We start from the raw sequence: 461373 nt of genomic DNA, 5'->3' as shown, positions 1-461373 counted from the left end.
GTTGCACCTAATAGTGCAGCCGCAGTTACTGTTGTATTTGGAAGCAATAAGCCTATACGCTCTTTAGGTTCAGTGTAGCGCTCAATCAATCGACTGATCCCTAACGTTTTTTTCAGTAATCCTTGATAAGAATCTTCTTTTAGGTTGATATCAGAAATTAGCGGGCTAAATCGACCATATTGAGACATTGCCTGTAAAAATGCTTCATACAGCGTGATATTAGGACGTGTTTGCATGATGGCTTCCATCATGATGTCACGCATGGCTTCACCCGCTAATCGGCGACGCTCAGAAGATTTTTCAGCTTTTGGCATCGGCAAATCAACAGCAGGAAGCACCTTGATGGTGATTTTAGGAAAGAATTGAGACTTTACTCGTAAGCTTTTACGTACTCGTGAAAAATAGCTGAATTCAGCCCCTTCAATTCTAACAGGAACAACTTTAGCGCCTGATTTTGCGGCAATAAAAGCAGCACCTTCATAAATTTTCATTAAACCATTTGTTACAGTGATCCTTCCTTCTGGGAAAATCACAACTGGGCGGCCTTTATCCACTTCTTTAACTAACTGACGCACGGCCATTGGGTTAGCGGGATCTAAAGGTACGATATCGGCATAACGACCTAACCATCTTGTCGTTTTTGCAGAAGCAACAGAGGTATAAACAGCAAATACAGGATTAATAGGCAGGAATAAACGTAATAATATACCGTCAATAAAAGAAGTGTGATTTGGTGTAATTATACATTTTTCATATTGTGAAAACTGATTAACAAGTCCTTCAATTCTTATTCTAAATAAGAATTTAAATAGTGTTTTAAAAAACGCTATCAACATCATATCCATATCTCATTTTGCTATAATTAGCCTTACTATAAATAGGATGTGATGAAAATAAAATAGATGTTCCCTGTTTTATCCTTTATATCAGACGACTTCTTAATTATTTCGTGAGTTTTGCGAGAATTGCCTCAATAATCTCATTTATAGGTAATCCCGCATCAACAATGATATCAGCACATTGCAAATATAAAGGTTCACGTTTAGCCAAAACGTCATTCATTTCTGAAACTAACGTTTTACCTGTCAAACTTGGTCTTTGTGCTTCATTTGGATCTTGGGACAAACGCTTAACTAAAGTTTCAAGAGATGCCCGTAAATAAATAGTAACACCTGAAGATTTCATATAAGCACGATTTTGATCTGCTAAAATCATACCACCACCCGTTGAGATAACTTGGTTAGGCTGACTAACTTGGACTAATGCTTCTGATTCAGTTTGACGAAAAAAATCCCAACCTTTCTCTTGAACCATTGAAGATATAGTTTGTTGATATTTTTGAGTTATCCAATCATCCGTATCAATAAATCTATAATCTAAAGTGAGGGAAAGTGCTTTACCTACTGTTGTTTTTCCTGCACCTCTAGGTCCGATAAGGTAAATTGTACTATCCATAAAATGCACTATCTCCATAGTGTATTCCCTTTTAGGGGTGTAATTAAAAATTTACATACTGTAAAGTATGAAATATCATACCTGATGTAACAAAAAAATAAAGCCACACTTTAGAAAAGTATGGCTTATTTAATCATCTTAACACTTAGCTACGAATTGTATTATCACCGTAACCAATCCATTTATAGGTCGTTAAGGCATCTAATCCCATTGGCCCTCTAGCATGTAATTTCTGTGTACTAACAGCAACCTCGGCACCTAAACCGAATTGTCCACCATCAGTAAAACGTGTACTTGCATTAACATACACAGCAGCAGAATCAACTTGGCGAACAAAGCGATCAGCATTAGAGATAGATTGCGTTAAAATAGCATCAGAGTGTGCAGTACCATAACGGCGAATATGGCTAATAGCCTCAGTTAACCCACTCACTACTTCTACATTTAAATCAAGTGATAACCATTCATCGCAATAATCAGCATCTTTCACATCAACAACAGTAGCTCCGCCTTTTTTTAACCCTGCTAATGCCTTCTCACTTGAATGCAAAGTCACCTTTTGAGCTGCCATAGCATCACTTAGCTGTGGTAAAAATAGATCTGCAATCTTTTCGTGTACTAAGAGCGTTTCTAAAGAGTTACACGCGCTTGGACGTTGTACTTTCGCATTTACGATAACTGTTAATGCTTTTCCTAAATCCGCACTTTCATCAACAAAAGTATGGCAAACGCCGATACCACCAGTAATAACTGGAATGGTTGATTGTTCACGGCAAAGTTTATGCAACCCTGCACCACCTCGTGGAATAAGCATATCAATATACTCATCCATTTTTAGCATTTTAGCGACTAACTCACGATCAGGCTTATCAATCGCCTGAATAGCACCAGCAGGAATACCACATTTTTCTAATGCTTGCTGAATAACAGCAACAACCGCTTGGTTAGTATGATGAGTTTCTTTTCCACCACGAAGAATAGCCGCATTACCTGTTTTCAAACATAAAGAGGCGACATCAATTGTGACATTAGGGCGAGCTTCATAAATAACACCTACAACCCCCAACGGCACACGGCGACGCTCTAAACGTAAACCGCTATCTAGCATACGGCCATCAATAACTTGACCCACAGGATCTTCTAAGCGACACACTTGTCGTACATCATCTGCAATGGCTTTTAAACGTGCAGAATTTAGTAATAAACGATCAAGCATAGCGGCATTAATATTGGCTTCACGAGCCGCTTGCATATCTTTTTCATTTGCTGCAAGAATTGAAGCTTCTTGTTGTTCTAATAAATCAGCCATAACTAGTAATGCCTGATTTTTTTGCTCTGTTGATAGTTGAGCTAAATGCCAAGATGCCTCTCTTGCCGATTTACCCATTTGTTCTAACATCAGAAGGCTCCTTAGCTAACAATCATATCATCACGATGTACGGCAACACTGCCATACTCATAACCTAAAATTTGACTAATTTCTTGTGAATGGTGTCCTGCAATTAGACGCAGTGCATCACTATTATAGTGTGCAACACCATGAGCGAGATCTTTACCTTGTAAACTTTGAATGCGGATAACACATCCACGAGAGAAATCGCCTTTAATTTCTTTGATACCTTTTGGTAAAAGGGAGCTACCTTTTTCTTTAATTGCGTTTTCAGCTCCTTCATCAACCACTATCACACCAGCTATTGGCGCACCAAAGATCCACCGCTTACGCGCTTCTAATGGACTTTGTAAGCCATGAAATAACGTTCCAACAGGTTCATTATTGATAACTTTAGCGATAACTTCAGGTTGTACGCCTGCCGCGATGACAACATCAATACCCGCACGCCCTGCAACGGTTGCTGCTTGTAGTTTTGTTGCCATACCACCCGTACCTAAACCTGATACGCTATCACCTGCCATTTGGCGTAACTCATCATTGATATCAAAAACTTCAGGGATCAATTTAGCATCTGGATTACTACGAGGATCAGCGGTATAAAGCCCTTCAATATCCGTTAGTAATAACAGTTTATCTGCACCGCCTAAAATAGCCGCTAATGCCGATAAATTATCGTTATCACCCACTTTAATTTCCGCGGTAGCAACAGCATCATTTTCATTGATAACGGGGATAATATGGTTATCTAACAGTGCATGTAAGGTATCGCGTGCATTTAAGAATCGTTCTCTATCTTCAATATCAGCACGCGTTAATAGCATTTGACCAATATGAATACCATAGATGGCAAATAACTGTTTCCATACTTGAATTAAAGCACTTTGCCCCACAGCGGCAAGCAACTGTTTTGAAGCAATAGTTGCAGGCAAATCAGGATAATTCAAATATTCACGCCCTGCTGCAATTGCACCTGAAGTGACAATTATAATCCGATGCCCTTTTTCGTGTTGTTTAGCACATTGGCGAACCAGCTCAACAATATGAGACTGATCCAGACGTCGTGAACCACCAGTAAGTACACTTGTCCCTAATTTAACAACCAGCGTTTGGCTGCTACTCATAACATTTACCATTCTTGTTGATTATTTAAAAAGATAATACACAGTTTTATCAGGAGAGAAGCGTTATGCCAACTGACATAACGCAAAATCTATGAAAAGTTGCCCTAACACAAAATTAGGGCTGAATGGGAAGCGGAAATTTGTTCATTTTTTCATCTGGAATGAGTGTCATCTCTAATTCACTCACCGCGAGTTGAAGAAATTCATGAAAACGAATAAGTGTTTCATTAATTGACTCAACAACATCATTCTTACTGATGTTCTGATGGAGCCAATCACCATTTTTATCGAATAGCCCAATTTGATAATGATAAATGAGCTGTTCATTATTGCGTTCTAATTCCATCCACCAGCCCCAAAACTCTCGTTTTTCCGGCGCGACTTTTTTATTTACACAAACAGCTAAACAGTCAAAAAAGAACTGGCTCTCTTGGCATTGTTGCTCTCGGATATATGGGCCGATTTGAGCAAAACGCTTTAATAACTTACCTCGGGTAGGGTTCAAAGATGAAGTCATAAATTCAGTCTCCTTAGAAACTCTACTGTTATATAATCTAATATAATTAGCAAGTTATTGTTCAAAATTAATTATATTAATTTATCATAGATCCAATCTGCGCTTTTTTGTAACGCGAGCTCTAAACCTTCGTAAAGCGGCTTATCATTAATAGCAAGAATGTCACCATCCATAGAAGAGCGTGCAATTAACTGCGAATCCTCTTTAGGGCTCATTTCATCACCTTTCCAATAAACCCCCATCATAGGAACAGGCATACGCCGCCCAATCAGGCCTTGGTTTTTCAGGGAGTAACTGCTCAATGATAATCGAAGATTATTCTCATCAATATTCCATAACCCTAAGCGACTTGCTAACACATCAAGATACATCACAGGAATTTTTTTCTGCAATTCAGCTTGGGTAAAGAAAGCGTGGATCAAAGGACCTAAGGCAACAACGCCTTTAATCAATTTTGGGTAGATATAAGCTAAGCGCACGGCAATATTACCGCCAAAGCGAAAGCCCATCACACCAACACGAGTATGATCAATCCAAGGTACTTCAGAAAGTTGTTTTAGAACTTCACCTTGTAATTGGCATGTATCTTCCGTTAGTTTTTGTTTTACTGAATAACCAATTGCGGGCATATCCAGTGTTAGCATTGCAATACCTTTAGGGGAAAGGTAATTACGGAAAAAGCTGACATAATCGCTTTGTAAACCGTCTAATCCGCCACAAAATAACACGGTAGGATAAGGGCCTCTACAATCTTTGGGTAAATGCAGAAAACCCGTTGTCGATCCTTTTCCCTCTAATTTAAATGTCAGTTTTTTGACTTCAAAAGAGGAGAATTTTGTCGCATTCTCAAAAGCTTTCATCGACAAAATAACTGCTTGATCCGCTAAAAAATCACCATTAATAAAGGGATATGCAGCAATACTATAAAGATATGCGGCTTGTAACCAACAATCTGCTGCGGCATCACCAGACTCTTCACATAATGCTTTTTGTTGCCAGATCATCGCTTGATGTGACCATTCAAATGACCAGCCACCTTTACGATACCCAACAACAGTATCGATAAATTTTTCATCACTACGAGGTGCATCAGGCACCGCAATTCGGCTTAATACCTCTTCTATTTCAATAGGAGAAATACCTCGCCAAATCCATTGTAAACGTTGAATTGTTCGATACCAATTTAGCTGGCTTGTTCCATTTAATACAGAGTTTGTCGCTATATTTGATTTTGGGTGTGTGTACTGTATTAATGTTGACGTTTCTGCGTGTTTTGCACGAGGCTTAAACAGTGTTTCAGAAAGGTTTTTGTTCTCTGTCATATCGCTCTTCAAATCAGTGGATATCGTGTAAAGGGGCTTAAAAGTCTGGCTTTATCATAGCATGAAATCGACGGGAACAATGTGTATCACGACAAGCAATCGCACGAAGACATCATAAAGAGGAAGAGAAAAGAGAAAAGAGAAAAGAGAAAAGAGAAAAGAGAAAAAAGCTTAAAAACAAAAATCCCCGCCTAAGCGAGGATCTCAATTAAAACAGCAAAGCGAATGCTATCAACTTATTTTTGATCGCAAACAGGTGGAATAAAGGCAACACCCATATCCCAAGGCTGTTCAATCCATGTATTTTGCGGAATATCAACCACAAAATCATCCACTAAAGGACGCCCTTCTGGTTTTGCAAAAATAGTGACAAAATGCGCTTTTGGATACATCTCACGGATAACTTTAGCAGTACCACCAGTATCGACTAAATCGTCAACAACGATAAAGCCTTCACCATCACCTTCTGCTTTTTTTAAGATTTTGAGGTCACGCTGATGATCGTGGTCATAGCTAGAAATACAGACTGTATCCACATGACGGATACCTAATTCACGAGCAAGTAATGCAGCAGGGACTAATCCCCCACGGCTGACAGCAATAATGCCTGTCCATTGTTCGACTGGTAGTAAACGTTGCGCCAATTGACGGGCATGTATTTGCAACATATCCCACGTTACAACATATTTTTCGCTCATAATATTGTGATCCTAGCTACTGAAATTTCGAGAGAAGCTTTTTTGCGGAAAAAAAGGTTGCGCGAGATTATAGTGATTTGAGCACCTAAAAACCAGAAAAAACGTGAAAACAGGTGAGATTATCCTAATTTTTTTCTGTAATGTCTTTTTTCGATTAAAAAATGAACCATATATAAAAAATGAATGCAAAATAGAGATCTAATTTCTTAGATAGAGATGTGAATAGAATGACGCATTCATCAGAAGAAAGTGATATTCTCAACTATATTGGCGTATAACGCTCAGAATAATAAAGCTAACCCTTAAAAAAGCGGTAGGCTATCAATAACACAGATGCTGTTAGAGGAGATCCATCGTGTCTGAACTATCTACTCTATCCCCACAACCACTATGGGATATTTTTGCAAAAATTTGTTCGATTCCACATCCATCACATCATGAAGAAGCCTTAGCTTCCCACATTCTTTCTTGGGCAAGTGAAAAAGGACTTTTTGCAGAGCGCGATGCCGTTGGCAATATTTTAATTCGTAAACCAGCAACCAAAGGCATGGAAGATCGTAAAACTGTTGTTTTACAAGCACACTTAGATATGGTGCCACAAAAAAACAACGACACCGTTCACGACTTCACTAAAGATCCAATTCAACCTTACATTGATGGCGAATGGATCAAAGCGAAAGGCACCACATTAGGTGCAGATAATGGTGTTGGTATGGCATCTGCATTAGCTGTTTTAGCTGATGACACTGTTAAACACGGCCCATTAGAAGTGCTGTTAACCATGACTGAAGAAACAGGTATGGACGGTGCTTTTGGTTTACAACCGGGTTGGTTACAAGCTGATATTCTTATCAACACAGACTCAGAAGAAGAAGGTGAAATCTACATGGGTTGTGCGGGTGGTATTGATGTTAAAACCACAGTAAGCCTTTCTTACGATGCAATCCCAGCAGGTCACGTTGTTAAACAACTGGTTCTAAAAGGATTAAATGGCGGCCATTCTGGTGGTGATATCCATTTAGGCTTAGGTAACGCAAATAAATTATTGGCACGTTTTTTAGCGGGTCATGCAGAAGAATTATCACTGAAATTAATTGATTTCCACGGTGGTACACTGCGTAATGCGATTCCTCGTGAAGCAAACATTGTTTTTGCAATTCCAGCGGATAAAGTCAAAGAATTAGAAGCATTAAAAGTACGCTTTGAAGAATTGCTAAAAAGCGAATTAGCGATCGCAGAGAAGAATCTAAAAGTTGAATTAATTGATACAACAACAGATAAAAAAGCGTTCACCGCAGATTGCCAATCTCGTGTCATTAACTTACTTAATGCAATGCCAAACGGCGTTATTCGTATGAGTGACGATGTTGAAGGTGTTGTTGAAACTTCACTAAACGTCGGTGTTGTTAGCATTGTTGATGATAAAGTAGAAATTCTGTGCTTAATTCGTTCTCTAATCGATAGTGGTAAAACCTATGTTGTTAGCATGCTGACAGCATTAGCAAAACTGGCTAAAGCCGATATTGAAACGAAAGGCGGTTACCCTGGTTGGAAACCAGATGCAGACTCTCCTGTTATGCATTTAGTTCGTGACACTTACCAACAACTGTTTGATAAAGTACCAAATATCATGGTTATCCACGCAGGTCTTGAGTGTGGTCTGTTCAAAAAACCTTACCCAGATATGGATATGGTTTCTATTGGGCCAACAATCCGTGGTGCTCACTCACCAGACGAACGCGTTCACATTAAGAGCGTCGGTCAATACTGGCAATTATTAACCGCGATTTTAAAAGCAATCCCTGCTAAATAATCTCGCTTTAACGTTAATAATGAAACCCGCTTATTGGCGGGTTTTTTGTTACTGAAGTCTCTGCAAAAAAATCATTTCTCTCTCATTCTCAATGAATTTCCCTTAAATATCATAATTTATAGAATGCTAATTATTATCATTAGCATTAATGTTTAATGAGTGATATTTTCACTGCTCCGCAGTTAAAGTTAAAAATAAAAAATTCAAAGGGATCGATTGTGTCTAATAAAAATTATGCTGTTAGCGTCTTACTCGCCTTACCGCTAAGTCTGTTATCTGTTCAAATTCATGCAGCAGTTAATCAAAATACGCCTGAAAAAATAGTTGTGACAGCAACTTCATCACAAGATCCACAAGCGCCTGTTTCAGGTTTTGTGGCAACAAAAACATTATCAACAAATAAAACACCGACTGAAATTGAAAAAACACCACAATCCATTAGCGTGATCACCCGTGATCAAATGGACGCTCAAGATGTCAGCTCAGTTTCTCAGGCGTTACGTTATACACCTGGAGTTTTCACAGAATATCGTGGAAGTTCTAATCGTAATGATGAGGTTTTTATTCGTGGATACAGTTATGCACCACGCTTTCTTGATGGATTAAGTTATGGAATGGGAGCTTCATCGTCAACTGGCGCAATTGATCCATGGTTATTAGAGCGTGTTGAAGTTATTAGAGGACCTGCATCTGTTCTTTATGGCCAAGTAAACCCAGGTGGCCTTGTTGCAATGACAAGTAAAAGACCAACTGCATCCCTTATTCGTCACATTCAAGTACGTGCAGGTAATGATAAATTAGCAGAAACCGCTTTTGATTTTTCGGGTACATTGAGTGATGATAATCGAGTTCTTTATCGCCTAAATGGTATTGCTAAAACACAACATACCCAAATAAAAAATTATAAAGAAGAGCGTTTTGCGCTCGCTCCTGCCATTACCTTTTTACCGAATGAACAAACACGTTTAACATTATTAAGCTTTATTCAGCAAGAGCCTGAAGCGGGATATCGTAATTTTTTACCCGCTTACGGTACAGTAAAAAGTACGCCAGAAGGTACTATTCCCTTTGATTTTGATGTCAACAATCCCGATTACCATAAGTCATGGCGCCAGCAATATGGTATAGGTTATGAATTCGAACACGAATTTAATGACACACTAAAAATTGTACAAAATGCTCGATACAGCCATATTAATCAAAAATATAAATATCTTGTTTTTGGTTCTTTAAGAAAAGATAACCCTTATATTCTTGAGCGCCGAGCTCAACAAGAGCAGCGAGAAACAGATACTTTAGGAATAGATACTCGCTTACAAGCTGACTTTGCTACTGCAAAACTTAATCATACTGTGATTGCTGGTATTGATTATCAGTGGAGTAAAGACCAAGATAATTTACTTCGTGCAATGGGCCCCGAGTACGATCTTGATTGGCGTGATCCTAATTATCACTATCCAATTGATATGAGCTTACAAAAACCCGCAACCGATCAGCGACAAAAACGTGATCAAATCGGGTTGTATCTACAAGATCAGATCCAATGGAAAAATTGGATCTTACTTGCAGGCTTACGCCAAGATTGGGCTCAAGTTCGGACTCATGATTTCTTAGCTAAAAGCTATGTTCAACAAGATGATCATAAGTTAACGGGTCGCGCAGGGCTTTTATATTCTTTTGATAATGGTATTTCTCCTTATATTAGTTATAGCACCTCGTTTGAACCTAATTTACAAACTCGCCGCGCACCAGGAAGTGCCCCTTTTGAGCCTAGCGAAGGTCGTCAATTAGAAGCTGGAATTAAATACCTCACACCAAATGAACAAACATTGGCAACACTCTCTGTTTATCAATTACAGCAACGCAATGTAACCAACTACAATGCTGAAAAAGCGTATTTTGAACCAGTGGGTGAAATTAGAAGTCGTGGTGTTGAAGCGCAAATTAATAGCCAATTAACTGAAAATATTTCATTTATCAGCAGTTATGCTTATACCGATACTGAAGTAAGAAAAACCATTATTGCGGGAACACAGGGAAAAGAACTCCCTAGAGTTCCTAAGCACATGGCATCATTTTGGGGTCAATATGATGAAACATCAGGGCTATTTAATGGCTCTAAAGCAGGCTTTGGCGTGCGATATGTTGGCGTATCTCAAGGTGATACCAAAAATACAGTCAGTGTGCCCGCAGTTACGCTTTATGATGCCATGATTGGCTATTCATTAGGTGAGCTATCACCTTCTTTAAAAGGTGCTGAAATTCAGCTTAATATGAATAATATTGCGAATAAACACTATGTTGCATCTTGTGCTGGTGATACTGCATGTTTTTATGGGATCGGCAGAACAATGACAGCAACAATGAATTATCGCTGGTAAGACTATATAGATTAACTACATAAATTAACTACGTTAGCCATAGCCTGTCTGTTGATCGGCTATGGTTTTTTTAATTCTTACAGTGCTAAAAGAAGTTGTCGTTCTATTTGCGGATCTTGTAAGGTGACATGAAATCCGATTAATCGCACACCTCTGCCATTTCGGCGCTCATGCCATGCTTGGTAGGCAATATTTATTAAATCGGCTTTTTCTAAAATAGGATGAGTATGCTCTTGTGTCGTTAATTGAAAATCATCAAATTTTAGTTTAACGCCTTGCCTTGCTATCCTTAAATCGGGTTTCACTTTTGTTAGTCGCCGTTCTAATTCGCTATATAATCCGTCAAGTAATGCCAAGCAATCATCCCAAGAATTAATATCTGAAGCAAAAGTACGTTCAACTCCGACTGATTTTCTAAGTCTATCAGGGTTAATTTCACGCTCATCGATGCCATGACTGCGTTCCCATAAATTTTGACCAAATTTCCCAAATACTTTTACTAAAGAAATGACATCAGTACGGCGAATATCAGCACACGTTTCTAAGCCCATTTCTTGCAAGCGAGCAAATGTCACCTTACCTACACCTGGTATTTTGTTAAGCGGTAATTTTAAAATAAAATCATCGACTTGCTCTGGTGTTATAACAAATTGCCCATTTGGTTTGTTGATATCAGAGGCAATTTTGGCGAGAAATTTAATCGGTGCAATGCCTGCGGATGCAGTAAGATTTAACTCATCAAAAATTTGTTGGCGAATTTCTTGAGCGATCAACGTTGCAGAACCATGACAATGCTTACTGTCAGATACATCAAGATAAGCTTCATCGAGTGAAAGAGGTTCAATAAGGTGGGTATAACGAGAAAAAATTTGGCGGATCTTTGCTGATGTCTCTTTATAGAGAGGCATTCTGCCGGGTAAAACTTTTAAGTGAGGACATAACTTCAACGCTGTCGCCGTTGACATAGCACTACGGACGCCAAAACGACGAGCAGGATAATTCGCCGTGCAGATCACACCTCGGCTAGAAGCATTGCCTCCAACCGCAATTGGGATCTCTTTTAGTGCTGGATTATCTCGCATTTCAATCGCAGCATAAAAACAATCCATATCAACATGAATAATTTTACGCATACAATCACCTCGCCTCATTTACTGTTTAAATATACAGTAAATAAATATTAACTACAATTTTTATTCCTTCTCATATCCCTCTATTGAGGTGTATTTCTCATAAAAATCTGAATTAGTCTGTTTATTTATAGAATTGTCACAAAGTGGTGATAGATTGTTTTAGCTCGCTGATTAATTACATTAATTTTAAATATTGTTTTGTAACTATATATAAAACAAGGAAATAATTTTTCATGATCAAATTATTTATCGCTATTTCTCTCTTTTTTTATTCTGTAATTCTTATGGCATCTCCTAAAATTATCGCACATCGTGGTGGCACAGCTGATGCCCCTGAAAATACTGAAATTGCTATAAAAACAGCCCTCTCTAATCAAGCTGATGCAATTTGGATCACTATTCAATTATCGAAAGATAATATTCCTGTCCTTTATCGTCCTAGTGATTTAAAAAGCTTAACAAATGGGCAAGGTAGTGTTTCTGACTTTACGGCACAGCAACTTAAACAATGGGATGCTGGCTATAAATTTGGTGAAGCACAACAATTTCCTTATCGAAATAAAGGTGTCACCATTCCGACATTGGATGAGATATTAACTCAATTCCCTACAACACAGTTTTATCTTGATTTAAAATCACCAGATGCTGATCCTGCAATCCAAGCTGAAGCATTAACCACCGTACTTCATAATCATAACGCACTGGATAGAACTCGCGTTTATTCTACAAATACTGCATTTCTTGACGCCTTATCAACTAATGTACAACGTTTTGAAAGTCGTGATATTACTCGTGATATTTTAGCCAATATCACAATGAGCCATATTTGCCTACTACCTGAAAATTTAGATATTACTCGTTGGTATGGGCTTGAGCTTCACCGCAAAGTAGAAGTTGTTGAGAAATACACATTAGGTGAAGCACGCTCAGCATCGGTTCTAAGTTGGGATAAAGACGCTATGTCTTGTTTTCGTGCTGGTGGCAATGCTCATAATTCAAGCCACAGAATTAGGTGCTGATGCAGTTATGGTCGATTCACCCGCAAAGATGAAAACATTTAGCAAAGATGGAAACATTTAGAAAAGAGTAAGTCCCTAGCTTTTAGCTTCGCTTCTTCAGAAAGAAGAAAATAAAAAAGAGTGATGTAAATATATACACCACTCTTTTTTTATTTTTATATCTTACTTAAAGAATTCTATTTTTATTAAGCAATTCTTCTCTTGCTGCATCTTTTGCCATACGTTTTTTACGTGCATCACAAGGTTCGGGGCAATCACACTCTTTTTCTATGCCCATAGCACCTAAACCGCCACAGCTACCTTGAAGGCTTTTACGTTTTACAATATAGCCTAACGCCATACCAAAGAAAGCAATCAAGAATAAGATGAAGGCAAATAGAAATATTTTTAACATAACCTTCTCTCCTTAAATTCTACTTTTTCAAGAACGGGGCGAATGCTTTACTATAACGCTCTTCAAACCCATTTTCAGTTTTCACTATCATAAAGACAGGAATATTTAGCTCGTTTGCTACTGCTAACCCTTTTTCAGGCCCTAAAACATTCAATCCTGTCGAAAGACCATCTGCGCTCATGCAAGTTGGCACAATCACAGTAATAGAAACAAGGTTATGTTTAATAGGATGACCTGTGGTTGGGTCAATAGTATGAGAAAAACGGACACCATTCTCTTCAAAATAGTTACGATAATCACCAGAAGTGGCTATTGAGTTATCACCTGGTTCAATAATTAACTGAACACTCTGTTTTGTGCCGTCATTTGCTGGTTTTTCAATCGCTATACGCCAAAGCTTGTCATTACCATTCACGCCTTGGGTTCTTACTTCACCACCAATATCAACCATATAGTTAGTAATATTCTGTGAAATTAAATATTCAGCCACAGCATCAACGCCATAGCCTTTAGCAATCGAAGAGAGATCGACATAAAGCTCAGGGATCTTCTTAATTAATGTATTACCTTCAACAGCAAGGTAATCAATTCCAATCCACTGTTTACGTTTTTCTAATTCATCTTCAGAAGGTTGATGCGTAAATCGGCCTTCTGGGCCAAATCCCCATAAATTAACTAACGGTCCAACGGTCACATCTAAAGCACCATCTGTTATTTTATTAATACGGATAGCTTCACTGACTACTTTAGCTGTCGCGGGTGAAACAGGAAATGGGGTATTAATTTCACGGCTTTGATTGAAACGACTGAGTTCAGAATGAGGACGATATGTTGACATTTGATCGTTAACTTCTTCAAGGATACGATCAATCTCTGTTTGTAAGACGTTTTGTGGAGGTGAATTACTGTCAGGAACATATTTAATCGAGTAATAAGTTCCCATGGTTTCACCTTCTAATACCTGCTGCTTTTCACCACATGCAGATAATAGAACTAATGCAGACAGCATCACTATCCAATTTATCATCTTTCTTTTTAACATAACTCTCTCTTCTGATCATGAGCGCCCACATAAGTGGGCGCTTGTCATTTCATTCATTTATGCTTTATCGGAAGTTAGGATCAACCCCCAAAGTCATCCAGCATAATGTTTTCATCTTCAACGCCTAAGTCTTTGAGCATTTTAATAACTGCTGCATTCATCACTGGCGGTCCACACATATAGAATTCACAGTCTTCTGGTGCTGGATGATTTTTAAGGTAGTTTTCAAACAACACATTGTGAATAAATCCAGTATAGCCAGTCCAATTATCTTCAGGCAATGCATCTGAAAGCGCGACATTCCATGTGAAGTTTTCGTTCTCTCTCGCGAGCATGTCGAAATCTTCTGTGTAGAACATTTCACGAACAGAACGCGCACCATACCAGAAGCTGATTTTACGTTTAGAATGTAAGCGTTTTAATTGATCAAAAATGTGTGAGCGCATTGGTGCCATACCTGCACCACCACCAATAAAGATCATTTCAGCATCAGTTTTCTTAGCAAAGAATTCGCCAAATGGCCCTGAAATCGTCACCTTATCACCTGGTTTTAATGACCAAATATATGATGACATAATTCCTGGTGGCACATCAGGATTACGTGGCGGAGGTGTTGCAATACGCACGTTTAACATGATGATGCCATGTTCTTCTGGATAGTTCGCCATTGAATAAGCACGTACAGTGGTTTCTTTAACATCAGAAACATAGCGGAACAAATTAAATTTATCCCAATCTTCACGATACTCTTCTGGTACATCAAAATCTTCATAACGTACCGTATGAGGAGGACATTCGATTTGAATAAATCCACCTGCACGGAAAGGTACAACCTCACCTTCAGGGATTTTTAACACTAATTCTTTAATAAAAGTGGCTTTATTATCATTTGAGATAACTTCACATTCCCACTTTTTAACACCAAAGATTTCTTCCGGTAATTCTAATTTCAGGTTGTTTTTTACGTTTACCTGACACGCTAAACGACAACCTTCTTTAGCTTCACGCTTATTAATATGTGAAAGTTCTGTCGGTAAAATATCACCGCCACCTTCCAGCACTTTAACGCGGCACTGACCACAAGAGCCACCGCCACCGCAAGCTGATGAAATAAAAATACCTTCGTTTGATAGTACGTTAAGTAATTTATCACCTGCTGGTGCATCAAAACTTTTGTCTGGGTCTCCATTGACCTCAACTGAAATATCCCCTGTATTGACCAGTTTTGATTTTGCGAACAAAATCAACGCTGTTAATACCAATACAATCAGGGTAAACATCACGACACCTAGAATAATTATATCCATGAGTTCTTCTCACCCTTTATAGCTGAACACCAGAGAAGGACATGAAACCTAATGCCATCAACCCTGTGGTGACAAAAGTAACGCCTAACCCTTTCATACCTGCCGGTACATCCGCGTACTTCATTTTCTCACGGATAGAAGCCAGTAATACGATGGCTAACATCCAACCAATCCCAGAGCCGAAACCATAAACAATAGATTCACTGAAGTTATAGTCACGTTGTGCCATAAATGACACGCCACCGAAAATGGCGCAGTTAACGGTAATAAGTGGCAAGAAGATCCCTAGTGCGTTATACAGCGCAGGGAAATAACGGTCTAAAATCATTTCTAGGATTTGTACCAGTGCCGCAATCACACCAATGAAAGTGATAAAGTTTAAGAAACTTAAATCAACACCTTCCATTAATGCATTATCACGTAACACATAGTTGTAAACCAAGTTATTCAACGGTACAGAAAGACCTAGAACAACGGTAACAGCGATACCTAATCCAAAAGCTGTTTTTACGTTTTTAGAAACGGCGAGGAATGTACACATCCCTAAGAAGAATGCGAGCGCCATATTCTCAATAAAAACAGCACGAACAAACAGGCTTATATAATGTTCCATGGCGATTAGTCCTCTTCAACCTGTGCAGGTTTTAATGTACGTAATCCCCAAATTAGCAAGCCAATAATAAAGAACGCACTTGGTGCTAACAGGAATAAACCGTTTGGCTGATACCAGCCACCATTTTGGACAGACTCCATCACTGTAATGCCGAATAATTTACCAGAACCAAAAAGCTCACGTAAAAAACCAACAAGGATCAAGATAACGCCGTATCCTAAGCCGTTACCAATACCATCCATAAAGCTTTCAACAGGAGGTGCTTTCATCGCATAAGCTTCAGCACGTCCCATTACAATACAGTTAGTAATGATAAGACCAACGAAAACAGAAAGTTGCTTAGAAATTTCATACGCATAAGCTTGTAGTATTTGGTCAACAACGATAACTAATGAAGCAATAATCGCCATTTGAACAATAATACGAACACTACTTGGTATGTAATTACGAATGAGTGAAATAAAGAAGCTTGAAAATGCAGTAACCAAAGTTACCGCAATTGTCATCACTAATGCGGTTTCAAGTTTTGTTGTTACAGCCAATGCAGAACACACACCTAATACCTGTAAGGCAATCGGGTTGTTATCTAACAATGGCCCAAGTAAAACTCGTTTAATTTCTTTTGTATCAGCCATTGATCTCTCCTTCACGAACTTTTTTCAGGAATGGGCCGAAACCTTTTTCACCTAACCAGAAATCGAACATATGCTGGATACCATTTGAGGTCAGTGTCGCGCCAGAAAGTCCATCAATACCATAAGGGCTATCAGTTGTACCACTACGTACTATCTTAATTGCAGGAGTACCTTGTTCGTTAATTAAGCGCTTACCCTTCCATTGTGCTTTCCATTGTGGATTGTCTACTTCACCACCTAAGCCCGGTGTTTCACCATGAGCATAATAGGTAATGCCTTTAGAAGTCACACCATCAATATCAACCGCAACGAAAGCATACATTACAGACCATAAGCCAGAACCATAAACAGGTAGAACAACTTCTGTGGTTTTGCCTTGTTCATCAAGCACAAAGTAGACTTCTGCTGTATTAGCACGACGGCGAATTTTGGCGATATCTTCTTGTGGCGATAATGCGATTGAAGTGTCATCACTGCGTAAAGCCGCACTTAAATCAAAACTGCCTTTACTATCAGTCAGTTCACCTGTCTGGAAATTAACAATTTTTGCTTTAATACGAGTGTCATACACCTTCAGTACATCTGTCGCACTCATTTTAGGTACGAGCAGACCCGCAACATCAAGAATATTACGTTGTTTATCAAGAAGTTTTTGTTCTTCTTGTTTAGACTTCAGTCCAACAGCGGCTCCTGCTACTACCACGGAACACACCAGACATAGAATAAATACAACGAGGAACGTTCTTGCGACGCTATCTTTGTTTTTCTCTTTAGCCACGAGCTTGTCTCCGCTTAATATTCGCCTGAACAACCACGTAATCAAACAGTGGTGCAAATAAGTTTGCGAATAAGATTGCCAGCATCATACCTTCTGGGTAAGCCGGATTGACGACACGAATAAGCACAGCCATTACGCCAATCAAAATACCGTAAGCCCATTTACCTTTATCGGTAAACGATGCGGATACTGGATCTGTTGCCATAAACATCATACCGAAAGCAAAACCACCTAATACTAAGTGCCAGTGCCAAGGCATTGAGAAGAGAGGATTAGTATCTGAACCGATAAAATTAAACAGGTATGACATTGCAATCATGCCCACCATTACCCCAGCAACAATACGCCATGAAGCAATGCGAGCAAAAAGAATGACAGCTCCGCCGATTAAAATCATCAGTGTTGAAACTTCACCGATCGACCCTGGAATATATCCAAGGAAAGCATGCATCCAAGAGATTGGTTGTTGAGTGACGGTATTTAATAATGCACTTTCACCCGATACAGACCATTGCGATAATGGTGTCGCACCAGAGAAGCCATCAGCCGCAGTCCAAACCAGATCACCTGAGATTTGAGCAGGATAGGCAAAGAACAGGAATGCGCGACCTGCTAATGCAGGGTTTAAGAAGTTACGCCCTGTACCACCAAAGATTTCTTTCGCGATAACAACACCAAACGTAATACCTAATGCAGCCTGCCAAAGTGGTAATGTTGGCGGTACGATCAAGGCAAATAAGATTGATGTAACAAAGAAGCCTTCGTTAATTTCATGACCACGAATAAAGGCAAAAAGAACTTCCCAAAATCCACCAACCGCAAAAACAACAAGATAAATAGGTAAAAAGTAAGTTGCACCAAGTAGCATCTTACTTGCCCATCCAGCATCTGTTGTTAATGATGCACCGAGAAATTCAGCGAGGCGATAGTGCCAATCTGAAGCAATAATTTGCTGTAATTCAGCACCGCTATATAACTGATTAAGTGCTGGGATCGCTTGATGACCGACGTTATACATTCCCCAAAACATTGCTGGGAAAACAGCCAACCAAACTAAGATCATCATGCGTTTTAGGTCAATAGTGTCACGAACATGCCCACCATTACGCGTGACAGTACCTGGCGTATAAAATACCGTGGTAACGGCTTCATAAAGTACGTACCATTTTGCTAATTTGCCACCGGGCTCAAAATGGTGCTCTACTTTTTCAAATAAATTTTTCAAACCCATGAGTTACCCTTCCTGCTCAATTTTGGTCAATACTTGGCGCAGTGCTGGGCCATACTCATATTTGCTTGGGCAAACATAAGTACATAATCCCAAATCTTCTTCATCCAATTCCAAACAACCTAATGCTTGAGAACTGTCAGTATCACCTACAACTAAATCACGTAATAAATGCGTTGCCATAATGTCTAACGGCATCACACGCTCATAGTTACCAATTGGTACCATTGAACGTTCGCCACCATTCATTGTGGTTGTAAATGCAAAGCGTTTATTTTTTAAGAAGTGACCGATAGTTGTACGAGTGATAGAAAATTTATCGCTACCCGGCATACCCCAACCAAATAACTCTTTATCACGACCTTCGCGTAATACAGAAACTTGGTTATGGAAACGACCTAAATAGTGATGAGCCTCATCAGATTTCCATCCCCATAATACAGAGCCAGAAATAATGCGGTTTTCACCATCAACTAATTGATCTTTAGTTAACTCATAGAGATCAGCCCCTAAACGAGTACGCACTAAACGAGGTGCTTTTACTTGAGGGCCGGCTAATGCAACAACACGCTCTGTATATAAAGAACCTGTTGTAAACAAATAACCAATAGCAATGACATCTTGGTAATTTAAATGCCAAACCATTTTCTTAGCACTCACAGGTTCTAAGAAATGGATATGCGTACCAACTAATCCTGCTGGATGTGGGCCTGCAAATTGGTTATAGCTAATTTGTCCATCATTTAATTTTGTAGGTGATTTTTCACCATGACAAACATAGACTTTGCCTTCGGTTAAACGAGTTAAAACAACAAGACCATCATTAAATGCCTTCTCATTTTGCTCAATAATAACCATAGGATCTGCTGCAAGCGGATTTGTATCCATTGCAGAGACAAAAATGGCAACAGGTGTTGTGCCTAAACGCGGAGTACGGCTATAAGGACGAGTCCTTAATGTAGTCCACATTCCCGAATTAACGAGGTTAGTTTCAACTTGTTCGCGGGTCAGGTCTGAAAGCGTTGAGCTATCATAACGGTTAAAGGTGATTTCTTCGTCGCCATCAATTTCGATAACGATAGATTGGAACACACGGCGTTCGCCGCGGTTAATTGCAACGACTTTACCACAAGCTGGGCTGGTGAAAATGACACCGGCATTCTTTTTATCTTCAAAAAGAATTTGCCCTTTTTTTACATGCTCACCTTCCGAAACCATCATAGAAGGACGCATACCGACATATTCTTCACCTAGCAATGCTACGCGTCGAATCGCGGGTCCGTCTTCTATCACTTGGGCAGGTGCTCCTGCAATTGGGAGGTCGAGTCCTTTTTTAATTTTAATCATAAGATTTGCACAAGTTTATCAGTTAAACCCTAAGCTACAAATTCACCCCGAAAATGTAGCGACTCTGTAATAAAAACATCTTAAGGTGTTTTTGAACCCTAAGTTATTTATCTCCGATAATTGTTAACTATTTCTCTTATTCTGCCGAACTGAATTTTATCATCTCAGCCTAAACCTGTCTGACTATTCGAGTGATTTAGCTCAAGCAAATGGGAATATTATTTTGACTGAAACGTTAATAACTCGTATAAACCGAATTAAAATATCATCTTTTTCGACGAGCGCTTAAATTTCATACAGAATATTTTGTAAAAGAAAAGAAACCATATCAGATTTTAATTTACAAATTTATTGCTTCATAGCAATCTACGATCTACTTTATCAACAAATTTTAAGCTATTTTTCTGATAAAACCATGACCAGTCACGCAAAACAACTAATCAGTTTTTTAACATTAATGTTAATTTCTTTATTTGTTAACGCTGAAAATAATTCAAGTTTTCTAATGAAACCTGTTAAAAAAAGTACAGGTCAGCCTATCTATATTCAGATTTTCAAAGAAGAAAGCTTACTTGAACTTTATACGGAAAAATTAGATGGGCAATTAGAAAAAGTACGTACTTACCCCATTTGTAGCTATTCTGGAGGCCTTGGACCTAAAAAGTTTCAAGGTGATTTAAAAAGCCCCGAGGGTTTTTATCAGGTTAATTTCTCACAATTAAATCCGAACAGTCGATTTTACCGAGCTATCAACCTAGGATTTCCTAATCAATATGATAAATCAAAAGGATACACTGGCGATTTTTTAATGATCCACGGGGCTTGTAAATCGGTTGGTTGCTATGCAATGACAGATTCTGTGATGGATGAAATTTATCAGTATGCTGAATTGGCGCTACAAGGTGGTCAATCTACGATTAATATTCATATTTTTCCATTTAAAATGACCACTGAAAATATGAAGAAACATCAGTATTCAAAAGATATGGATTTCTGGCAACAGCTTATGCCAGCCTACCAATATGTTGAAGAACACAAACAAATCCCATCTGTTACCGTTCAAAATGGACGTTATTTCGTTAATAGCACTTTGACTTCACCTAATAGTGTAAACCCTGTCCTTAACTTATCGCAAAATAGTGAAAGCAAATGGTTACAGGATACGCACACCACGATCAAATAAGACAAACTCACCAGCGGGAATACGCTGCCAAGATTCATTTCCAGTCAATGGTAATGTTGAAATAACAGAAACCACATCATCTGATTGTGTGTGTTGCTGGAAATCGATTTCTACATCTTGATCAAGTAATTTGGCTTTGCCGAAAGGTGCTTTACGCGTGATCCAATGTAAATTAGTTGAACAATATGCCATTACAAATCGACCATCTGACAACAGCATATTAAAAACCCCTTTTTGCTTTAATTGAGAGGCTAAAACAGCGATAAAACGAAATACAGCAGGCCAATTCACAGGGGTTCTTTTATAACGATTTTCGAGCTGATTTAAGATCCAGCAAAAAGCTTTTTCACTATCCGTCTGCCCTATGGCTCTAAAACGCCCCGTATCAAGAGATTGATAACCTTTTAGTTGACCATTATGTGCATAAGTCCAGTTTTTTCCCCATAATTCACGAGTAAAAGGATGGGTATTTTCTAAAGAGACATTACCTCGATTCGCTTGACGAATATGAGCGATCACAGCCTCTGATTTAATCGGGTATTCTTGAACAAAGCGAGCGACTGGTGAAATTGCACTAGCTTGAGGATCTTTAAATGTACGACATCCCAACCCTTCGTAGAAAGTAATTCCCCAACCATCTTTATGAGGTCCTGTCTTACCACCTCTTGGAATTAATCCACTTAGACTGAAATTAATATCTGTCGGTACATTTGCACTCATACCTAACAACTCACACATCGCTCACTCCTTCTTGCCGATGTTTCTTGCTAATTTATAGCAATATCAACAAATTATTTTTCCATTTCTTTTTCAATTAATTGGATCAGAATATGGATAACTTTAATATGAATTTCTTGAATACGATCAGCGTAACCGAAATGAGGCACACGAATTTCAATATCTGCTGTACCGTCCATTTTTCCGCCATCTTTACCCGTTAGCGTAATGACTTTCATGCCTTTCTCACGCGCAGCACTAATTGCTTTGATGATATTGCCTGAATTGCCTGAGGTTGAAATACCCAGCAGAACGTCACCTTCTTTACCCACAGCTTCAACATAGCGAGAAAAGATATATTCATAGCCAAAATCATTACTTACACATGAGATATGGCTTACATCTGAAATAGCAATGGCAGGATAACCAGGGCGATTTTCACGATAGCGTCCAGTTAGCTCTTCTGCAAAATGCATTGCATCACAATGAGAGCCACCATTACCGCAAGATAATACTTTACCGCCTGCTTTAAAAGAATCTGCTAATAACACCGCAGCTTTTTGGATAGCTTCAATATTTGCGTCATCTTGAAGAAAGCGAGATAGCGTATCTGCTGCTTCTGTTAATTCACCACGGATAAGATCTTGGTACATAGGATTTTTACTCCAGAAAGGGTAATCGAAATTTTCTGTTTCTCAGTGTAACGGATTAAATGTCATGAAAGAAGATGCCTATTATAGACAAATGCTAACTTCTCTCATTTACGAATAATTTGTGAGCTATATTGTAATTAGAATGTAAATATATTGATAAAAGTTAGTGACTAGATTAGATCTAAATAACAAACAACAGGTCTGACCTCTGATCTCTTGCTAAATACAGGAGTTTATTATGACACTACTCAGTATCGTACTTTTTATCGTTCTTATTGGCTTACTTAGTTATCGCAAATTCAGTATCGCGGTAAGTAGCCTCGCGCTTATTGCTTATACATTAGTCATGGGTGTCGCCAATATTTGGAGCTACTGGTTACTCCTTCCCGTTGCATTGGTTTTATTACCCTTTACTATTCCTTCTATTCGTAGAGCCTATATCTCAGTACCTGCACTTAAAGCATTTCAAAAAGTCATGCCTTCTATGTCTAAAACAGAACAAGAAGCTATTGATGCAGGTACAACATGGTGGGAAGGTGAGTTGTTCCGTGGTGCTCCCGACTGGAAACAACTTCATAATTACCCTAAACCACAGCTAACAGCTGAAGAGCAAGCTTTCCTTGATGGCCCAGTCGAAGAAGTTTGTCGCATGACAAATGACTTTGAAATCACTCATGAATTAGCTGATTTACCTCCTGAAATCTGGCAATACCTTAAAGATAATCGCTTCTTTGCGATGATCATTAAAAAAGAGTACGGCGGGTTAGAGTTTTCAGCCTACGCTCAATCACGCGTATTGCAAAAGCTGTCAGGAGTGTCTGGTATTTTAGCCATCACCGTTGGTGTACCTAACTCTTTAGGTCCTGGTGAGCTACTGCAACACTACGGTACTGATGAACAGAAAAAACGCTATTTACCAGGCTTAGCCAAAGGGGATGAGATTCCTTGTTTCGCCTTAACAAGCCCTGAAGCGGGTTCCGATGCAGGAGCTATTCCTGATAGTGGTGTTGTCTGTATGGGTGAATGGCAAGGAGAGCAAGTGCTTGGCCTTCGTTTAACATGGAATAAACGCTATATCACTCTTGCTCCTATCGCGACCGTATTAGGATTAGCATTTAAATTACGCGATCCTGACCATCTATTAAGTAATGACGAGAACCCAGGCATTACCTGCGCGTTAATTCCAACTAATGTCAAAGGTGTTGAAATCGGTCATCGTCATTTCCCATTGAACGTACCATTTATGAATGGGCCAACTCGTGGTAAAGATGTTTTTGTTCCTATCGATTACATCATTGGTGGGCCAAAAATGGCAGGTCAAGGTTGGAGAATGCTGGTGGAATGTCTCTCTGTAGGTCGAGGGATTACTCTGCCTTCAAATTCTACTGGTGGATTAAAAAGTGTGGCAATGGCAGCTGGTGCTTATTCTCGTATCCGTCGTCAGTTCAAAATTCCAATTGGCAAAATGGAAGGTATTGAAGAGCCATTAGCACGTCTGGCTGGTAACGCCTATCTTTTAGATTCTGCAGCGACCTTAATTACTACGGGTATTATGCTAGGAGAAAAACCCGCCGTATTATCAGCTATCGTCAAATATCACTGTACTCACCGAGCGCAACGTGGCGTTATCGATGCAATGGATATCGTGGGTGGTAAAGGGATCTGCCTTGGACCATCAAACTTTGTCGCACGTTCTTATCAAGGCTCTCCAATTGCCATCACAGTTGAAGGTGCCAATATTTTAACTCGTAGCATGATCATTTATGGTCAAGGTGCTATCCGTTGTCATCCTTATGTATTAGATGAAATTGCAGCAGCACGAGACAATAACCTACATGATTTTGACCGCGCTTTATTTGGTCATATTGGTCATGTGGCAAGTAATACCTTACGTAGTTTGTGGTTGGGTATCACTAATGGTCGATTAAGTAATTCTCCTACTAATGATGAAACCCGTCGTTATTATCAACAAATTAACCGCCTAAGTGCCAATATGGCGCTATTGTCTGATGTTTCAATGGGAGTTTTAGGTGGAAGCTTAAAACGTCGTGAGCGTATTTCAGCACGTTTAGGTGACATATTAAGTCATATCTTTCTCGCTTCTGCCGCGCTTAAGCGTTATGAAGATGAAGGTCGCCATACCGCGGATTTACCTCTCGTACATTGGAGCGTAAAAGAGTGCTTATACCAAGCTGAAAATGCAATTGATGAACTGCTACGCAATTTTCCAAGCCGTGTTATCGCAGGCACCATGCGTGCAATTATTTTCCCACTAGGTAAAGCTCAAAAATTACCATCAGATAAATTAGATAGCAAAGTAGCACAACTTATCCAACAACCGTCTGAGACTCGTGATCGCATTGGTAGAGGTCAGTACTTAACACCGAGCGAGCATAATCCACATGGTTTAATGGAAGAAGCACTACTGGATATCTTAGCTGCTGAGCCTATTTTCGACCGCATTTGCCGCCTCTATGAGAAGAAATTTAGCTTTACTCAATTAGATAAATTAGCGGATAAAGCACTGGCTGATAAACGAGTAACTCAAGAAGAAGCCGATATCTTACGTAAAGCAGAACAGAGTCGCTTACGGAGTATCAATGTTGATGAGTTTGACTTTGATGCATTGGCGGTACCTGCAAAAAAGCAGAAAGCTGACAATCTCAAAACAGATAAAGCCGCTTAAAAATATATAGGGGAAGATGTTTCCCTATAAAACACAAACACCTCATCACTAAAATTGTCATGAGGTGTTTTTTATTTTTCAATGAAAGCATATTTAATAAAAAAATGAATTAGAGATCTAATTCCAACGCTAATAACTCTTCTATTGTTTGACGACGACGAATTAATTGGGGAACGCCCTCTGTTATCAACACTTCAGGAATAAGTGGTCGGCTATTATAATTTGATGACATTGAAGCACCATAAGCTCCAGTATCATGAATAACTAAATAATCACCTACCTGTGCTTGAGGTAATAAACGAGGAACAACAGTGCCTCCCTCCTGCTGAGTAAAAACATCTCCAGATTCACACAAAGGACCAGCCACAATCGTCTCTTGTAATTCTGTCATTGGTTTTATTTGACCATGGCTATCTAAAACTGAAATTTGATGATAACTGCCATACATTGCAGGGCGCATTAAATCACTAAATCCAGCATCCACCAGCACATAATGACGACTTCCCATTGATTTAACGGCTCTCACTTGTGAAATCAATACCCCTGACTCAGCCACTAAAAAACGTCCTGGCTCGATTTCTAACTCAACAGAATGTCCTAAGTGTTGTGCAATACGCTGACGAGCCTTATCCCATAAAGAAAAATAATGATCCAAATCGACTGTCGCATCACCCTCTTGATAAGGCGTTGACAATCCACCTCCTGCCGAAATAGCCTGAATATCAACTTGAGAGGTAAGCACTTGCTCTACCATTGCATCACAGACACTAGAAAGGTGTTGATAATCAACACCAGAGCCAATATGCATATGAAAACCAACTAGCGTTAAATTGTATTGTTGGATCACGGCTAACGCTTCAGGCACATCTTCATACCAAATACCATGCTTACTGTTTTCTCCGCCTGTATTGGTTTTTTGACTATGTCCATGACCAAATCCAGGATTAATTCTTATCCAAACCGCATGCCCTTGATTGCGTTTACCTAATTGACGAAGCATATCAATGGAGCCAGCATTAACAGGAATATCTAATTCAACAACACGCTCAATGGTTTTTTCATCAAGTAAATCAGCCGTAAAGACAATCTCACTTTTTTCTCTACCTCCTTGATAACCCGCAACTAAAGCACGTTCAATCTCTCCTAATGAAACAGAGTCAACTTTAACACCCTGTGCTTTCATTAAACGTAAGATATGAATATTGGAGCAGGCTTTTTGAGCAAAACGAACCACATCAAAAGATTTAAGCTGAGCAATACGCTGAGAAATCGTATCGCCTTGATAAATCCATAATGGCGTTCCATAAGTTTGTGCTAATTGGTATTGAGCCATAGTTATTGATGTTGTCATGTTATCTACTCATAAAAATCACGGGGGAATAAATTCATTATTTATTAACTTACAAGGGAATAAAAATATCAAATAAGCTACACTCTATTCATCCGTGATATAGGAATAGACAATGAAAGCTCCTTTTAATTGGCGGCATATTGAAATTTTTCATGCAGTGATGACCACTCAGAATCTAACTGAAGCCGCAGAGTTACTGAAAACATCACAACCCACTGTCAGTAGAGAGTTATCTCGTCTTGAACATCTATTAGCATTTAAATTATTTGATAGAATAAAAGGCCGTTTACAACCCACAACTGAAGGGTTACGCTTTTTTGAGGAAGTACAGCGTTCTTATTATGGCTTAGATAGAATAATTAACGCAGCTGAAAATATTCGCCATTTTAACCAAGCAGAATTGAATATCACCTGCTTGCCCGCATTTGCTCAGTCATTATTACCTTCAATTTGCCGACAATTTCTAGATACATATCCTGATGTTAACTTAACCATTGTTCCGCAAGAATCCCCATTATTAGAGGAGTGGTTATCGGCTCAACATTATGATTTAGGATTGACTGAACACACTCAAACGCCAGCAGGAACGCGACAAGAAACGCTACTCACACTCAATGAAGTTGCAGTTTTGCCAAAATCACACCCATTGTGTAAAAAGCCATTGTTAAATCCTGCTGATTTTCAAAGCCAGCGTTTTATTAGCTTGTCTGCCAATGATAGCTACCGACAATTGATTGATACCGTTTTTATTAAAGATGGAATTACACGACAGCTAGTGATGGAAACACAAAGCGCCGCCTCTATTTGTGCAATGGTGAGTGAAAATATCGGCATTTCAATTGTTAACCCGATTACCGCACTTGATTACTTAGATAAGTCTATTTGTCTTCGTCCTTTAAGCTTTTCTATCCCCTTTACCATCAGCTTAATTACTCCAACACATCGCCCGTCATCACAACTTGTTTCCTATTTTATTGATGTGATGAAAGAGACATTATCAGATTACCCTAAGCAATTAACCCAAGCTTTTACCCGATAAAGCAAGCCAGTAAGGTGATGATGAGAACCACTCAACTAAGAAATCCAACAATACTCTGACAGCTGCGGGCATATTTTGCCGACTCGCTAAAACTGCATAAATCCCCATCGGCAAAGCTTGATAGTTAGCCAAAACTTGTTCTAATTCACCGCTTTCAAGATAAGGTTTGGCTGAATAATAAGGTTGTAGCGATATGCCGACTCCTTTTAACGTAGCTTGCAATAAAACAACTGATTCATTTGCACTTAAATTACCGCCAACAGGGACTGAATAACGTTCATCACCTAAATTAAATTCCCACAAGCTACGACCAAAAAATCGGTAAGTTAAACATTGATGCTGCGCAAGCTCATCTGGCGTTTGAGGTATACCTTTTTTTGCTAAGTAATCTTTATGAGCACACACCACTGAAAGACATGTCGCTAATGAGCGTGCGATTAAATTAGGCTCAAGGTGATTCGTAATACGCAATGCAATATCAATTCGTTCTTCTACCAAATTCACGGTTTGATTGGTAATTTGTAAATCAACCGCAATTAAAGGATAACGTTGCATAAACTCGCATATCGCCACTGACAAAATGCTATTTGCTAATGATTGTGAACTGGTAATACGAACAAGCCCACTGATTTGATGACGTTCTTTCGGAATATTGGCAGGAATACGTTCAGCCATTTCTAATAGCTGTAAACTCTGTTCATATACCATTTCACCTACTGATGTTAGGCTTTGTTTGCGTGTCGTTCTATGCAATAAACGCACCCCTGCCCACTCTTCCATTTCATTTAAATATCGCGTCACCATCGCTCTAGACATACCTAGATAATCAGCAGCTTTTATCATGCTTCCCTGCTTCACAATGGTTACAAACACTTCTGATGCTTTTATTTTATCCATTTCATTTACTCGATTTACGCAACAATCAATTGCCTAAAATAGGGTTTTTCTCTTGTTTTATGCAACATATTATAGTCAGCAACAACATTATGGAGAAAACAAAAGATGAAAAAATTACTTCCTTTAACACTTGCAACTACCGCATTCTTCGCAACATCAGCGCTAGCAACTGATTTAACATTAGATATTTATAACCCAGGAGAAGCGAGTGTTTTTCCTGTCTCTTCTGAAATTATTTATGGCGATAAAGATGCCGTATTAATTGATGCACAATTTCAAAAAAATGATGCACAAGCGCTGGTTGATAAAATAAAAGCCTCTGGAAAAAACCTGACTTATATCTATATCAGCCATTCTGATCCTGATTTTTATTTTGGGTTAGATGTCATTACTAATGCATTTCCAAATGCCAAAGTGATTGCAACCGCCCCCACAATTAAAGCCATTAATGAAACACAAGCAGGAAAACTTGCCTACTGGGGGCCTGTGCTTAAAGAAAATGCCCCTCAGAAAATTATCATTCCTGAAGAACTAAAAGGTGATAGTTTTTCTTTAGAAGGCGAAACCATTTCAGTCAAAGGCTTAGACGGACAATCTCCAGATAGAACATACCTTTATGTTCCAAAACTTAATGCAGTAATGGGTGGTGTTTTAGTTTCTGAAAATATTCATGTTTGGTTGGCTGATACCCAAACTGTGGCAGAACGCCAACATTGGGTTAGTGCATTGCAGCAAATAAAATCACTATCCCCAAAAACCGTTATTCCTGGTCACTATTTACCAAAAGCAACATATGACCTACAAGCTGTTGACTTCACAATGAATTACCTAATTGAAGCTGAGAAAAATCTTGAAAAGACAAAAAATTCAGATGAATTTATTGCAGCAATGGAAAAAAATCATCAGAATTTAGCAGATAAATCAAGCCTAGAGCTTAGTGCAAAAGTACTAAAAGGAGAGATGCAGTGGCCTCAGTAGCAAGCAATACAGGTAATACCCAAGGTACTAAAATATTGCACTATATTTATGATCCTCTTTGTGGTTGGTGCTACGGCATTGCCCCTTTGATTGAAGCAGTAAGCAATGCATTTCCACATTCCATTAAGCTACATGGTGGTGGATTGTTTACACCCGCAAGAGTAGTAACGGGTGGTCAATCATGGAAAGAGCATGTCACGCCAATTGATGACCGTATTAGTCAATTATCTGGCCAAGTTTTTAGTCATGCGTATCGTGATTGCCTTGGTAATACGGAGATGGTATTAAATTCACTGCTACCTATTTCAGCTATTCTTGTTGCCGAAAAAATGGGAAACCGTGATGTTTATTTACTAAAAGCATTACAAGAGGCCTATTATCTTGATGGTTTAAATATCAGTGACAAAGACACACTGCTATTTATTGTGAAAAAACTTGGCTTTGATGTTGAACAATTTGCATCCTTATTATCTGACATCAGCAATAACCAAGTTCAGCAACATTTAAACCAAACACAACAATTAATGCACCAAGTTAATGGTCGTGGTTTTCCGACTTTATTTATTGAAGATAACCAAGGTTATCGCCTGATATCGATTGAAAAATATTTAGGTGATACAAAACGTTGGCAGCAATTTATAAAAGAAAATCTATAATCTTCTTTTCAGTGTGCTGATTAATTTCCGCACACTGCCTTCTTTATTTCGATTTTTACTATTATATTTTTTGTTATAAATGCCTAACCAGAACAGATTGAAATCAACTAATTAAAGGAGTTATAAGACGAAAAATAAAAACCTAATATCATTAATGTTGAAAATGAAAGACAAGAGCCAAATGCTACTTTTTTTAAAAACTCTTTCGTTGTGAGCAATACTCCGCAATACACACTTAATCCCAACAAAGAGCCGAGTAATAAAATATAAGGTAATTTTTCAAATCCACACCATGCACCTATCGCACTAAATAGTTTCACATCACCAAAACCTAAAACACATTTTTGATAGATCAAATATCCCCATAAATAGATGCCATAAAAAAGCCCTGCACCACCTAAAAAACCATAAAAAGCATGATCAAAAGGTACTAGCCCAAAGGTTGTGTAATTGCACGATAGCCCTAAAAATATTAGCCAATAAGTCAATGTATTAGGCAAAAGAAAATAGTCAGCATCAAAGAAAGAGAGCATTAATAAATAAAAGCTTAATACAGAAAGTATTATCAATAAAGAAAGCGAATAAATTGAAAAAAACCAATATAAACAAATAATAATATAACTTATAGCAAGTTGTTTACGACGGGTTTTAGGTAACAAAAATAATAGTAAAAAAGGCAGACAAAACTTAATAAAAACAAGAAACTCATTCAAAAAAGAGAGTAAAGGTGTTTTTATAAAACAACAACGGCTTAATGGCATAAATATCTACTCCTTAGATACCTCGTTATCCCTGTTAAACGACTGTATAAGAGTCTCCATTTAATACCGAGAATTTTCTTTATAATAACAATGAAAACATGAAATTTTGCGACAAAACACGCAATAAGATCCGCGCTATACTAACGATAAAAGCAAAGTGATAACTTGCATGCCATAATGTCATGCGTATGATGCATATCACATATTTTATTTATCACGGTTAACCATCTTTTACGTAAGGGTTTCACGTTATGCGTATTCCTCGCATTTATCATCCAGAACCACTCACAGCAGGTACTCAAACAGCATTAGATGAAGAAGCATCTAATCATGTTGGGCGTGTATTAAGAATGTCTACTGGGCAAAAACTGGCACTATTTGATGGTTCAAATCAAGTATTTGATGCTGAAATTATCGAAAGCACAAAGAAGTCAGTCACTGTGCAAATTAATGGTGGCATTGTTGATGATAAAGAATCCCCTCTCGACCTCCATTTAGGGCAAGTGCTTTCACGAGGCGAGAAAATGGAGTTTACTATTCAAAAATCAGTTGAGTTAGGTGTTAATACGATCACTCCACTGATCTCAGAACGCTGTGGTGTTAAACTTGACCCTAGCCGTTTAGAGAAAAAGCATCAGCAATGGCAAAAAATTATTATCTCGGCATGTGAGCAATGTGGCAGAAATAGCATTCCACAATTAATGCCAGTGATGTCATTAGAAGAATGGTGTGCTCAAGATGATGGTAGTTTAAAACTCAATTTACATCCTAGGGCTAACCAAAGTATTAATACCTTACCCTTACCGGTTAAAAAAGTGCGCTTATTGATTGGCCCTGAGGGTGGACTTTCTCCTGAAGAAATCGCCATGACAGCAGAGCACCATTTTACTGATATTTTATTAGGTCCTCGTGTATTAAGAACTGAAACAACAGCACTCACCGCAATCACCGCTTTGCAGGTTCGGTTCGGCGATCTGGGATAAAGGAGAAGTAATGATTAAATTAGGTATTGTGATGGACCCAATTTCATCCATCAAAATCAAAAAAGACACCAGCTTTGCCATGCTATTAGAAGCGCAACGCCGTGGCTGGGAAATTCATTATATGGAGATGAACGATCTTTACCTACACCAAGGTGAAGCACGCGCTCACACTCGTTTACTCAGCGTAGAAGAGAACCCAGAAAAATGGTTTGAATTTGGCCAAGAGCAGGATATTGCTTTAGGTGAATTAGATACTATTTTAATGCGTAAAGATCCGCCTTTTGATACCGAATTTATCTACGCAACCTATATTTTAGAACGTGCTGAAGATATGGGAACACTGATAGTTAATAAGCCACAAAGCTTACGTGACTGTAATGAAAAACTCTTTACTGCATGGTTCCCGACATTAACACCCGACACATTAGTCACTCGTGAAGCTAAGCATTTACGAGCTTTCCATGAAAAACACGGTGATGTTATTTTCAAGCCACTAGATGGTATGGGTGGTGCATCAATCTTCCGCTTGAAAAAAGATGATCCAAACGTAGGTGTTATTATTGAAACATTGACAGAACATGGTCATCGTTTCTGTATGGCACAAAATTTCCTACCTGAAATCGTTAACGGCGACAAACGTATCCTTGTTGTTGATGGCGAACCAGTGCCTTATTGCTTAGCTCGAATTCCTGCAAAAGGCGAAACACGAGGTAACTTAGCTGCTGGTGGTCGTGGAGAAGCTCGTCCATTAACAGAAAGTGATTGGGCAATTGCGCGTCAAGTTGCACCTATTCTTAAACAAAAAGGTCTTATTTTTGTCGGACTAGATGTTATTGGCGATCGTTTGACTGAGATTAACGTTACAAGCCCAACTTGTGCCCGTGAGATTGAAGCCGCTTATCCTGATATTTCTATTACAGGCATGTTAATGGATGCTATTGAAGTGCGCTTAAACAAGAAAAACTAACTTTTAGACACAGAGATTAACGGGTTTAAAAGTATGAACCTAGCCCCCACATATTAATCAATAAGCGGTATACATTAAGAAATACAATGTATAAAAGGGCTAGGTTTTTTTAATAAAAATGATCAGGGAACAGTACTACTATTATGAATTTACTTAACCATTTTCTTATTGCTATGCCTTCATTAAGCGATCCGTTATTTGAACGCTCGGTCGTCTATGTTTGCGAACATAATGAAAACGGTGCGATGGGCTTAATTATTAATAAACCTATCGAAGATATCTCTGTGGAAGGTGTATTAGATCAATTGGAAATTTTTTCGACTGATAGAGACGAAGCAATTAGCTTACAAAAACCGGTGATGTCAGGAGGCCCAGTTGCAGAAGAACATGGTTTTATCTTGCATACTCCAGTTTCAGGTTTTAGTTCTAGCATCAAAATTAGTGACAGCACAATGATCACAACTTCCAAAGATGTATTAGAAACCCTAGGTACAGCAAGGCAACCAGAAAAAACATTAGTCTCTCTAGGTTATTCCAGTTGGGAACAAGGCCAATTAGAGAAAGAGATTTTAGAAAATAGCTGGCTAACAGTTGAAGCCTCACCTCAAATTATTTTTGATACCCCTATTGCTGAACGTTGGCATAAAGCCGCTGAATTAATTGGGATTAATATCCACACCATTTCACCAATAGCGGGTCACGCATAATGTCAAACAGAACGGTAATGGGCTTTGATTTCGGCACTAAAAGCATTGGTGCCGCTATTGGTCAAGAAATTACAGGAACCGCTAGACCTTTAGCCTCATTTAAAGCAAAAGATGGTATTCCTGATTGGACTCAAATCGAAAAAATCATAAAAGAGTGGCAACCTGATTTAGTGGTTGTCGGCTTACCTCTTAATATGGATGGCACCGAACAGTTAGTCACAACTCAAGCTAAAAAGTTTGCTAATCGCCTTCATGGTCGATTTGGTGTACAAATTGCGTTGCATGATGAACGCCTTAGCACCGTAGAAGCTCGCGCTCATCTTTTTGAACGTGGTGGTTACCGCTCCTTAGATAAAGGCAGTGTAGATGCAGCATCTGCCGTTATTATTCTTGAAAGCTGGTTTGAACAGCAATCCTAAAAAATAGGTTCCACTTCGTGATCCCCACCTATTTTTACTTATAAGTTATCATTCAGCTTGAATTAAACCTTCATGTTGGCGTTGCTGCCGACTTAACATGAAGGTTTGCATTCCGTATTCACTACCTGTTTGCATTAATGTTGTCACTTGGTGGTATTTTCCTTCTCTTATAAGATGTGAAATACCCTGCGTAACCTGCATTATTTCAAATAACGCCACACGCCCACCTTCAGTTGAAGGCACTAACTCTTGTGAAATTATCGCCCTTAAACTGCACGCTAATTGCGATGAAATCCATTGTCGCTCATTACCTGTAAAGACATTAGTGACGCGCTCAAGCGTTTGTACTGCTCCTTGAGTATGCAATGTTGCCAGCACCAAATGCCCTGTTTCTGCTGCCGTTAATGCCAACTGAATACTTTGTGCATCTCTTAACTCACCCAACATAATGACATCTGGATCTTGGCGTAGAGCACTCTTTATTGCATTTGCAGTATGTTGAACATCTCGCCCTATTTCCCTTTGCTGTACAATGCTTTGCTTATTGCCATGTATAAATTCAATAGGATCCTCTAATGTCAAAATATGCTGACGTTGATATTGATTTAAATGGTTGATCATTGCGGCTAATGTCGATGATTTTCCACTTCCTGTTGCACCAGTCACTAAAATAAGTCCATGAGAATAATTATCTAATAATGTTGAAACCGACTTGGGTACTCGAAGTTTATCTAAAGAAGGAATTTGTGTTTCAATTATTCTTAATACTGCTGAGACACCTTTTTGTTGGCGAAATAAATTAATACGAAGTCGTTGCCCACAAGACAGCGTAAGTGCCGTATCAACCTGCCCTTCATGCTCAAAAGTTTGCTTTTGAGCATCACTTAAAAAAGGCTTGAGCCACGTGAGTAGACTATCGGAAGTGATAGGTTTACATTGATTTTGTTGATAAAGTATTCCATTGATCCGCAATCGAGGTACATCACCACAACAAAGGTGCAGATCCGAAGCGTTATGCTTTACACTATATGCAATTAAATTTTCCATTTTCATCTTATTATCTCCTGAGTTGCCATGAATACTATTAAACAGAATCTCGTCAATGTCAGGTCTCACATTGACACAGCAGCGCAGAAATGCGGCCGTTCTTCAGAAGAAATAACACTACTTGCAGTGAGTAAAACCAAACCTGTGAGTGACATCGAAAAAGCAATAGCATGTGGACAAACTGAATTTGGTGAGAACTATGTCCAAGAAGGTGTTGATAAAATCCATTATTTTGCTAATAACCACACCTTAGTTTGGCACTTTATCGGCCCTTTACAGTCAAATAAAACACGCCTTGTTGCTGAGAATTTCGATTGGTGCCATACCATTGATAGATTAAAAATCGCTCAAAGATTAAGTGACCAACGCCCTGACTCATTGCCACCATTGAATGTACTTATTCAAATAAATATCAGTGATGAAAATAGTAAATCAGGTATTAATCTGAGTGAGCTTGATGGGTTAGCAGCACAAATTTCTATTCTTTCAGGCATTAAATTACGTGGATTAATGGCTATTCCAGCACCTGAAAGCAAGTATGACAAACAAGTTGAAGTGCTAGAAAAAATGCATCTCGCATTTAAGCAATTACAATCTCAATATCCCAATATAGATACGTTATCTATGGGAATGACGAGTGATATGGAAGCAGCTATTGCTTGCGGTTCAACACTCGTTCGTATTGGTACAGCAATTTTTGGCGCAAGAGATTACGCGGCTAAGTAGAAATAGAGGTTTATATGGAACATCGTAACATCGCTTTTATTGGCGCTGGAAATATGGCTCAGGCCATTATTGCAGGATTGGTTCAAGGTGGATATCCAGCACATAAGATAACCGTCAGCTCACCTTCTGCCGTTCGCCGTGAACCTTTAGAAAAAGAGTTCGGCATTCATAGTACTAATGACAATATTGATGCCGTTCAAAAAGCGGATGTTATTGTGCTGGCAGTAAAACCACAAATGATGGAAGAAGTTTGTAAGCCCTTACAAAATATAGATATGAGCAAAAAGTTAGTCCTTACTATCGCTGCTGGCATCCCTGCCACACGTTATAACGACTATTTTGCGACCCAATTACAGCTTGTTCGCATTATGCCAAATACTCCAGCACTGGTAGGTAAAGGCTTAAGTGGTATGTTTGCGCACAATTCACTTTCATCTCAAGATAAACAGTTTGCCGACGAATTAATGAAAAGTGTCGGAACAACTGTTTGGGTAGAGCAAGAATCTGCCATCAATGATATTATCGCCGTTGCTGGTAGTGCACCCGCTTATTTCTTCTTGTTTATGGAATCAATGCAACAAGAAGCTGAACGTTTGGGTTTTTCTCCTGAAGTAGCAAGAGCTATTGTGCAACAAGCCGCAAGTGGTTCTACCGCCTTAGCTGAGAAACAACATATGTTGCCTTTCTCAACTTTACGAGAGCAAGTAACATCAAAAGGTGGAACGACAGCGGCTGCACTTATGCAGTTTTATGAAGGAAAATTACCTGAAAACGTCGCTTCTGCCATGCAAGCTGCGATTAAACGTGCGCAAGAAATGGAAAAACAATTTTAATTTCATCAGGGCCAACTAATGAATTTTTTAAATTTCGTCATTCTGACTCTTCTTCAACTCTATACATCCGTACTTCTATTACGTGTTTGGATGCAATGTGTTAGAGCTGATTTTTATAATCCTTTTTCACAATTTATCGTCAAGATCACACAGCCAATTGTTCGTCCATTAAGAAGTGTTATTCCTTCTATTGGCCCTATTGATACCGCGTCAGTCTTATTAGCCTATATACTCATTCTGCTTGGTATTATTATTCCATCTTACTTATCAGGAACATCAATTCCTTTCGCTTTAATGTTCCCTTTTGCCTTTATTGAACTACTCACAGCAGCAGGTAAGATGATTTTCTGGTTGATTATTATCCGCGCAATCCTTAGCTGGGTAAGCCAAGGTCGTAATCCAATTGATCACCTTTTATTTCAATTAACAGAACCTTTAATGGCACCAATTCGTCGTGTAATTCCGGCAATGGGTGGCTTAGATTTCTCTGCAATGATTGTTATTCTGGTACTTTATGCCTTGAATTATCTACGTGTAGACGTTTTACAATGGCTACTTAGCGTAACGCTTTACTAAGGATAATACTCATGCAAAAAGTCGTTCTTGCAACAGGAAATCCAGGGAAGGTCAAAGAGCTAGCCTCTTTGCTTTCTGATTTTGGTTTAGATATTGTTGCCCAAACAGAGCTAGGTGTTGATTCAGTGGAGGAAACGGGCTTAACCTTTGTTGAAAACGCGCTGATCAAAGCACGTCATGCGGCAAAAGTGACAGGTCTTCCAGCCATTGCTGATGACTCAGGTATTTCGGTAGATGCTTTAGGCGGTGCTCCGGGTATTTACTCAGCACGCTATGCGGGTGTTGATGCAAACGATCAGCAAAATCTGGATAAATTGCTTGATGCAATGAAAGATGTACCTGCTGAAAAACGCCAAGCGCAATTTAACTGTGTATTGGTTTATATGCGCCATGAGAACGATCCAACTCCGCTGATTTTCCACGGTATATGGCATGGTGTATTAAGCACAGAAATGCACGGTGAAGGTGGATTTGGCTATGATCCTATTTTCTTTGTTCCTGAATTAAATTGTACGGCGGCGCAATTAACTAAAGAGCAAAAAAATCAGCATTCGCATCGTGGTAAAGCACTTAAATTAATGTTGGATGCCCTTAAGAATGCTTAAGTTGCCCCCATTAAGTTTGTATATTCATATTCCTTGGTGTGTACAAAAATGCCCTTATTGTGATTTCAACTCACACACCTTAAAGGGAGAAGTACCACATAAGGAATATGTGCAACATTTACTCAATGACTTAGATGCCGATCTTATTCACGTTGGCTCCCGTGAACTCCAGACAATATTTATTGGTGGCGGTACACCTAGCTTATTAAGTGCTGAATCAATGGCTGATTTACTCTATGGAGTGAAAGAGCGTATTGCTGTTAGCTCCAATGCAGAAATCACCATGGAAGCTAACCCAGGAACCGTAGAAGCGGAACGCTTTGCTGGATTCCAACGTGCTGGTGTAAATCGTATCTCTATTGGTGTACAAAGTTTTGGCGACGACAAGCTTATCCGCTTAGGTCGAATTCATGATGCAGATGAAGCTAAAAATGCGGCTCGTTTAGCCAAAGAATTAGGCTTACGTAGCTTTAATTTAGATTTAATGCATGGATTACCAGACCAATCATTATCTCAAGCGCTTTCGGATTTACAGCAAGCAATAGCGTTATCTCCGCCACATTTGTCTTGGTATCAATTAACCATTGAACCTAATACACAATTTGGCTCTCGCCCACCTAAATTACCTGATGACGATATGCTGTGGGATATTTTCTCAGAAGGCGATAAATTACTGACAGCAGCAGGTTATCAACAATATGAAACATCGGCATATTGCAAGCCAGGATTTCAGTGTGAGCACAACCTAAACTATTGGCGTTTTGGTGATTATTTAGGTATCGGTTGTGGTGCTCATGGGAAAATAAGCTTTGAAGATGGTCGCATAATGCGAACAGTAAAAACCAAGCACCCTAAAGGTTTTATGGAAGGTCGCTATCTCGATCAGCAAAATTTTGTTGATAATGATGACCGTCCATTTGAATTTTTTATGAACCGTTTTCGCCTATTAGAAGCATTTCCAAGACAAGATTTCAGTGATTACACTGGGCTTTCAGAAGAAGTGATTCGCCATCAAATAGATGAAGCTTTGGCGTTGGGTTATATCAGTGAAACTGACTCTCACTGGCAAATAACCCCTCACGGTAAGCTATTTTTAAATTCATTACTTGAGCTATTTCTTTAATATTGCTGATTTCAAATAGCTAATTTTAAAATACCCATACTGTTATTCACAATATGGGTATTTTTTATTTATGATAAAACGATCATAAAAGTCTTAGAATGCGCTTTCTATCGCTTCAATCTGCTTAGTTAAGCTGTCTAATCCACCGCCAGAGAGATACCAAAGGTCTGCTTGCAGATAAACAATATCGCCATTTTTATAAGCAGATGTCGTTTTAATTTCATCATTTTCAAAAGTAGCTTTTTCTAATTTATCAGCACCAATCGCTTCACTACGATCCACAATGAAAATCACATCAGGGTTTGCTTTTGCGATCATTTCAGAAGTGACAACTCGACGTTTATCTTTATCTTCTTCAGCTACAGGGGGTAATTCGGCTTTCTTCACTTTAACCACATCATAAATAACACTTTGGTTATTTGGCATTAAATTGCCTGCATTATGCAGTAACACTAAAACTTTTTTATCAGACTCTGCCGCTTTTTTCTGAGCCTGCTCAATCACTGTATTCAGTTTTGTCAGTTGCTCTTGGGTTGCTTGTTGCTTATCAAACAACTCTCCCATTAATTTAATATTCGCTTCAACTGAATCAAGATAATTAGCGCTATTGGTGCCTAAGTTAACGGTTGGTGCAATTTTCGCTAAAGCCTCATAAGAAGCGCCTTGTCGACCCGTAATAATAATTAAATCAGGTTTAATTTCGGCTAATTTTTCTAAGTCAGGCGCTTTCATACCACCGACATTAGCCACATTACTTGCAATACTTCCTTTAATATAAGCAGGCGCATTACCTAATGGTAACCCCACCACTTTATCAGCTAAACCTAACTGAACTAAAGAATCATATAAACCAAAATCAAATAGAACAACTTTTGAAGGGTTCTTAGTAACCGACGTTTCACCCAACAGATGTTTAATCACCATTTTGTCATTCTGCTGACTAATAACTTGGTTAGGTTGGTATTCGATTGGCGTTTTGCTTAACGCTGAGAAACTCGTTACAGAAAAGATAGATGCGATAACTAAAGGAAGGATCTTCTTCATTAATTTTGCCCTGTTTAAGTGGAATACTCAAACAGGGCATTCTAAACAGCTCTCCCCACAAGTCAATTGAACAAGAATGATTTTCATTATTATTTTCAATTATTGTGAATCCGCCATTTGTAAAGCTTATTAATTATCTGGTTAATAACCCAATCATTAGAGAGACGGATCAGCTACTTCTTTAATGCATTAATTAATTCAACACGTTGATTTTCCATCTGTGTGATTTTGCTACAAGCTTGCTGACCAAATTGAGTAAACGCAGCTTCTTGCTGCTTCCACTCCTGATCTATGATCTTTTGAAAACCATCTAAGCTTCCTAATAATCCGCCTAAGGCTTTTTTACTGTCGCCACCTGCAGCAGCTAATAACTGTTTTTTCCCCAATTCATTAATGCTGTCTTGCAACATACCACCAAGGCTGCTTTCTACGATTTCACGGCCTTTAGCTTCAACTTCTTTAATGGCTTGAGAATGGAACGTAATGTTATTAGGTTCTATGCTGACCACTCTATCCATTTGCTGATTAAGATCTTTCTCTAATCTACTTAATCTATTGAGGATATTGCTTTCTTTGCCAAAAGCTTCAATCACTACTTTATCAAGCACTTTGCGAGAATCTTGCAGTTTTACCCCAGTTTCAGTTCTTAGCCAAGGTACGTCTCGTCTTACTGTGGCTTGATATTTTTTTGCTAATTCTTGTTGTTGTGGTGTCAATGTGGCACTTTTTTCATTTTGAAATAATGTGCCATCAGGATAAATCACCATTAAACCATGTGAACCAGCGACTTCAACAAATTCAGAGGTTATGCGTAAATCATCTTTTGGCATTACAGCACAATCAAAACTTGGTGATGCATTTGCTGTACCCGCAACAAAAAACAGTGTGACAGCAATATTTCTTAAATTCATAACAACGCTCCTGAAAACACACCTAAAAAATTGAACGCCCGACTTTGTTTGCTAATAATTCAAGTGCTGCACAACCTGCTAATGAGTTACCTGATTTATCCAGCTCTGGTGACCAAACTGCAACCGTAAAAGCATCGGGAACGACTGCAATAATGCCACCACCCACGCCTGATTTTCCGGGAATACCAATACGAAATGCAAATTCACCTGCACCATCATACATGCCACAAGTTAACATTAACGCATTTATTTGTCGGGTTTGTCTTGGCGTAATAATCTGATTTTTATTAACCACACACATACCTTGATTAGCTAAATAGCTAAAACATCGTACTAACTCGGTGCAACTCATTTCTATGGAGCAATAGTGAAAATAAGTTTCAAGCACCGTAATAACATCATTCTCAAAATTACCAAAAGATTTCATCAGATAAGCGATTGATGCATTTCGGCTAAGATGCTCCATCTCTGATTTTGCAACCACTGAGTTATAGCAAATATCTGGAGTATCAGTAAGAAAACGGATCACTTCTAACATTCTTTGCTTAGGCGCACTAAGTCGAGACTGCAACATATCAGTGATAACAATGGCACCCGCATTAATAAAAGGATTGCGCGGTATTCCCTTTTCCATTTCTAGCTGTATCAAGGAATTAAAAGGTAGACCTGATGGCTCTTTTCCTACACGTTGCCAAATTTCATTTTCTTCATAACGTGTTAAAGCAAGCGTTAAGCTAAGTACTTTAGAAATAGATTGAATCGAAAAGCGCTTATCTGCCATGCCTGATTGATAGAGTTCACCATCAACCGTATAAACAGCCATAGCAAGCTGTTCTGGAGGTATTTGAGCCAATGCGGGAATATAATCCGCGACTTTTCCTTGCCCGATTAATGGGCGAATTTGTTGCAAAATATCTGACAGTAATGCGTTAGATAACGTTGTAGTCACAGTCCCTTCCCCAGACAGACAAGGGCATCCTTTTGGATGCCCTTGTAATTATTTGCTAAATGTATAACTTTCTATCAATCCCACCAAACATCAAATAGTTCAGAGGTCTGTACATCTTGCATTTTGCTTTCTTTGAGGAAGTTTTCGACTAATTGGCGATGTTCTTCTGTACATTTACCAATTTGTTGTAAGCAGATTAAGCCTTCCCAGCTCAGGTAACCACTTGCATCAAATGCCAGCCCGTTTGGCTCAATAACTTTGAGGATCAGTTCATCAACAAAGCGATCTACTTCCTCAATTGGGGTATTTTCTGGGAAAGTCCATTTAACTGAGAAACCTAATTCCTGAAATTCATCGATACGCATTTTTTTGCGTAAGCGGCGACTACGTTGTTTAGCCATTATTTTACCCTCTTAAACATAAGATCCCAGACTCCGTGCCCTAAACGATGACCGCGTTTTTCAAACTTAGTCACAGGTCGTGTTTCTGGTCGTGGTACATAATCCTGAGTTTCTGACAAATTCTGATAACCCTCAACACTTGTCATCACTTCAAGCATATGTTCTGCATATGGTTCCCAATCTGTCGCCATATGAAAAACACCGTCTAACGTTAATTTTTTTAAAATTAATTCTGCAAAAGGCACTTGAACAATACGGCGTTTATTATGACGCGCTTTGTGCCATGGATCAGGGAAGAATAGCTGAACCATTTTTAAACTATTATCTGGGATCATATGATTGAGCACTTCAATCGCATCATGACACATGACTCTCAGATTACTTAATTGCTCTTCTTCAGCATTTGCAAGACAAGCTCCAACACCCGGTGCATGTACTTCAATACCGAAATAATTATTTTCTGGTGTATTTTTTGCCATAGTCACGAGCGATGCGCCCATGCCGAAGCCAATTTCTAAAATTACAGGCGCTTCGCGTCCAAAAACCTGACTGAAGTCGATAGGTTCCGGTTGATATTCAATACCAAAGACAGGCCACTGTGTTTCTAATGCTTGCTCTTGACGAGGTGTCAAACGACCTTGTCTACGAACAAAACTACGAACGCGTCGTAAAGCACGTCCTTCTTCATTGAATTCCGGAGAAATTACATTCTTGATCATGTCTAATACTGTCAGTCGTTAGGCCAATTATTTACTTAAAATCGTTATAATGTCGCTATAGTACAACTTAACCGACATTATCCAAAGATCACTAAGTTTAGCAAGAGTCACTCATAGAAGCATCACTCTATAAGATAAATATTAAGAGTGTTTACAGTTTATTCTCTCTGTGGTGCAATCTTACCTTAATCAGAACATGAGTTAATAAAATAAAACATGATGGAAGCTCAGCAATTTTCGCAAGTCGTGCTCAATTGGTATCACAAATATGGGCGTAAAACGCTCCCTTGGCAGCAAGAAAAAACGCCTTATCACGTATGGTTATCTGAAGTAATGCTGCAACAAACTCAAGTTGCTACGGTTATTCCTTATTTTGAGCGTTTTATTGCACGTTTTCCTGATGTTAGCGCATTGGCTAAAGCACCTCTTGATGAAGTGCTTCATTTATGGACAGGACTTGGTTATTACGCAAGAGCCAGAAACCTACATAAAGCAGCACAACACATTGTAGATAAACATCAAGGGCAGTTTCCTGATACCTTTGAGGACGTTTGTGCCTTACCTGGTGTTGGACGTTCAACCGCCGGTGCTATTTTATCGTTATCACTGAAAAAACCTTACCCAATTCTTGATGGTAATGTAAAACGTGTTTTAGCACGCTGCTATGCTGTCGAAGGCTGGCCGGGTAAAAAAGAGGTTGAAAATAAGTTGTGGGAGATCAGCGAAAACATCACTCCAACTGAAGGTGTAGAGTATTTTAATCAGGCAATGATGGATTTAGGTGCAATGGTCTGTACAAGAAGTAAGCCTAAATGTGAATTATGCCCATTAAATACTGGCTGTATCGCTTATGCTCAAAATAATTGGGCGGATTATCCTGGGAAAAAACCGAAAAAAGTCATCCCAGAAAAAACAACTTATTTTCTTATTTTACAATATGATAATCTTGTTTGGTTAGATAAAAGGCCACCAGCAGGAATATGGGGCGGGTTATTTGCCTTTCCTCAATTTGAAACAAAAGCGCTTTTAGAACTGTGGCTAGCCGAGCATGGGCTCGATAATAATAAATCAGAGCAACTGATTTCATTTAGACATACTTTTAGCCACTTTCATTTAGATATTGTGCCAATTTGCGTAGAACTCTCAGCGTTTACCTCTATGATGGAGGCGCAAAAAGGACTTTGGTATAACTTACAGACACCTGCAACCGTAGGGTTAGCAGCACCTGTAGAGAATTTACTTAGACAATTAGCCTAAGCTAATCCCTGCGATATTGAGGATTTATTATGAGCAGAACTATTTTTTGTACTTTCCTTAACAAAGAAGCTGATGGACTTGATTTTCAGTTGTACCCAGGAGAAATTGGAAAGCGCATTTTCAATGAGATCTCAAAAGAAGCATGGGCTCAATGGATGACAAAACAGACCATGCTTATCAATGAGAAAAAACTTAACACCATGAATCCTGATGATCGCAAACTATTAGAACAAGAAATGGTGCGATTTTTATTCGAAGGCCATGATGTTCATATTGACGGTTACACACCACCTGAAAAATAATATTCACTTTTCCAGAGCCTTTAAGGCTCTGGTATTTTATTCACCATAGCGATGCAATTGACCATGAAAAAAATCCTTCTCTTGCTGATTATCGCCCCTCTACTCATTTCATGTAGTAGCCAACCACCAAAAACATTTGAACCTGATTACGCAAAGGATACCAATGCGTTCGATATTCTTATGGGGCAATTTGCCAATAATATCGAAATGATTTGGGGTATGAAGGAAGTATTAATCGCAGGCCCTAAAGATTACGTAAAATATACCAATGCTTATAAAACACGTAGCCATATTAATTTTGAAGCAGGTACAATTACGATAGAAACTTTAGGTGATGATGCGCCTCAATTCCAATTGCATAAGGCGATAGTCACAACGTTATTAATGGGTGAAGATCCAGGTTCTATTGACCTCTACTCTGACGTTAATAATATTCCTCACAGCACTGAACCGTTTTTATCTGGGCAGGTTCTTGATAATACGGGACAACCTATACGCTGGGAATGGCGAGCCAATAAGTTTGCAGATTATCTGATTGCCAATAAATTACAAAAACGCCAATCTGGTATGAATACCATTTGGTATGTCACCATTAATCTTGTTCCTAATCACCTTGATAAACGTGCTCATAAATATTTACCGCTCGTTCAACAAGCTGCGGCTAAATATGGGGTTGAACCATCACTGATCTTGGCAATTATGCAAATTGAATCAAGTTTTAACCCATATGCCGTGAGTAGTTCTGATGCGCTAGGTTTAATGCAGATTATGCCAGCAACGGCTGGACGAGATGTATTCCGAATGCAAGGAAAATCTGGGCAACCAAGTCGTAGTTACTTATTTGATCCAGCTAATAATATCGATGCTGGTGCGGCTTATATCTCAATTCTGCAAAATAGCTACCTTGGCGATATCAAAGATCCTGTTTCGCGCCGTTACGCCGTGATACAGGCTTACAACGGTGGTGCAGGTAGTGTGTTGCGGATATTCCACAACGATAAGAAACAAGCTGCTGCCATGATTAACAACTTAGAGCCAATGCAGGTGTATACCACATTACGTAATAAACACCCTGCCGACCAATCTCGTCGTTATCTTGAGAAAGTCAGTACAGCTCAACGTAACTATCGTTAGTTGATGCTTAATCCAAAAAACAAAGCTTCCTCAATGAATTTGGGGAAGCTTTTTTGTTATTGAGACTTAATAAACGATTTTATCGTCATGTATTTTTTGAGTATCGCAAAAGACTTTAGCTTTATTTTTACTCATCTCCCACGACAAATAGCGTTTTAATACCCAATGAGTTTAAAAAAACAGCAATCGAACGGTTTTGTGATAAATAACGTTGACGAGCAAGGCGATATCGGGTTTAATACGCCCCGTTGCCCGAATAGCTCAGTCGGTAGAGCAGGGGATTGAAAATCCCCGTGTCCTTGGTTCGATTCCGAGTTCGGGCACCATCTTTCATTTGTTCGTCAGTGAGTTAAATTACTGAGAGGGCAAAAAAGCTAAGATAAGACACAAATTTAACGTAAGTTATCTGTTGTTAAAATTAATCAAAAGCTTTGAATAAACAGTCTTGCTCAAACCAAGGCTGTTTTTTTATTTGTAACTTTTACTTTCTTTCCTAACTCTGTAACTCTGTTCTAGCAATCAAAAGAATCACCAATATATTGATAGGCAAATTTCATTGCTATTCTTCTTAAATAACTGGATTCTCTTCTTAATGTATCGCTATATACATCACTATAACTATAGTCTAGTTCATACTCAGTCATTTCTTTCACATCCTTATTTAAAATAAAAACTTAAGTAATATCTCATCCAAATTATCGGCTATTATAGTGTAATATTTAATAATTCTTATTAATAGTAAATATTTAGTTTTCTACTTAGCAGAGAGATAAAAGTCCATTTAACCAAAGCAATAAAATAAATAGACTATAAATCTAAATATATAAGATAGGTTATTATTTATTTTTATAATTATAAAATTAATTTTATATAAAGACCTCTATATATTTACATGGTATTTATGATATTTACAGGAAAACCCAACATTCCCCTGATAATGTTATAAATATTATTTATATATAAAAATGATATCTTTATTAATACGAAAAGTCAGGGATATTTTTAATTATCTTTTATTATTAGTATATAAATCACAATTTAAATAACTCTTAAAATAATAAATTTACCACCAATAATAATTCTTATTTTCATTTTGAAATTAAAAATATAATTTTAAATATACTTAACATAAAAAAGCGATCGCTTTTATAACATTTATAATACAATTTAAGTTCATTTAAGAAATACCCCTGCTATATATCTCTTTTTAATTGAAACCTACCTCACAGAATATGAAATTCACCTTAATTGTCATTGACGAAATATAGCTTCAGCAGTAAATATAATAAGCAATGATTATAAAAACAGTGACCATCTTTAAAGATGGCTTTTTTAATCCTTAAATTGTCTCATTTTTTAGACAAATAAATATTACAGAAACCACGGGAGAATTCTCTTATGACTCAACAAGATACAGCAACTCATTATTCAATTGATGATATGAAAGCATTAATTGAAACAATGCAGATTTATAAAAAAGACAACAGTGGCAAAGGGATAACTCGTATTGCTTATGGCGAAGAAGATGAAGCCGCCCATCTGTACCTTGCTGGTTTAATGAAAGAAGCGGGTCTTGAAGTTTATCGTGACGGTATTGGTACACTTTACGCACGTTTACCAGGTAAAGATCGTTCACTACCCGCAGTAGGTACAGGATCTCATCTTGATACAGTCCCTCAAGGCGGTGCTTATGATGGAGCTTTAGGTGTTATTGCAGGTTTTTATGCATTAATGCAATACAAACCACAACAACTTAAACGTGACCTTGAGCTTGTTGTTTTTCGTGCGGAAGAATCTAGCCGTTTTGGCTTTTCGTGTATTGGCAGTAAAGTATTAACAGGAAAAATAGATAAAGCTCGCTGGGAACAAAATAGAGATGATGACGGCAATAACTTCTTTGAAGTTTTAAAATCTTTAGGTTATCAGCATGATAATTTGGATAGTTGTTTAGTCAAAGCTGATCGTTATAGTGCCTTTGTTGAGCTTCATATTGAGCAAGGTAAACGCCTTGAGAATGACAAAAAAACTATTGGTATTGTCAATGGTATTGCGGCACCAACTCGTTTTTCAGTCACTGTTAATGGTCATGCGGATCACTCTGGTGCAACGCCTATGTATCAACGCCAAGATGCGTTAGTGGCAAGTGCAGGGATTATTACCGATATCAACCGTGCAGCATGCACTGAAGCAGTTTATGGCACTGTAGGTACAGTGGGTAAACTCAATGTTGTGCCGAACTCCATGAACGTCATTCCAGGACAAGTAAAATTCTCTGTTGATATTCGTGGTATTGATACTGAAAGTATTCAACGTGTTGTACAACGCCTAAATAATAGTGTGGAAAAAGCAGAAAAAGATTTTGGCGTCTCTATTGATGTTCAACCGATTTCTGCTGAATCGCCAGTCAAACTAGATGATTCAATTTGCCAAGTTATTGAAAGCTTGTGCCAGAAACACGATATCAGCTATATGACAATGCTAAGTGGTGCTGGCCATGACTCAATGAATATGGCGTCACTTTATCCAACTGCGATGATCTTTACACCTTCAGTTGCCGGTATTAGTCATCATCCTGATGAGTTTACCGAATTTAGTGATATTGCTGTCGCTGCAGATTTATTAGCAGAAACATTAGGCACATTAGCCAATCAATAATGACTGACTATTTGTTTTAGAAGGTTAATTGCATCATCTCCCTTGGTTGCTTTTAACCATAATTTATCAAAGAGGGATTGATATTGAAATATCGCCTCAGTTGAAGAGGTTACAGTAGCAATGCCCGTACTGACATTAGGAAATTCACCTAAACGGAACGGGCTAACGGCTAAAGAAAGAGGGACTTTGTCTTGATAAAATAATTGGAAAGTTAAAGACGGCATAGTATCTGAAATAATTGCAATATTAAGATAACTATTTTTTTGCTCTAACTTTTCAATTAAATGAAGAATTTCGTTTTTTGCTCGTTGTTTTCTTTCTTGTTGCAGTGTTTTAGTTAAATTAACCGAACCTAGCATGCCAACATAAAGAAATTTTTCAATTTGTTGCTGGCTAATAAGGTTATAAATATGGGGCGAATGTAAGGACTGATGTTTCTTACGCTCTTTTAAAATAGACAAAACTTCTTGTTGTTTTTCAGACAAAAGATTTAAAGGTGATGCCTCTGTTAGCATTTCAACCAATGTTTTGTCATAACAATCTGAAGTTAATAAGTAAGAGAAAGGTTCGAAGTGGGTATAAATATGTGAAGATTGACTTTCAAGTTGGCGCATTCGTTCAAAAAAGCCATTTGCACTTGAATAATATTCAGTATTAATACCCAACAAACTGGTTAACGAGGTATTTAATAATCTAGCAAGATTATCAAGTGTCTCAATTTTAACAATTTCGCCTTTTTCTAACCGATACACAGCAGCACGAGAAATACCCAAGCTTTCTGCTACATCTTCAGCTTTTAATGAAGAGGCTATGCGGTAAGCACGCAAGCGATAGCCAATGGCTTGATAATCTATTTTTTCTCTAGGTATGTAAGGCATATTTATAATTGGCTCCCAAATGCACAAAGTACCAGGGTAAAGTAACGGCACAATAATAAGATGTTAGTTCAGATAGTTTAAATTAAACCAAAAATAAAAAGAATCACCTTTCTCACAATGAGGTAAATAAAAAAAGTTTGCAGTAAAAAGTTAGTCTATATCAATAAACCTGTCTCCTAGCAGGTAACCTCACCAGGGTTAAAGCAGTAAAAACAAACAACAATAAAAAAACTAAAAGGCGATGTAATTGATATTACACCGCCTTTTTCATTATTTAATTAACTAAATGCTCTAATACCATAGCGCCAGCGCCTTGAGAAACGATTTCATAAGCGTGGCTTGCTGGATAAACTTCTGTTTTTATATTTGGGAAAAGAGCGAGTTTAGTTTCAATCGTTTTTTTGACGGTATCAAAAAACGTATATTTAGGTATTAATGTTCCGCCACAAACAACAATATCAGGTTGGAGCATTAAAATAGTATTTGCAATAGCAAGCCCATAGTAATAAGCCGCTTCTTCTAATGCATCAATACACAGAGGATCTCGCATTTCTATTGCTTGAAAAATCGTGTGATAGTTAATTTCATCATCGGTACTGACCAGAGAAGTTAATAAGGAGTGCTTTCCCCGCCTTATTTGATGAATAATACTATTTTTTATGGCGTCTAAAGAACACAATGTATTTAAACAACCATAAGAGCCACATTCACACAATAGCCCTTTTACATCAATCGTCATATGACCAAAACAATTCATCGTCGCTGAGGTATCAGTTAAAAACTGATTACCAATAATGGCGCATCCTCTTACTTCGGTATCACAAGAAGTAAATAAAAATCGTTGTGTTTTTTGGCGATAATATAAACGAAATTCAGCTAAAGCGGCAAAATGCACTCCACTTCCCACTGTGACGTAAGTAGGAATTTTTTTACATAATAACGCCTCTAATTCACTGAATTCTTCATCGAGGGATTTTGAAGCCAATTGATGTTCGACAACATGCTCAATAGAAATTCCTAACCCTAAAACTTTTTCATAGCTGATGTTATTTTTTAATAACAAGGCATCAATTTTAGGTAATAGCTTATCTGTCATCTCATATGCAGATAAGTAAGGTTCTGGCGATATTTTAATTTTATCCAACATATTAAGTTTCAGATCCATCAATACAATGGTTGAATAGACCTTACTTAATTCAATGCCGATTAAAAACACCCCTTCTGTATTGATATTATACAAAATAGGTTTTCGTCCCCCCGTTGATTCACCTAATTCTGCGGTTGTAATTAATTGAAGAGCATTTAACTCGTCCAGTAGTCGAGCACAAGTAGCAGGCTTCATTTGTGCCAATTCAGTGAGTGTTTCTGTTTTTATTGGGCCATTTTCTGCCACTAATTTATAAAGGCTTTTAAGTTTCAATGCTTTTGAAGTCTTAGAAGACTGAAGTTCTTTTAAATTTTTCAATAGCATAGCCATTTCCTTTATTAAATTATTTAGCCACTCAAAGAAGAATATCGCTATCTTACTGTAAAAAAAGCAATAGTTCCTTAATCAAAACAAACAACATGATCTTAATCTCAAAATGAGAAAAAGTAAGTTGTTCATTTCTGTGTATCAGGCAAAGTACTCTCAAGCACAATTAAAAATGTAATGACGATTTACATAGGAGAGAGTCATGCACCAGATTTCTGAAATTAATAAAGCAAAAGAATTTGTTCAATCTAAAACCACAGAAAAACCAACTATTGGGATCATTTTAGGATCAGGTTTAGGTCCTTTTGCCGATACATTAGAAGATGCCGTACATATTCCTTATCACACCATTCCACACTTTGCAGCATCAGGAGCTGTGGGGCATGCAAATGAATTAGTGATTGGAAAAATTGCAGGAAAAACAGTTGTTGCAATGAAAGGTCGTTTTCATTACTACGAAGGTGTATCGCTCGATGAAGTCACCTTTCCTGTTCGTGTAATGAAAGCATTGGGTGTTGAAAAGCTGATTATCACTAACGCATGTGGCGCTGTAAATACAGATTTTAATCCTGGTGATCTAATGCTAATTACGGATCATATTAATCTAACTGCAAATAACCCACTGATTGGGCCAAATAACCCTGAATTAGGTGTTCGTTTTCTAGATGTAAGTGAAGTTTATAACAAAGCTATGCGCCAAATTGTTATTGATATTGCCAAAGAGCAAGACATTACCTTACGTCAAGGTGTTTATGCATGGTGGACAGGGCCAACTTATGAAACCCCAGCAGAAATTCGCATGATAAGAACATTAGGTGCCGATGCCGTAGGCATGTCAACCGTTCCAGAAGCACTTATTGCTCACCATTCAGGTATTGATACCATTGGTATTTCATGCTTAACCAATATGGCTTGTGGCATTTTAGAACAGCCTCTTAGTCATGATGAAGTTATTGAAACCGCAGAACGTGTGAAATCTACCTTCTTAAAACTGATCAGTGAAGTGATCGCTCGCTTATAACTTTTTATCAATAAAAGAAAAAGTGGAGAATAGATAGCTGCCTATGCTCCACTAAAATCAATATCCCCAACAGTGGAGATTGTTATGGGTATAAAAATACAGCTCAAAGGCATGATGTTTATGCAATATTTTATCTGGGGAAGTTGGTTAATTACCCTAGGTGCATACATGATGCAAACATTAAACTTCACTGGGATTGAAGTTGGATTAGTTTATGGCTCTAAAGGCATTGCTGCTCTGATTATGCCTGGTTTATTAGGTATCATTGCCGATAAATTTATTCCTGCAAATCGCTTATATATCATTTGTCATCTTATTTGTGCTGTTGCTTTATTCTTTGCAGCATCAGTGACTGATCCAACAATCATGTTCTGGGTTATGTTCATTAATGCATTAGCATTTATGCCAACTATTGCGCTTTCAAATTCAATTGGTTATTTTTGCTTAAATAAACACAAGCTAGATTCTGTTGCTAATTTTCCCCCTATTCGTGTTTTCGGTACGATAGGTTTTATTATCGCCATGTGGTGTGTAAGTTTATTTAAATTAGAACTCAGCAACACTCAATTATATATTGCATCAGTAGCTTCTCTTTGTTTAGCTCTCTATTCATTTTGCTTACCTAAAATTCCAACAGCCCAGCATAAACAATCAACCTCTTGGGCATCTCGTTTGGGATTAGATGCCTTTGTTCTATTCAAAAAACCTATAATGGCAGTATTCTTTTTATTTGCCATGCTATTAGGTGCGGTACTTCAAATTACCAATACTTTTGGTAGTCCTTTTATTCATGATTTTGCTAAAAATCCTGAATTTGCTGATAGTTTAATTGTTCAATATCCATCAATTTTATTATCAGTATCACAAATGGCTGAAGTTGCCTTTATTTTAGCAATTCCTTTTTTCCTAAAACGCTTTGGTATTAAAAAAGTCATGTTAATTAGTATGATTGCATGGACTTTACGTTTCGGATTATTTGCCTATGGCGATCCATCTCCTTGGGGATTTGTATTGCTAATGCTTTCAATGATTGTTTATGGTTGTGCATTTGATTTCTTTAATATTTCAGGCTCTATCTATATTGAAAATGAAGTTAATCCTGAAATAAGAGCCAGTGCTCAAGGGTTATTTATGACCATGGTCAATGGTATTGGTGCATACGCAGGCTCTATTTTAAGTGGTATGGTCGTTGATCATTTTACAGTTAATGGAATGAAAGACTGGCAATCTATTTGGTTAATTTTTGCATCCTATACACTTATACTTGCTATTGTATTTATATTTGCATTTAAAGAAAATAAGGTGAGTAATTATAAAAAAGATTTTTCATAATTAACTTATATATTCCCTCTTTTAAATGATAATAAACCTTTATTGGTTTATTATCATTTTTACTTTTCTCAATATAAATATTATTAAATCGCCTCTCTTTTTTTAAATGAAATCCATTTTTAAAAGAAATTTAATATTAAGAAAAATAAAATAAGCATGCTTTAACATGGAAAATGTTTATAAAAAAAGGATATTTATATATTATGAATGCTATTCATCAAAATGACCCTTTAGAAAATAGTGATATTATCAATTTAATAAAGAGTTTTAAACCTCTACGCAGATGGAAAAAACAAGATCTTAATAGTGATTTTACTGAAGTAACATATAGTTTTCCTGACTGGAGCAATTTAAGGGGTGAAGAATATAAAACCATTACAACATTAAATCAATATCAACAAAATCTTGCCGAAAAAACATTACAACTATGGGCTGACATTGCCAATATTACATTCATTAAGAAAGACAATAAATATGATACTAATATTAAATTTGGTGTTTATAATAATATAAATGAACTAACGAAAGATAATTCTCATTTAGTCGCTGGTGTTGCAACATTCCCATTAAATAATATAGAGCCAGATAAAAAAATAGAAAAAATCACTGATTACAGTATAGGAGGACATGTTTGGATTAATATATCTTCAACTACACGTATAAAAAAATTCAATAAACATGAAATAACACCAGAGCAAAAAAATGAAATAGATTTATTTAAAGAAAAATCAGACAATATAAAATATTATTATATAGAAACAGATACTCATATTACTTTATATAAAAACAATAATGAAAATGGTCATATAAATAATCAACCTATAATATTACAAAAAGGAAATAAAGAAACTCAAACTTATATACATGAAACTGGACACGCTCTTGGTTTACCACATACCTTTAGAGTGAATGATCATAATAATCCTGATATTGAAGAAAATAGTTTTAAATATTCTATAATGTCATACCGCCACCCAAAAACAAAAGAAGCTGATTTTGTTGGATTATTTCCTATGTCTCCATTATTAATCGATATATATGTTATTCAAAAGTTCTATGGCGTAAATCTAACGACACGAACAGGTGATACTATTTATGGTTTTAATTCTAATACGCAAAGAGACTGTTATAGTTTAACTTCATCAGATGATGTCATTATTAGTTGTATTTGGGATGCCGGTGGCTGTGATACTCTTGATTTTTCAAAATATAATTTTGAGCAGAAAATAGACCTTAACCAAGGTGCTTTCTCTGATGTAGGTGGGCTAAAAAGTAACATTTCTATTGCGTATGGAACAATAATTGAAAATGTAATAGGAGGAAAAAACAATGACCACATCATTGGTAATGAAGTAAACAACCACTTAATTGGTAATCAGGGTAATGATATTATTTATGGATATGATGGGGATGATAAAATTTTTGGCGGTAAAGGTAGTGATGCACTTTATGGTAACGAGGGCAATGATTTCATTAATGGAGAAGATGACTGCGATATAATTTCTGGAGGTAATGGACATAATACGCTGTTCGGAGGAAAGAATGCTGATATGTTTTTTTTCGAAATTAGCAACAAGACAAATAGCCATAATAAAATTATGGATTATCATATAAATGAAGATTTCCTTATTTTTTTAGATGAAAACAAAATAAGCCTAAATATCAAGAAACTTATATCTCAAAATTCAATCTCGCTTAAGATGAGTTTTCAAGAAGAAGATAATTTAACAAGATTAGCAATAAAAACAAAAGAACAACTAGAAGTTCCAAATTTAACAATAGATATTGTTGGGAATTTCAGTTATGAAGATCTATTTTATTAATATAATTAATTACCTTAAAAAATAACGAAAAATTTATAAGGCTTGTATTTACCCAAGCCTTATAATAAGAGAATGAAATACATTATAAAATCATGACGGAATTATATAATAACATTAAAAAACATCTCTCTAGAGAAGATAACCTAAAATTTATTTACTTAGTAAAATTATTCTGACTTAAAACACACCTCACTTCACAATTATTTAAAAACTTATTTTTCCCCTCTAGATTAATATCAATAAATAGCTATCTTTATTATCGCTGGTGTTCGCCAGATAATTAAACTATTTTCAACATGAAAATAAACCTAACCTAAACTTGATATCCGGAGGATATTATGGGTTCTTCTTTATTAAAAAAAGCAGTAGGATTATCTAATGTTTCTGACTTATTAGATAAAAGTGGAATTTTTTATAATTTCTCAGCTAAGACTCTACCTTCTTTTGATTATGATACTGCTGGAAAACATATTGCACGCGAAAATTCCACATGGAATGGGAAATATGTTGTTGGACAAGCGGCAGAAGTGACATATTCATTCCCAACTTGGGCTGGTAAAAAGTTTAATGATTTTGGTGATAAAAATCCCTATGGATTTAATTCAGTACAAAAAGATCATGCAAGACAATCTTTAGATGCATGGTCTGATATTGCAAATATCAAATTTACCGAAGTAGCGCCAGGTGTAAAATCAGATATTACTTTTGGTAATATTACTGATCCAAACGGCACATTCCAAGCTTATGCGACGTTGCCAAATACCTATAGTTATGGACGTGATCTTTCAGGCCAAGCTTGGTTTAGTGACTATTATTATGCTGGTAATACAACACCTGAATTAGGTAATTATGGTCGTTTAACTATTATCCATGAAATTGGCCATGCACTTGGTCTAATGCATCCTGGCGATTATAACGCAGGGCAAAACGTACCTGGCTATTTAAAGTCTGACTACGCTGAAGATAGTCGCCAATATACTGTTATGAGTTATTGGGAAGAATATGAAACAGGTGCGCACTTCCAAGGTGCTTATGCAGGCGCTCCTTTACTTCATGATATTTCAGCAATGCAATATCTTTATGGCGCAAATACCACAACCAGAACAGGTGATGATGTTTATGGTTTTAACTCAAACACAGGTATTGATTATTACACTGCAACAAGCAGAAACGATAAATTAATATTCTCTGTTTGGGACAGTGCTGGTAACGATACTTTTGACTTCTCAGGATATTATCAAGATCAAGTTATTGATTTACGCGAGGGTCATTTCTCTGATGTTGGCGGACTACAGAAAAACGTTTCTATTGCACAAGGTGTAACAATAGAAAATGCAATCGGTGGCTCTGGTAATGATATTATCTACGGCAATGATGCTGATAATATTCTCATCGGCGGTGGCGGTAACGACATACTGTATGGTGGCGGTGGTCAAGATACATTATGGGGTGGTACAGGTAGCAATACCTTTGTTTATAAAGAGATCACTGACTCTCTGGTATCTGCCGCTGACAAGATAATGGACTTCAAATCAGGTATTGATAAGATTGATTTATCAGCATTAATCGAAAATACCTTTAGCCATAAACTCCTTAACTTTGTTGATAATTTTACAGGTCGCTCGGGTGAAGCAACCATTAAATATGATCAATCAACAAACTCAAGTGAACTTGCTATTAACGCTTATGGTTACAGCCCTGATTTCAAAATTGACATTGTAGGATTTGTTAATTACGAAACTGACTTTATTGTTTAATTTTTCATTGGGTAGGAGAGAGATATTTCTCCTACCTTTCTTTTACCTATAAGGAGTTATTTTTATATTATCTTATTAAAAAAAAGATAAATTGATCACTCCATATTGATAGAAGAAATGCAGTAAATAGCAATAAAACAGATAGGAATAAAATCAGGAATAACATTATGTCAGCAAGCAAAAAAAATAATGAAATAACAAATATTATAAAAGAAAGAAAGAAAGTATTTCTTTCCATTGGAATATTTACAGCCTTAATAAATATTTTAATGTTAGTTCCTTCTATTTATATGTTGCAAGTTTATGATCGAGTCTTACCATCAGGTAATGAAATGACTTTATTAATGCTAACACTCATTATGTTAGCATTATTTATTTTTATGGGAGGATTGGAATACTTAAGAAGCATTATTGTCATTAGAATGAGTAACAAACTTGATTTATCCTTAAGTTCAAGAATTTATACTGCTGCATATCAAGCAAAATTAAACAAAACGCCCAGTATTAATTCCTCTTTAGCATTTAATGACTTAGTGACTATTAGGCAATTTATTACAAGTCACGCCATTTTTGCTTTTTTTGATTTACCTTGGTTCCCAATCTATCTTCTCGTTATCGCATTATTTAATCCATGGTTAGGATTATTTGCATTATGTGGTGCGCTCGTTTTATTTTCTTTGGCTATTCTTAATGAATACTTGTCTCGATCATCATTAAAAAAAGCCAATGAGTTTGCTAATCAAGCTCAGGTAATACAAGGTCATCATTTTGAACATCCACAGCCTATTGAAGCAATGGGAATGCTAGGTTATTTACGTAACCAATGGCAAATTGCTCACTTTAAATATCTACAAGCACAAACTCATGCAAGTGATAATGCAGCAAGTATCAATGCAATAACAAAAGTCACCCGAATGGCACTGCAATCTTTAATGCTAGGATTAGGTGGATGGCTAGCAATAGATAATACAATTAGCCCAGGAATGATGATCGCAGGATCAATACTATTAGGTCGCGCTTTAGCGCCAATTGAACAAGTTATTGGTGTATGGAAAAACTGGGATAGTAGTAAAGAAGCTTATAAAAGGTTAACCACACTATTAAAAACGTATCCTGAAGAAAATAAAAAAATGGCGCTACCTGCTCCTAAAGGTGAATTAACAGTAAATATTAATCAAGCTCAATATCCTCAAACGGAACGCACACTATTAAATAATATTCATTTTTCGCTAAGCCCCAGCGATGTACTTGGCATTATTGGCCCGAGTGCTTCAGGAAAATCCTCTTTAGCTAAATTTATTGTTGGCATATGGGAAGTTAAAACGGGCGCCATACGCCTTGATAATGCAGATATATACCAATGGAATAAAAGTGAAGTTGGCCAATATATCGGATACCTTCCTCAAGAAATCGCCCTTTTCCCTGGCACGATTGCCGAAAATATTGCTCGCTTTTCTGAAATAGATCCTCAAAAAGTCACTCAAGCTGCAATGATGGCAAATGTTCATGAAATGATTTTACGTTTTCCTGATGGTTATGAAACCATTATTGGTGCTCATGGTGAAGGGTTGTCAGGAGGACAACGACAACGTATTGCGTTAGCTCGCGCATTATATGGTAACCCTGCTCTAGTCGTTTTAGATGAACCCAATTCTAATTTAGATGATTTGGGCATTAAAGCTCTAATGCAAGCAATTCAAACACTTAAGCAAAATAAAAAAACCGTTATATTAATCACGCATCAAAAACAATTACTCTCAGTGACCAATAAACTCTTGGTTCTTTTCGATGGTCACACAAAATTATTTGGCTCTACAACAGCTGTTGTTGCTGAGTTAAATAACTCATCAGTAATAAAGAGTACGCCAACACCAGCAACTACACCTATTACTCAAAGCAATATTTAATATTGAGAAGATTATTATGATCACAAAAAAAAATGAAATCGATATTGTTCATGGTATTTCAGATGATCCTAGAAAATTCTTAATAATAGGATGGTCAGTTATTCTTTTAGGTCTTGCTATTTTTATTTTTTGGGCTGCCTTTGCTCCTTTAGATAAAGGCGTATCTGCAAAAGGAAATGTTTCAATTTCAGGTAATAAAAAGAGTGTTCAAGCTTCAGTAGAAGGTATTATCACTGACATTTTAGTGAAGAATGGTGATAACGTAATCGAAGGCCAAACGCTTATTCAATTAAGCCCTATTCAATCGAAAGCTTTAGTCAAATCTTTATCTGATCAATATGATAATTTACTGATTACTCAACAACGCTTATATGCTCAATTAAATGAAAAAACAGAGTTTATCTTAGATCCCAATGAAAAATATTATTCTCCTTCAGAGAATTTAAATAAATTATCTCTACTGCAAAATAAACTACTTAATGAAAAGTATATTGAATTGCATAGTGAGATAAATGGCTATAAAGCTATTATTGATGGTATCTCTAATCGTTTAGTTCATTTAAAAAGATCTACGTTAAATAAACAACATCAAATTGATAGCTTAAAAATTCAAATCAAAGATTTATATACTCTTGCTAATGAGGGCTATATTCCCCGTCATCGTTATCAAGAAATTGAGCGTGAACTTGCTGAAAATAATAACCACCTTAATGATACATATGGACAAATAAGTACATTAGAAAAACAAAAATTGGAATATCAACAAAAAATATTGCAACGTAATGCTAATTTTTACCAATCGGCACGTACTGAACTTAACCAAGTTCAATTACAAATAAGTGAAACAGAAAAACAACTTATCATTGAAATAGATAAACTAAAAAAGATGCAAATTACTGCCCCAATTTCGGGAATAGTAATGGATTTATCTGTTTTTACCCAAGGTGGCGTTGTAAGAACAGGTCAAACATTAATGGAAGTTGTTCCTCAAGATCATCAATTAATTATTGAGGCACGTTTAGCACCTCACCTAATTGATAAAGTTACCCTTGGTCTTCCTGTTGATTTAATGTTTAGTGCATTCAATCAAAATACAACACCTAAAATTCCTGGAGAGGTAACATTAATTTCAGCTGATAGACTCATTGATGAAAGAACAACAGAACCTTATTACCAAGTATTTATTAATGTTAAAGATAATGCTCTTCTTACAGACAATAAAAATAAATTAAAGGCTGGAATGCCAGTTGATGTATTTATTAATACAGGCGATCGCTCATTACTAAATTATCTCTTCAAGCCTGTTTTAGATAGGATCCATACTTCATTAACGGAAGAATAATGATGCAAATAAAAAAACTCTCAACCATTTTATTTATATGGATGCTAAGTTTTCACGCTTTGGCGATCAATTTATCTGATCTTTATTTCTTAGCAGTAAAAAATGACCCTACGTTTAATGCTGCGATTAAAGAACAGGTTGCGGGTAAAGAGTATGAAAATATTGGATTATCTCAATTACTCCCAAGCGTACATGTAAACTATCAAAACAATCCACGAAATTGGCAACGAAAAGTTTATCCTATTAATACGAATCAAGGGGAAATGGAAAGAACAGAATATCAAAATTATCAAAGCCATTCTATCAGTGCAATTATTAGCCAACCACTCTTTGATTACACTGCATTTAGTGATTATAAATCATCGGTAATAAAAACATTATTATCAGACAGCCGTTATCAAGTAAAATTTTCCGAGCTAGTGATCAGATTAGTGGATAATTATATAGAATTGGCTTATGCACAGGATAAATTATTATTAAACCTTTCACAGCAAGAGATTTATAAAAAACAGCTAACATCAAGTCAGCGTTTATTCGAATTAGGTGAAGGAACAAAAACAGATATTTCAGAGATCCAAACGCGATTATATTTAACTCAATCTCAATATACAGATATTCAGCTTGAATTAGATAATGCTAAAAATAAACTAAGTTCAATGATTGGCACGCCACTACCTTATGCAGAACATATAGCAAAATTAAGCAGTAATCGCTTTATATTACAACCTATCACACCCAATAATTACGAGTCATGGGAAAATGAGGTTATGCAAAGCAACCTCAATATTCAAACAGCTCGTTATGAAATGGCAATAGCAAAACAAGAAGTAGAGAAAAATCGAGGTGAATTTTTCCCGACAGTACAACTCTATGCCTCTTACTCTAATAGTGATTCCGATAGTAATAATACTGTAAATCAAAAATATCAATCAGCGAATGTTGGTTTTTATGTCAGTTTGCCTTTATTTAATGGTGGAAAAACAACAGCTTCGATGCGTCAATCTACTGCATTGTATCAAATGAGTGCTTTTGAAAGAGATTCAATTATCCAACAAATCACGCAAGAACTACGTCATCAATACCAAATATGTACAACGAGTAATATTAAATTGAATGCTTATGAGCAGTCCGTTTCCTCTGCTAAATTACAATTAGATGCGACTCAAAAAAGTTATATTGGTGGGCAGAGGACAATGGTTGATGTTCTTAATGCTGAAGAATTATTATATCGCGCTCAACAGGATTTGATTAAAGCTAAATATGATTATATTCAGGCTTGGACATTATTACATCAATACACTAATACATTAGATATTGAAAAAATAAAATTAATTGAAGGTTATTTTCAATAGAGTTGTTAAATTGTTTAATAAGAGATATGAATATAATTATAAAAGTCCTAGATCATGGAATAGATATAGGACTTTTAGTTATAAGCAATAGTTAATCACTTATTTTAGCTAGCGGGTATCATCACTTCTTTTTAGTACCGTACAACGTTAATACACGGTGAGTAAGAGCAATTGATGCTAGACCGATAAAACATTCAGCTAGGAAAATCAGCATAAATTACCCCCATTCATAAGTACATTTTGTTTGGGCGGGGGTTCTGATAAAGTAAAGTGACTTGTCATATAGTGCTTAGCTAACTCCGATTTAATGGACACATTTTAAACCTACCATTAAAACTAAAAAGAGCAAAATATATTTCTCAACAAAATCCATTTTTGGGCTTTGATCACATAAAAACAACACAAAAAATCAAATTTATGTCATTTTAAAAGCCGAAGTTAAATTTATTTGCTTTTTTATAACCGTCTTTTGAAAAAAAATAAATAATATTTAAAATCAGTCAATTAAAGAAAACAAATGTTAAATCACCCTGTTTTTCTACAATAGGTTTTACCTTTAACTGGCTTATAACAGATAATATTTCTTTTCGCTCTGGTCGGACTAAAATAATCGCAAGCCCTTGATAGTTATTCTCTTCAATTAAGTTAACTAGCTGCTTAAGATCATAATATTTATTTTGCACATCAGGATATGCCAGACCATAAGCAAGCTCCCCTTTCGTCTCTGTTAAACGAATATCAGTGCGTTTTAACCCCCATGCTAAAGACGTTCCGATCCCAACTTCATCAGTTAAAATATAAGGCTTATCTGCTAGCTCACTATAATAGTAATTAATTGCCTTTTCAGGGGTACTTTTGCTTTCTACTTTATGAGGAATAGCATACCCAATTGCTAAACTTAATCCTATCGAGCAAAATAAAGTCAGTAAGCGTGTGGGTTTAAAGAAAGAAGCAATCCCTATCACACTCCAAAATAAGAAGCCCACAATACCCAGCAACGCTTTATATTGCTCATTTGTTTCATATAACGTAAATCGTGTAGAGAGAAGCGAATAAACAATAATAGAGACGCCTACAAGCCCAAAAACAGTATTTATGATCGCATTAATATTATGAATTTTTTCATTTTGTTTATTTTTTAGCTCTTCCATATAATGTGCAATCAAGATAGAAAGTGGCACAAAACAAGGCAGCATATAGGTTAATAACTTACCGCTGGAGGCAGAAAAGAAAGCAAAAAACAGGAATAACCAAAACGAAAAATAAAGAGTTCCTTTCTTCAAGAAAATAGCTGATTTGATAGCCCCAAATAAGAACCCTAACCAAGGCAAAATACCCAAAATTACAATAGGTAAATAAAACCACATAGGTTGTGATCTTGCTGATCCCTTTTCAACAAAACGTTGAACATGCTCAACCCAAAAGAAGTAGTGCCAATAATCAGGTGCCTGAAGTGCAACTGAAATCACCCAGGGACCAGCAATAATAACCATAGAGATAAGCGCTATTGGTGTATAACAAAGGACTTCTTTAAAACGAGATAAGCTAATTGCGGTCACAAAAAAAACTAATGCAGGTAATACAACAGCAATAAAACCTTTGGTTAGAAAACCTAATCCACAGAAAATACCAACGAGAATATAAGCTTTAATTCTACTCTTTCTATTAGTTGCATGTAATCCAGATAAAAAATAATACATTGTTGCCGTGACAAACATTGTCACGATAGGATCAAGAATATTGTAAGTACCAATAGCTAACACAAGAAACGAGGATAAAAAAACTACCAGTGCATTAAACGCCAAAGTACGGTTATGCCAAACTAGCATAGCAGCACGATAAACAAATAAGCCGGTTAATAAGGTTGAAGTTACAACGACAATACGAACAGAAAAATTACCGCCGCCAAATAACCATTGTGCAATACTGTTTAGCCAATACCCCAATACTGGCTTTTCAAAATAACGAATATCCAGCATATAAGGTACAGACCAATTACCTGATGCAAGCATTTCTCGACTAATTTCAGCATAACGGATCTCATCTGGTTGCCAGAGCAGTCGCGTTTCGAGAGGAATTAAATAAGTTAAAAATATAAAAATAAAAAGTAGAAACCATTTATATCTTTCTACAAAATCAACACGCATATATTCCTCGTTAAAATAAAACAATATCACCTTATACGAACTATTCACTTAGAATAGCTATCCTATAAAAGATTCAATTATTATTTATTAAATTATAATTAATTAACATATTGCTTTATTTTCAACCAACGACAAAGATACTAAAAAAACAGCATTATCAATACTAATCAATAAGATATTGATAAAATTTAGTTAGTAATTAAAATAACGACACATTAATTTTTTATTAATCTTTTTTGAGTAACAGCAAGTTTTTTATCAAAAATCTACCTAAATAGTATTAAATTAAAAAATGAAGGATAAAGAATTAAACATAAACAGAAAATAAACAAAGTATATAAATAAAAAAACCAGAAGGAACTTATTCTGGTTTTTGATTACTTTGTTTAATTATATAATGATAAAAATCTTATTTACTAAACTCTTTAAAAGCGCCCATGGTGTTGGATGCATACATAACTGAAGGGCCTCCCCCCATATAAATAGCAACGCCTAATGCTTCAGCGAGTTCTTGTTCTGTTGTGCCAAGCTCCACAAGTGTTTTTGTATGAAATCCAATACAACCATCACAACGATTTGCGACAGCAATTGCAATGGCGATCAGTTCTTTTGTTTTTGCGTCTAAAGCACCGTCTTTACCACCCGCTTTTGTTGTACTCATAAAAGCTTTCATCACTTCTGGAATATTTTGAGACAATGCCCCCATGTTACCTGCAATGTCTGTTACTATTTCTTTGTACTTGCTCATTTTTGATCCCTTAACAATATACTTATTTATATAATATAAAAATATATTATCAAACCATATAATATAAGCAAGGGAATTTAATTTGAGGTGATCTTTTTTATTGTGATAGTTACCGAAAAAGAGGTTTAAAGTGTCTATTTTAGACGAGTGGGCTGAACGCCATATCGAAAAAGCGTTACAAAAAGGAGAACTTTCATCACTTAAAGGTGAAGGAAAACCGCTGATCCTTGATGATAATAGCCATGTTCCAGAGTCACTTAGAGCAAGCTATCACTTATTAAAGAATGCAGGTTTTTTACCACCTGAAATGCAAGATAGAAAAGAAGCCTTATCTCTAGCTGAAATCTTAAGCACATTAAATGAAACCGAAATAGACAATGGATCACTGCAAAAACGTTTGGCATTACTTGAGTTGAAATTACAGCAGGCTGGTTTAGATACTCAATTTTTACATGCGGACTATGCCACACAGCTGACAGAAAAATTGACAAATCATAAAAAATAAACCGATCAAAAATAATGAAATATCAACATAGAAAAAGCCTATACATCCCTGTATAAGCTTCTTTCATTTATCGCAGAGAATTAGCCTGCTGTTGGAGAATAATACGTTGGTGAGCCAGGTCCTACTGGCAAATTGAATACAAATACCCATAAGTAGAATAATAATGACCAACCAATTAAGAAAATAACGGAATATGGCAACATCATAGAGATCATCGTACCAATACCTGTGTCTTTCTTATATTTTGTTGCAACTGCTAATATCAAACCAAAATAACTCATCATTGGTGTAATGATATTAGTAACAGAATCTCCTATTCGATATGCTGCTTGGATTGTCTCAGGCGCATAACCTGCAAGCATTAACATGGGTACAAAGATAGGCGCGGTTACAGCCCATTGAGCCGAAGCCGAGCCAATCATTAAGTTAATAAAAGCACAGATTAAAATAAAACCTAAGAACAGTAATCCACTTGGCATATCAATGCTATTAAGTAATGCTGCACCTTTGACAGCAATAACCTGACCGATGTTTGTCCAACCAAAAAACGCAACAAACTGAGCCGCAAAGAAAATAATGACCAGATAAAGCCCCAATGTGCTCATCGAATTCGCCATAGCATCAACGATATCTTTATCTGTACGCATTGTCTTAGCAACCCATCCGTAAACAATACCCGGAATTGCAAAGAATAAGAAAATAAAGACAACAATAGATTTTAAGAAAGGAGAATTACCAATTAGCCCTGTTTCTTGGTTTCTTAATATGCCATTTTCAGGAACAACCGTTAGCGCCAAAATCACGCCCATAACAATAAAGGTTCCTGTTGCCGCCCATAATGCTTTCTTTTCTAGTGGCGTAACTTCAGCAGCATTCCTTAAATCATTTTCTTCATCATCAAGTTCATTACCGTTATAAGGCCCTAGTTGAGGCTCAACGATTTTTTCTGTAATGAAGTAACCTAAGAAAGTAATAAGGAATGTACTGACAAACATAAAGTACCAGTTTGCTTCAGCACCAACGATATAAGTTGGATCTATAATGCGCGCGGCTTGCTGCGTAATACCCGATAATAACGGATCTATCGTCCCTAAGAGTAAGTTAGCAGAATAGCCACCAGAAACTCCTGCAAATGCAGCCGCTAAACCAGCAAGAGGATGCCGTCCTAACGAATGAAAGATAATCGCTGATAACGGTATCAATACCACATAACCCAATTCAGCTGCAGTATTTGACATAATACCAGCGAAAACAATCGCCAACGTGGTCATCTTGCGAGGTGCTTTCATTACCACTAAACGCATAACCGCAGATAATAAACCTGCTCGTTCAGCAATGCCGACACCTAATAACGCCACCAGCACCGTACCTAAAGGCGCAAATCCAGTAAAGTTTGTGACAATATTTGCCAATATACGGCGAATACCATCAGCATCTAATAAGCTGATAATGTGAATATAGCCATCTTCTGCGCGTCCTTTGGCGCCTTCTGGTCGGGGATCTTGTACCGTAACACCAAAGTATTCACCAACTGCCGAAGAGACAAGTAAAATAGCAATTAAAATAATAAATAAAATAACGGGATGGGGTAGCGCATTTCCTAGCCATTCCACTGTGCGAAGAAAGCGACTGCCTCCCTGTTTTTTTGTTTGCATCATTTATCCTTTTTATAAAAAAACAGAAAATGCACAGTACACAACCCTTTTTATTATGACTATCTGTTAATCCTATTTATAAATGCTTTATTTAAGATAAACATCATAATAAAGTTATCAAATAAAATATTTTTCACCTTAATAAACAATAAAATAAAAATAAATCACACAATTACAAATCACTTACATTAAAATTAATTTATAATATCTAAAATTAAAAAATGTGCATAAGGTAACATTTTTTAACAATATTTTGATTAATTGTTAACCTTTAGTAGTTAAAGATCTGCTGAAATAATGGGAAGAATCGAATCAATACTCTGATAAACCTGATAGTAACGGACGAAATTACTATAAAGAGGAAATTAGTGGCGAATAAAAATACAAAATAGGTTAAAAATGAGTTTATTTGTAACGCAAAAGATAATAAACCAACCATCATTTAAACAGCAATAAAATAAAAAAATCGACAATAAATAATTATTATGGATAAAAAAAGAAGGCAAGATTTCTCCTGCCTTCTTCTGTATAACTTAAACCCAGTGTTAAAAATATCTGTAATTAGAAAATAAAATCGGGTGTGGATTCCGCCATAAAATATGTAGATTTGCGGATATTTTTATCTTCCGTTTCAGCTTCAACATGAAAACAATCTTCAAAGAACCAGTATATTGGAGTTTTTAAATAAACAGCTAATGTCACAAGGTAACTTAGGTCTATTTTATTTAACCCTCTTTCATAACGTGAGAACTGTTGTTGGCTAATTCCCAATTTATCAGCAATGTGAGCGCCTGTATAACCAAGCTCTTTGCGTTTTTTCTGTATTCTTTGACCAACTAACTCATTCACATTGATGTTTATAAGATCATAATCCATCATCGCGTTTTCCAACTTCGTTTATATTAAGGCATTGCCAAAATTAATGTACCTACCCCAGAAAATGAACCAGGAGCAACTCGACCATAAGGACGTAATACAGAGCTAACAACTACAGGTGTTGCTCTCCCCGCAGGTACAAAAATTGTCTCACCATTTTCACCGGGTCTATTATTAAGATATAAATCCGCAAATAGGCTACCGTCTGGACGTAATCTGACATTTGGACCATCTAGAGATGAGGCATAAACAACAACCGATAAATCTTTATTGCACGTCACTCGAATTGTTTGTGAACGTTTATTCTGTGTTGAGTCGCCTAGTTTATCTTCATCAATGTCGCCATAGTTGAGGTTGACAGAACCATCAATTATCTCACAAGCCCCAGCAGGAGGTGGTGCAATACCGCACATTGATCCTGGAAGTAGTAATTTTGTCGTTCCGGTTTCATAAAATAAACCAACACACTCTTGAATTTCACTATTAGGCACCCCTGAGTGGTGAGCTACAGTAGGTGACGTAGGAAAACTTTGCACTCGCATAACAGCATCACGCAATTCCGCCATAGTGCGATATTTTTGCGCCCCTGTTAAAACTGTTCTTGTCGCTGCCCCACCTTGTCCTGATGCATTATGTCGATGATTAATCGTAATTTTACAAGATGCGCCACCATAACAAGGATTCAAGGTCATCGTTGTTTCAGGATCCCAACGTTGAATAATGAAAGTATAATTTGCAGAGGAAGGAGTAAGAACTTTGGATTCAGTAATATAAGAAAAAATAGAAGCCATTGATGACGCAGAAAAGAGCATCATCACACTAAATAAACATAATGCTGATAATCGTTTTGGGGTAAACATATTAACCTCAATCTTAATAATTAATCATAATTCAGGTGGAATGTGGCTATAGCACTAAAACGACCTCGTTTTATTGATTCATTAGCAATAGCATTAGGCTCGGCTTGTATAAAAGCTCGGAACCTTAAAATAGAATCTCCTGAATTTAAAGCAATATTGCTTGTTTCCTGATTAATCCGCAGTGGACTGCCATCAGAGTTTTCTAACCCTATGGCAATACCTTCAGCTTGACTTCCTGTACTTAATGCAAGAAAACCTTGCCCAACCATTGCCTGATTTTCAGTACCACTAAATGTCACTCTCACCCTTTTATTAATAGAAAGGTCACATTCTGATAAATGAATTTGAAAATTTTGGCTATTTGTTCTACCTGCGCCAATATAAAACGTTTTATCAGGCACATTACCAAATTCTAGAGAAATGGTTTCATCCCCCGGTTTAATCACACAAGGTTCATCAACTAATGTGCCATAAAGTCGCATATTATTCGGTGCTGCATTGGCAGCTGTAAATATTCCTATTAGAAGCGTAAGCCCGCAAATAACAGGAAGCGGCAATGTTTTAAGCTTCATTTTCACACTCCTATTGATATTCTGCGAGCAACGTTGCTGTTACTTCAAATGGGCCTTCTACTAAAGTACTTCCTGGTCTTTTTACCGGTACAGCTTGAATAATAGGTGGCTTATCTGGTGAGATAACAAATCGCTCATTTAAAATAAAAGGCTCACCATTGCGAGTCATATGAATCGCTAAATCGGCAATATTAGTTTGTAATCCTGCATCATCAAACTGGCTTTTAGGGCCAATAATAGAAAGCCCCAGATCCCACCCTTTAATATTGGGATCGCACTTTAATTTGTAATTCACGGGTTGGGTGTAATTAATGCCATCAACTCTATGAATACCAACGTTATGGCCAAAATAAACTTCAATTAAGTTATTATTTTCGATCACACAAGGAGGCGGAATTAATAATGTTCCAAATAATTTCATATTCGGTTCATCCGCACTGACAAATAAAGGCGACATGACGAGTAATGTTGTCAGACAAACCTTTTTTAAATTAATAAGCATGTACTGACTCCTTACTGATATTCTACCCGAAGCGTTGCAGTAGCGTAAAAATCACCTCCAGTTAATGATGCAGAATAATCACGAACAGGAATTGCCTCAAATTGAGGAAAGTTAGGATAAGTGAAATTCACTTCTTGCCCCAATCTTAATAATTTATTTTGGTAAAGAATACGTACCCCTAATCCTGTAATATTTGTGGTCAAAGCATTTGAATCAAACCCAGTACCATTTCCAGAAATAGAGACTTTCATTGTATTTGTTGGCATTTTTCTACATTCAGCACTATAAGTAATAGGCTTTTTGTAATTAACACCATCAATACGCGTACTCATGACTTCACCAAAATCAACCTCAATCGTTTTTCCTCCATTGATAACGCAAGGAGGTGGAGCGATAACATTACCCGAGATATAGACATATACAATCCCAGGTATAGTGCTACCCGCTCTCGCTGTAGGTGGTGTATTTGCAACAGCAGCTGAACTCAGGACACCAGTAAATGTTGTCATTAATAAAATCAACACTGCTTTGCTTGTGTTAAACCGCTGTTCCATATCCATAAATAAACCTATTAATTTCCGATTGCTGTTTCTACAACCTTGCACTCATTGCCACTACAGCTAAATTTCAAACGAGGGCGTCCACCGTAATCATTGATATAACTAAGTACAGGAGATGCACCAAGTGTAGAAGCTTTCAAATTAAGATCTGCACTACTTTTTGGATCAACCATTAAAGGCGTAAAACCAGTAATACTTTCACCTTTTAACCCAGTTAACCCATCGACAATTGTCACAAAGTAAGGGGTTGGATTATTTACCTGATAAGTATCACCTTTTTTCGTTAAGGTGATTTTTTCCTGCCACGGATTAGTTAAATCCGTTTGTGTTGCATAAATCGCAGCAGGGCGATAAAAAAGTTTAATGCGTGTTTGTAATGCAATTTGCAGTACATTAGGCTTATCACTACGTGGTGGAATTTCACGTAAATTAAAATAAAACACGCTTTCTCTATCTTGCGGTAATTTCGCAATATCGGGTAAAGCCTGTATTTTTATTTGGCTCTTATCACCTGGTTCAATACGTTGAATAGGCGGTAGAACGATTAAAGGGCTTTCTACTTTTTGCCCATTCACATCTTCCATCCAACCTTGAGCTAAATAAGGCGATTCTTTATTTTGATTGCTGACATTAAGGCTGACTGATTTATCAGTACCATTAAAAATGACACGAGTTCTATCCAATGCAATTGCAGCAATGGCTTGCTGAGTAAATACCATGCCTGTCAATAAGGTTGTTGCTACAATGAATGAGCGCTTTAATAACATCATCTTTAATTACTCTTTTGTTTATAAAATCGTTTAATTTTTCCCTTCTCAACCTTCAGTTTTGACTAATTGTGGCTGAGATGGTGATTCGGTTCTCTCTTGTGCTGAATAAGAGATTGATGGAGTGTCCCCACACGTTAATAATAGTGAAGAAATAAAGATACCTTCATCTAATTTAGGTACTTGTACTTCACACTGTTTTTTACCACTCCAACGTACATCTAAAATATCACCAGAGTTTATTCCACTTAAATAAACATTACCGCTATCATTCACGATGCCCAGTTCTCGGCCTTTTTCTGTGGTAATGCTAGCGCCAAATGGTGGATAACTACCGTCTTTCATGCGGACAATCGCCATCGCTTTTTGCCCTGAAATAACGTCAAACTCACGGTAACCTATCGCCCCTTCGGTCAGGGTTAATTGTTGAATTGAACGCACTGCATCAACATCATCAGGTAATTTATCTAAATCAATTGTTGCACTACTCCGATAGTAATTATTGATATCTGGAAGTACCGCTTTACCAAAATAGTTAGTATGGCTCACAGCCCCTAAACTTCTAATTGGTACATCAGCCACACCATTAGTATCGACCAATAAACGCGCAGCTCCTGGCATTGCAGTACGATGGAATGCTCCGCCTTTAGGTGTTAACGTTGCTCCGCCTTGTAGCGAAAGTGATGCTGAGGTATTTTCACCTTGAATATGACTCGCACTCGCTGTTACCAATGCTGTATCGCCATAACGCGTATAATAAGCATCAGCAGATGGACGACCACGGCTACTTAACCCCGCACCTAAGCGATAGTTATTATTGTCATCGAGGCGGTCAAAATAGCTCACATTATGAGAGTTACCATGCTTATTAATCACGGTGTTATAGCTAATTGTGGCTTTATCGCTCCAAGGCATGCTGACATTTAGATAAATACCATCATCATTCGTGCCTTTAAATTTATTGCGGTAAGCCGATAAATTGATATTGATATTTTTAAAACTACCAATGTCCATAAACTTAGATAAAGATAAGTTGTAATAATCGTTATTAGGCTTATTCCAATAAGTTTGATGGTTATAGTTAAGATAAGCACTCAAGCCTAAATCTGGGAATTGCTTACTTAATGTTATGGTATAAAGCTCTTTATTATTATCTCGATTGTTATCACGATAACGACGATCCAGATATTGCTCCATACTCATAAAATCACGTTCAGAGAAACGATAACCTGCGAATGTTACTTGACCATTAATCGCCTCAAAACGTTTTGAGTAACTGACTCGATAAGAACCACCATGATAATTCTTATCATCATTCGGAATTTTTGCCCATGAATGTGTGGCATCAAACGAAATTGCCCCCAGAGCCATCAAGTCACGACCAATACCTAAAGAAACAGAGTTATAATCTCCCGCAACTAATGAACCGCCATAGAGAGACCAACCATTACTCACCCCCCATGAAAATTCACCCATTGCAAATACAGGCCCTTCAGCCTTGTGATCCATATCTGAAGGTTTACCTGCCGATAGCTTATATTGCACTCGACCTGGGCGTGTTAAATAAGGAATACTTGCTGTATCCATTTGATATTCTTGTACTGAGCCATCTTGTTCTTCAACACGAATATCTAACTTACCACTTACCGCATCATTAAGATTTTGTATACGGAAAGGTCCTGGCGCGACCTGAGTTTCGTAAATGACACGACCTTGCTGGCTAATCGTCACTTTTGCGTTCGACTTTGCAACACCAGTGACTTCAGGTGCATAACCTCTTAAATTAGGAGGTAACATCTGATCATCCGTTAATAAACTAATACCCGTAAAACGGAAGTTATCAAAAATATCAGAGCGTGAATAAGTCTCACCCATAACAAGGCGAGCACCCCATTGGGTTATTGCTCTATAAAGGTAATATTGACTCCAATCCCAATTATTCTCAGTACTGCCATTCATGCCTGTTGTGTGTTGATAGTTTGCTTGCCAATCCGCACGAAAACGCCAAACACCTAAGTTAGCACCCGCAGTACCACTACCTGTAACTTGTTGTCTTTGTTTACCATTAGCAGGATCGGTCACATTAGCATTCAGGTTATAGTCAAAAATAAGCCCTGAAATACCTTCATCCCAACGAGATGGTGGATCCCAATCGTCGGTTGCATACTCAACATAGGCTTGAGGAATAGTAACAATAAAACTACCTGCACCTAAGTTAGTACTTGTTGTCATACCTGGTATCGATGACTCGTCAAGACAGGAGCCATCATCTTTCCAAGTTACCGCTTTGAGCCACTCAGGTTTCAATGTAAATTGATTGACTAATTCACGAGGAATACAAGGAATACTCGCTTTAGGATCATTTGCGGGGACAATATAATTAATGGTATAGAGATCAGGTAATTCATTATTGTTAACTTTAACAATAAATTCATACTTACCGGGCATAATATAGCCGGCACGAGAAAAATCTGATAAATCAATATTTTGTTTATCTTTTAGATCAAGAATATCAGAGTTAAACTCGATATCACCGGCTGCAAATACCATATTAGAGGCACTCGCCATACCAGCAATAATTAAATAGATCAGTGCTGCTACAGGTCGAATTGTATGCTGATTACTCTTTTTTTCTGCTTTTCTTGAAGCAGTTTTGAATGATTTAGCCATAAATAATCCAACCAATCCATTTAATAATATTCGAGTTTAAAACGCAGGGTTGCTTGATAATTACCTGCTCGTGGAATGTCGTTATTTTTAACAAGCCTTGCTTGATACAACAAAGACAACGATTTAGTATCGATATCCACAGGAGGTAAAGGTTTCCCTGGTGTTGCCAATCTTCCGTAACGGTCAGCAATAGCTAACGAAGCACCTTTGGCGTCGCCGAAAAGTTGGAATAATCCGTTCTGTGCAGGGCCTTCAAAAGTAGCAATAAAACGAGGACGTTCAGCTTGTGTACCTTTTTGGTCAACAAGGGAACATTCTGTTAATCGAATAGAGAAATGTTCAATAGGTCCTTGGCCTTCAACAGCTAAGGTCGGAATAGACACGGTACTCAAAGAGATAACTTGCTCTCGACTTCCTGCCGAGATAGTACATGTTGGCTCTAATATAGAACCTTGTAGACTAACCACGCCGAATCGCTGATGTGATTTTACATCTTGTTTTATATCGGTCACTGCCATTACAGGCTTAACAAATAATCCTGTTGTAACAAGTAATAATAGTGGCACCATCTTGCGATTCATTGTTTTCTACTCCATAAGATAAACCATAAAAATACAGCTAAAGATAAAGCCCTATACATCCTTATACAGGGCCTAAAAGGACATCTATTATTGGTAAGTCAATGCAAAAGTAGCGATTGCAGTAAAGTCACCAGGTACAGCTGCATCTGTTGCAGAACCTTGTAAGTAAGCAGCAAAGTTCAGATCATTTGAACCGTCACGAATAGTTTGAGCTTTTGTTGGTTCACCTAATTTAATTTGTGTACCACCAGCATCAGTAATAACAACTGCTGCATTTTTCGCTAAACCTTCGATGCCTAAAGAGCCTGGCAGAATAGCCGCTGCTTCAGCACCAGTGAAGGTAGTTTGAACTGTTTTATAAGTTTCAGTAGAGCATTGCAGTAATTTAATTTTGAAAGTATTAGAAACACTACGGCCGCCATCTTTCAGTGCATTTGCTGAAACTTGTCCTAGTGGAACACGTTGGTCGCCTGAGTTAGGATCAATTGAACATGGAGCATCAATGATTGAACCCCAAAATTCTACAGTACCATGACCTTGATCAGCAGCGAATGCAGAACCAGCAGCAACAGTTAAGCCTAAACCTAAAACTAAACCTAATTTATTTAATTTCATCTTTATGTTTCCTGAAAATATAAGAACGAAGATATTTAAAATAATAAAATTCAATATAAGCAAATTGCTTAAATGAATGTCACACTAAATAAAGTTTCTATATTTTGATAAAGTTCACCCAGCCAATTTCATATTTAATTATGAAATTAGATAAAGGAAGCGTATCAAGTTGGATATATTATTCTCTCTGGTTTTATTTAAGTCAAACCACCCCAATTTCATTAAGTCTATTTTTATTAATTTACTGATATTAGGTGTATTTTTTACATTTTCATACAAAATATTACTTTTTGAAAATGACGGAAATGGACTTTAAAGCCAAATCGACACTCTTAAAAAGAGATATACAAGATTTAAATTCTGCTATTTTGGAATTTAAAGTGAAAAGATCTGATTATCTTTTTACGAATAGGATTAATTGTCAATTAAATAACATTTTCTTATTTATTTATTTTAACTCAATATAACTAAAATTTTACATAATGAAACAAATTAGACTTAATTAATTGATTTATAAGCAGATCAAAATAATGGATTTGTTAATTTATTTATTATCATTATTTAATCCCATGTATAAACCACATTAAATAACTCCTTTAATGATAATCCAAAATTGAAATAAGCATTAAAAATAAAACACAAAATAAACATAAGTATCTGTATTTAATATAAAAATTAATAGTTACATTTTTTATAGTTACGTATATTTACAATAAACAAAATAAAAAGAGCAGAAAAATCATAAGTAATTGATTTACAATTTATTATATAAATAAACTAATCAAGAATAGAGTATTTTTATAATAATTTAACACTTGAGATTAAGTGTTTTCACTTAGGAAGTTGAGGTCATAAAGCGAGTTTTTTGTACAAATTGCATTTTTTGATTAAGAACACTCTTATAAGTTAACTAACTGATAATTCAAAAAAGAAATTCGTGTAACGCCTATTTTTTTCTCAGAAAAACCTAAAAATTTAATCATTTGATTGAGAATAATTACGCTTTTTTTGGGTAAAAATTTTAATGTATTTATTAAGAGCGGCTTCAAAAATTTAAATTAATTATTTATTGGCTCCTTGACTATTTTACGTATTGCTACTAATTTCATTATTAGCTTATTCATATTATTAAATCTCCATAGAATCCACATTTTCTTATCCAAATAGAAACACAGTAAAATACATTTTATTTACATTACGAATTCATTAATTTAACATTACCCATATAATGCGTATAAATATTAGTCGTTATTACTTGTTTTTTAATTATCAAATTTTTTTCAATAAGAATATTGGTGTTTTTTTTATTTTTACGATAAATTAGGAATAATTTTATATTATCTGAATAGATTTAACTCATTTTCGAATAGTTAATTAATCTAAAGAAGTAAGTTTTAAGGTATATATTGGAAACAATCCTTTATAGACTGAATAATAACAAGTTAATAATTTAAATAAAAATAGAGAATTACATTAGCATTATTTAATTATTTAACTAATGACGTCTTAATAAGAATATCATTATTAGAGTATCTTTATTTAATAAATTAAGTTAGCTTTATTTATCTTTTTCACGATGAAATAAAAAAAAGCATTTTCAACCTAATAGAAATCAATATTCTCTAAATACTCGCTTTAAGAGTATTCCTATCCTACATTTCAAGAAAAATACCTGTGTTAGATAATTATCATCATCATAAAATGACAATTTTATATTTATGCCCCATTTTCTTCTCTATATAAAAGAGTAAAAATTGATTATCCGTTCCTTCCTTTTTGCTGATCACACTATCAATAACTTGAGTTTGACTAACGGTACTTAGCTTTTTTAGCATAAAAAAAGGGCAGGGTTTCCCCTGCCTTACCAATTTGGTAATCAATCAAAGAAAAAGCATACGCTCTAAAACACCAAGTTTGAGTATCCTTTAGCGATATGCATTAGTATAAAAAAACATCAGGCATCGCTTCAGCAATGATGCTACTTCGTTTATCGGTACATTGATTTTCTGATGACGATTTTGATATAAAACAGTCTTCAAAAAACCAATAAATAGGTGTATTTAGATAGTTGGCTAATAGAACAAGATAACTTAAATCTATCTTGTTCATCCCGCGCTCATATCGAGAGAATTGCTGTTGACTTACACCAATTTTCTCAGCAATTTGCATACCGGTATAACCTAATTCTTTACGCTTTTTCTGAATACGTTTTCCAACCAACGCATTAACATCAATATCTGTAAAATCGTAATTCATCATAATATTCACCCATTATCATGATTAAGGCATCGTTAAAATAATTGATCCTGAACCAGAGAAATAGCCCGGTGCAACGCGACCATTTGTATGTAAAGTAGAACTTACTTTTACAGGCACTGAACCGCCAGCTGGAACATTAATTATGCTACCGGTCTCGCCTGGATAATCATCAAGAAATAAATCAGCATATAAACTGTTGTCTGAACGTAAAGGCACTCTCCCATTATCTGAACCTGATGCAATAACCATGACTTTCATCGCTAAATTACAAGTAACATTGATATTCTGATAACGCTGAGCACCTTCTAAACTATATTCATCTATATCACCATAATTAAGGTTTACAGCACCTTCTGTTATTTTGCAGGCACCAACAGGTGGCGGTGCGATACCACATAATGATCCCGGCAATAAACGTCCACTCGGTGATATTCCACTTGAATTTGGTTGATAAAATAATCCCACACATTCCTGATTAGAATTTAAAGCAGGCCCTACGTGATTTGTCTTTCCTTCAAGTGGAAAGGATATATTTCTTAAAACTTCCTCTCTAACTTCAGCCAAAGTACGCAACTTCTCAATTCTTGTGATAAGTTGCTTAGCTGATCCACCAGACCCATCAAGATCATGTTTATGGTTAATCGTTACATAACAAGTAGACCATCCATAACAAGGATTTAATGTTCCCGACGTTTCAGGATCCCAACGCTGAATAACATAGGTATAGGTTGCATTTGAGGGTGTTCCTGTCGATTCAGTAATATAAGAAAAGATAGATGCCATTGCGGGTGCCGAAAACAACAAACCTATTGCAATACATAAAGCCGGAAATCGCTTTAATATAGACATATAAAACCTCAACCCTAATAATTAGTCATAATTCAAATGGAATGTGGCGATTGCACTAAATGGGCCGCGTTTAATGGATTGGTTAGCAATCGCATCTGGCTCCCCTTGAATAAAGGCATAAAAATTTAAAATCGTGTCATCCGCATTTAACGAGAGTTTGTCTGTTTCTTTATTAACAGGTAGCGCATTTCCATTTTCAGATTCCAGTCCAACAGCAATACCCGCCGCTTGACTGCTTGGGCTAATCGCTAAAAAACCTTGTCCTGCCATAGCTTGATTTTCATCCCCTTTGAAAGTGATCTTGACGCTTTTACCAATCGTTAAATCACATTCAGACAAGCGTATTTGAAACAACTTGCTTGGTGTTCTTTGATACGCATAAAGGTTCTTGTCTGGTATATTGCCAAAATCTAATTCAACGGTTTCGTCACCAGGCTTTATGGTACAAGGCTCGTCAACTAATATGCCGTGAAAACGCATATTGTCTGGCGCTGAGAAAGCGGTTGATATTAATCCCGTAAATGTGGCAAGACCCAATATGAACGGGATCGATAACCTTTTTATATTCATCAATACGCTCCTATTGGTATTCAGCAAGCAGTGTTGCCGAAACTTCAAATGCACCTTCAGGCAAAGTGCTACCCGGTCTTTTAACGGGCACCGCTTGGATCACGGGAGGATTATCGGGTGATATCGCAATACGCTCGTTTAATTTAAAAGGCTTACCATCTTGCGTAAGATGAATGCCTAAATCTGGAATATTGGTTTGTAGCGCAGCTTCATCAAACTGTGTTTTAGGACCAATAATAGAAAGCCCTAAATCCCAACCTTTTAAATTTGGATCACAGACCAATCGATAATTCACCGATTCGGTATAGTTAATGCCATCTACTTTATGAATACCTACGTTGTGTCCAAAGTAGACATCAATCAGTTCGTTATTACTAATGACACAAGGAGGTGGTACTAATAAGGTGCCAAATAATTTCATATTAGGTGCGTCTGCACTCACAACAGAATAAGAATTCAGTAATGCGATCAGACATAGGTACTTTAATTTATTCATCTTCTGACCTCTTACTGATAATCCACATGCAGTGTGCCACTTGCGACAAAATCACCACCCACTAAGGTTTCATTCTGATCACGAACAGGAATAGCTTCTAATTCAGGTAAGTTGGGATAGGTAAAATTCACCGCCTTACCTAAATCTAATAAGTTTCCCTGATACAGAATACGCACCCCTAATCCCGTAATATTTGTTTGTAGCGCATTTGAATCGAACCCTGTTGCGCTACCCGTAACATAAACTTTCATGGCATTGGTTGGCATTTTTTGGCAAGTCGCGGTGTAGTGGACAGGCTCTTTATAACGAACACCATCAATACGTGTACTCATCACCTCACCAAAATTAACTTCGATCATTTTGCCGTCATTAATTAAGCAAGGCGGTGGCGCAATGACATTCCCTGAAATATTGATATAAACAATTCCTGGAATAACATCTTTCACCGCTCTAGCGGGTAAATTCGCAACAGCAGTAAAACTTAGGCCTCCAGTAAACGTTGCCAAAATAAGAATCAACACTGCTTTGCTTGGGCTAAACCGCTGTTCCATTTTCATAAAATAGACCTATTTAGTTTCCTGCTGATGTTTCTGTAACTTTGCATTCATTGCCATTACAGGTGAATTTCATCTGTGGTCGTCCACCGTAATCATTGATGTAACTGAGTACAGGTGATGAGCCAAACGCAGAAGTATGCAGATTTATCGTTCCTGTGCTTTTAGGGGCAATCATGATTGGTTCAAAACCATCTAGGCTTTTTCCTTGCAATCCTGTTAACCCATCCACTAATGTCACGTAATAAGGTGTTGGGTTATTCACTTCATAGCGATCACCTTTCTTTATTAAGGTGATTTTTTCCTGCCAAGGATGGGTGAGATCCGTTTGTGTGGCGTAAATCGATGCTGGGCGATAAAAAAGTTTAATGCGCGTTTGTAGTGCAATTTGCAGTACATTAGGTTTATCGCTACGTGGTGGAATTTCACGCAAGTTAAAATAGAAAACGCTTTCTCTATCTTGTGGTAATTTGGCAATATCAGGTAATGACTGCACTTTTACTTGGCTTTTATCGCCCGGCTCAATACGCTGAATAGGAGGCAAAACTAATAATGGGCTGTCAATACGTTCTCCATTTTCATTTTCCATCCAGCCCTGAGCCAAATAAGGCAACTCTTTATTCTGATTACTGACATTTAAGCTAATAGACTTATCGGCACCATTAAAAATGACACGCGTTCTATCTAAAGCAATCGCAGCAAGAGCTTGGCTAGTAAAGACCATTCCAGTCAATAAAGTGGTTGTTACAATGAATAAGCGCTTTGATAACATCATTTTAAATTACTCTTTTTATCTGAAATTATTTTTATCTTTCCCTTTTTTCCTAACCTTATTGCGTGATCAGTTGAGGTTTAGGTAAGGGCTCTGTTCTTTGATTGATTGTTGAAGGTGTTGCGTCACCATCACTACAAGTCAGTAATAATGAAGACATAAATAATCCTTCAACTAATGTTGGAATACGGACTTTGCACTGCTCTTGACCATTCCAACGAACACTCAATAGATCATCACTGTTAATCCCCGTCAGATAGACATTCCCACCATCATTGACAATACCAAGCTCACGCCCCTTCTCGGTTGTGACACTGGCACCAAATGGTGGATAAGTTCCATCTTGTAAGCGAATGACAGCTATGGCTTTTTGCCCCGAGACCACATCAAAGTGGCGGTAGCCTATTGCGCCTTCTGTTAGGGTTAGCTGTTGAATTGAGCGTAATGCTTCAGCGTTATCTGGCATCTGATCAAGGTCGATGCTGGCACTACTACGATAATAATCATTGATATCAGGCAGTACTGCTTTACCAAAAGCATTGGTACGCGTAATAGCGCCGATGCTTTTCACTGGAACATCTGAAATACCATCTGTATCAACAAGTAAACGAGTACTACCCGTACGACTTGTTCGGTGTAATGCACCACCTTTTGGTGTTAATGTTGCCCCACCTTGTAGTGATAATGTGGCTGATGTGTATTCACCATTAATATGGCTCGCACTAGCAGTGACCAATGCAGCATCAGCGTAATGCATGAGATAGGCATCTGCGGATGGTTTACCGTTACTGCTTAAACCAGCACCAACTCGATAGCTACTATTGTCATCAATACGATCGTAATAGCTGACATTATGTGAATTACCGTGTTTATTAATCACCGTGTTGTAGCTAATAGTTGCGCGATCGCTCCAAGGCATACTGACATTCATATAAACGCCATTATCATTGGTGCCATTGAATTTATTGCGAAACGCCGACAGACTGAGGTTGATATTTTTAAAGCTACCAATATCCATCGTTTTGGCTAATGACAAGTTATAGTTATCGTTATTAGGCTTATTCCAATAAGTCTGATGGCTATAGTTTAAGTAAGCACTCAATCCCCATTCAGGGAACTGCTTACTAAACATAATGGTATAAAGCTCTTTATTATTATCTTCTTCACCACCACGATAACGGCGATCTAAATATTGGTTCATACTCATAAAGTCACGTTCAGAGAAGCGATAGCCTGCGAATGTCACTTGGCTATTTATTTGTTCAAAACGTTTTGAGTAACTGACGCGATAAGAGCCCCCATGATAACGCTTGTCATCACTTGGAATTTTTGCCCAAGAATGTGTCGCATCAAAAGAGATAGCACCCAGTGCCATTAGGTCACGACCAATACCCGCAGAAACCGAGTTATAATCGCCCGATACTAATGAACCGCCATAAAGTGACCAACCGTTACTGATCCCCCATGAGAATTCACCCATACCAAAAATAGGGCCTTCAGTATTACGGTTCATATCCGACGGTTTACCCGCAGATAATTTATATTGCACTCGGCCGGGGCGTGTTAAATAAGGAATACTTGCCGTATCCATTTGGAATTCTTGAACAGATCCATCTTGTTCTTCAACACGTACATCTAATTTACCACTCACTGCATCATTGATGTCTTGAATGCGAAACGGTCCTGGAGCAACCTGAGTTTCATAGATCACACGGCCTTGCTGGCTAATCGTCACTTTCGCATTCGTTTTTGCCACACCCGTTACTTCAGGGGCATATCCCCTTAAGTTAGGTGGCAGCATATTGTCATCCGTAGACAAGTTAACCCCAGTAAAACGGAAGTTATCGAAAATGTCAGAACGAGAGTAAGTTTCCCCCATCACAAGGCGAGCCCCTAATTGCGTGATGGCTCTATAAAGATAAAGCTGGTTCCATTTCCAACTATTTTCAGTACTATCAGGAAGACCTGTTGTATGCTGGTAACTTGCTTGCCAATCGGCACGGAAACGCCAAACACCAAGGTTCGCTCCCACGGTTCCTAAGCCTGTAACTTGTTGACGCTGTTTTCCTTTAGCAGGATCTGTCACGTTAGCATTGACGTTATAGTCAAAAAGCACACCTGAGATACCGTGATCCCAACGAGAAGGTGGATCCCAGTTTGGCGCTGAATATTCAAGATACGCTTGAGGAATAGTAAGAATAAGATTGCCATTTCCCAGACTTGCATTTACCGTCATTCCGGGAATAGAAGAGATATCAAGACAGCTTCCGTTATCTTGATATTTAACTTTTTCAGCCCATTCAGGTTTGAGCCCTATTTGATGAATCAATTCTGGCGGTAAGCAAGCTTCGCTACCTTTAGGATCATTGGCTGGTACAACATAGCTAATGTTATAGAGTTCAGGGAGTTCATTATTATTCACGCGAACAACAAACTCATATCGGCCGGGCATAATATAGCCAGCACGAGAGAAATCTGATAAGTCGATATTTTGCTTATCTTTTAGATCTAAAATATCGGCATTAAATTCAATATCACTATTTGCTAAAGCTGAACTTGAAATACTGGAAGCGCCAGTAAGAATTAAATAGATCAGTACAGCAACAGGCCGAATAGTATGTTGTTTTTTCTTTTTTTCCGTCCCTAAACCAACGGTTTTGAATGTTCTAACCATAAGTTATCCAACCCGATCCATTTAATAGTATTCCAGCTTAAATCGCAGCGTTGTTCGGTAATTTCCAGCTTTTGGTATTTCGTTATTTTTGACTATTCGCGCTTGGTAAAGTAACGCCATTGATTTGGAGTCAATACCTACTGGGGGTAATGGCTTACCGGGGATGGCTCGCCTACCGTAACGATCAGCTATCGCTAATGACGCGCCTCTCGCTTCACCAGAAAGTGCAAAATTACCATTCTCGTTAGAGGGACCTTCAAACGTTGCAATAAAACGAGGGTTGTCCGCTTCCTGACCTTTTTGTTCAATTAGCGTACATTCCGTTAATCTGATAGAAAAATACTCAATAGGTCCTTGCCCTTCAGTCACTAGCATTGGAATAGAAACCGTTGTCAGTGGAATAACTTGTTCTCCACTTCCTGCTGCAATCGTGCAAGATGGTTCTAAGATCGAGCCTGAAAGATTAAGTACCCCAAATCGCTGATGCATGTTTTTATCTTGTTTTACATCACTCGCTTCTGCTGTTGTTATCAGTAAGCTGGCAATAAGGCATAGCCATAGTGGTGTCATCTTGCGATTCATATTTTTCTCCGTAAGAAAAAAATCGTTAAAAATAGACACAGGAAATAAAGCACTGTACATCCTTGTACTGTGCTTATTTTTTCTTACTGATAAGTCAGTGCGAAAGTTGCGATTGCAGTGAAGTCACCTGGAACGGCAGCTTCTGCTGAAGAACCTTGTAAGTAAGCAGCAAAGTTCAGATCGTTATTACCATCACGTAATGTTTGAGCAGCACTTGGTGTGCCTAATTTGATTTGTTTGCCACCTGCATCAGTGATAACAACAGCAGCATTTTTAGCGATACCTTCAATACCTAAAGAACCTGCTAAGATGTTTGCATCTTCTGAACCAGTGAAGGTTGTTTGAACAGTTTTATAAGTTTCTGTTGTGCAATTCTCTAAAGTGATTTTAAAATCACGAGAATTACTACGACCACCATCTTTTAATGAAGCAGTAGAAATTTGACCTAATGGAACAGTTTGATTTTCTGAATCAGGATGAATAGAACAAGGTGCATCAATAATTGAACCAACAAATTTAACGGTACCGTGACCTTGATCAGCAGCAAAAGCAGAACCTGCAGCAACAGTTAAACCTAAGCCAAGAACTAACGCTAATTTATTTAATTTCATCTTTTTGTTTCCTAAAATATAAAGGACGAAGACATTAAAAATAATAAATTCATTAGGATTGAATTATTCCTAATTGAATGACTCACTTATTGAGTTTTTGAATTTTGGTATACTTGTGCCCGTCCAAAACGAAATTAAATATCGTTAGAAACAAAACAAAATACACCAAATTGTTTTGTTAAAAATTTTCATCTCGAAATTAAACACATTTAGATAATCAAACTTTAAATATCGAAAAAAGAGTTTATAATTCTTAGTGCAATTACTATAATTTGTGAAAAAAGTAAAAAAAATTATTTCTGGATTTTAAACAAAGTAACCAATCATGTTTGTTTTTTAAAATAATGATAAATATCAATATGTTAAATAAATGAAGATAAGTGATTAACATTAAATTTGACTTAAGTGAGAAGCCAGAGAATAATAGTAAACAATTTGGTGTATTCTGTTTATTTCTCTAAAGATAACCAAATTCCTATCCATACTCATTTTTCGCTTTTTCAATCAATCACTTTCATTTTCTAAAAATAAATAAACTTTCAATAAACTTGTTTAAAATGAACAAGTAAAAGTGTAAGCATAAAAAAAATACAACTCTTTATTGATGCATATTACTTGTTATAGTGATGCATCAATTGACTTTTGTTCCTTGTTATCTCATTGAAAAGGTTATGAAAATGAAGCAGCGCAAGTTTCTTACACGTTTTGAGATCAATTCTATTTTGAAGCAAGCAAAGGAAGGACGGTATCCAGAAAGAGATTACTGTATGTTTTTAATGTGTTTTTTACATGGGTTTCGCGTGAGTGAACTATGTAATTTAACCTTAAGCGATATTGATTTAGAAAGTCGAATACTCTATGTCAGACGCTTAAAAGGCGGTTTATCAACAACACAACCGATTATCGAAGAGGAGTATGAAGCGTTAGTTAACTGGTTGAAAAAAAGGGAAACATGGAGAGAGGCTGACTCAGAATGGGTCTTTTTATCCCAAAAAACAGGTCCAATTTCTCGTCAACAAGTGTATGGATTACTTCGCCGTTTAGGTAAAGATGCTAATGTATCCATAGCCCCTCATCCCCATATGTTACGCCATGCATGTGGCTATGCACTCGCTGATTTAGGTAGAGATACTCGTTTAATTCAAGATTATTTAGGACATCGTAATATTTCACATACTGTTATCTATACCGCAAGTAATTCAAAACGTTTTGTTCACATTTGGGACGCAAGAAATTAACAATATTTATTTAATTAATATATTCTCTAAGAATTAATACACTAAATAGAGTAGGCTATATTTTTTCAATAAGAATACAGTTAATTTTAATATAACTAAGAAAATTAGGAATTGTTTTATATTAAATAAATAATCACGATTGCAGGTATTAATAATTTATTAATAATCGTTTTCTAATTAAAGAATAACCCAATATCATTATTCTTTTTTTGATTATCTTTATTGGAAGGCAATAAATTTAATATCAGTCTTTATTTATTAATAATATTAAACATTATTTGTTTGATTTTTGATCAAGAAATAAGGGTCTTATTTAAAGAAAATATCTATTCTTAAAAATTTTATTCATTTGCATTCCATGCACACGCTTTCATATCTCACTATCCCCAACGTTATCGTTTGGGGATAGTTATTAATTTCCTTAAAAAATACAATTATCCTTTTACACAAACAACCTGTCGTAGTGTATGAACAACCTCAACAAGTGATAACTGAGCCTTCATAACAGCATCAATATCCTTATAAGCCATCGGAATTTCATCAATCACATCTTCATCTTTTCGACATTCCACATGTGCTGTTGCTCGAATTTGGTCTTCAACACTAAAAGCTTTTTTCGCTGCTGTTCGGCTCATTACGCGTCCTGCGCCATGACTACATGAACAGAAACTTTCGGCATTTCCTTTTCCTCTTACAATAAAGCTCTTAGCGCCCATTGAACCAGGGATGATCCCCATTTCACCTTTCTGAGCTGAAACGGCTCCTTTTCGAGTCACCAGTACTTCTTCGCCAAAGTGCATTTCCTTTTGTACATAGTTATGGTGGCAGTTCACCGCCTGTTGCTGTGTCGTAAAAGGTTTAGTTATTTGTGTCGATAATGCCGTCAACACGCGTTCCATCATAATTTCACGATTATGTCGGGCAAAATCCTGTGCCCATTCTACGGCTTCTATATAGTCATCATAGAAAAGCGTTCCTTCTTTTAAGTACGCTAAGTTTTTATCAGGCAAATTAGCGATATGTTCCCTCATATCTTCTTGTGCCATTTGTATAAATAACGTACCGATAGCATTACCAACACCACGAGAGCCACTATGTAGCATTACCCAAACATTATCTGATTCATCAAGACACAATTCGATAAAGTGGTTTCCTGTTCCTAATGTACCAAGGTGACGATAGTTATTCGTATTTCGTAAACGTGGGTACTTATCGGTTAAAACCTTAAAACGCCCTTCAAGTTGTTGCCAATGTTGATCAACAAGTTTAGGTGGGTTCTTCCATGAACCACGATCATTCCCTGATTGATAACTTGTTCTTCCATGAGGTACTGCTCTTTCTATTGCCGTTCTTATGGCAAATAAATTATCTGGTAGATCATTTGCGTGTAATGATGTTTTCACCGCAATCATTCCACACCCAATATCCACACCAACAGCAGCCGGAATAATCGCGCCTTTTGTTGGAATAACACTCCCGATTGTTGAACCTTTCCCTAAGTGAACATCTGGCATTACCGCCATATGTTTGAAAATAAAAGGCATCTTCGCGGTATTAATAAGTTGTTTTAGAGCATCTGCTTCAACAGGTACACCATTTGTCCACATTTTGATTTCAGCAGTTCCTGCTTCTTTTACTATTTGATGATCCAATATCATGCCTGTGCTCCTTTAATTTGTACTAACCCGTTTAATACTTGGTCTAAACCGCCATAAACGGAAATCTTATCAATACGTTCTGCAATACGTTCTACGGTTTCTAGCTCTTTTAATCGTAAGGCTACTGGATTGTTTTCCATCACTTTTGCCGTATTTAATAAAGAACGCGTTGCGGATGTCTCTTCTCTTCGACGAATAACATTAGCCTGTGCTGATTTTTCTGCCTCAACCACTTGCGCTAAAATCGTTTTCATTTCGCCTGGTAAAACAATATCTTTTACCCCTAATGAAGCCACTTCAATACCATATCCTTTAGTCACTTCACTGATTTTTTCACTCACTAAGGTGTCAATCAGCGTTTTATTCTCTAATAATTCATCTAATGTTCTTGTTCCTACGGCTTCGCGTAACGCAAACTGCAACTCTTTATATAAGAATTCAAGAGGTGAACTCAGTAATTGGTACGCTGAAAGCACATCGCTATAACGCCAACTTGCTGACAAATTAATGCGTAATGTTACTTTGTCTTTCGTTAAGATCTCTTGACCACTCACATCGAGTGTTTGTAAGCGCATATCAACAACCTCAACATCAACTTTGTGCTGATAACGCCAATAGCCTTTTAATCCCGGTGGCAATAGTGATTGAACTTCACCATCAACACGGATAATGCCAGCATGCCATGTCGGAATATCCACACTTAATACACCTTCACTGCCTTTTACAGTTTGGTTACGTAATTTTGGATGCTGCAATTTTTTAACCAAAGTTGGCGAAACTTCCAATTCATTTGCTGACAACACTTCCATTGAGCGTTGTGCATAATTCCAATAGAGACGGCGAGTACTCGGCGCTAAGATCTCTTTGAGTGAGCCATTTTCATAGAGTAAGCCAATCTCTTCATCAGATAGCACAATATCAAAACAATATTCACTCACCCATTCTGGATGATATTGGCGTAAAAACTCGGCTTTCTCTTTTTCAATTGCAGGGCCGTTTAACTCCACCAGCTCAACACTTAATTGGCGACGAAGATCGAAAAATTTATGCTCACCAGCTACAAGGACGTCAATATACTCATCATCCTTCTTTAATAAACCCAGCTGTCCTTGTTTCACTTTTATTGTTGTTCTTATCATCATTGCTTCCTTTTGCTCTTCTTTATTATTAGCTTTCTTTTATTACCATTTTTATCGTGACTTGCTTTCCACGAACAAACTTGGCGAAATCGAAGGGAAAACAAGAGAGGAACGTTACTTTGTTTGTCTCTTCTTCTGCCTTCAATCCAGCGTAGTTGCTGGTGGATAAGCAAGGTGACGGTACTGCTGTCACAACGATTTTCTATCTTTAATTTTACATTTGGATTTGTAATGGTTTTTGGTGTCAGGAATCGAACCTGAAAATAACCCTCTTCACCTACAGAGTCCCGATGTGGAGGAACACATTTAGATAACACCACAGAGTGTTCTTTATGTGCCTACCAGATTTAAAATCTGCTCAAGACACTCATAATATTGCGAGGATCGTGCCAAGTTTTTAAATCTCACTAAAAATATTTTTAATTCATTGTTTTTATTTGAAAAAATATTTTTAACGTAATTTTTAAATATTTAGCCATTGAATTAAAAATGATAAAAACCTATCTTTTTATCTATACATTTATAAATATAGATAAAAAATAAGTAGGGATAACTTAATGAAACGCAAAGTGGTGATTGGTGTTTTAGGCACAACATTAGATAAACGAGGTAAAAGTCATAAAAGATGGAACTCATGGCGCCCAACAATTTCGATTTGCCATCAAAAAGATTTCCCCGTTAGTCGATTGGTCATGATCCATCAACCTAATGATTCAATGTTAGCGTCAAAAATCACTGAAGATATTCATACTGTCTCCCCTGACACAGAGGTATTACCTTACGAAATTGATATTTGTGATCCTTGGGATCTAGAAGAGGTTTATAGTCACTTTCTTGATTTTGCAGTAAATTACCCATTTGATACTGAAAATGAAGAATATTATGTACATATCACAACAGGTACGCACATTGCCCAGATTTGCTGGTTCCTCCTGACTGAAGCCCATTACTTACCTGCAAAACTATTACAAACCTCTCCTTCTTCTAAAATAGAAAATGAAGATGGCAACAAAACAGTACAATCATCCACAGGTAGTTATGCTGTTATTGATCTCGATTTAAGCCGTTATACAAAACTAACGAGCCGATTTGAGCATTACCATAATGAGTCCCTCTCTTTCTTAAAATCGGGGATCGCCACACGTAATGAACGTTTTAATACTTTAATTGCTCAAATTGAACGTGTTGCATTGCGCTCCGTTGCACCTATTTTATTAACAGGCCCTACAGGCGCTGGGAAATCATTCCTTGCTCAGCGTATTTATGAATTACGACAGTCTCGCCATTTTGTAAAAGGTCGTTTTATTGCTGTTAACTGTGCCACTTTGCGTGGTGACAATGCGATGTCCACTTTATTTGGGCATGTAAAAGGGGCATTTACAGGTGCATTACAAACCAGACAAGGATTATTAAGAGAAGCCGATAAAGGGATTTTATTTCTTGATGAAATTGCAGAGTTAGGACTTGATGAGCAAGCCATGTTGCTTAAAGCGATAGAAGAGAAATCTTTTTATCCCTATGGCTCAGATACTGAGGTACAAAGTGATTTTCAGCTGATCGCAGGAACGCATCGTGATATGGACAAGCAAATTGCGAAAGGACTTTTCCGTGAAGATCTCTATGCAAGGATCAACTTATGGTCATTTTCATTACCGGGTTTAGCCGATCGTAAAGAGGATATTGAGCCTAATATCGATTATGAATTGCATCACTTTGCAAAGCTTTATCAAAAGGCAATCCGTTTTAACGCTGATGCAAAATCACACTATATTCGATTTGCAACGTCTGAACAGGCATTATGGCGTGGTAATTTCCGTGAACTTAGTGCTAGTATAACGCGAATGGCAACACTTGCCGAAAATGGTCGTATTACCCTTCCTCTTGTTGATGAAGAAATTAATCGTTTAAAACAAAATTGGGGAGTTGCTTCCTCTTCTTTATTTAATAGCACTGATATTGATCTTTTCGATCTTAGCCAACTGAATACCGTTATCAAAACGTGTCAGCAATCATCAACACTCTCAGAAGCCGGTAGAAAACTTTTCGCAGTATCAAGACAAAATAAAAAACAACCCAACGATGCCGATCGCCTACGTAAGTATCTTGCGAAATTCGATTTAAGTTGGGAACAAATTCGACATGGAGAATAATATTTCATTATGGAGCTCACTTTTTTAGGCACTAACGCAGGCGTTCCTTCTAAAGATCGCAATGTCACCAGTATGGTGCTCGATTTACAAAATAAACAAAAAAGTATGTGGATGTTTGATTGTGGTGAAGCGACACAACATCAAATATTGCATACCCGCGTGAAACTACCGCGTTTAAATAAAATTTTTATTACCCACTTACATGGCGATCATATTTTTGGTTTACCGGGATTACTTTGTAGTCGCTCAATGGGTGGAACGGAAACACTTTTAACAGTATATGGTCCTACGGGTATAAAAGCCTTTATAGAAACGTCGCTAACATTAAGCCAATCCTATTTAACTTACCCTATTAATATTGTTGAAATTGACAAAGCGGGTTTTCTTTTTGAAGAAGAAGGTATGAAAGTCAGTTGTGAGGCATTGTCTCACCCCGTACCTTGTTTTGGTTACCGCTTAGAAGAAGAAAACAAACCAGGTAAGTTAGATGCAGAAAAACTGAAAGCGGAAAATATTCCAGCAGGCTCTTGGTTACAAGACTTAAAGCAAGGCAAAACTATAACATTACCAGATGGACGAACAATTGATGGTAAAGACTATATTGGTGATGAAATAGAAGGTCGTTGTATTGCTATTTTTGGGGATACTCAACCTACACCTAATGCATTAAAGCTGGCTAATAATGCCGATGTTATTGTTCATGAAGCAACGTTTAAGCATGAAATGGCAGAGCAAGCAAATAGTCGCGGGCATTCAACAACTGTGCAAGCGGCAACATTAGCAAAAGAGGCTAATGCTAAAAAGCTGATTATTACTCATATTAGTAGCCGTTATTTACCCGAAGACTGCGTTGAGTTACTCAATGAAAGCCAACAGATCTTTAGCCATACTGAAATGGCTTCTGATTTTGAGGTATTTAAGTTGTAATGGCATTTTCGCTAAATAACAATGGCGGCATGATGTCGCCATTTCGCTATTCACAAATCATCCAACCATTGATTTAAACTTCTTTAATTATCCTTCAATAGCGCGGTACGTTTTATCTTTCCATCTTGCAAAATAAAATTCACTTTGCCATCCCAAAATTCCGCCAAAAAAACATCTTCTGGTTTATCAATATGTTGATTTTTCATCTCATCTTGTAGCCACACTTCGTCTTTTTCTATTTGCGCTAATTCTGATGTTCGAATAACTCCGTCTTTCATGACAATAATCGAAGGCATTTTTGCACCATCACATACCACCGTGATTTGTCCATCAGGTTCAATCTGGGCGTAATTGACTTCCTGATATGAATGAATACCTTGAGCATGAAGACGAGACGTGATGTTAAGAATGTCTATTTTATTTTTTTTCTCCATGATGTTTTCCATAATAAACTCTCCCTTCTTGATAATAGGAATAGGATTACCAATGGTCACTGCACGGAAAAAATTGAAATGTTTGCTGATATAATTAAGCAAAGAGATAAAACAGACACCAATTAAGAAGACGATAATATATTGATAAAGAGGGATCGCATCGGTATAAATTACCCCACCCATAATGCCACCGAGCACAAAATTACCAATAAAATCAATAGGTGTTAATTGGGAGAGTTGTGTTTTACCCGATAAATTCATATGGGCTAGTATGATAGTAAAACCAATAATAAATTTGATAACAACCAGAAAGTAATATTCCATTTGCGTCTCACATTTCCAATAATTTCTGCACTTATTATAAAGCAGAAAATCTCATCTAGATAAAAATCTAAATTATTTTTACTTTGTTTTTCATGGGATTTGACTAAGAAAAAACACTTAATATACTTAGGTTTGTTGATTTTAAGACTCGCACTATACTTATTAAGATAGTTTTGCCGTAATCTCTTACAATCAACGCAATAGTTTCTCGCCTTTTCTAGTTTTTACGCGGGATATCACTGAATTGTTTTTGAACACATATTTTGGAGAAAAAAATGAATAAAAAACTACTTACTTCATTGGTTCTAGCGGGTCTTGTTACCATTACAGCTGGTTGTGATGATTCATCTAAAAAAGTTGATGAAGGCATTGACAAGGCGAAAGAGACAGCAACTCAAGTCACCGAAACTGCGCAAGATAAAGCGAATGAATTAACTGAACAAGCCAAAGATAAAGCTGCTGACTTGAAAGAAGATGCATCAGCAAAAGCAGATGAATTAACACAACAAGCTCAAGAGCTAAAAGATAAAGCTGAACAAAAAGCAGCTGAGCTAAAAGATGCAAGTGCTGCAAAAGCTGAAGAAGTTAAGCAAAACCTAGAAGCTGAAGGTAACAAATTATCTGAAAAAGCCGCAGAGTTAAAACAAGATGCGAGTAAAACAGCAGATAACCTAATGCAAGAAGCAGGCAACAAAATTGATCAGCTAAAAGGTGATGCTGCAAAAACAAGTGATGATGTAAAACAGCAAGCCCAAGAAACTGAAAACAAAGCACTTGATAAAGCGGATCAATTAACCGATCAAGCGAAACAAAAAATTGATGAGTTAAAAACTGAAAACAAATAATCCGATTTCAGTTTTTTTGATGATTTGTGAGCCAGTAAATTTTTACTGGCTTTTTTTGTTCATAAAAAAGACAAGGGTTGATCGATTAAGCAAAAAATGTAACCATGTTCTCCTTTTTTCAACAGGAGAAACCTATTAAAGTGCGAAAGCACCTATAAACAAAAAACAGCAATAAATTGATTTAATTGTCATTTTCTTCATCTTACGGAAAAAATAATTTGCTTCCGTTCTTTTTATAAAACATCACACTAATTTGATGCTTTATTCAAATTTTCTTATGAACTTTTCTTTTCTGATCACATAGACAATCAGAAAATTGATAGCGAAAAGTCTCTTTCTAGGAAAATAACAAAAAATAGGTTAGCTATGAGTCAACAAAACGATATAACCCCTCAAAAAGTTAGGATGAAAATTAATCCTCCCGTTTTTTATACATCTGCATTATTAATTTTATTGGTCGTTGGCTTCTCTGCATTATTTCCAGAGCTGGCAAATGATAAACTCAGTCATCTTCAGGAAAATCTCTTCACGAATGCGAGTTGGTTCTACATTCTAGCCGTTGCATTGATTTTGCTGAGTGTGACTTATTTAGGGCTTTCTCGATTTGGTGAAATCAAATTAGGCCCTGATCACGCTCGCCCTCACTTTAGTTATTTTGCTTGGTTTGCCATGCTCTTTTCAGCAGGAATGGGGATTGGCTTAATGTTCTTTGGTGTTGCTGAACCTGTTATGCATTATCTGATGCCTCCAACCGGTGAAGCTCAAACCATAGAAGCCGCAAAAGAAGCCATGCGATTAACCTTTTTCCACTGGGGATTACATGCATGGGCAATTTACGCCATTGTCGCTTTGATCTTAGCTTTCTTCTCTTATCGCCATGGTTTACCGTTAACACTGCGTTCTGCACTTTACCCAATTATTGGTGATCGCATACATGGCCCAATTGGTCATGCTGTTGATATTTTCGCTGTTATGGGAACCGTATTTGGTGTCGCAACTTCCCTTGGTTTTGGTGTTCTACAAGTTAATGCGGGTTTAAACCACCTCTTTAATGTACCTATTAACCCAACGATTCAAGTCGTATTGATTGTTGTGATCACAGGGCTTGCAACCATTTCTGTTGTTTCTGGTTTAGAAAAAGGCATTCGTTTTTTATCTGAACTTAACTTAGGATTGGCGGTTATTCTTCTTTTATTAGTCATTATTCTCGGTCCAACTGTATTGATATTAAAATCATTTGTTGAAAATACAGGGGGATATCTATCCGAAATTGTCAGTAAAACCTTTAATCTTTATGCATACGAACCAAAATCGAGTGATTGGTTAGGGGGATGGACACTGCTTTATTGGGGTTGGTGGCTTTCATGGTCACCATTTGTAGGGATGTTTATCGCACGTATTTCACGAGGTCGTACTATTCGTGAATTTGTTGTCGGTGTTCTGTTTGTTCCTGCTGGTTTTACTTTACTCTGGATGACCGTTTTTGGTAACACAGCGATTCATTTAATCAAAGATAAAGGGGCAGAAGCCCTCGCCAATATCGTACAACAAGATGTGTCATTGGCTTTATTTGAGTTCTTAAATTATTTCCCATTCTCATCTGTTTTATCCTTCTTTGCGATGTTGATGGTCGTTGTCTTCTTTGTGACTTCAGCAGACTCAGGCGCGATGGTTGTTGATACTTTAGCTTCTGGTGGTGATAGCGAAACACCAGTATGGCAACGCATTTTCTGGGCGGGTTTAATGGGCGTTTCTGCAATTACTTTATTGTTAGCGGGTGGTTTAACTGCACTACAAACAGTAACCATTGCAAGTGCACTTCCCTTCTCGATAGTATTGCTTGCTTCTATTTATGGACTAATAAAAGCATTGCGAGTGGATGTATATAAACGTGATAGCCAACAACTCACGACAATTGCACCACCAGCAAGCCGCAATCCGATCCCTTGGCAACGCCGTTTAAGAAATATTGCCTATTTTCCTAAACGCTCTCATGTAAAACGTTTTATGGATGAAGTGATCCAACCCTCAATGGAAATGGTATCTGCTGAGTTAAGTAAGCAAGCAACGCAATGTTTTATCCATAATGAAGAAGATGATCGAATTGGTTTTGAAGTCGATTTAGGCGATGACATGAATTTCTTCTATGAAGTTCGCCTACGTTTTTATACTCAACCTGCCTTTGCTTTAGCTGGATTAAGTGATGAAGAAAAAGACGAAGAACATAAATATTATCGTGCTGAAATTCATTTAAAAGAAGGTGGGCAAGATTACGATGTAATGGGTTGGACGAAAGAACAAATCATTCACGATATTCTTGATCAGTACGAAAAACACATTCACTTTTTACATGTGTTAGGTAAACAATAATTCTATCCACTGATAAAAGTCCAAAAGGTGATGTGTTAAACATCACCTTTTTTTCTTACTTTCAAGATAACTTATTTTTCAGCTTGCGCCGAGTCATCAGCCTCTAAAGCAATCAACTCTTTTAATAGACCTGACAGTCGCTGTAATTTTTCAGTGGAAAATTTTTGCTCAATTAATTGATAGCCCTTATCTATTTTAGGCTGAATTATGTCGTATAAATTTTGACCATTAGCAGAAAGAGAGACAAACAGCTTACGTTGGTCACTCACGGGTTTTAAGCGACAAATTAATTCGTCCCTTTCCATTCGAATCAGAATGCCCGTTAAACTAGGTCGAAGAATACACGCTTTTTGCGCTAATTCGTGAAAATCAATAGAACGCTTATCCGCAAGTACTCGAATAATCCGCCACTGCTGTTCTGTCAGATTATGCTCTTTGAGAACAGGTCGAAAAAAACCCATTGCAGATTCCCGAGCTTGTAATAGCGCGATAGTTAATGATTCATGCATAATCAAGAAGCTCTTTATATGGTGTTATAGGTGAAATGACAAAATATCACTCAATATAGACAGTGAAAAAGTACCGCTGTTTATGGTTTATAAAATGACTATATTCTAAGAATAGACTAATTGTTACAATTATTCATATTAACAAATAAATAAAGTTGACTCAATTTTTGCAATTTTCTTCCCTTTGTGCAATTTATCACCCACGTTCCTTTTTTAGGATTAATTTCATCTTCCGCAACATCTTGAGCTATACGCAATTTTTATGAATTGGCAATTTGTGTTATCTGTTTACCAATCAAAAAAAGTAGCCTAATTTGCCTATTATCCTACCTCTATATTAGGAATAATGGCGCTTAGAGATAAGGTTGTCTCACCGTTATTTGAGATAAAGTTAACGAGTTGTAACAAAGAAAGATTGCTATCTTTGTTCATGCGCGGTAGCGTTACGGCTTTAAAACAACGCAACAAAGAAACCGGCAATAACATCACAACTTTGTTAGCGAAGTAGTTAGGTGATTTTTTTAGTTATCTAACTAATAATTATTTTAAGTGAAGACGCCCACAGACGAGAAGTCTGGCAGTAGGAGTAAATAATGTCTGAGGAAAAACAGGCTAACCCACTTTTTCGGGATGCGATGGCAAGCTTAGGTGCTGCGGTCAATATCGTGGCAACAAATGGTGATGCGGGATGTTGTGGCTTAACAGCAACAGCTGTATGTTCTGTTACTGATAACCCGCCTACCGTGATGGTCTGCATCAACAGTAAAAGCCAAATGAACGCTATTTTTCAAGAAAATGGAAAATTAAGCATCAATATATTGAATCATGAGCAAGAAGAAATGGCATGTCATTTCGCCGGAATGACAGGGCTTGCGATGGCTGAGCGCTTTACCCAACCAGGATGGCAAAACGGACAATTACAACAACCCGTATTAACAAATGCGCTTGCCTGCCTAGAAGGTGATATTTATGATGTACGCCAAGTGGGTACACATTTTGTTTATATGACCGAAATTAAGAATATTTCGGTGCGTGAAGATGGTGATGGGCTTATTTATTTCAAGCGTCGTTTCCATTCTGTTAAAAATGAACAAGTACCAATCCCTGTTTAAATTTCACCTATTTTACCTCAAGATAAAAACGCACTTTTAATAAGGGCGTTTTTTTATTGATTATAATCACATCATAAATTAAATATTTATTTATATTAAATGAATATTTATTTAACTAAATAACATTCACTAGCGTTTAGATATTTATTAAATATTTATTAACATCTGTTTGTTATAAAAGATTAATTTTTAATTATAATGAAAAATTTCTTTCTAGAATCAATCAGTCACATAATCAAAAATATTTTCTCTCTACTTTTATCCTGTATCTTTATTTAATTTACTCAGATTAAAATACAAACAAATAATAATCTTCCTGATTATATTTTATACCAAAGATCAATTAAATGACTTTATTTTAAAATAAACTAATGAATATTTTTTTCAATCTGGTATTAATCTTACCCACAGTGTGATCAACCTTTGAGAAGTCATTCCATCAATATATTAGTCTACTCGACTTGCTGATTACCTTCTTAAATTTGCAAACATCACTCTAAATGCGACAGATAATGTTACCGTCGTGTAACATTCCTCGTGAATGTGAGTAAATAACATCGTTGTTGAAAATAAATAATAATTAGGGGCATTACAGATATGGATAAACCCGCTCAAGTCGGTTTATTACAACAGCCTAAACCATTCTTTATGATTTTCTTTGTAGAATTATGGGAACGTTTTGGTTACTACGGCGTACAAGGTATTCTTGCCGTTTATTTTGTTAGTAAACTCGGTTTCTCTCAAGAACAGGCTTTCATTACTTTTGGTGCATTCTCTGCACTGGTTTATGGGCTTATTTCTATTGGTGGTTATGTTGGTGACCACTTATTAGGAACAAAACGAACCATTGTTTTAGGTGCTATTGTTTTGGCTATCGGTTATTTCATGACTGGTATGTCAATTATGTATCCTAATTTAATTTTCTACGCATTGGGAACTATCGCAGTAGGTAATGGTTTATTTAAAGCCAATCCTGCAAGTTTATTAGCGAAATGCTATCCACCTAAAGATCCACGTCTTGATGGCGCATTTACGCTATTTTATATGTCGATCAATATCGGCTCATTAATTTCTTTATCTATCGCCCCAGTACTTGCTGAACGTTACGGATATGCACTGACTTATAATATCTGTGGTATTGGCTTGCTCATGGCGTTATTAGTTTATTTCTTCTGTCGTAAAATGGTTGCCAATATTGGTTCTGAACCAGACCATTTACCGATGAACTTTAGCAAACTGTTATTAGTTATTGCTGGCTCAATTGCTATGGTATTTGTTTGTGCATGGTTATTGCACAACGTTATGATTGCAAATATTGTCTTAGTTAGCTTGTCTATTATTGTTGTCTTCATTTATTTCCGTGAAGCGTTTAAACAAAAAGACAGAGTTGCTCGTAATAAAATGTATGTTGCATTTGTTCTGATGTTAGAAGCTGTTGTTTTCTACATTCTGTATGCTCAGATGCCAACGTCACTGAACTTCTTTGCTATTCATAATGTTCATCACACGCTTTTAGGCTTTGATATTAACCCTGTAAGCTTCCAAGCACTAAACCCATTCTGGATCATTATTGCTAGCCCAATCCTTGCTATCGCTTACAGCCATTTTGGCGCGAAAGGTAAAGATTTCTCAATGCCAGCGAAGTTTACTGCTGGTATGCTTCTGTGCTCATTAGGATTCCTTACAGCGGCAGCATCAGGTATGTGGTTTGCCGATGCTCAAGGCTTAACATCACCTTGGTTTATCGTTCTGGTTTACTTATTCCAGAGCTTAGGTGAACTGATGATCAGTGCGTTAGGTTTAGCAATGGTTGCAGCATTCGTACCGCAATACATGATGGGCTTTATTTTAGGTATGTGGTTCTTAACACAAGCCACGGCTTATCTGTTAGGGGGTTATGTAGCGACTTTCACAGCAGCACCAGAAGGTATTACTGATCCACTACAAACATTACCTATTTACACTGATGTATTTGGTAAAATTGGTATTGTGACCTTAATTGTTGGTTTAGTGATGTGGGCAACAGTACCTTTACTGAACCGCATGATGAAAGAAGAAAGCAAAGACGTTAAAGTCGCTGGCTAATCTTTCAATCAATATCTAATTGAATATTAAGCGCCTATTTATAGGCGCTTTTATTTTGGGCTAAGAAGATTATTCTCTTTTTGCTAGCCATAAAAAAACCCGCTAAATAAGCGGGTTTAGTTTAATCATTAAGAATGATTCAATTACAGAACATCAATTGCATTCAGTTCTTTAAAGGCTTGTTCTAAACGAACAACCATTGATGCTTGTGCTTGACGTAACCAGTTACGTGGGTCGTAGTATTTCTTGTTAGGTTTATCAGCACCTTCTGGGTTACCTAACTGACCTTGCAGATAACCTTCGTTCTTTTTGTAGAACTGTAAGATACCATCCCAAGTTGCCCACTGAGTATCTGTATCGATATTCATTTTGATAACACCATAGCCAACAGCTTCTTTGATTTCTTCTGCTGAAGAACCGGAGCCGCCGTGGAATACGAAATCTAAGCTATTGTGTGGTAAGTTGAATTTTTCTGATACGTAGTCTTGTGAGTTACGTAGAATTTTTGGCGTTAACTGAACGTTACCTGGTTTATAAACACCGTGAACGTTACCGAAAGATGCCGCGATAGTGAAACGAGGGCTTACCGCACTCAGTTTTTCGTATGCGTAAGCAACATCTTCTGGTTGAGTATAAAGCGCAGAGCTGTCCATACCCGTGTTATCAACACCGTCTTCTTCACCACCCGTACAGCCTAATTCGATTTCTAAAGTCATATCGATTTTAGCCATACGCGCTAAATATTTAGCACAGATTTCGATGTTTTCTTCTAATGACTCTTCAGATAAGTCAATCATGTGAGAAGAGAACAGTGGTTTGCCTGTTTTAGCGTAGTGTTTCTCACCAGCATCTAACAGACCATCAATCCATGGTAATAATTTTTTCGCACAGTGGTCAGTATGCAGGATAACAGGAACGCCGTAATATTCAGCCATTTGGTGCACATGGTGAGCACCTGAAATTGCGCCTAAAATAGCAGCTTGCTGTGGTACATCAGATTTAAGACCTTTACCTGCGATAAATGCAGCACCACCGTTAGAGAACTGTACAATAACAGGAGAACGAACTTTCGCAGCAGCTTCTAACACAGCATTGATTGAGTCAGTACCTACACAGTTAACCGCAGGCAGAGCAAATTTATTTTCTTTTGCTACCGCAAATACTTTTTGTACATCATCACCAGTGATGACACCCGGTTTCACGAAATCAAAAACTTTAGACATGTAATAAGATCCTATATTTGGAACAGGTAGAAAATAACTTTCTACCTGTATGAGCTGACTTAATTACTGTTTAGCGCGTTCTTCTAACATTGCAACAGCAGGAAGTTTTTTACCTTCAACGAATTCTAAGAAAGCACCACCACCGGTTGAAATGTAAGAGATTTTGTCTGCGATATCAAATAAATCAATAGCAGCCAGCGTATCACCACCACCTGCGATAGAGAATGCTTCACTATCTGCGATTGCATTAGCAATGATTTCTGTACCTTTGCGGAAGTTAGGGAATTCAAACACACCGACTGGACCATTCCACAGGATAGTTTTCGCGTTTTTCAGGATCTCAGCTAAACGTTCTGCTGTCACATCACCGATATCCAGCACTTGTTCATCATCTTTGATGTCACTTGCTGATTTTAAAACAGCTTCAGCAGTTTCAGAGAACTCAGTTGCAACACGAACATCACTTGGTACTGGAATATCACATTTTTCCATCAGTTTTTTAGCATCATCAACAAGGTCTGCTTCATATAAAGAACGACCTACTGGATGGCCTTCTGCTGCGATAAAGGTATTTGCGATACCACCACCAACGATTAATTGGTCAGCAATTTTTGATAAAGAATCTAATACAGTCAGTTTAGTTGAAACTTTAGAACCACCAACAATCGCAACCATTGGGCGAGCAGGTTTATCTAATGCTTTACCTAATGCTTCAAGCTCTGCTGATAACAGAGGACCCGCGCAAGCAACTTGTGCAAATTTAGCAACACCATGAGTTGATGCTTGAGCACGGTGAGCGGTACCAAATGCATCCATGACGAAAACATCACATAATGCAGCGTATTGCTTAGACAGAGTTTCGTCGTCTTTCTTTTCGCCTTTGTTAAAACGAACGTTTTCAAGAACAACTAATTCACCTGCATTGACTTCAACACCATTTAAATAGTCTTTAGCAAGGCTAACTGGTGCAGTTAATTTATCTTTCAGATAGTCAACAACTGGTTTTAAAGAGAACTCTTCGTTGTACTCACCTTCAGTAGGACGACCTAAGTGAGAAGTTACCATCACTTTAGCGCCTTGTTTTAACGCGGCTTCAATTGTTGGTAAAGAAGCACGGATACGCGCATCTGAAGTCACTTTACCATCTTTAACTGGAACGTTCAGGTCAGCACGGATAAGAACTCGTTTACCCGCTAGGTCTAAATCGGTCATCTTAATTACAGACATGATGAATCCTCTCATTGATTCTCTAAAATTTAGTAATCTTCTGTTCAGTGCCTTGTATTATTACGCGACACCGTCATTAAAACATGATTATTTAAAACCAGTTGCAGCCATTGCTAACGTTGTATCAAGCATTCTGTTAGCAAAGCCCCATTCATTATCACACCAGACTAAAGTCTTGATCAGGTGTTGCCCACTGACTCTTGTTTGTGTGCCATCAACGATTGCACTATGAGGGTCGTGGTTAAAATCAGTTGAGACTAATGGCAATTCTGTGTAATCCACTATACCACGAAATGCGCCAGTTGCTGATTTTTGAATTAACCGATTGACATCTAACACATTTACAGCAGTTTTTACAGTGACACTTAAATCAATTGCCGTCACATTAATTGTAGGAACTCGTACAGAAATTGCCTCAAAATGATCCTTAAATTTCGGGAAAATTCGAGTAATTCCTGCCGCCAATTTCGTATCAACAGGAATAATAGATTGTCCTGCTGCACGAGTACGGCGTAAATCCTTATGGTATGCATCAATCACAGGTTGATCGTTCATGGCTGCATGGATTGTGGTTACTGTTCCTGACTCTATATTAAACGCGTCATCCATCATTTTAATGATGGGAATAATGCAATTTGTTGTACAAGATGCGTTTGAAACAATTCGGTGCTCTTTTTTAAGTTCGTGTTGATTCACACCAAAAACGACAGTTGCATCTAAATCCGTTGTACCGGGATGAGAAAAAAGTACTTTCTTTGCGCCTTGTGCAATATGCGCTTCGCCATCAGCTCGTGAGCCGTAAGCACCACTACAATCAAGTACAACATCAATACCAAGTTCACCCCAAGGTAAATCAGTAATATCAGCGTGATGAAATAAACGAATAGTATCATCACCCACTTGCAATAAATCGTTATTAATTCGTACATCCCAAGCAAAACGTCCGTGGCTGGAGTCATACTTGAGAAGATGCCCAATACCTTGTGCATCAGCCAATTCATTTATTGCAATAACTGTTATTTCAGCTCGTTTACCTGATTCATAAAGCGCTCTTAACACATTACGCCCTATACGACCAAAACCGTTAATAGCGACTCTGATTGTCATGTGACTTCCTTGATAACTAGTGATTTGCAACCGCTTAGAATAATAGAGCAAGATACTAATCAACAACGATAAATCAAGTAAATCTAGAAATTGTGCAGTCACCGACATTTTAGGATTAACTGAAACGGTTCAGCTTACTGATAATCAGATTACGAGAAATGAGAGAAGATCGCAATAGTAAACAAAGATGGAAGGATAAAAAAAGAGCACATCTGAGAAATTCTTCCCAAAAATGTGCTCTTGTTAACATTTATTGATTATTTAAGTAAAGATTTTGCCTGTGTAACCACATTTTCAACAGTAAAACCAAACTCTTCAAATAACTCGTTTGCAGGTGCAGATTCACCGAAGCTACGCATACCTACAATCGCGCCATCTAAACCAACATACTTGAACCAGTAGTCTGCAATACCTGCTTCGATAGCAACACGCGCTTTCACTGATGCTGGTAATACTGCTTCACGGTAATCTGCATCTTGTTTATCAAATGCATCTGTTGCTGGCATAGAAACAACACGTACTTTACGGCCTTCAGCTGTCAGTTGTTCATAAGCGCTAACCGCTAATTCAACTTCAGAACCTGTTGCAATAAAGATTAATTCTGGAGTACCAACGCAATCTTTCAGGATGTAACCACCCTTCTCGATATTTGCCAGTTGCTCTGGAGTACGTGGTTGTTGTGCAAGGTTTTGACGAGAGAAGATCAGCGCTGTTGGACCATCTTTACGATCAATTGCATATTTCCATGCAACAGCTGATTCAACTTGGTCACATGGACGCCATGTGCTCACGTTTGGAGTTACACGCAGGCTTGCCATTTGCTCAACAGGTTGGTGAGTTGGACCATCTTCACCCAGACCGATAGAGTCATGAGTATAAACAAAGATACTGCGGATCTTCATCAGTGCAGCCATACGTACAGCATTACGTGCATATTCCATAAACATCAGGAAGGTAGCACCGTAAGGAACAAAACCGCCATGTAGTGCAATACCGTTCATGATTGCAGACATACCGAATTCACGTACACCGTAATGGATGTAGTTACCCGCTTTGTCTTCGTTCAGCGCTTTAGAACCAGACCACATAGTCAGGTTACTTGGTGCTAAGTCCGCAGAACCGCCCATGAATTCTGGTAATACTTTACCGAATGCTTCTAATGCATTTTGAGACGCTTTACGGCTTGCAATGCTTGAAGGGTTTTGTTGCAGATTTTCAATAAATGCTTTGGAATCTTTTTCCCAGTTTGCTGGTAATTCACCAGAAACACGGCGTTTGAATTCAGCCGCTAATTCAGGGAATTGTGCTGCGTATGCAGCAAATTTAGCATCCCATGCAGCTTCTTTTGCTTTACCCGCTTCTTTCGCATCCCACTCTTTATAAATTTCTTGTGGAATTTCGAATGCTCCGTATTCCCAGCCTAACGCTTTACGTGTTTCAGCGATTTCTGCATCACCTAATGGGGAACCGTGAGAATCAGCAGTACCAGCTTTATGAGGAGAACCAAAACCGATAGTGGTTTTACAAATCAGCAGTGAAGGTTTGTCAGTGATTTGTTTTGCTGCTTCAACAGCTGCTTTAATGCTTGCTGCATCGTGGCCATCAATACCACTGATTACATGCCAGCCATAAGCGTCGAAACGTTCTGCTGTGTTATCAGTAAACCAACCATGCACTTGACCATCAATAGAGATGCCATTGTCATCATAGAATGCAATCAGTTTACCTAATTGTAATGTTCCCGCTAAAGAACACGCTTCGTGGGAGATACCTTCCATCATACAACCATCACCCATAAAGGCGTAGGTGTAATGGTCAACAATGTCATGACCAGGACGGTTAAATTGAGCCGCTAATGTACGTTCTGCAATAGCAAAACCCACTGCGTTTGCAATACCTTGACCTAAAGGACCCGTTGTTGTTTCAACACCTGGGGTATAACCATATTCTGGGTGACCTGGTGTTTTAGAATGCAATTGACGGAAGTTTTTCAGATCATCTAAAGAAACTTCATAACCAGACAGGTGCAGTAAGCTGTAAATCAGCATTGAAGCATGACCATTAGATAAAACGAAGCGGTCACGATCAGCCCAGTTAGGGTTAGTTGGGTTATGATTTAAAAAATCACGCCATAATACTTCTGCAATATCAGCCATACCCATAGGGGCGCCAGGGTGTCCTGATTTCGCTTTTTGCACAGCATCCATACTTAAAAAACGGATCGCATTAGCAAGGGTTTTACGAGTGGTCATTTTCTACTCCAAGTCGGATAAAAAGCATCTAGATAGCTGATTCTCTCAATGCGGGCAAAAAACCGCAATATAAAAAATCCACAAAGGTGGCTATCGTAATTAGCATAAAGCAATAATTCTTTGATTTGCACAGCATTTTTTACAATCAAAGCGGGAAATAACATTACACCACCGCATTGTTGCGCAACAAAAAGCAAAAGAGACAATAATTTGCGCAATTGAGAAGCGTGCTATTAAACCCTAGCTTGATATGACTAATCAAGATAAAATTTCATTGCTGAATTATCCATCAAATCAAATAAATACCGTATTTGTGTTAATTATAGCCTAATAACTGACTGGACTTGTTATCAGGAAGTAGAATTATACAAATTTTAAAAAGATAAAAAGCAGATAATTCACTGATTCAGTAATAAAAATCCTATTTACATCATATATAAATAAAAGGAAAACATCGCGTAACACAGTTGTTACCCCTTTTATAAAAATAACTTATTTATATATTCTACTTATTTTTAATTAATTTTAGATAAGTAATATTCTAAGTGTAATTCCTTAAAATCTTCTTTTCTGACAAAAAAATGCAAATCAATAATTGATTTCAATAATAGAAAAAATTTTAAATTATCTCTTCTACAAAAAGCTTTTAATTTCAAAATTTCATTTGGATTGTTTTTCAAAATATAATAATTATAATTCATGATGATCATTTTAGACACAAAGACATTGAGTGCTGATTGATCTTTACTTAAGAAACTGGCTAATATTTTAAATATTTTATCCGTATCATTTTTATACGCTTTGATAAATTTCTCAGGTGATAGATAAATTAAACATTGATCTTCTAGTGTAAAAACAAAGTTTTCATCTTTCTCTAGAAGAAAATTAACGATCTCTATTTGTTGTTTTTTAATTATATTAAAATCATCATGATGTTTTTCATTACTGTATTTTAATACAAGATCATAAGTTGTATTAATTAGCTCGTCAGCTTTTATTACTTCATCACTAGAATAACGAAAGTAGAGTTTATTATCTTTAACAATAAAATAATGATAATAAAAATCAGCAAATCCCATATCATAGAATAAATAATTAATAAGTTCGGTTTTATAGGTATTCTCTTTTTCTTTACCTAAAAAAGAAAGATCGGATTTTAATTGCGAAACAATATAGCTTGAAAATAAATTTTTATTATAAAAATTTTCATTTCTATTTATAGATAATAAATTAGGTAATATTCTCAGAAAAGAAAAAAATTGATAATAATTTTGATCATAAGGTTCATCACTAATAATCTCATCTATTTTTTTTGAATTAAAAAGCTCATTCCACCACGAAAGATAAAGAGCTGATTTATTTTTTAGTTTTACTGAAATAATTTCATCCAATTCCCCCTCCCAAGGCTGTAAAAATAAAATACCATGTTCAAAAGAAAGCGCTCTTGGATTAAATAATTTTCTTAATTTATATTGATAAATTTTAGTGATATCCATTTCTCTACGTCCTTACGTTATTATAAAACCTTAAAAAAACCAGCAAATTTAAATAGTTATTACTTTATTATGGTAGATCCCTATTGGCCAATATCCTTGATAGTAGATATTAACAATATTTTCCCAGTTGTCTCCAAGGGAAAAGTATTTTTCTGATAAGTATTGCCGAAATGCGTAACTAATCGCATTTTTAGCTGCAATATTGAAATCATGGGCATCATATTGAAATGGAGTACACGGGATATTTTTCACGCTATCCATCACACAACGCGTTATCTTTATACGTTGTTCTATTAATGCCTTAGGTAGGGTTTGCTTTGTATAAAAAGGATCATCTTGAGTTGGTGAGGTAGGTAACCATATAAAATCTAACTCAGAGAGCAATAAACTCTCCAGACCTGAAAATAAAATCACATTATCAGCCTGTAAATCCGCTTTTCCCATATTAGAAAAAAAAGCGGAGCTCTCTATTTTGTGTCGTACTTCGTCAAAAAAAATCATGATTAATCGGCTCAATAAACTCAACATCAATTCTATCAACAGTCACAGTAATATACTGATTTTCAAAATATGTGTAATGATAAAAAAGATCATCTTCAAAGACTAAATTAGCAACAATCAATTTGTTATCGAACAACATTCCAGTAAGTTGGTAAGAAAACGTATTTTCTATTAAACAAATTCCATTACTTTCCTTAAAATAAAAATATTAATGAGCCGTTATAAATTCGATATTCAGCCTATGTAACGAACAAAGATCAACAAATTTTTGAGAAATAACTAATCAACCGATTTTTCGTCTCTTTTACATCAATAAGTGCGCCTTATGTATTAGCAATAAAACCAAACTTATAAAATGTCATTATTTCTCCTTAGGATCAGTACCAACGTCCCATAGGTGAATTCTCTCTCAGATTTTTATCAATCAATTCTGGTGTGATAATATTTTGTTCAATAACAGGAAGCATAATTTCATCTAGAATTTCGCAATCAATATGACAACCTGTATTATGAAATATAAGGGTTAGCGCTTTATCAATTAATGCTTGCTCATCATATTTTTTTATTTCAAGAATAAATTGAACAATCGCTTGTTTTATCTCTTTATTTTTACTGTATTCGGCTTGTTCCGTTTCGAATTCTTGATAATAAAAGTTATCGAGTTCTTTGGATAGCGTATTTAAACGTAAACGAAATTCCTGCTTCATAAATGAATCCTAAATATACCTAAGAGTATGATTTGATGTCTTTTATCAATAGCAAACCATCCTTATAAATAAAGATAAGAAATAGCATGATTAAGACAGATAAGCAAAGTGCTTTAGTTTGATAAAAGGAACAGTTTGATAGGCTATAAACGCAAAAACCCCAGCATAAATGCTGGGGTTTGGAATGTTGGCGGAACGGACGGGACTCGAACCCGCGACCCCCTGCGTGACAGGCAGGTATTCTAACCAACTGAACTACCGCTCCGCGTATCCTTTCGGACGAGGTGAATATTACGAATCTCTTGCCTTGTCGTCAACTGTTTTTCTAACAAAAAGATGCATTTGGATAATTTTTAATCTCAACTTACTCTTTGTGCTTTTTTTATATTCAAACAGTTTCATCATTTGGTGCAGGACGCCATAAACAATGCCCGCCTTTCTTCTCAACTAAATCTAATCGAGACTCATGCTCAGCAAGTTCATCTGCGGTTGCTCTTATTACTCTTAATCCTGAAACTGGGCGCTCGATACGCTGAATATCATTTTGCTCTTGCTCGTTACTTGATTCGCCTTCCATTGAAAATGCCAATGCTGTTTGTCCACCGGTCATAGCCAAGTAAACATCAGAAAGTATTTCAGCATCCAATAACGCGCCGTGAAGAGTACGTTTAGAGTTATCTATTAAGTATCTATCACATAAAGCATCAAGATTATTTCGTTTACCAGGAAATAATGCCCTTGCCATTGCAAGGCTATCGGTAATTTGGCAGAACGTTTCAGTAGGCGGAATATCACGATTAAGCTTTCTAAACTCATAATCCATAAAGCCGATATCGAACGATGCATTATGAATGATCAGCTCTGCGCCACGAATATATTCTAAAAACTCATCGGCAATATCAGCAAAAGAAGGACAATCCTCTAAAAATTCATCACTAATACCGTGAACTTCAAACGCTTCAGGATCAACTAATCTTTCAGGCTTAATATAAACATGGAAATTTCGCCCTGTTAGTCGACGATTGATAACCTCTACGGCACCAATTTCAATGATATTATGACCTTCATAATGAACGCCCAGCTTATTCATACCGGTGGTTTCGGTATCAAGTACAATTTGTCGTGTGATTGGAGTGCTCATAATCCGTTTTTATGTCAGACTTAGGGTTAGTTTTTCGTATTAATCAAAAAGGATAAGTCGCCTTTATGCACAAACAGGTAGAAATATTCACCGATGGTTCATGCTTAGGCAACCCAGGCCCTGGTGGTTATGGCGCTATTTTACGCTATCAACAACATGAAAAAACCCTAAGTGAAGGTTTTTTTATGACCACCAATAACCGAATGGAACTTCTTGCCGCTATCGTAGCATTAGAAACATTAAAATTCCCTTGTAAAATTACACTGACAACAGATAGCCAATATGTCAGACAAGGTATCACGCAGTGGATCCATAGCTGGAAAAAGCGCCAATGGCGCAAAGCAGACAAAAGCCCTGTACTTAATGTCGATTTATGGAAACGCTTAGATAGTGCTATTACTCGTCATGAAATTGAATGGCATTGGGTAAAAGGCCATGCAGGTCATGATGAAAATGAACGTTGTGATGAATTAGCAAAAACGGCGGCTCAATCACCTACACAAGAAGATACTGGCTATATTGAAAGCCAGAAAGATAAAACACAATGAATCATATTTTATAGCTCTGAGTGATTGCGTGTAGCACCTAATACTCGACCTTTTACACTCATGCGTGGCAATGCAAATTTCAATGCAGTGGGTGTTAAAGGAAGCGTTCTTTTACGAGCAATAATTAAATTTAAACAGCCACCGGCGTGATAGCGGCTACCATCACGTTTTATTGGTCTTGAACATGGCATAATCTGGAAATTCTGTTGTGTCATCACTTCGTAATTTAGCACACTAAGCCAATCAATTTGGCGTCGAAGTGAAAACATACGACTTGAATAAGGCTGTTTTTGTCGTAAAACAGGCGTGCATTTACCCAGTCCTAATAAACTAATAGGGTTAAAGCTCGTTAATACTATCCAGCCATCATCAATTAAAACACGATCAGCTTCTCTTAATAGCCAATGAGGATCTGCACTATAATCAAGTACATGAGCCATAAGGCAAACATCAACCGATTTATTTTCAAAGGGTAGATAATTTAAAGACGCGATAACATCCGCATTTATTGCATTTGATGTCACATTGACTTGATGTGAAACGATACTTAATTTGGTATCCAACTCGGCACTGAGTTGACCGAGTTTTAGCAAATGAAAGCCATACATTTTCGGCCACCAGTTTTGTAAACGCAATTCAATCGCCATGCGATAATATTCCCCCCAAGGAATATCACGCCAAGAATCCGGCATTGTAATTGGTTTTACTGAACGCGCTGCTTTCATTGTTTACCCCTTTATATTTTATAAGTAAGGTAACTTATATGGAGCTTATCAGAATTCCTGCTTTATCCGATAACTACATTTGGCTATTAAGTAATGAAAATAGTGAATGTGTGATTGTGGATCCGTCACAAGCAAAACCTGTTATTGAAATGCTCTCTCAACGCTCACTAATACCTATCGCGATTTTATTAACCCACCATCATGATGATCATGTTGGTGGAGTTGCTGAACTTGTAAAAAAATATCCTAACATTGACGTTTTTGGCCCACAAGAAACACAAAATAAAGGTGCCGAAAATATTATTCATAATCAAGAGCGTATTATTGTTGGCTCTTTCACTTTTAATGTAATTGGCACACCAGGTCATACATTAGGTCATGTTGCTTATTATTGTGAACCATATTTATTTTGTGGCGATACACTTTTTTCTGGTGGTTGTGGTCGTTTATTCGAAGGTACCGCACAACAAATGTTTAGTTCATTACAAAGATTGAGTGCTTTACCTGATAACACATTAATTTGTTGTGCTCATGAATACACCCTATCAAACATGGTCTTTGCACATCATATCATGCCAGAAAATGCACTTATTACCGATTATTTAGCCCAAGTTAGTGAAATGCGTAAAAATTTGCAACCTACTGTGCCAATAACACTAAAAAACGAAAAGAATATTAATCTTTTTTTGAAATCTGACGATATTGATTTACAAAGGATTTTAGGTATAACCCCTAATACTTACGCGCCAATTAAGACATTTACAAAATTAAGAGAATTAAAAGACAACTTTTAATTTCTATTGGTTGTTTTATTTTGGCACACTAAGTATTATTTGGTTCAAAAAACACACAGGATGAATTTTTCTATTATGAAGACAAAAGCGATTTTGTTCTCCATATTGCTCTTGGCGGGTTGCCAGCAATCGGAGAACATTAAACCTAATTTGTCTGCGATCACACCAACATCAACGAAAGGGACTTCAACTTCTCACCAACCTCAATATGATGTAAAAACCAATTTATGGGGTTATGTGGTAAGTGAATTGAAAATGGATCTCCCTGAAAATGAAAGGATCTCGCAGCAAGAATTATATTTTTTAAATAATCCCAAACATATACAGAGTGTTGCTTCTCGTGCTGAACCTTATATGTATTCGATTATTGATGAAATTGAAAAGCGTGAATTACCGATGGAACTTGCACTTGTTCCTGTCGTTGAAAGTGCGTTTAATCCCCATGTTACCTCTTCTGCAAATGCCGCAGGTTTATGGCAATTTGTACCAATAACCGGTAATTACTATGGTTTGGCACAAAACCAATGGTATGACGGTCGTCGTGATGTTATGGCATCAACTAAAGCTGCCCTTGATTTACTTGAGCGCCTTTATGTGATGTTTGATAGTGATTGGGCACTTGCCCTTGCTGCTTATAACGCAGGTGAAGGCCGTGTTATGCAAGCAATAAAGGCAAATGAAAGTAAGAATTTACCAACAGACTATTGGTCGCTTTCTTTACCCAAAGAAACTATGAATTATGTTCCTAAAATTCTAGCATTGAGCAAAGTTATTCGTGAAAACGAAGAAACCATTACTTTTCCAAAAAGTAACTACCGAGATAAAGCGTTAGCCTCATTTGATGTCGGCGAGCAAATCACGTTAAATAAAGTCGCTGAATTAAGTCAGTTACCTATTAATACAGTAAAAGATTATAACCCCGGCTATAAGCGTGGAATAACCGCACCGAATGGCCCTCATGTCATTATGTTGCCTCGCAATAAGCTTGACCAATTCCGTAACGCTTTTGAAGATGAAGCTGTATTAGAAACTATTCGCTTGGCTGTTGCCAAAACGAATCAATCTATTAAGCAAGAAGGCGTTTATAAGGTTCGTTCAGGAGATTCGTTTTACGCTATTGCTCGTCGCTACAATATGAGTGTAAAAGACTTACAGCGTATTAATGGATTGAATGCAAAGAGCACATTACTGGTTGGTCAAACATTAAAAATTCATAATGCAGGTAGTGTCAGTAATACCACGACAACGAAACCAACAAAACCTTCACCAAGCTACTATAAAGTACGCCAAGGTGACTCTTATTACAGTATTGCCCGCCGTCACGGCATTAATCTTAAATTATTAATGAGTTGGAACGCCGACATTAAGATGTTAAAACCGGGTACACAACTCACGCTTTATACTAAATAATTAATATCGTCTCTGTTTTATGCTTCTTTAAAAGCCATCGATATGTTTAATACCTTACAGGTGATAAATGTCGATGGCTTTTTTATTACCAATAAAAAAGCGCCTGATATTAACTTATCAAGCGCCTTGTTTTTTTAACTCTACCTGATTAATTCAGCGTATTCACTTACAGCCAGAAGAACCAAGCAAACAGAGAGATAACAAAGATACACACTAAGTTTAGTACACCACCAACACGTACCATTTCAGTTTGTTTAATGTAACCTGAACCAAAGACAATCGCATTTGGTGGGGTTGCAACAGGCAACATAAATGCACAAGATGCACCGATACCGATAATCATTGTTAACGCCATTACAGGCATGCCTAATGCTTGTGCTACTGTTGCAAAGATTGGCACTAACAATGCGGCACTTGCTGTGTTACTGGTAAATTCAGTTAATACGATGATAAAGGTGGTCACGGCAAGAATAATCACAAACCAATGGCTATTACCGAAAGTATCTTTCATAAAGTCAGCCATAACAAGGCTTGCACCAGAAGACTGTAAAATTGCGCTCAGCGTTAAACCACCACCAAACAGCATTAATACGCCCCACTCTGTGTTTTCTTGTATTTGACTCCAACTTGCGACACCAGTTACACCAATAACAATGGCCGCGCTCACAGCAATAACTGTATCTAAATCTTTTACACCACCAAAAGCACTGCTGATGAAAGAGCTGAAGATCCAGCAAAATACGGTAACTAAGAAGATAATCATGGTGATAACACGTTTGTTATTCCACTCTAACACTTCTAGTTTTAAGTCAAATTTGTGTTTTAAGTTAGGACGTAGCATCAGGTACATCACAATAAACATGATAGGCAATAGCACCAACATGATTGGAATACCGTACTTCATCCATGTAATAAAATCTAAGTTCAGTTGAGCTGCGGCAATCGCATTTGGAGGGCTACCAACCAACGTACCTAAACCACCAATACTGGCACTATAAGCCACACCTAATAATACGAATACAAAAGTATTACGCTCTGAACGAATATCTAAGTTAGATAAAATACCTAAGACTAAAGGGAGCATCATTGCTGCTGTTGCAGTGTTACTGATCCACATGGAGAGTAATGCAGTAACGCCAAATAACAGTAATACCGCGACTGAAAGTTTACCTTTTGCAATCATTAGTAAGCGGTTAGCAATTAAGCGATCTAACCCTTGAATATGAAGTGCTGTCGCTAAAGCAAATCCACCAAAGAACAAGAAAATGATAGGGTTAGCAAATGATTTTAATGACTCATTGGTATTCATTAGCCCAAGTACAACGGCTAAAATAGGAATGAATAATGCCGTGATCGTTACATGAATAGCTTCAGTTAGCCATAGTACCCCTACAAATACCATTAATGCTAGGCCAGCATTAGCCTTTGGATCATAAGGTAAAAACTCTAACAATAGCAGTAGCAAAACAACATCTATTGCTAGAATAATTAACCCTCTCTTATTTATCGGGCTTGATTTTGCCGATGGGGCTAAATTGGACGCGTCCATGATAATACTCCACATTAACTGATGTGAACATTAGGTTCACTAAGCTTGAATTGTTAACGAAATAGGTTATATGTGAAATATAAAAACATTTCGCACCATTGAAAATGCGCAAAAGCGATAATTGGGATCTCATCCACGAGAATTAACCAATTTATTAATAAAAGAGTAATAATTGAACACTATTATCTCTTATGCATCACACTTTTTGATCGTTTAAAGGCAGCGGTAATTTTATTTTTTTTATATTTAGGCAAAAAAAATGGGTAAACATCAGGTTTACCCATTTAGAATCAATTAGATTTTCTAATCAAATAAGCGATTATGCTTGGCCTTTAACTTCTTTCAGACCGTTGAAAGGCGCTTTATTACCTAATGCTTCTTCGATACGGATCAGTTGGTTGTATTTAGCAACACGGTCAGAACGGCTCATTGAACCCGTTTTGATTTGGCCTGCTGCTGTACCCACTGCTAAGTCAGCGATAGTTGCATCTTCAGTTTCACCAGAACGGTGAGAGATAACTGCTGTGTAGCCAGCATCTTTCGCCATTTTGATTGCTGCTAAAGTTTCTGTCAGTGAACCGATTTGGTTGAATTTGATCAGAATTGAGTTAGCGATGCCTTTATCGATACCTTCTTTCAGGATCTTAGTGTTAGTTACAAACAGGTCGTCACCAACCAGTTGGATTTTGTCACCAAGAACTTTAGTTTGGTATGCGAAACCATCCCAGTCAGATTCGTTTAAACCATCTTCGATAGAAACGATTGGGTATTGTTTAGTCAGTTCTTCTAAGTAATGAGTGAACTCTTGTGAAGTGAAGGTTTTACCTTCGCCTTTCAGTTCGTAGTTACCAGTTTCATTGTTGTAGAACTCAGAAGCTGCACAGTCCATAGCCAGAGTAACGTCTTTACCTAAAACGTAACCCGCTTTCTCAACTGCTTCTTTGATAGCAGCTAATGCAGCAGCGTTAGATTCTAAGTTTGGTGCATAACCACCTTCGTCACCCACTGCAGTGTTCATACCTTTTGCTTTCAGCACTTTAGCTAAGTGATGGAAGATTTCTGAACCCATACGCACAGCTTCTTTCAGAGTCGGTGCGCCAACTGGTTGGATCATGAATTCTTGGATATCAACGTTGTTATCTGCGTGCTCACCACCATTGATGATGTTCATCATTGGCAGAGGCATAGAATATTGACCGTGAGTACCGTTCAGATCAGAAATGTGCTCGTACAAAGGCATACCTTTTGCAGCAGCAGCCGCTTTTGCGTTTGCTAAAGAAACCGCTAGGATTGCGTTTGCACCAAAGTTTGATTTGTTTTCAGTACCGTCTAAATCGATCATGATTTTATCGATGTTAGCTTGGTCTTTTGCATCCTGGCCAAGGATCGCTTTAGCGATTGGACCATTAACAGCAGCAACCGCTTTCAGAACACCTTTACCTAAGAAACGTGATTTATCACCATCACGTAATTCTAAAGCTTCGCGAGAACCTGTTGATGCGCCTGATGGAGCAGCCGCCATACCAACAAAACCACCTTCTAAGTGAACTTCTGCTTCAACTGTTGGGTTGCCACGAGAATCAATAATTTCACGACCAAGTACTTTAACGATTTTGGACATTCGGTTTTCCTCTGTACAAGTTAAATTTCCGAGAAGAGATACCCTATCTCTTCTCATATATCCTATTTCAGCAGACCTTTTTGGTTATCAAAGGCTGCTTTCACAAAGCCTGCAAATAACGGATGGCCGTCACGCGGCGTTGAGGTAAACTCTGGGTGGAACTGACAAGCAACAAACCAAGGGTGGTTTGGATTTTCAATAATTTCCACCAGCTTGTTATCTACTGAACGACCTGCGATACGTAAACCCGCATCTTCGATACGTTTTAATAGCAGATTATTCACTTCATAACGGTGACGATGGCGTTCTGTAATGGTGTTTTTACCATACAGAGTACGTACTAAGCTATCACCACTTAAATGGCAAGGCTGAGCACCAAGGCGCATCGTGCCACCTAAATCACTGTCTTCTGAACGCACTTCGACATTACCGTCTTCATCACGCCATTCTGTGATTAACGCAATGACTGGATATTTACAATCTGGTGCAAATTCAGTGGAGTTCGCATCTGCCATATTGGCAACATTACGAGCAAACTCAATCATAGCAACCTGCATACCTAAGCAAATGCCCAAGTAAGGGATTTTATTTTCACGGGCAAATTGAGCGGCCATAATTTTGCCTTCAACGCCACGTTCACCAAAACCGCCTGGTACTAAGATTGCATCTAACCCTTTAAGCATATCAGCGCCACGGGTTTCAACATCTTGTGCATCAATCAATTTGATATTTACTGCAACACGGCTTTTGAAACCGCCATGTTTTAACGCTTCAATCACTGATTTATAGGCGTCTGGTAATTCGACATATTTACCCACCATACCAATGGTCACTTCGCCTTCAGGATTAGCTTCTTCGTAAATAACTTGTTCCCACTCTGCAAGATTTGCAACTGGGCAATCTAAGCTGAATCGTTTACAGATATAATCATCTAATCCCTGTGATTTCAATAGTGCAGGGATTTTATAAATGGAATCGACGTCTTTTAATGAAATAACCGCTTTTTCTGGCACATTACAGAACAGTGCAATTTTGGCACGTTCGTTTGCAGGAATAACGCGGTCTGAACGGCAAATCAACGCATCAGGCTGGATACCGATCGACAGTAACTCTTTTACAGAATGCTGAGTTGGTTTGGTTTTCACTTCACCAGAAGCGGCTAAATAAGGCACCAAAGTTAAATGCAAGTAGAATGTGTGCTCACGACCCACTTCTGCTGCCATTTGGCGAATCGCTTCTAAAAATGGTAAAGATTCGATATCACCAACTGTCCCGCCGACTTCAACTAAAACGACATCATGACCTTCACCGCCACGGATGATACGTTCTTTGATTTCATTAGTGATATGAGGAATAACTTGAATTGTAGCCCCAAGATAGTCACCACGACGCTCTTTGCGTAATACTTCAGAGTATACGCGACCTGTCGTGAAGTTATTACGACGAGTCATTTTCGTGCGAATAAAGCGCTCATAGTGTCCTAAGTCGAGATCAGTTTCAGCACCATCGTCAGTGACGAAGACTTCCCCGTGCTGAATTGGGCTCATAGTACCTGGATCGACGTTGATATACGGATCCAACTTCATCATGGTGACATTGAGTCCACGGGCTTCGAGTATAGCCGCCAGAGAGGCTGCGGCAATGCCTTTACCCAGAGAGGATACGACCCCGCCGGTCACAAAAATATAATTCGTTTTCATGCTGAACCTGAAAGTTTAGGTGTATTAGGATGATGGATATAACTGGACGGGAACACAGTATACCCGAACCTTATTTTCGCTACAAACATTCTTAGTAGTATAAAGTTCTTTTTCATCACGCCACTTATCCGTTTAAACACGAAAAAACAGTAAAAATTCAATTAACTAAACCCGTGAAAATATTTCTCAAGCATTTTAGCTTAATCCTTTCAGCTAAGATATCACTTTTAAACAAGAGATGCTTTATTTTTTTCACGATATTAAGTGTAGCAGGTTTATAGCGAGATCTTTTGCTTATGATCATGCTTTTAATTTTTTTGAGGTTAATCACATTTTTAATGCAATAAAATGTAACTGCGAGATTTTAAATTACCCAAAAACAAAAAAACGAAATTACCTTTTATAATTTCGCTTTTTAAATATTTTTATAAAAATAGCTGAAAAAACGAGATGTTATAGACTATTTTTATCGCACTTTATGTCACGTTGACGTTAATTTGCGTGTCACAATTCACTCAACCTGTTGTCTTTTTGCTTTCTGCCAACAGATCTCCATATCTTCCAATGAGGCATTTTCTATGCCTATACCTTCTTCTGAGAGCATTTTTTCAACAAAACGAAAGCGTTGTTCGAATTTTCGACAAGCTCGATTTAATGCTTGCTCCGGTTTCTGTTTTAAATGGCGCGATAAATTCACCACAGAAAACAGTAAGTCACCCAGTTCATCTTCAACTCGAGAAGCATCTTGAGGCTCTTTTTTCACTTCAGCCATCACTTCATCAATTTCTTCATAAACTTTACCTAAAACAGGCTCTAGTTCATTCCAATCGAACCCCACTGAAGCACAACGCTTTTGAATTTTTTCTGCTTTCATTAAGGCAGGCAAAGTAGCAGGAATATCGTCTAACAGAGAAAATTGATCTTTGGCTTCACGCTCTTGGGCTTTGAGTTTTTCCCAACGATGCTTTTCTGTAGCTAAATTATTGTCACTTTCAGATGCAAAAATATGAGGATGGCGACGTTCTAATTTATTGCTAATAGCTTCGCAGACATCATTAAAATCAAATAAATTTTGCTCTTTTGCCATTCGTGAATAAAAAACAACTTGATAAAGCAAATCACCCAACTCTTCTTTTAAATCAGAAAAATCTTTACGAGCAATAGCATCTAACACTTCATAGGTTTCTTCTAATGTATAAGGTGCGATAGTGTCAAAAGTCTGCACTTTATCCCATTCACATCCAGTATTAGGATCACGTAGCTGCGCCATAATTTCTAATAAACGAAAGATTTCACGATTTTCTGACATCATATTGCCTTTTAAATAAGAGTTAGCTTTATTCTACCTAACACGTTTTTAGATAAAAAAATGCCGAGAACAGTTGTCTCGGCATCTTATCATTTCAAGCTCAAGATCTTAAAAATAACTTTTTTGAAAGAATAATGACATTTTAAATTGAACTATGAATTTGTTATTTACAAATATACTCCTCGCTATAAATCTACTTTTCAACACCATATAAATACGTCATTTTTATCAAAGGATTAATAAAATGAGTGAAAATATAATTCAATTTAGTTCATTAACTGTAACGCCACATAGTGCTTATATTCCTGAGTATGCTTTTAATAATGGTTTTTCTTTTAATCAAGCTACAAATATTATTTGTAATAATTTTATACAGGATAAAAAACAAGAATGCCCTGTTTGCGGAAAGAAAAATTGCCCTGAGTTTAAAAATGAATGTAAATCTTACTTAAAACAGAAAACCGAATTAGCATTAAAAAAAGCATTAAGAATGCGACCTTATGGCCGTGCTTTAATGCATAGATCAAACGAGTTTAATGAAAGCTCTCCATTACTATTATTGAATATGAAAGAAAACAATATTCCATTAAATAATGAAAATATAGGTCGTATATTTGAAACAGATCTAAATCTAAGTAGAATGTTTTACCAAAAAATGAACTATATAAATGGTTTTCTCTTTGATATTCATTTTAGTCCTCATCCAGATCCTATGTTACAAAATATAGGTGAAAAATTTGGGGAATATTCCCGCTGGCTACCCTCAGTACGATTAGCCTTACATGCCTTATATACAGATAAAGGCGCAGACAATATAAATAATTTTCCTGAGATGCAAAAATATATTAGAGAACAAGATTTTAAATCCGCATGCCAAGATTTCCATAATAATATGACGTTTACACATCGCAATTTCCAAATTGCTGATATTTTAGCTCAACAAGCAAATAAAAAAGAACAAACAAACGATGAATTTAATCTGTTGCATGATTCAGTAAAGTTTACGGCTGATTTTTATAAAGAAGTGTTTAATGCTTATGGTGATAAAGCAAGGAAATTAGCGGAGTCTTTAGCACAACAAACCAGAGGAAAAACTATACGTAACGTTGATGATGCGCTAAAAGCTTACGAAAAATACAAAGCGGATATTAATAGAAGAATTAATGCCAAAGATCGTAAAGCTATTGCAACTGCATTGGAATCGATCAAACTCGATGATATAGCTCAAAAATTAAAAAAATTTAGTAAAGGTATGTTTTTTGTGAGTAAAGCTCTTGACGTCAAAGATCTATCGATAGAGTTAATAAAAGCAACAGAAACAGATAATTGGCGTCCATTTTTTGTTAAAGCAGAGACTATATTTGTAGGAATGGCGGCTACATCTGTAGCAGGATTTACATTTAGTGTACTTCTAGGTGGTCCCATAGGGATATTAGGATATGGATTGCTTATAGCAAGTATTGGGGCATTGATTGATAACGACTTAATTGAAAAAGCCAATAATTTGATTGGTATTTAATTAATACTTTAAAGGTTGTTTATTTAGAGGAACAACCTTTTCACTAACACAAATAATATAAAAATTATTGTAATTGGTATAGATAATAAAAACACGATGAAACTATATAAAGCTAAACCACCAGCTTTACCAGCTGTATCTAAAAATAGTCCTCGATTCCAAAATTCTCTAGTAGTAAATTGAAGAAAAAAATATTCAATCCCCCATTTAGCCAACGGATATAATCCAATACCAGCAATACTAATTAACAATATTAGACTTTCATACTTCAACTCATACTCTAAGCAAGAGTATAAAAATAGAGCGCCAATAAACCATCCCCAACACATATTCTTAATATAGTATTGTTTAGTTATCTTCATATCTATCTACTAGATCCCTTTTATTTAAAGCCATATTTATTTTAAATAAACCCTAGCAATTAAATTACTAACTAAATATACAGATTTTCTGATTTTTAGATAAAAAAATGCCGAGAACAGTTGTCTCGGCATCTTATCATTTTAATAGTTTAGTGAGAAAAGCGTTTCGCCTCTATCACATCAGGCAACTGATTAAGTTTTGCCAAAATACGACCTAATACTTGGAGATTATAAATCTCAATATTCATATCGATTGTCGCAATTTGTTGCTTCACATCGCTACGACTACTCACACCAAGTACGTTTACTTTTTCATTGGCTAAAATTGTCGTGATATCGCGTAATAATCCACTACGATCATTCGCTACAACACGTACTACCAATGAATAACCACTGGAATAATTCTCTCCCCATACCGCATCAACAATACGCTCTGGTGCATGAGAAAGTAATTCAGCCAGTTGCTCACAGTCAGCACGATGAATCGAAATACCACGACCTTTAGTAATAAAACCGACAATATTGTCACCCGGAATAGGCTGGCAACAACGTGCAATATGGTGCATTAAGTTACCCACACCTTCGACAACAATACTTCCACTCGAACCAGTGGTTCTTGGTGCTGGCGTTTTGTTTTCGAGTGTCCGCAGTGCTTCTTTATCTTCATCTTCTGCTGTGGCTTTATTCAATCGACTTTGAATAAAGTTTACCAACTGATTGATTCGAATATCACCGACACCAATACCTGCTAATACTTCATCAACACTATGAACGTTATAACGTGCGATCAGCAGTTTTTCTGCTTCTTTCATGTTGATATCCATATGCGCCAATTCGTTATCTAAGATCTGACGCCCCGCAAGAATATTTTTATCGCGATCTTGCTTACGGAACCAATTGTGAATTTTCGCACGTCCACGGCTTGTCGTGACATAACCTAAGTTAGGATTTAACCAATCGCGACTTGGATTTGGATGTTTTTGCGTAATAACTTCAATTTGGTCGCCCATTTGTAATTGATAGCTAAATGGCACAATACGTCCGCCAATTTTTGCCCCAATACAACGATGCCCCACATCACTATGGATATGATAAGCAAAATCAAGCGGTGTTGAACCTGCCGGTAAATCAACAACATCACCTTTTGGCGTAAAGACATAAACCCTGTCATCAAAGACTTGGCTACGAACTTCATCCAGCATTTCGCCAGAATCCGCCATCTCTTCTTGCCATGCAATCAGTTTACGTAACCATGCAATGCGGTTTTCATAGCTGCCTGTACCACCTTTCGTCGCAGCGCCTGTTGCACCTTCTTTATATTTCCAGTGCGCAGCCACACCCAATTCAGCATCTTCATGCATTTGTCGAGTACGAATTTGAATTTCAACCGTTTTACCTTCAGGCCCTAAAACAACGGTATGAATAGATTGGTAACCATTTGGCTTTGGATTTGCAACGTAATCATCAAATTCATCGGGTAAATGGCGGAAATGAGTATGCACAATACCTAATGCGGCATAACAATCTTGAAGACGTTCTACGACTATACGCACCGCTCTCACATCAAACAGCTCATCAAATGCAAGATTCTTTTTCTTCATTTTGCGCCAGATACTATAGATATGTTTGGGACGACCATAAATATCTACATCAACATTCTCTTCTTTCATATAACCGCGTACTGTACTGACAAAATTATCAATATACTGTTCGCGGTCGATACGACGCTCATGAAGCAAGCTGGCTATTTTCTTGTATTCATCAGGATGAAGATAACGGAAACAGAAATCTTCTAATTCCCATTTTAATTGTCCAATACCCAATCGGTTAGCTAATGGTGCATAAATATTAAAACACTCTTTTGCAGCCAGTACGCGCTCATCTTCTGTGGCATCTTTCACTTCTCGTAAATGGGCTATACGCTCTGAAAGTTTGATGACCACACAACGGAAATCTTCCACCATAGACAACAACATACGGCGAACATTATCCACCTGAACAGAACTTGTTTCATTGGTATGCGTTGCTTTTAACTGGCGTATGGCGTCCATTTCCATTACACCACGAACTAAGCTCCAAATCGCATCACCAAAATGTTCAGTAACGATTTCCTGATCAATAAGATTTTCTTCAGCAAGTGGGAAAAGAAGCGCTGCCCTCATGCTGTCTTTGTCCATGCTTAATGTCGAAAGAAGCTCAACCATTTCAACACCACGCCACAATAGCAGTTCGGCATCTTCATGCCCTTGAACAGTACGATGGCAGTATTCCCAGGTTTGCATGATTTCACTACCCGCATTGACATGGGTTAAGTTCAAGCTGTTGACCCATTTATCAACAGCAAACTCTCCTGCAGGTGTTAAGTGAGCACTTCTTACTGCAACCATATTCTCTCCCTACACGGTATAAATCTTATTTGCGACTTATTTACTGGCTAACTGTTTATTTTCGACTAAATTTATTTTCGACTAAACAGTGCCATTGATTCCAGATGACCCGTTTGTGGAAACATATCCAACATTTTTAAACCAGTAAGCTGATATCCAGAATCTAATAATATCTTACTATCTCTGGCTAACGTGGTCGGATTACAGGAGACATACACGATTTTTTCTGCGGATAACTTCACAATATGTGACATTACCTCCAAAGCCCCTGCTCTTGCAGGATCTAACAATACTTTGTTAAACCCTTCTTTCGACCACGGCATCGCAGAAAAATCAGACGATAAATCTGCATGCCAAAAATACGCATTACCTAATTGGTTTAGTTCTGCATTTTTTTTCGCCATTTCAACCAGTGCGGGCACACCTTCTATACCCACCACTTCACTGACACGTTTTGCAATAGGCAAAGTAAAATTCCCCATACCACAAAACAGATCTAACACGCGATCTTCTGGCGATAAATCAAGCCACTCAATGGCCTGAGCAACCATCTTAGGATTTATTTCATCATTCACTTGAATAAAATCAGTGGGTGCAAAACGTAAATTAAGACCTTCTATTTGATAGAAGGGTTCCTTCTCAATTGAAGTTAATCGTGCTATCTCGCTATTATCACCTGCAAGATACATCGTAACTTGATGAGTTTGAGAGAAATCACTCAAACTCTGTTTATCACTCTCAAGCAATGGCGATAAATGGCGTAAAATAACCAGCGGTCCATTATCAGCGAGCACCATTTCAACATGCCCTAAATCACGTACTGATGTTAAATTTTTAAGGCATGTCCAAAGAGGAGACAATAAATCATTTAGCTGTGGCTTTAATACTGGGCATTTTTTTATCATGACCAAATCATTAGAGCGCTCTTGGCGAAAACCCATCACCAACCCTTTTTCGGGTTGATAACGTAATCCCAATCTTGCTCTACGGCGATAGCCATATTCGGCTCCCGCAATCACAGGCTCGGCTGAAATAATTACACCCGTTTCACGCTTAATAAGGTGCGATAACACACCTGCTTTTGTTGTACGTTGTAGCGCAATAGGTACATGCTGCTGCTGACAACCACCACAACGCTCATAATATTCACAATGAGGCGCTATACGCTGTTCGCTGGTAGTCAAACGCTTAATAACCTCGCCTTTAGCAAACTGGCGCTTTTCTTCTGTTAAACGAATACGAGCAGTTTCTTGTGGGAGTAATCCTTTTACAAAAATCGTTTTGCCCTCAGCATGAGCAATACCTTGACCATTTGCATCCAATGCACTGGCGGTCACTTCCAGAGTTGTTGCCTGTTTTTTCACAGGACGTTTTTTAGGGGAATAAAACTGCACCATAGTATTAAATTAAGTATCAATGACGGATTAACAGTGAAATGACATCGTTTTAGAATACGCTGTATGTTTTTCAGCGTTACATGAATGACTATGCATTTCAGAAGAAAACATGGGGAGAGTATAACATCGAACAAGTTATTTACTTAACTGATATAAGCAATATTTTTGTTAAATTGAGAAAACTTTTAATGATAACAACCTAAGATACTTGTTTTATGGATTTTATATTGTTCTATAACTAACAAATATTATATATAACTTTTATATTGAATATATTTACAATTAATAACATCTATTTTCTGTTATTTTAATAAATCTTTATTATCACTAAGAAAAGTCTAAAAATTATCACCAATCAATTAGATAGCGTTTCTCTTAATGATTATAAATTAATCACAAACCATTAATTTCCTATATTCTTCATAAGCATAATGATCGGTCATTCCACTGATATAATCTTGAATTAATCTTGTTCGATAATAAAACTCTAAAATCTTTCCTTTTTCAGAATTTATATCATCTAGCTTTTCTAACATCTCGTTATAAGCCAGTTTATGTTTAACAGAAAGCTTATGATATAAACGCGTCTCAATTACATATTTAGGATGTTCATTATATTTATGCAATCTTAAAAAATCTTCAGTTGATAATAAAAGCAAGGGCTTATAGATATCAAGTAATCCACTGATTACACGATATCCTTTCATTTCAAGCTCTTCAACTTCAGGATGGCTAAATACCCATTTTTTAGCGACACTTTTTAATGTCGTTAATAAACGATGCTCCGCACTATTTCCTTCAAGCAAGGCATGATTAAAGCTCCCTTCATAAACTTGGGGAAGGTTTTTTATAAAACGGTACGCCGTATAAGGCACTAATTTTCCAGTAATATAAACTCGTAAATACATAAAAAACTGGTCTTGCATACTGCGTTTGGCTTCATTTTGATCGACTTTTTTATAAGCACGATTCACAGTAATATCGAATAAATCACCTTCAATCACATCACCATTTTCACGCCATGCATCTCGTAAAAGCTGAACAAGGCGGTTGATATCAAAAATCCCCTTTTCTACCGCATCATCTAAATCCGCAATGCAATAAGAGATGTCGTCAGCCGCTTCCATAATATAAGTGAGAGGAAAGCGACAAAATTCTCCCATATCTAATTTTTCTTGCACTTCTTTTACGAATGCTAATTCAGACCAGTAATACCCCGGTTTTTTCATTAAATAGCTATATTCTTTAGGCACTTCCCCTTGCCAATAAGCAGGACGGGTATATTTCAATACACAACCTATTTGAGCATAGGTTAAATTCAATTTAAGCAGATGATGCGCCATTCGAATCGCTTGAGCATTCCCTTCAAATTGACATAAATCTTGGCGTAAAGTTTGTCGCAATTCATTTAATTGCACTTTAGCTGAATACTGCATAGGAATAAAAGGACAACTATCGAATTCGGCTGTCGCCTCTGGTGATAATACTTTTTGAAACCAATGCTTAATCGCGGCTTCACCAAAATGTCCAAAAGGCGGGTTACCAATATCATGCATTAAGCACGCCATCTCAATTAAGCTTTCTAAACTATCAATACGATCACTTAAACCATATTCTTCAAGCTTATTTTGTTTCTTTAATTCGCCAATAATCTGTTTAGCGATATAACGCCCAATTTGTTGAACTTCAAGAGAATGAGTAAGACGGCTACGTACAGCAGAATTTTGCTCTAGGGGAAAGACTTGCGTTTTTTGTTGTAAACGACGAATAGCAGCTGAGTTAATAATACGTCCACGATCACTTTCAAATTGACGAGAAACCTGTATTTCATCGTTAATATCGATATCACTGCTGTTATATTTGCGTTGATAATTTAACTTCAGCTTAAAATCGATCATTTCTGTCCTCTTTCTGGTTTCGATGAAACGAATTCTCTATTCTTTGTGTTATATCGTGTTTTTCCGATAGATGTTAAACTCTATTTAAATTTCTATTTATTATTAACCTACAAGTGAGTATGACACAATGAGAGTTGGCGTAATAGGTGCAATGGAGCAAGAAGTCACACTTCTGCGTGAGAAAATTGAAGATTGCCAAATCTTATCTCGTGGCGGCTGTGAAATCTATACAGGCACAATCAACGGTGTTGATGTTGCATTATTAAAATCAGGTATTGGTAAAGTTGCAGCAGCGATTGGTACAACATTATTACTTGAGCATTTTCGTCCTGATGTCGTTATCAATACTGGCTCTGCGGGTGGCTTAGACTCAAGATTAAATGTCGGTGATATCGTTGTTTCAACGGAAGTTCGCTATCACGATGCAGATGTTACTGCGTTTGGTTATGAACCTGGTCAAATGGCACAATGTCCTCCTGCTTTTATTGCTGAACCCAAACTTGTTCAAATAGCAGAAGAATGTATTGAATCGCTAAAATTAAATGCTGTTCGCGGTTTAATTTGTAGTGGTGATGCATTTATTAATGGCGCTGAACCTTTAGCCCGTATTCGTCGCACATTCCCAGATGTTGCAGCCGTAGAAATGGAATCAACCGCGATTGGCCATGTTTGCCATCAGTTTGGCACACCATTTGTTGTTGTTCGTGCTATTTCTGATGTAGCCGATAAAGAATCGCACTTAAGTTTTGATGAATTTTTATCTGTTGCTGCAGAACAATCAAGCTTAATGGTGACAGCGATGTTGGATAAATTAAAAGACTAATTAAGTCGAGATAATTCTAATATTGCTTTATCAATATCCCGCCTTTATTTTTTGCTTATTCTAAGATAAAAAATAGGTGGGTATTTTTTACTATTGGAAATGTAATGCGTTTATTTATCAATTTTGGGTTATTACTCTGTTCATTATTTTGGTTCAATTTCGCCATTGCTATCACGCCCGCTGATCGTGTTATTACACTATCACCATCTGCCACTGAAATGGCTTATGCCGCAGGTATGGGTGATAATATTGTCGGAGTTAGTGCTTACTCTGATTATCCAGAGGATGCTAAAAATATTGAACAAGTTGCCAATTGGCAGGGTATTAATATAGAGCGCATTCTATTATTAAAGCCTGATTTAGTGATTGCATGGCAAGGCGGTAATCCACAACGTTCATTAGATCAATTAAAAGCTTTGGGTATTTCTATCATTTATTCTGATCCACAAAGTATTGAAGAAATCGCAGACGATCTCGTTACTCTTTCCAATTATAGCCATCATCCTGATATAGCATTAAAAAATGCCCAACAATTGCGCCAGCAATATCAAGCGTTACAGCAAAAATATGTATCAAATATATCGAATCACCCTAAAAAAAAGGTGTTTATTCAGTTTGGGATGCAACCTTTATTTACGACATCAGCTCGCACATTACAGAGCCATATTACAGCGCTTTGTGGTGGGGAGAATATCTTTGCTAATAGCCCTGTCACTTGGCCTCAAGTAAATCGTGAGCAAGTACTTACAAAGCGACCTGATTTGATTGTATTCAGTGGTAAAGCAGAGCAAATACCTACCGTACAAACATTTTGGCAACCCCAGCTTACTGTTCCAGTTATTGCTATTGATGAAGACAGTTTTAGTCGCCCTTCACCACGTATTATTAATGCAGCACAGCAAATCTGCGAAGCCATCGCTAATAATGAATGAGTGATTTTATGAAATAAGCTCAGAAAGAATAAAGAAGAGAAAAAAATTTTAACCGACAGACAAAAGTTGTGAGCGAGCAAGCAGTGCGACAAGGCAGACAGCGCGCAGTAAGCGGAGCATACATTAGTATGTGAGCATTACGAGCACTGCTCTAACGCCGTGGCACTACTGCACAGCCACGACGCCAAAGAAGGATCAGATACTAAAAGAAGAGCCGCAACCACAGGTACTCTTAGCATTAGGATTAGTTACAATGAAACGCGAACCCTCTAACCCCTCGGTATAATCCACACAACCGCCCACTAAATACTGCAAGCTCATAGGATCAACCACTAAGGCAACACCTTGTTTTTCTATGGTCATATCGCCTTCGTTCATTGCATCATCAAAGGTAAAACCATACTGGAATCCGCTACAACCGCCACCCGTGATATAAACACGTAAACGCAGATTTGGATTTTCTTCATCTGCAATCAGATCTTTTACTTTATTTGCAGCCGCGTCAGTAAATTGTAACGGCAGAGCCATATCATCACTCATTGTTCACTCCAGACTGGGTATTCCAGCAAAAAAACAGCCAGCAAAAATTTATCTTTCTTGCTGATATAATGTGATGATTATCTAATACCTGCTCATAACCTTCAAGTTTGTTGTGGACAAAATACACTTTTTGCTACCTATCGCTTTTTACGATAATTCACATACTCACAATAACAGTGATAAATCAAAATCTTGTTGCCGTGTATTTGGCTTCATCTGCGCGGTGCTTTAGAATACGCCTTAATCTTACGCTCACCCATCATTAGGAGTCTGACATGAGCAAGTCTGAAACGCTTTATAATCTCGCACAACAAGTGATCCCCGGCGGTGTCAACTCACCTGTTAGAGCATTTAACGGTGTAGGTGGAACCCCTCTTTTTATTGAACGTGCTAATGGTGCGTATATTTATGATGCCGACGGACGCGCTTACCTTGACTATGTTGGCTCATGGGGACCGATGGTATTAGGACACAACCACCCTGCTATTCGCGATGCAGTGACTGATGCGGTACAAAAAGGTTTAAGCTTTGGTGCCCCAACAGCCGCTGAAGTTGAAATGGCAAACCTAGTCACTGAACTTGTGCCATCAATGGACATGGTTCGTATGGTGAACTCGGGCACAGAAGCGACAATGAGCGCCATTCGCCTTGCTCGTGGCTATACTGGACGTGACAAAATCATCAAATTCGAAGGTTGCTATCACGGTCACGCTGACTGCTTATTAGTAAAAGCAGGCTCTGGCGCATTAACTATGGGACAACCTAATTCACCAGGTGTACCTGCTGATTTTGTCAAACACACCTTAACTTGCACTTACAACGACTTAAACTCTGTACGCCAAGCATTTGAAAACTATCCTGAAGAAGTCGCTTGTATCATCGTGGAGCCCGTTGCTGGCAATATGAACTGTGTACCACCTAAAGCAGACTTTTTACCGGGTTTACGTGCGTTATGTGATGAGTTTGGTGCTTTACTGATTATTGATGAAGTTATGACAGGCTTTCGCGTGGCATTAGGTGGCGCACAAGCCTATTACGATGTTGATCCTGACTTAACGTGCCTTGGTAAGATTATCGGTGGCGGTATGCCTGTAGGTGCTTTTGGCGGACATATGGATGTAATGTCTAAACTCGCGCCAATTGGCCCTGTTTATCAAGCAGGAACCTTATCAGGCAACCCTATTGCAATGGCAGCAGGTCTAGCGTGTTTACACGAAGTTTCACAGCCAGGTGTTCATCAAACATTAGATGAGCTAACAACGATGCTAGCTGACGGTTTACTTGAGAAAGCTCAACAAGCAGGCATTCCAATGGTTATCAACCATGTTGGTGGTATGTTTGGCCTATTCTTTACTGATGCGAAAGAAGTCACTTGCTACCAAGATGTGATGAATTGTGATGTCGAGCGCTTTAAACAATTCTTCCACTTAATGCTGGAAAAACGCGTCTACCTTGCGCCTTCTGCATTTGAAGCGGGCTTTATGTCTATCGCTCATACAAAAGAAGATATTCAACGCACTATTGATGCGGCGGAATATGCTTTTGAAAAAATGAAAGGCTAGTTTAAATATCCCTTTATAAAAGCCAGTCAGTTCACAATTGTGAAGTGACTGGCTTTTTATTATTGGCTTTAGCCAGTTTAAGTCGCGTCAGCGTCTTAAATCATAAACACCCGTTTTACGGGCGGTTATGGTTTCTTTTTCCTATCCAATATCAATAGAAGTATCATTTTTGACATCTTTGAATTAAATTCAACCCATTGTTGCCATAATGACTTTAAAACACAAATCGAAGCGTCATATTTGATACTTTCGTGTTAAATTTAATCATTTATTGCCATAGTGGCTTTAAAATACGACTCAAAGTATCAAAAATGAGCCTTAATAAAATTTTGAAGACAATCGATGATTTATCAGCTGAAGAAAAAACAAGGCTATTCTTAGAATTAAACTCTAAGCAAAAATCAAATAACTATCGTTATTTCAATGAGATATGCAACCCTGAAAAATCACTTAATCTATTTGCACTAGAAGAGCATGAGATTAAAAAAATCATTACCTTAGAGCTAAAAAAGCAAGGCATTACCTATGAAGAGATGGCTATGCAAATTGATATTAACCTTAAACTTGCTCAAAATAACTACGCTATAGCAACAAAAAACAAACGGCACTTACGTGCCGTTTTTATTTTACCTAACCTACGTGATGACTTACTCAGAAAACAGATCTTGTAACCACTTTGGCGCGCCACTTTCATCGGTATCTTGCTGAACGGGCGTACACAATCCATCTGGGTTTGATGTCCATACTGGCAATGTACGCACTCCACCGCCATAACAAGCAAAGTTACCTTGGGCATCAACAGACATCTCTGCGATATCTTCTGGTGCTGGTGGATTTAATTTCAACGGTGCCTGATTCTCTAAATAGTTACGATACAGCAATAATGCCCCTGTTGAACCCGTTAAGTTCGTTGGACCATTATTGTCACGTCCCATCCATGAAATCGTCACTTCTTTGCCGTCAATCCCCGCAAACCAACTATCACGTAAATCGTTAGTGGTACCCGTTTTACCCGCAAGGTTGTAATTACCAAATTTTGGTTTTAATACACGCCATGCTGTTCCTGAATTCACCACTTGCTGCATACCAAATAGCGTCATATAAGCCGCTTGAGGTGAAACAGTGGTTTCCGCTTGAGGATAACTTTGATAAAGCACTGTACCATCTTGGGCAATAACAGAGCGCAATGATGATAGTTTTGCACGATTACCTAAACTACCAATTGTTTGGAAGGTTTGAGCCACTTCCATTGGTGTTAAGTTTAATGCACCTAATAGCATCGCGGGTACTTTTTCCAGATTTTCCGCTGGGGCGCCCAAGTTAATCCAAGTTTGAATTACTCGATCTAATCCGACTTCTAAACCAAGATTTACAGTAGGTATATTGCGTGAGGTTGCTAATGCATCCACCAGCATTAATTTACCTTTATAACCGCGATCGTAGTTACGGGGTTGCCAAGGCTTACTCCCCGGAATAGGCACTGAAATAGGTTCATCAGCAAGCCATGTATTTAAACGAAAACGATCAGGCTCACTTAATGCCGTTAAATATGTGGCAGGTTTTGCCAGAGAGCCAATAGAACGACGTGCTGATAATGCGCGGTTAAAGCCCGCATATTGTGGTTGAGAGCCCCCTACTAACGCCCTAACTTCACCACTTAAACGGTCAACAACCACCATTGCCCCTTCAAGATCGTCTATTTTACGTGTTTTACGTAAATCAGCGACACCCACTTCAACCGCTTTTTCAGCCGCGTCTTGCGAGACAGGATCTAATGTTGTGAAGATTTTCGTACCCGATAAATCTTTTACTTTATCGCCTAGGGTTGTTTGTAACTCTTGGCGAACCAATTGCATAAACGCAGGTTGAGGCGTTAACGCTTCACTACGTGGCTTCACCCCTAAAGGACGCGCACTAAGCACGTTATAAAGCTCTTGGTCGATTATCTCTTGGGTTTCCAGCAGTTTTAATACTACATTACGACGCTCTAACGCCGCTTTTGGATTACGCCAAGGGTTATAAGCTGATGCACCTTTAACCATACCCACTAAAAGCGCTTGCTGATCAAGGCTTAGTTCATCAACGGGACGACCAAAATAATAAAGGCTAGCTAATGGGAAACCACGGATCTGTTCATCACCACTTTGCCCTAAAAAGACTTCGTTAAGATACAGCTCTAAAATGCGATCTTTGCTATAACTCGCATCCATAATGATTGCCATATAGGCTTCATTAAGCTTTCTTTTTAGCGTTCTTTCGTTAGTCAAAAATAGGTTTTTCACTAACTGTTGCGTTAACGTACTACCGCCTTGAACCGCTTTACCCGCAGTAAAATTCGCTAGTACAGCACGACCAATAGAATACAGGCTGATACCGTCATGCTCATAGAAACGACGATCTTCTGTTGCAATTAACGTATCCACTAATAACTGTGGAAATTTGTCTCTTGCTAAGAATAAACGTTGCTCACCATTTGCAGATTGCATCATGGTAATCAGCTTAGGATCAAGACGGAAAAAGCCAAATTGGCGCTGATTATCCATGTTAGTGATACTAACAAGTGAATTTTGCTCAAAGGCTAATTTAGCTAAGATTTGCTCTTCACGACCATCAGGGAAATCAAATGGTCGGCGCAACATTTCAATGGTGTTGCCTCTTACCACAAACTCGCCAGGACGTGTGATTTTGTTAACATTGCGGTATTGCATACCCTCAAGTAAGCTCACCATCTCTTTTTGGCTATAATTCATGCCCGGTTCTAAGTTAACGGTACGTCCGTAAACCGCAGCAGGTAATTCCCAAACATTGCCATCAAGACGCTCTTTGATTTGAGAATGTAAATAAACACCATAAATGCCCATTAAAACCGCAACCACAATGGCGATTTTGACAAATAACCAAAACCAAGAACGACCTCTTTTGGTTTGTTTCGCTGGTCTTTTCTTTCTACTCATGAACTGTATCTCTCATTAAAACCCCTTTATCACGGGATAAAGAAGCCTAACATTGTCGCTATTTTTCTGTGTGATCCCACAAGAAAGCTCTCAAATACGAATAAAACTAGAGCATATTGATCTGGGGTGAAACTAATATTCATTTATTGGCTATATTTTTTTACTCGCCGAGTCGGTGCCGTATTCGCTGGATCATCAGGCCATAAATGCTTTGGATAGCGCCCTTTCATCTCTTTTTGCACCTCTTTATAACTTCCTGCCCAAAACGTGGCTAAATCTTGTGTTTTTTGGATAGGACGATGTGCTGGTGACAATAATTCCATGACTACAGGCAATTGACCATTCGCAATAATAGGGCTTTGTTGTTCGCCATAAACTTCTTGAATACGAATAGCAATCACAGGCGGCAACTCCAAATCATAATTGATAATCACTTTTGTCCCTGTCGGCGCCAAATAATGCGTTGGAAATAAGCTTTGAAGCAACTGATTTTCATGCCATGTTAATTGATTTTTAATAATCGTATTAATATCAATTTGTTGTAATGCTTTTAATGTCTGAACTTCTCCAAGTTCAGGTAAGAGCCATGTTTCTAACGTTTCAAGTAACACAGCTTCTTCTAAATCAGGCAATAACGCTTCTGGGCACCACTTTTTCGCTAAAGAAAGACGAATAAAAAACTGTTGAGTCTCTTCACTAAGTGCTAAAGCACTTAAGCCGTTCTCTCTTAACCAATTCAATAACGCTTGTTGCATTTGCTGTTTATTGGGCTTGTCGAGTTGACGCTGACTTAAGGTTAATCGCCCTAATTGACGTTGTTGCCATGCAACTAACGTACCGCGTTTTTCATCCCATTCAACCGTGGTATTATTTTCAATAAGCTTAGGAAAGGTAGCTGATATTTCATCAATATCAATAGGCAAAGCTAATAAAATACGGACATCAGCATAATGTGCATTTTGCAGTAATAATGGCGCTAAAATCCACGGTGCATTACTCATAGATTGCGAGTCATCCATCATAGCACCTTGCCCATTTGCTAAACGAAAACGCCCTTGATTATCACGATTTTTAGCAATCCTATCAGGAAATCCTACCGCTAATAATGAACCTAACAATTCCGAGCAAAACGTTCCTTTTCGATGTTGAGAGAGCTGTTTTTCACGTCGTGACCAGAAGGTATTCTTTTGTTGTGCAATCCACTCTAGATTAATTTCTTGTCCTCTTGGAGGCTCTTCTAAAATTGCACATAGACGTGCGGCAGTAACAAGATGATTATCACTTTGCTCACTCGCATAATCCAAAATTGCGGCTAATCGAGGCTCAATGCCCCATTGCGCCATACGTGAACCTCGTGGTGTTAATCCACCTTGTTTATCTATCGCCCCCAAACGATACAATAAGTCTTTAGCGGCATGTAATGCTTGTGGTGTTGGTGTATCCAACCAGTTCAACTGATTAATATCACGACATCCCCACTGCAAAACAGAAAGCCATAACGATGATAAATCACTGCTTAATATTTCAGGCAATTGATGAGAAGCAACGCGCTCTGCTTGTTCTTGGCTTATTAAATGCCAGCAAATACCTGCCTCAAGACGCCCTGCTCGCCCAGCTCTTTGCGTTTGTGATGATTGACTAGTTCGTTGACGCAATAAGCTAGTGACACCACTTTTCAAATCAAATTGAGCGCGCTTTTCAATAGCACTATCAAGGACTAAACGAATTCCTTCAATGGTAAGACTCGTTTCTGCGATATTGGTCGCAAGAACGACTTTCCGATAACCTTTCTCTGTGGGTTCAATCGCTTTTTGTTGTTCAGCTAATGAAAGCGCACCATAAAGAGGAAATAACAAAACATTGTTATCCACTTTATCTTTTAGAATGTCAGCAACACGCACGATTTCGGCACTACCCGGCAAGAAAATCAGCATGGAACCCGATTCTTGCGCAAGTAATCGTAAAGCCATAGTGGCAATTTCTTGCTCAAAGGGTTGATGTGTATTGATAGGAAAATAGACTCGTTCTACAGGATAGCTACGGCCTTCAGCGCTGATCATAGGAGCATCAGGTAATAATGCGGTGAGCTTTTGATTATCCAATGTTGCTGACATAATCAACACACGCAAATCATCACGTAATCCCATTTGTACATCGAGCAATAAAGCCAATGCTAAATCAGCCTGTAAACTGCGTTCATGAAATTCATCTAAAATCACAAGGCTTACGCCAGCCAACTAAGGATCTTGCTGTAACATACGGTTTAATACCCCTTCTGTTACCACTTCAAGTCGAGTTTTTGAGCTGACTTTGCTTTCCGCTTTCATTCGATACCCCACCGTATTGCCAACTTCTTCATTTAGCTGACTGGCTAAACGATAAGCAATACTTTTGGCAGCAATTCGTCTTGGCTCTAATAAAATTATTTTGCCATCAAAGCAATTTTGCTCCAGTAAATAAAGGGGAAGCGCCGTGGATTTACCTGCACCAGTGGGAGCATGAAGCAAAACTTGTGGGGATTGTTTTAACGCAGCAACGATTTTTTCTGTTACATCAAAGATTGGCAATAAATGCACACAGGCTCCATGATTCATTAACTTTCTTGGCTTGGCATTGTAGCATTAGCGCTTTATTAAAGGTCATATTTTCCTCGGAGTCATTATGAAATTTGAGCAACCGCTACAATCCGCCACTTTACTAAAACGATATAAGCGTTTTTTAGCAGACGTTGTCACCCCAAATGGGGAAGAATTCACGCTCCATTGCGCCAACACAGGTGCAATGACGGGATGTGCGACTCCCGGTGATACTGTTTGGTATTCCACCTCTTCAAATGCAAAAAGAAAATACCCGCACAGTTGGGAACTTACACAGACCCAAACCGATGATTGGATTTGTGTAAATACCTTAAGAGCAAACGGTATTGTTGCAGATGCCATTGAAGCAGGTGACATTCCAGAATTATCTGAATATGACGAGATAAAACGAGAAGTGAAATACGGTAGTGAGAACAGTCGTATTGACATTTTACTTAAATCAAATCATAAAGTTGACTGTTATATTGAAGTGAAGTCAGTCACCTTACTCGACAACGGTATGGGTTATTTCCCTGATGCAAAGACAGAACGTGGCCAGAAACATCTTAGAGAGTTGACCGCTATCGCAAAATTGGGTTTAAGGGCTGTCTTATTCTACGCAGTTCCCCATACTGGCATTACGGAAGTGACTGTTGCTAAAGAGATTGACCCTAACTATGCTTCACTGCTAAAAGAAGCGAGTGATGCAGGGGTTGAAATCTTGTGTTATCGCATCAATATTAGTGAATACAATTTAACAATTGGACAGCAATTACCTTTTATTTCAAATAGTTAATTGAAACGCATGGCATTAGTTAAGCATTTTTTAACTAAAAAGGGACATTTACTTGCGTGCCTTCACACCATGAGAAAACTTATTGAAGGAATAATTGCTATCCTCGCGGGCATCTGCTATTTATAGCGCCCTATTTTTTCCCCTTCCTGTTTTGAAGGTGGGGATTATTCAGAAATGCGTATGTAGGAGAAGCATTATGCAAGAAGGGCAAAAGCGTAAAACATCGTCCATGAGCATTCTCGCTATTGCTGGCGTTGAGCCATATCAGGAAAAAGCGGGCGAAGAGTACATGAACGAAGCCCAATTAGCGCATTTTAAGCTAATACTTGAATCTTGGCGCAATCAGCTCAGGGATGAAGTCAACCGCACCGTTACTCATATGCAAGATGAGGCGGCAAACTTCCCAGATCCCGTTGACCGTGCTGCACAAGAAGAAGAATTCAGTCTTGAGCTGCGTAACCGTGATCGTGAACGTAAACTCATTAAGAAAATCGAGAAAACACTGAAAAAAGTCGAAGATGATGACTTTGGTTTCTGTGAATCTTGTGGAGTGGAAATCGGCATTCGCCGTTTAGAAGCTCGTCCTACAGCAGATTTATGTATCGACTGTAAGACATTAGCTGAAATCCGTGAAAAACAGATGGCTGGCTAATAATGAGCAAACGCCTCAGCCTAATACGTTGAGGCGTTAATCTGAATCTTTCGATGCACGAGATTACAGACTATATTGGGCGCTTTGCGCCATCGCCAACGGGTCAACTTCATTTTGGCTCATTGGTTACTGCACTTGGCAGTTATCTTCAAGCTCGCGCACACCACGGGCGTTGGCTTTTGCGCATCGATGATATCGACCCTCTTAGAGAACCTCCCGGCACTGCATCCCAAATTATTCGTACATTAGAACATTATGGTTTGTTCTGGGATGAAGAGATCCTCTATCAATCGCAACGCCATGATGCTTACCGTGAGATTTTACACACTCTTTGGAAAGAAGGTGTTTGCTATCACTGTCATTGTAGCCGTCATCGTTTACATGACTTAGGGGGTGTGTATGATAACCACTGTCGTCATCGCGAGCCACTCACAACTAATGTTACACCTTTTGATAAAGAGAGTGCATGGAGGTTGATCCAACAGCATCCTGTTTATCATTTTGAAGATGTCATTCAAGGTACATATTATTCAAAGAGTACGTCTATCGTGTTAGAAGATATGATTATTCACAGAAAAGATAACTTATTTGCGTATAATCTAGTGACAGTGATTGATGATAGTTATCAGGGTGTAACCGAAGTTGTTAGAGGTGCCGATCTACTTGATCCCACATTGCGACAAATCAGTTTACATAAACAACTGAATTTACCTATTCCGCGTTATGCTCATTTACCTTTAGCAATAAATCATGACGGTAATAAATTATCAAAACAAAATCACGCAAATGCGTTACCAGATACTGATCCAAGACCCGTCATTATCGATGCTTTACGGTTTCTTAATCAGCCTATTATTGCGGGTTGGCAAGATTATTCGTTAGCATCATTGTTAGAGATTGCGATAGCGCAGTGGTCACCTTCTGAGATTTTAAAACAAAATCATCAGCAACAAGGGTATGAATAAACCACACAAAGCATTCTCAAAAAATGTTCAGTAGGCTATGATTAGCCGCTTAATTTTTTAATTATTAGAATTTATTATTCGAGGTGTCATATTTTTAATCGAGTAGCACATTTCTGCCGTAATCTGCTAGGGCGACAAACAACGTCATCAGACACACAACCGGTAGCGAGTGAAAGGCCAGTCACTGCATCTGACCGACCAATACAAGAAACACAGAAACCTGTGCGTCGGCGTCCTGCTATATCCGCAGACCGTCCCCGTAAAAAAAAGAGTAATAAAGAAAAGGCGAACGGGAGTGATTTGCCAATGACTGTGATCCCAAGAGATCAACACCCAATTTCACGTAACGACATCAGTGATAATGCATTAAAAGTGCTTTATCGCCTAAATAACTCTGGCTTTCAGGCTTATTTAGTTGGTGGCGGTGTCCGTGACTTATTACTGGGAAAAAAACCAAAAGATTTTGATATTGCCACTAATGCAACACCTGAAGATGTACGTCGATTATTCCGTAACAGCCGTTTAGTCGGTCGTCGTTTCCGTCTTGCTCATATTATGTTTGGCCCTGAAGTGATTGAAGTTGCGACTTTCCGCGGCTCTCATGAAGATCATGAAGTTTCAGACAATAACCAATCCCAGCAAGCACAAAGCGGTATGTTACTGCGCGACAATATTTTTGGCTCAATTGAAGAAGATGCCATCCGTCGTGACTTTACATTAAACAGCCTCTATTACGGTGTTGATGATTTTGCTGTACGTGATTACGTTGGCGGCTTAGCGGATCTGAAAGCGGGTATTATTCGCTTAATTGGCGATCCTGAAACGCGCTATCGCGAAGATCCCGTCAGAATGCTTAGAGCCATTCGCTTTGCTAGTAAATTGGATATGCAAATTGCGCCAGAAACCGCAGAGCCAATTGCCAGACTTGCTCCTTTATTACGTAATATTCCATCGGCTCGTCTTTTTGAAGAATCGCTGAAATTATTACAAACGGGGCAAGGATACAAAACTTACAAGTTAATGTGTCGTCATCAATTACTTGAACCGCTGTTTCCGCTGATTGCATCTAAAATGACAGAGCAACATGATACGCCGATGGAGAGAATGCTAGATCAAGTTCTCAAAAACACGGACTACCGCATCAATAAAGAGATGCGAGTCAATCCGGCGTTCTTATTTGCGGCGATGCTGTGGTATCCATTAATTGAACATGCCGAAAAATTAGTCCAAGAAAGTGGTCTTTCTTACTATGACTCTTTCTCTATGGCGATGAACGATATTTTAGATGAGCAATGCCGTACTATTGCGATACCAAAACGCATTACCACAACAATGCGTGATATCTGGCAATTACAGCAACGTTTACCTAAACGCCAAGGTCGTCGTGCGAATAAATTACTTGAGCACCCTAAATTCCGTGCAGCATTCGATTTACTGGAATTACGTGCCAATGTACAACACAATCCAGAGCTTCAAGCGTTAGCTGGTTGGTGGGCTGATTTCCAAGCCTCTAACAATACGCAACAGCGCTCAATGGTCTCTGAATTAGGCCAAGCCCCCGTTCGTAAACGTCCGCGTCCACGTAAACGCCCTCGTCATCCAAGCGCAAAACCAGCATCAAGACACGAGAATACCAATGAGTAAACAGAAAAAACGTGTTTATATCATTTTAGGTAGCAATTTGAATTCACCTGAAAATCAGGTGAATTCAGCGATTAAGGCAATCAGTGAGATCCCACAAACAACATTGATTGCACAATCATCTTGGTATCGTACTCGCCCAATGGGACCACAAGATCAGCCTGATTATCTTAATGTCGCTGTTGCGGTTGATACAACGTTAGCACCTGAAGAGTTGCTTAATAACACACAAGCGATTGAATTAGCGCAAGGTCGTGTTAGAAAAGAAGGCAACCGTTGGGGCCCAAGAACGCTTGATCTTGATATTATGTTATTTGGTGATGACGTGATCCAAACCGAGCGATTAACCGTACCTCATTACGGGCTTAAAGTACGTGAATTTATGCTTTATCCATTAGCGGAATTAGCACCCGACCTTCGCTTTCCTGATGGTGAGTTATTAGCAGATAGATTGGCGTTAGTGCCTGAAAATGGCATGGAAAAGTGGTAATTTCACACTAGTACGTTCTTAATGCTAAAGGTTGATACTGTAAAAAATATAAACAGTATCAGCCTATCTCTTCTCTTTTACTTTCCCTCAATTTTTCAAACACATCTCTCCGCCCCAATCTCTAAACTCTTTTATATTTATTTTTCACATATAGGCAATTGATAAATATAAATAAAAATTATCATTTATTATTTTTCATTACTCATTTAATTACTTTTTCTTCGTTTTTAGTCCTTAAATGCTACAATCGAAAGCGGCTTTATTTTGATGTTCTAACATTTTCTTTAATAAACAAACAATTATGTGAAGTAATTAATTTTATCTACACACAAAAAAATGACAATGATGGAGTTTGTTACAATGAAACCCACTACGCTTTCAACGCTGAACCGCTATAAGCAAGAAAAGAAAAAATTCGCCACAATCACCGCTTATGATGCAAGTTTTGCTCGCCTTTTTGCACAAGAAGGTATTCAAGCCATGCTGATTGGTGATTCATTGGGTATGACACTACAAGGTCATAACAGCACCTTGCCTGTCACCGTTGAACAAATTGCCTACCACACTCGTTGTGTAAGAGCGGGTGCACCTAATGCTTTCTTGATTGCAGATATGCCGTTTATGTCTTATTCCACCCCTGAGCAAGCTTGTCTTAATGCCGGCATTCTGATGCAAGCAGGAGCTAATATGGTGAAGATTGAAGGTGGAAGTTGGTTAATTCCTACCGTTAAAATGCTCACTGAGCGTGCGGTTCCTGTCTGTATTCATTTAGGTCTAACACCACAATCTGTCAACGTCTTTGGAGGTTATAAAATCCAAGGTAGAGAGCACGATGAAGCCGAGCAATTGAAGCAAGATGCCATCGCCCTTGAAAATGCGGGTGCTCAATTGGCGGTATTGGAATGTGTTCCTGTTACTCTGGCTAAAACAATTACAGACGCATTAACGATGCCTGTTATTGGTATTGGGGCAGGCAATGTCACAGATGGACAAATTCTTGTTATGCATGATTTATTAGGTTTAACACCTCAAGCCCCTAAGTTTTCAAAAGACTTTTTACAAGAAGCAGGCTCCTTAAAAGGTGCGGTTAGTCTTTATGTTCAACAAGTTGAACAATGCCTGTTTCCAGAAGAAAAACATTCATTTAACTGATTTATTATCTTAATTATCAATATTGTTTAAAAGGAGTCACGCCGTGCTAATTATTGAAACTACGCTTATCTTACGCAGAGAAATCAAGCGATTAAAGCAAGAAGGTAAACGCATTGCATTGGTTCCAACAATGGGTAATCTGCATGAAGGTCACCTAAAATTAATTGAAGAAGCGCGTATTCACGCAGATGTTGTGATCACATCTATTTTTGTTAACCCACTTCAATTTGATAGAGAAGCGGATTTAGCAAATTATCCTCGTACTTTACAAGAAGATTGCGAGTTACTGCGTGATAAACATGTCGATATTATCTTTGCGCCTTCAGCAAAAGAAATGTATCCACACGGTATGGAAAATCAAACAACTGTTGATGTCCCTGTATTATCTATCGTATTAGAAGGCGCAAGCCGTCCTGGTCATTTCCGTGGTGTCACGACAGTTGTCAGTAAGCTTTTTAACCTTGTACAACCTGATGTTGCGATGTTCGGTGAAAAAGACTTCCAACAACTGCAAATTATCAAAAAGATGGTAAGCGATTTATGTATGGATATCAGCATCGTTCCTGTTGCTATCGTACGTGACAAAAATGGTTTAGCGCTCAGTTCGCGCAATCGTCTATTATCTGATAACGAAAAACAACAAGCCCCTGCACTTTATCAAGCGATGCAAGAAATTGCAGAACAACTAAAGTCGGGTAATCATGATGTTAATCAGCTACTGCAAAATGCAAAAAACACCTTAGAGCAGCAAGGTTTTCGTGCAGATGAGTGCTTTATTTGTGATGCGGATACACTCACACCATTAAATGAAGAGAGCCATCGGGCCGTGATTTTAATGGCTGCATGGCTAGGTAATACACGCTTGATTGATAACCAGCAAGTTAACCTTGTTTAATATTCATTATTAGAAAAATAGGAAACACAACAATGCTACGCACTATGTTACAAGGCAAACTTCATCGCGTAAAAGTCACACAAGCTGATCTTAACTATGAAGGCTCTTGCGCAATTGATCAGGATTTTATGGATGCCGCAGGCATTCTTGAAAATGAAGCGATTGATATTTATAACGTTGATAATGGTGAGCGTTTTTCAACCTATGCCATTTGTGCCGAAAGAGGCTCTCGGATTATTTCAGTCAATGGAGCAGCTGCGCGTCGTGCCGCCGTTGGCGATCGCTTAATTATTTGTTCTTATGTGCAAATTCCTGATAGTGATGCGCGTAGCCATAAACCTAATATTGCTTATTTTGAAGATAACAACGAGATGAAACGTATTGCAAAAGCGGTTCCTGTTCAAGTTGCTTAATCAATAAGAAATAACACATTTCCCCATAAACAGAGGTTCCCTGTTTATGGGGAATTATCACCTGAATAATAAATAATCTATTGTTATTATTTGCTTGTCACGATTCACCACGACAAAAACGAGACATAAGATTCAAAACCGTGTTTCTTCTCCATTTTTCCTCGCTTATCTTTCTGTAGCTTGTTATAAATCATATAAGTATTGTCTGACTACTCTCTGACTAATAAAAAATTATGATAAAAGTTGCTTTAGTAGATGATCACATTGTTGTGCGTTCAGGATTTGCACAACTCTTAATGTTAGAACCCGATATTCATATCGTGGGTGAATATTCTAATGGGCAAGAAGCATGGCCTTATTTAGCACATGACGATATTGATGTTGCTGTGATGGATCTCTCTATGCCTGGCGAAAGTGGTCTACAACTCCAAAGTCGCTTAAAACAAAAGCGCCCTGATTTTCGCACCATTATTTTAAGTATCTACGATACGCCCGCTTTTGTTCAAAGCGCATTAGATTCGGGCGCCCGCGGTTATTTAACAAAACGTTGTGGCCCTGAAGAGTTAGTACAAGCCGTACGCGCTGTACATCAAGGTGGCTGTTATCTTTGTTCTGATGCAATGAAAGCGTTACGACAAACACCCGAAAAAGAAGATGCATTACATACGTTAACACCTCGCGAAAGAGAGATTTTCAATCTTTTAGTTCAAGGCGTTAATGTCAAAACAATTGCGGTACAACTTAACCTTAGCCACAAAACCGTTCACGTTCATCGAGCCAATGTTCTTGGTAAATTAAGCTGTGAAACCACTATCGATCTGGTTCATTTCGCCTTAAAAAATCAATTGATTACAGGCTCGCTGTAAAATGAAAAGGGGACTGCGTTTTTTTCTTCAATCCCTCTTTTTATTACTCACCTACTCTTTACTTTGGCTATCACTTTGGGTGATTGGCTTCTATTTAAGTAAAAACGGGCAACAAGCCGCCCTTTTCTTACCTCAAGGTCTACGATTAGCCCTAATAATTTTACTTTGGCGGCGTTTTTGGCTACCAATGTTATTTGCTGAATGGGGGCTTTATTACTGGTTAGCGCAAGAGCAATTAATTACCCACGCCATTATTTATCTCTCACCAATACTAAGCCTTATTATCGCGTTAGAAGTTCAGCGTATTTGGTGGCGATATCCTCTTTATTGGCAACGCCTAACCCTATTAATTAGTGCCGTTGGCTTTAATAGCCTGCTACAAGCCTTTATTCTTGGTTTTGTAATTAATACCACCAGCGGTATTTTTCTGACATCCGTTACTGGTGGCATATTACTCGCCCCTTTTGTTTTTTTACTTTATGAATATCTACGCGAATTACAAAGTCGCACTTTAGTCTCTGACGGCACACTCGATCCGCCATTAAGAACCTCCTTACTCATGTGGGGATTTCTATTTTGCCTTATCGGATTAAGTGCACAGTTTTTCTTAACACCCGAAATAGAACGCTTATTAGTTATTCTTGTTTTTATCCCTAATGTATTTATGGCGTATCGTTATGGCTGGCAAGGCGGCGTATTATCTGCAATATTAGGCAGCTTAATTATCACCTTTGCTCGACAAGTTAATGGCGCGTTTAATGACTTACGTGAGTTAGAAATGTTTTTAACTACGCAAGCTATTATTGGCATTGGTTTAGGGATAGCAATAAGCCGCCAACAGCAATTAGCCCATAATTTACGTCACTATCGATTACGCTTAGAGCAAGAACTTCAGGCTAGACGCGAACTAATGGAGCAACTTGTTCACACCGAAGAAGATGTGAAAAAAGCCATTGCTCGTGAATTACATGATGAGATTGGGCAAAATATTACAGCCATCCAAATTCAATCAATGTTAGTAAAAAAGATGGCTGATAACGATAAAACGCGCCAAACAGGGGAACAAATCGAACGGCTTGCACTGCAAATTCATCAATCTACACGTCAACTACTCCGACAATTACGCCCGCCTGTTTTAGAAGAAATGTCGCTTGAAAAAGCCCTTCACCATTTAATTAATGAGTTTGCTTTTGATGACAACGGTATCATCTGTAATTTTAATTACTCGTTAGATAAAGAGCCTAAAAATGAAACCATTATTTTTACCCTCTACCGTTTAGTACAAGAGCTGTTAAACAACATTAGTAAACACGCCAACGCGACCTATATCCAAATCTCACTGACTCAAAACCAAAACCGATTACGACTGATGATTAGTGATAATGGTATTGGCATGTTACCCACGTCATTATCAGCACAACAAAGTAGTGGCTTTGGATTACGCGGAATTGAAGAACGCATTCGTGCTTTAGGTGGAGAATGGGAAGTGGTAAATCATCACGGTACGAAAATAATTGTTAACTTACCCACAAATTCAAAAGAAAACAGTGAAAACTAAGAATAAGTCTTAGTCATCTACAACCTTATCTCATTCTTTTTCGCGACATTTTTTTTACATTTGCAACATCAAAGAGGATGTTATGTCAGGTAAAAATTCGGCATCAATAAATAAGACCTATAACTTTTGGCGCAAAAATTTAATGCTGTCGATGATTATTGGTTATGCCACCTTCTACCTCACACGTAAAAGCGTCAACTTTGTGATGCCCGTTATGCAAGTTGAATTGAATTTAGATAAAGGAGATATCGGTTGGATAGCCAGCCTTTTTTATCTCACTTACGGTTTATCTAAATTTGTTTCTGGTATTTTCCACGATAAGTGGGGATACCGCTGGTTTATGGGTGTTGGATTAGTAATGACAGGCATTATGAATATTATCTTTGCCTATTGTCTTTCGTTTCCTGCACTGCTTTTGGTCTGGGCACTAAATGGTTTCTTTCAAGGCTTTGGATGGCCACCTTGTGCAAGGTTGTTAACACACTGGTATTCACGCAATGAACGTGGCTTCTGGTGGGGATTATGGAATATCTCAATCAACCTTGGCGGGATGAGTCTTCCCATTTTAACTGCGTGGCTAGCGACGCATTATAGTTGGCAAGTCGCACTGCTTGTTCCCGGTATTATCGGCATCATCATCGGGCTATGGTTGTGTGTACGATTAAAAGGGACTCCCGCAGAAGAAGGACTTCCTACTGTGGGTGTGTGGCGGCGCGATGTGTTTGAATTACGTCAAGAACAAGCCTCTCCGCCTAAACCTATGCTAACTATTTTGAAAGAGAGCATTTTATTTAACCGAATGATTTGGTTGCTAGGGTTTTCTTATATTTTGGTTTATCTCATACGTATGGCGATAAACGATTGGGGAAATATCTGGTTATCAGAGACACATGGCGCCAATTTATTAAGTGCAAATGCCATTCTTTCCTTGTTTGAAGTAGGTGGCTTGCTCGGGGCGTTATGTTCAGGCTGGGGCTCGGATTTATTATTCCGCGGCCAACGAGCACCAATGATATTGCTGTTTTCACTCGGCCTTTTTACCGCAGTAACAGCACTTTGGTTAATTCCAATTCATCATTATGCGTTACTCGCAGCCTGTTTTTTTAGTATCGGTTTTTTTGTGTTCGGACCACAGATGTTAATCGGGCTTGCTGCAACAGAATATTGCCATAAAAACGCAGCAGGCACGGTAACTGGCTACTTGGGATTGTATGCCTATTTAGGGGCGGCAATGGCAGGTTGGCCATTAAGTCAGGTCATGGCGCATTATGGTTGGACTGGGATGTTTGCATTATTAACCAGTGCTGCGGCCTTAATGGGACTCTTACTAATGCCGTTGTTGATTGCTGATGTTAGCAAACAAGAGCATTCAGTTGGCCCACTTTCATTTTCCGATGACGACACATTTAAAAGGTTCTGAACATGAAATTGAAAACCCTCTCTACACTCGTTGCTGCTGGTCTGGCTCTTTCTGCGGTTAGCTTATCAACAAATGCGGCTGGTCGCTTAGTCGTTTACTGTAGTGCGACAAATGCGATGTGTGAAGCTGAAACAAAAGCCTTCGCCGAAAAGTATGATGTTAAAACTACCTTCGTTCGTAATGGTTCTGGGAGTACTTTAGCTAAAATTGAAGCTGAAAAACGTAACCCACAAGCTGACGTTTGGTATGGCGGTACAATGGATCCTCACTCACAAGCGGGTGAAATGGATCTGCTAGAGCCTTACGTTTCTCCTAATCTCGATCAGATCATGCCACAATTTCGTGATCCAGCTAAACGCAAAGGAAACTACTCTTCTGCGGTCTATGTCGGTATTTTAGGTTTTGGCGTCAATAAAGATCGCTTAAAAGAAAAAGGCATTGCTATTCCAACCTGCTGGAAAGATTTAATTAAGCCTGAATACAAAGGCGAAATTCAAATTGCTGATCCACAAAGCTCAGGTACGGCTTACACTGCACTGGCAACCTTTGATCAATTATGGGGCACTGAGCAAGCCTTTGATTACCTGAAGAAAATCAATACAAATATCTCTCAATACACCAAATCAGGTATTGCTCCTGCACGAAATGCAGCCCGTGGTGAAGCAGCCATTGGTATTGGTTTCCTACATGATTACTCATTAGAAGTTGAAAATGGCGCCCCACTTGAATTGATCTCGCCTTGTGAAGGTACAGGGTATGAAATCGGTGGTGTCAGTATCATTAAAAATGCCCGCAATATGGATAACGCAAAATTATTCGTAGATTGGACACTCTCAAAAGAAGCGCAGGAAATTAGCTGGAAAGAAGGTAAATCTTACCAAATTCTAACCAATACCTCGGCTGAATCTTCACCTATGGCACTGAAATTATCAGACTTAAAACTCATTAACTACGACATGGATAAATATGGCGATAGTGAAGTACGTAAGGAACTGATTAATAAGTGGGTTACCGAAGTAAAAATGGGTAAATAGCTCATTAACAGAGCGAGATAACCTCTCGCTCTCTTTTTCTCATAATAATAAATACATTTACTCTCGGGGGATTTATGTCTCACACACTCGCTTTACCTGAAAAAAAGAGGCGGGATCCCATATTTTTATGGATCCTAATTGCATGGATGGCATTTGCGTTACTGCCATCATGGAGCCTTGACTACGGTCTTTTAGACTCAACAGCAGATGAATTGCTCACCTCTTATGGCTGGAGTAGCCTAAATATCAGTTGGCTCTGGTTTTTATTACCGAGTTTACTGCTATTTCGCCCATTAACTGCACCTAAACGTGAAAATCGCTCTCGCCACTATTTTGATGCGGGTTTTGCCCTATTTTGTGCATTTATTACGATAGTCAGTGCAACCCTTGAAGGACGTGGCTTAGGTTATTCTGCGATCATCCTTTTTATTTCTCTGGGAATGATCATGAAAACCGCCTTAACACGCCTTGAATGGCTGGGCGGTGATAGCTTTGTTATCGGCTCTTTGATAGCTGTTGTTGCACTGATTGGCGCCTTTATTATCTTCCCTAGTATCGCTATTTTTATTCCGATGTTTAAAGATAGCGCGGGCAATTTTGCACCTTTTGAGTTTATCGCGATTTTAAGCCAAGCCCATATAGTGCAAGTGATGCTTAACTCAATTGTGCTTTCTATTGCTGTGGGGATAGGTTGTACTTTCTTTGGTTTAATACTGGCCATTTATACGTCACGTATTGCGGTGCGCTCTGCCATTATCGGCCGTGTATTTTCTATCTTACCTATTGTTACACCACCTTTTGTTGTCGGTTTAGGGGTGACGTTAATGATGGGACGTTCGGGTTATGTGACAGAGTTTCTGGCCACTTACGCAGGACTTGAAAATACCAACTGGTTATATGGCTTTACAGGGATTTGGTTGGCGCAAGTGCTCGCCTTTACCCCTATGTCATTTATGATTTTAGATGGCGCCATTAAAACCATTCATCCTTCATTAGAAGAAGCCTCTTACACCTTAAGAGCAAACCGTTATCAAACTTTCTTTAACGTCTTTATGCCGTTGCTTAAACCTGCGTTAGCCAATGCGTTTTTAATTGTAATTGTGCAATCTCTTGCTGACTTTAGTAATCCGTTAGTTTTAGGAGGCAACTTTGACGTTATCGCCACACAAATTTATTTCTATATCACAGGCTCTCAGCTTGATTATCAATCAGCCAGTACATTAGGCGCATCACTGTTAGTTTTCTCACTATTAGTGTTCTGTGTGCAGTATATGTGGATTGGTAAACGCTCTTACGTCACGGTATCAGGTAAATCTTATCGCGGTGATGTTCAACCTCTTCCATCGTCACTGATCGCATTTGTGACTACTGTTTTAGGTATTTGGGTTGTCTTTAATATCCTGCTCTATGGCAGTATTTTCTACGGTAGCTTTACCGTTAACTGGGGAGTTGATTACACCTTAACACTCGATAACTTTATCAAATTATTTGGTCAAGGAATGAGTGACGGTGCATGGCCTTCATTATTAGATACCTTGTTATATGCGGGTATCGCCGCGCCGATCACGGCAATTCTCGGACTATTAATTGCCTATATCGTGGTGCGCCAAGACTTTAAAGGTAAAAAAAGTATCGAGTTCACAACCATGCTTTGTTTTGCCGTACCAGGAACCGTCGCAGGTGTCTCTTATATTCTTGCGTTTAACGACTCGCCTTTCTATTTAACGGGAACGGCGGCAATTGTGATTATCTCTATGACAATGCGTAACGTGCCTGTGGGAATACGTGCGGGTATTGCGGGATTAGGGCAAATTGATAAATCGCTTGATGAAGCTTCTCTAAGTTTAAGAGCGAACTCAATGAGAACCATTTTCTATGTGCTGTTACCGTTATTACGCCCTGCTATTTTATCTGCGCTGATTTATAGCTTTGTGCGTGCGATAACGACAGTCAGTGCCATCGTTTTCCTTGTTACACCAGATACACGCGTTGCAACCGCTTATATTTTAAACCGCGTTGAAGATGGTGAATACGGCGTCGCAATTGCCTACGGCTCGATTTTAATCGTCGTGATGTTGGCAATTATTTTCTTATTTGACTATTTGATTGGCGAAGCCCGTGTTTCACGCTCTAAAGCCAAAAATGCACAGTAATACGGAGTATAAATCATGACACAACAACATTTCGTTGAACTGAAAAATGTAATTAAGCGTTTTGGCACTAACACGGTGATTGAAGATCTCAGTTTGTCTATTCCACAAGGCAAAATGGTTTCATTATTAGGGCCTTCAGGTTGCGGTAAAACAACCGTATTACGTTTAGTGGCAGGGTTAGAAAAACCGACAGAAGGCAAAATTTTTATCGATGGCGAAGATGTTACCGACCGTTCGATCCAGCAGCGCGACATCTGTATGGTGTTTCAGTCTTATGCCCTTTTCCCTCATATGTCGTTGGGCGAAAATATTGGCTATGGCTTAAAAATGCTGGGGCGTCCTAAGGCTGAAATCAAACAACGTGTTTCTGAAGCCTTAGAGCTGGTGGATTTAGCAGGCTTTGAAGACCGTTTTGTTGACCAAATTTCAGGTGGTCAACAACAACGTGTTGCATTAGCTCGCGCCTTAATTTTGAAACCTAAAGTGCTGCTTTTTGATGAACCATTGAGTAACCTTGATGCTAACTTACGTCGTAGTATGAGAGAGAAAATTCGTGAATTACAACAACAGTTTAATATCACGTCTCTTTATGTCACTCATGACCAAAGTGAAGCATTTGCCGTTTCTGATATGGTTTTAGTGATGAATAAAGGCAAGATAATGCAATTAGGTTCACCACAAAATCTTTATCGCCAACCCGCATCTGAATTTATGGCAAGCTTTATGGGAGATGCAAACTTATTCCCAGCCACATTGGGCGCTGATTATGTTGATATTTTCCAATATCGCCTACCAAAACCAGATACATTTAATACGACTAAAACCGAAGTTAGAGTTGGAGTTAGACCAGAAGCGATTACCTTATCTCAACAAGGTGATGTCTGTCAGCAATGTAAAATAGTGCATGTGGCTTACATGGGACCACAATATGAAGTCACGGTAGAATGGCAAAATCAAACCTTGCTATTACAAGTCAATGCCACACAGCTTCAGCCGAATGTAGGTGACAGTTATTATCTGCAAATTCACCCTTATGGTATGTTTATCTTAGAATAAGCGTCTTTATCTTATTTATCTTAAAGGCACCTTTGAGGTGCCTTTTTTCATCTCTTCTCCCTCTTTCAGAGAAAATATTTTTATATATAAATTACAATAACTTATAAAAATTTTATCATTTTGAAAAAATCACCACTTGCTAATGATAATTATATTTACTTACAATATTTACAAAATGTTATGTTATAACATTATAAAATAAAGGAGGTAAGTAAAATGAAAAAATCTGTTTTTAGTTATACAACGCTTTTTATTTCAATAAGTTATTCATTATTTGCAAACGCAAACACCACAACGAAATCAGAAGAAAAACCACAAAATGAGGTATTAAAGGTTTATTCAACGCCTTTACAAACACCACAAGAAAAAATGGCAACACCCGTTGCTGTCATTACACAAGAAGAGTTACGCGCTAATCGTAGTGCATCTATTGCTGAAACATTGACATCTCTACCCGGTTTTCATGCCAGTTTTTTTGGTGGAGGCTCAGTGCATCCCGTTATTCGTGGGATGTCAGGCAACCGAGTAAAAGTATTGCACAGTGGTAGTGATCTTATGGATGTATCGTCGATTGGTGCAGATCACGCAATCACGAGCGAACCTTTTTTAAGCCAGCGTATTGAAGTATTAAAAGGATCTTCAGCATTACTTTATGGAGGAGGCACAATCGGTGGCGCCATTAATGTTATTGATAGCAAAATTCCTATGTCAGTGCCTGAAAAAGGTTACGATGGCGAATTACATTATCAATATGATTCTGTTTCTAAAGGAAATACCGGTGCAGCAGGTTTGACATTAGGGCAAGATAATTTAGCTCTGCGTATTGAAGGCACGAAACGTTACCAAAGTAACTACAAACAACCCGAGCCATTACATCAAGGGGAAGCAAGCCGCTTAGCTGGTTCTTATCAAGATAACCAATCTGCAAATATCGGTGCATCATGGATCTTTGATGAGGGTTATATTGGAATTGGCTATGGTGAGCAACATCGCCGATATGGATTACCTGGTCATACTCATTTTCATGATCATGAGGAGGAGCATCATCACGCCCCTACTCACCCACCTTTAGTTGGTCATCATCATCATGATCACAATCATGAATACCCTGATGAACAACATGAGCATGGCATTCCCTATATTATTATGGAGAGTAAACGATGGGATCTTCGTGGTGAAAAAAGTAACCCATTTGCCGGTATTGAATCGGTACGTTTCAGTGCGGCCAGAACCCATTATCATCATGATGAAAAAGAAGGTCATGAAGTTAGTACCCAATTTAAAAACAAAGGAGATGAATTAAGATTTTCTTTCACACATCAACCTATTTTAGGCTGGCATGGTGTTATTGGCGGGCAATTTAATCAACGTGATTTTAGTGCTTATGGAGAAGAGGCTTATGTACCGTCAACAAAAACAAAAAATCACTCACTCTTTTTATTAGAAGAATACCAATTCGGCGATTTTCGCTATGAATTAGGTTTTCGCCAAGAGTGGCAATCACTGTTAAATAGAGAAACTCAAAAAAACAATAAACAGAGTGCATCTTCGATTTCTGCTGGATTAGCGTGGAATTTTACACAAGATTATTTTTTAAATTTATCACTATCACACACGAAAAGATTACCTGTTGCAGAAGAGCTTTACGCGAATGGTGTTCATGCTGCAAGTCGAACTATTGAAAAAGGCGATCCTAATTTAACCGCAGAGACGGCAAATAATATTGATATTGGGATAACTAAAGTAACAGGTGATATTCAATTCAATATTAGTACCTATTATAACCATATTGATAATTATATTTATGGCAAGTTTACTGGCGCTGAATTAAATAATGGATATCGACCATTACAATACGTACAACATGATGCTCAATTCAAAGGTGTAGAAGGTAATATTGACTATTACTATCACCAAGATAGCTTAATTGGTATTTCTGGTGATTATGTCAGAGCAAATTTACTGCATAATAAAGGAAATATTCCAAGGATCCCCGCTTATCGATTAAGCGTTTATATTAAACATAGTTTAACAGAAAATCTAAATGGACAAATTCGGGTTGATCACTTTGGAAAACAGAATAAAACAGCCGAATATGAAACGCCAACAGCATCTTACAATACAGTTAGCTTAGGTAGTGAATATATTGGCTATTTAGATAATACCAATTATACCTTGTATGCCAAAGTTAATAATATCTTTGATGCAAAAGGAAAAGACAGTACCTCTTATATTAAAGATGAAATGTATTTACCAGGTCGTAATATCATATTAGGCACTACTCTTACATTCTAAGTATAAAAAATAATTATGAAAAAAAGTAAATTCTCTATTATTTTACTTATGCTTTTGTCGTCTCCTTTATATGGAAAAGAGAATAATGAAGATAAAAGCAAAGGAAAAGAAATACCAAACGATGTTATTACTGTTAAAGCAACATCAATAAAAAACAAAGAGACTTTCTCTTCATTGTTACTGAATAATCGGGAAGAGATAAAAGGAAAACAACTTGAACAAATAAAGTCCAATACCATTGGTAATACCGTTTCAAAAGTCGCAGGAGTACAAGCAGAAGGTTTTGGCCCTAATGCCGCAAGACCCGTTATTCGTAGCATGTCTGGAAATAGAGTGGGCATTTTAGTCAATAATCTTCCTATTAATGATGTTTCATTTATCAGCGGAAATATGCCTATTCCCATTGATATGAACAGAATTAATGAAATATCGATCAGTAAAAACTCTGAAGCACTACTTTATGGAGGTAGTAGCAGTGGTGGTGCAATTCATTTGTGGGATGATAGGATAATGACACAGTTGCCTGAAAAAGCGATTTCAGGCGCCGTGACATTTAATGGAAGTACCAATAACGGTAATGGTGGATCAGCAAATATTAAATTCAGTAATGAAGAAAACTGGGTTTTTAATATTTCGGGTGCCACTAAACGAGTTACTAGATATAAAATTCCAACACATTCTAAAGCAGCACCTTGTTATAGCTATCAACAACTAAAAAGTCACTTTGCGTTACGTGATCAATGCCAAGTTGATATGAAAGTGTTTACCAGCCGTAATCCTGAAGCTTACCCTTACATTAGTGAGTTTTGGAAAAAATACAAAGTTGAATATGAATTAAGCGAAGATGATAAATATACTTTTAAAGATAAAGATTATTTTTCAGGTATTGGTTATGTTGATAATGAAGCTAACTCACAATATAAACCCGGCAGTCCCACATCCATTGAACATGTAACACCGCCTAAGCATTATGTTGAAAATAATAATAAAGAAATTCCTAATAGCTTTTTAAAAAGCCAAAGTGGTAATGCATCACTCTCTTATATTGAAGATGATGGTTATTTAGGCCTATCTATTACTGATTTTCAAACATCTTATGGTGTACCAGGATATGCTTATCTCACGTCGAAAACGACACGAGAAATGTACAAACCTATTTCAGTTTCAAACCATAATCGACGAATAGATATACAAGGAAAACATTATCACTTAACGCCCTTTTTCAGAGACAGCGCTTTTTATTACTCTTATTCTGAATCGAAAGATGAGGAGTTGGTCGGTCAAATTGCATCATCGGTATTTAACACTAAAAGCCATCAATTAGCGATAGAAACTGCACATACTCCGCTATTTAATCGTCTTAATGGTGCTGTCGGAATTAACGGTAATTATCGTGATCTGAAAACGTCTGGCTATGATGCTTATTTACCAAGTGTATTAACCAAAGAGTATGGAATATATTGGGTTGAGTCGTTAAATTTATCTCCTTTTGAAATTACTGCGGGATACCGTAAAGGCTATACCCATCATCATCTAAATATTCCCGATAATTATAATAGCGGTCGAGGACAAGGTTCAAATCTGCAAAATCGTCATTTTGATACCAGTGCAAATACATTAGCCTTATCTTTTACACCAATTGATGAATGGACATTAAAGCTACAAAAAAATATTTCTTATCGTGCTCCTGAAATTAATGAACTTTATACACATGGTCCCCACTATGCTTATTTAATTGAAGAACAAGGAAACAGTAAATTTAATACAGAAAAAAGTAAGAGCATTGAATTATCATCCATTATTGAGATTGGTAATTTTTCTAATAAACTCAATCTGTATAAAACTGACTATAGCGATTTTAAGTTTAGACGCTTAACGGGCGTAAGTCGTGGTGGCGTTACAGTAATGGAATGGGATGAAACTGATCTTGAAACAAAAGGTTTAGAATACGAATTTAAATATTTATATGAAATGCCTCACGACCATAATCTTACATTCACACTATTTGGTGATTTTGTTGAAAACAGAAGTAAAAGAAAGCTCTTTATTGCAGGTAATTATTTGCCTAATCTTCCCAATGAAAAACATGGTATTAGCCTTAATTATCAGCATGAAGAGTTAACCGCATTTAGTACTGCGACTTACTATAAAAAACAAAAAGAAAGTGGTGGATTAATGTATGGTGGGGATATTACTTTTCCTTCTTACACATTAGTTGATGCAGGAATTGGCAAAAAATATCATCTTGATAAATTAGATGTTTCTGTTGATTTTATTATTAATAATCTCACCAATACAGAAGCAAGACCCGCTTCTTCTCAGTTGAAATATTTAGCCCCTTTGCCAGGTAGAAATTATGGAGTGAATATCAAAATTGATTTTTAATATTTTCTAATTTAACAAGATATAAAGTAAGCGAGGCACCCAATGGGTGCCTCTTTTTTATAATAATACTACGACATTTTCCCCTGGTGTGACATCCTGGTGTGAATGTTTGAGGTAATGCTTGGTGTAGCATATTGCTACGTTTTTATTGTTTTAGAAAAATACTTGTACTACTCCCTTTATTTTTTGAGAAGCTATCAGAACAAAAGCTGATAGCCTCCGTTCTCTCTCTATTTTCCTTGAGCGAGATATTTTTGCATTTCATCTGCTGGAACCATACCACCACCAGTAGCCCATACTAAATGCGTTGCATTTTGCATTTTTTGACTGTCTAGTGATAATCCTTGCAGATAATCTTTAGCTTGAGTGACATGTACAGCACCTGTCATTCCAGCTAAAGCCGAAGGTTCTAACTTAATCCCTTCTTCTTTATTTAATAAACTGAGTAAGTCATAAAGCTCTTGGTCATCAATAGTGTAATAACCATCAATTAAGCGCTCCATTGCTCGACCAACAAAGCCTGATGCACGACCGACAGCAAGACCATCAGCCGCAGTTACGTTATCGATACCAATCTCTTGTACAGAGATGCCTTCATGTAATTGGGTATAAACACCCAATAACATACAAGGTGAGTGCGTTGGCTCTGCAAATAAGCAGTGTACGGCATCCCCAAATGCCAGTTTTAGCCCAAATGCAACACCACCAGGGCCACCACCGACACCACAAGGCAGGTAAACAAACAGAGGATGCTCACTATCAACACGAACACCTTGCTCTTCAAATTGGCGTTTTAAACGTAATCCCGCTACCGCATAACCCAAAAATAATGTTTTTGAGTTTTCATCATCGATAAAGAAACAGTTAGGATCTTTCTCTGCTTCTTTGCGGCCTTCTTCTACCGCAATGCTGTAATCTTGTTCATATTCAACAACATTAACGCCATGAGAACGTAATTTATCTTTCTTCCACTGACGTGCATCAGCAGACATATGAACACTCACACTAAAGCCTAATTTCGCACTCATGATCCCAATAGACATACCTAAGTTGCCTGTTGAGCCTACCGCGATACTATATTGGCTAAAGAATTCACGAAATTTATCAGAAAATAATTTTTCATAATTATCGTCTGTGCTCAACAATCCCGCGTTTATCGCTAATTTCTCAGCATGAGTCAGTACTTCATAAATCCCACCACGCGCTTTAATTGAGCCAGAAATAGGTAAATGACTGTCCTTTTTCAAACGCAATTGACCGCTAATGGACGTGTTATAACGCTTTTCAAGTGCGACTTTCATTTTAGGAATATCAACCACTTCTGATTCGATAATTCCTTGAGTAACAGCTGTTTCTGGAAATGCTTTAGCTAAATAAGGTGCAAAACGTTGTAATCTCGCTTGTGCGTCAATTACGTCATCTTGCGTTAAACCAACATATGGAAGTCCCTGGTCAGTGGTGGTCACTTTTGGGTTAAACCAAACCACTTCTTTTAAGTCCACTAAGTCACGAACTAGTGGAAAATTGCTTGTTAATTTATTTATATCTATATGGTTCATAGTCGTTCTCTTTTATATGACAAAAGAAAGCATAAATGTACCGCCTAATGCGACAAAGGAGGCAATAAAGGTCGCGACACTGTAAAAACGAAAAGTTTCACTTAAAGTTGCATTACAATACTGTTTCACTAACCAAAACAGTGAGTCTGTGACGATGGTACAACCAATAGCACCTGAACCAATTGCTAATGTAATAATTTCAGGGCTAATGTCTGGGTATAAAGGCATTAGTGGTGCAACAATTGCAGTCGCGCCCATCATTGCAACAGTTGCAGAACCAACAGCAGCATGAAGAATAATGGCGACTAACCAAGCCAATAAAATAGGATGCATATCTAAGTTAGAAAGAATTAACGCTAAAGATTCACTTAAACCACTACCTTTTAAAATGCCATTAAAAGCACCACCCGCACCAATAATTAATAAGATGTTGGCAATAGAGCTAAAGCTATCTTCTGTTTTCTTCAATAACGTATTCATGCCCATATTACGGCGAATACCTAGAATATAATAAGCAACAAAGGCAGCAATAAACATCGCAGTAATTGGGTTACCAATAAACTGTAATGCAGTATAAAGCGATGTTCCCTTTGTCATATTTAATTCTGCTGCTGTTTTTATCAACATCAGAACAATAGGCAGTAATACAGTAAAGAGAGTGGCACCTAATGAAGGTAAATCTTTTTCTTCACGAATTTCCATATCAGAAAATTCTTCAGGTACTGTTTTAAATGGTAAGCGTTCACCTAATATTTTTAAGAATAAAGGACCACCCACTAAAGATGCGACTAAACCAACTGCAAGACCCGCAACAATAACGGTTCCCATATCTGCCCCTAATTCATTAGTCACGAATAATGCAGCAGGATGAGGAGGAACAATACAGTGAACAGCCATTAATGCTGTACATAATGGAATAGCTAATTTTAATAATGAAGTATTTGTTTTTTTCGCAATAGAGAAAGCAAGAGGGATCAGTAATACCACACCCACTTCAACAAAGAGTGTAATACCACAAATAAGACCAACCAATACCATAATAACGTCTGGAGATAACCAACGGCATTTTTGTAATGTAATACCGATGCGTTCTGCGGCACCTGATATTTCCATCATCTTACCAAGAATAGTTCCTAAACCGATAATTGCTGCTAAAAATCCTAACGTACCACCAATACCGTTTTCAATCGCATTTACCATTTCTAAAGGATTCATCTTCATTGCAGTACCCACAAAGAAGCTTGCCAATAGTAAGGCTAAAAACGGATGAAACTTAAATTTTATTATAGTAAAAACAATGAGCAAGATACTAATTATAAGAGTACCTAGCACCCATAACGTTGAATCCATATATCCATCCCAAATATTTTATTTATTGTTAATCATATTGAATATTAATCATTCGGTACTTACAAATGATGAAAATTTACACTAAGATGAAATCAATTAACTCAAATAAGTGACACAATGCACAAATAATCACATTATGATAAGTAGCAGCATGGTATTTCATCTTAACATTAGCTTGATTGTTAACCTACGTTACTATTAACAACAAAACGAGAATAAAAGAATGTTTGAATCTTCTAGCGTGATTTTAAGAAATAAACGATTATCTAGTTATCAATTAGCAAGACTTCACACTTTTGAAGCAACAGGTCGCCACCTTTCATTCGCTTTAGCAGCAGAAGAACTGTCCTTAACGCCAAGTGCTATTAGTCATCGTATTAATACGTTAGAAGAAGAATTAGGTATCAAGCTATTTGACCGCTTTCATCGCCGAATAGAGTTAACAGAAGAAGGTGAACGAATTTATTGGGCGCTTAAAAAAACGCTAGAAGATATTAACCAAGAAATTTTAGATATTCATAACCAAGAAGTCTCAGGCATTCTCACCGTTTATTCACGACCTTCTATTGCCCAATGTTGGCTAGTTCCTCTTATTTCAGATTTTACTGAACGTTATCCCTCTATTGAATTAAATCTACTCACAGGAAATGATGATATTAACTTTCGAGGTTATGGCATTGATCTGGCGATTTATTTTGATGATAAACAACTACAAAATCTTTATTGCGAAGATTTAATTTCAGAATCTATTATTCCCGTATGTAGCCCTGAATATGCTAAAAAACATGAGCTTATTGGTAATATTCATCATCTATCCAATTGCACCTTACTGCATGATAGGCAAGCTTGGAGTAATAACTCTGATTTCGACGAATGGCGAGCTTGGAGTGAATATATGGGGCTTTCACTTTTTCCTAATCGTAGCAATATCTGTTTTGACCGCTCTGATCTTGCTGTTATTGCTGCGGTTAACCACTCAGGAGTGGCGATGGGAAGAAAACGTTTAGTGCAAAAACAACTGGCTAATAAAGAATTAATTATTCCTTTTGATAATAGTGAGCTTTTTTGTGCTCAGCGTTATTACCTCGTCACTAGAAATGAAAAAAATAATGCTAAAGTACAGCTTTTCATTCAGTGGCTGAAAAAACAAATCAAGGAAAGAATGTAATTTTCTAAGGAAAATCCGATGAAAGAGATGACCTTTTCAACACAACAGATCGTCGCTATTGCAAAATATGCAGGTTTAATCGTCGCAAATAGAAAACATATCACTGAGAATATTCTTTATTAAAATAAACCCGCCAATTAGGCGGGTCTATCGTTTATTAATTCTAAACGTCTATGATCTTATTTAGCTAGAAAGTGTTTATCTTCAATCACAATTAAAGGTTCAATATCACTCTCTTTTTTAATAACTAGAGTTGGGTCTGAACGTAAACAACAACCGCCATAATGCCCGCCCACTGTAAAGGTGCAAACTTGGATATAACGATTTGCCACTTTTGGTAAACACCATAATTCTTGGTAAATATTTTCTTGATGATCAAACTGACCACTGGTTTCATCTAACACATTATCTTTATGATCGACTAAACCAATGTTACTACCACAACGACCTGCAATCGGTTTAACCGCATAACCACTTTGTGCAAGACGAGGTGTCACTGTGAAATCAGTATCTAACAAATAAGGATTATCAGGGAACAATTGCCATAAAATAGGTAGAATCGCTTTATTACTAGGAATAAGTGTCCAAAGAGGTTCAAAAACGGTAATTTCAGGACGTAAAAGCACATCGACCAAGCGGACTTCGCCTTCAGGATGCCCTGTACGAATAGGGATCAGTGCTTGTTGTTCACTCTCTTCTCTTAGTTGGTCTAATGCTGTTTCCCAAGCCCATGTTTTCCAAACACATTCAACAACCCGCTTGTCTGCATCAATCAATTGACCACGACTATTCCAATGAAGTTCATCTAATCCACGTAGAATTTTACTGTTATAACCTGCTTGATTCAGTGATTGTTGCATAAAGAGAGCGTGATAATCTTCTTCACTATCATCATCTTGAAGAATATGCACAAAAGGTTTTGCATCACAGTGTTTCCAAGCATCCGCTAATGCATCAAGTAAGCGTTCACCAGGGTTAAAACCCTCTTTAATTCCACCTTTCTGTGCCCATTTCTCGATGATTAAGCCAGCTTCGGTATGGCAAGAGGCAGAGTCAGCATTATATTCATAAACTTTGACACCACGTTCATCCATACAAAAATCTAATCGTCCCGTGATCATTTGATGGCGTCTGTTTTGCCATGACAAACGAATACGAGGCCACAACACTTCAGGAATATCGAATAAACGCAGTAGATTATCGTCTTTCAACACTTTTTCAGTTGCATGCAAATACATCAAATGCATTTCATTACTTGCACGAATAAGTTCCTGCTCTGCACTTTCTGAAATGGTGAAATATTCATAGCTATCTTGATTGATGATATGACCGTGTTGTGCGACGACATACGCTTTTTCTAGCGGTGAACTTTCATCTAACCATTTGCCATCCAACTGGCCTTTATTCTCAAGTTTTTCCGCATGAATGGCTAACAGTTCAGGCGCAATTTTAGGTTGAGGAAGGCTATAAGCATTAGGCTCTGTTTGGATCATCCAACCTAATAGAGTTGTATTATCAAAAGTATCTTGAATAAAGTAACCGTTATCCGTCACTTTAAGCGGTAATTCTCGAGTCCACTGTTGCCCAGCAGGTAATCGAGTGTGGATAACATTTTGTTCCGCAATACGAATTTTATCTTCAAGCACTTCAGTAATAACCGCAACATGCCCTGTTACTTTAAACTCACCACCTTCTTGCCAAATCAGCAAAGCACCCACTGCTGGCGACTGTTTACTACCATTGGCAAAGGCTTGTAATGGCAATATATCGTCATTTATGGTTTTGCGTAAAAAACGCAGCGAGAATATCTCATAAGCCATTCCCACATCAGTAAATACAGTTCCATAATGTAAATAGAGAAAACGGCGAGCAAACTCAACACACTGCCACTTATGCCCCATATATTCATTACCAATATAACTACGGAATGAATCATTAGCGGCATAGTCTTCTTTATCAATACTGCTGTAATCTGAAGAGTAAATCGCGACACCACCAGGCGCATAGCCTAGCAATGTTCCAAATGGTTCATGAGGAATGATATCTTTTACATTCATAATCTCGACCTTGACGATAAATAGATAATTACCCTGCAATACTTATAATTTGCCTAAGTATTATAGATAACAATCTTAACGCCGTAGACTATTGGATGTGAATGTAATTTTATAAATGACAATAAAATGAAAATTATTGTTTGGGTTTGACGCTATTTTAAGAAGGGAAATCGCAGCGAGATAAAAAAAAACTCAAAAATAACCCATTATAAAAAGCCTATAAAAGGTATTTTCGAGTATAAATACAGTCAAAGAGGGCTTTATCTTTTTTATTGTGATTGCATTATTTACTCTTTATTAATCATAAATGCGAGCATAAATAACAGAATAAATGGTGTTTAGGCAATATATAGCACTGCTTATCAAAAAATCCTCGATTATCCTGCTAGAAAAAAGAAAGATCTCAAAATAGTTTAATGAAAATTAATATCATCTTATAACGTAACGGGTATAAATAATTCATCCAATTAACCGATAACACAGTAGTATGGATTTGACTCATTCAAGCTGGAGTGCTTGTTTATTTTGAAGATCCATCACGGAAACTTAATATTCAATTTATTGGATATTATTGGTGGTTGATAGGAAGAATGAGGTCACTAATGTCAAAGATTTATCCCATTTCTCAAATTATTGGGCATAAAATTCGTAAACAACGCCAGCAGCTTCGCTTGTCAGCAAAAGTTGTCGCGGAACGAGTCGGTATTAGCCAGCAACAATTTTCACGTTATGAGAATGGGCTATGTAAGATTGATGTTGATATGCTCTTTCATATTGCACAAGAGCTAAAAGTCACTCCTGCATTTTTCCTCCCACCAAATGAAGAGCAAGTTTCAGCTGTGGCGCTGACACAGTCCAAACAGTTTTGGAGTGCTCAAAGTCAAATTTAATATTCTTAATATGGAAGTCTTCTATTTTATCTTCTTATTATGATAAATAAGATTTCCATATATCATTCTTAATTAGATGATTTCATTGAGTATTATTACCTGGAATTATTAATCCCATTCATATATTTCTTTCAGAACAACAAATTTTTTTCTTTTATAAAAGAAAACGTTATCACTATTTTCACTGACTTCCCTGCCAACTTAAGCGATATTTTTCGTATAGATTATCTCCTATTTCTAATACAAATTATGTTAACCTTATTAAGAATAATAACAATTATCATTCAATAATAGGGGTTAAACATGAAATATCGCTATGCACTCTCTCTCACTGCACTCTCATTTCTTTCTGCGTCCGCTCTTGCTGTCGAGTATCCAGTTGGTCATCCTATTCTTAAAAATGGTATGGAAATTCAAGGGGTTTATCTCCAACCTATCACAATGGATACCGAAGAAGGTCATCATGCGATGAATCACTTGGCTGCTGATAAGGCAGATATCCATTTAGAAGCAGATATTCATGCTACGGAAGATAATCCGAATGGATTTGCTGAGGGTGATTGGATCCCTTACCTCACCATCGAATACACCGTAACAAAATCCGACGCGCCTGCGAAAAAACAACAAGGTACATTTATGGCGATGGTTGCCAACGATGGCCCTCACTATGGTGAAAACCTGAAACTAGACGGGAATGGTCAATATAACGTGACCTATAAAATTTACCCGCCTTCATACAACAAAGATATCGCTTTTGGTCGCCATATCGATAAAGAAACAGGTGTTTCACCTTGGTTTGAACCCTTTGAAGTGTCATGGGATTTCACCTATAGCGGTACGGGTCGTAAAGGCAGTTACTAATTAGCTTGATAACGGATAAATCCAACCCTTTGGATTTATCCTTTTTCTCTTTTTTTAAGTGAAACGCTGATGATCAAAACTCTCTCTAAATATACATTATTACTACTGTTAATGGTGACATCCTCTGTTTTTGCAGCAGAGAAATACACCGTTGAATTAGAAATGAAAGATGGCGAACTTATTCCCCAAGTACTTGAAGTCCCCGCTAAAACACCTATTAGAATAAAAATTCGTAATACAGGCACTAGCCCTGTTGAATTTGAAAGTACACAGCTACGTAAAGAAAAAGTATTAGCACCGGGCGCCAATTCTGTCGTTGTAATCGCACCACTAAAACCAGGCCGTTACACCTTCTTTGATGATTTTCACCTTTCTCATCCTCAAGGTGAAATTGTTGCAACTGAAAAGGCAGAGTAATTATGGGACAAGTTCTGTTTGTTGTTTGGCGAGAAAGTTTTGAAGCGCTATTAGTGGTAGGCATTATTTATGCGTGGATAAAACGTTCACCAACACCACAACAAGGTATGAAATATTTATGGGGTGGCGTGGTATTTGGGTTATTTCTTGCCATTATTCTAGCGCTAAGTATTTATGGCGTATTTAGCTCACTCGAAGATATGTGGCAATCTCTATTTATGATCGCAATGGAGATCCTCGCTTGTGTACTTATTGTGCAGATGGTTTATTGGATGAATGGGCAAGGAAAATCATTAAAAGCAAATATAGAAAATGAACTCACCCAAAAAACACAGCAACAAAGTGCATGGGGTATTTTATTGATTATTGCCATTGCGATTGCCAGAGAAGGCAGCGAAGTCGTGGTATTCCTCTCTAGCCATATTATGGCTCTCAATGCACAAACAGCACTACCTTTCTTTATTGAGGTCTTTATTGGCTTACTTGTCGCTGCATTCACACTATGGCTATTTTTGCTGACTTCAAAAGTTATTTCATGGCGCTATTTCTTTACCGTAACAGGATTTTTATTACTATTTCTTGCCGTTTCTCTGTTATTAAAAGCCGTAGAAGAAATTGCAAATCTACTGATTGAAATGGATTTTGAATTACCTGATTTCTTTATTTATCCACTTTGGGATATTAGCCATATTCTTGATGATTCCAGTGTCTTTGGTAATTTTTTAGTCTCGTTTTTTGCTTATCGCTCTCAACCCATTGGTTTAAGCGTCGTGACATTTATTGTGTATTGGGTGGTTGTAGCACTGTTATTTAAACGAGGCGCTCGCCATGCTAAATAATGTAAAGTTGTTAAGTAAAAAGATCACCATTTTTCTATTTATCTTGTTGTTTTCTTTTCCTATTTATGCCGAAAAAATTATTCAGGGTATTATTCAAGATAGCGACAATGTCGTTATTGCCAAAGGGGATATCCCCACTCCTAAAAAGTTTGAAACCGATATTTTAAATTACCGAGAAAAGGCTGTTGAACAATTAACGCTAGTTGAAAAATCGCTCGATAAATTAATCGAAAATAGTGAAAAAAATCAGCTTATTAATGCACAAAATGCTTATCAACAAGCGCATTATCATTATGAAGTGATCCGCCCTATTATTGCCCTTTTTGGTACAAGCGAACGTTTATTGAATAATCGAGCCGATTTCTTTCTTGAAAGAGAAAATTCACCTCGTTTTTCAGGATTTCATTTAGTTGAATATCAACTGTTTAAATTAAAAGATCTTCAAAAAGCCACCGAATCAGCAAAAGCCCTTTTAAGAGGCATTAGTGACTTAAAAAAACGTGTCGCGATTGAAGATATTCCTATTCCTAAATTGGTTCAATCTGCGGGTGATAGCTTAGAGTTTATTTTAACTGACAAACTCGCTGGTATTGAAAATCAATATTCAAACAGCGATCTGGGTGATAGTTATGCCAATTTATCTGGATCGCGCTTAATCGTAGAGATCTTATCTAATCATATTCCAACGACAGAATATCAACTGGTTATCAAACAGTATGACGATATAGGTGCTCTGCTTTTAAAATATCAGCGCGATGAAGGTCTATTCCAGCCTTTAACCGCGCTTCCTGAAACAGAAAAAAGTTGGCTTTTTTCTCAAGTGACACAATTAGCAGAGCAAGTGGCAAACTTGCGTAGCACGCTCAATATTGATGTTTACTATCACTATAAAGAAGCAAGTGATGAAAAATAAAACTCTCTTTAAATCGCTATCAAAAAATCCTGTTAACCTAAATAAACGTACAACGTTAAAATGGCTAGGAGGGAGTCTATTACTCGCCAGTATGGGAGCAAAAGCAGTAGAAAAACAAAGCGCGTCTTCAATACCTCGTTATCAGCGCGCTATTGCCTATTTAGGTAAACATCAAGCGGGTGTTATTACGCCAGAACAAAAACACGCCTCATTGATTGCACTTAATCTGACAGTAACAAACGCCGATGATATAAAAAGAGTATTTACAACACTGACACAACGAATTGCATTTTTAACTCAACCCAGAGAACTTCAACAAAGGGCTAACCCGCATCTTCCCCCTGCTGAATCTGGTATTTTAGGAACACAATTACACCCTGATGAATTAACCGTCACCGTTGCTTTAGGTGATAGTTTTTTTGATAGCCGTTTTGGTTTTCAAGCTAAAAAACCTAAGCGCTTAGAGCCCATGAAACCCTTTCCTAATGACCGACTCGATCCTAAATGGTGTGGTGGCGATGTATTACTGCAACTTTGTGCGAATAGCCCAGAAAGTGTAATTTATGCGTTAAGAGATATTTTAAAACACCTGTCAGGGAAGGTTTATGCTGTATGGAAAATCGATGGCTTTCTTCCTTCTCGTGATATCGATAATCGACAAACACCTATTAATCTTTTTGGCTTTAAAGATGGCTCGGGCAACGCCCCTTCTTCAGATAATAATTTGATGGATGATCTTGTTTGGATCACTGAGAAACAAAAAGAGCCACAGTGGTGTTTAGGTGGAAGTTATCAAGCTGTTCGCCTTATTCGTTTTGCTTTGGAATTTTGGGATAGAACACCGCTTGAAGATCAAGAAAATAACTTTGGGCGCCATCGCTCAACGGGTGCACCAATAGGTATGAAGCAAGAGATGGACGATCCTCAATTTGAAAAAGATCCCCACGGTGACAGAGTGCTATTTGATTCTCATATGCGACGAGCTGAACCAAGAAATCCAGAACGTTACAGTGCAAAATTACGCCGACGTAGTTATAGCTACTCATTAGGATTAACGCCTTCAGGTCAACTAGATATGGGGCTGATCTTTATCTCATTTCAAAATAACCTTAAAAAAGGGTTTATTGATACCCAAAAACGTTTAGATGGTGAACCCTTAGAGCGTTATATCAAACCTTTTGGCGGTGGATATTACTTTGTGTTACCCGGTGTTTCACAAGAAGGCGACATTCTGGCAAAAGGACTATTCGATTAATCAACACACGATTTTAGGCACTTTGCTTTTAATGCAAAAGTGCCTAAATACGTTCTTTAGCAAATTAATGGGAGAAATGCGCCATTTTTGCTTTTAATGCATTGCCTAGCTCCACTTGCCTTTCAGGTTCAATAAATCCCATCGTCAATACTGCCGCCACCATTTCCCCTTTTTTATTAAATACAGGACATGAAATAGATTGTGCGCCAGGAATACCATCAGCAGGCTCCTGACGAATAGCAAAACCTTGTTGGCGAATAGTATTTTGCTGCTTTTGTGATAAATCTGCTTCAATCATCAAATCACTAAAGGTGGCAAAAACAGCACCCGCGGCACTAATTTTATGAGGAACAGGAGTATCAGGCAAAAAATCGATATCAACATGTTTAAAGCTACGGTTGTAACGTGTTAAAAACAGTTGATTACCTTGAGATATCACCAATCCCGTAGACATATTATGTTCGTCTCTGAACTCACATAATAGCTGATTAATCTCATCCACAAAGGATTGTGGTTTTGGCGTTGCCTGCGCTAAAAAAAGAATTTTACGGCCCAAACAATACTGGCTTCCTTCACTTTCTTGATACAGCATTTCTGAGCGACAAAGTGAAACTAAATACTTATGTAAGCGACTTTTTGAAAGCGAACAGGCTTTTGCAATATCTGACGATCGGGCAATACCCCCATTCGACGCAATAAATTCGAGAATGGTAATAGCGATATCAACCGAGTTAACTCCTTGAGAATTCTGCATTTATTTTCTTCACACCTATTCGTTATTTACTTTACTTTATGACGATATCCCATTATTCTTTTTTTGTCATTTTTACTAGTTTATTTCACTAAAACCTTATTTTAAATAGGGCTTTTTAATCATTTTCTATCGATTATTTTCTTTGTCTATTTTTAGATGATCTAACTCAAGGTTAACTATATATGAATTGAGTTTATATATAGTTAACTTTTCTTGTGCGTGAGAATGTCTATGTCTAAAAATCAAAAATGGGAATTAAATAGAAGAACGTTGTTAAAAGGAATGGGCGCTATTGGCGTGGCCGCTCTTTCTCCTAACGCGTTCAGTCTAGTTAATGAAAATAAACCCATATATAACCAAAAAGTACGGATCAAATTATCCGAATATAAAACCTTTCGTTCAACCTGTGCGATGGAATGTTTGCACTGTAACCTAACAGCTTTTACACATAATGGGCAACTTATCAAAGTTGAAGCCACTGAAGGCTTTAATGTGAAATGCTGTTTGCGTGGTATGAGCCGAACTAAGTGGGTATACCATAAAGATCGTTTAACCACACCTTTATTACGTGTTGGCGAAAAAGGGAAAGCCGACTTTAAACCGATCAGTTGGAATGAAGCGCTTGATCTTATTGAAAAGAATATCAGAGAAACCATTGATAAGTTTGGCAATGAGGGGCTATTTATCTCCACTCATGCAGGCAATATGGACTCGATTAAAAACGATATGGGTAAAGCGTTTTTCGATTACTTAGGAGGCTCCACAAAACAAGCTGGCTCTTTATGCTGTTCTGCTGTAACCGCAGCGATGATCCCAATGGTGGGTCTACGCTATGCAGATACTCGAGATACGGTAAAAGATAGTCGCTATATTCTTTGTTGGGGTAATAACCCAGCAGTCACTATGCAAGCCTATTTTAAAAACTACAACCAAGCTCGCCGAAATGGCGCCAGAATGGTGGTTATTGATCCTCGCTTTAATGAAACTGCGGCTAAAGCCGATGAATGGATCCCTATTGTACCTGGTACAGATACCGCACTCGCTTTAGGAATGATCAAAATTATCATTGAAGAAAATCTCACTGATAAACCTTTTTTACGGGCGCATACCGGTGCCGTTTACCTTGTTGACTCACAACAAAAACTATTACGCCAATCTGATGATGATAAAGATAGCTATCTGGTTTTTGATACATTAAGTCAGCAACTTGTTCACCATGAAACAGCGAATATTGTTCCTGCGTTAACTCATGATGAACTGCCTGCTAATGCTGACTATGTGACAGTTTTTGAGCGAATTTATCAACAAGCACAACCTTGGACTATCGAAAAAACCAGCCAAGAAACGGATATTCCAAAAGAAACGATCATTCGTTTAGCTCGCGATTATGCCACCACCAAACCAGCGATGATTGTGCAAAATATGTCAGGCGCTCAACGAACAGAGTTTGGTGCTTATGTCGCAGCAAGCCAGTTTTATCTCGCCTTATTAACCGGCAATATCGGTAAAAAAGGTGCAGGAGTTTGTGATGCGGGCGGTGCTCGTCAAATGGCGAAATTTAGCCCGATTATTCCACCAGCACCTAATGCAAAACCCATTAAACCAATCCCTGTTGCAAAAGTCGGTGATTGGATTGTCAATGAAAGACCACACCCAATTAACTTTTGGTGGATCATGACAATGGGGGTGATGACGCAACTTCCTAACACAAATATGGTGCGTAATGCACTGAAAAAAGTACCTTTTGTTGTTGTCGCAGATAACTTGATGTCATCCACGGCACTTTATGCCGACCTTGTGCTTCCTGTTACCACTATTTTTGAAGATACCAGTTTAATGGCGGGTGTTCGTAGTCAGTATGTGCAATTAATGGAAAAAGCCGTTGAGCCACCAGGAGAAGCAAAACCTGATTATTGGATCTTTGCTCGCCTTGCTGAGCGTTTTGGCTTTGGTGAAGTCTTTAATCAGCCTATCGAACATTACATTGATGCTTGCCTAAAAGGCTCTGGTATTACTCGAGAAATGCTTGAAAAAGGCCCAGTACGCCCAGTTGAAGGCGATTGGATCCCATTTAAAGATGGTATTTTCCGTACTTCAACGAAAAAAGCGCACTTCTTTATTGAAGAGTGGCAGGGAAAAAATTACTCCCCTATTGTCACCTATTATCCAGTAAAAGAATCGATAAAAGGCTCACCTGAACTTGCCCAAAAGTATCCTCTTATGGCGGTACAACGCAAACTTGCCCGTAGTGTTCACTCCAGTCATGGTATGAATGAATGGATCTTAGAAGTACAGCGTAATCAGCCGAATATTCTTATCCATCCTAATGATGCCTTAGCTCGCGGTATTAAAAATGGTGAATGGGCTATCGCGTTTAATGATCGAGGTGAACACCGCGCGATTGCCGTTGTGACCACTCACATTAAGCAAGGTGTTATCTCATTAGACAATGGATGGTGGGAGCAACAAGGCGGAAGTAGTAGCCATGTCACCAATGATCACGTAGAGCCTTTAGGTAATGGTCATTGCTGTAATAGCACCTTAGTTAACGTAAGACGGGAGGCATGATCATGGCGAAGAAACAGTATGGTTTTCTGATAAATACCAAAGATTGCTACGGTTGCCGCACCTGCTCTATGGCATGTAAATCTGAAAACGTAACACCACCCGGTGTGCTATGGCGTCGTGTTCGTGAATTCAACGAAGATCAACCTAATGCACAAGCCTTTATTACTATGTCTTGTAACCATTGTGATGATCCACAATGCCTAAAAGTCTGTCCAGCTGACACTTATACCAAACGTGAGGATGGTATTGTCGTGCAAGATCATGACAAATGCATTGGTTGCCAGATGTGTATTATGGCCTGTCCTTATAATGCACCCGTTTATGATCCCGTTGAAGGCAAAACCAGTAAATGCAACATGTGCGCAGATAGACTGGATGAAGGCTTGAAACCACGTTGCGTCGAGTCTTGCCCTACGAGTGCCATCGAATTTGGTGACATTGAAGATTTACGTAAAAAACATACAACAAATTGGGCTTTATTGGAAAAACGCTATGGCGTTCCTGATCACACCATCAGTAATCCTAATATTGTCATTATTGGTATGGAGGATTAATCATGCATGATTATCAACTGCCGTTAGTCCTGTTTACGGTGATGAGTCAGTGGGGCATTGGTGCCGTATTAGCACTTTCACTGTATCAATGGCAAAACCAGACACAAAACTCAGCGATATTAAATACCAAAGCGTTACGAACAACGATTACACTGATTTGGCTAATTGAAGTTGTTGGCTCCTCAATGTCGATGGGGCATTTGGGTGATCCACTTGGCGCTTATCGTTCTGTATTAGGTATCGCTCACTCTTGGTTAAGTCGCGAAGCTATTGCCTTCGTGATGCTAAATGGATTGATTTCATTATGGGCATTAGCCAGTTGGGTACAACCTCATGCCATCCGCCGTAATAGCCTACTTGGCTTATTTTGTGGCGTTATTGGTTTGCCTGTTATTTTGGTTACGGCACAAATCTATTACCAAATGCAGGCACACCCGTTATGGCATACACCAGCAACACAAATTAGCTTTATTGGTACAGCCTTGTTGCTTGGCTTTGGCTCGATGATCCCTTGGTTACGTTTACAAGGTAAAACCATTAGCAATTCATTAAAAATAGGGACGTTAATCGGCGCATTATTAGTACTTGTGGGATTAGTTATGAGAGCACAAGTACTCGGTGCAGATGTAGCAAGCCTATTATTATGGTGGCAAGTCATTGCTAGTCTGATTATGGGTATTTGTATTATTACGTTGTCTCATAGTGCTTCATTTAGCAAAACATCGCTCTCTATTATCGCTATTTTGATGCTTTTTAGTGGCGAAATTACAGGAAGAATGTTGTTTTATGGCAATGTAATGGCGCAAGCACCTTGGTTTTAAGTATGTTATCTCTCTAGGTTAATAGCTGGGTTAAATAGCTTAGTTAGCTTGCTTATTTAACCTAGTTTTATCCCCGATGTTTCACTTGATATTTTTTTATTTACCCTAGCATTACTTTTCATTTTACCCCGAATTTATTCGGGGTATTTTTTTATCTCGCCCATATTATTGATTTTACCTTATCAGTACTCTTTTTATCTTTGTTGAAATAATCATCTGGCTATCTTTATCAATAATAGGCAAAATTAACATTAATAATTTAGCACAATTCCCTGTTTACTATTAGAAAAGAGAGCGCTTCACATGACTGGATTAATTATTACCATCGCGTTATTAGGTCTTATTTTTTATTATTACAACCGTATTATCTCTATGCGTGAAGCGGTTATCTCAAGTGAGACTGAAATTTCGGTGCAATTAGATCGTCGTGGCAAAGTGTTTGATAGCTTATTAGCCACCGTTAAAAAATACCTTAGTCATGAATCTGAAGTATTTACTAAAATAACTGAATTAAGAACACAATCTCAAAGCGCAAATACCAAAGAAGCCAAAGCGGCTGAAGATGAGTTATCAAAAATTGTCTCAAGTGGTGCCATTAATGTCGCGGTTGAAAATTACCCTGAATTAAAATCCGACACTATCATGGCGAATTTACAAGAAGAGATTGTTTCAACAGAAAATAAACTCTCTTTTGCAAAGCGCGGTTACAACCGTACTTTAGAGCAATACCGTGCTTTCATCGCCTCTATTCCTGCGGTATTTATCGTCAAAATTTTCCCAAGCCTTGTTATTGATAAAGAGTACTGGCGCCTTGATGAAGAAACCATTAAAGCAGAAGAAGCACGCCGCATTAATTTCGATTAATTTGATAGTGATAAAAGATACTTATTACTTCTAGATTGATAAAAACAGCACTTAACGGTGCTGTTTGGAGTCACTAATGGATTTCAGAAATGTTCTACGAAAAAATGCTATTCGAACTCGTTTTGTTATAGCAACATATTTACTCTTAATGCTTATGATCGGTTTGCTGGTGGATACTGCTATTGGAGCCAATCCTTATTTAGATCTTACTGATAATATGTTGGCATTTCTGACTTTCAAAACGCTCCCTATTGCAACATTAATTATTCTCGCCATCTCGATTTTATTGCTTATCTTTATTCATTTTAAAGGGCATAAAATTATGCTCACGGGAATGAATGCGCGATTAATTAGCCCTGATGACACTTTAAATGCACAAGAGCGTCAACTCCTTAATATTGTTGAAGAGCTTAGCTTAAGTGCAACTCTTGGCTACATTCCTAAACTCTATCTTCTTGATACACCAGAAGCGAATGCCTTCGCAGCGGGTTGGTCTGAGAAAAACGCCTTTATTGGTGTAACAACAGGCTTATTAAATCGCCTTAATCGCCAAGAAGTACAAGCAGTATTAGCGCATGAAACAGGGCATATTATTCATGGTGATTCACGACTAACGTTATATGTTGGTATATTAGCTAACGTTATTCTGACGGTAACAAATATCTTTGGTAGCCGCTTATATATTGCCTCTGGTAACCGTGGTGGTAAAAGTAATGATGCAGCAAGTAAAGCACGACTCATTTTAATTATTCTAAACTTGGTGTTGCCGATCATTACACAGGTGCTCTATTTCTATTTGTCCCGTACTCGTGAATATATGGCAGATGCCGCTGCGGTTGATTTAACCCAAGATAATCAAGCGATGATTAATGCATTAAAGAAAATTTCAGCACAACATGACACTGAAAATTTTGAAGATGGTTCGACGGGACGTGCTTATCGTAAAGCAGCCTTTATTTTTAATAAAGGAGATTCGTTTTTCTCAACGCATCCCTCCATTGAAAATAGGATCGCAGTGCTAGAAGGTCGAAAGACGTTTTAATTCATGTTGATACAATGTAGTAAAAAGAAAAAAGCGTTTTCACCATATTGATAAACAGGTGAAAACGCTTTTTAATTCTTATTTCTTAGCAACAGTCCGACTAACGATATTTTTCACCGTGATGGAAAATAGCCGTACGTAAACGCTCTTGTTGCTCATAACGCTGTGGAAACTCAATCGTTTTATCTTTACCTAATTCCACTAAAAGTTCATTCATGGTTTGAATACTGGTTGTGGCAATAGCATCATCAACCTGTTTAACCACTTCATCATAATGAGACATCGTTATTTCCTTTTTCTCATAAAAATCTTAACTGCTATCATATTACAAGAAAGAGAAATTCTATATTTTTAGTCGCACAAAGCATGACTAAATTGAGTTAAGTGGCTTATTTTTTGTCTCTTGCCCCAATAACATCACCGCTAATATTCCAATTACAATCGAAAAACTGAATATCAGAAATATTGAGCTTATTTCAAATTGATATTGAACCAAATATCCCACCATTAAAGGTCCTAATATTCCACCAATACGCCCTATTGCAGTTGCTGTTCCGGCACCCGTTGTCCGAATTCCATCGGGGTATTGTTCTGGTGTATAAGCATATAAAGCCCCCCAAGCCCCCAAATTAAAGAACGATAACAACATCCCGAAAATAAGCAATGTTGCAGTAGAGTCAGCCACACTGAAATAATAAGCACTAATGGCTGTTCCAGCTAAATAAGTCACTAAAACAAACTTTCGCCCATAGCGCTCAATTAACCAAGCTGCCGTAAAATAACCGGGTAACTGCGCTAATGTCATAATAAGCACGTATTGAAAGCTCTTAATTAAACTAAAGCCTTTTAACATAGCGACACTAGGCAACCACAAGAAAATACCGTAATAAGAGAAGACCACACAAAACCATAATATCCACAACATTAATGTTGAACGACGATATTGAGGTGACCAAATCAATGCCATTGATTGGCGAATAGATAAGCGTGTTTTTTTCTGTGAAGTGTGAGGAGATACAGGTTCAGGTAATTTTGAACGTAGATAAAGGGCATATACCGCAGGTAATGCGCTTAATAGCATTGCCATACGCCAGCCATAATCAGGGATAATAAAATACGCAATCAGAGCCGCAATTAGCCAACCTACCGCCCAAAAACTTTCGAGTAAAACAACAATACGACCTCGTTCGTGGGTTTCAACACTTTCACTGACAAGTGTTGAAGCAACGGGTAATTCCCCACCTAATCCCATACCAATAAAAAAGCGTAAAACAAGCACGACCATTAAAGAGCTTGCTAATGCCGTTAATCCACAACCTAAGCTAAACAATAGCAATGTGAAGATGAAAACAGGCTTTCGCCCTTTTCTATCCGCCATAATGCCAAATACAAAAGCGCCTACGGCCATACCAATTGAGTTTACACTACCAATCCAACCCAATTGTGATGCGGTTAATCCCCAATCTTCTTTTAATGCTGTGAGTAAAAAAGCCAATAGTCCCACATCCATTGCATCAAAAGTCCATCCCATACCTGCAATACATAAAAGTTTATTACGAGAGATTGCCTCAGGCGCTTTGCCTGTTTGGCTTGCCGTTGTCATTACATTTCCTTTCCATCCCCATCAAAGTGTTTAGTATACTAAACAAGAAAAACCATTTTGTTAATAGCGAAGTCATTATTTAAATAAAAATTAACATTTATGCTGAAAAAATAGCTAAAAAAAATCGGTATCTCTAATTAAGATACCGATTTCAAACTTTATAACTATCGATCGTGTTTTTTTGATTAGCTTCTTAAACCACGACCTTTTTCAATTAAATACCATGCAATAACATAAAACACAGCAATGAAAAGACACAGTACGCTAATCGTCACTGTTAAAGAGACATCAGTAATGCCCAGAAAACCATAACGGAAACCACTGATCATGTAAACAATCGGGTTTAATTTAGATACACCTTGCCAGAATTCAGGCAAGAGTGACAGTGAGTAAAACACACCGCCTAAATAGGTTAATGGTGTTAAAACAAAAGTTGGAATAATACTAATATCATCAAAGGTTTTCGCAAAAATCGCATTTAATAACCCCGCGAGTGAAAACACAATTGAGGTCATCAGTAATGTCACGACGACCATTGTCCAAGAGTGTATTTCCAATGGTACAAAAAAGAGTGAAACTACCGTCACTAATACTCCAACACAAATACCACGAGCAACACCCCCACCGACAAAGCCCGCAATAACAACATGCGTTGGAACAGGTGAAACTAATAATTCTTCAATGCTACGTTGGAATTTAGCACCAAAAAAGGAAGAGGAAACATTGGCATAAGAGTTTGTTATTACTGCCATCATAATCAGGCCAGGAACAATAAACTGCATATAATCTACGCCCCCCATATCGCCAATTCGTTTACCAATTAGGTTCCCGAAAATAACAAAATAGAGAGACATTGTTATCACTGGTGGAATTAATGTTTGCACCCAAATACGACCAAAACGGGTGACTTCTTTAATCCAAATTGTTTTGAGGGCTACCCAATACAGCTGAATCATTCCCTCTCTCCTTCTACTGTATGATCTTCATTCACTAAATGAACAAATAATTCTTCAAGACGATTGGCTTTATTTCTCATACTTAACACTTGAATACCTTGTGCATTAAGTTGAGCAAAAACACTGTTTAATCCTTGTTCTCTTTTAACATCGACTTCTAAAGTAGATGTATCAACCAAGCGATATTGATAATTTTGTAATTCAGGTAATGGGCTTTTAGGTGCTAAGTCTAAAATAAATGTTTCAGACTCTAATTTACTTAATAAACCTTTCATACTGGTATTTTCAACCAGCTCACCACGTTGAATAATACCAATATTCCGACACAGCATTTCTGCTTCTTCTAAATAGTGAGTCGTTAAAATAATGGTGGTACCTTCAGCATTTAATTGTTTTAAAAACGTCCACATTGAGCGGCGTAATTCAATATCAACACCCGCGGTAGGTTCATCAAGAATAAGCAATTTCGGTTGATGCATTAATGCACGCGCAATCATTAAACGGCGCTTCATCCCCCCCGATAAAAAACGTGCTCTATCATCACGTTTTTCCCATAAATCTAGCTGAGTTAAGTAAATTTCGGCACGTTCTAATGCTAATTTACGAGGCACGCCATAATAACCCGCTTGGTTGAGAACAATTTGTAATACGGTTTCAAACGGGTTGAAATTGAATTCTTGTGGCACTAATCCTAACTGGCGTTTTGCATTTACCATATCGGTATCGGTGTCATAACCAAACACTTTTACTTTGCCGCTACTCTTATTGACTAAAGAGCTAATAATACCAATCGTGGTCGATTTACCCGCACCATTAGGACCTAATAAAGCATAGAAATCGCCAGCCTCAACGGTGAGATTAATACCTTTTAGCGCTTTTACGCCATTGTGATAAGTTTTCGTTAACTCCGTTAACTCCAATGCATACGTCATAAGTGGGAATTACCTTTTATCAACTGCATTATTCAGCATTGACTGAGCTGAAATCAGAAAATAGCTATTCAACTAAACCTTGCTAATGCTAAGCATTGCTCACACGCTTCAATTCAGAAAATAGGCTTAGTTCAATAAGATCAAAATGGAATAAGGATATTCTAGAGAAAATAAGGTCGTAAATAAACCGTTTTAGGGTTTATGACACAAACGAATAAATAAATATTTTTTAACTATTTTAATAACAAAGAATAAGACCTGAAGAGAATGTAAATTAGCAATCAAGGCTCAAGGTTCTTTTATTTCTTACTGATATTCTGATGTTTTAATAAATTTATCCCTTAGTGCAATCATTTAGCCTAATTGATACCAATAAAATTATTGCCTTTGTTTCTCAAGTTTACTGATGAATATTATCTCGCCATTCATCACCTCAATCAATGATGTTCTTTATTTTTTATCATTTATGCTTTCAGTATAAAAATAAAACCAATAATCATAATCATTAAATTTATTTATATAATATTTATAAGTGTCTATTTTTGAATAATACAACAGTAGGCTTAACAAACAGTTATCTTTTTATACATTTGATTTACATCAAAGAATGTATTGATAAATTCATTAAACAAATGCTATAAAAAGATCTATCTTATTTGAACGCGAAAAAATATAAGCAATTATCTGTCACTTGGCTTTAAAAAGCCCTCTGATTAATTCAAAAGTAATGGTATAAAAATACCCTTTCTTAACGGATCTCTCGCATCCAACAATAACACAAGAGCTATTTCGTGTTGGCGTACTGTCAGCGCAAATGGTGGGAAACCGAATTTACAGGCAGTCACGTCATGATGAGAAAAATTGAAGAGCTGTTAGCCAATAACAAGCAATGGTCAGAATCTGTTACTGAAGAAAACCCTCAGTTTTTTAAAGATCTCTGTAAAGGTCAAAAACCTCACTTTTTATGGATCGGTTGCTCTGACAGCCGCGTTCCAGCAGAAAAATTAATTAACGCAGCACCTGGTGACCTCTTTGTTCATCGTAATGTCGCAAACTTAGTGATCCACACTGATTTAAACTGTCTTTCTGTGATCCAATATGCAGTTGATGTATTACAAGTTGAACACATTATTGTCTGTGGTCACTATGGTTGTGGTGGTATTGAAGCAGCGATTGAAGGCACTGAATTAGGTCTTATCAATAACTGGTTACTGCATATCCGCGATATTTGGTACAAGCACAGTTCCATGTTAGGTGAACTGGCACCACATGATAGATTAAACCTACTTTGTGAGCTAAACGTTATCGAACAAGTGTACAACCTTGGTCACTCGACGATCATGCAAGCAGCGTGGAAACGCGGACAAAAAGTGATGATCCACGGTTGGGTTTACGGTTTAAATAACGGTGAGCTACACGACCTTGATGTCACTTCTGATAGTCGTGAAAAACTTGAACTTTCGTATCGCCAAGCGATGGCAAAATTAAGCCATCCGCGTTAATTTACTCACCATAAAAAGTCATTAGAAGCCTTGATATTTAAAATAATATTAGGGCTTTTTCATATATTAAAAATATGAAGTTGCCTATTTGGCAACACCGAAAAAGAGTGCTATGCTGTTGTCAAATAGGAAGCAAGGGACAGGGAATGCACGTAATATCACGAGAGCCTTTTGATTTAGCATCTACACGTTTCCCCAATTGTACTCAATCACTTACTGATACTTACAGAACGCTAAAGCAGAATACTTATCAAACACCTGAAGCATTAAAAAAAATCTTCCCAAGTTTAGATAGAATGAAATATAGAGAAAAATGGTGGGTTATCAATATTGGTGGAAATACGCTAAGGATCCTATTCTTTGCAGATTTTGAACGCGACAAAATATTTGTAAAACATATTTCTACTCATGCTGAATACGATAAACTCATTGATTACTATCGGAGAACAAAAGAATGATGATTATTGATGCAATTAAGGCTGCTAATAGCCTAGTCAATATAGTTCCTATTCTTGGTCGTAGCCAATCTCGTAAAGCCTATGAAGAAGGTGTCAAATTAGTTGAATACTTAGTAGAACACGACCCAGATAATCCTTTAATTGATATGCTTTGTCATAAAATTGATGAATATGAGAATAGTGCTCCTGAATTTAGAGCATTCAATGCAAGACTAAATCAATGTGATGATGCCATTGCTGTTTTGCGTACATTAATGGAGCAATATCAATTAAACACCACTGATTTTAAAGAAGAATTAGGTTCGCGCTCTTATGTAAGCCGCATTTTAAATGGTGAACGTAATCTCACGCTAGAACATATTAAAAAACTAGCAGCTCGATTTAATTTACCTGTATCTATTTTTATTAAATAAGACCAACAAAAAACCCGCCTACAGCGGGTTTTTCACTTCTATTTTAAGTAAATTCATTACTCATCTAATAACGTTACATGCCCAATATAAGGCAGGTGGCGATAACGCTGTGCGTAATCGATGCCGTAACCGATAACAAATTTATCTTCAATGGAGTAGCCAATCCATTCAACAGGTACATCAACTTCACGGCGTGATGGTTTATCCAATAAAGTACAGATAGAAATAGAAGCTGGCTCACGTAAGCTTAAAATCTCTTTAACGCGATTTAAGGTATTACCTGAGTCAATAATATCTTCAACAATCAGAACATCTTTACCACGAATATCTTCATCGAGATCTTTAATGATTTTAACGTCACGCGTTGACGTCATACCATTACCGTAACTTGATACAGTCATAAAATCGACTTCGTGGTTCACATTAATTTCACGACATAAATCTGCCATAAAAATAAAAGAACCTTTTAACAAGCCGATTAAGACAAGATCGTGTTGTTCTTGACGTGGGCGGTAATGTTCTGTGATTTCACGACCTAGCTCAGCAATACGCTGTTTGATCTCTTCTTCAGAGATCATGACATCAACAATATGTTTCATGATTTATTTCGATTGGGTTAACGGGGAAAGCAAACGATTGTACCAGAACTTCCTTCATCATGCGATGATCTGATTTAATGAAAATAAAGACACAAAATATTAATCTTGTGCCTTCCATTAGTTTATCTTACTGATATTAATGGTTTTTACAGTGTTTGATTATTTACTAACGGTAAAACCCGCCATCATACCGGTATCTTCATGCTCTAATAAATGGCAGTGCGCCATAAATGGATGCGCTTTTGTGGCTAAATGATCGAATTTCACCAAAATTTCGCTAAATTGACCTTCAACTTTCACGATATCTTTCCAGCCTTGGCGATGTTTTTCTGGTGCTCGACCATTTTCAGATAAAATACGGAATTGCGTACCATGCACATGGAATGGATGTAACATCATGTCACCACGACCAGAAACAACCCAACGTTCATAAATACCCTGTTTCACATCGAATGCAGGCTCTGTCATTGAGAATGGAATACCATTGATACTATTAGCAGTATAAATATCTAGATCTCCATTACCATGGCCACAATTCATTCCACCGCCCATCATGCCATTGCCATTACCTTGGCGCATATGACTCATTCCATGATGAATGCCCGCTAATGCTTTATCACCATAACGCTCTGTTAATGCCATCATACCTTGCATATCTAAACGCATATCCATACGTAAATGTAATGTACGAGTTGCAATGTTACTGAGGGTTGGCAATGCTGGAATTAATGCTAATTGATCGGGTAAAGTACCTTGTGCTTTTTCTGCTGACGGTAATAAACGTAATACAGGTAATACATTATCAAACGGTGCTAACACCATGCCCATTTGACGTACAGGTAAAGTGACAATATCAAAATCACGACCATCTGAGGTATCCACTAAAACCTCAAAACGCTCTCCCATTAAAATAGGGAGTTCTGTCACTTTTACAGGTTCTGCTAATAATCCACCATCACTGGCGATCACATACATGGGTCTGCCATCACTAGTGGCCAGATTTAAGCTACGTGCATTACATCCATTTAAGAATCGTAATCTTACCCAGCCTTTTGGCACAATATGCTGTGGTTGGATCGCCCCATTGGTCAACATCATATCGCCAAACCAGCCAATCGCCGCACTCATCACATCAAGCTGATAATCAATTTGTCCTTCACTATCTAAACGTTTGTCTTGCAAAATAACGGGTAAATCATCAATACCCCAGCGATTAGGTAATTTTCGGCTTGTGGTTTCATCATCTTCAATAATCACTAATCCGCCTAACCCCATAGCCACTTGTTGACCTGTTACACCATGCGTATGAGGATGGAACCAACACGTTGATTCAACTTGGTTTGGTGTAAAAGTCACTGTGCGAGATTTCCCAGGTGCAATCGTTGCTTGAGGGCCGCCATCTTCTTCGCCACTAATTTCAAGCCCATGCCAGTGAACGGTTGTCGTTTCGGGGAGTTGGTTATTGATATTGATAGTGACAGGTTGACCACGTTTCAATTTCAATGCAGGCCCTAATAAACTGCCGTTATAACCCCAAGTTGTTGTACTTGCCGTCGGAATAAATTGAGAAACACCTTGTTGAATATTAAGAACAATCTTTTGTTGAGCATCTGGGGTAATTTGAGGTGGAATAGCCAATGAAGGCGTGTTACTTTGGGCAAACGCAAAACGACTCCAGCTCGGTAATAATGTTACAGCACTTAATGTGGCGCCTAATTTTAAAAATTCGCGACGTTGCATAATATATTCCTTTGAATAAAAACAAGTTATTATGTATTTATCGAAATAAGATGAATAAAAAAGCTTTGTAAACTATTACTGATGCTAAAGTTTCCCCTTACTGGAAGGTCAATTTAAAACCCAACAAAATAGAAGGTCTTTGCAAAACTTTTAACTACATTAAGCCAAATAACAAAACTTGCTAAATCATCACACAAAGGAATAGCACGCCTAATGAAAAAAATGTTCGCCTTGTTCTGCACACTAACGTTTTCTTTTACTATGCTCTTTTCTTCGAGTACAAAAGCGTTAACTTACACGCAAGCAGAAGACTTGGCAGATTTAACCGCTATCTACCTTTTTCTAAATAAAGATTGTGGTTATGAGCAAATATCAAAACCTAAAATTGAAAGAGCATTAATGGTTTTTTCACGGTCACAACAATGGGATGTTAGTAATTACTCAACGTTGCCAATGAGTCAATTAAATGAAGATAGCTATAAAGATTTGAAAGGTATTGAAGTAACACACAGTAAGAAATGTCAGCTATTAGCGAATAAATCGCTAAGTCTATTAAATTATTAATACTTGTGTTAATTCACTATTGGATAAATAAAGCGAGATAACCTCTTTAAATACAGTTGTGATATAAAATGACTCATAGAGGTTATCAAAAGATTTTTCTACCTTTCTTTATGCTAATTATTTTTCTTCTGTCTATATTCGTTCCAATACAAAGCCACAGATGGAATACTTTGAATAATCAGCATTCGAAAAATATGATTCGACATAACAAAAGCCGCATCTACATTCATGGTTATCGCAGCAAAAGTCATTGCTTCCATACTTCCCGGCGCCCAAGCTAATACTAACGTTGCCCAAGGCACACCTGTTAGATAAGCCGCCCCATACGCCACAATCACGGTTAAAATCACATTAATAATCACAACTTGCACAGAAGAAAATGCATTTTTAATCAGTGATGAAAGCGGGAAAACAACAAAATGTGCGCCAATATTCATACCAATTAATACCATGCTCAATTCATTAAGAAGCATTGGAAACGTAATAGGCTCACTCACAAAAGATTGAACCAATATCGCGCTGCCTAATGAGGTCAGCATAAAAGGTGCAGGAAATCGGATTTTCTGTAATAAAAGCCCAGAGCCCAACCCTAACGCAATAATCAACAATAACCACAACAGAGAAATTATCGTCATTTCGGGTATTGCAAATTCAGGCATATTGGCTTTATCGGCTCCCACAATAAAACCCGCCATAATAATCAGCACCATTAAACGAATGGTATGAGAAATAACGATTTTTTGTGGTGGTGTTTTAGTATGATCAGTAAGAGCCAAAATAGCCGCCATCGCACCGGGTACGGCACCTAACATCGACTCTTCTTTTGTCCAACCGATATGACGATGAAACCAAAAGAAACTCACAAAAAACTGAATGGCTAAACAAACAACTAATGTCAGTAATAGAATAATTAAGTTATCAGCACTGCCTAAATGAACTTGATTAAACATTAAGCCAACCGACGAACCTAAAGTCAGTTGAATAAATGTCAATGTGTGCTTAGGCACTGACAGTTCCCATTTAAAGCGATAAGCAATGATGACAACAATAATCGGCCCAAACATCAGTGCCATAGGTAAACCAGAAAGGGTTAGCACACCACCAATTAATGCACAAAACAAAATACCCGGTAGAGTTTTCAAAAACGACATGTTGTGTTATCCAGCTTTTTTAATTATTGTTTCCATCCTAGCATTTGTATAAATATTTAATAACCAAATAGTGATAATGTAATTATTATTTTTTTTAATGCATAGAGCCGATTATGTCGCTGAAAATAACCACAAATCCCACATCAAATGAGATCAATGAAATTTATGAAGGTTTATTAACACATAACCTCAACTATATTCATATGGATCAATACACACCACTTGCGGTCTTTAAGGAAGAAAATGGTAAAAAGATGGGTGGGATAACAGGTGATATTTTAGGAAATTGGTTACGTATTCGTTATTTGTGGGTAGATAAAGCCTATCGAGGAAAAAATATAGCAACAGAATTACTGCAAGCTATGGAATTTGCTGCAAAAGAAAAAGGTGCCAAATATGCTGAAGTGGATACCTTTAGTTTTCAAGCCCTGCCTTTTTATCAAAAGCAGGGATTTGAAATATTTGGCACGCTAGAGAACTATCCAATTAGTGATAAGAAGTATTATTTAAGGAAAAAACTTTAACGCTAGTCTTATTCTTTAATATCTATTTTTTTGATAGCTCATTGATTTTATCAATGATATTTTTTATATCGCCTTTAATTTTCTCTTTTACCTCACTTATTTTAGACTCTAACATTCTATTTTGTATCTCAATTTCTTTTTGATCGTTATTTTCATCGAGTTTTTTCTTATTAATTTTATTACTTTTAGAATCAATTACTCTGCCTGCTTTCAACTTAAATATTACATCTTTTATTTCCTTTATTTTTTTCAAGTTTCCCTTTATTATCTCATCATCAATAATATATTTTAAACTTTTAGCCACTTTCTTGTTATCATAATCCACTCTTAAATAGGTAACTCTATTTTCACTTATATTAAAACTAACATTTTCAATGTTTTTATTTTTATTTTTGTAGTCTTTAATCAAGATAATATTTTCATCTTTTATTTCAATGTTATTCACGGAATCAATATCAATAGAATGCTCTGTTCTTAATTCACCTTCAAAATTATCATCAATTACACCTCTTCCATTAGCTATGTTATTTTGTTTTGAATTTTTATTATTACCTTCACTTAATGTAATTTTATTGCCGGTGATTTCTTTAGATTGTTTAATATCATGATTACTGATATTATCATCGATACTGATATTATTAGTTTTTATTTTTTCTCTACGTTTTGATCCTTCATTAATTACATTTAAGTTGCTAATATAATTTTCATTTGCTTGTTGGTTTTCTTTACTGTATCGCGCTTTTGATTCCTCTAATTTTCCTTTAAGCAAATGTATTTGCTCCTGTAATTCTTTTGATTTTTTAGTACTTTCAATGTATTTGTCATTTAACTTATTTTTAGATATATTGTTAGAATCAATAATCATATTTTTTTTATTAATATACTTATTTTTTAACTCTTGAACTTTACTTAATTCTGAATTAGTTACAATTCCATTTGTAGTATTATACGATAAGCTTTTAACCTTATTAAGAATATCAGACATATCACTACTTATCTCATTTACACTATTTTCTAAAGATGAAAACAATTCGTCTACATTTAATTCGTCAACATTATTTTCATGTAACTGCGATGTAATATCGATATCTTCACTTTCTACTAATGGCGTACTCTCATAATTAACTGATAAAGGCTTATCAACAATATTAGAATTTCTTGATTTTTGTTTAAAAATATCACTTAACCTATTAATTTCATTATCTAAATAATCATTTTTTGAATTTAATATTATTTTATCAAGGTCTTTTATCAAACCATTAATGATAGTTTTCTTATCTTCAATATTAAAAACTTGTATATCCTTTAGACTATTATTCAAAATTTCCAAATCATAATTTAAAGTATCTTTTATACTTTTAAAATTATCTTTGTTTTCATTATCTAATATTTTATTAATTTCTTTAAAAAGTTGACTTATTTCATTTTTGTATGAATCAATATTATGATAAAATTCACTACTTGATTTTATATTTTTTAAAATATCCTCCTCTTCAAAATCTATTTGACTTAATGCCTCAGAAATATCATTAAGCCTACTTTTTATATTATTTATATTATTCACATAAGATTCAAATTCAGAATAAAAACCTTCATGTAAATTTATTATTTCTTCTTCTTTAAGCTCCATTTCATTTAAATAATCAGAAAATTCATAGAACTTACTTTTTAACGATGATAATAAAGTATCAGGATCTTCAATCGGTTCCTTAGATAACGGAAATCCAATATCATCCATAACTTCGTTATTATTTGTATCATCAAAGCCAACACTACCATTTTCTTTTTCAAGATTTTCGTCAGAAAATAGCTCTCTTTCACCAAAAATTTCTTGTAGCCAGTCATTAGTGAAAGCTTGATTTAATTCGATTATTAAATTATCTGTATTCGTCTCTACAGATTGATTTCCCGTTATATTAAGATCCTTTGTATCTTGATCTTGCCTAACAGATATATTATCTTTTATATCAACTCCCTCTGTATTCACCTCTACACTTCTATATTTTCTAATATCATATCCATTAATATATGTATTCGTCCAATCTATCGATAATTCTTTAAAAGAAGCATTTTCATTATTTCCTAATGCTACTTTTAGTATTGTTGATAAATTATTTTTTATTCTATGACTAAGCGTTTTATCAAAATTACTCAGTATACTTAATTCATCTTCAGCGATAACAAGTAAATTAACACAATCTATAAAGTTCTCTCTTTCTTTCTCTGTTGAAAAGTTACTCATAAAATCATATCTTTTATTTAAATGAATATTTTCAAAATTAAAAATTGAATTTATTAACTTGAAAATATTTTTCATACTTTTATCATTTATTGAAGTTATTCTATTTACAATAATTTCATTTAAATATTCTACAATTAAGTTACTGTTAGAGCCTTCATTCTCTATATCATCTAGTCCTGAGAAAAAATCTTTAGCTCTTTTTACTTCAGTTAAATATTTACAGAAACTGTAAAAATCAAATTTATCATTTGCATGAGAAATTATGTTATTTATAGAATTTAAATTTTTATTTTTTATTTTTTATTTCAATATTTTTTTTATCTATTTCATTAAAAATATTACTATGTTTGTTTGTATCAACAGTATCAAATAGTTTATTGTTTTTTATATCTTTTATAAGAAAACCAATCTCTAGTTTATGAAATAAAGAAGTCAACACATGAATAATTCTCTTACCAAAAGAAGGTGAAACTGGTGTATTTCTTATTTCAGTTATTTTTTTGTAAAAATATAATCTTCCTTTTTGGGAAGATAATGCTTTTTATTTACAAATGACACGTTGGGTTTAAATAGATTTGTTTTGCTAATCATAAATCATCCACCTATATACCAATAAATATAATTAAATCATTAAACATATAAATAAAAATAACTTGATGAAATTATTAAATATGTTCAAAATAATTAGCAAAATACTTTCTTAGCACTTCATCTTTAGATTTATCTAAATCATCAATACTTAACCCTAGTCGGCTAAAAATACCTTTTAAGTTATTTTCTACTGCTGTTTTTTGTGTACTACTAGTACCATTACCGCCATCACTCACTTTACCGCGACTAACGTAATCAATTGTTACATTCTTTTTATTTTCAAAATAGCTATAATTAATTAATAAAACAACAGCATCTTGCGCCCATTTATAATTAATATTATTACTTGAGTTTTTAAATAGCCGAGTAAGAAAATCATGTCCATTATCATTTTTCTTTATATTTTCATAAAAACTATTATTAATTAATTTTATTTCTTTATCCGTTTGTTCTCCCATATTCTTATAAATATCTTTGCTCACCATCCTTATTAAGTTGTCTACTTTAGCAATAGAGTCTTTCTCGCCAATAAATTTTTCATCTTTTGATAGCTGGTTAAATAATTCTTTTGTTAAACGTAAAGATATTTCTTTTTTAACACTTTCAAAGTCACCATCAAACGTTTCTTTAATTTCTAATATATTATCTTTATTAAAAATAGAATTAATAATTTTATCAATAAAATTCTCAATCTTTACATCCTTATCCTGACTATTGATTTTTTCTTTTATTAAATTTTTCAACTTATCGGTTGTCTTAGAAGAGGATAATTCATCTATATCTGAATTTAAAATAGCGTTTAATTCATTCATTATTTTATCAGGTAGATCAGAATAATTATTCTCGAATCTATTTTTAGCCAAATCAGCTTTAAATTCATCATTTATCAGTTTAATATCATTAACAAGCTTACACTCCAAAGCTTTTTCTAATGTATGATATTTGATCATAATATCTATTTTGTTATTACTATTTACTTTTTTAGATATTACCTTATTAACATTATCAGTAAATGTTTTATTAAGTTGTTCTAACTTAATTGAGAAATTGTTAAACGCATCATTATCATTTGATATATTATCAAATTTAAATGTATTTAACGATTTATTTATATTTTTATTCTCAAAGTTTATTTTTATAGGTAATAATGTTCTATTTATAAATTTAAATGGTGAAATTAAATTTACAATTAGATTTTTAAAGCTCCTTTTTTTCTCGCTTCTAAAATAAAGTTTTTGTTCTGTATTTAATTCCTTCTTTCCTGAATTAGTAATAAATTCTGAAAGTTTATTTCTAGCTTCTTTTTTCAAATCACGCCCAGAATCTATTATATCCTCAGCACCACTGACTAAGTTAGTAATTGAATCCGCATTTTTTATTACTTCATTAAAATATCCCTCTATTTTAAGTTCATTCGTATTTTTATCAAATATATTTTTTTTATCAACTACATTTTTTTTATCAACTACATTTTTTTTATCAACTACATTTTTTTTATCAACTACATTTTTTTTATCAACTATATTTTCTTTATTTTTTGCTCTAAGATTTCCAGAATGGGGTTTATAAATATCAGGATTTGTTTTATTTAATATATTCTGACATTCTTTAATATACTTTGAATAATTTTCTTGTAATATTTCTTCTCTTTTTCCTTTATCAAAAGGAACAGTAGTATTACCGATGGAATTTATATTTTTTGTTAAACCAAATTTTTTATTTATTTTATTATCAATCGTATCTATAGATGAAGATAAATTTGGTTGTATTTCTGAAATTTTCATTTTAATACCTATCAATTAAAAATTATTATAGACAGTCTATTCCTTTTGTTTTTTTATGTTTATAAAAATCACACACAAGTAATTAGTTAACTAGTTTCAATAAAAAAACACTATATTATTAAAATTTAAAAATAGAAATAAAAAAAGATATCAACAAGTGATATCTTTTTTTATTTTACTGATTTATATTCCGCTGGAATTTAAAAATAATTTATTTCTTAATCATTCTTTTAAATCGTTATACACCGTTGCTCTTGAAACACCGAGGTATTGTGCAGTAATTTCCATTGCTTTACGCAGCGAAAGATAACCTTCATCTTGTAAACAGAGTAACAACTCGCGTCGTTGATGCGGTTTTAATGCTCTTGGTGTGACTGAATAAGTCGCAGAAAACTCATCAATACGTTTTTTCAGCGAATCTTCCGTCACTGAACTAAAGGTTTCAATAATGTCATTACCTTCTTCAAGGGTTGCAAATTGGTTAAGTACCATTTGTAATCCTTTGATCATTGAAATATCAATATTTAAACATAACGCTGCAACATAATTGCCCTGTTTGTCTTTAATACCGATAGACGTACTTTTTGCCGTTCTTCCATCCGGAAATTGATTGGGGTAATTCGCCACAATCTGAGGGAAATCTGACGATTCAATACGTGCCATTCCTAGCTCAGTTGCTCTATCCCCTACTTTTCTACCTGATAGATTATTTTCAATGACCATAATGGTATTTTCACTATCGGTTAGATCATGAAGTACAACTTCACAAAAAGGCGATAATGTTTTACCAATGCCTTGTGCAATAAATTGTAGTTGTTCTACCAGCCACTCTTGGTCTTCTGTTTTATGTGACATAACGATCCCTGCAATAGCTAAAACGTAAATGATTTATACAATTTTAACTGATTTATTCAAATAATTAATCGTTATCTGCAGGATAATCAGATTTTGCCTGATTTAGAATAGCTTTTGCCATCCATTGAGTCATATCAATGACCTGCTGATCATCCATTTTCCAGATATCTTTCATTACCAAAAAGACTTCAGACCCATAAATTAAAGAGAAAGATTTAATCACCTTATCCCACATTTCTTCAGGATAGTGTGCTTTTAACGGTTCAATAACTTTGAGTAAAATCTCTTTACGGTGACCGCGAATAAATCGTTTTTCTGCATATTCACTTGATTGCCTCTCTTTTGCCCACTGCTGTAATGAGACTTGTAATGCACCACGCAGTGCACCTTCATGTTTAAACATTTGAGGATAGGCAAGATTGAGCAATTCAGTAATGCGCTGTTGCGTATTATCTTCAGGAGTGGGGTTCCATGCAATGATCGGTGCTAAACTTGCATCAACAGTGGCACTAATTAAATCACTTTGTGTTGGAAAATAACGATATGCGGTTGCTCTCGAAACACCTGCATGTGCCGCTAATTCCGACACTGTCGGTAACATTCCTTGCTCAAAAAGTCCCAATGCTGTTGTCACCAATAATTGATGGGTTCTTTTTCGTGTACCGGACATAGCATCCGTTTCGTCATTGTCACTCATAGAAAATCCTTCGTTATTTCCACACTTTATGTGTCTAATTTATTTTAAGTCAAATACTCACAACACTTAACGTTTACTTTAGGTGATTAATCACACCTTATCGACCTCTAGAGTATAAAAATAAAAATAATGAGACAAGAGTCTCAAAACGATGTTATGATAAATGAAACTCGAGTCTCATTATGGTTATAATCTATTCGTCGATAATCATAAAAGGTAAGGGGAGGCTTATGAAACAGTATTCTGGCTCTATTTATATTGCCACAACGCTTGATACTAAAAGTGCTGAGATTTTTTATGTCAGTGATTTAATTAAAAAAGCAGGCCTTCCTGTTAAAACCGTCGATTTGACAACTAAACCCACGACACTCGCCAAAGAAGCTGATGTCACCGCAGCAGAAATCGCAAGTTTTCACCCTAATGGTAAAGACGCGGTTTTCTGTGGCGATAGAGGTAAAGCCATAGAAGCGATGTCTATCGCATTTGAACACTATTTAACTCACCAAGATGATGTCTTAGCCATTCTTGGACTAGGCGGATCGGGGGGAACGGCACTGATTACACCAGCAATGCAATCTTTGCCAATTGGTGTACCTAAATTGATGGTATCAACGATGGCGTCTGGCGATATTTCAGGCTATATCGGTGCAAGTGATATCTCAATGATGTACTCCGTCACAGATGTATCCGGCTTAAATCGCATTTCTCGCAAAGTCCTAAGAAATGCGGCGAACCAAATAGCTGGCGCTATTTATTTTTACCAAGAAGAACATGTTGTTGATAAACCGGCTGTCGCATTAACGATGTTTGGTGTAACTACGCCTTGTGTACAACAACTTACACAAAAACTTGAAAATAATTATGACTGCCTTGTTTTTCACGCAACAGGAAGTGGCGGTAAAGCCATGGAAAAACTGGCAGACAGTCACCTACTTCATAGCGTGCTCGATCTTACAACAACAGAAGTGTGTGATTACTTGTTTGACGGTGTACTTGCTTGTGATGAAGACCGTTTTGGTGCAATCGCCCGAACCAAAACCCCTTATATAGGTTCTTGTGGCGCATTAGATATGGTGAACTTTGGTCGCCCATCGAGTGTTCCTGAGAAATATAAAGGGCGTCAATTTTATCATCACAATGCGCAAGTCACCTTGATGCGTACAACACCAGAGGAAAACCGTCAATTAGGTATCTGGATCGCTGAGAAACTCAATCAGTGTGAAGGTCCATTGCGGTTTGTATTACCACAGGGCGGTTTTTCAGCTCTGGATATTGAAGGAGCCCCTTTCTGGGATCCTCAAGCAAACCAAGTTTTTTTTGATGCATTTATAACAACATTTAAAGAGACAGAGACTCGTCAGTTAGTCATCAGTCCTTATCACATAAACTCTGCTGAGTTTACTCAGCAAATTTATGATTTACACCAGGAACTTATTTGTTAACCACGGAGAAAGAAGAATGACTCATTCACGTGAAACGTTACTAAAAAAATTCAATGAAATGATTGCACGCCATGAGCCAATTATTGGCGGTGGTGCGGGTACAGGGCTTTCAGCTAAGTGTGAAGAAGCAGGTGGTATTGACCTCATCGTTATTTATAACTCTGGTCGTTATCGTATGGCTGGCCGTGGCTCTTTAGCGGGTTTATTAGCTTATGGTAACGCCAATGAAATCGTTATGGATATGGCAAAAGAAGTATTACCTGTTGTTAAACATACACCTGTACTTGCTGGCGTTAATGGTACAGATCCTTTCTGTAACTTTGATAAATTCTTAGATGAAGTTAAAGCAACAGGCTTTGCTGGCGTACAGAATTTCCCAACGGTAGGTCTGATTGATGGTAATTTCCGCGCTAATTTAGAAGAAACAGGTATGGGTTATGGTCTTGAAGTGGATATGATCCGCAAGGCTCATGAAAAAGGTTTATTAACCACACCTTATGTCTTTAGTCGTGAAGATGCGATTGCAATGGCTGAAGCTGGCGCAGATATTATTGTACCTCATATGGGATTAACAACTGGCGGCAATATTGGGGCTGAAACGGCATTAACCTTAGCGGATTGCGTACCATTAATTAATGATTGGGCAAAAGCGGCAAAAGCAGTGCGTGCTGATGTGATTGTGCTTTGTCATGGTGGTCCAATTGCAACACCAGAAGATGCACAATATATCCTCGATAACTGCCCTGATTGCCACGGCTTCTATGGTGCAAGTTCAATGGAACGCTTACCAACAGAAGTGGCATTAACCGCAACAACCAAAGAATTTAAAAGTATTAAACGCTAATTCAAAATCATCAAGTTTGCCTAAGCGTTAATCTATATTGCCCACGTTATGTGGGCAATATTTTATGCAGATACTCTTAATCGATTAGACGAGTTTTGCAATTAATGTATTTAAATCCCCAGCTAAGAAATCAACTGGTGGAATTTCAATAACAGTATAAGCACCTGCACGTTGTTTCATACTTGCTCTTGCAGCAGACACCATAAATTGAGACGTCAATGCAGGGTTGTTAATACGCATTGAATATTCAAATAATTGATTATGTGTTTTACCCGAAACCCCTTTATGAGACATTTGCACACCATGTCCCACATCTTTTAAACTATCAACACAATCGACTTGCTTAATATGAGTTTCATCAGAAGAGAAATAGCTATCTGCTTTAATGGCTTGCTCTACTTGATTAAAATCTACTCCAGCTTCTAATTCCACGTAAACCATACGACGATGAACGCCAGTTCCTAATGGAATAGTCATTGAAAGTGCATCTTTTACACCATCAATTGCTTTAGCCGCTACGCTATGCCCCATGCTCATACCAGGCCCAAAATTAGTATAAGTGATCCCTTTTGGTGCCATAGCTAACATTAGCGTACGAATAATAGAATCAGAACCCGGATCCCAACCTGCTGAAATAACAGCGACACGGTCATGTTTTTTTGCAACTTCATCTAACTCTGTTTTTAATGCCACAATTTCACTGTGAACATCAAAACTATCTACTGTATTAATGCCTAAGCTTAAAATAGATTTAGCTAATTCTTTAATTGCACGAGTCGGTGAACATAAGAGAGCAACATCAACATTACCTAATGTTTTAATATCGTTAGTCACGGTAATATTTTGCAGTTCTTCTGGAACATTATTGATATCACGACGAACAACACCCATTAATTCAAAATCTTGAGCAGCTTGAACCGCTTCTAATGCAAATCGACCAATATTGCCATAACCGACAATAGCCACTTTTATTTTAGTATTCATTCATTCCCCTGACTTTAACGTTAATCATCTCTTAATGATAATAGTGATTAGTTATCAATGAATAAACCATATAAACATCTTTTTTGCCAGATAAACATTATTTGCACTATTACCTTATAAATAAACCTTGTAGAATCTCTTATCTTCCTACGCGTTATATTAATAATATCGATTTCACTCTGTTTTTAAGAAGGTTTTCAATGCATCAGTCTGATGTAGCGGATCGCTCGCTTTTTTCCCTTAGTTGGCCAATATTTATAGATATTTTCCTACATCTAGCCACACTATTAATTAATACTTACATGGTAAGCCACGTTTCTACGGCTTACTTAGCTGCTATGGGCGTCGGTAACCAAGTCTTTGATCTTTTTATCACTATTTTTAGCTTTATTAGTGTGGGATGTAGCGTTGTTATTGCCCAATACTTAGGCGCGGGTAAAAAAGAAAAAGCCAGCCAAGCAATTCATATTTCTATCGCGTTTAACTCTTTGTTAGGTATTAGTAGTGCCTTGATCATTCTTTTCTTTGGCTACAATATTCTTAACATAATGAATACGCCTGAGCACTTGGTGCAAGATGGCTACAACTACCTGCATATTATTGGTATTTGCCTTATTCCTGAGGCCATTTCGATTATTCTTGCAGCTTGTCTGAGAGTTTATGGTAAATCTAAAGCAGCAATGTATGTCACACTGATCGCCAATATTGTTACTGTCATTGGTAATATGATTGTGCTTTATGGCTTTTTTGGTTTACCACAATACGGATTAGTGGGTGTTGCGTGGTCAACGGTTGTTGGTCGTATTATTGCAGTTATTTTATTATGTGGATTACTGTTCTACGGTTTGCGTATTAAATTCGAAGCCAAACAACTCGTCGTATGGTCTAAAAATATGTTAGGGAAAATCCTACATATCGGTTTACCTGCTGCGGGTGAAAACTTGGTTTGGATTTTACATTACATGACTGCATCGGCTTTTATTGGATTAATGGGCGAAGTTCCTCTTGCAGCACAAACTCTCTATTTCCAACTGTCACTGTTTTTAATGCTTTTTGGCATAGCGATTAGTATTGGTAATGAAATATTAGTGGGTCACTTAGTGGGTGCAAAACGCTTTGATGATGCTTTTAATCGTGGGTGGAAAAGTTTAAAAACGGGTGTGATATTTACCATCGGGGTGGTTATTGTTTATTGGTTTATGCGTGATCCTATTTTGTATTCGATCACAGAAGACCAACGCATCATAGACCAATTGATCCCGCTGTTTATCTTGTCCGTCTTTTTAGAACCAGGTCGTACTTTTAATATCGTGATGGTGAATGCCTTGCGTGCTGCTGGTGATGCTAAATTTCCGCTGATGACAGCTATCTGCTTTATGTGGGGTGTTGCTATTCCGGTGGGCTATTTCCTTGGTATAAAAATGGAAATGGGCCTAATTGGTATCTGGATTGGTTTTCTTTGTGATGAATGGCTACGTGGCTTAACTAACGCATGGCGTTGGCGCTCTCGTAAATGGCAAACTAAGCGCTTGGATATTTAAATTAATATTAATAATTAATTTTCTGATAAAAAAGCTCCCTCATATTTCAATATTTTTTGAGGGAGCAACTTAATGTAATATCTATTTATTCTTAAAATAAAGAAGTGTTAACTCTATATCAATCATATAATAAAACTGGATATCATTAGGTATTTTATTTATATTATAATCTTTGAGTTCTTCAATAAAAGAATTAATTACACCATTGGTAAATTTTCTATTTTCTTTACTTAAAAGCAATTCCTCTGGTATATACTCTATTTTTTTTAAAAAATCACTCGTTATTTTCTTTTTTACTTCACTTTTATCAATAATTAAATTTGATAAATTATCCATTGATAAAAATGATCCATTTACACTTTTTTTTATCATTTTTATTATCAGCATTTCTTTACTTTCTTCTGATAGTTTTATTTTATTTAATAAACCAGTTTTATTTAATTTTTCCACACTGGATTCAATTATTTTCTTTAACTGATTAAAAGCATTTTCCTTATTTCCAATAAACTTACCCTTATGTTTAATTAATTCATTTAAGTAATTTAATTTTCCTTTTATCCTGTTTTCTCTATTATTCAAAATACTTACTAACGATTCAATTAACGTTTTTTTATCAATAATACAGTCTACTATTTTCTCTACAATATCTGCATATAAATTTATCTTTTGGAGTTCATGTAATTTATTAATCTTAGAAAAGTCTTCTGTAAAAAAACCAGTAACATCTTGTTTCACATTTTTATTAAAGATATAAGAATACACAAATAAATAGTTTTTAATGTCATTAATTAATTTTTCATCATTTTTAACTATCTTATAATCCAAGGGTAAACCACTATCAATATAGTAATATATCAAATCTTCAATATTTACATCATCTATATTTTTTAGTGAAAATATTTTCAAAGAAACTTCGTTATTAAATCCTTCAATTAATTTATGTTTAGATATTTTAATTTTTTTATTAGTAAAAGCATTTTCTATATATCCTGCTAGTTCTGATTTTATCTTTGATGTAAGAATTTCTTTTTCTTCAGGGGTCAAATTTCTTTGGGGGAGTTTTGGTCTTGAATTTCTAATTTCTTGTAGTTCACGCTCATTAAAATCGTTATTACCACGCTCTGCTTCAGCATTCTGTTTATCTGTACTATCATTCTTTTCAAGAACAACATGATGTAATGCTCCAGTCATATCCATATAGATACTCTCAGTAGCTTCTGAGGACTGATCGCTATTGCTAACAATATCCGTTGAAACATTGCTATCATCTAACGGCATATATTTTACATAAATACCCTCTTCTACATAGTTTGAATAGCATTCTTTATTTTCTTTTAAATCATGAGAGGTTAATTTTACGCTTGATTTATTAGCCATGTTTTTATTTTCGACTGATAAAATTTCCTCACTAACATAATTTATAGGTTTTTCTTTATTATCACTTACAAAATTGGATTCTAAATATATGTTAGGAGTAAAAACAATACATCCATTATCTAATGATGAAAATTTTTCAGCCATGATATTATCTGATTTTTTTTCGAAACTATTATTAAAAAAATGATTTAGAACTATATTAGATGAAGTAATATTAGAAGGCATAATTATATCCTTATTAATCTATTTGTCATTATTATAATATCCTTTATAACTCATCTAACTATCAATTAATAACCTAAAAAATATTTTATTTTAAAAAACTTTTTGATGGTTTTTCACAAGAAATATGGCTTAACATAAATTTAAAAATATTAACAATAAAAAATAACCATTAATCAATATTAAATATTTATTATAAAAAATAATTATTTTTCTATAATTCTAATCGTTTTTTATGGTACAAGTAAGTGTTGGTTTTTTCTTATCAAGAAGATGACTTAGATTAAATAAAGAGAGAATACAAAAATAAAATACAATGTAATCTTATAATAAATCTCGTTGATGGTTTATTTCTTATCCGAAAGTTAATACCACCACAAATAGGGAAAATGACTCTGCTGGAATTATGCCGTTATCAAAAGACCCGCGTGTACTTGTATTATAATGAGTTAAAGAATTAAAGGCGTTGGATGTTAAGAATATTAAAATCCACGACACTATAATTGTAACAGCAATACTACCTTCAGATCTTAATTACGATATTCCTACCATTGCCTTCTTTGGCTATTTAGGTACCAGTGCAGAACAAGTTAATAAGAAAAAAGCGCAAGTTATTCCTTATAAAGGTGGTTATCTTTATTTAAACAAGTAACTTGATATCTATTACGTCATTTAGCATGATAACAAAACCATTTTGTGTGTTTTTATTTTTAAACATTATCAATTTCATCATTGAAATTTAAAATACAGCCACAATAAAAACCATGGGCACCACCATCATAATTTTAGCTTTTTTTAACTTTTTCCAATAATTCTTTTAATGTAAGATGCTTATTTTCATTCGATATTTTAAGCTGTTCGTCTATTTCATCTAAAAAACCACCAATTAATTTATTGTTATTTATTAAATTAAATCTAGCTTTATGTACTTTCTCTATCAATGCTAGATTTCTTTCATTTACCTTATCCTTTCCTGCTAGAATTTCTTTTTGTTCCTCTGTTTCTTTTAATTTCTCCTCTTCACTAGGCTGCTTAATAATTTCTTCTACAACACCATTTTCATGCTTGCTTTGCTCATTTTTTAAATATTGTAAGTAAATAATATCATTAACTTTTTTATTTAATTTGAAAAGATAATCTGATTTAACCAATTTGTTTAAATAATTTTCCTTATTAAAATAGTTTGATTTTTCTTTATTTTTAATCCCATTATAATCTTCTAAAAAATTAGAGAATTTAGCAAGAAAAGTATAGCCATAACTATTATCGCCATCTGATAATCTATCTAATAATGATATGTCTTTTGTTGTTTCAATCAAGGAAGATTTAAATTTATCCTTTTCAATATCTAATTTGTTTTCATTAGAATGAAATTCAACTTTATTATCATTAGATAATATCAGTGTATCATCGTTATTTAAATTAGATAGCGTTGATGATTCTTTTTCATCATGTTCACTTATTTCATGAGAATGAAAATTTACAGATTCATATCTTGCATCATCAAATTCACTTTCTTTTAAATAATTAGAATTGGATTTTTCTAATAATTCAACATTATTATTCATTAGAGGTTTAAATTTCATATCTGTAATATAATCAATTAATAATATCTTACTCTTAAACAAACTATCTTGTTTACATGAATGAAGAGCGTTAATAGCTTCATCAATTGGTATCAAATCTTTATTTGGAAGTTCAATAAATTCCAAAACACTCTGTCTCTTTTTAAATAATATTTTCTTTTCATCTGCAATATTATATTCTGACGTTTCTTTTTTTATCTCAGGTTTTAAAAATTCACTTTCAAATTTAAGAATACTTGTTCCCTTCATCCCATAATCTACATTATTTTTCTCTTCATCTGCAATATTATATTCTGGCGTTTCTTTTTTTATCTCAGGTTTTAAAAATTCACTTTCAAATTTAAGAATACCTGTTCCCTTCATCCCATAATCTACATTATTTTTCTCTTCATCACTAACAATTAACTTTTTGTTTTTTAAAGATTCACTCTTTGAATTAATAATATTAGACTCTATCATCTCATTATCTATATTGTTTTGTTCTTCATTACTGATAATTAAAATTTTAGGTTTTAAAAATGTACTCTTTGTATTATATATATTTTTATTTTCATAGCGATTAGGGTGAATAAATTCATTTATTGTATTCATCACCTTGATAGATAGATTAGAAATAGAGAGTTTTATTTTCCCGCCTATGGAGACTATTTTATTCGCAATAGAGGGTGATTTTCTACCAATTTCATTGATACCATTCATTATCATAATACTCATGTTATTTATATATAAATAATATTTTACTCTCAGTATTTCTCTCATCTATCACTTCTCTTTTCTATTTTTTTAAATAAATAGCATTTATTTTAAGAAAAAAACTTAATAACTTTCAAAAAAATATATTAATTATGATAAAGAAATAATAATGAATTAAATGAAGTTTAATGATTAACTTCACAAAAATAGAAGTCATAAAGTAAATAAAAATAACCTCACCTATACAAAACACGATTTTTTTTAATAAAGAAAAAACCAAAAATTAAACATTGATTAACATTAAAAAATTACTGTAAAAAAAATTATTTTCCTCTAATTCCCTGCTGGTTTTTTTATGATACAACAAGTAGGTGTTGCTCTTTCCAATAAATGAGACAACTAAGCTTTAATAGAGAGAATACAAAAAATCAAACACAATGGAGTCTTGTCATGAATCTCGTTGAACGTTTTATTTCTTATACAAAAGTTAACACCACCACTAATAGGGAAAATGGCGCTGCTGGCATTATGCCTTCATCAGAAGGTCAGCGAGTGCTTGCACTGCAATTAGTTGAAGAGTTAAAAGCGTTAGGTGTTGAGGATATCAAAATTCGTGATACTGCAATTGTTACCGCAACACTCCCTTCTAACCTTGATTATGAAGTGCCAACGGTTGCTTTCTTTGGTCATCTAGACACCAGCGCTGAACAAACGAACGATACCAAAGCACAAATTTTACCTTATAAAGGTGGTGACCTTTGCTTAAATAAAGAGCTCGATATTTATCTACGTCAAAGCGAATTTCCTGAATTAGAAAACTATATTGGTGACGATATTATCGTGACCGATGGCACAAGCCTATTAGGTGCTGACGATAAAGCCGCTATCGCCTCTATTATGGATATGTTGCAGTACTTTAAACAGCATCCTGAAGTTAAACACGGTACAGTTAAAATTGGTTTTGTGCCAGATGAAGAACAAGGTTTACGTGGTGCAAAAGTTTTTGATACTAAAGAATTCGGTGCTGATTTTGCCTACACCTTAGATTGCTGTGGTATTGGTGAATTAGTGTACGAAAACTGGAATGCAGGCGATGTTGAAATCACCTTTACAGGCGCATCAGCGCACCCAATGTCCGCCAAAGGTAAATTAAAAAACTCACTGTTAATGGCACATAAATTTGTTGCTATGTTACCGGGCGGTGAAGCACCTGAATATACAGAAGGCCGTGAAGGTTATTATTGGGTAAAACAATTAGCAGGTAATAGCGCGCGTACTGTATTAAAAATGGATGTGCGTGATTTCACCGAAAAAGGTTATGCGCACCGCATGGCATTTTTAAAACAACTCTCAGATTATTGTGAAGGTTTATGGGGTGAAGGCTCTGTCACTTGTAAACTCGCAGATCGTTATGCCAACGTGTTTAATAGCCTGCAAGGCGATAAGCGCTATCCTATCGATATTGCAGTGGCTGCTTATGAAGCGAATGGTATTACACCTCGCCCAATCCCAATGCGCGGTGGTTATGATGGTGCAGCACTCTCTCAAAATGGCCTGCCTTGTCCTAATATTTTTACTGGTGCTCATAACTTCCACTCTATTTATGAATATCTGCCAGTTAAATCGCTTTATGCGGCAAGTGATGTCTTAAAATCTGTCGTTAAGATCACCGCTGAACGTTTTGCACCTGGAGCTAAAGCATGATCCAAATTCTTGCGGTCTTAGTTGTCGTTGTTATTGTCGCTAGAATGATCTTGAAAGGATATAAAGCAGAACCTGTTTTGTTAGTGGCGGGTTTAGCCTTAATGGCGCTAACGATGATGTTTGGTTGGGGAGATATTCTTCCTAAAAATGTCAAAACAACAGGTATTGGCTGGCTAGATCCTTTTGAAGTAATGCGTGATCTCTTTAGTAGCCGTGCGGCTGATCTTGGTTTAATGATCATGGCGCTGATGGGATTTGCACATTATATGGATCATATTGGTGCCAATGAGGCCGTTGTCCGTGTTGCAACTCGCCCATTGAAAAATATGCGCTCACCTTATGTGTTGCTATTTTTCTCTTTTTTACTCGCAAGTATTTTGCAACTTGCTATTCCTTCAGCAACAGGATTGGCCGTTCTATTAATGGGTACGATGTTCCCGATTATGATAGGACTTGGCTTATCCCCCGCTTCCGCGGCAGGCGTAATTGCAACATCATTGGGCGTTGCTTATACCCCAACAGCAATTGATGCCATTCGTGGTGCAAAAGCGGTTGATTTAGGCGTTGTTGAATATGTGCTTTATTACCAAGGACCTGCGGCGATTGCTACCGTATTAGCCGTTGGTATTACACATATCTTCTGGCAACGCCATTGTGATCGCAAAGCTGGGTTTGTGCCTCAATTAGGCAAAATGTCTGAAGAAGCAAAGAGTGATAAAAATGTACCCGGCTTTTATGCCTTACTGCCAATGTTACCTATCATTATGGCAGTAAGTTCATCAAGCCTATTTGTTGAAGGTATTCACCTTGATGTAGTCACTATTGTATTGATTTCAATGGCAATTTGCATGCTGATTGAAACATTACGCTTACGTGATTTTAAATCAGTGTGTGCGGGCTTCCAGCATTTCTTAAAGGGTATGGGTTCTGCATTTAGTAATGTTGTGGGATTATTAGTCGCAGCGGGTGTTTTTGCTCATGGTATTAAAGTCAGTGGTGCAATAGACAGTCTGATCGTTATGGCAGAATCTGTTGGCCTACCACCATTTGCAATGGCATTGGTCTTCGCTGTCGTAACATTAGCTGCCGCGATTATTATGGGGTCAGGTAATGCACCTTTCCTTGCCTTCGTTGAACTTATTCCACAAATTGCCCATAGCATGGGCGTAAACCCAATTGCGATGATTTTACCAATGCAACAAGCGTCACATATGGGACGAGGTATGTCTCCAGTGGCGGGTGTGATCATTGCCGTATCGAGTGGCGCAAAATTACAACCGTTTGATGTTGTAAAGAGAACAGCAGTACCGCTTATGGTCGGTTTTGTATTCCATAGTGCTATTATTGCTATCTTCTATTATTAATAAATATACCTGAAGCAATAATTGTTGCTTCAGGTTATTTTCAAATAATAAACTTCTTAAAAATAAGTGAAGATAATTTATTGTTATTTTCATAAATAAAAAATTAGTTATATTTTATTTAAAATATATTTACTCAATCATTTTAAAACAAAGATAAAATCACTAAATTAATGAAAATATTAACAAAACAATAAGATATTATTCTTATACAGCAGAAAATAAAACGCCTATTATTTATTTTGTTAAAATGATGACATGATATTAAACGCACTCACTCATTGCCATTTATTTTAACTATTCTGAGTTAGCCCACATTAAGTATGATAATTATACTAGCAATAGAATGGTGTATTCGTTCTATTGCATTTTTATTTAATCTTATTATTAGATATTAAAACCATCTCATTCTTTTTTATTTCTCATCACTTCTTTTTAAGAAAAAAACACAAAACACCCCTCTTTTTATCAATAAATACTGCAAGAGAGCCAAAACGGTTGCTTTATCTTTGATATAGAAAAAATTACCAGTTTTAAAGTTAATAAGGGTGATATTTTCTCAAAATTTGTACAATCTTAGTAAATTCAGAAAAAACTTTCTCCCATAAATTCAGTATGATGTTTGTATTAAAAATAGAATAACCCATTGAATTTTCATACTGTTTATTGGATGCATGCAATGAAAGAACAATTATCTTCTCGTTGGAAAATATTGATAGCGGCAGTTAAGCAACAAGTAAAACCCGCTTTAGGTTGTACAGAGCCTATTTCGCTTGCATTAGCGGCTGCAACAGCAGCAAGTTACTTACAACACGCGATTACCCGCATTAGTGCTGAAGTCTCTCCTAATTTAATGAAAAACGGTATGGGCGTAACCGTACCAGGTACGGGCATGGTGGGATTATCCATTGCCGCAAGCTTAGGTGCCGTCGGTGGTGATTGTAAAGCAGGTCTTGAAGTATTAAAGAATGCAACACCAGAGCATGTTGAACAAAGCAAAGCACTATTAGCCGCGGGCATCGTGAATGTTTCAATTAAAAAAGAGTGCCAAGAAGTTCTATATAGCGAAGTGACTGTTGAAGATAGTGAAAACAGCGCAACTGTCATTATTGCAGGTAACCACACTAATATTGTTAAAATTATTCATAACGGTCATGTTGTTCTTGATAACACTTGTGCTGGCGCAGAACAATCTGCATCACCTTGCGAAATAAAAGAAACGTTAACCCAAACCAATACTCAAGAAATTTACCAGTTTGTTACCCAAACGCCAGTAGAAGAAATTTCTTTTATCCTTGAATCAGCACACTTAAATGATGCGCTATCAAAAGAAGGTTTGAACAATACTTATGGTTTACATATTGGGCAAACTTTACAGCGCCAACAACAGCGTGGCTTATTAGCAAAAGATTTATTATCAGAAATCATGATCCGTACTTCTGCGGCGTCTGATGCACGTATGGGGGGTGCCGTTTTACCCGCAATGAGTAATTCTGGCTCAGGCAACCAAGGTATTGCCGCAACGATGCCTGTTGTCGTGGTTGCTGAATATTTACAAGTTGGCGAAGAGAAAATGGCAAGAGCATTAATGCTTTCCCATTTACTGGCTATTTATATTCACCATAAATTCCCTGCACTATCTGCGTTATGTGCAGCAACAACCGCATCAATGGGCGCAGCTGGTGCAATTGCATGGCTAATGGATGAACGTTACGAATCTATGGCTATGGCAATTAGTAGCATGATTGGTGATATCAGCGGTGTGATTTGTGATGGTGCTTCAAATAGCTGTGCGATGAAAGTCTCAACTGGCGCGAGTGCAGCTTATAAAGCTGTGTTAATGGCTCTAGATAACACTTATGTGACAGGTAATGACGGTATTGTCGCTCATGATGTTGATTCTACAATTGAAAATCTATGTGCACTAGCAAGCCGTGCAATGCAACATACCGATGTTCAAATTATTGAGATCATGGAATATAAAGCCGTTGCTAATGGCTAATTTGAGCGTTTAAAAAAAAGCACCCCATAATATTGGTTATTATGGGGTGAAACATAAGATCCTAGGAACAGGATCCTCCTCAAGTCAGGAGCTTATCAATATTCGTTACTGCTATTTACGGATACTACGGTTCAACGACTACGGTTACTTTACTGCTCTACTTCTTACTGCTTTTTAACACTCACTACAGGGTATTAGGTTAATAAGCCTTCTCTTCTGTGCTAGGCATCAATGCATCAAAATTGGCTCTTATCTCTTCTTCTGGTAATTGAATACCAATAAAGACCAATGTACTTTGACGAGTTTCATCTTCATTCCACGGTCTATCCCAATCAGCACTATAAAGGCGTTGCACACCTTGGAATAACAAGCGATTAGGTTGGTCTTTAATATTTAATATCCCTTTATAACGCAAAAGATTATCAGCAAAGCTTAATAATAATTTTTCCATTACGTCTGAAACTTCTTGTAACTCAACAGGGTAATCAAACTTTAGTACAATCGAATTAATGTCATCTTGCTTATCAGCCTGATAACGAAACAGAGGCTGTTTTACATCGAGGTTATCGTTCAACATAAAACCTTTTACGTTAAACAGTAATCCTAAATCAATTTGTCCATGAATAACGGTATGCACAGGCGCTCTAGCATTAATACGTCTTAGTCGTGCCATTAATTCAGGAGAGGCTGGAGTGACGTCTGTTTTCGTTAACAGAATGCGGTCGGCATAACCAATTTGTGATTGTGCAATCGTAAATTGATCCAGTTGTTGCTGAGCGTGAACATTATCAACAAGCGTGATAATGCCATCTAATAAGTAGCGCTGGCAGATGATCTCATGAGAAAAGAATGTTTGGCTAATAGGACCTGGATCAGCCATTCCTGTGCATTCAATAACTAATCTATCAAATTCGATTTCACCACGATCTAGGCTGTCACATAAGTCTAATAGCGTATCTTCTAATTCATTCGATTTACTGCAACAAATACAACCATTGGTCAGTGTTTTTATTTGAGTGGCTCTATCATCAATGATTTCATCATCAATAGGGACTTCACCAAATTCATTTTCAATAACGGCAATTTTATAGCCATGCTCTTCATTAAGCATATGACGTAAAAGTGTTGTTTTTCCCGATCCTAAAAAACCGGTCAGTATTGTCACTGCAATAGGTTCCATCATTTATCTCCTTTACGGATCATTAGCAACAGCGAAAACCGCCTTTACCATCACCACCGCCATAACGGGCTTCCTGACGCTCACGGAAAAACTCGTTATAGGTCATAACAGGCTTATCTGGATGGTTATCTTTCATGTGTTGCACATAATTATCGTAATCAGGAATACCTATTAGCATACGTGCTGCTTGTCCTAGATATTTTCCAGCTTGTCCTAAATTACCAAACATAAGTTTCTCCTAAGCCCCGTACTGGCAAGCCAGCACGGGGGTTTAACCTATCTACCTAAATTAGTGACCTGAGGACACTTTTACATCTTTTGGCATAGGAACATACGGTGTTTCTTGTGATGTATCTTCTGGGTTTTTACGTGCTTTCATTGCGGTACGGAAACCGTAGAAAATGATGCTGTAAACAACCACTAAGAACAGAATACTTAAGCCAGCATTGGTATAGTTGTTAATTACAATATGATTCATATTGGTAATTTCAGCCGCAGTTAAGTCAGCACCACCTGCTAAGATCTTCGCTTTGTATTCATTTGCTAAGTAGAAGAAACCTTCCATTTGTGGATCATCGCTGAGAAGTTTCAGACCTAATGCCCATGTTGTACAAATTAATAACCATACTGCTGGAACAACTGTCACCCAGATATATTTAGTACGTTTCATCTTAACTAAGATAACAGTACCTAATACCAGAGCAACTGCCGCTAACATTTGGTTTGAAATACCAAACAGTGGCCACAAGCTCTTAACACCACCTAATGGGTCAACAACACCTTGGTATAACAGATATCCCCATAATCCTACGCAACCCGCAGTACCAATCACACCCGGAATGAACGAGTTTGTTTTCTTCAGGTAAGGGATAAAGTTACCTAACAAGTCTTGGAACATAAAGCGACCAGAACGTGTACCCGCATCTAACGCCGTTAAAATAAAGAGCGCTTCGAACAAGATCCCAAAGTGATACCAGAAGCCCATATCCGCAGCAGGAATGATTTTATGGAATACCATCGCGATACCAACAGCTAAGGTAGGCGCACCACCAGCACGGTTTAATACAGAAGGCTCACCAATATCTTTCGCCGTTTGTAGAATTTCTTCTGGCGAAATAACAAAGCCCCATGAACTCACCGTTGCAGCAGTATGCACAGTAACTTCTCTTAACTGCTCCATAATAACTGCTGTATTTTCACCACCTAATTCATGAAGGTTCGGCATAGTAATACCTAAACCTGCTGGTGGTGTATTCATTGCAAAATACAGACCAGGTTCAATAATAGATGCAGCGACTAACGCCATGATCGCAACGAATGATTCCATTAACATTGCACCATAACCGATAAAACGCGCATCCATTTCATTGGCAATAAGCTTAGGTGTTGTACCTGAAGCAATCAGTGCGTGGAAACCAGAAACGGCACCACAAGCGATAGTGATAAATAAGAATGGGAATAAAGCCCCTTTCCACAATGGTCCTGTACCATCGACATATTGAGTAACCGCTGGCATTTTCAGTTCAGGATTTAGGATAACAATACCAACGGCTAAACCAACGATAACCCCAATTTTCAGGAACGTCGCTAAGTAATCACGAGGAGCAAGGATCAACCAAACTGGCAGTAATGCAGAAACAAAAGCATAACCAATAAGACCAAAGGTGATTGTTGTATCTTTAAAGGTGAGTGCAGGTCCCCAGTATGGATCATGAGCAATAACGCCACCAAACCAAATCGCAGCAATCAGTAATACAATACCGATAACAGAGACTTCACCGACACGACCCGGACGGATATAGCGCATGTAAATACCCATAAACAGGGCAATTGGTACTGTTGAACAAACAGTGAACACACCCCATGGGCTTTCTGCTAATGCTTTAACAACGATAAGCGCAAGCACTGCAAGAATGATGATCATGATAAGGAAACAGCCGAATAAAGCGATAGTACCCGGAATAGGACCCATCTCTTTCTTTATCATCTCACCAAGTGAGTTACCATTACGGCGTGTTGAAATAAACAACACCATAAAGTCTTGTACTGCACCAGCAAGCACAACCCCAGCTAATAACCAAAGCGTACCCGGTAAATACCCCATTTGAGCAGCAAGAACAGGCCCTACTAAAGGACCAGCACCCGCGATAGCCGCAAAGTGGTGACCAAATAAAACATAACGGTTAGTTGGAACGTAGTTCAAACCGTCATTATTAACAACAGAAGGTGTTGCTCTAGTTGGATCAAGCTTCATCACTTTTTGAGCGATATAAAGACTGTAATAACGATAAGCAACTAAATAAACGGCAACAGAAGCAACAACTATCCATAGTGCACTGACGTGTTCACCACGGCGAAGCGCAACCACTGAAAGACAAAAAGCACCGATAATCCCTAGGATCACCCAAGGTACGTGCTTTAAAAATGCATTTTTGTTCATGAGACACCTTTTTTTCAGGCAAGACCGAACAGCCAAAGAGTAATGCGGGACAGCTGAGAATGATTTGAGCGAATATGAGAGACAACTGCCCGCTACTACATAATAAGAAGAATGAGATATAAACAGTGCGACAAAATCGCTTAGCGGTTGTATAACGAATTAAGCGGTCTGTTTTTTGAGTTGAGTGGTTCTGTCTTTTTGAAATGGCTATTTTTTTGTGATCTAGATAACAATTTTATTTCTTTCAATAAGTTAGAAAATCATTAAATAGAAAAAAACCTCCTTTTCACTAACAAAAAAGGAGGTTTTTTATAACATTATTTAATTAAGTAGTAATTATTGGCTAAATTGAACGGATATCAAAAGCACGTTACCTTTTCGAGCAGATGAACCATTAAAACGCCATTGATATGCAGCATCAATAACGGCATTATCTATGCTCATATCACCACTGCCAGATTTCAATAGCACCACAGTAGGAACACCTTGAGGGTCAACATCAAGTTGTAAGATCATATCCCCTGTTTTAGGTGCTGTATCAAGTGCATTCACTTTCGGTAATGCCTGATCACTGCCTTTGATATTCGCTGATGAGAAATCAATACTAAATGTCCGATTTGATTGCTCAACAACCTTGTTGTTTAGTGGCTTACGTATCACTTTACTATTAGGATCTGATGCTGGTATTACACGTTGAGCTAATTGAATCTGAGTTAAGTCATCACTGAGATAATCATCTGAAGGTTTAACTTCAATACCTTCAGGTAAATAACGCATATCCATTCGCGCTCGTAAGGTTTGATAGCGTTCTAAGCGAGCGCCCTCAAGTGTATGTATCACCATTCTCATTTCTAACATTTGCATCAGCGAACCAACACTTTCTTTTGATTTTTGCTGTGACGCTTTAGCAAATGCCCCTGCTGCAATTTCAGGATCTTCATCGAGCCATGTTATGCCCCATCCTAACCAGACATCTTCACGATCGGGTTCTAATGCGATGGCCTGTTCAAAATGAGTACGCGCATTGAGTAATAAAGTTTGCCAATATTTTTTCTCTTGAGGATAAATTTTAGGAGAACTGGTTAAATTGTTGGTTCCTACGTTGTAATATTGCAATTCAAAACGTGCCACTGTTCTCACGATATCGGCATTATCCTGATGAAGAGCGAGTTTTTCATTTAAAAAGCGAATACTGTTATCCCAACTTTCATGGTTATTTTTACCATTAGGCAATGTCTGCAACTCTTTTAAGATGGCTTGTAACGCAGCACGTTTTTCTTGCTGTTGTTGAGATAATCTAGGGTAATAAGATGAATAAGGATCATAGCTGGAGCGAGTTGCTTCTCTTCCATCATCTAATTCTGGCGCTTGCTTTTTCAGTTCTGTATAAGCATTTTCAGTCAGTGTTATCCCTTTTGCATCTTGTCTCGCATAAGCTTTAACCAGTTTTATCAATGTTGATTGTTGCTTAACCGCATACTCTTTCCAACCAAGACGGGTACTTTCAAAACGAACTGTCACACGTTGGCGATATCCGTCTTTGTTTGGCATAAAACGCCAATGACGAGCCGCTTTCACTGCTTGATCATCGAAAGCATCAACACCACTACTGTTTTGCACCCAAAGCCCTGAAATACGCCCTTGAGGATCGACATCAACGGATAAAATAACATCTGCACGAGGGATATATTTTCTGATTGTTGGATAACGGATTTCAGTTAAGTTTTTCACTTCATTAGGTGATTCAACGATCACTTCTCCGGGATACTCTTTTCCCATCATTGATTGCATTTCAAGATAAGTGGTTAAATCATTATTGATTGCATTACTCACTGGTAATCGCTGATTAGCAAGCTTAGTGACTTCTTCTGGTGGTATACTGTTTTGTCGATAAAAACGATCTTCAATAACACGCGCTTGTAATATCTGATAAACCTGACGCTGATTTTCAGTAAGCTCTGAAATTGCTTTTTTCAACAATTGTTGCGCTGAAATATCATTATGACCTTGCTTAGCCTGTTTGAGCGTATCTGCCACCATTAAAGCTAACATCGCTTTTTCAATTTGTGCATCCAAAGAACGATGGGCGATATAAGTAAGTGATAAAACTTGCCATGCCTCAGGTGATAATGGCGCAACAGCAATAACATTAATACCTGATTGCGTTAATTGAGCATCATTACTATTTGAAAGGGAAGCTAATGCCTGAGCGACCATAATCTCAGGTTGATTTAATAGCCAGTCGCCATAAAAATTAAGTGTTTTTACAGCTTCCGCACGTTCTGATGTTCCCTTGGTATGAACTAAATAAGCTTCTTTCGCTTTTGTCGCCACAATCACATCATCACTAAAATAATCCAATCCTGGTAAAGCAATTCGCGCTTTCTCAATAGCACTAATAGATGCCAGCGCTTTCGGTTGATTAGACCGAATAATGTTACGGATCTCATTTTCACTATTAACAACAAAATAATGATAATTTTGCCATTCAGATTGTTCTATATTTTGTAAAACAAAGCGACGACGATCTTCTAATTCACTTTTGGGTATCACCGAGAATGACACCCCCAGCGCCATTAAAAGGACTAATCCACCACCACATAAATAGTAAATGTTTTTAGCTCGCCACGATTGCAATAACATAACAATCGTCATAATAAGAGAGCCTAACCATAATCCCAGTAAGAAATTACGTTCATCAAAGCGAACAGATGAGGGGAGAATTTTACTATTAAAACTATCAATCAAGCTAAAGGTTGAAACTAAGAAGGCTGGCAACCAGAAAGGGAACAGTAACGTTATAACGCCAATAATAATCAGGATCAGCTTTATTCTTTTTTTCATGTTATTTTCCCTAAATTATGGCTTTCTTTTCAAAATATGCATTGAAGGGAAAACAAAAAGAACTAACAAGATAATGGCTAAAACCATTAAAAACATCACACTCAACATCGTTATTAGTATTTGCTCAATATAATCCGCTTTGATTAAATCTGCGATCCAGCTAGAACCTAAACCACCGCTGGCTCCTTGTGGAATAAAATTCATCAGTAATAAACCCAAAAATACAGGGACTATCATGGCAATAGCGGTATGTAATATGACTTTGGGTACTTGGTTTATTGCATTTTTAACCGCAATAAATATCGCTGGCGGTTGAATAGGTTTCGCTGGCGTAGTTTGAGTTGGCGCTTGTCGGATATTCGCATTTTGTACTCTTTTTTGACGAACTGGCTCACGTTGCGTTTGGTTTTGTTTCTGAGTAATTGCAACTTGCTGTAACTTCGCCTCTCTTGCACAAGCAGCGCAAGTTTTACCTGCAAAATGCTGGTGGTTTTTATCTTTTTGACAAATGACTAACTGTTGCTTTTCGGGTTGTGCATATTCATAAAGTGCTGTCGTCCATGTTTTTGCACTTGGTCTTTGCGAAGGTGTGCCTGAAAATGCTTTATCAAAGAGCGTTCTTAGCTTATCAGGTAATTGTTTATGTCCACTGGCGACATTTGGGGTGATCAAATTATGCGCCTTTATGCCATAACCATAAAAATGCCCCGCAATACGTCTTGGTATATCCGTAGGTACAGTGTCATTTTTAGGTCGGCCACTAAAAGGGTGGATACCAAAATTAAGCAACTGAAAAATAATAACGGCTAAGGCAAATCGGTCTTGCCACTCTTCTTGAGATTCTGGAACGGTTTGTTTTGCTTGAAATTCAGGGGCAAGATATTCAACAGTAAATTGCCCAGCAGGAAAACGCGTATTCTCACCTTGGATACTAAATCCATCACAATCGAGAAGAGACATATACAGACTTGATTTATAAAACCGCAAATTCAGCGGTTTCATATCAATAATACGGTGCCCTTGCTGATGTAAAGCATCAATCAATGAGCAAAGGTTATATGCGAGACTCACTTTCGCCCCCATTCCCGTGGGTAAGCCATGCGCTTTGGCTTGGCGTTCTTGAAGAATGTATTCCAACTCAATCGTATTTTTCACATCAAGTTCAGGCATCACAAAGCCAACAAATTGCTTTTGGCTATTGTATAAACGTGCTTGAGGCCATGCGAGTTGGATAATGGGCGTATCGTTAACAGAAACGGGCTTTAATGCAGGTTCTAACTTCTGCATTGCCGTGATCTTTTTCAGATAATAGGCTTTATCAATTTTGTCATGATAAACTTTTGAGACTTGGAAAGGTGCATTATTAATATGGCTAACGCTACCCGCACCACCGCTTTTTATCAAATCACCTATTTGATAAATCTTACCGTTTTCATCTTGTAATTGCCTAGATACTGGTTGAACTATCCCTTTCTTTCTCGCTTTTACCACAACTCTTCATCCCTGATGCAAATAACTAAGGTTTTATCATCGCCTGTGATTGAGTGTGTTCGAGGATCAGCTAAAGTCCCTGCTAATGCCTCACTTCCACTATCTTCTGATACAGTTTTTAAATAACGGATCACAGGGGTGATAAACGGTTCATAAAGGGCATCACCCGCTTTATTCATGGCAAAAGGCTGTACACCATCAGACATCAAAATAACTTGTTTTACTGGTTTATTTAGGGGAATAACGCGTAAATGCGCTTCCCAATTTTCTGAAGTTACAAACCAAGTTTGATTCGCATATTCTCCATTTTCAGGTTGTGATACATAACTTGTACCATCACAGTATTCCACCACAGCAATACCGTCACCCAAATGGAATAAATAGCCACTATCATCACCGACCCAACATGCAACCAGTGTTGATGCATATTCATTAAGCGCACACTGCTTTATTTCTGCATATTCAGCAAGTTGGAGGCGAATATCTTCAATAAGTTGTTTAGCCCCTTGTGTTATCTGTTTTTCGGTTAACAAATCAATGTTTGGCCACTCTGTAATACGTAGCGTAAATAACCGAGCAACGAGCTGAGCACCTTGTTCACTATAACGAGAAGAACCAGCACCATCACAAACAGCAGCGATAAGATATTCACCTTTACGACGAATAAAATAAGCATCCTGACAGGGAATTTGACGTTCTTGATGGGCAATGCCTGTCACAGATGCCCCATAAGCTAACCAATCATTCATCAAACAGGTACACTCGCCCAAGAATCAGTTGAAGGTAATTGTGCCGTACCGCCTGGTGTAGATTGTGAAACAACCTGCATACTGGCGCTTAGCCACAAGAACAGTTCTTTAAATTGCAACCCTTTAAGCATTTTCACGCCGTTAACGCCATTACGACTAAAACTCCCCATGACTTCTGCTGATGCGCCATCAACCATAATCGGAAACACCGCTGTTTTTTGGCTTTCTTCTGCTTGGCGACAAAGCTGTGCAGCCTGTTCCCATTGGTCTGTCGGAACACCATCAGACATTAAAAATAGCCAAGGACGTGTATAAGCAACACCCGCTTGTTTAAAGCGCTGTTTTTCTGCTTCAATTTCTTCAAGCGCTAAAGTAATGGCTTGTCCCATTGGGGTTGTGCCATTAGCTTCTAAAACAGGGGCTGTGAAATCCATAGCATCTTTCCAATCACCATGAACCGTACATTGGTCATATCCGCCGTATTCAATCACTAAAATACGTACACGTTTAGCCGCAATCACATCATTTTTGAGTTCTTGTTCGAGTAATTTAAGCCCTTCATTTAATTGTTGAATAGGTTGACCATACATACTGCCAGAGCTATCTAGCACTAAGATCAGAGGGGTACGTTGTTCACTGTTATCAACCAAGGCTACGTCAGGGATCATGGGATGCTCCATCATTCAGTTATTATTTTTCATGATAATGATTAATGTAACATAAAGACGCAAAATTCATCAGAAAGAAAAAAGCGATAAAAGGAAGATAAAGATATTTCTGAAAAAAAACAGGTTTTGAGGTTTTAAATAGAGTGTTTTAAATTAAATTTAAGAACATTTACGCGATTTTAGATGAAAAAAAGCACCTCATTACATTAAGTAAAAGGTGCTTTTTAAATAAAATATTTATGATGTTAATAGTGGATCTTTTGGCGTCCAGCAATAGAGTGTGAAAGCGTTGTACCGTCAACCATTTCAAGTTCGCCGCCCACTGGAACGCCGTGAGCTATCCGGCTTGCCGTAATATCATACTGAGCACAGATTTCAGCAATATAATTGGCTGTAGCTTCACCTTCAACAGTCGGATTGGTTGCCAAGATCACTTCAGAAATCGTCTCTTGGCTTAAGCGCTCTTCAAGTCTATCTAAACCAATGTCCATAGGACCGATACCATCTAAAGGGGATAAATGCCCCATTAAGACAAAGTATCGCCCTGCAAACTGCCCTGTCTGCTCGATAGCATGAATATCCGCAGGACTTTCGACAACACAAATTTGCCCATTTTGCTGACGACGAACATTCGCACAGATGGTGCAACGCTCTTCTTCAGTAAAAGTTCGGCAATCACAGCAATGACCGATTTCAGACATTGCACGCGTGAGTGCTTGTGCAAGTCGCATACCACCGCTTCTATCGCGTTGAAGTAGTTGGAAAGCCATTCGTTGCGCTGACTTAGGCCCGACACCGGGTAAACAACGCAACGCTTCCATTAATGATTCAAGAAGTGGGCTGGTTTGCATTAGAATGGCATCTTAAAGCCTGGTGGCAATTGCATACCGTTAGAAACAGAGGCCATTCTTTCTTTTTGTGTTTCATCAATACGACGCGCAGCATCATTAAAGGCAGCAGCAATCAGATCTTCCAGCATCTCTTTGTCATCTTCTAGCAGGCTAGGATCGATTTCAACACGACGGCAATTATGAGCACCATTGATAGTGATCTTAACTAAGCCAGCGCCAGATTCACCTGTCACTTCTAAGTTTGCGATCTCTTCTTGCATTTGTTGCATTTTTTCTTGCATTTGTTGGGCTTGCTTCATCAGATTACCCAAACCACCTTTTCCGAACATAATTGTCTCTCTTTGTAAAAGCCACACAGTATGAAGTCATACAACATGTTGCGATTAAACAGGTCGGATACTCTCTTCATCCAATTCAGCATCAAAATATTGCTGTAATGTTTGAATCGTTTTATCCGTAATAATCGATTGACGCGATAACGCCAATTTTTCATCATAAATGGCTTGTCGCCACTCCAACGGTGTTTTTACCGTTGGATCATCATCTTCTATAATTGTGAGTGAAATTGCTTTTCCATGCAATTCACTTAACGCATTAGTAAGCGTGCGTAACGCATTTGCAGAATTTAAATGTTTCTGTTTAGTTCGTAAATGCAAAATAACGTTTTCTTCGTTTACTGTCTCTTTATACGCATTTAATGCCAGTTGTTGCACCAATTTAGGGAGTGGCATTTTGTCAATTTCAGCCGCCCAAGCATCTCTTTCTTGCGACTCTTTAGCAATTTTTGCTGCTAATTCAGGTGTTTTTTCATATTCGAGAACTTCTTTGATCTCTTTTGGTGAAGAAACAACCTCTTGCGTTGACATTAACTCAGGGTTTTGCGGACGCCACTGATACTCTTCTTTTTTCTTTTTTTCAGGCGCATTAGTCTGACGCTTCGTTGCTTGCTGGCGTTTTTCACTCACGGCTGCTAGCCGCTCTAATGCACTAGCAGCCGGCTTGGCCCGATTAGGCGTCGCCGGTTCAGACTTTTTTGGCGGGGTTTGTTGTTCCGTCCCCTTTATTGCCTGCCTTGCCCTTAGAAGTTGTGCTGCGGGGCTATTGCCTAATGAAGCACTATTTTCTATTGGTGAAGAAGATGGGTGATCCACTTGAGGCGAATGAGTCTGCACAGTTTGCGGAGCATAATGTTCAGACATTCTATTTGTAGGCAATGATGCTGAAGGTAAAGTTTGTGCTAATGGCGCAGAAGGTATTTCATCAATCACTGTTTTAGGATGAAAAGCAAGCGCACGTAACAGAGTCATTTCAACCCCCATGCGTCTATCTGGCGCATAAGCCAGTTCTTTTCGCCCTACTAATAAGGTTTGATAATAGAGTTGTAAATCTTGTGGAGAAACAGATTTTGCCAATAAACGTAGGCGTTCTTGAGTAAATTGTTCTTGAGGATTTTCTTCACTAGGCAATAACTGCAACATCGCAATTTGATGCAGTAATGAGAGTGTTTCAACCAAGAAATTTTCCCAGTCAGTACCTCTTGAAGCGACTTCATTAACCAGCGACATGACCTGTTGACCATCCGCTTTTACTAACGCTTCAATCAATGCTAATGGTTGAGCGTCATCAATCGTGCCAAGCATTTGGCTAACCACTTCCGCACTGACAACACCTTCACCACTTGCGATAGCTTGATCTGTTAAGCTTAATGCATCTCGCATACTGCCATCGGCAGCGCGTGCAATAAGTTGACGCGCTCTTACATCATTTTCAATATGCTCTGCTGATAGCACTTTTTCGAGTTGTGTCGCAATTTGGTCAATATCTAATGCTCGCAGATGAAATTGCAAGCAACGTGATAAAATCGTGACAGGTAATTTTTGTGGATCAGTCGTCGCTAATAAGAATTTAACGTGCTCTGGCGGTTCTTCTAATGTTTTTAGTAGCGCATTAAAACTGTGACGAGAAAGCATGTGAACTTCATCAATCAAGTAGACCTTAAAGCGTCCTCGCGCTGGCGCGTACTGCACATTGTCCAGCAGTTCACGGGTATCTTCTACCTTAGTACGAGATGCAGCATCGATTTCAATTAAATCGACAAAACGCCCTTGTTCTATTTCAAGGCAATTTGCACATTGACCACAAGGTTTACTCGTAATACCTGTTTCACAATTGAGCCCTTTAGCAAATAATCGGGCAATAGTGGTTTTTCCGACACCTCGTGTGCCAGAAAAAAGATAGGCGTGATGAAGTCGCTGATGATCAAGACCATTAGCTAAAGCAGTCAACACATGACGTTGACCAACAACATCGTTAAAAGTTTGTGGGCGCCACTTACGGGCAAGTACCTGATAGCTCATTGATTCCGCTAAATTTGAACAAGATTTATCTCTATGCTAACACAGGGACGACCTATTGAGCGAGATCTGTAAGAAACAAATGAGATATTGGAGAAAGAACCAGCAGAAATTTAAGGTAAAGATAAGAGGTAACAATTGTGCGGGCAATATACATTTATAAAAATAGAAAAATTATAAATGATATATAAACACCCGCACTCTTACTTGTGTTTACGATAAGAACTTAATTAGTTCTTCTCTAAACAGTGAAGATATTAATGTCCTGGAAAATCAACCAGTGTAAAGCTATGAACACCTTGTTTTTCTAAGCGTTCGATACCGCCTAAATCAGGTAAGCAGATAATGAATGCAGCTTCTGTCACAGTACCACCTAAACGGCGGATCAGACGAGCAGTTGCTTCAATGGTGCCACCTGTTGCTAGTAAATCATCAACCATTAATACTTTGTCTTGATCCGTAATGCTATCTTTGTGGATCTCTAAAGTATCTGTGCCGTATTCCAGATCATAAGTTTCACTGAGCGTTTCGCGAGGCAATTTACCTTTTTTACGAACAGGAACAAAACCAACACCTAGGCGTAAAGCGACTGGAGCACCAAATAGGAAGCCACGCGCTTCGGTACCCACAACTTTAGTGATACCCTGACCTTGATAGTGTTCTACCAATAAATCAATGGTTGCCTGATATGCAGCAGGATTATCCAATAATGTAGTGATATCACGGAATAATATCCCTTCTTTTGGATAATCAGGAATGGTTTCAATACTGTCTTTAATAAATTGCAGTTGTTGCGCGTTAGCAGTCATAATCAGTGCCATAATAAAAAACGAAACGATAGAATCTATGCAATATGCCGTTAAAATGCAACAGAAAGCCAATTAACAACTCTTTTTTGTTGCTTTAAGTCAATTCATGTTTTTATCAAAACAGGGGCAAGAACCAGATGAATAAACCTGATCCTTTAAGCTTATTTAAAAAACAGATAGACAATCTAGCCGAAACAGTGGCGCCTATTGCAAACAAAAAAATTGCAGCACCTTGCTTCGACACGACACTATTCCACCGCCGAAGTGATTCCCTTGGTGGCTACATGCAACAGATCCGCGATAATTTTACTCAGTTAATCGCTTGTGTTGAGGCACAACGAAGCCAGCAAGTTAAATTTCTGGCCACACAAATCCTACAACAAATTGAAGCATTAACTCGTGAATTATCGACACAAACACTAAGAAAGCAAGAGAACCAGCTTACTCAACGAAAAAAAAGTGTCGATTTATACCAAAAGCTTGCCCAACATCAGGATTATGAGCGCCGATTACAAGCCATGATCCAAGATAGAGAGCTTTCATTAACGCAAGCTCAGAGCTTTATGAAGCAACAAGAGTTACAAAAAGAGATTGCCGCTCTTGAAAATCGCCTTGCGCGCTGCAAAAATGCCCTGTTCTCTATCGAAAAGAGCATTGAGAAACAAGAAGATAAATTTTAAAGGGAATGATAATGAGTTTAAAAGACGCACCAGAGTCTGTTCAATTGGCAGTCGATCTTATCTATTTACTTGAAAGCCACCATATTGATCCTAAAACAGCACTAGAAGCCCTCGAGATTGTGCGCCAAGATTATGAAAAAAAATTAGCGGCACAATCTACTCATTCATCCCTTTAATTAAGCAAAAGGCGTATTGGCTTCGGGTGTTGAGCCATCAAGAGGACGTTTTATCTCTTGCACTTCATCACCTTGTTTATTATGCAAATAGACATCAAGTTGGTTAAACGCAATATTGATATTATTTTCATTACACAGCTTATCAATAGCGCGGTTAACTTCATCTATCGCAATATTTCTGTCACCTAATGTTCTGACATAAAAACGCAAATCATGATTCAGGGTGCTTGCCCCAAATTCAGTAAATAGCACCACAGGTTCTGGTTCAGTCATCACTCTGGCATTCTCTTTAGCGGCCTTCATTAAGATCTCTTTGACCTTATCGAGGTCAGATCCATAAGCAACACCCACTTGAATAATAATACGTGTCACCGTATCAGATAATGTCCAGTTAATAAGCCGTTCAGTTACAAACGCTTTATTTGGAATAATCACTTCTTTGCGATCAAAGTCAGTCACTGTCGTTGCTCTAATACGAATTCGGCTAACCGTACCGGAATAAGTACCAATGGTAACCGTATCACCAATTCTGACGGGTCTTTCGAACAAAATAATTAAGCCAGACACAAAGTTTGCAAATATTTCTTGTAAACCGAACCCTAAACCAACCGTTAAAGCTGCGGCTAACCATTGCAGCTTTTCCCATGCTACACCTAATATTCCCAGTGATACGATGGTTCCGATAGCAATAATAATGTAGGTCAAAATGGTTGTGATCGCGTAAGAAGCACCTTGTTGCAATTTTATACGAGATAAAATTAATACCTCTAATAAACCTGGTAAATTTCGGGTCATAAACCAAGAAATTGCCATAATAGAAACAGACAATAATAGGTCGGCAACAGTAACCGCTTTAACGACATTACCAAGCTCTGTCGGCAAAGTGTAACTCCAGAGCGTTATTCCATCTAAATAGGTAAAGACCGTAATAAAATCAGACCAAATACCATAGAAACTAGACGCAAAGATGATAAATAAGATCATCGTTGTCAGTCTTAATGATTGTTGATTGATTTGATCCATATCCATTGGTGGTTCTTGAATAGGTTCAAGAGTGTTATCTTCGCCTTCTTTTTTCTCTTTAAGCATTGCTTGTCGACGCTCAAGTGCACGACGATAGGCAAGGCGTCGAGCCGCAACAGTTAAGCCGCGCAAACTGGCGTGATAAGCAATAAACCACAGCATGAGTAGATATAAGCTATCAATCCAACGATTTGCTAAACGCAATGCGGTGTAGTAATAACCAAAAATAACCAATCCCATTAAAATAAGGGGGGAAAACGTTAATAAGGTAATGACGACCGTTCTAACAACATGATTGCCCTTTTCTTGCCACATTTCACGGCAAAATGGCAACGCACATAAACTAATACCAAATAATGAAATAATCGCAACCAATTGCCCAATAACATCCCCCACCAACAGCAATGGATTATTAATGCCATAAGCTGAAAGCAGAATAATTGGCAACATTGGCAGTGATAATCGTAATAAACGTTTACGATTTTGCTGAACGCGTTCGAGAGGAATTTTAAAATGTTTTACTGCAACACCATTGTCAGACATTAAGCGATAAGACCATTCAAACATCAGCCAAAATACCGCAAATTGCCATGCAAAAGACCAAATAAATTCTTGCTGAACATTAAAGCTATTAATTAGCCAATACCCTATTGCTAATACAATACAAGAAAGGGGTAATGTTTTTATAAATACAATCCCTAATGCTAATGGCGTATGCAGTTGTGAGTCTTTATTAAGCTTATTAATATCCGCATTCAGTTTTTCAAATTGCATATCTAGCTTTTTACGTTGCCAAATAATCAACAAACTGAACGAAATAAGTGCAATAAGTACAGGAAGTGATTTCTTAGCCCCGATCAACAGATTTTCATTTGACCAGTTAAGTTTAAAACCTTGAAATTCGGCAACCGCTTGAGTCGGAAATACTGCAAACCAATTAAGGTTAATCGGCTTATTACTGCTTACCCAGAAAATTTGCTGAGCCAATGTGTTTTCGAGTGAACTTACCACGCTGCGTAATTGTTGCTGATCCATTTGGAGATTAATCGAACCCGAAATTTGATTACCTAATTGGTTATTCAGTTTATCGAGCAGTTCTCTACGAGCATCAACTAATAGTTCCAAAGCATTGCGTAACTCTTTTTGCGCATTAGCATCAGCAGTTTCAGGATGTGTTGATTGATACTCTTTCATCAACTGATCAATATAAATATTAGGTTGAATAATTTGATCACGTTGCTTGTTTATTTCAAATTGTTCTAATCGCAGATCGGCAATTTTATCAGGCAGGTTATTAATAAATATACCATCGGGTAAATCAACTTGTTCTTCAAAAAGAATACGTGACAGCAATAAACTGCCTTTAAGCACATCAATTTGTTCTTTTAAATTACGTTCAGATTGAATAGCTCTATCTAAGCGATTCTTGACTAGTAAGCTATGGCGATTTAAATCATTATTATTTTGCGTGGTAACAATCAACTTATCGCTAAGCTGTTTATTGATTTCTGTTTGTGCCAAATAAAATAGATCATTATTAATGATCTGATTCTCAAGCCCTGTACTTTGAGCTTCTTTGGCAGTTTCCTCTGAGCTATCTAAGCGTTTATCATTGATAGCATCCTGAAGTAATTGAGCATGCTCTTGTGAAAGGTCGATATAAGCAGAACTATAATCTCGCTGTAGTTGCAATAAGCTTTGCAGTTGCACATTTGATTGGAGAGTTCGCTTTTGAAAATTATTTTGTTGTTGAAGATAATATTGTTCTAATTGCAACAGTTGCACTGCCGAAGTACGCATTTGTGCTTTATCAGCACTGCTTTTATTCAACAAGGTTCTTATTTGTTGCAGTCTTTCTGAATTGCTAAATAAAACAGATTGCGCCCTTTCAGGTTGTGTTTGTAATACAATAAGCTCATTACTGTAGTTGGCTAAATCATCTTGAGATTTTTGTAATGACTGTAATACCGTTTCAAGTTGAGATTCTAATGTTGCAAGCGGTAAAGCCTCTAATGATTTTTTATAATCGTCAGCTTCTTTATTAGCGACTTTTTGTTTTAATTGATCGAGTTGATATTGAGTACTACGCAATTTTTCTGGTAATTGATCGACTGTTTTATTGTAGCTTGTCGATTTTTTTTCTAATTGTTGAATATCATCAAGTAATAAAAGCGATTGCTCGAGATCAGCAATAGTTAATTTATCTTCTGCACTTAACTCACTGCGCTTATTTAATAAATTAAGCTGGTTTTGAATGCTTTCTTGAGTCGGTAAATTACTCGGTACCGCGGCTAAAACAGCGGTAATGGAAAGGCTCCAAAGAATAAAGACAATAATCGAAGCTGTAATAACCGTCTTTATTTGACTATTAAATTGAGAAAAAAGAGTTTTTGTACACATGGTTAAGCAACTTGTTCAACTAATATTGAAAAACTGTCTCTTAGTATAATCCAATTGCTTTAAATTGGCAGTGTAAACAGAACAAGTTGCTTGGGATGTTTCTCGCCTGAGAAAACGAAATAGTGATCAGAAAGTCAGGATTTTATCGGCATCTAGTGTCCACTGCGCTAAATCAACTAAAGTTCCTAATTCTGCACCATCAACAAGTGGTAAATCACTGATACCACGGGTGTCTGTACAGGTTTTACATAACTTAACAGGCACATTTTGCGCTGTTAAAATTTCCAGCATTTGCTGTACGTTGTAGCCTTCTTTAGGTTGTTGACGAGCTAAAGCCCCAGTCACAGCATCAGACATTAAAAAAATATTTAATTGAGTTTCTGGATGCTGTTCTTTTAATGTAATCGATAAACGCAGTGCGTTAAATAATGATTCATTGCCATAAGCTGCACCATTAGCAATAACTAACACCTTACTCATGAATGTCTTCCTTTTGTTTAAAAATAAATTAAGAGGTCGCAGATATTCTCATATTTGCACTGTGCTTTATCATATCAATAAAGCTATCAACCAAATATTGACTTTCATCTTTGATAGAAAAACTTTCTGGTGAAAATAACCAATTTTCGGCAAGACCTGTCATCATGGCTCTTAACATAATGGCGGCTCTTCTTAAATTAAGGTCCGTAGGAAGCTGTTTTTTTTCAATACAACGAGATAAAGACTGTTCTATTCTAGAGTGATCCGCTGCACACAATTCTCTGCGAATTTCAACAATTGGTGTCATTTCACCGACAAATTCGCATTTATGGAAATATATTTCTAAAAGTGCATTATGTTTGGGATCTTCGACAATTGATGTCAATATGTAAATAAGCAATTCTCTTAATACAAATAGTGGATCATCTGGGTATTTTGATTGATACTCTATTTCTAAAGATTCTATTTTTAAGTCGGTGAGTTCGCACGCTTCAGTAAATAAATCCACTTTATTTTTAAAGTGCCAATATATTGCGCCACGGGTAACACCTGCCGCGGCTGCAATATCTGAAAGTGATGTGGCAGAAACGCCTTGCACAGTAAACAGCCTAAGTGCAGCATCAATAATCTGCTGTTTTGTTTCTTGTGCCTGCCGTTTAGTTTTTCGTGCCATTAATCCTCGATTTTGACTGAAGTTAATTTACATACATTCATGTATGTTTGTACTATACATCGCAATCAATCATCAACTTAATTATTTTTATCCCGGGAAACAACGTTTGAATAGAGGTTTTCTTATGCGAAAAAACAGAGGGGTTTTGCCTCTGGCTCTGTTAGTGCTATCAGGCAGCTTGGTTCTTGCTGGATGTGACGACAAAGCTAAACAGTCTGCTGGAGGTCCACCTCCTGCACCCGCTGTAGGTGTTGTGACGTTAGGAGCGCAAGCTCTGACAATCACTACTGATTTACCAGGTCGTACATCAGCCTTCCGTATTGCTGAGGTTCGCCCTCAAGTTAGCGGCATTATTTTAAAGCGTAACTATACAGAAGGTAGCTATGTAGAAGCAGGTACATCACTGTATCAAATCGACCCAGCTCTTTTTGAAGCAACGTTAAATAGTGCGCAAGCTGAATTATCAAAAGCGAAAGCAAATGCTGAAATTGCTCGCCTCACTGTAGAGCGTTATAAACCGCTACTAGGTACAAATTACGTCAGTAAACAAGATTTTGATGCCGCAACATCACAATATGCACAAGCGGCTGCCGCAGTTAAAGCAGCTGAAGCAGCAGTGACAAGCGCAAAAATCAATCTTGAATACACCAAAGTAACATCACCAATTTCAGGTCGTTCAGGCAAATCAACCGTAACTGAAGGCGCTTTAGTCGCCCAAGGTCAACAAGTTGCACTGACAACAATTCAGCAAATCGATCCGATTTATGTCGATGTGACACAATCGAGCGAAGATTATCTGAAATTAAAAAATGAAATTGAAAGCGGCATTATTCGTCAAGAACAAGGTAAACCCGTTGTTCATTTAACACTGACGAATGGGCAAGCTTACGCACAGAAAGGGCATTTAGAATTTTCTGATGTGACTGTTGATGAAACAACAGGCTCAATTACAATGCGCGCTATCGTACCTAACCCGAATGGGGAATTACTACCAGGTATGTTTGTTCGTACTAAGTTAGAGAATGGTATTCGTCAAAATGCAGTTTTGATCCCACAACAAGCCGTTATTCGTACAGCGCGTGGTGAAGCGACAACAATGGTTGTGAATAAAGACAATGTTGTTGAAGTTCGTACCATTGAAGTGTCACAAGCTGTTGGTAATAAATGGCTCGTTAATAGTGGTGTTCAGGCTGGTGAGCGCGTTATCGTTTCTGGATTGCAAAAAGCAAAACCAAAAATGACAGTAACGGCTCAAGAAGAGAATTTAGATGCGAAGCCATCACCTGAACAAACTGAGCCAGCTAAGAATCCTCAATAAGGAGTCGGTGATCCATGCCTAAGTTTTTTATAGATAGACCGATATTTGCGTGGGTAATTGCGATAATTACCATGCTCGCAGGTCTTCTGGCACTCATCAAACTGCCTGTTGCCCAGTATCCAACGATTGCACCGCCAGCGATTTCTATCTCTGCGGTTTATCCTGGTGCTGACGCCACCACTGTGCAGAATACTGTTACCCAAGTTATCGAACAGAATATGAATGGTATCGATAACATGGTGTATATGTCTGCGACCAGTGACTCAGCTGGTATGATGAATATCACTCTGACCTTTGAAGCAGGTACTGATCCTGATATCGCGCAAGTACAGGTGCAGAATAAACTGCAACTTGCCATGCCGTTATTACCTCAGGAAGTGCAACAACAAGGGATTAGTGTTGATAAATCCTCAAGTTCATTCTTGATGGTTGCGGGTTTCATCTCAAATGACGGCTCAATGTCACAAGATGATATCGCAGACTATGTGGGTGCAACGATTAAAGACCCATTAAGCCGTGTAACCGGCGTGGGTGAAACCCAGTTATTTGGTACTCAATACGCGATGCGTATTTGGTTAGACCCAGATAAACTGGTGAAATACAACATGACCACACTTGATGTTATCGGTGCGATTAGAGCACAGAATAACCAAGTGGCCGCAGGTCAATTAGGGGGTACACCTCCCGTTCCTGGCCAGCGTTTAAACGTATCTATTATTGCTCAAACTCGACTCAATACCGCAGAGCAATTTGGCGATATCCTGATGAAGGTTAACACCGACGGTTCACAGGTTAAGCTAAAAGATCTTGGTATAGTTGAAATGGGTGCTGAAAGCTACAGCACTATTGCTCGCTTTAATGGCCTACCCGCTTCTGGTATTGGTATTAAATTAGCAACAGGTGCTAACGCATTAGATACAGCAACCGCGGTACGTGCAGCATTGGCTGAAATGGAGCCATTCTTCCCTGCGGGATTAGAAGTTGTTTATCCTTACGATACAACGCCATTCGTTAAGATCTCTATTTTCGAAGTGGTAAAAACGCTGATTGAAGCAATTATGCTGGTATTCGTAGTAATGTATCTGTTCTTACAGAACTTCCGTGCTACGTTAATCCCAACAATTGCAGTACCCGTTGTATTGTTAGGAACCTTCGCCATACTTTCGGCGTTTGGTTATTCGATAAATACCTTAACGATGTTCGCGATGGTACTTGCCATCGGGCTTCTGGTGGATGATGCCATCGTTGTGGTAGAAAACGTCGAACGTGTTATGCAAGAAGAAGGCTTATCGCCTAAAGAAGCAACACGTAAATCCATGGGACAAATCCAAAGTGCGCTGGTCGGTATCGCCCTAGTACTTTCTGCGGTATTTATTCCAATGGCATTCTTTGGTGGTTCAACAGGTGCAATCTATCGCCAGTTCTCTATCACCATCGTATCAGCAATGGTTCTGTCTGTTTTCGTTGCGTTGATTTTAACACCAGCACTTTGTGCAACGATGTTAAAACCTGTACCGAAAGGCAGTCACGGTGTGCAAACAGGTTTCTTTGGTTGGTTTAACCGTACCTTTGAAAAGAGTAGCCACCACTATACTGACAGTGTATCCCGTACTCTTCGTGGTACAGGTCGTTACTTGCTAATTTACGTTTTATTAGTCGCAGGTATGGCGTTAATGTTTATTCGCTTACCAGCATCGTTCTTACCTGAAGAAGACCAAGGTGTATTACTGACAATGGTTCAGTTGCCTGCGGGTTCAACACAAGAACAAACACAAGACGTACTAGAAAGAGTAAACGACTACTTCAATACTGATGAGAAAGAACTCGTTAAATCGGTCTTTACCGTAAGTGGCTTCGGCTTCGGTGGTCAAGGCCAAAATATGGGTCTGGTCTTCGTTGTATTGAATGATTGGGATGAACGAAAAGCAGATGAAGACAAAGTTCCCGCAATTGTAGGACGTGCCAATAAGGCATTATCCCAAATTAAGGAAGCCTTTGTTTACTCATTTAACATTCCAGCGATTGTTGAGTTAGGCTCTGCGGGTGGTTTCGAATTCGAGTTAGTGGATAAAGCTAACCTCGGTCACGAAAAACTCATGGAAGCTCGAAATCAATTACTAGGAATGGCAGCGCAACAGCCTCAAATGTTAACGGGTGTGCGTCCTAATGGTCAGGAAGATACTTCACAGTATCGTCTGTATATCGACCTAGAAAAAGCACAAGCTCAAGGTGTTGCAATCAGTGATATCTATTCAACATTAGGTACGATGTTTGGTGGTAGCTATGTAAACGACTTTATCGACCGTGGTCGTGTTAAGAAAGTTTACGTTCAAGCTGAATCACAATACCGTATGCTGCCACAAGATATCGGTAATCTTTATGTTCGTAACAATGTCGGTCAGATGGTTCCATTCTCATCGTTCATTGATACAAGTAAAGATCCTTGGTTATACGGCTCTCCTCGTTTAGAGCGTTATAACGGTTTACCAGCAGTTCAAATTCAAGGTAGTGCAACACCAGGCCAAAGTAGTGGTGATGCAATGCTTATGATGGAAGATCTCGCAAGTAAACTACCAAGCGGTATCGGTTATGAATGGACAGGAATGTCATATCAAGAACGTTTATCTGGTAACCAAGCGCCTGCGCTGTATACCATTTCCTTGATAGTTGTATTCCTTTGTCTTGCAGCTCTTTATGAGAGCTGGTCAGTACCATTCTCCGTTATGTTAGTCGTTCCACTGGGTGTTATTGGTGCTCTTGCATTAACATCAATAAGAGGCCTTGAAAACGACGTTTACTTTAAGGTTGGGCTCTTAACAACCATTGGGTTATCGGCGAAAAACGCAATCTTGATTGTTGAATTCGCCAAAGACTTGATGGAGAAAGAAGGTAAAGGACTCATAGAAGCAACGTTAGACTCTGTTAGAATGCGTCTACGTCCAATTCTAATGACTTCACTTGCCTTTATGTTAGGGGTTATTCCTCTAGTATTAAGTAACGGTGCAGGTTCTGGTGCTCAGAACTCAGTAGGTACAGGTGTATTCGGTGGTATGATTGCCGCAACCTCTCTTGCTATCTACTTTGTTCCTATTTTCTTCGTCGTGATCCGTAGACGATTTGCGAAGAAAAATGAAGATTTAGAGCATCCAAATCATTCACACTAATTTGAATGAATTTGAGTAGTAATGCCAAAAAGGTCGCGAAAGCGACCTTTTTCTTTATCTATTGATGCAATATCTATTGATACACTGTTTTAAATGAAAACTTATCTCATTATATTATTTTTAGAAAATATCTCTTTAATCAATAAATTCATTTTATTTTTTTTCTTATATATGACTTTTTGTCAAAATTAAGCAGTTCTGTTATTTATAAATAACAACGATAATTATGCCTCATTTACACGCTTAAACATTTAAAATATAATAAAAACAAATAAAATCACCAAGTTAAGAGAAATACTCTTTAATCGGGGTTTCTTGATTTTTACGAAAATAGACAAAATTCTGTTGTTCAGATAGTGACTTATGCAATAATAGTGCTATATTAAGCAAAGAAATACTTATTGTATAAGTTTTAAACTCATTCGTGTGCAATTGAGTGTTTAGTGTTGTCTTTCGATATGCTATTACTTTGTTAGAAATAATAAATATAATTATTAAACTCTTTTAGCATACGAGTAAATATAAACACTCATTTTCAAGTTTATGTTTTTTATTAATCCATTAATGAATTATGTGATGTATCCCGTTAATAAGTTCAACTTTAAGTATTTATCATTATTAATGAATATTTTCTATTAATTCAATTACGATATGTTATGGACGAATATTCACCAGAAAAAGTAGATTTAGCCGAATTGTCGTTTTTGTGCGAAGAGCTATTACAGCAAGCTTTAGGCTCATTAGATAAAGGAAGCACAATTTGGCACAACGATCTGAGTAGCACAAAAAGCGTTGACCTTAATGTTCTAATTGAACACATTATGGACTTTAGTTGGAAATTTAAGATTAAACACCCAGATAAACATATAATTAATACGCTTATAGAAGAGTACCTTGAAGAGACTTATCGTTTATTTGGTAATACATCAATTTCTTACTCAGATATCAATAATTGGAAAGAGTTAAACCAGTCACTTTTAGCTCTCATTGCCAAAAACCCAAAAAGTTATATTAAGTAATTTTAATTATCTATAGTTTTATTTTAATAATAGAGAAAAGACAACATGACTAAGACAGACTATCTAATGCGTTTAAGAAAATGTACTTCAATCGAAACATTAGAACGTGTGATTGAAAAAAACAAATATGAACTCTCTGATGATGAACTGGAGCTGTTTTATTCAGCAGCAGACCACCGTTTAGCAGAACTCACAATGAATAAGCTATATGATAAAATTCCAGCGTCTGTTTGGAAATTTGTAAGATAATCTAATTCTATTTAATTGCCTTAGTTTTATTTTTGCTATTTTTATTTTTTATAGTAGTAGGGTTATTAGTTCTTAATTTAGATATCGTTTTATTCACGTTTTCTTATCAGTAGAATGATTACACACCATCATGCCGTTGACTTATTACGGCATGACTGCACTGCTTTACTCAAATATTCCTTTCATTTATAAATACGACCGTAAATTTTCCAATAATAAATTGATACATTAAGCATACTATTTTCTATTCAATAATATTGACTCTTAAACCCAAAGAAAACAGCGCTCAAAAAACACGTATGGAGAGTAAAAATATAAGGGGAAATAACAATCTTAGAAGATAATAATTATGAAAGATTAGATATTATGAAAGGCTAAAAATTGGGTGGGGCCTTGCCAGCGACATCCCGGCACACACGACACCTGCCATGGCTGCTTCCTTCCGGACCTGACCGAGTTAACAAGTTAGCGTTGCGGGAGAACCAACAAGACCCCATAGATTGTCTTATTGCTAAGACGTCACGCATTATGTTTTAAACTGATCCAAATAGCAAGGAAAGTGAGCCTAAGTGATGATTAATTACCCAAATCTACACTCGCTGATTATTCAATTGCCTTTAACGCTCTTTTTGCCTCCCATAAATTCATCAGAGAGTATTCAATAAGTGGGTAAACCATAATCTCATCAACTCTGTTTATTTATCATTAAATTGCTATCTAAGATAAAAAGGGAGATTATTTTTTATCTTCTTAGGATTGTATATAATCAACTTTATAAAAAATAACCAGATCTAATGATACAGGTACACTATGAGTCAAGCATTGAAAGATCTCATCAATTTGATGGCACTTGAAAAAATAGAAGAAGGTCTATTTAGAGGTCAAAGCGAAGATCTAGGATTACCTCAAGTTTTTGGTGGGCAAGTTGTAGGACAAGCACTATACGCTGCAAAACAGACTATTGCAGATAACCGCTATATCAACTCATTTCATAGCTACTTTTTACGTCCTGGTGATAGCCATAAGCCTATTGTTTATGATGTGGAATTTATCCGTGATGGCGGTTCATTTAGTACTCGTAGAGTCAGCGCTATTCAGCATGGCAAACCTATTTTTTATATGACCGTTTCTTTTCAAGAATTTGAAGAAGGTTTTGAACATCAAGATATAATGCCTGATGTTCCTTTTCCAAATGAACTTATCTCACAACATGAGATTTTAAAGAAATTAGCACCCAAATTACCCGAGCCGATTAAATCTTTAGCACTACGAGAAACACCTTTTGAAGCGCGTCCAGTGCAATATTTTAGCCCTTTTGGCTACTCTAAAGCGCCTGCTGAACGCTATGTTTGGTATCGTAGTCGTGGTGAAATGCCATCAGATCCTTTCTTGCATCAATACTTGCTTGGTTATGTTTCTGATTTTGATTTTTTACCAACCGCTCTCCAACCTTATGGCTTAGGTTTTATGGATACAAGTCTGCAGGTCGCTACGATTGACCATTCTATGTGGTTTCATCGCCCATTCCGTGTAGATGATTGGTTACTTTATGTAATTGAAAGCCCTTCAGCATCAGGCGGTAGAGGATTTGTGAGAGGTAAATTCTTTAATACAAATGGTCAACTAGTAGCGTCTTCTGTTCAAGAAGGGGTTATTCGCCAAAAACGTACTAAACATTCAAAATAATATCTTGGCATATTCCCCCCTCAAACGAGGGGGAATAGACAATTATTGTTGATAAGCTCTTTCACCATGAGTTGTTAAATCTAATCCATCATGCTCTTCCTCTTCTGAAACACGTAAACCCACCAGCTTATCAGCGATTTTAAAACTTATATAAGCGACAACACCAGACCAAATCACGGTGATCACAACACTCATTAATTGAATTAAAACTTGTTTACTGAGTGTCATACCATCGCTATATCCCACTCCACCTAAGAATGAAGCCGTAAACACCCCGGTTAATAAGCAACCTGCAATACCACAAGTACCGTGGATACCGAAAACATCACAAACATCATCCGCTTTTAGCCAGCGCTTTAAAACAACAACGCCCCAAAGCCCGATAATGCCCCCCATTACACCGATAAATAAAGCCCCCATCACTCCGACCGTGCCAGCAGCAGGTGTAATCGCCACTAATCCAGCAATACAACCAGAACAACTCCCTAGCATGGAAGGTTTTCCTCTGGTGATCCATTCTGATGCCGTCCAAGAAAGTACAGCGCCTGCGGTTGCAATTACTGTATTTAGAAATGCTAAAGCCGCAATCGCATTTGCACTACCAGCAGAGCCTGCATTAAAACCAAACCAACCAATATAGAGTACCGCGGTGCCTGTGAAGACCATTGGTAAATTATGAGGTTTAAGCGCTGTATGCTGACTATCACGTCGCTTACCAAGTAAGTAAGCACCAACAAGAGCCGCAATAGCCGCATTAATATGCACGACAGTTCCCCCTGCAAAATCTAATGCACCATCATCGATTAACCAACCACCTTCTCCCCATACCATATGCGCAATAGGGATATAAGAAAACGTAAACCAAATAACCGTGAAAATAAGCAGTGCGGAAAAACGGACTCGCTCACCTAATGCACCAACAATCAATGCAACAGTGATAACAGCAAAAGATCCTTGAAAAGCAATATGTACATACTGATTAATTGAACCAGAGAGTGAATCTAGTGATACGTTATTCAAAAAAGTAAGTGACCACCCACCCCAAATTTTATTACCTGCGGTAAATGCCAGACTGTAGCCAAATATAACCCAAAGAATAACTACAACACTGAAGATCATCATCACTTGCGTGATCAAAGAAAGTACGTTTTTCCCTCTTAATAAGCCGCCATAGAACAGAGCAATACCAGGTATAGTCATAAAAAAGACCAAAGCAGTACATATCAACATAAAACCATTATCAGCTTTATCAACAATCACTGTTTCAGTCGCAAATACAGATGAAGAAAAGTGTGTAAGCACTAACATTAATAACAAAGAAAGTAAGCGTTTCATCGAATATCTCCTTTAAAGTGCTTCATCACCAGACTCGCCAGTACGAATACGGACTGCCTGCAATAATTCCAAAACAAAAATTTTTCCATCTCCTACCTTCCCTGTATCAGTCGCTTGCATAATCACTTGCATAACTGACTCAAGTTGCTCATCGCAAATAGCGAGTTCTATTTTTACTTTGGGGAGAAAATTAACTTCGTATTCTGCGCCTCTATAAAGCTCTGCATGCCCTTTTTGTCGTCCATAACCTTTTACTTCACTGATTGTCATTCCCTTTATACCTAACTCAGAAAGCGACTCTCTTACCTCTTCTAATTTAAATGGCTTAATAATGGCGATGATATATTTCATATAAACCTCGTCGATATTTGAAAGAACCAAGCAAATATAGAAAAGCAAAAGGCATGCCATTATTTAATCAATTGATATTTAAATAGAAATTTAATTATTGAAATAGTTAAAATGAAAAAACTCACCGAGTTGGTGCAAAAATACGGCTGCTATTTTGATAAAAGCGAGATAATGAGGAAATAAAAAAAGACACATACATAAAGATGATGTGCCCTCTAAAATTATATTTTTTATTTAAGGTTATTATTCTACTTCAACAGGTTCTTGTTCTTGTAAAGACTCTCTGACTTGCTGTAATTGATACATATTATAATATCGACCTTTTTGTGAAAGTAACTTAGCATGATCACCCTGTTCAACAATTGCACCACGATGAAGCACCACAATCTCATTGGCTTCAATAATAGTGGAAAGTCGATGAGCAATAACAATCAGTGTTGTTTTTTCCCTAACTACTTTTAACGCCTTCTGTATGGCTTGTTCTGTTCCTGAATCAATATTTGCTGTTGCCTCGTCCAAAATAAGAATACGAGGAGGTATTAATAATACACGCGCCAATGCAAGTAATTGTTTTTGTCCAGCGGATAAGCGGCTACCTTGCTCACCGAGTTCTGTTTGTAGTCCTTCAGGTAAGGCTTTAGCCCATTGATCAAGTTGAACTGTTTCTAATACCTGCCATAAATGTGACTCATCACATTCACGCCCTAACGTAATGTTGTCATGCAGTGAACCTGATAATAAAACGGGATCTTGCTGCACCATTGCAATACCACTGCGTAATGCAGTATGAGAATAGTCCTCTAAAGGTTGCCCATCTAAATGGATATTTCCTTTTTGCCAAGGGTAATTTCCCATTAATAAACTTGCTAGAGTGCTTTTGCCACTCCCTGTATGCCCAACGAATGCGACAAAATGACGAGCAGGAATAGTTAAATTGATATCTTTTAATACCCATTGCTCATCACGATACGCAAACCAAAGAGAGTTAACATCGATATTACCTTGAGTGATGGAATGTGATGATGAACCGTAGTGCTGTAAAGGCGCATCCATCAGTTCAAAAACACGCTCACCAGAGACTACCGCCTGTTGCAAAATCGATTGCTGAGATGTCAATGTGATCAAGGGTTCATTTAATCGACCTAAATAACTAATAAACGCATAAATAACCCCAACACCAATAACTGCACTGCCCTGATACCCAAACAACATTAATAAGCCACACAGAACCAACGCAGAGAGCATACTTAATAAAGGACGTAATAACAGACCATCCAGTTTTAACGCTTTCATACGTGCTTGGTAATGTTGCCAACTGTCATCTGACATTCTTTCACCAAATCGAGCTTGCTGCCTAAATTGCTGAATAACTGACATGCCATTGATAACTTCGTGGAAACCATCATTTATATTGGCTAAAAAGTGGCGCACATTGCGAACTATTGGCGTGCTTAGTCGCTGATAAAGCATCATCACACCTATCACCGCAGGAAATATCATCATTGCAACAAGCGCCATTTGCCATTCTAATAAAAACATAGCTATCAGCATTACAACCACTAAAGCAATTGCTCGGAATAATGTCGGCAAAACGTTCACGAACAAATCTTTAATCGTCTCTGTATCATTTGTTACACGAGAAATTAACTGCCCCACAGGCTGATTATCAAAAGCACTTAATGGCTGTTTTAGAGCCGCACTCATTACATCAGTACGTAATTGTTGTACAACCCCAACAGCGGCATGATTAAACACAATGGCCTGATAATAGTGAAGTGTAGCGGCGATCACCTGCAAAAGAATAAAAGCCAATGCTAGACCTAATGATGACATTAATTCCACATTATTCGTGGCAACTTTTGCATCAATAAAATAGCCAACAATTAATGGTCCCCCCACTTCTGCAACGGCGGCTACCCACAACATAATGACACCCCATGCCATTGATTTTCGGTAGGTTTTACCATAAGTCAAAAGACGCTTTAATGTAGGCAATAGCGCTTTAACGGATTTATTTTTATTCATCGTCATCCAGCGCGGCCTCTAATTGCTGATAATGGTACATATCTTGATACCAACCTGGTATTGAAATTAATTGCTGATGTGTACCTTGCTCTATAATCTCACCTTGTTTTAAGACTAAGATATTCGTAGCACCAACTAATGCAGATAAGCGATGAGCGCTGATAATTAATGTTCTATCTTTTCGCCATTGTGACAAATTTTGTAGGATTTGATATTCAGTTTGTCCATCAACAGCAGATAATGCGTCATCTAATAATAAAATTTCGGCATCCAATAATAGTGCTCGGGCAATAGAAATACGCTGTTTTTGTCCACCAGATAACATCACACCTTTTTCACCTACCTGTGTTTGATACCCTTCAGGTAAGCGTAAAATATCCTCGTGAATATTTGCCAATTTCGCAACAGACTCTATTTCTTCTTTTGTCGCATCAGGACGACCTAAGGCAATATTTCCCGCGATGGTGTCTGAAAATAAGAAGGGGGTTTGATTAACAACAGCCAATCGTGCTCGCCATTCATCTAGTTTCAATTGATAAATAGGAACTGATTGAAAACAAATTTCACCTTCAGTGACATCGTAAAGTCGTTGAATGGCACTAAGTAATGTACTTTTACCACTTCCTGTCACACCACAAATACCTAGCATTTCACCCGGTGATAATGTGAAATGAATGTTTTTCAGTGTTTGTGTCGTTTGTTCGGGATATTGGAAATGTTTGATATTAACAGATAAGACTCCTCGACCTTGCTTTGGTGATAATTCACCATCAACCATATCGAGTTTTTCATCCAATAAACTATTAATTCGACTATAAGCAGCACTGCCACGCTCAACAATATTGAACATCCATGCTAAAGCCAGCATTGGCCAGATCATTTGCCCCAAATACATCACAAAGCTGGTTAATTCACCCAATGTCATTCTGCCATTAATAACAAAATAGCTGCCACCAGCAACAGCGAGTAAATTAGCAAAACCAATAGCCATAAAAATAGTAGGATCAAATAGCGCATCAATTCTTGCAACGCGCATATTTTGTCGTCCAGTTTCTTTTGCCACATCATCAAAACGGGAGGCATGCTGTTGCTCTAGTCCGAATGATTTGATCATACGAATACTACTCAAGCTTTCTTGTGCTTGATTATTAAGTGAAGAGAAAAGTGCCTGTGCGGTTTTAAAGCGACTATGTAATTTATCGCCATATCGCTTAATCAAAATTGCCATGATTGGCATAGGTAATAATGAAATCAGCGTCAGTTCCCAACTTAACTGAATACTCATCATGACAAGCACAGCAAGCCCCATAACCATAGAGTCCACTAAGGTCAGTACACCTTCACCCGCAGCAAAAACCACTTTATCAACATCATTGGTGGTACGTGCAATTAAATCGCCTGTGCGATAACGATGATAAAATGAAGAAGATTGTTGATTAAGTTGTTGATAAATTTGCATCCGAAGTTTTATTGCTAATTGATAAGATGCACCAAATAACCAAAGACGCCAAAAATAACGTAAAAGATAAACCGCGAGGGCAATTAATACCATCACGCCAATCCAGTTGATCACTTGGCTAAACGTCAGACTATGGTTATCGACACCATCCACAATGATCCCAACAATCTTTGGAGGGATCACCTGTAATACTGCGATAACCATCAATAAGAAAATGGCACCTACATAACGACGCCATTCACTGAGAAAATACCAACTGAGCTGTGAAAATAGAGCCACGCCTTAAATCCTAAGGTTATACAAAAAATAAAAGTGCCAGTTGGTAAAGATGAACCTTATTCAGGTATCGGCATTGCCGTTGTGTATTTAATTTTTTCCATTGCGAAGTTAGAAGTCACATCAATAAGACCCGGTACGCCATTAACCATACGCTTATAAAATAGGTCGTAACTTTTCATGTCTACTACTTCAACATGCATTAGATAATCACACTCACCCGCCATTCGATAGAATGTCAGTACTTCTGGCATTTGCTTAACAAATGAAACAAACTGTTCGTACCATTCGCTATTATGTTGCTGTGTTCTAATCATAACAATAACTGTTAGACCTAGCCCGATTTTTTCACTATCAAGCAGCGCAACGCGCTTACGAATATACCCTTCATCCTCTAGTCTTTTCAATCGTTTCCAGCAAGGTGTTGAGGTTAGGTTAACAGCCTCAGCCAAAGTATTCAGTGAGAGGCTTGAATCTTCCTGTAACAGCGCTAATAGTTTACGGTCAATCTTATCTAACATAGATACTCCTTCAAAATATGCCCCTACAAAAAATAATGATAACCTGCCCCTTACTATAAGAGTAATCATCTAATGATAAATCGGTAATAAATTGCCATAATATATGTACTTTTATGCGTACTAATCCTTATAGAAATTCAATATTCAGGAGTATTCTGATGAAAAAAACGGTCGTTGTCTTTAGTGGTGGACAAGATTCGACAACCTGCCTTATTCAAGCGTTGGAAGAGTACGATGAAGTACATTGCATTACATTTAATTATGGGCAACGCCATAAAGAAGAAATTGAGGTAGCACAAAAAGTTAGTCAATTACTAGGTGCAACCGCTCATAAAGTTTTAGATGTAAGTTTACTCAACGAACTCGCCATCAGTAGCTTAACTCGAGACAATATTCCTGTTCCTGATTTCAAAGAAAGTGAAGAAAGTGATATTCCTAGTACCTTCGTACCAGGTAGAAATATCCTTTTCCTCACTTTGGCTGCAATTTACGCTTATCAAATTGGTGCAGATAGTGTCATCACTGGTGTTTGTGAGACAGATTTTTCTGGTTACCCTGATTGTCGTGATGAATTTGTAAAAGCTCTGAATCATGCTGTCAGCTTAGGTATTGCTCGTGATATTCAATTTATCACGCCATTAATGTGGCTAGATAAAGCCGAAACGTGGGCTCTCGCTGATTACTATAAAAAGTTAGATTTCGTTCGTCATGAAACTTTAACTTGCTATAACGGTATTCAGGGGGATGGCTGTGGTGAATGCGCAGCTTGTCATTTAAGACAACGCGGATTAAACACCTACTTAGCCGATAAAACACCAATTATGCAGACAATGAAACAGAAAGTGGGTCTTAAATAATCATTGGAATTACCTTATTAATTATCACTGCTGCCTGCCATTCTATTCACTTATGCAGTGATAATTCATCAAACATTATCACTGCATTAAATTATCTTAGATTAGCCTGAAAGCATTTAATAAGAGCTCTCTAATACTCTCTTTGTGTATTAGGAAGATTGGCGTACATATTCAAGCTTCTCTCTTAACTGTTCTGTTAATGTCAGTGCTTTTTTGGTATTGATATCAACAAGAACAAAAGTAATTAATGCATCAGAGATAAGCGCACCGTCTTTTTTTCTCACAATCTTTTGAGAAAGTACGCCACTTTTAATTCCCACTTCAGCAACATCACAATCAATAAGTAGCTCATCACCTAAACTTGCAGGTAAGCGATAATTGATATTGATATTAGCAACCACTAATGCCAAGCCATTGCGCTTAAACCAATCAAAATCTAAATGTTGCTCAATCCAATCCCATCGAGCTTGTTCTAAAAACTCAAGGTAACGCGCATTATTCACATGTTCAAAAACATCTAAATGAAAGCCATAAACTTTAATTAACGTACTCATATCAATTTATTACCTCTTGATTATTCTAATAAACTTTTTATAAAGTTTTTTTGCGATACCATAAATATAGCCAAGAAAATAAATTTAGTAATTTCTGATATAGGTTTATCTTGTTTTCTTTTAACAAAGAAAACGCTAAGAAAACGTGTTTCTCTTATCAAAATAAAAATCAAAGAGAAACACGGAGATTTTCAATCAGTATTCACGTTTCTGCTATCACTTATACTCAACATCGTATAAGAATGAATACCTTAATTAATAACGATAAAATCACGATTTTGATCAACTAACTTCATACCAATTCCAAAAACTTTTTCAAGTTCATTAATAGAGGTAAAACGCCCTAACTGTTCGCGGTAATCAATAATGGCTTGCGCTTTCGCTTTTCCGATCCCTTTTAATCCCATTAGTTCATCTACTGTTGCTGTATTTAAATTAACTTTACCTTCTGCACTGGCTTTGTTTTCTTTAGCATCACGAGCAACAGATGAGTGAGTTTCAATAGAAACTGTTGGTGTTGAAGCTGGTGTTTCTTCTGCATAAGAGAAAGGAGAAAGCCCTAATCCCAAGGCAAGACAGATAGAAGCCATAAAACCTGACAACATTTTTTTATCCATTTTCATAATCATAATTTCCTTTTATTCAATAATTTTAAATTCAATAGCAAACAGAGATTTCTGAATGCAGAAAAAGAATGCCAATATACTGATAAATCATCAATTGTATAAAAAGAGAACTACGAGAAGGCAGGAAAAATAAAAATGAATAAAAGAAACATTACAAGAAATTGTCGGGCTTGCTCTCAAATATGAATTTTTCGAAAAGCGAAGCATTTACTTCAATGATCAAGAATAGTAACCATAAAAAAACCCAGCTTTATGCTGGGTTTTCAATGCAATAACTCAAATTCGATTATTGATAATCTTTATCAAAAATTTCAATTTTAGCGTTATCTTTTAGGTCACGTAATATGAGTTGTAACGCTTCTTCGCCCATCTGAGCACGATAGAGATTAGTCATAAACTCTAACTGTTCAGATGTTGGTTTGCCGTCTGTTACGCTATCTAATTGAATAAGGACAACTTTAGTACCTGGTACATTAGTCATACCATACTCTTTTTTGCCTTCAGCTGGCTTTGGCATAGAGAAAATCGCGGTTTGTACTACATCTGTTGCAGATGAGTGAACAATGCTTTCTTCACTACCAAACGAAATGTTAGCAGCTTTCAGTGCTTCTTCGCCTTTACCTTCTTTTAATGCAGCTAAAAGTTTTTGGGCTTCTGCATTCATTGCTTGCGATGCTTTTTGCTGTTTAACCAGCATAACAACTTGATCACGTACTTTGTCTAATGGTTGGGTTGCTGAAGGCTTGTAACCTTCTACACGCACGATAAATGCACTATCATTACCTAACGTCACCATGTCTGAATTCATGCCTGTTGGGCCATTTTCATCCACTAATGAACCACCAAAAATTAACTGGGTGAGTTTTTCATTATTTAATGGTGCAGGAACCGTATTTTCATCAAACCAATCAGTATTAACCACGGTCACGTTGCCCGCATTTGCAGCAGGAGCTAATGTGTCGTTGTCATTAGATGCAGCTTGGCTCACTTTTTGTTGTAATGCGAAGAAATCATCAATTGCTTTGTTTTCACGCATTTTTGCCAGTAAATCTGTTTTCACTTCATCAAATGGTTTTACAACAGATTGTTTGACATCATCAAGGCGGAAAATTGCGTAGCCATTGCTGATTTTAACAGGTTCAGAGATTTGACCTTTTTCTGTCAAACTTGCATTAGCAAGCTCTGGTAACTCTTGTCCAATAGTTATCCAACCTAAAGAACCATTTTGTTTCTTAGAGAAACTATCAATAGATTTTTCTTTCACTAACGAAACAAAATCAGCACCTTTTTTCAGCTCGTCTTCTGCCGCTTTAGCTGCTGCTTCATCAGCTAAGACTAAGATGCTGTACTGTTTCTGTCCTGCTGCCGTGAACTCATCAATATTACTATCGTAGTAAGCCTTTGCTTCTTCATCAGTAATGTTGATCTTATTAAAATCTTTTTGAGCATTTAATTGGATATAGCTAATTTTAAATTGCTCTGGCGCGATGAACATTTGGTTATTTTGCTCATAGAACGCTTTCACTTCTTCATCAGATGCCGTTTCTTTTTCAAGGAATGGCTGAATGTCTAATGATGCTAAACGTACATTACGGCTTTGTAGCATTAATCCCGCAAATTCTTTAACTTCGCTATCTAAGGCAAAATCCGTACCTTGGATAGAAAATTTTAATTGCTGATTAATAAGGTTTTGACGAATACCTTCTGCAAAAGCATCTGCATCAATATTATTGCCTTTCAATAAATCGACATATTTTTTATTGTCAAATTTGCCGTCAGTTTGAAAGTAAGGAAGTGCAAAAATAGCATCTCTAATTTGCTGATCACCGGCTGAAATACCCAGATTTTGTGCAAATTGATCAAGTAATGCTTGGTTGATCAGTAAATCAAGCGCTTGTTGGCGAATAAGTTTCTGACCTTCTTCTGATGAAGCAAGAGCAGCAAAATTTTCACCCATATCTTGTTGTAATTGAGCACGACGTTGCTGATAAGTTTGCTCTAATTGAGAACGGCTAATTTTATATCCGTTAACTTCAGCTGCATCATTAACGCCTGAACTAAAGAGATATCCGCCCACACCAGTTAGGACGAAGGAGAGGATGATCACAGCTAATAATATCTTTATAAATGGATTATTAGCAGTGGAACGAATGTTGTCCATCATAACGAGACGAGGCTCCGTTTGGTGAAATAAAAATTATTTTTTATGGGTGTTACACGACTATTTTGAGCACAGCGAAAAGATAATATGCCCATGCTGGCTTAATATCAAAATGTCACGACACGCGACAATCATTAAAAACAGCCAGTCCCGTATTAATGCGCAGTCTTAACACGCACTTTCTATAACTAAGAAAAAACTAAACAGCATTATTTGATTCATTGATTACGATAACCATTTAACTCACCACTGAATCATTCATTGTTGTCTATTTCAGTTATAGAACAACGCGTCATTCTATCAAATGACTACTTCAGTTTCACGTCTTATCGCCAGAGAATACAAGGTTTAATCGTGATTTATAACCTAAAAAAGAAAAGCGCATCTCAAAAAGATGCGCTTCATTTTTTAATTGAGTCGTTTTCTGTTTACCCATAACGTTAAGCTAATAACAAATTGGCAGAAAATAAGTTCAACTATTATTGATTAACTGCGTCTTTTAAGCCTTTACCTGCACGGAATGCAGGAACTTTTGCAGCTTCAATTTGAATTTCTTTACCTGTTTGTGGGTTACGGCCTGTACGAGCTGCACGATCACGTACAGTGAAAGTACCGAAACCTACTAATGCTACATCATCACCTTTTTGTAAAGATTCAGTGATAGAAGCAACCAGAGCATCTACAACACGACCTGCTGCCGCTTTTGAGATATCTGCATTTGCAGCAATTTTGTCGATCAGTTGAGTTTTATTCACGCTTTCATCCCCATAATTTTATGCGTTATTTTTCACCATTAATGGCAAATTTTGCAAACGTCGTTATATCAAGCCTTTTTAGATATAGCAAGACCGATAAAACAGCATTTTTAATTAAAATCCCCATTAAATTAGCGACACAAAAAAAGGCTGGCAAGCTTTTATTACTTATCCAGCCTTTTTTTTAGCTATTATTTATGACTAATATCACTCTTTAGTGTGATTTATCAGTCACAACTTCCATGCCAAACGGCGAGTTTTGCAGGGCTAGCGATAAAACTTCCTCAATTGTTTTCACCGGGTGAATATCCAGGTCAGCAACAATATTTTCAGGAATTTCTTCTAAATCACGTTTATTTTCATCAGGGATAAGAACTGTCTTAATTCCACCACGATGTGCAGCAAGTAACTTTTCTTTCAGTCCGCCAATTGGCAAGACATGTCCGCGTAACGTAATTTCGCCCGTCATTGCAACATCAGAACGCACAGGATTACCTGTTAGGCTTGATACCAATGCAGTGCACATTGCGATACCTGCACTTGGACCATCTTTTGGTGTTGCGCCTTCAGGAACGTGTACGTGTATATCACGTTTTTCATAGAAATCGCTATTAATACCAAGTTTATCCGCACGAGCACGAACTACCGTCATTGCCGCTTGAATAGACTCTTGCATTACTTCACCTAAAGAGCCGGTGAATGTCAGCTTACCCTTACCTGGTACACTTGCTGTTTCAATAGTCAGTAAATCACCACCAACTTCTGTCCATGCAAGTCCTGTTACCATCCCTACTCGGTTTTCTGTGTCAGCACGACCGTAATCAACTTTACGAACACCTAAGTAGTCTTTGAGATTATCTTCGTTAATCTCAATATGTTTGATTGTGCTATCCATTAGCAGTTGTTTTACTGCTTTACGGCATAATTTAGAAATTTCACGCTCTAAACTACGTACACCCGCTTCACGCGTGTAATAACGAATAATGCCCATAATTGCGCTGTCATGGATTGTCAGCTCACTTGGTTTTAACGCATTACGTTCAATCTGTTTTGGTAACAAATGTTGCTTAGCAATATTCAGTTTTTCGTCTTCGGTATAACCTGATAAACGAATAACTTCCATACGATCTAACAACGGTGCCGGTATATTCATGGAGTTAGATGTCGCCACGAACATCACATCAGACAGATCGTAATCAACTTCCAGATAATGGTCGTTAAATGCGATGTTTTGTTCTGGATCTAACACCTCTAACAGTGCAGAAGCCGGATCGCCTCGCATGTCTGATGACATTTTATCAATTTCATCTAACAGGAAAAGAGGGTTTTTAACGCCAACTTTCGCCATTTTCTGAATTAATTTGCCTGGCATAGAACCGATGTAAGTACGACGGTGACCACGGATTTCAGCTTCATCACGCACACCACCTAACGCCATACGAACATATTTACGGCCAGTTGCTTTAGCAATAGATTGACCCAGCGAGGTTTTACCCACACCTGGAGGCCCTACTAAACACAGGATTGGCCCTTTAATTTTGCTAACACGAGACTGTACCGCGAGATATTCAAGGATACGCTCTTTAACACGTTCTAAACCGTAATGGTCAGTATCAAGAACTTCTTGTGCTTTCACTAAGTCTTTTTTAACTTTGCTACGGCTATTCCAAGGAACTTGAACCATCCAATCAATATAGCTACGCACAACCGTGGCTTCTGCTGACATTGGCGACATCATTTTTAATTTCTGAAGTTCCGCTTCTGTCTTTTCTTTTGCCTCTTTTGGCATTTTAGCAGCGTCGATTTTACGTTTCAGCGATTCCATTTCATCAGGTGCATCATCCATCTCACCTAATTCTTTTTGAATAGCTTTCATTTGTTCATTGAGATAATACTCACGCTGACTCTTTTCCATCTGCTTTTTAACGCGGTTACGAATGCGTTTTTCAACTTGTAGCAGATCGATTTCTGATTCCATCATTGCCATTAAATATTCAAGGCGTTCTGTGACATCAGACATTTCAAGTACAGCTTGCTTATCTTTTAATTTCAGCGGCATATGAGAAGCAATGGTGTCTGCTAATTTCGCTGATTCTTCGATAGCATGTAATGAGGTCAATACCTCTGGCGGAATTTTTTTATTCAGCTTGATATAACCTTCAAACTGATTAATCGTTGTACGATTTAAGACTTCCTGTTCGCGCTCATCAACGGCTGGCGTTTCAAGGTATTCTGCTTTCGCCTGAAAGTATTCACCATTGTCAGATAACGTCGTAATTTTGGCACGACGAATACCTTCAACAAGCACTTTCACTGTTCCATCAGGCAGTTTTAGCATCTGTAAAACAGACGCAACTGTACCAACAGAAAAAAGATCATTAACACCTGGTTCGTCAGTAGATGCATCTTTCTGCGCAACCAGCATAATTTGTTTGTTGTCGTTCATCGCAGCTTCTAAGCAATGAATAGATTTTTCACGACCAACGAACAACGGGATCACCATATGCGGATATACAACGACATCACGTAATGGCAATACAGGTATTTCAATACGTTCTGGACGCTCAGGATTCATAGAGCTCTCTCTTCGTTTTTAGCTTAACGCTTTTACAGGTAATTTTATTCGCATGTCACCAAATAAAATTAATTCCACGGATTGTCAAAATATATAAGGGCACTTTTCTGACATTCAATAGCCTTACCCATTAAAAAAACAAAATGAGGGAAAATTCCCTCATTTTTATTGCGTTGGCGCGCCTTATCTTAAATTTCCCTCTTATTTTGAGAGAAAACTAGATAATGTCAGACAAGAGACATTGCCAAATTACGATGTATTATTCACCAGACGCTTGGTTTTCTAGCTGACTATAAATAATCAGTGGCTCAGATTTTCCATTAATAACGCCTTCATCAATGACCACTTTTTCTGCATTTTCAAATGAAGGAAGGTCATACATCGTATCAAGTAATGCTGCTTCAACAATCGAACGTAAACCACGCGCACCTGTTTTACGTACCATGGCTTTTTTCGCAATCGCAGTCAGCGCTTCCTTACGAAATTCTAAATCTACACCTTCTAATTTAAATAATGCCTGATATTGCTTAGTCAGTGCATTCTTAGGTTCTTGTAAGATTTGGATTAATGCTTCTTCGTTTAATTCGCCGAGTGTTGCAACAACAGGTAAACGACCAATAAATTCAGGGATAAGACCAAATTTAATCAGATCCTCTGGCTCAACTTGAGCTAATAATTCACCTTCGCTAGCTTTCTCTTTTTGGCTTTTAACTTCTGCACCAAAACCGATACCTGAATGTGTATTTAAACGTTGTGCGACAACTTTATCGAGCCCAGCAAATGCACCACCACAAATAAAGAGGATTTTAGAAGTATCAACTTGTAAAAACTCTTGTTGTGGGTGCTTACGCCCGCCTTGAGGAGGCACAGAAGCCACAGTGCCTTCAACTAATTTCAATAATGCTTGCTGTACACCTTCACCAGACACATCACGAGTGATTGATGGGTTTTCAGATTTACGGGTGATCTTGTCAATTTCATCAATATAAACAATACCACGTTGTGCTTTTTGCACATCGTAATCGCATTTTTGTAGCAGTTTTTGAATGATGTTTTCAACATCTTCACCCACATAACCCGCTTCTGTCAGCGTTGTGGCATCTGCCATAGTAAAAGGAACATCAAGGTAGCGTGCTAATGTTTCTGCTAATAACGTTTTACCGCTACCAGTAGGACCAATCAGCAAAATATTACTTTTTCCCAGCTCAACACCATTGGCTTTATCGCCATTACGCAGACGTTTATAGTGGTTATAAACGGCAACAGCCAAAACTTTTTTAGCCAATTCCTGACCGATAACATAGTCATCAAGGTGCTTACGGATTTCATGTGGCGTTGGCAATTCACTGCGTTCATGATGAGGCGCCAGTTCTTTTATTTCCTCACGAATGATATCAACACAAAGATCGACACATTCATCACAGATATAAACCGACGGACCAGCGATCAATTTTTTTACTTCATGCTGGCTTTTACCGCAGAAAGAGCAATACAGAAGCTTCCCTGAGCTATCTTTGCGCTTATCTGTCATCAGTCAACCTCACTTAGTTATTCTTCTTATTCAATTAATAAGAAGAAGAAAGACTTTTTACATAGAGATATTAATAGCCGTTTCCTTTGCGCGATTCTATAACAAAGGAAACGTGTTAATTCAATTGCTATTACAACGTGTAATGATTAGCTACGTTGAGTATAGACTTTATCCACTAATCCGTATTCTAACGCTTCGTTAGCGGATAAGAAACGATCACGCTCAGTGTCTCTTTCTATTTCTTCAATAGATTTACCTGTATGTTGAGCCATTAGCTCATTCATACGGGATTTTACTTTCAAAATTTCTTGAGCATGAATTTGAATATCTGTTGCTTGACCTTGGAAACCACCTAATGGTTGGTGGATCATCACACGAGAATTAGGTAAGCAAATACGTTTACCTTTCGCACCAGCAGATAATAAGAAAGCGCCCATTGAACACGCTTGTCCCATACAAATGGTGCTCACATCTGCTTTGATATACTGCATGGTGTCATAAATAGACATACCCGCGGTAATCACGCCACCTGGTGAGTTGATATACAGGTTGATGTCTTTCTCTGGGTTTTCTGCTTCTAAAAATAGCATTTGAGCAACGATAAGATTAGCCATGTGATCTTCAACTTGGCCAGTCAGGAAAATAATACGTTCTTTTAATAAACGTGAGTAAATGTCGTAAGAACGCTCTCCTCGCGAAGTTTGCTCTATAACCATCGGCACCAGAGCCATATTAGGTGCGAATTGTTCCTGTGTGTCGTTAAATGACATGTCTGTCTCCTATTGCATTCTTATTGGTGCCAATGACAACAATTTTACTTGAGATAATTGATCATGACCATTTCTAATGATCTAATCTCTCACAAGACATTCAAGGCGCCTCGCGAGGAGTGATAAAGAGAATATAGAATTATCTGGAGATAATCGCTCAAATTTCAAGGCAAAATTTGATAAATATATACAAACTGAAAAAAACCCGTGGTAAAAACCACGGGTTTTTGCTTAAAACCGATATTCGCGGTTAAGAATTAACCCATTTGAACTTCGTTCATCAGTTCAGTGAAGTTAGTTTCTTTTTCAGTTACTTTAGCATTTGCTAAGATTTTTTCTACCGCTTGCTCTTCTAACGCAAGATTACGGATGTTATTCATCAGTTGTTCGTTCTTGTTGTAGAACTCAACAACTTCTGATGGATCTTCATAAGCTGAAGCCATTTCGTCGATCAGTGCATTCACACGGTCGTCTTCTGCTTTCAGTTCATTACTATTGATCACTTCACCTAACAGTAATCCAACGATTACACGACGTTTAGCTTGTTCTTCGAACAGTTCACGAGGTAATTGCAGAGCTTGTTTCTCGTCGCCACCAAAACGTTGAGCAGCTTGACGCTGCAGAACTTCGATTTCACTGTCAACAGCGGCTGCTGGTACGTCAACTTCGTTTGCTTTAACTAAGCCATCGATAACTTGTGATTTAACACGAGTACGGATTGCATTTTTCAGTTCACGTTCCATGTTTTTACGTACTTCAGCACGTAAACCATCAACAGAACCATCAGCAATACCAAAACGCTTGATGAACTCTTCAGTTAATTCTGGCAGTTCACGCTCTTCAACTTTTTTCAGGTTGATAGCGAATTGTGCTTTTTTACCTTTCAGGTTTTCAGCGTGGTAATCTTCTGGGAAAGTCACATCAATTGTGAATTCTTCGCCAGCTTTATGACCGATAACGCCTTCTTCGAAACCTGGGATCATACGACCTTGACCCATTGCCAGTACGAAATCTTCAGCTTTTCCGCCTTCAAATTCTTCACCGTCAATAGAACCGTTGAAATCAACAGTTACGCGATCTTCTGCTGCAACTTCGCCGTCTTTGTCTTTCCACTCTGCTTGTTGCTTACGCAGTGTTTCTAACATGTTATCAACGTCTTCGTCTTTAACAGTAACAACAGGTTTTACAACTTCAATGCTTTCCAGATCTTTCAGTTCGATTTCTGGGAAAACTTCGAATTCTACAGAGTAAACAAAGTCTTCACCTTCTTTGTATTGCTCTGGTTTGTAGTCAGGCGCGCCAACTGGGTTTACTTTGTTTTCGATGATAGCGTTAATGAAATTACGCTGCATCAGATCACCCAGAACATCATTCAGCACTGACATACCGTAACGCTGTTTAACCATTGACATTGGAACGTGACCTTTACGGAAACCATCAATGCGAACAGTTTTAGCAGCTTTTTTCAGTTCACTGTCTACAGCAGTTTGGATATCAGCGGCTGGTACGGTGATTGTGACACGACGCCCTAGGCCTTGAGTCGTTTCAACAGAAACTTGCATCTTGTTACCTCAAAATAAGTTTTAGTGCTCGGTCTACTTTAAAGGAAACTAACATGATATTGACATGTTTAGGTTTATTTTCCTTTCAGAACCGGGGCCGCCACATTTAAAAAAACGAGGATCCCTGATATCAGAAGCATCCCGAAACCTTACTGAAAATTAGACGCGACATTATAACGATCTAGAGGGGTTGAGTCGAGAAAGAGCCGTTTTATTCCTCAATTTTTTCATAAAATCGAGCAACTCACCCCTTTTTCCCTCTATAAAGAACAAAAAATACGCATCTTAGGATCTATTTACTCACGATTAACGATAAGGTTGTTAATCTTCTTGGCTTCCGCCACGACACCCAGGAGAGCGCAATGCTTTATCCTGCTGTTCATTCCATTCGCTCAAAGTAAAAGTGTGTAATGCTAATGCATGAACACCATTTTCCATTTCATGAGCTAATGTTTGGTACACATCACGATGGCGCGAAACACTACGTTTCTCATTAAAATCATCACAAACGATAATGACTTTAAAGTGGCTTTCAGAGCCTTCGGGCACATTATGGCGATGGCTTTCGTTTATTACTTGTAAAAAATGCGGTGAAAAGCGTGAAATCAGCTTATTCTCAATATCATCACGGATCATCTCTGCCCCTAATACTCTAGCCTTTATACCACGGCAAACCAAAAACAAGTCAACCAGACTATATCGATTTAGTCGTTATCAATACAAAATGATGGGCTTATTCTTTTTAATTTTGCTGATGATAATCGCTTATTTTTCATCTTGAGTAAAACCATTGACCGAATATTGTCAAATACATGAGCAAAAATGAGAGTAATTTGAAATAAAATCAATTGATAAAATCAGATAATTTCGTTCGTTAAGGGGATATTAGCAACCTACCAGCAGTGGTATGATAGGCTAAAGTTTGAAGCCTATTCTACTTGTTAACACAACAGACATATTTAACCGAGATTACCTCATGATTAAAAATTTACTCTGTGCTGTTTTTGCATTAACACTGCTTTCAGGTTGTGCAACTCCTAGTAACAAATTATCTATTGAGCCCACGATGTCAGTTCCTGCGGCTGACCCTACGATGCGCCCTATTTCACTGAATATTTCAAGCCAAGACAAACGTGCATCAAAAAATCTAGCGGAAATCAACCGTAACGGTAAATTAGATATCCTTGTTCCATCTCGTGACATTGCATTTTTAATGCAAGAAGTTCTACAAAAGCAAATGGCAGCGCGTGGTTTTATGATGGGTTCTCCTGCTTCTGCTGATGTGATTATTGTTATCAATAAACTCAGTGCAGATGTGGGTGAAGGAAGTGTTCGTCATAATATCAGTGCAAAAGCGGATATTTCAGTTATCGTCACCTTACCGAATGGCAGTTCTAATACCAAAACATTCCGTACTAGCTACAATGTTCAAGGTCCATTTGGTGCAACTAATGAGAAAATTGCCGCCGCGATTAACAATGTCTTAAGTGAACTCGTTAGCGATATGGCAAAAGACGCTTCAGTCAGTCAATTTATCAAATCTAACGCCCGTTAATTTTATTAGAATAAACGACCTGTTATCTCAAACAGGTCGTTGAAAGGAATTTTTGCATGGTTCAGCCCACCTTCAAACAAACCACTTGGTATAAATCATTTATTCTTCTATTACTTGGCTTTACTTCTGGATTACCTCTGGCACTCACAGCGGGTACATTACAAGCTTGGATGACAGTAGAAGATATCGATTTAAAAACCATTGGTTTTTTCTCATTGGTGGGACAAGCCTATGTTTTTAAATTCCTCTGGTCACCCTTTATGGATCGCTATACCCCATCTTTTCTTGGTCGACGCCGAGGATGGATGTTGCTCACTCAAATAGGGTTAGTGCTTGGTATTGCAGGGATGGGCTTTTTAAATCCTAACGACCATTTATGGTGGCTTGCCTCTTTAGCTGTCATTGTTGCCTTTTGTTCCGCTTCACAAGACATTGTTTTTGATGCCTATAAAACCGATATTTTAAAAGCCGATGAGCGTGGTACTGGTGCTGCAGTTTCTGTATTAGGCTATCGCATAGCAATGCTTGTTTCTGGAGGAATGGCGCTTTGGTTAGCGGATAAATATATTGGCTGGCAAAACATGTACTGGTTAATGGCTGCCTTAATGGGTATTGGTATTATTGCCACATTACTTGCCCAAGAGCCAGAAACCGCCGTAAAGCCGCCACGTACACTCTATGAAGCTGTTATTGAACCTTTATATGAGTTCTTCTCTCGTAATAATGCTTGGCTAATTTTACTGCTTATTGTGCTGTATAAAATGGGTGATGCCTTTGCCCTTAGTTTAAGTACTACTTTTCTGATCCGCGGTGCTGGATTTGATGCTGGTGAAGTCGGATTAGTGAATAAAACACTTGGGCTTGCCGCCACGATTGTTGGGGCATTACTAGGTGGTTTATTAATGCGCCGTTGGAGTTTATTTAAAGCACTGATGATTTTTGGTATTTTGCAAGGCGGTTCAAATATCGGTTATTGGTATTTAGCTATTTCTGAGCAAAGTATTTATAGCATGGGTGCAGTAGTTGCATTTGAAAATATCTGTGGCGGTATGGGAACAGCAGCATTTGTTGCCCTCTTAATGACGCTTTGTCATCTCTCCTTTTCAGCAACACAATTTGCGTTGCTCTCGGCTCTCTCTGCGATTGGTCGTGTTTATGTTGGCCCAGTTGCAGGCTGGTATGTTGAAAGCCATGGTTGGGAAGCATTTTACCTTTTTTCTATTGTTGCTTCTGTACCCGGTCTTATCTTGCTGTTGATTTCGAAAAACACACTTATTTATACGCAAAAAACAGGTGAATTCCTTAGAAGAACTTTGTTTATTAAACAATACCGTTTTGCTATTTATGGTTTGATGCTGACTGTTCTTTTCTTTCTTTGTAGTTTAATTCTTGTGATCACAAATTCACTACCAACTTTAGAAATGTTCCAGTCTGTCGATTTTATTCAATCAATAGATACTGATAGATTAAGTTCTTGGGCTTCAACACTCTTTTTATATGGTGTTATTGTTGGTGCGGTAAGCCTTGTCTTTGGCACAATCCTAGATTATTTAGCACTTAAGAAAACAACACACTAATCTTGTTGCTTTCTTCACTATATTCGTCAGAAAAAAGGACAGCTTAAGCTGTCCTTTTTGTATTCTTAATAGAGAAAACAGTAAGTGACTATTTAAATAATGTTGAACTATCTAAATAACCTAACTTTGACTGATTTACCTTTGATTTTACCTTGTTGCAGCTGTTTCCAGACTTGTTTTGCAATAGATTGTTTCACAGCAACATAAGCATGTGTTGGGTTGATCATAATTTTACCAATATCGGCACCATTGAAACCCATATCACCCGTTAATGCGCCTAAAATATCACCTGGGCGCATTTTGGCTTTTTTACCACCATCAATACATAATGTTGCCATTGTTGCTTCAAGAGGCGTAATTTGTAGCCCAGTAGGTACTGGTAACCAATTTATCTTCATATGAAGCATCTCTTCTAAAGCGTTAGCACGCTGAATTTCTTCTGGTGCACAAAAGCTAATCGCCAATCCACTTTCACCCGCTCTGGCTGTACGGCCAATTCGGTGAACATGCACTTCAGGATCCCACGACAATTCGTAGTTAATCACCATTTCTAACGCTTTAATATCAAGTCCACGAGCTGCAACATCTGTTGCTACTAATACACGACAACTCCCATTAGCAAAGCGAATTAGCGTTTGGTCACGCTCTCTTTGTTCCATATCGCCATGTAAAGCAAGCACACTTTGGTTGCTTTCTGTCAGTGTTTCATACACATCTTGGCAATCTCGCTTTGTGTTACAAAATACAACGCAAGAGGCAGGCTGCTCACGACTTAACAGCTTTTGCAGCAATCCTATTTTTCCATGACGAGATATTTCATAAAACTGCTGCTCAACAGCAGGAAGTTCATCAACAGAGTTTATTTCAATAGTTACTGGATTTTGCTGAATTTTACGGCTAATTGCTGCGATCTCATTTGGCCAAGTTGCAGAAAAGAGTAACGTTTGACGTTCCGTTGGCATACGAGAAATAATATCGTTGATATCATCAAAAAATCCCATATCCAACATTCTGTCTGCTTCATCTAATACCAATGTTTTCACATCATCTAAAGTGACAGTCTCTTTTTTTAGGTGATCAAGCAATCTACCTGGTGTTGCAACAATAATATGTGCAGCATGTATTAATGAATCACGCTGGATACTAAATGGAACGCCACCACACAGCGTTAATACTTTGATATTTGGAAGGTAACGAGCAAGGCGACGTAACTCATTTGCAACTTGATCAGCAAGTTCTCGCGTTGGACATAAAATAAGTGATTGAGTATTAAACTGTTTTGCATCAATGTGTTGCAAAATCCCCAAACCAAAAGCAGCTGTTTTACCGCTGCCTGTTTTTGCTTGAGCGCGAACGTCTTTTCCTTCAAGAATAGCGGGCAAAGCGGCTTCTTGAACTGGAGTCATAGTGAGATAACCCAATTCATTAAGGTTAGCGAGTTGTTCAGTAGGAAGTGCGTTAAGTTCAGCAAATGAGGTCACAATGAAAATTCCAAGTAAGATAAAAACGAATATTGGTTAATGATACTATCCCTTTATTCCTGTGTCGTGAGGTATTTTTACGCGACTTTTACTACATATTTTTCTTTCTTCTTTTAATTTCTTTTTTCCTTGCCAAAAAAACCAGTTATTAAGCGCTCAATCCATTCAAAACAGATAAAATAATAAAAATAAACTAAACAATACTAAAATTCCTACTTTTAATTATCAATTTAATATTCTAGAAATAGATCTTAATTTCAAAATTATGATCTACAAATTTAAATTTAGTAGTTTATAGTTTCAAAATATATTAAAAAACAAATTCATCGCGAAATTATTTCATTAAATTTAATTGAGATTAATAATGATAAAAAAAACATTTTTATTAACCATCGCAAGTACACTTTCTTTATCAGCTCAAGCTAGCTATTTAGGTGGCTTCGCTAATACCAGTATCAATTATCTTGATTGGACTTCTCATACAACACACAAAACAGGGAAATCTTCTCATAAAGATGATTTTGCCTATTTAGAGCTTGAAGGTGGTGCCAATTTTTCATGGGGCGAATTTTATGGCTTCTTTGATCTAGAAAACCCATTTAATCCTCGGAAAACACAACCGGGTGATAATCAACGTTATACCGTTAAAGCAACAAGCCGTATTTATTTAGGTGAAAGTCCTTTTAATTTATACGGGCATGTTTACGGCACATGGTCACTTCCAGGAAAAGAAAACGGTGGCAACTTCCATGAAGTTAATACGCTTTACGGTCTAGGCTATAACACACAAATTGATAATTTATGGTTTAAACCATTCGTTGCGCTTCATTATGTCGATCAAACTTATTATTCAGGAAATAATGGCTACGTCATTGGTTGGGTTGCTGGATATGATTTTTCCATTAGAGATCAGAAGGTTAGCATTAGCAATTGGCATGAAATGGAATTTAGCCGTCATAAGCGTTACGGCAATGGTGGGCAAAATGGGTTCAATGGCGCTTTAGCTTTTTGGTGGCATCCAACGACCTCTATTACTACGGGTATTCAATATCGTTATGCTTATAAAAAGCTAGGCGAAGATTTTCTGCAAGACGGCATTATATATAGCTTGAAATATAATTTTTGATCGTTAATTGTTAATTTTTATTACAGCGAAAGCATTTTTATTCGCTGTAACCTTTTTTTATCACTTAATGAAAAACTTTCTCATTGGATATAAATATTCATCAAATCACTAATTATCAATATAAAAAATCAAACAAGCATCAAATATAGATATTAAACATCAATATAAAAAGGATTTTACCCATCAACTCTCCTCCGACCTCTAATTTGTTATTTTTTAATCAGAATACGTTTTCTTACACTTTTTACTGCATTTTTATTTGTAAAAATATGTATTTATTTTAAAAATATGGTACTTTATGAAATTATAGTTAATACGCAATAATTAAATTAACATTTATTTAATAGTTTGATTACTTGTGATCACATTAACACAAAAGACTAACCAACCACTTACTTACCATTACAATTGTTTACACTGTCGCAACCTTACCGTAAAATGTCCTTACTGATACTGATGAAACAACAATAGAACCTTTGTCATTTGGGTCGTTGGATGAGACTTATGAAATACATAAAAAGTATTGGGACACTTTCGCTATTAGTTGCAGCTCTTCTATTAAGTGGCTGTGATATGGCGTTAATGAATCCCAAAGGCGCTATCGGCGCTGAGCAAAAAACATTAATCCTCATTGCGCTTGGTTTAATGTTAATTGTTGTGATACCGGTAATACTGATGGTGATTGTTTTCGCTTTTCGCTACCGTGAATCTAATACTAAAGCCACCTATCGCCCAAACTGGGCTCACTCAAATAAAATTGAACTTGTCGTTTGGACTGTGCCAATTATCATTATTGTGATTTTGGCAACGATTACATGGAAAACAACCCATGAGCTTGATCCTTACAAACCATTAGAGTCCACAGAAAAACCTGTCACCATTGAAGTTGTTTCAATGGATTGGAAATGGTTATTTATCTATCCAGAACAAGGTATTGCAACAGTTAATGAACTGGCTTTCCCTACTAATGTTCCTGTTAATTTCAAAATCACTTCTGACTCTGTCATGAACTCATTCTTTATCCCTCGCTTAGGTGGACAAATCTATGCGATGGCAGGAATGCAGACTAAATTACACTTAATTGCTAATGAACCTGGTGAATATCAAGGTATGTCAGCTAGTTATAGTGGACACGGTTTCTCTGATATGAAATTTACAGCGATTGCGACACCTGATCGTGCCGGTTTCGATGCGTGGGTTGAAAAAGTCAAACAATCGTCAGATACGTTAAATACGACCGCTGCATTTAATGAACTTGCTAAACCAAGCCAGAAAAATCCAGTGACCTACTATTCAAGCGTGAAGCCAATGTTATTCCAAGAGACCATTTCTAAATTTGGTCACACAGGTCATGGCGCTCACACCAGTGGCAATCAGACAGCACATGCTGATGCAACAATGAATATGAACATGAGCCATGCGGCGCATGCAGGAGCAGAGGAATAAAGGCATGTTCGGAAAATTAACTCTCGATGCAGTCCCGCTACATGAACCCATTATCGTAGTCACTTTACTCGGTATTGTTCTTGGTGGACTTGCTGTTGTTGGCGCTTTAACTTATTTCCGCAAATGGAAATGGTTATGGAGCGAATGGTTAACCAGCGTTGACCATAAAAAAATTGGTATTATGTATATCATTGTTGCAATGGTCATGATGTTCCGTGGCTTTGCCGATGCGATTATGATGAGAAGCCAACAAGCGCTTGCCTCCGCAGGTGAAGCTGGTTTCTTACCACCTCATCACTATGATCAGATTTTTACCGCACACGGCGTTATCATGATTTTCTTCATGGCAACACCTTTCGTTGTGGGTCTGATGAACCTTGTTGTACCTTTGCAAATTGGTGCTCGTGATGTGGCCTTCCCTTTCCTTAACTCACTGAGCTTCTGGTTCTTTGTAGTTGGTGTGGTACTAATCAACCTTTCTTTAGGTATTGGTGAATTCGCACAAACAGGTTGGTTAGCTTATCCACCACTTTCTGGCTTGGAGTATAACCCAGGAGTCGGGGTCGATTATTGGATATGGAGTTTACAGATATCCGGTATTGGTACGCTTCTAACGGGGGTTAACTTCTTCGCGACTATCCTGCGTATGCGTGCACCGGGTATGAGCATGATGAAAATGCCAGTATTCTCTTGGGCAGCTTTATGTACTAACGTCCTAATTATTGCTGCATTCCCAATTTTAACAGTCACTATTACGCTGTTAACTTTAGACCGCTATCTTGGTACGCACTTCTTTACCAATGATATGGGCGGTAACATGATGATGTACATCAACCTTGTATGGGCTTGGGGTCATCCAGAAGTTTATATCCTCGTTCTGCCAGTATTTGGTGTGTTCTCTGAAGTTACAGCAACATTCTCTAAAAAACGGTTATTCGGTTATACCTCTTTAGTTGGTGCAACTGTCGTTATTACCGTGTTGTCATTTATCGTTTGGTTACACCACTTCTTTACCATGGGCTCTGGCGCCAACGTCAATGCCTTCTTCGGTATCGCCACGATGATCATCGCTATACCAACAGGGGTTAAAATCTTTAACTGGCTGTTTACGATGTATCAAGGTCGTATCGAATATAAAAGCCCAATGCTGTGGACTATCGGTTTCCTTATCACCTTCTCTGTTGGAGGAATGACTGGGGTTCTGTTAGCCGTTCCGGGTGCAAACTTCGTTTTACATAACAGCTTATTCTTAATCGCTCACTTCCATAACGTTATTATTGGTGGTGTAGTATTTGGTTGTTTCGCTGGTATGACTTACTGGTTCCCTAAAGCATTTGGTTTCACTCTGAATGAAAAATGGGGTATCCGTGCATTCTGGTTCTGGTTTATCGGCTTCTTTATGGCCTTTATGCCACTGTACATTCTTGGCTTTATGGGTATGACTCGTCGTTTAAGCCAAAATATCAATCCAGAATTTAACCCAATGCTGCTTGTTGCTGCTGGTGGTGCTGCACTGATTGCTATCGGTATCGCTTGCCAAGTTGTTCAAATCTACGTGAGTATCCGTGACCGTGATCAAAACCGTGATTTAACGGGTGATCCATGGGGTGGACGTACTCTGGAATGGTCAATTTCTTCACCTGCTCCGTTCTATAACTTTGCCGTTGAACCTAATGTTCAAACTCGTGATGAGTGGTGGGATCAGAAAGAAAAAGGCACAGCTTATCAGCGCCCTGCTAAATACGAACCTATCCATATGCCTAAAAATACAGGCGCGGGTGTGATTATTTCAGCATTTAGCTTAGTCCTTGGTTTTGCCATGATCTGGCATATCTGGTGGTTAGCTATCGTTGGTTTCGCTGGCATGATTGTCACTTGGATCGTGAAAAGCTTTGATACAGATGTGGATTACTATGTCCAAGTACCTGAAATTGAAGCTCTCGAGAATAAGCATTATGAAGAACTGAAAAAAGCAGGTGTGAAATAATGTCTACTCAAACTGTAAATAACACAAACGCCCATGAGCATCATGGGCACCACGATGCAGGAGCAACGAAAGTTTTCGGCTTCTGGATCTACCTAATGAGCGACCTTATCCTGTTTGCCAGCTTATTCGCCACTTATGCGGTGCTTGTTAACGGGATTGCGGATGGTCCTTCAGGTAAAGAGATTTTTAGCTTACCGTTTGTTTTAGTTGAAACCTTCTTACTGCTATTTAGTAGTATCACTTTTGGTTTCGCTATGCTGAGCATGAATAAAGGTAGCGTTAGCCAAGTTAATCTATGGTTATTTGTGACTTTCTTATTCGGCTTAGGTTTCGTCATCATGGAAGTTTACGAATTCCATGAGCTAATAGCAGAAGGTTATGGCCCAGATCGCAGTGCATTCTTATCTGCATTCTTTGCATTAGTTTCAACGCACGGTCTTCACGTAACTGCGGGTTTAATTTGGATTGTTATTATGATGATCCAAGTATCACGCCGTGGTTTAACTGAAGTTAACCGCACTCGTTTAAGCTGTTTAAGTCTGTTCTGGCACTTCCTTGACGTTGTCTGGATCTGTGTGTTCACCGTAGTTTATCTGATGGGAGCGATGTAATGAGTCATCCAAATACTTCTCCTTCAGGCGCAAGCCACGGCAGCATGAAGTCTTATCTGATCGGCTTTATTCTGTCTGTTATCCTCACCGTTATTCCATTTTGGATGGTGATGGAAGGAACAGCGACACCAGCAACAATTCTATGGACTGTTGTCGGTATGGCAGTTGTGCAGATTGTGGTTCACTTAGTCTGCTTCTTGCATATGAATACGTCATCAGAAGAGCGCTGGAACGTCGTCGCATTCCTGTTCACACTGCTTATTATCGGCATTGTTGTCGTAGGCTCGTTGTGGATTATGTACAACCTGAACATCAATATGATGATGGATTAAGAGTTGTCGCTATGATTAAGCAATACCTACAAGTCACCAAACCAGGAATTATTTTCGGAAATTTAATTTCTGTAATAGGTGGTTTTCTTCTCGCTTCTAAGGGTGAGATTGATTACTCCCTATTTTTCGCGACTCTACTTGGGGTGTCTCTGGTCGTTGCTTCTGGTTGTGTTTTTAACAACTACATTGACCGTGATATTGACCGTATCATGGAAAGAACGAAGAATCGTCCATTAGTTAAAGGATTAATTGACCCTCAAATTAGCCTGATTTATGCCTCAGTTTTAGGTATTGCAGGTGTTGTGCTGCTCTATGTAGCAGCCAACCCACTTGCAATGTTTATCGCTGTATTCGGTTTTATTATTTATGTTGGGGTTTATAGCCTCTATATGAAGCGTAAATCTGTTTATGGCACACTGATTGGAAGCTTATCTGGCTCTGCACCGCCTGTTATCGGTTATTGTGCCGTTAGCGGTGAATTTGATGCAGGCGCGGCAATCCTATTACTTATCTTTAGTTTGTGGCAAATGCCTCACTCTTATGCCATTGCTATTTTCCGTTTTAAAGACTACCAAGCTGCAAATATCCCTGTATTACCTGTGATTAAAGGGATCTCAGTAGCTAAACGTCATATCATTCTCTATATTCTGGCGTTTATGGTTGCAACCTTAATGCTGACATTAGTCGGTTACGCGGGTTATAAATACCTGATTGTAGCTTCAGCCGTTAGTATTTGGTGGTTAGGCATGGCTTTATCTGGTTACAAAGCAACCAATGATATTGTGTGGGCACGAAAATTATTTATTTTCTCTATTGTCGCAATCACTTCATTAAGCGTAATGATGTCTGTTGATCCAACAAGCTCAACAGAAGCGGTTCTTGCGTATCTAAGATAATGTATTTACTAAAGTAACCCAAATACCAGTCAGCCTTCTGACTGGTATTTTTTTTATCTCTTTTATGACTTCACATAATATCAGTACAGTTTTGTCTTTTTTGTATCCCATTTATTGATTAACCTCACTAAGAAATGCCATTACAATGGGGATATCAGTAATACGAGGTAATCCATGAATGATAATAAAATGACCCCATTAGAGCGCAAAGCAACATGGGGACTAGGCACTGTTTTTTCTCTTCGCATGCTTGGCATGTTTATGGTACTCCCAGTTTTAACCACCTATGGGCTTCAACTACAACACGCAACAGAATCACTCATCGGATTAGCCATCGGTATTTATGGATTAACACAAGCGGTATTCCAAATTCCTTTTGGTATTTTCTCTGATAAATTCGGCCGAAAACCGATAATTGTTTTCGGCTTAATTATTTTTATTATTGGTAGTTTGATTGCAGCTCTCAGTGACAATATCTACGGCATTATTATTGGTAGGGCATTACAAGGAGCGGGAGCTATCTCAGCAGCAGTAATGGCTTTATTGTCTGATTTAACGCGGGAACAAAATAGAACAAAAGCAATGGCCTTTATTGGTATTAGCTTTGGGATAACGTTCGCTTTAGCCTTAGTTTTAGGACCTATTTTAACGCATATTTTCGGCTTACAAGGTCTTTTTTGGGGCATTGCCCTACTCGCCTTTGGTGGCATTATTATTACGCTTTTTACTGTACCGAACAGTGAACATCATATTCTTAATCGAGAATCTGGTTTTGTCCGTGGCAGTGTCAAAAAAGTCTTATTTGATGCACAACTTCTTAAGCTTAATACCGGTATTTTTTCTCTACATACTTTATTAATGGCAGCCTTTGTTGCGCTTCCTCTTGTCATGAGTGAAGCTGGCTTAGCAAAAGAGAAACATTGGATTGTTTATCTTGTCACTATGCTTATCGCCTTTATTACAGTATTGCCTTTTATTATCTATGCAGAAAAGAAACGAAAAATGAAACAAGTGTTCTTATTCTGTATTTTCTTACTGATTGTGGCTCAGGCAATTCTTATTATTTCAGGCTCTAGCTTGTGGTTAATTATTGCGGGTATTCAGGTCTTCTTTATTGGCTTTAATATTATGGAAGCCCTCCTTCCTTCATTAATCAGTAAAGAAGCGCCAGCAGGTTATAAAGGTACAGCTATGGGAATTTATTCCACCAGCCAATTTTTAGGTGTGGCATTGGGCGGAATTTTAGGCGGATGGCTTTACCAGCATTATAGTGCACAAATTGTATTTTTAGGCTGTTTAATGATTGGCATTATTTGGTTTTTCATTAGCCTAACATTACGCCAACCCTCTTATGTCAGTAGCTTACGCGTTGAATTACCTGAAAATCTATCTTCAAGCCAACAACAGCAACTACAACAATTATTTAAGCAACAACCAGGTGTTAATGAAGTTATGATTATGGCGGATGAACAGAGTGCTTATATCAAGGTTGATACTAAACAAACACCAAGAACAACATTAGAATCTTTAGTGTCTTCTGTTTAAATATCAATAAATCCAAATAAAAATGCGCTGTTTATTTCAGCGCATTTTTTTATGACTCAATGGATAAACAATTAGTCACGGAAGTTGTTAAATTGGAAAGGTTGCCCTAATTCACCTTCTCTTACTAATTTCATCACAGCTTGTAAGTCATCACGGGATTTACCTGTAACACGCACTTGCTCGCCTTGGATCTGGGCTTGTACTTTCAATTTACTATCTTTAATCAGCTTAACAATTTTCTTCGCTAATGCTGAATCAATACCTTGTTTTAAGGTGGCTTCTACGCTGTACATTTTTCCGCTGTGAGTCATCTCTTCAGGGATATTTAATACCGCACCATCAATCCCTCTTTTTGCCATTTTCTCACGCAGAATATCTAATAATTGTTGAACCTGAAATTCAGATACACTGGTCGTTTTCACTGACTCTGATTTTTCGTTTAATTCAAAGCTTGCTTCAACGTTACGAAAATCCCAACGAGTAGTCAGTTCACGTTGTGCGTTTTCCACCGCATTACGCACTTCATGTAAGTCAACTTCAGATACGATATCAAAAGATGGCATTCTTTCTTCCTCAATAAATAAATACAACCCGAATAATAGCTTCTTTTAGGGTTGCAAAAAAGCATTGCACATTCAATAACAAATTTATCCCTTTAATTTCCTCTTACAGTAAAGCGCAAACATACTTTAAACAGAGAAGTATAATCAATGTTATAATTTTAGCTAAATAGTCTAATGACCGTCAGTAGCCACCTTACGCTATTACGATTTGCAAAAAGAGGCACAATGAAAATTACCGTTTTAGGGTGTGGTTCGATTGGTAAACTTTGGGTTGCAGCTTTAACACGTCAATCTCATGAAGTACAAGGTTGGCTAAGAATACCTCAGCCTTTTTTAGACGTGAGTGTTGATAATATTAATGGCGAGCCTTTTTATCAGCGCATTATCGCTAATCAACTGGAATGGTTAAAACAGAGTAAATTATTAATTGTTTGCTTAAAATCTTGGCAAGTTTCAGATGCGGTTAATGCGCTATTGCCTTATCTTTCTGCACAATGTCCTATTTTATTAATTCATAATGGTATGGGTACTGCCGATGAATTAACAGCAACACAACACTCAGTCATCAGACCTATTTTACAAGGTATTATTACTCATGGTGCTTATCAACAAGGACAAGATGTTATTCATACCGCAACAGGAATAACACATATAGGTCCATTAAACCATGTAGCTCAACAATATAGCTATTTAGCAGAAACCTTGCATCATGCTTTACCCGATGTCGCTTGGCACAATGATATTCATACAATTAGTTGGCTAAAACTTGCTGTTAATTGTGTTATCAACCCTCTTACTGTTTATTATCAATGCCGTAATGGGGATTTATTGCGTTATCCTGAACATATTCAAAAAGTATGTGACGAAGTTTATCAAGTTATGGAACGTGAAGGCGTTATACCAACATCTCAAGCCCATCTTCATGGCTATATTATTGATACGATAGAACAAACGGCAAATAACTATTCCTCTATGTATCAAGATGTGAAATATCAACGCCATACAGAAATTGACTATATTACGGGTTATTTATTACGCCGAGCTTCAGAACAAGGGCTTGTATTGCCAGAAAATAACCACCTTTTTCAATTTATTAAACAACAGGAAGGCAATTATGACCATATCAGCGCTCATCTGCCTAGCTAATGGAAGTGAAGAAACTGAAGTCGTGACTACCGCAGATTTGCTGGTAAGGGCAGGTATTAATGTCGTGCTTGCAAGTGCAGAAGATGATGTTGATGAACTTATAATTACATGTTCACGAGGCATAAAACTTGTCGCAGATGCCCCCTTAGTTCGTGTTGTCGATCACCACTATGACGTTATTATTCTACCCGGTGGATTACAAGGTACTGAAACATTAAGAGACAGCCCTTTAGTCGTTGAGAAAGTACGCCGCATGCACAGTGAGAATAAGCTTGTTGCTGCGATTTGTGCAGCACCCGCAATGATCCTTGAATCTCATAATATTTTTCCCATCGGCAATATGACGGGTTTTCCTGCATTAAAAGATAAAATCTCATCGAAAAAATGGGTTGATTATCGCGTCTATTATGATGAAAGAGTTAACTTAATTACCAGCCAAGCTCCAGCAACATCTATCGATTTTGCACTAAAAATTATCGAACGCTTAAAAGGCAAAGAAGCTGCAGCAGATGTTGCCAAACAGCTTGTATTACCACCCGGTATTTATAATTATCAAGATGAATTTACAGGGTTTGGGGATAAATAGATAAACTGTACACTCATAACAAAATATCCCCACCTAATTCATTTATCTTATTAATAGGTATATTATTTATTAGTTGGGGATTAATTTTTAAGACCTATTTCAGTCGTTATTTCTTCATATCAGATTTTAAAATAAGTGTTGAGAGGTTAAAATAGAACCAACTTCTAAAGGATGTGGCAAAATGAAAACTCTTCAATACCGCAAGAACTTACCTAAACTTGTTACTTTAATTTCTATGGGATTAGCCACTGTTCCTGCTGAAAGTTTTAGACATAAACAATCATCGTTGATCCCCAATATTCAATACTCTTTTGCATCTCCTGTATCTAATCAACTTGTTGCTATTCCGATTGATGATGCTACTGAAAAAATGAGCACTTTAGCTGAGTTACTCAATAGTGACTTAACTAGATTAAAAAAAGAATGGGAAAACCATGAAAATTTATTTATTAGCCAACACATTTATGAACAAATAAATAAAAATATAAAAGATATAGATACCTCTTTAGTTGATATAAAAAATGTCCTTGCATCGTGTTTAAATAACGATATCTTAAAAAAAGAAAGTATTCTTTTATTTGGTCGCTCTTTAGCAATGTATAGAAGTGTATTAACTGAGATTGTTTTATTTATAGAACAAACTCATCAGCCATTAAAAACAACAAATAAAAAACCCAATGTAACTAATGCTGAGATGCAGAGATTAATACAATCTGAGCATATAAAATTAGGGCTTGATATACCTAAATTTCATAGTAATTGATATTTTATGACTCAAATATCAATACATCCTGATATTGAATATAAAACTATCGCCAATGAATATGCTCACTTATTAAAACTTTGGAAAGAAGACAATATATTATCTAATTATTTAGGTGCCAATGGTCGCTGGGAAAATAATGCCAAGTTATGTCAATCTCTTATTTCTAAAATACATATTAGAATGCCACTTGAACCAGGATGGAATAAAAAGATACCTCAAATACAAAGAAAATCAAATCATTACTTAGTTTACTGTCAACATTGGCTTTACCCAAACAGATATCAAATTATTGCTATTATGTCGCCCAATGCTCATGAGATAGCAAAAACATCATTTCTGGCTGTATTAGAGAAAAGAGCAGAAGAATTTCAAAATAATTTCTAATAAGCTATTATCAGTAACCCCAAAAGCCACTTTTCAGTGGCTTTTTTATTCGTAAGATCAAATCGTTAGCGTATTATTTTTTACGATATACTTTAACGTTTTCAAAACCTTGCTCACGCAAATACAGCGCTTGTAAGCGGCTCATCATTCCGCGATCACAATAAAGCAAATAAGTTTTGGCTTTATCTAAATCACCAAACTGGGTGCTTAATTTATAGAAAGGTAACTCTTTAACATCAACACCGTCTATCTTTAATGGCGAAGTTTCTTGCTCTTCAGGTGAGCGGATATCCAAAATAACATCGTTAGCGCCAAATTCAGATACCATTTCAACTTCAGTAACTTGCTGTACGGTTTCTTCTGCAATACGACGAATATCCATATTCTTGGCGTTTTCAACAACGTTATCAAGAATAGAAAAATCAAACTTCTCTTCTTCCGCTTCGATCTTCGCTTTTACTGCTTTCACTGTTGGGCTTTTTGAAATAACACCACAAAATTCTGGCATTGTACGAGCAAAATCTTCTGTACCAATTTGGCGGGCGATATTGATAATGTTCTCTTTATCATGCGTGATAAGAGGGCGTAAAATTAACGTATCAGTCGCATTATCAATTAAACGTAAGTTAGTTAAAGTTTGGCTAGAAACTTGGCCTAATGCTTCACCCGTTACAATCGCTTGGACACCATAGCGTTCTGCAACACGGGATGCGGCACGTACCATCATACGTTTTAATACAACGCCCATTTGACCATCATCGACTTTTTCTAAGATTTCTGCGACAACAGGTTCAAAATCAACAGCAACGAAATGCACTTTATGTGAACGGCCAAAACGGTTCCATAAATAATGAGCAACTTGTTTAACGCCAATTTCGTGGGCAGAACCACCTAAGTTAAAGAAACAATAGTGAACTCGGCTACCACGACGCATTAACATATAGCTTGATACACCTGAATCATAACCACCAGAGATCAGTGATAAAACATCTTCCTGTGTACCAATTGGAAAACCTCCAATACCTTCATAGCGCGCATTCACTAAAATAAGTTTGTCATCTTCAATTTCTAAATTGATGGTGACATCTGGACGCGTTAATTTCACTTTTGCGCTTTCAACGTGTTGGTTAAAACCACCACCAACATAACGCTCAACTTCATTTGAAGTAAAACTGTGCTTACCACGACGTTTGGCACGAACACAAAATGTTTTGTTTTCAACTAAATGCTTAAATGCCGCAAAAGTTTGCTCAAAAATATTGTGTAAATCAGTATACGGATGCTCTTCTACTTGTAAAAAGTGATGAATACCAGGAATACGTGTTAATGCATCACATACCGCTTCACTTTTGCTTTCATCTTTACTCACAACAACAATGTTATCCCAATTGCGGACAACTGTGATTTCATCACCTAATGTATTAAGTACATTACGAATATTGCTAGTGAGAATTTTGATAAAACGTATACGAACAGATTGGCTTTTGATCGTAATTTCGGGGAATAATTTAATAATAAACTTCATAGTCAATGGTCATAGGTTATTAAGTAGAAACATAAACTACAGTGATGTTAATTGACTGGAGTTTATAAAAGTCACAAAGTATATCACCAATATTTAGGGCTCACCCGCAAAAATCATCGACTGAATAAGAAATTTTCTTCTCACTTGTAGTAAGATGATCGCTATTATTCAGCGCTAACATGCTTTATTATCAAAAATATTATGGCTAAGAAAACGACACCAATTAACGAAGACATCGCACAAGCACCAAGTTTCGAAGCATCTATGCAAGAACTTGAGCAAATCGTAAACCGTTTAGAATCCGGTGAACTCCCTTTAGAAGAAGCGCTTAATGAGTTTGAACATGGCGTTCGTCTAGCCCGTGTTGGACAAAAAACATTACAAGACGCTGAACAGCGTGTTCGTATTCTTCTAAAAGAAGACGATAATGCAACTCCTGATGATTTTATCCAAGAGGCAGAATAATTGAGTAACGCAACTTCAAGTACGGATGCGTTCCGTCAGAAATTAGATTCCGCCCACCAGCGTGTTGATCATGCATTAAACCAAGCGCTATCCGCTTTACCATTCACTGACATGCCTCTAGGTAAAGCCATGCATTATGGTGCTCTTTTAGGTGGAAAGCGCTTACGTCCTTTCCTTGTTTATGCAGTGGGTGAAATGTTTAAAGTCCCCGCACTTAACCTTGATGCACCAGCCGCCGCAGTGGAATGTATTCACGCTTATTCTCTCATTCATGATGATTTGCCTGCGATGGATGATGATGATTTACGTCGTGGTAAGCCTACATGTCATATTGAATTTGGCGAAGCCAACGCAATTTTAGCGGGTGATGCATTACAAACACTCGCCTTTGAGATCTTAGCAAAAAATCCAATGCCTGATGTTGCAATGGCTGATCGTGTTGCAATGATTTCTGAATTAGCAACAGCCAGCGGGCTTGCAGGTATGTGTGGCGGTCAGGCACTTGATCTTGAAGCCGAAGATAAATCGATTGACCTCGCATCTCTTGAAAAAATCCATTTACACAAAACAGGTGCATTAATTCGTGCAGCTGTTCGCTTAGGCGCATTTAGTGCTGGCTCAAAAGGCCATGATGTATTACCCGCACTAGATAAATATGCCCACTCTATTGGCCTTGCATTTCAAGTACAAGATGACATTTTAGATGTCATTGGCAGTACGGAAGAAACTGGGAAACGTCAAGGTAGCGACCAAGAGTCAGGAAAAAGCACGTATCCAGCCCTCCTTGGATTAGAGCAAGCTCAAAAGAAAGCACAGGAATTGTATAACGAAGCACTGGATGCCTTAGCGTTTCTTGAGCAATACGAGTACGATACGACCACGCTTAAACAATTAGCGAGTTTTATCGTCGAACGGAAAAACTAATAAAAAATAAAGAGAGCAGCTTACCTGTTCTTTCCCTATTACAAGTGATTAATTAATAGGCATCACATGAGCATTGATATCGAAAAATATCCCACATTGGCGTTGGTTGAAACACCAGAAGATTTGCGCCTATTACCAAAAGAGAGTTTACCTAAACTCTGTGATGAGCTAAGGCTATTTCTTCTTAACAGTGTCAGCCGCTCAAGTGGTCACTTCGCCTCAGGTTTAGGTGCTATTGAGTTAACGGTTGCTCTTCATTACGTCTATAAAACCCCTTTTGATAACCTGATTTGGGATGTTGGTCATCAGGCCTATCCTCATAAGATCTTAACGGGTCGCCGTGACCGCATTGATACTATCCGTCAAAAGAATGGGTTACACCCCTTCCCTTGGCGAGAAGAGAGTGAATACGACAAACTTTGTGTCGGTCACTCTTCAACCTCTATCAGTGCAGGTTTAGGTATGGCTGTCGCCGCTGAACAAGAAAAGCTGAACAGAAAAACAGTTTGTGTGATCGGTGATGGGGCAATTACTGCGGGTATGGCTTTTGAAGCAATGAATCACGCAGGAGATATTGAACCAGATATGCTCGTTGTACTTAATGACAATGAGATGTCGATTTCAGAAAACGTTGGTGCATTGAATAATCACCTTGCGCAATTGTTATCTGGCAAACTGTATACCACCTTGCGTGAAGGTGGAAAAAAAGTCTTTTCAGGTATTCCACCCATTAAAGAATTACTTAAAAAGACAGAGGAACATATCAAAGGCATGGTTGTCCCAGGCACCATGTTTGAAGAGTTGGGCTTCAACTATATCGGTCCTGTTGATGGCCACGATGTTATTGCATTAGTACAGACATTAACTAACATGCGTGATCTAAAAGGCCCTCAGCTTCTGCATATTATGACTAAAAAAGGTCGTGGATATGCGCCTGCTGAGCGTGATCCAATTAGCTGGCACGCAGTCCCTAAATTTGATCCTCAAACTGGGACATTACCTAAAAGCCCTAATGCACGACCTACATTTTCCAAAATTTTTGGTGACTGGTTATGTGAAGAAGCCTCAACCGATCCAAAACTCATGGCAATTACCCCAGCTATGCGTGAAGGCTCTGGTATGGTGCGTTTCTCAAAGGAATACCCTTCACAATACTTTGATGTTGCGATCGCAGAACAACATGCCGTTACCTTTGCAGCAGGTTTAGCAATTGGGGGTTATAAGCCGATTGTTGCTATCTACTCAACATTCTTACAACGCGCTTACGACCAAGTGATCCACGACATTGCCATTCAAAAACTGCCTGTTTTATTTGCTATTGATCGTGGTGGTATTGTGGGAGCAGATGGGCAAACTCACCAAGGTGCTTTTGACCTCTCATTCTTACGCTGCATTCCTAATATGGTCATTATGGCGCCAAGTGATGAAAATGAGTGTCGCCAAATGCTTCACACAGGTTATCACTATCAAGATGGTCCTGTTGCCGTACGCTATCCAAGAGGCTCTAGTGTTGGTGCACAATTGCAACCACTTAGTCCACTACCTATGGGTAAAGGTATTATTCGTCGCCAAGGCAAAGGTATTGCGATTTTAAACTTTGGTACATTACTACCAGAAGCGTTAGAAGTTGCTGAAAAACTTGATGCAACTGTGGCTGATATGCGTTTTATCAAGCCTCTTGATAAATCACTTATCCTTTCTCTGGCTGAACAGCATGATATGTTGGTAACGCTAGAAGAAAATGCCATTATGGGTGGTGCTGGCAGTGGCGTAAACGAGTTACTCATGCAAGAACGTTGCTTAATACCTGTCCTAAACTTAGGTATACCTGATCTGTTTGTACCACAAGGTGGACAAGAAGAGATCAGATCTGACTTAGGATTAGATGCAGAAGGTATTGAGAAATCAATTAAGGCTTATCAAGCTAACTAATTGAATTAAAATGATTAAAAAACCTCTCCTAATTAACCACAGGAGAGGTTAATGTATTTCTAGGCTGTGATTTATCTACTTTTATCATACTGGTTTACATTTCCACACCCCATATTGTCGCCCTTATTACAACCTTGTCCATCATCACATTTTTATGAAATTCACTGAAAATAACCTCTTTCCTTCTTGAATCCATTCAGCGTTAATTTATTCAATCAGTTAGATTTTTCTTTCTTTTTGTTTGCCAACGAAACGTTTCGATCACGCTCACAATATGAATAAATCAAACTTGTTTTCCCACCTTTCTTTTCTACTATGTAGACAGCGAAACGTTTCGCTGAGGAGGAAACATGAAAAAAGGTGTATTACTTAATAGTCCTATTTCGAGTGTAATTTCACGTTTAGGACACACTGACAAAATCACTATTGCAGATGCTGGATTACCAATTCCCTCCTCTGTTGAACGAATTGATCTTGCTCTCACTCAAGATATTCCTGACTTTATGTCAGTCTTACAAACCGTTACCCATGAAATGCAAATCGAAGCGGTGATGCTGGCGGAAGAAATTAAAACCATCAATCCCTCTCTGTTTAATGAAATCCTCTCTTATCTCAATTTATTAGAACAAGAGCAGAAGAAACCTATTCAAATAATGTATGTTTCACATGAAGCATTCAAAAAGCAACTTACTGAAAATAAAGCTGTTATTAGAACCGGTGAATGTACGCCTTATGCCAATATTGTGTTGTTTTCTGGTGTGACTTTTTGAGGGCAATATGGAACCTTTACTTGAACTTAAAGATATTGATAAGTCATTCCCTGGTGTAAAAGCACTATCAGGTGCCACACTTCGAATTTATCCCGGTAGAGTAATGGCACTCGTAGGTGAAAACGGGGCAGGCAAATCAACACTAATGAAAGTGCTGACTGGGATCTATAAAAAAGATGCGGGTGAAGTCATTTATCAAGGCAAAAGCTGTGCTTTCAATGGTCCCAAATCTTCCCAAGAAGCAGGAATAGGCATTATTCACCAAGAGCTTAACCTTATTCCAGAATTAACCATCGCAGAAAATATCTTCTTAGGTCGTGAGTTTACTCGTGCTTTTGGCGCTATCGATTGGAAGAAAACGTATGCAGAGGCTGATAAGTTATTAGCCCGATTAAACCTTGCTTACAGTAGTCACCGTTTAGTGTCTGAATTATCGATTGGTGATCAGCAAATGGTAGAAATCGCCAAGGTTCTTAGCTTTGGCTCAAAAGTCATCATCATGGATGAGCCAACAGATGCGTTAACCGATACTGAAACCGAATCTCTATTTAGCGTTATTCGTGAACTAAGAGATCAAGGTTGTGGCATTGTTTATATCTCACATCGTCTAAAAGAGATCTTTGAGATTTGTGATGACGTGACTGTACTGCGAGACGGCCAGTTTATTGGTGAAAAACCTGTCGCCTCATTAAAAGAAGACACTCTGATTGAAATGATGGTGGGTCGTAAGTTAGAAGACCAATACCCTCGTATTAATATCCCTCAAGGAAAAACCAAACTTAACGTCATTAACCTCAGTGGCGAAGATGTTCATGATGTCAGTTTCTCATTACATGAAAGCGAAATTCTGGGCATTTCTGGATTAATGGGCGCGGGTCGTACTGAGTTAATGAAAATTATCTACGGCGCATTACCTAAAACCAATGGCACTGTTGAATTAGATGGTAAACCCTGCCAAATCAAAAAGCCGGTTGAAGGATTGGAACAAGGCATTGTTTACATTTCTGAAGATAGAAAGCGTGATGGTTTAGTGCTTGGCATGTCGGTAAAAGAAAATATGTCTCTGACAGCCCTTCGCTATTTTAGCCGCGGTATGGGTGTGCTTAATCATAAAGAAGAGCAACTCACTGTCGGTGATTTTATTAAATTATTCAATATAAAAACCCCTTCAATGGATCAAACGATTGGCTTTTTATCTGGGGGAAATCAACAAAAAGTGGCTATCGCAAGAGGCCTAATGACTCGCCCTAAAGTGCTTATTCTTGATGAACCCACTCGTGGCGTTGATGTGGGCGCTAAAAAAGAAATTTATCAGTTAATTAATAAATTTAAACAAGAAGGATTAAGCATCATTTTAATTTCTTCTGAAATGCCTGAGGTAATGGGAATGAGTGACCGTATTCTGGTTATGCATGAAGGTCGTATTAGTGGTGAGTTTTCCGCTCACAATGTCACACAAGAAATGCTAATGGCAGCGGCTGTTGGTAAACAATATGACGCTAAAGTAGGAGTTTGATATGAGCACGAATTCAATTCCAGCGTCAAAACGTTGGTTCTCAAAAGCTTGGCTATTAGAGCAAAAATCGCTGATTGCATTGCTACTTCTGATTGTTGTGGTTTCCACACTCAGCCCTAATTTTTTTACCTTAAACAATATTTTCAACATTCTCCAACAAACATCGGTTAACGCCATTATGGCGGTTGGAATGACGCTAGTTATTTTAACATCTGGTATCGACTTATCTGTTGGTTCATTGCTTGCATTAACAGGTGCCGTTGCCGCTTCTATGGTTGGTGCGGATGTTAATGCGCTTGTTGCTGTTGTTGGCGCATTGGCATTAGGTGCCGCTATTGGTGGTGTAACAGGAATTATCGTTGCTAAAGGTAAAGTTCAAGCCTTTATTGCTACGTTAGTCATGATGTTATTACTGCGCGGTGTTACTCGCGTCTATACCGACGGTAGCCCTATTAATACCGGATTTAGTGATAATGCCGATCTGTTTAGTTGGTTTGGTATTGGTCGCCCATTTGGCATTCCAACGCCAATTTGGCTCATGATGATTGTCTTCTTAAGTGCATGGTATTTATTACATCATACCCGTTTAGGTCGCTATATCTATGCACTAGGGGGTAATGAATCTGCCACTCGCTTATCGGGTATTAGCGTCGATAAAATCAAAATCATCGTTTATTCATTATGTGGTTTATTAGCCGCCCTTGCGAGTGTCATTGAAGTTGCTCGACTTTCATCAGCACAACCAATGGCAGGTAATGGTTATGAGCTAGATGCGATTGCTGCCGTTGTTCTCGGTGGTACCAGCCTTGCAGGCGGTAAAGGTCGTATTATCGGTACATTAATTGGTGCACTTATTCTAGGATTCTTAAATAATGCACTGAATTTATTAGGAATATCATCAAACTATCAAATGATAGTAAAAGCGGTGGTCATCTTACTTGCTGTTTTAGTAGATAACAAAAAATAACTCTCTATTCTCTTAATCCGAACCCCGACAGGAACTTATATTATGAAACTTAAAAAAATGGCAACACTTCTTTCTGTTGTTGCATTAAGCGCCACAATCAGCGCTAACGCATTGGCAAAAGAATCAATCGCACTTGTTATCTCAACACTAAACAACCCTTTCTTTGTCACAATGAAAGACAGTGCACAGAAAGAGGCAAATAGATTAGGTTACGACCTTGTTGTTCTAGATTCTATGGACAACCCAGCGAAAGAGCTTGCTAACGTGCAAGATCTCACCGTAAAAGGCACACGTTTAATGCTTATTAATCCGACAGATTCAGATGCTGTGGGGAATGCAGTTATTTTAGCCAATAAAGCTAAAATCCCAGTTATCACCTTAGATCGTGTTGCAAACAAAGGTGAAGTCGTCAGCCACGTTGCTTCAGATAATCGCCTTGGCGGTAAAATGGCAGGTGATTATATTGCTGAAAAAGTCGCTAATGACGCCAAAGTCATTCAACTAGAAGGGATCACAGGAACATCTGCATCTCGTGAACGTGGTGAAGGTTTTAAACAAGCCGTTGATGCCCATAAACTGAATGTACTTGCAAGCCAACCCGCTGATTTTGACCGCACCAAAGGTCTTAACGTGATGCAAAATCTGTTAACTGCGTATCCTGCTGTTCAAGCTGTTTTTGCACAAAATGATGAAATGGCATTAGGTGCATTACGTGCATTACAAACTGCTGGTCGTACCGATGTATTAGTGATTGGTTTCGATGGTACAGATGATGGGATCAAAGCGGTAAACCGTGGCATGTTAGGTGCAACCATCGCTCAACGCCCAGATCAAATTGGTATTATCGGCATTCAAACTGCAGATAAAATTCTCAAAGGCGAGAAAGTGGATGCAACAATCCCTGTCGAGCTTGAGTTAGTTATAAAAAAATAACAACAACAAATACCACGGAGTGATATTGCTCCGTGGTGGCTTTAATCATTAAAACACGTTTTCACAAGGATAAAGGCTATGACGACACCTCGCCTTGCTGTTCTAGGTAGCATCAATGTTGACCACATTATGAATATTTCACAATTTCCAAAACCTGGTGAAACCATTATTGGTCATCAATACAAAATAGCCTTTGGTGGTAAAGGTGCAAATCAAGCTGTCGCTTGCGGTCGTAGTGGCGCCGATATTACCTTTATTGCTTGTGTCGGTGATGATGCAATTGGTAGTGAAATCATAGCTCAACTGAAAACAGATAATATTCATATTGATGCAATTAGTATTATTCCGCAGATACCAACAGGTGTCGCGATGATCCTTGTTAATGAACAAGGTGAAAACGTAATTAGCATCGTTGCAGGTGCGAATGGCGCACTAACGCCAACACATTTTCAGCAATATCATCATGTTGTTGAGCATGCTGATGCCTTACTGATGCAATTAGAATCACCATTAGAGACAGTCTTTGAAGCAGCAAAACTGGCAAAGTCACATCACACGAAAGTTATTTTAAATCCTGCTCCAGCAGTGCCTTTATCTGATGAATTTCTGAGTTTTATTGATGTTATCACTCCAAATGAGACGGAAGCCGAAATATTAACAGGCGTTTCTGTGCATGATGAAGCGGGTGCAGCAAAAGCTGCTGAAATCTTACATCGTAAAGGTATCAAACAAGTGCTTATCACTTTGGGTAGCCGTGGCGTATGGTTTAGTGAACAAGGAAAAGGCATGATAATTCCCGGTTTTCGTGTCGAAGCAGTTGATACCATTGCCGCAGGTGATACATTTAACGGTGCATTTGTCACTGCAATATTAGAAGGGAAACCTTCCGTTGAGGCTATCCGTTTTGCTCACGCAGCAGCTGCAATTGCAGTTACACGTCATGGTGCACAATCTTCAGTTCCTTGGCGTCATGAAATCGAATCATTTTTAGCAGAGCGAGCATAGTACTTTGGCAACAATGAAAGATGTCGCCCGTTTGGCGGGCGTTTCGACATCAACTGTTTCTCACGTTATCAATAACAACCGTTATGTTAGCGAAGGTATTCGTAAAAAGGTTAACGACGCTATCGAAACCTTAAATTACGCGCCTTCTGCTTTAGCGCGTAGTTTAAAAATGAACTGTACTCACACTATCGGTATGTTAGTCACAGCCAGTAGTAACCCGTTCTATGCAGAAGTTGTGCGCGGTGTTGAACGCAGTTGTTATGAAAAAGGCTATAGCCTTATTTTGTGTAACACCGAAGGGGATTACGAGCGCATGGATAGCAGCCTTGAAACCTTGCTGCAAAAACGTGTTGATGGCTTATTATTGATGTCAACGGAAGCCAGAGCGCCCTCTCATGAAGTGCTAAATCGTTATCCTCGTTTACCGATGGTGATGATGGATTGGTCCCCGTTTGAATATGGGGGAGATATTATTCAAGATAACTCTCTGCTCGGGGGAGAAATCGCAACCAATTATCTGATTGAAAAAGGCTTTACTGAAATTGCATGTATCGCAGGCCCACAAGATAAGCTTCCTGCAAAACATCGTTTGCAAGGTTATTATAATGCGATGCAAAAAGCAGGATTAGCTATTCGAAACGAGTTTGTGTTAACCAGTGATTTTGAATTTGCAGGTGGATTTAACGCAATGCAAAAATTACTCTCACTTTCTGTCTTACCACAAGCTGTTTTTACCTGTAATGACGCGATGGCTGTTGGCGCTTATCAAGCCATTTACCAAAAAGGTTTGCGTGTACCTGATGATATTTCCGTCATGGGTTATGACGATATCGACCTAGCCTCTTATATGATCCCACCGCTTTCGACTATTCACCAACCTAAAGATGAATTGGGAAAACTCGCTGTCAGCCAATTATTGCATCGTATGGAAAACATTGATGCCGATGATAATGTTCTGGTGCTTACCCCCAAACTTATAGAGCGTGGCTCGGTGATAGATTTCATAAAATAACAACAAGAAAGTTAGCACTATTATTACTGATGCTCTCTTTTAAGATGAGGGCATTTACTTCTAGTTATATTTATAAAATTAAAGATTTAAAATCAACTAGTTAAATAATTTTTAAAACTATGTCTATTTATCTTTATTTCCTATTGAACCCTCTATATTTTAGCTACTTTCCCTCGTTATTTACGCCATAGACCATGAAGGATGCAAATTTCCATCAAATCTATTATACTATTGCCCTTTCGCATTATCTGATGCAGCGCCATTTAGGGTATTGCTTTAGAATTTTCATGCTTAAATGATAATGTGTCCTTTAATTTATGGGGCAAGTGTTATCCTCATTTTGACGATTAATCACTTCCCATTTTGATAAAATTTGAGAGTATTATTATGTCATTACCTTCTTGTCCTAAGTGCAATTCAGAATACACCTATGAAGATGGTGCAATGTATGTGTGCCCTGAATGTGCTCATGAGTGGAACGATGCTGAGCCTGTTGCTGAAAGTGATGAATTGATTGTTAAAGACGCTAACGGTAACTTATTAGCTGATGGCGATTCAGTGACTGTGATTAAAGATCTCAAAGTCAAAGGTAGCTCAACCATGCTGAAAATTGGTACTAAAGTAAAAGGTATTCGTTTAGTGGAAGGCGACCATAATATTGATTGTAAAATTGATGGCTTTGGACCAATGAAGTTAAAATCTGAATTTGTGAAGAAAAACTAAGATAAATTAATAATACCTTTATTAATTCATTCAGATATTATCAGCATTCTCAAAGGCGCTTATTAAGCGCCTTTTTGTTTCAGTAAACCTTACTCGTTACTCTCACTAAAGTGATCAAAGCCTTTAAGATTAGGGTAAACATCTTCACCATTTCGTAAATAACGAATGCCTTCGCTAATCGGCATAATTTGACCAATACAATGAAAATCTGCACCTGTATGCGCTAATGCGATCTCTAAAGCACCACGATTGATTTCTGGTACTGTAAAGCAAAGCTCGTAATCTTCACCACCACTCAATGCCCAGATCTCCGCTTGTTCTTCACTCACTTCTGCTTTCATTGCAGGCGAATAAGGTAATGCATCTAAATTTAAGCGCGCACCACAACCACTTGCTGTGAGAATATGATCCAAGTCTGAAATCAGCCCATCAGAAATATCAATCGCAGATGTCGCTAAATGGCGCAATGCTTGACCTTGCAGTAAACGAGGTTGAGGGCGCAAATGCCTTGCAACAAAATAGTCACTATGCTCTTTTTCTGTCGGCTGTAATCTATTTTGTAATACAGCAAGCCCTGCCGCGCTATCACCTAAAAAACCCGTAACATAGATCCAATCGCCAATTTTAGCGCCAGAACGAAGTAATGCGGTTCCTTGTGGAACAAGCCCTTGTATTGTGATTGTTAAGCTCAAAGGACCACGAGTAGTATCACCTCCGATTAGCTGGATTGCATAATAATCAGCTAATGCAAAGAAGGAGCGGCTGAATGCCTCGAGCCATTCACTATTTGTATCAGGAAGTGTCAAAGCTAATGAAGCCCAAGAAGGATCTGCACCAACGGCAGCTAAGTCACTAATATTTACAGCCAGTGCTTTATACGCTAAATCTTCAGGTGAGATAGAAGGAAGGAAGTGAATACCACTCACTAAAGTATCGGTGCTAATAGCAACTTGTTGCTTTTCAGGTACCGTTAATATTGCGCAGTCATCTCCAATTCCTGTACTCACATCTTTTCGTTTTACAGGCTGTGAAGTGAAATATTGCTTAATAAGGGAGAATTCACCACAAGGCATTATCTATTTCCTATTTAGCTGTGCATACTAAATGAGTTTTATTAAACAAAAGGCCGGAAATACCGGCCTTGAATTATTTACCATAGAGGAAACGTGAAAAACGTTATTTTTTACGTACAGTTGGTGCAGCTTTATCAAGCACGCCATTAACAAATTTATGGCTATCGTCAGCACCAAATACCTTAGCCAGTTCAATCGCTTCGTTAATCGCAACTTTGTAAGGAACATCTTCACGGAAGCTAAGTTCAAACATTGCTAAACGTAAAATTGCTTTTTCAACTTGACCTAATTCTTCAAGTTGACGGGATAAATAAGGTTCCATCGCCTTATCTAAACGTGTTGCATTAATGGCAACACCCACTAAAAGCTCACGAAAATAAGCAATATCTACACCTTGGGTATCCTGCTCGGATAAAAACTCCAATTCCACATCCGCGATGTCATTTCCGGATAATTGCCATGAGTAGATAGCTTGAACAGCACACTCACGAGCACGACGACGAGCAGCAGGTTTCACAAAATTCCCCTTAAGTTAAAACAGATGATTAGCCTTTTATGGCTTTAAGTACATTGATCATTTCAAGTGCTGTCATTGCCGCTTCAGCACCTTTGTTGCCCGCTTTAGTTCCAGCGCGTTCAATAGCCTGTTCAATATTTTCAGTGGTTAAAACACCAAAAGTCACAGGGATCTCACTTTGCATCGCAACTTGAGATAAACCAGAACTACATTCGCCAGCAACGTATTCAAAATGTGCGGTTCCACCACGGATAACAGTACCTAATGCGATAACTGCATCGTATTTGTCGCTTTCGGCTAATGCTTTAACCGTTAATGGCAACTCATAAGCGCCTGGAACCCAAACGACGGTAATATTTTCAGAGGAAACTTGTCCAATGCGTTCTAATGCATCAACCGCACCTTCTAATAGGCTGTCATTGATGAAGTTATTAAAACGGGCAATTGCAATTGCTACGCGTGCGTTTGGCGCCGCGACAACACCTTTGATTACGTTCATAGGTTACTTTTTTCTCCTATCCGCGGGGGCGCGGATTTTATCATATTCTTTCCCTTACTGCGCTCTGTTTTATTATCACACAGTAAAGGAGCCAAAAACCCTTGATAAATCAAGGTATTTAGTTGGCTGATAACGATGTCGTAACGACAGGAAATAACACACACGGCGCCATTTTACTACAAATAGCGCCGTAGACACACTTATTTGCGTCTATTAATAACGAGGTTTTAAACAAACTCTGATATCAGAGCCAATTTGTTGAAGAGAATCTACTGTAAATTCAGGTGCTTCTGATAATGACGATAGTGGAGAAAGTGTAAATAATCCACGCGCATCATTGCCTAAAATTTTAGGTGCAATATAAATAATAAGCTCATCAACAAGCCCAGCCTCTAATAATGCGCCAGCAAAATGAGCCCCACTTTCAACCCATACAGTATTGATATTGCGTTTACCCAATTGCATCATTAATAAAACTAAATCCACACCGCTGTTTTTGCCATTCGTTGGTAATAGGATTTCTGATACATTCCCCTGCCAGTCACTTGGGTGTGATTTTGTACGCGCCAACCAGCATTCGCCTTCAATTTGAGTGATTTTATGATCTTCAGTCACTCTATTTTGGCTATCAGCCACAATACGAATAGGTTGGCGTAATGTTTCTTCCGGATAAATGGCTTTTATCTCATCTGAAAGCTCATCCCAACGTACATTCATAGAAGGGTTGTCAGCAAGCACGGTTGCACTTGTCGTTAAAATAGCGCTAGCTTGAGCTCGGAAATTTTGTACATCCCGACGAGATGCTTTAGAGGTTATCCATTGGCTTTCACCTGATGCTAATGCCGTTTTACCATCTAAAGATGCGCCCATTTTGAGCTGAATATAAGGAAAACCCGTTCTCATGCGTTTAAAAAAGCCAACGTTAAGTTTTTCAGCTTCTTGCATTAAAACACCATGAGAAACATCGACTCCTGCTGTTAATAACTTATGTAAGCCTCGTCCAGCAACTTGAGGATTCGGATCTTGCATCGCAGCAACAACGCGTTTTATACCTGCATTAATCAAAGCATCAGCACAAGGCGGTGTTTTACCAAAATGGCTACAAGGCTCAAGAGTGACATAAGCTGTTGCCCCTTTTGCTTTATCTCCTGCCATTTTTAATGCATTGACTTCAGCATGAGGGCCACCTGCGTGATGGTGATAACCTTCACCAATAATCTCACCCTCTTTTACAATCACACACCCCACATTAGGATTAGGCGATGTTGTAAAACGACCTAATGCTGCAAGCTCAATAGCTCGACGCATGTAGTGTTCATCCTGCAGGCTTTCATTTTCACTTGGATTGTCGCTGTTGTTATTTATCATAATAATTACATGTAATTTTATTATTTATCGTTATTTTTCAAATCATTAAATAAAGGACAGTATTAATGTATTAATCCTGTAATTTTGCAATTTCTTCACCAAAATCACGGATATCTTCAAAACTACGATAAACAGAAGCAAAGCGAATATAAGCCACTTTATCGAGTTTCTTTAGTTGTTCCATAACAAAATTGCCAATTTCTTTTGAAGGGATTTCTCTTTCACCCGTCGCTCTTAATTGTGATTTGATATGACTTATCGCAGCTTCAACATCGTCTGAACTCACTGGACGCTTTTCTAGCGCTTTAAGCATACCTCGACGAAGTTTCTCTTCATCAAAAGGCTCACGTATTTCATCACTTTTCACAACACGAGGCATCACTAACTCTGCTACTTCAAAGGTAGTAAAACGTTCATGACAAACAAGACATTGGCGACGACGGCGCACTTGTGAACCATCACCAACAAGTCTGGAATCAATTACCTTGGTATCTACGGCTCCACAAAATGGGCAATGCATAGTTATTCCTACTTTTGACAATACTCATAAACAGTGTACCTGTTCAGTGAACAAAAAACACCCTGTCAGTATACACTGGCAGGGTGTTTGCGATGTTTTATCAGAAAAACGCTCTATTATGGTAAGAGTGTTGTCTGATCTGCACCCTCTTTTTCCACTTTTTGTACAATCAAGTGTTCACGTTTCATTCCCATTTTCAGTGCTAATGCAGAAGCCACATAAATAGAAGAAATAGTACCGATTGAAACACCGATTAACATAACTAAAGAGAAGCCTTGAAGCATTGAACCACCAAAGATGTACAGCATTAATACAACTAATAATGTTGTTGCTGATGTCATGATGGTACGGCTTAATGTCTGTGTAAGAGAAACGTTCATAATTTCATATGATGTTCCTCGACGAATTTTACGGAAGTTCTCACGAATACGGTCTGATACAACGATACTATCGTTTAGTGAGTAACCGATAACAGACATCAATGACGCTACAATGGTTAAGTCAACTTCTATGTGGAACAGTGAAAGAACACCCAGTGTTATCACTACGTCATGCGCAAGTGCAATAACTGCACCTAACGCCAAACGCCACTCAAAACGGAATCCAACATAGATAAGAATACAGATAAGTGCAGATAACAACGCCATTGCACCTGTTTGAGCCAATTCACTACCAACACTAGGCCCCACAAATTCAATACGTTTTACCACAGCATCGTTATCAACTTTAGCATTGATGACATCGATGACTTGCTTACCTAATTCTTGACCAGCCTGTCCTTCAACAGGAGGCATACGCACCATAATATCGCGGCTGCTACCAAAGTTTTGTAATAGAGGATCTTTAAAGCCTGCTGCATCTAGGCTATCACGCATTTTATCAAGGTCGGCTGGTTGACTGAGATTGATCTCAATTACTGTACCACCTGTAAAATCCAGTCCCCAGTTAAATCCTTTCACGGAAATGATAGCAATTGACGCTATCAAAAGCAGAAACGAAATACTAAAGGCGACGTTGTCCCAACGCATAAAGTCAATGACTCTACGACCATGGTTTAATTGTTCAACAGTATAATCCTGTGCCACAACGTGCTCCTTAAATAGACAGTTTCTTAACGCGTTTACCACCATACAACAGGTTTACAATCGCACGAGTACCGACGATAGCGGTAAACATGGATGTTGCAACCCCGATTGCAGTTGTGATAGCAAAGCCTTTAATTGAGCCGGTGCCGACTGCATAAAGGATCACAGCTGTAATTAATGTGGTTAAGTTCGCATCAATAATACTGGAGAAGGCACCTTTATAACCTTCATGGATTGCTTGTTGTACTGATCGACCATTACGTAACTCTTCTTTGATACGTTCATTTATCAGTACGTTGGCATCGACGGCGACGGCAAGTGTTAATACGATACCTGCAATACCCGGCATAGTCAGTGTTGCGCCTGGTAATAGTGACATTACCCCAACGATTAACACTAAGTTTGCCATTAATGCAGTACTCGCAATCACACCAAATTTACGATAATAAATTATCATAAAGGCAACAGACGCAATCAGACCCCATAAACACGCTTCTAAACCTTGGGTAATATTTTGCAGCCCCAAAGTTGGACCAATCGTTCTTTCTTCAACGATTTGAATAGGTGCAATCAACGCACCAGCACGTAATAACAGAGACAATTGACGTGCTTCATTCGCATTTGAAATACCCGTAATACGGAAGCTATTTCCTAAACGACTTTGAATATTCGCAACGTTGATCACTTCTTCACTTTTAACTAATACAGCTCGGTCATTCTCATCACGTTTACCGCTGTCTTTATACTCTACGAACAATGTTGCCATCGGTTTACCGACGTTGTCTTTCGTAAAGTTAGACATGATAGAACCACCCGCGCTATCAAGTGAAATATTCACTTGAGGTTGACCATATTCATCAGCTTGAGAAGTTGAGTCAGTAATGTGGTCACCCGTTAAAATAACGCGTTTATAAAGAATGGTTGGCATACCTTCACGGGTATATTTCACTTCTGAGTCACCCGGAATACGACCCGTTTCTAAAGCAGAAGGATCAACAGTGGTATTGACTAAGCGGAATTCTAATGTTGCTGTCGCACCTAAGATTTCTTTAGCGCGAGCGGTATCTTGGATACCTGGTAATTCAACAACAATTCGGTCAGCGCCTTGACGTTGAACTAATGGCTCTGCAACACCTAACTGGTTAACACGATTACGTAAGATAGTGATGTTTTGCTGTACTGCATAAGTACGCGCATCACGTAAACGTTCGTCAGTAAAAATAGCTCTTAACGAGTTATTTGCGCCATCTCTAAAAATGAGATCTTGATTACGACGAGTTAGGTAATCTGAAGCTTTAGCGCGATCATCCGAATTACGGAAACGGATTTCAACGCCATAGTTATCCGTTTTACGGATAGATGAATACGGAATGCCTTCATCACGTAATAATGTACGTAGACTTTCAACATTTTGTTCCTGAAGTTTACCTAACGCGGTTTCCATATCGACTTCCATCAAGAAGTGAACACCACCACGTAAGTCTAACCCCAGTTTCATCGGCTCACCGCCAATGGCTTCTAACCATTTTGGTGTTGCCGGTGCAAGGTTAAGTGCAACAATGAACTGGTCACCTAATGCAGGCAACAACACTTCGCGGGCACGTAACTGAATATCAGGGTTACCGAAACGAGCCAAAATCGCACCATTTTCAAGTGCAATAGATTTCGCTTCAATTTTTTCTTTATCTAATAAAGATCGAACTTGATCCAGTGTTTGCTCATTGGCGGCGGTTCCCCGCGCGCCAGTGATTTGAACAGCCGGATCCTCACCATATAGGTTAGGAAGTGCGTAAAGCAGACCGATGAGGATAGCGGCTATCAACATCAGGTACTTCCACAAAGGATAACGGTTTAGCACGGCAGTTCCCTTTTCCCTTTGGGGAAATGTTATTAAATAGCTTTCATTGTGCCTTTAGGTAATACAGCGGCAACAAAGTCACGTTTGATAGTTACTTCAGTTGTTTCATTCAGAGCAACAACGATATAGCCGTTATCTGAAACCTTAACAACACGACCAATTAAACCACCAGTCGTTAAAACTTCATCACCTTTACCAATAGAATCCATCAGTTTACGATGTTCTTTAGTACGTTTTTGCTGTGGACGTAGGATCATAAAATAGAAAATCAGAATAAAGATCACTAACATCGGTAAAATAGACATAAAGCTAGCTTCAGGTGCTGCTTGTCCAGCAGAAGCAACAGCATCAGAAATGAAAAAACTCATTCACTTTTCCTCATTGTTGTCGATATCGACGATATTCAAGTTATAAGCCCAATATCATACACAGAATTGGGCTTTCTCGTATACATTATTCACACTTAGTCGCACTGCCATTTAGCGGTGGGACGGGTTTTCCAATACGTTCGTAGAATTCGTGTACAAACTCTTCAAAACGCGAGTCTTCAATAGACTGACGAATTTCAGCCATCAAACGCTGATAATAACGCAAGTTGTGGATAGTGTTCAGCCTTGCACCTAAAATTTCGTTACAACGATCAAGATGATGTAAATAAGCACGGCTATAATTTTTACAGGTATAGCAGTCACAATGTTCATCAAGCGTTGATGTGTCAGAGCGATGTTTCGCATTACGAATTTTAATCACACCATCAGTTACAAACAGATGACCATTTCGTGCATTTCGTGTTGGCATAACACAGTCAAACATATCAATACCACGACGAACACCTTCAACTAAATCTTCTGGTTTACCGACACCCATTAAATAACGCGGTTTATTCGCAGGAATTTGAGGGCAGACATGCTCTAAAATACGATGCATATCTTCTTTAGGTTCACCGACCGCAAGGCCGCCGACAGCGTAACCGTCAAAACCAATTTCGACTAGTCCTTTTACGGAGATATCGCGTAAATCTTCGTAAACACCGCCTTGAATAATACCGAATAATGAATTTTTGTTATTAAGTTCATCAAAGCGCGCACGACTACGTTTAGCCCAACGTAATGACATCTCCATTGAGTTTTTCGCATAATCCCAATCGGAAGGATATGGCGTACACTCATCAAAAATCATCACAATGTCAGAACCCAAATCATATTGGATTTCCATTGATTTTTCTGGGCTTAAGAAAATCTTTTCACCATTAATAGGGTTACGGAAATGCACACCCTCTTCTTTAATTTTACGCATTGCGCCTAAACTAAAGACTTGGAAGCCGCCTGAGTCCGTTAAAATAGGGCCTTGCCATTGCATAAAATCATGTAAATCACCATGTAACTTCATGATTTCTTGACCCGGGCGTAACCATAGGTGGAAAGTGTTGCCTAAAAGAATTTGTGCACCTGTTGCTTTTACTTCTTCAGGAGTCATTCCTTTTACTGTGCCGTAAGTACCCACTGGCATAAATGCAGGTGTTTCAACAACACCTCGTTCAAAAATAAGGCGACCGCGGCGAGCATTACCGTCGGTTTTGTCTAATTCGTATTTCACTAATCCTCCAAGCATCAGAAAAACAGTCCAATGCGCAATAAAAAACAGCACATTCTAATCATTTGTTAGACGGCTGTATATGTTACTTCAACAAAAACCCGTGCTTAGTCAAAGGGATTAAGCAATAAAATTGAAATAACAATTCATAAAATGAAGAAAAACGTTAAAAAGAATAATAAATCTTTATTCTTGTCCTACTTTTTCATTGATAGCTAAAGGATTACAAGTAATAAACATCGCATCACCATAACTGAAAAAACGATACTCTTGCTCAACCGCTTCTTTATAGGCATTCATGGTATTTTTATACCCAGCAAAAGCAGAAACCAGCATGATTAAAGTCGATTCAGGCAAATGGAAATTCGTAATCAATGCATCAATAATTTGATATTGATAACCCGGATAAATAAAGATTTGGGTATCATCGAAGAAAGGTGCTATTAACGCATCTTTTGTTGCCTTAGCCGCACTTTCTAACGAACGAACAGAGGTTGTCCCCACAGCGATCACTCGATTACCACGCGCTTTACACGCTAATACAGCATCAACCACTTCTTGTGGTACTTCTGCGTATTCAGAATGCATTGTGTGTTCTTCGATATTATCAACACGCACTGGTTGGAAAGTTCCCGCCCCTACATGCAGTGTGACAAACGCCATCTCAACACCTTTTTCTTTTAAGGCTTGAAGTAATGGTTCATCAAAGTGTAATCCCGCAGTAGGTGCTGCAACAGCGCCTGGACGCTCATTATAAACCGTTTGATAAAGCTCTTTGTCGGATTCTTCATCCGGACGATCAATATAAGGAGGCAAAGGCATATGCCCAATACTATTAAGAATAGTTAGAACATCTCTTTCATCATCAAAGCGAATTTCAAAAAGTGTATCATGACGTGCAACCATAGTTGCTTGTACACTTTCATCTTCACCTAGCACAAGCGCAGCGCCTTCTTTCGGTGATTTGGAGGCTCTAACATGAGCAAGGACGCGATGTTCATCAAGCATACGCTCAACTAGTACTTCGATTTTACCACCTGACGCTTTACGTCCATAAATACGCGCAGGGATCACCCGCGTATTATTAAAAACCAGTAGATCACCGGCATTTATTTTATCTAACACATCGGTAAAAATACCGTGTGATAAAGCACCAGTCTCACCTTCTAAAGAGAGCAAACGACAACCACTGCGTTGAGGTTGTGGATAGTGAGCAATCAAGGCTTCTGGCAATTCAAATGTAAAGTCTGATACACGCATAATTAAACGACTACTTTCATAAAAAACAGGCGGACTAGTCTAGTGCTGCCAGCTTATCAGTGCAAGAAAGAAGCCCTTTTTTATTCAAAAAGCGCTATGATGATGTGATGAATTATCTTGCTCACTTACATCTGGCCTTTAGGGCAAAAAGCTCTCTATTAGGCAATATGATGGCCGATTACGTTAAAGGCGCACCTAGCTCTGATTACAGCCAAGCTGTTATTGAGGGCATTCGCATGCATAGACGCATTGATGTGCTTACAGACACTCACCCATTAGTCAAGCAAGCTCGCCTTTTATTTCCTGATGAATATCGCCGAGTTTCACCAATTACCTTAGATGTTTTTTGGGATCATTTTCTTTCTTTAAATTGGTTGAAATTTGAACCAGATTTACCGTTGATTGAATTTGTTACCAAGACCCGAAATATTATTGAACCTGATTTATGGCAAACACCAGAAAAATTCCAAGAGCTTAATGAGTATCTATGGTCACAATCTTGGTTAATTCGTTATGCTGACAAGGCATATATTGCTCAAACATTGAAAGGAATGGCAAGAAGAAGACCACGATTAAGTGCACTAGCTGGCTCTTATATTGTTCTTGAAACCCACTATGACGAACTAAGTGAAATTTTTTGGCAGTTTTATCCACAATTGCTAGAAAGAGCACAACATCACCAACTTGATGACTGATACATTTAACTACCATATTGAGTTTCATCTTTTTGTCATATTGTAGAATTACATTTGATATATCAAAGAGATGCTAAGTCAATTTATCATGTTATTCGTAACGATTTGTTAACAAGCATAGTATTCATTTCCAAAGTTGATTAGAATGAATCGTTATACAAGGAGTCATAAATAATCCTACTTTATTGTATTAAGTTGATAGTTATAATCTATCAAATAGATTGTTCTGTTTAACTTTATCAATAGCGATTGATTATTTATGCTGTATGCATCATTTAAAAACAGGGTATACCCCTTGAATTTACTCTAAATAGTTCGAGGTGTAGCTAGGCGACAAGTGAATAAGTCGCTAAGAGCATACAATAGTATGTGACTAGTGCGAATGAGTCTCTAGGAGCGTACAATAGTATGTGACTAGTGCGAATGAACGCAGTCAACAACGCTACAACTTGAAATATGACGAGTACAAACTCTTTCAATCTACAGGAGTACATTATGGTTCTGGTTACTCGCAAAGCCCCTGATTTCACAGCTGCTGCCGTTTTAGGTAATGGCGAAATCGTTAATGATTTCAACCTGCATTCATTTATCAAAGGCAAACCTGCCGTTATTTTCTTCTGGCCAATGGATTTCACTTTTGTTTGCCCTTCAGAGCTGATTGCATTTGATCACCGTTTTGAAGAATTCAAAAAACGTGGCGTTGAAATCATCGGTGTTTCAATGGACTCTGAATTCGTTCATAACGCATGGCGTAAAACCCCAATTGATGATGGCGGTATTGGTGAAGTTAAATACCCAATGGTTGCTGATATCAAACATGACATCATCAAAGCTTACGGCATCGAACACCCAGAAGCAGGCGTTGCTCTGCGCGGTTCATTCCTGATTGACAAAGAAGGTGTTGTTCGTCACCAAGTCGTTAACGATCTACCACTTGGTCGTAATATCGATGAAATGATCCGTATGGTTGACGCACTGCAATTCCACGAAGAACACGGCGAAGTTTGCCCTGCACAGTGGGAAAAAGGTCAAGAAGGTATGGGCGCATCTCCAGACGGCGTTGCTAAATACCTGAAAGCAAACTCTGGCAAACTGTAATATTCCAGTAAGCTACTATTTTTCTAAAAGCCTGTGAAAACAGGCTTTTTTTATTTATTCAGCACTTATCTATTTATTTCTTATCAACTCTATTTATTACTGCAATTAGTTATACTCAAGCTTATTGTTTACCTGCTTAAAGATAGTTTTGTGATCATCACATCAAAAAAAATTCTCATCACCAATAACCTCTCTCTATACTTATTGTTACGCAATTGTTAATTCGTATTAATAACAGCGTAAAACTCTATATTTGTATTTATTAAATATAACTCCCTGTTATAAATGGAGATAATAATGATTACTATAAAAAAGACTCACCTGCTGTTACTCACCGCCCTTTTTTCACATTCACTTTATGCTGCCTATGAACCCGCGGTTGAAGCACAACATGGTATGGTTGTCTCTTCTCAACATTTAGCATCACAAGTCGGGAATGATATTTTACAAAAAGGGGGGAATGCGATTGATGCCGCCGTTGCAGTTGGTTATGCGCAAGCTGTCGTAAATGCCTGCTGCGGTAATATTGGTGGCGGTGGTTTTATGACAATACACCTTGCTGATGGCACAAATACCTTTATTAATTTCAGGGAAACCGCGCCTGCCACAGCGTCTAAAAATATGTATTTAGATAAAGAAGGTAACTTAATTAAAGGTGCCAGTTTATATGGCTATCTCGCTTCAGGTGTACCTGGTACGGTAAAAGGGCTTGATGCTGCATTAGAAAAATACGGCACCCTTTCACGCCAAGAAGTGATGGCACCTGCGATTAAACTTGCAAGAGAAGGCTATATTTTAACGCGTGCTGATACCGATGTATTAGAAACAACAACAGAGCGCTTTAAACAAGATCCTGAATCGGCAAAAATTTTCTTAAAACCAGATAGAACACCATGGCAACCTGGTGATCGCTTAATTCAGACTGACTTAGCCAATACGCTTGAGCTTATTGCAGAGCAAGGTGCAGAGGCTTTTTATCAAGGTAAAATTCCTAAAAAAGTAGAAGAAGCCTCAAAACAGCATAAGGGAATGCTAACTAAAGATGATTTCGCAAACTTCACTATCACCGAGACCAAACCTATCACCTGTACTTATCGGGGTTATGAATTTATTTCTGCACCACCACCCAGCTCAGGCGGAGTCACTATCTGCCAAACATTGAATATTTTGGAAGGCTATGATCTTAAATCGATGGGCTTTAATTCAGCTGAATATGTTCATACACTAACGGAAGCAATGCGTCACGCTTATATGGACAGAAACACTTTTCTTGGCGATCCTCAATTTATTAATAATCCAACAGAAAAGTTACTCAGTAAAACTTATGCCACTGAAATTCGCCAACAAATAAAACCCAATAAAGCTACTCCATCAGAAAATGTACAACCTGGTATTGCACCTCATGAAAGCCCTGAAACAACACACTACTCAGTTATAGATAAAAATGGCAACGCAGTTTCAACCACTTATACTATAAATGGTCGTTTCGGTGCCGTTGTTATTGCGCCAGGAACGGGGTTTTTCCTCAATAATGAAATGGATGATTTTACAACCAAAGTTGGCGAGAAAAATCTCTATGGCTTAGTACAAGGTGAACGTAATAGCATTGCCCCATTAAAACGCCCATTATCATCAATGAGCCCAACCATTGTGACGAAGGAAGGCAAACCCTTCTTAATATTAGGATCACCGGGAGGCTCACGAATTATCTCAATCACCTTACAAACAGCACTTAATATCATTGAGTTTGGTATGCCACCGCAAGAAGCCGTTAATAGCCCTCGCATTCATCATCAATGGCTACCTGATGAGGTTTATTATGAACAACGAGGGTTATCAAAAGACACGTTAGAAAAACTTTCTACCATGGGATATAAAATGGTAGAACAAACTCCATGGGGAGCTGCTGAATTGATTATGGTTGGACTCCCCGGAGAAGAAGGCGTGATCCCAACTTCATCAGGCAATGATTCTGCTGTTTCTGGAGCAGTGCGTGAAGGTTATATTTATGGATCAAATGATGTGCGCCGCCCTGCTGGTAAAGCTGTGGGTTACTAATATCTAAATTCACTAATTTCAAAAAAATAAAAATGAAGTCTCCCCAGCAGTTGGACAACCAATTACTGGGGGTTTTTATACCCAAATACAATCGATATTTGAAAATCACCTTTGCGAATCAATGCATAGCAGTCGAAACATCTCTAAAACCTTCATCATAACGCCCCTGAATAGGTTAAAACCGCTTTATCCGCTTTAGAGACTCATTTTATCCCTTACAAGGGATATATTGATTTTATCTCCTATAGGGGATATATCATCGGAGGTCAAAATGAAGGTGACAACACCAGCGATGCTGTCTGCTGCAATGCGTGATAAACGCAAGCAAAGTAAACTTACCCAAGCACAAACCGCAAAACAAGTCGGTATCAAGCAAACCACCGTCTCTGATTTTGAGAACAAACCCGAATCAACAAAACTCGAAACGTTATTCAAAATTCTCGCGTCTTTGGATCTGGAGCTTCATGTCGTGAAGCGAGGTTCAACCCTGAATGAGGGTAAAACTTGGAGTAAGGAGTGGTAAGTAATGAGAACTCAGGTATTGTCTGTTGCAATGAATGGGGATTTGGTTGGTACTCTGTACAAAAATACTGATGGTGGAATGTCATTCCAGTACGCAGAGGGATGGTTAGAAGAGCCTGGTTCACGAGCAATTTCATTATCACTGCCTTTGCAACACGGACGTATCACCGGAAGTGCAGTTTACAACTTTTTTAGTAACCTCCTGCCTGATTCCGAGGCGATTATTGACAGAATACAGGCTCGCTTTCAAGTAAAGACTGACCATCCTTTTGATTTGCTCGCCGCCGTGGGTCGTGAATGTGGGGCTTTAAACCAAACGCTTTAGTGATTTTTAGCTTTATCAATATCTCTTTGTTGTGTTGTTACCACAAAAGAAACCTTCTCTTAATTAGATAAGGTTTTTCTATTATAAAAATGATCTAGTCATGGTTTTACAATTTATTCATATTTACAGCTATTAATAATAATCAAAACTCATATTTAATTTAATCGATAATTAATATCGAATATCAATTTGTTATTAAAATAATAACATCAAATAAAATACAAGAACAAATCACCTTTAATTTAGTTTCAATAATAGAATATATATAAATAGTAGTTATTCTCTTTCGTAATTACAGATAAAAATAATAATCATTTAATTAAATAAATTAAATAACACGAATTGTTTTTATTTCTATGATAGTAATCACAGAATAAATTTTTTAATAACCACACTATCAGAAAGGATAATAAAAATACGTAAAAAAAATGATATAACACATTGTAAATACAAATATTTAACATTTTCTTACAACGTGTTTTTTAATCATAAAAAGAGTTGAAATCTATAATCTATCTGCTAACGATACCGTTATTATATTTTTATATAACGATAAGGCAAGCGGGTAAATAAAGAATTTATCATCACAACTTATTTCTTAATAAAATTAGTTAAGCGGAGATAAATATTAATGTCTGATACACATCATCGTCCAATATTAGATATTGGGCTATCAAGACTAGAGTTTCTGCGAATATCCGGTAAAGGGCTTGCAGGGATCACGATAGCACCCGCATTGCTTTCTCTTTTAGGTTGTAAGCAAGAAGAAATAGACAGCGGAATAATTCAATTAACCACAACACCTAAAGGCGTTTTAGTCACAAATAGAGCGCGTTGCACAGGATGCCACCGCTGCGAAACAGCATGTACAACATGGAATGATGGAAGCGTTGGATCATTCTTCTCACGTACCAAAATCCATCGTCACTTTTATTTTGGTGATAAAGGTATTGGCTCCGGTGGTGGACTTTATGGCGATTTAAACTTTACAACGGATACATGCCGCCAATGTAAAGATCCTGAATGTATGAAGGTCTGCCCAGTCAAAGCTATCCGTTATCAAGAAGAGTTCGGCTGTATTGTCGTTGATACACGTCGTTGTATTGGTTGTGCCGCCTGTACAACAGCTTGTCCGTGGATGATGGCAACCGTCAACCCACAAACTAAAAAATCCGGCAAATGCAATTTATGTGGTGAGTGTGCATCAGCGTGCCCAACAGGTGCTCTGCAAATCATTGAATGGAAAGAAATTACTGTTTAATAAATCCAGACAATCACATCACTGAACCACATTTAGATTAGGAAGCAATATTATGACTAACGGCTGGACTGGAAATATTCTAAGAATCAATTTAACTACCGGTGCCATCACACGTGAAAGCTCAAGCAAGTATAAATTCTTGATTGGTGGTATGGGCTTTGGCTACAAAATCATGTACGAAGAGGTTGCTCCCGGCGTTAAACCTTTTGATGAAGAAAACAAAGTTGTTTTTGCAGTAGGTCCTTTAACTGGATCTGGCGCACCTTGTAGCTCTCGCGTCAATATCACCTCTCTTTCCACCTTTACTCGTGGCAACCTCGTTGTTGACGCTCATATGGGTGGGTTTTTCGCAGCATGGATGAAGTTTGCAGGCTATGACTCTCTGATTATTGAAGGTAAATCAGATAAACCTGTTTGGATCCATATTGATGATGACCAAGTTTCTATTGAAGATGCCTCTTTCTTATGGGGTAAAGGCGTTCGTCAAACCACAGAAGAGCTGTGCGCACAAACTAGCCCTGAAGCCTGTGTTGCCGCAATTGGTCCTGCGGGTGAAAACTTAGTCCCGTTATCTGGCATTATTAATAGCCGTAATCACAGTGGTGGTGCGGGTGTTGGTGCAGTGTTAGGCGCAAAAAAATTAAAAGCGATTGTTGTCGAAGGTAGCCGAGGCGTTAACGTTGCAGATCGTAAAGCGTTAAAAGAACTTAACGACTACATGATGACGCAATTAATTGGTTCTAATAATAACCACGTTGTACCAAGCACACCACAATCATGGGCTGAATATTCTCATCCAGGTTCTCGCTGGACTGCACGCAAAGGACTTTTCTGGGGTGCGGCTGAAGGCGGACCTATCGAAACGGGTGAAATTCCTCCTGGTGATATCAATACCGTTGGTTTTAGAACCATGAAATCCACCTTTGACCTTGGTCCTGAAGCTGAAGAATACACGGTCAAAATGGGAGGTTGCCACTCTTGCCCTATTCGTTGTATGGCGCAGCTTAATGTTCCACAAGCGAAAAAATTTGGTGTACCGCAAACTGGGGGTAATACCTGCGTTGCAAACTTTGTTCACACCACCATTTTCCCTAATGGCCCTAAAGATGTTGAGAAAAAAGGGGATGGCAACGTTGTTGGTAATCTCGTTGGTCTGAATATTTTTGATGATATGGGATTATGGTGTAACTACGGTCAACTCCATCGTGACTTCACTTATTGTTATACCCACGGCGTCTTTAAACGTGTGCTTTCTGAAGAAGAATATAACGATATTCCTTGGGATAAACTGGAAGAAGGTAACCCAGAATTTATCAAAGATTTCTATTACCGTTTAGCGCATCGTAAAGGTGAATTTAGCCACCTTGCCGATGGATCTTACCTGATGGCTCAGCGTTGGAATTTAGGTGAAGAGTATTGGGGTAACAAGAAAAATAAACTTTGGTCACCAATGGGCTTCCCAATTCACCACGCCAATGAAGCCTCTGCACAAGTTGGTTCTATCGTTAACTGTATGTTTAACCGCGACGCGATGACACATACCCATATCAACTATATCGGTAGTGGTTTACCGCTGAAATTGCAAAAAGAGATTGCAGGTGAGCTATTTGGCTCTGGTGATGCTTTTGATGAAACCAAAAACTACACACCAATTAATAAAGCAAAAATTGCTTATACCAAATGGACTCTCTTACGTAGTTGCTTACACGATGCCGTCACTTTATGTAACTGGGTATGGCCGATGACGGTTTCCCCTCATAAGAGCCGTAACTATCGTGGTGATCTTGAAATGGAAGCCAAATTCTTCACGGCGATCACAGGTGAACCAACCACATCTAAAGATTTGGATTTAGCCTCAGAGCGTATCTTCACCTTACACCGTGCTTATACCGTTAAATTAATGAACACTATGGATATGCGCAATGAGCATGACCAAATCTGTTCATGGGTATTTGATAAAGATCCTGATATTCCTGTCTTTACTGAAGGTACAGACAAAATGGACAGAGAAGATATGCAGCTTTCTCTCACCATGTTCTATGAAGAAATGGGCTGGGACCCTAAATTAGGTTGCCCAACAAAAGAAACTTTAGTTCGCCTTGGATTACAAGATGTTGCAGATGATTTAGCGTCTCGTGGTTTATTACCAAGTTAATAGGTAAAAGAAGGAGATCATGATGATAGAACAAAGTGCATCGGCTTCTATACCACAAGATATCGCTGATGATGCAGATATTGCTTTAGAGCAACCTGATATTTCTCGTCGCCGTTGGTTACTGCCACTATCAGAAACCGGTGTTGGACGTAGTGCTAACACCTCAACGGATATCGTAGAAGAACCCGTTGCAGAGATAGCAGAATTATCTGCCGAACAACATCTAGCGAATGCGATACGTCAATGTTCAAAAGAAGGTGAACTATTAGCAATTTCAACGCTGTATGATGCGCCCTATTCTCTAACAGAAGAAGATATTGCGCAGTTAGAAACCGCGTTAAAGAGCGACGAGTTTATTGATATCGCCCATTTAAGTCTCAATGGCGAGGATTATTTCTACTCAGATGAATTTATGTCAGATAACTTCGCACAACTGCAATTACTAAACCGCTATGCGGATATTTGTACAGCAATTGCAGGTGTGGTTCGTTTTGAATGTGAAACCTATCCTCGACCATTGAAACAAAGCATGTTGATGTCTGAACCTTTTCAGTACACGGCTTCAGAGATTGAAGATGCACTGACACTGATGAAAACTCACCCTGATTTTCAGGATATTCAGCAAGTTTTAGCGTCCAACGATGCCCCTTATCTCTTTAGCAATACGTTAATGAGTTACGGCAAAGCACGAGGCTTAACTGAATGGATTGAGGTAGAACAACATGAAAATCCTTAACGTTCTGCCTTATCAACGAAATTCGATGTGGGTATTACAACATCATCAGACTGAGGAGCAAAAATAATGCGTGTTTCTCGCCGTAAATTTGTAGCAGGTATGGGATCGGTCATTTTTTTCAGTGCGCCACTAGGAAGTGCGCTTGCAGCAACTGCAGAAAAAAAACCTATCCGCTATGCCATGATCCACGATGAGACGCTCTGTAATGGCTGTAATATCTGTGCCACTGCATGTCGTCGATTAAATAAAGTACCCAATGGAATGGCTCGAATGGATATTGCTCATATTCCATTAAGCCTCAAAGAAGATAACGATAAATACCATTTCTTTAGACACTCTTGCCAGCAATGTGAAGACGCCCCTTGTATCCCAGTTTGTCCTACGGGTGCTTCTTGGCGTGATGAAACCAATGGCATTGTTCGTGTTAATAAAGAGAAATGTATTGGTTGTAGCTATTGTATATCAGCATGCCCATACCAAGTCCGTTATCTTAACCCTGTGACACATGTTGCTGATAAATGTGATTTTTGTCTTGAGTCTCGATTACAAAAAGGTTTCCCACCGATTTGTGTGAGCGCTTGTCCACAAAATGCCTTGTTATTTGGTAGAGAAGACAGCCCTCAAATTCAAGAATGGCTCAAAACACATGATTACTATATCTATCAACTCGATGGCGTAGGAAAACCACATCTCTATCGTCGTGTAGGGCCTCATTCTCAAGAGGAGGGTAAAGTATGAGTGCAGTTAATATCATGCCAAATGCCGAGCAATTTCAAGCCTCACTAAAAGAGTATGTCTTAATCTATACGCCTGACTATTTACCACTTTGGTTAATTGTTGCAGGGGTGCTCTTAGTGGGGATGTTGCTTGTTCTCGCACTGCATGGCTTCTTGCGTTATCGCTTTGCCACACCACACGGTGAGTCTCATAAAGAAGAGAAGCTCTATCTTTACTCTAAAGCAGTGCGTTTGTGGCACTGGAGTAATGCCTCTTTATTTATTCTGTTGCTTCTCAGTGGTGGTATTAACCATTTCGCCCTACTTTCTGCACACGATACGGCATTATTAGTTAGCGTGCATGAAATCTGTGGTTATCTACTATTAGTTTGCTGGTTATCCTTCGTACTGATTAACCTTGTTGGTGGTAATGGCAAGTTTTACCGCATTGATGGCAAAAATTGGTTACAACGCACCTTAATGCAAGTTCGTTTTTACCTCTACGGCATTATCAAAGGCGAAGATCACCCCTTCCCAGCAACACCGAATGTTAAATTTAATCCACTGCAACAAATGGCTTATTTAGGTGTGATGTACGCATTAGTCCCACTCCTTTTGATAACGGGCGTTTTACTGCAAAATCCAGCATTTATTCCTGCTGATGCAGTGATGTTTAAAGCATGGCTATTGATCGCACACCAAGTATTAGCCGTATGTAGTGTCTTTTTTATTCTTGGTCACCTGTATCTGTGTACAACAGGCAGAACCCCGTTCCAAACATTTCGCAGTATGGTTGACGGTTACCACAGACACTAATTGATACATGGATTAAGGAGCTTACATGTCAGTCCCTTCAAAGGAAAATATCACATTAACAAAAGAAGACTTACGACAACTGCATGTTTCAACTTCACTTTATCGTTGGTTTTTACGTTATTTTCCTGATGGAGGCACTTACAGTGCTATCCATAGTGAGTTAATAAAACAGCGCCGTACACAGTGGATAGAGAGTTTTATTCAATATATTTATTTACGTCATTTTAGTGAAGCATCCTTTGCCAAACAGGAACAAGAAGTCATGGAAAACATCTTGTTCCTGCTCGGCAATGAACAACAACAAGGCGTGTCATTACAACGCCTGCCATATCACAATACTTTGCCAACATCTGAAAATATTCAATTTTCTACCGAATGGCATCAATTGATCTTAAAAAGTCAGCAATTAAGTACCGATCTTGCTTTGTGTGGGAGTAATAATATTGTGGCTTTTTCTGGCGATGAAAACAGCATTGCCAACACAGGTTATAGTAATCAATTGATGAATACGGGTTTTGCAGGAAAAGTATGTAATACGGGTAATCAATGTCGTATTGGCAGCTTAGGTGGACGCTCTCGCATTTGTAATAGCGGCAATGATGTCAAAATTTATGCCTCTGGTAATGGTGTTCATATCGCAAACAGTGGCATGCGTAATTTTATTACTGCCTCGCAAGATCGCGCGAAAGTCACTAACACAGGTGATTTAGCACAAATCAACGTAACCGGACAAAACTCTGTCGCGATTAATACTGGTGATAATTGTAAAGTCACGGTATCTGGCGACGACAGTATTTGTATCTCAACAGGTAATCTACATCAATTCTGCTTAGGAAAAGGCGGTAGTGCAGTTATTGCTTATCATGATGGCAATCGCACTCGTTTTAAAATTTTCTATGAAGGTGAAGATGATATTGTTGCTGGAGTTCATTATTATTTAGATGAAAACCAACAGCCTGTGGCAGAAAAACAGTATTCTACAGATAAAAATTAATGAGCAATCTAAGCTAAACTGTTTGCTCTACTCTTAAATCAAATAGATACTATAATGTCCAAAATAGCTATTTTTTGCTATAATTAGACATTATAGTATCTATTTGAGGCTAACAAATGAAACTCACATTACTTACTGATCTCGATGTTAGTCGAGCCTTTGCCTCTCATTTACGAAAGTTGCGTGAAAAAGAAAAATGGTCACGCGAACAACTTGCCGAGCGTAGTACAGTTCCTGCTTCAACTATCAAAAAGTTTGAATTACAAGGTAAAATTTCACTACGCCAGTTACTGTTACTTTGGCAATGCCTTGATGATTTAAATAATCTTTATGCGGTTGTTGATCCTAAGAAAGTAAATAAACCACGTATGCCAAGGACTATTGAAGAGGTATTACAAGATGAGTTTTAAGCCAATCCAAAAGCTAAATGTGACACGGACGTTATCTACAGGTGACTCTGTTTTAATGGGAACATTGGTACAAAACCATAGTGGTGTATTTTTTCAATATGATGCGCATTACCTAACACAATTTGGTAATAGTTCACCTTTTAATCTACAGAATAATACGGATTTACAAATAGCACCTAAAAAACCTCATGGCAATTTGCAAGGGCTTTTCTCAGATAGTTTACCTGATGGATGGGGACGCTTATTGCAAGATAGAATATTCCGCCAACATGGTATACAACCGCATGAAATTACAACGATGGATAGGTTAGCCTTTGTTGGTAATAAAGGTATGGGAGGATTATCTTATTTACCAGTCTCTGACTATCAAATAGATGAACAGTTTGAAGTTGATTTAATTAATTTAGGTTTAGAAGCACAAGCTGTATTTGATGGTCAAACGGAAATTGTTTTATCTGAACTTGCTATTGTTGGTAGCTCCGGCGGAGCTAGACCTAAAGCGTTGCTTTATTTTAAGCAAGGGGATTTTAATCAATGTAAAACGTATGAAGAAGAAGGTGATGAATCATGGCTGATCAAATTTACGTCTAAGAACTTACCTCTTGGCCACGATGAAGGGCTATGTGAAGCGATCTATCTCATCCTAGCAAAAGAGCTAGAGCTCAATCCCCCACAATGGCAACTTATTGATGTTCCTAAAAACAGTGATGGAAAATCTTGGTTAGCGCTAAAACGCTTTGATCGTGTCACAAATAGCTCAGGTAAATCAGGGCGTTTAATCATGCACAGTGCATGCGGATTATTAGATGCTGATTTTAGGCTACCTTCTTTGGATTACGAAGATTTAATCAAAGTAAACCGCGTACTATGCAAATCAGTTTCAGCCGGACAACTCCAGTTTAGACGAGCTATTTTTAATCTATTCGCTTCTAATCAAGATGATCACAGTAAAAACTGGTCATTTCTACAATATGATGATGGGCACTGGGAGCCGGCACCTTTTTATGATGTGACCTATAACCCCAATCCAAGAAATGAGCATATCACTTCATTTGGCGGGTATGGTAAAAAGCCACCATTAAATACAATAAAGCAGCTTGCTGAAATAGCTGGTTTTGAAAGTTGGCAACAAGCACAAGCGTATATTCATCATACCGTTGATGTTATTGCTCGATTCTCATCACTTGCCAAAGAATATGATGTATCAAAATTAGTACAAACAGATATAGAAAAAACACTGGCTGACCGTTTAAAAGAGAACCAGCACTTACTTTAATTCCAACAAAAAGGGAAACTTTCGTTTCCCTTTTTATGTTTAAATCAATGTGCTTTATCGCTTATTTAGTCACTTCAGTCTGGATCACTTTTTTACTCGGTGAGCCTGCAACCTTATCGTAAATACCACACACAACAATTGTCACCAATACAGGAATGAGCCATGCTAATCCCTGCTCACTTAATGGCAATTTAGTTGCCCACTCTGGTAATAAATGTTTCAGATAATCAGAGGCTTTTATTGCATCAAAAATACCGAAAAATAAGCTAACAGCCATCGCTGGCGCGATAATACGGCTTGGATTATTCCACAGACGTAAAGTGAAACTCATCAAAATAATCACAATACAAGGTGGATAAATCATAATCAGCACAGGAATCGAAAACGCAATCAGTTTACTTAATCCTAAGTTTGAAACAACCGCTGAGAATATCGCTAAAATCAACACTAATGTACGGTAAGAGATGGGCAAATAACGGCTAAAAAATTCAGCACATGCACAAGTTAAACCAACTGCCGTCACCATACAGGCTAAGAAAATCAGTAGAGCAAGGAAGAAGCTACCGAAGTCACCAAAAGTGTACTGAACATAGGCGTGTAAAATATCAGCACCATCTTGCGCCCCTGGAATAATGCTCCCACTGCTAGAGCCTAATTTAAACAAGCTTAAGTAAATAGCTGTTAATAATACGCCCGCAATAATACCCGCCCACATAGTGTAACGTGTTAATAATGAAGAGTTATCTATTCCACGAGAGCGGGCAGCATTAACAATCACGATACCAAAAACCATCGCCCCCAAGGTATCCATGGTGAGATAACCATTGATAAACCCTTGAGTGAAAGCCATTTCACGATAAGCATCTGTGGCAGGGATCACGCCACCAGCAGGCCAAAACACCGCAGCCACACCTAATACTGCTAATGCCAGAATTTTAATAGGCGCAAGAATATGACCAACACTATCTAATAACTTACCGGGATAAAGTGAAATACCAATCACAATTAAGAAATAGGCAATGCTATAAATCAGCAATGACATTTCTGTATCACCCACTAAAGGGGCAATACCCACTTTAAAAGAAACCGTTGCAGTACGAGGAGTTGCGAAAAGAGGTCCAACAGCAAGATAGGCAACAATAGCTAATAATAATCCCATTGATTTACCAATAGGTGTGCTTAATGCCTCGATACCACCACCGACTTTTGCTAATGCGACAACCGTTAAAACAGGTAAACCTACCCCTGTGATCAAAAAGCCAATTGCTGCTGTCCAAACAAATTCGCCTGATTGTAACCCCACCATTGGAGGAAAAATAATGTTGCCAGCGCCAACAAAGAGGGCGAATGTCATAAACCCTAATGCCAGAATATCTCTGGAAGTTAATCTATGTGCCATAAGTTTTGTTAATATATAGTTACAATAATGGTTAAATTACGCCAATATAGCGCAACATAAAATCAACAATATCTATTTAGGCTCATACCATCATTATTCAGGATAATGTCCATATATAATCATTTCATGTAGAGCAATTAGGTGCTAAATAGAAAAAATTGCCGATAACTGGTCACAAGTAAAACTTTTATAATGAAAAAAGGCAATAGCCAATCTAAAAACCAGAAGAATCATCTAAACTATTTTTCAGAGCTAGTTATAACTGTCATATATCATCGAATATGCATGATATGATTTGTGCATTTTATCACCAATAATGTTGAATATTAGCGTCATTTAAAGTTACCATTAATTAATAATATTAAAATTTAACGCTACGATATTAGTTTTTATTGATATTAAAAAGATTAAAAAAGGACAAAAAAACCTTTATCACTGATTGAATAGAAGTGATAAAGGCTTTAAAAAAGACATTCTGCTAGTGTGTTTTTTTAGCAGTAAGCAATGTTTGAGGAAGGATAAAAGAGAACGTACTCCCAACACCTACTTTACTTTCAATATTCAATTGAGAGTGATGATGAAGCAACGATTTTTTCACAATCGCCAAACCTAAACCAGTACCGCCAGAATGACGAGAGCGAGCTTTATCTACGCGATAAAAACGCTCTGTTAAACGTGTTAAGTGTTCAGCGCTGATCCCCGCCCCATTATCTGAAACACTAAATAACATACCTTGGGGTATTTTCTTCCAACTCACTTTGATTGTTGTGCCCTCTTCAGTGTGATTAATGGCGTTATACACTAAATTAGAAACAGCACTACGCAATTGCTCTTCATTACCACGAACAGCCCACTCTTCATCAACATCAAAAACAATCTGATGTTGACCTTGGCTTAGTGAGTTCGCTTCTTGTTGTAATAAAGCCAAAATGGCAGGAATATCAACAATTTTGTTTAAATCAATATGAGGAGCGGATTCGATACGAGAAAGCTGTAAGAGTTGCTGAACAAGCGTATCCATACGTTTAGCCTGCTCTTGCATCGTAACTATCGCCTTATGCTCTGCGGGTTTTGCTACACTATTTTCTTCCATCATCTCAAGATAACCTTGAATAACGGTTAGTGGTGTTCTTAGCTCATGACTGACATTAGCAAAAAAATCACGTCGTGAGTTTTCTAGTTTATTTTTTTCTGTTACATCGCGCGCCACCATCAAGCGCTGATCTTCGCTATATGGCATCACACGAAACTCAACAATAGAGCCATTATTTAGTGAAATAGTTAAGGGGCGACTAAAATCACCTGCGGTAAAATAGTGCAAAAAATCAGGATAACGTAATAAGTTAAAAATATTTTGCCCATTATCATCAGGCCAACGAAAGCCTAATAGATGTTGAGCTAGACTATTACACCAAAAAATATTCCCTTCATTTGTCATCATCACAACAGCATCGGGTAAACTTTCAGCCCCACTTCTAAAACGTTTAATTAAGTCGCCTAATTCTCTGCGTCGTTTACGATTACGTTGTTGGGTCTGTCGAATACCATAAAAAATAGGCTCCCATCCCCCTCTCCCTTCCGGAGGCAATACAGAGCGATCTAACCATAACCATTTAGATAATTTCAGCAAATTATAGGCATGCCACACAAGGGCACTGAGAAGCGATGCCACCAGCAACCAAGGAAGATGCCCAATAAAAAGCGATAATATAAAGGCAGGCAAGCAAAATAGACATAGCCCCCAAACGAGGGCTTTCCACGATAGTCGTTCTAACACCTGACGATTACTCCCATATTGACTTAGAAACGGGCAGAAAAACGATATCCCGTTCCACGTACTGTCTGTATCATTCTGTCATGGCCATCTTCTTCAATAGCCTTACGTAAACGACGAATATGCACATCAACAGTACGGTCTTCGACATAAACATTGGTTCCCCAAACGTAGTTTAGCAGCTGTTCTCTGCTATATACGCGTTCAGGATGTGTCATAAAAAAGTGTAGGAGTTTAAATTCGGTGGGGCCCATATCAATCGGCTTATCTTGACTTGTCACTCGATGAGAAACAGGATCAAGACCGAGTCCATTGAATTCAATAACATCTTCCGCTGACATCGGTGATAAACGCCGTAAAATCGCCTTCACTCGAGCAACAAGCTCTTTAGGTGAAAACGGTTTGATAACATAATCATCAGCGCCCGTCTCTAGGCCTTGTACTTTATCTTCTTCTTCCCCTTTTGCCGTTAGCATAATAATGGGAATATCACGGGTATTACTTTCCCGCTTCATCTGTTTTATTACCTGCAAGCCTGATCCACCAGGGATCATCCAATCTAATAAAACCAGATCAGGGTAAGGATCGATAAGAAAACTCAATGCAGAATCATAGTCTTCTGCTTCAATAGGTTGAAAACCATTTTGTTCCAAAACAAAACAGATCATCTCTCGAATTGCGGTCTCATCTTCAACAACAAGAATACGCCTTGCCATACTCTATCCTGTGTAATGTATATAGAGGGTCAAAATGATTATGATGCACTTTTATGACAGATTTATGACTAGCCTTAACATTACTGAAATAGATCCCTGTTGTTAAGGTAAATAAATCATTTTTTGGTGAAATATCACTCAAAAAAGGGAGTTATTGTTGAGTTTTCACTAAAAAAGCAAGGTGCGCTATACTCTTCACCAGATAAAAAAGAGGGATAGCAATGCGGATTATTCACACATCAGACTGGCATTTAGGGCAATATTTTTTTACTAAGACTCGAGCTAAAGAACACCAACAGTTTCTTGATTGGTTATTAGCACAAATTAAACATTACCAAGTCGATGCTCTGATTGTTGCGGGTGATATTTTTGATACTGGCTCCCCTCCAAGCTATGCCCGAGAGCTTTATAACCGTTTTGTTGTTGCTATTAGAGATACACAATGTCAGCTCGTTATTCTAGGTGGTAATCACGATTCGGTGGCAACACTAAATGAATCAAAATCACTGTTGGCGTGTTTAAATACGACCGTTATTGCCAATGTTCATGCTGAAACACCACAAGCTCCGTTAATTCTTCCTCAAAAAGATAACACTCCAGGAGCATTACTTTGTGCAATCCCTTATCTACGCCCTAGAGACATGATCAGCAGTAAAAGTGGGCAATCAGGTGCTGAAAAACAAACAGCCTTAAAAGAAGCGATTGCTGAATATTATCAAGCTCAATATCAAGCAGCTCTCGAATTACGTCAGCAATTAAATGTCGATATTCCCATTATTGCAACGGGTCACCTCACCACAATTGGAGCGAGTGTGACCGATTCCGTCCGTGAAATTTATATCGGCACCTTAGAAGCCTTTTCAGCAACCCTATTTCCTGAATTTGACTATATTGCTCTTGGTCATATTCATCGCCCTCAAGTGGTGAATAAATCAGGTCATATTCGTTATAGTGGCTCCCCTATTCCGTTAAGTTTTGATGAATGCGGACAACAGAAAAGTGTCTGTCTTATCGACTTTGAGCAAGAAAAATTAACTAACCTCACACTATTACCTATTCCTGAATTTCAGTTACTACGCACTATCAGTGGTTCATTAAAAGAGATAGCGATACAACTTGAGAATTTAAAAAAACAATACGGTGAAATAGATACCACTATTTGGTTGGATATCGAAGTTTCAACACAAGATTATCTCAGTGATATACAAACCCGTATTCAAGAGCTAACTAACGATCCGCTTTTTGATGTGATCTTATTAAGAAGAGCGAGAAAACAACGCCAAGCGTTCACTCAAAATGAGAACGAAACACTGACCGAATTAACCGTTTATGATGTTTTTGAAAGACGTTTAGAACAGCATGAGTTTGATTCAGAAGAAACTAAAACTCGTTTAACAACATTATTTAAACAAGCAGTTGAAATGGCAGAGAAAGAGGATAACGAAGCATAATGAAAATCTTAAGTCTGCGATTTAAAAATATTAACTCCTTAAAAGGCGAGTGGAAGATTAACTTTAACCAAGAGCCTTTTATCAGCAATGGATTATTTGCCATTACAGGCCCCACGGGTGCAGGAAAAACCACGCTGTTAGATGCGATTAGTTTGGCGCTTTATCATAGAACTCCACGATTAGATAAAGTCACGCAATCACAAAATGAATTAATGACACGTCATACCGCAGAGTGTTTGACCGAAGTCGAATTTGAAGTCAAAGGTGTGGCTTATCGAGCATTTTGGGAACAACGTCGCGCTAATTATAAAGAAGATGGCAATCTTCAAGCGCCACAGGCTGAACTTGTTAAAATAAATACAACAGGAGGCGAAGACAAAATATTAGCAAGTAAAATAAGCCAAGTGAAAGAGATGATCATTAATATTACGGGCCTTGATTTTGATCGTTTCACTAAATCTATGTTGCTTTCTCAAGGACAATTTGCGGCTTTTTTAAATGCAGATGATAAATCTCGTGCTGAATTACTCGAAGAACTCACTGGCACAGATATTTATCGCCATATCTCCCAATCTATCTTTAAACATTGGCGTGAAGAAGAACAAGTATTAAAAACACTAAAACAGCAAGCCGAAATGATGGCGTTATTAGATGAAAATGCTCGCCAAGCATTATTAACTGAACAAACCGATCTTTTTGCCAAAGAGAGCCAATTACAAAAAGAACAGCAGGAATATCAAGCAGCAAAACAGTGGCAAGAAAAAGAAACTGAACTTAATAAAAACAAAGTATTAGCACAAACCGAAGTTAACTTAGCACAAGAAGCGTTAATTGCTGCCAAACCCGATATTCAACGTCTTGAAAATAGCGAACCAGCAGAAAAAATCCGCCCAATTTATGATGAAAAGGATCGTCTATTAAAAGAACAAACCTATATTGAGTCACAACTCTCAACACTAACAGCAGAAAAACAGCTTATTGAACAACAGAGCCAACCTATTAATCAGCATTTAATCGAGGCTCGTAACACATTTAAACAGCACGATGAAAAAAAACAGCAAATATTGCAGCTTATACGTGAAAAAGTAGCACCATTAGATAATCAGTTAATCTTGCTACAACAAGATATTTCAGTAAAAACACAGCAAAAAAATACGCTAGAAAAAACGCAATCAGAATATCTGGAAAAAATACAGTTAACAGAAGCCAAATTAGCTGGCTCACAAAAACAATTTAATGAATTAGACGAATATTTAAATCAGCATATAGCTCATGCTCAACTGGCTGAAAATTTACCGTTATGGCAACGTTATTTTGAGCAATATGATGAAATTACAGAGAAATATCTAATTAGCCAGAAAAGTGAAAAAGCAGAACAAGAAAAAGAATGCTTACTTAAACTCAAATTAGAAAAAGCGACCAAAGCGCTAGAAGTGCAACAGTACAATCTTAACTTACAGCAACAACAATTAAGCGAATTACAAACACAACTTGAGCAACAAAATAAAGCTGATGCTATTGCGGATATCCCTTATCGTTTGCAACAAATTTCACAACAACGAAATGCACTCGCTAAACTAATGGGATTACAAACCCAATTACAACGCAATATCAAAACTGAATATCAATACCAAAAAAGCTATTCAGAAAATCAGCAAAAAATAGCAATGCTGACTGAAAGCATCCATAAAAATGACATTGCTTTAAAAGAGAAAGAACAACATCTTAAAGACTTAAACGATAATTATCTGCTAATACGAAAGTTAGCAGAATATGAAGAAGAGAGACAACGTTTAGTTAAAGATACCCCATGTCCTGTTTGTGGTTCGACCGAGCATCCTTATGTTGAAAAATATAAAGAAATTCAAACTGATGAAACAAAATTACGGTTAGATACCTTAACACAGCAAGTACATGCATTAACTATAGAGTTAGTGGAACAAAAAACACAGTGTGCTGGCTATCAAGCTCAAAACGAAAAGCTTAATGAAGATCTTGAGCAACTCACCCAAGATATAGCGACATTAAAACAACAATGGCGAACCTTAGCACAAACGCACACAATACCTGATGTTGATTGCGAAGAAGATGCTTTGGCTAAATTGGATGCAGAGCTTGAGAAAAAAGACAATTTACTCACACAAAAACAATCCAGCTATAAAGCGTTAGAAACCAAAATTCAGCAAGAATACAAACTGCTATCTGATACCAAAGAGCAATTTAATCAACAACAGCAAGCGATCCTTCATCAGCAAAATGAATTTGCGCAACAACAAAAAGAAGTCATCAATAAACAACAACAAACAACGCAATATCTTCAACAACAAACCCAGTTAACTCAGGAGCTTCAATCTCTTGTCAAACAGCAAGGTTATGAATTACAGGAATGTGAAGATAAAATTCAATGGCTTATTGCGCGTAAAAAAGAGAGCCAACAATATCAATCAACCTTAAAAACACATCACGAATTACAACAAACAATCCGCGAATTGTTATCAACACTGCAAGAAAGAAAACGCTATTTATCTGAAATTCAAAAAGAATTTGATGCTGTTTTAATCCATTTACAACAACTACATCAGCAACAAGAACAGCTAAAAGCACAACGCCAAGCGTTATTCGGGACACAAACCACCGAAGATGCGCGTAATGAATTAGATAAACAGAGTCAATTGTTACAAAAACAAATTGAGCAATATAGCGAAGAAAAAAACCGACTAGAAATCCGTTTAAATCAGCTTATTGGTCAATATCAGGAAAATGAAAAATCACTACAACGGTTACAAACGCGTTCACAAGACATTATTGAACAATATCAACATGCGTTAAAAAACAGTCCGTTTGCTGATGAAAATGCATTTTTAGCCTCTCTGTTATCAGTCGAAGAAAGAAACTGTTTACAAGAACAGCAAAAACAACGACTTGATAGATTATTGCAAGAAAAAACTCGCTTAGACACCCAAGAAAAGGCATATCAGCAGCACTTGTTACAACAACCGTTGTTATCGACTGAGCAAAATATTGAACAAATCACTACACATTTATTAGCACTAGAAACACAGCTGGCTCATATACAAGAAACCAAATTCCGCATTCAAGAGCAGCTGCGTACTGATGAAGAAAAACGCAAAGAACAACAAGCCTTACTCGACAAAATAACGAAACAGCAATCTCACTTTGATGATTGGAGTTACTTAAACGAATTGGTGGGATCTGCATCAGGAGATAAGTTCAGCCGTTTTGCTCAAGGCTTAACGCTTGATCACCTAATTTATTTGGCTAATCGTCGTTTAGAAAAGCTTCATGGTCGTTATTTCTTGCAACGTAAAACACCGGCAAGCCTTGAATTACAAATTGCCGATACATGGCAAGCTGATGCGCTACGGGATACTCGCACGCTCTCTGGTGGCGAAAGTTTCTTAGTCAGCTTATCGCTCGCCTTAGCGCTTTCAGATTTGGTCAGTAACAAAACTCAAATCGAATCACTATTTCTAGATGAAGGCTTTGGCACATTAGATCCTGATACCTTAGATATTGCATTAGACGCTCTTGATAGCCTTAACGCATCTGGAAAAATTATTGGCGTAATTAGTCACGTAGAAGCCATGAAAGAACGCATTCCAGTGCAAATTAAAGTGAAGAAAGCGGGAGGATTAGGTATTAGCCAGCTTGCTCCTGAGTTTAGATATGTAGATAAATAGAATCTAAATCAAGTCGTTAAAAACTAGGTCGAATATTTTGACGTAACTGATTAAATTTTTTATATATCAATAAATCACTACTAAGCCCTATAGTATGTCCATAGATTAGCTCAAGCTAAGACACGCTTTAAGCGCTTAAATTTATCAAGGAGACAATCATGTCTAACGCATTTACTGATTTAATGAAAAAACGTAGAACAATTTATCATTTAGGTAATCAACTTCCAATTAGCGAAGACAGAGTCACTGAAGTTATCAAAGAAGCGGTTAAAGAGAGCCCAACTGCATTTAACTCACAAACATCTCGTGTTGTTGTTCTGTTTGGTGAACAACATCAAAAACTGTGGGATATCGTTAAAAATACCCTGAAAAAATTAGTACCCGCAGAAGCATTTAGTGCAACAGAAGCGAAAATTAATAGCTTTGCAGCAGGCGCAGGTTCAATTCTTTATTTTGAAGACACTGATATCGTAAAAGGTCTTCAAGAACAATTCCCATTGTATGCGGATAACTTCCCTGTATGGTCAGAACAAGCAAGTGGTATGGCGCAACTCTCTGTTTGGACTGCATTAGCAGCAGAGAACGTAGGTGCTTCATTACAACACTACAACCCAATTATTGATGACGAAGTTCATGCAACTTGGGATCTGCCAAAAACATGGAAACTAAGAGCTCAAATGGTCTTTGGTTCAATTGAACAAGAAGCTGGTGAAAAGAATTATATGGAAGATGATGCACGCTTTAAAATCTTCAAATAAGTGTTAGAACAGACATCTGACAAAAGACCCTAGCAATAAGTAATACCCTCTTTTTTTTACTTTCATTCCTTGCCCACAGCCACTGTGGGCTTTTTTTTGCCCATATACAACATAAAAGAAAGGTGGCATTAGGCCACCTTTCTTTTATGTTTTAATCAGTTTTAGATCAGTCTTTCGCTGTTTCTTCTGAGCATCATAGAAATTCTCATGAGAACCTATATGCAATAAATACAGTTCAAGCTTGTTTGCAACCCATGAGTAACCTAACAATACCGTTAAATCATTAAGCCTAAATTTATGTACTCTAAGATGAGTAAGATCGCCTTTTTTCTGTTCACCAATCAATGGATTATCAATTATTTGATCAATTTCATCTTCAATAATTTTCACATCTGATTCAGGCAACTTTTTCATTGCCTTTTCAAATCGTACAGACTGATAGACATCAATCTCTTTTTGTAGTTCGGACATATCGAGAAACCTTTTTGTTTTCGACTTCCGCCTGTGCCAGTAACAATTCTTGGATAAAGCTATATGGCAGATCAGGGTTATCTTCAGCTATACGCCCTATTTTAGCCCAGTGTTCAATTTGTTTAGGAACACTTCTGCTTTTCGCTTCCGCATGAATTTTAGCATCAGAGACAAAGTCTTCATCTAATCTTACGGAAATAGCCATGATTTACACTCCTAATACCTATCGGGTGTTACAACTTTATAGAATTAAAACGCTATAAATTTTTATGTTAATAACTCACGACAAAAAATGAAATCTTTTGTCGCTAAATGCAACAATACACCACAGATGATATGTTGTAAAGATTCCAACTTTGTTGCTTATGCCTTCATGCTCACTAAAAAAATACTTATTCTCCAATAAAAAGCATAAAAAAGAGCAAAGTGCGTAATGAATACAAAGGTAGGGATGGACCCTTTGTGTTCAACACTTTGCTCTCTTTATTTATTTACGCACCTCCCGTAAGAGGTGCGATTTTCACAAGGCGTATGAAAATACGTTATTTACGTGTGATGTTATTCGCTTTTGGTTGAGCAATTGGAGACTGCTCAGCAAAGTATTTCACGACTGCATCAACATCTGGCACGCTGTAAACTGGATCTTTACCTTCTTTCAGTACAGAGAAATTACTACCACCTGTTGCTAAGTATTCGTTAGCCACAACACGGTAGTTCGCTTTCATATCTACTGGTTTACCGTCAATTTTCATTGATTCAACGATAACACGGTTGCCATTAGATGCTTTGCTATCCCATGTGTACTGGAAGTTACCTGAAATTGCTAACACTTGTGGACGTGAACGATCCCATTGTTGTTCTAACAGGCGTTTGATTTGCTCACCTGTTAATGTTTGAGTTAACAGTACGTTAGAGAATGGCTGTACTGTGTAGATTGCGTTATAAGAAACGTCACCACCAGTCATATCAGCACGAATACCACCGCTGTTCATAAATGCGATTTGTGCGCCACCCGCATCTTTTGGTTTTGCAGTGTATAAATGCGCATCAGCGATCACTTGACCCAGTGCAGATTCACCCGCGTCGTTAGTTTGCTTCGTTAAATTACCTTCTAACTTACCAATGATACGGTTAGCTAATGGGGTTGCGATTTTTTCGTAAGCTTCTAACAGTTTGGTAACGGCTGGATCTTTTTCATATTTGCGGTTATCAACCCAAATATTACGTGCTTCAACGTCAACAACGTCTTTTGTTGTTTTGTCTAGTTTCAGATCGATACGCGTTAACATTGCACCATTTGATTGCGCAGATGTCACTGATTTACCGTTGATAGTACAGTTATAAGCTTGGTGAGTATGACCGGTCACAACGAAGTCAATTGCAGGATCTAATTGATCAACAACACCTAATACTTTACCTGTAATACCATTACATGCATTGATATTCACAGGACCACCGTCACGACGTTGTGCAGCACCTTCGTGAATTAACACACCAATCGCTTGAACACCTTGTGCTTTTAACTGAGGCACTAATGCGTTGATTGTTTTCGCTTCGTTATGGAAGCTTAAACCTTCAGTACCTTTAGGTGTTACGATTGCCGCAGTACCTTCCAGTGTGACACCGATAAATGCAACAGGGATACCGTTAAATTCTTTGATAACATATTCAGGGAATAACGTTTTGCCTGTTTCATTAACAGTTACGTTTGCTGATAAGTATTGGAAATCAGCCCCTTTAAATTCAGTTGGACCTTGGCAACCCGTCACAGGGTGGCAGCCACCGTTTTGCTTACGCAGTAACTCGCCCATGCCTTTATCAAATTCGTGGTTACCCACAGATGTTGCTTCTAAGCCTGCTAATGATAATGCTTCGATAGAAGGCTCATCATGGAACATTGAAGATAACAGTGGGCTTGCACCAACCATATCACCCGCGGCAACAACGATGTTGTTCGGGTTATCTTTCTTCATTTCTTTGATTAATGTTGCCATGTGCTCGATGCCACCAGGTTTGTTTGGACCTGGCGCTTTTAGTGCACCGTGGAAGTCGTTCATTGCGATAACACGCACATCAACAACATTAGCTTCGTCGTAGTTCTTTGCACAACCAGCTAATAAGACTGAGCTTACTGCCAGTGCAACGAGTTTATATTTATGGTTCATTTAAAATTTATCCCTAAGATCAAAATTCACGTTTCGGACAATCAATGACTTCGAAATCTTTGCTATAACAGATATAGAATTCATCTCGATTAATTTGAATTTCCTTATCCTTCAATGATGGATTGTGTTCTTTTAAGAACTTAATCAATGCACTGTTTGAAGGACGGCCTTCTGGTAATACTAACGCTTCATACAACTCTTTTTGTTTACCAAAGAATGCATCTGGTGTATCAAACGCACATACACCGTGTTTTTCCCACTCACCTTGTAGTAAGTCGATACCCGGAGAATCACACAGATAAGGTTTGATAGCAGAGTATTCTAAAGGTGGTAAATCGCCTTTACATAAACGAGGATGCTTGCGTATGTCTTTCCAATCACGGCACTCTTCCCATGATTTACCATCACAGGTTTCAGCCCACAGCCCATGAACAATCCAACCAAATTTATTATCTGAGAAGCATTGGATTTCAAATTTATCATACTCACGTTTTGCACGATCTTTTTCATTGTCGTTATTTAACCGCTTAATGTTATTACTTTTATAATCACAAAAAGCGGGTGAGTAGTTAATCGCTAACTTAAAGTAATCTGTTGATGCTGTACTGTTTTGACCATAGCGATCATTAGAAGCAATGTAGTCGTAAGGTGCTGTTGGTGCATCAGGTAAAATACAAGATACGCCTTCAACTAATTTAGCTTGAGGTTTTAATGGTTCTGTAATTTCAGGTGCTTGCGTTGCACATCCTGCTAACACTAAAGCAAAAGCAGCAGGTAATAGCTTCATAAAGCGCATAAAATCCCCTTAAAGAGCAATAAGTTTTACTCTTTTGGTTCAAAAAGGTAAGAGAAGCCTGCCCAGAATGGACAGGCTTTAATGGCTTATTTCTTCTCTGTTAAATCAATTTTGTAAATTGCAAAACCGATTTCATCATTTTCCACAAAGGTCATTGGATATTGAGAGAAATCTTTAATAAATGCAGCCGCTTTCTCACTTGGTGACGTTTCAAAACGTACATCTAACACTTTGTCAGTCTTAATAGGTAAGAATGACCAGTTGTTAGCAGCTTTAGTTGCAACTTCGCCTTTTTCTTTCGTTTGTTTAGCAATGTAAGACGCTAAGATTGCACGGTTTTCATCTGGAGATGCGAACGCAATATTTGCTTCACCAGTACCTGCAAACTTACCACCGTATCCACGGTAGTTATTTGTTGCGATCAGGAATGTTGCTTTAGGATCGATTGGCTTGCCTTCATAAGTCACGTCTTTGATACGATTCGCATCTTTATTAACGACTTGGCAATCAACGTCATATTTAGCTGGTTGAGTTAGGTCAACTTTATAGTTCACACCACTAATGGTATCGAAGTTATAAGTACGGAAACCATCCCAGTTGATTAGTTCTTGTGGTTTAGTTGAATTTGGATCAACTTGGTTCCACATACCCGCAGAACATTCTAACCACTCAACAACATCAGCACCGGTCGCTTTAACGACCACTAATGTGTTTGGATACAGATATAAGTCTGCAGCGTTACGGAATGTTAAGTCACCTTTTTCAACTTCGACGAAGTCTGCTGGTGCATTTTTACGACCACCCGCTTTAAATGGCGCAGCTGCACCTAATACTGGTAAACCGTCTAAGTTCGGATCACCTTGAATAAAGTGTTTGGTGTAATCAACTTGTGCATCATTCACGATTTGTACAGTTGGATCGCTTTGTACTAATGCTAAGAAGCTGTACATGTTGGCAGAAGCTTTACCAATGTGTTTACCCACGAAATCACGAGTACCTTGGTGTGCTTTTTCGATGATTTGCGCTAATTCAGCATCACGTTCAACTAATGCTTTTTTGTTTGCTTTATCAAAGATAGGACGCGCTTCACCTGTTGCTTGTGTCATCACCCATTTGCCGCTGTCGTTGTTGATAACCATATCAACGACACCTAAGTGATCACCCCATTGGCCAGGCATAACAGCAGGAACGCCATTTACAGTACCTTTAGCAACATCAACACCTTTAATGCCTTCAAATTCTTTGCTTGGGAATACGCCATGAGCGTGACCAAACATGATTGCATTGATGCCTTCAACTTCGCTTAAATAATAAACAGAGTTTTCAGCCATTGCTTTGTACGGCTCTGACGCAAAACCAGAGTGAGGAATAGCCACAATCAGGTCAGCACCCTCTTTTTTCATTTGAGGGACGAATTTTTTCGCTGTTTCTGTAATATCGTTTACAACGACCTTACCATCCAGATTGGCTTTATCCCAGATTAAGATCTGTGGTGGAACGAAGCCGATATAACCAATCTTGATAGTGTGTTCTTTACCATCACGATCTTTTACTGGTGTATCAACAATGATATAAGGTGTGAAATAGTTTTTGCCTGTTTTCGCATCCATCACGTTGGCGTTGATGTAAGGGAATTTAGCACCGGCAATGGCTTTTTTCAGGTAATCTAAACCATAGTTAAATTCATGGTTACCAAAGTTACCTACTGTGTAACCCATGGTGTTCATCAGCTGGTGAGCTGGATGAGATTCGCCTTTTTCTAAGCCTTTAGCTGCTTGATAGTCAGCCAGCGGGCTACCTTGGATCAAGTCGCCGTTATCAACTAAAATCGCATTGGTTGCTTCAGCTTTTGCTGCTTTAATTAAATTAGCAGTACGGACATAACCAAACTGTTCTGTTGGTTTGTCTTTGAAGTAGTCAAAGTCGATTAAGTTACTGTGAACATCAGACGTCTCCATAATACGAAGATCGACTGTCGCAGCATTCACGTTGAATGCGACAAACATTGCTAATGTTGAAATTTTCAACACATTCTTAACCATTACACACCCCTTATATATTGGTTAACAAGGAGAGCGAAATCGCTCTCCTTTGGTTACTTCTATCAAACGGTAATGCTTTTGTCAGGACTAGAAGTACAGACGCATACCCGTTTCGAAGATATATTGTTTAGTGTCTTTATATGCTTCGTTGTCACTGCGTGCATCATCATATGCCATTTCAGCAAATAAACGTAAGTTGTTGTATTTAGATACCGCAAAACGTTTATCTACACCCACAGTATAGGTTTCTTTTTTGTAGTTGAAAGTGTTGGCATCACCATCACGCAGGTAGTAACCCGCATACATACCACTTTCAATACGATCCCAGTGCCATTTCACACCAACACCATATAAATCTGCTTTCCAGTCACCTTTAACAGAGTTCCATTTATAATCTTTTGAAACTGCATTACTTGCTAAAGTTAAACCTGAATTTTTACCACGAGATTGACCATAGTCTAAACCGATAGAAAATTCACGACCTGGGAAGAAGTATTCGGCACCAAATGCTAAGATACTGTTTTCAGGAGTTTTCCCTTGAACTGTACTCTTACTACTATGAGTCGCTTCACCTTTAGCGGCAGAGTAACCACCATCAAGCTCTAAACCGAAAGTTGATTTATAGAAACCCACTACTGAATATGCACGAGTAATATCACCAGTGGTACGAGTATTATCATCACCTGTTTTACCTGTTACAGTACCGGCTAATTTAAAGCCTTCATAACGGTTAGTTTCAATAAAGATAGTTTGTGGTAAACGGGTCATAAAGTTGTTTTTACCAACACCTTTACCATCAGCATAACCATTGCTATAACCTACGGCACGACCTAATACATCACTAAAGTAGAACACACCCGTGTTACCATAGCCGTAGCTTGATTTTTTCACCCAGTCGATTGGAATATAAGTACGACCAAACTGGATTTGACCATAATCACGATGAGAGAAACCGACATAACCCACACGGTTGTACATTTCAAAGTTTGATTTAGGGTTGTCACTGTTTGTTTTTTGAGTGTCTGAACCCCACTCTAATTTACCAAAGACTTTGATATCGTTAGTCAGTTCGTGTGAACCGAAGAAACCGATACGGCTACCATCATCCGTCATTTTCATTTCGTGATTTTGGCTGGTCACTTGTGTTTTTAAACGGAACTGACCATTTACATCAAAACGTGTACCTTTATCGTTATACACGTTTACCGCGTTTGCCGATCCAGAAAGAACCAACAAACCAACCAGTGCTGCTAGAGGCTTCAAGCTTTTCATGATTAAAATACCCATCTATCTATTTTCTATAGTTTTATGACTTTCTTTAAGGTCAAAAATAATACCGCCGTATATAGTTGACCTGAGATTCAGACAAAAGATCTCTGCCACGAATTTCGAAAAAGAAAATCGCTCTCACAATTGATAATTTTTATAGCTACTAATTATGACTCTACAAAATTTTCTTAAAGGCTTTAATTTCCTTGACACAGACGTAATCACCAATAAGACACAAAAATAATATCCTCATTATATTTAAATAAGGGCATTGCTTTTATTTCTGTCAGGAAAAGAAATAGGTCGTTGAGTTTTCGATGGCATGTTACTCAAAAAAAAGCCCAACTTTCGTGATACAGTCCACAATTACACCAATGTGTATTTTCATGGTTACATACTCAAGTGATAGGTATCACAATTAAAGGTAAAGATACGTGTTTTTTGAACTTAATCAACTTTTTAAAAATAGCACTTTTAGATTTTTCTTTTATATTTCATTTCTTTATAAGACTCTTTTTTTTGCTAATAAAAAATTTATCCCCCTATTTAATATATTTAAAAGGAAGTATTAATTTTAACCACTAAATAAATAACACTAAAGATTTAAATATTGTTATTCCTAATTAATAATTTTTTATCTTTATATTTATTTCTTATTTAAATAAAGGCAAAGTCGAATTTAAATACAATTTAACTAGTGGTAACGAGTAACATCCCATCATAAAAAGAATAATTATCTGTAAATATTCAAAAGAGAAGCACAAGAATGCTATTCAATTACAATATCTAATCAATACGTACAAGTAACAACAAAACCCAATGAAACATTACAAAATCTAAACTATAACACTGGTTAATATAAAAAGCCCAATTGTGCTCTTTTAACGATATTTGAAAAAAAAATATCAATATTTGTGATCTTAATCACTTTGTTGATTGTGAAAAATCCCCTCATACATTTTCCTTATTTTGTGATAATAATCACACAAGAGCGTCAAGAATATTTTTGTTTTGTAAATTAATGCAGAGATAAATCTGAAAGTGATTTCAGTTTGTAAACAAAAAAGAGTGTAAAAATAAAATCTTGTGATTATTGTCACATAATGGTTTGTACTAAAAATCATGCTATTTCATTATTAATATTCTTAATCAATCCAATTCAGATAAGAATAAAACTCATTATCATAGAGTAGATTTACTAATTATTCGTTTCAGCTTTTTTTATCTTTTTATTAAATAACACGGTATAGATTTTCTTTTAAAGGATATTACCTTTTAGATACCCTAAACATTCAGTATCATATTGTGGTAAATAATGATTAAGGGGAATGTCAGATGCTGTGGTTTAAAAATATTTTAATCTATCGCTTAAATAAAGGGATAGCACTGTCAATGGATGAGTTAGAACAACAGCTTGCCTCATTGGCATTCACACCTTGTAGTAGCCAAGATATGACTCGGACAGGTTGGGTTTCGCCGATGGGTGATCGCGGTGAAGCGCTTATCCATGTTGCTGGCAAACAAGTCATGATGTGTGCACGGAAAGAAGACAAAATTTTACCTGCGACAGTTATTAAACAAGCACTGCAAGACAAAGTTGAAAAACTTGAAGGTGAGCAAGGACGTAAACTGAAAAAAACAGAGAAAGCCACCTTAAAAGATGAAGTGGTGCACACTCTGCTTCCTCGTGCTTTTAGTAAATTCTCACAAACATTTATTTGGCTCGATTTAGAAAAACAACTCGTTATTATTGATTCGGGCAGTGCAAAACGCGCTGAAGATAACTTAGCCTTGCTGCGTAAGACCTTAGGTTCATTACCTGTTGTTCCTTTGAACTTCAATGAATCCGTTGAATTAAAAATGACAGAGTGGGTACGCTCTGGAGAACTCCCAGCTGGCTTTACCTTGATGGATGAAGCAGAACTAAAAGCGGTCTTAGATGAAGGTGGCGTTATTCGTTGTAAGAAACAGGAATTAGTCTCTGATGAAATTGCGACGCATATTGAAGCGGGTAAATTTGTCACCAAACTCTCTGTAGATTGGGAAGATCGCCTGCAATTTATGCTTTGTGATGATGGTTCTATCAAACGCATTAAATTCAGTGAAACTTTACGTGAGCAAAATGATGATATTGATAAAGCCGATTTTGCCCAACGTTTTGATGCCGACTTTATTTTAATGACCGGTGAACTCAGCGCTTTAATTGAACGAGTCACCGAAGTCCTAGGCGGCGAAGCAGAGTAATAATATTATTCAAGAAAACAGCCTATCATTCTCTATGTATAGGCTGTTTTTTTATTTAATGAAAAATAAAGATTATTTTTGAATTAAATAACGAATAGTTGGGCCATCTTGTTGAATATCTAACACGGTATAACCGTAGTTTTTCGCATCAAGTGGAATATTGTTGATTGATTGAGGGCAATCACTGACCACTTCTAAAATCTCGCCTTTTTTCAGTGATGGCATAGCTTCAAGCGTTGCCACCGCAGGGTAAGGACAAGGTTCACCGACCATATCTAGACGATAATCAGGAACAATGGTGTCTTTCTGGCTCATGCGATTTCCTTATTAATCTGGGTTGAAATAGAGTGTGCTTGTTGTGCTTTTTTACGAAAGAAATGTTTCTCCCACCAAAGTAGCAACACAAATGACAGACCCAACATCAGATATGTCACGCCTAATCCGCCTACAGGCCCAAAAGTATCAAGTAAATTAATTTTGTCGTAATCAGTCGCTAAGATGGCTGAAAAATCATCCCAATAATAAGCGAGTAACGTCGAACCAATCACATTGCCTAATCCAACCCACCAAAAGTGAATTTGACCTTCAACAGCGCGATACATCCAGCCAGTTTCACACCCACCAGCAAGCACAATACCGAAACCGAAGAGTAAGCCGCCAACTACGGCATTAGGACCCGCCCACATAATTTTAGGTGATGCACCTAATTGGACATAGCTAAAGATCCCAATGGCACTCACCGCCATACCGATGATAATCGCTTTTGCCATATGGGTTCTGCCTGTTATCCATAAGTCACGGAAAGCAGAAGTAAAACAGATTTGTGCACGTTCAATTAAAATACCAAAACCAATACCGCCTAGCATGGCGAAACCCAGTTTTGGTGAATCAAAGAGAATAATTAAAGACCACGCAATCATGGCAAAAAAGATAACCATTCCCAATCTAAAGCGACGTTTCGCACGTTGTTTATCTTGAGTGATAGGTGACGCTTGGCTGACTTTTTGCAGTTTTACTGGAATACGGAACAGTGGCATCAATGACAGCTTAGCACCGAAGTAGGAACCGACTGCCGTTGCAACCGCAAAGAACCAAGCATGTAAAGAGAACTGAGGAATACCCGTAAAGAAGGCAGCAAGGTTACAACCCATTGCTAAACGAGCACCAAAACCTGCGATGATCCCACCTAGAACAGCTTGAAGAATACGAATTTTATGTTGAGGATGACGAAGTTTGACGTTATTGGCCCAAAGAGCCGCCATAATGCAACCTCCAAACATCCCGATAATCATCACGCCATCAATACGCGTTAATGGCGTACCTTCAAGACCGATGATTTTAAAATAACCCCATTCTTCAGGATGAGCACCGAACCATTGCATAACGTGACCACCCCAGCGGGTAAACTCACCAGTGACAGCCCAGAAAGTGCCGGTTAAACCAAAGTAATAAGTTGATAAGATACCTGCCGCGATAACTGCTGGAAGAGGCTTCCAAAAACGGATCAGGTATTGAGATTTAAATTCTGACCAAGACATGTTTTTTCCTAGAACTAACCTCTACGAGAGACACTCTCCACGCAGTAGGATGAGGCGAACATGTTACTCCAATAATTTTTTTATCAAAGAGTCAGTATTCAGATAAATGAGAGAAATTTGCGTTATAACAATTTTTTGTAACAAGTGGGTAACTTATCCCACTTATAAATTCAGTGAACATTTCCATTTATAAGTGGGGAATAAGTGTTTAGCAGATACGAGGTAAAGGCTCGTTATAAGGTAGGTCGAGGATACGACTAGTACCGAAAATGCCTGTTAAACGAATATAATTATCCGTTGTGACTTCGCCAATCGTGCAAGCGTCTTTGCCTAAAGCATGTTGATGCAGTGCTTCAAGTACTTGTGCTTCCGCTTCAGGTGAAACCACTAAAACAATTTTTCCTTCGTTAGCGAAATTAAGCGCTTCAAGTCCTAATAATTCGCATACACCACGAACGGATTGTTTCATAGGTAATTTGCTTTCATGCACGTTCATGCCACAACCGCTGGCTTGAGCAAACTCATGCAAAATCGCTGTCACACCGCCTCGAGTTGCATCACGTAATGCTTTAATTCCTTCGATTTGGCGTAAAGGGGCAATCATTGGCTCAAGAACCGCGCAGTCACTTTGCAGATCCGCTTCAAGCCCTAAATTTTCACGAAGATTCAGGATTGTTGCACCATGATCGCCAATAGTGCCACTCACTAAGATCTTATCGCCTGCTTTAATGTTTGATGCAGCCCAATGAATTTTGGTTGGGATCACACCAATACCCGCGGTGTTAATAAAAATCTTATCCGCAGCACCACGAGGAACCACTTTCGTATCACCCGTAACAATTTGAATGCCCGCTTGTTGCGCGGCTTTTGCCATTGCCATCACAAGGGTTTCTAGGGTTTCAAAAGGAAGTCCTTCTTCCAAAATAAAACCACATGAAAGGTAACGAGGAACTGCACCACCAACAGAAAGATCGTTAGCCGTCCCGCAGACCGATAATTTACCAATGTTTCCACCAGGGAAAATAATGGGATCGATGACATAGCTATCTGTACTAAAAGCAAGACGATCGCCCAGTGTGGTTAACTCATTTAAGGCGATCCGCGCTTGATCTTCTTTTTCATTTAATAATGGATTATCGAACGCTTTTAAAAATAGTCCTTCGATAAGTTGCTGCATACCTTGCCCGCCGTTTCCTTGGGCTAAGGTGATTTCATCAGGTTGTTTCATATATTACCTTCACGGCGATACTGATAATAAGCCGCACATGCACCTTCAGATGATACCATCAAGGCACCCAATGCCGTTTCTGGTGTACAACTTTTACCAAAGAGTGGGCAATCGGAAGGTTTGCATCGTCCTGTTAATACATCGCCACAGCGAGATTGCGGATTATCAGCCACTTTCTGCGGGGCGGGAGTAAAACGTAATTCAGCATCAAACTCAGAATAAGCAGGTGTTAATTGAATACCTGACATTGGGATTTCACCCAATCCACGCCATTCACTGGTTTCTTTTAACATAAACACTTCGCTAAGTGCTTTTTGAGCCAACTTATTACCTTCATTCGGTACAATGCGACTATATTGGTTTTCAATACTTAAAACATAATCTGTATTTTCTGCTTTTGCTTTAAGTTGTTTAATGACCATCAGTATAGCTTGTAATAAGTCTAATGGTTCAAATCCTGTCACGACAAAAGGCTTTTCAAATTCGTCACATAGCGGTTGATATGGCGTACAGCCAATCACCATACTCACATGCCCTGGAGCAATAAAGCCGTCAATGCGAACATCATCTTGTTCTAGTAGACAACGTAAAGTAGGCACGATAGTAATATGCTGACAAAACAGAGAGAAATTTTTGAGTCCACGCAATTTCGCTTGTTGTAGCGTCATTGCAGTACTTGGCATCGTAGTTTCAAAACCTAAACCAAAAAAGACGACTTGTTTATCTGGGTTATCTTGTGCAATTTTGAGGGAATCGAGCGGTGAATAGACAATACGAATATCACTGCCACGACGACGCGCATCCAGCATTGAGCCATTACGTCCCGGTACTCGCATTGCATCACCAAAAGTACAGAAAATGACATCAGGACGGGCTGCAATTTCTAAACAAGCATCAATTCGCCCCATCGGTAATACACAAACAGGACAACCTGGTCCATGAACAAATTCAATTTCTTCTGGTAATAAGCGATCTAGACCAAATTTAAAAATGGCATGTGTATGCCCACCACACACTTCCATAATTTGTAATGGCCGTTTAATAGGATGAGGCCATTGTGAAATAGTTTCACGGATTTGGGCTAGTAAGGCTTTCGCAAGTTCGGGATCACGAAATTCATCAACGTACTGCATCATCAGCCTCTTCGAGGGTCACACCATAGACATGCTGTAATGCATCAAGGGTATCTTGTGCTTCTTGCTCATCAAGAATACTCATGGCAAATCCCACATGAATAAGTACCCATTTGCCTAATAATTCACTAGGTTCGCCTTCACATACCATCGAAATATTAACAGCACGTTTGACGCCACTGACTTCGGCATAAGCGAGTTGGTGGACGTCTTCGCCCACCTCAACAATCTTAGCTGGAACACCTAAGCACATAAACGACTCTCCAACCAAGCTAACCACTCTTCCATGCCTTCACCCGTTGTTGCTGATAACGCAATGATTTCGATATTTGGGTTAACACGGCGAGCGGATTCAATACAGGCTTGAACATCAATATTCAGATGTGGCACTAAATCAATTTTGTTGATAATCATTAAATCAGCCGCAGCAAACATATGCGGGTATTTCAGTGGTTTATCTTCACCTTCAGTGACAGAAAGAATCGCAACTTTATGCTTTTCACCCAGATCAAAACTGGCAGGACAAACTAAGTTACCCACGTTTTCAATAAAGAGAACGCTGTTATCTTGTAAACCTAATTGATGTGTCGCATCATGCACCATTTGTGCATCAAGGTGACAACCTTTTCCTGTATTCACTTGGATCGCTGGCACACCAGTTTCACGGATGCGATCCGCATCATTAGTGGTTTGCTGATCGCCTTCGATCACCGCGCAAGGCATCCGTTGTGCTAACTGTTTTAATGTTTGTGTTAATAGCGTTGTTTTACCGGAGCCTGGGCTTGAAACTAAGTTTAATGCCAATACATTTTGTTGTTCAAAATGTTCACGGTTATGAACAGCAATGCGGTTATTTTTATCCAGCACATCCATTTCAATTTTCAGCATACGCTTTTGGCTAATACCGGGAGCATGTGTTCCCGCTTCACCTTGGCCATAATGCATATTCTGATTTTCAATCACAGGGCTAAATTGCTCTTCGTGCTCATGTTCGTGATCGTGGTCATGATCATGTGCATGATCGTGGCTGTGAGAATGATGATGTGAATGCTCATGGTTATAATCATGAGAATGATCGTGACTGTGAGCATGGTCATGATTGTGTGAATGATCATGCTCATGATGATCGTCATGTCCATGATGATGTTCATGGAAAACAGGCGCTTCGTTTAGCTGTGCATCGTTATGAAAATGGAGATGAACATCACCACTGTTATGGTAATAGTGGTGATGAACGATGATAGGCTGACCATGTGTTTCGTAGTTATGTTTATGCTTTTGTTCAGACTTATCAATATATTTATGAACAGTATTCGCTGGAGTAGCATTGTGTTCATGATGATGATCATGCCCGTGATGGCCGTGATCATGATGATGACCGTGGTCGTGATGATCATGGTCATGAGAGTGATGATGGTGGTGCTCATGTGAATGAGGCTCTACGCCTTCAATTCTGACATTGCCTTCGCCACAACCGCAAGTGCTACACATATTCTGACTCCTGTACTATTCAATAAGAAGAATGTGACTCTGTGTCGCGTAAAATTTCTACACTATGATCTTAACTGACCACGGAAGAGAGAACGACGACTTAAATCAACTTCTGCTACGGATTGTGTCTGAACAGGAAGAGAAAGTGCCATTTTTACACTATTTTCCACCAACTCAACAGCATGTTCCCCTGAAAGGTGTCTATCAAGTGGCGACATTAATGAACACGCGAGATATTGCATATCACCAGCAAGCTCACCCACAACGAATTTAATCTGACCACAAGGCAATTCTAACCCAATGCGATCGCCTACTTTTCGATGTGGCCATTCTTGTGAAGGCCCTGGGAAAACGACAAGCTCTAGCATCCAAGGAGTAAGAACAGCTCCAATCCACTGGTTTTCAAATAAGGTAAAGCCCCCTGCTTTTACAGGAATACCTTCTCGATAAAAAGGAAGCCCTTTCATCTCTTTTTCAGCAATTTCACTAAAACGCGCTTCAAGTTGCTCAACAGGCGGTTCATCGTATCCTACGATATCCCAGCTTATTTCACTCATGCTGTTACCTCTTTGGGTGTGACAGGAATACCATATTCACGCAAAATATTGACGACATGTTCCAACGCAATTTCCATTGATTTTTGACCAATGTCAGACAGTGACATGCTTGGCTCTAATGACGCAGGTTCAATACCCACTAAAATAAGCTTGCGTGGAAATTCATCTGTCATACGCAATGCCATAAGCACATCAGATAAGCCTAACTGATGAGGCGAGATCTTCTGCGTAAAAAGTGCGGGAACATCATCATCATGTAACACAAAAATACTGCCAGGTTCATGATTGCTTCTTACCGCATCGGCAACAATCAGGAGATCTCTTGCAGCGATATCTTGCAAAATTTCCATACCTGATGTGCCACCATCAATAACATCGACGTTCTCTGGTAAAGAGAAGCGCTCTTCGAGCGCTTCTACTATACGAACACCAATGCCTTCATCGCTTAGTAATAAATTACCAATACCTAAGACGAGAGTTCGCATTATAATACCTTCACCTTACTTAGTTCTTTACCTGTTAAATCAACCATATGCACAGCACACGCCATACATGGGTCAAAGGAGTGGATCGTTCTTACCACTTCTAATGGTTTTTTCGGATCAGCAACAGGTGTACCAACAAGTGATAACTCATAAGGACCTGGCTCATCATTAAAGTTACGAGGACCCGCATTCCATGTTGATGGAACAACCGCCTGATAGTTAGTGATTTTACCGTCTTTAAACACGATCCAGTGAGATAACATACCGCGAGAGGCTTCTTCAAACCCCACACCTCGGTACTCTTTACCTGGTTCAAACTCTGGTTTAATAAAGGCAGCAGTATCGCCACGACCAATATTATCAACCAGTGATTGCCACAAGAAGTTTAGAGAATCTTGTAACACACACGCATGAACAGTACGTCCAATAATGCGTCCCCAAGTTGACTCTAACTGCTCATTAACCAGCGTTTCACCCGTTAATTTAGTGTATATCCCATTGATTTCATTATAGTGTTTAACAGTTCCTTCATGCTTACCTGCTAAACCACATACTAACCATGCTAACGTACCCACTTCGACAGGTTTGCCATAGAATGTAGGTGATTTAACCCATGAGTATTTTTCGTTCTCATCCCAACCTGTATATTTAGGACGAGTCAAACCTTCCCACGGTTTTAATGGTTCATCATCTTCATACCATGCGTGTTTACCACTTTCTTCGATACCGTCTTTCAGGTTTTCATCTTTCCAGTCTTTAATTGGACGATACGTTGAGAAATCAACGCCTTCCATATAACCACCAGACAATAAAAACTCAGTGTTATTACCGTTAATAGGTAATTCAGGTACAGATAAATAGTAGTTCGCGCCTTTACCTATTTTTAGCCACTCTGGGTAATAAGCAGCAAAAATCGCAGTATCTACTTTATAAACTTGTTCAATAAAATCGCCAAGATTATCGATAAAGTGCTTCACATACATCAGACGTTCTAAGTTAAGAACACTTGGTGCATCAAGGTTAATTGGGTTAGCAACCCCCCCTACTGCCAAGTTTTGAATGTGTGGTGTTTTACCACCCAGAACCGCTACGATACGGTTAGCATCACGCTGACATTCAAGTGCTTGCAGATAGTGAGCAACAGCAATCAGGTTAACTTCTGGTGGTAATTTCATGGCTGAGTGACCCCAGTAGCCATTAGCGAAAATACCTAACTGACCGCTGTCAACCAGACCTTGAATTTTCTTCTGAACCTTTCTGAATTCTTCAGCAGAGTTCAATTGCCACTGAGAAACACCTTTTAGCATCGCTGACGCTTTTTCAGGATCGGCTTGTAACGCTGAAGTAATATCAACCCAGTCCATCGCAGAAAGCTGATAGAAGTGGACGATATGGTCATGAAGAATATGCGAAGCCAAAATAATGTTACGGATATACTGCGCATTGACAGGAATATCCATACCTAAGGCATCTTCAACAGCACGTACTGAGGCAATTGCGTGAACTGTCGTACAAACCCCACAAATACGTTGCACGATAATCCATGCATCACGAGGATCGCTTCCTTTTAGGATCTCCTCCATTCCGCGCCACATGGTACCGGAAGACCAAGCCTTAACAACTTTTCCGTTATCAATTTCACAATCGACGCGTAAATGCCCTTCAATACGGGTAATAGGATCAATAGTAATGCGTTGGCTCATGATTTAACCTCAGCCTTTTTTAATTGTATATTTGAGTCTGTTTGTGCAGGTAAAACCGGCAGTAAACGGATAATAAGAATGTAAGCTGTTACTTCAAATGCAACGAAACCAATAGAAATCAGCAATTCACTTGCTGTTGGGAAATAGTGGTAACCATTGCCTGGATTGTAAGCAACTAAAGAGTAGTTCATACGCCACATTGCTGCGCCAATTAAGATAAATACAGCGCAGACAAACAACATTTTTGGACTACGGCGGTTATTATTTAAATGCATCAAAATAAGAGGAAGTAACAATAATGCACTTTCAACAATGAATAACCACGAGAACATATCCCCATTTCCGATATAACTCAGTTTACCGTTCCAAATAATTTCGCCCCAGCGACAGACCAAGAAAGCAATCAGTAATACTTCAATCACTTTGGTTAACTTGGTAAATAGCGGTGTTTCATCATCGTTCATGGTGCGGCTTGCCTTTAACAGCGAACCTTCAAAAATAACGATAGTGAAACCAAGGAGAAAGGCTGTTAACAGAGAAAACAGCGGTAACATCTCATAAGATTGCCACAGTGGATGTACTTTCCAACCCGCTGAAATCATTAATGATCCCATTGAAGATTGGTGCATGGTTGGCAGTAAAGCACCAAGACCAATAATAAAGAACATCGCTTTATTAAGGCGTTTCAACGACACTTTCCAACCTAAACGTTCTAATAACGCAGGTAAGAATTCTAATGCCATCACCATAATATAGATGGTCATACAGGTCGCTGTTTCAAACAACACTGAGTTAACGTTGAAGTATTGCGGCATAAAGAAGTGAGGCATGTTCCAATAACGACCGATATCAATGGCGATAGATAAACCACCTAATGAATAGCCGAACAAGCTCGCTAACAATGCAGGTCGCACTAATGGGTGAAATTCCCCTTTATTAAAGACATAAACAGCCCATGCAAGTGCCCAACCACCACATGCAAAGCCCGTCCCTATCAATAAGTCAAAGGCAATCCAAATACCCCAAGGATATCCCCCATTCAGATCAGAGACATCGCCCAGACCTAATACCAAACGCTTACCAATAAGAATAAAACCGAGCACAGCAAGCGGTAAAAATACTCTTACTGCTAGAGTAAATAACTTACCGCCAAGTGGACGAGGATCATGACTCGACATCGTTATCCTCCTTGTGGTGTTCCTGCTCTTGTTTTTTACTATTACGGTTAACCAAATAGGTGATCCCTGCAAGGGCTGCTATTGGTAATACCATGCCTTTGTAAAGCGTATGTTGAATATGTTCAGAACGCGCACCCGTTGATAATGGTGCCACTTCTGGCATTCCTAAATTTTCGAAAGGAACAGCAGAAAGTACCATGACTTGCGTACCGCCACCTTCAAACTCACCATAGATATGATCTTGATATTCAGGAATTTTATGTAAATAAGTATCGCCACCACTAATGGTTTGACGTGGGTAATGATACTCTTCACCCGCTTTTTTCGCTAAACGACGTTTTGCTTCTTCCAACAACTCTTCGCGTGTACCGAAAATAACCGCGCCAGTAGGACAAACTTCAACACAGCCTGGTAATAAGCCTTTATCTAAGCGCTCAACCCCTTTTTGGTTACAAAGCTCACATTTATAGAGCTTACCAAATGGATCATCATAATCGTATTTTGGAATGTTATAAGGGCATCCCACCATACAATAACGACAACCTGTACAGATATCCGCGTGATAATGGACAATACCGGTTTTTGGATCTTTGGTTAACGCAGAAACAGGACAAACAGAAACGCAGTTTGCATCAACACAATGCATACATTGTTTCTTAATAAAGGCATAACCGTTTTCCAGTTGATCTTTATTTTCACCAGTACCATCACGCCAAATTTGAATAATGTTATTTGTGTAAGGACTTAATTTGTCATTGTTTGACCAAATCGGATCACCATTAGCGTAAGTATCACCACGCTCCATTGGCTCCGGGTGATTAATTTCCTGACATTTTGTGACACATGCTTGACAGCCTACACACAGTGTAGAGTCGTAGAGCATACCGAGAGACCCAGGAATTGGGGGACGGTTCTGCGCCGCAGCATGACTCGCAGTGGGTGCCATTCCCGCAAGGAGAACCCCACCTGATGCCAGCTTAAAGAAATGACGCCTATTCACCGTTTATCCTCCTGTGAGGCTCCTGTGGCATTCTTGTCACGGCCTAATTGACGCACAGCCATCACACTGACACCCGCAACTGCACCCACGACAGCACCCAGTAAGCCAGCAGCACCATAAGAGACACCACCACCTTCTTTTGCATTAACATCAGGTACTTGTGCTTTTGGTGTTGGCTGATAAACGTTCGCTAATTGGAAAATACCTTTAGTAAAGCCGATACCTTCTTCGTTACAGCCATAGCAAGGGTGACCGATACCGACAGGCCAGATCCCACCACCGACATCGCAGAATTCTAATGTTGGGCAGTTACCATAGGTTTCAGGGCCTTTACAACCTAAATGGTATAAACACCAGCCTTGACGATGACCTTCATCACCAAATTCTTTAGCAAAACGACCCGCATCAAAATGAGGGCGACGTTCACAGTTTTCGTGAATTAAACGCTCATAAGCAAAAAGCGGTCTGTTTTTGCTATCTAACTTAGGCAATTTGTTGAAAGTAATAATATGTGCAACAGTTGCTAAGAAGTTATGTGGGTTTGGTGGACACCCTGGAATATTGATAACGGTTTTACCTGGTAAAATTGCTTCCAGTGATTTAGCGCCTGTTGGGTTACCCCCAGTAGCAGGTACACCACCCCATGCAGAACATGAACCAATAGCAATAATCGCAGCAGCCCCTTCAGCGGCTTCTTTGATATGCTCAAGAATTGGTTTTCCTGCAACCATACAGTAAACACCGCCATCTTTGTCTGGGATTGAACCGTCAACAACGAGGACGTACTTACCTTTGTATTTCTCCATCGCATTGTGTTTATTTTCTTCAGCCTGTTCACCAAAGGCCGAAGAAAGCACTTCGTGATATTCGAGTGCAATAACATCAAGAACGAGGTTTTCCAGAGTCGGGTGAGTTGCACGTAATAAAGACTCCGTACACCCTGTACACTCCTGAGCGCCAATCCAAATAACGGGTGGACGTTCAGATGATGCCATTGCATCTGACATTTCTGCGGCAGCTTTGCCGCTTAATCCCATGGTAGCTGACAACGCAGCACACAATTTCATAAAATCGCGTCGGTTAATACCATGATGGGAAAAAACATTATTCCCCAAGGCCATATATCTCTCCTGATATGATGATTTTTAATTGGAATAATTTTAAAACACCGCCTTTTTAACACTACGACACAATAATGACTTGATCATTATCAAGCGATAATTCATTAAAAAATAAATTACGCTTTTATGTGAGTAAAAACGTTTCAGCAATATAAGGTTTAATGTCTATTTTTTATATATTTCGTCATTTTAAATTTATTTAAACTCTATTTAATAATGATAATTTAAATAGAAATAATTCTCATTATCTCAACAAATAAGATGAAGATATTTTTAAAATCAATATTAATCAACGAGATACAAAAAAGACAAAAAACATTCAAATTATAAGACAATATATTTAAAATAATACAAATTTAATAATCCATTATTCCTATATTCCAATAAGAATTATTAAAAATAAGTTTCAATATATTATTTAATTATAATGATGACTCTTGTTTTCATAATATCAACCTTTATATTACATCATAAGTAATGTTAAAAATTGCATTTCATAAACAAGAAATGATTACATTAATATATTTAATTTCAGCTTATTTTCATTACCTATTTAGCTAATCTTCTTTCGTTATTAATTTTTAATCACCATAATTACGTTTATTTAATAGACAAAAGTTAACCTGTTTTTCTTATCGTTTTTCATATAGTTATAAGTATATACATTTTTGGAATAAGAATTTCCTTTAGTATAAAATCGCTATAAAATTAAATACATATCAATATGGACATCATCAAAAAGATAAGATCATTAATAATTACTAATTAGTACACAACAGCAATAGTTTCATTAAGTTATTTTATAACATATCGAATTTATAACGAAATTAACGTAAATAAAATTTCATGTTAAATCCCTGTTATTTTTGTGGATAAAAAAAATACAATTTATCGATAAATAATCCCTAAATAGAGCTGATTTCTTTTTTTTGTGAGAATAGATAAAAGAAGTGGTCATAAATCTAAAAAATTGAAATATGCTTTGTTAACTGTTTGTAGTATTCAGTACGACAAGTGCTTGTGAAAATCAGCAGGTAATGAGGTGTATGCCCTCTAAAGTGATGAGAAAGACAGGACAGGTAAAATAATGATAAAAGCAAAACCCCAGTTGATAAAAAAAAATAAAAAGCCATAACACCGAAATGTTATGGCTTCTAAATTTATTAAAATAATAAAATGCTATGTGTAGTTCTCTGCCTTTCACGTTTTATTTTACTCACTGCTTATCAAAGATAAGTAGTGGTTTGAATAAGTAAATAAAATCTACTTACCAGAAATTGGAATGACTGAAAACAACGGTCTACCTGGTGCAATAAAAAAATAAGTACCCAAATACGGATAACTTAGATAATAAATAAATTAGGCGTTATAACACGTTACAAAATATTTCAATTTGTAACGTGAGTGCATTATATCCAATAAGATTTTTTGCGCAAGTTTTTTTACACTTAAATCAAATTTGCATAAAGACATTATAAATCACAAGGTTATAGATATATTTAACTTTAAAATGTCGAGCTAAACAAATCTAAAAATGAAAAAAAATGAAGAGTTAATGAATATTAATGTTATAGGAGTTCAAATAATGATATCTACTTAGCATTAATTGATTCAGCCCGCTATTACTCAATAAACTTAATTAATCGTTTACTCATAAACTTAATCTACTTATTATTAATCTTATTTAACACTAAAGTTAAATTTTATTCTAACTCAATTTTATTAATAATATCGATAACCATTAAAAGTGGTAAAAATATAAACGCGATTTCTTCTATACAATAAAAAAGCACTTTATTCATCATTTCACAACGACAAATAAAGTGCTTTTAAAATAGCGTAATAATACTTAAATAAATAGCTTATTTGCTAAAATTTAACCACCCGTAGAGACGGTTTCCATTCCCACTAGTCCAACTTTGAGATAACCCGCTTTTCTTAGCGAATCCATTGCAGACATTAACGTTTCATAATCAACCGTTTTATCAGCTTGGAAAAAGATTGTTGTCTCTTTGTTGGCTTGTGTCATGGTATCTAACACACTCGCCATCGTTTCATGTGTGACCATCTCTTCACCAATGAAAATTTGTTTATCCGACTTAATCGTTAAATAAACCGGTTTTTCAGGGCGAGGCTGTGGTTTAGCACTTGAAGCGGGTAAATTTACTTTTATATCAACAGTAGCTAAAGGTGCAGCCACCATAAAGATAATGAGTAGAACCAACATGACATCAATAAAAGGCGTCACATTGATATCATGCAATTCATTATCATCACCTGAATCATCACCAAGACGCATTGCCATAATTTATTACCTTGCTTTGCTGTTTTCGATATCTAAATCACGGCTGACTAATGTCACCACACCTGTTGCGATATCACCAATTTCACCACGATAACCTGCGATCATTCGAGCAAAAATGTTATAGATAATAACCGCTGGAATCGCCGCAATCAGACCAATCGCGGTTGCTAATAGCGCTTCTGCAATACCTGGTGCAACAACAGCAAGATTTGTCGTTTGAGAATGTGCAATACCGATGAAGCTATTCATGATCCCCCAAACCGTACCGAAAAGGCCGATAAAAGGAGAAATTGCACCGATTGTGGCTAAGTAACCATTACCGCGGCCTAATTCACGAATAATTGCTGCAACGCGACGTTCCATACGCATTTCAACACGCTCTTTAATGCCTGATGCCACTTTACTTTCTTGAGAGTAAGTACGCTCTAATTCTGCATCATTAAAGAAATCAGCGGTTGCGCTCTTATTGCCAAATTTTTTGCTAATCGCTAACGCATCGTTAAGTGATTTAGCTTCAACTAACTGAGCCGTCTCCTTTCTTAAGCGACGACGCAGTGAGATCAAGTAACTTCCTTTCGCGAAAAACAGTGCCCAAGTAACAATAGAGGCTAACAATAAGCCAATCATGACACTTTTAACGACTAAGTCTGCATTACGGTACATGCCCATTACAGATAAATCTTCAGCGAATCCACCACCAGCAACCATTTCAGGTTGTACTTCTGATGGTGTATTTTCTGTCGCTGAAGGTACATTTTCTGAATTCTCAGCCGTTGTTACAGGTGTATTTTCACCTTCAGGCTTAGTGGTTTCAGTACCTACTGCTTTCACTTCATTACCCGTTGTAGAGGTCGTTGAAGCAGTAGCAGTTGTTGGTGTAGCTGTTCCCGGTGTAGAAGCTGTTGAAGAAACGGCAGCAGTAGTTGGCTGTTCAGTTGGTGTGGCAGGAGTCGTATCCGCAAAAGCAGAGCCTGTCAGACCGATTGCCAATAGAATAGAAGCTGTCAAATTACGCATCAGTTGGCCTTTTACTCTCTTTTTTATCTATTTATTTATTCAGTAATGAAGCTTTTTCTTCACTACTTACCCAAAATCGTTCGCTTACAATCATCCTGTTTGCCATCAGGAAAGAGAAAACGCTCAAATGATATCAAACATGAAGCATTTTGATAGTAATTATCATTACTATTTGGCTATTTTTTTTTCATTTGTCGATTTTTAAGACAAATTATCGTTCTTTCACGTAACGTGAAATTTTATCAACTACCCTGCAAGCCTTTTGTACTTATCCAAAAAATGAATTAACTTGAGGTAAACACACCATCAATTAAAAGAAGGTATTAAGGATGACGCTAAAAAAACAAGAAACCTCACTCCTCCTTTCTGGTCGAGCTAAAAAATATTCCCTAGGCGCAGTAAACCCAATTATACAACGAACATCATCCGTTATTTTTGATTCCGTTGCACAAAAACGTGAAGCAACGAAAAAACGAGCGGAAGGTACCCTTTTTTATGGACGTCGAGGTACAACCACACATTTTGCCTTACAAGAAGCTTTAACTGAATTAGAGCAAGGTGCAGGTTGCGCATTATTTCCTTCAGGTGCAGCTGCGATTACGCAATCTATACTCGCATTTATTGAGCAAGGTGCTCATATTCTTGTTACAGGCTCTGCCTACGATCCAACTCAAAATTTTTGTGATCAGATCTTACGTAAATTCTCAGTGACAACGACTTATTTTGATCCTTTAATCGGCAAAGAGATCAGCCAATTGCTACTTCCTGAAACAAAAATCGTTTTTCTTGAATCTCCAGGATCAATCACGATGGAAATTCAAGATCTACAAGGAATAGTCAATTCAGTGCGCCAATATAACCCTGAAATCATTATTATGATTGATAACACTTGGGCGGCGGGATTACTGCTTAAACCACTAACATTGGGTGCTGATATTTCAATCCAATCTGCCACAAAATATATTAATGGTCACTCTGATGGCATGTTAGGTTTTGCTGTAGCTAATGAACGTTGCTGGGCGCAGTTACGTGAAAATACCTATTTATTAGGTCAATGTGTTGATCCTGATACTGCTTATATGACAGCAAGAGGATTAAGAACATTACCCGTCAGGATGAAACAACACGAACAAAGTGCATTAGAAGTCGCTCGCTGGTTAAAACAACATCCTTTAGTTGATAATGTTTATCACCCTGCTTTAGTTTCTTGCCCAGGACATGAATATTTCCAACGTGATTTCTCCGGTAGCAATGGGTTATTCTCTTTTAGTTTAAAGAAAATCCTAACCACTGAAGAATTTGTACTTTTCTTGGATAACTTCTCATTATTTAAGATGGCATTTTCATGGGGAGGATTTGAATCTTTAATTTTGGGTTATCAACCTAATGATATTAAAGCGATGCGCCAATATGAAACTCAGCCAACATTTACAGGAACACTATTTCGCATTCATATTGGATTAGAAAATGTAGATGACCTTATTGAAGATCTAGAACAAGCCTTTTTACGTATTTCTTAATAAAGAATGAATTTTTTATTAAAAAAAATCTATCCCTGTGGTTCCACAGGGATTAAATCAAACTGTTCTCTTTATTTTGCGTTAGAATAGCGAACATAAAGTCCTTTTTTAATGCGAGTTCGCTAATGGGTACATTAAAAGAGATCATTCACGCACTAATGCAACACGATTATATGGTGTTAGCTAATCCAAATGTGCTGTGGGTTATCTATATTGTTCTTTTTGTTATTATTATGCTGGAAAACGGGGTATTACCCGCCGCATTTTTACCAGGAGATACACTGCTTATTCTTTGCGGTGCCTTAATTGCAAAAGGTGTTTTACACTTTTTCCCAACTATCATTATATTAGGCGCTGCCGCGAGTATTGGGAGTTGGCTCGGCTTTTTGCAAGGCCGTTGGCTAAGTGATACAAAAGTAGTTAAACGTTGGATGGCTCAATTACCAGAGCAATATCATCATAAGGCAAATGATCTCTTCCATCGCCAAGGCTTATATGCACTATTACTGGGTCGTTTTATTGGATTCGTGCGTACATTATTACCTACTCTGGCTGGCTTATCAGAATTACAACAACGTCGTTTTCAAATATTTAACTGGTTAAGTGGCTTCTTATGGGTGGGGATTATTGTTTCTTTAGGCTATGTGCTAAATCTTATTCCCTTTATTCAAAAGCATGAAACCTTAGTCATGAATATTTTGATGACATTACCTGTATTACTCTTAAGTGCAGGTTTAATTGGATCGATTGTGATGTATATTCGCCATCGTAAAAATAGCACCAGTAATAAGTAATTAAAAAAAACGCCATTATATTAATCATCATAATGGCGTTTTTTAATCATCTAATACCTCAAAAGTTCAGTTGTTCATTTTCCTATCTCCTATCTTATTAATATCTTAGTAAAAATCCGTTGATATTTATCACCGTCATCTTTTTACCTTAATCTATTTGTCGTTAAAGCTTAATGGCTTTTGACGCAAGAAACGTTGGAATATAACTATCAACGAGAAAGCGAGCATGAGGAGCAAAATCCTCAACAAAATCTTGTAATAAGAAACCCGCTTTTAGCTGCCCACCAATAAGGTCAGTTAAAGAATGACCAAATACAAGTCCATCACCTCTTGCGACTTTTTCTTGCAGAATATCCGAAGGTAGTGAACCTTGATCGCTATAGGGTAATCGGTAAGTCGGTCTTATTAATCCCTGTGAGCGCAATTGCGGATCTCTATCATCAATAAAAACAACAGGATTATAAAAACTCGCCATAAGTACACCGCCTTTTTTCAAAACACGGTAGCACTCTTGCCAAACGGGATTAACATCCGCTACATATAAGTTTGAGATAGGGTGAAAAATAATATCAAAACTTTCATCAGCAAATGCAGTTAAATCCGCCATATCACCTTGTACTGTAACCAAATCTAACTGATGCTTTTGTGCCAATTGATGGTCTTTGCTTAATTGGCCTTCTGATAAATCAAATACCGTCACAATGCCACCAGCAGCAGCTAAAATAGGCGCTTGTTGCCCACCAGCAGAAGCTAAGCAGAGTATTTTTTTACCTTTAATATCTGCTAACCACTCTTTTTTAACCGGATTAGGTGTTAAATGGACTTTCCAGTTTCCTTGTTTTGCAGCGATAATTTCTTCGTCGCTAACAGGTTTAGACCACTGATTTTCCATTGTGGCTTGTTTATCCCAATGTTCTTGGTTTAATGTTAAATAATGACTTTCCATATCACTCCTTATAAATTAGCTACAATTTGAATTGTTGTAGTCATTAAGAAAATAATTCATCTCTTATTTCTACAACCTTACAGTTATAGTTATGTCATGCTATTTCGTCTAGACACAGTGAAAAACTTTTTCCTGATTAATTGTCATATTGCAGAACATCAAATCAAGGTGGATACAAAATGCAAAACTTTACTTATTACTCCCCCACTCGCCTTCATTTTGGTCAAGGGCAAATAGAAAAACTACGTTCTGAAATCGGAAAAAATGAAAGAATTTTGCTGACTTATGGCGGTGGCAGTATTAAACGCAACGGCGTTTTAGATCAAATCTATACGGCTCTTCCTGGTTATCAAATTCATGAATTTAGTGGTATTGAACCCAATCCCTCTTATGAAACACTGATGAAAGCCGTTTCTTACGCCCGATATCATGGTATTACACACCTATTGGCTGTCGGCGGTGGATCGGTTATTGATGGCACCAAATTTATTGCAGCCGCGATACCTTATCAAGGTGAACCTTGGGAAATCGTAACCAGTCGCGGTAAAGTGGTCGAAAAAGCCATTCCTCTAAGTTGTGTATTAACACTTCCAGCAACAGGAACAGAAACCAACAGTTTTTCCGTGATCAGTAAAAAACAGACAATGGATAAACAAAGCTTCGCCTCTCCTTATGTTTATCCTCATTGCGCGATTTTAGATCCAACAACCACTTATTCTTTACCACCAAGACAAACAGCAAACGGCGTTGTTGACGCTTTTATTCATATATTAGAGCAATATCTCACTTATCCTGTGAATGCTCGTGTACAAGATGAGTATGCAGAAGGTCTTTTACGGATTTTGATTGATCAAGGACCAAAAGCGCTGGCATCACCTACAGACTATGATATCCGTGCTAATATAATGTGGACAGCATCACAAGCCCTTAATGGTATCCTTGGTGTTGGTGTTCCTCAAGATTGGGCTACACATGCATTAGGCCACGAACTCACGGCATTACACGGGCTTGATCATGCACAAACTCTCGCCATCGTTTTACCTGCCCTATTAAATGAAAAACGGCAGGCTAAATATGAGAAGTTAATCCAATATGCACAAAAAGTTTGGGGTATAAACCAAGGTTCTGACGCTTTTAAAATTGAAACTGCGATTAATGAAACTCGAAAATTCTTTGAATTAATGGGACTTAGAACTCGACTGGCTGATTTCAAAATTACTGAAGAAGATATTCCAGCTTTAGTGCGAAAATTGGAAGAGCATGGACAAACCGCACTAGGCGAGCATCAAGATATCACATTAGAAGTCAGTCAACGCATTTATACAGCAGCACTCTAAGTACCTTAATGCGACTTTGGAGACAGAAATGGATAAACCTAAACTGATCAAATTATCTGATGGAAATGCCATCCCACAACTGGGGCTGGGTGTTTGGCAAGCAGATAATCATCAAGTTGTTAACGCTATTCATCACGCACTTGATACAGGCTATCGCCTTTTTGATACTGCGGCAATTTATCATAATGAAGAAGGTGTGGGTAAAGCGCTAAAACAGATTACGGTTCCTCGTGATGAACTCTTTATCACAACAAAATTATGGAACAACGATCAAACGCATGCTCGTGGTGCTGTCTTAGAAAGTCTCCAGCGTTTGCAACTTGATTATATTGATCTCTATTTAATGCATTGGCCTGCCCCCTCACGCGAACTTTATGTTGAAGCGTGGAAACAGATGATTATTTTGCAAAAAGAAGGCTTGGTAAAAAGTATTGGTGTTTGTAATTTTAAAGAAGAACATCTTGAACGTATCATTACTGAAACAGGTGTAACCCCTGTTATTAATCAGATTGAAATTCACCCTTTAATGCAACAAGCACCATTAAGAGCATGGAACACAACGCATAATATTGTGACCGAATCTTGGAGCCCTTTAGCACAGGGTGGTGAAGGTGTTTTTAACCAACCCATCATTCAAAAACTTGCCGAAAAATATCATAAAACCCCAGCACAAATTGTCTTACGTTGGCATCTAGATAGTGGGCTTGTGGTGATCCCTAAATCTGTCACACCTTCTCGCATAGAAGAAAACTTCCATATTTTTGATTTTAAATTGGAGAAAGAGGAAGTTGCAGAAATGGCAGCACTTGATCAGAAAAAACGTTTAGGTCCTGATCCTGATATTTTTGTTGATATATAATTTTTTGTCCTGAATAAAAAAGCCAATAGTATTTATTTCTATTGGCTTTTTTATACCTAAAATTCCCTTTCAATTTTTATTTCTAAACTTATTTTATTTTTTTGATCATTTATTTTTATATATTGAATAATTAATTAATTCAAGTTCACTTTCTGATATCTAAAACATCTATAAATACGAGAATCTCATCATTATTTGTTACGGTGAGTTTAAAAATGACAAAATTTAAAAGTGGACTAACGCCTCAACTCTCTTCTATTACAAAGAAAGTTGCTTGGTTTAATATTTTTATTCAACTGGCATTTCCTATCTCAGCAACCCTTCCAGCCAATGTATTTGCTAATGGAAACAGCCAAGAAAAACAGGCTATTAATTTATTAAAAAAACAGAAAACTTATCAGGTTAAAGTAGGAGATACACCTGAATCTATCGCTAAGCAATTTAATATAAAATTATTTAAACTTATAGAAGCTAATCCTGATTATGTCTCTTTAGTGGGTAAATTAAAAATAAAGGCGGGCATGACACTTAATATCCCCGATGAGCCTTTATTAACAAAAAAATGGCTAAATAATAATCAAGATATTCCGTTCCCTTCAACTAACGGGCAAGAACTGGCACAGATTATTGTCGATAATTCATCTTTATTAAATAGAGATACTGATGCAACTCAATACGCAATAAGCCGAGTTTCAAGTAAAGCCAATCAACAAATAGAACAGTGGCTTAATCAATTTGGCCATGCTCGTGTGTCACTTTCTACTGATAAAAATTTCACATTAGAAAATAGCTCAGCAGATCTCTTGATCCCATTATACGATCAAGAAAAAAACTTAGTTTTCTCTCAAACCAGTTATCACCGTAAAGATTCTCGTAGCCAATTAAACCAAGGGATTGGTTACCGGCATTTTACTGATAAATTTATGGTGGGTCTTAATGCCTTTTATGACTATGACTTAAGTCGCTATCACAGTCGCTTTGGTGTGGGTGCCGAAGTGTGGCGAGATTACTTTAAACTGAGTGCAAACCACTATCATCGCTTATCCAACTGGCGCACTTCCGATGATGTCATGGATTATAATGAACGCCCTGCAAATGGTTGGGATATTAGAACCGAGGGCTATCTACCTGCTTATCCGCAATTAGGTGCAAAGCTTATTTTTGAGCAATATTATGGTAAAGAAGTTGGTTTATTTGGCAAAGATAATCGCCAAGAAAATCCCCACGCTTATACTGCGGGATTAACTTATACACCAGTGCCTTTAATTACCTTTGGCGCTGAACGTCGTTTTGGTTTAAATGACAATAGTGATAATAAATTTGACGTAAATATCCAGTATCGCCTTGGTGAATCAATCGCTTCACAGCTCAATTCAGATAATGTGCGAGCAATGCGTTTAATGTCGGGAAATCGCTATGATTTTGTTGATAGAAATAATGACATTGTTTTGGAATATAAAAAGAAAACCTTAGTCTTCCTTTCAATGAATCCAACCCTTAACGGTTACGCAAAAGAAGAAAAAGATTTAGGTGTACAAGTTCGTTCAAAATATCCCGTTAAACAGATTGAGTGGTCAGCAAGTCGCTTAATCGCCAATGGGGGTAAAATTAATCATAATAATAATCTTAACTACTCGATAATCCTTCCTCGTCATATTTCAGGTTCAGCTGAAAAAAACAGCTACATAATAAGTGCTGTTGCTATTGATGAACAAGGTAATCGTTCTGATCCCGTACAAAGTCAAATTATAGTTGATCAATCCGCTATCAATACACAAAATAGCCAATTTACGCCGAAAGCCACACAACTGCCCGCAGACAATTACTCTGCACAAAATCTGACTTTATCAATTTTAGATAATGATAATCTTCCTGTTGATATCAATCTCAAAGAACTCTCACTACAGGTTCAATCTGATAACCCTACCAGTAGTAGCAAAGTTTCCAATTTCAACCGAATAGATACAGGGAAATATCAAATCACTGTCACCGCGGGAAGTTCTCCTGAAATTGTGACATTAACACCTAAATTTAGGGATAACACATTTAATAAAGCACAAGTCACTTTTGTCGCTGATACACATTCCGCCATTATTGCAAAAGGGGGATTAACCGTAATCAAAAATAATGCCCCTGCTGATGGTAAAAGCCAAAATAAAATACAAGTTATTGTGACTGATATTAATGCGAATAGAATTCCTAACTATCCAGTCTCATTTACTGCCGATAATGGCGCAACGATAATCAAGCAAACCAATACAGACTCAGACGGTAAAATCATTGTTCCTATTACCAATACCCATATTGGTAAAAGTATGATTGGTGTTAGCGTTAAAAAAATCACCTATTCAACCAATGTTGATTTTATTGCCGATATTAACTCAGCAAAAATAAATACCTTTACCATCAATCCAAACAGTTCATTCGCTAATGGAAAAGATGAAAAACATATTGCTTTCAATGTTATTGATAAAAACAATAATCCTGTTCCCAACGCTAAAATACAATTATCTGCTGATAACCAAGCCCTGCTCAAAGAAACTGAATTATTGACTGATAATCAAGGTAATGCATCAACAACGATGACCAGCCAAATATCAGGCACAACCACTGTAAGTGCATTAGTTAATAAAATAGTCACCAAAAAGACAACGCAATTTATTGCCGATCTATCCAACGGTAAAATTATTTCATTAACGCCATCGGCAAAACCTTATATTGCTGATGGTAAAACAGCAGTAACCTTTACCGCGGTCGTTGAAGATAACAATCACAACATCTTGCCAAATGCAAAAGTCATTTGGTCGACTAATCGTGACCAACAGATTGTTTCTATTAATGAAGTTTCAACCACCAATAACCAAGGTATCGCTCAAACTACAGTGACCAGTACTCAAGCCTTTGATGTTATTGTTACTGCCAGTATCAGTAATGGGTCACTGGATGCATCACCTATTACTTTTATTGCTGATAACCAGAAAGGTTTAATTACCTTAACCGCTAATAAAACCCAATTGATTGCGGATAATAAAGAGCAAGCCATATTAACCGCAGTTGTAAAAGATAAATTCGGCAATAAATTACCTAACGTTACCGTCAATTGGGATATTAACGGTGGAACAGCAAATCAAAAAGAGACAAAAACTAACCAACAAGGTGAAACAGCTATTTCGATTAATACCGCTCAAGCGGGAACTATTACCGCCATTGCTTCACTTAAAAATGGGAATAAAGCACAGACCACAATAAACGCCATTTCTGATCCAAAGAGTGCAACAATTTCTTTATCGGCTAATAATAAAACAGAAGCCATTGCTGATGATAATGACACTATTACCGTCACAGCACATGTCGTTGATGCTAATAATAATCCGTTAATCCAACAATCTGTTTTTTGGAATGCATCACCAAATCATCCTAATAAAGAGATAGTAAAAACAGATATTCATGGTAATGCTCAAGTCGAAATAAAAGGAAAAATAGCACAGGCAATAACATTAACTGGCCGTCTAAATAATAATCAAAGTGCATCAATTAATCTTTTATTTAAACCTGGGAAAGTAGATAAAGCCCATAGCTACTTTAAATTAGATCCGCAAACCATCGTGGCTAATGGACAAAGTATCTCTATTGGTACTATCGAATTAAAAGACCAATTTGATAACCCAGTTCCTAAACAAGAAAAATATATCAGTCTTAGTGGCAATAATCCCACTATTACATTCAGTAATGTTATTGATAAAAATAACGGACTTTATCAATTTGAGGTTAAAGGAAAAAAAGAAGGTATTAGTGAGATAACAGCAAAATATGGTGCAGCAAATCCATTTGTATTAACACAACCTCTTGGTTTTGTTGCCGACACGCAAAATGCCATTATTCAATCTGTAAACGTCATTGCGCCTTATACTGTCACTGCAAATGGGAAAGATAGTGTCGTTATTAAAGCCCATATTGTAGATAAGCAAGGCAACCCAAGCATGGAAGGCATTACGGTAGGTTGGCAAACATCATTAGGTCAACTTTCACCATTACCAATTAGTAAAACAGATAAAAATGGGGTTGCAGAGATTGCGCTGGCAAGCACACAAGCAGGTGTAGCAAAAGTCACTGCTATGCTAGATGCGCAAGAGTTTCTTGAAGCTGATCATGACATTGTCTTTACAACGGATGTCATATCCCCAACGCACTCAACACTTGCTCTTTCCCCTTCCATTATTACAGCGGGGGATGGTACTCGGACTTATGATCAATCCGAAATTACGGTCATTGCAAAAGACAATCAAGGGAATTTACTCCCTGGATTGAAAGATGATATTAAACTTCAATATTCTACTCAGCTTAATATTAAAGAGAGTAAATTTACCGAGAGCAGCACAGGTGTTTATAAAGCCACAATCAGTGCACAAAAAATGGGTACAACGCAAATTCATGCCATCATTAGCGGTGTCACCTTAACTCAATCGGTTTCATTGACCGTTATTCCAGATAATATCAGTGCCAAAGTGCGTGATATTGTTATCAGTGATCTAACGCCTAAAGCCGGAGACACTATCACCTATACCGCTTATTTAATTGATAAATATGATAATCCAGTCAGTAAAGATACGCCTGTCACATGGACATCTGACAATGTCAGTGTCTTAAGCTCTGCATTGACTTTTACAGATGATAAAGGCGTTACCCAAACAAAATTAACACGAGGGCCTGCTGGGTTAGCTAAAGTTAATGTGGTTTTAAAATCAGGTATTTATCACGCTAAAGATGTTAACTTTGTCGCGGATGATGTTGATGAAAACCGTTCAGAAATCACATTAATCCCAGCGAATATCGTAGCTAATGGTAAAGAAAAAGCCCTATTGAGTTTAATCATTAAAGATAAAGGCGGTAATATTCTGCCAGATCAACAAGTGAAAGGAATATCGGATAACCCAACCATTGTATTTAGCCCAGCGAAACAAGTCTCTCCTGGCCATTATGAAATTGAAGCAACGGGAAAAAAATCAGGCTCAGCGCAGTTAAGTGTCAATATCAATGGCGTTGATTTTAAAAAGCAAAAAACCTTACAACTTCGTGCCGATGCAACAACATGGCAAGTAAAATCTGTTGATGTGGATAGAACGAGCATAATTGCAGGTGATAAAGGCGTTAATTATCAAGCAACTATTGTTGATGCTAATGATAATATTTTGCCAAACGTTATTGTGTCATGGAAATTACAAGGTTTAGCTGATGATTATGATTTTAGTACCTATACAGATGCTAAAGGTGTCGCAAGAACCAAAGTAACTAGCCATGTTGCGGGTATCATCAAGATGAGTGCTTATCTTGATTTAAGCAACTATAAGCCAATTCAAGATGTGACTGTGCTCCCTGCGGATATTGATGCTAATAAGTCAACACTGACAACAAGTCGCCAGTCTATTGGCGGCGATGATAAAGACGAAGCTATTTTAACAGCAAAATTAGTTGATAAATATGACAACACGATTGATGGCAAAACGGTTAGCTTAACAGCCACAACGGGTACTGCGCATTTTAGTGATAATCCATTAAAACCATTAGGAAATGGTCAATATCAAACCAAACTAACTTCTAATGTTAAAACAGATATTACATTAGCCGCAGAAGCTGAAGGGATCGCTGTTGCTAAACCCGTTATTATTAAAGTCACTATTCCTAAACCTGATATTATTTTTGACAAACAAATCCAACAAGAAACCTACGCTTCAGCACCAATCAGCGCACTAGGTTATACAGGATTACCTAATAATATTAATATGATGTGGTCTAGTTCCGATCCGACTATTGCCTCTATTGATACAACTAGCGGTCGTATTTCGATGAAAAAAGCGGGTACTGCAGTTATCACATTACAAACATCAGGTAATGATCAATATCAACCAGCGCAAAGTAGTTATCCTTTAGTCATTGAAAAAGCGAAGCCTATTTTGCAATTAGCGTCATCGGGTACGATTAAATCGGTATGGAATGATGGAGTAGTGCATAACGTTAACGCCACTTTTGGCAATACAGACGTAAAAAATATTCCTTTGTATTATATCAGTGATGATCAACGTGTAGCCACTGTTGATACACTAGGCAGTATTACAGAAGTAAAACCAGGCAAAACGAAAATACACATCAAAAGTGATGCGACTGATCAATTTCTAGCAGATGCAGTGGCAGTGGATTACGAGCAAGGTAAAGGAACACTCCAAATCACTTTTGCACAAAAAGACATTATTTTATCTGAAATGGATACTAATATTGATGTACAACAACCAACAATTCCATTGCCTAAAGAAGCTCTAGGTACCTGGTCAGCAAAAGATCCTAATATTGTAGCAATAAAAGAAAGTGGGGTTATTGTTAAAGTCAATCCAGGTAAAACAGATATCATTTTGACATCAAAAGAAAATGATTACTTTCATCAATCTCAAGGTTCTTATTCTGTCGATGTCAGAAAAGTACCTCATATCACTATTAACTCAGTAACACGAAGGGTTGATAACAATAAAAAGGCACAAATCATACCTCATGATAATATATCGATAAATTGGACTCCTGTTTATGAAGATGATTCGTTAACTTTTTCTTGGTTACCGCCAGATACAGCAGCAAGTGATTATGCAGTTAATCTTGAATTATGGGATGGAAATCAAAAAACCAGTCAAATCCTTGCTTATGACCAAAATCAGCTTCTTGGTAGACCCAACATCACTAGCTCATTTAAGCTTGATAAAAATTTATTTAAAAGTACTCAACTTAAAATCAAAGTCATTGTGTTTGACATTCACGATCATGATCCAAGTACAAATATAGGTAGACAATATGCGGTTTATTATCCACTAGATGTAAAACCGATCCATCCTAGGTATATGGATTTAGAATTAAACGGCTCTATTTCATTTATTAATACTAATAATGCTAGTGTGCCGAGAAATTCATGTAGAATGAGTAAATTGGATGATATAGTTCATGTTATTGCAAGGCCGATGTTTACATTAGGAAACCACGCAAGTGATTTCTTTGAGCCAGTCACGGTATCTCACAAACTTATTGATATACAAGGCGATTCTACTCGAGATTCAGTCGATTACAACGATGAAGATACTTATACATCTATAATTGAGAACCAACGTTTCCCATCTAATAGTCATTCACTGGCAATAGAAGAAGAATGTTGGGGGAGTGGTGCCGGTGCTTCTGCCCATCATGGTAATGCAACGTTAATTACCTCTGTCACTATCGCAGGTAAAACATATGAGTTTAAACAACATGTTAATTGGGATGGAGATGGTAATCCATCACAAAATAATATAACGAAAATTAGCCAACTTTAGTTAAAATCATTCGATTAACCATAAAGAGCCTCTCGAGGCTCTTTATTAATTTAAAGCTGTTTTTCTAATGTATCGCTTAATATCATCATTCCTGCGCCTCCTAAGAAAAATCCCCCCATTACCCCCACAATTTGGATCGCATTGATTTCAGATAATAGGGTGCTTGTACCAAAACTCTGACAACTTGAAGAAAAAATTGGGAGGGAGAAAACCTCCCCCCAACCAAGCCATTTATTACACATCAAAATAGCTTGAACGACTGTGTTTCCATTACTAATGTTAAGTGAACATAATCGTTCGCCTACAATTATTGTAAAACATAGAACAGTCACACAGATAACCGTAATGCCAAATAAGGTTATTTTCGTCAATTTCATTGACTCCTTTCGGAAAAGGAGACAGAATCAAGTTGTTGATGTTTGAGTCTGTCCTCGGATTTTATGAAAATAGAATTCGGGGCTTTTCTCTTTTTGGCTCTTACAAAATGCTTGAACCAAAATGATCCAAGCACCCGCCAATATAGTAACAGAAATTTCTCTATTCCCTATACCTTATCCGTAGTAAATAACAAATTTAAATCAATTAAAACAATATGTTACTCAACATCGTAAAATAATTTCCTCTTGACTCAAGCGACAAAAAAAGACAAAATCAACCCGCTAAAACAAAGAAATTAACTTGTTTTATTTTCTTGACTCCTTACTTGAAAAAAAGATCCGCACCCATCTCTTTGTTTTGCACTCGCCCCAAATAAATTTATTTGGGGCTATCTTTTTTATATCAAATAGAAAAATAAAAAATCCCGAATACAAGTCTCCTCATATTCGGGATCATTATTACAACAATAAGTAAATCTTAAGATTTACTTATCTTTTTATGCATTTCTTGAACTGAGATAACACTTTCTGTAGGGTCCGCTGTTAATGACAGCGTTGTCGCAAATCCGCCATTTAATGTCGTGTCATAATGGACTTTATATCTTAATGCACTACGACGAATAATTTTAGAATCTTCAATGGCTTGGCGACCTGAAGTGGTATTGACAATATAGTCATACTCACCATTTTTAATTCTATCTTCAATATGCGGTCGTCCTTCATGAACTTTATTCACTAAACGTGGATTTATTCCCGCCTCACCTAACACTATAGCAGTGCCATGTGTCGCATCTAACTCAAATCCACTTTTTAGCAATTTAGTTGCTAAATCAACAACTCGCTTTTTATCACCAGCACGCACAGAAAGAAGCGCTCTGCCTTTTTTCTTCATGGTAGAACTGCTGCCTAACATCGCTTTAGCAAAGGCTTGAGCAAAGGTTGCACCGACGCCCATCACTTCACCTGTTGAACGCATTTCAGGCCCTAAAATCGGATCAACACCTGCAAACTTATTGAAAGGTAAAACCACCTCTTTTACAGAGTAATAAGGTGGAATAACTTCCTTTGTAACTCCCTGCTCTTCAAGGCTTTGACCAATCATGACACGCGCAGCGACTTTCGCTAATGGCACACCTGTGGCTTTTGAGACAAAAGGAACAGTACGAGCAGCACGAGGATTGACTTCGATAAGATAAACATCATTACCTTTCACCGCAAATTGTACGTTCATTAGCCCTTTGACTCCAAGCTCAAACGCAAGTGCGCGTACTTGTTTACGCATCACATCTTGAATTTCTTGGCTTAGGGTATAAGCAGGCAATGAGCAAGCGGAGTCACCAGAGTGAACACCCGCTTGTTCGATATGCTCCATAATGCCACCAATCACGACTTGTTGACCGTCACAAACCGCATCAACATCGACTTCAATCGCATCATCAAGAAAACGGTCTAACAACACGGGAGCATCGTTTGACACACTAACCGCAGTTTGGAAATAGCGACGTAAATCAACTTCGTCATAAACAATTTCCATTGCGCGTCCACCAAGTACATAAGAAGGACGAACCACCAGCGGATAACCAATCAATTGTGCTTTTTCTACAGCCTCTTCTAACGCGGTTACAGTGGCATTTTCAGGCTGTTTAAGCTCTAATTTATCCACTGCTTTTTGGAAACGTTCACGATCTTCTGCTTTATCGATAGCATCAGGGCTTGTACCAATAACTGGCACGCCTTCAGCTTCTAGCGCTCTGGCTAGTTTTAGCGGAGTTTGTCCGCCGTATTGCACAATCACCCCTTTCGGTTTTTCAATTCGTACAATTTCAAGTACATCTTCTAATGTGACAGGTTCAAAATAGAGTCTGTCAGAGGTGTCGTAATCTGTTGAAACCGTTTCTGGGTTACAGTTCACCATAATGGTTTCGTAACCGTCTTCACGCAGTGCTAGTGCCGCATGAACACAACAATAATCAAATTCAATTCCTTGACCAATACGGTTTGGCCCTCCACCTAAAATCATCACTTTTGGCTTATCTTGATGAGGGTTCGCCTCACACTCTTCTTCATAAGTCGAGTACATATAAGCGGTATCGGTGGCAAATTCTGCGGCACAAGTATCAACACGCTTATAGACAGGATGGAGTTGATATTGCTCACGTAATTGGCGAATAGCCTGTTCTTTTACATTGAGTACCTTAGCTAAACGCGCATCAGCAAAGCCTTTACGTTTTAACTGGCGTAAAAAATCTGCGGTTAAGCCTTTTAAGCCCACTTTTGCCACTTTTTCTTCAAGACGTACAATTTCTTCAATTTGCACTAAGAACCAGCGGTCAATATTAGTCAGATTAAACACGCCATCGACCGATAACCCTGCGCGGAAAGCATCTGCGATATACCAAATTCGGTCAGAACCCGCTTCTTTTAGTTCACGACGAATTTTCGTTAATGCTTCAGGATCATCTAAGTCAACTTTAGGATCAAAACCTGTTGCGCCAACTTCAAGACCACGTAACGCTTTTTGCATCGACTCTTGCTGTGTTCTACCTATCGCCATGACTTCCCCGACAGATTTCATTTGTGTTGTTAATCTGTCATTGGTTCCCGCAAACTTTTCAAAGTTAAAGCGAGGAATTTTTGTCACAACATAATCAATAGAAGGTTCGAAAGAAGCTGGCGTTCTCCCTCCAGTGATATCATTCATTAGCTCATCAAGGGTATAACCCACGGCTAATTTAGCGGCGATCTTTGCAATTGGGAAACCTGTTGCTTTAGATGCAAGCGCTGATGAACGAGAAACTCGAGGGTTCATTTCGATAACAATCAAGCGCCCGGTTTTAGGATCAACGGCAAACTGAACATTCGAACCGCCAGTTTCAACACCTATCTCACGTAATACTGCCATCGAGGCATTACGCATAATTTGATATTCTTTGTCGGTCAGTGTTTGTGCAGGTGCAACAGTGATGGAATCACCCGTATGAATGCCCATGGCATCAAAGTTTTCAATGGAGCAGACGATAATACAGTTGTCGTTTTTATCGCGTACCACTTCCATTTCATACTCTTTCCAACCAATTAATGATTCATCAATTAACAGTTCATTAGTGGGTGATAAATCTAAGCCTCGCGTACAGATTTCTTCAAATTCTTCACGATTATAGGCGATCCCGCCCCCGGTTCCGCCCATCGTGAATGAAGGGCGAATAATACAAGGGAAACCGACTTGTTCAGCAACGGCAAAAGCTTCTTCAAGATTATGAGCGATACCAGAACGAGCAGTATCTAAACCAATTTTTTTCATCGCTTTATCAAAGCGTTGTCTATCTTCTGCTTTATCAATTGCATCGGCTGTTGCACCAATCATGGTAACGCCAAATTCAGCCAAAACACCTTGGCGCTCTAACTCTAGCGCACAGTTCAGGGCTGTTTGCCCGCCCATTGTCGGTAACACTGCATCAGGACGCTCTTTTTCAATAATTTTTCTCACAACTTGCCAGTGAATAGGCTCGATGTACGTTGCATCGGCCATTTCAGGATCGGTCATAATGGTTGCAGGATTTGAATTTACCAAAACAACTCGATATCCCTCTTCACGTAGGGCTTTACATGCTTGAGCGCCTGAATAGTCAAATTCACACGCTTGTCCGATAACAATAGGCCCAGCACCTAAAATCAGGATTGTTTTGATATCTGTTCTTTTAGCCATTTTCTTTCGCTCCTGATTTATTTTGTTGTCACTGATTGCAGGTTTTGACGATATTGCGCGATAAGCTCGATAAAGTGATCAAAAAGAGGTGCCGCATCATGAGGGCCAGGACTGGCTTCTGGGTGGCCTTGGAAACTGAATGCAGGTTTATCTGTACGATGAATACCTTGTAAAGAACCATCAAATAGAGATTTATGTGTCACACGTAAATTGGCAGGAAGAGAGGTTTCATCAACGGCAAATCCATGATTTTGCGCTGTGATCATCACCGTATTTTTATCTAAATCTTTAACAGGATGATTACCACCGTGGTGACCAAATTTCATTTTGATGGTTTTTGCACCGCTAGCTAATGCTAATAGCTGATGCCCTAAACAAATACCAAATACCGGAATATCAGTGGTTAAAAAGGTTTGAATGGCGTTAATGGCATAATCACAGGGCTCTGGATCTCCGGGGCCATTCGAAAGGAAAATACCATCTGGCGAAAGGGCTAAAACATCTTGAGCTGACGTTTGAGCAGGTACAACAGTAACGCGACATCCTCTATCCACCAGCATACGTAAAATATTACGTTTTACACCGAAATCATACGCCACAATATGCAATGGCAACTCAGTCGCTAATTTAGCTTCTGGTAATTCATTCTCTAGCGTCCAACTTCCTTGAGTCCACTGGTAAGGCTGTTTCACTGTCACCGTTTTTGCTAAGTCCATTCCTTTTAAACCAGGAAATGATCTGGCCTTTTCGAGAGCTTGTTGAGCATCAAGATGATTGCCTGCGATAATGCAACCGTTTTGCGCGCCTTTTTCTCTCAGCAAGCGCGTTAACTTACGTGTATCAATATCCGCAATCGCAACAATGTTATGACGTTTAAGATAATCAGATAACGTTTCTTCAGCACGATAGTTGCTCATCACTAATGGCAAGTCGCGAATAATTAAGCCTTGAGCATGGATTGTTTCTGATTCTTCGTCTGAACGATTAACGCCGGTATTGCCAATGTGGGGATAAGTGAGAGTAACAATTTGTTGGGAGTAAGAAGGGTCGGTTAATATTTCTTGGTAACCGGTCATTGAAGTATTAAAAACGACTTCACCGATGGCGGCGCCTTCTGCGCCAATCGACTTGCCGTGGAATTCGGTCCCATCTTCTAGAACCAGTATAGCTGATTTAATCAAAACGCCCTCCAGAGAATAATAAATCACATTTCATGCATATTAATTCAGATTTAAGACTCTAAATCAATGCCAAAAACATAAAATTGGGCAAATTTTTGGCAAATTGGGCGCATTCTAAAGATCGAACGAGGAGATGTCTAGAAAAAACACCTTTTTAATTAAAAAAATATCAGTCATTAGCAATTTAGTTAGCCAAGTGACAATTTATATAATCAATCTTACAAATTTAACCGTTTGCTTACCAAGATAATTTTAAATTAGAGTTTAAATAGGAAAAATAGATGATTTATTCTTTTTAGAGAGAAAAAAACAGAGAAAAAATAGAGATAAGATATAAAAATAAACCTTATAAAATAATTTATAAAACAAACATAAAAAAAACTCATAATTATAAAAATAGTTATGAGTTTTCAATAAATTACATTTTTTTAAAAACTACAAATTTTCCAATGAAAGAACATCCTTCATATTATAAAGACCCGTTTTTTTGGATTTTAACCAAATAGCAGCCTTAACTGCGCCATTTGCAAATGTCATTCGGCTAGAAGCCTTGTGGCTTATCTCTACACGCTCACCAATATCGGCAAAAATTGCAGTATGTTCTCCCACAATATCACCTGCACGAATAGTGGCAAAACCAATGCTTTGAGGATCTCGCTCTCCAGTATGTCCTACACGTTCATAAACTGCGCACTCTTTAAGATCACGGCCTAACGCATCTGCAATAGATTCTCCCATTGCTAATGCTGTGCCTGATGGTGCATCAACTTTATGACGATGGTGCGCTTCTACAATTTCAATATCACTGTAAGAACCCATCACTTTCGCTGCTTTTTCAAGTAATTTAAGCACCAAGTTAACACCAACACTAAAGTTAGCAGCAAACACTATTGGGATCATTTTGGCGGCATTTTCAATGGCTTTTTTACCTTCATCATCAAAGCCTGTCGTACCAATAATCATGCCTTTTTTCTGTTCTACGCAAAATGCAATATGAGAAAGCGTGCCTTCAGGGCGTGTAAAATCAATTAACACATCAAATTCACTCGCTTGAGACAGCAAGTTATCGGTGATTGTGACACCAATATGCCCAATACCCGCTAATTCTCCAGCATCAGCACCAATCAATGAAGAATTAGTACGCTCAAAAGCAGCACCTAAAACGGTTCCTTCTTGTTGAGAAATTGCCTGAATTAATTGGCGCCCCATACGACCACCCGCACCAACAACGGCAAGACGAAGTTCTTTTGCAGACATAACTCAATTTCTCCTTAACAATACTTATTGTCTCTATTTATTGTTTACAGATTAACGATGTCATCCACTTGATGCCAGCATTTAACGTTCGAGATAAGAAAAACACACAAAACCGTAGTCATTATCAGTAAAAGAGATGAACAGCATGATTATTCATTTAACTTTACTTTATACATAAAAAAAGCAGAGTCATTCACTCTGCTTTTTAAATTCACTATCACATTTAAGTGAGATTATTCGATAACTTTATAATCTAGGCGAAGCTCTTTAGGCACTTCAAAAACAATATTTTCTTCACGCCCTGATAATTCAATTACGTCATCAGCACCAAAGGTTTTTAAACGTTCTAATACTTGTTGAACCAAAATATCTGGTGCTGAAGCCCCTGCTGTAACGCCAACAATATTTGCATTAGCCACCCATGACTCATCAATATCTTCAAAGCTATCGATCAGATAAGAAGGCTTACCTGCACGCTGTGCAAGCTCCGCTAAGCGATTAGAGTTTGATGAGTTCTTAGAGCCAACGACAAATACAACATCCGCTTTTTCAGCAAGCTCTCTTGCGGCTTCTTGGCGATTGGTTGTTGCGTAGCAGATATCATCTTTGCGAGGCCCAATAATTTTGGGGAAGCGTGCATTTAAAGCATCAATCACTTCAGATGTATCATCAACAGAAAGCGTTGTTTGGGTCATAAAGCAAAGATTATCTTCATCTTTGACTTCTAATTTCCACACATCAGCAGGCGACTCAACTAAATACATTCCCCCCTCAGGGTTGTTGTATTGCCCCATAGTGCCTTCAACTTCAGGGTGTCCTGCATGACCTATTAAGATAGCTTCTTTGCCTTTACGGCTCGCTCTTGCCACTTCCATATGCACTTTGGTTACGAGTGGACAAGTTGCATCATAAAGCATTGTTAAATTACGTGAGCGAGCTTCTTGACGAATAGCTTGAGAAACACCATGAGCTGAAAAAATTAAAATCGCGTTATCGGGTACTTCTGAAATTTCTTCAATAAAGATAGCACCTCGTTCACGTAAGTCGTTAACGACATAGCGGTTATGAACGACCTCGTGACGAACATAAATAGGTGCGCCATAGATTTCCAGAGCGCGGTCAACAATGCTGATAGCTCGGTCAACACCCGCACAAAAGCCTCGTGGGTTAGCCAGCAGTATTTGCATGTGTTGTTTCCTCCTCAGGATTGATGCTGACAACTTCAATATCAAATGTCACTTCTTCTGACGCTAACGGATGATTAAAATCAACAGTTACAGAATCTTCAGTGACATCTCTTACAATGCCTGGCATTTCACTGCCATTCATTGCTGTAAATAGCATGATAGTGCCAGCCTCAGGCACACCAGACTCAGCGAAGTCAGAAGGCATAAAGTATTGGATCAAGTCAGGATTGTATTTACCAAAAAGATGTTCACCTGCAAGCGTAAAAGTTTTTTTATCTCCCGTTGATAATCCCAATAATTCAGCTTCTAAGGCTGGCGATAAACTTTCATCACCTAAACGAAAAAGAGCGGGTTTACCATGCGCTTGTGTAGATTCAGCAACAGAGCCATCTGCTAACTTTAAAGTGAAATTCAGCAACACTGCGCTGTCGTTGAGTACCTGCATAACCATACTAATACCTTCTATTAAGCGTAACCCCCGCCATAAGGCAGGGGTTATTTTAGTTAACTTCTTGTCTGATTACTTTTGCTTTTTTGTATCTTGAGGACTGACATTTTTATCAGGGAAAAAGCTCTCAATAATGATAAGCCCTGCACCGATACAAATCCCCATATCAGCAATATTAAAGGTAGGCCAATGCCAATCTCCAATATAAACATCAAGAAAATCGATGACAAACCCGTGGATCAGACGATCAGAGAGATTACCCAATGCTCCGCCAATAATTAGCGCATAAGCAACGTTACTTAGCTTAGCGCTCGCTTTGTTTTTATACATCATTACCAATAAAGTAATGCAGATTGCCAATGCAATCAGTGCAAAAAACCAACGTTGCCATCCTCCTTTATCTGCTAAAAAGCTAAAGGCAGCACCATAGTTATGGGCGTAAGTGAAGTTGAAAAAAGGCATCACGGCAACAGATTCATACAGACGAAATGTCTGCATGAAATACTGTTTCGTTCCTAAATCCAACACCACTACGGCGACGGCTAGCCATAGCCAGCGTAAACCTGTAGAGCAAAGTGTTTTCTTCATTAATTAAGCAAACTTACGTTCTTCACCGTTACCGGCTACGTTAGTAACACAGCGTCCGCATAATTCAGCGTGTTCCGCTACTTGACCGATATCTGTCGCATAATGCCAGCAACGAGGGCATTTTTCGCCGTCTGCTTTGTTAAAGGCGATTTTTAAACCCGCCATATCAGAAGCTAATGCTGTTTCTGGCGCTTCATTAATATCTGCCACTTTCGCTTGAGAAGTTAATAAAACAAAACGCAATTCGTTACCTAACGCATTTAACTTATCTGCTAAAGCTTTATCTGCATACAGAGTTACTGATGCTTCTAAAGAGCCACGCAGTTGTTTATCTGTGCGTGCTTGCTCTAATACTTTGTTGACTTCACCACGAACGGCAAGTAATTCAGCCCAGTAGTCATCATTTAAGGTTTCTGACGCATCTAAGCCAAATAAATCGGTATACCATTCTTCAGTTAAGACATATTTTGCACGTTCGCCTGGTAACTCATTCCAGATCTCATCTGCTGTGAATGACATAACTGGCGCCATCCAACGAACTAATGCTTCACAGATATGGAATAACGCTGTTTGGCAACTACGACGAGCAACGCTATCGCTTTTCGCAGTGTACTGTCTGTCTTTGATGATATCTAAGTAGAAAGAACCCATTTCTACTGAACAGAACTGCATTAGGCGCTGAATAACATTATGGAAATCGTAATTTTCATAGTGTTTTAAGATATCAGCTTGTGCTGCTTTCGCACGACCTACTGCCCAGCGATCTAACGTAACCATCTCTTCTGGCTTAACTTGGTGTTTTGCAGGATCAAAACCGTTTAAGTTCGCTAAGAAGAAACGTGCAGTATTACGAATACGGCGATAAGTATCAGCCGAGCGTTTTAAGATTTCATCAGATACGGCGATTTCACCAGTGTAATCTGTTGATGCAACCCATAAACGTAGGATATCAGCACCCAGCTTATCCATTACATCTTGTGGACTTACTGTGTTACCGATAGATTTAGACATTTTACGGCCTTGTCCATCTACGGTAAAACCGTGTGTTAAAACTTCACGGTAAGGCGCTTTGCCTTTGATTGCAGTCGAGATCATCAGTGAAGACATAAACCAACCACGATGTTGGTCAGAGCCTTCTAAGTACATATCTGCTGAATTGCCGTGGAATTCAGGACGCGCATCAACCACTGTTGAGTGTGTTGATCCTGAATCGAACCAAACATCCAGTGTATCTGGCGTTTTCATGTAATCGTCAGCTTCATCACCCAACACTTCACGGATATCTAAATCCCACCATGCTTGAATACCGCTGACTTCAACACGTTTTGCGACTTCTTCCATCAACTCTAAAGTACGTGGATGTGGCTCTTGAGTCTCTTTGTGAACAAACAGAGACATTGGCGTGCCCCAAGTACGTTGACGAGAGATACACCAGTCAGGGCGGTTTTCAACCATTGATTCAATACGTGCTTGACCCCAATCAGGGATCCATTTAACACCTTTGATCTCTTTTAATGATTGCTGACGTAAACCGTTTTTATCCATGCCAATAAACCATTGTGGTGTAGCACGGAAAATAACTGGCGTTTTATGTCTCCAGCAACATGGGTAACTGTGTTGCATGGCTTCGTGATGTAACAGAGCACCTTTTTCTTTTAACAGCTCAACAATGACATCATTTGCTTTGAAAACAAAAACGCCATCTAATGCTGGATAAGTGCCCGGCAAGTAACAACCATTAGGCCCAACAGGATTTGCCACTTCTAAACCGTATTTTTGACCGACAACAAAGTCATCAGGGCCGTGGCCTGGTGCAGTATGCACAGCACCTGTACCCGCTTCTAAAGTAACGTGATCACCTAAAATTGCAGGTACATCAAAGCCCATAAATGGATGATTAAAGCGCAATAACTCTAAATCAGCACCTTTGCATTCGCCTAAAACAGCCCAGCTTGTTACGCCAATTCGCTTCATTACGCCTTCAACAAGATCAGCGGCTAAAATCACGCATTCATCGTTAAAAGAGACTAATGCGTAATTAAATTCAGCATTTAATGCGATAGCGCGGTTAGCAGGTAATGTCCACGGTGTTGTTGTCCAGATAACCAAAGAAATAGGCTTATCTGTTACTGCATGGAATTTTGCGGCAACTGCGCTTGGCTCAACGGCGGTGAAACGCACATCAATCGACGGTGAAGTTTTATCGTAATATTCAACTTCAGCTTCTGCCAGCGATGAACCACACGCAGTACACCAGTGAACAGGTTTAGCCCCTTTTAACAGGTGACCATTTGCGATGATACGCGCTAACGCACGAATAGTGTTCGCTTCGGTTTTGTAATCCATAGTGAGATAAGGTTTTTCCCAATCTCCTAGAACACCTAAACGAATAAAATCTTTTTTCTGTGCTTCAATTTGCTCGTAAGCATACTTACGGCATTCCTCGCGGAATTGCGCTGCAGATATTTTCTCTCCTGGTTTACCTACGATTTGTTCAACTTTTAGTTCGATAGGTAATCCGTGACAATCCCATCCTGGAATGTACGGAGAATCAAAGCCTGACAGCCCTTTGGATTTAATAATAATATCTTTGAGAATTTTGTTTACTGAGTGACCAATATGAATATTGCCGTTGGCGTATGGAGGGCCATCGTGCAAAATAAATGTTTTCTTACCACTTTTAGCCTGACGAATTGCTTGATACAAACCTTCTTTGTACCAACGTGATAACATCTCTGGCTCGCGCTTTGCTAAATCCCCGCGCATAGGGAACCCTGTTTCTGGTAAGTTCAGGGTATTTTTATAGTCACTCATTCGATTCTCAGTTCCAATTTTCCGCTAGTTTATGACTCCGACCGCTGCGATAAAAAATCCCTAGCAGTAGCCACATCATCTGCGATTTGCTGCTTCAATGCATCCAATGATGCAAATCGCTGTTCATTACGTAATTTCTTTCGTAACACAACATCAATACGACGTCCATATAAATCCATATTAACGTCGATTAAATGCACTTCTAATTGTACGCCCTTCCCTTGTACAGTAGGACGACTTCCGATATTTGCCACACCGGGTAAAGGTGATTGATTATCTGATAAATAGACATCAACGGCATAAACGCCTTTAACTGGTGCAACTAAGCGTTTCATAGGAATATTGGCTGTCGGAAAACCAATGGTTCTACCCAATTCATTACCATGAACAACACGCCCACAAACGCTGTAAGGGTGTCCTAATAGTGATTCAGCAAGAACTAAATCATCATTGAGCAACGCTTCTCGTACCGCAGTGCTACTGATACGCAATCCTTTATCGCAATAACTTTCAGTATTAGCGACTTCAAATCCATATCTAACACCGGCTTGTTGTAAAAAATGGAAATCACCTTCACGATTTTTGCCAAAGCGAAAATCATCACCAATAGCAAGAAACTTCACCCCTAATTTATTCACCAACAGTGATGAAACAAATTCTTCCGGTGTTTGTGCCGCAAATTGTTTATCAAATTTGACACACAAAAGGTAATCAATACCACATTCAGCTAAATACTTAATCTTGTCTCGTAAACGAGTCAGACGTGCTGGTGCCTTTTCTGGTAAAAAGAACTCAAGTGGCTGAGGCTCAAATGTCATCACAACCGTGGGTAATCCTCGCTGCGATGCCTCTTGCTTCAAGTGTTTCAATAATGCCTGATGGCCTCTATGGACACCATCAAAATTCCCAATTGTCAGAACGCAACCGTGGTGTAGCGCTCTAATATTTTGTATACCGCGAATTAGCTCCATAACTGGCTCAATACCGTGGAAATTATTGGATTATACCTTGTCAAAGGCTTGAGAGTAACCCAATATATCAATGTTTATTGATGAGTAATATCTCGACAAGTCGATTCACTGTTATTCTTAAATTTGATTGCTCACATCAAACAAAAAATGGACTATCACTCACTTCTTGGTTATAAAATCGCATAAAATCAAGCATAGATCCTATTAGAATCTATTATTTATTACTCATATACACGATTTTGATGATTTTTTCACTCAAAAGACTGTATTCTACCCGTCTTAACTGATAAAATCTTGCGCCATCACAACGAAACAAGTGTCGCGTACAACGACGCTAATTTTGTATAAATCCATTGACAAACTTAGGTTGAAAAGGCATATTCCTTCACCTTTGTATTTGTCCTCGCTAGAATATATTTGGGAGTTGGAACTTGGCTAATATCAAATCAGCTAAGAAACGTGCGGTTCAGTCTGAAAAGCGTCGTCAGCACAACGCAAGCCGTCGTTCTATGATGCGTACTTACATCAAAAAAGTATACGCAGCAGTTGCTTCAGGTGATAAAGAAGCAGCACAAAAAGCATTTAATGACATGCAACCAATTGTTGACCGTCAGGCAACTAAAGGCTTAATTCACAAGAATAAAGCTGCACGTCATAAAGCTAATCTGCAAGCACAAATCAAAGCAATGTAATATTGCTTTCTTGTGTTATAAAAAACCGGCTTATGCCGGTTTTTTATTTTCTACTTTTTAACCGCAACCACTTTATGGGTTTACAACGCTCTTTTTATCTCCATTAAAGAGTTCTGAAAAATCAGTATTACAAACACGTTGAACCGCTGGATGTTGGATCATTCTCTCTGCAAAAATCGCGTAGTACTCTTCTTTTACCGTATCAAGCTTCCCAATCTCTTCGATATTACTATGAGCAAAAGTTTCGTCGGTATACAGTGAAGGCGCGACAAAGATAGCATTATAATTTAAGCCGAATGCTTTCATTAATGCCGCATCATCAAACTCACCCAATATTTCTACTTGCAGGTTTTTATTACGTATCCACGTTAATAAATGGCGACCTAACATATATCTACGCCCTGGAATGAGGAGCTTTCGCTCTTCTAAACATTCAGGAAACGGCTTTTCAGGAAGCGGATGACTGCAAAAAAAGCTCATATTACATTCGCCAAGTTTTACAGAGAACAGACCTTCTTGTTGTGACGAATCCACGGGGCAATCTGATAAGATCATATCCAGCTTATGCTGACTTAATTGTTCTAGTAATAGTTCATGAGTAGATTCAAAACAACGCAAATGGATTTGCTCATTATCAATGACAGCCGTTTCTAATACGCGACTGACTAATTGTTTTGATAACGCATCAGCAACACCGACATCAAACAGTAAATTCGACTCACGACTGTAGTTGACGATATCCAGCATTTCTTGGCTGAGCATAAACATTTTATCGGCATAACGAAAAATGAGCTGACCCAATTCTGAAGGAACTAATCCTCTTCCTTGGCGTTTAAATAACTTGCCACCCAATCTTTCTTCTAATGCTTTAATTTGCCCTGTAATTGTCTGAGGTGTCAGATACAGCGCTTGCGCTGCACCCACAACAGAGCCTTCTTTACACACATGCCAAAAATAATAAAGATGGTTAAAATTGAGATGTGACACCCGCATAGTTATCTTCCTTTCAACTTCTGTGCTTCATACACAGACTATGTAATAACGCATTAGTTTGCGATTGGCTTTCCTTGCACCCAATCCTCATAAAAACACCTACGGCACAATACACTGTATTGCACCGTAGGTTTAAATATATAGCTCGGTATTTATTGTGTTGAGAAACTCAAATCCGTAATAAATTTCCCTATATTGACTTTGTCTTTAACTTCGGTAAAACAGAATGAAGTAACAAATATCCCACAACAGCGGCTACTGTTGAACCGACTAAAATACCAAGTTTAGCGTAGGTATTATAAGCTTCATCCGCACCATCGAATGCTAACCCTGCGATAAAGATAGACATAGTAAAACCGATACCACATAGCACAGATACTGCAAATATTTGCTTAAGATTAATCGCATCTGGTAATTTTGCAATGCCTAGTTTTACCGAAACCCAACTAAAGAGGAAAATTCCAATCGGCTTACCTAAAAATAGACCTAACGCGATACCTAACGGTAAGGCAGATAACATGCCATCAAGCGTTACGCCATTTAAAGAAACCCCTGCGTTACTAAATGCAAACAGCGGTAAAATAAAATAGGCAACCCAAGGGTGTAGCACATGCTCTAATTCTTCAGAAGGAGAATCACCTTCTTTATTTCTCAATGGGATAAGGAATCCAACAATCACACCTGCAATCGTTGCATGAATACCTGATTTTAAAATACACACCCACAAGATGAACCCTAGAATTAAATAAGCAGCCGTATTACCCACTTTACGCCAGTTCATTATGCCCAGAGCAATCACGATTAAACCTGCCAAAGCGAGAGGCATTAATGCAATACTCTTTGAATAAAAGAGCGCAATAATGACTATCACACCTAAGTCATCAATGATAGCTAACGCTAACAAAAAGACTTTTAACTCGACAGGAACACGCTTACCCAGTAACGCCATAACCCCCAGTGCAAAAGCAATATCAGTTGCCGCTGGAATTGCCCAACCTTGCTGTCCAATTGCGTCCGCATGATTAAACATCAAATAAATCAATGCGGGTGCTAACATACCACCTACTGCGGCTATCGCAGGGAAAATGGCTCTATCACGCTGAGCCAAAGAGCCTTCTTTTAATTCACGTTTAACTTCCAATCCGACTACTAAGAAAAAGATCGCCATTAAGGCATCATTTACCCAAAGTAATAATGGTTTATCAAGTTCGAATGCACCGAATTTGATCATAATTGGAATAGATAAAAACTCATTATACAAAGCACTTAGAGGTGTATTCGCCATAATCAATGCGATAATAGCAGCAATAATCAGAAGAATACCGCCTGATGCCTCTAATCTCAAAAATTGTCTAATAATTGCCGTCATAATATTAACCTCAAAATTACTAATTTTGTTAATAATATGCTAATTATGAATTCGTAAAAAACAGATTATTTATGGATAATAAATCGATATTTCCGAAACAAAGAGAAAATATCAAGAAAAACAAAGCAAATAATCGTCGTCACTCAACAAAATATAGAAAAAAATAGAATAAAAGCAGATTTATAAAAGTTATTTTTATCATATTGATTTAATAAAACTTTATTTAAAAAACAACAAAAATAAGCATCTAATTTAATAATTAACACCAATCAACAAAATAGATCAAAAGTATCAATTTTTCTTATCTACATAAATAATGCTAATGTTATTCTTCATATTAAAATATACCCCGCAATTATAAATAAAAAGAAAATGTTGCATGTTTCACTATTTAACCATTGTGTTATTGTCCTATAGATAGTGAATACTCTCGTTACATTAAGGTTTCTATCAATATGTCGATTACTGTTTTTATTGCCGTTTTATTTGCTGCTATCTTTCATGCATGTTGGAATGCATTAGTTAAAGTAGGTAGTGATCGATTTTTAGGGATCTCGTTACTGACTTTTTTTTCGGGTGCTGTAACTCTACCCGCCCTGTTTTGGATTGGGCTCCCTGATGCCGGTGCTTGGAAATGGCTTATTCTTTCTGTTTTATTTCATATTGGTTACACACTCTCTTTAAGTCGCTGTTATACCCTAGCTGACTTTAATCAGGTCTACCCTATCTCTCGTGGCAGTGCGCCATTAATGACTGCTTTTCTTGGTTTTTTTCTCTTCCATGAAACACTACCTATTGCTGGGCTCATTGGCATTTTGTTTATCATTTTGGGTATTATCCTTATCTCACGTAGTAGAAAAATAGCAGAGTTTAATTTACGTAAAGATGCACTCTTTTTTGCGCTACTTACCGCATTATTTACCGCAAGTTATACCCTATCTGATGGTAATGGCTCTCGTGTAGGTGAAACACCGTTTGCTTATATTTTATGGCTCTTCTTTTTAAATGGCATCGCAATGTATTTACTTGCTTGGCTTCGTTATCGCCAACATTTAAAAACCAAGATAAAGGATTATTGGAAGCCAGCTTTCTTTGGTGGCGTGATGCAATTGGTAAGTTATGGCATAGTGATATGGGCGATGAGTCATGCCTCTATTGTGCTTGTCGCTGCACTAAGGGAAACCAGCGTGTTATTTGCCATGATCTTATCTGTTTATCTGTTAAAAGAGCAATTTAACCGTAAACAGCTATTGGCGTGTTTAGTGATTTTAGCCGGTATTGTTGCTATCAAGATGGGATAGAACAAAACATAATTCAAATAAAAAAGCCTGATGACAGAATTTATCATCAGGCCTTTTGAAGGTGATAAGAAAAATTATTTGGTTAAATCATCAAAGAATTTTTTCACACCATCTAAGAAGCTTTTAGAACGAGGGGTATTTTTCTCACCACTCTTGCCACCGAATGATTCACCCAGTTGTTGCATTAACTCTTTTTGTTTCTCATTCAGTTTGACGGGTGTTTCAACCACAACGCGACACATTAAGTCACCAATACTACTACTGCGTACTGATTTAACGCCCTTGCCTTTCATGCGGAACATTTTTCCAGTTTGTGTTTCTGCTGGAATTTTAAGTTTCACACGGCCATCAAGTGTTGGGACTTCAATCTCGCCACCTAAAGCAGCAATGGCGAAGTTAATAGGGACTTCACAGTAAAGATTATTGCCATCACGTTCAAAAATATGATGTTGGCGAACATGAACCTGTACGTATAAATCGCCTGCTGGCGCGCCGTTTTCACCTGCTTCACCTTCACCACTTAAGCGAATACGGTCACCAGTATCAACACCGGCTGGAATTTTGACAGACAGCGTTTTAGAGCGTTCAACACGACCATCACCATGACATTTAGAGCAAGGCTCTTTGATCACTTTACCGCGACCATGACAAGTTGGACATGCTTGCTGTACAGTGAAGAAACCTTGACGTAAATGAACCTGACCAGCGCCATGACAAGTAGAACAGGTTTCTGCTGATGTGCCTTCTTTAGCACCGCTACCATGGCATTTGTCACATGTTTCCAGTGTTGGTATACGAATTTCTTTAGTGACGCCACGAACCGCTTCTTCAAGCGTTAGATCCATGTTGTATTGTAAGTCAGAACCACGTGCTGCACGTTGTTGACGACGACCACCGCCAAAAATATCGCCAAATACATCACCAAAGATATCACCAAAGTCAGCACCACCGCCGAAGCCGCCGCCACCTTGACCACCAAATCCACCCTGTTCAAACGCAGCATGACCATATTGATCATAAGCAGCACGTTTTTGAGCATCACTTAAGATCTCATAGGCTTCTTTGATTTCTTTGAATTTTGCTTCTGACTCTTTATCACCTTGATTACGGTCTGGGTGATATTTCATTGCTAAACGCTTATATGCGCGTTTAATTTCTTTTTCGTCGGCAGTTTTACTTAAACCGAGTACTTCGTAAAAATCTCTTTTCGCCATTCTAGATTACCCTTGACATAAGCACACGGGCGTTGAGTTTCCTCGACGCCCGTGTTCGGTATCAGTAACTATTCACAGGTGAGTTACCGCGGCCCGTTAAGGGCATTATTTCTTGTCTTTGCCGTCAACTTCTTCAAATTCTGCATCGACAACATCGTCATCTTTCTTCGCACTTGCATCAGCACCCGTCGCATTACCTGCGGCGCCTGCTTGAGCTTGTTGTTGTGCGATTTCTAGCAGTTTTTCAGAAGCTTCAACTAATGCTTTAATTTTTGCTTCAATAGTGTCTTTATCTTCGCCTTTAGAAGCGATTTCTAACTCGCTTACCGCTTTTTCGATAGCTTCTTTATCGTTCGCTGGTAATTTATCACCCGCTTCTTCAATTTGTTTACGTGTACCGTGAACTAATTGGTCAGCTTGGTTACGAGTTTGTACTAATTCTTCAAACTTACGGTCAGCTTCTGCGTTTGCTTCTGCATCACGAACCATTTTTTGGATTTCATCTTCATTTAAACCTGAAGAAGCTTTGATTGTGATGTTTTGCTCACGACCACTGTTTTTATCTTTCGCTGATACATGCAAGATACCATCAGCATCGATGTCAAAAGTAACTTCGATTTGTGGCATACCGCGTGGCGCAGCTTGAATACCATCTAAGTTAAACTGACCCAGTGATTTGTTATCACTTGCACGTTTACGTTCACCTTGTAATACGTGAATAGTTACAGCAGATTGGTTATCTTCTGCGGTAGAGAACACTTGGCTATGTTTAGTTGGAATTGTGGTATTTTTCGCAATCAGGGAAGTCATTACACCACCCATTGTTTCGATACCTAAAGACAGTGGTGTTACGTCAAGTAACAGAACGTCTTTAACATCACCCGCTAACACACCACCTTGAACAGCCGCACCCATTGCAACAGCTTCATCTGGGTTAACGTCTTTACGTGGCTCTTTACCGAAGAAATCAGCAACGGTTTTTTGAACCATTGGCATACGAGTTTGACCACCAACCAGAATAACGTCGCTAACTTCGCTAACTTTCAGGCCTGCATCTTCTAATGCAACACGTACTGGTTCCATTGAACGTTTAACTAAATCTTCAACTAAAGATTCCAGTTTTGCACGAGTGACTTTGATATTTAAGTGTTTAGGACCAGTCGCATCAGCTGTAACGTATGGCAAGTTAACATCTGTTTGTTGTGCAGAAGATAATTCGATTTTCGCTTTTTCTGCTGCTTCTTTCAGACGTTGCATTGCTAATGGATCGTTACGTAGATCAATGCCTTGTTCTTTCTTAAATTCATCAACTAAATAGTTAATTAAACGGCTATCGAAGTCTTCACCACCTAAGTGAGTATCACCATTGGTTGACAGAACTTCATAGGTTTTTTCGCCATCAACTTCATCGATTTCGATGATAGAGATATCGAATGTACCACCACCTAAGTCGTAAACTGCGATAGTACGGTTACCCACTTCACGATCTAAGCCGTAAGCCAGAGCAGCCGCTGTTGGTTCGTTAATAATACGTTTAACTTCAAGACCTGCGATACGACCAGCATCTTTAGTTGCTTGACGTTGAGCATCGTTAAAGTAAGCAGGAACAGTAATAACAGCTTCAGTAACTGCTTCACCTAAATAGTCTTCTGCTGTTTTCTTCATTTTTTTCAGGACTTCAGCAGAAACTTGTGGTGGAGCCATTTTTTCGTTACGTGCTTCAACCCAAGCATCACCGTTATCTGCTTTTACAATTTTGTAAGGCATGATAGCAACGTCACGTTGAACTTCGGCATCCTCAAAACGACGACCAATTAAACGTTTGATGGCAAACAAAGTATTTTGTGGGTTAGTCACAGCCTGACGTTTTGCAGGTTGACCAACTAAGATTTCACCATCTTGTGCATAAGCAACGATTGAAGGAGTAGTACGATCGCCTTCTGCGTTTTCAATAACCCGGGCAGCTTTGCCATCCATTACAGCAACACAAGAGTTAGTTGTACCCAGGTCAATACCAATAATTTTACCCATTTAAACGCCTCCAAAGAGAATTCTTTATCAATTTGATTACCAATCTATATGAGGATGAATATTCATTTTTCAAGTCATAAATTAATAGACTAAACAACATCATCTCCAAGCGGATACAAAATCAACGCAACTCAATAGTGGTAATTGCAGTTGAAAAAGAAGATGGGGTCATAAATACATTCATCAAGGGGAATAATGAAAAAAAATGCAAAAAATGCGAAAATTTTGTGTCTGAGAATAAAACGAGAATTAAAACTTGTTATTTTTCATTACGTTACATCATTCACAAATAACATTATGACTTATCTAAAGTGTATTTTTAAGACCATGCTTAGAATAAGAGAATAACTATTTGAAAAATAATGTTTTTTAACTTTTATAATAAAAATATCAAATAAATATAGGGTTACTTTTGCGTTATCCAAACTTAGTCAAAGCTTTTCCTAGCCAGAAGTTTGGTGACAAAAATAACCTCTTACATTATTTATGCTGAAGTGGAACGGCGGGCTGATTTAGGTCTAAAAGCAGCAACAATAGCTTCATTAGTTTCGACATAAGGACCATCAAGCAGTTGAATGCAGTACGGTACACTAGCGAAAATACCGCTAACAATCACATTACCGTCGTTATCTTTTAACCCTTCTAATGTTTCTGCAATAGCCTTAGGTTGTCCTGGTAAATTTAGAATTAACGCTTGGTTACGAATAACACCAACTTGGCGAGATAAAATAGCTGTGGGTACAAACTTCAGACTAATTTGACGCATCTGCTCGCCAAAACCTGGCATTTCTCTGTCTGCGATAGCCAACGTAGCATCAGGAGTAACGTCACGACGAGCAGGGCCAGTTCCCCCTGTTGTTAACACTAAATGACAGCCGACTTCATCAACTAGCTCACACAGTGTTTGCTCAATCATGAGTTGTTCGTCAGGAATTAAACGTGATTCGATATGAAAAGGCGTAGTTAATGCAGCCTTTAGCCAAGCTTCTAAAGCGGGTAAGCCTTTATCTTCATAAATCCCACTTGATGCGCGATCAGAAACAGAAACTAACCCTATGCGTAATTCGTTCATATCAAACCTCTATTAATCAATCACCGTCTAACTTGCGCGCAGATATTACCATGAGAACACAAGAGAATTAAAAAGAATCTCAATATATTATTGATATTTAAAATTTGATTATTGAGAATAGATAATAAAGAAATGATAATAATCTATTTTTATTTGGCTTTAGCTAAAAATAAAAAAGGGAGCATAAGCTCCCCCTCTTTAATCTTGAATAATATTAATTAATATTACTCATCAATATATTTAGTAATATAAGATGCTGCTAATTTTTTCGCTTCGGCTAATTGTGCTGCATTTAATGCGCGAGCAGTACGTTTTAGCATAGCTTCATCACCATCACCATTTTCAACAGCAACAGAGAACCATGCATAAGCTTCTTTCAGATCGCGTTTAACGCCTTTACCGTAATAATAGTTTAAAGCTAAGTTATTTTGTGCCAAACCATTACCTTGTATAGCTGATTTTCTATACCATTCAACGGCTTTACGTGCATCTTTAGCGACACCGTCGCCTTCATCGTACATTACGCCTAAGTTATTTTGCGCATCACGATTACCTTGGTTGGCTGCTTTTGTATACCAGAAAACCGCTTTAGTGCCGTTACGCTCTACACCTTCACCATCATCATAAGAGACAGCAAGGTTATATTGTGCGTCTGCATGACCTTGCTCTGCTGCTTTTGTATACCAAACAACCGCTGCTTCATGGTCTTGTGCTACACCGATACCTTCATCATAAGAGATCCCAAGGTTGTATTGAGCATCACTATCACCTTGCTCACCCGCTTTAGTATACCAATACACTGCTTTCTCATGATCTTGCGCTACGCCATCACCATCATCGTAAGAAACCGCAAGATTGTATTGGGCTAAAGAGACACCTTGAACAGCCGCTTTGTTATACCAATAAACCGCTTTTTCTGCATCACGGTCAATATCATCACTCATGTCATACATAAGTGCTAAATTTAACTGTGCTTCAGCATGGCCTTGTTCTGCCGCTTTGGTATACCACTCTAGTGCTTTTTGTGAGTCTTGCTCAACACCTTCACCATTCTCATATTTCACACCCAATTGATACTGAGATGCTGCATTTCCACTTTCAGCACTTTTTTCAATTGCAGGTAAAGAGAAAGCAGTTTTACTTTCTGCCATTGCAGCGCCACTAAAAAATAACGATGCAAGTACCGTTGCCAAGACAATCTTTTTCATAATTCACCAATAATAAATAGAGTATTTTAATAATATATTTTTATAATTATTACTGGATAAATAATATATTCCAATCAATTTAATCTTAAAATTTACTTAAATGTTATTTTGAGAAGCAAAAAATGAAAATACCCACCTGTATAAGATGGGTATTTAAGATTTTTATAAGAATTTAACGACGAATTATAATAAATCCGCAATCATTTTCTCTAATTTTTCCTGATCGACAGCAAATTTGCGAATACCGTCAGATAATTTATCTACTGCCATTGGGTCAGCGTTGTGCTCCCAATAGAATTGAGCTTCAGTGATAGCTTCTGGACGCGCTTTCACTTCACCTTTGTAAGATAATTTATGTTCAACTTCACCTTCAGCTTCTGATAATTCTTTTAACAGTGCTGGTGCAATAGTTAAACGGTCACAACCTGCTAATTCTAAAATCTCACCCATATTACGGAAGCTTGCGCCCATAACAACAGTGTTATAACCGTGTTGTTTGTAATAGTTATAGATTTCAGTAACAGAAATAACACCTGGATCTTCAGCTGGAGCAAATTCTTTTTTATCTGTATTGGCTTTATACCAATCCATGATACGACCAACAAATGGAGAAATCAGGTAAACACCTGCTTCAGCACATGCACGCGCTTGAGCGAAAGAGAACAGTAAAGTCAGGTTACAGTTGATACCTTCTTTTTCTAATTGCTCTGCGGCACGGATCCCCTGCCAAGTAGATGCTAATTTGATAAGAATACGGTCGTTACTGATACCTGCATCATTATAAAGTTTTATTAAATGACGTGCTTTTTCGATACATGCTTGTGTGTCGTAAGAAAGACGTGCATCAACTTCTGTTGAAATACGACCTGGGATCAGTTTTAAAATTTCTAAACCGATATTCACTGCCAGTTTGTCGCAAGCATCAACAATTTGTTGTTCACGAGAATCGCTTTGTGAACGAGCCCATTCAATCGCTTCATCAATTAATTTACGATATTCAGGAATTTGAGCTGCATTTAAAATTAAAGATGGGTTGGTAGTTGCATCTTGTGGCTGATACAGTTTCATTGCTGCAATGTCACCAGTGTCAGCAACAACAGTTGTCAGCTTACGCAAAGAAGTCAATTTGTTGGTCATTTTGTTTATCTCATCTACTAGGTAAATCTGTTTGCAGTCACCTGCGGATATCTATTGATAATAACATGGACTGCTCACACTACAAGACGCTTAGATTCATACAAAGCAATTATTTGAATGCCAAACGTTTTCGCAAAACAAAAGCGGAAAAAAACAGAAGAAAATCACAGGCTGAATCGTTTAAATCGTCGAGTTTTACGACAAATAAGAGAAACCATTGTTTTTTCCTATTACTATAATTTAGTCTTTAATCGAAAGAATTTGCTATATTTGGTCAACATTAAAATAACGTATCGAGGGAATTATGCTAATCACCATTTCACCAGCTAAAACACTGGATTTCGAATCGCCTTTAGCAACAACGCACTTCACCCAACCTGAATTGCTAAAATATTCCCAACAACTTATCGAAGAATGTCGAAAATTGTCATCGAGCGATATCGCAAGCTTAATGAAAATAAGTGATAAACTCGCGGGATTAAATGCCGCTCGTTTTGGTGAATGGCAACCTAATTTCACACCAGAAAATGCACGCCAAGCTATTTTGGCATTTAAAGGTGATGTTTATACCGGAATGCAAGCAGAGCTTTTTTCTGAAGATGATTTTCAATTTGCACAACAACATTTACGTATGCTTTCTGGCTTATATGGCGTACTGCGCCCTCTTGATTTAATGCAACCTTATCGTCTTGAAATGGGAATAAAGCTAAAAAATAAAAAAGGAAGCGATTTATACCAATTTTGGGGAAATACCATTACAGAAGCGCTAAACAAAGCACTTGAAGAACAAGGTGATAATGTTTTAATCAATTTAGCGTCTGATGAATATTTTAAATCGGTCAACCCGAAAAAACTCAATGCTGATATTATTAAACCTGTTTTCCTTGATGAAAAAAATGGCAAATATAAAGTTATCAGCTTCTACGCTAAAAAAGCCCGTGGATTAATGAGTCGCTTTATTATTCAAGAAAAACTAACTAATAAAGCACAACTGAAAGAATTTAATCTTGAAGGTTATCAATTTAACTCAGCAGAATCAGAGGGTAACACTCTCGTATTTAAACGTGCAGAATCACTGGCGAAATAAAAATATTAACTATTAGCTATCAATAAAAACAGCACTAAAATCAGTGCTGTTTTTTTATATTGAGGCTCACAAATGTTTTACCACTAATGATAGAGGTGACCATGTTGGAGATGGAATAAATTCACTACCTTGCATTGTTGTCAATTGTTGTTCATTAAATTGCGCCATTTCTTGAATAATCGAAGCGAGGGATTGCATTGAAAGTGTGTTTTCTGTTTTGATAATTGTAACCGAGCTATTCGTCTGATTTTCTTTTGTTTTTAGGGTTAAAATAAATTGACCATCTTCTGTTCTATACTGCCAATCGTCACCCACTTGAGAAGAAATGAATTCATCATGTTCAGATAATCCTGAAATAAAAAGTTGGCTATTTTCGCCTTCATCATAAATAGTGACTTCACCATAACGCTTGTTCACGATATAAATATTACTACCACTCCCACCACTTAAATAATCAAGACCTGATTCAGAGATCAAAAGATCATTTCCACTTCCTGCACTGAGATTATCGTTCCCCTCTCCCGCAATTAAAATATGATGTCCGTGATTAACCACAATATGATCATCGCCCTTTCCGCCATCAATCACCGAGCTACATTTATTATGATTAACGACGATATCATCACCTGCCATTAACTCGAGAATAGGCAAGTGTTCAATTGATTGATTGTGTGGTTTCTGTTGAGTCATTAAAATAGATCTTAACAAAGAGTAAGGTGAATCAAGTGAATAAGTCGATAATGCCTCTTTATTTAAGGTCAGTGATTCAGGGATCATAAGCACATCATTTCCTGCACTAATAGTAAAATTTAGATCCGTCATTGGTGTTAATAAATGTTGTTGGCTCTCTTTTGTAGGAAGTGTAAAAACAACATTGTCTTTATCTATTAATCGAATAGTCACGTTTGTATTGACAATTTTATTTAATAGCGTTGGATTGAAAGATAGCGTTAAATAATCATCTGGAAGATAGCGATGAGATAAAAGACCATCTTTAAATGTCAAATCAAAACCACTTATATCTGTTAAAAAGAAATGGCTCACATTATCATCAGTTAGTTTATCAATATAGTCAGACAGTAAAATATTCACTCTTTCATTCTTATTTTTTGTTAAAAATGTTTTTATTTGATAGTTGTCATTGCCCTGACTCAATTTAATGTATGAGTTAGAATCAATACCCAAATAATTATTATTTTGGTTATTCCCGTGAATACCAAGTCGTAAATTTGTTCCAGATAAGAAACCACTGTATTCAAATTCAGGCAATAATTTTATATTTCTACTCTTACTTTTAAAAGCCGTAATAATTAATTTTTCAATCTCATTAATATAAAAGTCTTTAATAATGAGTTTTGATTTATTATATTGTTCTAAATAACTAAATTTGTATAATATTTTATCTTTAGTATTTTCATCCAACGTGAGTAAAAAACCATCTTGAGTTATTAACGTATAACAATGTGAAAGCGTATTATTTACAGAATCATCATAAACATTTTTTAATTTTATAGAGTGATAAATTAATTCATTATTTTCATTTCCATCATTTACTTTTATATCAAAAATAATATCTTTTTCTTGACGAGAAATAGCAGCAATTTCATCAAAATGATAGTTTAATTGCACAATACTAGACTCGATATGACTCACTTCATTAATAATTGTTTGAAATTGAATATTATAATTTTTTTCTAAAGAAGATCTTAAAATAACATAGTTATCATTTCCCTCCCCTCCTTCAGCATAACCTTCTCGTAAAACCAGAGTATCATTTCCTCCTAACCCATATAATAAATCGGTACCGCCAGCACCATCTAAATAATTATTCTCTTGGTTACCATAAATAATATCATCACCAGCCTCGCTACCAATTACGTTCTCAATACTGTCTAAATAGGCAATCACATTTTGATCTTGTAAGACAATATTAGGCATAGAATCAACTAATTGCTTTGAATACAAACGCCCATTCTCTTGATAAAGAAATAGCTTTGAATGAAAATTTTGACTGTTTGTTTGTTCTTCTGATTGTCTGAATTTAACATAGTTATTAGATAAACTAACCTCATATCCCGTATATTTGTTTGTTATTTTTATAATACGAAGTGTGTCATTTCCCTCTCTGCCATAAAAACGACTCGCATAAAGTGGCGATTCAGAGGAAAACAAATTGAACATATCATTTTTTTCGCCTCCACTTAATCGTTTAGTACCATTATAAATATCAAAGGTATTTTGAGTAATTAAAGGTGCTGCAATAACATCATTACCATGATAGGTATTAAAATAGAATTTTTCATTCTCATTCCAATCTGAGACATAATATTTTTTATATTTATTAGCTTTTATTAAACTTTCCGATAAATTTCCCACACCTAATACATTAATTATATTTTCTCTATTTGTTCTTATATTTTTTAAAAAATCACTATCGACTATATTATCAAAAATGGGAGAATCATCATCGGAAATAATATCCATTGTATAGCGATTCAATTCGTTAACATAAAAATCAACATCAAAAATCAGTGTCTCATGGGTTGCTATTGCTTCTTTAGGAAGATAATACTTATATTCTGTTTTTTCTGAGCGAAGATGATAAGAAAGTGCAGCTATTTTTTCAGCTACTTCTTGACTGATATTTTGAGATATCCGTTGAGCAACATATTCTCCTAATGGATTTAAAATTGAATCTAATGTTTTTCCCATTAAGTTTGGTATGACTTTATAATAATAATATTCTTGGTAAACCTGTTTTTCATTTGTATAAAAATAACGGCTCTGATGATTTTGTTTTTTTATCTCATCAAGATAATTGACTGCATTTTTGTCAATCATCTCTTCTAATTGTGTTTCTGTTTCTAAATAGATGATTTCATTCTTTTTATTTGGCAGTAAATCCCCCATTAAAAAGGCATAAAAACCATTATTAAGTTCTTCTAATGGCGTAAAATTTACCTTTGTCTTTGCTTCTTCAATAAGCCTTGCTGCATTATAAATCGATGTTGCAAGTGCAATAACTGCACCCGCCACAATACCAATAGGGCCTGCAATCGTTGAACCTGCAAGCATTGCAATAGAAACCCCTAGCGTAACCAACCCAGATACAACAGCAAAGGAACCATTAACAATATAATCAATTTTCCTTTTTTCATTATTTTCACCAGAAATTCGGCTAAAATTATCATAGGCATTATAAATATCAAATCCGATAGAAAGAACATTAAGTCCAATCCCTACTTTCGTACTTATCTTACTTACATATTCAAGTGGATTATGACGATATTTTAGTAATCCTTTAGCTAATGTAATTTCAATCAATTCAGAAAGACCATTGTAAGCCATCTCAGACCACATAATAGCTAAGTTATTAATGATCTCTTTTCGCTCTTTAGGCGATAACAATGGGTTATTTAGTTGTTCAGCAAGCATAAACGTGGAATTAATTGACTGCCACATACCATAAGTAATATTAGCGTAACCAATTTTACTAATTATTTTCATATGTCGAGGAAGTGTTAATGATGCATTTCTTAATAAATTCCAATCTTTATCACTGTAGCCTTTATTTCCTAGCTTAATCATTTTAGTTAATCGTTCAGATGCAGCAAGATAGTCGATTCTATTTACATCATTAGAAAGGAGATATTTAATTTTCTCTTCTTTATTATTTAATAAATAACGAAACAAAGAGATGACTTTTTTATCCTTTTCACTACCCGATATTGATAGAAAATAATCATTAAGGTGATAAGGATCAAATGTTAATTTTAAGTCCCATTTTTCTATCTTACTGAGATCAATGTCATCGATATTTTTTCCACTTACCTTAGCACCTAAACTGACTAATAAACTTTTATCAAAAAAGAAATCATTTATTTTTATTATCTCTTTATTTTTATAATCAAAGATCTTATCTTTCACATCTAAAATATCTGACGAATTTAAATCACTTGCTTTCTTTAATGCTATTTCTGGTGATGATGATTCAAGTATCATTTTATTGCGAGTCATAAAAATGATATTTTGAAGTTTGTTTATTATTTTTTTATAGTTTTCAAATGTTGATATATTGTCTAGCAATACTCGATATAAAATGCCTTTTTTGTTTTTATCAAAAAATGTAGTCAGAAGATTTTTTGAAAGTAAGCTTAATTTTTTAATTAATGTTGGATTGTCATAAACTGCATGAATAATTTCTATTGCTTGATTTGTTTTTTTTGTTAATGTCAATTTTTCTTCTGACAATGAGTCCAATGATAGCCATTGTTGATATGTCATTTCGCTCATCAAATATTGATTGAATTTTTTATTAACTAATGGATCATGTATTACTTGTGTTAATTTTTTTTCTATATTATTTTCATCTGAAGTTTTAAAAAAAGAAGATAGCTCATATAGATATTTTCTGCATGCGGTACTTATTGAAATATCATTACTGATAATTTTTTGACTAAGTTCTTTTAATATTTTCCTATGCTGTTCAGCACTAAGGTGATCGACTTTATTAATAATAGTTCCAATTTGATAAATATTAAGATTGTAATGATTTAGTTTAATATAATCTAGAACATCAGATATTGTTATATTATCTGAACAATCAAAAATAACCGTTTTAATATCTTTATTATAACCTAATTTAAATTCTTCATTATCTCGATAGTTAGGATACAGGTTAGAAAGTAATTGATAGATCTCTTTAGTGTGATTTTTATTTTCAATACTGATTTTTTCTTCTATTGAAATAGATATAAAATCATCAAACTCCGCCTCAGATATAATTACATTGTTTGATACCACACTGGCAAGTAAAGGTTTATCGATATACTGCCTCTCAATAAGTGGCTTAACAATAATGTTGTCTATTAAAAGAGAAACCTTATTATCAATAATCTGGTAGATCGGCATATTTAATCGTTGAGCAATACCCTCAATAAAAAAATCACCCGATTGATAACTCAATAATTTTTCTTTTTTAGCAAAAACAATCGTTTTTTCATTAAAAAATTGATTTTCTAAAATAATATTATGTAATTTTTCAACATCATTTTTTTGTCTAATAAAATCTTGCTGAAAAAAACTATCCTCTTCATTTCCTGTTGCAATAATTCTTATTTTATTTTTTAAACAATAATCAAGAAAATCGCTTATTTCTGGTTTATCATTTAAGTAAATACTTAAACTCTCACTTTTAACACCATTATAAAAATAAATTATTATATCATCTTGATAGTAAGCATCTATACTATCTATAATAATGTTATCAATATTCCTCCCATTAAATAAATTCTTATCATCAAATAAGAAATTAAAGTTATCTTTATTATCGTCAAATAATAAATAACTACTATCTATTTTATTTCTATTTTGATTTAATGATTTATCAAAAAGAATATGAATATTTTCTTCATTAACATAAAAATTGTTTGGATGATAACCATAATTTCTTTCACAATAATTATTATTAAAGTAAGTTTCTAACTGATTTATTTCATGGACGATCATTCTATTTGAAAATTGGTTATTTCTAAAGTAATCAAAGTATAATTCATGATAAGAACTTAAATTATTACCTTTTTTAACATCTATTTCAATTTCAATTAAATTGAGTAGTTTATTTATATCTTCATTATCTCTATATTTTGATAGTTTTTGATAGTTCTCTTTTAAATGTAGTTTATTATTATCCTCTATCAGAAATGTGTTTTTTAATTCAGGGATATCAATGTGTTCAATTATCTCAATTAAATATTGGTAGTTATTTTTAAATTCAATAGTGTAATCGTACCCCTCAACGCCAGCATTTCTATTTTTATCCAATAATAAATAGGGACTCTCTATAATTTGATTATAAATAAAATTACTAACACCATGAGAACCATCATTAATTTCATTCACCATTAATTGATAAAGCTTTGCAGCCACTAAACTATTTTTTTCAGCAAGTGAAATTAATTTTTCTTTTCCATAAATCAATCTATCGTAAAACAATTTATCTTCTAACTTATTTTTAACCTTATTTAAAATTCCAACAAGTGAGACATTCTTATTATAATTAAATAAATTTATTTTATTAATTAGAGAAAAACTAGCCGTTAATTTATCAAAATAGATATTTCCATTTAATATATCTATTAAAGAAACGATTTCTTTTAATTCTTTTGATTTATTTCCTTTAACTAAATAGCTATTTATTTCAATTAAATCCCTGTAATAAATATCATTAAATTCAACATATCCATTTCTTTTTTTGATCTCTTGGAAATTATTGAATTCGACCACATCAATATCAATACTATTATCATCATTTTTATTCAAAATAATCTTACTTGCCTGATTATTTCCAAGAATATCATTAATATGATGCTTAACTAAGTAAATACCCTCATCAACATATGAATTTTTTACAACAACTTCTATTAAAACATTCTCTTTTTTAAGCTGGAGAATAAGATCTCGCTGTTCACTATAATGAATAACACGTCCTGTAACACCCTCGCTAAAAGGTAATGAAAAACCTATTTTCTTTATACTTTCAGCAATGCCTTTATTGATATCAACATCATCATTATTCCACACACTTCTATAATTTAATGAATCCGTTTTTTTATACTCATCAAAAGTAATATATTTTTTACCTTCTATTTCATGAGCTCCATAGAAATCCATTTTGCTTGCCAATACTTCTTTTATAGCTAAAGGATCAGAAAACTCGAGTAACTCACTATTTGAATCAAATAATGTAAACTTGTAATTGTTTTCAGAATATTTTTTATATGCAATGGCTATAACATGATCTTTGAATGCAATAATGGCATAATAATCATTATATCCCTGTATAATTCGATCTATATGATGACTGACTTCTTCTTGACTAAAACCAATATGATGAATATTTGATTTCCCCAACCCTTTTTTATTTAATACTTCATTATATTGAACCGACTTTAACGAATCAAAAACAAAGTATTGAACTTTATTACATAACCTTTCCATTTGAAAATATTGAGCAAAAATAATATTTTTTACTTCTTTCATTAAATTTAATACTTCATACTCTTGTATATTATTAAATAAAATAGAGTCTAATTTATTTAGTATAATTTCCTTTTCATTTTGATAAGAAGAAATATTTTCTTTTAGCCAAAATAAATATTTATGCCCCCCTTCTAATCCACTATTTCTAATCTCTAATAAATAACTCAAACTCAAACCATAGCATAATCCAGTAAGTGATTGGACATGACTAAAATCATAATTAGTTTCTTTTGAAGCAATAAGATTAATTCGACTCATTATTTTTTCAAGTGGCTTAAGTAGATCCTCAGATTGTGAAAACCGCTTTACTATATTATTTTTTATTTTGGTCGTAAACCAGCCAGTACCCACTTTGTAAATTAGATGCTCTCCATTTTCGGGTATCTGGCTATATTTATATTTCGCAATCGTAAACGCCTCTTCTATATCATCAGTATAGATATGTAATACTTTCTCGGTTTTTTCTATCTTATCCCGTATAATAAAAATATTTTTATAGGAGAAGCTTTCATTAAGCTCAATAGAAAAACGTGAGTCAATATCTATCTGTTTTTTTATTTTTATATCAATAATAATTTCATTTATTATATCGTTATTACTTACATTCCAATATTCATTTAAATTAAAATAATTAGAATACTCTTTTTTATTATAATTACGATAATATAAAAAATCGTTATTATTATTTTTTTTAATTGTATTTTCTATACTATTAATCAAATCACCTTTACTATAAAAAAAAACGGATTCACCTTCAAAATCAATTATTTTAAATATATCATTTTCATTATCTATTTCTAAAATAAGTTTTTTGTTCTCCAATTCTACATAATAAGTTCCCGAAGAATGCTGAAAAAGAAGAGTGTTCATACGTTCTTTTTTTATTTTAATCGGCTCTCTAGCTGTTAATTTAGCACTATTTAAAAATAGATTCTCTATACTTAAATTGATTTTTACTCTGACAAAATCAATACTTTTAGTAAATTCATTTTTATTATAGAGTGAAAAATTATTTTCTATTCTTCTAAGAAATTCATTTGCTTCATATTCATTTTTAGAAATAAGGATCGAAGTGTAATTTTCAGTTAATACCCTTTTTACTGATTCAAATTTACAGAATAATTCTGCGCTATGCTCTTTTATATGATTTTCTATTATTAATGCAATTCTATTTATATCATCTTTAAAAATTAACTTTCTGAATCCATTCATATTTCATTCCTTTTTGTTGAATATATATATCCTTCTAAAAAGAAAATATATAATTCAAATCCACTCTTTTAAATCCTTATTTTCCTATTTTTAAAATTTAGCTCATAAAAAAAGCCCAACATTATGTTGGGCTTTTTTCAGGATAAATAATTAATTAAATTAGAAATTAATTATTTCAAAATTATTAATTTTTATTTAGGCGCACGTTCTAATAAAAAATCACGTAACTGCGCAAAATCAGCAGGTAAGAAGTGCGAAAGTAATTCTTTATCTGCACGCTCGGCTAGCTCTTTAGGTAATGGCAACTCCCCCCCTAAAATACGCTCTACACTCTCCTTAAATTTCGCGGGATGGGCTGTCCCCAAGAACAGACCATATTCGCCCTCTTTCAGCTCATCACGCAGTAAACGATAAGCAACCGCGGCATGAGGCTCTGAAATATAGCCTTTCTTCGCGAGTTCACGCACCGTTTCTTCTGTTGTTTCATCACTCACTGAACCATGAGCAAGATCAGAAAGATCCCAACCTTTACGACGATACAATTCTTCAATACGTGGCCAGTTATTAGGTTGGCTAACATCCATCGCATTAGAAAGCGTCGCCACAGTGCGATGAGGTTCCCATTTACCATTATCTAAATAGCGAGGAACGGTATCATTTACGTTTGTTGCCGCAATAAAGCGTTTTACAGGTAATCCCAGAGATTTAGCGAGTAAACCCGCCGTTAGATCACCAAAGTTACCACTTGGTACTGAAATCACTAGCTGCTCATGTTTTTCCGCAGGGATTTGAGCAACGGCCTCAAAATAATAACAAATTTGAGCAAGCAAACGACTGATATTAATGGAGTTCGCTGAGTTCAAATACATTGTTTTCTTTAAGAACTCATCATCAAAAGCCTGTTTCACTAATGACTGGCAAGCATCAAAATCATCTTTAATTGCAACAGTGTGAATGTTTTCACCTAATGTACAGAACAGTTTTTCCTGTAACGGGCTAATTTTGCCTTCAGGATAAAGAATAACAACTTGTACATTTTCTAATTTGTAGAAAGCATGAGCTACAGCAGCGCCTGTATCACCTGATGTTGCTGTTAAAATAGTAACAGGTTGGTTGCCAGCAACTTCTGACAACATTTGCGCCATAAAACGACCACCAAAGTCTTTAAATGCCAGTGTCGGGCCGTGGAAAAGCTCTAAACAACTTACATCATCTTCAACTTGGGTTACCGGTGCAGGAAATGCAAATGCGGTGCTAATACGTTTTTCTAATACATCAGCAGGAATTTCATCACCAATAAAGGCTGTTAAAATACGGCTACTACGTGTTGCAAAATCAAGTGCTAATAATTCATCAATTTCAGCTTTAGAAAACGAAGGTAAGTCTTGTGGAAAAAAGAGCCCTTGTTGTTTACCCAAACCTTGTTTTACTGCTTGAGCAAAACTGACTTGCTCTTGATTATCTTTCAAATTATATAATTTCATGACTTATCCTATCTGTCTTGCGCCACGCGTATCTATACGGCAGATATGTACAAAGCCTTCACTGTTTTGTACATAGTTTTGTTTCAGCCATTCGGCCATCTCTTGTGCGATTTCTAATGAATCACTAATCGTAAAAATGGTAGGGCCTGAGCCGGAAATACCACAAGCTAATGCACCTTTCTTCTGCGAAGCCTCTCTGGCTTTTTCAAACCCCGGAAGAAGTTGGGTACGATAAGGCTCTGCAATCACATCTTGCATCAAATTAGCGGCTAGTCCTGATTGCTGAGTATGGCAAGCATGAATAAAACCCGATAAATAACGACCGTGGTTAATGATGTCTGCTTTAGAGTATTGTTTTGGTAAAATCGCTCTAGCTTCTGCCGTAGAAACTTTAATTCCCGGATATGCCATAACCCAATACCAATCATCAAATGTTGGTACAGACTGACAAATAGTGCCATTTTGTTCCAAAATAAGTTGTAACCCACCTAAATAACAAGGTGCAACATTATCATAGTGCACACTACCTGAAATACGACCTTCAAGCTCCCCCATCATCAGCAGCAATTGTCTCTCACCAAAAGGCTTTTGGGCAAATTCATTAAGTGCAACCAATGCCGCAACAACAGAACAAGCACTTGATCCTAAACCAGAACCAATTGGCATATTTTTCTCAAGCGTCATTGCAACAGAAAGTTCTTTGCCTAATTTTTCACAAAATAACTGCCAACATTGATACACAATGTTTTGCTTAGGATCTGAAGGTAATTTGCTAACAAAGTGCCCTTTACTTTCAAGTGTAAATGCCGAAGCCGCGTCAACGGTGACACAATCACCCAATAATTGCCCATCAATAGGTGAAACTGCCGCGCCAAGGACATCAAATCCGACACTCACGTTGCCGATTGATGCCGGTGCATAAACTTTAACCACGCTTAAACTCCCAATTTCCATGATAAGGTACGTAATACATCTGCAAACACCCCAGCAGCAGTAACATCATTACCAGCACCATATCCACGTAATACCAATGGAATAGGTTGATAGTAGCGAGTGTAAAAGGCTAAAGCATTTTCACCATTTTTCACTTTAAACAGAGGATCATTTGCATCAACTGCCATTATCTTAACTTGGCATTTTCCTTCATTGATGATGCCAACATAACGTAATACCTTACCTGCTTTTTGTGCTTCTTCGACTTTTGCATCAAATTCAACATCAACTTGAGGTAAACGGTTTAAGAAGCTGGCTACATCACCTGAGCTATCAAATGAAACAGGCAGCACAGGCTCTACATCGATATCACTAAGTTCTAATTTATAACCCGCTTCACGCGCTAAAATAAGCAGTTTACGCGCAACATCCATACCAGAAAGATCATCACGAGGATCAGGCTCTGTAAAACCTTTATCTTTTGCTGAAAGAGTCGCTTCAGATAAGCTTTTACCTTCATCTAGTTGACCAAAAATGTATGACAAGGAGCCTGAAAGAATACCATTAAATTGAACTAACTCATCGCCCGCATTGAGCAAGTTTTGTAAGTTTTCAATAACCGGTAAACCTGCGCCAACGTTAGTGTCATACAAGAACTTACGGCGTGAAGCTTCCGCTGCTTGTCGAATTTGGTAGTAATAGTCCATCGACAGCGTATTCGCTTTTTTGTTTGGTGTAACCACGTTAAAGCCATTTTGTAAGAAATTTGCGTATTGTCGCGCAATTTCTTCGTTTGATGTGCAATCAACGATCACTGGATTTAAGAAGTGGTACTCTTTTTCTAAACGAATAAGCTGACTAAAGCTAAAAGGCTCTTTGGCTTCGTTAAGTTCTTGTTGCCAATTATCTAAATCAATACCTTGCATATCTGTCAGCATGGCTCTTGAGTTAGCAATACCACATACACGAAGATCGATATGCTTATTTTTCAACCATGCTTGCTGGCGATGGATTTGTTCAATTAATGCGTTGCCAACACCACCAACACCGACAATAAAGACTTCAACAATTTGATTAGTGTTGAAAAGCATTTGATGGCATAAACGCACCGCGTTAGTTGCAGAATCATTCGCAATAACGGCAGAAATAGAGCGCTCTGAAGAGCCTTGAGCAATCGCAACGATATTGATATTGCCACGGGTTAAAGCAGAGAAGAAACGCGCTGAGATCCCTTTTAAAGTACGCATACCATCACCTACAACGGAGATGATAGCGACGTTTTCCATGATATCTAATGGATCAAGTACACCGTCTTTTAATTCTAAATAAAATTCATCTGATAAGGCTTTTTGCGCTCTAATAAGTTCTTTTTGCGGTACACAAAAGCTGATGCTGTATTCAGAAGAAGATTGTGTAATCAGAACAACAGAAATACCTGCTCTTGACATAACAGAGAACACTCGAGCGGCCATCCCCACCATACCTTTCATACCAGGGCCTGATACGTTGATCATCGCCATATTATTAAGGTTGGTGATCCCTTTAACTGGTGTACTATCATCTTTTTGACCATCACCAATTAATGTACCTGGCGCATCTGGGTTGCCTGTGTTTTTTATTAAACAAGGAATTTGGAATTGGGCGATTGGAGCAATAGTGCGAGGATGAAGTACTTTAGCGCCGAAGTAAGAGAGTTCCATCGCTTCTTGATAAGACATGCCTTTTAACAGACGTGCATCAGGAACTAAACGAGGATCACAAGTATAAACACCGTCAACATCAGTCCAAATTTCACAACACTCTGCACGTAAGCAAGCGGCTAACACAGCAGCAGAGTAGTCTGAACCATTACGACCTAATACCACGAGTTCATTCTTTTCATTACCCGCAGTAAAACCTGCCATTAAAATCATATCGTCTTTTGCGATATTGAGTTCTAAGATGCGGCGAGTAGACTCAGGAATATCAACTGTTGATTCTAAATAATGACCTTGTGCGAGTAAATTTTTGACCGGATCGATCACAGTGACATTATAGCCACGAGCCTGCAAAACGGATCCCATTATAGCGATAGAGAGCTTTTCACCACGACAAATCATCGCTGCATTGATGCTATCAGGACATTGGCCTAATAAAGAGATCCCATGAAGAATATGTTTGATCTCTGCAAATTCACGCTCAACTTTATCTTTTAAGCGCTCATAGTCAAAACCAGGTTGTTTTTCTCTTAAACCTTGTAATAAGTTGGCAAAAATTTGCTCGGCTTCTCGTACTTGAGTGAGAGGATCTTCGCCTTCTGCCGTTTTTTCAATCATTGCAACCAAGTAGTTAGTTATCTTGGCTGGTGCTGATAATACAAGAGCGACTTGTCCTTGCTCTCTTTTTTTCTCAGCGATATCAGCAACATTCAGCACACGCTCTGCGTTGGCAACTGAAGTTCCCCCAAATTTTAACACTCGCATACAGCTCTCCTGATTTTTCACCCAAAAAAAAACCCGCATTTCTCAATGCGGGCTTTTTCGATTTTCGTTTTTTATATGCGACAGCCCGCCCCGCAATATAAGATTCCGGTGGTGGTGGTAATAATTGTCATTTTAGCTGGGCTGTAAATACGCATAACTATCCTGTCTGTCTCAAATTTAGTTTGACTATATACTGGTTAAAGCAAAGCGAGAGAGATGTCAAATTTTTTCTTTTTTTGCACCCAAAAATAAACTCAACTTAAATAAAATTTATTCGATCCTTACTCCTATTGTAGTATAGATATTGCTATCACAAAGGGATAAACAAAGAAAATAAAGCTACTATTTTAGAGTTATTTGGGGATTTGTACTTTTATAAGGAATAAGGTATTTTATGCTACTTTAAATTGTGTAACAAAACTGGAAAAAAAATAAACCCCCACTATATTTAACATATATTTTTCTTTTACATTACATAAATCAAATTATATAGTTAACTATTGAAATCAAGGTTAAGCTGTTATCTTGATTTTGATATGTGTCAACAAAAGTTAGCTTTTTAGATGGTATTTAATACAACTGGTGTTATATTGCTGTTAATAGACTATGGGCGTTTTGCATTCTGATTTTAGCGTTCATTGTCGATTAAAATTGCAAGTTTTGTAATAACGTGATGGTTATTTATCGAATTTCAATCTGGGTCTAGTTTTTACGTGCTAATAACAAAAATGAATAACCACACAAGCGCACACAGAAGTTAAACACAGATTTCCTTTTTCTATTTTTGGTAATTTTAGGTAGCAAATATGCAAACCCCGCACATTCTGATTGTTGAAGACGAAGTTGTTACTCGTAATACCCTGAAAAGCATATTCGAAGCTGAAGGGTATATCGTACACGAAGCCACTGATGGCAACGAAATGCACAATGTTCTATCTGATCATGATATTAATCTGGTCATTATGGACATTAACCTTCCTGGTAAAAACGGGCTGTTACTTGCTCGTGAATTACGTGAACAGGCAAGTGTTGCATTAATGTTCCTGACCGGTCGTGATAATGAAGTTGATAAAATCTTAGGCCTAGAAATTGGTGCCGATGATTACATTACTAAACCATTTAACCCTCGTGAATTAACGATTCGTGCACGTAACTTACTGTCACGTACCATGAATTTAGTTAATGGCACAGAAGAACGCCGTTTAGTGGAAAGCTATAAATTCAATGGTTGGGAGCTTGATATTAACAGTCGCTCACTAATCAGCCCTGCTGGTGAACAATATAAATTACCACGCAGTGAATTTCGTGCGATGCTACATTTCTGCGAGAATCCAGGAAAAATCCAAACTCGTGCAGAATTACTGAAGAAAATGACAGGCCGTGAACTGAAACCTCATGATCGTACGGTTGACGTAACTATCCGTCGTATTCGTAAGCATTTTGAGTCAACACCAGATACACCAGAAATCATTGCAACAATTCATGGTGAAGGTTATCGCTTCTGTGGTGATTTAGACGAGTGATTTTGATTCTATCTCAAACACTTTCTTAACAAAAACCCCCGAATTACCATTCGGGGGTTTCTTTTATCTAAAGAAGGATTAATAAAATCACAAATAGTGAAAATTGATCTCAGCAACTATTTTGATAAAAAATATAACTTCTTTTTTAAAAAAATTTTAAACCTTATTCGTATTAATTTTATTAACCATTAATTTCTCTAGTAAATAAAAATCACTCTTTCCACGGCATAATAGGTACTGCACTAATCGCATTTTTTGGCGAACCATCAATGACTTTATCTGAGTAAGTCAGATAAACTAAAGCATGGCGCTGTTTATCGTAAAAACGTACAACTTGAAGCTTTTTAAATACTAATGATGTTCTTTTCTGGAAAACAACATCACCATTATTTTTCCCTTTAATAACCTTTTCGCTTAGTTCAATAGGCCCTACTTGCTGGCAAGAGATAGCCGCATCAGCAGTATCTTCAGCAAGACCTAAACTCCCTGAAATGCCCCCAGTTTTTGCTCGGCTTAAATAACATGTGACATTTTTAACTTCAGGATCATCAAATGCTTCAATCACAATTTTATGGTTAGCGCCAAAAAACTTAAATACCGTATCCACGTAGCCAATTTCTTCTGCTTTTGCCATCAAAGAAAAAGGGAGTAATATAGATATTGCTAGCATCTTTTTGAAATTTAACATATTTACCTAGTTCCATTGAAAAGATGAGAAAATAGTTTTGTCTAGAATAAAACAATCTATTACTAACTGATAGAAGAATTTGTGTACATTAGTCGATGAAAAAGACTATATTTTACGATTGTCTAACAATATAACTTGTTATAGATGTTCAGGCTCTTTACCATCTACTTCTACTGCAATAAACAAACGAATATGACTAAGGGAGATGTATGGATCAAACCAACATCATACGTGATTTGCTCGCTTGGCTTGATAATAACCTAGACAAGCCATTATCCCTCGATAATGTCGCAACCAAAGCGGGTTACTCCAAGTGGCATCTACAACGCATGTTTAAAGAAGTTACAGGACAAGCGATTGGTTCTTATATTCGTTCAAGGCGTCTATCTCGTGCAGCCGTTGCATTACGTTTAACGAGCCGCCCTATTTTAGACATTGCTTTGCAATATCGTTTTGATTCTCAACAGACTTTTACCCGCGCTTTTAAAAAGCAATTTGATAGAACACCCGCACTTTATCGTCGTACTGATGAATGGTGTGCGGTAGGAATTTGTCCACCAATTACCTTAGATCCTCAAAATTTACCTAAATGGGAATTTGTAACGCTATCTGAGAAGAAATTAATTGGTATTGAGCAAACTTGTAGCCACACCCTTGAGCAATGGGCTGAAGCCTGCTCTAACATGCGCCAAACCTTCTGGCGTTACTACATGAGCAAGATAAGCGCTGTCCCTCATCAAGTTTATGGGCTTCACCACGCACAACATAGCGATGAGCATGAAGACGAACAACGTGTGCTTTACACAACTGCCGTTGAGCCAGATTATGCAACGTTTATCGATGATGATGCAGCAAATGAAGTCTCTCTTGCTGGCGGTGATTACATTCGCTTTGATTTTGAAGGTGAGGCAAAACGTGGTGCAATGCAGGAATTTTTATTCCTAATTTATGGTGTCTGCTTACCTAATATGGGATTAACGCGCCGTAAAGGCTATGACGTTGAAAAATACTATCTTAAAAATGTGAGTTACAGCAATGAGATGGTGACTGAGCCACAAGATCATATCGAACGTTTTGAATATTACATTCCAATTAAACGCGAAGATGTAACCGCATAAGAAAAAGCTCTCTTTGTAATATGAGAAAGAGAGCTTTTATTTTTTAGCGCTGAACTTCATCTAATGCAGTATCAGTAAGATGACTCACATCACCCGCTGTTTCAATCACCCAACCATTAGCAAGCCAAGGGCTATTTTGATAATCAACGCGTGAAATTGAGCAATTACGCAGTCTTAAACGGCGTTCTGCATATGCAGGTAATCCTAATACAGTACTCAGTAAGCACCCTAAAGCAATACCATGACTGACTAAGAGTGGGCGGCTATTTGCGGGTAAATCAAGACATTGATTTAGCGCAGCCTGCATACGACTTGCTAATTCTGCCATTGATTCTCCTTGGGGAATTCGTCCATCAGGTGTACCATCAATCAAACTCTTGCGCCAAGCCTCTTCTTGTGTCTTTAATGTTGCGATCTCTCGCTGTTCAAGAACGCCCATATTGAGTTCACGTAAACGTGGGTCAGTTATCACTTCACAGCCACAAGCTTGTGCAATGATTTCTGCCGTTTGACGAGTACGGCCAAGATCGCTTGAGATAATGTGGGTAATGCCTGCTGATTTTACTTTTTCAGCAACTTGCTGTGCTTGACGCACACCATTCGCTGTTAGTGGGCTATCAGATTGCCCTTGAATACGTCTCGCCACGTTCCATTCAGTTTCACCGTGGCGAACAAGATAGACCTGTAACATACATTTTTTCCGTTATACTGCTCTAATTTTTCAAAGGATGATTAATTCATTATGTATCATGTCATTGCAGCCACTACGAATCCAGCAAAAATCAACGCGATAAAACTCGCCTTTGAGCAAGTATTCGGTAAAGATACCTTTGATATTGAAGATATTAATGTCGATAGTCGTGTTCCACAGCAACCTATCGGAAATACAGAAACGAGAACTGGCGCACGTCAACGTGTGATGGCGGCTCGTCAAGTTCGCCCTGAAGCTGATTTTTGGGTTGGCGTCGAAGCCGGTATAGAAGATGATATGACCTTTGCTTGGATTGTTGTCGAACATGGTCAAATTCGTGGAGAATCACGCTCAGCAAGCCTTATGCTACCAGAACAGATCTTAAAAGGGATCCGTGAAGGTCGTGAGCTTGGCGATGAAATGGCTTTCTTAACAAAAATTGACAACATTAAACAGCGTGGCGGTGCGATTGGTTATTTTACTGATGGCCTACTCAGTCGTACTTCTGTGTATCAACAAGCATTAGTGCTGGCATTAGTACCAGTCACTCATGATATCTATAAAGAACTCAATCAAAAAGAAGATTAATAATTAATCTAATGCGTTTTTTTAGATAACCCAGCTTCTAGATAAGTTTGCTGTTAGATAAAAAAGAAACAAAAAAAGCCATTTAATCAAATAATTAAATGGCTTTTTATTATTCTAGTCTAGAGAGTAACAACGCGACTATTTTTTCGTCATTAGCTCTTTTTCAAGCCATAATTTCACATCATGTGGCGCTGTTTTTAAACTATTAGAGCCTCTAGTGATGGTGGCAATGCCAACGCCTAACTCTTCTTTTAACTCACGCTGACTTAAATCCCCTCGCATTAACTCTTGCACAATGCGAACTCGAGTTGCCAAAGCACTACGTTCATCAGGTGTCATTAAAAGTTGTAAAATAGGAAATTGCACATCTTGCTCAAAAGCATGTTGTAATAACTCTACAAATCTTAGCCAGTGCTCATTCTCTTCAGGTGATAATGCAGGATCTTGCATCGTGGGAACCTCTTTTTGCCACACTCATTAACTAGTACAAACTATATCATACTTTGCTAATGTACAAAGAGGCTCCAACAATAAATCCTTTTTTTATCCTTTAATATCGGCTATTCCACTCATTTTCAGTCAGTACTGGCTGCTGTTCACCCGCAAAATAGCTATAGAAAACAGCAAAAGAGAGTACGTTTTTCACATAACCACGAGTTTCAGCAAAAGGAATACTTTCAACAAAAGCAATTGCATCTAATTGACCATTTGCATCAGATAACCAACGATCAACACGCGCAGGCCCCGCATTGTACGCAGCACTTGCTAAAATACGGTTTTGGTTAAAACGCTGATAGACAGAATCAAGATAAGCGGTACCAATCTCAATATTCTTCACAGGATTTGTCAATTGCGCACTACTTGTATATCCCGTAATCCCCGCTTGTTTTACCGTAAACTCTGCTGTTTTTGGCATAACCTGCATTAAACCTGTTGCACCCGCTGAAGAACGGGCTTGAGGATTCCACGCACTTTCTTGGCGAGCAATCGCCATCGCATAATTGCGGTCGATCGATTTATCTTTCGTATATTGCTCAAACTCATTTTTCCAAGCAAGAGGGAAGCGTTCTTCTAGATGATCCCACATTTTCCCTGTGATCGTGGCTTGCACCGCTAAATCAGCCCATTTTTGCTCATACGCATAACGCGCTAATTCAGACTGTATTTGCGCTGGCTGTGAAGCAACATAGTTTGCCCACTCTGATCGCGCTAAGTTATCCATCTGCCAATACATCAATTCACGAACACGCTGTATTTCTGGCTGATTAGGGATGTTTGATGAAACACTTGGGGCTTTATCTATCACCATCACATAAGGCTTACCTAATTTGGCAGCTGCAACCATTGGGTAAAAACCACGATTTTGTGTTAGCGCTTCTAAAATAGCTTGTGCTTCACTGTTTTTACCTTGTGATTGCAACACCATTGCTCGCCAATAACGCCACTCTTCCTTATTTTTACTTTCCGGAGAGAGCCTTTCTAACCACAATGCCAATTCAGCAGGTTGGTTTTGGCTTAATGCTAGGCGTACACGGCGCTCACGCAATGTATCTGATGCTGTATCTTGAATAATGCTATCACGCCATTTTACCTGCTCTGGTGTCGCATAAGGCATATATTGCCACGCCACAGTATCACGCATTAACTGGCGCTCACTGGCTGTCATTTTTTGTGCATGCGCGATATTGTCCAGTTGTGCTCTTGCTGCATCTGCGTCTTTTCTTGCCCAACGTGAAAATGCAGATTGTATGATTGAACGTGTGAAATCTGTCGGTGAAAGAGTGGTTGCATAGCGTCCAACTAAATTGGGATAGTCTTGTAATTCAACCAAGGCATCACTAATGGTTTGATAATTTTCAGGGAGACGTCGAGCCAAGTAAGCAGCAAGCGCCGTATTACCATTTTTAACCGCTAAATTAATGCGTTCTAACACCAACTCGGGTGTTAATTGATTAGCTTTTTGCCATTCATCAAAAAGTGAATCACAACTTGATGGCATTGATGTGCCATTAAGCCATGCTTCTTTAGCCCCTACCCATGCCGTTTGAATATCACCTGTTGCCCATTTTGCATAATAATAATTACATCTTGCAGCTTTAGGATTTGGTGGATTGGGGCTAAAAGTCAGTAAGTTCTGCCACTCTTGGCGTTTAGCCAATTCATTCACAAACAGTGAAGGAAGTGCTTTTGCTGGTGGCAATGTGGGATATTTAGCAACAAATTCAGTAACCACTGCTGGCGCAATAACATCAAGATTATCCGTAATTTGACGGTATTCCAGATAAGGATAAAGTGGATAGTTTTGTAATGTAGGTAGTAGTTTTTCTACTTCATCTGTTTTTTTCAGATCCCATGCTGACTTAATTTCTTGATAACGGGCACGTTGTTCACTTAATGAATCTGCTTGCACCCATGTAGAAAAACACAATGCCCCAATTGCCAATGCTAACGACCACTTTTGCTTCACCACGTTATTTCTCCCACCTCAAATAGAACCACCAAAGAGTGAATACATTAGCTAATATGATAATCATTAACAATGTAAGTTCCCCTCTTTAAGAGAAATTTTCTTTACTTTCAGAGGAAGTACGAAAGGTGGATAAAAACCTCTCTTTTGACTAAGGTTTTCTTTTATAAATCGGGTATACTGGCGACTTTCATCATTTTCGGGTCTTTGGCAAAATACTGGCATTGACTTTGCTATTGTTCATTTTGGTACCATAAACACGCGGCTTAATCACAAAAAATTTGTTTTTAGCGCAAAAAGTGGCACCTCAGATAAAATCTCTTTTATAATCAAAGGGTAATTATAGTGGCTCAATACGTTTATAGTATGTTGCGTGTCGGGAAAATTGTCCCACCTAAGCGACATATCCTTAAAAACATTTCACTCAGCTTCTTCCCGGGCGCGAAAATTGGTGTGCTTGGTCTTAATGGTGCTGGTAAATCAACATTACTACGCATCATGGCAGGTATTGATACTGATATCGAAGGTGAAGCACGTCCACAACCAGGTATTAAAATTGGTTACTTACCACAAGAACCAAAATTAAACCCAGAACATACAGTACGTGAAGCCGTTGAAGAAGCCGTCAGCGAACTGAAAAACGCATTAAACCGCCTTGATGAAGTTTATGCGGCTTATGCCGATCCTGATGCTGATTTCGATAAATTAGCAAAAGAACAAGGTCAGTTAGAAGCGATTATTCAATCTCATGATGGCCATAACCTTGAAAATCAATTAGAGCGTGCAGCAGAAGCGCTACGTTTACCTGAATGGGACGCAAAAATTGAGAAACTTTCAGGGGGTGAACGTCGCCGTGTTGCTATCTGTCGTCTCCTGTTAGAAAAACCAGATATGCTGTTATTAGATGAACCAACTAACCACTTGGATGCGGAATCTGTGGCTTGGTTAGAGCGCTTCTTACATGATTATGAAGGTACTGTTGTGGCGATCACCCACGACCGTTACTTCCTTGATAACGTAGCGGGTTGGATCTTAGAACTTGACCGTGGTGAAGGTATTCCATGGGAAGGTAACTACTCTTCATGGTTAGAGCAGAAAGACGCGCGCCTTGAGCAAGAAGCGGCAACTGAAGCGGCTCGTCATAAATCTATTCAGAAAGAACTTGAGTGGATCCGCCAAAATCCTAAAGGTCGCCAAGCAAAAGGCAAGGCACGTCTTGCTCGCTTTGAAGAACTTAACAGCGTTGATTATCAAAAACGTAATGAGACCAGTGAACTCTTTATTCCACCTGGACCACGTTTAGGGGATAAAGTGTTAGAAATTAATAATCTAACAAAATCTTATGGTGATCGCGTTCTGATTGATAATTTAAGCTTCTCTATTCCTAAAGGGGCGATTGTCGGTATTATCGGCCCTAACGGTGCAGGTAAATCAACACTATTTCGTATGATCTCGGGTCAAGAACAACCAGACTCAGGTACACTCACTTTAGGTGATACTGTTAAACTGGCGTCTGTTGATCAGTTCCGCGACAGCATGGACGACAGTAAAACTGTTTGGGAAGAAGTTTCAGGTGGCCAAGACATTATGCGTATTGGCAACTTTGAGATCCCAAGCCGTGCCTATGTTGGTCGTTTTAACTTTAAAGGTATTGACCAAGGTAAACGTGTTGGCGAACTTTCTGGTGGTGAGCGTGGTCGTTTACACCTTGCGAAGCTGCTACAAGTTGGCGGTAACATGTTACTGCTCGATGAACCAACCAACGACCTCGACGTTGAAACTTTACGTGCGTTAGAAAACGCCCTGTTAGAGTTCCCTGGTTGTGCCATGGTTATCTCGCATGACCGCTGGTTCCTTGACCGTATTGCCACGCATATCATCGATTATCAAGATGAAGGTAAAGTGGAATTTTTCGAAGGTAACTTTACTGAATATGAAGAATACAAAAAACGTACATTAGGCAACGACGCTATTCAGCCTCGTCGCATGAAATACAAACGTATGACAAAATAGTTTTAATTATTTTCCTTACGACTAAAAATAAAAGCAGAGATTATTCTCTGCTTTTTTATATTTAATTAGTTTGAAATTTAATAAATATATTTAAAGTTTAAAATAGAAAAAATAAAGTCACATTAATCTAAAATAATCCCGAAAACACAGATATATCTCACTATTACTTAACGGATTATATTATGATAAGAATTAATTATTTTGAATTTTATAATTATCGGACTGAAATATTATTAGGTCATGTTATTCTAAATGGTATAAATGAAATTATCACTCCACTATTTAGAGATAACATTGATAAAGAAAATTTCTATTCTGTTTTTATCACAAAATCATTTATCGGTAGAAAAGAACACAGATGGGAAATAAAAAGTTCAAAAATTCAAACTCTATCTGAGAACAATATTATTATAAATATTTGGCTATCTCCAAGAAATGTTTCAGATGATATTTATTTATCTCAAACATTAAAAAATAAAAATTATAAAAGTGCTAAATCAATATTATATCTTGGTAAAATTATTATTGTTGAATTTGGACATATCTTCTCATGTGTCACTTTGGATGCCAGTATAAAAACAAATAAACGCTATCCTGATAATATTCAACAGGGTGAAATGCATAAGAGAAGGCCTGCGATTGTCGTAAAAGCAGATGACAGAGGAGTTAAAGTCATTCCACTCACATCAAAAAAGCCTCATGACTTAGCCGTTAATTCCTCTATTTTTAAATTATCAGATGAATCAATAAAAAACATTGGTGATCTTGCTAAAAAAGAAACTTATGCTTTATGTGATATGATCCAAACTATTTGTGTAACGCGAATACTTCCTCCTTTATTTAAATTAAAAGGATACAATCAATATTATAGAAATGAGGATTATCGAGCTTCACTTTGTCGTGGAGATAAAAAATTATTAGATAAAGGGCTACTATCATCAATATCAAAAAATAAATTATATACAGAAATTGAAGAATTAAGAAAAACAAATAAAAATTTAGAATCAGAGTTATATTCTTTAAAAAATGACTTATTGATATTAAAAGAAATGTATATGTATACCCATGAAAGCAATGCATTATATATTGATGAGGTTGATAATGAGATTTTATTATACAAAAACTCTATTGAATAATTATATTGCTGTTATATTTTCACTATGATACTCTTATTTCGTTGGTGGGGACAAAAGAGGCGGCAATCTTCCCCGCGACGCTGAAAAATTGCGATGCCGACGAACACAAAGATTAAAACTAGAAAACCACCTTACGGTGGTTTTTTAGTTTCTGTTTCTTTAAATTATTTATTTTTAATAGTTAGTTTATTATGTAGTAAATAATTATAAATAATAACTTAGCTCTCTTGCCTATAATCAAACGTTAAAGGCGCAGTAAATGAAATATTACCATTTACTAAACGATAGCTTTCAGGCGCTGGAAATGGCGAAGCACGTTTAATCGTATTTAACGCTTCTCTATCAAGAATACGATTACCTGATGATGTTTCTACTTTCGCGTCTAATAACTCACCTTTTGCATTTAACACAATAGAAACTTGTGTCACGCCCGTTGCTTTAAAGCGCAATGCTGTGCGTGGGTAGCGTTTATAGGCATTAATATGGCTATGAACTAAGCTTTCCCAGCCCATTTGCCCACTCACAGAAGAAGTAGATAAACTATTAAATTGAGCACTACTACTTGTATTAGAACCAGAAATAGGTGCGCTTGTTACATCTGATGGTGCTTCTGAGACAGGAAGATCATCAGGTACTTTCACCGCAACAGGTTTTGGTTTCACCACTGGTTTTACTTTTGGCTTTTCTGGAATACGCTCATAAGTACCTTGTTCTACTACAGGCATTTTAGGTAAATCTAACACTTCTTTGATAGGTTCTGGCTCTACCTCTGCGGGTTCAGGAACAGACATCACTTTTTCAGGCCCAACAGGAACTTCTTTTGTTTCTGCCTGTGCTAATTGATAGATACCAAGATCCATTGTCATCGCTGGTGGTAAAACACCATGGCGTTCATCTTTAGATGTTATCCAGCCAATAGCGACAACAGCTAACGTTGCATGAAATAAAATACTGGCGGTTAATCCACCAATAGAAAATGATCCACGGCGTGAAAAAGTCGCCGACATACTACTCATAATTCTTGCCTCTGATTTTCTTTCTTGTGAATTATAGGCATAATACAAACACAAATGATATTGCTTATTATTAATAATACAATAAAAAATTAGCTTGATAATTATCATAACTTGTTCGCATGAGAAGCAGTAAGAGCTTATTATTTCACTCTTTTTTAGACACCAGAGATTATGGCTAGCGATAAATCATTGGCACAAAAAATTAGTTGTGCCTATCAATCAACCTATGGACAACTTGTGCGTTTTTTCCACAAACGTACGGGTAATTACCATGATGCAGATGATTTGTCTCAAGATGTGTTTACACTATGGCTAAACAGAAAAGAACAAACACCTGTGCAAGAACAGCGTGCTTTTCTGTTTAAAATAGCGAACCACGTTTTGATTGACCATTGGAGAAAAAATCAAAAGCAAAAAGATATCTATCAGGATGATTGTGAATTAGATGACGCCGCTCAAAGTTATACCACGGAGCTTGATCCGGGGTATGTCGTTGAGCATCAACAGCGTTTAGATCTACTTAGCGAAGCAATTGAAACATTACCTCCACGCCGTCGAGAAGCATTTGTTCTTTATCGTTTTGATGGACTATCACAAAGCGAAATTGCAGAGCAAATGGAAATCTCAATCAGTATGGTGGAAAAACATATTGCCGCTGCCCTATTACATTGCAAAAGATATGTCGATGCAGGACAGGAGAAATGCTCGAATGATGAGTAAGCCGGAAAAAAATATACCGGAAATAAAACCTCACACAGATGAGGAGCTAGACTCCCTTTTTTTGGAGACTAATGATGAATTACTCAATGGATCGACTGATGAGCAAGCAGCCCTTTGGTTCACCCGACAATATAGCCAAAGGATGACACCTCAGCAACGTCAAGCGTTTAAAGTGTGGATAGAAAATGATGTAAATCGGCAAGCGTATCAAGATATTGCTGGGATCTGGCGTCAATGCGATGCATTACCACGACCAACAATCGCCACCGTTGAAAAGAAAAAACGCTCTTTTTGGCGCCCAATGATCCACACCACGGCTACTCTTTGTTTACTCACCGTTTTATATCTTCCTTATAGTCATTTACCTGCATTACTGATGGATAATATGACGCTTGCAACCAGCGATTTACCTAAAGAAATGACCTTAGCTGATGGCTCTAAAGTCTATTTAGACAGAAATACACAGGTAAGAGTGGCTTATGTGCAAGAAGAAAGGCGTTTATGGTTGGATAAAGGACAAGCCTATTTCAAGGTAAAATCAAATCCGTATCGCCCTTTCTATGTGCATGCTGATACCCGATTAATTAAAGTAGTTGGCACTGAATTTGAAGTTAGTCGCTATGATAACAATCAAATTAACGTTGCTGTCCATGAAGGGATCGTTGAAGTAAAAGCAACACCGAAATCTTCGCCAGCCTATTTGTACGCAGGCTCTCAGGCTACAAGCAAATTAGCCAGCGATAGCTTTGTTATCTCTTCGGTCAATATTGATTCCGTGGGAAGTTGGCGTTTTGGTCAACTGCATTTCTTTGAGCGCCCATTGAATGAAGTGATAACCAAGCTCAAACCTTATCTTGATATCAATATTCAAATTTCCTCCCCCGAAATCGCCAAAATGAAAGTCTCAGGGATCGCTAACATAAATGATGCCAAAGACTTTATTACCGCAATTCCACTGATATTGCCGGTTAATGTTGTTTTCACTGATAAAAATAATGCTTTAATTATCAATAAGTAAAAAGAAATATGAAAAATATTCTTTTTTATAGGTGAGGATAATTCTCATTTCACCCTCTTCCCTAGTAACAACAATTATTAAGTTAGTGAATGGGATTGGTGAAATGAGAATGAATAACAAAAAAAAGACCCTTAAGAGGTCTTTACTAGCATTGCTAATAAGTACCACTATTGCCACACCTTGCGCTTATGCATCTACAGTTTCAGTGGCTTTACCAGAGCAGTCTTTAGCTGATTCATTAAGTGCCATTGCAAAACAAGGACAAGTACAAATTTTATTTGATGCAAATTCGGTTAAAAACCTACGTGCTCCAGCACTTTCAGGTCAATTTGAAACCCAAACTGCATTACAAAAAGTCTTAATCGGGAGTGGATTAGAAATTATTCCACAAGGCAGTGGGTTTGTTATTCGTCCCCTTGCAACTGCCAACGCGATCGTTATTCCTGAAGTTAAAGTAACCGGTGTCGGTAGTACATATCATCCAGCTACTGATGTGGTTTCAGCCCCACAATACATCACCTCAGAAGAGATAAAACAGCGTAATACAGGTGATGGAAACGTTACTGACTTACTAAAAAGTAACCCTGCTGTTCAATTTTCCAATAACGACAGCACTTCAATGAATCAGGGTGAAATTAAACCTTCGCGTATCTCTATTCACGGCTCTAGTAGTTATCAAAACTCTTACAAACTTGACGGTGTCAGTTTTAACAACGATTTTGACCCTGCTAATTCAGGTTTAGGTGAAACCAACACACGCATTAGTAGTGATGAACAAGGAATGTACCTTGATAGTCGCTTAATTGATAGCGTCGCAGTTTACGATAACAATATTCCTGTCGAATTCGGCGGATTTACGGGGGGAACGGTTGAAGTACAAAGTCGTCGTTGGTCTGGTGAAACACACGCCAACGCCTATTATCGTACAACACGTTCAAGCTGGAACAATATTTTCACCGATCCAAAACTAAATTTTGATACCGCAAATAACGATTTTAGTAATCCCGCTCGATTCCAGAAAAAATACGATAAACAAAACTTTGGTGGTTGGTTTGAAACAGGCTTAACAGACAACACCGGACTTATTTTCTCTGCATCTCGTCGTGAATCAACGATCCCGATGATGATAAGTGCAGAAGGCGGAATTATTCTGACTCCAGATGGTCAGTTAGAACAAGTTGAGCAAACGCCTCATTATAAAGATCAAACTCGAACATCAGATAACTATTTTATTAAATATTCATGGGATATCTCAGAGAAACAATCTCTTGATTTATCGAGCAATATTGCACGTTATAATAGTTATTTATTCTCAGGTTCTGTCTATAACTCAGGCTATGACAACGAACATAATGGTTTAAGTTTTACCGCACTTTATAAACACCAACTTGATCTTGGTTCATTGGAATTAACGGCGGGTTATCAAAACCTTGAAGATAAGCGTACTAATGATCAAGACTACTTTATCACCATTAAAGATTATACCGATTGGCAAAACCCACAGCAGGTTAGCAGTGGTGGTCAAGGTGATCTGAAAAGTAGACAAGAAACCTATAACGCAAAAAGTATTATGCGATTTAACCCTGTTGAATGGGGTGCCGTGAGTCACCAGCCAACGACAGGATTTGAGATTAGCCGAACTAAAGGCTCTTATATCCGCGACAAAACCTATTACAACTACACCTATACAGGTTCCACATGGGATAATCAGTGGATGGGTTCATTGCAGCAAACAACGCGTTTCTTAGCGGGCACATATGATGCTTCGTATACTAACTACGCTATTTATCTCGACGATAATATCCAATATAAACGCCTCACATTACGTCCTGGTATCCGTTTAGATCGTGATGATTTTGTTCAAAAAAATAATATTTCTCCACGTTTAAGCGGAACTTATGATCTTTGGGGAACAGGTGATACCTTAATTATTGGTGGTGTAAACCGTTATTACGGTCGTTCCATGCTGACTTACGCACTGTATGGCGCACAAAATGCAGGCTTACAGCACTGCTATTTCTCTTGTGATAACAACAATCCAAATGATTGGGAAAACCGTACCGACTTTGAAGGTGTTGATTCTCTCAAAACACCGTATAACGATGAAATTACGTTAGGTTTACAACAAGAAATTGTGTCTACAACTTGGCGTCTGCAATACGTTCATCGTGAAGGTCGTGACGAAGTCCGTAGTGATACAAAATACCCGAATGACAAAGACAAAATAAGAATTCGTCACTTCAATAATAATGGTCGCAGCACTCACGATACCTTAACGCTTTCAGTGAAAAACAGTCAGCCTTGGGAATTAGCCCAAGCAGATCATGTTTTTAATGCTTCTATTAGTTGGCAGAAAAGCAAAACCAATACCCCTAAAGATTCTGGTTACGCCAATTTCGATCCTAGTTCACAAGGAATGAACTATGACAAAGTTTGGTATGACGGAAAAATCATCAATGCCAAAGACTTACCTTCTGGCAATTTTAACTCACCATTAAAAGTCACGGCTGAACTCACCAGTGTTTGGGATGATTGGGATATTACTTGGTATAACCGACTTCAATGGAATGGTGCTCGTTCACAAGCAGAAAAAGTCAATAATGGCGCGCCAAAACCAAGTGAATATGGTCCATTATTTGAATACAAAAAACGTAATTACAGTAGCCGTTTTACTTGGGATACCAAACTGGGTTGGAAACCTGAATTTGCTTATGGTGTCGGTATTTCTGTTGAAGTGAATAATGTCCTTAACACCAAAAATGTGGCTGACTACTTCACTTACCAAGATAAAGATTACAAATCTTATGAACCAGGTCGTCAATTCTGGTTACAAGTCAGCTACGACTATTAATAAATTGACGAAGTTAATGTGAGCAACCTAGTCGATAAACAATAAAAATATGACCAATAAGCAATGAAAACAATAAAACAATTTTTCTATTTAGTTTCACCTTTTTGGGGGCGGCGTGCCGCCCTTTACTGCTGGTTTCTGTTGATTGTCTCATTAACCTTAACCCTGTCATCGGTTTGGTTTAACGTCAAAATGAATGAATGGAATGGCAGTTTCTATAACGCATTACAACAACTTGACGGACAAGCGTTATACAAGCTCCTTCAACAATTTGTCATTATTATTGCGGGATTAATTACTGTGGTAGTAATGGGCGATTTTTTACGCCAAAAAATGGTCATTCGCTGGCGAGAAGGCATGACTGAAAAAGTGCTTGATCGCTGGTTATCAAAAAACAGTAAACACTATATGTTAAGACTCACTTCTCAAGAGCCTGATAACCCAGATCAGCGTATTGCAGAAGATATTCGTTTACTGATCGAATCAACAATGCGTTTAACCGTGACATTTTTGCACTCGTTACTCACGCTTATCTCTTTTGCCACCATTCTTTGGTCACTGTCTGGCGCTATCTCTTTCACATTAGGTGGTAGCGAGTGGACAATTCCTGGCTATATGTTCTGGGCTTGTATTGTGTATACCATTATTGGGATCACTATTACGCAGTTTATTGGTTCGCCACTGCGTAAAATTAATATGGATAAACAGCGCAAAGAAGCTGATTACCGTGCTGCTCTCATCACCCGTAAACAACATGGCGATGCAATTGCAGGCCAACGTGGTGAAATCAGTGATCGTAATGAATTAATGGGCCGTTTTTTAGGGGTTATTCATAACTGGAATAACCTTATCCGCTACGAAAGAAATCTTGCATTCTTCACTGTGGGCTACCAACAAGCTACTGCAATGGCGCCAATTATTTTTGCCTTACCTAAATTCCTTGCTGGCGAATTAATGCTAGGGGGATTAATGCAGTTGAGACAAGCATTCTCTAGCGTTGCGGGTGCATTAAGCTGGTTTATTTTCTCCTATAAAGAGATTGCTGCATGGCAAGCAACGGTGACGCGTCTTTACAATTTCGTGGTGCTTTTAGAGCACGATCATGAGCCAGAAGTCACTGATTTAAATGATAAACAGATTAAGTTGAAAGCCAATCTTTCTCTATTTATGCAAGATAACAGCCTGTTAATCCAAGATATTAACTTCTCTGTAAAAGCGGGTGAATTAACCGTTATCGAAGGTTGTTCTGGTTTAGGTAAATCAACACTGCTTAGAGCATTAAGTGGACATTGGCCTTATTTCAAAGGGGAAATTCAACGCTCACCAAATGTGTGTTGGATCCCACAACGTATGTATCTGCCTTTTGCGCGTTTAGATAGTTTGCTCGCTTATCCTTATCAGCCTAATCAATTCTCCGCCAAAGAGTACGAAGAAGCGCTTCATTTGGTGGGCTTAGATAAAATAAAAAATCAACTTTCACTGGAAACTGATTGGACAACACGCCTATCAGGTGGTGAGCAACAACGCCTTATTTTTGCCCGTTTATTACTCAATAAACCAGAGCTTATTTTACTAGATGAAACCACATCAGCACTTGATGAACAAAATGCATTAAGCATGTTGAAGTTGCTAAAACAACATCTGCCAACTGCGGGTATTGCCTTAGTCAGCCACCAGCGCTTTACACATGTGATTGCAGATAATGTGCTTTCATTAAAAGCCCCTACCGTATCCTCCTCTCAACCTGCTGGAGCTACCGAATATGTATCGTAATTTACTGATTGTTTCAGTCAGTCTTTCACTTTTAGGGTGTGCTGCAAGCACCCCTAATCAAAATGACAAAAATACGCTATCTCTGCGCCCTGATGTTCGCCATTTTACATTAGATAATGGTTTAGACGTCTACTTACTGCAACGCCAACAAACTGGCGTTGAAATGCGTCTATTAGTGAAAAGCGGTTCTGTGCAAGAAGATGAAAAGCAACTTGGTTTTTCACACTTTACCGAACATATGGCGTTTAAAGGCACCACACACTTTCCGGGTACAACGGGCTTTAAACAACTTGAAAGCCTAGGCATGAAATTAGGTAGCCACGTTAATGCAGCAACTAGTTTAAATGCAACTACCTATAAATTGTCATTGCCGAATGCAAATCCCATCCAAATTAAAACAGGGCTAAAAATCTTATCAGATTGGGCATTTGAAATGACATTTGACCCTATTGAGTTTGATAAAGAGCGCCCTGTTATTGTTGAAGAATGGCGTTTACGTCAGGGGATTGGTTTTCGAATTAACCGCCAGTTAGAAGAATTGCGTTATTACGGTAGCCGTTATCTGGATCGTGATCCTATTGGTGATTTAGACATCGTTAAATATGGCGATGTAAAAGATGCGAAACGTTATTATGATGCTTGGTATCAACCAGAAAGAATGGCTTTAGTGCTGGTGGGTAACTTTAATCAAGGCGATGCAATCGCAGATATTAAACAACTGTTTAACGCTAAAAATAGCGAGAACAAAGGGATTGACGACCCATCTTGGCACAACTTTATCGATCATAAAGATTTACTCGTTAAGACTATTTTCGATAAAGAACAAGGCTCACGTATTTTGCAATTTACCTTGCAACGTACTTTGCCTGCACCTTTAAATAGCCGCCAAGGTCAATATGAAGACCTAATGGATTCATTATGGCTATCGATTTTAAATCAACGCTTCTCAACTATCGTCGATAATGGCTTGATTGCGTCCATTAGCGCTAATGCGCAAGGCGCAATGTTAGACTCTCGCCGCTCACAGCAATTGATGATTGCGCACCCTAAAGGTAATGATTACCAAGGCGCATTAGATATCTTATTTACCGAAGTTCAACGCCTAGCCTCTGTTCCAGTAACTCAAGAAGAGTTAGATAATGCTCGCAATGCGATGTTAAAGCGTCTGAGTCAACAAGCAGCGGGCGAAGAACGTTACGAGCACGATTATTTAGCCAATCAAATTACCACTGCGATCGAATTGGAGATGCCAATTCAAACAAAAAAACAGGCATTAAATTTAAGCTATCAACTCATCAATAAAGTGACACCTGAAACACTTGGACACTATTTTGCTCAATACCTAAAACAAGCATCACCACGAGTGGCGGTTATTGGCCCTGATAGTGATGCCAATGTATTTAGTGCAACTAAAGCAGCACAACGCTGGCAAGAAATTAGACAATCAAATCCAGGTGCATTTACGTTAAAAACGCAAGCCGTTGTGTTAGATATCAAACCTGAACAAACAGGCTCCATTGTTTCAACGCAATCACTGCCGATTGAAAAAACACAAGAGTGGACACTGAGCAATAACGTAAAAGTGATTGTGAAAAATGACAGTTATCTTAAAGATAATATTCAAGTTTCACTGCGTATTCCGGGTGGTTCATCCCTTGAAACCAATCAAAGCTTAGGCATGGTGCAATGGGCATTAAAATTACCTGAAGTCAGTGGATATGGTCATTATAACGCTCGCGAATTAGCGTTATTTACCAAACAACACCAAATTAGTTTACGCCCTTACAGTGAACTATTATTCCACGGTTTCCGTGGTGAAGCGCCCATTGATGAATTGGAAACTTTACTCACGTTAATGCACTTAAAAATCACATCACCGCAATTTAATGGCGAGAAATTAGAGCAACAAAAACAAGCGATGGCATTAGGCATTTCAAAAACGCCTGTTGAACGCACGTTCTTAGATAATATCAATAAAGAAAGTTATCAAAATGGCGATCGTTTAGTGGTTTCTCCTCAAGGTGCTTGGAAGCAGTTTACTGCCCAACAATTACAGCAAACCAACCAAATGATTTTAGGGCAACCTGCTGATATGACGTTAGTTATCAGTGGTCCCGTGAACCTTAATCAAGTTAAACCGTTAATTGAGCGCTGGATTGCGAGTCTGCCAACACGTTCAGAGCAACGCTTATTTTGGGCAGATCCCGCTATTAATCCTAAACTCACCTCGTTTAGCAAAACATATCCTATTGCAAGTAGTGATAAGAGCATGATTAGCATTCAATATGCAGCGCCAGCTCAATGGTCACAGCAACAAGTATTAGCGCTAAATTTACTCGATACGATGATCAGCCAACGCTTAAGACTTAATCTACGTGAACGTGCTGGAGGAATTTACTCTCTTGGTTTCTCTGAAATGTTAACGAAAGTCCCTACAAGCTACTATACTGGCCGTTTAAACTTTACGGCATCACCTGAGCGTGCAGATGAATTAATTACTCTTGCTCGTAAAGTCGTGAATGAAGTTAAACAGTCAGGCATTACAGATAAAGAGTTACAAGAGGCTAAAAATATCTGGCTAACTGAAAATTCACAGGTAAATGACAGTGCAAGCTATTGGACGGATGCTCTGGCTCAAGTTGCAACTGATGACCAACAGTACCAGCGTTTACTTACTGACTCTGCCATTATAAAAACATTAAGTGTTAACGATATAAACCAAGTAGCTCGTCAGTGGCTAGGCGAAAATGAAAAAGTATTTAAATTAACGCCACCAAATCAAAAATAAAAACGACTTTAGTTTATAAACGATAATTAACTACGTTGTCGAAAACAAAACGCCCAGTTCAAGATAAAACTGGGCGTTCATTCATCAATTTTAATCAAGTTATAAAGATAATATTCAAATTTATTGATTATTAAATTTATTAATCTTTCTTAACAGCGAAACGACCGCTACCTAAAAACATGACAGCAATTGCCGCAAATAAATAGAAGCCCGCGCTTTCTGGTGCCCATCCCCCTGTTTTAGGGTTTAGTGCAAATAAATCACCTGAGTGCACCATCAGTACAGCAACAAACATTGTACCCGCTAAAACCAGCGCTGAAGCACGAGTAAATAAACCAATAATCAATAGAATAGGCGCAACAACTTCTCCAATCACTGTGCCATAAGCAATAAATGCAGGTAGATTAGCATTAGCCAACATTCCCTGAATACCTGCTAATCCACCCGGTTCCATTTTATGAAGTCCATGTAATAACATTAAAACGCCAAGAGAAACACGTAATACCAATTTACCCAAGTCAGAACAGTCAACAAGTTGATTAAATTTATTAATCATAACGTCTCCAAATTCAAAATAGTGAAGTGTGTTTTTAATACGTATTAATAGGTACACTACATTATATGATGAAATATTATGAATGAGTGTGATTTTTATTATCACTATTTGTTCTCATTAACTAATCACTTAGATTATTATTGATTTATAGCCCGCCATTCACCTTTTCCATGATTAAGATCACAACTTATTAACATAATAAACTCTTAATCACTCACTTCTCGTTATGCTAATAGATATCTCATCTGACCAGTATAAAAAGGGTATCTGATGGCACATTATTCTCATCTATTTTCGCCTCTTGATTTAGGGTTTACCGTACTTAAAAACCGTATTCTTATGGGCTCTATGCATACTGGACTTGAAGAAAATCCGAATGATGCCCCAAAACTTGCACAGTTTTATGCCCAAAGAGCCGCGGCAGGTGTTGCACTAATAGTGACTGGAGGGATCTCTCCCAATAAACAAGGCGTGTTATTGCCACACGCTGCAACATTGATGTCTGAAAGCCAACTGGCAACTCATCAACTTGTTACTGATGCGGTTCATCAACAAGACGGTAAAATTGCATTACAGATATTGCATACAGGCCGTTATAGCTACCAACCTAATTTAGTTGCACCTTCAGCTATTCAATCGCCAATCACCCCGTTTATGCCAAAAGCCATGAGTCATGAACAAATCGAACAAACCATCAATGATTACATTCATTGTGCTCAATTAGCTCAAAAGGCAGGTTATGATGGTGTTGAGATAATGGGATCGGAAGGCTATTTAATTAATCAGTTTTTAGTCAGACACACTAATCAGCGAGACGATCAGTGGGGAGGAAATATCGAAAATCGTTGTCGCTTTGCTTTACGTATTCTTGAAGGCATTAAGAAAGCCGTGGGCGAGGCGTTTATTATTATTTACCGCCTTTCTATGTTGGATTTAATCAAAGATGGCGCAGAGGCATCAGAGGTACTTTATCTTGCCAAAGCCATTGAAAAAGCGGGCGCTACAATGATTAATACAGGGATCGGTTGGCATGAAGCGCGAATTCCGACCATTGCCACGATGGTACCAAGAGGCCAATTTGCGAATGTCACACGCGAATTAATGGGAAAGGTGAATATCCCACTGATTACATCAAACCGAATTAACACACCACAAACCGCAGAAGCTATTTTAGCTGAAGGCTGTGCTGATATGGTTTCAATGGCTCGCCCTTTCCTTGCTGATCCTGAGTTTGTGCTTAAAGCACAACAGGGGCGCGAAGATGAAATCAATACTTGCATTGCTTGCAATCAGGCATGCCTTGATGAAATATTTTCAGGTCAAACCGCCTCTTGTTTAGTTAATCCCTTTGCTTGTCAAGAAACCGAACTTCTGGTTATTCCAACTCAACAACCTAAAAAACTGGCTGTTGTTGGTGCGGGACCCGCGGGATTATCTTTTGCGGTAACCGCCGCGAAACGAGGCCATCATGTCACACTGTTTGAAAAAGAAGATGTGATTGGTGGTCAACTTAATATCGCCAGTCAAATTCCGGGGAAAGAAGAATTTCAAGAGACATTACGTTACTTCAAACGACAATTACAACTCACGGGAGTCATTGTTAAAAATAATACCGAAGCCACTCCTGAACATCTTGAAAACTTTGATGAGGTGATTTTAGCAAGTGGCGTTAAACCTCATATTCCTGAGATTGAAGGACTTGATGATCCCATTGTGAAATCTTATCTCGACGTTCTTAAATACCACCAGCCCGTAGGTAAAAATGTCGTGATCATGGGGAGTGGCGGAATTGGCTTTGATACCAGCCTTTATCTCACGCAAAAAGGGCAATGTAGTAGCCTAAGTCCTTGCGCCTTTAATAAAGAGTGGGGTATTGATCCGACACTTTCTTATCGTGGTGGCATAAAACCCGCAAATCATTCAAAAGACGATACTAAACACATTGTTATGACACAGCGTAAAGCAGGGAAAATAGGCTTAAGCTTAGGTAAAACAACGGGATGGATACATCGTTTAACGCTAGAGAAAAAAGGCGTTAAATTTTTAACCCATTGCAACTATCAAAGGATCACACCAGAAGGTCTCATTATTGAACAGGATGGAAAGCAACAGCTTATCCCTGCTGATAATATTATATTGTGTACAGGGCAACGTGCTTATCACCCATTACTTACGCCTTTAGAAAAAGAAAACAAAACAGTTCATCTTATTGGTGGAGCAAAAGATGCCAGTGCATTAGATGCAAAACGCGCTATTAGGCAAGGCACAGAACTCGCCCTTGAAATTTAATCAATTAAGGTTAGCAAGACAAAAAGAAACCCCACAAAATGTGGGGTTCTATTTTTTTATTAATTATTATTTTTACTACTCTTCCTGTCTTACTACTTACCCTTTTTACCCATTATTTTTTTCAGTTAATGGATTTTCTGAAATACGATTATCTTCAGCGATACAAACTGTTGCAGTAAACAGAACGTCAGTTGATGAGTTCAGTGCGGTTTCAGCTGAATCTTGTAACACTCCGATCATCACGCCCACAGCAACCACTTGCATAGCGATATCATTGCTAATACCAAACATGCTACAAGCCAGTGGAATTAACAGTAAAGAACCACCTGCAACACCTGATGCACCACACGCACAAATCGCAGCAACAAGACTTAACAATAACGCAGTTGGAATATCGACTGGCATACCCAGTGTATTAACCGCAGCTAATGTCAAAATAGTGATAGTGATTGCAGCACCACCCATATTAATGGTTGCACCTAATGGAATTGAAACAGAATAAGTATCTTCGTTTAAATTCATACGACGACACATTGCCATATTCACTGGAATATTTGCAGCTGAGCTACGTGTAAAGAAGGCAGTTACACCACTTTCACGCAAACATGCCCACACTAATGGATATGGATTACTACGGATTTTCCAAAATACGATCAGTGGATTCACGACTAAAGCAACGAACAACATACAGCCAATCAATACAGCAAGAACTTGTAAGTAACCTGCTAAGACTTCAAAGCCAGTTGTTGCAATCGTTGATGACACTAAGCCGAAAATACCGATAGGCGCTAAACGAATAACAACACGCACTAAGTTAGTTACTGCGTCAGCTAAATCTTGCGTTAAGGCTTTAGTAGTATCACTTGCGTGGCGTAATGCTAAACCAAGCCCGATAGACCACGCTAAAATGCCCATATAGTTACCATTGATAAGCGCATCAACAGGGTTTGCAACCACATTAATTAATACGCCTTTAAGAACTTCAGCAATATTTTCAGGTGGTGACAATTGTGATTCGTTAACAACTAGCGTTAAAACTGATGGGAACATAAAGCTGGCAACAACTGCGGTTAACGCAGCAAAGAACGTTGCTAACAGATATAAAATTAATACAGGACGAATATTAGATTTTTGCCCTTGACGGTGGTTTGCAATTGAAGCCATAACCAGCACCCAAACTAAGATAGGGGCAACAGCTTTTAATGCACTAATAAACAGAGTACCTAACAGGCTCATCATTTTGGCAGCTTCTGGCGCTAACCAAGCAAGTAAGATCCCTGCGACTAATCCCACGAGAATTTGTTTAACGAGACTTCCCTGAAAGAACAGGCTGAAGACTCTGGATTGTTGTTTATCCATAGCTATTCCATTACTTAAAATAATATTTAAAAAAGGCATTTTTGAGTGTTTGCAATGCCAGTATAAGGAATTGAATCGCGCTGAAAAGCTGATTATGCAAAATATACAGCATTAACCATTTTTGTTAACAATAAAATAACATAACTGTGATCATAATAGGATTTTGTTCTTTTTAATAGACCAACATGAAATGAAAGAAATTATTATTATCAGTAAGTTATACCTAGTCACCTTACTTATTTTTTATTTTGTTTCTCTTCTTTTAGATTTTCTTAATCAATTAATAGTCTTTTTTATTAACATTATCGCTAACAATTATTCTCTCTAGCCCTTCTTGATTTGAATAAATAATAAACAAGATAATGCTTTATTTTTGCACAATTAATATTAAAAACTTATCTTTTATGAACGCTATAAAATAGAGAACACCTCTTGGTATTATCCCTCATCTTAAGCTTTTCTTTTTTAAAAGCGCCTATTCTGAACTCAAAAAGAGATTAGATGTCTATTTTTCGAGATCCAATATCCATGTATAAATAGTGTCGTCATCCAGTTAAAAAATTTTCTGTCTAGTTTTTCATGATTTTGTTAGAGTGTTGCTGTTTTAAACAATGAAAAATAGACCCTATGAAGTAGAAAACGGGTAAATAGATTACAACACCTATTGATTCTATATTTACCCCCAAATGACTCAGTTTTAGGAAGCCTTTTATATGGAAATCGTAAGAGAGCTATTCTTGGCGCTATGGCACCAAGATTACGAAACCTTAGCTAATCCTTCATTAATATGGATTATCTACATTTTATTATTCACCATACTATTCCTAGAAAACGGAGTATTGCCCGCAGCTTTCTTACCAGGAGATAGCTTATTAATTTTAGTGGGCGTGTTAATTGCTAAAGATACAATGGATTTTCCATTAACCTTACTTATTTTGACTGCAGGCGCGAGCCTAGGCTGTTGGTTGGGCTATCTTCAAGGGCGATGGCTTGGAAATACTAAATTAGTACGCAGTTGGCTATCGCATCTGCCAGAACATTACCACCAACGTGCTCATGGGCTTTTTCATCGTCATGGCTTAGCCGCACTGTTAATTGGACGTTTTTTAGCCTTCGTGAGAACACTGTTGCCAACAATTGCAGGTCTTGCTGGATTAAACAACACGCGCTTTCAAATCTTCAATTGGTTAAGTGGGCTTTTATGGGTTGGTATACTGACCACGTTAGGTTACTTATTAGGTAATAGCCCGCTCTTTCGCCAATATGAACACCATTTAATGAATATCCTTATGCTATTACCAGTTTGCCTATTAGTTATGGGATTAATTGGTAGTATCTGGGTTGTGATTAAAAAGAAAAAGAAAGTGAGCTAAAGCGCTGCTTTTTCTAATAATATCAAGACATTCTGAATACGATATAGAGTCATAAAACTCATACTTAAAGCCTGTTTCAGATAACTGAACAGGCTTTTATTTTATGGGTGACCTCTTCTTTTTTTATCTCAAGCAATACAGTAAATATTCCCGTTTAATTAAGACTTTTCTCTTTTTTACCTCGTTACATCAATATTTAATTTTATTAAGAGATAAAATTGGTCTATGGTTATAAGTATTAACCTGTCACTATTAAAGGAGTTAATTATGTCTCATCAACGTTCAAATGAAGATCTGCGTAGTGAATTGAAATCTCTTGCTGATACTCTAGAAGAAGTGCTGAACTCCTCTGCTGATAAATCCAAAGAAGAAATCCAAAGCTTACGCGCAAAAGCAGAATCGGCAATCAAAGGTTCTCGTGCAAAATTGAGCGATGCAGGTCGTGAAATTGTCGATAATACCAAAGAAATTGCAGGCAAAGCAGACAACTATGTTCGTGAAAATCCGTGGACAGGTGTCGGCATTGGTGCTGCAGTTGGTGTTGTTCTTGGTGTTCTTCTAGCTAAACGCTAATCACCCATGAGTGATACGCAAAGACCACAGGGCCCCGCATCTGGGGTTCTGAATTCTCTCAGTAAGATTGGCGCTATCATGATAGGCATGGTTGAAACACGCCTAAACTTGATTGCCGTTGAGCTAGAAGAAGAAAAAACCACGCTTATCCAGCTTATTTTAATGGCTGGTGTTACTTTGTTGCTCACCGCTTTTGGCTTAATGAGCCTACTTATTCTGATTTTTTGGGTTATTCCACCTGAATATCGAGTCCATGCTTTAGCCATCACAACCGCTACTTTACTTTTTTGTGCACTGATTGGTGCCATCATGACATTAAGAAAAGCGCGAAATTCCACCTTGTTAGGCGATACTCGCCAGCAATTGGAATTAGATAAACGTCTTTTGGAGCAATATCATGATGAACAAACAAAATAAGCAGGCGATCCTCGCAAGACGTAAAAAGCTGTTGTTGAATAAAATTCAGCAACAGCGCTCTGATTTAGGGCAAAGCACGCAAACTTGGCTTGATGTGACTGAGCCTTATGATAAAGCATGGAGAATTATCATTTCGTTAAAACCCGCGCTTTTAGTGGGTGCCAGTTTTATTTCTCTTTACAGCATTAAACATCCTAAAAAAATCATACGATTAGGACAACGTGCTATCGGTGCAATTGGTTTAATTCGTACAATCCAAAAGTCCTTCAAAAAAACCTCAGATTGAACATCAATTTTTTTGTCTAAGAATGTTAATTCTTCTTAATATCCTCTTTACTCAACTCACATTATTATATATCTCACAACGTAGCCGTGGTTATTAAATCTAAAAACAGAAAAATAGCCGACGAAAATACAATACAAATCGATATACATTGCAAATAATAGAGTTTAATTAGGAATAAACATCATGAAAAAATTTGAAGATATTGCGTTATTAATTGCCCGCATTTTAATGCCAATTTTATTTATCAGCGCAGGCTACGGAAAAATTGGTGGTTACGAAGGTACACAGCAATATATGCAAGCAATGGGTGTTCCAGGTTTCTTATTACCACTGACTATTTTATTAGAATTAGGCGGTGGATTAGCAATCTTATTTGGTTTCTTAACTCGCACAACAGCAATCTTTACCGCGGTATTTACTCTTCTAACCGCACTACTGTTCCACAGTAATTTTGCTGAAGGCATGAACCAATTAATGTTTATGAAAAATATGACAATCGCAGGTGGATATTTATTACTGGTTATCACTGGTCCAGGTAAATGGAGCTTAGATCGTATTTTCAATAAAAATTGGTAATAACGAATTTAGAAACAAAAAAGATCCTCTAGGGGATCTTTTTTTGTTTTAAGCATAAAATCTAAAGATTATCTGAGCTTCAAAACTATTTTTTATTGTTCGCAAAGAGTTTAGGTATTTCACGTAAACACCACGATTTTGCTTCGCCCATGCTGTCTCTTCGCCATGCCATAATAATATTATTTTCATGGTGATATTCAGGGCCAACAACACGTAAACGCCCTTCTTTGATATCATCTTCAATTAAATCAATTGGCATCGTCGCCACACCTAAACCCGCAATTAAAGCACGGCGTTTATCTTCAATAGAACTGACCGTTAAACGGCGCTGTTTATCCAATAGCAGCACAGTTAAAACTGGGCGCTCTCTTGCGGTATCTGCAATGGCAATACCACGATATTTTAAGCGAGTTTCTTCGGCTAATGGCTCAGGTTCGTTATGGATGGGATGATCTGGGCTGGCGACATAAACGCTAGTGGTATTGTATAAAGGACGAAAGTTGATTTCTGATGAAGTGCGAAAATGCATATCAGGTGAAATCACAATATCACATTTACCGCTTTCTAAGCTTTCCCAAGCACCTGCTAAGACTTCTGTCACTAAAGAGAGTTGGGTATTGGATTTTTCAGCTAATTTATCAACCAAAGGAAAGAGTCGAGATGCAGGAGTAAGTGCTTCACAAACGATAGTGATATGAGGCTCCCAACCTCTTGCTAAGGCTTCTGCGTCTGACGTTAATTTGTCAGCAGCCTCAAGTAATATGCGTCCTCTATCAAGCAGCATTCTGCCAACATTAGTAAATTTAGTTCTATGGCCAGAACGGTCAAAAAGGACAACGTCTAAATCTTCTTCTAATTTTTGCATGGTATAACTGAGTGCCGATGGAACTCGATTTAGTTCATCAGCTGCTGCTGCAAAACTCCCTCTACGATCAATGGCATCCATCACTCGTAAAGATTCCAACGTAATTGCTTTGTCTTTACTCATTATACTTATCTCTATCAAATAATTTGATTATTGGCACCAGATTAACTTGCTAACAATAGACAGTCCATACCTCTATGATAAATATATTGATAATCTACTCGAAAAATACCGCTATGATAAAATACAGAACAGCACAACAATGTGGTAAAGCGGATTATGGTTGGCTACAAGCTCGCTACACATTTTCCTTTGGCCACTACTTTGACCCTCATTTTTTAGACTATGGCACGCTAAGAGTTCTCAACCAAGAAGTGCTTGCCCCAAATTCTGAATTTAAAGCAAAGACTTATCCTCATGTTGATGTGGTTAACTTGATCCTTCAAGGAGAAGCGACATACCTTGATAATATGGGACGTACAGTGACGGCAAAAGAAAATGAGTGCTTACTTATTTCACCGCATAATACTGATACGTATATAGAGAAAAACAGTAGCCCTGATACACCGTTAACCCGTATTCAGTTGTGGTTAAATGCGTGCCCACAACAAGAAAGTTTAGCTTCACAAAAATTGGCTTTAGATGAAAACTTAAAATATCAATTGTTAGCTTCACCTACCGGTGATGATGGCTCATTAATATTAAGGCAAACAATTTGGCTTTATTATATTCATTTGCAAGCAGGCGATGAAATTACGCTACCAATAAAAGGACAGAAAGGCTTTTTACAATCCATAAAAGGTGGCACCTATTTGCAAACATCAACACAAGAAAATGGGCAAATTCAGTGTGGTGATGGAGCTTTTATCCAAGAGAGCCACAGTATCACGTTAAAAAGCTCGGCTGAGTTTCGTGGCTTATTTATTGATATTATTTCGTGATAGTTGATTTAGATTGGCTTAAAAACAGAAAACCCTCGAAACACAATGTGAATCGAGGGTTTTTTATGAGGTGAGTTGACCGTTAAGCCGGGTTCTGTCGTGGACAACCATTCATCTAGGCCAGAACTTGCGCGCTGGCTCCAGCAACCTACCCGGGTTCAATGCGGGCCGCACCATAAGAACCCCTATTTGGTCTTGCTCCGGGTGGAGTTTACCATGCCACAAACTGTTACCAGTTGCGCGGTGCGCTCTTACCGCACCCTTTCACCCTTACCTGATCCTGTAAACAGGCCATCGGCGGTTTACTCTCTGCTGCACTTGTCGTAGGCTCGCGCCTCCCAGACGTTATCTGGCACCCTGCCCTGTGGAGCCCGGACTTTCCTCCCCTCTATCCGTCTCCCCCGAAGGGACAACGATAAAGCAGCGGTTGTCTAGTCAACTCAGGGTGCGGATTATAGGGATTTTGGTAGAAAATGTATAGCAAAAGAAGCTAAAAAATCACTTTACTCGTCTTGAGCTTCACCATTTTGCTCAATGACATGTTTATAGAGTGCATTTTTCTTCACGCCATAAATCTCAGCAGTGACTGCTGCCGCTTTTTTCAGTGGTAACTCTTTTTGTAAAATCGCAAGTGTCCGTAATACTTCTGGGGAAAAATCGTCATCAACGGGTTTTTCATAACCTTCAACAATTAATACCATTTCACCTTTACGACGGTTTTCATCTTCAAGTACCCACTTAAGTAATTCACCAACAGGCATGCCTTGAATAGTTTCCCACGTTTTTGTGAGCTCTCTCGCTAATACTACGTAGCGATCTTCACCCCAAACTGTCACCATATCAGCTAAACTATCTAACAGTCGATGTGTTGATTCATAAAAAATCAATGTACGAGGCTCTTCTGATAATGCGCGTAAACAATCTTGACGACTTTTTGTTTTTGCTGGCAAAAATCCTTCATAACAAAAACGATCAGAAGGAAGCCCTGCCGCAGAAAGTGCCGTAATAGCAGCACAAGCGCCGGGTAATGGCACGACATTGATGCCATTCTTACGACATTGATTGACTAAATGATAGCCAGGATCGTTAATTAATGGTGTACCTGCATCAGAGACTAATGCGATACTTAGCCCCTGTTGTAATTTGCTAATTAATTGATCCGCTTTTTGCTGTTCATTATGATCATGTAACGCATACAAACGTGCGTTAATGGCAAAGTGCTGTAATAGAAGCCCTGTATGACGGGTATCTTCTGCAGCAATTAAATCGACATGAGACAGCACATCAAGTGCCCGCTGGGTGATATCGCCCAGATTACCAATAGGTGTGGGTACTATGTACAGTGTGGATGTCGTTACCGCTGCTCGATTAGGTTGATTCATTGTTTATTCCGAATGACCGATTTAAAATTGAGCATAATTATAAAACATCACTGGGTACAGTATGCTTTCCTCAATTTTTGTGCGTTTTAAAACAGGTTTATCCTATACTGCGATACTCTCTGCGTTGATTATGTCAGGTTGTACCCTGACGGGGCAACAAGAACAACCTCTCACTCCAGCTGCAAAAGCAGAAATGGAGATGAAACAATTTCAAAAAGTGATTGATGACGCTCAAGGGCTAGCATCTTTAGATGTTATTAGAGCCTATATTGGGTTAGAAACATTAATTACTGATCCTCAACTGCATCAGAAAAATATTGATGATACATGGCTCACGCTAACCAAACTCACACCAGAGCAACGCCGTGGCGTTGTTATCAAAGCAGATGAAAATACACTGCAAGGTTGGTTAGATTTACTGAATACCTATGAATACAACAAAGATGATGCTGATAAGCTATCAGCGGCAGTCAGAGAATGGCAGACTCGCTATCCTCGTAATCCAGCGGCATTAACCCTTCCAGCAGCATTATTACGTCTTTCACAACCCTCTGTGAGTACGAGTAGCCAAATCGCATTATTATTACCTTTAACAGGGCAAGCGAAAGTCTTTGGTGAAGCTATTCGCCAAGGTTTCCTTGATGCACAAAGTGGTTTACCGCAACCTCAAGCTATGCCAACAGCACCGCAAGAGCCTAAAAAAGATGACAGCCTTGCATCAATTTTAGAAGAGTTGGGCATCAATAATACAGAGACACCAGCAACAGATACGGCAAAAGAAACAACCGAAAATACGCAAGCGACTCAAGATCAAGGAAAAGAGAGCTCAACATTTTCTGGTGATACAACATTACGCTTAGATCCTATTGCACAAAACTCACGCCAAGTGATTGTTTATGATACCAATAGCCAGCCTATTGATGTTTTAATGAAAAAAGTGCAGCAAGACGGCGCTAACTTAATTGTCGGCCCGCTGCTAAAACCTGAAGTCATGAAGACGATAGAGCTTCAAAGTGGTTTACCTGTATTAGCACTCAATGAGTTAGATAATGTGCCTTCTGCAACCACGGTTTGCTTCTTCTCGCTTTCGCCAGAAGATGAAACACGTAATGCGGCACAACATTTACGTCAGCAACAAAAATCAAACCCATTAATTATTGTTCCTGATAATAAATTTGGTCAAAGAATGGCTCAAACATTTGCTGATGAGTGGCAACGCACAGGTGGTGGCACCGTTTTACAACAAACTTTTAGTTCTGTTGATAGCTTAAAAGCCTCTATTAACCGTGGTGTGGGTATTCGTATGACAGGTACGCCTGTTCTACCAACAGCTAATGCACCTTTACCATTAGAGACACAATCTATTCCATCTGCGGGTGGTGCCATTGATTCGGTTTACATCATTGCCACCAGCGATGAATTAACCTTAATTAAGCCAATGATTGATATGGCGATCAGCACCCAAAAACGTCCACCAATTTATGTTAGTTCGCGGAGTAACCAAGGTGGAACAGGCCCTGATTTCCGTATGGAGATGGATGGTATTCAATTTAGTGATATTCCATTGATAGCTGGCGCTAATTTGCCGTTAATGCAAAAAGCATCCAGCAAGTTTGCGAACGATTACTCATTAATGCGTCTTTATGCCATGGGAATTGATGCATGGTCATTAGCAAACAATTACAATGATCTGACAAAAGGCACATTACGTTTTAATGGTATTTCAGGTTCATTACGTGTTGAAAACAACTGTACTGTTTATAGAGAACTTCCTTGGATGCAGTTTAAACAAGGTAAAATTGAACCTGTGGTACAGTAATACACATATTTAGTTATCATTAAAATAAACCGCCATAAAGGCGGTTTATTTTATGAGTGAGATAAAGAAGGAAATCATGGATGATTTTTTCTAAAAACCCTTATTTTTTAGGGCTGTATTATGAGCAAAAAGCGCTAAAATATTTACGCCAACAAGGATTAATATTGATTGAGCGTAATGTCCGATATCCCTGCGGAGAAATTGATCTTATTATGCAGGAAAAGAGGACATGGGTATTTGTTGAGGTTCGTTTTAGACGTAACATCTTATTTGGTGATGCAATAAGCTCTATTACTGCCTCAAAACGACGTCGCTTGTGGCGTACAGCACAGTGTTGGTTAGCACAACGCCAAGAAAGTATCGAGACATCAGACTGTCGCTTTGATATTTGTGCATTTAATCAACGCCAGCTAATATGGTTAAAAAACATTCTCGATTATACGGAATTTATTCGTTAAATTAGATTATATAGGTCTTAACGTGCTTGATAGAATCAAAGTCTGCTTTACAGAGAGTATTCAAACTCAAATTGCAGCAGCAGAAGCATTACCAGATGCCATTTCCAGAGCCGCCATGATGATGGTTCAATCTTTGTTAAACGGCCATAAAATATTAAGCTGTGGAAACGGTAGCTCAGCAGCAACAGCACAGCGATTTGCCGCAAGCATGATCCATCGTTTTGAAACTGAGCGCCCAAGCTTGCCTGCATTATCGTTAAACACAGATAGCGTTGTGATGACTGCAATTATGGGGAATCAGCAGCACGATGAAATCTATGCAAAACAAGTGCGTGCATTAGGACAAGCTGGAGATGTGCTACTTGCTATCTCAACGCACGGTAACAGCAGAAGTATTATTAAAGCCGTTGAAGCCGCTGTTACACGAGATATGACCATTGTTGCATTAACAGGTTATGATGGCGGAGAGCTTGCTGGGTTATTAGGCCCTCAAGACGTTGAAATTCGTATTCCATCTCAACGCACCGTCAGAATACAGGAAGTTCAGATGCTAACAGTCAATTGTCTCTGTGATTTGATTGATAATACATTATTCCCACATCAGGATGACTAAGGAGTTACTATGAAATTGCTTCCTATCACTGCAGTGCTGTGTTCTGCGCTTTTACTGCAAGGTTGTATCGGCGCAGCTGTTGTCGGCACAGCCGCAGTTGCGGGTAAAACTGCAACCGATCCTCGCTCATTAGGGCAACAAGTTGACGATGGTACCTTGGAAGCTCGTGTTTCTGGTGCTCTAAACAAAAACGAACAGATCAAGAAAAGTAATTCACGTATTGTGGCGACTGCTTACCAAGGCAATATTCTGTTAACAGGTCAAAGCCCTGATATGTCTGTTGCGAATACGGCAAAACAAGTCGCAAGTCAGGTTGAAGGGGTGAATAACGTCTACAACGAAGTGCGCCAAGGTGAGCCTGTGACATTAGGCACTGCATCTTCAGATACATGGTTAACAACCAAAGTTCGCTCTCAAATTTTAGGCAGTGATTCAGTAAAATCCTCTTCTGTAAAAGTGATCACTGAAAATGGTGAAGTGTTCTTGTTTGGTATTTTAACCCGCCAAGAAGGGGCTGCTGTTGCAAAAATTGCCAGTGAAACCAAAGGGGTAGTAAAAGTCACTACCGCATTTACTTACCTTAACTGATCCCATTGCTAATATCGTTTTTAGATTATCCTGACAGTATCGGTCTTTATAATAAAATGACCGATACTATCAGTTTCTTTCTCGACTAAAACTCGCCTTTACTCAACAAGCAGTTAGCGTCTTAACATCCCTTTATCAATGATAAAATCGATAATCGTTTCCAAGCCCACTTTTTCTTTTAGATTTGTGAAAACATAAGGCTTCACAGGACGCATTCTTGCTGTGTCTGCTTCCATCACTTCTAATGATGCTCCAACATAAGGTGCTAGATCGATCTTGTTGATCACGAGTAGATCGGAATGAGTAATACCAGGGCCACCTTTACGAGGGATCTTTTCACCTTCGGCAACATCAATTACGTAAATAGTTAAATCAGCAAGCTCAGGGCTAAATGTCGCACTTAAGTTATCACCACCGCTTTCCACAAAAACGATATCAAGATTTTTGTGGCGCATAGCTAATTCTTCAACCGCCGCAAGGTTCATTGATGCGTCTTCACGAATAGCAGTATGAGGGCAACCGCCCGTTTCGACACCAATAATACGATCCGCATCTAATGCTTCAGCACGTGTTAAGATCTTGGCATCTTCTTGAGTATAAATATCGTTAGTCACAACCGCGATTTCATAAGTGTCGCGCATTGCTTTACAAAGAACTTCTAACAGTGCGGTTTTTCCTGATCCAACAGGGCCACCCACACCAATACGTAGTGGTTGATTATATTCTTGCATATAGATTTCTCATGAACGAAAAAGTCGAGTGTATTGTGTTTCATGGCGACTACTGGCAATAATTTGTGCGGGTGTAAAACTCCCAATATCTTCCGTTGCCCAATGTGCGGATTGCTCAACAATTGCAGGGATCTGCTCTGCTAATGTAAACAATATTTTCTGCCCCGCACTTTGCCCTAATGGGATCAGTTTTACGCCTGACATCACTGTATTTTCAAGCCAACCCCAAGCGTAAGCACAACATAACTTTTCAGAGGAGATATTCCATTTCACAGCAGCTAACGCAAACGCCATGAGTTGTGTCTGTTTTACACATGCTTGTAAAGTTTCATCTAACTCAATATCTAATTGAGGAAGTAAACGAGCAAAAGCGATACCTCGTTGGCGCTCTTCTTGTCTTAGCTCTTTAGTTTCACGACTTGCGACAATAAAATCACACCAATATTTCACTTCACTCATTTTGGCTTGTGCCAAATTTTCTTGTAATCGCCGTAAGATAGGGAGCTCTAACGTTGCTATAGTGCTGGTCATTTGGGTACTTAACCAATCCGATAATGTTTGCGGACAACAAACCCAACCCTTTTCAATCGCCCACTCTAATCCTTGGGAATAAGTAAACGATCCCACAGGTAAAGAAGGACTGACTAATTGATATAAGCGCAGATCTGCAAGCATCAATAGGCTCCCTTATTCAAATAATTAGTGATGATGATGGTGATCGTCATGAGAGTGATGGTGATGATGACCACCTGACGATCCACCATAAGCGCCTGGCTCAGGTTGGTATTTCTCTAAACCCACCACTACATTGGCGCCTAAACCTCTCGCCATATCATCTAAAACATGATCATGAAAATAGCGACACCAACCCGCTTCGATTTGTAATGGAACATGACGATTACCTAAGTGGTAACAAACACGAGCCAATAACAGCGGATCGTCACTATACACGGTTGAAACTTGCTCTTTAGCTGCTTCAATCGTTACCAGCGTATTATCTTCTGACAGTAAGATATCGCCCTCTTTTAGCACCGTACCACGGGGCAAAAATAGCCCAGCTTCTTGCCCATCACTTAAGGTCACTTTTAAACGACTTTTGGTTCTTTCATCCATCGTTAAGCACAAAGTAAGAGCCTGTTTTTCTGAAGTTGCTATTTCAAGCGCTTTTTGTTTATCAATAAGTTGAGTAAATCTTTTCATTCTCTACATTCTCGGTAAAACGCGGATCAAAAGAGGAAATAGCGTTGTGCCATAGGTAATTGCGTTGCAGGTTCGCACACTAATGGCACACCATCCGCTTTCACAATATAGGTTTGAGGATCAAGCTCGATATGAGGCACATAACTATTGTGGATCATCGAAGCTTTAGTCACATTACGACAACCTTTAACACGACCAATTAAGCTCTTTAAGCCCAGCTTTTCAGGTACACCTGCGTCGATCCCCGCTTTCGACATAAAGATCATCGACGTTTGATATTTCGCTTTACCTAAACACGCATACATTGGACGATAATGCACAGGCTGAGGCGTTGGAATAGCCGCGTTAATATCACCCATTGGCGCATAAGCCACCATGCCACCTTTCATGATCAATGCGGGTTTCACACCAAAGAAAGCCGGATCCCATAAAACCAGATCAGCCAATTTTCCTTTTTCAATAGAACCAACTTCATGTGCAATACCATGCGCTAAAGCAGGATTAATAGTGTATTTCGCCACATAGCGTTTAATACGATGGTTATCACTTTCAGGTGTGTCACCTTCTAATATGCCACGTTGTAATTTCATTTTGTGTGCACATTGCCAAGTACGAAGGATCACTTCACCTACGCGCCCCATTGCCTGCGAGTCCGACGACATAACAGAAATAGCGCCCATATCATGCAAAATATCTTCTGCTGCGATAGTTTCACGGCGAATACGAGATTCAGCAAAAGCCACATCTTCAGGAATAGAAGGATCAAGGTGATGGCAAACCATCAACATATCAAGATGCTCATCTACCGTGTTAATGGTATAAGGCATTGTAGGATTGGTTGAAGCGGGGAGAATATTCGGCTCTCCGACTGATTTAATTACATCGGGGGCGTGCCCCCCACCCGCGCCTTCGGTGTGGAAAACGTGGATCACACGACCAGCAATTGCTTTCACAGTTTCTTCATAGAAACCGCCTTCATTTAAGGTGTCAGAGTGAATAGCAACTTGCACATCCATTTCATCGGCAACATTAAGGCAGTTATGAATTGCCATTGGTGTTGCGCCCCAATCTTCATGAATTTTTAAACCAATAGCACCCGCTTCAATTTGCTCACGAACGGCTTCAGGTTGACTCACACAGCCTTTACCAAATAAACCAACATTAATCGGGAGTTCATCAACAGCCTCTAACATGCGGTGCATGTTCCAAATACCCGGAGTGACTGTGGTTGCATTTGTTCCAGCTACTGGTCCTGTACCACCACCAATAAACGTGGTGACACCAGACACCAAACCTTCTTGTGCTTGTTGAGGGCAGATAAAGTGAATATGCGTATCAACGCCACCTGCGGTAACAATTTTACCTTCACCAGCAACCACTTCAGTAGCAGGCCCTACAACAATATCCACATTAGGCTGTACATCAGGATTACCAGCTTTACCGATACCCACAATGCGACCATCTTTAATACCGATATCCGCTTTTACGATACCCCAATGATCTAAAATAATGGCGTTTGTAATAAGTACATCGACACATTCAGCATTGATGACTTGGCTCTGCCCCATACCATCACGAATAACTTTACCACCACCAAACTTGACTTCTTCGCCATAAGTGGTGAAGTCTTTTTCAATTTCAAGAAAAAGCTCAGTATCGGCTAATCGCAGACGGTCGCCAGTTGTTGGGCCAAACATATCTGCATAAGCTTGACGTGAGATAGTTTTCATTTTTTCTCACTCTCCAATTTACCCATCACTTTGCCATGAAAACCGTAAATTTCACGTTTTCCTGCAAAAGCCACCAATTCGACTGTGCGGCTTTGACCGGGTTCAAAACGAACCGCCATGCCCGCTGGAATATTTAAACGAAAACCCAAAGTGCCTTCTCGTTCAAATTTCAGTGCGTCATTCACTTCATAAAAATGATAATGAGAACCAACTTGCACGGGTCTATCACCATGATTGGCAACCTGTATTGTTTTTGTCTCTCGACCGGCATTAAGCTCGATATCCCCTAATGCCTGATTAACTCTAATTTCACCGGGTATCATGTTGTTACCTACACAATAGGATCGTGAATAGAAACAAGCTTTGTGCCATCAGGGAATGTGCATTCTACTTGAATGTCTTTGATCATTTCTGGCACCCCTTCCATGACTTGTTCTGCCGTCAAAACAGTACGTCCATCACTCATCAATTGGGCAACAGTTTTACCTTCGCGCGCGCCTTCCATAATGGCGCAACTGATAAGTGCAACCGCTTCAGGATAATTAAGCTTGAGCCCTTTCGCTAAACGTCTTTCAGCAACAAGACCCGCTGTAAAAAGCAGTAATTTATCTTTTTCTCTTGGTGTTAATTCCATTTCTGCTCCTAAAATTAACGATTATGTCGCCCATATACGAGGCGGCTCAGGGCAATACCCTAACCAGTGTTGTCTGACGGTTTGCCAAACTTGAGCAAAACACGCCATCATCGGCTCTGTTTGCGAGCCTAATAACCGTAAAACTAAAATACCGTCTACATCCGTTAAACCATATTCGATAACAGGATCGTAAGTGGCTGAAGAAATCTCAACGCTCTGTTGAATAAGGTTTTTTAATTCGTCTGTTGCGGGATAAATATAAAGTGACCCCAACATAGGAAATTCACGCATGGCAGCCGATCTTTTTTGTAAACCATCGACAAAAAGCGACTCAGTTAATGTCAACTTTTCATCAATATAGAAATTTAAACGCCCTTTTACATTGCCATTTTCAAACCATTCATTTAAAACAGGGCGACCAAAACATTGGATTTCCCAGCCAATAAATCTGGCTGTAGATGCAATATGAATATGCGTTTCTAGGCAAACTTGAGCTTCAGGAAAAAAGATATTTTCTTGAGGTAACCACTCTAAAAAACCATTAGCTGCCACTTTTAAGGTTTGAACTTGCCGAGCAACACCGCCTGCACTACGGTAAAACTTAGTGGCTCCAGGTGTTGTAAGCAACGCGTGCGCTTGAGGCTGCACATCAATATTGATCAATAGGTTATCGCCACCAACCACACCGCCTGGGGGATGAAGCAAATAAGTGTGTGCAATACCTTGCTCAGGATAAAAAGGACGCTGAACCATTAATGGGCCGATATGGCGCTTTTCTGTAAGACGTGTTATTTCACGTTTTACTTCATAACGTAAAACGATTTCAGCAAGCCAACCCTTCCCTGAAAAGTCAGACATACTCACTCCTGCCAACTCGGCAAAATTATCAATAAATCAGGAAAATACGTGAATACATACAGCGCTATCCATAAGATTGAGTCATTCAAAATCAAATAGAAAATAAGCTAATGAATGTTGGATAGGGTGTGGATAAAAGACAAACAGTGATATCCTAAGAACAGGATAATCTCCTTCGTCTTTGACGCGCGATTCTACACCTTATTACGAAAAATGCGTTTTGAATAAATAACAATTTATTTAGAAAAAATGACACTGTTTAAAATAAATGTAAAAAATGAGCAAATATCTATATTGTCATGTTTTATCAGCAAGATTATATTCTGTTTTGCTCTCATTCAGCTTTGCATGACAACACTAATTTAAACTAGAATAATCTCTCTATTTATTATTCTAGACGTGGCTTATCAGTTTATACAGCAAATGAGCTAATTTTGAGTATTGTTCATTTAAGCAAGATTAATGCTTAACTTGCCTACGGTATATCGGAGATCATGGAATACAAACACATCCTGTCCTCTAACCAAATGTCTTTAAAAACGTTTTACATCGAAAACCCGATGATAGCGATGGTTAGTGGCGCAAAAGGTACAATTTGCATCAATGGGCAAACTATTGATGTATCAAGCCATTTAACGCTTATTATTCCGAAATATAGTCAAATTTCTTGCGATATTGTCAGCCAATTTACGCATAAATCTATTGAACTACACACTCTGGTGTTATGTGAAACAGAGCTTCAATCGGTTTTCTCTTTACTAAAACCTTTAATTAAATCTAGCTCGCCACTCACAAGCCACCTTCCGTCTTACCATTTATCAACTCCTGAAGTGATAAAAAGTAATTTTGGAATTTTAAAACAGTGTTTACCGCTACCACATGGCTCTCCATCACAAGAAACCATGTTTATGCAGCAGTGCTTATTCTTTATTTTAATGGCGGTACATCAGGCAGGTGTGGATATTCTAAATATCTTTCGTTTTAACTATGATGAGCCGAAAAATCAGGCCATTACACACCTGATAACACAAGATCCACAGCGAAAATGGCATTTAGAAGATGTCGCAAAAACATTGTTTACGACGCCATCGACATTACGTCGGCATTTAAATAAAGAAGGGGTTTCATTCTGCCAATTGCTATTAGATGTCAGAATGGGGATCGCTTTAAACTACCTCACATTCTCTAATTACTCGGTATTTCAAATCAGCCATCGTTGTGGATTTGGAAGTAATGCTTATTTTTGTGATGCCTTTAAACGTAAATATGGCATGACACCGTCACAGTTTCGCATTCAATCTCGTCAAGCTAATGATCCATCGACGATAAACAAAATGTCAGAAAAAATTGCAGAGCCAGAAAGTAAAGTGTTTCCGACCTTATAAAGGTGTTACAAATTATTTTTCTTTAAAAAGGCTATTCCACCCATTAGTCGCATCTGATTTAAGATCCACTGTTGCCGTTTTAAGGTATAAGCAGAAGGTTTATTTACGTGATAAATATGCGGGTTAGGCAATACCGCAGCCAATAATGCAGCTTCATGGCTTGTAAGTTGTTTCGCTGGCTTTCTAAAATAGTGTTGAGAAGCCTGCTCTACACCGAAGATCCCATCACCAAATTCAACAATATTCAGATACACCGTTAAAATACGTTTTTTTGACCAAATAAGCTCGACAACTGGCGTCATTCCCGTCTCAAGCCCTTTTCTTATCCAACTACGACCATCCCATAAAAAGAGATTTTTGACCGTTTGCTGAGAAATAGTCGATGCACCACGTAATGTTTTCCCGTTGTTATGATTTTTTTTGAAAACTTTCTCAATAGCATCAAAATCGAAGCCCCAATGTTTGGGAAAATTTTGATCTTCAGAAGCAATAACAGCTAAATACATTACAGAAGCTATCTCTTTTTCACTTACCCAAGTGGAATGTGATACATAAGAGAAATCAAACTCACTCCAAGCAGAAATTTGTCTTTGAACCATAACAGCAGAAAAAGGCACAGGTAAAAAAGAAAACAGCACAACTGTTAACAGCCATAAAGCAATTAAAATAATTAATAGTTTCTTTAACTTTCTCACCAGTACCATCTGCTGTTTTTACCTACTATTTATGCCATCTCAAGGACTTTCTTAACTAGTTTCTCAATACCTACCTGTGCTTGTGCAATAGATTGTGCAAGCATATACGCAGGAGTTGTGACAACACGATATTTTTCATCAACAACAATATCATCAACCGGGCAATCTATATGGATGCCACCCATCTTTTCAATTGCACGAGCTGTTTCTGCGTCATTTCCAATTGTTAATTTTACTGGAGAATTTAACATTTTTGGTAACATTACAGGCGCAATACATATTAACCCTAATGGCTTATTTTGCTGATGCATCGCTTGTACAAATCTTAAGAGATCTTTGTTAATTTCACAGTCACTCCCTTTTGTTGCGAAATTGCATAAATTCTTCGCCGCACCAAAGCCACCAGGAATAATGACAGCATCAAAGTTTTCAGCCTTTGCCTCTGATAAAGGGGAGATTTTTCCACGAGAAATACGAGAAGATTCTTCCATCATATTCCTTTTTTCTGATTTTTCCTCACCTGTAATATGATTAATTACAGTTGGTTGCAAATCATTAGGTGAAAAATAATGAACTTCAGCATTATTTTGGCTTAAAGCAAGCATTGTGAGCACTGATTCATGGATTTCACTCCCATCGAATACACCACAGCCACTTAAAATTACCGCAATTGATTTCATATCTTTCTCCGTTTGTAGTAGATTACTAGTTACCCATTTATAGGTGTAAACACCAATCGGCATCACATATTTAAATGTTTCTTGTAACAAAAAAACTTATCTTTGCTATTTTGTTGCTTGTATGATGTATGGAATAGTTTCATCCTATTCGCCTATGTAATGAGAATCAAAAAAAGCGGATAGAAAAGTTTCCCTGGTGTTGGCGCAGTATTCGCGCACCCCAACTTCGGTTGGGGTTATTTTTTTCTAGCGTCTGCCAACCAGTTTCTTAAACTTTCTACATCCTTTCTCCAATCCTTCCCTAGCTCATCGACCCACTCTTGTACATTGTCCCACCAAGCAGGTAATTCCGGTGATTGGATCTGTTTAGCGAGTTGCTGTAAATGTTTTAAACCAATAGAACCTGCTGCACCTTTGATTTTATGTCCTTCCTCAGTGATGCCCTTCTGATCACGCGCTGTTAGGTTAGATTCAAGAACTGACATATAACTTGGCATCATCTTTTCAAAAACATCTAAACCATCAGTGATTAATTGAGGTCCGACAAGTTCGATGTATTGATTCAGCATGTCTATATCTAATAATTCTTCATTTTTATTCAACAATTCCGATGACTCATTACATGGCACAGAAACCGCACCATCACCCCAGAATTTGTTGATAATCGCGGTAAGTGCATCCACAGAAAGTGGTTTACTTAGCACATCATTCATTCCCGCATCCAAATACTCTTTTTTGTCTTTCAAAACATTTGCTGTTAAAGCGATAAGAGGAGGAAGTTCATTACTGTCGAATTCTTGACGTAATTTTCTTGAAATATCGAAGCCAGTCATATCAGGTAATTGAATGTCTAGTAGCACTAAGTCATATTCATCAGGCTTAAACATCGATAACGCTTCTTGTCCTGTCATTGCCACATCAACGGTATTACCCAATTTTTCTAAAACAGAGCAGGCAACAATCACGTTAAGTTCTATATCTTCAACAAGCAGAATATTTAAAGCAGGTAATAAGAGTTCATCATCACTTTCGATATCGTGGTGCTCTTCAATCGCAGGAGCGACGATAGAGAGGGTAAAGGTAGAACCCTCACCTAACTCACTCTCAACACGAATATCGCCGCCCATATGCTGTGCTAGGCGTTTTGAGACAGCAAGTCCGATACCCGTTCCCGTTGCAGAACGACCACCTTGACTATCATTGACTTGATAGTACATAGCAAAGATCTTCTCAAGCTCACTTTTTGGAATACCAATTCCGCTATCCTTCACTTCAAATAACAACTTATCTGGCGCTTCTTGCCAAATACGCACTTTGATTTCACCTTCTTGAGTAAACTTCACAGCATTACCAATGAGATTCCATAAGATCTGACGTAATCGAGTCCCATCAGAGGTTATCTTATGCGGTAGCGTTTCTTCAGCTTCGAGTGTGAATTTCAATCCTTTTGGCTGTACTAACAATCCAGACAGGTTTTCTAAATCAGAAATAAATTCAGTAAAGTCAATTGGCTGGTTATCTAACTGAATTTTTCTACGCTCAATTTTGTCCATCTCAATCACGTCATTAAAAATATTCCCTAACGTAATCGCACTCACATGGATCGTTTTTAAGTAATTGAGTTGTTCTGGTGAAAGCTCGGTATCCAATAAGATACGGCTTAATCCAACAATACCATTTAGCGGTGTACGCAATTCATGGCTGATTGTTGAGATAAAGGTGGTTTTATCACGGCTCGCGTTCTCTAATGCGTCTTGATAGCGCTTACGCTCTGTAATGTCACGTCCAAAGCCCATTAAGCCATGACGTTTACCAATACGATCATAAAACGGCACTTTGCGCAGTTCAAAACAAGCCTTGCGGCCATCAGGATAAACTAACCACTGCTCATAAGTGAGCGACACATTATGACGGAAGACTTTTTCATCCGTTTCCATCACTTTTATCGCAATATCTTCGTCATACACATCAAGTGGTGTTAAACCGATAAGTTGCTTTTCACTTTTGCCTGTCAGTAATTCCGTCGCACGGTTACATCCTGAAAATTCATTATCTTCATTGCGGTAATAAACTAAGTCAGGAGAGGCATCTAAGAATGAGCGTAAAAGTGAGGATTGCTGTTCAAGCTCGATTTGCGTCAATTCACGACGCTTCATTTCACTTTTTAGTTTTTCTAGTAGTTCAAGGTGTGCTTTTTCAACTTTTTCACGCTCTTGAATTTCCAAGTTTAATTGCTCAATATTCTCTTTCAATTGAGAGTTAAGCTCTAAGTCGCGCTGGCGCATTACACCTAGTTTATCCACCATACGAGATAAACGGCGTCGTGATTCTTCAAGTTGTTCAACCACAACAGAGAGAAAATAGACAGCCCAAGGCGTAATAATCAGCCCAAAGAAAATAGAGCGAACAAGGTCAATACTGGTAACATCACCTGCAAGCAAGAATGTCACCGCCATTTGAACAACCATCGCTAAAACAACTAATGCAGAAGCTAACAACAATGAGAAGCGAATTAGCCCCAGCCTCATCATTAAGTCAACGTAGTATTGGGCAAGCCCTTTGAGCAATTTCATTGAAAACTCCAATATATTGAATCTATGGAATGATAACCCAAAAATGAATTGGCGCAGTGGCGAACATTCAGAAATCTTGCTAAGAGTGGTTATTTCTCATTACTTTGTTTGATTTAACCCTCTATTTTCTCTCAACGAATCTATTCAGACATATGTATTCATAAAAATAATACAAAAACTAAGCAACATAGACGATAGCAATATCAACGATAAATAGACCTTATTAGAAAAAATTCAATTTGTCTTTTTTTATACAAAATGTATAAAAACAATAAAACTCCAAAATCAATATATTCAGTAGAATAACTCACTACCCGTTTTTATCATTAAAGGATGAGATAAAGCTAAACCGCTCAAATAAAGTGATATAGCTCACATTAAAAAATCGCTCTCATACTATTTTAAAATAGAATAATTTAGTTATTAATCAATGCATTAAAATAAAAATATCCTTATCTATTTTATCTCAGTCAAATATCCCTACACATTGACCTGATTTTTATTTATCGATAAGTTGAAAAGGCATTGCATAGCAATATAAAAAACACTCCAAGCTAGGCAAACACAACATCACCCGACTGAGCACCCATAAATTTACCTACATACTTTGAGCCAAAACGTTCCTTTTGCGCTCTGTTTTGAGGTGCTCAGTAAACTAAGTAGGAAGCAAAAAAATGCTCTATCAAAAGACACAGGAAAAAGACAATTGTGGGTTTGGGTTGATCGCGCATATTGAAGGGCAAGCCAGCCATAAGATTGTCAGAAATGCCATACATGGTCTTGCCAGAATGCAACATCGTGGTGCTATTCTTTCTGATGGTAAAACCGGCGATGGATGCGGATTACTCTTACAAAAACCAGAGCGTTTCTTCCAATTAGTTGCACAAGAAAAAGGCTGGCATTTAGCAAAAAATTACGCCGTAGGGATGCTATTTTTAAGCCAAGATCCCAATATTGCCAAACAATGCCGTCTCATCGTTGAAGAAGAGCTACAACGTGAAACACTTTCTATTGTCGGCTGGCGTGAAGTGCCTATTAACACTGATATTTTAGGGAGTATTGCCCTTTCTTCTCTTCCTTTAATCGAACAAGTTTTTGTTAATGCCCCCGCAGGATGGCGGATAAGTGATATTGAGAGACGACTCTTTGTTGCCCGCAGACGTATTGAAAAGCGCATTACTGACAATGATTTTTATATTTGTAGTCTTTCTAATTTAGTGACCATCTATAAAGGTCTCTGCATGGCCATTGATTTACCGCGCTTTTTTACCGATCTTGCCGATCTACGCATGGAATCTTCAATTTGTTTATTCCACCAGCGTTTTTCAACTAACACCACACCAAGATGGCCTCTTGCGCAACCTTTTCGCTATCTTGCTCATAATGGTGAAATAAATACCATTACAGGCAATCGCCAATGGGCAAGAGCGCGTGCCTATAAATTCCATACGCCACTTATTCCTGATCTACAAAGTGCAGCGCCTTTTGTCAATGAGAGTGGCTCAGATTCAAGTTCACTCGACAATATGCTAGAACTTTTTCTCAATGGCGGTATGGATATTGTTCGTGCAATGCGATTGTTAGTGCCGCCTGCATGGCAAAACAATCCACAAATGGATGAAGATCTTCGTGCCTTTTTTGATTTTAACTCAATGCATATGGAGCCTTGGGATGGCCCCGCAGGTATTGTATTATCAGATGGTCGTTACGCTGCGTGTACGCTAGATAGAAACGGTTTGCGCCCTGCTCGTTACGTTATTACCACAGATAACATCATCACTTGTGCTTCTGAAATTGGTATTTGGGATTATCAGCCTGATGAAGTGCGAGAAAAAGGACGTGTAGGTCCTGGCGAGCTGATGGTCATTGATACTCATCAGGGGCGTATTTTGCACTCTGCCGAAACCGATGAAGATTTAAAAAGACGCCATCCTTATAAACTGTGGTTAGAGCGCAATGTCAAACGTTTAACGCCCTTTGAAGAGTTACCAGAACAACAAGCTACAGGACAACGTGCCTTTGATGACACTTTATTAGCCACTTATCAAAAACAATTTGCATATAGCCAAGAAGAACTTGAAAGCATTTTGCATGTGCTTGCAGAAAACGGGCAAGAAGCCACAGGATCAATGGGCGATGACACGCCATTTGCTGTACTTTCTCAACGCCCTCGGCTTATTTATGACTATTTCAGACAAAAATTTGCGCAAGTAACAAATCCTCCCATAGATTCATTAAGAGAAGCACATGTTATGTCTTTAGCGACCTGCATTGGGCGCGAGATGAATGTGTTTTGCGAAGCGGAAGGTCAAGCTCATCGACTGAGTTTTAAATCGCCTATTTTGCTTTATAGCGATTTCCAACAGCTTATTAATCAAGAAAGTCCTTATTACCAATCTGTTCATCTTGATATCACATATCAACCAACAGAATGCAACTTAGAAACAGCGTTACGCCAATTATGCGCAAAAGCACAACAGGAAGTTCACCGTGGTGCGGTATTATTGGTTTTAACAGATAGAAATATCACTAAAGAGCGATTGCCTATTCCTGCTCCTATGGCAGTTGGCTCGGTACAAAAAGCATTGGTAGATAATAACTTACGCTGTGATGCCAATATTATTGTCGAAACCGCTAGTGCCCGTGATCCTCACCATTTCGCCGTATTACTCGGATTTGGTGCTACCGCTATTTACCCTTACCTTGCTTATGAATCTTTAGCCCAACGTGTTGATAAAAAAATCCTGCAAGCAAGCTATGCCCAAGTAATGCTTAATTACCGCAACGGCATAAATAAAGGATTGTATAAGATCATGTCCAAAATGGGCATTTCAACCGTAGCTTCCTACCGTTGCTCTCAACTTTTTGAAGCGGTGGGATTAAATGATAGCGTTGTCGAACTCTGCTTTGCGGGCGTTGATAATCGGATTAATGGCGCTGACTTTAGTGATTTTGAACACGACTTATTTAATCTATCTAAACGAGCTTGGTTAACCCGTTACCCTTTAGATGCGGGGGGATTATTGAAATATGCACATAAAGGGGAATATCACGCCTACAATCCTGATGTCGTTCAAGCACTGCAACAAGCGGTAAATAGCGGGGAATATGCCGACTATCAGCATTATGCTAGTCTGGTACAACAACGCCCAATAACCACATTGCGCGATATGCTAGTCCTCAATAACAAGGCAACGCCTATCTCGATTGAAGAAGTCGAACCTGAAACAGAATTATTTAAACGCTTTGATACCGCCGCAATGTCAATTGGGGCACTAAGCAAAGAAGCTCATGAGGCCCTTGCGCAAGCGATGAATACATTGGGCGGCTTTTCAAATTCAGGCGAAGGCGGTGAAGATCCGGCTCGTTACGGTACTAATAAAGTCTCACGCATTAAACAAATTGCCTCGGGTCGTTTTGGCGTGACGCCTTCTTATCTAATGAGTGCAGATGTTTTGCAAATCAAAGTCGCACAAGGAGCAAAACCCGGTGAAGGAGGACAACTTCCCGGCGATAAAGTCACCCCTTATATTGCGCAATTACGCTACGCTGTTCCTGGTGTTACTTTAATATCACCACCACCTCATCACGATATCTATTCTATTGAAGATTTAGCACAGCTTATTTTCGACTTAAAACAGATCAATCCTACTGCACTGATTTCTGTAAAACTCGTATCAGAGCCTGGTGTGGGCACCATTGCTACGGGTGTTGCCAAAGCCTATGCGGATTTGATAACCATTGCAGGTTATGACGGAGGTACAGGTGCAAGTCCTTTAACTTCTGTAAAATATGCAGGTAGTCCGTGGGAATTAGGTTTAGTGGAAACCCAACAAGCGCTAGTGGCAAACAATCTTCGTCATAAAATTCGTTTACAAGTCGATGGCGGATTAAAAACAGGACTCGATATTATTAAAGCGGCGATTTTAGGCGCAGAGAGTTTTGGTTTTGGTACAGGCCCTATGGTCGCGTTAGGCTGTAAATACTTGCGTATTTGTCATTTAAATAATTGCGCAATGGGTGTTGCAACTCAAGATGAAACGCTACGTCGTAACCATTATCATGGATTACCTGAACGTGTTATTAACTACTTCCGCTTTATTGCACAAGAAACCCGTGAGTTAATGGCATTGCTCGGAGTACGAAAAATTACCGACTTAATCGGTCGTACTGATCTGCTTTCTTGTTTAGAAGGTGTGACAAGCAAACAACAAAAACTCTCATTAGGCGGATTACTAGAAACAGTGATATCCCCCATAGGTAAATCCCTTTATTGTCAGGAAAATAATGAAACTTATGATAAAGGTGAATTAAACCAGCGTATTGTTACTCAAACGATTGAAGCCGTTGAACAGCAAAAAAGCCAAACACACTATTTTGATATTCGTAATACAGACCGCTCTGTGGGTGCAACGTTATCTGGCATTATTGCTAAGAAATATGGCGAGAATGGGTTATCTGCAACACCTATAAAACTCAATTTTACGGGCACCGCAGGTCAAAGCTTTGGTGTCTGGAATGCACAAGGCGTTGAATTAACCTTAATCGGTGATGCAAATGATTATGTTGGCAAAGGTATGGCGGGCGGTCGTATTGTAATTTCGCCTCCAGTTGGTTCTGCTTTTAAAAATCATCATGCAACCATTATGGGTAATACGTGCCTTTATGGCGCAACAGGCGGGAAACTGTATGCTTCAGGCTTGGCAAGTGAACGTTTCGCCGTCAGAAACTCCGGCGCGATTGCTGTTGTTGAAGGCGTTGGTGATAACGGCTGTGAATATATGACGGGCGGTATTGTCTGCGTTCTCGGTAAAACAGGGATTAACTTTGGTGCAGGAATGACGGGGGGATTTGCCTATCTATTAGATGAAGACCTCACATTATCGCAACGGATCAACACTTCGTCGATTGAGTTGCTTCCTGTTGCATCCTTTGCCATTCTCGCTGAACATCTACGTGGCATGATTGCAGAACATGTCAGACTAACAGGCTCACAGCAAGGAGAAAGATTACTTTCACAGTGGGAATATTGGTCACAACACTTCAAGTTGGTTAAGCCAAAGTCCAGTGATGTCAATGCGTTGCTTGGTCATCCTCGTCGTTCATCTGCTGAATTACGCGTTCAGGCACAATAGGAGAATATTATGAGTCAGAATGTGTATCAGTTTATCGACTTAAATCGTGTTGAGCCGACTAAAAAACCGTTAGCAATTCGCAAAATTGAGTTTGTTGAAATCTATGAGGCCTTTTCACCACAGCAAGCCTCCGCACAAGCTGATCGCTGTTTAGGTTGCGGGAATCCTTATTGTGAATGGAAATGCCCTGTTCATAATTACATTCCTAATTGGTTAAAGCTGGCAAACGAAGGACGTATTATTGAAGCGGCCGAGCTTTCTCATCAAACAAACAGTTTGCCTGAAATTTGTGGTCGCGTTTGCCCTCAAGATAGGCTTTGTGAAGGTGCCTGTACGCTTAATGATGATTTTGGTGCAGTCACAATTGGCAATATTGAACGTTACATCAATGACACCGCCTTAGCACAAGGATGGCGCCCCGATCTTTCTCACGTCACAATGACTGATAAAAAAGTTGCGATTATCGGCGCAGGCCCTGCGGGTCTTGCCTGTGCAGATGTTCTTATTCGTCAAGGTGTGAAACCCGTTGTTTATGATAAACATCCAGAAATTGGGGGATTACTTACGTTTGGGATACCCTCTTTTAAACTCGAAAAATCACTGATGATCCGACGCCGCGAATTATTTAGTGAAATGGGTATCGAGTTTTGCCTTAATACGGAAATAGGCAAGGATATCGCCCTAAATACCCTAATAACACAATATGACGCGGTTTTTCTAGGATTGGGCACTTATCACAGTTTAAGCGGTCATTTTCCTAATGAAAATGCTGATGGTGTTTATAGCGCCCTACCTTATTTAATTGGTAATACACGTTATTTAATGGGTTATGGTGAAGATCCTCAAACACCTTATATCGACCTTAAAGATAAAAATGTAGTGATATTAGGCGGTGGCGATACCGCAATGGACTGTGTGCGTACTGCAATTCGACAAGGTGCAAATAAAGTCACTTGTGTTTATCGTCGTGATGAAAGCAATATGCCAGGTTCAAAACGTGAAGTAAAAAACGCCAAAGAAGAAGGCGGCGAATTTTTATTTAATCTTCAACCTATAGATATTGAAGTTGATAATCAAAATAAAGTGGTTGGTATTCGCGTTATTAAAACTCAAAGTGATAAAACATTAACGCCGATTGAAGGAAGTGAGCATTTGTTATCTACTGATGCGGTTATTCTGGCATTTGGCTTTAAACCTGCACATTATCCATGGTTAGATGAAAATAATATTGAATATGCATCTTCAGGCAGAATTATTATTTCAGATAATCAAGAAATACCAAATCAAACAACAAATCCTAAAGTGTTTGCTGGAGGCGATATTGTACGAGGCTCTGATCTTGTGGTAACAGCAATAGCAGAAGGAAGAGAAGCTGCCGAAGGAATATTGCAATATTTATCATGTTAAATATTTTTTATTTCCGTTATTTTAAATAACAATTTCTCTTGTTTATTATCCCATTTAATTTAAGTGGGATAATTTTGCAATATTATCGGTGAAATTAATAAATAGTATTTAAGGATCATCAAGATATCAGACCAAATAATCATTCTCATTACCATTTAATATAATTTATAGAATAATATTTTGATAAAAAGCGATATTCTTTTTTGTATCAAAATAACACTCCTTATCTATAGTAAATATAATTTATTTTCGTATTTTTTACTTTATCTCTTTTTATTTAACCTTTTTGTCATCTTTTAATGATCATTGTTTTACAGCATTTGTTAATAACATCACAGTCTAAAAAAATAGATTTTATTTCGGCTATTAAATTTGATAACAATCAAATATTGTCAACCTACCAACTTCATAATGGAGTCACCTAATAACTTTACAGAAAAATATAATTTATTGATGTTAGGTTCGCTTTCATAATTAATAGTATTGTCATAATTAACTAGGGGATCACCATGGTGATGCAACTTATAGCCGTAGCCGTTATTATCGTAACTGTCTATTTGCTAATAAAAAAATATGAAACCCGAATGGTACTTATCGGTGCGGGTTTATTGCTTTGTATTTTGAGCCTAAGCCCATTAGATGCGTTTGCCGCATTTAGTGAGCGCATGGTATCTTCATCATTAATTCAAGCAATCTGTTCGAGTATGGGTTTTGCTTATGTTATGAAATATACCAAATGCGATATGCATCTGGTTCATGTTTTATCAAAAGTAATGACTCGTCTGGGCTTCTTCCTTATTCCAGCTACGGTTGTCGTAACGTATTTTATTAATATCGCAATCCCATCAGCAGCAGGTTGTGCGGCAGCGGTAGGTGCGACACTCATTCCATTATTAATCGCAGCACGTATTCACCCAGCTATTGCTGGTGGTGCAGTGTTATGTGGTACTATCGGCTCAATGCTAAGCCCAGGTATGTCGCATAACGCCTTCGTTGCTAACATGGCGAATATGGAAGTGGTTGATTTAATCGCTCGCCATAGCCCATATAGCTTAATGGCTGGTGGTATCGCAGCAGTTTCACTGGCGGTTGTCGCTTTAGTGAAAAAAGAGTTCAAAATGGCTTCTGTTGCGGGTGATGCATCATCTTCATCAGCACAAGCAACGCCAGAAGCTATTCGCCCTAACTACTTATATGCAACAGCACCTTTCATTCCATTAATCCTGTTAATTCTGCCATTCTTCGAGACTTTCAGTACATTTAAACTGTCTGTACCAGCGGCAATGTTAATCGGTTCTATCTATGCTCTGTTCATCACATTAACTAACCCAGCTCAAATTACGAAGGAGTTCTTTAAAGGTATGGGTAATGCTTATGGTGATGTATTAGGTATCATCATTGCAGCAGCAGTATTCGCAGCAGGTCTGAAAGCATCTGGTTTAATCGACGCGTTCATCAACTTCTTAACTCATTCTCCTGAATTCGCTCGCTGGGGTGGTACTTTAGGGCCATTCTTAATGGGTATTATCACAGGTTCTGGTGACGCAGCAGCATTCGCATTCAACGAAACAGTAACACCTCATGCTGCACAATTCGGTTATGAAATCCCAGACATGGGTATGGCAGCGGCATTATCTGGCGCGTTAGGTCGTACTATGTCACCACTGGCAGGTGCAGCAATTGTTTGTGCTGGTCTTGCAAACGTAAACCCTATGGAAATCGCAAAACGTACTGCACCGGGTATGATTATCGGCGTCATCGCTGTTGCGTTATTCATGTTATAAGTGGAGAAATGAATATGTCAGCAATTACACTAGAAAAATTAATTAAATGGCGTCGTGAGTTTCACCAATATCCAGAAATTGGTTGGTCAGAATTTTTAACCACAGCAAAAATCGTCAAAGAACTACGTAGTTTAGGTTTAGAAGTTAAAGTTGGCCCAGACGTTATCAATCAAGAGTTTGCTTTTGGTCGCCGCCGTCAAGTCGTTGAAAAAGGTCTAGCTGTTGCAAGAGAGCATAAAGTTGATGAAGCTCTACTTGATGAAATGAAAGAGCTAACTGGCTGTGTGGCTATCTTTGACAGTGGTAAAGCAGGCCCAACAGTAGCACTGCGTTTTGATATCGACTGTGTTGGTGTTAACGAAGCAACAGAAGCAAAACACCGTCCTCATGCAGAGAACTTTGCTTCTTGTCACGCAGGCGAAATGCATGCTTGTGGTCACGATGGACACATCTCTATCGGTTTAGGTGTTGCTCACTGGTTAGTTGAGAATAAAGATAAAGTGGTTGGTAAAGTTAAAATTCTATTCCAACCAGCAGAAGAAGGTGTTCGTGGTGCTCGTGCAATGGCAGAAAGTGGTATCGCAGATGATGCTGATTACTTCTTAGGTGCTCACTTAGGCTTTATCGCCAACAGTGGTGAAATTGTTATTAACCCAACACATTTCTTATGTACCACTAAATATGACTTCCGCTTTAAAGGCGCACCATCTCACGCAGGCGCAGAGCCAGAACTTGGTCGTAATGCTTTAGCGGGTGCTTGCCACGCGGCAACACAAATGCTGGGCATTTCTCGCCATGGTAAAGGAATGTCACGTATCAACATCGGTGTATTAAAAGCCGGTGAAGGCCGTAACGTCACCCCAGCTAACGCAGAAATGCAAATTGAAGTTCGTGGTGAAAATGAAGAGATCAACAGCTTTATGGCTGCAAATGCAGTACGTATGGCTGAAGGCGCAGCACATAGCTTCCAGTTAGAAATGGAAAGCGAAATCATGGGTGAAGCCGTTGACTTGACGAATGACCAAGAACTGATTGATGTTATGACCAAAGTTGTGGGTAAACATTCTGAGCTAACTGCGGTTGCAACTCGCCCATTCGGTGGTAGTGAAGATGCAACAGTATTAGCAAAACGTGTACAACGTTGTGGTGGTAAATCACTGTACTTCGTTGTTGGTGCCGATAGAACAGCGGGTCACCACCAAGCAGGCTTTGACTTCGACGAAAAACAATTAATGACTGCAGTTAATCTTTACACTGGTTGTTTAGAAGAACTGCTGAAATAATTTCAGCCCAATCATTAATTTAAACGCCCTATAGAAATATAGGGCGTTTTTTTATGTACAAAAAAACCCAGTTCAAATGAACTGGGTTTTTCATTAATACAAATAAGATAATCTCTTATTTCACTACACGCAATGATGGACGACCTGTAGGACGAGGTGGCTCTGGATCATCATCTGGTGGCGTTACATCATCAGAAACAGGTTTATCCGTTACTAATGATAAGACTTCGCCAACAGGAGCATCTGGTGTTTCTTGATGCTCATCTTCAGCAAACTGTAATGATGCGCCAGATTCATAAGCAGGCTCTGGCTCAAACATCATTCCCGCACCGTTTTCTCTCGCATAAATAGCCATAACAGCAGCCATAGGCACTCGCACTTTACGAGGTATGCCACCAAAGCTTGCACTAAATAAAACCTGATACGGTGTTAACTCTAATTCATCTACAGCACGAGATGAAATATTTAGTACAATTTGACCATCATGCGCATATTCCATTGGGACTTGAACACCGACAACATTCACATCAACAACTAAATGTGGTGTTAAATCGTTTTCGATGATCCAGTCATAATGCGCACGTAATAAATGCGGACGACGCGGAGACATATCCATAATCTCCATACTTAATTACCCTCTTGAAGGTAAGCGCATCTCACGCTCTGCTTCGGTTAATGACGCGAGGAAAGAATCACGCTCAAAAACACGCTGCATATAAATTTGTACATCTTTAGCGCCAGCACCACTTAAATCTACACCGAGCACTGGTAAACGCCATAACAGAGGAGCAAGGTAGCAATCTACTAAGCTGAACTCTTCACTCATAAAGTAAGGATATTCTTTAAACACAGGAGATACAGCCAGTAGCTCTTCTGCTAACTGTTTACGAGCAGCATTTGCCTGCTGTTCAGTTCCTTTTTCGATGGTGTTCATTAAAGAATACCAATCATGCTCGATGCGATGCATCATTAAACGGCTGCTACCACGAGCAACAGGATAAACTGGCATTAAAGGAGGATGAGGGAAGCGTTCATCAAGGTATTCCATGATGATGCGTGAATCATACAGAGTCAGCTCACGATCAACCAAAGTCGGTACACTTTGGTAAGGGTTTAGATCGATAAGATCCTGTGGAAGATTACCAGCTTCAACCTGTTCAATTTCAACACTGACACCTTTCTCCGCTAGGACAATTCTGACCTGATGGCTGAAAATATCAGTCGGACCGGAAAACAAAGTCATTACCGAACGTTTGTTGGCAGCGACAGCCATGAAAACCTCCAAGTTAATCAATTAAAGAAATGAATTAGCACAATGCCTTTTCCATTTCCCCATTCCTAAAAGACAAGCACACAAACGCAGTAGACCTAAATAAACATTTAAGCTATTAACTGCATTGGGTAACTACCTGTATAACAGTGTTATCGTGGGATAATCATATTTTACAGGGTTAAAAACTCACCTGTCTTTGCGGCACATATCATTATCAAGTAATACCAAAATAATCATTCAACAATCATATTGTCATAATAATTTTGGTATGACTTTCAAACTCATCACTGGTATTACGATCAATATACCCATTGGCAACATGATGATGTCATAGAAAGAAAGACATCAAAGCTCGCTATTCTACCAGAATTCATGTTACTTAGGGGGGCTAATGCAAATAATTCAACACAATATGCCACACTACCTTAAAAGTAAGATTATAATATCAAAAAATGAAATTATTTAGAGATAACATCTGAAAAATAGACTTTTTAATACTATCGTTATCTTACATATAGCCTGTTTTATGAGTAACAGCCTCATGTATTAGCAACATTATGTTTTTATTATTAATAAGCACAAATAAGTTAAAAATAAAAAACCCGCCTGTGAAGACGGGTTTTCAACATCAAATTGATATCTAAAAGATAACAAATTAACGTTTAGAGAACTGTGGACGACGACGTGCTTTACGCAGACCCACTTTCTTACGTTCAACAGAACGCGCATCACGGGTTACGAAACCAGCTTTACGCAGATCAGAACGTAGAGTCTCATCATATTCCATCAGTGCACGAGTGATACCGTGACGGATCGCGCCAGCTTGACCAGAAATACCACCACCTTTAACAGTGATGTATAAATCTAATTTACCCAGCATATCAACTAATTCCAGCGGTTGACGAACAACCATACGTGCTGTTTCGCGGCCGAAGTAAACTTCTAGGCTACGTTTGTTGATTACGATATTACCGCTACCTGGCTTAATGAAGACACGTGCGGAAGAACTTTTGCGGCGACCTGTGCCGTAGTATTGATTATCAGCCATTGCCTATTATCCCGATTAAATGTCCAGAACTTGCGGTTGTTGTGCCGCGTGGTTGTGCTCAGATCCTGCGTAAACTTTCAGTTTACGATACATCGCACGACCCAGAGGCCCTTTTGGCAGCATGCCTTTTACCGCGATTTCGATTACACGCTCAGGACTACGGGCGATCATCTCTTCGAAAGTCGCTTGTTTGATACCACCTACGTGACCAGTATGACGGTAGTAAACTTTGTCAGTACGTTTATGACCAGTTACCGCTACTTTCTCAGCGTTTAAAACGATGATGTAATCACCAGTATCAACGTGCGGAGTGTATTCCGCTTTGTGCTTACCGCGTAAACGGCTAGCAATTTCAGTTGCTAAACGGCCTAAAGTTTTGCCGTCTGCATCAACAACGTACCAGTCGCGTTTTACGGTTTCTGGTTTAGCTGTAAAAGTTTTCATTATTGAAAATTACCCAATGTTTAGTTACACGTTGGTGAACGCTCGGTTCAAATACTATTGAGGTTCACACGACTCTTGTGTCCAGCAAACCTACCCCTTCGAGTAGCACTGCTGACTCTAAAATGCGAGTTTTTTGGGAAATAAAAAACTTGCTGCAACGTGGGGTCGCAAGATTATAGAGAAGTCAGAAAAAAAAATCGAGTCATAATTGAAAAACAATTGAATTCTTTTTCAATATTTCAGCGAAAAAAACGAATCTGGCACTTTTTTCTGATTTGACTGATAAATTCTTGCTACCTGAAGAGAAGAATTGTTCCTTTCCAGAGCGCTTGTAAGCTGCCTAATGCACTCTATTTTCATAGAAAAAAACATCAAGCAACTTAACCTGCGTCATCCTACCATAATGAAAGATGACTTTCTTCAAGAATTAAAAATTAAGCGAGATGGGGTTGTACTAAATATTCTTCACTTTGCATCTCTTGTAAACGAGATAAGCAACGTTGATATTCAAAACGTAAAAAATCACCTTGGTAAATCTCGTTCATTTCTACATTTGCATTAATAATAAGTTTCACCTTACGCTCATAAAACTCATCAACAAGCGCTAGAAACCGACGCGCAGCGTCTTCATTTAATGTCCCCATTTGCTCCATGTCATATAACAAAACAGAGTGGTAATGCTTAGAAAGCTCAATGTAATCAAGCTGACTACGTGGTTCCATACACAAGGTTGAAAAATTAATAGCGAGTACCCCATTAGATGCTTTTCTTACTTTCATGGGGCGATGGTTAATGGTTAAGGTACAATCAACTTGCGGTTCGCTGGTTGCCAAGTGCATGAAAATTCTATCCATCTCCTGACGATTTTTATCATTAAGTGGAGATAAAAAAAGATGCGCTTGCGTTAATGTTCTTAGTCGATAATCAATCCCTGCATCCACATTTAAAATATCGCAGTGTTGTTTGATTTGCTCTATTGCAGGTAAAAAACGAGAACGCTGTAATCCGTTACGATAAAGCTCATCAGGTGGAATATTTGATGTCGCCACCAATGTGATACCTCTAGCAAATAACGCCTCAAGCAAGGTACCTAAAATCATCGCATCAGTAATATCAGAAACGAAAAACTCATCAAAACAGAGCACATCAGTTTGCGTTTTAAATCCATCAGCAATAATTTCTAGCGGATTTTCATGGCCTTGTAAGTTTTTTAGTTCTTCTTGAACACGTAACATAAAGCGATGGAAATGTAAGCGAAGCTTTCGTTCTGTCGGCAAGCTTAGATAAAACATATCCATGAGCCATGTTTTACCTCGTCCAACACCGCCCCACATATATAGACCACGTTCTGGTGTAACAATCTGTTTTTTTGTGCGAATTCGCCCGAATAATCGTTGGGTTAGCGAATTTTTTTCTGGTGGAGTCTCTTTTAATAATGCATGGTATATCTGTTGAAGATGGAGAACCGTTTTTCTCTGAACATCATCAGGTTGATAATCACCTTGCTTCAATGCGGCTTCATAAAGTGATAACGGCGTACTAACAGTCATGAATGCCCTCTTATCCTTAATTTTCTGACATACTGATTTGTGTCTGTCGAATGGCTCTATTATAAGCATTAAGAATTGTTTTAACATCAACGTAACACACGAATTTTATATTAAGCTTAAGGATATTATTCCACCCATGCCTTTTAGCGGTTATGATGTTATAAGAATCCATCGTCCTCACTATTAGATGAAAAGGAGTTGCCATGGTTTGGGTTTATGCACTGATTGGATTAGTTGTCGGTCTTATTATCGGCGCACTTGCAATGCGTTACGGTAACAGCACCCTTCGTCAACAAGATGCTATCAAAGCAGAGTTAGACACAAAAAAAGAAGAACTTGATACTTATCGCAATGAGCTTGTCAGCCACTTTGCTAGAAGTGCTGAACTATTAGATAACATGGCGAGAGATTACCGTCAGCTTTATCAACATATGGCAAAAAGCTCTAATGAGCTCATGCCTGATATGCCTGCTCAAGAAAATCCATTTAATTACCGTTTAAGCGAATCAGAAGCAGCGAATGACCAATCTCCAATAAAAATGCCACCTCGTGATTACTCCGAAGGAGCATCTGGATTGTTCAGACCCACAGATAAAAAAGACAGTTAATATTAAAAACGCCACATTTTTTGTGGCGTTTTTCTTTCTAACAAACGTCATAAAATGACAATTATTTGCTATGGTTTTAAAGATAGCTTTTGTCTTGTAAATCCGTGTAAAAGGAAGCAAAGCACATCATGTCTTAATGAACTTTCCTTTGTCAGTACAGGTCTTAGTGACATCGCGCTCATTTTGAGCAAAAACTTTTATTTTGATAACTGTATCAAGAGACTCTAATTCATGTTGACTAAAAAAAGAAAATTATTACTTAGTGCATTAGCAATGAGTGTCGGACTTTCACTCTCTACTATTCCAGCAACCAGTATGGCTGCACTACCTGCTGTGATGCCATCAGGCGAACAACTGCCAAGCCTTGCACCGATGTTAGAAAAAGTGTTACCTGCGGTTGTCAGTGTGCACGTTTCAGGAACGCGAGTACAAAACCAGCAAGTGCCCGAAGAGTTCAAATTCTTCTTTGGCCCCAATTTCCCATCACAACAACAAAGTGTACGCCCTTTTGAAGGCTTAGGCTCTGGCGTCATTATTGATGCACAAAAAGGCTATGTATTAACAAATAACCACGTTGTTGATGGTGCAGATAAAATTCAACTGCAAATTAATGATGGCCGTGAATTTAGTGCAAAATTAATTGGTAGCGATCCACAAACCGATATCGCATTACTGCAAATTGAAAAACCAACCAACTTAACCGCAATTAAAATGGCGGATTCTGACCAACTACGTGTTGGTGACTTTGCGGTTGCAGTCGGTAACCCATTTGGTTTAGGCCAAACAGCAACATCCGGTATTATTTCCGCACTAGGTCGTAGCGGTTTAAATCTTGAAGGTTTAGAGAACTTTATCCAGACCGATGCTTCAATCAACCGTGGTAACTCTGGTGGCGCGCTTGTTAACTTGAATGGTGAGTTAATCGGAATTAACACTGCTATTTTAGCACCAGGTGGTGGCAACATCGGTATTGGCTTCGCCATCCCAAGTAATATGGCGCGTGACCTTAGCCAACAACTGATTTCTCATGGTGAAGTTAAACGTGGCATATTAGGTATTCGCGGTACAGAAATGAATTCTGATCTGGCGAAATCCTTTAATATTGATGCACAACGCGGTGCTTTTGTTAGCGAAGTAATGCCAGATTCATCTGCTGCAAAAGCAGGCATTAAACCGGGTGACGTTTTAATTTCAGTTGATGGTAAACGTATCAATAGCTTTGCTGAATTAAGAGCTAAAGTGGGTACAACACCGCCAGGTAAAGAGATCCTAATTGGTTTAATCCGTCAAGGTAAACCAATGGATGTGAAAGTGACATTAGAGAAACAATCGGCAGATGCAACACGCGCAGATAACTTCTCTCCTGCACTACAAGGTGCAACATTAAGTAACTATGTGAATAAACAAGTGAAAGCTGTTGCAGTCGATTCTGTCGAAAAAGATTCAGCCGCTGCTGCATCTGGTTTACAAAAAGGCGACCTTATTATTGGTATCAATAATACGCCAATTACATCACTAGGCGATTTACGCAAAGCAATTGATGCTAAACCGCCTGTTCTTGCATTGAATATTCAACGTGGCAATGAACAAATTTATCTGCTGTTACGTAATACACCGCGCTAAGAAGTAAGCTTTCACCTATCTAATTTATTGATTTCCTTAGCCCTGTAATATCTATTATAGGGCTTTTTTTATATCTATTTTTGATGAGCGTCATTGGCTTAAAAGGGGATTTTATGCGTTGAGCGATGCTTTCATAAGTTAAACTATGCTATTCTCACCCCTTCTACGCGAATAATTTCACAGTCAGACATAAATACAGGATTTTTATGTTAACTAAATTACTGCGATCAACTCTAATTGGTCTTCTCACAGCAGCAATTCTTTTGATTGCAGTTCCTTCAATTCGCCCTATTTTTATTGAACGCCTACTTAATGGCGATTTTCTCAATGCGCCTTTTAGCTATAACACAGCAGTACGACGAGCCGCCCCTGCGGTTGTTAATGTTTATAGCAGTACGATGGGAAGCTTTTCTCAAGAAGGTCGTGAGCTGACATCTTTAGGCGCTGGCGTCATTATGGATGGTCGTGGTTATATTCTGACAAATCAACATGTTATTAATAATGCTGATCAAATTATTGTTGCGTTACAAAATGGTGATCTCTATGAAGGTTTACTCGTTGGCTCTGATCCATTAACTGATCTTGCTGTGTTAAAGATTGATGCAGATAAACTCCCGACGATCCCCATTAATAGTAAACGAATTTCTCATGTTGGTGATGTTGTACTGGCTATTGGTAATCCCTTTAATATTGGACAAACTATTACTCAAGGGATCATCAGTGCTACGGGTCGAGTTGGGTTAAGTCCAACACGCTACCAAAACTTTCTACAAACAGATGCCTCAATTAATGAAGGCAACTCGGGTGGCGCATTAATTAATACTGAAGGCGAACTTGTGGGTATTAATACCATGACGTTTGATTCAGGTACTTATAATGGATATCGCCCTAGTGCAGAAGGATTAGGCTTCGCTATTCCGACTGAACTTGCTGTAAAAATTATGAATAAGCTTATTCGTGATGGTCGTGTTATTCGTGGTTTTATTGGTATCACAGCAAAAGAATTACCTAAAATTCGTTCATCAAATACCGACATCAAACAAATTCAAGGGTTGCGCATTTTCCGTATCACACCAAATAGCCCAGCAGATAAAGCAGGAATAAAAACTGGCGATATCATTCTTAGCATTAATCATGCACCAGCAACTTCTGCGATGGAAATGATGGATTATATTGCTGAGACGCGCCCCGGTACGGTATTACCTGTAACATTATTGCGTGATGGCAATGAAATTAATGTCGATGTCACCATTTCGGAATACCAACCAGAATCATAACTAACAAAAAAATCTCCCTATTTTTGGCTAGTAGGGAGATTTCATATAGAACGTTGCACTTTGTAAGCAACTTTCTTTAAAGCTTTGGGTATTACGATAGTCCTCTAATGTGCTGTGATTACAACCGCTATATTGTCCTTCTTTAGTACCATCATTTTGCCAGCCACATACGGGGCAGATCTCAAAAAATGCCTCATCTTTATCTTTGAAAACAAAATAATGGCATGCAACACAGCTCACTTCTAAAGGAAGATGACAACTTCGCTTTTCCATAGGATTAGCTCTCCTATCATATCGTTAATTATACTATTCGCTCTTACTCTCTTTATTAGCAATTGAGTTATTTTCAACAGCATGCCAAATTTTTTCGGCTTTTCGTCCAATTAAAATCAGTGAAACAGCCAAAATAAAGAAAAAAATCGCACTGTGTAAACTATCCCAGAAATATTCAAAGAATCGGGTATAAAGGTTGATACCAAGGAATGTTAGGCCAAATCCTCTTAACATACCGTCATCTGTTTTAAGGCTTATATAAATACAGATAACGGCGACAACACCAAATAATAGCGCCCAAGGCAATAAATTCACACTTGAAGTGCGATACCACGTATCTGGATCGTAATTACCGAAAATAGACATTATCCATAGTGCAATAAACAGATAAGTCAGCCCCATTATTTTTGTCATGGTAAATAAACGACGGTGTATCAATATATTTTGTAGGAAATAACAGCCTGCTAATAATACTGCGCCAAAGAAGACAAAGCGGATAGGATAGTTCATCCCTAACCAATAAGCGCCCCATCCTGACATATAGCCAGTTTCAGCACCAAACCAATTTCCTAACATCAATAAGAAGAATAACCACACCAACGAGGAACGACTGATAAATCCAATTGCACCATAAATAACACAACCGATTAGAAAGAGAGGAGCAATATGACCACTTCCTGTATCCAGTAATTCTCCCAGTTGCCAAAGGAAAATAGCCGTAAACATCACACCTAAAAAGAGAATAAACTCAGTACTGTAATGCCACTGTGTCTCTTTTCGCTGACGTTTAAATCCCCATAAATAGAGCGCAGAAGCAATAAGTGCAGGAGAGATAACTCGCATAATTTCAGAAACACTAAAAATCTCAATTAAATAATAGACTAATGCGCTATCGCTAAAGATACTCCCAGCGGCAATAATCAAACAGACCATTGCTATCCAAAATGCGTAGCGACTTAATCTTTTCCAATCAAAAGGAATACGATGCAACGTACTTCCTAATTGTTGATATTCTTGTGTCGAGATTGCACCAGATTGTTGCCATTCATCCAGTGCTTGGCGAACTAGGCGCTCTTGTTTCCTTGTTACCTGCATATATGTCCCTTCCTTTTAGCTCATAGAGATTTCTCTAAAACAGGACTATTTTCTTACTGTACCTTGTCACGCAAGAAATGCCTTATGAATTATCCTATTCTATTGAGAGCCCTATTGAAATAATGCGCAAAAAAAACCATAGCACAACAATGCACTATGGTTTTAAATCGCTAAAAAAGGATAACTAAAATAAATTAGTCATTAGAGCGCAAACGTTCTATTTTTGCCCCTAATCCTTGTAATTTGGCTTCAATATTTTCATAACCACGGTCGATATGATAAATACGATCAACAATGGTTGTGCCTTCAGCAATACAGCCTGCAAGTACTAGACTTGCAGAAGCACGTAAATCGGTTGCCATCACTTGTGCGCCTGACAGTTTTTCAACACCGTGGCATAACACAGTATTGCTTTCAATTTCAGCGTGAGCGCCCATACGGATAAGCTCAGGAATGTGCATAAAACGATTTTCAAAAATAGTTTCAGTGATCATGCCCGCGCCTTCAGCAACTAAATTTAAAAGGCTAAATTGTGCTTGCATATCGGTTGGAAAACCCGGATGTGGCGCAGTACGCAATGTTACCGCTTTAGGGCGTTTACCATGCATATCAAGGCTTATCCAATCTTCACCCACTTCAATATCTGCACCAGCTTCACGTAATTTTGCTAACACAGCATCTAACGTATCAGGTTTTGCATTACGACAAACAACGCGACCACGCGAAATAGCAGCAGCAACTAAGAAAGTCCCTGTTTCAATACGATCAGGTAGAATTTGATAAGTACCGCCACCAAGGCGTTCTACACCTTCAATAGTAATGCTGTCTGTACCTGCACCACTAATTTTGGCACCTAATGTATTGAGGAAGTTTGCGGTATCTTCAATTTCAGGCTCTCTTGCCGCATTCTCAATGATGGTTTTGCCTTCAGCTAATACCGCAGCCGTCATAATAGTGATAGTGGCGCCCACGCTCACTTTATCCATGACAATATGTGCGCCTTTTAAACGCCCATCAACGCGTGCTTTCACATAACCTTCATCCAGTGTAATTTCAGCGCCTAATTGCTCTAAACCTGTGATATGAAGATCAACAGGACGAGCACCAATGGCACAGCCACCCGGTAAAGAAACCTGACCTTGACCAAAACGAGCCACCAGCGGACCTAAAGCCCAAATAGAAGCACGCATGGTTTTTACTAACTCGTAAGGAGCGCAAAATTCATTAATGTTACGAGCATCAACAAAAACAGAGCCATTACGTTCAACATTAGTTCCCAAGCGATTAAGTAACTTAATCGTTGTATCGATATCTTTTAATTTAGGGACATTGGTTAATTCTACTGGCTCTTCGGCAAGGATCGCAGCGAACAGGATTGGTAGTGCGGCATTTTTTGCGCCTGAAATAGTGACCTCACCTGATAAACAGGTTGGTCCTTGTACTCTAAATTTATCCATCTGTAGAACTCTCTTTTTATTTTGCTGTACGCTGTATACCTACTGGATTAAAGCCCGTTAAGTTTACGATCTCTCTTCCACTCTTCAGGTGTGTAGGCTTTAATAGACAAAGCGTGAATACGGTTATCTGCGATATATTCCATCAAAGGGGCATAAATGGTTTGTTGTTGTTTTACTCTGCTCATTCCCTCAAACATTGCGCCAACAACGACAACTTGAAAATGACTACCATCACCATTGACGATGACTTCATCTAACGACAGGCTGTCCATTAATACTTGTTTGATTTCATTTGTATCCATAATTGCTCAATCTCAACGTTAAAATAATAATCAGTCGTCTATCCTAATGGAATCCGCTCTACTCTTAAACCATCAAAAACCCCCTTAATGATAAAAGTATCACGAAGGGGGCTTTTTAATACCTTTACTCAAAAATCTGTATTAGGCAATATTCATAATTTCATCAAGATCATAGAGTGTAATTAATGTTTGAAAACGCTCACTTACACCTTGAATAATAAATTGACGATTTTGCTCTTCCATTTCTGCTTTTAAGTGAACAAAAAGTGCCAACCCTGTTGAATCAATATGTCCTAAGGCAGAAATATCAATGATATTAATATCAGCTAATAATGCTTTACGCTGCTGCCAAGCAGGCAATAACGTTTCACGATCTAGCGTTCCTTGGAAATAGAGGACACCCTCCTTTTTTTCCCAATTTAACGAAGCTGACATGTTATTTTTTCTCATCCAGTGTGATTGGTGTTTTAGCACTGATTTCTAACTGTTTTGTTAAACCATCAACACCTTTAGAATTTAAAATATCTGACCACTCATTCTGTTTTGTTGTGATCATGCTTACACCTTCAGCAATCATATCATAAGCTTGCCATTCACCTGTTTTACTGTTTTTACGCCATTGGAAATCAAGGCGAACAGGTGGGCGGCCATTTGTATCGATAATGGTGACGCGAATAGTTAGCGTTGATTTATCTGCGAAAGGTTTTGCTGGCTCAATACGGTATTCTTGACCTTCATACATGGCTAATGCTTGACCATAGACTTGAGCAAGATACGCTTCAAATGCAGTGAAATAAGCATCACGTTGCGCTGGTGTTGCATTACGATAATGAGGGCCTAACACTAATGCACCTGCATATTTAATATGTACATAAGGCAGTAATTCTTGCTGAACAATTTGACGTAAAAGTTCAGGATTTTTACGAATTTCAGGCTGTTCATTTTTTAATTTACTAAAGGTCTTTTGTGCCGCATCTTCCATCAATGCGTAAGGATTGGTTTTATCTACCGCCATAGCAAAAGGCGTTATCACTAATAGTGCGACCATCAATAAGCGTTTAAACATACGTTCGCTTCTCCTCAAATAGGGTTTCAATAATACGATGCATTTATTACGCTAAATCTAGCTAAATGTATAAGTGCATCGTATAGGAATTCATGATTAAGGTAATGCAGAGTGTTCTTCTGTTGGTTTAGATTCAGATTTAGCTGAATCATCACCATCACCCGTTTTATAAAGGAATTGACCAATAAGATCTTCTAGCACCATTGCTGAATTAGTGTTTGTGATCCGTCCCCCGTCTTTTAACAGAGTAGAATCTAACGCTTCATCATAAAAACCTAAATTCAATGCAAGGAACTGCTCACCTAATAAACCAGATGTACGAATAGACAGTGAGCTACTTTCTGGAATGTGGTCATAAATGCTCAGAATATCGAGCGCGACTTCAGGGCGATAGTTTCCTTCATCTTCTTCTTTTAAGGTGATAGAAGAAACACGACCAATCACCACACCACCAATCTTAACTGGAGAGCGCTCTTTTAACCCACCAATATTACCGAAGCTGGCATAAACGCGATAAGTCGGTTGGTTACCCATTTCTTTAATATCAGCGACTTTAAGACATAAGAAAATCACAGCAGCTAACGCAATCAGAACAAATAGACCAACCCAAACTTCAATTTTTTTACTTTGCATGACTTAGTTCCCAAACATCAGTGCTGTTAGCACAAAATCTAAACCCAATACGGCTAACGATGAATGAACAACAGTACGTGTTGTTGCTCTGCTAATCCCTTCTGATGTTGGGATTGCGTCATACCCGTTAAAGAGCGCTATCCAAGTGACGGTAATGGCAAAAACGACACTTTTAATAAAGCAGTTCACTAAATCGAGTCGCCATTCAACGGCACCCTGCATAGATGCCCAGAAAAAGCCTTCATCGATCCCTTTCCAATCCACACCCACAATTGCACCGCCCCAAATACCGATGGCAACAAAAATAAGTGAAAGTAATGGCATACTAATAAGCCCCGCCCAAAAGCGAGGAGCAACGACACGTCTTAAAGGATCGACTGCCATCATTTCTAAACTAGAAATTTGTTCTGTGGCTTTCATTAAGCCGATTTCAGCGGTTAAGGCTGAACCTGCTCGACCTGCAAATAATAATGCAGTCACCACAGGACCTAATTCTCTTAACAATGAGAGTGCGACCATCATGCCAAGACTAGCTTCAGCACTAAAAGTGGTTAAAACAAGATAGCCTTGTAATCCCAACACCATGCCAATAAACAGCCCAGACACCATGATAATTAATAAGGATTGAACACCAACGTTATACAGTTGCTTCATTAACAGAGGCCACTGTTTACGAAATTCCGGCTTACCGACTAATGCTCGAAAGAGCATAATGCCAGCTCTCCCGAAGGTTGCAAAAATCGCTAATGCTCTAGTGCCAATGCGAGATAATAAATTTACCACGTACTAATTTCCTCGTCCTAATAGGTCGTCCTGATAATCTCCCGCAGGAAAACGGAAAGGCACAGGGCCATCAGCAATACCATCTAAAAACTGCCTTACTTGCCTATCTGGATTATCCTGTAATTCTTGTGCACTGCCTTGAGCAATCACTTTCTGCTCCGCAACAATATAGGCGTAATCTGCGATACTCAACACTTCGGGTACATCATGGGAAACCACAACACAAGTCACACCAAGCGCATGATTTAACTCATCAATTAGCTTAACCAGCACACCCATTGTGATAGGATCTTGCCCAACAAAAGGCTCATCAAACATAATCAGTTCAGGATCAAGCGCGATAGCTCTTGCTAATGCCGCCCTTCTCGCCATTCCTCCTGATAATTCAGAAGGCATTAAACTTGCCGCACCACGTAATCCCACGGCTTCAAGTTTCATCATCACCGTTGTACGGATCAATGCTTCAGGTAAATTTGTATGCTCTCTTAGTGGAAACGCCACATTTTCAAACACATTCATGTCAGTGAACAGTGCGCCTGATTGAAAAAGCATACTCATTTTTTTTCTTGCCTGATACAACGCAGAACGTGATAGCGCAGGAATATTGTCGCCATCAAACCAAATTTCACCACTATCTGGAAGGATTTGTCCTCCCATTAGACGTAACAAGGTTGTTTTACCAATCCCTGAAGGGCCCATAATCGCAGTCACTTTCCCTCTCGGTACAACAAGATTGATCTCAGAGAAGATCTTTCTGCTACCGCGAGTGAAGTTCATATTGCGCACTTCAATTAGATTGTCAGATTGTGCGTTCATGAATAAAACATCCTCAAGCCTGTCTGCATAAACGAATTTTTACGCTATTTTGGCAGGTCATTCGCCATGTTACAAAGAAATCACCACTATTTAGCAATTTATTGCACGGTTAATTTTACTTTTCGTGCTTGGCTAGTCAAAATATGGTTAATTAGCAAAACCTTTTGACAATATGTTTTTTTATCAGCCCTGTCTTATTGGTTTTTTCTTTATTCGCTCATTGTTGGAAAACTGATGGCATGTTGATTACTTTGTCTCTTTTAATTTTTGGGTTGATGTTACTTGTTTATGCATCAGACCGATTAGTTTATGGTGCGAGCGTTTTTGCGCAATCGTTAAAAATTCCGCCAGCCGTTATCGGTATCTTAATTGTAGGTACTGGTACTTCACTGCCTGAGCTTTTTGTTTCAACTGATGCCGCAGTTCATAATTTGCCTGATATCGCTATCGGGACAGCCATTGGCTCGACACTCACCAACCTTCTCCTCATCGCAGGTATTGGCGCGATGATTTACCCCATGAACATTCAGTCCGCAGTGCTAAAAAAAGAGCTTCCCTTAATGATTATAGTCATCATGCTCGTTGGCATTATTGTTTCTAGCGGAAACTTAGGGCTTAGAGAAGGCTCACTGCTCTTTTTTATTGGTTTTGCATCCATTTTTCTAATGATAAAAACAATGCATAAAACACTAACACAAGAGCGCCACGTATTACCTTTAGAAACCTTAACCCGTTTTGAATTACAGACAAATCCCCGTAATTCTGTTGCACTTTTTTGGGTCGTTATTGCTTTACTGATTATTCCAGTTGCGACCCAAATGATATTAGATAATGTCTTTATTTTAATGCAACAGTATCATCTTAGTGGATTTTTTGTTGGTTTAACCTTGCTATCTATTGGAACAAGCCTACCTGAGTTAGCAACAACCATTGTGGCAGCACTAAGACGCGAGAATGAGTTAGCATTAGGGAATATTATAGGTGCTAATATTTTCAATCTAACTTTTGTCTTGGGCATGCCAGCATTACTCTCACCAAGCACATTTAATATCAATACATTTTATTTTAGTTTTGCTGTACTTGGTGTCGCCAGTTTACTGTTTTCTCTCTTTTCATTAGGGCGCAAACAGCGTCTTAATCGAGGAAAAGGGATATTCTTGTTAGTTTGCTTTATTGTTTATATTACGGTGTTGTGCGTCGCACATTCTCTCTTAACCTAAAATAAATGGTACAAAAAAATGACCGAGTTTGATTTTCAGCAAGCGGGTAAAAAAGTCCTTCATATTGAGCGTGATGGGTTAGCTGAACTAGAACAATATATCAACGATGATTTTACGCTTGCCTGTGAAAAAATTTTTCACTGCCAAGGTCGAGTGATTGTGATGGGTATGGGTAAATCTGGCCATATTGGGCATAAAATTGCTGCAACATTCGCCAGTACAGGAACACCTTCTTTCTTTGTTCATCCTGGTGAAGCCAGCCACGGTGACTTAGGAATGGTGACAGAAAAAGATATCGTTCTAGCGATTTCAAACTCAGGGGAAGCCAGCGAGATCCTTGCGCTTATTCCAGTACTGAAACGTAAACAGATAACACTGATTTGTATGACACGCACTCCTCAAAGTACAATGGGGAAAGCGTCTGATATTCATCTTTGTATCAAAGTACCTAAAGAAGCCTGTCCTTTAGGGCTTGCCCCAACAACCAGTACAACGGCAACCTTAGTCATGGGGGATGCGCTAGCGATCGCACTTTTACGTGCCCGTGGTTTTACCGCTGAAGATTTTGCGCTTTCTCATCCTGGTGGTGCACTAGGTCGTAAATTACTCCTTCATGTCAGTGATTTAATGAATAAAGAGGCAGATATTCCGCGCGTCACCAAAGATGCCACTTTACGTGAAGCTCTTGTCGAGATAACCCGTAAAAAATTAGGAATGACCGTCATTTGCGATGATAGTATGCTGATCAACGGTATATTTACTGACGGTGACTTACGAAGAATATTTGATTTAGGGATAGATCTAAATAATGCCAAAATCTCAGATGTGATGACAAGAGGCGGTATTCGTATTCGCCCAGATTGTTTAGCGGTTGAAGCACTGAATTTAATGCAAGCAAAACATATCACCTCGCTATTAGTGACGGAACAAGATAGTGATATCCTGTTAGGTGTTTTGCATATGCATGATTTATTACAGGCTGGTGTTGTATAAGATAGTCATAACGTTCGAAGGATAAAAATGAATACAATGATAGAAACTTGTTATGGTGCAGTAAGCGAACAAATCATCAAAAAAGCAGAAAAAATCCAATTGCTGATTTGTGATGTTGATGGTGTGATGTCAGACGGACTCATTTACATGGGCAATAATGGCGAAGAATTAAAAGCTTTTAATGTCCGTGATGGGTATGGCATCCGTTGTTTGCTTACATCCGGCATTGAGGTTGCTATCATTACAGGTCGTCAGTCTAAACTGTTAGAAGGTCGTGCTAAGACCCTTGGCATTACATATCTTTACCAAGGTCAGCATAATAAGCTTTTGGCGTATCAACAACTGTTAGATACACTAAACCTTAAACCTGAACAAACAGCCTATATTGGTGACGACCTGATTGATTTACCTGTAATGGAAAAAGTAGGACTTTCCGTTGCCGTGGCTGATGCTCATCCATTACTTACACCTCATGCTAATTATGTAACCCGCATTGCGGGAGGGCGTGGTGCAGTACGAGAGTTGTGTGATTTAATCCTTTTAGCGCAAGGTCGGCTTGAAGAAGCTAAAGGTCTTTCGATTTAACGTATAACGATACAGAATGAATAAATTAAAATCCTGGTTTACCTTAATTCTTGCCATTATCGCCCTTGCGCTGATTGGCTGGAACTACACTAATAACACTGAATTCGGTGATGGTGAGATTGTTGATGATGGTCAGCCAACTTATCAATCCAAATCATCGATATCTTTTGTTTACGAGCCAACGGGTATACTCGGATATAAACTTGTTGCTGATGATGTCAAAAATTATGCTCAACAGAAGTTTACATGGTTTACTAACCCTGTCTTAACTACCTATTCACCGACAGGGGATGCAACATGGACAGTACGCGCGAATAAAGCCAAGCTGACAAACAGTAAAATGCTCTATCTTTATGGCGATGTTCAAATTGATAGCTTAACCGATGATTCTCAACTACAGAGAATAAGCACAGACAACGCTATCGCAAATTTAGATACACAGGATGTTTCCTCTGATGATGAAGTGACTATTATCGGCGTCGGACTGAAATCAGTCGGCTTAAAAATGCGAGGCAATCTGCGTGAAAAACGTGCAGAGCTGATTGAAAAGGTAAACACCTATTATGAGATCCCTAATGAATCAAAAAATCCGTAATACACTGATTATCGGTACACTTTTAGCGATAAGTGTACCTGCGATGGCGCTTAAAGATGACACACAACAACCTATTGTTGTGAACTCAGAGAAACAATCGCTTGATCTAGAAAAAAACGTCACAACCTTCACACAAAATGTTGTGATCAAACAAGGATCTATCGATATTCGTGCTGATAAAGTTGTTGTCACACGTCCAGGCGGTGACTCCAAAAAGATCGTAATAGAAGCATTTGGTAATCCAGTAACTTTTTATCAGCTACAAGATGATGGTAAACCTATCAAAGGTCGTGGTGAAAAAATGACCTATGAAATGGATAAAGAGTTAATGACCTTAACGGGTAAAGCCTATCTTGAACAATTAGACAGTAATATCACCGGTGATAAGATCACTTATCTCGTCCCAACTCAGCAAATGGAAGCTTTTAGCGGTAAAGGTAAACAAGTGACTACTGTTTTACTGCCTTCCCAGTTGCAAGAGAAAGGTCCTGGTGTTAACAACAAAGGTAAGTAACACTTTATGGCGCTGTTAAAAGCTGAAAATTTAGCGAAAGCATACAAAGGGCGCACCGTTGTCGGTGATGTCAGCCTGAACGTTAACTCCGGTGAGATTGTCGGCTTACTTGGGCCAAATGGTGCAGGTAAAACAACCACATTCTATATGGTTGTTGGCATTGTCGCTCGTGATGCAGGTAGTATTACAATTGATGATGAAGACATTACGCTGTTACCGTTACATGAACGAGCGCGTAAAGGCATTGGCTATCTTCCTCAAGAGGCGTCTATTTTTAGACGCTTAAGCGTTTATGACAACATTATGGGGATCTTAGAAATCCGCCATGATTTAACGCCTGAAGAACGAAAAGATCGAGCAGAAGAACTGCTAGAAGAGTTTAATGTCAGCCACTTACGTAACAGCTTAGGGCAATCATTATCAGGGGGTGAACGTCGCCGTGTTGAAATCGCGCGGGCATTGGCAGCCAACCCTAAATTCATTTTATTAGATGAACCTTTTGCAGGTGTTGACCCTATTTCGGTATTAGATATTAAAAAAATTATCCAGCATCTACGTGATTATGGATTAGGTGTACTGATTACTGACCATAACGTGCGTGAAACATTAGATGTGTGTGAACGTGCTTATATCGTCAGCCAAGGTCACCTTATCGCTCATGGTTCACCAGAAGAAATTCTTGAAAATGAGCAAGTTAAACGTGTTTACTTAGGTGAAGGCTTCCGCCTGTAATCTTTGATTCACTTTTACTCTGTCAAGGATGACAATAGCAAAGGACTCATCGCATTATTATGAAACAAAGTCTGCAACTTCGTCTTAGTCAGCAACTGGCAATGACGCCACAGCTACAACAGGCTATTCGTTTGTTGCAACTTTCGACGCTTGAATTACAACAGGAAATTCAGCAAGCACTTGAGTCTAATCCACTTCTAGAACAAGACGACGATCCACAAGATCCCGTTTCAGATGATGCGTCTCATACAGAAGATCAGCCAACCTCTACAACAGAAACAACAACTGAAAACGAAGTTGAAGAGTTTGACACGCTGGATGCTTTAGAACAAAAAGAGATGCCTGATGATCTTCCTTTAGATACTCAATGGGAAGAGATCTACACCGCTGGCACTCCTTCTGGCACCAGTAATGACTATACTGATGATGAGCTTCCACTGTATCAAGGTGAAACAACTGCCTCATTGCAAGATTACCTCACATGGCAGGCTGATCTCACCCCATTTTCAGAAACAGACAGAGCAATTGCGATAAGTATTATCGATGCTATTGATGAAACAGGCTATTTAACTGTCACAACAGATGACATCCTTGCTGGAATGGGCGATGATGAATTAGAGCTTGATGAAGTCGAAGCCGTATTAAAACGTATTCAACGCTTTGATCCTATTGGTGTTGCTGCTCGTGATTTAAAAGAGTGTCTTTTGATTCAGCTATCCGCTTTTTCAACAGAAACACCCTATCTTAAAGAAACGCAGTTAGTCATTAGCCAATATTTAGAGTTGCTAGGTAACCGTGATTTTCGTCAATTGATGCGTCAAACGAAATTACGAGAAGAGACACTAAAATCTGTTATTGAGATGATCCAGTCTCTTGATCCTAAGCCCGGATTAAGTATTGATACAGGCGAGTCAGAGTATGTTATTCCAGATATACTGGTAAAAAAATCAGGTGAACGCTGGCAAGTTGAGTTAAATACAGATAGCATTCCTCGCCTACGAATAAATGAGACTTATGCAGCATTGGGTCAATCGACTCAAAATGAAAGTGATGGAAAATTTATTCGTGACAATTTACAAGAAGCCAAATGGCTGATAAAAAGTTTAGAAAGCCGTAATGAGACATTATTAAAAGTCGCTCATTGCATTGTTGATACACAGCAGGCATTTTTCGAATTAGGTGAAGAGCACATGAAACCCTTAGTGTTAGCAGATATTGCTGAACAGGTTGAAATGCACGAATCCACCATTTCTCGAGTGACAACGCAAAAATTTTTGCATTGCCCGAGAGGAATTTTCGAATTGAAGTATTTTTTCTCTAGCCATGTGAATACTGATAGCGGGGGCGAAGCCTCTTCAACAGCAATCAGGGCTTTAGTGAAGAAACTAATCGCAGCAGAAAACCCAGCGAAACCACTTAGTGATAGTAAACTGGCTGATATGCTCGCAGAACTTGGAATACAAGTTGCTCGACGCACTGTTGCGAAGTATAGAGAGTCATTATCCATCCCGCCTTCAAATCAACGCAAAGAGTTGGTTTGAGCATAATTGAGAAGGAAGACACTATGGAACTTCAAATCACTGGTCATAATATTGAATTAACCGATGCTCTGCGTGATACCGTCAAAGCAAAAAGCGCGAAATTACCTCAGTTCTTTGACAAAATTAATAACGTTCAGGTTATCCTGAAAGTCGAGAAAGTTAATAAAATCGCGGAAGCGACCATTCAAGTTAATGGCGGTGAATTGCATGCCTCTGCAGAAGCAGAAGATATGTACGCAGCAATTGATGGATTAATGGATAAACTGGCTCGTCAATTAACCAAACACAAAGATAAACTGAGACAACATTAATTCATTTCCCATTGTGAAATGGGGATACAATCGGCGAAGTTACTGCGTTGTTTATGACTCGGTTTAAGCCAACGCCTAATCAATATCAGTAACAAAAAACCAGATGTCACTTTGTGGCATCTGGTTTGCTGGTCTAAGTGAATAAGACAATGAACAACGATACAAAGATGAATATTAGCGACGTACTTTCTCTGGCATGTACGCATAATGATGTACATTGCACGAGTAAAAAGCGCGCGTTAGAAATTATCAGTGAAAATGCAGCAAAAGCACTTAATTTACCCGAAACACTGATATTTGAAGCTTTATTGACGCGTGAAAAAGTCGGTACAACAGGGATTGGGGGTGGTTTAGCTATCCCTCATGGACGTATTGAAAGTGATGAAACAGAAAAAGTAGTTGGTGTGTTTCTTCACCTAAGCGAACCTATTGCCTTCGACGCTATTGATAATCAACCTGTCGATTTGTTGTTCGCATTACTCGTTCCTGCGACACAATGTAAGGAACATTTACACACACTGTCTTTGATTGCAAAACAGTTGGCAGACAAAAATTTATGTCGCCGACTACGCTCCGCACAAAGTGATGAAGAGCTTTATCAGATTATCACAGAATAACCCCTACGGGTTTAGTAGGACGCGAATAGCATACAGTGGAATGATATTCATCACTGGGAAATTATAGGGGAGCTACCTCATGGTGCTGATGATAGTCAGCGGACGCTCTGGTTCAGGTAAGTCAGTCGCTTTGCGTGCGCTTGAAGACATGGGATTTTATTGTGTTGATAATTTACCTGTTGATCTTTTACCTGAGCTAGCAAAAACACTGGCTGAACGTGATGCTTCTGCTGCCGCAGTCAGTATTGATGTCCGAAATATGCCAGAGTCGCCGGAGATCTTCGAAAAAGCGCTGGAAAGTTTACCCGCTGAATATTCTCCACAACTCTTATTTTTAGACGCAGATAGAAATACCTTAATTCGTCGTTATAGTGATACTCGACGTCTTCACCCTCTTTCGACCAAGAATCTTTCGTTAGAAGTGGCCATTGATACCGAAAGTGATCTGCTTGAGCCATTGCGATCACGGGCTGACCTCATTATTGATACCTCTGAGATGTCAGTCCATGAACTCGCAGAAATGTTACGCACTCGCTTATTAGGTAAGCGTGAACGTGAACTGACCATGGTCTTTGAATCTTTTGGCTTTAAGCATGGTATTCCTATTGATGCGGATTATGTTTTTGATGTGCGCTTCTTACCGAATCCACATTGGGATCCTAAACTGCGTCCAATGACAGGTCTTGATCGCCCTGTCGCGGCATTTTTAGATAGACACACCGAAGTTCATAACTTTATTTATCAAACTAGAAGCTATCTCGAACTTTGGTTGCCGATGTTAGAAACCAATAACCGTAGTTATTTAACGGTTGCAATTGGTTGTACGGGGGGGAAACACCGCTCTGTTTATGTTGCTGAGCAACTCGCAGATTATTTCCGCTCTAGAGGGAAAAACGTACAATCACGCCACAGAACACTAGAAAAACGCAAATGACCCAATATCGACAAGTTGCGATTAAAAATCGACTCGGTATGCATGCAAGACCTGCAATGAAGCTGTTTGATTTAGTAAAAACATTTCAATCAACTGTCATTTTACGCAACAACGAAGGGGTTGAAGCACAAGCGGATAGTGTGATTGCTATGCTGATGTTAGATTCAGAGCAAGGCAGTCAAATTGATATAGAAGTCACTGGTAGTGATGAAAATGAAGCTATTGATGCTATTATCGCATTATTTGAATCTGGGTTTGATGAAGAATAATCGTAATAGAAAACAATAGATTAGCATTTCTTAACTAAATAACCCGAAAGAGACTGTGATCACTGTCTCTTTCTTTTTTATACAGAACCGCCTATTATCTCTTATATGAGTTTAACAACACCCCCACCTCATCCGTGGGGGTGTTGTTTTGCATTGGAATAAATTGGAGTGTGGTATGACAAAGCCAACAATTATCATCAACGAACTTGATGCAGAACGTTTAGATTCATTACTTGAACAACCGGCATTTGCAGATAGCCCGATTGCTGAAGCATTGAATGAAGAATTAGATCGTGCTGACATTGTTACACCAGCTGATATCCCTGCTAATATTGTCACAATGAACAGCAAAGTCCGTTTTATGGACTTAAAAAACAATGAAGAGCGTACTCGTACTTTAGTGTATCCCGCTTCATTAAAAGACAGCGCCACTGAACTTTCCGTTATGGCACCAATGGGTGCTGCGCTACTGGGTTTAGCGATTGATGATGAGATCAGTTGGAAGTTGCCAAATGGCCTTGAAACCAAGGTTAAAGTATTAGAAATTCTATACCAACCGGAAGCTGCGGGTGAATTACACCGTTAAGCAGAGCTGAAGGTTCGCGTCTTATTTTTATCTTATCGTTTGAAAAGCACACTGATAAACGCGATATCTCAGCCCATTGCGGGCTGAGATTAAAGGTTGTGATGAGTATCTAAAATTTACTCACCTGCAATGCTCATTTCTGGTAACAACAACGATCCACACTGAACATTACTGCGCGTCTCAATATCATCACCCATCGTGGCAATATTTGCCCACATATCTTTTAAGTTACCTGCAATAGTCACTTCGCTTACAGGATATTGAATTTCACCATTCTCAACCCAAAAACCGCTCGCACCACGAGAGTAATCACCTGTTACTGTACTGACACCTTGTCCCATCAATTCCGTAACAACAAGACCTGTTCCCATCTCTTTTAACAGTGCATCAAACGATAAACCTTGCCCAGGGATATACCAGTTATGAATACCACCAGCGTGACCATTACTCTTTAAGCCCAGCTTTCTTGCTGAATATGTGGTTAACAACCACTCTTGTAATACGCCATCTTTGATAATTTCAGCATCTGTGGTACGCACACCTTCACTATCAAACGGTGTTGATGCCAAACCTCTCATTAAGTGAGGACGCTCTTGAATATTTAACCACTGAGGGAAAATTTGCTTACCTAAGCTATCGAGTAAACAAGATGATTCACGATAAATCATGCTACCACTGATTGCTGCAACCAAATGACCAAAAATACCTGTCGCCACATCTGCCGCAAAAATAACGGGGGCTTTCATGGTTGGTAGTTTACGAGGTGCAAGGCGAGATAAAGTACGGCGAGCGCACTCTTGACCAACCCATTCAGGTGATTCTAGATCATCAAAGCGACGACTAATAGTGTAAGCATAGTCGCGCTCCATATCTTCACCATCACGAGCAATAACACAACTCGACATCGAATAGCGTGAAGATGAATAGCTTTTTAATAAGCCAAGGCTATTACCAAATACACGGGTTCCACTGTGACTATTAAAACTGCCACCCTCGGTGTTGATAATACGGCTATCGCTATCTAAAGCGGCTTTTTCTGCTCTCGATGCTAATTCAATCGCTTTATCTGCTGTGACTTCGGTAGGATGGTAAAGATCAAGGAAAGGTGCATCAAACGCTAATAGCTCTTGATCAGCAGGCCCTGCATATGGGTCAACTGAAGTGTAGCGTGCAATATCCACAGCAGCTTGTACAGCTCGCTTAATCGCATCAGGACTTAAATCTGTTGAAGATGCACTACCTTTGCGTTGTTGTTGATAAACAGTGATGCCTAAAGCGCCATCACTGTTAAATTCAACATTTTCAACTTCACCATAACGCGTACTTACACTAATACCCGTCGATTTATTAATAGCGACTTCAGCACCATCACACTGTTTTGCAGCCAGCTCTAATGCGAGAGAGACGGCGTCTTCAAGCTGTTTTACCTGATCTGAATTATTCATTGAGAACCATTTTTCCTAAGGAGAACACCACTTTTTACTTATTTTTAGCAAAGTAAATCAATTGACAGGTGGTCAACAAGCGATTTTCCCAGTTACAATAGAAGATATATGAATGTTATCACCCGTCGGGCTTTTGGTCATTCACCAAATCACACTCCCGGCTTACTCTGCAACAGGAATTTTTATTATGGCAAAGCAGCCTGAAGAGTGGCATTACCTCAATCCTGAATTTGACGATACCTCGTCAGAAGAGGAAGAAGAGGACGAAATCATCTGGGTCAGCAAAAGCGAAATTAAACGTGATGCTGAAGCACTCAAAAAACTGGGTACTGAATTAGTTGAATTAAGTGCACAAGAATTAGAACGTGTGCCATTAGATGAGAAATTATTAGCCTCTATTCAATTAGCACAAAAAGTACAGCGTGAAGCACGCCGCCGCCAAATTCAATATATTGGAAAACTACTGCGCAATGTAGACGAAGATCCGATCCGTCAAGCGCTTGATAAACTCAAAAACCGCCACAATCAACAGATCTTAGTGTTACATAAACTTGAAGATCTGCGAATTCGCCTTGTTGAAGGTGGCAATGAAGTGATTGAAGAAGTCGTTGCGCTTTATCCAATGGCTGATCGCCAACAATTACGCACACTTATCCGTAATGCGAAAAAAGAAAAAGAAGCGAATAAACCGCCAAAATCATTCCGCTTACTATTTCAATATCTAAAAGATTTATCAGAATCAGCATAAAACCTGATCATCCTGAAAACGCAGTGTAAATTCAGCCTCACTGCGATTTTCAGGGCGTATTTTCTATTCTGAATTACTTTTGTGTTTTATGCTCACAATGAAAGCTTAAAACGTCTTTACCAAGCTCATTTTGTGCTTCTTGCATCAATTCCACCAAAGGTTGAAAATCACAGGAATGATGAGGCAAATGCCTGAAAACAATACTGACTGGCAATTCTATTCCACCCACTAACGCATCC

The 461373-nt window shown here is 38.0% G+C and carries 393 protein-coding genes, 2 tRNA genes, 2 other RNA genes and 2 pseudogenes (2 of these 399 running past the window's edge); 183 read left to right on the top strand and 216 right to left on the bottom strand.

Going from position 1 to position 461373, the window contains the following annotated elements; genetic code table 11:
• From aas to gpt, 7 genes are all read right to left on the bottom strand, one after another.
• Positions 1–839 carry the beginning of a bifunctional acyl-ACP--phospholipid O-acyltransferase/long-chain-fatty-acid--ACP ligase gene (gene aas, locus ACNART_RS05930; protein WP_160230050.1) on the bottom strand. Its footprint begins 1321 nt before the window's first position, so the window shows 839 of its 2160 coding nt (coding positions 1–839); the start codon lies at positions 837–839; the stop codon falls past the left edge of the window.
• A 103-nt stretch (positions 840–942) separates the two neighbouring features.
• Positions 943–1455, bottom strand: a complete 513-nt coding sequence (gene aroL / locus ACNART_RS05925) for a shikimate kinase AroL (RefSeq protein ID WP_198620978.1) — start codon at positions 1453–1455, stop codon at positions 943–945.
• Between the two features lie 145 nt (positions 1456–1600).
• Positions 1601–2854, bottom strand: a complete 1254-nt coding sequence (locus ACNART_RS05920) for a glutamate-5-semialdehyde dehydrogenase (RefSeq protein ID WP_196534260.1) — start codon at positions 2852–2854, stop codon at positions 1601–1603.
• Between the two features lie 11 nt (positions 2855–2865).
• The gene (gene proB / locus ACNART_RS05915) at positions 2866–3969 is read right to left on the bottom strand and encodes a glutamate 5-kinase (RefSeq protein WP_109373927.1); all 1104 of its coding nucleotides are present in this window, start codon (positions 3967–3969) and stop codon (positions 2866–2868) included.
• Between the two features lie 115 nt (positions 3970–4084).
• A complete protein-coding gene (crl, locus tag ACNART_RS05910) occupies positions 4085–4486 on the bottom strand; it encodes a sigma factor-binding protein Crl (protein WP_075672399.1) in 402 nt (133 codons plus the stop codon).
• A 71-nt stretch (positions 4487–4557) separates the two neighbouring features.
• A complete protein-coding gene (frsA, locus tag ACNART_RS05905; RefSeq protein ID WP_416303474.1) occupies positions 4558–5808 on the bottom strand; it encodes an esterase FrsA in 1251 nt (416 codons plus the stop codon).
• A gap of 236 nt (positions 5809–6044) precedes the next feature.
• Positions 6045–6506 carry a xanthine phosphoribosyltransferase gene (gpt, locus tag ACNART_RS05900; RefSeq protein WP_006534780.1) on the bottom strand — a complete coding sequence of 154 codons (462 nt, stop codon included), beginning with the start codon at positions 6504–6506 and terminating at the stop codon, positions 6045–6047.
• A 355-nt stretch (positions 6507–6861) separates the two neighbouring features.
• Here gpt and pepD point away from each other — a divergent pair, with 355 nt between their 5' ends.
• Together pepD and ACNART_RS05890 are read left to right on the top strand one after the other, a co-directional pair.
• Complete coding sequence (gene pepD / locus ACNART_RS05895) at positions 6862–8319, top strand: beta-Ala-His dipeptidase (protein ID WP_196534262.1); 1458 nt, start codon at positions 6862–6864, stop codon at positions 8317–8319.
• 218 nt (positions 8320–8537) lie between these two features.
• On the top strand, positions 8538–10700 hold the full coding sequence (locus tag ACNART_RS05890; RefSeq protein WP_368927271.1) for a TonB-dependent siderophore receptor: 2163 nt from the start codon (positions 8538–8540) through the stop codon (positions 10698–10700).
• A gap of 77 nt (positions 10701–10777) precedes the next feature.
• Here ACNART_RS05890 and dinB read toward each other — a convergent pair whose 3' ends face one another.
• Complete coding sequence (dinB, locus tag ACNART_RS05885; protein ID WP_160230048.1) at positions 10778–11833, bottom strand: DNA polymerase IV; 1056 nt, start codon at positions 11831–11833, stop codon at positions 10778–10780.
• Between the two features lie 233 nt (positions 11834–12066).
• Between dinB and ACNART_RS05880 the strand changes: the two are divergent.
• Positions 12067–12913, top strand: a pseudogene (locus tag ACNART_RS05880) (glycerophosphodiester phosphodiesterase family protein).
• Between the two features lie 105 nt (positions 12914–13018).
• Here the strand turns inward: ACNART_RS05880 and nqrM are convergent.
• The 8 genes from nqrM to ACNART_RS05840 form a co-directional block, all read right to left on the bottom strand.
• Positions 13019–13246, bottom strand: a complete 228-nt coding sequence (gene nqrM / locus ACNART_RS05875; protein ID WP_023580998.1) for a (Na+)-NQR maturation NqrM — start codon at positions 13244–13246, stop codon at positions 13019–13021.
• Between the two features lie 19 nt (positions 13247–13265).
• Complete coding sequence (locus tag ACNART_RS05870) at positions 13266–14288, bottom strand: FAD:protein FMN transferase (RefSeq protein ID WP_109373920.1); 1023 nt, start codon at positions 14286–14288, stop codon at positions 13266–13268.
• 80 nt (positions 14289–14368) lie between these two features.
• Positions 14369–15595 carry an NADH:ubiquinone reductase (Na(+)-transporting) subunit F gene (nqrF, locus tag ACNART_RS05865; RefSeq protein ID WP_109373919.1) on the bottom strand — a complete coding sequence of 409 codons (1227 nt, stop codon included), beginning with the start codon at positions 15593–15595 and terminating at the stop codon, positions 14369–14371.
• 16 nt (positions 15596–15611) lie between these two features.
• Positions 15612–16208, bottom strand: a complete 597-nt coding sequence (nqrE, locus tag ACNART_RS05860) for an NADH:ubiquinone reductase (Na(+)-transporting) subunit E (protein WP_006534792.1) — start codon at positions 16206–16208, stop codon at positions 15612–15614.
• A gap of 5 nt (positions 16209–16213) precedes the next feature.
• Positions 16214–16843, bottom strand: a complete 630-nt coding sequence (locus ACNART_RS05855; protein WP_088493503.1) for an NADH:ubiquinone reductase (Na(+)-transporting) subunit D — start codon at positions 16841–16843, stop codon at positions 16214–16216.
• Positions 16836–17621 carry a Na(+)-translocating NADH-quinone reductase subunit C gene (locus ACNART_RS05850; protein ID WP_109373918.1) on the bottom strand — a complete coding sequence of 262 codons (786 nt, stop codon included), beginning with the start codon at positions 17619–17621 and terminating at the stop codon, positions 16836–16838. The genes ACNART_RS05855 and ACNART_RS05850 overlap by 8 nt, the downstream gene beginning before the upstream one ends.
• Positions 17614–18852 (bottom strand): NADH:ubiquinone reductase (Na(+)-transporting) subunit B, encoded by a 1239-nt coding sequence (locus tag ACNART_RS05845; protein ID WP_368927274.1) that lies wholly within the window; start codon positions 18850–18852, stop codon positions 17614–17616. Before ACNART_RS05845 ends, ACNART_RS05850 begins: the two co-directional genes overlap by 8 nt.
• 3 nt (positions 18853–18855) lie before the next feature.
• Positions 18856–20196 carry a Na(+)-translocating NADH-quinone reductase subunit A gene (locus tag ACNART_RS05840; protein WP_109373917.1) on the bottom strand — a complete coding sequence of 447 codons (1341 nt, stop codon included), beginning with the start codon at positions 20194–20196 and terminating at the stop codon, positions 18856–18858.
• 415 nt (positions 20197–20611) lie between these two features.
• Between ACNART_RS05840 and ACNART_RS05835 the strand changes: the two genes are divergently transcribed.
• Positions 20612–21379, top strand: coding sequence for a L,D-transpeptidase family protein (locus ACNART_RS05835; RefSeq protein ID WP_198626080.1), 768 nt, complete (start codon positions 20612–20614; stop codon positions 21377–21379).
• On the opposite strand, the gene ACNART_RS05830 is transcribed toward ACNART_RS05835, so the two are convergent.
• Positions 21350–22117, bottom strand: a complete 768-nt coding sequence (locus ACNART_RS05830; RefSeq protein WP_100158656.1) for a class II glutamine amidotransferase — start codon at positions 22115–22117, stop codon at positions 21350–21352. The genes ACNART_RS05835 and ACNART_RS05830 overlap by 30 nt on opposite strands.
• 53 nt (positions 22118–22170) lie before the next feature.
• Entirely contained in the window at positions 22171–22749 is a 579-nt protein-coding gene (gene lpcA, locus ACNART_RS05825) for a D-sedoheptulose 7-phosphate isomerase (protein WP_006534804.1), read from the bottom strand.
• Between the two features lie 238 nt (positions 22750–22987).
• On the opposite strand from lpcA, the gene fadE reads away from it, so the two are divergent.
• A complete protein-coding gene (gene fadE / locus ACNART_RS05820) occupies positions 22988–25435 on the top strand; it encodes an acyl-CoA dehydrogenase FadE (protein WP_198620984.1) in 2448 nt (815 codons plus the stop codon).
• A gap of 109 nt (positions 25436–25544) precedes the next feature.
• Here fadE and lysA read toward each other — a convergent pair whose 3' ends face one another.
• Positions 25545–26786 carry a diaminopimelate decarboxylase gene (lysA, locus tag ACNART_RS05815; RefSeq protein ID WP_198626079.1) on the bottom strand — a complete coding sequence of 414 codons (1242 nt, stop codon included), beginning with the start codon at positions 26784–26786 and terminating at the stop codon, positions 25545–25547.
• A 112-nt stretch (positions 26787–26898) separates the two neighbouring features.
• On the opposite strand from lysA, the gene ACNART_RS05810 reads away from it, so the two are divergent.
• Positions 26899–27825 carry a LysR family transcriptional regulator gene (locus ACNART_RS05810; protein WP_198620986.1) on the top strand — a complete coding sequence of 309 codons (927 nt, stop codon included), beginning with the start codon at positions 26899–26901 and terminating at the stop codon, positions 27823–27825.
• Here the strand turns inward: ACNART_RS05810 and ACNART_RS05805 are convergent.
• Positions 27802–28722 (bottom strand): LysR family transcriptional regulator, encoded by a 921-nt coding sequence (locus tag ACNART_RS05805; protein WP_198620987.1) that lies wholly within the window; start codon positions 28720–28722, stop codon positions 27802–27804. The genes ACNART_RS05810 and ACNART_RS05805 overlap by 24 nt on opposite strands.
• Positions 28723–28827: 105 nt before the next feature.
• Here ACNART_RS05805 and ACNART_RS05800 point away from each other — a divergent pair, with 105 nt between their 5' ends.
• Together ACNART_RS05800 and ACNART_RS05795 are read left to right on the top strand one after the other, a co-directional pair.
• Entirely contained in the window at positions 28828–29700 is an 873-nt protein-coding gene (locus tag ACNART_RS05800; protein WP_349442807.1) for an MBL fold metallo-hydrolase, read from the top strand.
• On the top strand, positions 29688–30356 hold the full coding sequence (locus ACNART_RS05795) for a DsbA family protein (RefSeq protein WP_198620989.1): 669 nt from the start codon (positions 29688–29690) through the stop codon (positions 30354–30356). Before ACNART_RS05800 ends, ACNART_RS05795 begins: the two co-directional genes overlap by 13 nt.
• 107 nt (positions 30357–30463) lie before the next feature.
• Here the strand turns inward: ACNART_RS05795 and ACNART_RS05790 are convergent, their stop codons facing one another.
• Positions 30464–31117 carry an A24 family peptidase gene (locus tag ACNART_RS05790; RefSeq protein ID WP_198632131.1) on the bottom strand — a complete coding sequence of 218 codons (654 nt, stop codon included), beginning with the start codon at positions 31115–31117 and terminating at the stop codon, positions 30464–30466.
• 251 nt (positions 31118–31368) lie between these two features.
• Here ACNART_RS05790 and rsmE point away from each other — a divergent pair, with 251 nt between their 5' ends.
• The 4 genes from rsmE (at position 31369) to ruvX (ending at position 34193) form a co-directional block, all read left to right on the top strand.
• Positions 31369–32100 carry a 16S rRNA (uracil(1498)-N(3))-methyltransferase gene (gene rsmE / locus ACNART_RS05785; RefSeq protein ID WP_368927278.1) on the top strand — a complete coding sequence of 244 codons (732 nt, stop codon included), beginning with the start codon at positions 31369–31371 and terminating at the stop codon, positions 32098–32100.
• Positions 32101–32110: 10 nt separating this feature from the next.
• Complete coding sequence (gene gshB, locus ACNART_RS05780) at positions 32111–33067, top strand: glutathione synthase (protein ID WP_109373905.1); 957 nt, start codon at positions 32111–32113, stop codon at positions 33065–33067.
• Positions 33068–33210: 143 nt separating this feature from the next.
• Positions 33211–33774: a YqgE/AlgH family protein gene (locus tag ACNART_RS05775; protein WP_023581015.1), complete on the top strand. Its 564-nt coding sequence runs from the start codon at positions 33211–33213 to the stop codon at positions 33772–33774.
• The gene (gene ruvX / locus ACNART_RS05770; protein ID WP_198620992.1) at positions 33774–34193 is read left to right on the top strand and encodes a Holliday junction resolvase RuvX; all 420 of its coding nucleotides are present in this window, start codon (positions 33774–33776) and stop codon (positions 34191–34193) included. Before ACNART_RS05775 ends, ruvX begins: the two co-directional genes overlap by 1 nt.
• 48 nt (positions 34194–34241) lie before the next feature.
• Here ruvX and ACNART_RS05765 read toward each other — a convergent pair whose 3' ends face one another.
• Entirely contained in the window at positions 34242–35246 is a 1005-nt protein-coding gene (locus ACNART_RS05765) for a type IV pilus twitching motility protein PilT (protein ID WP_198626076.1), read from the bottom strand.
• A 21-nt stretch (positions 35247–35267) separates the two neighbouring features.
• Between ACNART_RS05765 and ACNART_RS05760 the strand changes: the two genes are divergently transcribed.
• From ACNART_RS05760 to hemW, 5 genes are read left to right on the top strand one after another with little or no spacing between them, the layout of a single operon-like run.
• Positions 35268–35966 (top strand): YggS family pyridoxal phosphate-dependent enzyme, encoded by a 699-nt coding sequence (locus ACNART_RS05760; RefSeq protein WP_196534280.1) that lies wholly within the window; start codon positions 35268–35270, stop codon positions 35964–35966.
• Positions 35967–35980: 14 nt separating this feature from the next.
• Positions 35981–36799 (top strand): pyrroline-5-carboxylate reductase, encoded by an 819-nt coding sequence (gene proC, locus ACNART_RS05755; RefSeq protein WP_109373901.1) that lies wholly within the window; start codon positions 35981–35983, stop codon positions 36797–36799.
• An 18-nt stretch (positions 36800–36817) separates the two neighbouring features.
• Positions 36818–37375 (top strand): YggT family protein, encoded by a 558-nt coding sequence (locus tag ACNART_RS05750; RefSeq protein WP_196534281.1) that lies wholly within the window; start codon positions 36818–36820, stop codon positions 37373–37375.
• A gap of 11 nt (positions 37376–37386) precedes the next feature.
• Positions 37387–37980 (top strand): XTP/dITP diphosphatase, encoded by a 594-nt coding sequence (locus ACNART_RS05745; protein WP_160230042.1) that lies wholly within the window; start codon positions 37387–37389, stop codon positions 37978–37980.
• The gene (gene hemW, locus ACNART_RS05740) at positions 37973–39103 is read left to right on the top strand and encodes a radical SAM family heme chaperone HemW (protein ID WP_368927281.1); all 1131 of its coding nucleotides are present in this window, start codon (positions 37973–37975) and stop codon (positions 39101–39103) included. The genes ACNART_RS05745 and hemW overlap by 8 nt, the downstream gene beginning before the upstream one ends.
• A 93-nt stretch (positions 39104–39196) precedes the next feature.
• Here the strand turns inward: hemW and ACNART_RS05735 are convergent, their stop codons facing one another.
• From ACNART_RS05735 to trmB, 5 genes are all read right to left on the bottom strand, one after another.
• Entirely contained in the window at positions 39197–40147 is a 951-nt protein-coding gene (locus ACNART_RS05735) for a siderophore ABC transporter substrate-binding protein (RefSeq protein WP_368927283.1), read from the bottom strand.
• Between the two features lie 173 nt (positions 40148–40320).
• Complete coding sequence (locus ACNART_RS05730; RefSeq protein ID WP_109373896.1) at positions 40321–41058, bottom strand: DUF2884 family protein; 738 nt, start codon at positions 41056–41058, stop codon at positions 40321–40323.
• Positions 41059–41080: 22 nt separating this feature from the next.
• On the bottom strand, positions 41081–42007 hold the full coding sequence (glsB, locus tag ACNART_RS05725) for a glutaminase B (RefSeq protein ID WP_198620996.1): 927 nt from the start codon (positions 42005–42007) through the stop codon (positions 41081–41083).
• A 74-nt stretch (positions 42008–42081) separates the two neighbouring features.
• Positions 42082–42408, bottom strand: a complete 327-nt coding sequence (locus ACNART_RS05720) for a YggL family protein (RefSeq protein WP_023581025.1) — start codon at positions 42406–42408, stop codon at positions 42082–42084.
• Positions 42408–43127: a tRNA (guanosine(46)-N7)-methyltransferase TrmB gene (gene trmB, locus ACNART_RS05715; protein ID WP_109373894.1), complete on the bottom strand. Its 720-nt coding sequence runs from the start codon at positions 43125–43127 to the stop codon at positions 42408–42410. The genes ACNART_RS05720 and trmB overlap by 1 nt, the downstream gene beginning before the upstream one ends.
• Positions 43128–43343: 216 nt before the next feature.
• On the opposite strand from trmB, the gene mutY reads away from it, so the two are divergent.
• From mutY to ACNART_RS05690, 5 genes are all read left to right on the top strand, one after another.
• Entirely contained in the window at positions 43344–44384 is a 1041-nt protein-coding gene (gene mutY, locus ACNART_RS05710; protein ID WP_368927285.1) for an A/G-specific adenine glycosylase, read from the top strand.
• 29 nt (positions 44385–44413) lie between these two features.
• Entirely contained in the window at positions 44414–44686 is a 273-nt protein-coding gene (locus ACNART_RS05705) for an oxidative damage protection protein (RefSeq protein ID WP_098943971.1), read from the top strand.
• Positions 44687–44749: 63 nt separating this feature from the next.
• A complete protein-coding gene (mltC, locus tag ACNART_RS05700) occupies positions 44750–45820 on the top strand; it encodes a membrane-bound lytic murein transglycosylase MltC (protein WP_198620998.1) in 1071 nt (356 codons plus the stop codon).
• Between the two features lie 250 nt (positions 45821–46070).
• Positions 46071–46146 (top strand) — tRNA-Phe (locus tag ACNART_RS05695).
• Positions 46147–47218: 1072 nt separating this feature from the next.
• The gene (locus tag ACNART_RS05690) at positions 47219–48475 is read left to right on the top strand and encodes a Zn-dependent hydrolase (protein ID WP_196532201.1); all 1257 of its coding nucleotides are present in this window, start codon (positions 47219–47221) and stop codon (positions 48473–48475) included.
• Here the strand turns inward: ACNART_RS05690 and ACNART_RS05685 are convergent.
• On the bottom strand, positions 48469–49353 hold the full coding sequence (locus tag ACNART_RS05685) for a helix-turn-helix domain-containing protein (RefSeq protein WP_109373888.1): 885 nt from the start codon (positions 49351–49353) through the stop codon (positions 48469–48471). The genes ACNART_RS05690 and ACNART_RS05685 overlap by 7 nt on opposite strands.
• A 274-nt stretch (positions 49354–49627) precedes the next feature.
• Positions 49628–50824 (bottom strand): ROK family protein, encoded by a 1197-nt coding sequence (locus ACNART_RS05680; RefSeq protein WP_349442803.1) that lies wholly within the window; start codon positions 50822–50824, stop codon positions 49628–49630.
• A gap of 205 nt (positions 50825–51029) precedes the next feature.
• On the opposite strand from ACNART_RS05680, the gene ACNART_RS05675 reads away from it, so the two are divergent.
• The 7 genes from ACNART_RS05675 (at position 51030) to ACNART_RS05645 (ending at position 61361) form a co-directional block, all read left to right on the top strand.
• Positions 51030–51848, top strand: coding sequence for a purine-nucleoside phosphorylase (locus ACNART_RS05675; protein WP_349442801.1), 819 nt, complete (start codon positions 51030–51032; stop codon positions 51846–51848).
• Positions 51849–51932: 84 nt separating this feature from the next.
• Positions 51933–53180, top strand: a complete 1248-nt coding sequence (locus ACNART_RS05670) for a nucleoside permease (protein WP_198632125.1) — start codon at positions 51933–51935, stop codon at positions 53178–53180.
• A gap of 203 nt (positions 53181–53383) precedes the next feature.
• The gene (locus ACNART_RS05665) at positions 53384–55003 is read left to right on the top strand and encodes a M10 family metallopeptidase C-terminal domain-containing protein (RefSeq protein WP_416303473.1); all 1620 of its coding nucleotides are present in this window, start codon (positions 53384–53386) and stop codon (positions 55001–55003) included.
• A gap of 338 nt (positions 55004–55341) precedes the next feature.
• Positions 55342–56760, top strand: coding sequence for a serralysin family metalloprotease (locus tag ACNART_RS05660; protein ID WP_198619441.1), 1419 nt, complete (start codon positions 55342–55344; stop codon positions 56758–56760).
• A gap of 167 nt (positions 56761–56927) precedes the next feature.
• Complete coding sequence (locus tag ACNART_RS05655; protein WP_198626069.1) at positions 56928–58667, top strand: type I secretion system permease/ATPase; 1740 nt, start codon at positions 56928–56930, stop codon at positions 58665–58667.
• A gap of 16 nt (positions 58668–58683) precedes the next feature.
• Complete coding sequence (locus ACNART_RS05650) at positions 58684–60009, top strand: HlyD family type I secretion periplasmic adaptor subunit (protein WP_198619439.1); 1326 nt, start codon at positions 58684–58686, stop codon at positions 60007–60009.
• Positions 60009–61361, top strand: coding sequence for a TolC family outer membrane protein (locus tag ACNART_RS05645; RefSeq protein WP_160230036.1), 1353 nt, complete (start codon positions 60009–60011; stop codon positions 61359–61361). The genes ACNART_RS05650 and ACNART_RS05645 overlap by 1 nt, the downstream gene beginning before the upstream one ends.
• A 500-nt stretch (positions 61362–61861) precedes the next feature.
• On the opposite strand, the gene arnT is transcribed toward ACNART_RS05645, so the two are convergent.
• The gene (arnT, locus tag ACNART_RS05640) at positions 61862–63508 is read right to left on the bottom strand and encodes a lipid IV(A) 4-amino-4-deoxy-L-arabinosyltransferase (RefSeq protein ID WP_198626068.1); all 1647 of its coding nucleotides are present in this window, start codon (positions 63506–63508) and stop codon (positions 61862–61864) included.
• Between the two features lie 409 nt (positions 63509–63917).
• Positions 63918–64256 (bottom strand): carboxymuconolactone decarboxylase family protein, encoded by a 339-nt coding sequence (locus tag ACNART_RS05635; RefSeq protein ID WP_109373878.1) that lies wholly within the window; start codon positions 64254–64256, stop codon positions 63918–63920.
• Between the two features lie 130 nt (positions 64257–64386).
• On the opposite strand from ACNART_RS05635, the gene ACNART_RS05630 reads away from it, so the two are divergent.
• Entirely contained in the window at positions 64387–64761 is a 375-nt protein-coding gene (locus ACNART_RS05630) for a DUF1992 domain-containing protein (RefSeq protein ID WP_198619437.1), read from the top strand.
• 80 nt (positions 64762–64841) lie between these two features.
• Here ACNART_RS05630 and ACNART_RS05625 read toward each other — a convergent pair whose 3' ends face one another.
• The 19 genes from ACNART_RS05625 to ACNART_RS05535 all read right to left on the bottom strand — a co-directional run bounded on the left by ACNART_RS05625 (position 64842) and on the right by ACNART_RS05535 (position 83786).
• Positions 64842–66416 (bottom strand): AbgT family transporter, encoded by a 1575-nt coding sequence (locus ACNART_RS05625; protein ID WP_109373876.1) that lies wholly within the window; start codon positions 66414–66416, stop codon positions 64842–64844.
• A gap of 561 nt (positions 66417–66977) precedes the next feature.
• Positions 66978–67295 (bottom strand): helix-turn-helix domain-containing protein, encoded by a 318-nt coding sequence (locus ACNART_RS05620; RefSeq protein WP_109373875.1) that lies wholly within the window; start codon positions 67293–67295, stop codon positions 66978–66980.
• Between the two features lie 23 nt (positions 67296–67318).
• Complete coding sequence (locus tag ACNART_RS05615; RefSeq protein WP_198626067.1) at positions 67319–68152, bottom strand: adhesin; 834 nt, start codon at positions 68150–68152, stop codon at positions 67319–67321.
• Between the two features lie 20 nt (positions 68153–68172).
• Entirely contained in the window at positions 68173–68724 is a 552-nt protein-coding gene (locus ACNART_RS05610; protein ID WP_196532213.1) for a fimbrial protein, read from the bottom strand.
• A gap of 10 nt (positions 68725–68734) precedes the next feature.
• A complete protein-coding gene (locus ACNART_RS05605; protein WP_406588704.1) occupies positions 68735–69181 on the bottom strand; it encodes a fimbrial protein in 447 nt (148 codons plus the stop codon).
• 56 nt (positions 69182–69237) lie between these two features.
• Positions 69238–69786 (bottom strand): fimbrial protein, encoded by a 549-nt coding sequence (locus tag ACNART_RS05600; protein ID WP_109373871.1) that lies wholly within the window; start codon positions 69784–69786, stop codon positions 69238–69240.
• A gap of 11 nt (positions 69787–69797) precedes the next feature.
• Entirely contained in the window at positions 69798–70556 is a 759-nt protein-coding gene (locus ACNART_RS05595; RefSeq protein WP_196532215.1) for a fimbria/pilus periplasmic chaperone, read from the bottom strand.
• Between the two features lie 45 nt (positions 70557–70601).
• On the bottom strand, positions 70602–73223 hold the full coding sequence (locus ACNART_RS05590; RefSeq protein WP_198619434.1) for an outer membrane usher protein: 2622 nt from the start codon (positions 73221–73223) through the stop codon (positions 70602–70604).
• 20 nt (positions 73224–73243) lie between these two features.
• On the bottom strand, positions 73244–73804 hold the full coding sequence (locus ACNART_RS05585) for a fimbrial protein (protein ID WP_109373868.1): 561 nt from the start codon (positions 73802–73804) through the stop codon (positions 73244–73246).
• A gap of 87 nt (positions 73805–73891) precedes the next feature.
• Positions 73892–74419, bottom strand: coding sequence for a fimbrial protein (locus tag ACNART_RS05580; protein WP_109373867.1), 528 nt, complete (start codon positions 74417–74419; stop codon positions 73892–73894).
• Positions 74420–76357: 1938 nt separating this feature from the next.
• A complete protein-coding gene (locus ACNART_RS05575) occupies positions 76358–76678 on the bottom strand; it encodes a helix-turn-helix domain-containing protein (protein ID WP_109373866.1) in 321 nt (106 codons plus the stop codon).
• 21 nt (positions 76679–76699) lie between these two features.
• Positions 76700–77527 carry an adhesin gene (locus ACNART_RS05570; protein WP_098943998.1) on the bottom strand — a complete coding sequence of 276 codons (828 nt, stop codon included), beginning with the start codon at positions 77525–77527 and terminating at the stop codon, positions 76700–76702.
• Between the two features lie 21 nt (positions 77528–77548).
• Positions 77549–78097: a fimbrial protein gene (locus ACNART_RS05565; RefSeq protein ID WP_198619433.1), complete on the bottom strand. Its 549-nt coding sequence runs from the start codon at positions 78095–78097 to the stop codon at positions 77549–77551.
• A 10-nt stretch (positions 78098–78107) separates the two neighbouring features.
• The gene (locus tag ACNART_RS05560) at positions 78108–78593 is read right to left on the bottom strand and encodes a fimbrial protein (protein WP_368927296.1); all 486 of its coding nucleotides are present in this window, start codon (positions 78591–78593) and stop codon (positions 78108–78110) included.
• Positions 78594–78604: 11 nt separating this feature from the next.
• Positions 78605–79150 (bottom strand): fimbrial protein, encoded by a 546-nt coding sequence (locus ACNART_RS05555; RefSeq protein ID WP_196532219.1) that lies wholly within the window; start codon positions 79148–79150, stop codon positions 78605–78607.
• 13 nt (positions 79151–79163) lie between these two features.
• Complete coding sequence (locus tag ACNART_RS05550; RefSeq protein ID WP_198619432.1) at positions 79164–79922, bottom strand: fimbria/pilus periplasmic chaperone; 759 nt, start codon at positions 79920–79922, stop codon at positions 79164–79166.
• 55 nt (positions 79923–79977) lie between these two features.
• The gene (locus ACNART_RS05545) at positions 79978–82593 is read right to left on the bottom strand and encodes an outer membrane usher protein (protein WP_368927299.1); all 2616 of its coding nucleotides are present in this window, start codon (positions 82591–82593) and stop codon (positions 79978–79980) included.
• Positions 82594–82614: 21 nt separating this feature from the next.
• Complete coding sequence (locus ACNART_RS05540) at positions 82615–83163, bottom strand: fimbrial protein (RefSeq protein ID WP_160230858.1); 549 nt, start codon at positions 83161–83163, stop codon at positions 82615–82617.
• Between the two features lie 95 nt (positions 83164–83258).
• The gene (locus ACNART_RS05535) at positions 83259–83786 is read right to left on the bottom strand and encodes a fimbrial protein (protein ID WP_196532222.1); all 528 of its coding nucleotides are present in this window, start codon (positions 83784–83786) and stop codon (positions 83259–83261) included.
• A gap of 677 nt (positions 83787–84463) precedes the next feature.
• On the opposite strand from ACNART_RS05535, the gene mrpI reads away from it, so the two are divergent.
• A complete protein-coding gene (mrpI, locus tag ACNART_RS05530; protein WP_109371496.1) occupies positions 84464–85024 on the top strand; it encodes a phase variation DNA invertase MrpI in 561 nt (186 codons plus the stop codon).
• A gap of 434 nt (positions 85025–85458) precedes the next feature.
• Here mrpI and ACNART_RS05525 read toward each other — a convergent pair whose 3' ends face one another.
• Genes ACNART_RS05525 through ACNART_RS05515 form a run of 3 tightly spaced genes read right to left on the bottom strand, consistent with a single transcriptional unit; the run spans position 85459 to position 88014 of the window.
• Positions 85459–86682, bottom strand: a complete 1224-nt coding sequence (locus ACNART_RS05525) for an RtcB family protein (RefSeq protein ID WP_368927301.1) — start codon at positions 86680–86682, stop codon at positions 85459–85461.
• On the bottom strand, positions 86679–87818 hold the full coding sequence (locus ACNART_RS05520; RefSeq protein ID WP_198619451.1) for a slipin family protein: 1140 nt from the start codon (positions 87816–87818) through the stop codon (positions 86679–86681). Before ACNART_RS05520 ends, ACNART_RS05525 begins: the two co-directional genes overlap by 4 nt.
• 31 nt (positions 87819–87849) lie before the next feature.
• Positions 87850–88014 carry a hypothetical protein gene (locus ACNART_RS05515; protein WP_198619430.1) on the bottom strand — a complete coding sequence of 55 codons (165 nt, stop codon included), beginning with the start codon at positions 88012–88014 and terminating at the stop codon, positions 87850–87852.
• A gap of 364 nt (positions 88015–88378) precedes the next feature.
• Here ACNART_RS05515 and rtcR point away from each other — a divergent pair, with 364 nt between their 5' ends.
• Positions 88379–89971 (top strand): RNA repair transcriptional activator RtcR, encoded by a 1593-nt coding sequence (rtcR, locus tag ACNART_RS05510; protein ID WP_368927303.1) that lies wholly within the window; start codon positions 88379–88381, stop codon positions 89969–89971.
• A gap of 9 nt (positions 89972–89980) precedes the next feature.
• On the top strand, positions 89981–90898 hold the full coding sequence (gene rnz / locus ACNART_RS05505) for a ribonuclease Z (protein WP_160230030.1): 918 nt from the start codon (positions 89981–89983) through the stop codon (positions 90896–90898).
• Positions 90899–90981: 83 nt separating this feature from the next.
• Here the strand turns inward: rnz and ACNART_RS05500 are convergent, their stop codons facing one another.
• The gene (locus tag ACNART_RS05500) at positions 90982–91656 is read right to left on the bottom strand and encodes a DUF421 domain-containing protein (protein WP_198619428.1); all 675 of its coding nucleotides are present in this window, start codon (positions 91654–91656) and stop codon (positions 90982–90984) included.
• 275 nt (positions 91657–91931) lie between these two features.
• On the opposite strand from ACNART_RS05500, the gene ACNART_RS05495 reads away from it, so the two are divergent.
• Positions 91932–92501, top strand: coding sequence for a hypothetical protein (locus ACNART_RS05495; RefSeq protein WP_198619427.1), 570 nt, complete (start codon positions 91932–91934; stop codon positions 92499–92501).
• A gap of 366 nt (positions 92502–92867) precedes the next feature.
• The gene (betT, locus tag ACNART_RS05490; RefSeq protein ID WP_198619426.1) at positions 92868–94871 is read left to right on the top strand and encodes a choline BCCT transporter BetT; all 2004 of its coding nucleotides are present in this window, start codon (positions 92868–92870) and stop codon (positions 94869–94871) included.
• A 71-nt stretch (positions 94872–94942) separates the two neighbouring features.
• Here betT and hpaR read toward each other — a convergent pair whose 3' ends face one another.
• Entirely contained in the window at positions 94943–95380 is a 438-nt protein-coding gene (gene hpaR / locus ACNART_RS05485; RefSeq protein ID WP_109371512.1) for a homoprotocatechuate degradation operon regulator HpaR, read from the bottom strand.
• 593 nt (positions 95381–95973) lie between these two features.
• Between hpaR and hpaC the strand changes: the two genes are divergently transcribed.
• Both hpaC and dtpB read left to right on the top strand, forming a co-directional pair.
• Entirely contained in the window at positions 95974–96492 is a 519-nt protein-coding gene (hpaC, locus tag ACNART_RS05480) for a 4-hydroxyphenylacetate 3-monooxygenase, reductase component (RefSeq protein ID WP_198619425.1), read from the top strand.
• Positions 96493–97089: 597 nt separating this feature from the next.
• Complete coding sequence (dtpB, locus tag ACNART_RS05475) at positions 97090–98577, top strand: dipeptide/tripeptide permease DtpB (protein WP_198619424.1); 1488 nt, start codon at positions 97090–97092, stop codon at positions 98575–98577.
• Positions 98578–98720: 143 nt separating this feature from the next.
• Here the strand turns inward: dtpB and fbaA are convergent, their stop codons facing one another.
• The 9 genes from fbaA to dnaQ all read right to left on the bottom strand — a co-directional run bounded on the left by fbaA (position 98721) and on the right by dnaQ (position 108231).
• Complete coding sequence (gene fbaA / locus ACNART_RS05470; protein ID WP_198619423.1) at positions 98721–99800, bottom strand: class II fructose-bisphosphate aldolase; 1080 nt, start codon at positions 99798–99800, stop codon at positions 98721–98723.
• Between the two features lie 63 nt (positions 99801–99863).
• Entirely contained in the window at positions 99864–101027 is a 1164-nt protein-coding gene (gene pgk / locus ACNART_RS05465; protein WP_099074324.1) for a phosphoglycerate kinase, read from the bottom strand.
• A gap of 87 nt (positions 101028–101114) precedes the next feature.
• On the bottom strand, positions 101115–102134 hold the full coding sequence (gene epd / locus ACNART_RS05460) for an erythrose-4-phosphate dehydrogenase (RefSeq protein WP_098940985.1): 1020 nt from the start codon (positions 102132–102134) through the stop codon (positions 101115–101117).
• 257 nt (positions 102135–102391) lie between these two features.
• Positions 102392–104386 (bottom strand): transketolase, encoded by a 1995-nt coding sequence (gene tkt / locus ACNART_RS05455; protein ID WP_198619421.1) that lies wholly within the window; start codon positions 104384–104386, stop codon positions 102392–102394.
• Positions 104387–104901: 515 nt separating this feature from the next.
• Positions 104902–105882 carry a hypothetical protein gene (locus ACNART_RS05450; protein ID WP_198632117.1) on the bottom strand — a complete coding sequence of 327 codons (981 nt, stop codon included), beginning with the start codon at positions 105880–105882 and terminating at the stop codon, positions 104902–104904.
• Positions 105883–105930: 48 nt separating this feature from the next.
• Positions 105931–106383, bottom strand: a complete 453-nt coding sequence (locus ACNART_RS05445; RefSeq protein WP_198619419.1) for a hypothetical protein — start codon at positions 106381–106383, stop codon at positions 105931–105933.
• A 377-nt stretch (positions 106384–106760) separates the two neighbouring features.
• Positions 106761–107090 (bottom strand): hypothetical protein, encoded by a 330-nt coding sequence (locus ACNART_RS05440; protein WP_198619418.1) that lies wholly within the window; start codon positions 107088–107090, stop codon positions 106761–106763.
• A 188-nt stretch (positions 107091–107278) separates the two neighbouring features.
• Positions 107279–107355: transfer RNA gene (locus ACNART_RS05435), tRNA-Asp, on the bottom strand.
• Between the two features lie 123 nt (positions 107356–107478).
• On the bottom strand, positions 107479–108231 hold the full coding sequence (gene dnaQ / locus ACNART_RS05430) for a DNA polymerase III subunit epsilon (protein ID WP_109371526.1): 753 nt from the start codon (positions 108229–108231) through the stop codon (positions 107479–107481).
• 65 nt (positions 108232–108296) lie between these two features.
• Here dnaQ and rnhA point away from each other — a divergent pair, with 65 nt between their 5' ends.
• Entirely contained in the window at positions 108297–108779 is a 483-nt protein-coding gene (gene rnhA, locus ACNART_RS05425) for a ribonuclease HI (RefSeq protein WP_023581088.1), read from the top strand.
• An 8-nt stretch (positions 108780–108787) separates the two neighbouring features.
• Here rnhA and ACNART_RS05420 read toward each other — a convergent pair whose 3' ends face one another.
• Positions 108788–109504: a methyltransferase domain-containing protein gene (locus ACNART_RS05420; RefSeq protein ID WP_198619417.1), complete on the bottom strand. Its 717-nt coding sequence runs from the start codon at positions 109502–109504 to the stop codon at positions 108788–108790.
• Between the two features lie 38 nt (positions 109505–109542).
• Here ACNART_RS05420 and gloB point away from each other — a divergent pair, with 38 nt between their 5' ends.
• Positions 109543–110298, top strand: a complete 756-nt coding sequence (gene gloB / locus ACNART_RS05415; protein WP_198619416.1) for a hydroxyacylglutathione hydrolase — start codon at positions 109543–109545, stop codon at positions 110296–110298.
• A gap of 75 nt (positions 110299–110373) precedes the next feature.
• Complete coding sequence (mltD, locus tag ACNART_RS05410; RefSeq protein ID WP_109371532.1) at positions 110374–111708, top strand: murein transglycosylase D; 1335 nt, start codon at positions 110374–110376, stop codon at positions 111706–111708.
• A 166-nt stretch (positions 111709–111874) separates the two neighbouring features.
• Here the strand turns inward: mltD and ACNART_RS05405 are convergent, their stop codons facing one another.
• From ACNART_RS05405 to mazG, 4 genes are all read right to left on the bottom strand, one after another.
• Positions 111875–113257, bottom strand: a complete 1383-nt coding sequence (locus tag ACNART_RS05405; protein WP_109371534.1) for an SLC13 family permease — start codon at positions 113255–113257, stop codon at positions 111875–111877.
• Positions 113258–113576: 319 nt separating this feature from the next.
• The gene (gene eno / locus ACNART_RS05400; protein ID WP_036911952.1) at positions 113577–114878 is read right to left on the bottom strand and encodes a phosphopyruvate hydratase; all 1302 of its coding nucleotides are present in this window, start codon (positions 114876–114878) and stop codon (positions 113577–113579) included.
• A 62-nt stretch (positions 114879–114940) separates the two neighbouring features.
• The gene (gene pyrG, locus ACNART_RS05395; RefSeq protein WP_109371536.1) at positions 114941–116578 is read right to left on the bottom strand and encodes a glutamine hydrolyzing CTP synthase; all 1638 of its coding nucleotides are present in this window, start codon (positions 116576–116578) and stop codon (positions 114941–114943) included.
• A 511-nt stretch (positions 116579–117089) separates the two neighbouring features.
• The gene (gene mazG, locus ACNART_RS05390) at positions 117090–117887 is read right to left on the bottom strand and encodes a nucleoside triphosphate pyrophosphohydrolase (protein ID WP_368927311.1); all 798 of its coding nucleotides are present in this window, start codon (positions 117885–117887) and stop codon (positions 117090–117092) included.
• Positions 117888–118131: 244 nt separating this feature from the next.
• Between mazG and ACNART_RS05385 the strand changes: the two genes are divergently transcribed.
• Entirely contained in the window at positions 118132–119406 is a 1275-nt protein-coding gene (locus ACNART_RS05385) for a colicin-like pore-forming protein (protein WP_232806236.1), read from the top strand.
• A gap of 23 nt (positions 119407–119429) precedes the next feature.
• Here ACNART_RS05385 and ACNART_RS05380 read toward each other — a convergent pair whose 3' ends face one another.
• The 4 genes from ACNART_RS05380 to dgt form a co-directional block, all read right to left on the bottom strand.
• Positions 119430–119768 (bottom strand): colicin E1 family microcin immunity protein, encoded by a 339-nt coding sequence (locus ACNART_RS05380; protein WP_232799376.1) that lies wholly within the window; start codon positions 119766–119768, stop codon positions 119430–119432.
• A gap of 149 nt (positions 119769–119917) precedes the next feature.
• Positions 119918–122155, bottom strand: coding sequence for a GTP diphosphokinase (relA, locus tag ACNART_RS05375; protein ID WP_368927314.1), 2238 nt, complete (start codon positions 122153–122155; stop codon positions 119918–119920).
• A 71-nt stretch (positions 122156–122226) separates the two neighbouring features.
• On the bottom strand, positions 122227–123552 hold the full coding sequence (gene rlmD, locus ACNART_RS05370; protein ID WP_368927315.1) for a 23S rRNA (uracil(1939)-C(5))-methyltransferase RlmD: 1326 nt from the start codon (positions 123550–123552) through the stop codon (positions 122227–122229).
• Between the two features lie 389 nt (positions 123553–123941).
• Positions 123942–125450 (bottom strand): dGTPase, encoded by a 1509-nt coding sequence (gene dgt, locus ACNART_RS05365; protein WP_198619413.1) that lies wholly within the window; start codon positions 125448–125450, stop codon positions 123942–123944.
• A gap of 127 nt (positions 125451–125577) precedes the next feature.
• Between dgt and mtnN the strand changes: the two genes are divergently transcribed.
• Together mtnN and btuF are read left to right on the top strand one after the other, a co-directional pair.
• Positions 125578–126273, top strand: coding sequence for a 5'-methylthioadenosine/S-adenosylhomocysteine nucleosidase (gene mtnN, locus ACNART_RS05360; protein WP_109371548.1), 696 nt, complete (start codon positions 125578–125580; stop codon positions 126271–126273).
• A gap of 104 nt (positions 126274–126377) precedes the next feature.
• Positions 126378–127205, top strand: coding sequence for a vitamin B12 ABC transporter substrate-binding protein BtuF (btuF, locus tag ACNART_RS05355; RefSeq protein WP_198630213.1), 828 nt, complete (start codon positions 126378–126380; stop codon positions 127203–127205).
• 195 nt (positions 127206–127400) lie between these two features.
• Here the strand turns inward: btuF and erpA are convergent, their stop codons facing one another.
• A complete protein-coding gene (gene erpA, locus ACNART_RS05350) occupies positions 127401–127745 on the bottom strand; it encodes an iron-sulfur cluster insertion protein ErpA (RefSeq protein WP_006534944.1) in 345 nt (114 codons plus the stop codon).
• 275 nt (positions 127746–128020) lie between these two features.
• Here erpA and hemL point away from each other — a divergent pair, with 275 nt between their 5' ends.
• Positions 128021–129307 carry a glutamate-1-semialdehyde 2,1-aminomutase gene (hemL, locus tag ACNART_RS05345; protein ID WP_198619410.1) on the top strand — a complete coding sequence of 429 codons (1287 nt, stop codon included), beginning with the start codon at positions 128021–128023 and terminating at the stop codon, positions 129305–129307.
• A gap of 311 nt (positions 129308–129618) precedes the next feature.
• Positions 129619–129978: a hypothetical protein gene (locus ACNART_RS05340; protein ID WP_198619409.1), complete on the top strand. Its 360-nt coding sequence runs from the start codon at positions 129619–129621 to the stop codon at positions 129976–129978.
• Here ACNART_RS05340 and mrcB read toward each other — a convergent pair.
• Positions 129955–132261, bottom strand: coding sequence for a bifunctional glycosyl transferase/transpeptidase (mrcB, locus tag ACNART_RS05335; RefSeq protein WP_109371560.1), 2307 nt, complete (start codon positions 132259–132261; stop codon positions 129955–129957). The two genes, ACNART_RS05340 and mrcB, sit on opposite strands and share 24 nt — an antisense overlap.
• A gap of 143 nt (positions 132262–132404) precedes the next feature.
• A pseudogene (hrpB, locus tag ACNART_RS05330) lies at positions 132405–134837 on the bottom strand (ATP-dependent helicase HrpB).
• Positions 134838–134922: 85 nt separating this feature from the next.
• On the opposite strand from hrpB, the gene sfsA reads away from it, so the two are divergent.
• The 16 genes from sfsA to ACNART_RS05250 all read left to right on the top strand — a co-directional run bounded on the left by sfsA (position 134923) and on the right by ACNART_RS05250 (position 154608).
• Positions 134923–135633 (top strand): DNA/RNA nuclease SfsA, encoded by a 711-nt coding sequence (gene sfsA / locus ACNART_RS05325; RefSeq protein ID WP_196532251.1) that lies wholly within the window; start codon positions 134923–134925, stop codon positions 135631–135633.
• Between the two features lie 196 nt (positions 135634–135829).
• Positions 135830–136285 (top strand): RNA polymerase-binding protein DksA, encoded by a 456-nt coding sequence (gene dksA / locus ACNART_RS05320; protein ID WP_023580786.1) that lies wholly within the window; start codon positions 135830–135832, stop codon positions 136283–136285.
• 53 nt (positions 136286–136338) lie between these two features.
• A complete protein-coding gene (gene gluQRS, locus ACNART_RS05315) occupies positions 136339–137250 on the top strand; it encodes a tRNA glutamyl-Q(34) synthetase GluQRS (protein ID WP_198619408.1) in 912 nt (303 codons plus the stop codon).
• Positions 137251–137340: 90 nt separating this feature from the next.
• On the top strand, positions 137341–138894 hold the full coding sequence (pcnB, locus tag ACNART_RS05310; protein WP_406588703.1) for a polynucleotide adenylyltransferase PcnB: 1554 nt from the start codon (positions 137341–137343) through the stop codon (positions 138892–138894).
• On the top strand, positions 138887–139381 hold the full coding sequence (folK, locus tag ACNART_RS05305; protein ID WP_100159309.1) for a 2-amino-4-hydroxy-6-hydroxymethyldihydropteridine diphosphokinase: 495 nt from the start codon (positions 138887–138889) through the stop codon (positions 139379–139381). Before pcnB ends, folK begins: the two co-directional genes overlap by 8 nt.
• A 360-nt stretch (positions 139382–139741) precedes the next feature.
• Positions 139742–140533 carry a 3-methyl-2-oxobutanoate hydroxymethyltransferase gene (panB, locus tag ACNART_RS05300; protein ID WP_416303472.1) on the top strand — a complete coding sequence of 264 codons (792 nt, stop codon included), beginning with the start codon at positions 139742–139744 and terminating at the stop codon, positions 140531–140533.
• A 43-nt stretch (positions 140534–140576) separates the two neighbouring features.
• Positions 140577–141428, top strand: coding sequence for a pantoate--beta-alanine ligase (panC, locus tag ACNART_RS05295; protein WP_416303471.1), 852 nt, complete (start codon positions 140577–140579; stop codon positions 141426–141428).
• Between the two features lie 32 nt (positions 141429–141460).
• On the top strand, positions 141461–141841 hold the full coding sequence (panD, locus tag ACNART_RS05290) for an aspartate 1-decarboxylase (protein ID WP_198619405.1): 381 nt from the start codon (positions 141461–141463) through the stop codon (positions 141839–141841).
• A 233-nt stretch (positions 141842–142074) separates the two neighbouring features.
• Positions 142075–142707 (top strand): response regulator transcription factor, encoded by a 633-nt coding sequence (locus tag ACNART_RS05285; RefSeq protein ID WP_109371574.1) that lies wholly within the window; start codon positions 142075–142077, stop codon positions 142705–142707.
• Position 142708: 1 nt separating this feature from the next.
• Positions 142709–144265, top strand: coding sequence for an MASE1 domain-containing protein (locus ACNART_RS05280; RefSeq protein WP_198619404.1), 1557 nt, complete (start codon positions 142709–142711; stop codon positions 144263–144265).
• 67 nt (positions 144266–144332) lie between these two features.
• Positions 144333–145685, top strand: a complete 1353-nt coding sequence (gene uhpC / locus ACNART_RS05275) for an MFS transporter family glucose-6-phosphate receptor UhpC (RefSeq protein WP_311747287.1) — start codon at positions 144333–144335, stop codon at positions 145683–145685.
• Between the two features lie 2 nt (positions 145686–145687).
• Positions 145688–146719, top strand: a complete 1032-nt coding sequence (locus tag ACNART_RS05270; protein WP_069368510.1) for an ABC transporter substrate-binding protein — start codon at positions 145688–145690, stop codon at positions 146717–146719.
• A gap of 74 nt (positions 146720–146793) precedes the next feature.
• Complete coding sequence (locus tag ACNART_RS05265; protein ID WP_198619402.1) at positions 146794–148872, top strand: ABC transporter permease; 2079 nt, start codon at positions 146794–146796, stop codon at positions 148870–148872.
• A 15-nt stretch (positions 148873–148887) separates the two neighbouring features.
• Complete coding sequence (gene fbpC / locus ACNART_RS05260; RefSeq protein WP_109371582.1) at positions 148888–149928, top strand: ferric ABC transporter ATP-binding protein; 1041 nt, start codon at positions 148888–148890, stop codon at positions 149926–149928.
• A 216-nt stretch (positions 149929–150144) separates the two neighbouring features.
• Positions 150145–152223: a TonB-dependent receptor domain-containing protein gene (locus tag ACNART_RS05255; protein WP_198632111.1), complete on the top strand. Its 2079-nt coding sequence runs from the start codon at positions 150145–150147 to the stop codon at positions 152221–152223.
• Positions 152224–152238: 15 nt separating this feature from the next.
• Positions 152239–154608 carry a TonB-dependent receptor gene (locus ACNART_RS05250; RefSeq protein ID WP_109371586.1) on the top strand — a complete coding sequence of 790 codons (2370 nt, stop codon included), beginning with the start codon at positions 152239–152241 and terminating at the stop codon, positions 154606–154608.
• A gap of 230 nt (positions 154609–154838) precedes the next feature.
• Here the strand turns inward: ACNART_RS05250 and ACNART_RS05245 are convergent, their stop codons facing one another.
• Positions 154839–156167 (bottom strand): D-serine ammonia-lyase, encoded by a 1329-nt coding sequence (locus ACNART_RS05245; RefSeq protein WP_198619398.1) that lies wholly within the window; start codon positions 156165–156167, stop codon positions 154839–154841.
• Between the two features lie 12 nt (positions 156168–156179).
• Positions 156180–157517: a D-serine transporter DsdX gene (gene dsdX / locus ACNART_RS05240; RefSeq protein ID WP_416303470.1), complete on the bottom strand. Its 1338-nt coding sequence runs from the start codon at positions 157515–157517 to the stop codon at positions 156180–156182.
• 223 nt (positions 157518–157740) lie between these two features.
• On the opposite strand from dsdX, the gene dsdC reads away from it, so the two are divergent.
• Positions 157741–158685, top strand: coding sequence for a DNA-binding transcriptional regulator DsdC (gene dsdC / locus ACNART_RS05235; protein WP_109371592.1), 945 nt, complete (start codon positions 157741–157743; stop codon positions 158683–158685).
• A 179-nt stretch (positions 158686–158864) separates the two neighbouring features.
• On the opposite strand, the gene gss is transcribed toward dsdC, so the two are convergent.
• A complete protein-coding gene (gss, locus tag ACNART_RS05230; protein ID WP_416303469.1) occupies positions 158865–160742 on the bottom strand; it encodes a bifunctional glutathionylspermidine amidase/synthase in 1878 nt (625 codons plus the stop codon).
• Between the two features lie 602 nt (positions 160743–161344).
• On the opposite strand from gss, the gene ACNART_RS05225 reads away from it, so the two are divergent.
• The 6 genes from ACNART_RS05225 to efeB all read left to right on the top strand — a co-directional run bounded on the left by ACNART_RS05225 (position 161345) and on the right by efeB (position 165917).
• Positions 161345–161632, top strand: a complete 288-nt coding sequence (locus ACNART_RS05225) for a helix-turn-helix domain-containing protein (protein ID WP_072063612.1) — start codon at positions 161345–161347, stop codon at positions 161630–161632.
• A 303-nt stretch (positions 161633–161935) separates the two neighbouring features.
• A complete protein-coding gene (locus ACNART_RS05220; RefSeq protein ID WP_109371597.1) occupies positions 161936–162493 on the top strand; it encodes an iron transporter in 558 nt (185 codons plus the stop codon).
• 69 nt (positions 162494–162562) lie between these two features.
• Positions 162563–162910 (top strand): cupredoxin domain-containing protein, encoded by a 348-nt coding sequence (locus ACNART_RS05215; RefSeq protein ID WP_088493623.1) that lies wholly within the window; start codon positions 162563–162565, stop codon positions 162908–162910.
• 2 nt (positions 162911–162912) lie between these two features.
• The gene (locus ACNART_RS05210) at positions 162913–163749 is read left to right on the top strand and encodes an FTR1 family iron permease (RefSeq protein ID WP_198619396.1); all 837 of its coding nucleotides are present in this window, start codon (positions 162913–162915) and stop codon (positions 163747–163749) included.
• Positions 163739–164662: an EfeM/EfeO family lipoprotein gene (locus tag ACNART_RS05205; RefSeq protein ID WP_416303468.1), complete on the top strand. Its 924-nt coding sequence runs from the start codon at positions 163739–163741 to the stop codon at positions 164660–164662. The genes ACNART_RS05210 and ACNART_RS05205 overlap by 11 nt, the downstream gene beginning before the upstream one ends.
• Positions 164652–165917: an iron uptake transporter deferrochelatase/peroxidase subunit gene (gene efeB / locus ACNART_RS05200; RefSeq protein WP_416303467.1), complete on the top strand. Its 1266-nt coding sequence runs from the start codon at positions 164652–164654 to the stop codon at positions 165915–165917. Before ACNART_RS05205 ends, efeB begins: the two co-directional genes overlap by 11 nt.
• Before the next feature lie 64 nt (positions 165918–165981).
• Here the strand turns inward: efeB and ACNART_RS05195 are convergent, their stop codons facing one another.
• Entirely contained in the window at positions 165982–166671 is a 690-nt protein-coding gene (locus ACNART_RS05195; RefSeq protein ID WP_198630224.1) for a helix-turn-helix domain-containing protein, read from the bottom strand.
• Positions 166672–166902: 231 nt separating this feature from the next.
• Between ACNART_RS05195 and ACNART_RS05190 the strand changes: the two genes are divergently transcribed.
• From ACNART_RS05190 to htpX, 5 genes are all read left to right on the top strand, one after another.
• Positions 166903–169239, top strand: a complete 2337-nt coding sequence (locus ACNART_RS05190) for a molybdopterin-containing oxidoreductase family protein (RefSeq protein ID WP_416303466.1) — start codon at positions 166903–166905, stop codon at positions 169237–169239.
• Positions 169240–169241: 2 nt separating this feature from the next.
• On the top strand, positions 169242–169793 hold the full coding sequence (locus tag ACNART_RS05185; RefSeq protein ID WP_160230016.1) for a 4Fe-4S dicluster domain-containing protein: 552 nt from the start codon (positions 169242–169244) through the stop codon (positions 169791–169793).
• A 2-nt stretch (positions 169794–169795) separates the two neighbouring features.
• Positions 169796–170614, top strand: coding sequence for a dimethyl sulfoxide reductase anchor subunit family protein (locus tag ACNART_RS05180; protein WP_416303465.1), 819 nt, complete (start codon positions 169796–169798; stop codon positions 170612–170614).
• Between the two features lie 303 nt (positions 170615–170917).
• The gene (locus ACNART_RS05175) at positions 170918–171478 is read left to right on the top strand and encodes a LemA family protein (protein WP_196532269.1); all 561 of its coding nucleotides are present in this window, start codon (positions 170918–170920) and stop codon (positions 171476–171478) included.
• 76 nt (positions 171479–171554) lie between these two features.
• Positions 171555–172520, top strand: coding sequence for a zinc metalloprotease HtpX (gene htpX, locus ACNART_RS05170; protein ID WP_196532270.1), 966 nt, complete (start codon positions 171555–171557; stop codon positions 172518–172520).
• 100 nt (positions 172521–172620) lie between these two features.
• Here the strand turns inward: htpX and ACNART_RS05165 are convergent, their stop codons facing one another.
• The 4 genes from ACNART_RS05165 to ACNART_RS05150 form a co-directional block, all read right to left on the bottom strand.
• Entirely contained in the window at positions 172621–172803 is a 183-nt protein-coding gene (locus tag ACNART_RS05165) for a DUF2526 family protein (RefSeq protein ID WP_198619389.1), read from the bottom strand.
• An 87-nt stretch (positions 172804–172890) separates the two neighbouring features.
• Positions 172891–174123: an MFS transporter gene (locus ACNART_RS05160; protein ID WP_198619388.1), complete on the bottom strand. Its 1233-nt coding sequence runs from the start codon at positions 174121–174123 to the stop codon at positions 172891–172893.
• Between the two features lie 185 nt (positions 174124–174308).
• Positions 174309–175079 (bottom strand): ABC transporter permease, encoded by a 771-nt coding sequence (locus tag ACNART_RS05155; RefSeq protein WP_109371619.1) that lies wholly within the window; start codon positions 175077–175079, stop codon positions 174309–174311.
• Positions 175076–176011, bottom strand: a complete 936-nt coding sequence (locus tag ACNART_RS05150) for an ABC transporter ATP-binding protein (protein ID WP_109371621.1) — start codon at positions 176009–176011, stop codon at positions 175076–175078. Before ACNART_RS05150 ends, ACNART_RS05155 begins: the two co-directional genes overlap by 4 nt.
• Positions 176012–176859: 848 nt before the next feature.
• Here ACNART_RS05150 and can point away from each other — a divergent pair.
• The 3 genes from can to ACNART_RS05135 all read left to right on the top strand — a co-directional run bounded on the left by can (position 176860) and on the right by ACNART_RS05135 (position 178384).
• Positions 176860–177513 (top strand): carbonate dehydratase, encoded by a 654-nt coding sequence (can, locus tag ACNART_RS05145; RefSeq protein ID WP_072070989.1) that lies wholly within the window; start codon positions 176860–176862, stop codon positions 177511–177513.
• A gap of 146 nt (positions 177514–177659) precedes the next feature.
• A complete protein-coding gene (locus ACNART_RS05140) occupies positions 177660–177971 on the top strand; it encodes a type II toxin-antitoxin system HigB family toxin (RefSeq protein WP_198630227.1) in 312 nt (103 codons plus the stop codon).
• Positions 177968–178384, top strand: coding sequence for a type II toxin-antitoxin system HigA family antitoxin (locus tag ACNART_RS05135; protein ID WP_368927338.1), 417 nt, complete (start codon positions 177968–177970; stop codon positions 178382–178384). Before ACNART_RS05140 ends, ACNART_RS05135 begins: the two co-directional genes overlap by 4 nt.
• 56 nt (positions 178385–178440) lie before the next feature.
• On the opposite strand, the gene hpt is transcribed toward ACNART_RS05135, so the two are convergent.
• Positions 178441–178983, bottom strand: a complete 543-nt coding sequence (hpt, locus tag ACNART_RS05130) for a hypoxanthine phosphoribosyltransferase (RefSeq protein WP_151434361.1) — start codon at positions 178981–178983, stop codon at positions 178441–178443.
• A gap of 159 nt (positions 178984–179142) precedes the next feature.
• Positions 179143–180723 carry a multicopper oxidase CueO gene (gene cueO / locus ACNART_RS05125; RefSeq protein WP_368887511.1) on the bottom strand — a complete coding sequence of 527 codons (1581 nt, stop codon included), beginning with the start codon at positions 180721–180723 and terminating at the stop codon, positions 179143–179145.
• 213 nt (positions 180724–180936) lie between these two features.
• Between cueO and ACNART_RS05120 the strand changes: the two genes are divergently transcribed.
• Positions 180937–181287: a YacC family pilotin-like protein gene (locus ACNART_RS05120; RefSeq protein ID WP_198630229.1), complete on the top strand. Its 351-nt coding sequence runs from the start codon at positions 180937–180939 to the stop codon at positions 181285–181287.
• Between the two features lie 113 nt (positions 181288–181400).
• On the opposite strand, the gene ACNART_RS05115 is transcribed toward ACNART_RS05120, so the two are convergent.
• Complete coding sequence (locus tag ACNART_RS05115) at positions 181401–182438, bottom strand: AbrB family transcriptional regulator (protein WP_196532273.1); 1038 nt, start codon at positions 182436–182438, stop codon at positions 181401–181403.
• 113 nt (positions 182439–182551) lie between these two features.
• Here ACNART_RS05115 and ACNART_RS05110 point away from each other — a divergent pair, with 113 nt between their 5' ends.
• Positions 182552–182962, top strand: coding sequence for a GNAT family N-acetyltransferase (locus ACNART_RS05110; protein ID WP_416303464.1), 411 nt, complete (start codon positions 182552–182554; stop codon positions 182960–182962).
• A 22-nt stretch (positions 182963–182984) separates the two neighbouring features.
• On the opposite strand, the gene ACNART_RS05105 is transcribed toward ACNART_RS05110, so the two are convergent.
• The 4 genes from ACNART_RS05105 to ACNART_RS05090 form a co-directional block, all read right to left on the bottom strand.
• A complete protein-coding gene (locus tag ACNART_RS05105) occupies positions 182985–185279 on the bottom strand; it encodes a hypothetical protein (protein ID WP_416303463.1) in 2295 nt (764 codons plus the stop codon).
• A 590-nt stretch (positions 185280–185869) separates the two neighbouring features.
• Positions 185870–187579, bottom strand: a complete 1710-nt coding sequence (locus ACNART_RS05100) for a hypothetical protein (protein WP_416303462.1) — start codon at positions 187577–187579, stop codon at positions 185870–185872.
• Between the two features lie 222 nt (positions 187580–187801).
• Complete coding sequence (locus ACNART_RS05095) at positions 187802–188434, bottom strand: helix-turn-helix transcriptional regulator (protein ID WP_006535016.1); 633 nt, start codon at positions 188432–188434, stop codon at positions 187802–187804.
• 64 nt (positions 188435–188498) lie between these two features.
• Positions 188499–189131 carry a TetR/AcrR family transcriptional regulator gene (locus tag ACNART_RS05090; RefSeq protein WP_109371635.1) on the bottom strand — a complete coding sequence of 211 codons (633 nt, stop codon included), beginning with the start codon at positions 189129–189131 and terminating at the stop codon, positions 188499–188501.
• A gap of 230 nt (positions 189132–189361) precedes the next feature.
• Here ACNART_RS05090 and ACNART_RS05085 point away from each other — a divergent pair, with 230 nt between their 5' ends.
• On the top strand, positions 189362–190573 hold the full coding sequence (locus tag ACNART_RS05085; RefSeq protein WP_416303461.1) for a Tm-1-like ATP-binding domain-containing protein: 1212 nt from the start codon (positions 189362–189364) through the stop codon (positions 190571–190573).
• Positions 190574–190589: 16 nt separating this feature from the next.
• Positions 190590–191417, top strand: a complete 828-nt coding sequence (locus ACNART_RS05080; RefSeq protein WP_198619381.1) for a phosphoenolpyruvate hydrolase family protein — start codon at positions 190590–190592, stop codon at positions 191415–191417.
• 84 nt (positions 191418–191501) lie between these two features.
• Here the strand turns inward: ACNART_RS05080 and ACNART_RS05075 are convergent, their stop codons facing one another.
• Positions 191502–192401, bottom strand: a complete 900-nt coding sequence (locus ACNART_RS05075; RefSeq protein WP_198619380.1) for a diaminopimelate dehydrogenase — start codon at positions 192399–192401, stop codon at positions 191502–191504.
• Between the two features lie 200 nt (positions 192402–192601).
• Here ACNART_RS05075 and ACNART_RS05070 point away from each other — a divergent pair, with 200 nt between their 5' ends.
• Positions 192602–193942, top strand: a complete 1341-nt coding sequence (locus ACNART_RS05070) for an MATE family efflux transporter (RefSeq protein ID WP_198619379.1) — start codon at positions 192602–192604, stop codon at positions 193940–193942.
• Positions 193943–194023: 81 nt separating this feature from the next.
• Here the strand turns inward: ACNART_RS05070 and ACNART_RS05065 are convergent, their stop codons facing one another.
• The gene (locus ACNART_RS05065; protein ID WP_416303460.1) at positions 194024–195544 is read right to left on the bottom strand and encodes a hypothetical protein; all 1521 of its coding nucleotides are present in this window, start codon (positions 195542–195544) and stop codon (positions 194024–194026) included.
• 463 nt (positions 195545–196007) lie between these two features.
• Here ACNART_RS05065 and ACNART_RS05060 point away from each other — a divergent pair, with 463 nt between their 5' ends.
• Positions 196008–196193, top strand: a complete 186-nt coding sequence (locus ACNART_RS05060; protein WP_198619377.1) for a hypothetical protein — start codon at positions 196008–196010, stop codon at positions 196191–196193.
• 133 nt (positions 196194–196326) lie between these two features.
• Here the strand turns inward: ACNART_RS05060 and ACNART_RS05055 are convergent, their stop codons facing one another.
• Positions 196327–197826, bottom strand: a complete 1500-nt coding sequence (locus ACNART_RS05055) for a hypothetical protein (protein ID WP_416303459.1) — start codon at positions 197824–197826, stop codon at positions 196327–196329.
• A gap of 444 nt (positions 197827–198270) precedes the next feature.
• Between ACNART_RS05055 and pepT the strand changes: the two genes are divergently transcribed.
• From pepT to ACNART_RS05040, 3 genes are all read left to right on the top strand, one after another.
• Complete coding sequence (gene pepT, locus ACNART_RS05050) at positions 198271–199524, top strand: peptidase T (protein WP_198619375.1); 1254 nt, start codon at positions 198271–198273, stop codon at positions 199522–199524.
• Complete coding sequence (gene dcuC, locus ACNART_RS05045; protein ID WP_198619374.1) at positions 199521–200888, top strand: C4-dicarboxylate transporter DcuC; 1368 nt, start codon at positions 199521–199523, stop codon at positions 200886–200888. The genes pepT and dcuC (ACNART_RS05045) overlap by 4 nt, the downstream gene beginning before the upstream one ends.
• A gap of 676 nt (positions 200889–201564) precedes the next feature.
• Entirely contained in the window at positions 201565–202887 is a 1323-nt protein-coding gene (locus ACNART_RS05040; protein ID WP_349442756.1) for a serine dehydratase subunit alpha family protein, read from the top strand.
• A gap of 199 nt (positions 202888–203086) precedes the next feature.
• On the opposite strand, the gene yjiA is transcribed toward ACNART_RS05040, so the two are convergent.
• From yjiA to apt, 11 genes are all read right to left on the bottom strand, one after another.
• Positions 203087–204067 carry a GTPase gene (yjiA, locus tag ACNART_RS05035; RefSeq protein WP_416303475.1) on the bottom strand — a complete coding sequence of 327 codons (981 nt, stop codon included), beginning with the start codon at positions 204065–204067 and terminating at the stop codon, positions 203087–203089.
• 22 nt (positions 204068–204089) lie between these two features.
• Positions 204090–204296, bottom strand: a complete 207-nt coding sequence (locus ACNART_RS05030; protein WP_004245057.1) for a YbdD/YjiX family protein — start codon at positions 204294–204296, stop codon at positions 204090–204092.
• Positions 204297–204356: 60 nt separating this feature from the next.
• Positions 204357–206507 (bottom strand): carbon starvation CstA family protein, encoded by a 2151-nt coding sequence (locus ACNART_RS05025; protein WP_109371657.1) that lies wholly within the window; start codon positions 206505–206507, stop codon positions 204357–204359.
• Positions 206508–206843: 336 nt separating this feature from the next.
• Complete coding sequence (locus tag ACNART_RS05020; protein ID WP_416303458.1) at positions 206844–209351, bottom strand: TonB family protein; 2508 nt, start codon at positions 209349–209351, stop codon at positions 206844–206846.
• Positions 209352–209366: 15 nt separating this feature from the next.
• Positions 209367–210842, bottom strand: a complete 1476-nt coding sequence (locus ACNART_RS05015; RefSeq protein WP_416303457.1) for a DNA-binding protein — start codon at positions 210840–210842, stop codon at positions 209367–209369.
• Complete coding sequence (locus ACNART_RS05010) at positions 210836–211591, bottom strand: PP2C family serine/threonine-protein phosphatase (protein WP_109371663.1); 756 nt, start codon at positions 211589–211591, stop codon at positions 210836–210838. The genes ACNART_RS05015 and ACNART_RS05010 overlap by 7 nt, the downstream gene beginning before the upstream one ends.
• Entirely contained in the window at positions 211591–212259 is a 669-nt protein-coding gene (locus tag ACNART_RS05005; RefSeq protein ID WP_227336451.1) for a vWA domain-containing protein, read from the bottom strand. The genes ACNART_RS05010 and ACNART_RS05005 overlap by 1 nt, the downstream gene beginning before the upstream one ends.
• 245 nt (positions 212260–212504) lie before the next feature.
• Positions 212505–213110, bottom strand: a complete 606-nt coding sequence (recR, locus tag ACNART_RS05000) for a recombination mediator RecR (RefSeq protein WP_088493661.1) — start codon at positions 213108–213110, stop codon at positions 212505–212507.
• Positions 213110–213439: a YbaB/EbfC family nucleoid-associated protein gene (locus ACNART_RS04995; RefSeq protein ID WP_023580840.1), complete on the bottom strand. Its 330-nt coding sequence runs from the start codon at positions 213437–213439 to the stop codon at positions 213110–213112. The genes recR and ACNART_RS04995 overlap by 1 nt, the downstream gene beginning before the upstream one ends.
• Positions 213440–213493: 54 nt before the next feature.
• Entirely contained in the window at positions 213494–215467 is a 1974-nt protein-coding gene (gene dnaX / locus ACNART_RS04990) for a DNA polymerase III subunit gamma/tau (protein ID WP_416303456.1), read from the bottom strand.
• A 254-nt stretch (positions 215468–215721) separates the two neighbouring features.
• The gene (gene apt, locus ACNART_RS04985) at positions 215722–216273 is read right to left on the bottom strand and encodes an adenine phosphoribosyltransferase (protein WP_036911661.1); all 552 of its coding nucleotides are present in this window, start codon (positions 216271–216273) and stop codon (positions 215722–215724) included.
• 137 nt (positions 216274–216410) lie between these two features.
• Between apt and priC the strand changes: the two genes are divergently transcribed.
• Complete coding sequence (priC, locus tag ACNART_RS04980; protein WP_109371671.1) at positions 216411–216953, top strand: primosomal replication protein PriC; 543 nt, start codon at positions 216411–216413, stop codon at positions 216951–216953.
• Between the two features lie 11 nt (positions 216954–216964).
• Positions 216965–217129: a pleiotropic regulatory protein RsmS gene (gene rsmS / locus ACNART_RS04975; RefSeq protein ID WP_198619369.1), complete on the top strand. Its 165-nt coding sequence runs from the start codon at positions 216965–216967 to the stop codon at positions 217127–217129.
• On the opposite strand, the gene mscK is transcribed toward rsmS, so the two are convergent.
• The 3 genes from mscK to acrR form a co-directional block, all read right to left on the bottom strand.
• Complete coding sequence (gene mscK, locus ACNART_RS04970; protein WP_416303455.1) at positions 217130–220552, bottom strand: mechanosensitive channel MscK; 3423 nt, start codon at positions 220550–220552, stop codon at positions 217130–217132.
• 126 nt (positions 220553–220678) lie between these two features.
• The gene (locus ACNART_RS04965; RefSeq protein WP_416303454.1) at positions 220679–221032 is read right to left on the bottom strand and encodes a DsrE/DsrF/TusD sulfur relay family protein; all 354 of its coding nucleotides are present in this window, start codon (positions 221030–221032) and stop codon (positions 220679–220681) included.
• A 28-nt stretch (positions 221033–221060) separates the two neighbouring features.
• Positions 221061–221705: a multidrug efflux transporter transcriptional repressor AcrR gene (gene acrR / locus ACNART_RS04960; RefSeq protein ID WP_109371675.1), complete on the bottom strand. Its 645-nt coding sequence runs from the start codon at positions 221703–221705 to the stop codon at positions 221061–221063.
• Positions 221706–221829: 124 nt separating this feature from the next.
• On the opposite strand from acrR, the gene ACNART_RS04955 reads away from it, so the two are divergent.
• From ACNART_RS04955 to ACNART_RS04940, 4 genes are all read left to right on the top strand, one after another.
• Positions 221830–223023 (top strand): efflux RND transporter periplasmic adaptor subunit, encoded by a 1194-nt coding sequence (locus ACNART_RS04955; protein WP_109371677.1) that lies wholly within the window; start codon positions 221830–221832, stop codon positions 223021–223023.
• A 14-nt stretch (positions 223024–223037) separates the two neighbouring features.
• Entirely contained in the window at positions 223038–226187 is a 3150-nt protein-coding gene (locus ACNART_RS04950; protein ID WP_198619366.1) for an efflux RND transporter permease subunit, read from the top strand.
• A 656-nt stretch (positions 226188–226843) separates the two neighbouring features.
• Complete coding sequence (gene tomB / locus ACNART_RS04945) at positions 226844–227206, top strand: Hha toxicity modulator TomB (RefSeq protein ID WP_416303453.1); 363 nt, start codon at positions 226844–226846, stop codon at positions 227204–227206.
• A gap of 45 nt (positions 227207–227251) precedes the next feature.
• Positions 227252–227455, top strand: a complete 204-nt coding sequence (locus tag ACNART_RS04940) for an HHA domain-containing protein (RefSeq protein ID WP_006535062.1) — start codon at positions 227252–227254, stop codon at positions 227453–227455.
• A 391-nt stretch (positions 227456–227846) separates the two neighbouring features.
• On the opposite strand, the gene ffs is transcribed toward ACNART_RS04940, so the two are convergent.
• Positions 227847–227943, bottom strand: an RNA gene (ffs, locus tag ACNART_RS04935) — signal recognition particle sRNA small type.
• A 322-nt stretch (positions 227944–228265) separates the two neighbouring features.
• On the opposite strand from ffs, the gene tesB reads away from it, so the two are divergent.
• Complete coding sequence (gene tesB / locus ACNART_RS04930) at positions 228266–229141, top strand: acyl-CoA thioesterase II (protein ID WP_100159258.1); 876 nt, start codon at positions 228266–228268, stop codon at positions 229139–229141.
• Positions 229142–229183: 42 nt separating this feature from the next.
• Here the strand turns inward: tesB and amtB are convergent, their stop codons facing one another.
• The 5 genes from amtB to ACNART_RS04905 form a co-directional block, all read right to left on the bottom strand.
• Positions 229184–230476, bottom strand: coding sequence for an ammonium transporter AmtB (gene amtB, locus ACNART_RS04925; RefSeq protein ID WP_198619364.1), 1293 nt, complete (start codon positions 230474–230476; stop codon positions 229184–229186).
• 12 nt (positions 230477–230488) lie between these two features.
• Positions 230489–230827, bottom strand: a complete 339-nt coding sequence (gene glnK / locus ACNART_RS04920) for a P-II family nitrogen regulator (RefSeq protein WP_198626021.1) — start codon at positions 230825–230827, stop codon at positions 230489–230491.
• A gap of 243 nt (positions 230828–231070) precedes the next feature.
• On the bottom strand, positions 231071–232858 hold the full coding sequence (locus tag ACNART_RS04915) for a SmdB family multidrug efflux ABC transporter permease/ATP-binding protein (RefSeq protein ID WP_269812633.1): 1788 nt from the start codon (positions 232856–232858) through the stop codon (positions 231071–231073).
• Positions 232845–234590 carry a SmdA family multidrug ABC transporter permease/ATP-binding protein gene (locus ACNART_RS04910; RefSeq protein WP_198626019.1) on the bottom strand — a complete coding sequence of 582 codons (1746 nt, stop codon included), beginning with the start codon at positions 234588–234590 and terminating at the stop codon, positions 232845–232847. The genes ACNART_RS04915 and ACNART_RS04910 overlap by 14 nt, the downstream gene beginning before the upstream one ends.
• A 56-nt stretch (positions 234591–234646) precedes the next feature.
• Positions 234647–235108 carry an Lrp/AsnC family transcriptional regulator gene (locus ACNART_RS04905; protein WP_036911686.1) on the bottom strand — a complete coding sequence of 154 codons (462 nt, stop codon included), beginning with the start codon at positions 235106–235108 and terminating at the stop codon, positions 234647–234649.
• Positions 235109–235266: 158 nt separating this feature from the next.
• On the opposite strand from ACNART_RS04905, the gene queC reads away from it, so the two are divergent.
• The gene (gene queC / locus ACNART_RS04900; protein WP_416303452.1) at positions 235267–235965 is read left to right on the top strand and encodes a 7-cyano-7-deazaguanine synthase QueC; all 699 of its coding nucleotides are present in this window, start codon (positions 235267–235269) and stop codon (positions 235963–235965) included.
• 149 nt (positions 235966–236114) lie between these two features.
• Here the strand turns inward: queC and ACNART_RS04895 are convergent, their stop codons facing one another.
• The 9 genes from ACNART_RS04895 to bolA all read right to left on the bottom strand — a co-directional run bounded on the left by ACNART_RS04895 (position 236115) and on the right by bolA (position 247135).
• On the bottom strand, positions 236115–236519 hold the full coding sequence (locus ACNART_RS04895; RefSeq protein WP_099074223.1) for an acyl-CoA thioesterase: 405 nt from the start codon (positions 236517–236519) through the stop codon (positions 236115–236117).
• A 251-nt stretch (positions 236520–236770) separates the two neighbouring features.
• A complete protein-coding gene (locus ACNART_RS04890; protein ID WP_416303451.1) occupies positions 236771–237142 on the bottom strand; it encodes a ComEA family DNA-binding protein in 372 nt (123 codons plus the stop codon).
• A 289-nt stretch (positions 237143–237431) separates the two neighbouring features.
• Entirely contained in the window at positions 237432–239309 is a 1878-nt protein-coding gene (gene ppiD, locus ACNART_RS04885) for a peptidylprolyl isomerase (protein WP_198619359.1), read from the bottom strand.
• 476 nt (positions 239310–239785) lie between these two features.
• Positions 239786–240061, bottom strand: coding sequence for a nucleoid-associated protein HU-beta (gene hupB, locus ACNART_RS04880; protein WP_036911695.1), 276 nt, complete (start codon positions 240059–240061; stop codon positions 239786–239788).
• 214 nt (positions 240062–240275) lie between these two features.
• Entirely contained in the window at positions 240276–242636 is a 2361-nt protein-coding gene (gene lon, locus ACNART_RS04875) for an endopeptidase La (protein ID WP_198619358.1), read from the bottom strand.
• Between the two features lie 259 nt (positions 242637–242895).
• Positions 242896–244167 (bottom strand): ATP-dependent protease ATP-binding subunit ClpX, encoded by a 1272-nt coding sequence (gene clpX / locus ACNART_RS04870; RefSeq protein WP_023580862.1) that lies wholly within the window; start codon positions 244165–244167, stop codon positions 242896–242898.
• Positions 244168–244313: 146 nt separating this feature from the next.
• Positions 244314–244937, bottom strand: a complete 624-nt coding sequence (gene clpP, locus ACNART_RS04865) for an ATP-dependent Clp endopeptidase proteolytic subunit ClpP (RefSeq protein ID WP_100159251.1) — start codon at positions 244935–244937, stop codon at positions 244314–244316.
• Positions 244938–245194: 257 nt separating this feature from the next.
• Positions 245195–246499, bottom strand: a complete 1305-nt coding sequence (tig, locus tag ACNART_RS04860; protein ID WP_023580863.1) for a trigger factor — start codon at positions 246497–246499, stop codon at positions 245195–245197.
• A gap of 321 nt (positions 246500–246820) precedes the next feature.
• Positions 246821–247135, bottom strand: coding sequence for a transcriptional regulator BolA (gene bolA, locus ACNART_RS04855; RefSeq protein WP_109371700.1), 315 nt, complete (start codon positions 247133–247135; stop codon positions 246821–246823).
• A gap of 340 nt (positions 247136–247475) precedes the next feature.
• On the opposite strand from bolA, the gene ACNART_RS04850 reads away from it, so the two are divergent.
• Both ACNART_RS04850 and ampG read left to right on the top strand, forming a co-directional pair.
• The gene (locus tag ACNART_RS04850) at positions 247476–248054 is read left to right on the top strand and encodes a YajG family lipoprotein (protein ID WP_198619357.1); all 579 of its coding nucleotides are present in this window, start codon (positions 247476–247478) and stop codon (positions 248052–248054) included.
• A gap of 56 nt (positions 248055–248110) precedes the next feature.
• Complete coding sequence (ampG, locus tag ACNART_RS04845; protein ID WP_198626013.1) at positions 248111–249631, top strand: muropeptide MFS transporter AmpG; 1521 nt, start codon at positions 248111–248113, stop codon at positions 249629–249631.
• Between the two features lie 107 nt (positions 249632–249738).
• On the opposite strand, the gene dbpA is transcribed toward ampG, so the two are convergent.
• The gene (gene dbpA / locus ACNART_RS04840) at positions 249739–251112 is read right to left on the bottom strand and encodes an ATP-dependent RNA helicase DbpA (protein ID WP_416303450.1); all 1374 of its coding nucleotides are present in this window, start codon (positions 251110–251112) and stop codon (positions 249739–249741) included.
• 352 nt (positions 251113–251464) lie between these two features.
• Here dbpA and ACNART_RS04835 point away from each other — a divergent pair, with 352 nt between their 5' ends.
• The 7 genes from ACNART_RS04835 (at position 251465) to ACNART_RS04805 (ending at position 259055) form a co-directional block, all read left to right on the top strand.
• Positions 251465–252238 (top strand): outer membrane protein OmpK, encoded by a 774-nt coding sequence (locus ACNART_RS04835; RefSeq protein WP_409281783.1) that lies wholly within the window; start codon positions 251465–251467, stop codon positions 252236–252238.
• 495 nt (positions 252239–252733) lie between these two features.
• Complete coding sequence (gene cyoA, locus ACNART_RS04830; RefSeq protein ID WP_109371710.1) at positions 252734–253684, top strand: cytochrome o ubiquinol oxidase subunit II; 951 nt, start codon at positions 252734–252736, stop codon at positions 253682–253684.
• A 4-nt stretch (positions 253685–253688) separates the two neighbouring features.
• Entirely contained in the window at positions 253689–255671 is a 1983-nt protein-coding gene (gene cyoB / locus ACNART_RS04825; protein ID WP_109371712.1) for a cytochrome o ubiquinol oxidase subunit I, read from the top strand.
• Entirely contained in the window at positions 255671–256282 is a 612-nt protein-coding gene (locus ACNART_RS04820) for a cytochrome o ubiquinol oxidase subunit III (RefSeq protein WP_036932890.1), read from the top strand. Before cyoB ends, ACNART_RS04820 begins: the two co-directional genes overlap by 1 nt.
• On the top strand, positions 256282–256614 hold the full coding sequence (locus ACNART_RS04815; protein ID WP_006535101.1) for a cytochrome o ubiquinol oxidase subunit IV: 333 nt from the start codon (positions 256282–256284) through the stop codon (positions 256612–256614). Before ACNART_RS04820 ends, ACNART_RS04815 begins: the two co-directional genes overlap by 1 nt.
• 11 nt (positions 256615–256625) lie before the next feature.
• On the top strand, positions 256626–257510 hold the full coding sequence (cyoE, locus tag ACNART_RS04810; protein WP_349442826.1) for a heme o synthase: 885 nt from the start codon (positions 256626–256628) through the stop codon (positions 257508–257510).
• Positions 257511–257684: 174 nt separating this feature from the next.
• On the top strand, positions 257685–259055 hold the full coding sequence (locus ACNART_RS04805; RefSeq protein ID WP_198632092.1) for an MFS transporter: 1371 nt from the start codon (positions 257685–257687) through the stop codon (positions 259053–259055).
• A 71-nt stretch (positions 259056–259126) separates the two neighbouring features.
• Here ACNART_RS04805 and ACNART_RS04800 read toward each other — a convergent pair whose 3' ends face one another.
• A complete protein-coding gene (locus ACNART_RS04800; RefSeq protein WP_109371718.1) occupies positions 259127–259618 on the bottom strand; it encodes a YajQ family cyclic di-GMP-binding protein in 492 nt (163 codons plus the stop codon).
• Between the two features lie 225 nt (positions 259619–259843).
• Here ACNART_RS04800 and panE point away from each other — a divergent pair, with 225 nt between their 5' ends.
• The 4 genes from panE (at position 259844) to ACNART_RS04780 (ending at position 262500) form a co-directional block, all read left to right on the top strand.
• Complete coding sequence (gene panE, locus ACNART_RS04795; RefSeq protein WP_368927371.1) at positions 259844–260764, top strand: 2-dehydropantoate 2-reductase; 921 nt, start codon at positions 259844–259846, stop codon at positions 260762–260764.
• Complete coding sequence (gene yajL, locus ACNART_RS04790; RefSeq protein ID WP_160229993.1) at positions 260733–261350, top strand: protein deglycase YajL; 618 nt, start codon at positions 260733–260735, stop codon at positions 261348–261350. Before panE ends, yajL begins: the two co-directional genes overlap by 32 nt.
• 181 nt (positions 261351–261531) lie before the next feature.
• The gene (locus ACNART_RS04785) at positions 261532–262113 is read left to right on the top strand and encodes a hypothetical protein (protein WP_109371724.1); all 582 of its coding nucleotides are present in this window, start codon (positions 261532–261534) and stop codon (positions 262111–262113) included.
• Between the two features lie 6 nt (positions 262114–262119).
• Entirely contained in the window at positions 262120–262500 is a 381-nt protein-coding gene (locus tag ACNART_RS04780; protein ID WP_196573478.1) for a type II toxin-antitoxin system YafO family toxin, read from the top strand.
• 73 nt (positions 262501–262573) lie between these two features.
• Here ACNART_RS04780 and thiI read toward each other — a convergent pair whose 3' ends face one another.
• On the bottom strand, positions 262574–264025 hold the full coding sequence (thiI, locus tag ACNART_RS04775; RefSeq protein WP_109371728.1) for a tRNA uracil 4-sulfurtransferase ThiI: 1452 nt from the start codon (positions 264023–264025) through the stop codon (positions 262574–262576).
• 201 nt (positions 264026–264226) lie between these two features.
• Here thiI and xseB point away from each other — a divergent pair, with 201 nt between their 5' ends.
• From xseB to ACNART_RS04725, 10 genes are all read left to right on the top strand, one after another.
• The gene (gene xseB / locus ACNART_RS04770) at positions 264227–264490 is read left to right on the top strand and encodes an exodeoxyribonuclease VII small subunit (RefSeq protein WP_023580876.1); all 264 of its coding nucleotides are present in this window, start codon (positions 264227–264229) and stop codon (positions 264488–264490) included.
• Positions 264491–265414 carry a (2E,6E)-farnesyl diphosphate synthase gene (ispA, locus tag ACNART_RS04765; RefSeq protein ID WP_198619350.1) on the top strand — a complete coding sequence of 308 codons (924 nt, stop codon included), beginning with the start codon at positions 264491–264493 and terminating at the stop codon, positions 265412–265414.
• A gap of 66 nt (positions 265415–265480) precedes the next feature.
• Positions 265481–267346 (top strand): 1-deoxy-D-xylulose-5-phosphate synthase, encoded by a 1866-nt coding sequence (gene dxs / locus ACNART_RS04760; RefSeq protein WP_198619349.1) that lies wholly within the window; start codon positions 265481–265483, stop codon positions 267344–267346.
• A 350-nt stretch (positions 267347–267696) separates the two neighbouring features.
• On the top strand, positions 267697–268116 hold the full coding sequence (gene rbsD / locus ACNART_RS04755) for a D-ribose pyranase (RefSeq protein ID WP_198619348.1): 420 nt from the start codon (positions 267697–267699) through the stop codon (positions 268114–268116).
• A 7-nt stretch (positions 268117–268123) separates the two neighbouring features.
• Positions 268124–269632, top strand: coding sequence for a ribose ABC transporter ATP-binding protein RbsA (gene rbsA / locus ACNART_RS04750; protein ID WP_349442743.1), 1509 nt, complete (start codon positions 268124–268126; stop codon positions 269630–269632).
• Between the two features lies 1 nt (position 269633).
• On the top strand, positions 269634–270599 hold the full coding sequence (gene rbsC / locus ACNART_RS04745) for a ribose ABC transporter permease (RefSeq protein WP_069368591.1): 966 nt from the start codon (positions 269634–269636) through the stop codon (positions 270597–270599).
• A gap of 42 nt (positions 270600–270641) precedes the next feature.
• Positions 270642–271532 (top strand): ribose ABC transporter substrate-binding protein RbsB, encoded by an 891-nt coding sequence (rbsB, locus tag ACNART_RS04740; RefSeq protein WP_109371738.1) that lies wholly within the window; start codon positions 270642–270644, stop codon positions 271530–271532.
• Between the two features lie 78 nt (positions 271533–271610).
• The gene (gene rbsK / locus ACNART_RS04735) at positions 271611–272537 is read left to right on the top strand and encodes a ribokinase (RefSeq protein ID WP_198619346.1); all 927 of its coding nucleotides are present in this window, start codon (positions 271611–271613) and stop codon (positions 272535–272537) included.
• 4 nt (positions 272538–272541) lie between these two features.
• A complete protein-coding gene (gene rbsR / locus ACNART_RS04730) occupies positions 272542–273549 on the top strand; it encodes a ribose operon transcriptional repressor RbsR (protein WP_198619345.1) in 1008 nt (335 codons plus the stop codon).
• Positions 273550–273936: 387 nt separating this feature from the next.
• Positions 273937–274272 carry a zinc ribbon domain-containing protein YjdM gene (locus tag ACNART_RS04725; protein ID WP_109371746.1) on the top strand — a complete coding sequence of 112 codons (336 nt, stop codon included), beginning with the start codon at positions 273937–273939 and terminating at the stop codon, positions 274270–274272.
• Between the two features lie 89 nt (positions 274273–274361).
• On the opposite strand, the gene thiL is transcribed toward ACNART_RS04725, so the two are convergent.
• From thiL to queA, 10 genes are all read right to left on the bottom strand, one after another.
• Positions 274362–275345 (bottom strand): thiamine-phosphate kinase, encoded by a 984-nt coding sequence (gene thiL / locus ACNART_RS04720; protein WP_109371748.1) that lies wholly within the window; start codon positions 275343–275345, stop codon positions 274362–274364.
• A 103-nt stretch (positions 275346–275448) separates the two neighbouring features.
• Complete coding sequence (gene nusB, locus ACNART_RS04715; RefSeq protein WP_006535124.1) at positions 275449–275862, bottom strand: transcription antitermination factor NusB; 414 nt, start codon at positions 275860–275862, stop codon at positions 275449–275451.
• Positions 275863–275890: 28 nt separating this feature from the next.
• Positions 275891–276361 carry a 6,7-dimethyl-8-ribityllumazine synthase gene (ribE, locus tag ACNART_RS04710; protein WP_036932916.1) on the bottom strand — a complete coding sequence of 157 codons (471 nt, stop codon included), beginning with the start codon at positions 276359–276361 and terminating at the stop codon, positions 275891–275893.
• Positions 276362–276574: 213 nt separating this feature from the next.
• The gene (gene ribD / locus ACNART_RS04705) at positions 276575–277729 is read right to left on the bottom strand and encodes a bifunctional diaminohydroxyphosphoribosylaminopyrimidine deaminase/5-amino-6-(5-phosphoribosylamino)uracil reductase RibD (RefSeq protein ID WP_368927378.1); all 1155 of its coding nucleotides are present in this window, start codon (positions 277727–277729) and stop codon (positions 276575–276577) included.
• Between the two features lie 70 nt (positions 277730–277799).
• Entirely contained in the window at positions 277800–278249 is a 450-nt protein-coding gene (gene nrdR / locus ACNART_RS04700; RefSeq protein WP_006535128.1) for a transcriptional regulator NrdR, read from the bottom strand.
• Between the two features lie 116 nt (positions 278250–278365).
• Entirely contained in the window at positions 278366–279334 is a 969-nt protein-coding gene (secF, locus tag ACNART_RS04695) for a protein translocase subunit SecF (protein WP_198619343.1), read from the bottom strand.
• Positions 279335–279344: 10 nt separating this feature from the next.
• Complete coding sequence (gene secD / locus ACNART_RS04690) at positions 279345–281192, bottom strand: protein translocase subunit SecD (RefSeq protein ID WP_109371754.1); 1848 nt, start codon at positions 281190–281192, stop codon at positions 279345–279347.
• A gap of 32 nt (positions 281193–281224) precedes the next feature.
• Positions 281225–281560: a preprotein translocase subunit YajC gene (gene yajC, locus ACNART_RS04685; RefSeq protein WP_006535133.1), complete on the bottom strand. Its 336-nt coding sequence runs from the start codon at positions 281558–281560 to the stop codon at positions 281225–281227.
• A gap of 85 nt (positions 281561–281645) precedes the next feature.
• On the bottom strand, positions 281646–282788 hold the full coding sequence (gene tgt / locus ACNART_RS04680) for a tRNA guanosine(34) transglycosylase Tgt (RefSeq protein WP_036911729.1): 1143 nt from the start codon (positions 282786–282788) through the stop codon (positions 281646–281648).
• Positions 282789–282971: 183 nt separating this feature from the next.
• Positions 282972–284045 carry a tRNA preQ1(34) S-adenosylmethionine ribosyltransferase-isomerase QueA gene (queA, locus tag ACNART_RS04675; RefSeq protein WP_099074190.1) on the bottom strand — a complete coding sequence of 358 codons (1074 nt, stop codon included), beginning with the start codon at positions 284043–284045 and terminating at the stop codon, positions 282972–282974.
• Positions 284046–284152: 107 nt separating this feature from the next.
• Between queA and ACNART_RS04670 the strand changes: the two genes are divergently transcribed.
• The 13 genes from ACNART_RS04670 to ACNART_RS04610 all read left to right on the top strand — a co-directional run bounded on the left by ACNART_RS04670 (position 284153) and on the right by ACNART_RS04610 (position 297107).
• Positions 284153–284740: an ACP phosphodiesterase gene (locus tag ACNART_RS04670; protein ID WP_109372071.1), complete on the top strand. Its 588-nt coding sequence runs from the start codon at positions 284153–284155 to the stop codon at positions 284738–284740.
• A gap of 495 nt (positions 284741–285235) precedes the next feature.
• Positions 285236–285838, top strand: coding sequence for a peroxiredoxin C (locus ACNART_RS04665; protein WP_072069413.1), 603 nt, complete (start codon positions 285236–285238; stop codon positions 285836–285838).
• A gap of 297 nt (positions 285839–286135) precedes the next feature.
• Positions 286136–287896 (top strand): gamma-glutamyltransferase, encoded by a 1761-nt coding sequence (gene ggt / locus ACNART_RS04660; RefSeq protein WP_198632088.1) that lies wholly within the window; start codon positions 286136–286138, stop codon positions 287894–287896.
• Between the two features lie 271 nt (positions 287897–288167).
• Positions 288168–288419: a helix-turn-helix domain-containing protein gene (locus ACNART_RS04655; protein WP_198619340.1), complete on the top strand. Its 252-nt coding sequence runs from the start codon at positions 288168–288170 to the stop codon at positions 288417–288419.
• Positions 288420–288422: 3 nt separating this feature from the next.
• The gene (locus ACNART_RS04650) at positions 288423–288743 is read left to right on the top strand and encodes a HipA N-terminal domain-containing protein (protein ID WP_198619339.1); all 321 of its coding nucleotides are present in this window, start codon (positions 288423–288425) and stop codon (positions 288741–288743) included.
• Between the two features lie 631 nt (positions 288744–289374).
• Positions 289375–290004 carry a ferredoxin-like protein gene (locus ACNART_RS04645; RefSeq protein ID WP_006535141.1) on the top strand — a complete coding sequence of 210 codons (630 nt, stop codon included), beginning with the start codon at positions 289375–289377 and terminating at the stop codon, positions 290002–290004.
• A gap of 52 nt (positions 290005–290056) precedes the next feature.
• On the top strand, positions 290057–292159 hold the full coding sequence (locus ACNART_RS04640) for an aldehyde ferredoxin oxidoreductase (RefSeq protein WP_109371762.1): 2103 nt from the start codon (positions 290057–290059) through the stop codon (positions 292157–292159).
• A gap of 22 nt (positions 292160–292181) precedes the next feature.
• Positions 292182–292895, top strand: a complete 714-nt coding sequence (locus tag ACNART_RS04635) for a YdhW family putative oxidoreductase system protein (protein ID WP_232799373.1) — start codon at positions 292182–292184, stop codon at positions 292893–292895.
• 66 nt (positions 292896–292961) lie between these two features.
• A complete protein-coding gene (locus ACNART_RS04630; protein ID WP_109371766.1) occupies positions 292962–293633 on the top strand; it encodes a 4Fe-4S dicluster domain-containing protein in 672 nt (223 codons plus the stop codon).
• Complete coding sequence (gene phsC, locus ACNART_RS04625; RefSeq protein ID WP_109371768.1) at positions 293630–294427, top strand: thiosulfate reductase cytochrome B subunit; 798 nt, start codon at positions 293630–293632, stop codon at positions 294425–294427. Before ACNART_RS04630 ends, phsC begins: the two co-directional genes overlap by 4 nt.
• Before the next feature lie 25 nt (positions 294428–294452).
• On the top strand, positions 294453–295421 hold the full coding sequence (ydhT, locus tag ACNART_RS04620) for a protein YdhT (protein ID WP_198619336.1): 969 nt from the start codon (positions 294453–294455) through the stop codon (positions 295419–295421).
• A gap of 116 nt (positions 295422–295537) precedes the next feature.
• Positions 295538–295831 (top strand): helix-turn-helix domain-containing protein, encoded by a 294-nt coding sequence (locus ACNART_RS04615; RefSeq protein ID WP_198619335.1) that lies wholly within the window; start codon positions 295538–295540, stop codon positions 295829–295831.
• Complete coding sequence (locus ACNART_RS04610; protein WP_198619334.1) at positions 295821–297107, top strand: type II toxin-antitoxin system HipA family toxin; 1287 nt, start codon at positions 295821–295823, stop codon at positions 297105–297107. Before ACNART_RS04615 ends, ACNART_RS04610 begins: the two co-directional genes overlap by 11 nt.
• Positions 297108–297168: 61 nt before the next feature.
• Here the strand turns inward: ACNART_RS04610 and brnQ are convergent, their stop codons facing one another.
• The 3 genes from brnQ to phoB all read right to left on the bottom strand — a co-directional run bounded on the left by brnQ (position 297169) and on the right by phoB (position 300996).
• Positions 297169–298506, bottom strand: coding sequence for a branched-chain amino acid transport system II carrier protein (gene brnQ, locus ACNART_RS04605; protein ID WP_198619333.1), 1338 nt, complete (start codon positions 298504–298506; stop codon positions 297169–297171).
• A 478-nt stretch (positions 298507–298984) separates the two neighbouring features.
• Positions 298985–300283: a phosphate regulon sensor histidine kinase PhoR gene (gene phoR, locus ACNART_RS04600; RefSeq protein ID WP_109371774.1), complete on the bottom strand. Its 1299-nt coding sequence runs from the start codon at positions 300281–300283 to the stop codon at positions 298985–298987.
• Positions 300284–300306: 23 nt separating this feature from the next.
• Entirely contained in the window at positions 300307–300996 is a 690-nt protein-coding gene (phoB, locus tag ACNART_RS04595; RefSeq protein ID WP_075673984.1) for a phosphate regulon transcriptional regulator PhoB, read from the bottom strand.
• 221 nt (positions 300997–301217) lie between these two features.
• On the opposite strand from phoB, the gene sbcD reads away from it, so the two are divergent.
• The 3 genes from sbcD (at position 301218) to ACNART_RS04580 (ending at position 306906) form a co-directional block, all read left to right on the top strand.
• Positions 301218–302447, top strand: coding sequence for an exonuclease subunit SbcD (gene sbcD, locus ACNART_RS04590; protein WP_368927387.1), 1230 nt, complete (start codon positions 301218–301220; stop codon positions 302445–302447).
• A complete protein-coding gene (locus ACNART_RS04585; RefSeq protein ID WP_368927389.1) occupies positions 302447–306148 on the top strand; it encodes an SbcC/MukB-like Walker B domain-containing protein in 3702 nt (1233 codons plus the stop codon). Before sbcD ends, ACNART_RS04585 begins: the two co-directional genes overlap by 1 nt.
• Positions 306149–306306: 158 nt before the next feature.
• Positions 306307–306906: a nitroreductase family protein gene (locus ACNART_RS04580; protein ID WP_109371780.1), complete on the top strand. Its 600-nt coding sequence runs from the start codon at positions 306307–306309 to the stop codon at positions 306904–306906.
• A gap of 144 nt (positions 306907–307050) precedes the next feature.
• Here ACNART_RS04580 and ACNART_RS04575 read toward each other — a convergent pair whose 3' ends face one another.
• From ACNART_RS04575 to ACNART_RS04550, 6 genes are all read right to left on the bottom strand, one after another.
• Positions 307051–307377: a type II toxin-antitoxin system RelE/ParE family toxin gene (locus ACNART_RS04575; protein WP_198625983.1), complete on the bottom strand. Its 327-nt coding sequence runs from the start codon at positions 307375–307377 to the stop codon at positions 307051–307053.
• On the bottom strand, positions 307352–307582 hold the full coding sequence (locus ACNART_RS04570; protein WP_198625981.1) for a ParD-like family protein: 231 nt from the start codon (positions 307580–307582) through the stop codon (positions 307352–307354). The genes ACNART_RS04575 and ACNART_RS04570 overlap by 26 nt, the downstream gene beginning before the upstream one ends.
• Before the next feature lie 337 nt (positions 307583–307919).
• A complete protein-coding gene (locus ACNART_RS04565) occupies positions 307920–309542 on the bottom strand; it encodes a bifunctional metallophosphatase/5'-nucleotidase (RefSeq protein ID WP_198625980.1) in 1623 nt (540 codons plus the stop codon).
• Positions 309543–309561: 19 nt separating this feature from the next.
• A complete protein-coding gene (locus ACNART_RS04560; RefSeq protein ID WP_069368615.1) occupies positions 309562–310338 on the bottom strand; it encodes a ribonuclease T2 family protein in 777 nt (258 codons plus the stop codon).
• 86 nt (positions 310339–310424) lie between these two features.
• Entirely contained in the window at positions 310425–312380 is a 1956-nt protein-coding gene (locus ACNART_RS04555; protein WP_368927392.1) for a bifunctional 2',3'-cyclic-nucleotide 2'-phosphodiesterase/3'-nucleotidase, read from the bottom strand.
• Positions 312381–312467: 87 nt separating this feature from the next.
• Positions 312468–313652: a porin gene (locus tag ACNART_RS04550; RefSeq protein ID WP_232797549.1), complete on the bottom strand. Its 1185-nt coding sequence runs from the start codon at positions 313650–313652 to the stop codon at positions 312468–312470.
• Between the two features lie 1332 nt (positions 313653–314984).
• Between ACNART_RS04550 and rdgC the strand changes: the two genes are divergently transcribed.
• The gene (rdgC, locus tag ACNART_RS04545) at positions 314985–315893 is read left to right on the top strand and encodes a recombination-associated protein RdgC (RefSeq protein ID WP_416303449.1); all 909 of its coding nucleotides are present in this window, start codon (positions 314985–314987) and stop codon (positions 315891–315893) included.
• A gap of 72 nt (positions 315894–315965) precedes the next feature.
• On the opposite strand, the gene yedF is transcribed toward rdgC, so the two are convergent.
• The 14 genes from yedF to exbB form a co-directional block, all read right to left on the bottom strand.
• Positions 315966–316208, bottom strand: coding sequence for a sulfurtransferase-like selenium metabolism protein YedF (gene yedF / locus ACNART_RS04540; protein WP_069368619.1), 243 nt, complete (start codon positions 316206–316208; stop codon positions 315966–315968).
• Positions 316205–317431 carry a selenium metabolism membrane protein YedE/FdhT gene (gene yedE, locus ACNART_RS04535; RefSeq protein WP_198629928.1) on the bottom strand — a complete coding sequence of 409 codons (1227 nt, stop codon included), beginning with the start codon at positions 317429–317431 and terminating at the stop codon, positions 316205–316207. The genes yedF and yedE overlap by 4 nt, the downstream gene beginning before the upstream one ends.
• A gap of 208 nt (positions 317432–317639) precedes the next feature.
• On the bottom strand, positions 317640–318659 hold the full coding sequence (gene hypE, locus ACNART_RS04530; RefSeq protein WP_109371795.1) for a hydrogenase expression/formation protein HypE: 1020 nt from the start codon (positions 318657–318659) through the stop codon (positions 317640–317642).
• Positions 318656–319792, bottom strand: coding sequence for a hydrogenase formation protein HypD (gene hypD / locus ACNART_RS04525; RefSeq protein WP_075674243.1), 1137 nt, complete (start codon positions 319790–319792; stop codon positions 318656–318658). Before hypD ends, hypE begins: the two co-directional genes overlap by 4 nt.
• The gene (gene hybG / locus ACNART_RS04520) at positions 319779–320045 is read right to left on the bottom strand and encodes a hydrogenase maturation factor HybG (protein WP_006535180.1); all 267 of its coding nucleotides are present in this window, start codon (positions 320043–320045) and stop codon (positions 319779–319781) included. Before hybG ends, hypD begins: the two co-directional genes overlap by 14 nt.
• Positions 320036–321283 carry a hydrogenase nickel incorporation protein HypB gene (gene hypB / locus ACNART_RS04515; RefSeq protein WP_368927397.1) on the bottom strand — a complete coding sequence of 416 codons (1248 nt, stop codon included), beginning with the start codon at positions 321281–321283 and terminating at the stop codon, positions 320036–320038. Before hypB ends, hybG begins: the two co-directional genes overlap by 10 nt.
• A gap of 62 nt (positions 321284–321345) precedes the next feature.
• Positions 321346–321840: a hydrogenase-2 assembly chaperone gene (gene hybE / locus ACNART_RS04510; protein ID WP_196532329.1), complete on the bottom strand. Its 495-nt coding sequence runs from the start codon at positions 321838–321840 to the stop codon at positions 321346–321348.
• On the bottom strand, positions 321837–322325 hold the full coding sequence (locus ACNART_RS04505; protein ID WP_023580916.1) for a HyaD/HybD family hydrogenase maturation endopeptidase: 489 nt from the start codon (positions 322323–322325) through the stop codon (positions 321837–321839). Before ACNART_RS04505 ends, hybE begins: the two co-directional genes overlap by 4 nt.
• Positions 322325–324028, bottom strand: a complete 1704-nt coding sequence (gene hybC / locus ACNART_RS04500; protein ID WP_064718974.1) for a hydrogenase 2 large subunit — start codon at positions 324026–324028, stop codon at positions 322325–322327. The genes ACNART_RS04505 and hybC overlap by 1 nt, the downstream gene beginning before the upstream one ends.
• Positions 324025–325206 carry a Ni/Fe-hydrogenase cytochrome b subunit gene (gene hybB, locus ACNART_RS04495; protein WP_368927400.1) on the bottom strand — a complete coding sequence of 394 codons (1182 nt, stop codon included), beginning with the start codon at positions 325204–325206 and terminating at the stop codon, positions 324025–324027. Before hybB ends, hybC begins: the two co-directional genes overlap by 4 nt.
• The gene (gene hybA, locus ACNART_RS04490) at positions 325193–326206 is read right to left on the bottom strand and encodes a hydrogenase 2 operon protein HybA (protein WP_109371803.1); all 1014 of its coding nucleotides are present in this window, start codon (positions 326204–326206) and stop codon (positions 325193–325195) included. The genes hybB and hybA overlap by 14 nt, the downstream gene beginning before the upstream one ends.
• A complete protein-coding gene (gene hybO / locus ACNART_RS04485; protein ID WP_109371805.1) occupies positions 326203–327327 on the bottom strand; it encodes a hydrogenase 2 small subunit in 1125 nt (374 codons plus the stop codon). Before hybO ends, hybA begins: the two co-directional genes overlap by 4 nt.
• A gap of 1876 nt (positions 327328–329203) precedes the next feature.
• On the bottom strand, positions 329204–329632 hold the full coding sequence (gene exbD / locus ACNART_RS04480; protein ID WP_099074169.1) for a TonB system transport protein ExbD: 429 nt from the start codon (positions 329630–329632) through the stop codon (positions 329204–329206).
• Positions 329633–329638: 6 nt separating this feature from the next.
• Positions 329639–330649, bottom strand: coding sequence for a tonB-system energizer ExbB (gene exbB / locus ACNART_RS04475; protein WP_368927403.1), 1011 nt, complete (start codon positions 330647–330649; stop codon positions 329639–329641).
• Between the two features lie 329 nt (positions 330650–330978).
• Here exbB and metC point away from each other — a divergent pair, with 329 nt between their 5' ends.
• Positions 330979–332169, top strand: coding sequence for a cystathionine beta-lyase (gene metC / locus ACNART_RS04470; RefSeq protein WP_368927404.1), 1191 nt, complete (start codon positions 330979–330981; stop codon positions 332167–332169).
• A gap of 125 nt (positions 332170–332294) precedes the next feature.
• Positions 332295–332963, top strand: a complete 669-nt coding sequence (locus ACNART_RS04465; protein ID WP_198619321.1) for a DedA family protein — start codon at positions 332295–332297, stop codon at positions 332961–332963.
• Between the two features lie 163 nt (positions 332964–333126).
• Here the strand turns inward: ACNART_RS04465 and ACNART_RS04460 are convergent, their stop codons facing one another.
• Positions 333127–333909: a class I SAM-dependent methyltransferase gene (locus ACNART_RS04460; RefSeq protein WP_198625969.1), complete on the bottom strand. Its 783-nt coding sequence runs from the start codon at positions 333907–333909 to the stop codon at positions 333127–333129.
• 179 nt (positions 333910–334088) lie between these two features.
• On the opposite strand from ACNART_RS04460, the gene ACNART_RS04455 reads away from it, so the two are divergent.
• From ACNART_RS04455 to ACNART_RS04445, 3 genes are all read left to right on the top strand, one after another.
• On the top strand, positions 334089–335246 hold the full coding sequence (locus tag ACNART_RS04455) for an iron-containing alcohol dehydrogenase (protein WP_198625968.1): 1158 nt from the start codon (positions 334089–334091) through the stop codon (positions 335244–335246).
• A gap of 28 nt (positions 335247–335274) precedes the next feature.
• Positions 335275–336105, top strand: coding sequence for a 2,5-didehydrogluconate reductase DkgA (gene dkgA / locus ACNART_RS04450; RefSeq protein WP_198619318.1), 831 nt, complete (start codon positions 335275–335277; stop codon positions 336103–336105).
• Between the two features lie 215 nt (positions 336106–336320).
• Complete coding sequence (locus ACNART_RS04445; RefSeq protein ID WP_416303448.1) at positions 336321–343451, top strand: Ig-like domain-containing protein; 7131 nt, start codon at positions 336321–336323, stop codon at positions 343449–343451.
• Between the two features lie 50 nt (positions 343452–343501).
• Here the strand turns inward: ACNART_RS04445 and ACNART_RS04440 are convergent, their stop codons facing one another.
• The 9 genes from ACNART_RS04440 to ribF all read right to left on the bottom strand — a co-directional run bounded on the left by ACNART_RS04440 (position 343502) and on the right by ribF (position 355980).
• Complete coding sequence (locus ACNART_RS04440; RefSeq protein WP_409281765.1) at positions 343502–343828, bottom strand: Hok/Gef family protein; 327 nt, start codon at positions 343826–343828, stop codon at positions 343502–343504.
• A gap of 478 nt (positions 343829–344306) precedes the next feature.
• Positions 344307–347534, bottom strand: a complete 3228-nt coding sequence (carB, locus tag ACNART_RS04435) for a carbamoyl-phosphate synthase large subunit (RefSeq protein WP_368887535.1) — start codon at positions 347532–347534, stop codon at positions 344307–344309.
• Positions 347535–347551: 17 nt separating this feature from the next.
• Complete coding sequence (gene carA, locus ACNART_RS04430) at positions 347552–348715, bottom strand: glutamine-hydrolyzing carbamoyl-phosphate synthase small subunit (RefSeq protein WP_198632076.1); 1164 nt, start codon at positions 348713–348715, stop codon at positions 347552–347554.
• A 435-nt stretch (positions 348716–349150) separates the two neighbouring features.
• Positions 349151–349972, bottom strand: a complete 822-nt coding sequence (gene dapB, locus ACNART_RS04425; RefSeq protein ID WP_198619314.1) for a 4-hydroxy-tetrahydrodipicolinate reductase — start codon at positions 349970–349972, stop codon at positions 349151–349153.
• A gap of 233 nt (positions 349973–350205) precedes the next feature.
• A complete protein-coding gene (ispH, locus tag ACNART_RS04420) occupies positions 350206–351159 on the bottom strand; it encodes a 4-hydroxy-3-methylbut-2-enyl diphosphate reductase (RefSeq protein ID WP_109371829.1) in 954 nt (317 codons plus the stop codon).
• Positions 351140–351610 (bottom strand): FKBP-type peptidyl-prolyl cis-trans isomerase, encoded by a 471-nt coding sequence (gene fkpB / locus ACNART_RS04415; protein ID WP_075673711.1) that lies wholly within the window; start codon positions 351608–351610, stop codon positions 351140–351142. The genes ispH and fkpB overlap by 20 nt, the downstream gene beginning before the upstream one ends.
• 69 nt (positions 351611–351679) lie before the next feature.
• Positions 351680–352195 carry a signal peptidase II gene (lspA, locus tag ACNART_RS04410; RefSeq protein ID WP_109371833.1) on the bottom strand — a complete coding sequence of 172 codons (516 nt, stop codon included), beginning with the start codon at positions 352193–352195 and terminating at the stop codon, positions 351680–351682.
• A 3-nt stretch (positions 352196–352198) separates the two neighbouring features.
• Positions 352199–355009 (bottom strand): isoleucine--tRNA ligase, encoded by a 2811-nt coding sequence (gene ileS / locus ACNART_RS04405; RefSeq protein ID WP_198632075.1) that lies wholly within the window; start codon positions 355007–355009, stop codon positions 352199–352201.
• A 29-nt stretch (positions 355010–355038) separates the two neighbouring features.
• Complete coding sequence (gene ribF / locus ACNART_RS04400; protein WP_151434253.1) at positions 355039–355980, bottom strand: bifunctional riboflavin kinase/FAD synthetase; 942 nt, start codon at positions 355978–355980, stop codon at positions 355039–355041.
• A 431-nt stretch (positions 355981–356411) separates the two neighbouring features.
• Between ribF and rpsT the strand changes: the two genes are divergently transcribed.
• Positions 356412–356672, top strand: coding sequence for a 30S ribosomal protein S20 (gene rpsT, locus ACNART_RS04395; RefSeq protein WP_004248964.1), 261 nt, complete (start codon positions 356412–356414; stop codon positions 356670–356672).
• A gap of 72 nt (positions 356673–356744) precedes the next feature.
• On the opposite strand, the gene nhaR is transcribed toward rpsT, so the two are convergent.
• Positions 356745–357665, bottom strand: a complete 921-nt coding sequence (nhaR, locus tag ACNART_RS04390; protein ID WP_196532344.1) for a transcriptional activator NhaR — start codon at positions 357663–357665, stop codon at positions 356745–356747.
• 190 nt (positions 357666–357855) lie between these two features.
• Positions 357856–359034, bottom strand: coding sequence for a Na+/H+ antiporter NhaA (gene nhaA / locus ACNART_RS04385; protein ID WP_196532345.1), 1179 nt, complete (start codon positions 359032–359034; stop codon positions 357856–357858).
• A 455-nt stretch (positions 359035–359489) separates the two neighbouring features.
• Between nhaA and ACNART_RS04380 the strand changes: the two genes are divergently transcribed.
• Entirely contained in the window at positions 359490–360335 is an 846-nt protein-coding gene (locus ACNART_RS04380) for an EamA family transporter (protein ID WP_368927411.1), read from the top strand.
• A gap of 74 nt (positions 360336–360409) precedes the next feature.
• On the opposite strand, the gene dnaJ is transcribed toward ACNART_RS04380, so the two are convergent.
• The 5 genes from dnaJ to tal all read right to left on the bottom strand — a co-directional run bounded on the left by dnaJ (position 360410) and on the right by tal (position 366997).
• The gene (dnaJ, locus tag ACNART_RS04375; protein ID WP_196532347.1) at positions 360410–361549 is read right to left on the bottom strand and encodes a molecular chaperone DnaJ; all 1140 of its coding nucleotides are present in this window, start codon (positions 361547–361549) and stop codon (positions 360410–360412) included.
• 105 nt (positions 361550–361654) lie between these two features.
• Positions 361655–363580: a molecular chaperone DnaK gene (dnaK, locus tag ACNART_RS04370; protein ID WP_198619310.1), complete on the bottom strand. Its 1926-nt coding sequence runs from the start codon at positions 363578–363580 to the stop codon at positions 361655–361657.
• 484 nt (positions 363581–364064) lie between these two features.
• Complete coding sequence (gene mog, locus ACNART_RS04365; protein ID WP_109371851.1) at positions 364065–364652, bottom strand: molybdopterin adenylyltransferase; 588 nt, start codon at positions 364650–364652, stop codon at positions 364065–364067.
• Positions 364653–364876: 224 nt separating this feature from the next.
• Positions 364877–365860 (bottom strand): tetratricopeptide repeat protein, encoded by a 984-nt coding sequence (locus tag ACNART_RS04360; RefSeq protein ID WP_109371853.1) that lies wholly within the window; start codon positions 365858–365860, stop codon positions 364877–364879.
• A 183-nt stretch (positions 365861–366043) separates the two neighbouring features.
• The gene (gene tal / locus ACNART_RS04355; protein ID WP_198619308.1) at positions 366044–366997 is read right to left on the bottom strand and encodes a transaldolase; all 954 of its coding nucleotides are present in this window, start codon (positions 366995–366997) and stop codon (positions 366044–366046) included.
• Between the two features lie 304 nt (positions 366998–367301).
• On the opposite strand from tal, the gene yaaA reads away from it, so the two are divergent.
• On the top strand, positions 367302–368084 hold the full coding sequence (yaaA, locus tag ACNART_RS04350; RefSeq protein WP_198619307.1) for a peroxide stress protein YaaA: 783 nt from the start codon (positions 367302–367304) through the stop codon (positions 368082–368084).
• 66 nt (positions 368085–368150) lie between these two features.
• On the opposite strand, the gene ACNART_RS04345 is transcribed toward yaaA, so the two are convergent.
• From ACNART_RS04345 to thrA, 4 genes are all read right to left on the bottom strand, one after another.
• Complete coding sequence (locus ACNART_RS04345) at positions 368151–376337, bottom strand: RTX toxin (RefSeq protein WP_368927415.1); 8187 nt, start codon at positions 376335–376337, stop codon at positions 368151–368153.
• A 191-nt stretch (positions 376338–376528) separates the two neighbouring features.
• Positions 376529–377821 (bottom strand): threonine synthase, encoded by a 1293-nt coding sequence (thrC, locus tag ACNART_RS04340; RefSeq protein ID WP_198632072.1) that lies wholly within the window; start codon positions 377819–377821, stop codon positions 376529–376531.
• A 3-nt stretch (positions 377822–377824) separates the two neighbouring features.
• Positions 377825–378775: a homoserine kinase gene (gene thrB / locus ACNART_RS04335; RefSeq protein WP_368927417.1), complete on the bottom strand. Its 951-nt coding sequence runs from the start codon at positions 378773–378775 to the stop codon at positions 377825–377827.
• Complete coding sequence (gene thrA, locus ACNART_RS04330; protein WP_368927419.1) at positions 378757–381216, bottom strand: bifunctional aspartate kinase/homoserine dehydrogenase I; 2460 nt, start codon at positions 381214–381216, stop codon at positions 378757–378759. The genes thrB and thrA overlap by 19 nt, the downstream gene beginning before the upstream one ends.
• Positions 381217–382022: 806 nt before the next feature.
• Here thrA and arcA point away from each other — a divergent pair.
• Entirely contained in the window at positions 382023–382739 is a 717-nt protein-coding gene (arcA, locus tag ACNART_RS04325; RefSeq protein ID WP_006535263.1) for a two-component system response regulator ArcA, read from the top strand.
• 211 nt (positions 382740–382950) lie between these two features.
• Here the strand turns inward: arcA and creA are convergent, their stop codons facing one another.
• Complete coding sequence (creA, locus tag ACNART_RS04320) at positions 382951–383409, bottom strand: protein CreA (RefSeq protein WP_198619446.1); 459 nt, start codon at positions 383407–383409, stop codon at positions 382951–382953.
• A gap of 227 nt (positions 383410–383636) precedes the next feature.
• Between creA and robA the strand changes: the two genes are divergently transcribed.
• Positions 383637–384545 carry an MDR efflux pump AcrAB transcriptional activator RobA gene (gene robA / locus ACNART_RS04315; RefSeq protein WP_198619302.1) on the top strand — a complete coding sequence of 303 codons (909 nt, stop codon included), beginning with the start codon at positions 383637–383639 and terminating at the stop codon, positions 384543–384545.
• A gap of 43 nt (positions 384546–384588) precedes the next feature.
• Here the strand turns inward: robA and gpmB are convergent, their stop codons facing one another.
• Entirely contained in the window at positions 384589–385236 is a 648-nt protein-coding gene (gene gpmB / locus ACNART_RS04310; RefSeq protein WP_109371869.1) for a 2,3-diphosphoglycerate-dependent phosphoglycerate mutase GpmB, read from the bottom strand.
• 51 nt (positions 385237–385287) lie between these two features.
• Between gpmB and yjjX the strand changes: the two genes are divergently transcribed.
• On the top strand, positions 385288–385824 hold the full coding sequence (gene yjjX, locus ACNART_RS04305; RefSeq protein ID WP_023580954.1) for an inosine/xanthosine triphosphatase: 537 nt from the start codon (positions 385288–385290) through the stop codon (positions 385822–385824).
• Between the two features lie 138 nt (positions 385825–385962).
• Here yjjX and trpR read toward each other — a convergent pair whose 3' ends face one another.
• Together trpR and sltY are read right to left on the bottom strand one after the other, a co-directional pair.
• Positions 385963–386274, bottom strand: coding sequence for a trp operon repressor (gene trpR / locus ACNART_RS04300; RefSeq protein WP_036911763.1), 312 nt, complete (start codon positions 386272–386274; stop codon positions 385963–385965).
• 100 nt (positions 386275–386374) lie between these two features.
• Entirely contained in the window at positions 386375–388294 is a 1920-nt protein-coding gene (sltY, locus tag ACNART_RS04295; protein WP_368927421.1) for a murein transglycosylase, read from the bottom strand.
• Positions 388295–388636: 342 nt separating this feature from the next.
• On the opposite strand from sltY, the gene ettA reads away from it, so the two are divergent.
• Together ettA and ACNART_RS04285 are read left to right on the top strand one after the other, a co-directional pair.
• On the top strand, positions 388637–390304 hold the full coding sequence (gene ettA, locus ACNART_RS04290) for an energy-dependent translational throttle protein EttA (RefSeq protein ID WP_109371873.1): 1668 nt from the start codon (positions 388637–388639) through the stop codon (positions 390302–390304).
• Between the two features lie 182 nt (positions 390305–390486).
• On the top strand, positions 390487–391440 hold the full coding sequence (locus tag ACNART_RS04285) for a hypothetical protein (RefSeq protein ID WP_368927422.1): 954 nt from the start codon (positions 390487–390489) through the stop codon (positions 391438–391440).
• A 218-nt stretch (positions 391441–391658) separates the two neighbouring features.
• On the opposite strand, the gene ACNART_RS04280 is transcribed toward ACNART_RS04285, so the two are convergent.
• Positions 391659–392456 carry an energy transducer TonB gene (locus ACNART_RS04280; protein ID WP_198625959.1) on the bottom strand — a complete coding sequence of 266 codons (798 nt, stop codon included), beginning with the start codon at positions 392454–392456 and terminating at the stop codon, positions 391659–391661.
• A 171-nt stretch (positions 392457–392627) separates the two neighbouring features.
• On the opposite strand from ACNART_RS04280, the gene ACNART_RS04275 reads away from it, so the two are divergent.
• The 5 genes from ACNART_RS04275 to ACNART_RS04255 all read left to right on the top strand — a co-directional run bounded on the left by ACNART_RS04275 (position 392628) and on the right by ACNART_RS04255 (position 401606).
• The gene (locus ACNART_RS04275; protein WP_109371879.1) at positions 392628–393176 is read left to right on the top strand and encodes an RNA polymerase sigma factor; all 549 of its coding nucleotides are present in this window, start codon (positions 392628–392630) and stop codon (positions 393174–393176) included.
• Positions 393166–394194, top strand: a complete 1029-nt coding sequence (locus ACNART_RS04270; RefSeq protein WP_232797545.1) for a FecR family protein — start codon at positions 393166–393168, stop codon at positions 394192–394194. The genes ACNART_RS04275 and ACNART_RS04270 overlap by 11 nt, the downstream gene beginning before the upstream one ends.
• A 103-nt stretch (positions 394195–394297) precedes the next feature.
• Positions 394298–397045, top strand: coding sequence for a TonB-dependent receptor (locus ACNART_RS04265; RefSeq protein ID WP_349442715.1), 2748 nt, complete (start codon positions 394298–394300; stop codon positions 397043–397045).
• A 63-nt stretch (positions 397046–397108) separates the two neighbouring features.
• Entirely contained in the window at positions 397109–398818 is a 1710-nt protein-coding gene (locus ACNART_RS04260) for an ABC transporter ATP-binding protein/permease (protein WP_416303447.1), read from the top strand.
• Positions 398808–401606 (top strand): M16 family metallopeptidase, encoded by a 2799-nt coding sequence (locus ACNART_RS04255; RefSeq protein ID WP_198632067.1) that lies wholly within the window; start codon positions 398808–398810, stop codon positions 401604–401606. Before ACNART_RS04260 ends, ACNART_RS04255 begins: the two co-directional genes overlap by 11 nt.
• Positions 401607–401745: 139 nt before the next feature.
• Here ACNART_RS04255 and ACNART_RS04250 read toward each other — a convergent pair whose 3' ends face one another.
• On the bottom strand, positions 401746–402162 hold the full coding sequence (locus ACNART_RS04250; protein WP_198619294.1) for a DoxX family protein: 417 nt from the start codon (positions 402160–402162) through the stop codon (positions 401746–401748).
• 270 nt (positions 402163–402432) lie between these two features.
• On the opposite strand from ACNART_RS04250, the gene ACNART_RS04245 reads away from it, so the two are divergent.
• Positions 402433–404451: an FAD-dependent oxidoreductase gene (locus tag ACNART_RS04245; protein ID WP_198632066.1), complete on the top strand. Its 2019-nt coding sequence runs from the start codon at positions 402433–402435 to the stop codon at positions 404449–404451.
• A gap of 105 nt (positions 404452–404556) precedes the next feature.
• On the opposite strand, the gene sstT is transcribed toward ACNART_RS04245, so the two are convergent.
• Complete coding sequence (gene sstT, locus ACNART_RS04240) at positions 404557–405810, bottom strand: serine/threonine transporter SstT (RefSeq protein WP_109371891.1); 1254 nt, start codon at positions 405808–405810, stop codon at positions 404557–404559.
• Between the two features lie 713 nt (positions 405811–406523).
• On the opposite strand from sstT, the gene ACNART_RS04235 reads away from it, so the two are divergent.
• The 5 genes from ACNART_RS04235 (at position 406524) to ACNART_RS04215 (ending at position 409035) form a co-directional block, all read left to right on the top strand.
• Positions 406524–407183, top strand: a complete 660-nt coding sequence (locus tag ACNART_RS04235) for a DedA family protein (RefSeq protein WP_109371893.1) — start codon at positions 406524–406526, stop codon at positions 407181–407183.
• A 267-nt stretch (positions 407184–407450) separates the two neighbouring features.
• The gene (locus ACNART_RS04230; RefSeq protein ID WP_098941181.1) at positions 407451–407756 is read left to right on the top strand and encodes a DUF883 family protein; all 306 of its coding nucleotides are present in this window, start codon (positions 407451–407453) and stop codon (positions 407754–407756) included.
• Between the two features lie 6 nt (positions 407757–407762).
• Positions 407763–408173, top strand: a complete 411-nt coding sequence (locus ACNART_RS04225) for a phage holin family protein (RefSeq protein ID WP_160229968.1) — start codon at positions 407763–407765, stop codon at positions 408171–408173.
• Positions 408154–408459, top strand: a complete 306-nt coding sequence (locus ACNART_RS04220) for a YqjK-like family protein (protein WP_232797544.1) — start codon at positions 408154–408156, stop codon at positions 408457–408459. Before ACNART_RS04225 ends, ACNART_RS04220 begins: the two co-directional genes overlap by 20 nt.
• A 183-nt stretch (positions 408460–408642) precedes the next feature.
• Positions 408643–409035: a DoxX family protein gene (locus tag ACNART_RS04215; protein ID WP_023580968.1), complete on the top strand. Its 393-nt coding sequence runs from the start codon at positions 408643–408645 to the stop codon at positions 409033–409035.
• An 85-nt stretch (positions 409036–409120) separates the two neighbouring features.
• Here ACNART_RS04215 and ACNART_RS04210 read toward each other — a convergent pair whose 3' ends face one another.
• A complete protein-coding gene (locus ACNART_RS04210; RefSeq protein WP_023582840.1) occupies positions 409121–410023 on the bottom strand; it encodes a LysR family transcriptional regulator in 903 nt (300 codons plus the stop codon).
• 113 nt (positions 410024–410136) lie between these two features.
• Here ACNART_RS04210 and ACNART_RS04205 point away from each other — a divergent pair, with 113 nt between their 5' ends.
• Positions 410137–410841 carry a pirin family protein gene (locus tag ACNART_RS04205; protein WP_368927424.1) on the top strand — a complete coding sequence of 235 codons (705 nt, stop codon included), beginning with the start codon at positions 410137–410139 and terminating at the stop codon, positions 410839–410841.
• A gap of 67 nt (positions 410842–410908) precedes the next feature.
• Here the strand turns inward: ACNART_RS04205 and rnpB are convergent.
• Together rnpB and rsmI are read right to left on the bottom strand one after the other, a co-directional pair.
• Positions 410909–411284, bottom strand: an RNA gene (gene rnpB, locus ACNART_RS04200) — RNase P RNA component class A.
• Between the two features lie 60 nt (positions 411285–411344).
• Complete coding sequence (rsmI, locus tag ACNART_RS04195) at positions 411345–412223, bottom strand: 16S rRNA (cytidine(1402)-2'-O)-methyltransferase (RefSeq protein ID WP_023582842.1); 879 nt, start codon at positions 412221–412223, stop codon at positions 411345–411347.
• 61 nt (positions 412224–412284) lie between these two features.
• On the opposite strand from rsmI, the gene ACNART_RS04190 reads away from it, so the two are divergent.
• The 4 genes from ACNART_RS04190 (at position 412285) to dolP (ending at position 415701) form a co-directional block, all read left to right on the top strand.
• Positions 412285–414042 carry a penicillin-binding protein activator gene (locus ACNART_RS04190; RefSeq protein WP_416303446.1) on the top strand — a complete coding sequence of 586 codons (1758 nt, stop codon included), beginning with the start codon at positions 412285–412287 and terminating at the stop codon, positions 414040–414042.
• An 80-nt stretch (positions 414043–414122) separates the two neighbouring features.
• Positions 414123–414500, top strand: a complete 378-nt coding sequence (locus ACNART_RS04185; RefSeq protein WP_198619290.1) for a YraN family protein — start codon at positions 414123–414125, stop codon at positions 414498–414500.
• Between the two features lie 22 nt (positions 414501–414522).
• Positions 414523–415113 (top strand): DnaA initiator-associating protein DiaA, encoded by a 591-nt coding sequence (gene diaA / locus ACNART_RS04180; protein ID WP_004245257.1) that lies wholly within the window; start codon positions 414523–414525, stop codon positions 415111–415113.
• A 9-nt stretch (positions 415114–415122) separates the two neighbouring features.
• Complete coding sequence (dolP, locus tag ACNART_RS04175) at positions 415123–415701, top strand: division/outer membrane stress-associated lipid-binding lipoprotein (protein WP_023582845.1); 579 nt, start codon at positions 415123–415125, stop codon at positions 415699–415701.
• Positions 415702–415814: 113 nt separating this feature from the next.
• Here the strand turns inward: dolP and ureG are convergent, their stop codons facing one another.
• The 7 genes from ureG to ACNART_RS04140 are packed head-to-tail and all read right to left on the bottom strand — an operon-like array spanning position 415815 to position 420854.
• Positions 415815–416432, bottom strand: coding sequence for an urease accessory protein UreG (gene ureG / locus ACNART_RS04170; protein ID WP_006535303.1), 618 nt, complete (start codon positions 416430–416432; stop codon positions 415815–415817).
• 9 nt (positions 416433–416441) lie between these two features.
• On the bottom strand, positions 416442–417107 hold the full coding sequence (locus ACNART_RS04165; protein WP_198619289.1) for an urease accessory protein UreF: 666 nt from the start codon (positions 417105–417107) through the stop codon (positions 416442–416444).
• A gap of 24 nt (positions 417108–417131) precedes the next feature.
• Entirely contained in the window at positions 417132–417632 is a 501-nt protein-coding gene (ureE, locus tag ACNART_RS04160) for an urease accessory protein UreE (protein ID WP_196573643.1), read from the bottom strand.
• A 26-nt stretch (positions 417633–417658) separates the two neighbouring features.
• A complete protein-coding gene (gene ureC, locus ACNART_RS04155) occupies positions 417659–419362 on the bottom strand; it encodes an urease subunit alpha (RefSeq protein ID WP_109371909.1) in 1704 nt (567 codons plus the stop codon).
• Positions 419359–419685 (bottom strand): urease subunit beta, encoded by a 327-nt coding sequence (locus ACNART_RS04150; RefSeq protein WP_069368686.1) that lies wholly within the window; start codon positions 419683–419685, stop codon positions 419359–419361. Before ACNART_RS04150 ends, ureC begins: the two co-directional genes overlap by 4 nt.
• A gap of 8 nt (positions 419686–419693) precedes the next feature.
• Positions 419694–419996, bottom strand: coding sequence for an urease subunit gamma (locus tag ACNART_RS04145; protein ID WP_198619288.1), 303 nt, complete (start codon positions 419994–419996; stop codon positions 419694–419696).
• Positions 419997–420017: 21 nt separating this feature from the next.
• Complete coding sequence (locus ACNART_RS04140) at positions 420018–420854, bottom strand: urease accessory protein UreD (RefSeq protein WP_198619287.1); 837 nt, start codon at positions 420852–420854, stop codon at positions 420018–420020.
• 494 nt (positions 420855–421348) lie between these two features.
• On the opposite strand from ACNART_RS04140, the gene ACNART_RS04135 reads away from it, so the two are divergent.
• Positions 421349–422239: an AraC family transcriptional regulator gene (locus ACNART_RS04135; RefSeq protein WP_196532370.1), complete on the top strand. Its 891-nt coding sequence runs from the start codon at positions 421349–421351 to the stop codon at positions 422237–422239.
• 5 nt (positions 422240–422244) lie between these two features.
• Here ACNART_RS04135 and mtgA read toward each other — a convergent pair whose 3' ends face one another.
• From mtgA to arcB, 3 genes are all read right to left on the bottom strand, one after another.
• Positions 422245–422943 (bottom strand): monofunctional biosynthetic peptidoglycan transglycosylase, encoded by a 699-nt coding sequence (gene mtgA, locus ACNART_RS04130; RefSeq protein WP_196532371.1) that lies wholly within the window; start codon positions 422941–422943, stop codon positions 422245–422247.
• A 20-nt stretch (positions 422944–422963) separates the two neighbouring features.
• Positions 422964–423614: an isoprenoid biosynthesis glyoxalase ElbB gene (gene elbB, locus ACNART_RS04125; protein ID WP_198619286.1), complete on the bottom strand. Its 651-nt coding sequence runs from the start codon at positions 423612–423614 to the stop codon at positions 422964–422966.
• A 236-nt stretch (positions 423615–423850) separates the two neighbouring features.
• Positions 423851–426187: an aerobic respiration two-component sensor histidine kinase ArcB gene (gene arcB, locus ACNART_RS04120; protein WP_198619285.1), complete on the bottom strand. Its 2337-nt coding sequence runs from the start codon at positions 426185–426187 to the stop codon at positions 423851–423853.
• A gap of 674 nt (positions 426188–426861) precedes the next feature.
• Here arcB and gltB point away from each other — a divergent pair.
• The 4 genes from gltB to ACNART_RS04100 all read left to right on the top strand — a co-directional run bounded on the left by gltB (position 426862) and on the right by ACNART_RS04100 (position 435796).
• A complete protein-coding gene (gene gltB / locus ACNART_RS04115; protein ID WP_416303445.1) occupies positions 426862–431322 on the top strand; it encodes a glutamate synthase large subunit in 4461 nt (1486 codons plus the stop codon).
• Between the two features lie 9 nt (positions 431323–431331).
• Positions 431332–432729, top strand: coding sequence for an FAD-dependent oxidoreductase (locus ACNART_RS04110; protein WP_198619283.1), 1398 nt, complete (start codon positions 431332–431334; stop codon positions 432727–432729).
• 509 nt (positions 432730–433238) lie between these two features.
• On the top strand, positions 433239–434513 hold the full coding sequence (dcuC, locus tag ACNART_RS04105) for a C4-dicarboxylate transporter DcuC (RefSeq protein WP_109371925.1): 1275 nt from the start codon (positions 433239–433241) through the stop codon (positions 434511–434513).
• Positions 434514–434527: 14 nt separating this feature from the next.
• Positions 434528–435796 (top strand): amidohydrolase, encoded by a 1269-nt coding sequence (locus ACNART_RS04100; RefSeq protein ID WP_109371927.1) that lies wholly within the window; start codon positions 434528–434530, stop codon positions 435794–435796.
• A gap of 115 nt (positions 435797–435911) precedes the next feature.
• On the opposite strand, the gene sspB is transcribed toward ACNART_RS04100, so the two are convergent.
• From sspB to zapE, 5 genes are all read right to left on the bottom strand, one after another.
• Positions 435912–436421 carry a ClpXP protease specificity-enhancing factor gene (gene sspB, locus ACNART_RS04095; RefSeq protein WP_160229959.1) on the bottom strand — a complete coding sequence of 170 codons (510 nt, stop codon included), beginning with the start codon at positions 436419–436421 and terminating at the stop codon, positions 435912–435914.
• A gap of 6 nt (positions 436422–436427) precedes the next feature.
• Positions 436428–437069, bottom strand: a complete 642-nt coding sequence (gene sspA / locus ACNART_RS04090; RefSeq protein ID WP_023582862.1) for a stringent starvation protein SspA — start codon at positions 437067–437069, stop codon at positions 436428–436430.
• A 655-nt stretch (positions 437070–437724) separates the two neighbouring features.
• Positions 437725–438117 (bottom strand): 30S ribosomal protein S9, encoded by a 393-nt coding sequence (gene rpsI / locus ACNART_RS04085; RefSeq protein WP_004245284.1) that lies wholly within the window; start codon positions 438115–438117, stop codon positions 437725–437727.
• Between the two features lie 15 nt (positions 438118–438132).
• Positions 438133–438561, bottom strand: a complete 429-nt coding sequence (rplM, locus tag ACNART_RS04080) for a 50S ribosomal protein L13 (RefSeq protein WP_006535327.1) — start codon at positions 438559–438561, stop codon at positions 438133–438135.
• A gap of 434 nt (positions 438562–438995) precedes the next feature.
• Complete coding sequence (gene zapE / locus ACNART_RS04075) at positions 438996–440111, bottom strand: cell division protein ZapE (protein WP_198625951.1); 1116 nt, start codon at positions 440109–440111, stop codon at positions 438996–438998.
• 203 nt (positions 440112–440314) lie between these two features.
• Between zapE and zapG the strand changes: the two genes are divergently transcribed.
• The 3 genes from zapG to degS all read left to right on the top strand — a co-directional run bounded on the left by zapG (position 440315) and on the right by degS (position 443619).
• On the top strand, positions 440315–440719 hold the full coding sequence (gene zapG / locus ACNART_RS04070; RefSeq protein WP_023582864.1) for a Z-ring associated protein ZapG: 405 nt from the start codon (positions 440315–440317) through the stop codon (positions 440717–440719).
• Between the two features lie 231 nt (positions 440720–440950).
• Positions 440951–442342, top strand: coding sequence for a serine endoprotease DegQ (gene degQ / locus ACNART_RS04065; RefSeq protein WP_109371935.1), 1392 nt, complete (start codon positions 440951–440953; stop codon positions 442340–442342).
• Positions 442343–442548: 206 nt separating this feature from the next.
• A complete protein-coding gene (gene degS, locus ACNART_RS04060; protein WP_109371937.1) occupies positions 442549–443619 on the top strand; it encodes an outer membrane-stress sensor serine endopeptidase DegS in 1071 nt (356 codons plus the stop codon).
• A gap of 27 nt (positions 443620–443646) precedes the next feature.
• Here degS and ACNART_RS04055 read toward each other — a convergent pair whose 3' ends face one another.
• From ACNART_RS04055 to mlaF, 9 genes are all read right to left on the bottom strand, one after another.
• Positions 443647–443892, bottom strand: coding sequence for a CPCC family cysteine-rich protein (locus ACNART_RS04055; RefSeq protein WP_198630126.1), 246 nt, complete (start codon positions 443890–443892; stop codon positions 443647–443649).
• 33 nt (positions 443893–443925) lie between these two features.
• A complete protein-coding gene (locus tag ACNART_RS04050) occupies positions 443926–444987 on the bottom strand; it encodes a DUF2157 domain-containing protein (RefSeq protein WP_198625950.1) in 1062 nt (353 codons plus the stop codon).
• A gap of 194 nt (positions 444988–445181) precedes the next feature.
• Positions 445182–446444, bottom strand: coding sequence for a UDP-N-acetylglucosamine 1-carboxyvinyltransferase (gene murA / locus ACNART_RS04045; RefSeq protein ID WP_088493805.1), 1263 nt, complete (start codon positions 446442–446444; stop codon positions 445182–445184).
• Between the two features lie 47 nt (positions 446445–446491).
• Positions 446492–446746: a BolA family iron metabolism protein IbaG gene (ibaG, locus tag ACNART_RS04040; RefSeq protein WP_006535338.1), complete on the bottom strand. Its 255-nt coding sequence runs from the start codon at positions 446744–446746 to the stop codon at positions 446492–446494.
• A gap of 141 nt (positions 446747–446887) precedes the next feature.
• Positions 446888–447181: a lipid asymmetry maintenance protein MlaB gene (mlaB, locus tag ACNART_RS04035; RefSeq protein WP_098941205.1), complete on the bottom strand. Its 294-nt coding sequence runs from the start codon at positions 447179–447181 to the stop codon at positions 446888–446890.
• 1 nt (position 447182) lies between these two features.
• Positions 447183–447812, bottom strand: coding sequence for a phospholipid-binding protein MlaC (mlaC, locus tag ACNART_RS04030; RefSeq protein ID WP_109371945.1), 630 nt, complete (start codon positions 447810–447812; stop codon positions 447183–447185).
• Between the two features lie 96 nt (positions 447813–447908).
• Positions 447909–448445: an outer membrane lipid asymmetry maintenance protein MlaD gene (gene mlaD / locus ACNART_RS04025; protein WP_099074096.1), complete on the bottom strand. Its 537-nt coding sequence runs from the start codon at positions 448443–448445 to the stop codon at positions 447909–447911.
• 3 nt (positions 448446–448448) lie between these two features.
• A complete protein-coding gene (gene mlaE / locus ACNART_RS04020) occupies positions 448449–449228 on the bottom strand; it encodes a lipid asymmetry maintenance ABC transporter permease subunit MlaE (protein ID WP_109371950.1) in 780 nt (259 codons plus the stop codon).
• Positions 449229–449231: 3 nt separating this feature from the next.
• Positions 449232–450044, bottom strand: coding sequence for a phospholipid ABC transporter ATP-binding protein MlaF (gene mlaF / locus ACNART_RS04015; protein ID WP_100159974.1), 813 nt, complete (start codon positions 450042–450044; stop codon positions 449232–449234).
• Positions 450045–450283: 239 nt separating this feature from the next.
• Here mlaF and ACNART_RS04010 point away from each other — a divergent pair, with 239 nt between their 5' ends.
• The 12 genes from ACNART_RS04010 (at position 450284) to rnk (ending at position 458941) form a co-directional block, all read left to right on the top strand.
• The gene (locus tag ACNART_RS04010; RefSeq protein ID WP_198619277.1) at positions 450284–451264 is read left to right on the top strand and encodes a calcium/sodium antiporter; all 981 of its coding nucleotides are present in this window, start codon (positions 450284–450286) and stop codon (positions 451262–451264) included.
• Positions 451265–451282: 18 nt separating this feature from the next.
• Positions 451283–452257 (top strand): arabinose-5-phosphate isomerase KdsD, encoded by a 975-nt coding sequence (gene kdsD / locus ACNART_RS04005; RefSeq protein ID WP_075671453.1) that lies wholly within the window; start codon positions 451283–451285, stop codon positions 452255–452257.
• A gap of 27 nt (positions 452258–452284) precedes the next feature.
• Entirely contained in the window at positions 452285–452842 is a 558-nt protein-coding gene (gene kdsC, locus ACNART_RS04000; protein WP_198619276.1) for a 3-deoxy-manno-octulosonate-8-phosphatase KdsC, read from the top strand.
• Positions 452843–452858: 16 nt separating this feature from the next.
• The gene (gene lptC, locus ACNART_RS03995) at positions 452859–453437 is read left to right on the top strand and encodes an LPS export ABC transporter periplasmic protein LptC (RefSeq protein ID WP_196569980.1); all 579 of its coding nucleotides are present in this window, start codon (positions 452859–452861) and stop codon (positions 453435–453437) included.
• Positions 453418–453951 (top strand): lipopolysaccharide ABC transporter substrate-binding protein LptA, encoded by a 534-nt coding sequence (gene lptA, locus ACNART_RS03990; protein ID WP_151434183.1) that lies wholly within the window; start codon positions 453418–453420, stop codon positions 453949–453951. Before lptC ends, lptA begins: the two co-directional genes overlap by 20 nt.
• Positions 453952–453957: 6 nt before the next feature.
• Positions 453958–454683 (top strand): LPS export ABC transporter ATP-binding protein, encoded by a 726-nt coding sequence (lptB, locus tag ACNART_RS03985; protein WP_006535352.1) that lies wholly within the window; start codon positions 453958–453960, stop codon positions 454681–454683.
• Positions 454684–454742: 59 nt separating this feature from the next.
• Positions 454743–456224: an RNA polymerase factor sigma-54 gene (rpoN, locus tag ACNART_RS03980; RefSeq protein ID WP_196736131.1), complete on the top strand. Its 1482-nt coding sequence runs from the start codon at positions 454743–454745 to the stop codon at positions 456222–456224.
• A 23-nt stretch (positions 456225–456247) separates the two neighbouring features.
• Positions 456248–456535: a ribosome hibernation promoting factor gene (gene hpf / locus ACNART_RS03975; protein ID WP_036913954.1), complete on the top strand. Its 288-nt coding sequence runs from the start codon at positions 456248–456250 to the stop codon at positions 456533–456535.
• A 149-nt stretch (positions 456536–456684) separates the two neighbouring features.
• Complete coding sequence (gene ptsN, locus ACNART_RS03970) at positions 456685–457152, top strand: PTS IIA-like nitrogen regulatory protein PtsN (RefSeq protein WP_023582879.1); 468 nt, start codon at positions 456685–456687, stop codon at positions 457150–457152.
• A gap of 79 nt (positions 457153–457231) precedes the next feature.
• On the top strand, positions 457232–458086 hold the full coding sequence (gene rapZ, locus ACNART_RS03965; protein ID WP_064718868.1) for an RNase adapter RapZ: 855 nt from the start codon (positions 457232–457234) through the stop codon (positions 458084–458086).
• On the top strand, positions 458083–458355 hold the full coding sequence (npr, locus tag ACNART_RS03960; RefSeq protein ID WP_006535359.1) for a PTS phosphocarrier protein NPr: 273 nt from the start codon (positions 458083–458085) through the stop codon (positions 458353–458355). Before rapZ ends, npr begins: the two co-directional genes overlap by 4 nt.
• 175 nt (positions 458356–458530) lie before the next feature.
• A complete protein-coding gene (gene rnk, locus ACNART_RS03955; RefSeq protein ID WP_006535360.1) occupies positions 458531–458941 on the top strand; it encodes a nucleoside diphosphate kinase regulator in 411 nt (136 codons plus the stop codon).
• A 116-nt stretch (positions 458942–459057) separates the two neighbouring features.
• Here rnk and pmbA read toward each other — a convergent pair whose 3' ends face one another.
• Positions 459058–460386, bottom strand: coding sequence for a metalloprotease PmbA (gene pmbA / locus ACNART_RS03950; protein ID WP_109371960.1), 1329 nt, complete (start codon positions 460384–460386; stop codon positions 459058–459060).
• Positions 460387–460573: 187 nt separating this feature from the next.
• Here pmbA and yjgA point away from each other — a divergent pair, with 187 nt between their 5' ends.
• Positions 460574–461134, top strand: coding sequence for a ribosome biogenesis factor YjgA (gene yjgA / locus ACNART_RS03945; protein WP_088495963.1), 561 nt, complete (start codon positions 460574–460576; stop codon positions 461132–461134).
• 73 nt (positions 461135–461207) lie between these two features.
• On the opposite strand, the gene ACNART_RS03940 is transcribed toward yjgA, so the two are convergent.
• On the bottom strand, positions 461208–461373 hold the 3' portion of the coding sequence (locus ACNART_RS03940) for a barstar family protein (RefSeq protein ID WP_198619275.1). 116 nt of this gene lie beyond the right edge of the window; the window shows 166 of its 282 coding nt (coding positions 117–282); the start codon falls outside the window, past its right edge; the stop codon is at positions 461208–461210.

Source organism: Proteus sp. LHD240705 (assembly GCF_047921555.1).
GTDB lineage: Bacteria > Pseudomonadota > Gammaproteobacteria > Enterobacterales > Enterobacteriaceae > Proteus.
Note: the sequence above shows the minus strand (reverse complement) of the source record. Positions and strands in the feature narration are given on the sequence as shown.

Bases quoted from the DNA above. Each gene is read 5' to 3' on its own strand.
- aroL (WP_198620978.1), bottom strand. From the start codon at position 1,455: ATGGATAGTACAATTTACCTTATCGGACCTAGAGGTGCAGGAAAAACA.
- ACNART_RS05920 (WP_196534260.1), bottom strand. From the start codon at position 2,854: ATGTTAGAACAAATGGGTAAATCGGCAAGAGAGGCATCTTGGCATTTA.
- proB (WP_109373927.1), bottom strand. From the start codon at position 3,969: ATGAGTAGCAGCCAAACGCTGGTTGTTAAATTAGGGACAAGTGTACTT.
- crl (WP_075672399.1), bottom strand. From the start codon at position 4,486: ATGACTTCATCTTTGAACCCTACCCGAGGTAAGTTATTAAAGCGTTTT.
- frsA (WP_416303474.1), bottom strand. From the start codon at position 5,808: ATGACAGAGAACAAAAACCTTTCTGAAACACTGTTTAAGCCTCGTGCA.
- gpt (WP_006534780.1), bottom strand. From the start codon at position 6,506: ATGAGCGAAAAATATGTTGTAACGTGGGATATGTTGCAAATACATGCC.
- dinB (WP_160230048.1), bottom strand. From the start codon at position 11,833: ATGCGTAAAATTATTCATGTTGATATGGATTGTTTTTATGCTGCGATT.
- nqrM (WP_023580998.1), bottom strand. From the start codon at position 13,246: ATGTTAAAAATATTTCTATTTGCCTTCATCTTATTCTTGATTGCTTTC.
- ACNART_RS05870 (WP_109373920.1), bottom strand. From the start codon at position 14,288: ATGTTAAAAAGAAAGATGATAAATTGGATAGTGATGCTGTCTGCATTA.
- nqrF (WP_109373919.1), bottom strand. From the start codon at position 15,595: ATGGATATAATTATTCTAGGTGTCGTGATGTTTACCCTGATTGTATTG.
- nqrE (WP_006534792.1), bottom strand. From the start codon at position 16,208: ATGGAACATTATATAAGCCTGTTTGTTCGTGCTGTTTTTATTGAGAAT.
- ACNART_RS05855 (WP_088493503.1), bottom strand. From the start codon at position 16,843: ATGGCTGATACAAAAGAAATTAAACGAGTTTTACTTGGGCCATTGTTA.
- ACNART_RS05845 (WP_368927274.1), bottom strand. From the start codon at position 18,852: ATGGGTTTGAAAAATTTATTTGAAAAAGTAGAGCACCATTTTGAGCCC.
- ACNART_RS05840 (WP_109373917.1), bottom strand. From the start codon at position 20,196: ATGATTAAAATTAAAAAAGGACTCGACCTCCCAATTGCAGGAGCACCT.
- ACNART_RS05835 (WP_198626080.1), top strand. From the start codon at position 20,612: ATGACCAGTCACGCAAAACAACTAATCAGTTTTTTAACATTAATGTTA.
- ACNART_RS05830 (WP_100158656.1), bottom strand. From the start codon at position 22,117: ATGTGTGAGTTGTTAGGTATGAGTGCAAATGTACCGACAGATATTAAT.
- lpcA (WP_006534804.1), bottom strand. From the start codon at position 22,749: ATGTACCAAGATCTTATCCGTGGTGAATTAACAGAAGCAGCAGATACG.
- fadE (WP_198620984.1), top strand. From the start codon at position 22,988: ATGACACTACTCAGTATCGTACTTTTTATCGTTCTTATTGGCTTACTT.
- lysA (WP_198626079.1), bottom strand. From the start codon at position 26,786: ATGACAACATCAATAACTATGGCTCAATACCAATTAGCACAAACTTAT.
- ACNART_RS05810 (WP_198620986.1), top strand. From the start codon at position 26,899: ATGAAAGCTCCTTTTAATTGGCGGCATATTGAAATTTTTCATGCAGTG.
- ACNART_RS05805 (WP_198620987.1), bottom strand. From the start codon at position 28,722: ATGGATAAAATAAAAGCATCAGAAGTGTTTGTAACCATTGTGAAGCAG.
- ACNART_RS05800 (WP_349442807.1), top strand. From the start codon at position 28,828: ATGAAAAAATTACTTCCTTTAACACTTGCAACTACCGCATTCTTCGCA.
- ACNART_RS05790 (WP_198632131.1), bottom strand. From the start codon at position 31,117: ATGCCATTAAGCCGTTGTTGTTTTATAAAAACACCTTTACTCTCTTTT.
- rsmE (WP_368927278.1), top strand. From the start codon at position 31,369: ATGCGTATTCCTCGCATTTATCATCCAGAACCACTCACAGCAGGTACT.
- gshB (WP_109373905.1), top strand. From the start codon at position 32,111: ATGATTAAATTAGGTATTGTGATGGACCCAATTTCATCCATCAAAATC.
- ACNART_RS05775 (WP_023581015.1), top strand. From the start codon at position 33,211: ATGAATTTACTTAACCATTTTCTTATTGCTATGCCTTCATTAAGCGAT.
- ruvX (WP_198620992.1), top strand. From the start codon at position 33,774: ATGTCAAACAGAACGGTAATGGGCTTTGATTTCGGCACTAAAAGCATT.
- ACNART_RS05765 (WP_198626076.1), bottom strand. From the start codon at position 35,246: ATGAAAATGGAAAATTTAATTGCATATAGTGTAAAGCATAACGCTTCG.
- ACNART_RS05760 (WP_196534280.1), top strand. From the start codon at position 35,268: ATGAATACTATTAAACAGAATCTCGTCAATGTCAGGTCTCACATTGAC.
- proC (WP_109373901.1), top strand. From the start codon at position 35,981: ATGGAACATCGTAACATCGCTTTTATTGGCGCTGGAAATATGGCTCAG.
- ACNART_RS05750 (WP_196534281.1), top strand. From the start codon at position 36,818: ATGAATTTTTTAAATTTCGTCATTCTGACTCTTCTTCAACTCTATACA.
- ACNART_RS05745 (WP_160230042.1), top strand. From the start codon at position 37,387: ATGCAAAAAGTCGTTCTTGCAACAGGAAATCCAGGGAAGGTCAAAGAG.
- hemW (WP_368927281.1), top strand. From the start codon at position 37,973: ATGCTTAAGTTGCCCCCATTAAGTTTGTATATTCATATTCCTTGGTGT.
- ACNART_RS05735 (WP_368927283.1), bottom strand. From the start codon at position 40,147: ATGAAGAAGATCCTTCCTTTAGTTATCGCATCTATCTTTTCTGTAACG.
- ACNART_RS05730 (WP_109373896.1), bottom strand. From the start codon at position 41,058: ATGAATTTAAGAAATATTGCTGTCACACTGTTTTTTGTTGCGGGTACA.
- ACNART_RS05720 (WP_023581025.1), bottom strand. From the start codon at position 42,408: ATGGCTAAACAACGTAGTCGCCGCTTACGCAAAAAAATGCGTATCGAT.
- trmB (WP_109373894.1), bottom strand. From the start codon at position 43,127: ATGATCAAGAATGTAATTTCTCCGGAATTCAATGAAGAAGGACGTGCT.
- mutY (WP_368927285.1), top strand. From the start codon at position 43,344: ATGATGGAAGCTCAGCAATTTTCGCAAGTCGTGCTCAATTGGTATCAC.
- ACNART_RS05705 (WP_098943971.1), top strand. From the start codon at position 44,414: ATGAGCAGAACTATTTTTTGTACTTTCCTTAACAAAGAAGCTGATGGA.
- mltC (WP_198620998.1), top strand. From the start codon at position 44,750: ATGAAAAAAATCCTTCTCTTGCTGATTATCGCCCCTCTACTCATTTCA.
- ACNART_RS05690 (WP_196532201.1), top strand. From the start codon at position 47,219: ATGACTCAACAAGATACAGCAACTCATTATTCAATTGATGATATGAAA.
- ACNART_RS05685 (WP_109373888.1), bottom strand. From the start codon at position 49,353: ATGCCTTACATACCTAGAGAAAAAATAGATTATCAAGCCATTGGCTAT.
- ACNART_RS05680 (WP_349442803.1), bottom strand. From the start codon at position 50,824: ATGCTATTGAAAAATTTAAAAGAACTTCAGTCTTCTAAGACTTCAAAA.
- ACNART_RS05675 (WP_349442801.1), top strand. From the start codon at position 51,030: ATGCACCAGATTTCTGAAATTAATAAAGCAAAAGAATTTGTTCAATCT.
- ACNART_RS05670 (WP_198632125.1), top strand. From the start codon at position 51,933: ATGGGTATAAAAATACAGCTCAAAGGCATGATGTTTATGCAATATTTT.
- ACNART_RS05665 (WP_416303473.1), top strand. From the start codon at position 53,384: ATGAATGCTATTCATCAAAATGACCCTTTAGAAAATAGTGATATTATC.
- ACNART_RS05660 (WP_198619441.1), top strand. From the start codon at position 55,342: ATGGGTTCTTCTTTATTAAAAAAAGCAGTAGGATTATCTAATGTTTCT.
- ACNART_RS05655 (WP_198626069.1), top strand. From the start codon at position 56,928: ATGTCAGCAAGCAAAAAAAATAATGAAATAACAAATATTATAAAAGAA.
- ACNART_RS05650 (WP_198619439.1), top strand. From the start codon at position 58,684: ATGATCACAAAAAAAAATGAAATCGATATTGTTCATGGTATTTCAGAT.
- ACNART_RS05645 (WP_160230036.1), top strand. From the start codon at position 60,009: ATGATGCAAATAAAAAAACTCTCAACCATTTTATTTATATGGATGCTA.
- arnT (WP_198626068.1), bottom strand. From the start codon at position 63,508: ATGCGTGTTGATTTTGTAGAAAGATATAAATGGTTTCTACTTTTTATT.
- ACNART_RS05635 (WP_109373878.1), bottom strand. From the start codon at position 64,256: ATGAGCAAGTACAAAGAAATAGTAACAGACATTGCAGGTAACATGGGG.
- ACNART_RS05625 (WP_109373876.1), bottom strand. From the start codon at position 66,416: ATGCAAACAAAAAAACAGGGAGGCAGTCGCTTTCTTCGCACAGTGGAA.
- ACNART_RS05620 (WP_109373875.1), bottom strand. From the start codon at position 67,295: ATGATGGATTATGATCTTATAAACATCAATGTGAATGAGTTAGTTGGT.
- ACNART_RS05615 (WP_198626067.1), bottom strand. From the start codon at position 68,152: ATGTTTACCCCAAAACGATTATCAGCATTATGTTTATTTAGTGTGATG.
- ACNART_RS05610 (WP_196532213.1), bottom strand. From the start codon at position 68,724: ATGAAGCTTAAAACATTGCCGCTTCCTGTTATTTGCGGGCTTACGCTT.
- ACNART_RS05605 (WP_406588704.1), bottom strand. From the start codon at position 69,181: ATGTCGCCTTTATTTGTCAGTGCGGATGAACCGAATATGAAATTATTT.
- ACNART_RS05600 (WP_109373871.1), bottom strand. From the start codon at position 69,786: ATGGATATGGAACAGCGGTTTAACACAAGCAAAGCAGTGTTGATTTTA.
- ACNART_RS05595 (WP_196532215.1), bottom strand. From the start codon at position 70,556: ATGATGTTATTAAAGCGCTCATTCATTGTAGCAACAACCTTATTGACA.
- ACNART_RS05590 (WP_198619434.1), bottom strand. From the start codon at position 73,223: ATGGCTAAATCATTCAAAACTGCTTCAAGAAAAGCAGAAAAAAAGAGT.
- ACNART_RS05585 (WP_109373868.1), bottom strand. From the start codon at position 73,804: ATGAATCGCAAGATGGTGCCACTATTATTACTTGTTACAACAGGATTA.
- ACNART_RS05580 (WP_109373867.1), bottom strand. From the start codon at position 74,419: ATGAAATTAAATAAATTAGGTTTAGTTTTAGGTTTAGGCTTAACTGTT.
- ACNART_RS05575 (WP_109373866.1), bottom strand. From the start codon at position 76,678: ATGATGAATTACGATTTTACAGATATTGATGTTAATGCGTTGGTTGGA.
- ACNART_RS05570 (WP_098943998.1), bottom strand. From the start codon at position 77,527: ATGTCTATATTAAAGCGATTTCCGGCTTTATGTATTGCAATAGGTTTG.
- ACNART_RS05565 (WP_198619433.1), bottom strand. From the start codon at position 78,097: ATGAATATAAAAAGGTTATCGATCCCGTTCATATTGGGTCTTGCCACA.
- ACNART_RS05560 (WP_368927296.1), bottom strand. From the start codon at position 78,593: ATGAATAAATTAAAGTACCTATGTCTGATCGCATTACTGAATTCTTAT.
- ACNART_RS05555 (WP_196532219.1), bottom strand. From the start codon at position 79,150: ATGAAAATGGAACAGCGGTTTAGCCCAAGCAAAGCAGTGTTGATTCTT.
- ACNART_RS05550 (WP_198619432.1), bottom strand. From the start codon at position 79,922: ATGATGTTATCAAAGCGCTTATTCATTGTAACAACCACTTTATTGACT.
- ACNART_RS05545 (WP_368927299.1), bottom strand. From the start codon at position 82,593: ATGGTTAGAACATTCAAAACCGTTGGTTTAGGGACGGAAAAAAAGAAA.
- ACNART_RS05540 (WP_160230858.1), bottom strand. From the start codon at position 83,163: ATGACACCACTATGGCTATGCCTTATTGCCAGCTTACTGATAACAACA.
- ACNART_RS05535 (WP_196532222.1), bottom strand. From the start codon at position 83,786: ATGAAATTAAATAAATTAGCGTTAGTTCTTGGCTTAGGTTTAACTGTT.
- mrpI (WP_109371496.1), top strand. From the start codon at position 84,464: ATGAAGCAGCGCAAGTTTCTTACACGTTTTGAGATCAATTCTATTTTG.
- ACNART_RS05525 (WP_368927301.1), bottom strand. From the start codon at position 86,682: ATGATATTGGATCATCAAATAGTAAAAGAAGCAGGAACTGCTGAAATC.
- rtcR (WP_368927303.1), top strand. From the start codon at position 88,379: ATGAAACGCAAAGTGGTGATTGGTGTTTTAGGCACAACATTAGATAAA.
- rnz (WP_160230030.1), top strand. From the start codon at position 89,981: ATGGAGCTCACTTTTTTAGGCACTAACGCAGGCGTTCCTTCTAAAGAT.
- ACNART_RS05500 (WP_198619428.1), bottom strand. From the start codon at position 91,656: ATGGAATATTACTTTCTGGTTGTTATCAAATTTATTATTGGTTTTACT.
- ACNART_RS05495 (WP_198619427.1), top strand. From the start codon at position 91,932: ATGAATAAAAAACTACTTACTTCATTGGTTCTAGCGGGTCTTGTTACC.
- betT (WP_198619426.1), top strand. From the start codon at position 92,868: ATGAGTCAACAAAACGATATAACCCCTCAAAAAGTTAGGATGAAAATT.
- hpaR (WP_109371512.1), bottom strand. From the start codon at position 95,380: ATGCATGAATCATTAACTATCGCGCTATTACAAGCTCGGGAATCTGCA.
- hpaC (WP_198619425.1), top strand. From the start codon at position 95,974: ATGTCTGAGGAAAAACAGGCTAACCCACTTTTTCGGGATGCGATGGCA.
- dtpB (WP_198619424.1), top strand. From the start codon at position 97,090: ATGGATAAACCCGCTCAAGTCGGTTTATTACAACAGCCTAAACCATTC.
- fbaA (WP_198619423.1), bottom strand. From the start codon at position 99,800: ATGTCTAAAGTTTTTGATTTCGTGAAACCGGGTGTCATCACTGGTGAT.
- pgk (WP_099074324.1), bottom strand. From the start codon at position 101,027: ATGTCTGTAATTAAGATGACCGATTTAGACCTAGCGGGTAAACGAGTT.
- epd (WP_098940985.1), bottom strand. From the start codon at position 102,134: ATGACAATCAGAGTCGCTATTAACGGTTTTGGTCGTATAGGGCGTAAT.
- tkt (WP_198619421.1), bottom strand. From the start codon at position 104,386: ATGACCACTCGTAAAACCCTTGCTAATGCGATCCGTTTTTTAAGTATG.
- ACNART_RS05450 (WP_198632117.1), bottom strand. From the start codon at position 105,882: ATGGATATCACTAAAATTTATCAATATAAATTAAGAAAATTATTTAAT.
- ACNART_RS05445 (WP_198619419.1), bottom strand. From the start codon at position 106,383: ATGATTTTTTTTGACGAAGTACGACACAAAATAGAGAGCTCCGCTTTT.
- ACNART_RS05440 (WP_198619418.1), bottom strand. From the start codon at position 107,090: ATGAAGCAGGAATTTCGTTTACGTTTAAATACGCTATCCAAAGAACTC.
- dnaQ (WP_109371526.1), bottom strand. From the start codon at position 108,231: ATGAGCACTCCAATCACACGACAAATTGTACTTGATACCGAAACCACC.
- rnhA (WP_023581088.1), top strand. From the start codon at position 108,297: ATGCACAAACAGGTAGAAATATTCACCGATGGTTCATGCTTAGGCAAC.
- ACNART_RS05420 (WP_198619417.1), bottom strand. From the start codon at position 109,504: ATGAAAGCAGCGCGTTCAGTAAAACCAATTACAATGCCGGATTCTTGG.
- gloB (WP_198619416.1), top strand. From the start codon at position 109,543: ATGGAGCTTATCAGAATTCCTGCTTTATCCGATAACTACATTTGGCTA.
- mltD (WP_109371532.1), top strand. From the start codon at position 110,374: ATGAAGACAAAAGCGATTTTGTTCTCCATATTGCTCTTGGCGGGTTGC.
- ACNART_RS05405 (WP_109371534.1), bottom strand. From the start codon at position 113,257: ATGGACGCGTCCAATTTAGCCCCATCGGCAAAATCAAGCCCGATAAAT.
- eno (WP_036911952.1), bottom strand. From the start codon at position 114,878: ATGTCCAAAATCGTTAAAGTACTTGGTCGTGAAATTATTGATTCTCGT.
- pyrG (WP_109371536.1), bottom strand. From the start codon at position 116,578: ATGAAAACGAATTATATTTTTGTGACCGGCGGGGTCGTATCCTCTCTG.
- mazG (WP_368927311.1), bottom strand. From the start codon at position 117,887: ATGTCAGAAAATCGTGAAATCTTTCGTTTATTAGAAATTATGGCGCAG.
- ACNART_RS05385 (WP_232806236.1), top strand. From the start codon at position 118,132: ATGAGTGAAAATATAATTCAATTTAGTTCATTAACTGTAACGCCACAT.
- ACNART_RS05380 (WP_232799376.1), bottom strand. From the start codon at position 119,768: ATGAAGATAACTAAACAATACTATATTAAGAATATGTGTTGGGGATGG.
- relA (WP_368927314.1), bottom strand. From the start codon at position 122,155: ATGGTTGCAGTAAGAAGTGCTCACTTAACACCTGCAGGAGAGTTTGCT.
- rlmD (WP_368927315.1), bottom strand. From the start codon at position 123,552: ATGGTGCAGTTTTATTCCCCTAAAAAACGTCCTGTGAAAAAACAGGCA.
- dgt (WP_198619413.1), bottom strand. From the start codon at position 125,450: ATGATCGATTTTAAGCTGAAGTTAAATTATCAACGCAAATATAACAGC.
- mtnN (WP_109371548.1), top strand. From the start codon at position 125,578: ATGAGAGTTGGCGTAATAGGTGCAATGGAGCAAGAAGTCACACTTCTG.
- btuF (WP_198630213.1), top strand. From the start codon at position 126,378: ATGCGTTTATTTATCAATTTTGGGTTATTACTCTGTTCATTATTTTGG.
- erpA (WP_006534944.1), bottom strand. From the start codon at position 127,745: ATGAGTGATGATATGGCTCTGCCGTTACAATTTACTGACGCGGCTGCA.
- hemL (WP_198619410.1), top strand. From the start codon at position 128,021: ATGAGCAAGTCTGAAACGCTTTATAATCTCGCACAACAAGTGATCCCC.
- ACNART_RS05340 (WP_198619409.1), top strand. From the start codon at position 129,619: ATGAGCCTTAATAAAATTTTGAAGACAATCGATGATTTATCAGCTGAA.
- mrcB (WP_109371560.1), bottom strand. From the start codon at position 132,261: ATGAGTAGAAAGAAAAGACCAGCGAAACAAACCAAAAGAGGTCGTTCT.
- sfsA (WP_196532251.1), top strand. From the start codon at position 134,923: ATGAAATTTGAGCAACCGCTACAATCCGCCACTTTACTAAAACGATAT.
- dksA (WP_023580786.1), top strand. From the start codon at position 135,830: ATGCAAGAAGGGCAAAAGCGTAAAACATCGTCCATGAGCATTCTCGCT.
- gluQRS (WP_198619408.1), top strand. From the start codon at position 136,339: ATGCACGAGATTACAGACTATATTGGGCGCTTTGCGCCATCGCCAACG.
- folK (WP_100159309.1), top strand. From the start codon at position 138,887: ATGAGTAAACAGAAAAAACGTGTTTATATCATTTTAGGTAGCAATTTG.
- panB (WP_416303472.1), top strand. From the start codon at position 139,742: ATGAAACCCACTACGCTTTCAACGCTGAACCGCTATAAGCAAGAAAAG.
- panD (WP_198619405.1), top strand. From the start codon at position 141,461: ATGCTACGCACTATGTTACAAGGCAAACTTCATCGCGTAAAAGTCACA.
- ACNART_RS05285 (WP_109371574.1), top strand. From the start codon at position 142,075: ATGATAAAAGTTGCTTTAGTAGATGATCACATTGTTGTGCGTTCAGGA.
- ACNART_RS05280 (WP_198619404.1), top strand. From the start codon at position 142,709: ATGAAAAGGGGACTGCGTTTTTTTCTTCAATCCCTCTTTTTATTACTC.
- ACNART_RS05270 (WP_069368510.1), top strand. From the start codon at position 145,688: ATGAAATTGAAAACCCTCTCTACACTCGTTGCTGCTGGTCTGGCTCTT.
- ACNART_RS05265 (WP_198619402.1), top strand. From the start codon at position 146,794: ATGTCTCACACACTCGCTTTACCTGAAAAAAAGAGGCGGGATCCCATA.
- fbpC (WP_109371582.1), top strand. From the start codon at position 148,888: ATGACACAACAACATTTCGTTGAACTGAAAAATGTAATTAAGCGTTTT.
- ACNART_RS05255 (WP_198632111.1), top strand. From the start codon at position 150,145: ATGAAAAAATCTGTTTTTAGTTATACAACGCTTTTTATTTCAATAAGT.
- ACNART_RS05250 (WP_109371586.1), top strand. From the start codon at position 152,239: ATGAAAAAAAGTAAATTCTCTATTATTTTACTTATGCTTTTGTCGTCT.
- ACNART_RS05245 (WP_198619398.1), bottom strand. From the start codon at position 156,167: ATGAACCATATAGATATAAATAAATTAACAAGCAATTTTCCACTAGTT.
- dsdX (WP_416303470.1), bottom strand. From the start codon at position 157,517: ATGGATTCAACGTTATGGGTGCTAGGTACTCTTATAATTAGTATCTTG.
- dsdC (WP_109371592.1), top strand. From the start codon at position 157,741: ATGTTTGAATCTTCTAGCGTGATTTTAAGAAATAAACGATTATCTAGT.
- gss (WP_416303469.1), bottom strand. From the start codon at position 160,742: ATGAATGTAAAAGATATCATTCCTCATGAACCATTTGGAACATTGCTA.
- ACNART_RS05225 (WP_072063612.1), top strand. From the start codon at position 161,345: ATGTCAAAGATTTATCCCATTTCTCAAATTATTGGGCATAAAATTCGT.
- ACNART_RS05220 (WP_109371597.1), top strand. From the start codon at position 161,936: ATGAAATATCGCTATGCACTCTCTCTCACTGCACTCTCATTTCTTTCT.
- ACNART_RS05215 (WP_088493623.1), top strand. From the start codon at position 162,563: ATGATCAAAACTCTCTCTAAATATACATTATTACTACTGTTAATGGTG.
- ACNART_RS05210 (WP_198619396.1), top strand. From the start codon at position 162,913: ATGGGACAAGTTCTGTTTGTTGTTTGGCGAGAAAGTTTTGAAGCGCTA.
- ACNART_RS05205 (WP_416303468.1), top strand. From the start codon at position 163,739: ATGCTAAATAATGTAAAGTTGTTAAGTAAAAAGATCACCATTTTTCTA.
- efeB (WP_416303467.1), top strand. From the start codon at position 164,652: ATGAAAAATAAAACTCTCTTTAAATCGCTATCAAAAAATCCTGTTAAC.
- ACNART_RS05195 (WP_198630224.1), bottom strand. From the start codon at position 166,671: ATGCAGAATTCTCAAGGAGTTAACTCGGTTGATATCGCTATTACCATT.
- ACNART_RS05190 (WP_416303466.1), top strand. From the start codon at position 166,903: ATGTCTAAAAATCAAAAATGGGAATTAAATAGAAGAACGTTGTTAAAA.
- ACNART_RS05185 (WP_160230016.1), top strand. From the start codon at position 169,242: ATGGCGAAGAAACAGTATGGTTTTCTGATAAATACCAAAGATTGCTAC.
- ACNART_RS05180 (WP_416303465.1), top strand. From the start codon at position 169,796: ATGCATGATTATCAACTGCCGTTAGTCCTGTTTACGGTGATGAGTCAG.
- ACNART_RS05175 (WP_196532269.1), top strand. From the start codon at position 170,918: ATGACTGGATTAATTATTACCATCGCGTTATTAGGTCTTATTTTTTAT.
- htpX (WP_196532270.1), top strand. From the start codon at position 171,555: ATGGATTTCAGAAATGTTCTACGAAAAAATGCTATTCGAACTCGTTTT.
- ACNART_RS05165 (WP_198619389.1), bottom strand. From the start codon at position 172,803: ATGTCTCATTATGATGAAGTGGTTAAACAGGTTGATGATGCTATTGCC.
- ACNART_RS05160 (WP_198619388.1), bottom strand. From the start codon at position 174,123: ATGACAACGGCAAGCCAAACAGGCAAAGCGCCTGAGGCAATCTCTCGT.
- ACNART_RS05155 (WP_109371619.1), bottom strand. From the start codon at position 175,079: ATGATTCAGCTGTATTGGGTAGCCCTCAAAACAATTTGGATTAAAGAA.
- ACNART_RS05150 (WP_109371621.1), bottom strand. From the start codon at position 176,011: ATGACGTATGCATTGGAGTTAACGGAGTTAACGAAAACTTATCACAAT.
- can (WP_072070989.1), top strand. From the start codon at position 176,860: ATGATGAGAAAAATTGAAGAGCTGTTAGCCAATAACAAGCAATGGTCA.
- ACNART_RS05140 (WP_198630227.1), top strand. From the start codon at position 177,660: ATGCACGTAATATCACGAGAGCCTTTTGATTTAGCATCTACACGTTTC.
- ACNART_RS05135 (WP_368927338.1), top strand. From the start codon at position 177,968: ATGATGATTATTGATGCAATTAAGGCTGCTAATAGCCTAGTCAATATA.
- hpt (WP_151434361.1), bottom strand. From the start codon at position 178,983: ATGAAACATATTGTTGATGTCATGATCTCTGAAGAAGAGATCAAACAG.
- cueO (WP_368887511.1), bottom strand. From the start codon at position 180,723: ATGCAACGTCGCGAATTTTTAAAATTAGGCGCCACATTAAGTGCTGTA.
- ACNART_RS05120 (WP_198630229.1), top strand. From the start codon at position 180,937: ATGAAAAAAATGTTCGCCTTGTTCTGCACACTAACGTTTTCTTTTACT.
- ACNART_RS05115 (WP_196532273.1), bottom strand. From the start codon at position 182,438: ATGTCGTTTTTGAAAACTCTACCGGGTATTTTGTTTTGTGCATTAATT.
- ACNART_RS05110 (WP_416303464.1), top strand. From the start codon at position 182,552: ATGTCGCTGAAAATAACCACAAATCCCACATCAAATGAGATCAATGAA.
- ACNART_RS05105 (WP_416303463.1), bottom strand. From the start codon at position 185,279: ATGAAAAATATTTTCAAGTTAATAAATTCAATTTTTAATTTTGAAAAT.
- ACNART_RS05100 (WP_416303462.1), bottom strand. From the start codon at position 187,579: ATGAAAATTTCAGAAATACAACCAAATTTATCTTCATCTATAGATACG.
- ACNART_RS05095 (WP_006535016.1), bottom strand. From the start codon at position 188,434: ATGTCACATAAAACAGAAGACCAAGAGTGGCTGGTAGAACAACTACAA.
- ACNART_RS05090 (WP_109371635.1), bottom strand. From the start codon at position 189,131: ATGAGTGACAATGACGAAACGGATGCTATGTCCGGTACACGAAAAAGA.
- ACNART_RS05085 (WP_416303461.1), top strand. From the start codon at position 189,362: ATGAAACAGTATTCTGGCTCTATTTATATTGCCACAACGCTTGATACT.
- ACNART_RS05080 (WP_198619381.1), top strand. From the start codon at position 190,590: ATGACTCATTCACGTGAAACGTTACTAAAAAAATTCAATGAAATGATT.
- ACNART_RS05075 (WP_198619380.1), bottom strand. From the start codon at position 192,401: ATGAATACTAAAATAAAAGTGGCTATTGTCGGTTATGGCAATATTGGT.
- ACNART_RS05070 (WP_198619379.1), top strand. From the start codon at position 192,602: ATGCATCAGTCTGATGTAGCGGATCGCTCGCTTTTTTCCCTTAGTTGG.
- ACNART_RS05065 (WP_416303460.1), bottom strand. From the start codon at position 195,544: ATGCCTTCTAATATTACTTCATCTAATATAGTTCTAAATCATTTTTTT.
- ACNART_RS05055 (WP_416303459.1), bottom strand. From the start codon at position 197,826: ATGAATGGTATCAATGAAATTGGTAGAAAATCACCCTCTATTGCGAAT.
- pepT (WP_198619375.1), top strand. From the start codon at position 198,271: ATGAATCTCGTTGAACGTTTTATTTCTTATACAAAAGTTAACACCACC.
- dcuC (WP_198619374.1), top strand. From the start codon at position 199,521: ATGATCCAAATTCTTGCGGTCTTAGTTGTCGTTGTTATTGTCGCTAGA.
- ACNART_RS05040 (WP_349442756.1), top strand. From the start codon at position 201,565: ATGAAAGAACAATTATCTTCTCGTTGGAAAATATTGATAGCGGCAGTT.
- yjiA (WP_416303475.1), bottom strand. From the start codon at position 204,067: ATGGAACCTATTGCAGTGACAATACTGACCGGTTTTTTAGGATCGGGA.
- ACNART_RS05030 (WP_004245057.1), bottom strand. From the start codon at position 204,296: ATGTTTGGTAATTTAGGACAAGCTGGAAAATATCTAGGACAAGCAGCA.
- ACNART_RS05025 (WP_109371657.1), bottom strand. From the start codon at position 206,507: ATGAACAAAAATGCATTTTTAAAGCACGTACCTTGGGTGATCCTAGGG.
- ACNART_RS05020 (WP_416303458.1), bottom strand. From the start codon at position 209,351: ATGAAAAAAAGAATAAAGCTGATCCTGATTATTATTGGCGTTATAACG.
- ACNART_RS05010 (WP_109371663.1), bottom strand. From the start codon at position 211,591: ATGAATGATTGGTTAGCTTATGGGGCATCTGTGACAGGCATTGCCCAT.
- ACNART_RS05005 (WP_227336451.1), bottom strand. From the start codon at position 212,259: ATGATCCCTGACGTAGCCTTGGTTGATAACAGTGAACAACGTACCCCT.
- recR (WP_088493661.1), bottom strand. From the start codon at position 213,110: ATGCAAACCAGCCCACTTCTTGAATCATTAATGGAAGCGTTGCGTTGT.
- ACNART_RS04995 (WP_023580840.1), bottom strand. From the start codon at position 213,439: ATGTTCGGAAAAGGTGGTTTGGGTAATCTGATGAAGCAAGCCCAACAA.
- dnaX (WP_416303456.1), bottom strand. From the start codon at position 215,467: ATGAGCTATCAGGTACTTGCCCGTAAGTGGCGCCCACAAACTTTTAAC.
- apt (WP_036911661.1), bottom strand. From the start codon at position 216,273: ATGACTGCTAACGCGCAACAACTGCAATTTATTAAAGACAGTATTGAA.
- priC (WP_109371671.1), top strand. From the start codon at position 216,411: ATGAATAAACCTGATCCTTTAAGCTTATTTAAAAAACAGATAGACAAT.
- rsmS (WP_198619369.1), top strand. From the start codon at position 216,965: ATGAGTTTAAAAGACGCACCAGAGTCTGTTCAATTGGCAGTCGATCTT.
- mscK (WP_416303455.1), bottom strand. From the start codon at position 220,552: ATGTGTACAAAAACTCTTTTTTCTCAATTTAATAGTCAAATAAAGACG.
- ACNART_RS04965 (WP_416303454.1), bottom strand. From the start codon at position 221,032: ATGAGTAAGGTGTTAGTTATTGCTAATGGTGCAGCTTATGGCAATGAA.
- acrR (WP_109371675.1), bottom strand. From the start codon at position 221,705: ATGGCACGAAAAACTAAACGGCAGGCACAAGAAACAAAACAGCAGATT.
- ACNART_RS04955 (WP_109371677.1), top strand. From the start codon at position 221,830: ATGCGAAAAAACAGAGGGGTTTTGCCTCTGGCTCTGTTAGTGCTATCA.
- ACNART_RS04950 (WP_198619366.1), top strand. From the start codon at position 223,038: ATGCCTAAGTTTTTTATAGATAGACCGATATTTGCGTGGGTAATTGCG.
- tomB (WP_416303453.1), top strand. From the start codon at position 226,844: ATGGACGAATATTCACCAGAAAAAGTAGATTTAGCCGAATTGTCGTTT.
- ACNART_RS04940 (WP_006535062.1), top strand. From the start codon at position 227,252: ATGACTAAGACAGACTATCTAATGCGTTTAAGAAAATGTACTTCAATC.
- tesB (WP_100159258.1), top strand. From the start codon at position 228,266: ATGAGTCAAGCATTGAAAGATCTCATCAATTTGATGGCACTTGAAAAA.
- amtB (WP_198619364.1), bottom strand. From the start codon at position 230,476: ATGAAACGCTTACTTTCTTTGTTATTAATGTTAGTGCTTACACACTTT.
- glnK (WP_198626021.1), bottom strand. From the start codon at position 230,827: ATGAAATATATCATCGCCATTATTAAGCCATTTAAATTAGAAGAGGTA.
- ACNART_RS04915 (WP_269812633.1), bottom strand. From the start codon at position 232,858: ATGACGATGAATAAAAATAAATCCGTTAAAGCGCTATTGCCTACATTA.
- ACNART_RS04905 (WP_036911686.1), bottom strand. From the start codon at position 235,108: ATGTTAGATAAGATTGACCGTAAACTATTAGCGCTGTTACAGGAAGAT.
- queC (WP_416303452.1), top strand. From the start codon at position 235,267: ATGAAAAAAACGGTCGTTGTCTTTAGTGGTGGACAAGATTCGACAACC.
- ACNART_RS04895 (WP_099074223.1), bottom strand. From the start codon at position 236,519: ATGAGTACGTTAATTAAAGTTTATGGCTTTCATTTAGATGTTTTTGAA.
- ACNART_RS04890 (WP_416303451.1), bottom strand. From the start codon at position 237,142: ATGAAAATGGATAAAAAAATGTTGTCAGGTTTTATGGCTTCTATCTGT.
- ppiD (WP_198619359.1), bottom strand. From the start codon at position 239,309: ATGATGGACAACATTCGTTCCACTGCTAATAATCCATTTATAAAGATA.
- lon (WP_198619358.1), bottom strand. From the start codon at position 242,636: ATGAATCCTGAGCGTCCAGAACGTATTGAAATACCTGTATTGCCATTA.
- clpX (WP_023580862.1), bottom strand. From the start codon at position 244,167: ATGACAGATAAGCGCAAAGATAGCTCAGGGAAGCTTCTGTATTGCTCT.
- clpP (WP_100159251.1), bottom strand. From the start codon at position 244,937: ATGTCATTTAACGACACACAGGAACAATTCGCACCTAATATGGCTCTG.
- tig (WP_023580863.1), bottom strand. From the start codon at position 246,499: ATGCAAGTTTCTGTTGAAACGACTCAAGGCCTAGGGCGTCGTGTCACA.
- bolA (WP_109371700.1), bottom strand. From the start codon at position 247,135: ATGATCCGTGATGATATTGAGAATAAGCTGATTTCACGCTTTTCACCG.
- ACNART_RS04850 (WP_198619357.1), top strand. From the start codon at position 247,476: ATGATTAAAAATTTACTCTGTGCTGTTTTTGCATTAACACTGCTTTCA.
- ampG (WP_198626013.1), top strand. From the start codon at position 248,111: ATGGTTCAGCCCACCTTCAAACAAACCACTTGGTATAAATCATTTATT.
- cyoA (WP_109371710.1), top strand. From the start codon at position 252,734: ATGAGACTTATGAAATACATAAAAAGTATTGGGACACTTTCGCTATTA.
- cyoB (WP_109371712.1), top strand. From the start codon at position 253,689: ATGTTCGGAAAATTAACTCTCGATGCAGTCCCGCTACATGAACCCATT.
- ACNART_RS04820 (WP_036932890.1), top strand. From the start codon at position 255,671: ATGTCTACTCAAACTGTAAATAACACAAACGCCCATGAGCATCATGGG.
- ACNART_RS04815 (WP_006535101.1), top strand. From the start codon at position 256,282: ATGAGTCATCCAAATACTTCTCCTTCAGGCGCAAGCCACGGCAGCATG.
- cyoE (WP_349442826.1), top strand. From the start codon at position 256,626: ATGATTAAGCAATACCTACAAGTCACCAAACCAGGAATTATTTTCGGA.
- ACNART_RS04805 (WP_198632092.1), top strand. From the start codon at position 257,685: ATGAATGATAATAAAATGACCCCATTAGAGCGCAAAGCAACATGGGGA.
- ACNART_RS04800 (WP_109371718.1), bottom strand. From the start codon at position 259,618: ATGCCATCTTTTGATATCGTATCTGAAGTTGACTTACATGAAGTGCGT.
- panE (WP_368927371.1), top strand. From the start codon at position 259,844: ATGAAAATTACCGTTTTAGGGTGTGGTTCGATTGGTAAACTTTGGGTT.
- yajL (WP_160229993.1), top strand. From the start codon at position 260,733: ATGACCATATCAGCGCTCATCTGCCTAGCTAATGGAAGTGAAGAAACT.
- ACNART_RS04785 (WP_109371724.1), top strand. From the start codon at position 261,532: ATGAAAACTCTTCAATACCGCAAGAACTTACCTAAACTTGTTACTTTA.
- ACNART_RS04780 (WP_196573478.1), top strand. From the start codon at position 262,120: ATGACTCAAATATCAATACATCCTGATATTGAATATAAAACTATCGCC.
- thiI (WP_109371728.1), bottom strand. From the start codon at position 264,025: ATGAAGTTTATTATTAAATTATTCCCCGAAATTACGATCAAAAGCCAA.
- xseB (WP_023580876.1), top strand. From the start codon at position 264,227: ATGGCTAAGAAAACGACACCAATTAACGAAGACATCGCACAAGCACCA.
- dxs (WP_198619349.1), top strand. From the start codon at position 265,481: ATGAGCATTGATATCGAAAAATATCCCACATTGGCGTTGGTTGAAACA.
- rbsD (WP_198619348.1), top strand. From the start codon at position 267,697: ATGAAAAAAGGTGTATTACTTAATAGTCCTATTTCGAGTGTAATTTCA.
- rbsA (WP_349442743.1), top strand. From the start codon at position 268,124: ATGGAACCTTTACTTGAACTTAAAGATATTGATAAGTCATTCCCTGGT.
- rbsC (WP_069368591.1), top strand. From the start codon at position 269,634: ATGAGCACGAATTCAATTCCAGCGTCAAAACGTTGGTTCTCAAAAGCT.
- rbsB (WP_109371738.1), top strand. From the start codon at position 270,642: ATGAAACTTAAAAAAATGGCAACACTTCTTTCTGTTGTTGCATTAAGC.
- rbsK (WP_198619346.1), top strand. From the start codon at position 271,611: ATGACGACACCTCGCCTTGCTGTTCTAGGTAGCATCAATGTTGACCAC.
- ACNART_RS04725 (WP_109371746.1), top strand. From the start codon at position 273,937: ATGTCATTACCTTCTTGTCCTAAGTGCAATTCAGAATACACCTATGAA.
- thiL (WP_109371748.1), bottom strand. From the start codon at position 275,345: ATGCCTTGTGGTGAATTCTCCCTTATTAAGCAATATTTCACTTCACAG.
- ribE (WP_036932916.1), bottom strand. From the start codon at position 276,361: ATGAACGTAATCAAAGGTGTTGTCGCGGCGCCAAACGCACGCGTAGCA.
- ribD (WP_368927378.1), bottom strand. From the start codon at position 277,729: ATGATAAATAACAACAGCGACAATCCAAGTGAAAATGAAAGCCTGCAG.
- nrdR (WP_006535128.1), bottom strand. From the start codon at position 278,249: ATGCATTGCCCATTTTGTGGAGCCGTAGATACCAAGGTAATTGATTCC.
- yajC (WP_006535133.1), bottom strand. From the start codon at position 281,560: ATGAGTTTTTTCATTTCTGATGCTGTTGCTTCTGCTGGACAAGCAGCA.
- queA (WP_099074190.1), bottom strand. From the start codon at position 284,045: ATGCGTGTATCAGACTTTACATTTGAATTGCCAGAAGCCTTGATTGCT.
- ACNART_RS04670 (WP_109372071.1), top strand. From the start codon at position 284,153: ATGAATTATCTTGCTCACTTACATCTGGCCTTTAGGGCAAAAAGCTCT.
- ACNART_RS04665 (WP_072069413.1), top strand. From the start codon at position 285,236: ATGGTTCTGGTTACTCGCAAAGCCCCTGATTTCACAGCTGCTGCCGTT.
- ggt (WP_198632088.1), top strand. From the start codon at position 286,136: ATGATTACTATAAAAAAGACTCACCTGCTGTTACTCACCGCCCTTTTT.
- ACNART_RS04655 (WP_198619340.1), top strand. From the start codon at position 288,168: ATGAAGGTGACAACACCAGCGATGCTGTCTGCTGCAATGCGTGATAAA.
- ACNART_RS04650 (WP_198619339.1), top strand. From the start codon at position 288,423: ATGAGAACTCAGGTATTGTCTGTTGCAATGAATGGGGATTTGGTTGGT.
- ACNART_RS04645 (WP_006535141.1), top strand. From the start codon at position 289,375: ATGTCTGATACACATCATCGTCCAATATTAGATATTGGGCTATCAAGA.
- ACNART_RS04640 (WP_109371762.1), top strand. From the start codon at position 290,057: ATGACTAACGGCTGGACTGGAAATATTCTAAGAATCAATTTAACTACC.
- ACNART_RS04635 (WP_232799373.1), top strand. From the start codon at position 292,182: ATGATAGAACAAAGTGCATCGGCTTCTATACCACAAGATATCGCTGAT.
- ACNART_RS04630 (WP_109371766.1), top strand. From the start codon at position 292,962: ATGCGTGTTTCTCGCCGTAAATTTGTAGCAGGTATGGGATCGGTCATT.
- phsC (WP_109371768.1), top strand. From the start codon at position 293,630: ATGAGTGCAGTTAATATCATGCCAAATGCCGAGCAATTTCAAGCCTCA.
- ydhT (WP_198619336.1), top strand. From the start codon at position 294,453: ATGTCAGTCCCTTCAAAGGAAAATATCACATTAACAAAAGAAGACTTA.
- ACNART_RS04615 (WP_198619335.1), top strand. From the start codon at position 295,538: ATGAAACTCACATTACTTACTGATCTCGATGTTAGTCGAGCCTTTGCC.
- ACNART_RS04610 (WP_198619334.1), top strand. From the start codon at position 295,821: ATGAGTTTTAAGCCAATCCAAAAGCTAAATGTGACACGGACGTTATCT.
- brnQ (WP_198619333.1), bottom strand. From the start codon at position 298,506: ATGGCACATAGATTAACTTCCAGAGATATTCTGGCATTAGGGTTTATG.
- phoB (WP_075673984.1), bottom strand. From the start codon at position 300,996: ATGGCAAGGCGTATTCTTGTTGTTGAAGATGAGACCGCAATTCGAGAG.
- sbcD (WP_368927387.1), top strand. From the start codon at position 301,218: ATGCGGATTATTCACACATCAGACTGGCATTTAGGGCAATATTTTTTT.
- ACNART_RS04585 (WP_368927389.1), top strand. From the start codon at position 302,447: ATGAAAATCTTAAGTCTGCGATTTAAAAATATTAACTCCTTAAAAGGC.
- ACNART_RS04580 (WP_109371780.1), top strand. From the start codon at position 306,307: ATGTCTAACGCATTTACTGATTTAATGAAAAAACGTAGAACAATTTAT.
- ACNART_RS04575 (WP_198625983.1), bottom strand. From the start codon at position 307,377: ATGTCCGAACTACAAAAAGAGATTGATGTCTATCAGTCTGTACGATTT.
- ACNART_RS04570 (WP_198625981.1), bottom strand. From the start codon at position 307,582: ATGGCTATTTCCGTAAGATTAGATGAAGACTTTGTCTCTGATGCTAAA.
- ACNART_RS04565 (WP_198625980.1), bottom strand. From the start codon at position 309,542: ATGAACCATAAATATAAACTCGTTGCACTGGCAGTAAGCTCAGTCTTA.
- ACNART_RS04560 (WP_069368615.1), bottom strand. From the start codon at position 310,338: ATGCGCTTTATGAAGCTATTACCTGCTGCTTTTGCTTTAGTGTTAGCA.
- ACNART_RS04555 (WP_368927392.1), bottom strand. From the start codon at position 312,380: ATGGTTAAGAATGTGTTGAAAATTTCAACATTAGCAATGTTTGTCGCA.
- ACNART_RS04550 (WP_232797549.1), bottom strand. From the start codon at position 313,652: ATGAAAAGCTTGAAGCCTCTAGCAGCACTGGTTGGTTTGTTGGTTCTT.
- rdgC (WP_416303449.1), top strand. From the start codon at position 314,985: ATGCTGTGGTTTAAAAATATTTTAATCTATCGCTTAAATAAAGGGATA.
- yedF (WP_069368619.1), bottom strand. From the start codon at position 316,208: ATGAGCCAGAAAGACACCATTGTTCCTGATTATCGTCTAGATATGGTC.
- yedE (WP_198629928.1), bottom strand. From the start codon at position 317,431: ATGTCTTGGTCAGAATTTAAATCTCAATACCTGATCCGTTTTTGGAAG.
- hypE (WP_109371795.1), bottom strand. From the start codon at position 318,659: ATGAAACAACCTGATGAAATCACCTTAGCCCAAGGAAACGGCGGGCAA.
- hypD (WP_075674243.1), bottom strand. From the start codon at position 319,792: ATGCAGTACGTTGATGAATTTCGTGATCCCGAACTTGCGAAAGCCTTA.
- hybG (WP_006535180.1), bottom strand. From the start codon at position 320,045: ATGTGCTTAGGTGTTCCAGCTAAGATTGTTGAGGTGGGCGAAGACGTC.
- hypB (WP_368927397.1), bottom strand. From the start codon at position 321,283: ATGTGTAGCACTTGCGGTTGTGGCGAAGGCAATGTCAGAATTGAAGGC.
- hybE (WP_196532329.1), bottom strand. From the start codon at position 321,840: ATGAGTGAAATAAGCTGGGATATCGTAGGATACGATGAACCGCCTGTT.
- ACNART_RS04505 (WP_023580916.1), bottom strand. From the start codon at position 322,325: ATGCGAACTCTCGTCTTAGGTATTGGTAATTTATTACTAAGCGATGAA.
- hybC (WP_064718974.1), bottom strand. From the start codon at position 324,028: ATGAGCCAACGCATTACTATTGATCCTATTACCCGTATTGAAGGGCAT.
- hybB (WP_368927400.1), bottom strand. From the start codon at position 325,206: ATGTCGAGTCATGATCCTCGTCCACTTGGCGGTAAGTTATTTACTCTA.
- hybO (WP_109371805.1), bottom strand. From the start codon at position 327,327: ATGGCCTTGGGGAATAATGTTTTTTCCCATCATGGTATTAACCGACGC.
- exbD (WP_099074169.1), bottom strand. From the start codon at position 329,632: ATGGCAATGCGTCTTGGTGATGATTCAGGTGATGATAATGAATTGCAT.
- exbB (WP_368927403.1), bottom strand. From the start codon at position 330,649: ATGCGTAATTTGACAGCTTCTATTCTATTGGCAATCGGTCTGACAGGC.
- metC (WP_368927404.1), top strand. From the start codon at position 330,979: ATGACGCTAAAAAAACAAGAAACCTCACTCCTCCTTTCTGGTCGAGCT.
- ACNART_RS04465 (WP_198619321.1), top strand. From the start codon at position 332,295: ATGGGTACATTAAAAGAGATCATTCACGCACTAATGCAACACGATTAT.
- ACNART_RS04460 (WP_198625969.1), bottom strand. From the start codon at position 333,909: ATGGAAAGTCATTATTTAACATTAAACCAAGAACATTGGGATAAACAA.
- ACNART_RS04455 (WP_198625968.1), top strand. From the start codon at position 334,089: ATGCAAAACTTTACTTATTACTCCCCCACTCGCCTTCATTTTGGTCAA.
- dkgA (WP_198619318.1), top strand. From the start codon at position 335,275: ATGGATAAACCTAAACTGATCAAATTATCTGATGGAAATGCCATCCCA.
- ACNART_RS04445 (WP_416303448.1), top strand. From the start codon at position 336,321: ATGACAAAATTTAAAAGTGGACTAACGCCTCAACTCTCTTCTATTACA.
- ACNART_RS04440 (WP_409281765.1), bottom strand. From the start codon at position 343,828: ATGAAATTGACGAAAATAACCTTATTTGGCATTACGGTTATCTGTGTG.
- carB (WP_368887535.1), bottom strand. From the start codon at position 347,534: ATGGCTAAAAGAACAGATATCAAAACAATCCTGATTTTAGGTGCTGGG.
- dapB (WP_198619314.1), bottom strand. From the start codon at position 349,972: ATGTCTGCAAAAGAACTTCGTCTTGCCGTTGTTGGTGCGGGTGGTCGT.
- ispH (WP_109371829.1), bottom strand. From the start codon at position 351,159: ATGCAAATACTGCTGGCTAACCCACGAGGCTTTTGTGCGGGTGTTGAC.
- fkpB (WP_075673711.1), bottom strand. From the start codon at position 351,610: ATGGTTATGCAGGTACTCAACGACAGCGCAGTGTTGCTGAATTTCACT.
- lspA (WP_109371833.1), bottom strand. From the start codon at position 352,195: ATGAAGAAAACACTTTGCTCTACAGGTTTACGCTGGCTATGGCTAGCC.
- ileS (WP_198632075.1), bottom strand. From the start codon at position 355,009: ATGAGTGACTATAAAAATACCCTGAACTTACCAGAAACAGGGTTCCCT.
- ribF (WP_151434253.1), bottom strand. From the start codon at position 355,980: ATGGAGCTAATTCGCGGTATACAAAATATTAGAGCGCTACACCACGGT.
- nhaR (WP_196532344.1), bottom strand. From the start codon at position 357,665: ATGCGGGTGTCACATCTCAATTTTAACCATCTTTATTATTTTTGGCAT.
- nhaA (WP_196532345.1), bottom strand. From the start codon at position 359,034: ATGACGGCAATTATTAGACAATTTTTGAGATTAGAGGCATCAGGCGGT.
- ACNART_RS04380 (WP_368927411.1), top strand. From the start codon at position 359,490: ATGTCGATTACTGTTTTTATTGCCGTTTTATTTGCTGCTATCTTTCAT.
- dnaJ (WP_196532347.1), bottom strand. From the start codon at position 361,549: ATGGCGAAAAGAGATTTTTACGAAGTACTCGGTTTAAGTAAAACTGCC.
- dnaK (WP_198619310.1), bottom strand. From the start codon at position 363,580: ATGGGTAAAATTATTGGTATTGACCTGGGTACAACTAACTCTTGTGTT.
- mog (WP_109371851.1), bottom strand. From the start codon at position 364,652: ATGAACGAATTACGCATAGGGTTAGTTTCTGTTTCTGATCGCGCATCA.
- ACNART_RS04360 (WP_109371853.1), bottom strand. From the start codon at position 365,860: ATGAAAAAGATTGTCTTGGCAACGGTACTTGCATCGTTATTTTTTAGT.
- tal (WP_198619308.1), bottom strand. From the start codon at position 366,997: ATGACCAACAAATTGACTTCTTTGCGTAAGCTGACAACTGTTGTTGCT.
- yaaA (WP_198619307.1), top strand. From the start codon at position 367,302: ATGCTAATCACCATTTCACCAGCTAAAACACTGGATTTCGAATCGCCT.
- ACNART_RS04345 (WP_368927415.1), bottom strand. From the start codon at position 376,337: ATGAATGGATTCAGAAAGTTAATTTTTAAAGATGATATAAATAGAATT.
- thrC (WP_198632072.1), bottom strand. From the start codon at position 377,821: ATGAAATTATATAATTTGAAAGATAATCAAGAGCAAGTCAGTTTTGCT.
- thrB (WP_368927417.1), bottom strand. From the start codon at position 378,775: ATGGAAATTGGGAGTTTAAGCGTGGTTAAAGTTTATGCACCGGCATCA.
- thrA (WP_368927419.1), bottom strand. From the start codon at position 381,216: ATGCGAGTGTTAAAATTTGGGGGAACTTCAGTTGCCAACGCAGAGCGT.
- arcA (WP_006535263.1), top strand. From the start codon at position 382,023: ATGCAAACCCCGCACATTCTGATTGTTGAAGACGAAGTTGTTACTCGT.
- creA (WP_198619446.1), bottom strand. From the start codon at position 383,409: ATGCTAGCAATATCTATATTACTCCCTTTTTCTTTGATGGCAAAAGCA.
- robA (WP_198619302.1), top strand. From the start codon at position 383,637: ATGGATCAAACCAACATCATACGTGATTTGCTCGCTTGGCTTGATAAT.
- gpmB (WP_109371869.1), bottom strand. From the start codon at position 385,236: ATGTTACAGGTCTATCTTGTTCGCCACGGTGAAACTGAATGGAACGTG.
- yjjX (WP_023580954.1), top strand. From the start codon at position 385,288: ATGTATCATGTCATTGCAGCCACTACGAATCCAGCAAAAATCAACGCG.
- trpR (WP_036911763.1), bottom strand. From the start codon at position 386,274: ATGCAAGATCCTGCATTATCACCTGAAGAGAATGAGCACTGGCTAAGA.
- ACNART_RS04285 (WP_368927422.1), top strand. From the start codon at position 390,487: ATGATAAGAATTAATTATTTTGAATTTTATAATTATCGGACTGAAATA.
- ACNART_RS04280 (WP_198625959.1), bottom strand. From the start codon at position 392,456: ATGAGTAGTATGTCGGCGACTTTTTCACGCCGTGGATCATTTTCTATT.
- ACNART_RS04275 (WP_109371879.1), top strand. From the start codon at position 392,628: ATGGCTAGCGATAAATCATTGGCACAAAAAATTAGTTGTGCCTATCAA.
- ACNART_RS04270 (WP_232797545.1), top strand. From the start codon at position 393,166: ATGATGAGTAAGCCGGAAAAAAATATACCGGAAATAAAACCTCACACA.
- ACNART_RS04265 (WP_349442715.1), top strand. From the start codon at position 394,298: ATGAGAATGAATAACAAAAAAAAGACCCTTAAGAGGTCTTTACTAGCA.
- ACNART_RS04260 (WP_416303447.1), top strand. From the start codon at position 397,109: ATGAAAACAATAAAACAATTTTTCTATTTAGTTTCACCTTTTTGGGGG.
- ACNART_RS04255 (WP_198632067.1), top strand. From the start codon at position 398,808: ATGTATCGTAATTTACTGATTGTTTCAGTCAGTCTTTCACTTTTAGGG.
- ACNART_RS04250 (WP_198619294.1), bottom strand. From the start codon at position 402,162: ATGATTAATAAATTTAATCAACTTGTTGACTGTTCTGACTTGGGTAAA.
- ACNART_RS04245 (WP_198632066.1), top strand. From the start codon at position 402,433: ATGGCACATTATTCTCATCTATTTTCGCCTCTTGATTTAGGGTTTACC.
- sstT (WP_109371891.1), bottom strand. From the start codon at position 405,810: ATGGATAAACAACAATCCAGAGTCTTCAGCCTGTTCTTTCAGGGAAGT.
- ACNART_RS04235 (WP_109371893.1), top strand. From the start codon at position 406,524: ATGGAAATCGTAAGAGAGCTATTCTTGGCGCTATGGCACCAAGATTAC.
- ACNART_RS04230 (WP_098941181.1), top strand. From the start codon at position 407,451: ATGTCTCATCAACGTTCAAATGAAGATCTGCGTAGTGAATTGAAATCT.
- ACNART_RS04225 (WP_160229968.1), top strand. From the start codon at position 407,763: ATGAGTGATACGCAAAGACCACAGGGCCCCGCATCTGGGGTTCTGAAT.
- ACNART_RS04220 (WP_232797544.1), top strand. From the start codon at position 408,154: ATGATGAACAAACAAAATAAGCAGGCGATCCTCGCAAGACGTAAAAAG.
- ACNART_RS04215 (WP_023580968.1), top strand. From the start codon at position 408,643: ATGAAAAAATTTGAAGATATTGCGTTATTAATTGCCCGCATTTTAATG.
- ACNART_RS04210 (WP_023582840.1), bottom strand. From the start codon at position 410,023: ATGAGTAAAGACAAAGCAATTACGTTGGAATCTTTACGAGTGATGGAT.
- ACNART_RS04205 (WP_368927424.1), top strand. From the start codon at position 410,137: ATGATAAAATACAGAACAGCACAACAATGTGGTAAAGCGGATTATGGT.
- rsmI (WP_023582842.1), bottom strand. From the start codon at position 412,223: ATGAATCAACCTAATCGAGCAGCGGTAACGACATCCACACTGTACATA.
- ACNART_RS04190 (WP_416303446.1), top strand. From the start codon at position 412,285: ATGCTTTCCTCAATTTTTGTGCGTTTTAAAACAGGTTTATCCTATACT.
- ACNART_RS04185 (WP_198619290.1), top strand. From the start codon at position 414,123: ATGATTTTTTCTAAAAACCCTTATTTTTTAGGGCTGTATTATGAGCAA.
- dolP (WP_023582845.1), top strand. From the start codon at position 415,123: ATGAAATTGCTTCCTATCACTGCAGTGCTGTGTTCTGCGCTTTTACTG.
- ureG (WP_006535303.1), bottom strand. From the start codon at position 416,432: ATGCAAGAATATAATCAACCACTACGTATTGGTGTGGGTGGCCCTGTT.
- ACNART_RS04165 (WP_198619289.1), bottom strand. From the start codon at position 417,107: ATGCTTGCAGATCTGCGCTTATATCAATTAGTCAGTCCTTCTTTACCT.
- ureE (WP_196573643.1), bottom strand. From the start codon at position 417,632: ATGAAAAGATTTACTCAACTTATTGATAAACAAAAAGCGCTTGAAATA.
- ureC (WP_109371909.1), bottom strand. From the start codon at position 419,362: ATGAAAACTATCTCACGTCAAGCTTATGCAGATATGTTTGGCCCAACA.
- ACNART_RS04150 (WP_069368686.1), bottom strand. From the start codon at position 419,685: ATGATACCCGGTGAAATTAGAGTTAATCAGGCATTAGGGGATATCGAG.
- ACNART_RS04145 (WP_198619288.1), bottom strand. From the start codon at position 419,996: ATGGAATTAACACCAAGAGAAAAAGATAAATTACTGCTTTTTACAGCG.
- ACNART_RS04140 (WP_198619287.1), bottom strand. From the start codon at position 420,854: ATGTCTGACTTTTCAGGGAAGGGTTGGCTTGCTGAAATCGTTTTACGT.
- ACNART_RS04135 (WP_196532370.1), top strand. From the start codon at position 421,349: ATGGAATACAAACACATCCTGTCCTCTAACCAAATGTCTTTAAAAACG.
- mtgA (WP_196532371.1), bottom strand. From the start codon at position 422,943: ATGGTACTGGTGAGAAAGTTAAAGAAACTATTAATTATTTTAATTGCT.
- elbB (WP_198619286.1), bottom strand. From the start codon at position 423,614: ATGAAATCAATTGCGGTAATTTTAAGTGGCTGTGGTGTATTCGATGGG.
- arcB (WP_198619285.1), bottom strand. From the start codon at position 426,187: ATGAAATTGCTCAAAGGGCTTGCCCAATACTACGTTGACTTAATGATG.
- gltB (WP_416303445.1), top strand. From the start codon at position 426,862: ATGCTCTATCAAAAGACACAGGAAAAAGACAATTGTGGGTTTGGGTTG.
- ACNART_RS04110 (WP_198619283.1), top strand. From the start codon at position 431,332: ATGAGTCAGAATGTGTATCAGTTTATCGACTTAAATCGTGTTGAGCCG.
- dcuC (WP_109371925.1), top strand. From the start codon at position 433,239: ATGGTGATGCAACTTATAGCCGTAGCCGTTATTATCGTAACTGTCTAT.
- ACNART_RS04100 (WP_109371927.1), top strand. From the start codon at position 434,528: ATGTCAGCAATTACACTAGAAAAATTAATTAAATGGCGTCGTGAGTTT.
- sspB (WP_160229959.1), bottom strand. From the start codon at position 436,421: ATGGAGATTATGGATATGTCTCCGCGTCGTCCGCATTTATTACGTGCG.
- sspA (WP_023582862.1), bottom strand. From the start codon at position 437,069: ATGGCTGTCGCTGCCAACAAACGTTCGGTAATGACTTTGTTTTCCGGT.
- rpsI (WP_004245284.1), bottom strand. From the start codon at position 438,117: ATGGCTGATAATCAATACTACGGCACAGGTCGCCGCAAAAGTTCTTCC.
- rplM (WP_006535327.1), bottom strand. From the start codon at position 438,561: ATGAAAACTTTTACAGCTAAACCAGAAACCGTAAAACGCGACTGGTAC.
- zapE (WP_198625951.1), bottom strand. From the start codon at position 440,111: ATGACTGTTAGTACGCCGTTATCACTTTATGAAGCCGCATTGAAGCAA.
- zapG (WP_023582864.1), top strand. From the start codon at position 440,315: ATGGTTTGGGTTTATGCACTGATTGGATTAGTTGTCGGTCTTATTATC.
- degQ (WP_109371935.1), top strand. From the start codon at position 440,951: ATGTTGACTAAAAAAAGAAAATTATTACTTAGTGCATTAGCAATGAGT.
- degS (WP_109371937.1), top strand. From the start codon at position 442,549: ATGTTAACTAAATTACTGCGATCAACTCTAATTGGTCTTCTCACAGCA.
- ACNART_RS04055 (WP_198630126.1), bottom strand. From the start codon at position 443,892: ATGGAAAAGCGAAGTTGTCATCTTCCTTTAGAAGTGAGCTGTGTTGCA.
- ACNART_RS04050 (WP_198625950.1), bottom strand. From the start codon at position 444,987: ATGCAGGTAACAAGGAAACAAGAGCGCCTAGTTCGCCAAGCACTGGAT.
- murA (WP_088493805.1), bottom strand. From the start codon at position 446,444: ATGGATAAATTTAGAGTACAAGGACCAACCTGTTTATCAGGTGAGGTC.
- ibaG (WP_006535338.1), bottom strand. From the start codon at position 446,746: ATGGATACAAATGAAATCAAACAAGTATTAATGGACAGCCTGTCGTTA.
- mlaB (WP_098941205.1), bottom strand. From the start codon at position 447,181: ATGTCAGCTTCGTTAAATTGGGAAAAAAAGGAGGGTGTCCTCTATTTC.
- mlaC (WP_109371945.1), bottom strand. From the start codon at position 447,812: ATGTTTAAACGCTTATTGATGGTCGCACTATTAGTGATAACGCCTTTT.
- mlaD (WP_099074096.1), bottom strand. From the start codon at position 448,445: ATGCAAAGTAAAAAAATTGAAGTTTGGGTTGGTCTATTTGTTCTGATT.
- mlaF (WP_100159974.1), bottom strand. From the start codon at position 450,044: ATGAACGCACAATCTGACAATCTAATTGAAGTGCGCAATATGAACTTC.
- ACNART_RS04010 (WP_198619277.1), top strand. From the start codon at position 450,284: ATGTTGATTACTTTGTCTCTTTTAATTTTTGGGTTGATGTTACTTGTT.
- kdsD (WP_075671453.1), top strand. From the start codon at position 451,283: ATGACCGAGTTTGATTTTCAGCAAGCGGGTAAAAAAGTCCTTCATATT.
- kdsC (WP_198619276.1), top strand. From the start codon at position 452,285: ATGAATACAATGATAGAAACTTGTTATGGTGCAGTAAGCGAACAAATC.
- lptC (WP_196569980.1), top strand. From the start codon at position 452,859: ATGAATAAATTAAAATCCTGGTTTACCTTAATTCTTGCCATTATCGCC.
- lptA (WP_151434183.1), top strand. From the start codon at position 453,418: ATGAATCAAAAAATCCGTAATACACTGATTATCGGTACACTTTTAGCG.
- lptB (WP_006535352.1), top strand. From the start codon at position 453,958: ATGGCGCTGTTAAAAGCTGAAAATTTAGCGAAAGCATACAAAGGGCGC.
- rpoN (WP_196736131.1), top strand. From the start codon at position 454,743: ATGAAACAAAGTCTGCAACTTCGTCTTAGTCAGCAACTGGCAATGACG.
- hpf (WP_036913954.1), top strand. From the start codon at position 456,248: ATGGAACTTCAAATCACTGGTCATAATATTGAATTAACCGATGCTCTG.
- ptsN (WP_023582879.1), top strand. From the start codon at position 456,685: ATGAACAACGATACAAAGATGAATATTAGCGACGTACTTTCTCTGGCA.
- rapZ (WP_064718868.1), top strand. From the start codon at position 457,232: ATGGTGCTGATGATAGTCAGCGGACGCTCTGGTTCAGGTAAGTCAGTC.
- npr (WP_006535359.1), top strand. From the start codon at position 458,083: ATGACCCAATATCGACAAGTTGCGATTAAAAATCGACTCGGTATGCAT.
- rnk (WP_006535360.1), top strand. From the start codon at position 458,531: ATGACAAAGCCAACAATTATCATCAACGAACTTGATGCAGAACGTTTA.
- pmbA (WP_109371960.1), bottom strand. From the start codon at position 460,386: ATGAATAATTCAGATCAGGTAAAACAGCTTGAAGACGCCGTCTCTCTC.
- yjgA (WP_088495963.1), top strand. From the start codon at position 460,574: ATGGCAAAGCAGCCTGAAGAGTGGCATTACCTCAATCCTGAATTTGAC.